Source organism: Poseidonocella pacifica, from assembly GCF_900111875.1.
Lineage (GTDB): Bacteria > Pseudomonadota > Alphaproteobacteria > Rhodobacterales > Rhodobacteraceae > Poseidonocella > Poseidonocella pacifica.
Window position 1 is genome coordinate 1 of sequence record NZ_FOJU01000003.1, and the last position, 455,771, is coordinate 455,771.

The following is a 455,771-nucleotide window of genomic DNA, read 5'->3' on the forward strand; positions in this document are numbered from 1 at the left end:
GCGGCGCTGACGACAAGATCGAGGCGATGAAATCCGCCGGCATCACCGTCGCAGACAGCCCCGCCACACTCGGCGAAGCCGTGCTGAAGGCGATCGGCTGAAACTTTCGACATCCGGCGCGATCCTGCGGGGTCGCGCCCCTCCTGCTCTTGTTCGGTGGTTGATGTTAGCGCTAAAAGTCGGGCATACCGCGCTAGAGCCAATCGGCTGACAGGAGGAACCATGCTGAACCGCCCCCAAGACCACCGCCCGGTGAACGACGAACTCGCCGATGAAGGAATTCGCTTCCTCGGTCGTCTGCTCGGAAACGTGCTCCACGCTCAGGAAGGCGGACAGGCCTTCGATCTGGTTGAGCGCATCCGCAAGGCCTCCCTAGAGTTTCACGACAGCCACAATGAATCGGCCTATAGTGCGTTGCAGGACATCATTTCCGACCTGCCGGAAACGCAGATGCTCCAGGCGCTCCGAGCGTTTTCATATTATCTCCACCTGCTCAACATCGCCGAGGATGAGGCACAGTTGCAATCGCAGCGTGCACACCGCGATACCAATATTCTGCGCGATCATCTCGACAAGGCCGAGGAGACGCTGCAGGGGCCCTATGGCCTCGCGAATTTCTTCCGTCGCTGCCTCGTTAGCCCGGTTCTGACTGCTCATCCGACGGAGATCCGCAGGCAAAGCACCATGCGGGCCGAATTCTCCGTTGCGCGTCTTCTGGATGATCGGGTCAAGGCCATCGCCACGGGAAGTCCGACCGAAGAGATCGACGCGGACATTGCCCGCGAAATTGAAATCCTGTGGCAAACCCACCTCCTGCGCCGCTCCAAGCTTTCGGTACGCGACGAAATTCGCAACGGCCTCAACTATTTCAATCACACTTTTTTTGATGTGATCCCCAAACTTCACGGGATCGTGGAGACCAAGCTTGAGGCGGCAACCGGTGACCGGAGCTTGCAGGAGTTTTTGCGTGTCGGGAGTTGGATCGGAGGGGACCGCGATGGCAACCCCTTCGTCGAAGCGGACGTCCTGCGCGATGCTTTCCGCCTGCAGGCCGGTTTTGCAATTCGGCACTATCTGGATGAGTTGCACAAGCTTGGCTCCGAACTTTCCATGTCGACACGGGTCGTGCCGGTCAGTGCGGAGATCGAAGCGCTGTCGGCAGAATCGCCGGACGAGTCGCCGCATCGACAAGATGAGCCCTACCGGCGCGTTATCGTTGGCCTTTACGCCCGCCTTTCCGCCACCCTGCGCGACATCGTTCCAGGCGTAACGCTTCCCCGCGAAGCGCCCGATGCTGCCCCCTATGCGGGACCAGAAGAGTTTCTCGCGGATCTCGACCTGATCGACGCGTCCCTCCGCGCCAATCAGGCCCGAGCCACGGCCGAAGGGCGCCTGCTTTCTCTCCGGCGCAAAATCCAGAGCTTTGGCCTGCACCTTTCCACCGTGGATTTGCGTCAAAACTCAGCGGTACACGAGACAACCATCGCCGAACTCATCCGGGCGGTCGACCCCGACACGGATTACCTTGCCCTTGATGAGGATGGCCGCGTTGAACTGCTGTTGAAAGAACTTGGGTCGAAGCGAAACCTCGTGCGCGCCTACCACCGGTATTCCGACGAGACCTGCAAGGAACTGGATGTATTCCACGCCGCGCGCGACACCCGCGCACGTTTTGGCCCGAAATCCATCATGATGTCGATCATATCGAACTGTCAGTCGGTTTCAGATATGCTCGAATTGCTGGTTCTGCTCGAAGAGACCGGCCTCGCCCCCTCCGAAGGCAACGCCGGCCTGCAGGTCGTCCCCCTCTTCGAGACCATCGAAGACCTCAGAAATGGTTCGGACATCATGGCGAAGATGCTCGACATCCCGGCGTATCGAAAGGTGCTCGAAGCACAGAACATGACGCAAGAGGTCATGCTCGGGTATTCCGATAGCAACAAGGACGGCGGCTACGTCACCTCGAACTGGGAGCTTTACAAGGCAGAGCGAAACCTCGTTGCCCTCTTCCGAGAAAAAGGATGCGCGCTTCGGCTGTTCCACGGTCGCGGCGGATCTGTCGGGCGTGGTGGCGGCCACGTACGGGATGCGATCCTGAGCCAGCCGGAGGGCGCGGTGGACGGCCAGATCCGCCTCACCGAACAAGGCGAAGTCATCTCCTCGCGCTATTCGCACCGGGAAATCGGGTTCACCCATCTTGAGACCATCGTTGCCGCGACAATCGATGCCTCCCTCTTCAACAAGGATGACAAGATCCGTCCGGAAGACGAGGCCATCCTCGACACGCTGTCGCAGACGGCCTTTGACACATATCGCGGCCTCGTCTTCGAAACGGAGGGGTTCGAAGATTTCTTCTGGTCCTCGACGATCATCAATGAGGTTGCTTCCCTCAACATCGGCTCCCGCCCGGCATCGCGTAGCAAGACCCGGTCAATCGCCTCGCTTCGGGCGATCCCTTGGGTGTTCAGTTGGGCGCAGTGCCGGATCATGCTTCCTGGCTGGTTTGGCTTCGGCACAGCGGTGACGAACTGGCTTGATGAAGGGGGCGATGCGCAAACACTCCAGCGCCTCTATGCCGATTGGCCTTTCTTCCGGACCCTCGTCTCCAAGATCGAAACCATCATGGGCAAGAGCGATATGGCGATTGCCGCCCATTACGCCGAGCTTGTGGAGGACGAGGCGCTTCGCGAACGGATCTTCTCCCGCATCGAGGCAGAATGGCAGCGCTCGCGCGATTGTGTCGAACTCATCACAGGCCGCAGCCTTGGTGCCGCATCCGACAGCGCCGCCCGCCCAGAGCACCGGCGCCGGACGCCCTATCTAGATCCGCTGAACCACATGCAAGTGGCCTTGCTGCGCAAGCTTCGCTCCGGGGAAGATTCCGAGAAAGTACACCGTGGCTTGCTGCTTTCCATCAACGGGGTGGCCTCCGGCCTTCGTAACACAGGCTAAATCCGCCAGAGGGAAAGCGCCCGGCTTCGATCGGAGCCGGGCTTAAGTTTTCAGAACCTGAAGTGAACGAAATAGGGCCCCGCCAGACGGTGGGGCCCTTTTCTGTTCAGCAGTTCGCGCAGCTCACTCTGCGGCTATGGCGTCGCTGTCCTTCTCGATCCGAACGGCCGAGTACTTGAATTCCGGGATCTTCCCGAATGGATCAAGCGCGGGGTTCGTCAGGATGTTCGCCGCCGCCTCGACATAGGCGAAGGGTAGAAAGACGTTATCCTCAGCCACCGCACGATCAGCCCGCACCATGACCCGGACCGAGCCGCGTCGCGTCGTCAGCCTGATCGTATCGCCCGCTTCGATGCCCATGCGCCGCAGTGTCCGCGGATGCATGGAGCAGTTGGCCTCTGGCTCGACCGCATCCAGAACGCTCGCACGGCGCGTCATCGACCCGGTATGCCAATGCTCAAGTTGCCGCCCGGTGATCAGCACAAAGGGATACTCCGTATCGGGCCGCTCGTCCGGTGCGATGACGGAGGCCGGCGTGAACTTCGCACGGCCCTCGGGGCGCGGGAAACCATCCCCGAAAACGATATCCTGACCGGGATCGTCCTCACTCAGTGAGGGATAGGTCACGGCGGATTGCTCGAGCCGGTCCCATGTGATGTTGTCGAGCGAGGCCATGTTAAGCTTCATCTCGGCAAAGACCTCACGCGGGTGCGTATAGCCCCAGTCGAGACCGAGACGTTTGGCCAGTTCGACTTCGATCCACCAATCCTCGCGGGCATCACCCGGAGGCGAGACAACGGGCCGGCCCATCTGTACCTGACGGTTCGTATTGGTCACGGTACCCGTCTTCTCCGCCCAGGCGCTGGACGGCAGGATGACATCGGCGTAGTTCGCCGTCTCCGTCAAGAAGATGTCCTGCACCACGAGATGATCGAGCTTGGCCAAGGCATGGCGTGCATGTTCCACGTCGGGATCCGACATGGCCGGGTTTTCCCCCAGAATATACATGCCCTTGATATCGCCCGCGTGGATCGCATCCATGATCTCGACGACCGTGAGACCCTTCTGATTACTGAAGTCCGGAGACTTCCAGACATCGGTGAAAGCAGATCGCACGCCATCATCGCTGACGGGTTGATAATCGGGCAGGAACATCGGGATCAGGCCGGCGTCGGAGGCCCCCTGAACGTTGTTCTGTCCACGCAGCGGGTGAAGCCCGGTGCCCGGACGCCCAACATGCCCCGTCATCAGAGCAAGTGAGATGAGGCAACGCGAATTGTCAGTTCCATGAATGTGTTGGCTGACGCCCATGCCCCAGAAGATCATGCCAGCCTTGGCGGAAGCAAAGGTGCGGGCCACATCACGAAGCACTTCTGCTTCGATGCCGCAGATTTCCGCCATTTTCTCTGGCGTGAACTGCTTGAGATGCTCCTTCATCGCCGGCCAATTCTCGGTATAGGCCTCGATATACTGCTGGTCGTAGAGCCCCTCTTCGACAATGACGTTCATGATGCCGTTGAGCATGGAGACGTCCGCCCCCGGCTTGAACTGCAACATGTGCGAGGCATAGCGCTTCATGCCCTGTCCACGCGGATCCATGACGATCAGCTTGCCGCCCCGCTTTGCGAACTGTTTGAAGTAGGTCGCGGCGACGGGGTGGTTCTCCAATGGGTTGCACCCGATCATGATTGCCGCGTCGGCGTTCTTGATCTCGTTGAAGCTGGCCGTCACACCGCCCGAGCCGACGTTCTCCAGAAGTGCCGCCACAGAAGACGCGTGGCAAAGCCGTGTGCAGTGATCCACGTTGTTATGGCCAAAACCCTGCCGGATCATCTTCTGGAAGAGGTACGCCTCTTCGTTCGAACACTTGGCCGAGCCAAAGCCCGCGATTTCCTTTCCGCGGCCCCTCATGCCCTTGGCTGCGAAGTCGAGCGCCTCATCCCACGTTGCTTCGCGGAAATGCGTGCCAAGGTTGGCAGGATCGACGTTGAGACCTTTTTCCGGGGCATCCTCGCGCCGGATCAACGGCTTGGTGAGACGATGGCCATGCGCGATATAGTCAAAGCCGAACCGGCCCTTGACGCAAAGCCGACCTTCGTTCGCGGGGCCGTTGATGCCCTCCACGTACTTGATCTTGTTGTCCTTGACCTTGAAGGAGATCTGGCAACCGACGCCGCAATAGGGGCATACGCTCTTGACCTCGCGGTCATAGTCCTGGCTATCGCCCCGCTGCTCTTCATCGACCACGGTTGCGGGCATGAGTGCACCCGTCGGACAGGCCTGAACGCATTCGCCGCAGGCAACACAGGTGCTGTCGCCCATGGGATCGTTCTGGTCAAAGACGATCTGCTCGCTCGCGCCACGCCCTGCCATCCCGATCACATCGTTGACCTGCACCTCACGGCAGGCGCGGACGCACAGGTTGCAGTGAATGCAGGCGTCGAGATTGACCCGCATGGCCACGTGGCTGGCATCCAGTAGCGGCACATGCTCGGCCTCGATCTGCGGAAACCGGCTTTCGGTCACGCCATTGAGTTCGGCCATATCCCAGAAGTGGGAGGAGCGGTCATGCGCCTCTTCCTTCTCCGGCTGGTCAGCAACAAGCAGTTCCATGACCATCTTGCGAGAGGTCTTGGCACGCTCGCTGTCTGTCTTGACCACCATTCCTTCGGAGGCGGGACGAATGCACGAAGCAACCAGAACCCGTTCACCCTCCACCTCGACCATACAGGCCCGACAGTTTCCATCAGGTCGATAGCCGGGGTCGGGTTTGTGGCAAAGGTGCGGGATCTTGAGGCCCCGCCCGTTCGCTGCTTCCCAGATTGTCCAGCCCTGCGGAACGGTGACATCCTCTCCGTTGAGGTTAAAGGTCACCATTGTGATGTCTTGTGCGCCGTCCATCTCAGCTATCCCCCCCTTCGAGGCTTTGCTCGGTATCGTACCCCATCGAGCGCGGTACGCTCCGGATGTCATCGGTAAAGTGTTTCATCGTCAAAAGGATCGGGTTCGGAGCCGCCTGCCCCAGACCGCAGATGGACGCATCCATCATCACCCCGCAAAGCTCCGTCAGAAGATCCTCGTCCCAGGTCTCTTCTTCCATCAGCTTCACGGCTTTCTCGCAGCCCTTGCGGCATGGAGTGCACTGACCGCAACTTTCGTCCTCGAAGAAGCGCAGCATGTTAAGCGCCGCATCCTTCGCGCTGTCATGGTCCGACAGGACGACCACAGCCGCAGATCCGATGAAAGAGCCGTGGGGCTGCAGCGTGTCGAAGTCGAGCGGGATGTCATTCATGCTGGCTGGTAGAAGCCCGGAGGACGGACCACCCGGCTGATACGCCTTGAAGGTATGGCCGTCGAGCATGCCGCCAGCCGCCTCGATGATATCCGTGATCGTCGATCCCGCCGGCAAGAGATGGACACCGGGAGCCTTTACCCGGCCCGAAACGGAATAGCTGCGAAGCCCCTTGCGCCCGTTCTTTTCCGTCGAGCTCATGCACTCCGGCCCCTCGCGGCAGATCTTGGCCACCCAGTAGAGGGTCTCGATATTATGCACGAGCGTCGGTTTGTCGAAGATCCCCACCTGCGCCACGTAAGGCGGGCGATGCCGTGGAAGGCCGCGCTTGCCTTCGATGGATTCGATCATCGCGCTTTCTTCGCCGCAGATATACGCGCCTGCACCGCGCCGCAGATCGATATAGCCCGGCTTCGCAAGGCCCGCAGCTTCGAGAGCTGCGATTTCACGGCGAAGGATCTCCAACACGACCGGGTATTCATCGCGCATGTAGATGAAGCATTTCTCCGCCTCGACGGCCCATGCCGCAATCAGCATGCCTTCGAGAAAGAGGTGGGGCGAGCGTTCGAGATAGTAGCGGTCCTTGAAGGTGCCCGGCTCTCCCTCGTCGCCATTCACGGCCAGATAGCGCGTTCCTGCATTGGCGCGCACGAACCCCCATTTCTTACCCGACGGGAATCCCGCGCCGCCAAGACCGCGCAACCCGCTGGCAAGGATCTTTTCCTGTACGTCTTCCCAGTTGCCATCGCGGCGCAACTGCTCCAGCGCGGCATAGCCGCCCGCATCCCGGTAAGCGGTGAAGGTTTCGTAGTCAGTCATGACAGGATGGGTATGATCGCCCGCGATCGCTTCCTGCACCTTCTCCGGCGTGGCGTGATCGATGTGGTTGTGCCCAAGCTCGAGAACCGGCGCCGTGTCGCAACGACCCATGCACGGCGCGCGCAGCACGCGGACCTCGGAGGGATCCATCCCGTTTTCGAGCGCCTGAAGCAATTGCTGTGATCCCGCAAGCTCACACGAAAGCGAGTCGCATACCCGGATGGTCAGCGCCGGCGGCGGCGTCTCGCCTTCCTTTACGACGTCGAAATGGGCATAGAACGTCGCGACCTCATATATTTCCGCCTGCGCAAGGCGCATTTCCTCGGCCAGCGCACGGATGTGATCGGCCGAAAGATGGCCGAAACGGTCTTGAATCAAATGGAGAAATTCGATCAGAAGGTCGCGGCGGCGCGGGCGATCCCCGATCAGTGCACGGACATCTTCGAGTGCCTCGTCACTGTACTGCCGTCCCTTGGGCGTGACCCGCCCTTTTCCCTTACCTTCTGTCTTCCAGATACCTTTACGGTCGTCCAACGGTGCCATGGCTTCCTCCTAGCTGAGTGCAGGCTGCATTAAGGAGGTTGCATCGTCAATTCGCCTTTTCATAATGTACGATAACGTACGGTTATGACGAGCGTGCCGCCTCCCGCAGCGCGATGAGCGCGGGAATGTTGGGGGCCCGGAGTGGCGTCACGAGGCAAACGGACTTCTCCACCACCGGGTCCACCAGCGGCAGAACGACCGTGCCGGGCAGTTCGCCGAGGGAGTCGAGCAGCACGCGCGGCACGACCGTAGCGGCGGCGCCCTGTACCGCTGCTACCATCGGGGCAGTGAACCCGTTCGCCTCTCCCTGGAACCGTGGGGCAACGCCCAGATCTGAGAATACTCTATCAAGAATCCGCCGGTTTTGCATCTCCGGTTCCAACAGCCAGAGAGGAAGCTCCGCCGCCTCGCGCCATGTCACATCTCCCGACAGCCTCGGCGCCAGCTTTGTGGGGCATAGAAGAACATAGCTTTCCTCATAGAGAGGTTCGACCGTCATGAGGTCGGGCGACGCGCCCTCGGTATAGGTCAAACCGGCGTCATACCGTCCATCATCGACCCCCTGCTGGATGGACAGGGAAGTGGTGGACAGAATCCGAACCTGCAGACCGGGATGCAACTCGCGCAAGCGGACCACCAGATGTGCCGCATAGGGAACTGCGGTGGGAATGACCCCAAGCGTGAGCCTGCCGGCCAATTCACCGCGCGCCGAGCGAACCTCCTGCTCCAGTACGCGAACCTCGGCTAGAATCTTGCGTGCGTGGGCGAGGATCGCCTCCCCCTCTGCCGTCAGGCCCTGAAACCTGTTGCCGCGTTTTACGATCGACGTGTCGAGCCTTGTTTCCAGTTGGCGGATGCGCATGGAGAAGGCGGGCTGTGACATCCCGCATTCCTCCGCCGCCCGGGCGAAATGCCGATGCCGCGCAAGTGCCGTTAGGCACCGTAGATCCCGCAAGTCAATCATCCTGCCACTCCCCCAAAAGTCTTTCTGCAAAGCCCTACGGTATCCTGCTAGGCTCAACCAGTCGCGTTGACACAACATGGCTCAGTGGTATACCAAACACCACAAGCAGACCAGCGGGAGGAGGCTGAAAGAATGCTACTTTCAGAATATAAATCAAAGGAACTCCTGTCGCAGTATGGCGTCGGCGTTCCCTCGGGCCGCATCGCGCGCAGCCCCGAGGAAGCAGAGGCAAGCTGCGGCGCGATCGAAACGCGCAAATTCGTTGTCAAAGCGCAAATTGCCGCCGGTGGCCGCGGTCTTGCCGGGGGGATCCGCTTTGCGGCAACGCCATCCTCAGTGGGCGAAGAGGCTCGGCGCCTTTTGGGAAGCAAACTGGTAACGGAGCAGACCGGCCCCGCGGGCGAAACGGTCGGCGCCGTCTACGTCGAAGCGGCGCTTGATCTCAAGGCGCAGTATTTCGTCGCCCTCGCGCTTGATCCCGAAACCGGTTTTCCAATGCTCCTCGCCTCCGCGCAAGGCGGCGTGGAGTTCGAGCAACGCGCCCGAATGGACAGCGACGTCGTCCGCACGCTGCTGCTACCCGATGACGACCAAGACACGCGCAAGGCCCTCGCCGACTTCCTCGCCGGGATCGGCATCGACGATGATGCAGCCCTCGATCCAATTTTCTATCTGCGCAGCGCGTTTCTCGACAACGAGATGACGCTGCTCGAAGTGAACCCCTTCGCCGTGACGCGAGATGGAAAGTGGATGGCAATCGACGCCAAGATCGCGCTCGACGCCAATGCTGCCTTCCGCCACCCGGAGTTCGAAAGCCTTGCCGCTGATTCAGGTTTGTCCCAGACCGAGAGTGAGGCGCAAAAGAGCAACATCAACTTCGTCAGGCTCAACGGCAATATCGGTGTCGTGGTCAACGGCGCGGGGCTTGGACTTGCCACCAACGACATGGTCGTGGACGCAGGTGGTCGCCCCGCCAACTTCATGGACATCCGCACCACCGCCACCAGCTTCGACATCGCCCGGGGCATTGATATCCTGCTGGCGGAGCCGGAGGTAACGGCAATCTTGCTCAACGTGCACGGGGGCGGGATGACGGTTTGTGACACCGTGGCCGAAGGAGTTGCCTTCGCCTATTCCCGCGCCAAGCGCAAACCGCCAGTCGTTGCCCGTCTCGCCGGACAGAACGCACCATGGGGCCACCAGATCCTGAAGGACCGTCAAGTGCCCGTAGAGGCGTTCGGGACCATGCGCGAAGCGGTCGCCCGCGTCGTCGAACTCGCACAAGGGGGGAAGCGCTGATGGCCATTCTCGTTGATCAACGCACCCGCGTTCTCGTGCAGGGGGCCACGGGCCGCGCCGGCACGTTCTATACGGATCAGGCCGTGCGCTATGGTTCCACCTACGTCGCGGGCGTCCGCCCTGGCCGGGGAGGCACCAAGCACTTGGGCATTCCTGTGTTCCATTCGGTCAAGGAGGCCGTAGAGGAAACCGGCGCAACGGCAAGCCTCGTGGTTGTTCCCGCACCCAATGCCGCCGACGCCATGATCGAGGCGATCGAAGCGGGGCTGGAGACCATCGTTTGTGTGACCGAGCGCGTCCCGATGCACGATATGGCGCGCGTCAAACGGGCGCTTGAGGGCACTCAGTCCGTGCTGATCGGCCCCAACAGCCAAGGCATCCTCACCCCCGGCCAGTGCAAGATCGGTGTGATGCCCACGAAGGACGCAAAGCCGGGCCGGATCGGTATCGCATCCCGCTCCGCCTCGCTCACCTCCGAGATCCTCGCGAATTGCAGCGCTGCCGATCTGGGCCAGAGCACGACCGTCGGTATCGGCGGTGATACGATCCACGGCATCGGTTTTGTCGGGTGTCTCGAACGGTTCAAGGACGATCCCGAAACGGAGGCCGTCGTGCTCATCGGTGAAATCGGCGGGCGCGAAGAAGAAAAGGCCGCCGAATACCTGTCGTCAGTCACTTACGGCAAACCGGTCATCGGTCTTGTCGCCGGTCGGCATGCGCCGCAAGGGCGACGGATGGGTCACGCCGGAACACTCTCCGTCTTTGGTCTGGAAACCGCCGAGCAAAAGGTGGCAAAGCTGCGGGAGGCCGGAGTCCTCGTTGCCAAGGATGCAAGCGACGTTGTCTCCACCGTTCTCAAGGCGCTGAAGTAAGAGGAGTACAGAATGCCGGGTCAAGACGCCAAGACAATGCGAACTGTGGAAATGCGGGAATCCGGGGGGCCGGACGTGCTGGAAATCGGCTCGCGCGCGGTTCCGTCCCCTGCCCCGAGCGAAGTTCTGATCCGTGTCGCGGCGGCGGGCGTCAACGGCCCGGACCTTGTACAGAGGCGCGGCCACTACCCGCCGCCCAAGGGCGCATCCGATCTGCTTGGGCTCGAAGTCTCGGGCGAGATCGTAGAGGTTGGCTCCGATGTTACGAAATGGAACGTCGGAGATAAGGTCTGTGCCCTGACAAACGGGGGCGGATATGCTGAATATGTACCGGTGCTGGAGGGACATGTCCTGCCTCTTCCTGAGGGCATCGACATCATCGATGCTGCCGGGCTCTGCGAGACTTATTTCACCGTCTGGAGCAACGTATTCCACGGCTTCGACATCCCGGAGGGCGGCAATTTCCTCGTGCATGGTGGCTCCGGCGGGATCGGCACCACAGCGGTACAGCTTGGCGCGGCCATGGGGCTCAACGTCTACACCACCGTGGAATCCGCCGAAGCCGCAGAGTTTGTCACCAGTTTGGGCGCCACGCGCGCGATCCGGTACAAGGATGAGGATTTCGTCGACATCTGCCGAGACGCAGGTGGGATGGACATCATCCTCGACATCATCGGCGGCGACTACGTGGCGCGAAACATCAAGGCGGCACGGCACGATGCCCGCCTTATCCAGCTTGCCTTCAACGCTGGCAGCAAGGTCGAAATCAACCTGATGCCCATCATGCTCAAGCGTTTGACCTATACCGGCTCCACGCTGCGTTCACGCTCAGACACGTTCAAGGCGCAGGTCGCCTCTGGTCTGAAGGAACATGTGTGGCCGCATTTCGCCGCTGGCAGGCTTCGGCCCGTCACCCATAAGACCTATCCGCTGGACGACGCCGCAAAGGCCCACGCGGAGATGGAGGGCGGAAGCCAGCATGGAAAGATACTGTTGCGCCTCTAAGCGCGCAAAGGGCCCTGGTCTTCCCTCCCTGGATCAGGGCCCGCCTTTCTCCCAATGTCTCTGCCAAGACGGCAACCATCTCTGACATTCTCGCTCTCCAAGCGCTCGCCCTTGCCAAGCGGGATGGTTCCGGCTAGCAGGCGATCTCGGACGGAAGAGGATCTGGTCATGAGTATCAATACCGAACGAGACGTCGAAGCGAACCTGCAGATCGGGCCGACCGATCAGGGCATGGTGCGCATCTTCGTGGAATCCGGGGGCGCGGAAATTCCGATGGATTTCGAGCCGGACGAAGCGCGCGAAATCGCCGAAGAAATCATGGCGGCAGCCAAGGGTGCCGAGAGCATGGCCAAAAAGCGCTAGGAAAACCGCTCGGCATCCGGATCCCGCAGGACCTGCAGTCGCCGCGCTGCGTGGCGCGCGAACATGCCGAGCAATTTCTTTTTCCGGCCGGGTGCGAGTTTTGCCTCCGGCCCCATCCTCAAAATTTCCGCATCATAGTCGTCCGCGAGGATGAGACCGGTCTCCTCCGGCAAAAGCTCTGTAGGAAAAGCCGCGTCAACAGACCAGAAGTACCGGTCACACCACTCAAGATATCCCGACCACTTTGCGTCACTCACGAAGTCCGCCCGGCTGGATTTGCATTCCACGATCCAAATCTCACCCTTGGGCCCGAGTGCCATCAGATCCACCCGCAAACCACGGGCAGGAACGAACTCCTCGATCGTTACAAATCCATGACCCAGCAGGTGCCGCGCCGTACCGCGCGCAAGCCGCTGACCCGGTTGGAGAAGAGAGCTGTATTCCATAGGGAAAGATACGAACAATAGGGGAACAAATGCAATACCCCCTGCAGTACGCTATTCGAAACTGCGAAAAGTGGCGGGCCCGCACGCAGCCGTTTGGTTATCTCATTCCCGAGGACCTGTATATACAGGTGGGCGTCGGAAATAACCGGACCAGGGCCCGGCCAGAGCCAACTCCCTCGGAATTGCTTAAGGCCACCGGAATGCAACCGTGCACGAGAAGGGCAGCACCCGCCACGCATTGACGTAATGCGGCACACCCCCTGCGACAAGCCCTCATGAAACAAAAAGGATTCAGAAGGCCTCGGGCTTGGCCTCTCGCGCCATGTGATCAAGCACCGCGTTGACGAATTTCGGTTCCTTCCCATCGGGAAAGAAGGCCCGTGCGACATCCACGAATTCGTTGATCACGACCTTGGGCGGCGTATCGCCCTCGACAAACTCGGCCCCTGCGGCGCGGAACAAAGCCCGCAAGGTGGGATCAATCCGCGCGATCGGCCATTTCGCAACAAGGGCACGATCGGTCATCTGGTCGATGCGGCCCTGATTGTTGACGGCATCATCAATCAGTTTGACGAAGAGATCGATATTGCCATCGGCCATCTCCGTACCCTCATCAATAACCGCACCGAAGCGGTACTCCAGGAACTCACGCTTGACCGCAGTAGCCGACTGGTCCGATGCTTCCATCTGGAACAGGGCCTGCACGGCATAGAGTCGGGATGCGGATTTCGCCTGTAGCTTGAGCGCGCGACGCTCTTCATAGCTCATCTTGGGTCGTTCTTCGGTCATGCGGTGCTGGAGCCTCCGGGGGCGCTGGCGATCTGATATTCGTCCGTCGAGGTGCGGAAGCCCACTCCCCCGCGCGGAGCGCCCCACTTACGGGCGTGCGCAATCAGGTGCAAGGCCGCAGCTGCGGCACCGCCACCCTTGTTCTGGTCTTCGGGATTTGCGCGGACACGTGCCTGATCTTCTGTTTCGACCGTCAGGATCCCATTGCCGATGCAAAGCCCCTGCAGGCCGAGAAGCGTAAGACCGCGCGAGCTGTCGTTGCAGACAGTTTCGTAATGCGTTGTCTCGCCGCGAATGACGCATCCGAGCGCGACGTAGCCGTCGAAATTGCTCAACCGCCCGGCGGTTCCGATCGCGGAGGGGATCTCCAGCGCGCCGGGCACCTCGATGGTCTCATGGCTGCCTCCGGCGGCGTCGATCTCGGCCCGTGCACCGCTCAGCAGATCATCTGCGATCTCTCGATAGTAGGGCGCGACCACGATCAACAGTTTGACCGGCTTGCCGAACTCCGGGCGGGGAAGTGTGTAGTGGGAAATGCCTGCCATCAACCTGTCTCCGTAATCCTGCGTGTTCCCACAATTTCGAGCCCATAGGCATCAAGTCCGACAATGCGAGGGGTCGGTGAATTGGTCAGAAGGGTCAGCTTCGAAAGCCCCAGAGACGACAGGATCTGCGCGCCCAACCCGTATTGCCGCAAGGTGCGCGGGGAGGGTTGATCGGCGACCTCCAGCTTCATGGAAGTATCCCGGAGGAGAACAACAACGCCCCGACCTTCGTTCGACACGATCCGCATCGCATCGGCAAACTCCGACGCACGGCCCGCGGGACCGGCCCCCACGACATCATGCAACGGGTCCAGCGCATGCATCCGTACCAGCACCGGCGACTCACCCGCGATGTCGCCCTTGATCAAAACGATATGCTCATCCCCGTGGGTCTCATCCGCGTAGATACGCATGGTCCACTCGCCCCCATACTCGGAGGTGATTGTCGTCTCGCGGGTGGAACGCACGAGGTTATCGTGACGCCGGCGATAGGCAATCAGGTCTGAGATGGTTCCGATCTTGAGGCCATGCTTTTGCGCAAAGGACACGAGCTCGGGCAACCGCGACATGGTGCCATCTTCGTTCATGATCTCACAAATGACGCCCGAAGGGTCCAGCCCGGCAAGACGCGGAACGTCGACCGCCGCTTCGGTATGACCGGCGCGGACCAGAACGCCGCCACGCCGCGCACGCAGAGGAAACACATGGCCGGGCGTTGCAATATCTGCGGCACCCTTGGATTTGTCGATCGCCACGGCAACGGTGCGGGCCCGATCGTGGGCGGAAATGCCTGTCGTCACCCCTTCGCGCGCCTCAATGGACACGGTAAAGGCCGTCTCGTGGCGCGAGGAATTGTTGGTGCTCATGAGTTGCAGACCAAGCGCTTCGATCCGCTCCGGCGGCAAGGCAAGACAAATCAGCCCCCGCCCGTGAGTCGCCATGAAGTTGATCGCTTCTGGTGTGGCCATCTGGGCGGGAATAACCAGATCGCCTTCATTCTCCCGATCTTCGTGATCCACCAGAATGAACATGCGGCCGTTCCGAGCATCCTCGATGATCTCCTCCACCGAAGAGATCGCGTCGTGCCAATTCTCCTCGACGGGACCGGGTGTGTTGAAACTCATGCGCATGACCTTTCGTCGGGCGATCCTGCGGGCGAAATAGCGGGATTCCCCGTGGTTGACCAGTGCCCCGCACCATGACGACGAGACTTGGAATGGAAAGCCCCCGCACGGGCGAACCGGGCGGGGGCCTAGTGGAACACGTCGCTTGGTGCGAAACTACTCCTCGAGCGAGAGGGCGACGAATCGAGGGTCACCATCCCGGCGGATCAGGAGGAGCAGTGATTTGCGTCCTGCTTCACGGGCGTCCTCGATCTTGGCTTCGAGCGCCGTGATTGACGTAATCTTCTCCTGTCCCGCTTCGGTGATCACATCGCCTGCGCGCAGTCCCTTTTCAAAGGCTTCGCCGGTCTCGTCGACCTCAGTGATGACCAGACCTTCGAGATTGTCCCCGACGCCCAACTCACCGCGCATCTCATCGGTAAGCGGGGTGAGCGTGATGCCGAGAATCTCGGTCTCCGTCTCGCTCGCTTCTGGGGCGTTCGCGACAACCGGGATTGCGCCCTCGGCCTCTTCACGGCGACCCAGTGTAACTTTGAGGGTCACGGTCTGACCTTCGCGGTTCACGAGAACGCGGACACTCTTGCCCACCTCGGTGTTCCCGACCTGACGCACAAGCTCACGCGTGTCGGCAACCTCGACCCCATCGAACTGAGTAATCACGTCGCCCGCTTTCATGCCAGCTTCGGCAGCAGGACCTTCGGGCACATCCGTGACAAGCGCACCGGAGGCGCTCTCGAGCCCCATCGCCTCGGCGACATCATCAGTCACGTCTTGGATGCGAACGCCCAGCCAGCCGCGGCGGGTTTCCCCATATTCCTGCAACTGGTCGACGACTTTGGTGACAACGTTCGAGGCCATAGAGAACCCGATCCCGATGGAACCACCGTTCGGCGACAGGATGGCCGTGTTGACCCCGATCACCTCACCCGCAAGGTTGAACAGCGGACCTCCCGAGTTACCCCGGTTGATCGCGGCATCGGTCTGAATGTAATCGTCATATGTACCGGACAGCGCGCGGTTCCGGGCGGACACGATACCTGCGGACACAGAGAACCCCTGCCCCAACGGGTTGCCCATCGCGATCACCCAGTCGCCCACACGGGCCGTATCACTGTCGCCGAAGCTCACGTAAGGAAGCGCTACGTCTGTCTCTACCTTCAACAAGGCGATGTCGGTTTTCGGGTCGGTGCCGACGACCTTTGCGGGCAGCTCGGTCCCGGAAAAGAATTCGATGGTAATCTCGTCGGCGCTTTCGATCACATGGTTGTTCGTCACCACATAACCGTCCTCAGAAATCACGAAGCCCGAGCCAAGCGCAGAAGAACGGCGCGGACGGTTGCCCTCTCCGTTCCGGTCTTGGAACTCTCGGAAGAAGTCTTCGAACGGGGACCCTTCGGGCACGATACCTTGCGGCCCCGCATTCCCCGCCACAACCGTCGAGGTGGTGATGTTCACCACCGCGGGACTGATCTGATCGGCAAGGTCAGCGAAGCTTTCGGGAAGGGCCCGGGCAGATATCGCCTGCGCCAGAACGAGCACCGTGGCGAGCATCGACAGCCAAAGGCCGCGCATAGCCTGCTCGGGGAATTGTCGTGAAAGGATAATAGCCTGCGGTCTCACTCGCATGTCTCCTCATAAACCTGCGGGAGAACGCGCAACGTGGCGCGCTCTTTATGCATATATCTTCTATGTAGGGCTTCCGAGACGCAACACAAACAACTCACACATGGCTTCACCCTGCCGTGTGCGACCGTGACGAGACGCCTCAAAGCCCCATGGCCTGTGCAAACCATAGCAGCGCAAGCCCGGCCAGCGCGGCAAGAAGTCCGATTTGCCGCACCGCCGTTTCAGGCAAAGCGCGAAGGATCTCCAGCATGCGCACAATAAGAGAAGGGGCCAGCGCATAGGCCAGCCCCTCCAGTATCAGCACCAGCCCAAGAGCCAGAACGATATCGCCCATCATCAGTTGGCCGGAGCCTCATCAGAAATTTCCGCGCCATCTTCGGCGGGGGTTTCCTCTGCGGGGGTTTCCTCTGCGGGGGCATCCTCGGCGGGTGTCTCTTCCGCCGGGGTATTTTCCAAAGCCTCTTGCTCACGGGCACGCTCGGCTGCTTCTGCGTCTTCCTGCAGGCGTTCGCGTTCCGCTTCGGGCAGATCGGGCGAGATTTCGCTCTCTGGCGCCAGATCACGCAACCGATCCAGATCGACATCATCCATCGATACCGCGCCCAGACCTTCGGCGCGAATTGCCTGGAAAAGCGGCCCGACGAATTCGCTGTTGGGCGAAAGAACCAGAGTAGAGTTCTCCGCAGGAAGCGAGCGTTCAAACGCAGCGAGCGAGCGATAGAAAGCAAAGAACTCAGGGTTGTTGCCAAAGGCTTCGGCATAGACCCGGTTCCGTTCCGCGTCCGCTTCACCGCGGGTGATCTCCGCTTCGCGTTCCGCTCCGGAAACCGTCTCCACAACGGTTCGATCCGCGGCCGCGCGTACACGCTGCGCCGCCTCATTACCGCGTGCAATCTCATCAGCGGCTTCCCGTTCACGTTCGGCACGCATCCGGGCAAAGGTCGCCTCAAGGTTCTGTTGCGGCAAGTTGGTCTGCTTGAGCCGGACGTCCACGATCTCAAGGCCGAGGCTATCGGCGCTTGTCCGAGCCTGCGCACGGATCCGCACTGCAAGGTCGCGGCGTTCCGGCGACAGGATGACATCCGATGTCACCTGATCAGCACCAAGCACCTCACGGATCTGTGCGTTCAGAATGGAACTGAGACGATCCTCTGCCGTACGGATGCCGCCTACGCCAACGGCCTGACGGAACTGGACAACGTCCGAGATCCGATACCGGGCAAAGGCATCGACAACCAAACGCCGATCATCCGACGGCGTCACCTCGATCGTATCCGTATCGAGCGACAGGATGCGGTCGTCATACACGACGACCTCCTGAATGATCGGAACCTTGAAGCTCAGGCCCGGCTCTTCGACGACCTGCTTGATCTGGCCGAATTGGAGGACGAGTGCCTTTTCGCGCTCATCCACAATGAAGATCGACGAGAAGACGACAACTGCCGCCACAATCAACGCGATCAGAAATGCTCCGGATTTCCGCATCAGTTGCCCCCTTCGGTGCTGGATGCGCCGCGGCGCAGTTCATTTAGGGGCAGGTAAGGCAACACGCCCTGCCCGCCGGCGGCACCCTCGTCAAGAATGATCTTGTCGACGTTACCCAACGTGCGCTCAACGGTCTCAAGATAGAGTCGGCGTTGGGTGACTTCGGGCGCCAAGTTGAATTCACGCGCCACGGCGACAAAGCGGCTTGCTTCACCGATGGCTTCGTTGATCACTTGCGCGCGATAGCCTTCAGCCTGTTCGAGAACCTGGGCCGCTTCACCGCGTGCCTCGGCAAGGACGCGGTTCGCGTAGGCATCGGCTTGACGCTGCAAACGGTCACGCTCCTGCTCGGCGGCTTGCACCTCGCGGAAGGCATCGATCACGTCAGACGGTGGATCCGCCGCATCAAGGTTGACCCGTACGATATTGATACCGCTGTCGTATTCATCGAGCGTACTCTGGATATTCTCCATCGCCGTGTCGGCAATAAGGCCCCGGTCACGGTTGAGAATCGGCGCGAGGTTCGACGCTGCGATGATCTCCCGCATGATGGATTCCGAAACGGCCTGAACCGTAAGTTGCGGATCGCGCATGTTGAACAGAAGCTTCGCGGGATCGTTGATGTTCCAGACAACCTGAAAATCGATGTCCACGATGTTGGCGTCCGTGGTCAACATCAAGCCGTCGCCATTGTTCGACTGCCCCGACCCGACATTTTCGGTCCGCTCGGATGTCACGTTGACCACGTCATAGGTGACAAGGGGCCAAGGTGCGAAGTTGAGACCGGGATTGCCCGTTGAGGAATACTCCCCGAGGAACAACTCCACCGACTGCTCTTCTGGCTTGACCGTATAGAAGCTCGCCATACCCCAGAGCACAACGCCGACCAGCGCCGCAATGGCAATAGTCCCGCGCCCGAACCCCGGTCCGCCGGTGCCGCCCGACGTCGGGCCGCCGTTTCCGCGGCCACCCATGAGCACGCGCAGGCGCTCCTGTCCCTTTTTCATCAGTTCGTCGATCTCGGGGATCTGCGATCCATCCTGGCCGGGCCGCCGCCCGCCATTACCGCCCTGTCCGCGATTGTCACCGCCGCCCCCGTCGGAGCCGCCTCCGCCCCACGGGCCGCCGTTGTTACCTGACATCCGGATGCCGTCCTCTTTGTTGTTCATGTGTCGTACCTGTGCAGAGCCTAACCTAAAATCAAGCTGTTCGAACAGGGGCCCGCATCGTCACCAACTCTTCCGACATCGTCGGATGAACGGCAACGGTCCGGTCAAAGTCTTCCTTTGTTGCACCCATCTTTACGGCGACGCCGGCCAGTTGGATCAATTCGCCCGCCTCTGGCGCGACGATATGGCACCCCAGAACCTTGCGGCTTTCCTGCCCCACGATCAATTTCATCAAAACCCGGTCGGGTTTTCCAGCAAACGCGGTGCGCATGGGTCGGAATGACGTGCAGTAGATCTCGCAGGTTTCATCGAGCTCCTGCGCCTCCTCTTCTGTGATGCCCACACTGCCGTATTCCGGCTGGGTAAAGACCGCGCTCGGGATCAACTCGTGATCGACCGGCGTCGGGTTGCCTTTGAACACGGTTTCCACGAAAGCCATCCCCTCGCGGATCGCGACCGGGGTCAAGGCGACGCGGTTCGTGACATCCCCGATGGCATAAACCGATGGCACCGAGGACTGGCTATACTGATCCACGACAATCTCGCCGCGCTTGCCCAGTTTCACGCCCGCCTCTTCCAGCCCCATGTCGCCCGTGCTCGGGGACCGGCCCGTGGCAAAGAAGACTGCGTCAAACACCTGTTCCTGACCATTCGTGCCCTTGACCCGGATCGGACCGGGGCGCTTGCCGGGATGTTGGCCAGTGGAAATGGAGCTATCTCCGATATGGGTGCCTGTCTCCTGCACACCTGCGCCCATTCCGGCCTCCGGTGCGTCCTCGTCCGGGCACATTTCAACGATGTTGGTTCCCACGTGAAGGTCGATGCCAATCTGGCGCATGTGATCGGCAATCAGCCCACGCGCCTCTCCGTCGAAACCGCGCAGGATCTGCGCACCACGATAGAATTGGGTCACCTTCACCCCGAGCCCGTTCAGAATGCAGGCGAATTCGCAGGCAATATAGCCCCCGCCGACGATCAGGATCCGCTTTGGCAACTCCTCGAGATGAAAGATGTCGTCCGACACCATCCCAAGCTCGCAGTTGTCGATATCGGGGCGAACCGGATGGCCACCGGTGGAAACGAGGATATGTTTCGCACGGAACACCTCGCCGCTCGACAGTTCCACCGTATGTGGATCGCGCAATCGCGCGCGGGCGTCGAACGCATCGACACCAGACCCTTTCAGGAGATTGCGATACACAGTCTCCAACCGGTCCAGCTCTTCCGTTAGCTTCCCGTGAAAGATCGACCAATCGAACGATCCTTCGCGCGCAGACCACCCATAGGCGACGGCCTCTTCGGCTGCATGGGCATGCGATGAGGCAAACACCATGAGTTTCTTGGGTACGCATCCGCGTATGACACAGGTGCCACCGTAGCGATCCGCTTCCGCAAGGCCAACCTTGGCGCCCGCTTCTCCGGCTGCGACACGCGCGGCACGCACCCCACCGGAGCCCCCACCAATTACGAAGAGGTCATAGTCAAAGTCACTCATATGGCTTCCTCCTGGGCTCGCTTGTTTGGCGGTATCCCATAGCCCCGGCCCAAAGGCCAGAGGCAGGAGATCAACCGAAAAGACTCTCCGCTGCAGGTTGAGCCTGTTGGGCGCTCACGATCTCGGAATTTCCGTCCTCATGTCCGACGATCACCGTGTCGCAAAGGTCGATGAAAAGCCCGTTCTCCACCACACCCGGCACTTGATTGAGGGCAGCGGACAGCGCACGTGGGTTGCCGATACGCCCGAGGTGCAGATCGAGGATATGGTTCCCCTCATCGGTCACAAGCCGTTCAGCCCCACGCATCCGCGGCGTGATCTCCGCGTCCCCCATATCGAGAACCGTCAGGGCCCGCCGTATGAGCGCTTCGCTCGCGCGTTCGCCAAATTTCAGCACTTCGACGGGCAGCGGGAAGGCGCCAAGCTCCTCGACGCGCTTTCCGGCATCCGCGATAACGATCATCCGGCTGGAGGCGCTCGCCACGATCTTTTCCTGAAGATGCGCCCCGCCACCGCCCTTGATCAGCGTCAGACGGGGATCAAACTCATCAGCGCCATCAATCGTCAGGTCAAGCCATCCGGCCTCATCGAGCGTGATCACGTCTATGCCCTGCTCGCGGGCGAGTTGTCCCGTTGCGTAGGATGTTGGCACGCCCGTGATCCGCAAGCCTTCTTCCCGGATCCTGCGGCCCAGTGCGCGCACCATGAAGGCCGCCGTACTGCCGGTCCCCAGACCCAGCCGCATCCCGTCTTCGACAAATTCCACAGACCGCTCGGCGGCTGCCGCCTTTGCCTTGTCTGCCGCGCTCAATTCTTGAGCCATCGCAATCTCTCCCTCACACTCTCTCCGCCGCTTATATCAAAGACACTCACCCCTGCGAGGGGGATGGCGGATGAAATTCAACGATTTGACGCCAAGCGCGACGAAGTATCACGCGGGCGGCCAGGCCGGTGCACGTTTCAAAGCATTCACTGCCTCGGCCAGGGCGTCTCGCGGCAATATCACCAGCATTTGCGGGCCATCCATCTCGAGGATCACCGGCCCCGTAACTTCATTGGATGTGCCCAACTGGCCCAAGGGATTGAACCGCAACCCATCAATCGGCCAGCGCAGCCCTTCGCTACGGCCCATCACAGAACCGAAGGGAAACAGGGAAAATCTATTCCCAATAGGCAGTTGCAAGTCGATCCTAGCCGGACATGTAAAGATGACATCATGCGATCCCAGCAAGATACATTTCTTGTCGGGATGCCGAAGGAGCACGCCTAGCGAGGCCAGTTCATGATCCAGCCGCGCGCCAAGAAACCCCACCCCGATGAAGAGCGGCGCGGAAACCGAACGCAGAACCTTGTCGAAATCCGTCGTGTCCTGTTCAGCAAGCTCGTGAATGGTCCCGGGTGCAAGCGCTGCGCGATCCTCCGGGAGGATCGAATCCATATCGCCGATTACCGCGCGGGGTAGAATGCCTCGCACCAAACACGCGCGCGTACCGCCATCTGCGGCGACAACCTCGGGCGCAACTCCAAGCGACAGAACGAAGTCTTCGTCGGTGACGTGACCGCCCCCGACAAGCGTCAGTGGTTTCCTGCTCTCGACGAAGGGCGGCTCAGCGGTTGTCGGGGTCATGCTGCCCCACCCCGCGAAAAACCGCCTTGAAGGGCAGGATCCAGATCACCCCGAGCCCAACATAGACCAGCAACTCCAACCAGACCGGCGGCCGGTCCAGAAGGTTCACGATTGTCACCGCCACAAAGATATATGCCGGCAACCCGACGAGCAGGATCAAAAGCGATAGGCGTTTGCGGGTCTTGAGGCGCATCGCCCTTCTCAATCCGCGAACGGGTCGGTCACGAGGATGGTATCCTCGCGTTCGGGTGACGTGGACAGAAGCGCGACGGGGCAATCGATCAACTCTTCCACACGGCGAACGTACTTGATCGCATTGGCGGGCAGATCAGCCCAACTCCGCGCGCCTTCCGTGGATTCGCTCCAGCCCGGTACTTCTTCGTAGATCGGGGTACACCGGGCCTGTTGGTCTGCCGCGGTCGGAAGATAGTCGAGTGTTTCGCCATCAAGGTCGTACCCGGTGCAGATCTTCAGGGTTTCGAACCCGTCGAGCACGTCGAGCTTGGTCAGTGCGATGCCGTTCACGCCGCTGGTGGCACAGGTTTGCCGCACGAGGCAGGCGTCAAACCAACCGCAGCGCCGTTTGCGCCCCGTGGTGGTGCCAAATTCATGGCCCCGCTCACCAAGGCGTTGGCCATCAGCGTCGTCCAGTTCGGTCGGGAAAGGCCCCTCACCCACGCGGGTGGTATAGGCTTTGACGATGCCAAGCACGAAATCAATCGCACCGGGGCCGATCCCCGTGCCGGTTGCCGCCTGACCTGCAATCACGTTGGACGATGTGACGAAGGGATAGGTGCCAAAATCAATATCGAGAAGGGCACCCTGCGCGCCTTCAAACAGGATTCGGCGCCCTGCCTTGCGTTTTTCGTTGAGCACCTTCCAGACTGGGGCCGCGAATGCGAGAATCTGCGGCGCGATCGCCTCAAGTTCCGCAATAAGCCCATCCCGGTCGATGGCCGATAGTCCGAGGCCGGAGCGCAGCGCATTGTGATGCACCAGCGCGCGATCTACGCGAACCTCCAACGTCGCACGGTCGGCCAGATCGGCCACACGGATCACCCGACGGCCAACCTTGTCCTCATAGGCAGGACCGATACCGCGCCCGGTGGTGCCGATCTTTGCCATCGAATTCTGGCCTTCCCGCGCGCGGTCCAGCTCCCCGTGGAAGGGCAGGATCAGCGGCGTATTTTCGGCAATCATAAGTGTTTCGGGCGTGATCTCTACACCTTGGGCCCGGATTGTCTCAATCTCCTTGACGAGGTGCCAAGGATCGAGAACCACGCCATTGCCGATGACCGAGAGCTTGCCGCCCCGCACCACACCGGATGGAAGGGCGTGAAGCTTGTAGACCTCTCCGTCGATCACCAGAGTATGGCCGGCATTATGCCCGCCTTGAAAACGCGCGATCACATCGGCGCGTTCGCTGAGCCAGTCGACGATCTTGCCCTTGCCCTCGTCGCCCCATTGTGCGCCCACGACCACCACGTTCGCCATGCCAATCTCCCGTTCCGACGGCCCAAACAGCGGCTCGTATACCGGGGGAAACGGCGCGGTGAAACCCGTTTGTTGCATCAGCCCCGTAGAGAGTGGCGTTCAGCGCGCCTGAGCCGTCTCCGCGGTTCGGGTCATATCGAGGATTGCGGGGCCAATCCGGTCAAGCGGCAGTTGACGCTCAACCGCCCCAAGCTCAAACGCGCGCGCGGGCATCCCATAGATCGTGGAGGTCGCCTCATCCTGGCCGATGGTTCTTGCCCCGCCCATGCGCAACGCAAGCATTTCCTGCGCCCCATCGGCGCCCATCCCCGTCAATTGTACCGCAAGCACATGCCGGGCACGGGGCACGAGCGAGCGGTACATGACATCCACCGATGGGCAATGGCCATTTTCGGGCGGCGTGTTGAGCAGTACGATCCGGTCCGAACGGTCGAGGATCATGTGCCGATCCCCGGGAGCGAAAAGAACCCGCCCCGGCGCCAGAACCTCACCGGCATCGGCGACTTTCACTTCCGGAGAGAGATTTGAATTAAGTCGAGCCGCAAGACTTCGGAGGAAGTTGCCGGGCATGTGCTGGGTGATCAACGTCGGGGGGCACTGGGACGGATAGTTCGACAGAACGGTGGTGAGCGCCTCCACCCCACCCGTCGAAGAGCCGATTGCCACCATCCAGTGCCCTGAGCGGAAGTTTTCATCCACGATGGGGGCTGTGCTTGGCCCGTATGGGCGCGACTTGACGTGACCCCCGGCGGGCGACAGCCGCGCGCGTGCTGCGGTTCGTATGAGATCCGGCAGATGCCGGTAGACCTCATCGGGATTGCCCGCCGCCGGTTTGCCGATGCAGGCAATCGCCCCCATTCCAAGGGCTTGTACGGCGGCATCGGCACCGCGCCGCGTATAAGAAGAGATCATGATGACTGGGCGGGGGCGCGATTTCATGAGCCGCGCAAGAAACTCCAACCCGTTCATTCCGGGCATTTCCACATCAAGGGTCAGAACATCCGGGTTCATGGTTTTGACAAGATCGCGCGCCTGATAGGCGTCGGCGGCTTCGGCGATGACCTCGATCCCGTCATGCCCTTCCAGCGCATGAGCAATCAAGCGCCGCTGCGTGGCGCTGTCGTCGACGATAAGAACGCGGGTCTTGCGCATCAGCCTGCCGTTTTGGAAACCAAGTCAGCGGTTCGAAATGGGAGCATTCATCTGAACGCTTCTGGCGCCCCGACTTGGTCTCGAAGGATCTATCTGAGAGAGAAGTGGCGAAGAAGTCTGAAGGAAGCGTGAAGTCAATCTGGCCGCTCACGGGTTGCGCGCCTCATGCGATTGGCCTACATGAGCGCGAATTGCCGCAATCATCCGGGTCCGGTTCATGGAAAACGTCGTCCTCATCATCCATCTCCTGCTTGCGCTTTCGCTGATCGGCGTTGTGCTGCTGCAGCGGAACGAGGGCGGTCTCGGCTCGATGGGCGGCGGCGGTGGCGGTGCCATCTCCGGGCGGGCGGCCGCGACGGCGATGGGCAAACTGACGTGGATTCTCGCGGCTGCCTTCATCGTGACATCGCTCACTCTTACCGTAATCGCGGCCTCCAACAGCACCGGCAGTTCGATCATCGACCGGCTTGGCGTGCCCGCATCCGAAGGTGATGCGACAATACCGACCTTGCCCGGTGTTGATGGCGGCTCTCTCTTGCCGCCCTCGAACGACGACGCGCCGCTTATACCCGGAGCCGACTGAGGCCGTTCTCAAAACCTTGAGGCCGTTACGCGGATCGCAACAGCATGTTGCGCACACTGTTGCGCAACATGGGCGAATCCTATAATCTTCAAAGCCCGTGATGTTGCGGTTTTTTGGCCGTGACGGGCAGTCCGAAAACCAAGCAGATCACGGGGGCAAGAGCACCATGGCTCGGTTCATCTTCATTACAGGCGGCGTGGTTTCCTCTTTGGGAAAAGGCCTCGCGTCGGCGGCACTCGGATCGCTGCTGCAAGCGCGCGGCTACACCGTGCGCCTGCGCAAGCTTGATCCCTATCTCAATGTCGATCCCGGCACGATGAGTCCCTTTGAACATGGCGAGGTCTTTGTCACTGATGACGGGGCCGAGACCGATCTCGATCTGGGTCACTACGAACGTTTTACCGGCGTCGCAGCACGCAATACAGACTCCGTCTCTTCCGGCAGAATTTATTCGAATGTTCTGGAGAAAGAGCGCCGCGGCGACTACCTCGGCAAAACGATTCAGGTCATTCCGCACGTCACGAATGAGATCAAGGACTTCATCAGCATCGGTGAAGACGAAGTCGATTTCATGCTCTGCGAAATTGGCGGTACAGTCGGCGACATCGAAGGCCTGCCCTTCTTCGAAGCCATCCGCCAGTTCGCGCAGGACAAACCCCGTGGTCAATGCGTCTTCATGCACCTGACACTGCTGCCTTGGATCAAGGCCAGCGGCGAATTGAAGACGAAGCCGACGCAGCACAGCGTCAAGGAGCTTCGCTCTATCGGACTTGCCCCCGATATTCTGGTTTGCCGGTCCGAGGGCCCCATCCCGCAGAAGGAACGCGAAAAACTCGCCCTCTTCTGCAACGTGCGGCACGACGCCGTTATTGCCGCGCAGGACCTCAAGTCGATCTATGAGGCGCCTCTGGCATATCACCGCGAAGGGCTCGACCAAGCTGTTCTGGATGCCTTCCAGATTTCGCCCGCGCCAAAACCCGACCTTACCAAGTGGGAAGACGTGGCGGATCGTATCTACAACGCCGAGGGTGAAGTGCGGATCGCAATCGTCGGCAAGTACACCCAACTTGAGGACGCCTACAAATCGATCGCCGAGGCCCTGACGCACGGCGGAATGGCGAATCGCGTCAAGGTGCGGATCGAATGGGTCGATGCGGAGATTTTCGACAAGGAAGACCCCGCCCCCCACCTCGAAGGGTATCACGCGATCCTCGTGCCCGGCGGCTTTGGCGAGCGCGGAACCGAAGGCAAGATCAAGGCCGCGCAGTTCGCGCGGGAGCATAACGTCCCCTACCTCGGGATCTGCCTCGGCATGCAGATGGCCGTCATCGAAGCCGCGCGCAATGTCGCGGGCATCTCTGAGGCTGGCTCTGAAGAGTTTGATCACGAATCCACTGGCAAGAAGCGGTTCGAGCCTGTTGTCTATCACCTCAAGGAATGGGTGCAGGGCAACTACAAGGTCAAACGATCCCTCTCCGACGACAAGGGCGGCACCATGCGCCTTGGGGCCTATAACGCGACGCTCAAGGCTGGCTCTCACGTCAGCGAGATTTACGGCAGCACAGAAATCGAAGAGCGCCACCGCCACCGCTATGAGGTGGACATCAAATACCGGGACAAGCTCGAAGAAAAAGGTCTGTGCTTTTCCGGCATGTCACCCGACGGCCGGCTTCCCGAAATTGTCGAATGGAGCGACCACCCGTGGTTCATCGGCGTACAGTTTCACCCTGAACTGAAGTCAAAGCCGTTTGCGCCTCACCCGCTGTTCGCTTCGTTTGTTCGTGCCGCGGTGGAGACATCCCGCCTCGTTTGACCCTGTTCTTGTCGCTTTGTCCCCCTATATGGCCCTTTCATGATTGCTGATCTTCTCAAGAGACTGATGTCATCCGAACCGGAAGCCCTGCCGGATGCCGATGCACGCCTTGCCCTGACCGCTCTGCTTGTTCGGGTAGCGCGTTCCGACGGTGCCTATGACGTGGCCGAAATCGACCGGATCGATCGTATCTGCGCGACGCGCTATGGCTTGACCACGGAGGACGCTCGCGCGCTTCGCCGTGAGGCCGAAGATCTGGAGGCCGAAGCCCCCGATACCGTCCGGTTCACCCGGTCGATCAAGGATGCGGTCCCCTATGAACAACGGCTCGCAGTGATCGAGGCGCTTTGGCAGGTCGCTCTTGCAGATGGCGCGCGGGATCAGGAAGAGGATGCGCTGCTGCGTCTCGTCTCTTCGCTTTTGGGGATAAACGACCGCGACAGCGCGCTCGCCCGCCAACGGGTCGATCCGGAGCGCTGAGCATCGATACCGGCGGCGCGGAAAATCTGCCGCAACGTCACCCGATATTTTAGCCCGATTTCTCAGCAGATGCCGCGGCGACACACAGGCAAACCCCCTCTGATACGTTGCCATCGCGGGGAATTTCCGCCCTAATGCCCACCTATCGGGCGATTGCCCCAAAGTCGGACAGGGGAACGAGACGTGGCAAAGGACGGCCCGGTTCTGGAGATACGGAACCTGCACAAGGCATATTCCGGACTCGAAGTGATCAAGGGTGTCGACATAACCGCGCGCCGCGGGGATGTCGTTTCGCTCATCGGGTCCTCTGGTTCTGGCAAGTCTACCATCCTCCGGTGTGCCAACCTCCTCGAAGACAGCCAGAAGGGCGATATCCTCTTTGAAGGCGAAGCCGTCCACTGGCGCGGGGAAGGCGATGGACGGCGGCCCGGCGATCCTCGTCAGGTGCTCCGCATTCGCACCAACCTTTCGATGGTGTTTCAGCAGTTTAACCTATGGGCCCACATGACCATTCTCCAGAATGTCATGGAGGCCCCGGTGACGGTTCTGGGCCGCGACAAGGCAGAGGTCGAAGCCTCGGCGCGGCGATACCTCGACAAAGTCGGTATTGGTGACAAATGCGATGCTTGGCCGGCGCAACTCTCTGGTGGACAGCAACAGCGCGCGGCGATCGCTCGGGCGCTCTGTATGGAACCCAAAGCGCTTCTCTTTGACGAACCGACCTCCGCTCTTGATCCAGAACTGGAACAGGAAGTCGTTCGGGTCATCAAAGATCTCGCCGCAGAAGGGCGCACGATGCTTATCGTCACTCACGATATGAAAATGGCGCAGGACGTTTCTGACCATGTCGTCTTTCTGCACAAGGGTCGCATCGAAGAACAAGGCCCGCCCGATACGCTTTTCGCGAACCCCGAGTCCCCTCGGTTGAGGGGGTTTCTCTCTTCCACTCAAGCAGCATGAAACTAGTAATTATGGATACGTCTATGAAATCACTCATTCTCACCATAGCGAGCCTTGCGTTCGCAGCCAGCGCAGCCCTCGCACAGGACGTTGTCCGCCTCGGGACAGAGGGCGCCTACCCTCCCTACAATTACCTTGATGACAACGGCGAAGTTGCAGGCTTCGAGCGAGTGCTCGGTGACGAGCTTTGCGAGCGCGCCGAATTGGAATGCACCTGGGTTACCAATGACTGGGATTCCATCATCCCCAACCTCGTGTCCGGCAACTACGATACGATCATCGCAGGCATGTCGATCACCGAGGAACGTCGTCAGGTCGTCGATTTCGCGCAGAACTATTCGCCGCCCGCCAGCTCTGCATACGCCGCGCTTTCCGAGGACGCTGATATCGAAGGCGGTGTCGTCGCTGCGCAGACCTCCACCATTCAGGCCGCCCATGTTGCCGAAAGCGACGCAACAGTGCTCGAATACCCTACGCCGGACGAAACCGTGAGCGCGGTCAAGAGCGGCGAAGCGGATGCCGTTTTTGCTGACAAGGATTTCCTCGTGGCGATCGTCGAGGAGAGCGAGTTGGTTTTTGTGGGTGAAGACGTCGCGCTTGGCGAAGGCCTCGGCATGGCGTTCCGCAAATCCGACCCTGAGCTTCGCGACAAATTCGATGCGGCGATCCAATCGATGAAGGATGACGGCACGCTGAACGAATTGATCGTTGAGTGGTTCGGCGAAGACGCTCCGACCTTCTAAGACAGACGGATATTCAAATGGTGGGGGCCAATCGGCCCCCGCCCCCTTCAAAGAGGCGCTGTCATCTTCTCATTTTGCGTAGATCCCGACACCCTGGACCGGGTCCGGTGGATGGCCTGTTTCCTCACCACGGGGAAGCATCTGAGCTTCTACAGCTCATTTGCTACGGTTCTGCTGCTTCTCGCACTGACAGCCCCCACCGCGCTCGCCTTCGGGTTTGGTGCGGCCATGGCGGCTCGCGCACCCCTCGCGCCTGTCCGCTGGATTGGCAAAAGCTATATCGCGATCGTTCGCGGCGTGCCCGACATCGCATTCTTTCTCTTTTTCGTCATCGCACTGGACCAGGCTTTCGAATGGCTCCGCCACAAGGCCTTGTGTCCCGATTGGGATCAACCCATCAGACAGGGCAACGATTTCGTCGTCTGCGATGCCGCCAAGCTTCCGCTCGGCAACTCAGCGCAATGGGTCCATGAGGCCTATGGGTTTTTCGTCGCAATACTGACTTTCGCCCTCGTCTTCGGGGCATTTGCCGGAAACGTTCTTTACGGAGCGATGCGCACCGTGCCCCACGCCCAGATGGAAACGGCAGAGGCCTATGGGATGACCCGATCTCAGGCATTCTGGCGCATTCTCGTCCCGCAGATGTGGGTCTACGCCATCCCCGGCCTGTCGAACCTCTGGATGGTCCTGATCAAGGCGACCCCCCTTCTCTTTCTTCTGGGGGTCGAGGATATCGTGTACTGGGCACGTGAACTCGGGGGGTCCAAAACGACGCGCTTCACCGATTATCCCCATGGGGACTGGCGTGTATGGTACTTCCTCGGTTTGCTCGTCTTCTACCTCTGCTTCACCCGCCTGTCCGAAATCGCGCTTGAGCGTCTGACCCGCCGATTGAGCCGCGGACAGGCCACGCTTGGGGGCGAAGCGCTCCGGAAGGCCGGCGCATGAGTTGCTGGGAAACGGTACAGGCCTATGCGTTCCGCAGTCTGGGGTTCGGGGAGCGTCTGCTGCCTCGCGACGACTTTACGCTTTGCCAGCAGGTTACCCTGATCGGCTCAGGTCTCATCTGGAACGTCTACTTTGGCATTCTCGCTCTCGCCGCAGGCTTCTTTCTCGCGGTCACGGTAGCGCTTGGGAAATCTTCACCAAACCCTCTGCTGCGCAAACCCTCGGAATGGTTCATTTTCATCTTCCGTGGCTCGCCACTTTTCATCCAATTCTTCTTTGCCTATTTCCTTTTTCTGTGGCTCAAATCGGTCTCGTCGATCTACGATCCCTTCACTTCGGCATGGCTTGGGGCATTGGTGGTCCTGTTCCTGAACACCTCAGCCTATACCGGGGAGATTTTCTATGGGGCCCTTCGCTCAATCCCCAGGGGTGAGGTCGAAGCGGCCGATGCCTATGGCTTCTCCGGCCTGCGCCGTTTTCGCAGGATCATCTATCCCACAATGATGCGACTGGCTTGGCCCGCCTATACCAACGAAGCGATCTTTCTCTTTCACGCCACGACATTGATCTACTTCTCCGGCTTTCCGGCGCTGCAACAGAGGGGCGATGCACTCTATTATGCCAACTATTTCGCGGACAAGACATTCAACCCCTTCGTCCCCTATCCCATCCTTGCGGCGTATTTCATCGCGGTCACTCTGGTCATTGTCGCGATATTCGGCATGATCAACGCGCGGCTGAATCGACACCTGCCGCGCGAAAGTCGGCCCCGCATGCGCTTTCGCTTCAACCTAATGCGCTGAGTTTCCTCGATGGACCTGACGAGTTACCGCACAATCCGCGTTGCCGCCGCCGACCTCAATGGTCAGATGCGTGGCAAGCGCCTTCCCTTCATGGATCAAGAGAAACTGGACGCAGGCGCCGTGCGCATGCCGCTTTCGGTTCTCAATGTCGATATTCGCGGTGCGGACATCGACGACAGCCCTCTCGTATTCGAGTCGGGCGATGCGGACGGCGTTCTTCTCCCCACGGGACGCGGGCCATTGCCGATGCCGTGGCTCACACACGCATCCGCGCTTGTGCCGCTCTGGATGTTCCGCGAAGACGGCAGCCCCTTTGCCGGAGATCCGCGCCATGCGCTCGAATCCGTTTTGGCGCGCTATGCCGAACGCGGCTTGCGGGTCGAGGCGGCGACGGAGATGGAGTTTTATCTTGTGGACGATGAGGGCGGCGTCCTGCGCTCGCCTGCCAACCCGGTGACGGGCCGCCCGCTACAGGGCACGGCAATCCTGTCGCTCCGTCAACTCGACTCCTTCGATGCCTTCTTCACCGACCTCTACGAGGCCTGCGCCGAGATGGACATTCCAGCGGACTCGGCCATCTCGGAGGCGGGCGTCGGACAATTTGAGATCAACCTCATTCACCGCGATGCGATGGTTGCCGCAGATGACGCCTGGCTTTTCAAGACACTGGTCAAGGGCATGGCCCGGCGGCACGGCATGGCGGCCACTTTCATGGCGAAACCTTATCAGGATGAGCCGGGGAATGGGATGCATGTGCATTTCTCCGTGCTCGACGCCGAGGGGCGCAACATCTTTGACGACGGCGGCCCGAAAGGCACCGAGGCGTTGCTTCACGCGGTGGCCGGATGCCTCGCCACGATGCGGCCCTCAACCTTGATCTTCGCCCCGCATGAAAACAGCTACGACAGGCTTGTTCCCGGCGCACATGCGCCGACCGGTGCGGGCTGGGCCTATGAGAACCGGACAGCGGCGATCCGCATTCCCGGCGGTTCCCACAAGGCCCGTAGGATTGAGCACCGCGTTTCGGGCGGGGATGTGAACCCGTATCTCGCACTCGCCGCGATCCTTGGGGCCGCGTTGATCGGATTGGAGGATGCCGAGACACCGCCAGAGCCGATCACAGGCAACGCATATGAGTATGACCTGCCCCAACTCGCCTCGGACTGGAAAATCGCGGTTCGACTGTTCGAAAGTGATCCTCGGATACGGCGCATCTTCTCCCCGGAACTCATCGAAAACTTCGTCATGACAAAGCGGCAGGAGATTACGCTCCTCTCGGCGCTGCCCCCCGAGCAACACTGGCCTCTCTATCTCGAAACAGTTTGAGAGGCTCTTGTTTGGCCCCGCGCGACGGACTAGCTTCGCGGCAGTTTACCACAGGTGATCCATGAAAATCGGCATCCTGCAAACAGGGCATTTTCCCGATGCCCTGCAGCCCGACAACGGTGACTATGACGCGATGTTTCGCCGCCTTCTGGGCGGGCGCGGCTATGACTTTGAGACTTGGAACATCGTCGATGGTGACTTTCCGGGTGGACCAGAGGACGCGGATGCGTGGCTCATCACCGGCTCGCGGCATGGGGCCTATGAAGACCACCCTTGGATTCCCCCACTCGAAGAACTGATCCGACAGATCCGAACCGCCGGACGCCCGCTAGTCGGGGTCTGTTTTGGCCACCAGATCATCGCGCAGGCACTGGGCGGCCGGGTGGAAAAATTCTCCGGCGGCTGGTCCGTGGGCCCGCAGAGCTATGAACTTGAGGGGGAAACCACGACCCTCAACGCATGGCACCAGGATCAGGTCACGCAGCTGCCCCCCGATGCAAAGGTCGTCGGCTCATCTGACTTTTGCGCCAATGCCGCGCTGCTTTACGGGGATCGGATCTATACCGTACAACCTCACCCCGAATTCACCGCCACCATGATAGACGGGCTCATGCGCGAACGCGCGCCCGGTGTGGTGCCTGAACCGCTGCTCGTCTCCGCGCGCGCACGGCTCGACGCCCCAACCGACAGCGAACGCCTCGCCGCGCGGTTCGCCGAGATTTTCTCCAAGGGAGCCAAAACATGAGCGACGACATGCTCGATCAACTGCCGGCACAGGCCCAAGCCTATCTCGAGGGCCGCAGGTTGGACGAGGTCGAATGCATCATTTCGGACTTCCCCGGAATCGCCCGTGGCAAGGCGGTTCCCGCCTCGAAATTTGCCCGGCTCAAGCATTTCCACCTCCCCGACAGTATCTTCTTTCAGACCATCACGGGTGATTGGTCGGATGCGGCTGGATCCGACGGGTTCATTGAAAAGGACATGATCCTGCGCCCCGACATGAGCACGGCAACCGCCGCGCCGTGGACCGGGGACTGGACGCTTCAGGTCATCCATGACGCCTATGATCGCAAGGATCGTCCTGTGCCGATCGCGCCGCGCAATGTGCTCAAACGGGTGGTGGCACTCTATGAAGCGCAGGGATGGAAGCCGGTGGTGGCACCGGAAATGGAGTTCTTTCTCATCGCCCGGAATCTAGATCCGGCACGCGATATTGAACCGATGGTGGGGAGGTCTGGGCGGCCCGCTGCTGCGCGGCAGGCCTACTCGATGACAGCGGTCGATGAGTTCGGGCCGGTCATCGACGACATCTATGATTTCGCCGAAGCGCAGGGTTTTGAGATCGATGGCATCACACAGGAAGGCGGCGCCGGGCAACTGGAGATCAACCTGCGGCACGGGGACCCTGTGCGGCTCGCCGATGAGGTGTTTTACTTCAAACGCTTGATCCGCGAAGCCGCGCTGCGGCACGACTGTTTCGCGACCTTCATGGCCAAACCGATCGCTCAGGAACCCGGATCTGCAATGCACATCCATCATTCCGTGCTCGACTTGGAAACCGGGCGAAACATCTTCTCCGGCCCGCAAGGCGGAGAGACGGATGCTTTCTTCCATTTCATCGCCGGATTGCAAAAATACCTGCCCGCGGCGACCGCCGTTCTTGCGCCATATGTAAACAGCTATCGGCGCTATGTGCGGGATCATGCGGCCCCAATCAACCTTGAATGGGCGCGGGACAACCGCACCACCGGTATCCGCATTCCGCTCTCCAGCCCGGATGCGCGGCGTGTGGAGAACCGCCTCGCAGGGATGGACTGTAACCCCTATCTCGGGATCGCGGCATCGCTTGCATGCGGATATCTGGGCCTGATGGAGGAGCACCGGCCCAGCCCTGCGTTCCGTGGGGATGCCTACGAAGGCGAGCCCGCAATCCCGCAGGTTCTGGGCGAAGCGCTGGACGTGTTCGAAGAGGCGGAGGCGCTCCACGCCGTCTTGGGCGAAGAATTTGCGCGGGTCTACTCGATCGTCAAACGCACCGAGTACCAAGAATTTCTGCAGGTCATCTCCCCTTGGGAGCGCGAACACCTGCTGCTCAACGTCTGATGAACTTGCTCGACGCCAACGACCGGACCGGCCACTACCCCCCGTCGTGGTATGCTGCGACGACCCCGCAACTGCCCCCTTTCCCGAAGGCGGAAGGAGAAATACACGCCGATGTTTGCATAATTGGCGGCGGCTACACCGGGCTATCTGCTGCGCTGCACCTCGCGGAAGCGGGGATCAAAGTCGTCCTGATAGAGGCGCAGCGTGTGGGCTTCGGGGCCTCCGGCCGAAACGGGGGCCAACTGGGAAGCGGCCAGCGTCCGGAACAGGATAAGCTGGAGAAGGCGCTAGGTCGGGATGCCGCGCACTATTTGTGGAAACTGGCCGAAGACGCCAAAGTCGTCACCACCGGACTTATCGAAAAGCACCAGATCGATTGCTACCTTCGACCCGGCGTCGCGTGGACCGGATCGAGCGAGGGCGATGTCTCTCACCTACATCGCTATGCCGATAAGCTCTCACGCGACTACGGCTATGATAAAATCGAGCCGCTCGACCGTGGCGGGTGCTACGCGCTCTGTCCCTCCCCCGACTATTGCGGTGGCATTCTGGATCGTGGCGCTGCGCATCTTCACCCGCTCCGTTACGTGCTTGGCCTTGCCCGCGCCGCGCAGGACGCGGGGGTACTCATCTATGAACAGAGCCGGGCGACTGCCCTTCACCCGGGCCCCAGGGTCGAGACGGCAGAGGCGGCAATCTCAGCGGATCACGTTGTTCTTGCGTGCAACGGGTACATCGGCAACTTGGCCCCCAAGGTCGCTGCCCGTGTCCTTCCCATCAACAACTTTATTATCGCGACCGAACCCTTGGGAGACCGAACACAGGAAGTTCTGACGGAGGACGTGGCAGTCGCGGATTCGCGCTTCGTGGTGAATTATTTCCGGCTCAGCCATGATGGGCGGCTGTTGTTCGGCGGTGGTGAAAACTACGGCTATCGCTTTCCCGCTGACATCGCCTCCAAGGTGCGCAAACCCATGCTTCAAGTGTTTCCCCACCTGCGTGACGTCAAGGTTGACTATGCATGGGGCGGAACACTTGCGATCACCGCACGGCGCATGCCGCTCTTTGCCCGTTTGGGGCCAGGCGTCTATTCCGCGTCGGGGTATTCGGGCCATGGGGTGGGAACGGCCACTCATGCCGGCAAGCTTATCGCGGCGGCTATCCAAGGTGACAACTCCGGGTTCGACGCGATGGCGGCCATGCCGACACCGCGCTTTCCGGGTGGTACAGCTCTGCGTAGCCCGCTCCTTGCCCTTGCCATGACGTGGTACGCGATGCGCGATCGCCTGGGACTATAGACCGGCATCAACAAGAATTGTCTTGGTACCGTCACAAACTCCATTTAGGTTTCCGAAAACTGGAATTCAGGAAATCGAAATATGCTGCCAAATCTGCACGACGCCGAACCGATCCCCGCAGAAGCGCGGGCAGAGATCGACAGACTGCTCCAGAGCGGCGACCTTTTTCGCTATACCGCCCCCGACGACGCCCCGGTGACCCTTCTGGAAGAGGAGTTCGCTGAAACGCTCGGGGTTCGCTTCGCACTCGCGGTCAGCTCCTGCTCCGCTGCGTTGTTCCTGTCGCTCAAAGCACTTGACCTGACGCGCGACGCCCGTGTCCTGATCCCGGCCTTTACCTTCGCCGCCGTCCCCTCGGCGGTGGTTCATGCGGACTGTGTGCCGGTACTCTGCGAAGTGGGGGAAAACTACCGTATCGATCTCGACGATTTTCGTGCCAAATTGCCAGGCGTCTCCGCTGTACTGATCAGCCACATGCGGGGTCACACCTCTGACATGGACGCGATCATGGCCCTTTGCGCGGAGGCGGGCATCCCGGTGGTCGAAGACGCCGCACATTCCCTTGGGACAACATGGCACGGGAAAAATATTGGGACGATCGGGCGGGTTGGTTGCTTCAGCTTCCAGTCATACAAGCTGATCAACGCAGGCGAAGGCGGCATTATGGTGTCGAACGACGCGGACCTGATCGCTCGGGCGGTGATCATGTCCGGGGCCTACGAGCACGCATGGAAAAAACACCGCGGCCTCGCCGAAGCCGTACCACGCTGGCAGAACCGTCTGCCACTCTTCAACCTTCGTATGTCAAACCTCGCAGCTGCGGTGATACGTCCGCAACTGCCGCATATCGCCCGCCGGGTGCGCGATGGTCGCCGAAACCACGATTATGTCGCGGCGCGCCTCTCGTCCTCCCCTTGGATCTCCGTCCCGGAAAAGCTGGGGCCCGAGGAAAGAGCGCCGGACTCGCTGCAATTCAATTTAGTGGGGTTGGACGATCGTCAGGTCAAAAACTTGCAGGAAGAGGCTGCGGCGCGAGGCTTGCCAATACAGATCTTTGGGATGAGCAAGGACAATGCCCGCGCGTTCTGGAATTGGCAGTTTCTCGGGAATCTCCCCGACCTTCCCCAGACGCGTGCGATGCTGATGCGGGCTTGCGATCTGCGCCTTCCCGCCCGCCTGACGGCGACCGAGCTCGATGCGATTGTCGAGGTCGTTCTTGGCGCAGTTGATACCGTCATGAAAGAGCCTCGCGCCTACGGGACGTAGGCGCGGCGCCCTACCCGACGTCCTACTTCCCCAAATTGGAGAGTTTGGACTGTAAATCCGCAAGCTGTTTGCGGATGTCGTCAAGGTCCTCTGGCCCGCCGTTTCCCTCTCGTTCCGCAGAGGGTCCGCTCATGCCGGCGGGCATTCCCCCGGTCATGGCCTTCAGAAAAGCAGCCTGCTGGGCCTTCATCGCCTCAAACCCCGGGATACTCGACATCGGGTTCATGGTGGTGATGTTCTCAACCATCTTCGACTGGCTATCGCGGAACATCTCGAAACTCGCCGCCAGAAACTGCGGAACGACCGAGGTCGCTTGCGTGGTATAGCTGCGGACGAGATCGGTCAGGACATTGATGGGAAGCACGCTTTCGCCACGGCTTTCGTGCTCGGCCACAATCTGCAGCAGATATTGGCGCGTCAGGTCGTCCCCACTCTTGAGATCGACGATCTGTACGTCGCGGCCATCGCGAATGAAGCCTGCGATGTCCTCAAGCGTGACGTAATCGCTTGTCTCGGTATTGTAGAGTCGTCTGCTCGCATAGCGCTTTATAAGAAGAGTGGATTTCTTGTCAGCCACGCGCAACCTCCCGAAATAGCAGCCCCACGACGAAGCCTAGGGCAGCCGTAGCCAAAAGGAAAGCGCTGTAAGCGGCCATGCCGCAAATGCAAAAAAAGAGCGGACCCGAAGGCCCGCTCAGAAACCGCACCGATAAAATGGGAGGAGGAAATCGGTACGTATCAGCGAATTACTTCGCGGTTGCGGCCTTCTTGGTCGCAGTCGTGACGTCCTTGCTTGCCTTCTGCAGTGCAGCGGCAGCATCTTCGCCCATGTCTTTGCCGGCAGCCATCATCAGGTCGACGGTTTCCATCTGAACCTTCTTGGCAACTTCGGCGAAAGCGGCCATGTGCTCAGCTGCGACTTCAGCAGTGGCGGAGGCGAAATCGGTCATCGCCTTGGCGTAGTCAGCAGGCTCGCTCTTGGCGCGGGACATATCCGCGAGACGAGCAAGCGTGTCTTTTGTCCACTTGGTGGAGATTTCTGTCGATTTGTCAGCGGCTTCAAGAGCAACACCGGCCAGCTTCTCATTGAGAGCGGCAGTCGTCTTGAACGCGTCGTCCATCGCGGACGTGTCGACGGGGAAGGAGCCCATCATGTCTTTGAAGATCGCTGTGAAGTCTTGGGATTGCATAGCCATTGTGTCCTACTTTCCTTGTTCAGTCACGCGAGCCGGGCTTGTCCCGGTTGTTCTGCGTCTGAGAGGAATATGCACGCTGCAGCGCAGCATTTCAACCCCCTATGCTGCACTGCAGCACGAAAAACTTTCCCCTAGGACAATCATAGGTTTGCAAGGGGTTTTACATAGGTTCCCGGTGCCGGAGCGAGCGAAGGATGCTCCGAATCGCCCGGCTCTCGGGCCGGAACCTGCTTGCCCGAGCGCCCTTTGAGCCAGCTTCCCCAGCGCGGCCACCAAGATCCTTCATGAAAGCTCGCCCCTTCCCTCCATGCCTCGAAATCGAGACTGAGATCCGTGTTGGTGTAGTGTCCGTATTTCTTCTTCGACGGGGGATTGATGATCCCCGCAATGTGCCCGGATTGAGACAGGATGAAAGTCTTGGAGCGTGATGCCATCGCTTGAATCCCACGATAGCTGTCGCGCGCTGCGGCGATGTGGTCGGTCTCACAGGCAATCGCACAGACCGGTACGTCGACATCTTTTAGACGCAGCAGTTCGTCGAGCAGTTCAAACCCCTCTTGCGCAAACCGGTCCTGCTGACAGAGGCCCCGGAGGTACTGGGTCGCCATCTTGCCAGGGAGGTTGGTGCCGTCCCCGTTCCAATAGAGCAGATCGAACGCCGGAGGCGCCTCGCCCATCATGTAGCTGCGGATGGCGGGCTTGTAGATCAGGTCGTTGGATCTAAGGAAGGAGAAGGTCCGCGCCATGATGTAGGATCGCAGGATACCGCTAGCCTCCACCTCCGCCACAATGCCATCGACAAAGTCATCCTGCAGGAAGGGCTGAAACTCGCCCTGATCCGAGAAGTCCGTCAATGTGGTGAAGAAGGTTGCGGACCGAACCGTCTTGTCCCCACGGGATTTGAGGAGCGCCAAGGTGAGAGCAAGGGTCGTGCCGGCAATGCAGTACCCCACCGCGTTGATCCGCTCGACCCCGCAAATTGCCTTCACTTCGCGCATCGCGGTCAGGTAACCTTCTTCGATGTAATGCTCTAGCCCGACATCGGCATAGCTTTCATCGGGATTTACCCAGCTGACCACGAAGAGCGTATAGCCCTGATCCACGATCCAGCGGATGAGGCTGTTCTTCTCCTTGAGATCCATGATGTAGAACTTGTTGATCCACGGCGGAAAGATGATCAACGGCGTCTCATGCACCGTTTCAGTTGTCGGAGTGTATTGGATCAACTCGAAAAGCCGGTTGCGAAAGACAACCTCGCCGGGGGTCGTCGCGATGTTCTTGCCGACCTCAAAGGCCTGTTGATCGGCGAGGCGCACCGCGAAATCTCCGCCATTCGCCTCAATGTCGGAAATGAGGTTCTCCAACCCCTGCACGAGGCTGTCCCCCTCGGTCGCGACGGCTTTCTCCAGCGCGTCGGGGTTGGTGCCCAGAAAATTGGTGGGGCTCATCATGTCGACGATCTGCTGGGTGAAATAGTCCAACCGCTTCGCGTCACGCTCATCAAGCTCCTCACGGGCCGTGGCCACCGCCTCACGGATCGCTTCGGAGTTCCGCATGTACTGCTGCTTGACGAAGTTGAAGTAGGGGTGGGACTTCCACAGCGGGTTTACGAAACGCGGATCATCTGGGGTCTCATCCTCCGGTGCCTGCAAGCGGCCTTGGGCGAGCGCCTTCTGCGCATCCATGTAGTGCTTGAGCGTCTTTCCCCAGTATTGGAACTGCGTTTCCATGAGCCGGGACGGGTTTTCCAGCATCTCCTGCCAGTAGGCCACCCCGGCCTTCACAAAGAGCTCCTGATTCGGCGCCTGCAGTGCAGCATTCATAGGTTTGCGCTGCGACAATGCCGTTATCAACCGATTGGAAAGTTGCTCCACCTTCGCCAGATTTTCGTTGATACGTTCAAGATTCTCGCCGCCGATATCACCCTGCGTTGTCATGAGCGCAATTCCCCCCTATTCTCGCAATTGCAGCATTTAGCCTTTCCATGGGAAGGCCACATGCCGAGATGGTCCGGTCTTGCGGACATTTATAGAGGAGATCGCCGTGAAATACATGGTGACATATGACCTTATGGAGACGGTCCGAAACACGAACCAGTGGCTCGGAGCGTCCGCAAAGGCCCTCGCGTCCTATCCCGCTTTCGCCATGCTCCCGAATCCCACCGTACAATGGATGGCTGCGTGGGGTGATGTCACCGAACGCAGTTTCGAACGTATGGTGGCCAAACCCGACTGGGGAATCCACTCTTTTACCTGCGATGACGGCAAGGATCACCTTGTGTCGGTAGAAACCGTGGTGGAGCGCCCGTTCGGTGACCTCATCCACTTCGCCGTGCAGGGGCGTCCCGCTGCCAGCCGGCGCGTCCTTCTGGTGGCGCCCATGTCAGGGCACTATGCCACGCTCCTGCGGTCCACCGTTGTATCGCTTTTGCCGGATTGCGAAGTCTACGTCACCGATTGGAAGAACGCGCGCGACATCCCAGTTTCCTGCGGCAAGTTCGATGTGGAGGATTACACCCTCTACCTCGTGGACTTCATGCGCTACCTCGGCCCGGAAACCCATGTCATCGCGGTTTGCCAGCCGGCTCCGCTGACGCTCGCCGCGACGGCCTACCTCGCCGAACAGGATCCCGCGGCGCAGCCCCGCTCGCTGACCCTCATAGGTGGGCCCATCGACCCCGATGCCACGCCAACGGACGTGACAGATTTTGGACGCCGAGTGACCATGGGCCAGTTGGAAAAGACGATGATCCAACAGGTCGGCTTCAAGTACAAAGGTGTGGGCCGCAAGGTCTATCCCGGCCTCCTGCAACTTGCCTCGTTCATCTCGATGAATATGGAAACCCACAGTCGCGCCTTCACGGACCAGATTCAGCGGGTCGCGCTTGGCGAGGCATCCGATCACGACAAGCACAACCGTTTCTACGATGAATACCTCGCCGTCATGGATATGCCGGCGGAGTTCTATCTTTCTACGGTGGAACGCATCTTCAAGGGCCGCGAGATTGCTGACAACGCATTCACGGTAGAGGGCTCGCCCGTTGATCTCGGCAAAATCACATCGGTGGCCGTAAAAACGGTCGAAGGCTCGAAGGATGATATCTCCGCGCCGGGACAGTGCGTTGCCGCACTCGCGCTTTGCACCGGGTTGCCGCCCGAGAAGAAGGCCAGCCATCTCGAAGAAGGTGCTGGGCACTATGGCATCTTCGCGGGTCGGAGTTGGCGCAACAATATCCGCCCGTTGGTGCTTGATTTCATCGACGCCAACAGCGGTGGGCAGGATGCAGCAAACACCACTGCTGCCTGACCGCCGTGGATGACATCGCGATAGGGTGCCGCTGCGGCCAATTTACCGCACGTCTCAAGGCGGCCTCCCGTTCGAGGGGCACCCATATCGCTTGTCATTGTCGGGATTGCCGATCGGCCGCCCTGCACTTCGGCATGCCTGACCCAGCCCCGGATGGCGTTGCGCTCTATCAAACCACGCCAGACCGGATCGAGATATTGACCGGGCAGGAGGAGCTTGCAGTCATGCGTCTCTCCCCGCGCGGGCTTTTCCGCTGGTACGCGCGCTGTTGCGATACCCCGATCTGCAACACCTTGGCTCGGCCGGGGCTTCCCTTCGTCGGGGTTCAGGTTTCCGCGATACAGGATCCGGCCCCGCTGGGAAGGGTCCGCGCCCATACATTCCTGCGCGATCCGGCGACGGGGCGCACGATGCAGAAGGGAATGGTCGCCATTGGCGCCGCGCTAATGACGCGCATGATCTCTTCGCGTCTTTCGGGGCGCTGGCGCGAAACGCCATTCTTCGACCCGCCCACCGGGGCACCTGTCGCCACCCCAGTAGTCCTCGATCTACGCCCCTGACTCCTATCGCTTCCGCCGCCCGACTCAGGCCGCTCGTCTCAGATAGGGCCAGCGACCTCGGTGATCGCGCTTTGGATCAACGCGAGACATTCGGGCGATGAGAACCCATGATCAGCCCCCTTCACGAAGGTCAGATGCAGATCATCGCACAGGGCGTGCTCCATCAACTTCAGAGGCACTTCCTGAGCGACGGAAGAATCCGCCGTTCCGTGCAGCAGCCGCACCGGAAAGGAGAGGTTCAAGGTATCCCGCAGGACAAGATTGTGCCGCCCGTCTTCGATCAGCGCGCGTGTAACCACATAGGGTTCGTCATAACCCGAAGGCAATTCAAGCCGCCCCTGCCCCATGATCTGTTCCCGCTGCTGCTCGTCGAAACTGTTCCAGAAGCTGTCCTCGGTAAAGTCCGGTGCGGCGGCGATCCCGACCAAGCCCTTCACCCGTCCCAGCATCTGCGAACAGATCAGCGCGATCCATCCCCCCATAGAAGATCCCACGAGCACGGGGGCACGTTCACCGCAAAGCTCCAGCGCCGCGAGAGCATCTTGGGTCCATGCCCCGATGGTCCCCTCCTCGAAATTCCCCGAGGAACGGCCATGCCCGGAATAGTCGAACCGAAGAAACGCCCGCCCTTCGGCCTGGGCCCAAGCTTCGATATGGGTGGCTTTCGTCCCCTCCATATCGGACTTGTACCCCCCGAAAAAGACGATGGGCGCCCCGCCCCCATCCGTCCACCGGTAGGCAATACGCCGGCCCTGCGGCGTCTCCATGAACTGCGGCTCCACTCGAATTCCTCCTCGTTGATGCTTACCGATAGCCCCTGCGCCTAGGTCTTGTCACCAGCACCTTGCTTGACACCGCAGGACCGGCTCGTCACATAGGGCCCGAACTTCTACCCGCAACCGGGCGTTCCGTGGGCGCCAAACCGACGAGGCAGCCAACATGGCCGATATCTCCCTCACATTTCCCGATGGCAATGCGCGCAGCTACCCGCAAGGGACAACACCTGCCGAGGTTGCCGCTGACATTTCCAAATCCCTCGGGAAAGCAGCGATAAGTGCGAACGTGGATGGGGCGCACTGGGACCTGCAGTGGCCGTTGGACCGTGATTGCGCGATCAGCATCAACACCCTGAAGGATGACGCCGCCGCGCTCGAACTGATCCGGCATGATCTGGCGCATATCATGGCCCGCGCGGTGCAGGAGCTATGGCCGGACGTCAAAGTCACCATCGGCCCGGTGATCGACAACGGCTGGTACTATGACTTTGACCGGTCCGAGCCATTCACGCCCGAAGACCTCGGCGCGATCGAAAAGACCATGAAAGACATCATCAACCGGCGCGATCCCATTCGCACCGAAGTCTGGGAACGTACGCGCGCAATCCAGCACTACGAACAGAACGGAGAGCCTTACAAGGTCGAGTTGATCGATGCGATCCCCGGCGACGAGCCGCTGCGCATGTACTGGCACGGCGATTGGCAGGATCTCTGCCGTGGTCCGCATCTCCAGCATACCGGTCAAGTGCCCGCCGATGCGTTCAAGCTCATGTCCGTCGCCGGTGCCTATTGGCGCGGTGACAGTTCGCGCCAGATGCTTCAGCGGATCTATGGCGTGGCATTCAAGTCCAAGGAAGACCTCAAGAAGCATCTCAACATGCTCGAAGAGGCCGCCAAGCGCGACCACCGGAAACTGGGCCGCGAGATGGATCTCTTCCACATGCAGGAGGAGGCACCGGGACAGATCTTCTGGCACCCGAACGGCTGGACCATCTACACCGGGCTTCAGGATTACATGCGCCGACAGCAGCGCCGCGACGGTTATGTGGAGGTCAACACCCCGCAGGTCGTGGATCGCAAGCTCTGGGAGAAATCCGGCCACTGGGACAATTACCAAGAGCATATGTTCATCGTCGAAGTGGACGAGGAGCATGCCCGCGAAAAGGCCGTGAACGCTCTCAAGCCGATGAACTGTCCTTGTCACGTACAGGTTTTCAATCAAGGTTTGAAATCATACCGCGACCTGCCCTTGCGGATGGCCGAGTTCGGCTCTTGCAACCGGTACGAGCCGTCGGGCGCGCTGCATGGCATCATGCGGGTTCGCGGCTTCACGCAGGATGATGCGCATATCTTCTGCACCGAGGAGCAGATTGAAGAGGAAACCGCCAAGTTCATTCGCTTCCTTGCGAAAATCTATGCCGATCTGGGCTTTGAGGACTGGACCATCAAGTTGTCCACTCGGCCGGAGAAGCGGATCGGTTCGGACGAAAGCTGGGACATGGTCGAAGCCGCGCTCGGGGCCGCATGCCGCAAGGCGGGCTACGACTATGAGATTCAGGAGGGCGAAGGCGCCTTTTATGGCCCGAAGCTAGAATTCACCCTCACGGATGCCATCGGGCGGCAATGGCAGTGCGGAACGCTTCAGGTGGATCCCAACCTGCCGGAGCGGCTCGACGCGAACTATATCGGGCAGGACGGCGCAAAGCACCGACCGGTTATGCTGCACCGTGCCGTTCTTGGCTCCTTCGAGCGTTTCATCGGGATCCTGATCGAAAGCCACGCTGGCAAGTTGCCTTTCTGGATCGCACCGCGTCAGGTCGTCGTGGCCTCCATCACCTCGGACGCGGACGACTATGTGCGCGAGACGGTCGAATTGCTCATCGCCGCCGGGGTGCGGGCCGAGGCCGATACGCGCAACGAGAAGATCAACTTCAAGGTCCGTGAGCATTCCTTGGGCAAAGTGCCCGTGATCCTTGCCGTCGGCCACCGAGAGGTTGAGGAACGCACGGTCACCGTCAGGAGGCTGGGCGAGAAACAAACACAGGTCAGCCCGCGAGACGAAGTGGTGACACTTCTGCGCCAAGATGCGACCCCGCCCGATCTGACCTGAGACAACGGCCCTTCGGGGCCGTTTTGCTGCGCCGCCATTGAAAAGTGCTCTGGCTTGGACGGCCCCCGCCCGCCCTGCGGTCCAATCGCTTTGTAACATTCCGTGAACAGCGAAGCGTTCTGCGTTTCAGCCACTAGGGATACTGCAACATAGGGTACGAACCCTGTGCCGAATGTTTCAATACTCGGTGCAATCGCCCCGCCACGCCCCCGCTCGCTCACACAGTTGCCATGTCCAGATCACGGGCCCGTGTCGCACGGGCGCGTGAGTAGGTAAAAACCATGCCCTCCGGCTACCCTTTGCCCATCGCACTTCGCGATGAATTTTTCGGAGGAAACCATATGTCCCACACGATCAAGACTGCGGCCGTCGCCGGTGCAATCGCCGCGGCATTCGCAGCGAGCGGCACAGCCGCAACGGCCCAAGCGCAGGAAAAGTGCTTTGGCGTTTCTCTCGCCGGTGAAAACGACTGCGCCGCAGGCCCCGGCACGACCTGCGCGGGCACCTCCAAGGTGGACTATCAAGGCAACGCCTGGACCCTCGTAGAGGCCGGAACCTGCGCCGAGATAGAGCTTCCCGCGATGGCGGACGGATCGGATCGGATGGGCTCCCTGGAAGCGCTAGACCGCGACCTGCCGTCCTGAATCCCAAGACCGGGTGCGCACACCACTGTGCGCCCCGCCACCTGAGGGGAGAGTTGCCATGCTTGATACCGCCCACCCATCATCATTACCGTCGCGGCCCGGTGTCGGCTACAAACCCCAGCATTTCGCCGAGATAATGCGCGATCCCGGAAGCGTTGGCTGGCTCGAGGTTCACGCCGAAAACTATATGGGAGATGGCGGCAGGCCACTGGCACAGCTTCGGGCGCTGCGTGAGCGCTTTCCCATTTCCGTTCACGGCGTTGGGCTTTCCATCGGCGGAGTGGGCCGGATTGATCCCGATCATCTTCAGCGCTTGAAAAAGCTCTGCGACATGATCGAGCCAACGCAGTTTTCCGAACACCTCGCATGGTCGACCCATGACAGCGCGTTTTTCAACGACCTGCTGCCCCTGCCCTACACCGATGCGACGCTCTCCCGCGTGGCCGACCACATTGACGAGGTTCAGGACACGCTGGGGCGCCGCATGCTTCTGGAAAACCCCTCAAGCTATCTGGCTTTTGAGGAAAGCACCTTGAGCGAGACTGACTTTCTGGCGCGCGTGGCGCAGCGGACGGGTTGCGGCCTTCTGCTTGACGTCAACAATGTGTTCGTTTCCGCCACCAACCTGAACTACGATCCACGCGCCTATCTCGACGCGCTTCCTCTTTCAAAAATTGGTGAAGTTCACCTTGGCGGCCATGACGAAGATGAAGACGATCATGGCGCGCCCCTGCTGATCGACAGCCACGGCCGCGAAGTGGCAGATCCCGTATGGGCGCTTCTGGACCACCTGCTTGCACAGAGCGGACCCAAACCCGTCCTCGTGGAATGGGATACCGATGTTCCGGAGTGGCCGGTTCTCGAAGCCGAAGCCGCCCGCGCGGCGCGCGCCCTTTCCCTCGTGGACTCATGAGACGTCAGAGCGCCTTCCTCACCGCACTGCTCGACCCTGAAAACGAGGTTCCGCCGGGGTTGATCGACGGCGGGAAGCAGGCGGCGGGCAAGCGCTTCAACGTCTATCGCAATAATGTCGTTGTCAGCTTGATCGAAGCCCTCCAGAGCGGGTTTCCAACGGTTGCCGCGCTAATGGGCCCCGAACGATTTCAATTTCTCGCCGCACGCTTCGTCCGCGAATGCCCTCCTACGTCTCCACGTATGATGCACTACGGTGCCACGTTCCCGGATTGGCTTGCGGATGTGCAAGTGGGGGAGTTGCCCGGCTACCTTCCCGACATGGCCAGATTGGACCTAGCGATGCGAGCGTCCTACCATGCGCCTGACAGCACCGCCCTGCCGCCCGAAAGCATCGCCGCCCTGCCCCCTGAAACGATCATGGCGGCGCGGCTGAGCTTTGCGCCGTCGTTGCGCCTGTTGACCTCACCATGGCCCATCTTCGACATTTGGCGGCTGGTACAGGATAGCTCCGCGCCGAAACCGCGCCCATTGGCCCAAGACATCGTGATTTTGCGCCCCGTTTTTGATCCTGCTCCAGCTTTACTGCCGCCCGGTGGCGCGAACCTTATAGCCGCACTTCAAGATGCCATACCGCTCGGGGTCGCGCTAGAAGACGCTCCCGAAGGCTTTGACCTGTCCGGGCTCATGAGCATCCTGTTCGCAGGCGGCGCAATCACGCACATAGACGCAAATGAGACCCCAACATGATCACTCTTCCGTCGATGCTCACCCGCCAAGCGCAGCGGCTTCAAGCAACTGAGGTAGCCCTCCCCTTGGTCGGGCGATTTTTGTTCGCTGCAGTCCTCGCGCCCTATTTCCTCGCCTCGGCAATGACCAAGATGGGCGATGGATTTCTGGGCTTCGTGAAACCGTCCCTCGGAGCCTATGCCCAAATATTCCCGCGCGCGATGGAAGCCGCAGGTTATGACGTCAGCCAACTCGGCCTTTGGCACTGGGCAGTGGTGGTTGCGGGCACCTGGGCCGAAATCCTGCTGCCGCTCCTGATCGTGCTCGGCCTGCTCACGCGGCTATCAGCCTTGGGGATGATCGGCTTCATCACGGTGCAAAGCCTGACCGACCTGATCGGGCACGGTGCCATCAACCACCCCGAAACACTGGGCGCTTGGTTTGACCGTGCCCCTGACGCTGTGATCTTGGATCAACGCGCGCTCTGGCTCTTCCTGCTCTTGGTCCTCGTGGTGCGCGGTGGCGGCGCTCTCTCGCTTGATCGCCTGCTCTTTGGGAAACTTCAACGTTGAGCGGTGCGCCACTCCGGATGCATCCAAGGAACGAGGTTCGACCGAGGGAGTGGATCACGCCCCAGGACATGATCGGAAATCTTCTCTCCGACCATGATCGACGGTGCGTTGAGATTGCCGTTGGTGACCCGGGGAAAGATCGAACTGTCGGCCACGCGCAGACCGTCTACGCCGATCACCCGTCCTTCCGGATCGACCACTGAGGCGGGATCGTCTGCCCGCCCCATCCGGCAGGTCCCGCAGGGGTGATACGCACTCTCCGCATGTTCGCGGACAAAATCATCGAGTTCCGCATCACTCTCAACCGAGGCCCCCGGCTGAATCTCGTGGCCGGCATAGGCCTCGAACGCGGGCTGGCGGAATATCTCCCGGGTTAGCCGGATGGCACGGCGGAAATCTTCCCAATCCTGCTCGGTGGACATGTAGTTGAAGTGTATCTTGGGATCGGCATCCGTCTCGGGACTGGCCAGTCGCACTGTCCCTCGGGAAGGGGATCGCATGGGCCCGACATGAGCCTGAAACCCGTGACCCTCAGCGGCCGCCTTGCCATCATACCGCACGGCGATAGGCAGGAAATGAAACTGTATATCCGGATAGTCGACGCCCGCTTGCGAACGGATGAAGCCCGCATTTTCGAACTGGTTCGACGCGCCCGGGCCGGTCTTGGTCAGCAGCCACTTTGCCCCGACCCATGCCTTGCCCGCGAGATTCCAATATTTGTAAAGGCTCACCGGCAGCTTTGACGCCATCTGGATATAAACCTCCAGATGGTCCTGAAGATTGCTGCCGACACCGGGGCGGTCAGCGACCACAGGAATACCATGCTCGGCAAGATGCGCCGCAGGGCCAATTCCGGACAACATGAGAATCTTGGGGGAATTGATTGAGGACGCTGCGAGTATGACCTCGCGCCGCGCCTTGACCACATTGCCCCCCTTGAGGATCACGCCGGTGGCACGACCATCCGTGATCTCGATCCGCTCGACAAAGCCGCGCACCAGATCGCAATTATCCAGCCGAAGCGCAGGTTTGAGATAGGCGTTCGCCGCAGACCACCGTTTGCCCTTGTGCACGGTCATGTCTTTGGGGCCAAAGCCCTCTTGCCGATGCCCGTTGTAGTCGTCGGTAAAGCCGTATCCCGCCTGCTGCCCGGCCTCTACGAAGGCCTTGGTCAGGGGATTTTCTCCCGTGCCTCGAGTGACGTGCAACGGACCATCCGAACCCCGATAGTCCGACGTGCCCCCGTGCCAGTTTTCCATGCGTTTGAAATAGGGCAGCACATCCGAGTAGCCCCAGCCCCGCGCGCCCTCTTCGGCCCAATGATCGAAATCGCGTGCATGACCACGGACATAGACCATCCCGTTGATTGAGGACGACCCGCCGATCACCTTGCCTCGCGGGCAGGCCAGCCTGCGACCGCCAAGCCGCGCTTCGGGTTCCGTCTTGAACCCCCAGTCATACCGCGACATGTTCATGGGATAGCTGAGGGCACCCGGCATCTGGATAAAGGGGCCAGCGTCCGTTCCGCCGTGCTCCACGACCAGAACCGAAGCCCCGCTTTCGGCCAAACGGTAAGCCATCGCGCAGCCCCCGCTACCCGCGCCGATAACCACGAAATCCGCCTCCATTCGAGGGGCGCTGTGGAACCCCGCGCTCAAAACGGTGCCTCCAGAGGGCTGAGCCGTAGATAGATCGACTTTATCTGACTGTAGTGCTCGATAGCGGCCTTGGAATTCTCCCGCCCGACGCCAGAGAGTTTGACGCCACCAAAGGGAGCTTCTACCGGCGCGTCGTTGTAAGTGTTGATGTAGCAGGTCCCCGCCTCGAAGCCGCGCGCGACCCGATGGGCCCGCGCAAGATCGCGCGTGAAAACGCCCGCGGCCAGACCAAATTGCGTATCATTGGCCCGGGCCATGACCTCCTCTTCCGTGTCGAAGTCGAGCACGCACATGACGGGGCCGAAAATCTCTTCTCTCGCGATCGTCATCCTGTCGGTGACATCTGAGAAAACCGTCGGCGGCATCCAGAAGCCCGGGCGATCCAGCCGCTCACCGCCGGTCACCAGCCGCGCGCCCTCCTCAATGCCTTGCTCGACATAACGTTCGACAATGGCAAGCTGCGCTTCGCTCACCATTGGCCCAAAACTCGTCGTTTCGTCGCGTGGATCACCGAGCACCGCGTTGCCAAGCCGATCTATGAGCCGCTCAAGAAAACTCTCACGGATGGACCGATGGACAAAAACCCGCGTCCCGTTGGAGCAAACCTGCCCGGAGGAATAGAAATTCCCCAAGATCGCCCCAGACACCGCATCTTCGATATCGGCATCCTCGAACACGACCAGCGGGGATTTCCCCCCCAACTCCATCGTGACGTGCTTCATACCCGCCGCCGCAGCAGCATAGACCTTGCGCCCCGTCGGGACGGAGCCGGTCAGCGAAACCTTGGCGACACGGTCGTCGGCCACCAATTGCGCGCCGACCTCTCCCATGCCCTGAACCACGTTGAAGATCCCTGCGGGCGCCCCTGCTTCGATCAGGATCTCGGCGACCTTTAGAGCGGACAGGGGTGTCATCTCGGACGGTTTGAAAACCATGGCATTCCCGCAGGCGAGCGCGGGCGCGGCCTTCCAACACGCGATCTGGGTCGGATAGTTCCACGCCCCGATCCCAACGCAGACGCCCAAAGCCTCGCGGATCGTGAAGACCATATCTCCATCTGCGAGCGGAATAGTCTCGCCGGTCAGGCTTGCGGCAAGCCCACCAAAATACTCAAGCGCATCCGCGCCAGAGGTCGCATCCGCAACAAGCGTCTCCTGCAGGGGTTTTCCGGTATCGTGTGTTTCGAGTACGGAAAGCTCATGGTTGCGCGCGCGCATGATATCCGCCGCTCGGCGCAAGACCCGGCCCCGTTCCGTGCCAGTCATCGCTTCCCAACCAGACTGCGCCTGCTTGGCTGAGGCGACGGCGCGCGAGACGATTTCCGGAGTTGCGGCGTGGAGCTGGGCAATTGTCTCGCCGGTTCCGGGAAAGATGACATCGAACGGGGTGCCTGCCAGATCTTCGACATACTCTCCGCCGATGAAATGGCTTCCCGCAGGTTGAAACTTGCTCATTGCGTTTACTCGCTATTCTCCGCGCGGGAAGCGTTTCGCTTCCTCAAGCACGTTCAGGTCCATATGGTTTCGCATGTATCTTTCAGAGGCCCGCTGTAGTGGCTGATAATCCCACGGATAATAGCCGCCCTTCCGAAGTGCCTCATTCACAAGGCGGCGACGGGCTTGGCTTTCCCGCACGTCGGCGTCGTATGCATCGAGGTTCCACCGGGCGTCCGCTTCCGCTCGGAACCCGGCAAGGGTTTCCGCATATGCGGAATCCGCCACGAGGTTCCGGAGTTCCGAGGGGTCGGCCTCCAAATCGAAGAGTTGCTCTGGATCGAGCGCGCACCGGATGTATTTGAAACGTCCACGGCGCAGCGCAACCAACGGCGCATCGGAGCCTTCGGCAGCATATTCCATCGCAACGGATGTTTCGCGGCGCCCACCCTGCCCCAGTGGAACGAGGCTCTCACCCGCTGTCCACGGGGCAACTTCGGCCATGGAGACGCCCGCCAGATCACACAAGGTGGGGCATAGATCGATGGTGCTGACCGGGTCCGTCACCACATCAGGCGTGAGCCCCGGCGCGGAAATCATCAGTGGCACGCGCGCCGCCCCCTCAAGGAAGGACATCTTGAACCAAAGACCGCGTTCCCCCAGCATGTCGCCGTGATCTGAGGTAAAGACGACGATGGCCTCCTGCCGGGTGGCCTCCATCACGTCAAGCAGTCGACCGATCTTCTCATCGAGATAAGAGATGTTGGCGAAATAGGCTTGTCGGGACCGGCGAATATCCCGCTCTGTGATGTCGAACTTGCGCCAGTCGTTCGCATCGAAAAGCCGTTTGGAGTGCGGATCCTGTTCGGCATAGGGAATTGCGCCAACCGTCGGGGAGAGGTGCTCGCAATCGTCATAGAGATCCCAAAACTTCCGCCGGGCCACGTAGGGATCATGCGGATGCGTGAAACTGACCGTCAGGCACCAAGGCCGATCACTCTCTTGGCGCGACAGATCATAGAGCTTGGCTTCGGCGAGATACGCGACCTCGTCGTCGTATTCCATCTGGTTCGAAATCTCGGCGACGCCGGCGCCGGTCACGGAGCCAAGATTGTGGTACCACCAGTCGATCCGCTCGCCCGGTTTGCTGTAATCTGGGGTCCAGCCGAAATCCGCGGGGTAGATATCCGTCGTCAGACGCTCTTCAAAGCCATGCAACTGATCCGGCCCCACAAAATGCATCTTCCCCGAAAGCGTGGTCTGATACCCGGCGCGTCGCAGGTGATGGGCATAGGTGGGGATAGAAGAGGCAAATTCGGCGGCGTTGTCATAGACTCGGCTCGCGCTCGGCAGAAGCCCGGACATGAAGCTCGCACGTCCCGGAGCACAAAGCGGCGAGGCCGTATAACTGTTGGCAAAGCGCACGGATTGCCCCGCCAAGCGCCGCAGGTTCGGCGCATGCAACCAATCAGCGGGACCGTCGGGGAAAAGCGTCCCGTTCAACTGATCGACCATCAGGATCAGGATGTTCGGTTTCTTCATTTCCCATGCCTGCTGAGTTCGGCTTCAAACACGGCCATGACATGCGAGATGGCGATAAGGTTGTCGGGACGTGTAATCCCGAGCGCCTGACGCAAGTAAACCCCGTCGATCATGGCGGAAATCCGCACCGCTACGGGCTGCGCCTCGACCCCGACGAGGGACTTGAGGCTGTAGACAAGATTGGATGTCAGACGCCGCTGATACACGTTCAAGAGCCGTTGCGCCCGATCTGAGCGTTGCGACATCACGTAGAAATTAAGCCACGCGGCAATCGTCTCGGGATTGAAGCTTTCGCCCTCGAAGCCCGCCCGGATAATGGCCTCGACCCGTGCGCGCGGGTCGTCCAGATCGCGCAAGGCCGTCCGGATGCTCTGCGCATAGGTCGCCAGTATGTGATGCATCGCGGCGAGGAAGATATCTTCCTTCCCACCGAAATAGTGATGAGCAAGCGCGCTGGAGACGCCCGCCCGCCGTGCAATTTTGGCCACAGTCACATCAAGACTGCGCTGCGCACCTATCTCTTCAATGGTGGCTTTAACCAGCGCCTCTCGGCGTATAGGCTCCATCCCAAGTTTGGGCATCTCAACTCCGTTGCCTTGCTTCGGGGGAGAAGATACTTCTTTTGTTATTGACGCGTCAATCAACAGTACTGGGAGAATGATATGACATTTAATAAGAGCCTGTCCGTTATGGCGGTCCTTGCTGCGGGCCAAGCCGCTGCAAACTGTGAGTCGGTGACATTTTCCGATGTGGGCTGGACCGATATTACCGCGACCACGGCAGCAACGACTGTGCTGTTGGACGCTCTGGGATATGAGACGGACGTGAAAGTTCTTTCGGTGCCAGTGACCTATAAATCCATGGCCGATGGCGACATCGATGTGTTCCTTGGGAACTGGATGCCCACGATGGAAGCAGACATCGCTCCATATCGTGAGGCCGGAACGGTCGAGACTGTCCGTACAAATCTCGAAGGCGCGAAATATACCCTCGCCACCAACGCCGCAGGGGCCGCTCTTGGGATCACGAACTTTGCCGATATCGCTGCACATATCGAGGCGCTCGATGAGACGATCTATGGGATCGAGCCGGGAAATGATGGCAATCGGCTTATCATGGATATGATCTCCGAAAACGCCTTTGATCTCGAAGGGTTCGAGGTCAAGGAAAGCTCGGAGCAAGGCATGTTGGCCCAAGTGGATCGGCTGTCCCGGAGGGATGAGCCAATCGTCTTCCTCGGCTGGGAACCCCACCCAATGAACGCCAATTTCGAGCTGACCTATCTCGAAGGCGGCGATGATTGGTTCGGCCCCGACCTTGGCGGTGCGACCGTTCACACCAATACGCGCGCGGGCTACGTAGAAGAATGCCCCAATGTCGGTGCTCTACTTGGAAACCTTCAGTTCTCGCTCGCCATGGAAAACGAGATCATGGGTTCGATCCTCAATGACGGCGAAGATCCAGAGGACGCGGCGCGTACATGGATGACGGCCAACCCCGATATGGTTCTCGGCTGGCTGGATGGCGTGACAACGCAGGACGGCGGCGATGCCGCAGCGGCCGTGAAAGCTGCGCTTGGCCTATGAGGCTTGATCGTAAGACAGGGGAGCGCGGCGCGCCTGCCGCCCTCCCCCAGTGTGACGATGCGGTAGCGCACAATCGCCCGAAGAACGCCCTAGGCCGGAGGCCCCATGCTTGACTGGCTGACCGACAACAAGATCCCCGTCGGGGATGCCGCCGAAGCGATGTTCGATTGGCTGCAGGAGAACACGGCAGTATTCTTCGACGGGTTGGCGGCAACCATGGAATGGCTCATCGATGCGATCTTGTGGGTGCTGCAAACCCCGCACCCTCTTTTGGTTGTTGCTGCGATCACAGGCCTTGCCTACGCTTTGCACCGCGGCTGGAAACTACCGCTTTTCGTTGCTGCCGGATTTCTGTTCATCATCAACCAGGGCTATTGGGAAGAAACCACGGAGAGCCTTACGTTGGTTCTGTCGGCCTGCCTCGTCTGCATGGGTTTGGGTGTGCCCATCGGCATCGCGGCGGCGCATCGCCCCAAACTTTATGCCTGGATGGCCCCTGTACTCGATCTGATGCAGACGCTTCCGACCTTTGTCTATCTCATCCCAGCAATAGTCTTTTTCGGGATCGGCATGGTTCCGGGCCTCATTGCTACGGTGATCTTTGTCCTCCCCGCCCCCATCCGCCTTACGCATCTTGGCGTGACCTCGACACCCAGACCACTACTGGAGGCGGCCGAAGCCTTTGGCGCGACGCCGACACAGACGCTTTGGAAGGTCGAACTGCCCTTTGCCCTGCCCCAGATCATGACCGGCCTGAACCAGACCATCATGCTGTCGCTCTCCATGGTGGTGGTCGCCGCGCTCGTTGGCGCTGATGGGCTTGGGGTCCCGGTGGTGCGCGCCTTGAATCAGGTCAACACGGGCCTCGGATTCGAAAGTGGTTTCGTCATCGTGGTGGTCGCAATCATGCTTGATCGTATTTTGAGAGTGGGCAAACGATGAAATCCGCGGTTCGCTTCAAGAATGTCTCCATCGTCTTCGGCGACGCCCCTGAAAAGGCGTTGCCCATGATGGATGATGGCAAAGACCGTCCCGAAATTCAGGAGACCACCGGTCAGGTGCTTGGCGTCCACGATTGCTCGTTAGAGGTCGGCAACGGCGAAATTCTCGTTCTGATGGGCCTCTCCGGCTCTGGGAAATCAACGCTCCTACGGGCGGTGAACGGGCTCAATCCTGTCATACGCGGACATGTAGAGGTGTCCGACGGTAGCCAGATGGTCGACATTACGCGCGCCGACGCCAAAACCCTGCGCCGCATGCGCCAGCATCACGTGGCCATGGTGTTTCAACAATTCGGTCTTTTGCCCTGGCGTACCGTGCGGGAAAATGTGGGGCTCGGCCTTGAGCTTGCCGGGCAGAATGGAAAAGAACGCCACGCCCAGGTCGACAAGCAACTCAGCCTCGTAGGGTTGTCGGATTGGGCGGAGCATCGGGTGGGCGAGCTTTCTGGCGGCATGCAACAGCGCGTCGGTCTGGCGCGCGCGTTTGCCACCGAGGCCCCGATCCTGCTGATGGATGAACCTTTTTCTGCGCTTGATCCGTTGATCAGAACGCGCCTGCAGGATGAGTTGCTTGATCTTCAGAAACAGCTTCGACGGACGATTGTATTCGTGTCGCACGACCTTGATGAGGCCTTCAAGATTGGCAACCGCATCGCGATCATGGAGGGTGGTCGTATCGTCCAGATCGGCACCCCGAGAGAGATTTATTCCGCACCAGCCTCCGCCTATGTCGCTGATTTCGTAGCCCATATGAACCCGCTTCTGGTCCTTTGCGCGCGCGATGCGATGATCCCGATGGAGGGGCAACCTCTCCGCAGCGTGCCGGGCGACATGCCGGTGCAGAAACTCATGGACGTCATCTCCGGCACGGACCAGCCCCTTGGGGTGGAAGAGGAGGGTACTCTTGTAGGGCTGGTGACGCGCGAGAGTGTTCTGAAAAAACTCGCGGAGCCTTGCTGAATTTATCTTGGTGGCCGGGCATGTTCCGACCTCCGGCTTCCATTTCTCAACGAAAGATTCACCAATACTCCGCTATCCCTGCTGGGCAAGCGTCGAGGTCCCAAGATGAATCACCTGTCACCACTCGGCAGACTCCCTTCACCACCCGCCCCCAAATCCGGCTTGAGCGGACTTTCCCGCAAGCATAAGGCCGCGATCATCGTGCGGTATCTGACGGCCGAGGGTGCGGATATTCCGCTGAAGTCCCTGCCCGAAGACATGCAGATCGAGTTGACGCAGCTCATCGGCCACATGCGCTATATCGACCGCAAGACACTCATGGCCGTAGTCACCGAATTCGCCAAGGAACTGGATTCCGTCGGGCTTGCCTTTCCTGATGGGCTCGCCGGGGCGCTGACCGCACTCGATGGCAAGATCAGCCCGCTCACGGCTTCCCGCTTGCGCCGCGAAGCGGGCGTACGCCAGTCAGGTGATCCGTGGGAACGGCTCGCCGCGTTGGAAATTGCCGATCTCATGCCCTTCTTTGAAAGCGAAAGTACCGAGGTTTGCGCCGTCCTTCTGTCGAAACTCGATGTCAAGAAGGCCGCCATGCTGCTTGGGAAGCTATCAGGGCCGCAAGCGCGCCGTATTGCCTATGCCGTCTCGCTCACCGACAAGGTGACGCCCGATGCCGTCTATCGCATCGGACTGTCCCTCGCGAGCCAGCTGGACGACCAGCCGGTCAAAGCCTTTGATACCGGGCCGGAGCGACGCGTGGGGGAAATCCTCAACTTCAGCCAGGCACTCACGCGCGACGACGTTCTTGAGGGGCTTGACGAAACGGATCAGGATTTTGCCGAAGCGGTGCGCCGTTCGATCTTTACCTTCGGCAACATTCACGCACGTATTCGGGGCGGAGATATTCCGCAGGTGGCGCGAGAAGCCGATCAAGAGTCGCTTGTCATCGCCCTTGCCTATGCCCAGTCGCGCGGCGAAGACATGGCAAAGTCGGCCGAATTCGTCCTGCAAAACATGTCACGCCGCCTCGCGGATGCCCTTCGCGACGAAATCAATGAGCTCGGCAAGGTCAAAGCCAAGGACGGTGAAGAAGCCTGTTCCGCTGTGGTCGGATCAATTCGCCAGATGATTGACCTCGGCGAGTTGGAAATGGTCGACCCGAGCGAAGTCGAGGAGGACGACGACGGCGATTCCGGCGAATAGGCTCGTCCGGCCCCAGACATCTCGTTTAGATCCCCTAAGAGGGTGTTGAGCGCCGTTCGCCTAAAGCGAACACGTAGCGGAACAGATGCGGGTGGACCTGAGGTTATTTCCCGGTTCATCCAAAGGCACATGTTCGGCAGCGTTTTTTCCCGCACACTCGCAGCGCGGTGCCCAGAGACCGCGTCGATGGCGGCTCTTGCAAATTGGGAAAGCCCTCCGAAAAGCTGGCGGGATATTCGCAAAATCGCACCACCGGCATTTACCGGCGAGCGCAGCGGTGGGCCGGTAAGGGCCGACATGGCTGCTGAGCCGTCGATCCGCGCGAAACTTGGCGAATTGGCGCTATCGCACGCCGCGATCCTTCCTCCGAAGTAGACCCTCGCCACGCATCGCGATATAGGGGCGCGACACCCGAAAGAGGACCAGCAACAATGGCCGAATCCGAGCAGCCGAGCCTTTATCTCATCACCCCGCCGGAGATAGACCTGTCTATCTTCCCAGACAGGCTCGCTGCGGTTCTTGATGCCGTCGAAATCGCCTGTGTGCGCTTGGCCCTCGGCACACGCGACGAAGACCGTATCGCTGCCGCTGCTGACACCTGTCGAGAGGTGACGCATGCGCGGGACGTAGCCCTCGTGGTGGATACCCATTTCCTCCTTGCCGAACGCCATGGTCTCGACGGTGTTCACCTCACCGATGGATCCCGCACAGTACGCAAGGCGCGTCTTGCGTTGGGCGATGATGCAATCGTCGGTGCCTTCTGCGGTGCCTTGCGCCATGATGGGATAAGTGCGGCGGAAGCAGGCGTGGACTATGTCAGCTTTGGGCCAGCCGGTGCCTCGGCGCTTGGAGATGGCGCCAAAGCGGAGGCGGACCTGTTCAGTTGGTGGTCCGAGATGATCGAGGTTCCCGTGGTCGCCGAAGGCGCCCTAACGCCAGAGATTGTGGGCGAACTTGCTCCGTTTACCGACTTCTTCGGGATTGGCGAGGAGATATGGGGCGGAGACGATCCCGTTGCCGCACTCAAGGCGCTACTTGCGCGCATGAGGGGCTAACGCGCCCTCCAACCCGGAACGAACGCAGAGTTCCATTTCTGCCGCCAGAACCTTGCGGTCGGCAAAGTCGGCGACAGAAACCGGTGGATGGTATATGACTTCCACCCGTCCCTGTTTCCGAGCAGCCAACACCTTGAGCAGATGAGAGGCGAAATCCATCGTCCCCCACCATCCATAGAATCTGGGATCTTCGCCCTCGGGCGCGTGGTAGACGAGCGTAACGGGTTGTATCTGAAGGCTGTCCCGGAGATGCGGGGCAAAGAATGCTGCGAAGAGCGTCGGCTTGAACGGCAGCACCCTCAGCCCATCCGTCGAGGTGCCTTCGGGAAAAAACAACAGACGGTGCCCCGCGTCGAGCCTTTCCCGAAATACGGCCTCCTGCCGTTTGGCATCCGTCCGCTCGCGTCGAATGAAAACCGTGCCGGTGCCCCGCGCCAGTGGTCCGATCGCCGGCCATGAGGCAACCTCCGCCTTGGCAACGAAGTAAATGTTCTTGCGGGCGTTGAGGGCAAAAATATCCAGCCATGACACGTGGTTGGCCACGACCGCACCCCGTCCGCGCAATGGCTGACCGTGAGAGATATGGCGCATTCCGATAAGGCGAAATACTTTCCGGGACACGCCTTGGGTCAGGAAGGGGGTCACTGGGCGGCGCGCCCCAAATATGGGCCGCTCTATGAGGCGTGAAAGTACCATCAGAAGAAAGCCCGCCGTGACCAAGGCAGCGACAGGTACTCCCCGGCGGACCACCCGTAGCCATTCCCGCGCGCCAAACCTCGGAGCGGGAAGCCCCTCCTCCGGTCGCCAAGTCGTCACTTGACGCCTCGGGTGTAGATTTTCGACTGCACCTCGTTCATCTGGGCCGTATCCAGGATCAGGCAAATGTCTGTGGTGTTGAAGGCGCGGTCGATAAATGCCCCCTCGCCCACCACTCCGCCCAAGCGGAGATACGCCTTGATCAAAGAGGGAACCTCACGCATCGCGGCCGGCCGATCAATTTCTTCATCGGAAAGCAAATCCTCTGTCCGAAAGGCGGATTTGAGAGCCCTAGGGCGCAGTTCGGGCGCAGCCAGATGCCTATGGTGCAAAAGCGAAAGCGGCGCACGCAGCGCGTCGATATCAGTGCCGTGAAAACTCGCGACGCCAAAGAGTATTTCGATGTCCTTCGCGAGGACATAGGCCGCAAGCGCGTTCCAAAGCAGATGCACCGCCGTGCCGCCGCGATATTCCGGATGGACACAGGAACGACCAAGTTCGAGCAGTCGTCGGCCAGATTGGCGCAGTGGACTCAGGTCATATTCGTCGTCGCAGTAGAACCGGCCTGCGGCGCTTGCGCCCCGCTCCGTCATCAACCTGTAGACCCCAACCACGTGGTCAAGCTCCCCGGGATCACGGTGTTTGTCCACCAGGATCAAGTGCTCGGATACTGCATCGAATTCGTCGCGCTCAAACCTTTCGGCATGATCGACATGCGGACCATTCCCGCCAAGCTCTTCCACGAAAACGCCATATCGCAAGCGTTGCGCCGCGAGAAAATCCGACTCTCCGCGCGCGAGCCTGGTCTCGAACGAGCCCGCCCCTGTCATCTTCATTGCACGGGCCCCGCAGTTCGGAGATTGTGAACGGCACTTCGCATTCTTAAGGTCCTGTTAACCATCTACGTGTCAAAAACCGGCTCCAACATGACACGTGTGCCATCTATCACCACTTTGCCTGCCTCCCGGAAGTTCACCGTTGTTTTCCCGTCGATCCGTGATTGTACTTGCCCGACGCCCCATTCAGGCGCACCGGGATGGCGGACCAGCATTCCGGGTTCTAGCATGCTGTTGAGATCATCGGCCACTTGGAAAACTTTCGAGGATTGCCATGGAAAAGACGCAAGATAACCTTGTCGCGCTCGTCGGGTCGCGTATCTGCCACGATTTGATCAGCCCGATCGGCGCGATCAGCAATGGTGTAGAGTTGATGTCTATGGCAGGCAGCTCTGGTGAGCAAGAGTTGGCCCTGATCACAGAAAGCGTGGAGAATGCCAACGCGCGGATCCGTTTCTTTCGTGTAGCCTTTGGCGTGGCCCATGCCGACCAGATGCTCGGTGGTCGTGAGATCGCGGGAATTCTCTCCGATTTGTCCAAGGGAAGCCGTTTCAGCATCAATTGGCAAGTTGGTACCGACCTGCCCAGAGCAGAGGCCCGCGTCGCCTTCCTCCTGCTGCTTTGCTTCGAAACTGCCATGCCCTTCGGCGGTGAATGCACCGTGACCCGCGATGGCGAGAGCTGGAAGCTGGAAGGTACCGCCCCGAAGATGCGGCAAGAGGATGGGCACTGGGTTCTGATAACCGACCCAGATGGTGGTCATGAGATCAGCGCCTCAATCGTGCACTTTGCACTGGCCCCGGATGTGGCCTCCCGCATCGATCGGCAAATCCGTGTCGAGCGGGACCCGACCTGGATCTGCCTGACGTTCTAGGCGCGAACGGTTCCATTCCCGTCTACGAGATACTTGAAACTCGTCAGCTGCGCGGCGCCTACGGGCCCGCGCGCGTGCATCTTGCCGGTGGCGATGCCGATTTCGGCTCCCATGCCGAACTCCCCGCCATCCGCAAACTGCGTAGAGGCGTTGCGCATCAGAATGGCGCTGTCCAGACGCTCGAAGAAGCGCGCAGCCGCGGTATCGTCCTCCGTCAGAATGCAATCGGTATGGTTTGACCCGTAGCGCCGGATATGGGCAATCGCGGCATCGAGATCGGGCACGACCTTGGCCGCGATATCCATATCAAGATACTCGCGCCCCCAATCGTCCTCTGTCGCGGGTACAGTGCCGTCGATCTGTTGCAAGGCGCCGTCGGCGTGAACGCGAACGCCCTTATCCAAAAGCGCGCGCACGAGGCCCTGCCCGATCGTGTCAACCGCATCCTCGTGTATAAGAAGGCATTCCGCCGCGCCGCAAATGCCGGTGCGCCGGGTTTTCGCATTCAGCACCACGTCCAGCGCCTTGACCGCATCGGCAGCCTTATCGACATAAATATGCACGATCCCCTCTAGGTGCGCGAAAACAGGAACTCTCGCCTCGCGCTGGACCAGCCCTACCAGCCCCTTGCCCCCACGCGGCACAATCACATCCACCGTATCCGTCATGGTCAGCAGTTCCTGCACCGCGACCCTGTCGCGCGTAGGGACGAGTTGGATGGCATCTTCGGGAAGCCCCGTAGCACGCAGCCCTTCCAAAAGGCAGGCGTGGATCGCGCCGGAGGAATGAAAGCTCTCCGACCCTCCCCGCAAGATGACGGCATTCCCCGCCTTCAAACAAAGCGCGCCCGCGTCGGCGGTCACGTTGGGGCGCGATTCATAGATCACGCCGATAACGCCAAGGGGAGTGCGGACCTGCCGGATGTGGATGCCCGAAGGTCGATCCCACTCAGCGATCACCTCGCCCACAGGGTCATGCTGCGCCGCAACCGCGCGAAGCCCGCTACAGATGCCCTCGATCCGCCCTTCGTCGAGCAGAAGGCGATCCATCATTGCATCGCTCAGGCCCTTGTCCCGGCCAAAATCCAGATCTTTTGCATTTGCTTCCACGATCTCTGCACGCCGAGCCCAGACAGCATCCGCCGCAGCGTCCAGCGCCTTGCGCTTCTGCTCCGGTGCTGCATAGGCAAGCTCTGCGGCCGCTACCTTTGCGCGTGCGCCGATATCAGCCATGAGCGCGGGAATGTCGGTCAAGTCTTTCATCGCGGGATCCTCCGGGTGGGTCCTCGCGATGTAGCCGCTCTTGGCAATCCGCTCAATGGGGCACGCCGAATTTGCGCCGGTTTCGGGTCAGAGCACCATATCGTCGCGATGCACCAGCGCCGCGCGGCCAGGATACCCGAGGATCTCCTCGATACGATCCGAACGCTGACCACGGATCGCGGCCGCTTCGGTAGACGTATATCGCGAAAGCCCCATCCCCATTTGATGGCCGTCAGGACCCAGAATGGCAATCGGCTCCCCGCGCCCGAACCGGCCGCTCACCTTCGCCACCCCGGCGGGCAGCAAAGAACGCCCCTCCATCAAGGCGCGCGCGGCTCCGGCATCGAGCGTGACCTGCCCCTTTGGTTTCATCGCGCCGATCCAGCGCTTGCGCGCTGTCTGCGGATCGAGATGCGCGGTAAACCAAGTGGCATTTGCCCCGTTTTCAAGCGCGCGGAGCGGACGCGCCACCGATCCTTCGGTTATCGCCATGGCACAACCCGCAGCGGTGGCAGTCTTGGCGGCCATGAGTTTGGTCTTCATCCCCCCCTTCGACAGGCCGGAGCAGGCGTCACCGGCCATCGCTTCGATCTGGGGAGTAATTTCCTCGATCACGTCAAAGCGTTGGGCAGCAGGATCCTCCGCCGGATTCGCGCTATAAAACCCGTCGACATCCGAGAGAAGGATCAGTTGATCCGCTCCGACGGTCGCTGCGATCTGGGCCGCCAACCTGTCGTTGTCACCAAAGCGGATTTCGTCCGTCGCGACAGTGTCGTTTTCATTGACGATGGGAACCGCGTCAAGCCCGAGAAGGGTCTCCAGCGTCGCACGGGTGTTGAGGTATCGGCGCCGGTTGGCGCTGTCTTCCAGCGTCACGAGCACTTGGGCGGTCGTTATCCCATGGGGCCCGAGAACCTCTTCATAGGCGCGGGCGAGCCTGATCTGACCCACCGCGGCCGCCGCTTGAGATTGCTCCAGTGCCAACTCTGTTTTCGGCAGACCGAGCGCACCGCGACCGAGGGCTATGGACCCCGAAGACACAAGCACCACATCCGCGCCTTGCTTGAGCCAAGCGACGTCCTCGGCCAGTCCGGTCAGCCAGTCTCGGCGCAACTCACCGGTATTCCGATCAACGAGCAGTGCGGACCCGATCTTGATGACGATCCGCCGGGCGGCCGTCAGGGCTGCCAAGCTGCGTCCTCCTCATCGCTGTCGGGCTTATGGCGAAGGCGATCCTCGTCGATCTGTGCCCGGAGCGCACGAAGCACCTCCGGAACGCCTTCCTTTGCGACGCCAGACATCGCCAGAACCGTCCCGCCGCTCGCCTCTTTGAGGGCCGCGAGGCGCTCCGCTCGGGTATCGTCGTCAAGCGCGTCCACCTTGTTGAGCACCGTCACCCGTGGCTTATGCGAAAGCTCCTCGGCATACGCCTCCAACTCCCCGATTATAGTCGCGTAATCGGCGGCTACATCTTCCGCGGTCCCATCAACGAGATGCAGCAGCACTGAACACCGCTCCACGTGACCAAGGAAAAGGTCGCCAAGCCCGCGACCTTCGTGCGCGCCTTCGATCAGCCCGGGAATATCGGCAACCACAAATTCGACACCATCAATGCCCACGACCCCCAGATTAGGGTGAAGCGTCGTGAACGGATAATCCGCAATCTTGGGCCGGGCATTCGACGTCGCCGCGAGAAATGTTGATTTCCCGGCATTGGGCAATCCTAGAAGACCGACATCGGCAATGAGCTTCAACCGGAGCCACAGTGTACGCTCGACGCCGGGTTGGCCGGAATTGGCGCGGCGCGGCGCTTGGTTGGTAGAAGATTTGAAGTGCAGGTTACCAAAGCCGCCGTTGCCGCCCTTGGCAAGCAGGACACTCTGGCCAATCTCGGTCATGTCGGCGATCAGAGTTTCCTGATCCTCGTCTAGAATTTCGGTCCCGACGGGTACGCGCAGGGTAATACTGTCGCCATCACGGCCATTCCGCTGGCTTCCCATGCCCTGCTGGCCGCTCTTGGCAAAGAAATGCTGCTGATAGCGGAAATCTATCAGGGTGTTGAGCCCGTCGACAGCTTCCGCCCAGACGGAGCCACCTTTGCCGCCATCGCCGCCGTCAGGGCCACCATATTCGATGAACTTCTCACGCCGAAAGCTCACCGATCCGCCGCCGCCGCCGCCGGACCGGATATAGACCTTTGCCAGATCAAGAAATTTCATGGCGTCGCCCCTGCAAGTTGTTAGAGGCAGGCGATACTGCGTTCCGCTCCCGGGCTCAAGCGTCGCCGCAGGAAGTCATGTCCGTTTCAGCCAAGACGGCGCGAATAGGTCCACGTCGGAACGGTGGTATCGCGTGCCACGCAATACGTCTCCGCGTCGCCGATATAGGAGAAGCCGGCATTCGTCAAAACCCGCGCCGAAGCCGCGTTGTCCTGAAAGACGCTCGCGAAGATGGTTTGGCAGCGCATGGGATTCGCCGCGAGCAAGGCCTGAACCGCTTCAGAGGCCAGCCCTGTATTCCAGTAGGCCGGTGCCACCCAGTAGCCGATCTCGCACTGCGCACGATCCATCAGCTTGAGGCTGATAACCCCCATAAGCTCGCTTTCGCCGACACGGGTGCCATCAATGGCCCAGACTTCCTCGGCCCGTTCGGGATCAAGGGAACGAGTGATGAAAGCCTCCGCCGCGCCGGGCGGAAAGGGGTGCGGGATCGAACTGGTCATACGCGCCACGCGCTCATCGCTTGCATAAAGCGTGATCCGTCCCTCATCGGAACGGCGCAGCGGGCGCAGGTCAAATCGTTCCGTCTCGATCACGGCTTGCCGCGAAACTTCGTCAAGTGACATGCGCTTTCCTCCGAAGAGCATGAAGCCGGTCGCCCGCACCGTCCCTCCCCTGCTTCGGTCCGGCAACGCGCCGGCACTACGGAAGCCCCTCCGGGATCGATACGAAATCCAGCCTCTGAAACGAAAGAGGGGACCGGCTGTTGCGCCGATCCCCTTGTTTGTGTCTTAAACCTTAAGGTCGGCTTACTCTGCGGCCTCTGCCACTGGGAGCACGGAAATGAACGTGCGGCCCTTGAGCCCCTTACGGAAGGTCACGGCGCCCTCGACGGTCGCAAAAATGGTGTGATCCCGGCCCATGCCGACACCCTCACCCGGCCAGAACTTCGTTCCGCGCTGGCGCACGATGATGTTCCCACCTGTGACGCTTTCGCCACCGTACTTCTTCACACCAAGGCGACGACCGGCAGAGTCGCGCCCGTTCCGGGATGAACCGCCTGCTTTTTTATGTGCCATATCGGTCTCTCCTTAGCCTTTAGCCAATTTCGCAGCCTGATCGATCCAGCCTTCGCGTTCGATCCGGCCCTTGAACGAAAGCTTTTCGTCCATATCAGCAACGTCTTCCGGCGTCCATGCCGCGATCTGGGCAAAGCTGGTGACGCCAGCGGCGTGCAGCTTCTTCTCCAGAGCGGGACCTACGCCCGACAACTTCTTCAGGTCATCCGCAGAACCGGTTGCGAGCTCCGCCTTGGGCGCAGTAGCGGTCGTGGCCGTTTGCGACGCCGGAACCGAACCTGCACCTACAGCTGCCTTCACACCAGATGCATCGGCACCGGAGGCGAGAATGTCGGTAATACGTACCAGCGTCAGTTTCTGACGGTGGCCCTTCGTGCGCTTGGAGGAGTGCTTCCGCCGGCGCTTAACGAAGTTGATGACCTTGTCGCCCTTGACCTGATCGATCACTTCGGCCTGAACGGCCGCGCCTGCGACAAGCGGGCTACCGACAACGAGATCGTCGTCGCTAACCATGAGAATTTCGTTGAACTGGACTTTTTCACCAGCGTCGGCTGCAAGCTTTTCTACCCGGAGCGTATCGCCCGACTGAACCTTGTATTGCTTGCCACCGGTCTTCAGGACCGCGAACATGCGAATCTTCCTTTTGTTGCCGCGTCCTTTGGTCCCCGTTTCCGGGCGTTTTGGCACTTGGGCCACCGTCGGACAGCGCACCCGTCGCCGGGCGTCATGTCGAAATACCGGTCACGCTCGTGCGAGCCGGAGCCGCGCTTCTACCCGATCATAGGAGCGTGTCAACCCTGCTCAGAGGTCCTGCGCATCCATCGCACGACCGATCGCGAGCCCGAGCGCATAGGAAATACGCTGAAACATGGGATCGAAGCCCGCAAACAGCGCGCGGGTGAGGATACGCCCGTCATCAGACTCTTGCAATGCGATGTACTCTTCCAGTTCGGCATCGTCGAGCGGTTGATAGGCCATCATCAGGAAAGCATAGAGCCATTCCTCGGTATCTTCGCGAACCTCACCCTCCTGGCCCCAGACGTCGGTGATGGCTTGCTCCTCTGTCAGGCTCAGCGCTTCCGCCTCACTGTCGATCAGCCCGGTGTAGAACGCGTAGTTGGAGTTCAGCCCCCCAACGACGTTGCGCTCAACCAATTCACCCGCGTCGATGAACCGCCCCACCATCTCGACCCGAGGGTCCAAAGCCGCCTCCGCATCCCGATAGCGCTGTTTCGCCGCGTCCTCGGCATCCTTATCGAGTTGGGCCCGCCTCGCGCTCAGTTCGAGCGAAACGATCTCTTGCCCCAAGTCGGAATTGAAGAACTCTATCAGCCGCCCGAGATCCTCCTCGGCAAGTACCTGCTCCGTTGACGTCCGGACATGACGGCGCATCTCATCAAGATCATAGATCCGGTCCACCTGTCCCATCCAAGTGGCGGACGCACCAGTGGGCAACATGCCCTCGGCGAGCGTCCGGGAATAGTCTAGCCCTTCCGCGCGCATGATCTCCAAGGTTTCATCCAGTCGCAATGCGTCCCAGAAATCGTCAACCTGCGCGGGGTCGGCACCCAGAACCCGCGCCGGAAGCGCCGCGCAGAACAAAATGGCGAACAGCGTCTTTCTGAGCATGGGCGTCCCTATAAATACCGACATGGAACAGAGGTATGCCACCCCTCAAGCCGGGACAAGGCACTGGCCGCGAAGTCTTGCCAGAAAGACACAAATCGGGCTTGCGTGCCCTCGCCGAAGCAACTAAACCGCAGGCCCAGACCGCGGAGAGGTGCCGGAGTGGTCGAACGGGGCGGTCTCGAAAACCGTTGACCCTTCACGGGGTCCCAGGGTTCGAATCCCTGTCTCTCCGCCATTTTTTACCTAAGCGTAATGCGCATATACCCAAGAAAACAAGGCTTTTCAGCGAGATGCGCTCGCAGATGCCCGTGATTTTGCTCCACTTTTTGCTCCACATTTTCCTGCGCCCGCGAAGATATATCGTCGGCAGTTAGGTCTTCCCGCGCATCCCGATGGGCCAAGCAGCTCGCACCCCGCCTCACCTACTGGCCCGGCCAGATCAGCAGAGCGCCGTGGACGATCAACAGCACGACAATCGCGACGCGGACGAGGTTTCGGTGCAGCCAGACTCGGGCGCGGATGCAGTATTTCATCGGTTTCTCCTGTGAAGGTGATGGCGCGCCGGCAGCTTCGTAGCAGCGAAGGCGTGGTGGTTATCGTCGGCGCGCCGAACGCCGGGGGATTCAGTCCCGGCGCCGGGACCATGCGGCCCCTCAAGGAACGGCGCCCACGCGGGCGCCGTCGGATCATTTTTGGTCGAGCATCCGCAAGCTCAGCCTCACCGCTTCAGCGAAGTCGGTGGCCGTACGGACGGCACGACACAGCTCCTCGAGCGGCGGGAGGGCGGCCTGGTGCGCCTCTGCCTCCGGCGTGAGCCGCCGGTGGGTGTTGAACGCCTCGGCACAGCCGATCAGGCGCTCCTGCGGGATGGCGACCTTCTCCTCGAAGGTCCCGGCCTTGATCCCGTTGTGGATCTCCGAGATCGCTGTAGCGAGGACATGCGCGAGGGTCTCGTCGACACCGCTCTCCTTTTCGAGGAACTCGACGGCCTCTCCCACCGCAAGGCCCCGGTTCCGCCGGCCTTGCCGGGCGTGGGCAGGCGTCGGGGGCGGCAAAGGCGCATCAGCAGGAGATCGTCCGCCTCACCGAAGCCCGCGACAAGCTGGCGACCATACTGGCGGGCGGTGAGATGTGGGCGCTCCCGCTGTTCACCCGCCTCGAGGCCGAACTGGCTGAATTAGAGGCCCGCGAGGATGTGCTGGCCCGCGCCCGGCAGATCGCGGAAATGGCGGCGCGCAAGGCAGCTTGACCATTGGTTTGCCCCATTGACGCAGTAATGGGCGTCCGGGGCGAATGACTGGTGAGAGCCCAAGGTTACAGGTTCCGCGCCGTGCGCCAATGTCCGCTATGCTGCGGAATGGGGAGTTGGCTCATTGCCATTCAAGAATGCCTTTAGACTGCCTTTGAAAAATTGGTTCCATCCATCAAGGCAAATCTCCCAACAGTTAAGTGTTGGAGTTAAGCCATCATGGACCATCCGGATCTCAGTATTGTCCCCAACTTTATTGATGCTCCAAACAACCTTTGTTCCCAACCACTCCTGATCAATTTTCTCTGGCTGACCTTCGACTTTGTGGTGGGCATCTATACATGCCATTTCGATCCGGTAGGGCCTTTGGAAAGACGTTGCCTCGAAAGTCCAGTACCCGTAATCGGGTGGAAATCGCGCGGTTACTTTGTCGCCTACCTTAGTCAAGCTACCGTCCACTGATTGCGTCCACCACTTGTCCATTTGGGTCGCGAGCGCTTGGAAACAGGTTTCTTGTGATGCGGGTACATAAATGCTCGCGTGGTAGTTCTTGGCCGGTTCTATCATTTTCAGAGCTCCATCCAGTTTCTTGGGCTGAGATTTGCTCAAAACATTTACTTTGAAAAGTAGGCAGAATTTTGATACTTAGGTATCAAAATGATACTAATGGAGTCTCTCATGAACGACGGTTCCGATTTGAACCTCTGCCCCGCACCGCTGGTCTTTGCAATGATCGGTGGAAAGTGGAAGCTGTCGATACTACAGATACTAATCTTTCAAGGCACCAAGAGGTTTGGAGAGCTTCGGCATGGTATTCCAGACATTACGCAGACGATGCTGACAAAACAGCTACGTGCTCTTGAAGGTGATGGTCTGGTTGACAGAAAGGTCTACGCTGAAGTGCCCCCCAAGGTGGAATACAGCGCCACCGACGTCGCTATCGGGCTGATGCCTGCGTTCAAGGCAATGCATTCTTGGTGGGAAGCAAAAGCGCGACCTTCAACGAATTGAAAAAGAACAGAACCCTATAGATAGCGGTCATTGACGTCCCACCCGCGTATGACAGTTTTGTCCGCATAGCAGACCTTGCTGCGATCATAAATTTATCTTGCCACCTGCTTGATCAATCCAAATGGCATGGCATCTCCAGCGCCACCGTCTTCGCCAGATCCAACTTCCGCCCCAAGGGCATCTCGTCGCCATAGATCTCCCGGTTCCGTGCCGACGCCACGCTGTGGCCCATCATCTCTCCCCGATCATCCGAAGCAATACCTGCCGCCTTCAGACGGCTTTCCCAGGTATGCCGCGTTCCGCCGGCCGTGTGTTTCGGCGACGGCATCAGGTCGTTGTCGCGCAGGTAGCCGTTGATGATCGCCGAGTAGCTGCGCTTGTAGCGATAGCGCGGGAAGCCGTTCGGATGCCGCCGCGCGGCCGCCAGCGCCACGCCGACCAGCGGCACGAGCCGGACCGAGGAGGTGTTCTTGACCTCCCGCTTCTCCTCGCCGTCCTCGAAGGCGATCCGCAGGTGCGGGATCACCGCATCCAGCACAATGGCGTCGGAGGGCAGGTCGTGGATTTCCGCCTGGCGGCAGCCGGTCTCGATGGAGATCAGCAGGATGTCACGGGCCTCGTCGTTGAGGCCGTCGAAGGCTACCGCCATGCCCACCGGTCAGCATCGTCCATGACGGGAATTTCCGTTCCCTTTCCAGGGACGAGCTTGTCAGTCGGAAAATGTGGACGCGGGTGACCCGGCCATAATCCCACGCATCGGGTCGGCGCCTCAACCGGAAACAGTTGCACGCGGACCCCGTTCTATCTGGCGCCTGTGATTTCGATCCGGGATAGAAAAGTCCAAGAAATTGCGCGCTTTGGACATTGCTCTCCGTAGCGGCCTATCTATTCTTTTCCCAAGGGAAGGCTGAAGCTCGCACCCCTCCTGCCTCGCAGGAGCCCCGATCCGTATTGGCCTTGCCCCAAGGAGGAGGAAACCATGAAACGACTGATATTCGCGCTGGCCGCCGCGACGGTGCCAGCCACCGCTTATGCGCAAGCCTCGCCCGAAGCCGCCCGCTGCGGCGCCCTGCGTGGCCTGGCAATCACCCCGGAGGAGATCGGCCTGCCGAGCGGCGGGGCCGATGTCGCCACTGCCACCTACCGGACCGAGCCCGCAGCCTTCTGCGAAATGACCGGGGCCATCGATCCCGTCGATCCTGACGCGCCCGACATCAACTTCCAAGTCAACCTGCCGCTCGAGTGGAATGGCAAGGGTCTGCACTACGGCGGCGGCGGCTACAACGGCAGCGTGGTCACGGGCCTCGACCAGGTGCGCTTCAACCCCGAGGACACCCCCACCCCGCTTGCAAAGGGCTACGTGACCTGGGGCAGCGACTCCGGTCACCAGTCCGTGGGGATCACCGCGGAATTCCTGCGAAACGAGGAGGCCCTGCGCAACTTCGGCGGCGAGCAGCTGAAGAAGACCCACGACGTGGCCATGGCCCTGATCTCGGCCTTCTACGACGATGCGGCGCCGGAGCATGTCTATTTCCAAGGCACGTCCCAAGGCGGGCATGAAGCGATGATCGCGATCCAGCGCTGGCCCGACGACTACGACGGGGCGATCATCGTCCACCCGGCCAACAGCTTCGTCGGCCTCCAGCTCTCCGGCAACCGCGCGGGCCAGGCCTTCTATCAGCCCGGCGCCTACATGTCGCCCGCGGACGTCGAGCTTCTGAACGGCGCGGTGATGGCGGCTTGCGACGGGCTCGACGGCGCCGAAGATGGGCTGATCGGCGACATTTCCGGCTGCGAGGCGGCCTTCGACGTGACCTCCCTGCGCTGCGAGGACGGCACCGGGTCCGACGGCAAATGTCTCGGCGACGCTCAGATCGCCGCGCTCGAAGTGCTGAACTCGCGCACCGAGACCCCGCCGCTTCAGGGCGGCGCCGAGGGCTTCTCGGAATGGCCGATCTACCTTGGTGCCGATCTCTACGGGCTGTGGGGCATGGGACTGTCGCCCGAGCCCACCAACCCGCCCTCGCCTGTCGCGAACTTCGGTCTGGCCGTGCTGTCGGACCCGATGATCCGCCATGCGGTGCTGAAGGATGACGACGCCAACACGCTGGAGTTCGACGCCTCGCAACACAGCGAGCGCCTGACCGAGCTTTCCGAGCAGCTTGACGCGGTCGAAGCCGACCTCACCCCCTTCACCTCGAAGGGTGGCAAGATCCTCCTGATGCACGGCACCACCGACTTCGCCATTCCCTTCGGCAATACCGTGGATTGGTTCGAGCGGGTCGTCGCCGAGCATGGCGAGGAGCAGGTCCGGGACTTCATGCGCTTCTGGCTGGTGCCCGGCTTTGGCCACGGCTCCGGAGCCTTCCAGATGCGATGGACCTCGCTCGACGCCCTTGAGGCTTGGGTGGAGGATGGCCAGCCCCCAGAAAACATGGTGATGAGCGACGCCGCGCCCGACACGGCTGGACGCAGCAGGCCAATGTGCGAATACCCTGCCTTCGCGCGACTGAAGGACGGGGCGAACGACCACGACAGCGCCGAGAGCTACACCTGCGTCACCGAATGACCTGACCCGTGGGTGAGCCATGTTGAGCTTGCCCACGGGCTCTTTGCCAGGTCTCGTTGAAGGAGATACATTGCCATTCGATCGCTCGGCGGCATTGTTGCTGAACTCTATCTGCGGAGGATTCACATATTGAATACATGCGGTTTGACGAGGTGCATGGAGTAAGCCCGCACCCGCCCGCTACCGCATCACGAACTGGCCCATCTACACGGCGTCGCTTCGCAAGCGCGGGTCGTTCCTGATCTGGCTGGACAAGGAAATGACCTACCTCGCGCCGCATGACGGCAGCCCCGGTCGCCCCGCGGTGTTCTCGCCCGCGTTGTTCTCAGATGGCTCCGCTTACTCTCTCAGAGAATAAACGTTCAGCCCCCTCCGTTGTCAAAGCGTCGGTCTTAGCGTCAAGGTTTTGGTCTATGGTTGAAACGCGAGCATATCCAATGATCATGCCTTATCATGACAAAACCGCTCCTATATCCCAAACGTTTTGTCATGGGTTTTGGGAACGGCTAACAGCTTGATTGTTCGTACGGAGATTGAGAGTGACAAAAACGACCGTTTGAATAAACTTCTTGTTTAAGCGCGGCACTTTACATATGTAAAATTTGCTTGAGAGAGACGGGAGACTGCGTGTGATAATTATTGCGGCTATATCTATAGGGTCAGTTTTTTTAACAATGTACCTTATATTGGCTCGGATGAGATCAAGAGGCGTCAACATTGATAGTATAATATTCGTATCATCGAAGTGCTTATCAAATGAAACAACAAGTGCAGAGAAGTTTCTGTACTTTTCGGTGCTAATTTCTGCGATCTCTTTATCAATATGGCTCTTGTCGTAATTTAAAGGAGCATGAACAATTTGTTCCATCCCGGATGATCACATAGACTCTCGGCGATTTGCATTTTTCACGGCAGGATCGATTCTGAGGGAGTGCGGCGGACCAGAAAATAGTCCGGGGGACTGTTTTCCCGCCGAACGGGACGGGGCGCAACCATGCTGATCCATCTTCACAAGCAGGCGACGACGACACCAAAGGTCAGGGCGGCGATCCAGGCGAGCGACGAGCCAGCATCGGCCCTGGCGGAACGCTTCGGCACGACTGAGCAGACGGTGTATAAATGGCGTCACCGCGACAGCGTTGAGGATCGCAGCCACATGCCACATCGGTTGCAGACAACTCTGACGCCTGCGCAAGAAGCCGTCGCTGTGGCGCTGCGCACGACGCTTCTGGTATCGCTCGATGACCTACTGGCTGTGGTGCGCGAGTTCCTGAACCCGAATGCCTCACGCTCTGGCCTGGACCGCTGCTTGCGTCGGCATGGCGTGGGAAACCTGCGCGATCTCAAGGCCAAGGGACGGAAGCCGAAGCACAGCGCCCTCAAGTCCTACGAGCCCGGTTACATCCACATCGATGTGAAATACCTGCCGCAAATGGCAGATGAGACCTCGCGGCGCTATCTCTTCGTTGCAATCGATCGAGCAACGCGTTGGGTCTTTATCCGCGTCTTCAATGCCAAGACGGCAGCCAATGCCCGCCGCTTCCTACGCGACCTGGGACGCGTTTGCCCGCTGCCCATCCGCACCATTCCTACGGACAACGGCAAGGAGTTCACGGATCGCCTCTTCGGCCTACGCAAACGCGCCGCGACCGGAGCGCACGAGTTCGACAAACTCTGCGCCGCACTCGATATCGACCATCGCCTCACCCCCGCCAAAATCGCCCCAAACCAACGGGATGGTCGAGAGATTCAATGGCCGCATCGAGGAGGTGCTGCAAAGCCACCACTTCCAATCCGGCGAAGAGCTGGAAACGACGCTGCTCCGCTATGTCTGGCTCTACAACCAGCAGCTCCCGCAGTCAGCCTTGGGCAGCAAAACGCCCTTGCAGGCCATGAAGGACTGGCACAAACTAAAGCCGAAGTTGTTCAAGAAGCAGCCATACTACCTGCCGGGATGTGACACCTACCTCTCTGAAATTACGATTGATCGCTGCTGACCCAATCTGGCAGCGCCGACTTCCAGACCCTTCGGCCCGAAAATGAGCTCGCGTCTAACTGGGGGTTCGTAATTGAAAATTCTACTCGAGAGTATTAAATACTCATCGAGGTTTCCCCCCGCTTCGCGCTTGCGTGAAAGCCAACTTTGCAAAGGTGGAAACCCGTAAAAAACAGGAATGTCAACAAGTAAACTCGTCAGCCCATAAACGCTATATACAACGAGACTTTCACTCAATACGTATCGCAAGCAGCCATCTTCAAACCCACCTATAAAAATCAATGTACGTCCTTCTACACTTTTTCCAAAAAAGAACGTATATCTTTTGTCGATTTCCCCTCTTACCTCTGGAGTAAAAGGATAGATATTTAAAGTCTCCGGTACTCCACATATTTTTTGGACGACTTCTATAGATGTTTCGGCAAAAGCGATTTCGTAACCTGTTTCGTCAGAAGCCATACATGACGACAGCAAAAAAAAGAGAATGAAAATTCTTTTCATCATGATCTGTTCATTAAGACTTGAAATTTCCATGCATGTCAACTTTGCTTCCTCAAGCACTTATGTGCGCTATCCCTGCACGACATCTTTGTCTTTCCTATTTCAGCCAGAATCCGCCTCACTGAGACATCAGCTCAACACCCTGATCAATCTCCCAATCACGAGTTGCGCCGGTCAACTTGCACAGGGTAACGTTCCGAAACTTCTTCGCCGGATACCAAGTGCGTTTGCCTTTTTAGTTCTCAAGCAAGATTTCTTCTTTGGAGCCATTGCGGGACGATCGCATGCGGCGGCCCCTCGCGGCCATAGGGTCAGGACTCATAGCCAGTAGATGACGAGTGCAGCGAGGGCGATTGCGGAGAGGAAGACTTCGGGGCGGCGGTCATAGCGGGTTGCGACACGCCGCCAGTCCTTGAGCCTGCCGAACATTATCTCGATGCCGTTGCGGCGTTCGTAGCGCCGCTTGTCGTATCGGATTGTTGTCTTGCGTTGCTTACGACTCGGGATGCAGGCGCGTACCCTTTTGTCTTTAAACGCTTCTCTGAACCAATCAGCGTCATAGCCGCGATCCCCAAGCAGCCAGTCGACATCTGGCAGGCTGCTCAGCAGCGCTCGGGCACCGATGTAGTCGCTGACCTGACCGGCGGTTGAGCTTTGAGGTAAGTGGCGTCGATCATGACCGTCGTCTGTTCGCCGTGATCAGCAGGCAGACCGGCCATCATCTGGGCAAAGATGCCCTTGTCACTCCAGCGTTTCCACCGATTGTAGAGCGTTTTGTGTGGGCCGTATTCCTTCGGCGCGTCACGCCACCGTAAGCCGTTGCGATTGATGAAGATAATCTCGCTAAGAACGCGCTTGTCATCGACACATGGCTTGCCGTGGGATTTGGGAAAGTAGGGCTCAAGACGCGCCATCTGCGCGTCGGATAACCTGATTGGATCACATATGTTCACCGCTCACTTTTTGAGCCGTGAATCACGCAGCGAAGCAAAAATCAATGGGTCCTCAGCCTAAGGACCAAGCAATACGATATCTCCATGCAGATCCGGAAGAAGGTCGAGATGCTTCTCGCGCACTGCAAGCGCCTCCTCGGCCTCGGAAGGCTCCGATTACGTGGCCCATGCGCTGCAACTGACGAATTCCTCCTCGCCGCCACCGCGCAGAACCTCAGGAAACTGGCCAAGATACTTCCTGCACCGCAGCGACCGCGGAACGCCTGACGGGATAGGCGCTCGCACCACGTTCAGCCGTCGATATTCTGCGCTCTCGAACGGGTGTTTTTCCACAGAATCGGCGGGAAGGCGACTTTCGCTGCGTCCTGGGCGAGCGGCAGCGATGCGCAGCAAGTGCGCCATCTGGTGCGTAGGTCTTTGCAACAGGCAAAAGGGCCACAATTTCCACAACTTTCGCTCAAAAATAAGGCAAATGCACTTGAGCGCTGCCCAAACATCTTCCACGTTGACAATTTGGGGCAGCGAAACTGTTCTGGGGCTTGTTGCCGGCCACCCGTCGGTGTGGCATGGGCGTGCAGGGCATTTAGGGTTCCACTGGCCATCCCGTCAGGTTCGGTCCGAGAAATGCCACCTGGCGGGCCAATTCTCGCGGGGCACACGGCGGGCCAAAATCCCGGGAGGCATACTGCGCAGGTCCGACCCGCGCCATATCCTTGTTCCGCCAGCGGGGCGCGGCCGACTCTGAACGAGCGGAACGCACCGATGGGGAAAGACGATGACCAAAGCCAAGTTTCTGACCGCCACCGCATTGACACTTGGGTTGCTGGGCAGCCTCCCGGCTCAGGCCCAGGAAAAGACCGATTTCAAGCTCGCATGGTCGATCTATGTCGGCTGGATGCCTTGGGGTTATCTCGACGAAAGCGGCATTATGGACAAGTGGGCCGAGAAATACGGCATCACCGTCGATATCGTGCAGATCAACGACTACGTTGAAAGCATCAACCAATACACTGCCGGTGCCTTTGACGGTGTCTCTGCGACCAATATGGACACGCTGTCTATCCCGGCAGGCAGCGGCGTGGACACCACCGCGCTGATCGTGGGTGACTATTCCAACGGCAATGACGCGGTGATCGCCAAGGGCGACATGACGCTGGCCGACCTCGCCGGGACCAAGGTCAACCTCGTGGAACTGTCGGTCTCGCATTATCTGCTGGCGCGGGCGCTGGACTCCGCCGGTTTGGCCGAGCGTGACCTCGACGGGGTGGTGAACACCTCGGACGCCGACATGATTGCCGCCTATTCGACCGAGGACGTCAAAACGGTGGTGACCTGGAACCCGCTGGTTTCCGAGATTACCGCGTCCAACCCCGATGCCAAGGTGCTCTTCGACAGCTCCAAGATTCCCGGTGAGATCCTCGACCTGATGGTGGTTAACACGGAGACGCTTGAGGCCAACCCCGACTTCGGCAAGGCCGTCGTGGGCGCGTGGTACGAGGTCATGGGCCTGATGGCCGCAGGCGACGAAGCGGTGCTGACCGCCATGGCCGAAGCCTCGGGGACCGATCTGGACGGGTACCAGGCGCAGCTTGCCGCGACCGAGATGTTCTACGACCCAGCCGAAGCCGTTGCGCAGGCGTCGTCGTCGGCGCTGCCCGAGACGATGATCGAGATCGCCGAGTTCCTCTTCGACAAGGGTATCCTGGGCGAGGGCGCGCCATCGGCGGATTTCGTGGGCATCGAATACCCCGACGGAACGATCACGGGCTCGGACGCGAATGTGATGTTCCGCTTTGACGCCAGCTACATGCAGATGGCTGCGGACGGCGCTCTGTGACCTGGTTGCGCGCCCTCGATCGGGGGCGCGCGTCGCGAAAGGCTTACCCATGCGACTGATCAACCTCTCTCCCTCGCGCCCCTTGGCGGTGTTCCTCGCGGCGGTGCCGTTCGTCGCGGTGTTGATCGCCTATGCGGCTGGGTCCGAGATCCGGCTGGCGGCGAACCCGGCGGACAAGCTGCTGCCCGCGCTGAGCACCATTCAGGAGACTGCCGTCCGTTTGTTCACCGAAGGTGACCGCCGGTCGGGCGAGATCCTGTTGTGGAAGGACACATGGGCGTCGCTGTCGCGGCTGCTGGGCGGCGTTGCGATTTCGGCGTCGCTGTCTCTGGTCATCGGCATGGTGGTCGGCCTCTTGCCGATGTTCCGCTCGCTGCTGTCGGGCTTTGTCGCGGTACTGTCGATGGTGCCGCCGCTGGCGCTGCTGCCGATCCTCTTTATTGTCTTCGGGCTGGGCGAGACCTCCAAGGTGGTGCTGATCGTCATCGGCATCACGCCTTTCATGACGCGGGACCTGGCGCAGCGCGTTCTGGACATCCCGCATGAACAGCTGGTGAAGGCGCAGACGCTGGGTGCCTCCTCATGGGTGATCGCGGCGCGGGTGGCGCTGCCGCAGGTGCTGCCCCGGCTTATCGCCAATGTGCGGCTGACGCTCGGCTCGGCCTGGCTGTTCCTGATCGCGGCAGAGGCCGTGGCGGCAGAGGTCGGTCTTGGTTACCGCATTTTTCTCGTGCGCCGCTACCTCGCGATGGACGTGATCCTGACCTACGTGATCTGGATCACCCTGCTGGCCTTTGTGCTCGACTGGCTACTTAAGCAACTGTCGCGCAAGGCATTTCCGTGGATGGAGGCAGGGCTATGAGCTTCATTCAGGTCCGTGATGTCTGGCAGGCCTACGGCGGCCGGTCGATCATCGAAAGGGTCACCCTCGACGTGTCGGAAGGCGAATTCGTGTCGATCGTCGGCGCCTCGGGCTGTGGCAAGTCCACCTTTTTGCGGCTGCTGTTGGCGGATGAGCGCCCGGTGCGTGGCACGATCACCGTGGACGGCGGGGACGTCGCGGTCGAGCCGGGGCGCGAGCGTGGCGTGGTCTTTCAACGCTACTCGGTCTTCCCGCACCTGACCGTGCGCGAGAACATCGTCGCCGCCGAGGGGTTCAACACGGCCTCCGGATGGCTGTTCGGAGCTGCGAAACGTACCTCCCGGGAGCGGGCGGATGCCATTCTCGCCCGTATCGGGCTGAACCACGTCGCAGAGCAATACCCGGCGAGCCTGTCGGGCGGGATGCAGCAACGCCTCGCCATCGGGCAGGCACTGACGGCGAAGCCGCGCGTACTGCTGCTGGACGAACCCTTTGGCGCGCTCGATCCGGGGACGCGGGTTCAGATGCACGATTTCCTGACCGAACTGAGGGCCGAGACCAAGATGACCGTCTTCATGGTCAGTCACGATCTGGAGGAAGCGTTCAAGCTGGGCGACCGCGTGCTGGTCTTCGACAAGCCGCGCTGGGACCCGCAGGACCCGGGCCTGTACGGCGCGACCATCACTTATGAATTCGACGCGCGGGACGGGGGGATGCCGTATCAGCACATCCTCGACCGCTATCCCTCGCTCAAGCCGCAGGCGGAACCGGCCCCGGAACGGCTGCTCGAACCTGCCTGACCAAAGACACCCACGCGCGCCGCCGGGCCCCGCGCGTGGGACAGCCAAGGCCCGGATCATATCGCCCCTCACGGGGTAACCGATTGGGAGACAGAAATGTTTTCTGACATTCACCGCGCCGAGGCGCAAGCACGCGACCCGCGCAGCCTTCGCGCCCGACATGTCACGCGTGAACAGCGTCAGCACCACCCGGACCTGACCAAGCTCGCGGGCTGGAAAGCAATGCGCAAAGAGGCCGACCTGCCCGAAGGCCGCTGGGCCGAGGAGCGCGCATGGGCGTTGCGCATGGGGCTGACCGGTGCGGACACCATCGAAGACAAGTCGATCCCGACCTTCGCGCGAGGCGAGCTGCCGCATTACGCCGGGATCAACACCTTTCTGAAGGCGCCTTACACCGAAGATGTTCTCGAGGTCGCGAATTATGACGCGACCGTGTTGGGCATCCCCTTCGATGGCGGCACCACCTATCGTCCAGGCACCCGTTTCGGTCCGCAGGGCGTGCGGAAGATCTCGGCGCTTTATACGCCCTATAACTACGAGATGGGCGTCGACCTGCGCGAGCAGATGACGCTCTGCGATGCGGGGGACGTGTTCACCATTCCCGCGAATATTGAGAAGTCCTTTGACCAGATTTCTCGAGGTGTGAGTCACGTGTTCTCCAGCGGCTCCCTGCCGGTCATGATCGGTGGCGATCACTCCATCGGCTTCCCCTGTGTACGGGGCATCGCGGAATGCACGTCCAAGAAGATCGGCATCGTTCACTTCGACCGTCACGCCGACATTCAGGAGAAGGACCTCGACGAGCGGATGCACACCACGCCATGGTTCCACTCGACGAACCTGCCGAACGTGCCCGCAAAGAACCTCGTGCAGATCGGCATCGGTGGCTGGCAGGTGCCGCGCGAGGCGGTGAAGGTCGCCCGCGAGCGCGAGACCAACATCATCACCATGGGTGACATGGAGAAGATGGGCATCAACAAGACCATCGAGATGGCGTTGGAGATGGCCTGGGACGGCGTCGACATGGTCTATATGTCCTTCGACATCGACAGCATAGACTGCGGGTTCGTCCCGGGTACGGGCTGGCCGGAGCCGGGTGGTTTCCTGCCGCGCGAGGCGCTGGCGCTGGCGTCCGGCATCGCCGCCGAGGGCATCTGCGGGCTGGAGCTTGTCGAGGTCTCGCCGCCCTATGACACATCGGACATCACGGCTCTGATGGGCACGCGGGTGATCGTGGACGTGCTGGGCTCGCTGGTGGCGCATGGCAAGCTGGGCGCGCACAAGCGGCACATCGACAAGCCGGTGGCGCTGCCGCATGGCGAGTTCGAGGGCAAGCGCTGGTCGAACCCGGAACCGCACAAGGTGGGGGAATGATCAGCGTGTACAAGAGGAGCGCGGGCCATGCCGCATGATCATCATCACCACGACCATGACCACGGGCATCACCACCCCCCGCATGACCACAACCAGCCGCATGACGCGGACCATCTGCACAGCCACATGCATCACCACGATGATGCGGCGGATTTGCAGGTGTTGGCGGCGCAATTCATTGATGGTTTCATTCAGGCCAAGGACAAGACCACCTATTTGAAGCTGGCTGGTATCCCCTTTGAGCGACCCGGCAAAGGCGGCGCAAAAGCCCTGAAGCTGGTGGACGTTGAGTTGACCACCGATTGGCAGGTCGGCACGGCCTCACCGTCATTTGGCTCGCGCGAGCTGAGCTACCTGCCGTTTCCAGGAGAGATGGTCCGGGAACGCACCAACATGAGCATGATTTACGTATCCATGGACGAGAAAGCAAAGCAGGATCTGCGCGACTTTCTCGTACAAAAGAAGAAAGACATCGAAGCATGAAATATCTCGCACCCGTACTCTCAACCGCTGTCGCCAGCCCTGCCATGGCCCACACGGACCCGACCGCGCATCTGCACGCCGGATCGCAAGTGCCGTGGCTTTTCGGCGCTGTGGTTATCGGTGTCGCAGCGGCGCTTTACTTTTTGATGGAACGCAAAATTCGTTCAGGAATCAAAGCAGTGGGTTGAAAACCGCCAAACTCCGTGCGGCCATATCAGGGTCTGTACAGGCCCTGATATGCGAAGTTAGGAATTCTGGCCAAAGGCGTAAGCGCGATGCGCGGCGATGAAATGCCGCGCCGTAAAAGCCGGGCATCGGTTGATACATTGGGTCGAAAAGGGCTGCAATCGGTAGCCCGCTGCGCCGGGCACGAACGGCAGCTTCGGGCCGATAGCGGCGAGCCTTAGCTTGCTCAGCGCAATCCACCCCTTCTTGGTGGAGCTGCTGATTCCGCCCCGAAGCTGATCCGGCAATTTTAACATGGCGCTAAAGGACGCCAGCCATCGGCAATCTCAGTCGATCTCGTTGGCCCCTCCGTCGCGTTGGGAGAGCACCGGCGCTATGCCGCCTAACTATGCCGCCCTACCCTGTCGAGAGTGCCGTTGTCGCGCATCCTGCTTTCGGGGCTCCAATAAAATAAGGCCCTTGGCGCACAAGGATAAGCTGAAAACGGTCTCGAAAACCGTCACTCGGAGGTTCGAATCCTGCCGAGATCGAATTGTAGTCGCCAATACCGAATTCAGCGCAGCGCACTGATCACGCGCCATGAGCCTTGCCAAGTTCGATGACTTCTTCCTACGCTGGGAAGATAGGACCAGCGATTATCTCGGGGAAGTTCCTTCAAGCGATTTTGCGGCCGCGCCGATGAGATGGCGCAGATCATCGACCGCTGGCAGCGCGCAAGCAAGATCGAGGCGCCGGAACCGCAGCTTGTAATACTGAATGCAGAACGCGGCGTGGGGAAGACCCGGCTGGCGCTGGAGTTCTACCGCTGGCTGAGCGAGACCGTCGATGGGCGCGGACGTGACGGCTACTGGCCCGACACGGTCGAAGTCCTCGACCGCAGCATCGACGTCAATCCCGATCCCGATTTCTGTCGCTACGGTGTGCCAATCCCATATCTTTGGTGGGGGCCAAGAGCATCGGACAAGGGCGTAGAGAACGGCATCGCTGGCGATGCCATCGCCACCTACGACAAGTTCCTCGCCCCGCACCTCGTTGCACTAACGTTGCGCGCCCGGATGATGAGCTCCGGTAAGGCCATAATGGATGTCTGGCGCGACGTGGCAAAGGGCGAGGCCGCCAGTTGGAGTGGCTACGACACAGTGATTTCTGTCGGAGAAAGCTGCTGAAGACAGTAGGTATTCTCCGGGGAACGCTTGGATCATCCGCCAACGACGCCCGCGAGGAAAAAGCCAAGCGATCGATGAGCCGGGTCGACGCCGTGATGGAAGATCTGGAGAGCATCTTCAATCCTCGGTCCTACACCTACGCGAAGACGCCGGGGGTGATCTTGATCGACAATGCGCAGTTCTCGACAGACGATCCAGGCTTGTCGGTATTCGCGGAACGCTTGCTTAATACCGCGATGACCCAGTCCTAGCCGGTCTTGGTCCTTGTCACGCACTGGAAACGCGATCTTTCCCCGGAGTTCATGAAGACCGAGCGCTGCTTCGCGGGCATCCTGCACCATGGCCGTGATCGGACCCCCGCGGACAACGGGCCGGCGGCAGGGTTGCCTGGCGGGTTCCTGAACACCGGCAACACTCTGGAGATCGACCTGCCGGTCGTGCCTGATCTGTCGGACGCCCTCTTGGAAACCTTTCCCGGACTACTGCCGGACCAAGTGTCAGCCCTGCTCGATCATGCCGGAGGCAATCCGCGTCACCTTGAACAAATCATCGCGTTCCTTCGCGAAAACGAGGACTTCTTCGAGGACTTCGATCCGCAGGCGGCGCTAACGACGCAAGGACTCTCCGAGGCTCTGGAAGAGACCCAAGAAATCTTCAAGGTCGTGCTGCGCCGACTGCGCGATGCGCCCGAGGATGTGCAGGAAGCGCTCTGCCTTGCAAGTCTGCATGGCATTCGCTTCGTCTCCGACTTGGTCGATGATCTCGCCTGTCTGCATCTCGGGGAAGGCCGCGGCGACGCCCTCGCGAAAGCGGCCAACCCATACAGTATGATCTCGGCGCCGCGCCGGGAGAAGATTTCGGAGTTCACCGAGCGCCTGTTTTACATCGTAGCCGAGCATCGGCGTCGATCGCTGAAGGTGCTGATGGGGGAGGATGCCCTTCGCAATTCTTTAAGGGCGACGCTCCGCGCCCGGCTGGAGAACATCGGCGCAAGCGCAGGTATCGAGGAACAGGTCCTGACATTCGGAATCGCGGCGCAGACATTTTCCGAAGATGACCCTGAGGACCGTCATTACCATCTGCTCGCGCTGGCCCATCTTGCACAAGCGGAGGCAGGACGCTACTCGCACGAAGCTGCGGTAGAGGCTGCATCCAAATTTTATGTGGTGCACCGGCGCGATCCCGCTGCGGCGAACGAGATCACAAGTGGGGTGCTCAACGAGTGTGCCAGCTTGCTGCGTGATGAGGGCCGTGTAGCTGAAGCCCTCGAAATTCTTGGCCCAGTCCTAACCCGGCACCGCGATCTGGCGGAGCGCCTGAAGACGCCGGAGAGCCTGCGGGACCTGTGCGTCGCCTTGTATTTGAGTAGTTCGCTGCACATAGAAATGGCCCGACTGGACGAAGCCGCAGTATTTGTCGACGAGGGGGAGACCTTGGCGACGTCTATTCCAGAGTTCATGCGGGACGAGGTCGTGAGTGCGTTCCAGGGCCTTCGGACACTCCTTGGCCAACCTTGACGACATTCCTGTGTCCGTGTCGCGAGCGAAGTCCGCTATGCCGTCCGACTATGCCGTCTTGCCCCGCTCAGCCCGCCGAAATTGCGGATTCCGCCATTGTAGAGTCAATAAAATATGACCCTCTGAGTGCACCCCTCGACCGAAAAACGGTCTCGAAAACCGTTGACCCTTCACGGGGTCCCAGGGTTCGAATCCCTGTCTCTCCGCCATTTTTACCTAAGCGTAATGCGCATATACCCAAGAAAACAAGGCTTTTCAGCGAGATGCGCTCGAAGATGCCCGTGAATTTGCTCCACTTTTTGCTCCACATTCTCCAGCGCCTGCGAAGATATATCGTCGGCAGTTAGGTCTTCCCGCGCATCCCGATGGGCCAAGCAGCTCGCACCCCGCCTGACCTACGGGCCCGGACAGATCAGCAGAGCGCCGTGGACGATCAACGGCACGACAATCGCGACGCGGACGAGGTTTCGGCGCAGCCAGACTCGGGCGCGGATGCAGTATTTCATCGGCCTCTGACCCAGCGAGACGTCCGAGCACGGCCGAACCGGTGGCCCGGCACACGGCGAAGCCGCTGTGCTTCAGCGGCACGAGCAGCCGGCGCGCGCCTACGAAGCGCGTTGGCTCGTTCAATCCCGCCGAGAGGTAGTCTGTCCGGCGACGGACATGAACCTCGTAGCCGACATTGGACCGCCGGCGCGAGGTGGTGCCATAGTGAGTAGAGGGCCACTCACACCCCGCGACGCATCAAGGAAGGAACCGCGATTTCCGGATCGCCTAGGTCAACAACATCTCCCCGTCTCCTGTCCTTCCGGAGATGTTCCCCGTGGTCCACCAGTCCTGCTCAAAGTTCGCCATCGTCTGTCGCTTCCAGGGTTTGTTCCCGAAGGATATCGGTGGCTATGAGAAGCATCGCCCCCGGAACGGCGGTGACCTCGGCCATGTCGATCCCACCCGTTCGCACCTGAACCGGCCCGTGATCGGCGAGGCGGATTGGGCAGCTCAGACGATCGCGATGATCGAGGACATGAAGGCCGAGAACTTCGCGGACGAGATCGAAACCCTCACGCGGCGGCGCCGAAAGAAGCAGATCAAGGAGCGCATGGCCGAAGGCCCACGCGATCCGTGGCGCGCGACCCGCCACGGCCCAATGCGGGAGGTGATCCTGACGGCCAACCGCGACTGGTTCGACGCTCTCCCCACCCCCGCCGCTCGGCAAGCGCGTGCCCAGGCCTTCGAGGACGCGGCCCGGGACTGGCCACCGGCGACGCTCGCAGTCCAGAGGCTCGCACAACTCTCTTGAGATCCACCTTGGTAGCTCTCACACATCGAGGCAGCCGTTCGGAGCACTGGCTGGAAGCGCCCCGATCGCTGGACCGCCTGATGCATCGGCCAGAGCACAACCTTGCCGATGCTTGAATACCGCCTTCTCCCGAGGGGTTCACTTCCCGCGCGGGCCGCCATGCCCGGGCTGTGCCGGCGCCGAAGCCTGCGTCGACACGATCCCTAAGCACCCCACGACCAGCGCGACACCGATCCAGCCTGATAGAGGCAGCCGTTCGCCCACTATCAAAACCGCGAGCATGGCAGCCACAACAGGCTCCAGGAGGGTCAGCGTTGTGGCTTCGCTCGCCTTCACCCGAGCGAGCCCAAAGCCGAAGCAGATATACCCCAGAAACATCGGGACGGCCGCCATGTAGATCCCGACGGCCATATTGCTCCACGATGCAAGGAAGGGACCGCCAAGAGCGTAGAGGACCGGCATGAGGAAAAGACCGCCCAATCCGAATGTCGCCCCCATCGCCACCGACGACCGAATCCCGCGGAGCATCATTCCCCGCGCCGTCCACGAATAGAGGGCATAGGTCAGACCTCCGACCAGCCCCAGAAGTACGCCTGGCAATGTCGAGTTACCGTCCAACAATGCCTCCGTCGGCGCGCTTTCTGAGATGCAGATCAGGATGATCCCCGTCAAACCTACGATCGCGCCGACGGCCCAACGCCAGGTCAGATGCGTTCTGTCCAATGCGTATTCGATCAAGGCGGAAAGCAACGGAGCGGAGCCGATCGTAACAACCGTTCCCACCGTGACACCTGCGAGCCGCATGGAGCCATAAAACGCCAAAGGGTACAACGCCACGGCAAACGCCCCACTCAGCAAAAGCAAGCAATGCTCCCACAGCCTTGCCCGAGATCGCGCGATGCCACGTGCAGCAAGCAGGGCTTGGGCCAAGCCCCCTACACCCATTGCCGCCGCACCTATTGCGGCCGCGCTTACGTCGGGGGCAAACGTCGCCGCCGTGCCTGTCGTGCCCCATACGGTCGCGGCGAACAGGATCCCGGCAAGGCCAATCAAACGATCACGCGCCATGCCAAAGCTCTTTTCTCGCACCGTTTAATCAACCTAGTGCGCATATCGGAACTGCGATGTGCATTCTTTACTCACGAGGCGCCCAAGCAGGATGCTGAGGGGTGCCCCCAATGATCGGGATAGAACATGTACGGGAGGGGCATTGGAGGCCTTCGCCAGAGCAGGAAGAGAGGAGCAAATAGTAAGCGTATACACCCAAAGCTACAACACTCTCCCTCTACGGTTGTTACACCTCGTTCTAATGGCGCAGCGCATTAAATACACCGCGTCAAACGAACGTCTAATCGGGGAGGCTTCTTTTCCACTCACCCCAAAGCAGCCCGCGATGAAACGGGATGAACTTCAGCAATTCTTCGGCAAAAAGGATCGCAAAGACCCACCCGACCGGTGCGTGCCACCACAGAACCATTGCCGCACTAAGCGGCACCTTGAAGGCCCATTGTGGCCAAACAAAGATATGCATGACGTAGACAGTGCGGCCCGCTGCGCGCAAAGTATTGCCGCAAATTGCATTGGAGTTCTTTGGCCACGGCAGCAGCAGCAATGTCGGCAGAAATGTCAGAAGCGCCGCGCGCGTCCGCCCGTCAATCCCGTCATAGATTTCTCCGGCAAACAGCACAACGCAGGCGTAGATAGCCGCCACTGCGAGGGAACTGACCATCACCCCCCTCCAAGCCATCCAGAGAAAAGCATCGAGTTTGGCGCGTCCTCCCCCCTGCCCCAAATGCTGGGCGACGACGATGCCTGTTGCCTGCGCCCACGCCATGCCGAAGGTTCCAGCGACATGCACCCACGGCAGCATCAAGGTCAGCGCCGCAAACTGATAGACGTCGTAGGCCGCATAAATCAGCATGCAAACGCTGGCTGATGCCTGCGCGCTAAAGAAGGTCGCCGCGATCGGGAGGGCAAAGGCCAAATGGCGGCGAGCCGCTGGCCAGAGCGGCTCCAACTGCGCCGAACGCCAGTGACCTTGGTCCTGACTGACACGAAACAGAAGATACCCGGCACGAACCGCTGACCCGACCACACTCCCCAAGGCGGCGCCGGCAAGTCCAAGCGCAGGCATGCCCCAAACGCCGTGGATCAGCGCGTATGACAGCGCGATATTGATTGGGACCGAAAACACGTAGCTGTAGAACGGGGCGCGCGTTTCCCCGCACCCATTGAAGAAGGCGGACAAGCTTTGGCCAAAAGCTTCGGCAATCACCACCCCCGAAAAGATCAGCAGGTAGTTCCTCGCCCCAAGAAACACCTCCTCGCTATGCGCGGAGGCGCGCAAGATAGGTTCCGCTGAGAGAGCAAGGAAACCCAAGCCGATCGCGCAAACACTCAGGTTGATCAGCACGGACGTCCGATAGTTGCTGCGCAATGCCTCTGGCCGGCCAGAGCCCCACGCTTGCGCGACGAGGATCTGTGCCGCATTCGAAAACGCGTTTTGCGCTCCGAGCAACAGCCCCCCTACCGCACTGGCGAGCCCCATTGCAGCGAGGGCTTCCTCGCCCAGTGACGCGACAAGCCACGCATCGACCACGACGATGCCGTGAAGCATGAGCATCCGCAAAGCCATAGGCCACGCCATCCCGAGGAGTTGGCGCCAATCACGCGTCGCCGACCGTTTCACGCGCGCATCCTTATCGTTGGTGGTGAAGAAATCACTTTAGCCCGTACCGAGGTACTTTCGTAGTATGTGAACTGGGATACAAGTGTAAATTTTTCGCCGGTCTCTTCGCGTCCCGTGGCGAACGTGAAGAGATCAGGTTTCGTCGTCGGCGAAATATGCGGCGCTGTTCACGCGGATTGCGGCGATGGTATCATCCAGACGCGAAAGGTGCCGCATCCCCGCGGCAACCGCCGCCTCGGCATCGCCTGCCTTTATGGCCCGGGCAATCTCCTCGTGATCCCGGATCAATTCCGGCATCCGCTGCTCCTTGGCCAGGCCCAGAATGCAGAGCCGGTCCACCTTTTCCTTCTCCGCCTTGATCACCTCGAAGGCATAGGGAACCCGTCCAATTTCGCAAATGGCGCGATGAAAATCGTAGTCCAGCGCGCCGAATGCCCCAAAATCCCGTTCGGCGAGAGCCTTTTGCTGAAGCGCGATACAGGAATCGAGCTGAAAACCTCCAGCCACATCACAGTGCTCCGCAGCCTTCCGAAGCGCAGCCGCCTCTATAGAGGCCCGCACAAACCTGCTCTTTTCAATAGCTTGGATCGAAAACTTTCGAACCTCAGTCGCCCGTTTGGGTCGAACGAGGATCAGTTCCATACTTTCGAGCCGCCGGAACGCGTCACGCACGGGCTGGCGCGATACGCCAAACTGCGCCGCGATATCCGTCTCCGAAATCCGCGTCCCCGGCAGCAGGCGCATCGAAGTGATCTCTCGATAGAGATACTCGGCGATGTCATCGACGATGTTGCGCCGATCCTCGGGCAGGGTTGCGACTTTGCTCATGATCACTCCTTGGCGGCGATGCCGTTATAGCCTGCGTTGATCAGAAAATACCAGCTTGACCCGTAAACTCTTGAAGGAACGACATCATTCTTGTGGGATACAGTACTAGTATCCAAACTTGGATACAAGTATTGACTTAGGCGGAGAATCGGCTCACCTTTCATCGTGCAGAAGCGGCCCAAACCCGGGCCCCGCATCTTTGGGAGGGGAAGCGATGTCCGGCGTTCGTCTCGATGGAATCGTCAAGAACTATGGTCAGCTTCAGGTCGTCCACGGCATTGAGCTGGACGTTGAGGAGGGGGAATTCGTCGTTCTCGTAGGTCCCTCCGGCTGCGGCAAATCTACGACGCTGCGCATGATCGCAGGGTTGGAGGAAATCAGCGGGGGGAGCCTCACGATCGACGGACGTGAGATGAACCGCGTCGCCCCGAAGGATCGAGACGTCGCGATGGTTTTCCAGAACTATGCGCTTTATCCACACCTGAACGTCGCCGAAAACATCGCGTTCGGTCTGCGCATCCGCAAGGAACCGAAAGCGGCAATCCGGGACGCTGTCGACGAGGTGGGCGGCATCCTCGGCTTGACGGAATACCTCGACCGCCGGCCTGCCGACCTTTCCGGGGGCCAGCGGCAACGAGTTGCCATGGGGCGCGCCATCGTTCGCCGCCCCAAGGTCTTTCTCTTTGATGAGCCCCTTTCGAACCTCGATGCCAAATTGCGCACCCAGATGCGGGCGGAAATCAAGCGTTTGCACAAACGGCTGGGCGCGACGTCGATATATGTGACCCACGATCAGGTTGAGGCGATGACCCTCGCGGACCGCATCGTCGTCATGAATGACGGCAGGATCGAACAGATCGGCACGCCCATGGATCTGTTCCTCAACCCCGCCAATACCTTCGTTGCTGCATTTCTTGGCTCCCCGCCCATGAACATGGTGCAGGCAACGGTCGTCGCCGGCGATGAAGGTCCGCAAGCAGAGTTTCAAGGCAACCGGCTTCCCCTGCCCCAACTGGCCGCTATCCAGCCTGGCATGACAATCACTTTGGGTATCAGGCCCGAGTTCGTGACGTTGCATGAAGCTCCCTGCTCGGGAAGCGTGGACGTGGACGTGGACCTTGTGGAGACCCTCGGGTCAGAGGCCCTGATCCATGCGACACTCGCCGGTCAGCCCTTCGTCATTCGCGCCGAGACCATCGGCCGCCCTCCGACGAACGGTGATATCACGAGGTTTACGATCGCCCCGGAGTTGCTGCGCATCTTCGACGCCGAAACCGGTGCCGCCCTGCCCGGCCAGAGGGTCACGTCATGACCCACACGCCAGAAATACAAGGCAATCGCACCGAAGAACTGGTGATCGAAGCGCGCGAGGCACAGCGCCACCGCAGGCCAAGCCGGATCGAACGTCTAGGCGATCACTTCAAACGCGAATGGCAGTTGTACCTGATGCTGCTGCCGACAATCATCTGGCTGCTCGTTTTCCTCTATAAACCGATGTACGGGCTTCAGATCGCTTTCAAGGATTACTCGATCTTTCGCGGTATAGAAGGAAGCCCATGGATCGGGCTGGAGCATTTCTATTCCCTCTTCGACAACGACCAGTTTATCCGCGCGCTCAAGAACACCATCATCATAAGCGCCTACGGGCTGCTCTTTGGCTTCCCAGTACCGATCATACTGGCGTTGATGTTCAATGAGGTGCTGAACGCCTGGTTCAGAAAGACCGCCCAGACGATCGTCTATCTGCCCCACTTCATCAGTTCGGTGATTATCGCGGGTATCGTCATGACGGCCTTTTCGCCCTCAGCCGGCATCATCAACACCTTTCTCGGCTGGTTCGGGGTAGAGCCGATCTACTTTCTCACCAAGCCGGAGTGGTTCCGCCCGATCTTCATCGGTACCGGGGTCTGGCAAGAAGCGGGTTTCCAATCGATTGTGTATCTGGCGGCGATCGCCGGGGTCTCCCCCACGCTCTATGAATCCGCCGTGGTCGATGGGGCCAGCCGTTGGCAGATGATCTGGAAGATCACGGTTCCCTGCATCCTGCCTACCATCATCATCATGCTCATCATCCGCATCGGCAACATTCTCGAGGTGAGCTTTGAGATGATCATCCTGCTCTATCAGCCCGCCACCTATGAGACGGCGGACGTGGTGAACACCTTCATCTACCGGCAAGGCATTCAGGGCGGGCAATACGACCTGGCCGCGGCAGCTGGACTTTTCAACGCGGTGGTGGCCTTCGTGCTCGTGATCTCGGCCAACACGGTTTCCAAGCGCTTCTCGCGCACATCCTTGTGGTGAGGTCGGTATGAACAAGCTCCATCTCTATTCCCGCGGCGACCGTCTTTTCGTCATCGTCAACATGGTTCTGATCGGGCTCTTCGCGCTCTCCACGTTGTACCCGTTCATCTACATTGCTTCCCTGTCGCTCAGCTCCGGCTTCGAGGCCCGCGCAGGAAACGTTATCCTGACACCAGTCGGCTGGACCTTGGAAGCATACAAGCGGGTTCTGGCGGAACCGATGTTCTGGATCAGCTACAAGAACACGTTCATCTACACGATCTTTGGTACGCTCACGTCGCTGGCCTTCATCATCCCCGGTGCCTATGCGCTCTCTCGCTCCCAGCTCTACGGGCGGAGATTCTGGAACCTCGCGGTGGCCTTCACCATGTGGTTCAACGCCGGCCTGATCCCGTTCTTTCTCAACATGCGTGACCTTGGGTTGCTCGACAGCTACCTCGGCATCATCATCGGTTTCGCGGTCAACGGCTTCAACATCATCTTGCTGCGCAACTTCTTCGAAGGAATCCCGCAAAGCTTTGAAGAAGCCGCCCGCATGGACGGGGCCACCGAGTTTCAGGTTCTGTGGAAGGTCTTCGTACCGCTCTCCAAACCAGCCATCGCGACGGTCGCTCTCTTCTGCATCGTCTCTCGCTGGAACGGGTTCTTCTGGGCGATGGTGCTTTTGCAGGACGAAGACAAAATCCCACTTCAGGTCTACCTGCGCCACACCATCTCGGAGTTGACCGACGATGAGGAGTTTGCATCGACCCTGCTGACGGCGAGCTACAGCGTCGAGACCGTAAGTGCGGCGATCATCGTCTGTTCGATCATCCCGATCCTACTCATCTACCCGTTCCTACAGAAGTACTTCACCAAGGGCATCCTTCTCGGAGGAGTGAAGGAATGATGCTCTCACGCAGTCAGGGAGGACACCTCATGCGTATCCAAACAGTTACCGCAGCAGCACTCGCCAGCACGATGCTCACAGCGCCCGTCTGGGCCGAGGATCAACTGCCTATCGTCGACGAGCCGCTTGAACTGACTATCCACATGCACTGGCCGCGCAGCCAAGGCTATCAGGAAGACTACCCGGTCGAACTGGCCGCCCGTGAGCGCACCGGCATCCACCTGATCGACGCGACGTCCGGCAAGAACACCAAGGACAACAACGAAGCCATGAACCTGCTTCTGGCTCAGGGCAACCTGCCTGACATCGTTGGTGGAAACCGCATTCAGCAGCCGGTCAACCAATATGGCCCTCAGGGCGCATTCCTCCCGCTGAACGATCTCATCGAGGAGCATGCCCCGCACATCAAGGCATTCTTCGACGAGCGCCCCGAGTTGCGTCAGGCAATCTCGGCCTACGATGGCCAGATGTACTACATTCCGTATCTCCCGGACGGGAAATATGGCCGGGCGTGGTTCGTGCGTCAGGATTGGCTCGACCAACTGGGATTGGAACAGCCCGACACGGTCGAAGACCTCTACGCCGTCCTGACAGCTTTCCGCAATCAGGACCCCAACGGCAACGGCAAGACCGACGAAGTTCCCTACTTCGCCCGCGACTGGGAGGAAGTGCTCCGCCTTCTGACACTATGGGACGCGCGGTCCTCGGGATCTGATACCTATCACGACTTCTACGTAAAGGATGACGGCACCATCGCACATCCCTACGCTGAGGAAGCCTATCGGACCGGTATCGCGAATATAGCCAAATGGTACGACGAAGGCCTGATCGACGCGGAGATTTTCACACGCGGCTCCTCCTCGCGCGAATACCTTCTGTCCGAGAACCTCGGCGGGATGACCCATGACTGGTTTGCCTCTACCTCAGGCTATAACGCAGCCCTTTCCGAGACGATCCCGGGGTTTGATTTCGCCCCCGTGCTGCCGCCTAAATCCGCAGGTGGCGTTCGCATGGAAGAGCATCGCCGCATCCCGATCAAACCTGACGGTTGGGCGATTTCCTACACAAACGAGCATCCGGTCGAGACGATCCGCTATTTTGACTACTGGTTCACCGAAGAGGGTCGCCTGCTGTCGAACTTCGGCATCGAGGGTGAGCATTACGACCTTATCGACGGGGAGCCCATTTTCAAGGAAGAGCTCCTGACGAATGGACGCCCCGTGAACACCCAGATGTACGAGATCGGTGCCCAGATCTATCGCGGCTACTGGATGGATTATCGCTATGAATGGCAGTGGACCGCAGAAGCTGCGCGCAAGGGCATCGAACTCTATGATGCGCATGACCTGCTCGTAGACCAATTCCTCGGCGTCGCCTTCGACGAAAGCGAACAGGCCGTCTACGACAAGTACTGGCCGTCCATCCAAGCCTACATGCTTGAGCGACAGCAGGCGTGGATCCTCGGATCCGGCGACGTGGAGAGCGATTGGGAGTCCTACATGGAAACTCTCAACAAGATGGGCCTTCAGAAAGTCCTTGAGGCGGTGAACTCGGCTTACGCCCGCCAATACGGCTGATCCAGACGGCCCGAACGGCGGGCACGGTTTTCTCCCTCCGTGCCCGCATTTTCTCGAACCGCAGACAAGAAAGACGCCCCCATGTCCGGCCAAACCATTCCCATGCTTGACGAACCGCGCGCGGGTCGTCTCACGATACAATATGCCCCGACCGCAGAAACCGAGCTGACCGAGAACCCGCCTCGGTTCACCTGGCTCCCGGTGATCGAGGACGAGGCCCGCTATCTGTTGCGGATATCGGCAGACCCCAAATTTCCAGCTAGCAAAACCCAGACCTACGGGCCGCTGCGCTGGAACATGTTTACCCCAGACGCGCCCCTGCCCGCCGGCTCGCATTATTGGACCTATGCTGCGTGTGACGACTCCGGCACTCCCGTGACGGAATGGAGCTCGACGCGCAGCTTTACCGTACCGGAGGGGTTGCCCGAAACGCCCCTTGCCCTTGCCGGGACGCGACTGGCCCAAGCGCCCCGCGCCCATCCCAGGCTTTGGATGACGCCGGAAAAGCTGCCGGGTTTCCGCAGCGCGGTGGCGGCGGATCCTGCACACTGCACGTGGGATACGTTCTATCGCCTGTCGGTCCTGCCATGGATGGACAAAGAGATCATGGCAGAGCCCGCAGGTTATCCCGACCATCAACGTGTCGCCCCGATCTGGCGCCAGACCTATATCGACTGTCAGGAACTGCTCTATGCGATCCGGCATCTGGCCATCGGCGGCAAGGTGACGAACGACGCAGCGATGACGCTACGCGCCAAGGAATGGCTTCTCTCCGCTGCTGCCTGGAACCCATCGGGCACCACCTCGCGCGGGTATACCGACGAATGGGCCTTTCGGGTCAACCTCGCGCTAGCATGGGGATATGACTGGCTTCATGACGACCTGACTGAGGAAGAGCGCGCGACGGTGCGCGAGGCGCTTCTTGTCCGCACTCGCGAGACGGCCGATCACATCATCAAACACGCCCGCATTCATCTCTTCCCTTTCGACAGCCACGCCGTACGTGCGGTTTCTGCCGTGCTTGTACCCGCCTCCATCGCCTTGCTGGATGACGCGCCCGAGGCCGAGGAATGGCTGAACTACTCAATCGAGTTTCTCTTCACCGTCTATTCCCCATGGGGCGATCCCGATGGGGGCTGGGCGGAGGGGCCGCACTATTGGATGACCGGGATGGCCTATCTGATTGATGCGGCGAACCTGCTGCGCGGCTGGTCGGGCATTGATCTCTACAAGCGCCCGTTCTTTCAAAAGACCGGGGACATGCCGCTTTACACCAAAGCCCCTGACACCCGCCGCGCCACCTTCGGGGACGATAGCACCATGGGCGACCTTCCCGCTGTGAAGCTGGGCTATAACCTGCGGCAGTTTGCAGGCGTCACAGGGAATCCCGCCTATCAGTGGTATTACGACGAGATCACGCGCACCAATCCCGGAACCGAAATGGCGTTCTACAACTGGGGTTGGTGGGATTTCCGGTTCGACGAACTGACCTATCGCACCGATTTTCCAATTGTCGAAGGCGCACCGCCCGCAAAAGGCGATCGCATGCGCCACTTCGCAGGGATCGGCTGGGTCGCGGTACAGGAGCAGATGCATGATCCGGACAACCACATTCAGTTCGTGTTCAAATCCTCGCCCTACGGTTCCATCAGCCATAGCCACGGGGACCAGAACGCCTTCTGCCTTTCAGCTTTCGGCGAGGATCTGGCGATCCAGTCGGGGCACTATGTCGCCTTCAACTCCTCCATGCATCAAAACTGGCGCCGTCAGACACGGTCCAAGAATGCGATCCTGATCGACGGCAAGGGTCAATATGCGGGTCGGGACAAGGCGCAAGCCATGGCATCCACAGGGCGCATCATTACGGCTGAGGATCGCGGGGATCATATCTATATCCACGGTGACGCGACCGCCGCATATCGCACCTTGTCGCCCGAGATCACCAAGGCAGAGCGCGAAATACACTTCGTGAACGGAGAGTTTTTCGTGATTGTCGACAGCGTCGACGCAGAAACACCGGTCTCGGTAGACTGGTTGCTCCACGCCAATGACAAGATGACCCTTGGCGAGACGACCTTCCGGTATGCGGGAAAACGCGCGGGCTTTTACGGTCAGGTTCTTTGGTCCGAAGCCGGCGCGCCAAAACTATCGCAGCACACAGGGTTCCCCGATGTCGATCCCAAGGACTACGACGGCCTGCCGATTTCAACCTGTCTTTCCGTTTCCTACCCCAAGGCCATTCGGCACCGGATCGCGACCCTTCTGGTGCCCTATCCGCTGAGCGCTCCACGACGCATCTTCAGCTTTCTGGATGACCAGGGATACGACTGCGATCTTTATTTCACGGACGCCGACGGACGCAGCTTCAAGGTCGTCGTGCCCAAAACCTTCAATGTCGGCGAAACCGTCGATGCCTGATACTCAGAAAGGACTTCGAATGCGGTTCCAAGGACAAACTGCCATCATAACTGGCGCGGGCCGAGACATTGGCGCAGCCTGCGCACGAAAGCTCTCCGCCGAAGGGGCAAACGTTGCGATCAACTACTTCTCCTCTTCTGCTGGCGCAGAGGCGGTGGTGAAACAGATCACGGACGCGGGCGGCAAAGCCTTCGCGATGCAGGGAGATCTCAACGATCCCGCGCAGGTCGAAGCGCTCGTTCAGAAAACGGTCGATACCTACGGCGGCTTGAATGTACTGGTAAACAATTCTGGCGGCCTGCTGGCGCGTAAATCCATCGCCGAGATGCCGCTTGATCACTGGCAGAAGGTGATCGACCTCAACCTCACCAGCGTCTTTCTGATGATCCATGAAAGCCTCAAGCACATGAAGAACGGCGCAATCGTCAATCTGGCCAGTCAGGCAGGCCGTGATGGCGGCGGACCGGGGGCCGTGGCCTATGCGGCAGCAAAGGGCGCGGTCATGACGATGACGCGTGGCCTCGCAAAAGAACTCGGGCCGAACATCCGGGTCAATGCGCTCTGCCCCGGCATGATCGACACCGACTTCCACAACGTCTTCACAAAGGACGAAGTGCGACGGAATGTCGAGGCGGCCACCCCGCTCAAGCGCCAGGGCACGCCGGATGATATTGCGAACACAGTTGCCTTCCTCGCCTCGGACGATGCTGCGTTCATCACCGGAGTGAACGTCGATATCAACGGCGGTATGCTGTTCAGCTAATGATCTGCCACGGGGCTCCGCCTTCGGGCCTGGGGCCCCGCTGCCGTTCGGGGAACGCGCTCATTCTGGTATGTTTGATGGCCATTGTTCTCCCGGATCTCGGGCTCTTGCATCAAGGCATTTATTCTCTGGCGGGAACAAAATGCCCCGCCCCCCGTTAAAGCACCAACCGACGCAGTCGTCGGAGTAAGTGAAAGGGGAAACCATGCATTCTATTATTTACCTTGTCGGCCTCGTCGTAATCGTTGTGGCAATCGTAGGGTTCGTCCTCTGACTGAACCCGCAGGCCCTGGGGCGTCGCCCCGGCAATTAGGCTAAAGAAACCCCGCCCAGGAACAGTATCCTGCGCGGGGTTTTTGACATGCTCCGTCTGAAATTTGGATTTGTGAGCGTTGTGAGCCGGCCGCAGGGACGCTGTTCAAACGCCCCCGCGGCAGAGTATCAAAATTCCTCAAGTTCGGGGCGTTTTCCGATTGAGATGTGATCAATCTCCTCGCGGTTAAAACCGCGTATCAGCGAGGGGATCATCATGCTCACCAGCAGGAAGATCGGAAGGCCCACCACTGTGATGACCTGTTGCAGCGCGGTCAGTCCCGCATCCCCCGCAAGCACGATCAGCATCGCCGCCACGAGCCCTTCTGCCGCGCCCCAGAACACCCGCTGGTGAACCGGCCCCGGAGTTGACGAGCCGGTGCAGAGCATATCCACCACCAGCGACGCGGAATCCGAGGATGTCGCAAAAAAGATCGCGACAATCACGACAGCGAGTCCCTGAACGAGGTCCGTGAAGGGGAAATGCTCAAAGAAGGCGAACATGGCCAGCGGTACGCTTTCGGAAACAGCGCGACTGATTTCGCCAGCGCTTTCCCCCATGGCGCTCCGGGCGGCCTCCCCGATCCCGTCGAATGCCATCGCCTGCCAACCGAAAATTGAGAACCAGACCAGCGTGAAGAGTGACGGGGCAAGCAAAACGCCAAAGACAAACTCACGGATCGTCCGTCCACGGGAGATCCGCGCGACGAAGAGACCGATGAAGGGCGACCATGTCACCGTCCAAGCCCAATAGAAAACGGTCCAGCTTCCCTGCCACCCCCACTCATCGGTTGTGGGGTTGCCGTTTGCGAGCATGTCGTTCCAAAACGCGAGCCGCGGTAAATTCTCGAAGTAAAGCCCGAAGGTTTCGACCATCCCCCGCAACAGGAACAGCGTGCTCCCAGTACAAAGGACAAAGACCATAAGCCCGACGGCCATGCCAATATTGATGTTCGAGAGCATTTTCACGCCCTTGTCGAGACCGGCCACGATGGAGCCCACGGCCACAACCGTCAGAACGGCAAGGATCATGACCTTCAGGAACGTGTTGGATTCCCAGCCAAAAAGGGCAGAAAGACCGGCCGCAATCTGGGATGAGCCGAGACCGAGCGAAACGGCGACGCCGAAGAGTGTCCCAAGGATCGAAGCGATATCAATCGCCTTGCCGATGGGGCCATGGATGCCTTCACGCAGCAGCGGATAGAATACCGAGCTTACCCTCACAGGCAGGTCATAGCGGTTGATGAAATAGGCAAAGGCCAGACCGGGAAGCGTGAAAATGGTCCACGTATGAAGGCCGAGATGATAAATCGCGATGGAAATAGCGTCTTGTGCGGCCTGCTCCGAAAACGGCTCAACCCCCGGCAGTGGGGGGGACTGAAAGTGACTGATCGGTTCGGCGACGCCCCAAAACATCAGGACGGTGCCGATCCCACCGGCAAAGAGCATCGTGAACCAAGATAGGTTGCTATATTCAGGCCGCGATCCCTTGGGACCCAAGCGGATGTGCCCGTGGCGCGACATGGCAGCCCAGATCAGGAACCCCAACCACAGGTTCACACCGAAGATGAAGAACCAGCCGAGATTGGCGACGATCCACGATCGTCCGGCGGCGAAGGCATCTCCGATCGGGCCGGGCGCAATCACGAGAAGCAGAACGAAAGCCACGGTCAGACCCGCTGAAATGAAGAAGATCGTCGGGTCCGTTCTTAGTCGGAGTCTCTGTGCCAAGCGTTCCACATATGTCCCCTTTTCAACTTTGGTTCGTTTGCACGAGCGCTCTTCGGCGCATGCCGAACCAACGGCCCTCGGGCGGAGCGGGTTCCAAAGAATGCAGAGAAAGGGAAAAACGACGGAGGTCGATTGGCCATGCCGCCGAAGGGCTGGCACGCATGGTCTTTCGCCAGGCTAGCGGCCGGAGCACCCTTGCTCCGGCCCACATTGTCAGCCCAAGAGCGAGGGTAGCCAGAGAGAGATCCCCGGGACATATGTCACCAGCAACAACGCCACGAGGATTGCGAGGTAAAACGGCCAGATCGATTTCAGCGCGTCTTCCATCTTGATCCGCCCGACGGCGCAGCCCACGAAGAGACACGTACCCACCGGCGGCGTGCAGAGGCCCAGTCCGAGGTTGATCAACATCATGATACCGAACTGTGTGGGATCCATCCCCAGCCCCTTGGCGATGGGCAAAAAGATGGGCGTACAGATGAGGATCAGGGCCGCCATGTCCATGATCATTCCCAGGACCAAAAGAATGACGTTGATCATCAGCAGGATGATGATCGGGTTGTCCGAAATCGTGACCAGCAGATCGCTCAACCTCGCCGGAACCTGATAAAGCGCGAGAAGATAGGCAAAGGAACTGGCAAAAGCGATCAGGATCATCACCATGGCGGTTGTACGCACAGCGCCCACGACGGAGGTGATGAAGCCCGACAGGGTCAGGCTGCGATAGTAGAAAATCGTGAGAAGGAGCGCATAGATCGCACCGAATGCACCGGACTCCGTTACCGTGAAGACGCCGGAAAGCGTTCCACCGACAATGATCACTGCCGTCATGAAACCGGGCAATGCATCCGCAGCGGCCCGACCCACAGCGCGCCAGCCGGGAAATGGCTCCGCCGGATAGTTGTGGCGCACTGAAATGATATATGCGGCGACTGCGAGGCTCACGCACATGAGAATGCCGGGGATGACGCCAGCGAGGAAGAGCTTGGAAACGGAGATCCCGCCGCCAGCGGCCACCGCAAAGATGATCATGTTGTGGCTGGGCGGAATAACGATACCCGCGATCGAGGATGTCACGGTGACGTTCACGGCGAAATCCGGGCGATATCCACGCTCCTTCATCACCGGGACGAGCAACGATCCTAGCGCGGAGATATCGGCAATCGCAGAGCCGGAGATGCCACCGAACAACATGCTGGAGAAGATGTTGACCATCGCCAACCCGCCCTTGAGGTGGCCGACGAGCGCCGAGGCGAGCCGCACCAGACGCTTGGCGATACCGCCGTGAAGCATGAGTTCACCGGCGAAGATGAAAAAGGGGATCGCCAGCAGCGAAAAGACGGTCACACCCGACGTGGCCCGCTGAAAGGTGATGAGCATCGGAAAGCCTTCGTACCAGAAGGCCGAGGCGGCGGCGATGCCCATGGCAAAGGCAACTGGCGCACCGATGACGATACCGGCACCGAAGACGGCAAGAAGAATGAAAAGCCCCAAGGTCAGATATCCTCGATAGCGGCGTTGGGGTTCCAGTCGCGGAACCGGGAAATGCGAAGCAATGCGCGCACACCAGCAAAGAGCAGGACAAGCGCCCCGCAGGACGTGATGGCGAGCGTGCGAAAACTCTCGGGGATATCGAGCATCGGCAGCAGGGTATCCCACCCAAAGCTCATCAGGGTGCTACCGGCCAAAAGCATCACGGCGCCGAACCCGGCAACGATGAGATCAATCACGATCATGAGGGCCTTCTGCGCGGTGACGGGCATCATGTCGCGAAACACGGTCACACCGATATGGCTGTCGTCGCGCACCCCTGCAGCAGCCCCGAGAAAGGCAATGTAGCAGATCAAAAGCAGCGCAAGCTGTTCGACCCAGGTCGGGGTTACGTTGAGCACGTAGCGCCCGAACACCAACCAACCGAACGTCGCGATGAGGACCACGAGCGCGATGCCGGCGATAATCTCGCAGAGGGTTCGGATGTAATCGAGAAACACCTCGATGCGGGCGGAAATGGGCAATCGGGTCATGGGATATTCCATCGAATGTCCGGCTGTGAAGCTCGCCTTCCACCACGGAAGGCGAGCTTTTTGTCATGCCGGGATCAGTCGGCGTTGCGGATCATGTCGACGAGGTCCGTCAACTCGGGGCGTTCCGAGAGAAAGGCTTCATAGACGGGCGCCATGGCTTCCTGGAAAGGGGCCTTGTCCGCGATCTTGTTGACCTCGGTACCGCCGGCTGCGACGGTTTCCATGCTTGCGGCCTCACGCTCGGCCCAAAGCTTGCGCTGTTCATCGGCGCTCGCCCGGCCTGCAGCCATCACGATTTCCTGCTGCTCGGGGGTCAGCTTTTCCCACGTCTTCAGGCTCATGCAGAGACACTCAGGAATGATGAGGTGCTCGGTCAGGGAGTAGTACTTGGCCACTTCGTAGTGGTTGGTGGATTCGTAGGAGGGCGGGTTGTTTTCCGCTCCGTCCACGACACCGGTCTTGATGGACTGGTACACCTCGGAAAACGCCATTGGCGTCGCGTTGCCGTCCATGGACTCGACCATCTTGACGAAGAGGTCGTTGCTCATCACGCGAACCTTGAGACCCTCGACATCTGCCGGTGAGTTGATGGGACGAACCGAGTTATAGAACGAGCGTGCTCCGGCGTCGTACCACCCGAGCGGCACCATGCCCTTTGCCTTCATGCCTTCGCCAATGGCATCGCCGACTTCGCCGTCCATGAGGCGATACATCTGTGGGATGCTCTTGAAGATGAACGGCAGCGAGACAACGTTGGCTTCCGGGACGGACTGACCCATCGGCCCAAGGCTGAAGACACCGAAGTCAATCACGCCGAGGCGGATCTGTTCGATGGCGTCGGGCTGACTTCCGAGGACGCCATTGTGGTAGACTTTGCCCGTAACTTCTCCGCCAGTCTTATCGGCAACTTCTGCGACAAAGCTCTCCATGCCGATGGAAACCGGGTATTCTTCCACGTGGATGTTCCAGCCGCGCATGTCGAGCGCGGAGGCGCTGGTGGCCGCTGCGAGAAGCGCCCCGCCCATGATGGCTCGCGACGCGAAACCCATAACCTTCTTTGAATAAGACATTCGATCCTCCCTGATCGTTATCGTCTCCGGCCTCTCCTCAGGACGTGGTCGCCCCCCTTTTTGGCCGGTGGACCGAACCCGGCCCGCTCATCTGGTATACTAGTATGAATTTATCAGTCAACGAATTTTGATGGTGGCCCCTATTTCTGCATCGAAGTGCATTTCCCGCCTAGGCGGCGAGTGCACCCGCTCAGGGAGCTTCCTCGTCGAAGTACCCGGCATTAGAAGCAAAAATTGCCGCTATCGTCTCATCCAGTCGCGAAAGATGGCGCAACCCCGCCTCCATGGCGCCGGCTGCGTCCCCCGCAATCACCCGCTCGGCGATTTCTTCGTGATCAAGCAGCAGATCGGGCATTCGCGACTCACGCGACAGGCTGAGCATACACAGGCGATCCACCTTGGCCTTTTCCTGCGCGATCGTATCATAGGCAAAATCCGCGTCCGCGATTTCACACAAGATACGGTGAAACGCATAATCCAGAACGCTAAAGGCCCCGTAGTCATCCCCATTTACGACAGCGCCCTGTTGCTCCAGCGATGCGCGCAAGCGCTTGGCATCGGCCTTCGAGCATCGGGCCGAGGCACGTTGCAGCACTTCCTTCTCAACGCAAACGCGCAGAAAGCGGGACTTGGTCACAGCCCTGCGGGAGAACCGCCGGACTTCCGTTGCCCGTTGGGGCCGCACGAGGATGAGATCCATGTTCTGGAGTCGGCTGAACGCATCGCGAACCGGCTGGCGCGAAACCCCGAATTGCGCCGCGATATCCGCTTCTGAGATTTTGTCGCCGGGGCGCAAACGTAGTGAGACTATCTCGCCATAAAGGTAGTCAAACACCTCGTTGACCGTCGTCCGGCGCCCGCCGAGTTCCTTGATTTGCGCCATGAAGCATCCTCCCCCGCAGTCTGGTCAGCAGCCCTAACGGACCCGAAGCAATCGCTACACGCAACCGAATTACACATACTAGTATTCCAGTTTTCCCCTGACTATACCAGACGGGAATTCGCTCGAATCGCGCCCCTGCCCATTGGGTGGGGAGGTTCGGAAGAGCGATCGTGTCGCCTCAGAGGTCGGCATGGAATATACCAAGGGAAGGATAGTCATATGAAACTACAGGGTAAAACAGCGATCGTTACCGGAGGTGGCCGGGATATCGGTCGGGCTTGTGCATTGAAGCTCGCGGAAGAAGGCGCAAACGTCGTCATCAACTACTTTTCCAGCAGCACAGGCGCAGACAGCGCCGTCGCTGAGATCCGCGAAGCGGGAGGTAAGGCCATCGCACTCCAAGGCGATCTGAGCAAATCCGCGGATGTGGATGCTCTCGTCGAGGCAACGGTGGCCGAGTTTGGCGGCATCAATGTTCTGGTGAACAATGCAGGCGGCATTATCGCGCGGAAGAGCTTCGCCGACACCACGCTCGAACACTGGCAAGCGGTGATGGAGTTGAACCTCACCAGCACGTTCCTGATGATCAAGGCTTGCCTGCCCCATCTGACCGACGGCGCGATCGTCAACCTCGCAAGCCAAGCGGGCCGCGACGGGGGCGGGCCGGGTTCGGTGAGCTATGCGACCTCAAAGGGAGCCGTCATGACCCTGACCCGTGGTCTCGCCAAGGAGCTTGGCCCCAAGGTTCGAGTAAACGCACTTTGCCCCGGCATGATCGATACCGATTTTCACAATCTGCACACCAAGGACGAAGCGCGCCGCGCTTTCGAAGCGTCTGTGCCCGTCAAACGGCAGGGAACTTCCGAGGATATCGCCAATCTGGTTCTCTTTCTCGCCTGCGACGACTCTGGCTTCATTACAGGTGCAAATGTCGATATCAATGGCGGCATGATCTTCAGCTGAGGAGGGCCAAATGGGCGATTTTCCTGTCGTCGAAACTGGCGAAAACGTCACACGACAAGTGCTCGCGGATCACCCGGATCTCATGGTTGTCGCCTTCCGCTTCGATGCGGAGGGCGCCGAGGGCGCACTGCACGACCATCCGCATGTACAATCCACCTTCGTCGAAAGCGGTCGGTTCCGCTTCTTCCTTGGGGAGGAGGTCCGGGAAGTTGGCCCGGGGGACAGCTTTGTGATCCCCTCGGGCCTGCGCCACGGATGCCTTTGCCTTGAGCCGGGCAAACTGGTGGATTGCTTCACCCCGCGCCGCGACGACTTTCTCTAGGCACGGCTACTCTCCCTCGGCGGGCTTAGGGAACCGGGCGCGCGTCCGGTTTGCGAAGGCGACGAGGGAGAGCATCACCGGCACCTCCACCAGCACACCGACGACCGTTGCGAGCGCTGCGCCGGAATTCAATCCGAAGAGACTGATTGCGACGGCCACCGCCAACTCGAAAAAGTTGGACGTTCCGATCAGGGCACATGGGGCCGCGATCTTGTGCGGGACGCGCAGCAGAAACGCCCCTGCATAGGCCAATGCAAAGATCCCGTAGGACTGAATGACGATCGGAACGGCGATGAGCGCTATGACCGTCGGGCGGTCGAGGATCGCCTGCCCTTGCAAGGCGAACAGGATCACGACCGTCGCAATCAGACCCACGATGGACCACGGCTTCACCCGCCCCTGAAATGCCGCGATCTGCTTTGCAGAGCCAAGCCGTTTGCGCGTCCAGATCCCTGCCGCAAGTGGCAGCACCACAAACAACGCAACAGAGAGCAGCAACGTCTCCCACGGGACGACGATGTCCGTGACGCCAAGGAGGAATGCCACGATCGGCGCGAAGGCCACCACCATGACCAGATCGTTCACAGATACCTGAAGCAGGGTGTAGGTCTCATCCCCTTTGGTCAGTTGCGACCAGACAAAAACCATCGCTGTGCAGGGCGCCGCGCCCAGCAAGATTAGCCCCGCGATGTACTGTTGCGCATCTGCCGGGTCGATCAGGTCGGCGAAAATGCCTTCGAAGAAGAGCACCGCGAGCGCAGCCATGGTGAAAGGCTTGATCAACCAGTTGACCACCAGCGTGATCAAAAGCCCTTTCGATTGGCGAGCGGCATTGCGCAGGCTACTGGGATCGACACCCACCATCATCGGATAGACCATCGCCCATATCAGCACTGCGACCACGAGATTGACTGAGGCGATTTCGGCCGCGGCAATAGCAGCGACTAGGCCGGGCCAAAGGGAGCCGAGCAGAATTCCCGCGACGAGCGCCAGCCCCACCCACAAAGTCAGATATCGTTCAAAGACGCTCATGTGGGAGTTGCCTCGCTCGGTTCAGGGTGAAGTTGGCCTGCGGCAAGCGCGCTGATCGCGACCATCGCCGCGGCGGTTCCCAGGGTGAGCGCAAGCCCCCCAACTTGATAGGTCACCCCCGAGAGCACGGTTCCCGCAAGCCGCCCGGCCGCGTTGGCCATGTAGTAGAAGCCCACATCCATCGTGACCCGCTCCGCCTTGGTAAAGGCGAGGATCAGATAGGAATGCAGCGACGAATTCACGGCGAAAACGCCCCCGAAGATCAGCAGCCCCGCAACAAGGGTTACCGTCAGCCACGGTTGAGGCTCGGGGGAAAGGAGCACCGCCAGAGTCAGCGCGCAAGGCACCAGACAGAGAACCGCCGCCCAACTCTTTGCGGCGCTCACAAGATCGCCTTCGGGGCGATTGGCGGCGTTCAGTATTCGTGGAGCTGCGGCCTGTACCGCGCCATAAAGGATGATCCAGAGGGCCATGAAGGTGCCGATAAGAAAGAAAGCGGCGCGATTGCCCTCTTCTGTACCGTCTGAAAGCACCGCATAGAAATAAACCGGAATGCCCACGACAAACCACACGTCCCGCGCGCCAAAGAGGAAAACCCGAGCAGCAGACAGCCAGTTGACGTTTGCGGATTTGGAGAACACTTCGGAGAATTTCGCGTCCCTACGCCCCCTTGGAAGCCCGCCCGGCATGGCGAACACGAGCATGATCAGGATCAGCAATAGAACCGCGGCCATGGCAAGCACGGCCCAGACGAATCCCACCGTACCCAGCAAGACGGAACCAATTAGAAACCCGACGCCCTTGACCGCGTTCTTGGACCCGGTGAGGATCGCGACCCAGCGAAAGAGCCCGCCCTGCCCCGTCGGCGCCAACAACTTCACGGCCGATTTCGACGACATCTTTGCAAGGTCTTTGGCCACGCCGCTCGCGCCCTGAACCAGCATGACGAACGCCACCGAAAGGCCCAAGGTCCATGACGGGTCGAGTTGGGCCAGCGCAACGAGCGCCGCGACCTGTATGGCGAGCCCGGCATAAAGCGTCGTGACCAGCCCGAAGCGCGCGGCGATCCACCCCGCCGCCAAATTGGTGATCATCCCCGCAAGTTCGTAGAGCACAAAAAGATAGGCAAGCTGTACCGGCGAGAACCCCAGTGTGTGAAAGTGCAACAAAACGAGCATGCGCAATGCGCCGTCGGTCAGCATGAACGCCCAATAGGCCGCCGTAACCGCGATATATGCAGAGAGCCCCTCGCTTCTCATCAAAGTCCCGACCCAACCATGAGCGCGACATCCACCAGACGGTGGGCATAGCCCATTTCATTGTCGTACCACGCGTAAATCTTCACCTGCGTTCCATTGATGACCATGGTCGAAGGAGCGTCGACGATGCTTGACCTAGTGTCGTTCGTGTAATCCGCAGAGACGAGCGGCCGCGTCTCGAACCCGAGAATGCCGGAAAGCGGACCCGTTGCCGCGGCCTTGAAAAGCGCGTTGACCTCTTCTGCCGTCGTTGCCCGCTCCACCTCAAAGACGCAGTCGGTAAGCGAGGCGTTCAGCAGGGGCACACGCACCGCATGGCCATTCAATCGCCCCTTCAGTTCCGGATAGATGAGCGTGATCGCGGTCGCGCTTCCCGTCGTCGTGGGGATCAGCGAATTGAGGGCGGAGCGCGCCCGGCGTAGATCCTTGGCCGGGCGATCCACGATGGTTTGCGTGTTGGTCACATCATGGATCGTGGTGATGGACCCATGGCGAATGCCCAAGCCTTCGTGGATCACCTTGACCACCGGCGCGAGGCAATTGGTGGTGCAGGACGCCGCTGTAATGATCCTGTGCTCGGCTGCGTCATAGGTTTCATGGTTCACGCCATAGACGATGTTCGCGGCATTTCCGTCCTTGACTGGGGCGCTGACGACAACCTTCTTTACGCCCGCCTCGAAGTAGGGAGACAGCGTTGCCTCCGTCTTGAAAACACCGGTACAGTCGATCACCACATCTACCCCGTCCAGAGGAAGTTGGTGCAGGTCGCGGGCCCCGATGAATGGCAGCCGCACGCCGTCGATTGTCACGCTGTCAGTGTCGTATGCAAACTCTGCGTCCCAACGTCCGTGAACGGTGTCGAACTCCAACAGATGGGCGTGCATTTCCGGATCGCCCACAGCGTCATTGATCCAAGCGATCTCCGCCCCCTGTTCCAGCAGGGGCCTAAGTGCGAGCTTTCCGATCCGGCCAAGCCCGTTGAGCGCATATACCGTCATGCGGGCTCTCCGGTCTTGCTGCGCCCGATGTCATCCACAGCGCTCTGCAGCGAGAGCCGGTCCAGCGATGCTATGGGGAGGGCGGAAAAGGCCAGTATTCGGTTCCGGAGCGCACCGTACGCTTGCTGAAACGCGAGATGTTTCTGGGCGAGGGTCCCTTCTGCGGCGACCGGATCCTCCATGCCCCAATGGGCGCTGACGGGTTGGCCCGACCAACTGGGGCAATCCTCGTTGGCGGCCTGATTGCAGACCGTAAAGACGAAATCCATCTTGGGCGAGTCCGGCGCACGAAACTCATCCACATTCTTGGCACGCAGCACATCAATATCGTGCCCTTTGCTGGCCAGAACCTCTATCGCAAACGGGTTCAGCTCCGAGTGGGGTTTGGTCCCCGCAGAGAACGCATTGAACCGGTCGCCAGCCTCCTTGCGTAATATGGATTCAGCAAAAATCGAACGGGCCGAGTTTCCCGTGCAGATAAAGAGAACATTGTACCGCGCGTCGTCCATAGCGGGGCTTTCCTTATGAATTGGAGAGAAAAAAGGCGTGCAGAGGTCAGGCCGACCCCGGCAACAATCGGAAAGAAGATAGTCGAACGTGTTCTGCGCCTCTGCCATGTCGATGGCGTAGCGCCGCGATGTCCCCGCGCGATCTTGGGTGACCAGTCCGGCCTGAACGAGGGCAGAGAGATATGCCGAGAGGGTCGAAGGCTTCAGACCCAGAACCTCCGCAATTTCCCCTGCGGGCACCACATCCGGGAACCGACGCATGAGCAGGCGAAAAATCGCGAGCCGTTGCGGATGGCCGAGCGTGGAAAGGCGAGTGGCGATTATTGATTCCATATTTCACGAATAACCGAAATATGACTCCGCCAGAAGTGAAATCTTTATGACACTTCGACTACAGCTTGATGCGCCGTAGCCGAAGTGAATTCCCGATTACCGAGACTGAAGACAGGCTCATTGCCGCTGCGGCGACCATCGGCGACAGAAGCATTCCGAAAACCGGATAGAGCACCCCCGCCGCGATCGGCGCACCCCCCGCGTTGTAGATGAACGCAAAGAACAGGTTCTGCCGTATGTTGCGCATCGTGGACAACGCCAGTTTCCGCGCCCGCAACAGCCCGGTGAGATCCCCCTTGAGCAAGGTGATCCCCGCGCTTTCCACGGCCACATCGGCCCCGGTTCCCATGGCTATACCAACCTGCGCCGCCGCAAGCGCTGGCGCGTCGTTGATGCCATCCCCGGCCATAGCGACCGAGTGACCCTGTGCCTGCAACTCCGCCACGAGCGCGGCTTTGTCGTCTGGCGAGAGCCCGGCGCGGACATCTGTGATCCCTGTTTCCCGCGCTACGGCCTGCGCCGTGGTTTCGCTATCTCCGGTCGCCATGACAATCTGCAAACCGGCGCGCCGTAGTTGTTCCACCGCGTCGGCAGCGCCCTGTTTCACACGATCGGCGACCGCGACAAGCCCGCTGATTTCCCGCTCGACAGCAAGAAACATCACCGTCTTGCCTTCTGCCTCAAGCGTTTTGCGCCTCTCCTGAATGTCGGCAACGTCGATACCTTGCTCTGTCATAAGCGCTTCGTTACCGAGAAAAACCGCAGCGCCGTCAACAATTGCCCGCACACCCTTGCCGGTGATGGCCTCAAACTCGGACGCGTCCTTGCGCGGCGCATTCCTGTCACTTGCCCCGGCACAGATCGCCTCGGCGAGGGGATGTTCCGATCCACGCTCCAACGCTGCGGCAAGGCTCAGTATCTCGAGCTCGGCGCGCGATACGGCAACCACATCGGTCAGGGTCGGGCGCCCCTCCGTCAACGTGCCGGTCTTGTCGAGGACAAGCGTATCGACCTTGGCATAGGCTTCCAGCGCCTCGGCTTCACGGATCAAAACCCCGGCCTGTGCCCCCCGCCCTGTTGCCACCATGATGGCCATCGGTGTGGCGAGACCAAGCGCGCAGGGACAGGCGATGATCAATACGCTGACGGCCGCGACCACCGCGTAGCCGAGCGCCGGGGTTGGGCCAAATACCAGCCACGTCGCAAATGCCAGAAGCGCCGCTGCAATGACCGCGGGGACGAAATATCCCGCCACACGATCCGCCAATGCCTGTATCGGGGCGCGTGACCGTTGCGCCTGTGCGACCATCGCCACGATGCGAGACAGAACGGTGTCGGCACCCACGGCCTCTGCCTCCATGATGAAGCTGCCGCTCTTGTTCAGCGTGCCCCCGGTGAGGGCTGCTCCGCTGGTCTTTTCAACGGGAACAGGCTCCCCGGTGATCAGGCTCTCATCTACGCTCGACCGCCCTTCCACCAAACGGCCATCGACGGGCACCGACTCCCCCGGACGAACCCGGAGGCGGTCTCCCGCGTGGATCGCATCAACTGGAACGTCCTCTTCGCCCGCGTCGGTAACGCGTCGAGCAGAACGAGGGGCGAGATCCATAAGCGCTCGGATCGCATCGCCGGTTTTCTCGCGCGCCGAGAGTTCCATCACTTGCCCCAAGAGTACGAGGATCAGGATGACGGCGGAGGCCTCAAAATAGAGCGGTGGCCCATGAAGTCCGCCAAGCGCTTCGGGGAAGACCTTTGGCAAGAACAATGAAATCAGACTGAAGCCATAGGCTGCGCCTGTGCCAATCGCGATCAGGGTCCACATATTGAGCTTGCCGGTGACGATGGAGGTCCAGCCCCGCTTGAAGAAGGGTCTCGCCACCCACAGGACAACCGGACTCGCCAAGAGGAACTGCAGCCAACGCACCGTGTCCCCGCCGATCCATTGGGAGATGGGAATCCCGAGCATCGCGCCCATTTCCAAGAAGAGCACGCCGAGAGCCAGCGGTGCCCCGATCAGAAGCCTGCGCCGGAAATCGGCAAGCTCAGGGTTCGGACCCGCATCCGCCGTAGGCATCATAGGCTCAAGCGCCATGCCGCAAATCGGACAGTCTCCCGGCCCTTCCTGGACGATCTCAGGATCCATCGGACAGGTATAGAGGGTGCCCTCGGGCATCGGCTCTGGCGCGGGCCGGTCCTTCAGAAATGCTTCTGGATCAGCTTCAAACTTTTGCTGGCAACCGGCCGAGCAGAAATAGAACCGTTCGCCGGCGTGCTTGGCCATATGCGCCGCTGTGGCCGGATCGACCGTCATGCCGCATACCGGATCCGTCACATCCAGGTAGGTTTCCGGCGCTGCCGCAAACCGTGTCCGGCAGCCCTCGCTGCAGAAGTGATACCTCCGGTCTTTGTAATCAAAGGTCGGCTTGCCCGCCTCCGGGTCAACGGTCATTCCACATACGGGATCACGGGTGATGTCGGTCATGGTATTATCCTTCATGGCCCACTATCTAGGGGTTCCAGCAACTGGAAGGTCAAGGGGCGTGCCATGAATATTGGAGAGATCGCCGAAAGCTGCGGGCTGCCGGCAAAGACGATACGGTATTACGAGGAAATAGGGCTTGTCCGTCCTGACCGCTCCGAAAACGGCTATCGAAATTTTTCGGAGCAGGATGCCCACAAGCTTGCATTTCTGGGGCGAGCGCGATCATTAGGTTTCACCATAGAAGACTGCCGGACGCTACTGTCACTCTATCAAGATCAAAGCCGCGCAAGTGCCAGCGTCAAGCAAATCGCCCGCGGTCATTTGGCCGATATCGAGCGCAAGATCGAAGAACTGCAAGCGATGCGCCGCGCCTTGCAAACCCTCGTAACGCGCTGCAACGGCGACGACCGACCAGATTGCCCCATTCTGGACGGGCTCTCGGGGGACTGACTGGCGCTCGCCGCCCGAACCGTAGCTTTGGGGCTATGCCATTCGGGCTTGGCGACATCTGTCCCTTGTCACATCGGCGCACTACATCTCCCGCAAGGTTTCCCGGACAATACTGAGGTCCTCAACGAACCTCCGGCGTTCCTCCGCCGCCCGTTCCTTGTCTGGGATCCGCAGGATGAATGCGGGGTGGATCGTCAGGAACACAGGAAGCCCCCCGGTTCCCGCTTCGATCGTCCCACGGCGCCGGGTGATCCTTTCACCGGATCCAGTGAGCGCGAGCGCCGCCGTCGCGCCCAAAGCGATCGCCGCGCGAGGGCGCACGCGCGCTATTTCTTGGTCCAACCACCATTTACAGGCCTGAACCTCTCCTGCATTCGGGCGCTCGTGTACGCGGCGTTTTCCCCGCGGAGAGAACTTGAAGTGTTTCACCGCATTCGTCAGGTATGCCTCATCCCGCTGCACCCCGGCCTCCTGCATGACCTTGTCCAGAAGGGTGCCTGCGGGACCCACGAACGGCCGGCCGGCAAGATCCTCCTGATCACCCGGCTGTTCTCCGACGATCATCAGATCGGCGGTCTCGGGCCCTTCGCCCCAGACAACCTGCGTTGCGCAGGGGCCAATCGGGCAACGCGTACACGTCGCTGCTTCGTGTTTCAGGGCCTTCATCCCCGAAGGCGCCGGTCCCATCGTTTCCTTACGCGCCCGGGAAAGCGCTGCAGCATGGGCGGGCGGCATCGTCGGCGCGGCGTCCTGCATCGCACGGGCGCGCTCCGGCGCAGTTCGGATCAACTCCGGGATCTGCCGCGTCTCCGGCAGGTTCTTCCACGCTTTCTTGGGCATTTCCGATTGCATCGCAGAAATCATCAAGCGTGCAGGGTTGAAGATCGACGCATAGTAGGTGCACCAAAGCGCCTCGGTTGCATCCTCCGGGGGCGGCGACGGATTTTCCGTTTCCTGGAATGAAAGCTGGCCTGATCGAAAGGTCGCGGTCACTTTGGGTGTCGCAATCACCCAATCCATATCGCCGAACCGACGGGCAAAGAACGGCGTCGCGGCCTCCACGATGTTGTGCTCCGGCTCAAACCACGCGGCGAAGGCGCGACGATCACCGCGCGCTGGTCCCTCTCTGAACCGGACAAAGGCATGCATCTTGTGGATGTCGCGGCCCACCGCCTTTGCCTGATCCAGCAATTTCCGCATCATCGGCACCGACCGATCGCCCCACCGGAGAGTTCCCTGCCCAAGCGCCCAGAGCACCGCATAGGCCCGTGAGAAAACCTCTGGATCGCGGTGGCATATCGCCTGCTCTAGGGTCTGCACCGCCGTTCTCGGGATTTTCAATGCAGGGGCTGACGCTGGCGCGGCGGGAAGTTCGCGCGCGGCAAACAGCCCGCCGCTCGTGTTGAATGAGACCTCTTCGGGTGGGATTTCCGCCCCCAGGCATCGACGCGCAGCCTCTCGCCAAGCCTGTGCGAACCCGACGCGCGGCAGATTGACCACATAGGTCAAAACAGCGCCAATTGCTCAGGTGGAGGCGCAAAGCGGGCGCGCAGGTTGTCTGCGTCGGCAAGGCCGCGCGGCGACCAGCCTTCGGCCAGAATAAACGCGCGGGCATTCTTCATCACTGCGCCCAGCGCCGCGAGATCTTCGTACCGCAAACTGCGATGTCGCCGTGCGCTGAGGATCCGAGCCACCGATTTCGCCCCGAACCCCGGAACGCGAAGCAAGGTTTCCCGCGGTGCGCGGTTCACATCGACGGGAAAGATTTCCCGATGTGCCAAAGCCCATGCAAGCTTGGGATCCAAGTCGAGGTCCAGCATTCCCTTCTGCCCCAATTCCTCAGCCTTGAACCCGTAGAACCGAAGCAACCAGTCCGCCTGATAGAGCCGGTGCTCACGCTGCAACGGCGGCGGTTTGAGGGGCAGCACAACTGTGGAATCCGGAATGGGTGAGAAGGCGGAATAATAGACCCGCGAGAGACCGTAGTTGGCATATAGGTTCGTGCTTTGCCGAAGGATCGTCGCATCGTCCGACCCATCCGCGCCGACAATCATCTGGGTGGACTGCCCTGCGGGGGCGAAACGCGCCTTGCGCTTGCCCCGGTACGTCAACTCCCACGAGGCCTCCTGCCGCAGACGAACTCCGGCCATTGCCTTGCGTATCTCCCCGAGGTCTTTTTCAGGTGCAAGCTGGTCCAGACCGCTCTGCGTCGGTAGCTCCACATTGATGGACAGGCGATCCGCCCACTTCCCTGCCTCGTCGAGCAGTTCGGGCGATGCGTCCGGTATCGTTTTGAGATGCACGTATCCGCGAAAGTTTTCCTGCTCCCGCAGCGTTCGCACGATCCGCACCATATCGGCCATCGTATCATCCGGGGAGCGGATGATCCCCGAGGACAAGAACAACCCTTCGATATAGTTCCGCCGGTAGAATTCGACGGTGAGGTACACGACCTCCTCCACCGTGAAACGCGCCCGTTCCACCCGGCTTGAAACGCGGTTCACGCAATAGGCGCAATCGTAGATGCAAAAGTTGGTCATGAGGATCTTGAGCAAGCTGATGCACCGGCCATCCGGCGCATAGGAATGACAGATCCCCGCCCCGCCGGTGGAGCCGAAGCCCTTGCCATCGCGCGCGTCGCGCCGCTCCCCGCCCGAAGAGGCACAGGAGGCGTCGTATTTTGCGGCATCTGCGAGGATGCTCAGTTTTTCAGAGAGGCTAAGCGGCATATGTTCTTTATATGTTCCGCGCCGGATCCCCTCAAGTGGCTGTAACTTATGTGGGCAAAACTGAGCGGAAATGGGTGTTGATACCCCCCGCCGTCGTGAACCAGACACGATCATCGCCCGCTGCCAGAATGTGCCGCAAGGCGCGTTCCAGATGCTTCATGCGGTGCGGGTGGCCCATCAAATAGCCATGCAGCGCGATTCCCATCACGAGCGGTCGGCGCGCGCTTTCTTCCAGCATGACATCGAATGCGTCACAGATCATGTCCGCGAAATCCGCCCCCTCGCGCTTGCGCCCCACTATCTGTGGAATGTCATTGAGCTCCTGCGGATAAGGCACGGAGAGGATGCGCCCCTTGCGCGTGGTCATCCACGTGGGCTGATCGTCGTGGCACCAATCGAGCAGGTAGTCGTAGCCCGCTTCTTGCAGCAAATCGGGAGTGACAGAGCTTTGACTGATCCATGGGCCAAGCCAGCCTTTCGGGGGGCTGGCTTCTTCTCGTGTCAGTCGGGTGGTTGCCTCCTCGATCAAGGCCCGCTCTTCGGCTTCTACCAACACCCCCTGACGTTCCGCGTTGGTGCGTCCGTGCCCGGCGATTTCGTTGCCCCCGCCGCGCCATGCCTCGATCAGTCCCGGTGCGTCATCATAGAGGTGGGAGTTTACCAGCACGGTGGCGGGAACGCCGAGTGCTCTGAACAACTCCAGCATTCGCGGCGCGCCCACGCGGTTGCCATAGTCGCGCCACGCATAGTTGAGCACATCCGGCTGCGGCCCGCCCGGCGCAAGTTCCGCCCCGAGCCCTTCGCCGAACGCAAAGCATTCCAAATTCATGCCGATATAGACAGCCAGCCTGCGCCCCTCAGGCCAACTGAAATCGGCCCGTTCGGTAATTGCGGAATAGGTATAGCGCCCGTGATGCGGCAATGAGGACATGGGAATTTCCTTGCGTGATCCGTGTCCGACAATGTGCCCAATCCTGCGCCGATGTCCTGCCATAAATATGGGCATCGCAGCCTAAAGGCCGCCCTAAATTCGGGCTGCGGAGGATTTCCCCCTTCCGACACGGCGCACCGATTGCGGTTGTCCCCCGCGCGGGCCAGCAATTCTCTCGGACCAAACAGAAGACCCAAGGGAGATAGAAAATGGATCGCCGCAAATTCATGACGACCGCCGGGATCGGTGCAGGAGCCGCTGCACTTGCCGCGCCCGGCATCGCCCGTGCCCAAACCTACAAGTGGAAGATGACGACCGCGTTTCCGCCGGGCCAACCGTTCTACTCCACCGGCCCCGGCTCTCTCACCGACTTCGCCGACCGCGTTCGGGAAATGTCCGGCGGCGCGCTCGACATCCAAGTCTATCACGGCGGCGAACTTGTTCCGGCCTTCGAGGGCTTCGACGCGGTGCGTCAGGGCATCGTGGAGATGAACGGCTGGGTCAGCTATTTTGGGTCGGGCAAGGTTCCGGCGGCACAGTTCTTTGGCGCGGTGCCCTTCGGCATGTCCACCCAAGGCCAGAATGCGTGGTTCTATGTGGGCGACGGGATCGACCTATGGAATGAGACCTATGAGCCGCTCGGAGTTGTGGCCATGCCCGTCGGGGCGACCGGCGTGCAGATGACCGGTTGGTTCAACAAGGAAATCAACTCCATTGAAGACATGAAGGGGCTGCGCATGCGCATTCCCGGCCTTGCCGCCCGCGCCTATGCCCGAGTCGGGGTCGAGGTGAAATTGCTTCCCGGTGGGGAGATTTTCCCCGCGCTCGAACGCGGCGTGATCGACGCGGCCGAATGGGTCGGGCCGGCACAGGACAAGATCCTCGGGCTCAACACCGCCGCGAAATACTACTACACTACCGGTTGGCATGAGCCGACAACCGTGACCGAACTGTCCATCAACAAGGCCAAATGGGACAGCCTCGGCGGTGAGCTACAGGCAATCGTCACCAACGCTGCTGCCGCGTGCAATGTCATCTCCCACAGCTGGGCCGAAGCGAACAACGCCAAGGCGCTGAAGGAATTCGCGGAAAGCGGTACCGAACTCAGAACCTTGCCGGATGACGTGGTCGCCGCGCTCAGGACGGAAATGGGGCCGGTCTACGAGGAGCTTGCCTCCGAAGACGCTCAGTTCAAGAAGGTCATGGATAACTACTTCGCCTTCAAGGCAGAGCATGACATCTGGGCCGCCGCATCCGAAGAGGTCTGGCATTCCCAACTGCGCGACGCGTAACGCCGCAATAGCACTGATCAAACGGGCGGGGCGGAAACGCGCCGCCCCTCACGCTTGAATACAGGACCGATCATGCAAAGAGCCCTCGCTTTCGCCGACGGGATCGACAGTATCACCCGCGCCGCAGGCAAGATCGCCGCCGCGCTTTTACTCGTTCTCGTAGCGCTCATCTTTTTCAACGTCTTTGGCCGGTACGTCATCGGCGGCAGCCCGATCTGGGCGCAGGAACTGGAATGGCACGTCATGGCCCCGGTGGCTTTGCTGGGTATTACGGTGCTCATGCTGGAGAACGGGCATGTGCGCGTCGACATGCTCTATGACAAACTCCCGAAGCGGGCGCAGCATCTGCTTGACCTTATCTCGATGCTGCTGGGCGTGGTGATAGCTCTGCTCTTCATCAAGTACTCCAGCGGCTTTGTGGACAGCGCCTGGTCGATCAAGGAGGGATCCCCCGATCCTGGCGGCCTGCCTGCGCGCTATGTGGTCAAGGCAATGATACCTGCGGCGTTTCTGCTTCTGGCGATGCAATGCGCAGCAAACGCGATACGCCACGCCGCCGCGCTGCGCGGGGAGGCCTGAGGCATGGAAGAGTATCTCGCAGTCTACATGATCCTCGGCTTCATGGTCTTTTTGCTCATCGGCATGCCGGTCGGCATCGGTATCGCCGTCGCAGGTTTTGCCTTCGGCTGGATGGGATTTGGCGATTTTCTGTTCAACCTTGTTCCGTCCCGCATTTATGGCGTCGTGACCAAGTACGAATTTCTTGCGATCCCCCTCTTTGTCTACATGGGGGTGATGCTGGAGAAATCGCGCGTCGCGGAGGATATGCTCGAAGTCATCGGGCGTCTTTCGGGGCGGCTCAGCGGCGGCATGGGGGTCGCGCTGATCATCGTGGGCGTTCTCATGGGGGCCTCGACAGGCATCGTCGGAGCCACGGTCGTCACGCTCACCATGCTCACCATGCCCGTTCTTCTGAAACGCGGCTATGATGGCGGGCTTGCGGCCGGAGCTATCTGTGCCTCGGGGACACTGGGCCAGATCATTCCCCCCTCGCTGGTCCTCATCCTGCTGGCGGACATCATGGGCGAAAGCGTCGGCACGCTTTTTGCCGCCTCCATGATGCCGGGACTGATGCTGGCGGGTCTCTACATCGCCTTCATCCTACTGACCGGCAAATTCCGCCCCGACCTGATGCCCCCGATCCCCGAAGACGAGCGTGCGGAGATCCAGGGATGGGCCCTCGCGCGCAAGGCCCTGATGGCGATCACCCCGCCCCTGCTGCTTGTCGGCGGCGTCTTGGGCACGATCATCGCGGGCTTCGCCGCCCCGACCGAGGCGGCCGGCGTTGGCGCGGTTCTCGCCATTCTCATCGCGGCGCTCTATGGGCGTCTCAACTGGGGCATGATCTGGGATGCGGCACAATCCGCGCTCAGGATTTCGGCAATGATCTTCTTTATCCTGATCGCGGCACAGGTTTTCTCGGTCGCGTTCCGGGGCCTCAATGGCGAAGATCTGGTACAGGATACTCTCGCGCTGCTGCCCGGCGGGGAAACCGGGGCGCTGCTGTTCCTGATGCTGCTGCTCTTCGTGCTCGGATTTTTCCTTGAATGGATCGAGATCAGCTACATCGCGCTCCCCCTGTTGCTGCCCTTCTTCAAGATGGCGGGGACGGATATGGTGTGGCTCGCGGCGCTTATCGCGCTGAACCTGCAAACCTCCTTCCTCACCCCTCCCTTCGGATGGGCTCTGTTCTTCCTCAAGGGTGCGGCCCCGCCCGGGGTGACGACGGGAATGATCTATCGCGGTGTCCTGCCCTTCATCGGGATACAGGTGCTGGCCTTGGTCCTGCTCTTCAAGGTTCCGGCCATTGCGACGTGGCTGCCGAACGCCATCGGCTGGTAAATCGGCGTGGGCGTGGCTCTGCCCCGCCCCGACGCTGTAACAAAAGAGTGGGGAACTCTGCTTGGCTTTTCTAGTTGTCTGCACATCGGCTCCGGCCAACCGTCACAGACAACAGAAAGCGAGAGCGAATGCGGATCATGCATGTTGCCCTCGGCGGGTGCCTTTCGGCGCCGCCGGTGCCTTATGGCCTGACTGAAGATACCGGCGGCCATATCGCTTACATTCTCGGCGCGGCCCGTGCACAGGCGGCGTTGCCGGGTGTCAAATCCGTCGAGATCGTCACCCGACTTATCGAAGATCCTGCCTTGGGCGCACGCTACAGCGCCCCGGTTGAACCGCTCTGCCCCTACGCCGTGATCCGGCGTATCCGTACCCAGAACACCAAGTACCTCGAGAAGGAAGCGCTTGAAGCCGAACTGCCCGCGCTTCGCGCCGCCTTTCTTGCCATGCTGGAGCGGGGACAGCGGCCGGACGTACTGCATGCGCATTTCGCCGACGCCGCCGTGCTGTGCTTTGCCGCCGCCCAGCGTTTCGGCATTCGGTGGGTCTACACCCCCCATTCCCTCGGGCTTGGGCGTGGGGCCACTGATAGCGTCAGCGGTGCCTTGGAGCGACGGATCGAGCGGGAACAGGCCGCAATACGCCGTGCGGACGCGATCATCACCTCGTCGCGGGACGAAGCCGAGCGGCAGGTTCCGGCCTATGACGCGCAGGCCGCTGGGCGGGTCCTCCGGTTCAATCCCGGCCTGACCCAACCGGTGGGCGCGGGCCCCGAGCGCGCGAGAGACCTCATCGCACCATTCCTGCGCAAGCCCGAGAAACCTGCGATCCTCGCAATTGCGCGTCCTGTCGCCAAGAAAAACCTCGCCGCGTTGGTCAGTGCTTATGCCGGATCGCCTGACCTTCAGGAGCGTGCGAACCTTGTGATTGTTGCAGGGGTTCGGGCGGGCCTGACCGGAAATGCCTGCGCAACCAACCAAGTCATCTCTCAACTCTTTGATCTGGTGGACAAGCACGATCTCTGGGGCCGGGTCGCCTTGCCGCGCAAACACAATCCCGAGGATATCCCGTCCTTCTACGCTCTCGCCGCGCGCGGTGGCCTTTTCGTGAACCCGGCACTGCATGAGCCCTTTGGCCTGACCCTGATCGAAGCGGCACAGGCCGGTGTTCCGATCGCCGCGACCGATAATGGCGGGCCTGTCGATATTCTCGATCAACTGGGATATCCCGCCGACCGCCTCATCGATGCCGAGGACACAGGGTCGATCGCGCGCGCGTGCCTCGCCTCACTGAACGATCCCGCCCGAGAGGATCTGGCCGCAGAGGCGCAAGCCCGTGCAATAGAGCTGTTCAACTGGGATCGTTGGGCTGAGGATGTGCTGGAGGCATATCGTTCCTCGCCCCCGTTGGAATCCACCCCCGAAGCCCCCGAGCGCCTCCTCGTCAGCGACATCGACGGAACCTTGACCGGGTCGCGCGCAGGCGCTGCGGCCTTCGGTGCCTATCACGCTGAAGAGCGTGATCGTCTCGCCTTTGCTGTCGCCACGGGGCGCTCGATCAGTGAGGCGCGCCGCGTGTTGCAGCATTGGGCACTGCCGGAACCTGACGTATTCATCACCTCCGTCGGAACCGAAATCTGGAAGAAGAACGCATCTGGTGCGCTCACTCTCGATCAATCTTATGCGCGTGCGATCGGCCAGAACTGGCATCGCAGCGGCATCGCCAAGCTGCTCGGACGGCTGAACATCCCGATGCAGGCGAGCTACGAACAACGCGAGTGGAAACTCAGCGGTTTTGGCGACCGCGCCGATGCAGCCCTCATCCGGGAAGCATTGCTCTCCGAGGGGCTCACCGCCCACGTCATCCCCTCGCACGGACGGTTCATTGACGTGGTGCCGCAGAGCGCAGGGAAATGGGCGGCGGCGCGTCATGCCGCCGTTCTGTTCGGCCTGTCAGAGGGTGCCTGTATCTGCGCGGGCGACAGCGGGAACGATCTCGACATGCTGCGCCATAGCCCCGCCGCGATCCTGCCAGCGAACGCTCATTCAGAACTCAACGGGCTTGAGAACCCCGGTCTCTATCGGGCCTCGCGCCCCTATGCCGACGGGGTGATAGAGGGATTGCAGGCGCATCTCCCTCGGCACCTGTCCATGGCGGCGGAGTAGATCATGCGCGACTTTCCCTCTAGCTCCCCCTCCGCCCCGATCGGGTATTTCGTTCACCACCAGGGGCGAGGCCACGCATTGCGCTGCGCCGCAGTGGTCAACGCATTGCCCGAACATCGGCCCGTAACGATCTTTTGTGCGCGGAACGATATCTTCCCCGCGATGCGCCCCGGCGTCGAGATCAGGCAAATCCCTTCGCTTTTTGAACCACAGGGCGACGAGGCCCCGGGAATGGCTTCCGCGCCGGTGCCGGACACGCTCCATTGCGCGCCGCTCGGCTGGCCTTCGATCCGAAACGCCATGGCGGAAATCACCTCGTGGTTCGCAGAGGCGAACCCGTCGCTCATGATCGGCGATGTCAGCGCCGAGCTTGCACAACTCTCGCGTATCTGTTCCGTCCCGCACGTCTCGGTATTGCAGCATGGAACCCGGAGCGATCCGGGCCATCAAGCTGGTTACGATTGCTCTGTTGGGCTGCTCGCGCCGTTCTCAGAACGCCTTGCACAGCCTGACTGGACGCCGAGCATGCGAAAAAAGACACATTTCGCTGCTGGGCTCGGAGCCTCCACCAAACTGCCAAAGCGACAGACCGCGCGGGAGATGCTTGGGATACGTGAAGGAGAAACGCTAGTTCTTGTATTGTCGGGCGGCGGCGGCACGGGCTTTGCGCAGGCGCCTCTGGGCATCGGTGCGCGCGCTGTTCCCGATACCCGGTGGATCACCATCGGAACGGTTCAGCGAGACTGGCACGCAACTGAACCCGGGAACATTGAACATCATGGCTGGGTCGACACGCCGGATCTCTATCTCGCGGCGGCGGATGTCATCATCTCGTCGACCGGCAACAATACCTGCGCGCAGGTTCTAGCCACAGCTCGCCCATGGCTCGCCGTGCCGGAATGGCGGTATTTCGATGAGCAGGTCGAGAAGGCCCGCGCTCTTCAGGTCGCTGGGGCCGCCACGATGCTCGGATCCTTGCCCAGTTCCGCGCAGGCGTGGCGTACGGTGATGCGCGACACCATCCGGGACCATGACCCACAACTTCAGCGGTCGCTGCTGGATCGCTCGCCTGCCGAGGCTACGGCTGGCTGGCTCGAAGGGCTGATCGAAGATCTGTGGCAAGGCGCTGCACAAACCTCTCTTGAAAGGACCATCGCATGAAAAGGATATCCGCCCTCACCATCGCGGCCGGCCGTGAAACGCACCTTGCGAATGTCATAGAGGGGTTCTCCCGTCAGGACCTTCTGCCTGATGAATTGATCATCGGCGTGATGCAGGACTCTCCATACGAGGATCTGCCTGCGGCCCCGTTCCCGGTGCGGCAAATCTCCCTTGGGGGTCGGGATCTCAACCTCTCGGCCGCGCGAAACGCCGTGGCAGAAGCCGCAACGGGCGACCTGCTGGCCTTCGTCGATGTCGACTGTATCCCCGCGCCGAGTTTCCTCGCCGACTATGCAAATGTGACGGATGAGGCGCAGGGGATCTTGATGGGCGAGGTGTCCTACCTTCCGAAAGGTGCGGCGGACAACGGCGTTGATTACCCGCTCTTTGACGAGGTTGGAGAGAAACATTCCGACCGCGCGGCACCGCCCAAGAACCCCTACGCCGCCTGTGAGGACTACCGCTGTTTCTGGTCCCTGAACTTCGCCATTGGCCGCGCCGCGTGGGAAGCTATCGGCGGTTTCGACGAACGCTATGTCGGTTATGGCGGCGAGGACACGGACTTTGGCCGCACCGCAGAGGCACGCGACGTGCCGATCTGGTGGGTCCGCGGCGCGCGGGTCTATCATCAGCATCACGCGCACTGCATGCCCCCCATCCATCACGTCGCCTCCGTAGTGCGTAATGCGGAGGTGTTCGCCTCCAAATGGGGGCATCGCACCATGGAACACTGGCTCTATGCGTTTCAGTTAATGGGTCTCATCGAGAGTAATGAGACGGGTATCCGAATTCTGCGTGAGCCGAATGAAGCGGATTTCGCGCTCTGCCGCCAGACCGACGCGCCCTATGCAAACACGCGCCGGGTTCTCGATATCCTGCAAGGCATTGACCGCGAAGGGACGTCCAACGCCACTCGCACTGCCGAAGTGGATGCAGCCCAAACCCGCCTGACACATATCGCTGCGGAGTAGAGATGCGCATCGCCGTCGTAGCCCACCTGCGCCACCCCATCGCGCCTCCATTTCCCGGTGGAATCGAGGCCCATACGTGGCACCTTTGCCGTGGTTTGCGTGCGCGTGGGCACGACGTGACGCTCTTTGCCTCGGGCGACAGCGATGCGGGCGTTCCCCTTCGCTCCCTACTGCGCAAACACTATGAAATCCGCTACCCGTGGCACCGCTACCGCGCGACGCCCGAATTGACCGCAGTTCTCGATGAGGCCTACGCAGGCGCGCTTGCAGAGTTGTCGGGCGGGGGCTTTGACGTCGTACACAACAACTCGCTCCACCGGTTCATTCCCCGCCTTGCCCGCCGAGACCGGATCCCGATGGTGACCGCACTGCACGTGCCGCCATTCGATGTGTTATCCCGCGCTGTCGCGAGCGGTATCGCACCGTGGAGCCGTATGACGGTATGTTCCACGGCCCATGGCCGCAGTTGGTGGCCGCTGGCCCTTCCCGATAGCGCGAGTGTCGTTCGCAACGGGATCGACCTTGAGGCATGGCCCTTCGCTCCTGCCCCGGGTCATGGCGCGGTATGGGCGGGCCGGTTGACCGAGACGAAAGGGCCGCACTTGGCAATAGAGGCGGCCCGCATCGCGGGTGTCCCCCTGACACTCTATGGACCTTTGGAAGATCGCCGGTACTTCGACACCGAAATCGCCCCCCGCCTTGGCGGCGGCATCTCCTATGGCGGGCATCTGCAGGGCGCTGCGCTGGCCGAAGCATTCGGGCGGGCGGCTCTCTGCGTCTTCACACCGCTCTGGGATGAACCGTTCGGGCTGGTCGCCGCCGAAGCGATGGCGTGCGGCCTCCCCATCGCGGCGACCGATATGGGCGCCGCTGGCGAAGTCATCGGAGATGCAGGCTCATTGGCTCCAGCAGGCGATGCTGCGGCTCTGGCCAAGGCGATCCAAGACGCGGCAGAGATTCCGCGTGATATTCCGAGGCACCGGGTCGAGCGCTTTTTCTCCATCGAAAGAATGCTTGATGGATATGAAGCCGCCTACCGGCAAGCGATTGCGGCACAAGACACTCCCGCCCCCAATGTCGAATTCGCCCCGCATGAGCTTCCGCCCCGCGCGTTCGCCATCGCGGCGGCGGAATGATCCCGGGCGGAACCCACCTATGCGGATGCGCTGCGGCCCCACCCTGGGGGCCTCAGCGCGCGGGCAGTGCCCTAAGAATTTCGCCTACGTCGCGACGAGTGGCGCCCAGCATGTGTTGCACGATCGGCGACCACGCCGCCACGTGCCCCTGACCGCCATACCCCCACTGCGCGCAAGCTCCAAGCTCCTCTTCGTCAAGATCCCAAACCGGATAGTTCGCGTTCCGGTTGGAAATGTCGCGCGGGGTCGGTGCGGCATGATCCAAATCGAGAAATCGGGCGATTGCCGCGGTGATATCACCCGGAGCAGCGACAAGGTCTTCGTACCTTAGCACCAGCACGTTGTGCAGATAGGGCAGATCCGCCCGTAACTGATCGTGCGCCGCAATCCAATGTGCAACAGCCTCCGCTCGGGTCATCTCCACCCATTTGGCGACCGCCCCTGCCACGGCCTGTGGATGCCGCAGGATCACGACAAACTGCGCGAGCGGAAACAACTGCTGATAAAGGCGCATCCGCGTGAGGTTGACCGGCGATTTCTCCACCCTCCACCGTGCACGCGGGTCGAACCAAGCGTTCCAGTCGGAGCGGAGCCGTTCGCGCGTCTCCAGCGTATCATAGCGCCCGCCCTCCACGTGGTGTTGTGCAGGATCGGTGGCGAAATGCATCGGCCTGCCATGCGCGGCCGTGTGCGGTATGGCACCTTGCAGATACACACCTTCCTGTTCAGGAACGGGCGCGCCGCGAATGCCCGAGACGTCCGGGAAATCAGCGATCAAGTCAGCCAGAAGGGAGGTGCCGGACCGATGAAGCCCCGCGACGAACACATAGCGCGGCGTCATCGAGGGATCCGCATGATTTCCAGATAGGCCGGATCAAAATGGCTCAGCTCTCGCAAGCGGGGAAGATCGGGCAGCTTAACACGCCCCTCGGACCATTCCAGCAAGCCGCGCGCCCGCAGGTCCTGTACCGATCGGTTTATGTGCACGCGCGAAAGCCCCAGGATGGAGGCAAGGTCGGCCTGATCAAGCGGGAGGGTAAAGCTGTTTCCAAAGATCAGCCCGGCGAGCCGCAGCCGCGTTTCCAGCTCACAGAAAAGATGACCGATCCGTTCGACGGCACGCAGTCCAGCATTGGCCGTGAACCACATGCGGTTGATCTTGGCGTCGATCAGCGTTGTCATCCATAGAAGCCGCGTAAGATGCGGGAACTCTTCCGTCAGCGTACGAAGGTCCTGCGTCGTGTAGAAATGCACCGTGCAGCGCCCTTGGGCCACGACCGAGTGATCGAGATCGCCCAGAACGAAGCCGTGCAGATCGACCAGATCGCCCGGAATATGCAGCGCCGATACGATGGAGGTGCCGGCCAGAGGGCGCTGAACTCGCTTGGCCATTCCGCCGACGATCAGACAACTTTCCGGGGGCGTCCGGCCGGCGGCGATGATCACCGCGCCGGGGCGAAACTCCTCTCGCCGGGCGGGCAGCGCATGAAGCGCGGCGCGCTCTTCGGGGCTGAGCGTATCACGCGCTTCGAGTAGATGGACGAGCCTATTCGTCAGGGCCTCTGTCATATGTAACTCCGGGGTCTGTTTCCCGGTTGATCTAGCGCGCACAGCGCGGAGGTCACGCCCACGCGCGCAGAGAGAGACATGGGAGCGAGACCCTGGGCGGGATCAGTCCGCAAAGGCCTCGCGGATTTCCGTCGTTGGCGTGTCAGCCCCGAGCAGAGCACTCAGGCGAAGCCGCGCCTTCACGGGCTGTAGGCTCCCGGCAAAGATGACCCCGGCCTCCGCCAGCGTTGTCCCGCCTGAATCTCCGCCATAGACCGGTTGCACGCGGCCTTCGGCGCAGCGGGACGCGACAACCACCGGAACGCCGCGGTCGACCAGGCGCCGCGCGGCATCCGCAAATCCCTTCGGTGCATTACCACGCCCGAATGCCGCGAGGACGACACCGCTTACATTCGCGTCGGCACAGTAATCGAGGTATTTCGGCGTGCTACCCATGCCCAGAAGGATGAGTTCCACATCCGGATCCAGTACAGAGGTCGCCAAGACCTCGCGTGCAGGCCGCTGCCGATAGAGATGAACCACAGAGCCATCCACCTCACCCAGCTTCCCCAACCCCGGCGACCGAAACGTATCGACCCGAGAGGTGTGAACCTTCGTCACCTCGCGCGCTGCGTGGAAATCCCCCTCAAAGAGGATCACGGCCCCCTGCCCGCGCAACGCAGGAGATGCGGCGCAGCGGATCGCATCGGCGATGTTCCGCGGGCCATCGGTATCCGGTGTCCCGGCATGCCGCTGCGCGCCCGTGAAGACCACTGGTTTGTCCGATCTGACCAACAAATCGGCGAGATAGGCGCTCTCTTCCATGGTGTCTGTTCCATGGGCCACGACCACGCCCGCCACCTCGTCCTCCTCCAGCACACGGTCGATGGTTGCGCAAAGGCGATGGATCGTGGCGAGGTCGAGGGCATAGCTGCCCACCGCGTCGAAATTCTCGACCCGCAGGTCAATCCCCTCGGGGCGCGTATGCAACGCTTCGAGCAGGGAATCCCCCGTCAGGCCAGCGGTCACCGGACCGCCCGGCGTGGCGGCAAACGAAGCAATGGTTCCGCCAGTGGCGATCACGGTCACGGTTGTCATGGTGGGGTCTTCCTTTGCCTGAACCTCAGCCTGCCCGGCGGCGTCCCTTCCGGCTATTGGCCAAGGTGATGATTTCCGTCCACTTTCGCACCAGATAGTTATGCTCATCCATTGTGCTGTTCCAGACGGCAATATGGTTCGATCGCGCGCGATACGACCCGCCCGAACGCACTTCTCCCTTGCGGATGGCGAGCGCGCCATCCGGGTCGGGCAACGCCCGCGCCGCGGGTTTGCCTCCATACCAGTAATCCCACTCATCGGGATCCAGATGAGCACGCACCCGGTCCGGCACGGACATGTAGTAGCCTTGCCGCGCCATGCAGGCCCCCGCCCACCCATCGAGAAACCAATTGAGCCAAGCGTATGCGCGATCCAGTTGCGCGCCCTCAAGGTTCCGGGACAGGCACAAACCACCGTGCCACGCACGATATCCTTCGGCGGGAAACGCTTGGCGGACTTTCAAGCCGCGCGCTTTCATCGTCACTACCGACGGCGACCAGATAGACGATATGTTCAACTCGCCGCTCGCAAACCGTTCCACCGCCTCCGGCGCACGGCGCCAGAAGGGCGCAAAATGACCCGATTGCACAAAATCCGTGGCGTGACGCGCCATCTCGTCGATCTCCGCCACGGTCATATTTCCAAGATCCCGGACGCTCATTCGGCCCACCGCGACCAGCGCCATGGTCAGATCGAACGCCCCAATCGCCGGCTCGTCCACAAGCGCCACCCGTCCCTGCCAACGCGGTTCGAGCAGTTCACCCCAACTGGTCACATCACGATCCACATCAACCGAGGCCACTTCCTCATTGATGCAGAAGCTGTCGAAATTGTGCACGGTGGGCAGCATGGAAATCTTGCCGGTGGGCGACGACGAGAGCGAGGCATCGGGCTGTACATAAAGGCGGGTTGCGGGTGCGTCTCCTACGCCGCGCCCTGACCCCGGTCCAGCTTCCCGGCGGGCGAGATCGGTCATTTCGTCCCAAGCGGTGATCCGCGCGGTGTCGATGGGCTGCACGGCACGCCAATGCCAAACGATATCAAGATTGTGAAAGCACTGATCGTAGACATCATAGCTTTCGGGCGACATCGCCGCCGACCGCTGCGCCGTCACGAAATCCTGCTCTATGAATTCGAGCGGGAATCCCAGATCCGCTTCGGCCTGACTCTTCAGCAGCCGCCAAGGCAGAATCTCGGTGCATAGAATGCGCAGTGGCTCCATCAGGCGACGGCTCGTTCTTCGGCAAGGCCCATGAACGCTGCGAAGGAACGCCGGATAAGAGCGGGGTCGATACCTTCGAGGATAAAGACAAGTCGCGACACATGGGGTCCCGGCGGCCAATGCTCCATATGTACCGGCGCGTGCACCAGATGCTGTACGCCATGGATTGCCACCGGGCGCGCCTCACCTTCAAGCGCTAGAATTCCCTTTACGCGGAAAATCTTCTCACCGTGGCGATGCAGAAGCAGCGTGAGCCAGACACCGAACCGCGTCCAATCTACAGGTCGGTCGATAGTCATCGAAAATGTCAGCACCCCAAGGTCTTCGTTGACCGAGTGATGATGGTGGTGGTGCCCGTGTTCGTCCGGCATGGCCGCCTGAACGATATCCCCGGCGCGCAGTCCACCCAAGATTTCCTCGGTCGTCGCATCCCCCGTTACCACGGCTGCGGTCGGGTTTGTCTGTGCAAGCTTTTGCCGCAGTTCCACCACGACGTCGCTTTCCGCGAGATCGGTCTTGGTCAGGACGATCCGGTCCGCGGCCGCGATTTGCCGAATGGCCTCCGCCCGATGACCCATCTGGGCGCCTGCGTTCACACTGTCGACCGTGGTCAGGACACCGCCGGACGCAAAGTGGCTGCGCAAGACCGGGTGGGCGGTCAGCGTCTGAAGCACCGGGTAGGGATCGGCAAGGCCGGTCGTCTCGATCACGACCCGGTCAAAGCCAATCTCCCCCTTGGCCCGCAGCGATTGCAGGTTCATGAGCGCATCGGCCACCTCACCGCGTACGGTGCAGCAGATACAGCCGGATTTCATCAGAACGACGTTATCGTCGATACGGTCAAGGAGATGGTGGTCCAGCCCGACCTCACCGAATTCATTGATGAGAACAGCCGCCCCCGCCATGGCAGGATCGGTGAGAAGACGTTGCAAGAGCGTCGTCTTTCCCGACCCCAGAAAGCCGGTAAGAAGAATGACCGGGGTCATTGCGCCTCCATCCAATCGAGCATGTCTTCATCCAGTGGGTCGAACCCGCGCGTGGCCATCGTCTCCGCCTCCGGCCAAAGGTGGGAAAGGGCGTCGAAGACGGAAGTGGCGCCCGTCGGGCTGCAGAGAAGATAGGAACGGCCCTGCCACTCGCTCAGGGCAAGCCGCCGGTAGGACAGCACACGATTGGCGGCGGCGATCCGGCGCGCGCCCTCTGCGCGGCGCGCTTGACGATCCGTGTTGTGCGAATAGACGCCCGGTCGCGCCACCGCATTGGTCCAGTGATCGTCACACCCCAGAATGCCGCATAGCGAACACATCTTCTCTCTCCCTTGGTTTGGGCAGGGCCACTCGCGGCCCCGCCCGGTTCGTCTTAGCCGCGCGGGAAGCGGCGATCGAAATCATCCGCCATCTCGTTCATGGTCACGAACTTCACGCCCTCATGGCTCTTGATATGCTTGATCAAACGCTCAAGCATCAGCAAAACCTGCGGCCGCCCCGACACGTCCGGGTGGATGGTAATCGGGAACACGGCATAGTCCATGTTGGCATAGACCCAGTCGAACTGATCGCGCCACATTTCCTCGATATCGCGTGGGTTCACGAAACCATGGCTGTTGGGTGCCTTCTTGATGAACATCATGGGCGGCAGATCGTCGAGATACCAGTTGGCCGGGATCTCGATCAGGTCGGTTTCCTCGCCCCGTTCAAGCGGCTTCATCCAGTCGGCAGGCTTGCCCGAATAGTCGATCTTGGTCCACTTGTCGCCCACACGAACGCGGTAAGGCGTGAAGTCGTTGTGCATCAGGGAGTGATCGTACTTGATGCCCTTCTTGAGCAGCAACTCATTCGTGACGTTCGAAAATTCCCACCAAGGCGCGACATAGCCCGTAGGCCGCTTGCCGGAGATATCGGTGATGAGGTCGATACACTTGTCGAGAACCTCTTCTTCCTGCTCCGGGGTCATCGCGATCGGGTTTTCGTGGCTATAGCCGTGAATGCCGATTTCATGGCCCCGTGCGGCGACGTCCTTCATTTGCTCGGGGAAGGTTTCGGCGGAGTGGCCGGGGATGAACCATGTCGTTGTCAGGCCTTCCTTGTCGAAAAGGTCGAGCAGGCGGGGTGAGCCTACCTCCCCCGCGAACAACCCGCGCGAGATGTCATCCGGGCTGTCTTCGCCCCCGTAAGAGCCGAGCCAGCCCGCGACCGCGTCGACGTCGATGCCAAAACCGACCAGAATTTCCTTAGCCATGAAGTATCTCCTTCCTGATTTACGAGTTGATGAGCGTAACGGCAACCGGATCGATCCCGAGCGTTACGCCCGCTCCGGGCGCGAGGGTCTGAACCTCGGGCGCCGCAGCATGTGTTTCGATGTCAATTTCCCGCTCGTCGCTGAGACGGACGCGCAAGTGTCCGACGGCGCCCACAAGTTTGCGAGCGGTAATGGTGCCGGGCAGCCGGATTTCGCCGGGCGTTCCCTGCGGAGCGATGCGGAACGCCTCTGCGGGAATGACAGCAGTATCCGCACCTGCAAGACCGTGCCCGGTTATCGTGCCAAAGGGCGTGGTCAGCTGTTGCGTCCCATCAGGCGCCGCGCCCGCCGGTGTGCCCTTGATCACAGTGTTTGAACCGATGAAACCAGCCACGAAAGGCGTCGCGGGCCTGCGATACAGCTCTTCTGGGGGGGATATCTGTTCGACGACCCCGTTGGACATCACGACCACCCGGTCCGACAGCCCGAGCGCTTCGCTCTGGGCATGGGTCACGAAAACGAACGTGATGCCAAGTTCGCGCTGCAGCAGCTTCAGTTCGTTCTGGATGATACGCCGCAGGTTGGCGTCGAGCGCGCCCAGAGGCTCATCAAGCAGGAGGATTTCCGGCTCCACCACCAGCCCGCGCGCAAGAGCGATCCTCTGCCGCTGCCCACCCGACAGGCGATCTGCCTTGCGGTCCGCGAATTCGGTCAGGTCGAACATGTCAAGGATACGCTCTACCTTGCGGTCCTTCTCGCTCCGGGCGAGCCCCTTGATATCCAGCCCGAAACCGATGTTCTGGCGCACGGTCATATGCGGGAACAACGCGTAGTTCTGGAAAATCATCGAGGTGGGCCGCTTCTCGGGCGGCGTGTGGCTGACGTCGCGGCCTTTGATGAGGATGTTGCCGCGGGTGATTTCCTCGAAGCCCGCGATCATGCGGAGCGTCGTGGATTTGCCGCAGCCCGAGGGGCCGAGGAAGGCGACAAACTCGCCCTTCTCCACCTTGAGGTCGAAATCCTGCACGGCGGTCGTGCCGTCGGGATAGGTCTTTCCGACCGAGTTGAGTTCAAGATCGTGGGTCATGGCACCGCATATACTGGAGGTCAGTGTCCGGGCCGCGATTTGCGCGCGGCCCGGGTTGGGGATCATGCGTTCAGGAACTCGTCCCAACGCATGATGAGGTGGTCGTATTCATCCGGCCACTGGTGCCAGTACGCGACATTGGAAGACCGCTCTTCGAGCGAGCCGCCATCGCGGAGATCGCCCGGCTCGATACCGCGCTCGGCCTCGCCGTCCCAAGGCATGCCTTCGTACCAGAAGGCGTATTTCTTCGGATCCATCGCTTCCTTGATGTTCTTGGAGGGGGAATAGTACCCCTGCTCCGTCACCGCGATGCCCGGCTCGCCGGAAAGCCAGAAGTTGGCATAGGCAATGGCCGCTTCGCGATTGGGTGTTCCCTTGAGCATTGACGGCCCGATCGCCCAGCCGCGGTAGCCTTCTTTCGGCGTCGCGTATTTCGCAGGCTTGCCTTGAGCCTTCACCGCCATGACCGCAGGTTGCCATGCATCGCACACAACCATCTCGCCGGAGGCCATGAGATTCACGAGTTCGCCGAAATCACCCCACAGGGCACGGAACTGACCGTCTTTCTTCTTCGCGATGAGGAATTTGGCCGCTTCGTCGATCTCTTCCATCGTCGGGTTGCCGGGGTTCTTCGCATCCAGAAGGCCTAGCGAATTCATCGCCAGGACGGCCTGACCGATCGCGATCAGCGGATCGACGTTGAGACCCGAACGGCCTTTCCACTTCTCGTCAAAGATCGCGGTCCATGTGTTGGCTTCTTCTTCCGAGAGAACCTCGGGATTGTAGCCGATGGAATCGTAGTTGTAGACCGCAGGAACCATGAGCAGTTCGGTCTGGGCCTCGTCCGCCCAAATCTGTCCGACGATCTGCGAGCGGCGTTCCCACTTGGGATCTTCTTTCGTGAAAGTCTCCCGGATACCCGCCCAGTTGGGCAGATCCGCAACCGCGATAGGCTCTACGTTGCCTGTGGCAATCAGCGCGGGCAGACGCTCTGCAATGATTTCCCAAACGTCGTAATCGGAAGAGCCCGAGAGGATCTTGGTCTGCGCGTCGGGATAGGTCGCGGGTGTGCCGGACACCGAACCGACGCCGCTTGCCGCCTGAAACATCTCGAGAATGCGGTCCTGAACCGTCACGGAGAGGCCAGTGGTGCGAAGCGCCTGATCCGCGAGGCCTTCGGCATGCGCCCAGCGGGTCCATGGGTGCATTCCGGAACCGAGTGCCGCCGCGCCGATGGCGGCGCTTCCCTGAAGGAAATTGCGTCTGTTGAGTTTTGTCATTGTCATAGTCCCTGTTGGTTGTTGGCGGTCTTGTCAGTAGCGGCCCGGCAGCAGGCCACCGTCGACCGTCACCACCTGCCCTGTGAGGTAGGAGGCGTCGGAAGAAGCGAGAAAGGCGATGACGGCGGCGATCTCTTCGGGCTCGCCGAGCCGCCCCATGGGAATGTAGGGCGAGGCGATCTCCGCCGCCTTGGGGCCCAGGCTGTTCTGTTCGCTAAGAAGCTGTGCCGTGCGGATGTAGCCGGGCGCGACGCCGTTGATCCGCAATCCCTTGGGGGCGAATTCCACAGCCAATCCGCGCACGAGACCCACGACACCCGCCTTTGCGGCGGAGTAGTGCACATGCTCATCCCAGCCGTAAGAGACGCCCATGATGGAGCTGAGGCAGATGATCGAGGCGCCGGCGGGCATCGATGGCAGGGCGGGCCGGATGACGCGCAGCATACCCTTCAGATCGATGTCGAAAGTCTCGTCCCACTTCTCATCGGTCATCTCCGCCATCGGCACACGGTGGGCAATGCCCGCATTCGCAACGATGACGTCCACCCGCCCGAACCGCTCAACCACATCCGCGATGAGCGTATCCGCGGCCTCTGTGCTGCGCACGTCGAGCAAAGCAAATTCCGCGGAACCGCCAGCCTCGACGATCTCTTCCACGACGGCGGTGCCTTCGGCCTTGAGGACGTCCGTCACGATGACGTGGTCCCCAGCGGCCCCGAAGCGTAGTGCGGCGGCGCGGCCAATGCCGATACCCGCACCGGTGATGATGACGATACGTTTGTCCATTGCAGTCCTCACAGCATGACATCCCCGGAATTGGGGCCGAGGGTCTGGCCCACGAAAAGCGCGGCATCATCCGAACACAGGAAGGCAACGACACCGCCAACCTCAGAGGGTTCGCCGAAGCGGCCCAACGGCAATTCGGCGCGCTTGGCCGTTTTCCAATCTTCGGATAGCGCCTCGACGAGCGGGGTATTGATCGGGCCCGGCGCCACGGCGTTTACACGTACGCCTTTTGCAGACACCTCACGGGCGAGCGATTTCGTCATTCCGATAATGGCCGCCTTTGCGCCGGAGTAATGCACCAGTTCGACGCCGCCAACCTGACCGAGTTGAGAGGCGATGTTGACGACGATCCCCTCCACTGCGTCCAGCATGGCGGGCAAGCAAGCTCGTGTGACAAGAAACGTCCCGCGCACGTGCACCGCGAAAATCCGATCGAATTGCTCCGGTGTGATGTCCATGAACGGTGCCTGATGACCGAAGCCCGCGTTGTTCACCAGAATGCCGGGCGTGCCGAAATCCTGCGTGATGCTGTCGTACATCTCGCTCACGGCCTCAGCATCGCTCACATCAGCGGCAAATGCCTGCGCCGCGCCGCCCGTATTGCGGATCGCCTCGGCTACTTCCTCGGCGGCTTCAAGGTGCAGGTCATTCACGGCAATGGCGTGGCCTTCTTTGGCAAGACGCATGGCGATGGCGGCCCCGATCCCGGAGCCCGCGCCGGTCACAAGAGCAATCATGCCACGGCCTCCTGCCCCGAGAACCGACCCGCACGGGTGCCCGTGAACCGTTTCATCAGCAGGCCATAGATCACCAGCAGCGTGAAGCTGAAGAGCGTGGTAAGAACACCGAAGGCAAAGAGGTTGGGATAAATCTCCACCGAGAAGGTTCCGTAGATCGACAGGGGCAACGTCAGATCCCGTCCCGCAGTAAAGAGCGTGCGCGAAAACTCATCATAGCTCAGGGTAAAGCTGAAGAGGGCAGCGGAGAGCACGCCGGGGAAGATGATCGGGAACGTCACCCGCCGAAAGGTCTGGGCGGGGCTGACGCCGAGGGAGAGGGAAGCTTCTTCAACCGAGCGGTCGAAGCGGTTGAAGATCGCGAGCATTACCAGAAAGGCAAAGGGGTAAGTATAGACGACGTGCAGGACAAAGGCCGTCCCCCACCATGCCCGCTCGATACCGAGCACGTTCGACAGAAGCGCCATCCCAAGCCCCACCAGAACGCCGGGGACCATCATCCCAAGGATCACAAGGTAGAATACCGGCCCTGAGCCGCGAAACCGCGTTCGGAAAGCCTCCGCGCTCATGGTTCCGAGCACGACGGAGACCACCGTGGTCATGAAGGCGAGTGCAAGCGACCGCAGAAGGCTGTCACCGACCGGAAGCTGCGAGACACGGGAGGTTTCCGTCAACCCGAGCAGGTGGCGATACCAGTATGTCGACCATTCCTGTATCGGGAATTGTGGCCCGCCGTTGGGCCCCTGAAAGCTGAGGATCGCGAGAACGATCATCGGGCCATAGAGGAAAGCGAGGAAGGCACCGGTATAGAGGGCGAGAGCGGGTCTGAGCATACGAACATCCATTGCTCACATCTCCTTGCGCAGGTCGACGACGCGCAGGGCGAGCGTGATAACCGCTGTGATGATGATTGTGAGGACCACGCCCGCAACAGCGGCAAAGGCCCATTTGAGAGAGCCGACCTGACTCACGATAATGTTTCCGAGCAGGTTGACCTTGCGGCCAGACAGCGACGCAGCGGTCGCAAATTCACCCAGTACCATGACGGACACGAAGATTGCGCCGACGATCACGCCCGGCATGGAAAGCGGAAGAACGATGCGGCGGAAGATCGTCCCGAAGGAGGCACCCAAGTCACGCGCGGCTTCGATCACCGACTCGTCGATGCGGGCAATCATGAAGGTGATCGGCCCCACCATGAAAACGCAATAGATCTGGGTCATTCCGACGAGGACAGAGAACTCAGAGAAGAGCAGGAATGTCAGTGGCTCACTGATGATTCCGAGCTTCTGGAGAATGACGTTGATCGCCCCTTCGGTCCCGAGCATGGGCCGCCACGCGATCACGCGGATCAGGAACGAGGTCCAGAACGGAATGACACAGGCAACCAGAAGCGCGGTTTGGACCGTGCGGTTTTTGACAAAGAGCCCGATGAACAGCGCGACGGGATAGCCGACAAGAAGGGTTGCCGCGAGTACGATGGCCCAGATCCTGAGGGTTGTACCGATTGCACCAAGATATGTCGGGGAGCTGAGAAACCGCTCCCAGCTTGCGGTGGTAAGAGTGGAATTCACCGCGAATGTCGTCTGCGTCCAGAAGGACACATAGACCACCATGCCGAGCGGCAACAACATGAAGAGGGTCATCCAGATGACCCCCGGGCTGAGCAACATGAGTGCACGACGGCGATCGGTCGCTTCGCGCACGGTCGCCGGGCTTTTTTCGGAGGTAAGGGGAAGGTCAGTTGTCATCGCGGTCATCCTTCGGCTCCCTCAAAGAGGAGCACCTCTTCGGGCCTGTAATGCAGTGCGTAGGTGCGCCCCTCTTCGAGCCGGGGAAGTCGCGGGCTGCTGAGATGGTCGACAACCTGCACAAGAGCACCGTCAGCCGTCCGGAAGAAGGACAGTGCAGTCGGGCCATTGAATTCACCGGTAAGGAAGCGCGCCTCGAAGTGATGCCGTCCTTCGGGTACCTGAGCAGCGTCAGAGACATCGATACGGTCGAAACGAAGCGCGATCTGTGCGCTTTGCCCATCGGACAGGCTGCCTGGAACAGGGAGGATTCCTGCATTCGTCCGAAGCTTGTCCTTCTCCACCGTGCCTGAAAGGATATTCCATGCATTGAGGTGCTTGGCCGCGGAGGCGTTCAGCGGGGCTTCGAACAATGCCCGCGAACCAGAGGACTGGACGATCCGCCCGCCCGCCAGAACTGCGACGGTGTCACCCATTGTGAGCGCTTCCGTCTCAGAGCCCGTCACATGCAGGAAGCTGACCTTGAGACGCTCACGGATCGCCCGGAGTTCGTCGCACATCCGGTCACGCAAGTTGGCGTCAAGCGCACCAAGCGGTTCATCTAGAAGCACAATTCGCGGCTCGGTGACGAGTGTACGCGCCAGAGCAACCCGTTGACGTTGGCCGCCGGAAATCTCGCCGACACCGCGATGTCCAAACCCTTCGAGCCCGACGAGTTCAAGCGCCGCCTGCGTACGCTCGGCAACTTCGGCGGCACTCGCAACCGCATTCGACTCGCGGTACTTCAGCCCGAACGCGACGTTTTCTTCGACCGTGAGATGCGGAAAGAGCGCGAAGTTTTGAAAGACAAACCCGATATCCCTGCGGTGCGGCGGCTGTCCATCGAGACGTACACCGTCGAGAATAATCTGCCCCGCGTCCGGCTCTTCGAATCCTGCGATCAACCGCAGCAGCGTCGTCTTGCCCGACCCCGAAGCCCCGAGAAGTGACACATAGGCATCGTCCGGGACCGTAAAGCTCAGGCCGTCCAACGCCGTCGCGTCCCCGTACCGTCGCGTGATTCCACTGAGTGTGAGCACTTGATCCCCCAAAATTTTTGCTTGTCGCATACGAACATCGTTTTCTGACTCCGATCAAGAAAAAAATGATCTTCGAATACAATGGTCACAAAATGCCTATAAACCGGGCGTTGCTGGGGCGTTCTAGCGCAGTAGAGGCAATTTCTGCGGCATATTGAGGGTGAACAGGGGCAACGCTCCAATGGGACAAACGATTTTTGTATACTGATCGTATATTGCCGAACCGACCTGACGTTGGTTAGGATCAGCAAAAGCCGCAGTCGGATCGAAGGTAGAACCACGCCCCATGACGCAATCGACGTCCTATGCAGACACGGCAGACCAAGCGCCGACAATGTTTGAAGCTGCGGCACGGCTTATCCGCAACAATATCATGTCCGGCCAACTGATCCCCGGGGTCGTTCTGCAGGAAAGCGCGCTGGCCGAACGACTATCCACCTCGCGCGCCACGGTGAAGCGCGCTCTTGCGGTTCTCGCTGACGAAAACCTCATCCAAAGATTTGAGGGGCGCGGCTTTCTCGTGGCCGGCGGCGATGGCACCCCCATCAGGCTTGACCTGCGGCGTCTGGAGCTTGACCTCGACGGCTTTGATGAAACCGTGGGCCAGCCCAACTGGCTGAGGATTCAGGACAGTGTGGCGGCGGAACTCTCGCGCTGTTTGGTCTTCGGGCGGTACCGAGTGGTCGAGGCGCTTGTCGCGAAAGAGTTCGACGTCAGCCGAACAGTTGTCCGCGATGTCCTGTCCCGCCTGCAGGAAAGAGGCTTGGTACAAAAATCCAGCAATTCTCGTTGGGTCGTCGAGCCGCTGACTGCGCACAAGATCAAGAACAAGTTTGAACTTCGCATGGTGCTGGAGATCGCAGCGCTTCAGGCCGCTGAAGCCGGATCAACCGAACTTGGTGATCTGGCTGATAAGATCCGCAGCGTTCCCTCCACCGCGCCTGTCCCGCCGGAAACTTGGTTCGAACTTGAAGAGCAGTTCTTTGATCTGGCGATACTCTCCACGCCCAATGATGACCTTGCGCAATATGTTCGCGCAAACCGTAGCGCGCTGAATGCGTCGCAGAGAGTACTGTTTTCCCTTGGCCTCCCCCCGGACAGGCAATCGTTGCTTGAACTTTGCCTCGTAATTGATCTCCTGAGAGCGGGCACGCGCGCCGCTGCTGCCAATATGCTCGGCACACACCTTCAGAACGCCCTGAACCGCACGATCGCTCAGCTCAAGATCGTGTCAGTGATTGATCCACCCACCGATCTTGCGCCCTACCTCGTCCGCGACTGACAACAAAAAACCGCGATCCCGTGTGGGACCGCGGCTTTGAACCGTACTGCAGGAGGAGAGATTACGCCGCGCGCGCGGTCAGCACCTCGTCGACCTTCTTCGATGCAGAAATCTCATCATCGCCAGAGACAGCGGCAATCTCACGGGTCAACCGTTCGAGCGCTGCTTCATAGAGCTGCCGTTCAGAATAGCTTTGCTCGCGCTGGTCATCACTGCGATGCAAGTCGCGAACCACCTCAGCGATGGCGATCAGATCGCCGGAATTGATCTTTTGCTCATATTCCTGTGCGCGCCGGGACCACATCGCACGCTTGACCTTGGCCTTGCCCTTGAGGGTTGTCATCGCCTTGGTGATCACATCGGGCGAACTCAGGGAACGCATCCCGATTTCCTCAGCCTTGTGCGTTGGCACGCGAAGCGTCATCTTGTCTTTTTCGAAGGAGATCACGAAAAGCTCGAGCGAAATGCCCGCGATCTCCTGCTGCTCGATAGACACGATCTGCCCAACCCCATGCGCGGGGTAGACGACATAATCGTTCGGACGAAAGTCAGGTTTCTTTTTGGTCATACAAGCCTTCCTTGCAAGAGCATCCCCAAGACGACAAAACCCTTCTACAGCGCTACCTTCTTAGGCGACTGTATGAAGGGGCTTTTGATCGATGAGGCTAGCGACCGGAGTGTGCGGCCACGGACGACATTCTCTCATTACGTTTCATGTTTACAAAGCATAACATAAAATGGGCCACAGCGGAAGCGCAGCAACCAGAGGCGTTATTTTTCACTTTGGCGACAATACACTTAGAGGCTGATCTTCGTGTCCCATACGGAGAGGCAAGTACCCCTCGCGTCGAATCACTCAGCCACCTTCGCCCGGCGCTTCGGAGAAATACTTGTCTTTCTTATCCGTTTCACCGTCGCGCGCCTCAGCTTCTGGGAGCGGATCTTTCTTGGTGACGATCACGGGCCAGTGCTCGGAGTATTTCCGATTGAACTCGACCCAGCCCTCCATCGCAGGCTCAGTGTCAGGACGAATGGCATCGGCGGGACATTCCGGTTCACACACGCCGCAATCAATGCACTCATCCGGGTGAATGACCAGCATGTTTTCGCCCTCGTAGAAGCAATCCACAGGACAAACCTCGACGCAATCAGTGTATTTGCAGGCTATGCAGTTGTCAGTCACGACATAAGTCATGGGGGCCTCTCATCCTTGTGGACTTTCAGTTAGATGAGCCCGCCTGATCATTCAAGCAGGTCGGATCGTTTGAGATCAAGATTGCGTCGGTCCCGCTTTGTAGGACGTCCTTTTCCCTCATAACGCGGATTTCTTGGAGCTTCGTCCTTCACCTCGGGCGGCGTGAGATCCGTATAGAGCAGACGGGCTTCAGTCGCAGGCCCCCGCCGGTTCCCGATTGCCTCAATCCGCACGATGCGAATCCGCTCGCCCTGTAGAAACGTCAGCGTATCTCCCGCACCAATGGTCCGCGATGGCTTTAGCGCATGCTGTCCGTCTACACGAACATGCCCCCCGGAAATCACCTTGGCGGCGAGAGCGCGGCTCTTGAAAAACCGCGCCCACCAGAGCCATTTGTCGAGTCGAACTAGCGGTCGCGGCTCCAAGCAATCAGCCTTTGGTCTTCAAGCCCATCAACGCCGCAGCAAAGGGATTGTCCGGGTCGATGCGGTCCGCCTTTTTCGGTGGCCCACCCTCATAGCGGCGCGCGCCCTGGTCAGCGGGCTTGCTACCCTTCTTGCCTTTCGGCGCGCCACCCTTCGCCTTTGCGGGGCGGTTCCTGCGCTGTCCGTCACCCTTGGCATCGGCTTGGCGGCGACCACGGTTTCCAGCCCAAGTGAAGGTATAGAAAACTTCTGTCTCAGGACCTGCAACCTCAGCATCCGGCGCCGTTCCCACTGGGATTTCATGCTCCGGAATTTCGGGAATTTCCGCCTCGACTTCGGCAGTCTCCGCAGGCTCGGCCGCGATTGGCGCCTCCCCGACGTCCGGCATTGCGTCCACCGGGGGCGCGATGTCGCCGGGCTCCACTGCTTCGGGTTGTTCGGTTATAGCGCCTGCAGGGGCTGCGTCGCTTATGTCCATGATGGGCGCATCGGATTCTGGTGTCTCCGCCGCTTCCGCACCGGGGATCGTTGCGTCCACGGCGCGCACTTTCCGGCGTTCAGAACGCTCTGCCCGATATCCAAGGCCGTTCATCAAATCGGCAAATTGCTCAAGCGTCATGCCCGTAATGGACAGCATGTCAGGCTTCGCTTCAAAGCCCCCACGGCTGTCTTCCCCGCGCAGCATGTCCGCGAGACGTTCCAACATATCGATGCGTATGGCGCGCTCCCCAGCGGCTCGATATCCCGCCATGGTATGATACCCATCGGGATTTCCCTGGCCAGTCATAACGGTCACGAGGCCTGCGGGCGGTGCCTCGGGGAATTCCTGATGGCCAGCGGCAAGCGACCAGAGCACAAGACGCAGGCGCGTGGGCGCGGGTTTCAGAAGCAGTGGCAGGAAGATAGTGAACTGGCCAAAACGCACGCCATGTTTGCGCAATAGGCTGCGCGCATCCTGATCCAGAGCCTTCACCTCCTGCGCAACATCCTGGCGGGGCACAATGCCGAAACCTTCGACGAGGCGGAAGGCAAAGCCACGGGCGAGGCCGGTAAGGGTCTCGTCGCGCTGCATACCGAGGAGTGGTTCGAAATTCGCAGCGATCTTGCGGTCGATGAAGTGTTGCAGACGGCGCTGCACCTTTTGGGCCACTTCGTCTCCGGCTTCTTCATCGACGAAGGCCACGACACGCGGCTTCATGGGATCATCACCGGAGACGAGTTTTCCCACGGCGCTGTCGCCCCACATGAGGCCACCTTGCTCGGTGAAATCGATCTCCGTATCCGGCGCATTATAGAAGCGATCCGCGCGGAGATGGAATTCCGGAGCCAGAGCCTGCAAGCTGGCTTGCATCAAGGTCTTCGCCTCCTGCCCGCTCGCGTTCTGATCCATACTGAAGCGGAAGCCGTTCAACCGACCAACAAACTGGTCTTCGACCGTCACTTCACCCTTATCGTTCACCTGGGCCACCATGGCCTCCTTCTGCTTGAGCCGGCGCAAAAGTACCGAAGTGCGCCGGTCCACAAATCTTTGAGTCAGACACATGTGCAATGCATCCGACAAGCGATCTTCTACCGCGCGAGTCGCCTCGCGCCAATGACTTTCATCCTGCACCCAATCCCGGCGTTGGGCCACATAGGTCCACGTCCGGACATAGGCGAGGCGTTTCGACAACGCATCAATGTCCCCATCGGTTCGATCTATTCGCTTTACTTGCCGCGCGAGCCAATCATCCGGCACCCGCCCATGCTCATGGAGAAAGCGAAAAATCTGCTCCAGAAGGCTTGCGTGTTCTGCGTGACTTATACCGCGAAAATCTGGAACGCGGCACACATCCCACAGGAGTTTCACTGAGTTGCCGTCTGAGGCACGTGCACGCACTTCGCCCACATCCGACAGCGATTTGAGCGCCCCGAGATCGTCCGCACCCCGCGCCCGCATCAGCCATTCGTCCTCTGGCGCGATCTCCAGCGAATTGATCAGCGCATCAGGCGAGCGGAAGTCCAAGGCGGCATTGCGCCAATTCAGCTTGCGGATCGGGGTGAACCGATGATCCATGATCGCTTGCGCGACGCCCTCGTCAAGCGGTCGCGCCTCACCGGTAACGCCGAAACTGCCGTGGCTCATGCCCCGACCTGCCCGGCCAGCGATCTGCGCCAACTCATTGGGCGCAAGAGGGCGCATGCGCCGCCCATCGAACTTGCTCGTCGCTGAGAAAGCCACATGATCGATATCGAGGTTCAGCCCCATCCCGATGGCATCCGTCGCCACTAGATGATCCACCTCACCATTCTGGTAAAGTTCGACCTGAGCGTTTCTCGTTCGCGGACTGAGCGCCCCCATGACGACCGCCGCCCCACCCTTCTGGCGGCGCAGCAACTCTGCGATCGCATAGACATTGTCGACCGAAAATCCGACGATGGCAGAACGGGCGGGCATCCTGCTTATCTTGCGGCTACCTGAGTAGGACAGTTCGCTGAGGCGCTCACGCCGCATGAACTGCACTCCGGGAACAAGCGCCGCGATGGCGCCCCGCATCGTATCCGAACCCAGAAACAGCGTTTCCTGCGTTCCGCGCGCCCGCAGAAGCCTGTCCGTAAAAACGTGGCCGCGTTCGGGATCTGCACAAAGCTGAATTTCATCAACCGCGAGGAAATCGGCCCCCATCGCTTCGGGCATCGCCTCCACGGTGCAGACCCAATATTGAGTTCGCTCCGGAACGATCCGCTCTTCACCTGTCACGAGCGCCACGACCGACGGGCCGCGAACGGCCTTGATTCGGTCATAGACCTCCCGGGCCAGAAGTCGCAGAGGCAGCCCGATCACACCGGTCCGATAGCCCAGCATCCGCTCGATGGCGTAGTGGGTCTTGCCAGTATTGGTCGGACCAAGGACCGCAGTGATCCTCGAACGTTCGGTCATTGGGAACGATCCTGTATCGCGGGCCTTCAGAGTTCGAACTCACCGGGGACGCGCCCGATCCGTTCACGGATGGTGGTTAGATCCTTGAAGTGGGGATGTATAGTGCCGAGGCGATCAAACGTCTCGTGAGCTTCGGGAAGCCGGTTCAACTCAAGCTGAATTCCCCCCAAAAGCATGATCGCTACAAAATCGCGTGGCTCACGCGCAAGAGCCGTTCCAAGATCCTGCAATGCAGGCCCCATGAGTCCCGAGGCGTAATAGGCCTGCGCCCGCAGGCTGTAACTAAGCGGATATTTGGGGGCGTGATCGATCGCAGCGGTCAGATGCTCCACCGCGGCGGCAAGATCCCCTTCTTCCAGCGCGTCGCGCCCCCTCTCGACGAGCAGATCGACCGCCGCCGAACCACTCAGCGACCAAATCCGCATAATGCGGCGCTCTATTATTGGGGCCTCTTGCGGTTCCGCATTGGCGAGATCGTCAAAGAGCGCGTCCAAGACTTCGCCGCTCTCAACATCCGCCCGATCCTGCAAGTTCCCAGCCTGTTGGGCAAACCCCGCATGAGACGTTGCGGCACAAACCGCAAATGCGATGAACAGGGGTTTGAGCTTGCGGGTCACTTTGGTCATGGTAGCACTGAGTGTAACGCCCCGAACCGGAAAAGCGAGAGGGGCCTCACAAATGTGAAGGGAAGGGATCCATGAGCGATGTAATCGATGCGGCAGTGACCGCGCTCAAGGCGAAAATGGACGGCGAGCAGTTTGACGGCTCCGCCAAATTCGTCATCAAGGACGAAGGCGCGATCATCATTGACGGTGCGGGTGTACGGGCCGGCGACGATGAGACCGAAGTGACCCTGACCGCAGATGCAGAAACATTTCGCGCGATCCTCGACGGTGACATGAATCCCACGACGGCCTTCATGTCGGGGAAACTCGCTGTTGACGGCGACATGGGCACCGCGATGCGGCTCGGCAGCGCGCTGAGCTGATTTTGGACGGGGCTCCCTACTTCACCGATATTACCCAAGGGCCGGACATTGTGTCCTGTGCTTGGGCCCAAGGCGCGGACGGCGTGCGCATTCGAGTTGCGCTTTTCCCCGTCGATCACGCCCATGGTACGGTTTTGCTGTTCACGGGGCGCACTGAATATATCGAGAAATATGGACCGCTTGCACGTGATCTAGCAGGTCGCGGATTTGCCATGGCGACCTGCGACTGGCGCGGTCAGGGGCTCTCCGACAGGGCGCTTGACGAAAAGCGGACCGGCCATGTGATGCGGTTCTCCGATTACCAGATTGACGCCGACGCGCTGCTAAAAGCGGCGCAGGACGCCGGATTGCCTGAACCGTACTTTCTTATAGGGCATTCGATGGGTGGCTGTATTGGCTTGCGCTCGCTTGTCGCGGGATACCCTGTCAGCGCTGTAGCCTTCTCCGCCCCCATGTGGGGCATCGGGATGGCCGGATATCTGCGTCCTTTTGCATGGACCTTGTCGTTCCTGAGCCGCTTTGTGAATCGTAGCCATGTCTTCGCGCCGGGCACGACTGGAACGCCCTATCCCGAAGCTGCGCCTTTCGAAGACAATCAACTGACCACCGATGCTGAACAATATGCATGGATGAAGAACCAGACCGAGATGCATCCGGAGCTCGCTCTTGGCGGTCCGAGTCTCAACTGGCTCTACGAAGGAATGCTGGAAACCCGGGCTTTGGCGCGCCTACCCTCGCCGGATGTTCCTTGCCTGACGCTTTTGGGCGGCAACGAGCGGATCGTGGACACGGACCGCATCCATGAGCGTATGCAGATCTGGCCAGATGGGGCGCTCGAAATCGTCCCCGGCGGCGAGCATGAAGTGCTGATGGAGCGCCCCCCGCTGCGAGAGCGCGCTATCGAACGCATCACTGGATTCTTCGACACGCACCTCTAAACGAGGCCTCAGTCCTCCGCCTCTCCGTAGGTCTTCAGCAGGCTTCCCTGCGCCATGAAAAATACGAACAGCGCGGCGGTCAGCCCGAACGTCTTGAAGTAAACCCACGCTTCTGTGGACATGGTGCGCCATACCACTTCGTTAGCCACAGCCAACCCAAAGAAAAACAAAGCTATGCGCCGGGTCAGGATCATCCATCCCTCATGCGCAAGCGGCATGACATCGTCCATCACCGTGCGCAGATAACTCTGCCCGCGGAACAGCCCGAAACCCAGAATCCCTGCGAAAAGCAAATAGATCATCGTGGGCTTCATCTTGAAGAAGCGTTCATCGTTGAGCCAGACGGAGAGGCCGCCAAACACGACCACCAACACGACGGTGGCGATCTGCATCCTGCTAAGCTTTCCCGTCAGCTTCCACAAAACCAATGTGGAGGCCACCAAGAGCGGTATAAAGCCAGCCGTCACTACGATGAAGCCGTCGTAATCACGCCCCGCGATGTTGAACACCCGATCCTTGAGCAGAAGATAGGCCGCAAAGAATATGACGATGGGGCCCATTTCGAGCGCCGTCTTCAGCAGCGGGTTGATGTGCTTGTCGTTCATGCTCACTCCGGTTAGCCACCAAGTTCTACTATCACGGCACCTGCTGCGATCAATCCCATCAGTGCAATTCGCCGCGGTCCCACAGTTTCCTTGAGGACGAGCCATCCAATCAAAGCCGCGAAGACGGTGGAGGTTTCGCGCAGTACGGCGGCCTCTCCAACCTTGTCGAGCCGTGTTGCCAGCATGATCGAGCCAAAGCTGGCAAAGGCGACCAGCCCACCCGCCACTCCGCGCGTCATGAGAGGGCGCAGCGCCGGCCGATCCTCCATACGCAACCAACGCCGCGACGCGATGATCGGCATGACCAGCCCGTCAAACATGAAAAACCACGCCAGAAAGGTAAACGGGTTGGCCGTCGCCCGAATTCCATAGGCATCGTAGGTCGTATAGAGCGCCACGAAGAGCCCCGTGATCACTGCCAAGATGAGCGCTGAGCCCAAGCTTTCGCGCTGTGTCTGCATGAAGATGAGATTATAGACAGCCAGCCCGAAGATTCCCGAAAGCAGAACCGCCACGCCCAGCCATTGCACCACCGAGAAATGCTCTTCGAAAAACAGCGTGGCCCCGATCACGGCAAAAAGCGGCCCTGTGCCCCGCACGACCGGGTACACGACTGTGTAGGCGCCTTTCATATAAGCCTGCGCCTGCAACACCTTATAGGCAGTATGGATCAGAAACGCGCCTGCGAAGATCATCCACATATGCGGCTCGGGCCATGGCACGACAAAAAGCGCGAAGGGCGCGGCCATCATCCCATAACTGAAATCCATCGCCCCCCGCATGATCCATGGGTCGAACCGGCCCTTTTGCATCGCGCCAAAAATTGCGTGCAGGAGGGCCGCCGCAAGAGCGAGGCCAAGCGCAAGCGTATGCCCGGCCTCGGTGCCTTCGAGGCTGATCAACCACTCACTCATTGCGGGAACCCCTTATGGTCTCTAGCCGTAGTATCGTCAGAACACGGGCGGGAGATGTATGATGTGGCAAACGGTCGTCGATGAATTGAACGGGTCTTTCTCAGCGGTGCCACCCCTCGTGTCCGCGATCCGTCTGGCCGCGGCTCTCATCCTCGGGGGCATTGTCGGATTCGAGCGGGAAGCGCGCGGCAAGCCGGCGGGGCTTCGGACCCATATGCTCGTCTCCATGGCCGCTGCGCTTTTCATCATCATCGGACTACAGATCAGCGCGCTGGATTTTGGCAAGGCCGGTGAAATGCGCATCGATCCGCTCCGGCTGATAGAAGCCGTGACCGCGGGCGTGGCATTCCTTGCCGCGGGCATAATTTTCTCGTCTGGGGGGAAAGTGCACAATATCACGACCGGCGCATCCCTCTGGCTTGCCGGCGCCGTAGGCTTGGCCTGCGGATCAGGTCAAATCCCCCTTGCGGCAATGGCCACGGGGATCGTTGTTCTGGTCCTCTTTGCGCTTCGGAGCCTGAAGAACTTCTTCCAGGACGAATAGACCGCACTATCGTCACGATCGCGCAGATCCTGTAAGAGCCTCTGCGAAATCGCGCGGGTCAAATGGTGCGAGGTCGTCAATCTGCTCCCCCACTCCGATCGCGTGGATTGGCAAACCGAACTTATCCGCCAGCGCGACCAGAACACCGCCCTTTGCCGTTCCATCAAGTTTGGTCATCACCAAGCCGGAGACATCGGCGAGCTTTTTGAATATCTCGACCTGTAGCAGAGCATTCTGACCAGTCGTCGCATCCAGAACGAGCAAGGTATTGTGCGGGGCTTCGGGATCCTTCTTGCGAATGACGCGCACGATCTTTGCCAACTCTTCCATCAGATCCGCGCGGTTCTGAAGCCGGCCTGCCGTATCGATCATCAGAAGGTCCGCGCCGTCCTGCTCTGCTTTCACCATCGCGTCGAACGCAAGGCTCGCCGGATCACTCCCCTCGGGGGCCGTAAGGACAGGGACCCCTGCCCGCTCGCCCCAGATCTGCAACTGCTCGACTGCCGCGGCCCGAAAAGTGTCACCTGCCGCGATGACGACGGTCTTGCCGGCTGCACGAAACTGGCTCGCGAGCTTGCCGATTGTCGTAGTCTTGCCGGAGCCGTTCACCCCGACGACAAGCACAACCTGCGGCGTCTTGGAATAAAGCGGCATGGGCCGCGCGACTGGTTCCATGATCCGCGCGACCTCATCGGCCAACAGTCCCTTGATTTCCTCGACCGAGAGCTTGCGCCCCATCCGCCCCTCGGCCATGTTCGCAGCAACCCGCATAGCGGTGTCCACCCCCATATCGGCGGCGATAAGCAACTCCTCGAGTTGCTCCAGCATGTCATCATCGAGAGTGCGCCGGACCACCGGCGCGGCATCCCGGCGAAGAAGCCGGTTGAAGAAGCCCCGACCTGAAACGGCCCCCCCTCCTTCGGGGATTTCGAGCGGCGCTGGACCGGGCACTTCGTTTGGCGCATCGGGCGCTTCTAGCGGTGACTCCACCGGAATCTCGTTCGGGGGTAGATCAGGCGTCTCTTCGGGTTGCGGCGGGCTCGCTGGTGGAAGGTCCGGCTCGGGATCGGGCAGCGGGGGTGCAGGATCGGCGGGCGCTGGCGCTTCATCCGGCCCCGTCGGCGCACCGGGCAGGTCAGGCTCCGGCACGGAGAGAGGTTCGTGCGGTGGCTCTGGATCCTCGGGCGCGGGATCTGTATCGCCCGGCGACGTTGGCGCCGCAGTATCGGCCATACCATGCCGCAGCGCTTCGGTTTCCTCGAGAGCGTCGGTGGGGCGGTCCTGTTCACCGCCCTCTTCGACAATTGCGTCCAGCCCTTCTTCGAGCTTCGAGGAGGATCGAAAGAGGCGATCCTTGAGCTTGCTTAGAAATGCCACGACATGCCTCCTGTACCCGTTCCCATCTGACCTAGTGCGAAGCTCGACGATATGGAAGGGCCGCGAAAGTCCCGCTGGCACCCCGTGTCTCCTTTTGGCAAACTCTGTGGATGATCGCGGCAATCCTCCTTCTTCTCTTTCTCAACTCCCCTGTCTGGGCGATGTCGGCTGATGAATTCGCCGCACGTGTCGAAGGGCATACCTTTCAGTACCGTCACGATGGCCAACCCCACGGGATCGAGGAATATCTAGAGAACCGGCGCGTGCGCTGGTCGCTCATGGACGGTCTATGCAAGGAGGGCCATTGGTACGAGGCGGGCACCCAGATCTGTTTCGTCTATGAGGACGACCCAGATGCGCCCCACTGCTGGACATTCGAAGAGGACACCGCAGGATTGCGCGCAATCACCTTGGACTCAAATGGCCGGCGGGAGGTGTACGATGCCTTTCAGAGCGACGAGGAGATGATTTGCCTCGGACCGGAAGTAGGCGTCTGAGCCGCACGACCCTGCCTTAGAAAAGATCCCCTTGTTCAGGAGGGGGCGGCGCGGGAGGTTTCTTGCGGGGCTGCGGTTTGGACGCGGGAGAGACCACCACTTTGTCGTCGGAGAACTCGATTTCAAGCTCCAGCGCCTTGGACGCTGACTTCGCGGTCGTGACAACTTTGCCCCCGTCCCGCACAACGGCATATCCCCGTTTGAGGGTCTCACGGTAGCCAAGGGTCTCTCGCAATCTGTCGAGGGACGAAAGCCTGTCCCGCAATTCCTGCTGTCGATACCGTGCGGCCTTGGCAAATTGCGCAGAGATACGCTGCAATTTCTCTCTTTTAGTCGTCAAATCGACCGAAATACTTCGCAAACTGAGTCTTCCGTCCAACTTTTCCAAACTGGAACGCCGATTTGTGACGCCGCGAGAGAAGGCCGGTACAAGCTGAACGGAACGCTCCTGAAGGCGGCGTCGGTCCTCCGCAAGATGCCTGCGCAGCGTTCCTCCCCGAAGCGCTCCTGTCATATCCGACAAATGCAGTTTGCGCCGCTCGACGCCCCGCAAAAGCGCCTGCGGCAGTCGCTCGCCCCACGCATCGAGCCGCTGGCTTGGTCCCTCTACGAGCGTTTCGGCCCGAGGAAGCGCCCGTGCAACATCGCGAAGGCGCTGCCCCCGCAGCAGGACCCCCTGCCCGACCGCTTGGCGTATACGCCCAGCTTGGCCGTCGAGCCACGACAGTAACTCCAGCCGTACTGGCACCGCCATTTCCGCCGCCGCGGTCGGCGTCGGCGCTCGCCTGTCGGAGGCAAAATCGATGAGCGTGGTATCCGTCTCATGACCCACCGCAGAAATCAGCGGAATATCAGAAGCGGCCGCAGCACGAACAACCGCCTCTTCGTTGAACCCCCACAGATCCTCGATACTTCCCCCGCCCCGCGCGACGATCAACAAATCAGGCCGCGGCATGGCACCACCGGGAGACAGCGCGTTGAACCCCGCGATGGCACGCGCCACTTCCGGGGCACAGCGTTCCCCCTGCACCGCGACCGGCCAAAGCAAAACCTTGCGAGGACAGCGGTCTCTCAGCCTGTGTAGGATATCCCGGATCACCGCCCCCGACGGGGATGTGATTACGCCGATCACCTCCGGAAGGAACGGAAGCGGGCGCTTGCGCGCCTCGTCAAAGAGCCCTTCCGCAGCCAAGGCCTTGCGCCGCGTCTCCAGCATCGCCATGAGCGCCCCGAGCCCCGCAGGCTTGAGCTCTTCGATCACCAGTTGATACTTCGACTGCCCCGGGAATGTCGTGACCCGCCCCGTGGCAACCACCTCCATCCCCTCTTCGGGCTGAACCTGAAGCCGGGCTGCGACCCCCTTCCAGATCACCGCCGACATCACCGAACGGTCGTCCTTTAGGTCGAGATAGACGTGCCCCGATCGCGGGCGGCTCACGCGCCCCAACTCTCCGCGAATCCGCACATGCCCGAATTCGCCCTCTATGGCGCGCTTGATCGCGCCCGAAATCTCGGAAACTGTGAACTCAGGCTCATTTGCGCCCGGAACGGGATCGTCGATAAGGTCCATGCTTGCTCCTTTGCCGGTGCGACTTTAGAACGCCCGCCAACGGAGGCCAAGCAGGAGCGCGCCTATGAATATCCTCATCCTCGGTAGTGGCGGGCGCGAGCATAGCCTTGCTTGGGCCATCATGCAGAACCCGAAATGTGACAAACTGATCGTCGCGCCGGGCAACGCGGGCATCGCCGACATCGCTGATTGCGCCACTGTGAACATCGAAGATGGGGGCGCCGTCGCAGTCTTTGCCGAAGAAAACGCAATAGACTTCGTGATCATCGGGCCGGAGGCGCCTCTTGCTGCAGGAGTGGCCGACAGGCTGCGCGAAGCGGGCTTCCTCGTCTTTGGCCCCTCGCAAGCGGCGGCGCGCCTCGAATCCTCCAAGAGTTTCACCAAGGAAATCTGTGACGCCGCAAACGCGCCCACCGCAGGCTACGGTCATTTCACTGAAGCCGATGCTGCTCGTGACTACGTGCGGTCAAAAGGAGCGCCCATCGTTGTGAAAGCCGACGGGTTGGCCGCCGGGAAAGGCGTGATCGTCGCACAGACCGAGGCCGAGGCCATCGCGGCGATCGACGACATGTTCTCTGGCGCTTTCGGGGGCGCTGGCGCAGAAGTCGTCATCGAGGACTTCATGACCGGCGAAGAGGCTTCGTTCTTTGTGCTCTGTGACGGCGAAAACGTCCTGCCGGTTGGCACGGCGCAGGATCACAAACGCATCGGCGAAGGGGACACCGGGCCCAATACGGGCGGCATGGGGGCCTATTCCCCCGCCCCGATCATGACGGAAGAAGTCATCGAACGTGCGTTGAGCGAAATCGTCCATCCGACCGTGGCCGAAATGCGCCGCCGCGGCACGCCCTACGAAGGGGTTCTCTATGTCGGGCTGATGATCGAGGACGGCGCCCCACGGCTTGTCGAATACAACGTTCGGTTCGGTGACCCGGAGTGTCAGGTTCTGATGATGAGGCTCGGCGCCCAAGCCCTCGATCTGCTACATGCCTGCGCGGAGGGACGGCTTGCCGAGACGACAGTCAATTGGGCCGACGATCATGCGATGACCGTGGTGATGGCCGCCGCAGGCTATCCGGGCGCGTATGAGAAAGGCAGCGAGATCCGAGGGATGGGGAATCTCCCCGAAAATAGTTCGCAAATGGTCTTTCACGCCGGGACGCGGCGTCGCGACGGCAAACTGGAAGCTGCGGGTGGGCGCGTGCTGAACGTCACGGCACGGGGCGCCACTCTGCGGGAAGCGGCCGATCGGGCCTATGAATTGGTAGACCGGATCGACTGGCCCGAGGGCATCTGCCGCCGGGACATCGGCTGGCGCGCCCTGTAATCGGCGATCTTGTACCGTGTCGGGAGGCTGGCTTCGGGCGGAGCTACTCCGCGGCCAGACCTTCGGTAAATTGAAGCCTCGCGAGACGGGCGTATAGCCCACCCGCGCCCACCAGATCGTCATGGGTGCCCTCGGCCACGATCCGGCCCGCATCCATGACGATGATCCGGTCGGCCTTCTTCACCGTGGCAAGCCGGTGCGCCACGACAATGGTTGTACGCCCTTGCGACAGGCGATCGACAGCAGTCTGAACCGCAAGCTCGCTCTCTGCATCAAGCGCGCTCGTCGCTTCATCCAGCAAAAGTACCGGTGCGTCGCGAAGAATGGCGCGCGCGATCGCGATCCTCTGCTTTTGCCCGCCCGATAGCATGACGCCTCTTTCTCCGACGAAGGTATCGTACCCCTCGGGCAGTGCGCAGATGAACTGGTGCGCGGCGGCGGCGCGGGCCGCAGTCTCCACCTCTGCATCTGTCGCTTCTGGCCGGCCAAATCGAATATTCTCCCGCGCGGAGGCGGCGAAAATGACTGGCTCCTGTGGTACGAGCGCCATGTTTCGGCGAAACTCTTCGCGCTTCATGTCGCGCAGATCGACACCGTCCAGCGTTATGGACCCACTTTCAGGATCAAAGAACCGGAGCAGCATCTGGATAATGGTCGTTTTTCCTGCGCCCGAGGGCCCGACGAGAGCGACAGTCTCCCCCGGCGCGATCCGCAGGTCGATGCCGTCGAGGGCCACGGTATCCGGCCTGGAGGGATAGCGAAACTGAACATCTTCGAACGCCACTGCGCCTCTGGCGGGAACGGAGGGGGCAGCAGGGTTTTCCGGATCGCGAACCGAATCCTCGGCCCCCAGAAGCTCGACAAGGCGTTCCGTTGCGCCCGCTGCCCGCTGTAACTCCCCCCAGATCTCGGCCAAAGCGCCAACGGCCCCGGCGACCATCACGGCATAGATCACGAACTGCACCAATTCGCCCGGCGACATAAGCTCCGCGCGCACGTCCCGCGCGCCGACCCACAGCACTCCGACGATCCCCGTGAAGACGAGGAAGATAACGATCGCTGTCATCGCGGCGCGGGTAACGATACGGCGGCGCGCCGCATCGAAAGATTTCTCGGTCATCGAGTCGAACGCGCCGCGAGCGACGCCTTCGGCGCTATAGGCTTGGACCGTCTGTACGCTGCTAAGTGTCTCGGATGCATTGCCAGAACTCGCCGCGATCCAGTCTTGGCTGGTTCGGCTCAACCCGCGCAACTTTCGCCCCAAAGTCAGGATGGGCACGAGCACCACCGGCACGACCAAGAGAACCAAACCGGTCAGTTTTGGCGACGTCAGCATCATGAGCGTCAATCCTCCCGCAAAAAGCAGAAGGTTGCGCAGCGCAATCGAAACGGACGAGCCGATCACGCTGAGTATGAGGGTGGTGTCCGTTGTAATACGGCTGAGCACTTCGCCCGTCATGATCCGCTCAAAGAAACGCGGGCTCATGAAGACCATTCGCCCAAACACCGCCTTGCGCAGATCCGCGACGACCCGCTCCCCCAGCCGGGTAACAAGCGCATATCGCAGCGCCGTTCCTAGGGCAAGCAACCCGGCAATTGCGAGGGCTGCGCCAAAATAGAGATCAAGTATCCGGCCATCTTCCGTCCCGAAGTTGTCGATCACCCGCCGCACCGCCATGGGCAGGGCAAGTGAGACCATCGCCGTCAGGCTAAGGGCAAACACCGCCGCGAGCGCTTGCCACCGGTAAGGAAGAATGAATGGAAAAAGCGCGCGCAGCGCTCCGATCCGGCGAGAGGCTGCGCGGTCCGCATCAGCGCCACTTGGTCGGGTTGGCTGTGGCGCACGGGCCATGGGCTCTCCTGGTATTCTTGCTGGTGTCCCCTCTTGAACGGCTCCCCTCTCGAAATCAAGTCCGCGGCGGCTTCGGGCGCCATTCCGTCGCAGCGGTTTCGCTCTCGGACCCTAATCCTGCTTGCGAGCCGTACTGCGCCGCGCACGCAGCTCAAAACCAAGATCCCGGATTTCGGTGGGGTTTTCCCCGTCGGACGCGATCCCCTGCGTCACCAGGTCCACAGCTTGGCGGCCCATCTGATAGCGCGGGATGAACACGCTGGTGATGGCGGGCTCCGCCGCCGACACCATCTCCAGATCGTTGAACCCGCAAATCCCGAGCTGATCTGGAACGGAAAGCCGCCGCCGCTGCGCTTCGAAAAGCGCTCCGAGCGCAAGGTCATCGTTGTTGCAAAATATTGCGTCCACGTCCGGGGCCTTCGCCAGAAGATCGGCGAGCAGTTGGCTGCCAAGGGTCACGCTGGAGGGTGTCGTCGTGGTGCAGACGCGCCTTTCATCAAAGACACCCGCCGCCTCTGCCACCTCGCGGAACCCGCTAAATCGCCGCTGTGTCCTAGGGTCCATCCGAGCCCCCAAGAACCCGACCCTGCGGTATCCCTGCTCGACAAGATGCGCCGAAGCGTGCCTTGCCGCCTCATAGTGGGATAGGCCAACACAGTGACCAACCGGATCGGCGCTCAATTCCATGATCTGCACCACAGGGCAGTCAATAGAGGCAAGCATATCCAGAGAGGCGGCTGTCTGATCGATACCAGCGACGATCAGACCTGCCGGCCTCTGGCTCGAAAAAATCCTAAGCAAACCTTCTTCTTGGGAAGGTGAATACCGGGTGTTTCCAAGCTGGACTTCGAAATCAGTCCCCTCGACCGCGTCATAGATGCCGCTTACCACGTCCGCAAAAACGTTGTTCGTGATCGACGGAATGACGACCCCGATCACGTTGGAGCGCCCCGTCGCAAGGAGCCTCGCCGCGGGGTTCGGAACGTACCCCAATTCCCGCACGGCGGCCTCGACTCGATTCTTCACTTTTTCAGAAACAATCCCTGGCTGGCGGATCGCACGAGACACAGTGATAGCGCTTACACCCGCAAGCGCCGCGACTTCTGCCAGAGTTACCCGTTTATTTCCAGCCATTTATAGCCTGTTTAAAGATTGATCGACCGCAGTCTCTTGACAAATGATAGCGCTGTCAAGAATGATCGCGCTGTCATACGGGGCCCGCTGTCCCGTAGTCTTGGGGAGGACGAAATGCGGCATATCCTGGTCATGGGCGTTTGCGGAGTTGGGAAATCAACGGTCGCTCAGGCAATTGCCCGCGAGTTGAACGCCAGGTTTGTCGAGGCGGACAGCTATCACCCCCCCGAGAACATTTCCCGCATGAGCCGCGGAGAGCCGCTCACCGATGAACTTCGTGCTGGTTGGCTCGACGCCGTCGCAGGCGCGGTCGCGAACTCCGAGGATGTGGCAGTGATGGCTTGCTCCGCGTTGAAGCAATCCTACCGCGACAGACTTGCCGCGACGCTGGGGGATATCATCATCATCCATCTGGACGGTGATCGCGATCTTCTGGTCGAACGTATGAGCCAACGCGAAGATCACTTCATGCCAACGAGCCTGATCGACAGCCAGTTTGCCGATCTGGAACGTCCCGAAGGACCATTCGTCGTACGCCTTGACGTGATGGAGTCACCCGACGCGGTGATTTCCAAGGCGATCGACTTCATCAACGGCGCAAAGAGCGCGCCGCAATCGGATCTACTTAAAGGGAGGACCTCATGACCCGATTTTTTACCAGCACCATCCTCGCGGTGGCATTGGCGGGCGCCGCGAGCGCCCAAGACTATACATTCCGGTTTCAGTCGTCTGACCCCGCCGGCAACCCCAACTTCCAACTTCAGCAGAAATGGGTGCAAAACGTCAGCGACAAGACAGACGGTGCCGTCGCCATCGAACTGCTCCCGGTCGAATCCATCGTTGCCCATAACGAGACGCAGGACGCCATTGCCGCGGGCATCCTCGACGGCCACATCACCGACACGTCCTATTTCTCGGGTAAGGATCCGGCGTTTGGCCTGATCGCGAACCCTGTTGGTGCCTGGTCCGCTCCTCATGAGATGTTCACCTTCATGCGTGAAGGCGGCGGCAACGAACTGATGAATGAATTGCTTGAGCCCTACGGCCTGCACTTCATCGGTGCCACGACGCCGGGGCTCGAAGCGTTCGTCTCTTCCGTTCCCCTTGATGGTGTGGATGACCTCAAAGGCGTCAAGATGCGTGCGCCCGAAGGGCTCGTGCAGCAGGTTTTTGCCGCAGCAGGCGCAGCGCCGGTGAACCTTCCCGGTTCAGAGGTTTTCACCTCGCTCGACAAGAAGGTGATCGAAGCTGCTGATTACACGGTGTTTTCCACCAACCACGCCCAAGGTATGCATGACGTGGCGCCTCACCCTGTCTACCCCGGCTTCCACTCCATGCCGCTAGTCGAAATTTCGATGAACAAGGCAAAGTGGGACGCCCTGCCCGACGACATCAAGACCGCATTCGAAACGTCGGTCGAGGAGTTCGGAGAGATGCAGGTTGCCGCTCTGCGCGAAGCAGATGAAGCCGCAGTCGAAGAAGCCAAGGCATCCGGTGAGGTGACCGTGCACGACTGGTCCGCTGAAGAACGGGCCAAGTTCCGCACCATTGCCACAGGTGAGTGGGCGAAGGTCGCAGCGCGTTCCGACAAGGCACAGATGGTCTATGATCGGTTGACCACCTACCTCGACGAAGCCGGCCTGCTTAAGAAGTAAGCACGGCATTCACATCGGTCCAGAGGCGGGGCGGCATCAAGCTGTCCCGCCTTCTTACAAGCGCTGGAGGGAAGCATGAACGACGAGATAGCTCCGATAGAACGCGAGCACGGGACAGCCATTCCCGAAGCAGGGATGTTCGGCCGCATCATCGACCGCGGCGGCGTCATCTTTGCCATCGGCATCCTCGTGGCGATGCTCATCCTGATACAGGAAGTCATCCTGCGCTATGTCTTCAATGCCCCCACCAACTGGGCGCATGAGACGACCATTTTCCTTTCGGGCATCGCCTTTGTGTATGGCGGTCTTTACTGCGCCGCACGGGATCGGCACATCCGTGTGGTCCTGATCTATGATGCTCTGCCGTACCGCTTCCGCCGCGTTTTGGATGTTGCGATTTCTATCGTTTGCGCCATCGCCAGTACGTTCTTCGCATGGGCGGCATGGCTTATGGTTGAGCGTGCGGCCTTCACCCCGGCAGGCGAGTTCAGGCTCGAACGATCGGGCAGCGCATGGGATCCGGTGTATCCCGGCCTCATGAAGGTCTTTCTGCTTCTCGTAATGGCGGCCCTGGCCATCCAATTCGTCATCCTCGCATACAATTACGCAAAGGGTCAGAAATAATGGATTTCTTTGGCTCGCTTCAGGGCTTGGGCGTCGAGAGCGCCACGCTTCTGATGTTCGTCATGTTGCTGGTGCTTCTGGTTACCGGTATTCCGCTCGCCTTCGTCACCCTGCTGGTCGCGCTGGTTTTTGCGCTCGGCTGGTTCGGGCCCATGGCCGTCCCACTGATCACAAGCCGCGTCTATTCCTTCGTTTCAAGCTTCGTCTTCGTCTCTGTCCCGATGTTCGTGCTGATGGCTGCGATCCTGGACAGATCCGGCATCGCGAGAGATCTCTTCGACGCCATGCGGTTGGTCGGTGGGCGTCTTCGCGGCGGTGTGGCGATCCAAACGATCATTGTCGCCGTGATCCTCGCGGCTATGTCCGGCATCATCGGCGGCGAAGTCGTCCTGCTTGGACTGATCGCCCTGCCCCAGATGCTGCGGCTTGGATATGATCGCAACCTTGCGATCGGGGTTGTCTGTGCGGGCGGTGCACTCGGCACGATGGTGCCCCCGTCGATCGTACTTATCATCTATGGCCTGACGGCAAACGTCTCCATTGGCGATCTGTTCACTGCGGCGTTCCTGCCAGGCCTGATGCTCGCCGGGTTCTACGTTGCCTATGTTCTGATCCGGGCCTACATGAACCCTGCCGTCGCCCCGGTGGTCGAAGAGGACGATACGCCGCTTTCCGAGAAGCTTCGCCTTGTCAAAGGGATCATCCTTCCGATCCTCGTCGTCGTCGCGGTACTGGGCTCCATCTATGGCGGGATCGCCAGCGTCACCGAGGCATCCGCCGTCGGGGTTTTCGGGGTGATCATATCCACCATTGTCCGTGGGGAGTTCAGCTTGTCGCTTCTGAAAGGCGCCGCGCTTCAAACCCTCCAGACAGTCGGCATGATCGTCTGGATCGGTATCGGCGCATCAGCCCTTGTAGGCGTCTTCAACCTCATGGGCGGCATTCAGTTCGTCTCGGCTCTCATTACCGGGATATCGGACAATCCGACGATCATCCTACTCTTCATGATGGCGATCCTCTTTGTGCTGGGCATGTTCCTCGACTGGGTCGGGATCGCCCTGCTTACCATGCCGATCTTTGTGCCGATCATCAAAACGCTCGGCTATGATCCGGTGTGGTTCGGGGTCGTCTTCTGCATGAATATGCAGGTGTCCTTCCTCTCGCCGCCCTTTGGGCCAGCCGCTTTCTACCTCAAGTCCGTGGCGCCGCCCGACATCAGCTTGGGCGATATCTTCAAGTCGCTCTTGCCCTTCATCGGGTTGCAAATCCTGGCACTCGCCGTGTTGATCGCCTTCCCCGGCATAACGGGGCGCTAACGAAAAACGCCGGGGGCTCAATACCCCCGGCGTTTTACGATTTCTAAGTGGGCGCGCGCTATTCCACTTCTTCGACGATCACCAGATCGCGTTCCGCCGCATTCCGGGCAAAGTCCAGCGCCTCCTGATATGCGGGCGAATTATAGCAATCATGCGCGGCCTGCAGGCTTGGAAAGCGTGCGACGACGTTGCGGGATCTATCCCGCCCCTCCAACTGCTCATATTTTCCGCCGCGCGCCAGGAAAACACCCCCGTGATCAGCGATGGCCCCCGTGGCACGCTTGGCATATTCGCCATAAGCAGCTTCATCCGTCACATGTACATGCGCGATCCACAATGCCGTCATTGTGCGTCCTCCAAAATTGCTTCCGCGGCCCTTATAGCCTGATCCGCGTGGGTGGCATCCTTGCCGCCACCTTGCGCCATGTCGGGACGGCCCCCGCCGCCCTTCCCGCCAAGTTCGACCACTGCTGCCTTGACCAGATCGACGGCGGAAACCTTGGCCACCGCATCGCTCGTCACGCCGGCTGCTACTGCGACCTTGCCATCGGCATCCGCGATAAGAAGGACCGCGCCGGATCCAATCCGCGCCTTATGCTCGTCGATGAGAGCGGGCAGATCCTTCCCGGTAACGCCAGAAAGCACTTGCGCCACGAACTTGATGCCGTTGATCTCCCGCGCTTCCGGTGCCGCAGCTTTTTCACCGCCCGACATCGCAAGTTCACGCCGAAGTTGGGAAACCTCATTGGTGAGTGCACGGCGCTCTTCAAGCAGCGTCTTTACACGGGCTGGAACGTCGTTCGGGCTTATCTTCAGTTCTGCGGCTGTCGCGCTAAGAAGTTTGCCGCGCTCTGCGAGATGGTCCAACGCGGCCTTGCCTGTCAGCGCTTCAATGCGCCGTACGCCCGCACTCGATGCCGTATCGCCCAGAACGACGCAAAGCCCGATATCCCCGGTCTGGCGTACATGGGTCCCGCCGCAGAGCTCGATGGAATAGGTAGACTTGTTGCTTCCCTTGCCACTATCGGAATCGAGCCCCATTGAGACCACGCGCACCTCATCGCCGTACTTCTCACCGAAAAGCGCCTGCGCACCCATTGCGCGGGCATCGTCTGGGGTCATGATCCGCGTCTCAACAGGCGAATTCTGGCGGATGTAGTCGTTCACAACGGATTCGACCTGCTCCAACTCCTCCGCAGTAAGTGCCTTGGCGTGGCTGAAATCAAACCGCAGCCGGTCCTGCGCGTTGAGCGAGCCCCGCTGTGCCACATGGTCGCCAAGCGCCCTGCGCAGCGCCTCATTGAGCAGGTGGGTCGCGGAGTGATTGGCCCGGATCGCCGAGCGTCGGGCATGATCCACCTCCAGCTGAACCGCGTCGGATTTTGAGAGCGTGCCGCGTTTCACGGTGACCTGATGGACCAAGAGCCGGCCCTCGCCCATCCGCTGCGTGTCGGTTACTTCGGCGAAGTCGTCTTCATCCTCGAGGCGGCGCAGAAACCCGGTGTCTCCAACCTGACCGCCGGCTTCGCCATAAAAGGGCGTCTGGTTGGTGACCACCCAACCGGATTCACCTTCGGACAGCGTTTCGACTTCGTCCTTGCCACTGACGAGCGCAAGAATTTGGCCCTCTGCGATTTCGGTTTCGTAGCCCAGAAAATCTGTCCCGCCATGGGTTTGCAGAAGGTCGAACCAGACCGCGGCATCCGCGGCCTCACCAGATCCTGACCACGCCGCCCGCGCCAAGGCCTTTTGTTTGGCCATAGCGCTGTCGAAACCTTCGGTATCCACCGAGCGGTTTTTTTCGCGCAGCGCATCTTGCGTCAGATCGAGGGGGAATCCGTAAGTGTCATAGAGCTTGAATGCCGCTTCGCCGGGAAGAGGCGCCTCGTCGGGCAATCCTGCCAACTCGTCGTCCAAAAGCCTCAAACCACGCTCCAGCGTCTGCTTGAAACGACTCTCTTCCAAACGCAGGGTTTCTTCGATGAGTGCCTGTGCCCGCCCAAGTTCCGGATAAGCGGCCCCCATCTGCCGCACCAAAGTTGGTACGAGACGGTGCATCAGGGGATCTTTGGCACCAAGAAGATGGGCGTGACGCATGGCGCGACGCATGATCCGACGAAGGACATAGCCCCGACCGTCGTTCGATGGCATGACGCCATCCGCAATCAGGAAGGACGTGGAACGAAGGTGATCGGCGATCACCCGGTGATGCGATTTCCCCGGTCCATCGGGTTCGGTGCTCGACGCATGGGCGCTTGCTTCGATGAGCGAGCGCATCAGATCGGTTCCGTAGTTGTCGTTCGTACCCTGCAGCAGCGCCGCCACCCGCTCGATACCCATACCGGTATCGATGGATTGCGCCGAAAGCTCGCGCCGCGTGCCGTCCTCGAACTGCTCATATTGCATGAAGACAAGGTTCCAGATCTCAACGAACCGGTCACCGTCTTCCTCGGGGCTTCCCGGAGGACCACCCCAGTATTTCTCTCCGTGATCGAAAAAGATTTCCGTGCACGGCCCACACGGGCCAGTCGGCCCCATCATCCAGAAATTGTCGTTCGTGGCGATCCGTATGATCCGGTCTTCGGGCACGCCGGTCCTTTTCCAGATTTCAACGGCCTCTTCGTCCGTATGATAGACGGTAACGATCAACCGTTCCTTGGGGATATCCAACTCTCGCGTGATCAACTCCCACGCGAACGGAATCGCCTCGGATTTGAAGTAATCCCCAAAAGAGAAGTTTCCGAGCATCTCGAAAAACGTGTGGTGGCGCGCGGTATACCCGACGTTGTCGAGATCGTTGTGTTTGCCCCCGGCTCGAACACACTTCTGCGCAGTGGTCGCTCGGGAGTAGTCGCGTTGTTCCACCCCCGTGAAGAGGTTCTTGAACTGCACCATCCCAGAATTGGTAAACATCAGGGTGGGATCGTTGCGGGGGACCAAGGGGCTTGATGGAACGACCTCGTGGCCCTGCTTTGCAAAGTAGTCGAGGAAGGTGGTTCGGATATCGTTAAGCGACGGCATATAGCTTACTTTCCGGCGTTTGTCTGACTTTGGAACGGCATACCCCCAGTCCGTCTCGCTGTCCACCTAACGAACCTAGGGACACAAAATGAGAAGGGCGCCCGAACCGGACGCCCCCACTCTGAAAATATGTTTGAATCTAGTCTTCGAGAATATCCGCGCCGTTGTCTTCTTTGGCATCGAAAACGACACCATGTGCAGCACGGATCTTGGCTTCGATTTCCTCGGACATCGCCGTGTTCTCCCGAAGGAACTGTTTGGCGTTTTCCCGGCCCTGACCGATACGCTCATCACCATAGCTGTACCAAGCCCCAGATTTATCAACCACGCCGACCTTCACTCCCAGATCGAGCAATTCGCCCATCTTGGAGATCCCTTCGCCGTACATGATGTCGAACTCTACCTGCTTGAACGGTGGCGCGACCTTATTTTTGACTACCTTCACGCGAGTGTGGCTGCCAACGACTTCGTCGCGATCCTTGATCGATCCAATCCGGCGGATGTCCAGACGTACGGAGGAATAGAACTTCAGCGCATTGCCGCCCGTGGTCGTCTCGGGCGAGCCGAACATGACCCCGATCTTCATGCGGATCTGGTTGATGAAGATCACCATGCAGTTGGAACGCGAGATAGACCCCGTCAGCTTGCGCATGGCCTGGCTCATCAAGCGCGCCTGCACGCCGACGTTGGAATCGCCCATGTCGCCTTCGAGTTCGGACTTGGGGGTAAGCGCCGCCACGGAATCAACGACGACCATGTTGACCGCCCCGGAGCGGACCAGCGTATCCGTGATCTCAAGCGCCTGCTCACCATTGTCCGGCTGAGAGATCAGCAATTCGTCCAAGCTGACGCCAAGCTTTTTGGCGTACTGCGGGTCAAGCGCGTGCTCCGCATCGACAAAGGCGCAAACGCCGCCTTTTTTCTGCTCCTCGGCCACACAATGGAGAGTGAGTGTCGTTTTGCCGGAGCTTTCGGGACCGTAAATCTCAACGATGCGACCTTTGGGCAGGCCACCGATCCCAAGTGCGATATCAAGGCCGAGTGAGCCTGTGGAGGTCGACTCAATTTCCTGAATGGGGCTGTCGACGCCCAGTTTCATGATTGAGCCCTTGCCGAATTGGCGTTCAATCTGAGCCAGTGCGCTGTCGAGGGCTTTTTGCTTGTCGGGGGATTTTTTGCTGTTCATGTCCAATAGGTCTGCCATTGCTTTGCGTCCTTATTTCACAGCCGTCGGCGCGCGGCAATTCTCTAGATGTTCGCCTCATGTTCTCGTAACATGAGGTCGTAAAGGGAACATTACAAGAAAATTCTCGCATCACTGATGTTTATCGGACTTGGTTAACAGAACCTTTCCGATATCCGCACCGTTCTGAAGAACAGTGACCGCAAGATACACTATGGAAACCTACGACAGCGCCACCGCGAGAAGGCGATCCTTAGACCTCATGCGACGGGGCCCGCCCCGAAGGTGCGACATACGGACGAGTCACGTCTTTGAGTCGAAGGTCAACTGCTTCAACTTCGACACGAAGCGCTCCGTCGCCGGCAAGCAGAAAGACAATGTGCCCCCCACCGTCCGCCACCGGTTCGAAACCGATAGAAAGCAACGACAGGACAGTCTCGCGCTGCGACCGGTCCACACCTTGGCTTTCCACATTCAGAACATCAGAGACCACGAGGAGCGATTGCACTCGCTCAGGAGCGCCCCCGCCCAGCTCCCACCGGAAGCGATTCAGCAAAAGCGCAAACTTTCGATCGGAGCGCAGCCAACGAATTTCCGTTACCGGGAACACCGCGTCCTGCACCAAAGCGGAGATAACCTTGATGTCGTCGGGATCCACCGCGCCAACGTTCAGCGGCCCACCGAAGCCGTCCTCAAACCTTGCGTCGTCACTCATTCCTTCACCCGTTCGATTTTTGCTCCAACACCAGATAGCTTGCGCACGACATGTTCGTAGCCCCGATCGAGGTGATAGACGCGCGACACCACGGTTTCCCCCTCAGCAGCAAGGCCTGCGAGGATCAGCGATACCGAAGCACGCAGATCGGTGGCCATGACCGGCGCACCCTTGAGGCGCTCTACCCCGGTGACCCGTGCGGTGCCCCCATGAACATCGATCTTTGCGCCCATTCGTATGAGTTCTGGGGCATGCATGAACCGATTCTCGAAAATCTTCTCTTCGAGCAAAGACGTCCCCTCCGCGGTGCAGAGAAGCGCCATCATCTGGGCCTGCAGATCCGTCGGGAACCCCGGAAAAGGAGCAGTGGTGACATCTACTGCCCTGAGGATGCCGTTTTTTCGCGAAACAATGAGGCCGCGATCCGTTTCGCGTACTTCGACGCCCGTTTCCTCAAGCTTGTCGCAGAATGCTCCAACAAGATCGCGGGAACCGCCCAGGAGTTCGACCTCGCCGCCACATATCGCCGGCGCGAGCATATAGGTCCCCAGTTCGATCCGGTCGGTCACGACGCGGTGGGTCGCACCGTGCAGACGCTCGACGCCCTCAATCGTGATCGTCGAGGTCCCCTCCCCCTCGATCTGCGCACCCATGGCTTTGAGGCATCGGGCCAGATCGACAATTTCCGGCTCGCGCGCCACATTCTTCAGCACGGTCGTCCCTTTGGCGAGCGTCGCGGCCATCAAGGCGTTTTCCGTGGCTCCGACAGATACGATGGGGAACTCATAGGTTCCGCCGCGCAGCCCACCGCTCGGCGCCTTTGCATGGACATAGCCTTCGCGGAGATCGAGTTCGGCGCCCATGGCTTCCAGCGCCCTTAGATGCAAATCCACCGGCCGGGCCCCGATGGCACATCCTCCGGGCAGCGACACGACCGCATGCCCCCGCCGCGCCAGAAGCGGCCCGAGAACCAGCACCGATGCGCGCATCTTGCGAACGATGTCATAATCGGCCTTGTCAGTGTTGAGATCATGGCTCGACATGGCAAGGACCTGTCCGCCTTGCAGCGACTGCACCTCCGCCCCGAGAGATTGCAGCAGCACGGTCATCGTTCGAATATCCGACAGACGGGGCGCGTTGGTCAGCGTCAAAGGCTCGTCGCTTAGAAGCGTCGCGGGCATGAGCGTCAGACAGGCATTCTTCGCCCCTGCAATAGGGATTTCGCCTTTCAACGGGCCATTGCCCGTCACCACAATCGAATCCATCTGCCTCTATTCCTTTTTCTCGGTCTCATCGCTTCGGGCGCGGGCCTGCGCCTTGCGCCGTGCGAGGTTCGCCTTGAGTGCCTGCTTCAGCCGGTCTTCGCGGGTTTGTCCACTTTTGACCACCGGTTTATCGCTGTTCTTTTTGGCCATGGCCCCCTCTCTACAGCAGGGATGAAAAAGCGTCCAGATAGCGCTTGCGCCGCGCCAAGAATGTCCGTAAAGAGCCGCCCACGGCGCTGCTGTAGCTCAGAGGTAGAGCACTCCCTTGGTAAGGGAGAGGTCGAGAGTTCAATTCTCTCCAGCAGCACCATGAATTGCACAAATATCTCAAATACTTCTAAAATATCAAAGCTTTGCGCTTGCCGACCCCTACACAGCGGTCCTACACAGTGACCCTGAAGATGCCTAGTCCCTACAAAGACCCTCTCAGCGGAATCTTTTACCTGAATGTCCGCGTTCCCACCGATTTGGTCGGAAAAATTGGTCGTAGGAAGATTCTCAAATCACTACGCACAAGAGACCCCTCGGAGGCCAAGCAGCGGTTTTCTAAGGAGTATGCGACATTGCAGAAGCAATGGACGGCATTGCGCGCCGGACCGAAGCCCCTCCCCCACAAGCAACTTGTCGCGCTTTCAGGACGCATCTACTCAAATCTGATGGATATCCTCGAGGACGAGCCGGGAGAGGCTGAGATATGGCACCAAGTCCTGCGCCTGAGTCAACAAGCCGAGGCTGCTGTAAACGGGTTTGAGCAGTGGTACGGCGACGCTGCAGACCAACTTCTTGCAGAAGAAGGGATTGTGCCTGACCGCAGGAGCAGAGAGCGGCTACTCCGCGAAGTACATAACGCGTGGACGCAAGCAGCAGAACAACAGCTAAAACGCGCCGGAGGCGATTATTCCGAAGACCCAGCGGCCACCCGATTTCCGAAATGGAAGAGTGAGGAGCAGGCGCGAAATACCAATGAACGCCCGACACTGACGGCACTCTTCGAGCGCTGGAGAAATGACCATCTCAGCGAAGGGAAGTCAGCTAAAACCATCACAGACTTTTCGCAGAAACTTCAGAGCTTGAAAACGTATCTCGGCCACGAAGACGTCGCGCGCATGACCAACAAGGAAATCTCTGAATGGTGCCAATACCTGCGCGATGAGAAGGGTCTCGCATCTAAAACAGTCAGCAGGAAATACCTAGCGGCGGTTCGAGCAATCCTAAGACATGGCCAAGCGAACTTCCTTATCACAACGAACCCTACGGAGGGCGTCGTCGTGAAGGTGGCAAAGAGAATAATAACCCGCCCGAAGGGTTTCACTGACGAAGAAACGAAGAAAATCCTCTTGGCTTCCTTGGCTGCACTAGAGCAAAACTCGAAGGTAAGCAAATACAACAGGCTTGCCCGACGGTGGTTGCCGTGGATTTGCGCCTACACTGGCGCGAGGGGCGGTGAAATTGCCCAACTTCGCAAGCAGGATTTGTCTTGGGAGGATGAAATTCCGTGGCTGACCATTACTCCGGAGGCGGGGACCGTCAAGTCCAGGCAATTTAGAACTGTACCGGTCCATCCTCATTTGCAGGAACTCGGCCTGACAAAGTTTATCAGCGATGCGCCAATGGGATATCTATTCCATTCAGGCGCTCAGAATCTCGAACAAGCAATAGCCTTCTCGAGCAATGTGCGGGACAAAATCGCTAGTTGGGTCCGACACGAAGTTGGCGTCACAGATAACCGAATACAGCCAAACCATGCTTGGCGACACCGCTTCAAGACCCTTGGGCGCAACCACGCTATCGGTCTCGAATACCTCGACGCGCTTCAAGGCCACACAGGTAAGGGTGCCAGCGAAGATTACGGAGAGTATTCCATCCGGGCACTGTACCGTGAAATATGTAAACTTCCACGGGTCGAGCTATATGACTAGAAGACAACTGAAGACGACCCAAGGTGAAGCTTCCAGTGAGACCGCAAAGCTTTGTTAATGCCATCTAGGAGCGCGCCGAAGCCCAGCGCCTTGGGCATAACAGGCAATTCCGAGCCGAAGAGAACGGCCTCAATCTCCACCGTCCGCATCGTGGGATAATAATAAAATTTTGAGGTTCTTGGGCAGCCGGGACAGAAAATGAGCTTGGTAGGCAAGATGCCCATATCGATCATTTGCCCTACAACCAAATTGTACATGACGGCATCTGAAAACTTGGCTCAATGAGTAGTGGCATCCAAAGCGTTCGCCCCTCCCCTCTCCCAAACTCAAAGGAATACGATGAAGCGCTTTTCCATCGTATCGAAATCATGTTTGGGAGGCTTAGGGACTGGCGGCATGTGGCTACCCGTACGAGAGATAGCCCAAGGTGTGGCTGACGGCAATCGCGCTCGCAGCAACCGTGGGTCTATTGCGTGTAAGTCCATACCCTAGCACCACCATGTTTGCGGAACCGCCATACTTGGCGGTACACTCTTGCTAACTTTGTCACCGCACCCGCGTCGCCCCTCTCTATTATCTGGTACTTGGGGATGGCATACTGCAAATCTAACTACCGATTTCGGATGGCCCGCTTCAACAATACCCAGCTCTCTGTATCCGTGATCGTGCCGCTCTTGTCTCAAGGCCTCCGTACCGCCCCCCAGAGTATCTAGGGCAATCCAAAGCCTGCCCCTCGGCGATGGCCATGGCCCCTATGTCCTTGCCTTCCAGGTAGCAAACACCAACCCATCGGTCATAGGTGCGCTCGCCATTCAGCTCACAGGTAATCCTCTTCCCGCCAACAAGCCTTTGCATAAAGAAGGTGGCTTCACGCCCCGCTGGGGTGCTTCTCTCAGGGCCATCTACCCCATTGAGCCTCACAGGCGTCCCGGCAACGACGATGGTGTCTACGTCTCTAACCTTGGTCACACGTCCCTCAATTACCTGAACAGAAATCCCGGCGCTGGGTAAAATTAGAAGCGCGGCAATGCTGAGGCGGATGAAGGCTTTGGACATAGTAATCCTTAGTTTTCCACATGGCGCGAATAGGATGTCGCGCATGCACAACATGGTCCGTGTTTACTGAGCGACTAGGACACCTACTTCTACCCCATGCGAACGAGCGAGCAACGCAAACATTTCGCTGACGTTGCAAAATCGGCCGAGAAAGCCCTGCCGATAGCGGCCAGTCGTCGACTGCTTAAGATACTACGACCGCATCCCGCTTCGCGGATATTGGCCCCTGTGATCAGCGCTACTATCACCTACAGGCGATCAGTGAGGTATCTGGATTGAACGCAAACCCAACCTTGTCATTTCCAGCAACTCGCAGCACACCGTTGAGGATGAAGTGCCATTCAAAGTGGATATCTACAAACTCTCACGCAGGGACGGTTGGTCACTGAGAGTTGCGACCGAAGACGGGTAGTCCATTGTCTGGGACGATCTTTTTGAAGACCACCGAGCGGCAGTTGAAGAGGCAATCGGCACCATGCGCGGTGAAGGCGCGCTTGCTCTTACCTACGGTAGTTCAAACGTCGTTCCACTTAGGCAGTAGGCGAACGGGCTGCAACGAGCCGAGCATTTGAAAGACTTCGCTTGGTGCCACGCGGCTTTTCGGAAGCAGCCGTTCGTGCCGATCTTGAGAAACTATTGTGACGACCGCTCCTCGATGAATGTCGTCGAGATGACTTGACGACACGACTTTCTCAACCCACGGTGGCTACATTGCGCGATAAGGTTTGTCTCAATGAGCGTCCGTAGATGGGCTTTAGTCCTTGGCGTCGCTTGGGTAGGTTTGGCCACCATAGGCACAGACGATTCAGAAAGAACACAAGCAAAGCCAATTGCACCCTCTAAAGTCAATCCGCCAAGGGTTGCAGAGACGCCTGTCAAACCGATGTGGGAAAAACTGACTGCCCCGAACCCCGAGAGTTACAGGACCCTCTATGTAACAGGCTCGGTTGTGAATGTCCGACGCGGCCCAAGTACCGCCTACGCTAGACTATTCCAGCTACGCAAAGGTCAAGCTGTCAAAGAACTAGAGACAAAAGAAGGCTGGACAAAACTGTCTTCAGATAGCCGTTCGGGGTGGATGTCGGCAAAGTACCTAAGCCCTAGCAAGCCCATCGCCGCAGCTGCAAAGCCATCGACAAAACGGGCACCTCAATGTCACCCCAATTACTCGGGTGCATGTGTACCAATCGCTAGCGATGTTGATTGCGCCGGCGGACGCGGGGACGGCCCTGCATATGTGCGCGGCCCCGTTCGGGTCGTTGGTAGAGACGTATATCGCTTGGATCGCGATAGGGATGGGATAGGTTGCGAATAGAATGCGGAGGAAAGAACTATCACACTAAAGCTACATTTTCGCCCACGTCTTTCGCGGCTCTAACCAGGCATTCGGCGTCTTCAAGCCTCGCCCCAGTAGCGGCGCTTGTTGCCCACTGCAGCATTAATGTGACTTCGAACGCGACAACGAGGGCAAGGCCAACATCATTACCTGTGAACCGAAGCGCTACTTACTCAGCAAGAAATTATTTAGCCGAATGTGATAGTCCAATAAGTATTGTCTACACGCTGGAACACGTGATGCACGTCAAAGATTTTGCCAGACCAGACGGGTCTGACAGGAAGCTTTTGGTGAGAAATTTATTGCAAGTATTATCTAAACAATCTTTAATCAAGCAGCAATCAACGATGCGCATAAAAAAATAGGCCTAAAATTGACCACATGGATTTTTCAGTGCAACCCAGATCATTACGACATCGATGGGCTGCTAGCATCCGAAACACGGGATATTCTATTTGCTGCAAATCAACAAGCTTCACTTATGCGCCCGGACGACACTGTGTACATTTGGCGCTCACAAGGAAAACAAAAAACTGTTGCCGGTATTGTCGCCAAAGGTCACCTTCTTGACACCGCGAGCATCCGACCTGATTCTGAGCCTGGCAAGCTGTTCTGGGTAGATGAAACACTCGCGAATTCCAATGAGCCGCGTGTCCGCCTACGCATCGATGACGTTGCTAATAAACGGGAAGTTATCCACCGTGCATGGATGATCACCGATCCAATATTGAGCGATCTGACGATACTTAAAATGGCGAATATGTCCAACTATGTGGTTGAAGGCGTGCACCTCGATCGCATCGGCGATCTTTGGGAAAGAACGGGCGTCAGTTGGTCTCGAGCTGAAAGCATTGCGGCACTGAGGGCTTATCATCAAACCTATGGTGGAAGCTTATCCCAGAAACCTGGTTCCCCGGTCGCTGACACCGCATCGCTGATTGGGCGCGCAGTTAAAGGTGTTTACAATAAGGTACTAAACTTCAGACACATTGACCCCCGCGATGTGAGGGAGGGTTTCTCTGGTGCAGGCGCGGTTGATCGTAAAGTCTGGGATGAGTTCTACGAACCATTAACTAAGGAAATCGACGCTGAAGCGCTGGAGCGCGAGTTCCTAAGACTCTGGCGCAGTTCTACCGCTAAACTAAGCAACGCACCTACTTCTTCTGATCAGCCAAGCACTTATCGACCAGGACCGCCCCCCCAGGGTGGAGATTATTTCGTTACGCACACAGCACATGAGCATTGGTTCGTCTACATTTTAGAACTTAACAACAAGAAGGCGCTAAAGGTCGGCATGTCACATGAACCAAAAAATCGACTTAGGCATTATAATCATACCATCATGCCAGAACTTACTGGCTTAAAATGGACACTAGCTTTTACTCATAGATTTGACGATGCTGATCATGCGTTGTCAGTAGAGCAAGTGGTTCTTCAATCCTTCGCCAAACACCAATTGCCAAGCAACGGCGAAATTCTAATGGGAGTAGACGCGATATCAGTTCAATTGGCGATCATTAATGCTTTAAATTAGAGAATGTCTCTACGCACTCATCTACCGCCCCCCATGTCTAACGGTTCATTCAACTTAGCACCCGCCGCGGACAGGCCCTCTCCATTCTTTTCACGAAGGTCTTCGTAGCAGCAGCAGCAGCAGCAGCAGCAGCAGCAGCAGAAATTAAACCACCTTAACGAATGACAACAATGCTTGCGTAGCTGGTCCACAAGGTTTGCGAGCATACTCCAAAAATATGCGAACACGGGGGTGTTCAAGAGCTACTTCGTGTTTCTCTGGGTGGAGAAATAGTACCTACGGCAATAAGTGTATCGGTTCCGGGTCGATGCCATTTCGTCGCGAAAATCCGTCTCCCTGAGATAGGTATAGCGTCTCGCGAAATCCCCCCCTGGGGGGCACCCTCTGTCGATCACCTTCTCAATTTGCGGGACCCCTTGCCTAAAAATTTTATACAGACACACGCCTCCGACCTCACGATGAAATCAAAGTGCCCTTTCCCACTAGACCTTGGTTGTGCGGGAATACGTTGGGCCAGTGAAAACCTTCCCACATAAATGGGTTTGACATTTTGGGAAAAAATTCCCACAATGTCTAAGAGATCATTTGGAAGGACCCACAATGCTTATCGGTTATGCTCGTACCTCAACCTTGGACCAGAAGGCAGGACTAGAAGCACAGCGACGCGACCTCACTTCTGCGAGGTGTGAGAAGATTTTCGAGGAACAAGTTTCTTCAGTGAATGTGGAACAGCGGGTAAAGTTGGATGCCGCGATAGATTTCTGCCGTGCGGGCGACGTTCTGGTAGTCACTAAGCTGGACCGTCTGGCGCGCTCAGTGGCCCACCTCGTTACCATCACTGAAACCCTCGCAGAGAAAGGCGTGGCCCTCCGCATCCTTGACGGGGCGATTGATACGGGCACCCCGAACGGTCGCCTGATGTTGAACATGCTGGCCAGTATCGCGCAGTTCGAGCGGGAGATCATGCTTGAACGGCAGCGGGAGGGCATCGCCAAGGCGAAGGCAGATGGCAAGTATAAAGGGCGTAAGGCCACTGCGATGGCCAGAGCCGACGAAGTTAAGAAGCTGGCTGATGAAGGCATGCCGTCTCTCAAGATCGCGGAGACACTCGGCATTGGGAAGTCTAGCGTCTATCGCATCTTGCGCTAGGAGGAGGGAGAATGAAGCACGTCACTGACGTTGCAACTTGCACGTCATAACCGTGGAGGAGCACTTATTGGGTAATTCCGCGATCTTTCTGAGGGTCGCCCGATTGTGACATGCGACGATGATTTTTCGTCTGGGTGAAAGTGAATAACATACCGCCCCATCGCCTGAGACTTTCTAAACGCGATCAACAGTCTTCTCACCCCTAAGGCTGACTGTCTGCAGTTTGCTAGAAATTGCCCAGCAGGAAGCCCACGCGGCCCTCGGAGGCCATGCTGGGTTTGGCTCTTTAGCGGCCTTCGAGAGACCGCATGTAGACCATTCAGAACCGTTCGATCAATTATCCCCCAACAATGCCTTTAACAGGCGTTCCATTCCTCTGGGAGTAGCCGACGAAGTTGCCGCTCTAGCTGGCGGTGCATTTCGTCTCAGGCGCATTCCTCCAGGATGGCATGTCAACACTTCCAAGCTTGCCATGAACTGACACACCGTAGCTCCGTGAGTGCCAACCGCGCGAGCAAGGCAGGGCATATCCGTGCTTCAGATAGTGCTGGATCGCCCCCACTCCAAAAGGACCAGATCACATGCCCACCTCAGTAGAACCGGCTGGTGCCCCCAGCGCGGACCAAAAGTGCTGTTCTCGATGCGGCGAACGTTTTGAGCCGAGCCGAAAAGACCAGAAATATTGCCACTCCAACTGCCGAAAAGCTGCAACGAGAAATGCAAAGCGCGGTGACAGGTCAAAGGAGAACAAGGCCATGAATCAACGGCACTGTGCTATCGCCGCTCACCTCAGTGCGTCCCTTTACGGTGCACCGCCAAGCGAGCGGCTCGGAGTCATGAAACGCATTCTAGACTGCGCCACTGAACAGGAAGTCGGCTTCCGGGGGGCATACCTAGATGATCGTTGTGATGAAGGCCGACCCACCGCCCCTCGCATCTGGAAGACCTCGCCCGCTGATCTTCGCCGCGTGTTGACCGACCCAAAGCTTCTAGCGGCCAGCCCTACGGAAGCTAACCTGTTCCATCGCAATGCGCCCGGCTCCTACATGACGATAAGCCAAGCTGCCAACGCATACACACAAAAGTTCTTCGGTGTTTCCCTGCGCACCTACCTTCAACAAACGCGTATCGGCACCCTCAGGGAAGAACATCCGGTGAGCCATTCCACTGCTCTTGGCGCTGTGCCGCGTCTCTCCAATTTCAGGAAGGTGAAGTGCTGGCACCGACCTCTCTGCAACAAGAGGGCTGTGGTTTCGGCCTCCCAGTTCAAGGCAGACGCTGACTACGTAGACACCATAGTCGAGGCTGTTCGAGCCAAAGTAGAACCCCTTGCGACAGCAGCCTAAAACGTCCCTCCGTATATATAATAGGGAACCTTTAGGGTGCGTCGGCTTCGCCTCCTTCACAAGAAGAAGGCTTTTAGTCTCGAACCTTCAGGTGGAACCAGCTTCGCTACTCGCTTCTGAATGGGCACCTGCGACATGGCTGACACATTGCCGCTGATAGCGGCGAAGACCATAACCTCCGTGGTCACCTTAAGTTCTCCCTTTACACGGCAAAGCCGCTTTGGGTCTCCAAGGGCGAAGACCTACACCTGAGTGCCCATACCGAAAGCGCCACCCGCTTTCAGCAGGTCCTCCATCAAACTCCCCGTCAGCTTCATCCCACCCCTCGCAACCTTCGCCGACGACTGCATGGCGGGGCTGTTCCGTCGCGAACACCTCTCCCTGACGGTCGGGAGCTTTCAAGCTCAACTCCTCAACCCAAATAAAATCCTCAAGGAAAATCCCCAATGCCTAACATAGAAATCACCATCCACACCGACGGCTCCTGCATTGGCAACCCCGGTCCCGGCGGCTATGCCGCTGTTCTGCGCAGACTCGAAGACGGCAGCGAAATCAAGAAACGCATAGTCTCAGGCTGTAACGTTGAGACGACGAACAACCGAATGGAACTTATGGCGGCAGTTGAAGGACTGAAAGCGCTCAGGGCTGACGAGACAGCTAGGATAACCATCCTGTCGGACAGTCAGTACCTCGTCAATGGAATGACCAAGTGGCTCCCAAAATGGCAGGCGTCAGGCTGGCGCAAGGCAGGCGGAAAGCCCGTTGGTAACTCTGACCTTTGGCACCACCTAATTGCCGCCTCCTCAAGCCATGACGTTCGCTGGGTGTGGGTGCGCGGCCATAGGGGCAATCACCAGAACAAAGAGGCCGATAGGCTCGCATCCAGTCAGGCGCATAATGCCAATGCCCGTGCCTTCCGCCGCTAAAAACGCCCCAAACTTCACTTCAACGCGCCCCTGTCGGTCATTCGGCAGGGGCTTCCGTAAGCGAGGGGCAACGCAAAGGCTCGTCCGAAGCATCGTAAAATTAGATTCTCAGCCAATATTGATTACGCTGCCGTTGGACACGCCGTACACAGAACTCCTACACACCCCTTGCCATTCTCGAAAAATTATCTAATTATATCAACACACAATACGAAAAGGTCGAGAGTTCAATTCTCTCCAGCAGCACCATGTCCCCCTACTTCATATCTCCGCAACGCCCGCGCCGGAAGTGCCCATTCAGAGCTTCAAGGCCGCGTCGGGTGGAGTGATCGCCCGGCGTCTGAGTTGTGCCTCGCGGAAGGTGATGAAACTGACGGATGCCAGAATGACCACCCCCCCGAGAACAACGAAGGTGTCGACGCTTTCGTCGAACACGAAATATCCCAAGAGGACCGCCCAAACGAGTTGAAGGAATGTCACCGGCTGAGTGACAGTGACCGGGGCCGCGCGAAAGGCCAAGGTCATGGCAAAATGTCCAGCCGTTGCAAAGGAGGCCACGCCGAAGAGTATGGCGAGATCCCAAAGACTTACCGGCGTCCAGACAGCGAGCGCGATGGGAAAGAGGCCAATCGTCACAGTGATGGAAAGCATTCCGACGACCACTGCCGGGGAAACCTCATCCGCGGCGGTCTTGGCCAACAGGTAGGAGATTCCAAACAGGAAAGCCGTGCCAAGCATGGCGAGATGCCCTAGGTTAAGCTCTCGAAAGCCCGGGCGCAGGATGATGACTGCGCCGGCCAGCGCAATCGCAACGGCGAGGACCCTGCGCATCGCAAGGCGTTCCCCAAGAAAGAGCGCAGCCCCCAAAGTGACATAGATCGGCGAAAGGTAGTTCATCGCCGTCACCTCTGCCAAAGGGATCATTGTCATCGCAAAGAACCAAAGCGCCACTGCGATCGTATGGACAGCTCCGCGCGCTGCAAAGATGCCCCACATGCGCCGGGTTAGCCTCGTCCGGCGCAAGGCACCGATCATCGGCAGGAGAAAAACGAGTCCGAGGAGGTATCTCAAGAATGCCGCCTGCGGTGCTGGAACTTCGGGGCCGAGAAACTTTACCAAAGCCGTCACGGCAACAAAGCACAGCCCTGTGAGGAACATCCAGAAGACCCCGGCAATGGGGCGGGGCGCGGCTTTTACTGTGGCTGTTATTGTGGCTGAACTCGTCATTTCTCGCACTTGGACCGAGTCGCGACGGAGGTGCAAGGACTAGCCGAACAACAGTTTCAGAGCGATTGCCCACATCGTAATTCCGACGATGCCGTCCAGAACCGCCCATGATCGAGGGGCGGCGAAAAACGGTGCCAGCTTGCGGGCGCCGTATCCCAGCGCAAAGAAGAACACAAAGCTCGAAGTCATCGCGCCCAAAGCGAACGAAAGCCGGTCGGGGTATTGCGCTGAGACCGCCCCGAGAAGCACGACCGTATCAAGATACACATGCGGATTGAGCCAGGTTAGCGCGAGACACGTGAGCAAGGTGGCCCGGAGCGAGTGGGTGGTTTCCTTGATCGGCTCCAGCCCGTGCCGGGATTGCCATGCGGAACGGAGCGCCCTCGCGCCATATACGAGAAGGAAAGCTGCGCCTCCGAGCCGCATTACCTGCTCAAGCCAAGGCGCGGCTTCGACCAATGCCCCGAAACCCGCGACACCTGCAGCAATCAAAAGCGCGTCCGACAGGGCGCAGGTCAGGCAAACCGCGAAGACGTGCGTCCGCCGCAACCCTTGACGCAGTACAAATGCGTTCTGCGCACCAATTGCGAGGATCAGTGAAAAGGCAAGTGCGAAACCTGCGGCGGCAGCGGCCATGAAGCGTCCCTTTTTGGTCGCGGCAAAGATGCAGAACGCGCAGGTCGGGTCAAGCCACTACAGTGGCCAGAACACGAGGATCGCCGGCACCGAAACTGCGACGACAAGTATTTCCAAGGGCAACCCCATTCGCCAGTAGTCGCCGAACCGATATCCACCGGGGCCAAGCACCAGAGTGTTGTTCTTGTGACCGATGGGCGTGAGAAACGCCGAGGATGCCGCGACGGCAACAGCCATTAGAAATGGGTCGGGCGAAACATTGAGTGCCGTGGCCATGTCGATTCCAACCGGCGCCGCCACGATGGCGGTCGCCGTGTTGTTGAGTACATCCGACAAGGTCATTGTAACAACCATCAGAACGGTGAGAATGGCCCACGCAGGCCACCCAGCAGTCAGATCCACAAGTCCCTCAGCAATGAGCTTCGTGCCGCCTGCTTCATCAAGCGCGGCGCCGAGCGGGATCATTGAGCCGAGCAATACAACAACCGGCCATTCCACGTGGTCATAGACCTCTGTCAACGGAAGGATCCGAGTGAGCACAAAGGCCCCAACCACCAATCCGAGCGCGATAGGCAGCGAGACCAGACCAAAGCTCGCAGCGGCCACCGCAGCTGCAAAAAGAGCTATGGACAGACCGCTCTTCCTATTTTGCGTCACCGCCAGACCGCGCGCCGCGAGCGGCAAACATCCCAACCATTGCGCCACCTCTTGGGCGCGATCCTTCGGGACAAGCAGCAGCAGTATATCACCGGGCCGAACCGCTGTTTTTCGTACGCGGCGCACAATGCGCGCGCCCTCCCGCGCGATCCCCAAAAGCAACGTGCCCTGCCTCCACGACAGACCCACGGATTGCGCGGTACGGTCGTTCAGCCGACTTTGCTCCGTGACGACCACTTCAAGAAGCTCCACCCCCTCCCCTTCGGCGCCAAGCCGCTCTTTCCGTTCGGCCTCGGCAAAGGCAAGGCCCAGCGCGGCACGGAATTCATCTAATGCCTCGGGGCGGGCTTCAAGCAGGATCGCATCGTCGGCCCGAAGCTTGACACCACTCGCTTGTCCGAACCGGCGCTCCCCGTCGCGCAATAACCCGAGCAGCGCCACATCCGCCTTGTCGGCTGCCTCCTCCAGCTCGCCCAACCGGCGCCCGATCAAGTCGCTCTTTTCCGGCACGACAAGTTCCGCGAGATAATCAGCCAGATCTCCCGGACCCGAAATCCCCTCTTCACTTCTCTGCGGGATCAATCGCCAGCCGATCAATGCAACAAACGCCAGCCCTGCAATGGCCGCGGTCAGCCCAACGGGCGCGAAATCAAACATCGAATACCCTTCGCCCAGTTCACTGTTGCGGATGGACGATACGATGATGTTTGGCGGCGTCCCGATCAGGGTGACCATACCGCCGAGGATCGTGGCAAATGACAGCGCCATAAGGCTAAGGCCCGCAGGCCGCCCCGCCTTGCGCGCGGTGGCGATATCCACCGGCATCAAGAGTGCGAGGGCTGCAACGTTGTTCATGAAACCGGAAAGAGCCGCGCCGAGCCCACCCATGACCGAGATATGCAACCCAATCGGCCGGTCACTGTCGAGAAAGGTCCGCGTAATCACCCCGACGGCCCCCGACCGGACCAACCCCGCAGATACGATCAGGACCAGCGCAACGATGACCGTGGCGTGATGACCGAAACCGTCAAACGCATTCTCGTCCTCCACCACACCGAGCAGAACCCCGGCGAGAAGCGCGCCGAACGCAATGAAATCGTACCTGAACCGCCCCCAGAGCATCAGCGCGAAAACCGCGCCAAAGAGGCCAAACAGAATTATCTGGTCGTTTGTCATTCAGCACCTTCGCGAAAGTTGCACAGATGGGCGTCCCTGCTTGCGGGTGATTCCATTGTTAACAGAGCCCTTATTCCGTTAACGATTCCGTAAGACCTTCAAGCCTTTCACATTTTGCCCGGTTTGCGAAAAGTCGCCTTTTTTGCTATACTCAGAGTTGCATCGGGAAGATGCGACAAACTTTATTTTTGATGACGAAACGCGCGCCGGATACTGGCGCGAACCTGGACGAAAAGCCAAGATTCGATGTGCCGCAAGGCCCTGATCCGCGAGGAGGCGGGGGATGCCGTTCGGCCCGCAATCGGCTTTTCGTCCACCAATTGATAGGAGCGCCCGAAATGGCCGAACCCCTTGATCTCAAACAGCTCTCAACCGAATTAAAAGATGCCGGACAACCATGGGAAATGGACGAACGCACGTCCATGGCCATGCTCACCGAAAATGAGCGCCGGATCCGTCTTGGCTTCAACCCTCCGCCGGGCGCGCCCACATTGGATGAGGCGGTGGCGATGGACAAAGCCGCGCCCCCGGTGACCAGTGCAGTCATCGCAGCGGAGAGCGGGCTTACTGCGCCTGCTTCTTTTGACCATCGGAACGTCGGCGGAAAGAATTTCACGACACCGGTCAAGAATCAGGGCAGTTGCGGCTCCTGCGTGGCACACGGCGTTGCTGCGGTGATGGAAACGACCTACCGGCGCTCTCAGAACAACCCGAACCTCGATCTGGATCTGTCCGAAGCGCATCTCTTCTACTGCCACGGCGGCGAAGAGGGCCGGACCTGCGCCAATGGGTGGTTCCCGGATGCCGCGCTCGACAAGTGCAAGGACAAGGGCATCACGCTTGAAAGCGTCTACCCCTATTCGGGCAGCCAGCAGGCCTGCGCCGTGCCGAACGGCTGGGAAGGCAATATGGCCCGTGTCACCGGACGCTCCAAACTCAACGGGCGCGCCGCGATCAAGGAGTGGATCGCCCAAAAGGGTTCAGTCACCGGATGCTTCATCGTTTATCAGGATTTCTTCTCCTATCGGTCCGGCGTTTACAAGCATGTCTCGGGCAATCAGGCGGGCGGTCACTGCGTTGAGATCATCGGTTACAACGACGCCCAAGGCTGCTGGATCTGCAAGAATAGCTGGGGTCCCAACTGGGGCGAAGGCGGCTTCTTCCGGATCGCCTATGGCCAGTGCCAGATCGACACGTGGTACGGGCCTTATGGCGCCAACGGCGTAACGCTCAAGAGCTGGGCCAACAACGTGAAGGTCAACGGCCTCTGGACCAACGAAAGCTCGCGCAATGCTTGGGCCCATATCGCTGGCACCGGTTGGAAAAAACTCACCACGGCGTCTGATGTGCAGCAACATGCCATGCTCGCCGAGTTGATCGGAGCCAAGGCCGGAGACCGCAGTGTGCGTGCCCTCATCGACGGCAACCAGATCAAGGAGGTCTATGTGACCTGATCTGCGATAGCATTTGCGGCCGGGCCGCGCAGGCTCGGCAGGATTTGATTGTATAGTAACGAAGGATTGTTTTCATGCCCAGATCAACCACGAAAGACGCCCCCACCGACACTGCTGAAAGTGTCCGGGCGGAGACGATGAAAAGCGCCTCGGAAGGCGCACCGAAATTGGATGTGGCATCGCTTCTCGGAGATATTCGTACCGAAGAGGTGCGCGATACCCAGCCCATGATGACCCCACCAAGCGAGCCCGCGGTCGAGGTACAGGCCGAAGGCATCACTGCATGGCACAACGGCAAGAAGATTACCGCGATGTGGGCCAATAGTGCCTCGCGCAATTCCTATGCGGCCGTGGCGGGGTTGGGATGGCGCAAGCTGTCCAACGCCAACGACAGCACTTACCTGTCCATGGTGATGATGGCGAGCCATGCCGAGCAGACCAATTCGACGGTGAACCTCGAGATCAGCGCAAGCAATGAGATCACTCAGATCTATGTCTGGTGACACCATCGAGCTCGGATTGGAGGACGGCGGCCGAAAGGTCGTCGTCCGACCCGGATCGGAAATCCTCCTCCGCCTTCCGGAAAATCCGACGACGGGCTATCGGTGGAGCGCTCCTACGGATGCGGGCATCGAGCTTCTGAGCGATGGCTATGCAAAGGAAATGGGTGCGCCCGGCGCCGGCACTGAGCGTATCTTTCGTCTTCGCGTCAACGAGATGCCCCCCAAGGATCTCAACCTCATCCGCAAGCAGGAGTGGGAACCGGAGAGTACGCCGGACGCCTCTTTTGTCCTGAGGTTGTCGCCGGATTGAGGCCATCGCTTGAACATCGGGGCAACCCTTGTCTATATGTGCGCCGATCACAGCCAAGACGGGGACACCATGGCCGGCCATTCAAAATGGGCAAACATCCAGCACCGCAAGGGACGGCAGGACGCTGTCCGCGCCAAGCTGTTTTCCAAGTTTTCCAAGGAGATCACCGTCGCTGCCAAGATGGGTGATCCCGACCCCGAGAAGAACCCGCGCCTGCGGCTCGCCGTGAAAGAGGCCAAGGCGCAATCCATGCCAAAAGACAACATCGAGCGCGCCATCAAGAAGGCGATGGGCGGCGATGCGGAGAATTACGAAGAAGTGCGGTATGAGGGTTACGGCCCGAACGGTGTCGCCGTCATCGTCGAAGCGATGACCGACAACCGCAACCGTACCGCCTCCAACGTTCGGTCGACCTTTACAAAGAACGGCGGAAACCTTGGCGAAACCGGGTCAGTCGGATTCATGTTCGAGCGCAAGGGAGAGGTCACCTATCCCATTGACGCTGGCGATGCCGACGACATCATGATGGCCGCGATCGAAGCGGGCGCCGAAGACGTGGAAAGCACCGAGGAGGAACACCTCATCTATTGTGCCGATACCGATCTGAACGAGGTCGCGAATGCGCTTGAGACGCAACTCGGCGAATCCACCACGACCAAGCTGATCTGGAAGCCGACGACGACGACCGAACTCGATCTGGAGAACATGCAGAAGCTCATGAAGCTCGTGGACGCCTTGGAAGATGACGATGACGTGCAGCGCGTCACGACAAATTTCGAAGCGAGCGATGAGGTCATGGCCCAACTTTAGCCGTCGCGCCACGACGCTCTCTATTGCGCAATTGTCAGAAGCCGCCCCCCCTTGGGCGGCTTCTGTTTTCGGAGCATATGAACCAGCCCGTTGCTTGCTCAATCTCCCTGAATGGATAAGAACAAATGGAACCTCTGGCGGGAGCAAACGAGTGACCTTATCCGGGCATCACATATCAAGTTCCGATCTGGCGACGAAGTTGCATCAACGTGCTTCCGGTGGTCGCGTCCTGTGCGCTATTGCCGGGGCACCTGCTTCCGGGAAATCGACCTTGGCCGACGATCTCGCCGATAGGCTGAACCGCTCTGAGCCAGGGCTGGCCGCCGTTCTCCCGATGGATGGGTTCCATTACGACAACCTCTACCTCGAACCCCAAGGCATGCTTGCCCGCAAGGGCGCGCCAGAAACCTTCGATGTGGATGGTCTGGCCCATGTACTCGCGCGGCTACGGACCGACGATGGCTCAACCGTTGCCGTGCCGCTTTTCGACCGGTCGATCGAAATTGCTCGTGCTGGTGCTCGGGTGATACCTGCGTCGGTGCGCGTCGTGATCGCAGAGGGGAATTACCTGCTACTCGACCGCGACCCCTGGAGAGCTCTTGAACCGCTTTTCGATGTTACGGCGTTGGTGCCGGTCCCCGAGGCGGAACTGCGGCGCAGGCTAGAGATGCGCTGGGTTCGATACGGGCTTTCAGCCGCAGAAATGCGGGCAAAGATCGATGGGAATGATCTGCCCAATGGCCGGCTCATCCAAGAAGAGAGCCGGCCACCAGATTTCATCATGCAGCCCTGAAGGGCCGCCAAACTCTTAGCGACGCGGGCCGCGGTTCATCTGGCGCAGTTGACCGTCGCCGTCGCGATCCATCCGCTCGACGACGTTCCCGAACCGATTGTCCATCTCTTCGCCTGAAATCTGGCCATCTCCGTCCGCATCGAGCTTCTGAAACAGGTCCACCATGCGCGCGCGGGTGTACTCCCGGTAGAGCGTATCGAACTCTTCGATGCTCAGCGCGCCGTCGCCCGATGCATCCACTTCGCCCACCTTTGCGGCGCGGAACTCATCGACTTCTGTTTGGGTGACCGCACCGTCGCCGTCGGCATCAATCTCGGCGAAGAGCGACTGAAAGAAGCCCGGCTCCTGCATCAGGCCACCTCGGCCCATGCCGCCCATCATGCCATGGCCGCGCGGCCCCTTGGCATGATGTTCACCGTGCTGCGCGCCTTTCTCGGCGCTGCGACCTTCGCCGCCGCGGCCTCCGTTGCCTCGGCCTTCCTCACCACGGGGGCCGCGTTCCTGCTCGGCGGCTGCGGCGCTCGGGGCGTCGGGAGTTGTGGTTTCGGAGCTTTGCGCAGTGGCGATCATCGCCCCACTGCCCAAAAGTGTCGCGACAAGGAAGGCGGTCGGAATAAGTTTTGAACGGGTCGTCATGAGAGGTTCTCCTGTAAAGGTCGTCTTTGCTTTGGCTGGGCGCATCGCCCTGCCCGTTTCACATGGGGTAGTGCTCGCAGCATTCTTAGGCTGACGCGAGCAGGGCTTTGTCGTGCTTTGTCGCGGCTTGCCATTCTGATACGTTTTGCGACAACTTTCCGTCGCTCGGCCTGTGCACCCCTCTGGCGCCCACACCACCCGGACCGCTAGAACCAAAGAGAAGGGGGCCCGATGACAGACACAGCGGTCACACAAATTCTCATCGTCGATGATGCTCGCGACATCCGGGAGCCGTTGGCGCAGTACCTGCGCAAGCAGGGGCTACGCACCCGAATGGCGGCCAGTGCCGCCGAAGCACGGATTGTGCTGGACGAAGCCTCGATCGATCTGGTGATCCTCGATGTCATGATGCCGGGAGAAGACGGGCTTTCGCTTTGCCGCGCATTGGTTGCGCGCGGAGGACCGCCCGTGATCCTGTTGACGGCAATGGCCGATGAAACCGACCGGATCGTAGGATTGGAGCTTGGCGCGGATGACTACGTGGTCAAACCGTTCAACCCCCGCGAGTTGCTCGCCCGGATTCGGGCCGTGCTGCGCCGTGCCCCCCCTACCCCGCCAACCGTCGACGCCACAGAGCGACGCTTTGCCGGTTGGACCCATATCCCGGCCACGCGAGAGTTGATCGACGCAGATGGCACGCGGACGGAACTTACCTCGGGCGAAAGCCGCCTGCTGACGGTCTTTCTGGACCATCCGCGAACCGTGCTGAGCCGCATGCGTCTTCTTGATCTCACAGCGGGACGAGAGGCGAAGCCCTATGATCGCGCCATCGATAACACGATCAGCAGGCTCAGACGAAAGCTCGAAGATGATCCGAAATCACCTCGCCTTCTGGTGACCGAATGGGGCGGTGGCTATCTCTTGGCCGCCGATGTGGAGAAGGTTTGAACCCGGGCGCGTATCTTCCCCGCGGGCTGGCAGCACGGTTCGTCCTGCTCCTGACCGCGGCGCTGTTGGCCGCAAACCTCGCGGCGCTGGTCTTGCTCGCGGTGCAGAGAGAGCGGCTCGACCGGCAAGCACGGCTGACGCTGGAGGTAGAGCGGGTGGCCGCGCTGGTGCCAGCACTGGAATCGCTCGCCCCGGACCGCCGGGCGTCTCTCGTCGCCGAGGCATCTCGTCGCTCAGCCCGGGTCACGCTCTCTCAACGACCATCCTTGCGCGAAACCGCACTCGACGCGCGGTCCGAGGATCTGGCCGCCCGGCTACAGGAAACCCTGCCCGGCCGCGACATTCGCGTGCGCGTTATCGACAGACGCGAAGGGTTCCGTCAGGCACGGGCCATCGCGGTGTCAATTCGCCTGAACACACTTGCTGGACCCCGGCTATGGCTCAACCTGCGATCCGCGTCGCCCCCTCGGGAGACTTTCCCCGGCCCGAACGAAGGCTTGCTGATGCTCGGCCTCGGACTGTCGCTTCTGGCTGTGCTGGGCGTCGGGACGCTGTTTATTTCACGCCTCACGCGCCCCTTGCGCGAGCTTGCCCGCGCAGCCCGTGCGGCGGGACGCGGTGATCGCGCGGTTCGCGTACCCGAAGGTGGCGCCCGCGAAATGCGCGATGCCGCTTCGGCCTTCAACGATATGCAGGCCCGGATCGAACAGTTTGAAACCGAACGGATGCGGCTTCTGGCGGCCGTGGGGCATGATCTGCGCACGCCGATCACAAGTTTGCGCCTTCGCGTCGAAATGCTCGATGAAGAGGAAGCCGCGCCAATGATCCGCACGCTTGAGGAAATGACCGTGATGGCAAACGGTCTCATTGCCTATGCAAAAGGCACGGGAGACGCCGAACACCCCGTCGAGCTTGCACTGAGGCCATTGCTTGCCCGGCTCACCGAAACGCTCGGCGGTCGTCTCTCCCCCGGCCGAGAGGTCAGCATCAAGGGACGACCTGTCGCTCTTGGTCGTGCCTTCGGAAATCTCATCGACAATGCGACGCGCTACGGCGGCGATCCCGAAGTTCGCGTGCGGCAAGAGGACGGCGATGCCGTCGTCACGATTGAGGATGATGGCCCGGGCATCCCCGAGGACCGTATATCGGACATGTTCGAGCCGTTCACCCGTGGCGAGCCCTCTCGCAATACTGATACCGGTGGCGCGGGCCTCGGCCTGTCGATCGCGCGGGCAATCATTGCGGGACATGGCGGGACGCTGACGCTCGAAAACCGGTCGCCGCGCGGCTTGATTGCCACGGTCCGACTGTCTGCGGCTGAATAGATCTTGCATCGCGCTTCGCGCCCGACAAAAGAGGGCCATGGCAAAGCTCTATTTTCACTATTCGACCATGAATGCCGGCAAATCGACGGTTCTGTTGCAGGCGGCTCATAACTATCAGGAACGCGGCATGGCGGTATATCTGCTGACTGCCGCACTCGACGAACGCGCCGGCACAGGCCGAATTGCCTCACGGATCGGGATCGGCGCAGAAGCAGAGACGTTTTCCGAAACCGATGATCTTTTCGAGCGGATTGCCCAACGAAAGCAAAGCGGCCCTTGTGCCTGCATCTTTGTGGATGAGGCACAATTCCTCTCCGACGCTCAGGTTTGGCAACTCGCTCGCGCGGTGGATGACCTCAACCTGCCCGTGATGTGCTATGGGCTACGCGTTGATTTTCGAGGAAAGTTGTTTCCCGGCTCGGCTTCGCTTCTGGCCCTGTCGGACGAATTGCGTGAGGTGCGCACCATCTGTCACTGCGGGCGCAAGGCCACCATGGTTACACGGCTTGGTCCCGATGGACGCGCGTTGACCGAAGGCGGGCAAGTAGAAATAGGCGGAAATGAGCGCTACGTTAGCCTTTGCCGTCGCCATTGGCGTGATGCCATGGGAGAGGCGCCCGGGGCCTGATATGGCCCAAGCCCCGAGATCGCGCAGGCAAGGATCAGGCGCGCTCAACCACCACAGACCCGACCGAGTAGCCTGCGCCAAATGAGCAGATGACGCCCAGATCACCCGGAACAAGATCGTCGGAATAGTGCGAGAATGCGATGATCGACCCGGCGGACGACGTATTTGCGTAATCCTGCAGGATATTGGGTTGTTCTCCCGGCTCTGCATCCCGGCCCAACACCTTGCGACCGATGAAGTCGTTCATCGTCTTGTTCGCCTGATGCAGCCACAGCCTGCGCAGGTCGCTCGCGGCGATAGCCTCGTCCGAAAGGTGCGAAAGAATATGGTCGGAAACCATCGGCACCACTTCCTTGAAGACCTTTCGCCCGTTCTGGCGAAACTGCATGTCCCGGCGGTCGGGCAGATCCTGCCCTTCTTCACGCGCACGTCGCAAGAAACCGTTGTTGTTGCGAATGTTGTTGGAGAACTGGGTCGCGCAGCGGGTTGAGCGCACACGGAAGAATGGCCCTTGGGCATCCTCCTCACGTTCGATCAAGACCGCCGTACACACGTCTCCGAAGATGAAGTGGCAATCCCGATCCCGCCATTCCAGATGCGCGGAGCAGATCTCGGGGCTGATCACGAGCGCGCGCCGAACGCTTCCGGTCCGGATCATATCGGACGCGGTCTGAATACCGAATGTAGCCGAGGAGCATGCGACATTCATATCGAAGGCAAATCCCGACGCCCCAAGAAGCTGTTGGATTTCCACGGCGATTGCGGGATAGGGACGTTCGTGATTGGACGCAGCACAGAGCACCAAATCAACCTCCGCGCCAGTTCGCCCAGCCGAGGCCAGTGCCTTCCCCGCCGCGTCCGCTGCCATTTCAGCCATGACAGACGGCTCATCGTCCTCCCGCTCACGCAGACGGGGATGCATTATACCGGGATCGAGAATGCCACTCTTGTTCAGCACGAAACGTTGCCCGATTCCGCTCGCCTTCACGATGAATTCCGACGACGAGAGCGGTATCTGATCCGCCTCGACGCGGGACGCATTTTGCTGCGCGGCGTAGCTGTTGAAGGCTTCCACGAGTTCATCGTTCGTGATGACCTCGCGCGGGGTGAAAACCCCGGTACCGGTGATTGCTGGCTTGTGCATCGCTGTTTCCCGTATCCCAGACGTCCGGCCAGAAACGCGGACAAACGGTCGGGGTCAACCCCCAAGCCATCTGTTTCCCGTGGCGGCACTTTTTGAACATAGTCCAAAACTATGCCGCTGGCGACGTGGGAGGGGGCGGTTCACGCGACTTGATCGCGCGCACTTTGTACCGCCGCCCATCCAATCCGGCCCTAGGCAGTCGGGCGCAGCTAGACCGCGTTGGGCAAGTCCTCTCCCGCGAAGAAGGCGCGCAGGTTTTCCACCGCCATGAGTCCCATGTCCTCGCGCACCTCTAGCGCCGCAGTCCCGAGATGCGGCAGGAGCGTCACGTTCTCTCGCGCGATGAGCGCGGCCGGCACTTTCGGTTCATGCTCATAGACATCCAGTCCCGCGCCCGCGATCTCTCCGGCATCGAGCGCCGCGATCAGGGCCGCTTCGTCGACGATGTCACCTCGCGCGATATTGACGAAATGCGCCGTAGGCTTCATCGCCGCGAACAGATTGGCCCCAACGAGGTGATGGGTTTCCGAGCCACCGGGCACTGCGACCACGACCACATCGGATGCCGCGCCGACCTCTTCAAGACTCCCGAGTTGCTTTGCGGGGAAATCCATCTCCTTGGGGGAACGATTGTGGTAGACAATCTGCATGCCAAACCCGAAATGCGCGCGCTTCGCGATGGCCTGACCGATGCGGCCCATACCGAGGATGCCGAGGGTCTTGCCGCTCATGTGCTGGCCCAGCATCTGCACAGGGTGCCACCCGTCCCACTTGCCGGTTCGCACCAAACGCTCCCCCTCGCCGGCTCGACGGCAAGACATGAGCATCAACGTGAGTGCGATATCGGCCGTCGCGTCCGTCACCGCGCCGGGAGTATTGGTGACGGCGATGCCCACAGCGCGAGCGGCATCAACATCGATATGATTATAGCCGACCCCAAAATTTGCGAGGATCCGGCACCGATGGCGTCCCTCCTCGAAGATCGTCGCGTTGAACATATCGCCAAGCGTGGGCAACACCCCATCATAGAGCGCCAGAGAGGCACGCATTTCCGCGCGGCCCATCGGCGTCGTCTTTTCGCGAAGTTCGATTTCGAAGTGCTTCTCCGCCTCTGCCAAGACTTTATCAGGCAAGGGCCGTGTCACCAGTATTCTCGTCAATGCATCTTTCCTCCCAAAGGCACTTTCAGATCAGGTCCGATCAGCACGACCTCACCATCAGCGTCGGGCAACCCAAGCACGAGGACTTCCGACATGAAAGGGCCGATCTGTCGCGGGGGAAAGTTCACCACCGCCAGCACCTGTTTTCCGACCAACGCCTCGGGCGTGTAATGCGCGGTAATCTGTGCCGAGGATTTGCGCTCACCTATATCGCCACCAAAATCGATCCAAAGTTTGAACGCCGGTTTGCGCGCCTCGGGAAAGGGTTCGCTCCGCAGGATACGGCCTACACGAATGTCGATTTTCTGAAACTCGTCATAACTGATCTCAGCCACGCGAAAGCTCCCTCGATCGCTCGGCTGCCGCGCCGATCGTGCGGATCATGAGGGGTGGCAGCCCATTCTCCTTGTTCATGAGTTGCTTCAGCCCGGCCTGTGTCGTGCCGTTGGGGCTGGTGACGTTCTCGCGAAGAATGGCCGGGCTTTCCTCCGCGGATCTGGCCAATGCGCCCGCACCGGCCACGGTGATCTTTGCCAGTTCAAGCGCCAATTCTTCCGACAGCCCCTGCGCCACGCCAGCGGCCGTCATGCACTCGATCATATGAAACACGTACGCCGGGCCGGACCCGCTCAGCCCGGTCACCGCATCCATCTGCTCCTCGGCCTCAAGGCGAACAACCTCCCCGATCGCGCGCAACAGTTTTTCGGCAAGATCGAGGTGCCCCTCACCGGCGCGATCATTGCCGATCATCGCGGTGATCCCCTGCCCTATGGCCGCCGGGGTGTTGGGCATTGCGCGGATGATCGGCGCTTTCGATCCCAAGTGCCGCTCGAACGTGGCGAGGGAGGTTCCGGCAGCGACGGATATGAAAAGCGTCGCCCCTCCGCCCATCGCCGCTAGGTCGGGCAATGCCTCCGTCATCATCTGCGGTTTGACGGCGATCAGGACGACGGCTGGAGTTTCGGGAAGCGGTGCGTTGACGCGAATTCCGGCCTCCGAAAGCCAAGGCGCAGGCGACGGATCGCGGACCCAGACAGCTTCGGGAGGAACCCCGCCATCGATCCAACCGCGCAGCATGGCCGATCCCATCTTGCCGCAACCTATCAGCACCAAGCCTCTTCGGGCGACGTCCTCAAACTCCATTCGTTCCTCCTGCTCCCTGCTCATCGCAATCACGTCCGCCGCCTCTGCGATCCCCGGCGGCTCAGGCGCGACCGTAGGCTTCGGCAATGGCGACTTGAAGCGCTTCTGCGGGTGTGCTCCCGCTCCAACTCACGAGTTGGAATGCCGGATAGAACCGTTCCGCGTTGAGAACAGACGATGTAATCAGGGTCGCGATCTGTTCTGGCGTCGCCGCCTGCCCTCCGGCAAGAACCAAGCCGTACCGAAAGACCATGAGCTTCTCACGGTTCCACCAAGAGAAAGCTCCGGTCCAGCACTGCTCGTTCACAAGGTTGAGAAGCTCATAGAGCTCACCGGCCTTCTCTCCGGGAGGCTCCATTTCGAAGGTACAGACAAGGCGCAGCGTCTCGTCATATCCGGACCAGGCAAGCGTGATTGAATACGTGCGCCACTGACCCTCGACTGCCATGGCGATTTGATCGTCACCGATACGGTCGAATTCCCACGCATGATCTGCGGCAAGGTTTTCGACGATGTCGATTGGGTGAATGTCGTCGTCTATGAACTGCTCGGACAGTGCCATTGGGCCACCTCATGTGCTATAGCGCCCGGGACGAATAGCACCCCAAGCGCTCGGTGCCGTCTCAAGACAGGGCAGAAACTGCACCCTGACTTACCAAATATGGTGGGGTCAAACCCAGGCACGTGTAAAGCAAAATCTTGGGGATATCCCCGACAAGTTGTGGATAGAGAGCCGTTTGGCCCAATATGAGCGATGCTGTGGGGCGGCCCTTTCAAACCACTCTGGTGTCTGGGCGACATAATGCCACGCTCAACAGGTTTTACCTCGGGGCGCGACTGTCTAAAGATTGACCAAGGGGATTCGCGGGGAGAGACAATGAACAACGCCAGCCTTTTGCCCATCATGGCGCTGCTGCCGTTCCTAGGGGCGCTTGTCCCAGGGTTAATGATACGGGCGGGTCGCACCGCCTGCGCCACGTTTACCGCCGTTCCAACCATTCTCGCCCTCGTCATGTTGGGCCTCTGCGCTCCGGACGTGTTTCGCGGAGAGGTGCTCCAGATCGAATTTGAATGGCTCCCCGCACTTGGGCTGTCGGTCAGTTTCTTTCTCGATGGATTGGGGCTTCTCTTTGCGGGCATGATCCTTTTCGTGGGTTTGCTCATCACGCTCTATGCCCGGTTTTACCTGTCTGGAGATGATCCCGCGGGTCAATTCTTCACCTATCTGTTGCTGTTTCAGGGCGCGATGCTCGGTATCGTTCTGTCCAACAACATATTGCTCCTGCTCATTTTCTGGGAATTGACCTCCCTCTCGTCCTTCCTTCTGATCGGATATTGGACCCACCTCCCCGAAGGGCGGCAGGGCGCACGTATGGCGCTGACCGTCACGGGCATGGGCGGGCTTTCGATGATCGCGGGAATGCTGATCCTCGGCAATATCGCGGGCAGCTATGAGTTGACCGATATCCTGGCCGCTGGCGATGCGATCAAATCATCGGACTATTATCTGCCTGCTCTGCTGCTCATCCTCGGCGGGGCGTTCACGAAATCGGCCCAGTTCCCGTTCCACTTCTGGCTACCGCATGCCATGGCCGCACCAACCCCTGTTTCAGCCTACCTGCACTCGGCAACAATGGTGAAAGCGGGCGTGTTTCTCATGGCGCGCATGTGGCCCGCACTCGCAGGTACGGATGCATGGTTCTACGCGGTGGGCACCGTGGGGCTCATCACCATGGTCCTCGGCGCGCTCATCGCGCTGTTCAAGGATGATCTGAAGGCATTGCTGGCTTTTTCGACCGTGAGCCATCTTGGATTGCTTACCATGATGCTGGGTTTCGGGACCGAAGCTGCGGCAATCGGGGCGGTCTTTCACATCATCAACCACCTGACCTTCAAGGCCGCTCTCTTCATGACCGCAGGTATCGTGGATCATGAGGCGCATACGCGCGACATCAAACGCCTTGGCGGCTTGCGTCACCTCATGCCGATCACATTCGTGATCGCCGTGATTGCCGGGCTGTCTATGGCCGGAATCCCGCTTTTCAATGGCTTTCTCTCCAAGGAACTGATGCTGGAAGAGGCCGCGCATACCGACTGGCGCGGAAGCCACTATGCCGTACCCATCCTTGCGACCCTCGGTGCGCTGCTATCCGTGGCCTATTCATTCCGGTTCATCTCTCACACCTTCTTCGGCCCTGTACGCGACGATTACCCTGCAAAGCCTCACGATCCGAACTTCGGAATGTGGGCGGCGCCGGGCTTGCTCGTCGTGCTGGTCCTTTTGATCGGGATCTTCCCCCAAGCCACCGTCGGCCCACTCGTCGAACTCGCCGCGACGGCCGTGGTCGGGCATGAACTGCACCACTGGCACGACCTCAAGATCTGGCACGGGGTCACGCCCGCTCTCATCATGTCGGCCATTGCGGTGCTCGGCGGTCTGATCCTGCTGGCCCTTCATCGCCCCCTTGAGCGTCTGTGGAATGCTGTTCCGCGCCCAGAAGCCAAAGTCATCTTTGACCATGTCGTTGGCTGGGCGGTCGCGGGATCCGATTGGATCGCGCACAAGACCCACAATGGCGCGATTTCGCGGTATCTGGCGATATTCGTCGTCTCGACGCTGGCCCTTGGCGCGATCGCGGCCAGTGGGGGCGGCCTCGCCCCGGCAACACGCGCATTGCTACCTGTACCACCTCTGGCATGGATCGGGTTCCTGCTGCTCGTCGTCGCGGCCATCGCCGTTGTGCTGCTCCACAGAGAGCGGTTCCTGTCTCTCATTTTGATCAGCATCGTCGGGCTCGGCGTTTCCGGTGGCTTTGTATACCTCTCCGCCCCGGACCTCGCACTGACGCAGATCTCGGTGGAAACGGTCACCATCATGCTGATGCTGTTGGCCCTGCACTTCCTGCCCAAATCAACGCCGGCAGAGTCAGGCATTTTCCGCAGGGTCCGCGACGGTGCCATCGCGCTCGGGGTGGGTGGAGCGGTTGCCAGCCTTACCTTCGCCTTCCTCCTGCGGGACTTCAGCAGCATTTCCGAGTTTCACCTGACCCAATCCAAGGTTGGTGGCGGCGGTACCAACGTGGTCAACGTGATCCTCGTCGACTTCCGTGGCTATGACACCTTTGGCGAGATCATCGTTTTGGGGATCGCGGGGCTGATAATCTATGCCCTGATGCATGCGCTGCTGGACGGACCCGCGGCGCGGCGCCTTCGCAACTGGGAATTCACACAGGAAAGATCTCGGGACCGGCACCCCATGCTGATGGTCATCGCCACCCGCGTGATGCTCCCTATGACGGCCATGGTCGGTGTCTACATCTTCCTGCGCGGCCATAATGAGCCCGGCGGCGGGTTTGTCGCGGGCCTGATCATCGCGATTGCCCTTCTGATGCAGTATATGGCCTCTGGTTTCGGCTGGGCGCAGGAACGTCAGCGCATCGAATACCACGCCATGATCGGGTGGGGGGTCGCGATTGCGGGGCTGACCGGCACGGCCGCATGGCTGTTCGGAAAACCCTTCCTGACCAGCAGCTTTGGGTACTTCCACATCCCGCCGATCGAAGAATTCGAACTCGCCACCGCGATGGCCTTTGACCTCGGCGTTTTCCTCACCGTCCTCGGTGCGGTGATGCTCATGCTCTACAGCCTGAGCCGGATCGCCCGGTATGCTGGAGAGACCGTCAACACCGCGGCGATGGATTACGATCCGTCCCAAGGTATCCGCGAGACCACCGAGGAGGAGCGCTGAGATGGAGCTTATCGTAGCTGCAACCGTAGGTGTGCTGACCTCCGCCGGGATCTATCTGATCCTGCGGCTCCGCACCTTCCCGGTCATTCTCGGGATGGCAATGCTCTCCTACGCGGTCAACGTGTTTCTCTTTTCGACCGGACGGCTCGCGACGGGAATGCCCCCAGTACTCGATCATCACGCAAAGCATGTGGATCCGTCCCTCTACACGGATCCGCTGCCGCAGGCTCTGGTTCTGACGGCCATTGTTATCTCCTTCGGGATGACCGCCGTGCTCGTGCTGATCTCTCTCGGGGCCTTTCTCGAAGCCAAGCACGACAAGATCGACATTTCGGATGAGGAGGCCGACGCATGAGCCACTGGATCATCGCGCCCGTTATCCTTCCTGCGCTGCTCGCGCCGCTCATTGGTTTCGTGATGCGGCACGACAAGGTGCTTTCGCGCAGCGCTTCTGTTGCGGGGTGCGTCGCGCTCGTCGTTATCGCGTTGGGGCTGCTGAACATGGCCGCCGACGGCACGGTTCATGTCTACCGCCTCGGGGACTGGCCCGCGCCCTTCGGCATCGTGCTGGTTCTGGACCGGTTGTCGGCCCTGATGGTCCTCCTGACATCCGTGCTGGCGCTGATCGTCCTTCTGCACGTGATCGGAACGGACTGGGATCAACGTGGGCGGCATTTCCATGCTCTGTACCAGTTTCAGTTGATGGGGATTTGCGGGGCCTTTCTGACGGGGGACGCCTTCAACCTCTTTGTCTTCTTCGAAGTTCTCCTCATCGCGTCCTACGGCTTGATGATCCACGGGGGCGGGCAGGCTCGACTGCGGGCCGGGCTGCAATACGTCGTCATGAACCTTGGCGGTTCGACACTGTTTCTCTTCGCCCTCGGCACCCTCTATGCCGCAACAGGCACCCTCAACATCGCCGATCTTGCGGTGAAGGTACGGGAAATCCCGCTGGAAGATGCAGCCATCCTGCGTGTGGCCGCGATCCTGCTGCTTGTGGTCTTTGCCATCAAGGCCGCGCTCTTTCCGGTGCAATTCTGGCTACCGGGGACCTATGCCAACGCCCCTGCCCCGGTAGCGGCTCTCTTCGCGATCATGACCAAGGTGGGCGCATATGCCATCCTGAGGTTCTACACCGTGATCTTTGGCCCTGATGTGCCCGCGATCGGCGATATGCCCGAACTTTGGATCAAGATCGGCGCGCTCATCACCATCGCGGTCGGGGCCTTCGGGGTGCTCGGTGCGCGGCGGCTCATGCCGCTGATCGCTTTCTCTGTGGTCGGCTCCATGGGCACACTGCTTCTTGCGATCGCGGTATTCACCCCGCAGTCGGTCACCGCCGCACTCTACTATCTGTTGCACTCGACCTTCGCGGCGGCCGCGCTCTTCCTGATTGGGGACCTTGTGACCACGCGGCGGGGCGCGAGCGCGGATAGTCTTCTACCGGCACCGCCAATCGCGAATAACGGCCTTCTCGCCGCTGCTTTCTTTATCGCGGCCATCGGCATGGCGGGAATGCCTCCTATCAGCGGCTTCCTGGGCAAGCTTCTCATACTCGATGCGTTCCAGGGGCAGGCGCATCAGGCTATCGCTTGGGCCGCCATTCTGGTCACGTCCCTCATGGTCATCGTCGGCTTTGCCCGTGCGGGCAGCCTGATATTCTGGAAAGCCGAGGGCGTCGTCGCGGTCGATGGGCACGGCGCACTCACCGAGACACCAGCGCCTGTTCCAGTCGCGGGACCATCCCAACCGAATGTAGGGATAGCCTTCGTGGCTATCGGCGCCTGCCTGTCGATGCTCTTCCTTCTCAGCATCTTCGCAGGTCCCGTCACCTCGTATCTCACGGCAACCAGTGCAGAGCTTTTCGATCCCGCCGCATATGTCGACGCGGTCCTGAGCGGGGGGAACTGATCCATGTTGAACCGTATTCTGCCTCATCCTTACCTGACCCTGTTGCTGACAATCTTCTGGCTGCAACTCGTGAACAAGGTAACCTTGGGCAATGTGCTTTTGGGATTTGCGCTTGCCGTAATCATTCCCGCCATGACCGAGCCCTATTGGCCCGACCGCCCCCGCGTCCGGCGGCCATTCAGGGCCATAAGCTATGTTGGCTTGGTCCTTTGGGACATCGTGCTCGCCAATATCGAAGTTGCGAAAATCGTGCTTTTCAAACCTGCGGCCGATATTAGATCCCAATGGGTAAGTGTCCCGCTTGATCTGAAATCCCCCGAAGCGATTGCGGTCCTTGCCGGCACGATCACCCTTACGCCGGGAACGGTCTCTGCAATGCTCGCAGCCGATGGGGGCGCCATCCTTGTTCACTGCCTTCATACCGATAATCCCGACGCTGTCCGGGACGAAATCAAAACCCGATATGAAGCCAGACTGAAGGAGATTTTCGAATGATCGCCTACGCCCTGATCTTCGCGTTCCTGTGCTACGGGATCGGCCTTCTTTTGACCCTCTGGCGGATCGCGACCGGCCCCGATCCCGCTGATCGCATTCTTGCCTTGGACACGATGGTCATCAACGTCATTGCATTGCTCATCCTCTACGGGATGTGGCAGGGCACCGCAGTCTACTTCGAAGCGTCGCTTCTTTTTGCGATGGTCGGATTTGTCTCCACCGTCGCCTATTGCCGCTTCATCCTGCGCGGCGACATCATCGAATAGGAGCGCGCCATGCTGTCAGAAATCTTCATCTCCGCTCTGCTCGTCATCGGTGGCGTGTTTGGACTAGTCGGCTCTTACGGGCTGGTAAAACTCCGCGATGCGATGCAACGGCTTCACGCGCCCACCAAGGCGACGACTGTGGGCATAGGCGGCATTCTCTGTGCATCGATCGCCATCGCGTGGCTCGAACGCGGCGTGGCATCGACCCACGAATTGCTCATCACACTGTTCCTCTTCGTCACCGCCCCGGTGACTGCGAACTTCATCGCCAAAGCCTATATGCACCGGAACATTGAGGCCGCCAGCCTCCCCCAAACAGAGACCTCCTGCGGCTGGGCGGGCTACGCCCCTCCCCCGGGAGAGAACGAACCACCGAGCGGCGACAAATCGAATTGAGCTAAGGTTTCGCTCCCAACAGGTAGGCGAATGGAGGCGCATGCGGAGTGAAGGCCAAGACTCGGTGAGGGAGGTCATAGGCAACAATCATGTCCCTGTTTGGAGCCCCCTCCATCGCCGCCCCTGCGATGCGCCGCGGAAAAGATCAGACAGGCCACCGCCGTTTTTCGAACTCTGACTCACGCAGCACAGCAGAAATCGACGGGTCCTGAGCGATATGCTGACACTTCTGCGCCGCTCGCCTCTAACCCGTGGAAGGGTAAAGCAGGTCTAGCGAACGCCTTGACCCAAAGGAAAAAGGTAGGCTCGCAGCTCCATGGGCGCGAGCTCCACTTTGCGTCACGCTTATTTGCCCAAATCTAAGCCGTTGATTTAAAGGATTATGGCGGAGACGAAGGGATTCGAACCCTCGAGACGGTTTCCCGCCTACTCCCTTAGCAGGGGAGCGCCTTCGACCACTCGGCCACATCTCCGCCGACCCGTTTAGAGGGGCATGGACCGAGAAACAAGCCAAAAAAGAAGGCTTGGGGATTGATCTACACCCATACCAAGAATTTCATTTCTCATCAGGGTCACGGCGAAATATCTAGCTAAAATCAACCGGCGCAGATCACCTCCATGAGTAAAAACTAGCGACGCTCAATGTCATCAGGCGAAGCAGCAAGTGAGGACTAACTTTATGTACTGACAGTGGACTGGTTGCGGCCTCTGGCCTCCACTTTCCCCGAATCTTTTGGCGTTCGTTGGTTCAAGACGAACGTTTGGGTTCATCGACTGCAACGATCAAAGCCGTCGCGCCAGTTTAACAAGTTCGTGCCTCCCAAAGCCAATGTATCACCTACACCTGCTCGTAACCGCCGGGCATGTCAGCAGTTCCATCGCTATTGCGACCGCGCTGAACGATGCAATCGTGTTGGGGCCATGATCGACAGGGCGGAGCACTGGCGAGCGCGGAAACTCGATACGACCGGTGTCCGAACACCTTCCCTGTTCACCATCTACGTGGCAAACTTGTCACCAAACCATACGCCTTGCAGCCAGCACGTTTCGAAATAGAAATTTCGACGTACGCGCCACTTGCTAGCGTCGGTTTTCGGTACTAGATCGCGCCGAGACGTGCATTGAGTCGTGAGGTCGCGGCTCCGTCTTCAGAAGTTCGCAAGGCGTCACATGCGTCTTCGTCGCCCCCCTTCTCTGCCCCACTTGCGTCATCCTTGCAGCGCCAAAGCGTCTCGCCATCGTTCGGGCCAGGATTATACCATTCACAGGCGTCCACTTCGGACATCCCGGATCCAGCGGCCGATTTTTAGCAGCGTTGCATCAGCACCCGACATGAGAGTTTTACAAGAGCAAGACGGAGCGGAGCCGAGGGAGGCAATCGACCACTCGCTTGTGCCGATGCCGCATGGCCCTAAAATGTTGATGCGAGATGGTCTCATGCAAAAGGCTTGTTCGTTCCTGATCCCGCTCTTCCCGCGTCGGCGCTCCTTCAACAGCGCAGCCAGAAAGGCGATCGCATGAACCTGTTTTCGCTTGGCTCCACTGCCCCATTCGTGGCGATGGCGCTCATCTTGGTCGTGTTCATCTTCTTTGTTCTCGACCGTTGCCCCCCCGAGGCAACGGCCTTCTGCGGAGCGGCCCTAGCGCTCCTGCTGGGCCTTGTCTCGACCGAAACGGTGCTTGCCGCCGTGGCGAACCCAGCTCCAGCGACGATCGGCGCGATGTTTGTGCTAAGTGCGGCGCTGGTCCGCACCGGCGCGCTGGACCTAGCCGTCGCTCGAATGTCCCGGCTTGCGCAACAAAGCCCCACGTTGGCTGTCGTCATTTTCTTTGTTACCGCCGCGTTGACTTCCGCCGTCATCAACAACACTCCGGTCGTCATGGTGCTCATCCCAGTGGCCCTGGGACTTGCCCGTCAGGTTGGCACAACATCCTCACGCCTCCTGCTTCCGCTTTCCTACATGGTTATACTTGGCGGCACCGTGTCGATGATCGGCACATCTACCAACCTTCTGGTGGACGGCGTCGCACAAAAGATCGGGCTTGCCCCATTCGGCCTGTTTGAAATCGCGCCACTGGGCATCGCGCTCGCTCTCTCAGGCGGTCTTTTCCTGGCCCTCGCGGGGCGTTTTTTGTTGCCTGATAGAGGCCCCACGGTCGCGGATCTTCCCCAACGCGGGCGCAGTTGGCTCGCTGAGCTGTTTCTGCCCGCCGGATCGCAAATGGTAGGGCGCCCGGTCAGCGAGCTTGAGACCAAGGTAGGCAGCGGGGGGCGGGTGGTCGATGTCATCCGAGGCGATGAATCGCTTCGAACGGAATTGAAGGCGTTGCGGTTCGAGGCAGGGGACCGTGTCGTCCTGCGCACCCGGGATGTGGAACTTATGGGCTTTCGGGACGGGATCGCATCCTGGCTCGCCATCCCCGGGGTGGAACCGGGCCGTGCGCGGCAAACGCAAGTGACCGAATTGCTCGTCGGCCGGCGAAGCCAGGCCGTAGGTCATACCCTGTCCGATATGCATCTGCGGCGCAGCTTTGGCGTCTATCCGATCGCGATCCACCGCGACGGCGAACACATCAGACGACCCAATGAAACCCGCCTCAGCGCGGGCGATTTATTGCTGGTTGACGGTGCCCCTTCGGATATCAGCCGGATGGCCGATGAGATCCGCCTTACCGTATTGAATCCGAATACGGTTCGCGCCTTTCGCCGCGCTCATGCCCCGATCGCAATCGGTGTACTCGCCCTGGTCGTAGGCCTTGCAGCCATGAACTTTGCTCCGATCCTACCCTTGGCGCTTTTGGGAATGGCGGTGGTTTTCGCCACCGGCTGCCTCGACATTCGAGAGGGCGTCGAGGCGATGGATGGTGGTCTCTTGCTCATGATCATATCGATGATCGTGCTCGGCTCAGCGCTTGAGGGAACCGGGGCGATGACCCTGCTCGTCGAATGGCTCGCTCCATTGCTCTCGGACGCGAGTCCGCTCGTGGCGTTGGCGCTGATCTATATCCTGACGTCCATTCTGACCGAACTCGTCACCAACAATGCCGTCGCCGTCTTGATGACCCCGATTGCCGCGGGCGTCGCCACCCAGCTGGGCCTTGATCCGCGCGGTTTCGTGGTTGCCGTGATGTTTGGGGCTTCGGCCAGCTTTGCCACCCCAATCGGCTATCAGACCAATACTCTGGTCTTTAACGCGGGCGGGTATCGGTTTTCTGACTTTCTGAGGATCGGGATTCCGATGAACATACTCGCAGGCGTCGTCACCGTGCTTCTGGTGCCGATCTTGTGGCCCTTGAACTGATCGAAGGTGCCTAGGCCGCTGTATCCCGCCAATGCTCTATCGCCTTGAGCAGCAGCGTTATCTGATTTGCTGGCACGGCTTTGCTGAACAGCCACCCTTGCACTTCCTGACAGCCTTCCGCACGCAGTTTAGCAAGCTGGTCGGAGGTCTCGACCCCTTCGGCCGTGGTGGCAATCCCTAGGCTGCTTCCCAAACCTATGATCGCCCGCACGATAGCCTGGGATTCGTCGTTGCCCTCGAGTTCACTGATGAAGGACCGGTCGATCTTGATCTTGTCGAAGGGAAACTTGCGTAGGTAGGCGAGCGAGGAATAGCCCGTTCCGAAGTCGTCCATGGCAATCCTGACGCCGAAGTGCCGAAGCCGCGCCAGAATGGTCAGGGTAGTATCGGTCTGGTTCAACAGCGCGGTTTCGGTGATTTCGAGTTCCAAGCGATCCGGTGTGAGCCCCGTACGGATCAACGTTTCCTCTACATCATCCACGAGCGCTTCGGTCGCGAATTGCGCAGGAGACAGGTTGACGGCGACACGAATTGTTTCCGGCCATGTTGCGGCGTCGGTGCAAGCGCGCGACAAGACATGGGCTCCGATCTTGTCAATCAACCCGATTTCCTCGGCCAGCGGGATGAAAACATCCGGGGGGATCTGTCCCCGCTCCGCGTGATGCCAGCGCGCCAAAGCCTCAAAACAGCGGACCTTGTTGGATTCGATATCCACAATCGGTTGATAGCTGACTTCGATATCCCCGTTTTCCAAAGCCGCACGCAAGTCTATCTCAAGCCGGCGCCGCTCCTGCATCCGTGCGTCCATCTCCCGCTCAAACAACCGAGCGACCCCGCGCCCGTCGCCCTTTGCACGATAAAGCGCAAGGTCCGCCGCCTTCATCAAGCCATCTGCGTCCGAGCTGTCATAGGGCGCAAGAGCAACACCGACGCTTGCGCCGATGACGATCTGATGACCGCTGACATGATAGGGCTGGCTCAGCGCAGTGATGACGCGGTTGGCCAGCGTGATGGGCATCTCCTCGTCGCCCTCGACAGGCTGCAGGATCGCAAATTCGTCGCCGCCCAAGCGCGCAACAACATCCGTCTCTCGCGTACTGAGTTGCAGACGCTCAGCCACCTGTATCAAAAGCTCATCGCCAACAGGGTGGCCAAGCGTATCGTTGACCGCCTTGAACCGATCCAGATCGAGACAATAAACCGCAAATTTCTGGCCGCGTTGCACCTGCTTCATGGCGTGGGCAATTTCGTCCCGAAAGCGTGATCGGTTCGGAAGGCCCGTCAAATCGTCATGGTGGGCCATATGCTCGATCCGCGCTTCGGCAAGCCGACGTTCAGTTATGTCCGAGAACGTGAAAACCCACCCGCCACTGTCCAGCGGAACCTGATTGACCGACACGACCCGGCCATCGCGTATCCTGTTGTAGTGGTGCCGCGGCTGGCTAGAGACGTGCTCGTCCGTCAGGTCAGCGACGACGAGATCAATGTCTTCGCCGGTAAAACTACCCGCGTCTTGCGCATGGCACATCAGGTCTCGCAGCGACATCCCGCGGTCGAAGACATCGGGGGAGAGATTGTAGAGGTCTGCGACCTGACGGTTGTTCACGACAAGGTTGCCCTCTCCGTCGAACATGCAAAGACCTTCAGACATGTTGTTGAGCGCGGCGTCTAGCTGTTGATTGCGCATGCCAATCTCAAGCTCGGAACGTTCAATGAGCGCTTCGCGAGAGGCACGAAGCTGTTCCATCAATCCGGCGAACTCGTTGGCCAAACGGCCGATTTCATCATTTCTGGACCTGAGCGAGCGAGGGATAAGATAGGTATCAAACGGGCGCATACTGGCCATCGTTCGGGTCAGTTGCATCGTTGGGGCGAGCATCAACCTATTGATCGCGATGAGCAGCATCGTCGTCACGGCGATGGCCGCGCCCAATCCAATAAGGGCCTGACGCACAGCATGTAGCAGCAACCGAGCCTTGAGATCGGTCGTATCCCACGCAATGGCAACAGCCCCCAAGACATCCATGTCCACATCGGAATTCGCAGGTGAGGCCAGTATGAACAGATCCCCGGCGGGGAGTTCTACCTGATGCCCCAAAGCCATGGCTTCTGCGGCGGCGGCCCGCAGTAGCTTTGCATCAAGGTCGGGACCAGGGAAGGTGGCAAAACTTTTCAGGCGAAGCCCGGAATGATCGAAGACTTGGAGCATCCCGATGCGCGCCGCAGTGTCGGTCCGCTCATCCTGCCGAAAAACAAGGTCGAAGAAGACGTGCTCCAGAAAGGCCTCGTCCCGCAGGGCAAGACCCCGCCGGGATTGCCCCGCGATAAGCTGAGTCTGATCTCGCACCGAGGCTTCGAGCAGATCGAGTGCGTGCCGGTACTCCGAGACGCTCTGGATCGTGATGATCGCGGCGAAAGCGACAGAAAGCCCACCCAGAAGTAGCGCCAGAACCTTGGCGCGCAGCGAGCCTGTCAGCGCCGCGATGGCGTCCCGGATTCCTCGACCCCGCATGCCGTATCAGTCCTTGATCTTGGCGACGGCGCCAGTGATCGGTTCGAGATAGATCTCAAGACGCTTGCCGTCATGGATCAATTTCACTTCGATGCAACCGTCCTCGATCGCGAGGACATGGCTACCGGTATATCCAAGTTCCAAAACTCGCGCGTGTACGGCCTCCTCGGTCATCCACTCGCTGCGAGGACCACCTTCACAGATATCCAAAGCGACAGCAGGACCGGCCAGAATGCAGAACGACAACCCAACAATTCCAAATCGACGCATGATTTCACCCACTTTTTACACCGGTTCAACTTAGTGAGGTGATCGCCAAGGGATCGTTAAGCTACGTGCCTTCTTGCAGTGGAATCTCCCTAAAATGCGTCGAAAGCCCCGCGTCACGGGACGGGGGCCTTCATCAAATCGCCAAGTGTTTTAGTGGTTCAGCTTACTGTGACTGCCGTTTGCTGGTTCTAGTCCGATCTCTAGGCCGCAACCTCGGCGCAGATACACGCACCCGCGTCGCTCATGTCGCTGATTTCCGAAGAGGAGTATCCAAACTCCCGCAGAACCTCGGCGGTGTGCTGTCCCAAAAGTGGTGCAGGCGCGGGGGTAACAGCAGGCGTTTCGGAATATTTGATCGGAAATCCGATACCCTGCACCCTGCCCGCCTTCGGGTGCTGCGTCTCCACGATCATCTGACGGGCCTGCGCTTGCGGATCGGCGTGCATTTCGCGCACATTCAATACCGGTCCCGCAGGAAGCCCCGCAGCTTCCATGCGCTCAAGCCATGTCTCCGTGCTCTCGCGAACTGTGTACCCCTCCAGCATTGCGGACAGCTCGGTCAGATTCTGCATCCGGTGGAGGTTGCTGTTGAAACGAGGATCGTCATTGAGCTGCGGCGCGCCGATCACCTCGAGAAAGCGCAACCAGTTTCTTTGATTTGCCGCGCCGACGTTGATCCATCCGTTGCTGGTCGGGAATGCCTGATAGGGTGCATTGAGCGGATGGGCCGATCCCATGGGGCCCGGCGCCTCCCCCGTGGCAAAGGCGATGGCCGATTGCCAATAGGTGAGCGTGATGCCCGCCTCGAAAAGAGATGTATCGACCACCTGCCCCTGCCCGGTCTGAAGCGCGTGAGCGTAGGCCGAAGCGCACCCCATCGCCGCCAGAATGCCCGCGGTAATGTCCGAAACCGGAGACCCCGTCTTGACCGGCGGTCGCCCTGGCCCCTCCCCCGTGATCGACATCAGGCCCGACATGCCCTGCGCGATCAGATCGAACCCCCCGCGATTGGCGTATGGCCCGGTGCGCCCAAAGCCCGAAATCGCACAATAGATCAGCTTGGGGTTCTTTGCGCGAAGCGCCTCATAGCCGAACCCGAGCTTCTCCATCGTTCCCATTCTGTAGTTCTCGATGACAACGTCCGCATCAAGCAACATGCGGTAGAGCGCCTCTCTGGCGGCGGGTTCCTTGAGATTGAGCGCCACGCCGCGCTTGTTTCGGTTCATCATCAGGTATGCCGCAGACTCCCCGCCGATGTCGGGGGGCAAAAATCGTCGGCTGTCATCGCCGTCGGGCTTTTCCACCTTGATGACATCCGCCCCCATGTCAGCCAACATAAGCCCGCAGGCAGGTCCGGCCATGATATGGGCAAGCTCGATGACCTTCATGCCCTTTAGCGGCCCTTGTGTCATTTGCCTCTCCAGATCGGTTTCGTCTTTGATAGAAATGCCTCACGCCCGGCTTCGAAATCCTCGCTCATGTATGCCTCCTTCACGAGGTCGGAATCGTCGGGCGCGGGCTCAAGCCGGTTGCGGCGCATCGCTTCCTTGATCGTGCGCAATGTGATGGGGGCCATCTCACCCAGATGCCGGGCAAGTTCGTCCGCCCGGGCCATGAGCGCGGCTTCATCCGGCAACACCTCGGAGATCAGACCGACCTCGCGGGCTTCCTCCGCGCCGACCAGTCGCGCGGTAAACAGGACCTCCCGTACCCGGCCCTCTCCCATCAACCCGGAAAGACGCCGTAGGTTGACTGCTGAAAGAGTGTTGCCGAGCGTGCGTGCAATGGGGAACCCGAACTTGAGATTGGCGGAGGCAATGCGGATATCACATGCCCCCGCGATGGAGGCGCCCCCACCTGTGCAGGCCCCGTTGATCGCAGCGATTGTAGGAACCGGGCACTTCTCGACGGCGGTCAGCACCGCGTCGATGCGCGCTTCATAATCAAGCGCGTCCTGCGGCTTCTCGAATGCGCGGAACTGCGTCATGTCGGTGCCAGCCGCAAAGGCCCGTCCGCCCGCACCGGAAATCACAACGGCACGAACCGATCTGTCCGTAGGAACTTCGGCACAGAGGTTTGCCAATTCCTCATACATGCCGAAGGTCAGCGCGTTGCGCGCCTCCGGCCGGTTGAACTGCACCCAGACAACGCCGTCCCTCGTTTCGCGTAATATCTCATTCATGCGTCACCTATAGAAATATTCGACGAGGAAGAGCGGCACAGCCGGCACATAGGTGCATAGGAACAGCACGAAGAGCAGGACACCCACGAACCAGATGTTGACCTTGGACACCTCCCAGATATTGGCGCGCGCCACCGAGCAAGCGGTGATGAGCACCGAGGCAACCGGGGGGGTCTGCTGGCCGATGGCGAGGTTGAGTGTCACCACGAGACCGAAGTGAACCGGATCAATCCCTGCCGCCGTGACCAGCGGTATGACGATCGGCACCACGAGTATGATCGCGGCGGCGGAGTGCAAAAAGAACCCGACGACAAGGAAGAAAACGTTGAGGATCAGCAGGATCGCCCATTGTTGCTGAGTAATCTCCAAAATCGCGGAGGCCATCTGTTGCGGGATTTGCGCGCGGGTCAGAAAGCCGCCGATCAGGACAGAGGCCGCTACGAGTAACATGACGACGGCCGTCTGGATGCCACCATCCAGCATGGCTTGACGCAGGTGTTTGAAGTCAACGTTGCGGTACCACGCAGCCACCACGATAGCGGCGATCACCGCAAGTCCGGCCGCTTCTGTCGCCGTCACGAACCCCCCGAAAATACCGCCCAAAATGATCACTGGCAGTGCGAATGCCGGCAAGGCATCCATGAAGGTTTCCCGCAGACGCGGCATGTTGAACGCTTCTTCGGTCGGCAGGTCATAGCGCCGCGCGAAGATGTAAGCCACGATCATGAGGCCCCCCGCGCCCAGCAAGCCAGGGACGACACCCGCAACGAAAAGTTGCTCGACCGAGGTGTTGGACGAGGCCGCATAGAGGATCATCGGGATCGAGGGCGGAATGATGATGGCGAGCGAGGCGGAGGAAGACGTCACCGCCGCGGAGAGCTCCTTGGAATAGCCCCGCTTCTTCATCTGCGGGATGAGGATGGAGCCCATGGCAGCCACATCCGCAACGGCAGATCCGGAGATTTCCGCGAAGAAAAGCGAGACGCCGATATTCACCATGGCAAGCCCGCCCCGGATGAAACCGATGATCGCGGAAACGAAGTTTATCAGCCTGTCGGTGATGCCGCCTGCGTTCATGATGGCCCCCGCCAGCACGAACATCGGAATGGCGATTAGCGAGAATTTCGTCGAGCCGTTGTACATATCGAGAGCGATATTCACGAGGCTGCCGGTGCCCTCGTTGAGCAACAGACCGATCACCCCAGCCATGGCGAGCGCGACTGCGATCGGCACGTTGATGCAGATCATGGCCACCATGGCGATGAAAATAAGGAACATCATCAGGCACGACCCTCATTCTTGGCGAGTTCCATCTCGACCTCTTCTTCGATTTCGGCGTGTTCCAGAGATATCCCCGCCTTTGTCTTGGCCCAGTAGTCCGGCAAGCTGAGCAGTTGGCCTAATATGAACAGGATGGCTCCGATGGGGATCACGGATTGCGTAAACTGGATGGGTACCCATGTCAGCGAGGTCAGCATCATGCCGTCAAGGATTGCGAGCACCTCGAACCCTGCCTTCGCCATGAGGACAAAGAACAAGATCACGATCCCTTCGCCCACAAGCACGGCGGGCATACGCACCGACGCAGGCAAGGCAAGAAGGACGGTGTCGAACCCGATATGGCTGCGCCGCAATGCCGCGAGGGCCGCGCCGTAGTAGGTGATCCAAGCCAGCATGATCGCGGCAACTTCATCGTACCAAGAGAAGCTGGCCCCCATGAGACGCGCGATGACGGCCACTATGACCGTCAAGGTCAGCAGGACCATTAGGGAAACGGTGAACCACTCAAGGAGGCTCCCGAGAACCCGGGCCAGTCTGTTTATCGTTGGCATTGAATGCCCCTGAGGATGGAGATGTAAAGAAAACCGGACCCCGAGGGGCCCGGTCTGATATGGCGCGCCGCTTAGCTGCCGCTGCCGAGTGCGAGGACGCGGTCGATCATCTCACCGCCGCCGTCGACCTCTGCCGCAAAGGCATCGTAGATCGGCTTGGATGCTTCGATGAAGGCGTCCTTGTCGGCCTCGTTGACCTCGACGCCGGCGTCCTGGATCACGCCAAGCAATTCGCTTTCGAGCGCCGCCGCATGCTCATAGGTGAAATCCTGCGTGCTCGCTGCGCATGTCTCGAGCTCCGCGCGGACATCTTCAGGCAATTGATCCCAATGCCGCTTCGAGGCGAGGATATAGGCTGGCGTGTAAACATGCCCCGTGATCGACAGGTAATCCTGCACCTCCTGGAATTTGGCCGACGCGATTTGCGCGTAGGGGTTTTCCTGCCCGTCGATCACACCCGTCTGAAGCGCGGTAAAGACGTCGGAGAATGACATCGGCGTCGGGTTCGCGCCGTATTCCTGGAACATCTTCACCCGCCACGCCCCGTTCGGTGTCCGTAGCTTGACGCCCTTCAGATCCTCGGGCACGGCGATGGGCCGCACATTGTTGGTGATGTGGCGAAAGCCGTTCTCGGCCAGACCGACGATGTGATAGCCGTTTTCGTGAGCGGCACCCTGAAACTCGTCCATCATCTCCGCCTGAACACGGCGCATGTGGTCGCGATCCTTGATGATATAGGGCATCTCAAAGATGCCAAAGGCATCATCCACCGACGACATGACCGAAGATGGCAGGGCGAACTGCGCCTGGCCCAGCTTGAGCTTTTGCAGCATTTCCTTGTCGGTGCCGAGTTGCGATGACCCGTAGGTCTGCATCTCCGCCTTGTCCCCGAGCGCAGCGTTCGAGCAGTCGCGGAAGTTGTCAGCGGTCGCCTCAAACAGCGATCCCGGCGCGCCGACATGCCCAAAGCGCAGTGTCATATCCTGGGCATGGCCTTGCCCCGCCAGAATGGCCGCGGTTGCCGCTGTCGCCAATACGTGTGTCAGTTTCATGTGGGTCTCCTCCCCTGGTTGGTTGTACCCGGTCGCGCCATCCCCCTCCCAAGGTCGCACGCCGGGCTTCTTGTTATTTAGTCCGAGCTTGTTCCCTCAGTTTCATTGTGCGGCGGCACGGGCCGCATCGGCCTCTGGTCCGAGCAGATCCATCGCCGCCAGCACACCGCCAGCCTGATACGGAATGCCCGCATCACGCAAACCCATTTCGACGCCCGCAAGCGTGCCGCACAACATGAGGTCGTTGAAATCGCCCAGATGCCCAATGCGGAAGACCTTGTCGGCCACCTTCGACAAACCATTGCCCAGCGAAATGTCATAGTTGGCCAGCGCAGTCGAACGGAACGCATCCGCAGAATGCCCCTCAGGCACCATCACGGCGGTCAGGACACCCGAATAGCAAGCCGGATTGGCGCAAAGCACCTCAAGTCCCCAATGCTGGACAGCGGCACGGGTCGCTGCGGCGTGACGCTGATGCCGGGCAAAGACATTGTCGAGCCCCTCCTCGTGCAGCAATGCAACCGCCTCGTTCAATCCATAGAGAAGGTTGGTCGCGGGAGTATATGGAAAATATCCCGTCGCGTTGGGCCCGGCCATTTCTTCCCATGCCCAATATGATTTCGGCATCGTCGAATTTTTGGCAACAGCGGTCGCCTTGTCGCTCACCGCGTTGAAGGACAGTCCGGGCGGCAGCATCAAACCCTTTTGCGATCCGGACACCGCAACATCGACGCCCCATTCGTCAAACCGGAAGTCGATCGAAGCAAGGCCGGAAATCGTATCCACCATCAGAAGCGCCGGGTGGCCCGCCGCGTCGATTGCCTTGCGAACCGCAGCGACATCCGTAACGGAGCCGGTCGATGTTTCGTTGTGAACGACGCAAACCGCCTTGATCTCATGCCCGGCGTCTTCCCGCAGCCGCGCTTCGATCGCCGCCGGATCTGCGCCCCCACGCCAATCTCCCTCGATAAAGATGGGGTTGATCCCCAATCGTTCCGCCAAGCCTTTCCAAAGGGTGGCAAAATGCCCGGTTTCGTACATCAGGACCGTATCACCCGGCGACATCGTGTTGGCCAAAGCCGCTTCCCAGGCGCCCGTGCCCGAGGATGGATAAATTACCACCCGCTGCTCGGTCTTGAAAATGGACTTCATCCCATCAAGCGCCCGCTGCCCCACTTCCGCGAAGGCTGGACCGCGGTGATCCATGACAGGCATGTCCATGGCCCGAAGCACCCGATCAGGTACATTGGACGGACCTGGGATCTGTAGAAAATGACGTCCGGCTGGCATCTCGGTCTCTCCTCCCGTGTCTCGCGGCGCTTGTCCGGGGAATCCCCTGCCGCCACGAATTTTCTTGAATTGAATTATGAATTCATTATCCAGTCAAGACAATTTCCGCAACGGCAGGGAGGGCCGGGAATGCTGGACGTGATGGGGCGCGGGCGGTTCGCAAGCGAAATAGAGGGGGAAATCCATTGGGATTCCTTCACCCGCGGTCGCTACTCCACCGATGCATCGATCTATCAGATCATGCCCGCCGGCGTTGTTATTCCCCGGCGTGCGGAGGACATCTCGGCGGCTCTTACCCTCGCCCGTACCGAAGGGCTGCCCGTTACCATGCGAGGTGGGGGCACATCGCAATGCGGTCAGACTGTCAATTCAGGCCTGATAGTCGACTGCTCGCGGCACCTGACAGGGATTCTGGAACTGGATATCGAAGGTCAGCGCGCTGTGGTCGAACCGGGCATCGTGCTTGATGATCTCAACCGCCACCTGAAACCTCATGGGCTGTGGTTCCCGGTGGATGTCTCGACCGCCTCCCGTGCGACAATCGGGGGTATGACCGGCAACAACTCCTGCGGATCGCGCTCGTTGCGGTATGGCACCACACGGGACAACGTGATTTCGATTGCCGGCTATCTGGCGGACGGTAGCTCCTTTCGTGTTTCCGAAGGCGTTCATGAACTGGCGGGGCGTGACCTGCATGAGCGTATGACCGCCCTCGGCGCGCGCGAAGCGGACGAAATCGCGGCCCGCTTTCCCGACGTTCAGCGCAGGGTTGGCGGGTACAATATCGACGCTCTGGTTCCCGGCTCGCCGCTAAACCTTGCTCATCTTCTCATCGGGTCCGAAGGGACCTTGGCAGTGTCGACCGCAATCGAGATCCGCCTCTCCCCCCTGCCACCTTCGGAAAAGATCCTTGGGGCCTGTCACTTCCCCACATTCCGCGCGGCGATGGATGCGGCTCAGCACCTCGTCGCGCTCGGGCCCACTTCGGTGGAACTGGTCGACAGCACGATGATCGACCTCGCTCGGTCCATTCCGATGTTCCGCAAGACGCTGGAAAGCTTTGTGAAAGGCACACCCGCCGCGCTGCTGCTCGTGGAATTCGCCGACAGCCCAGAGGAGAACGACCGCAAGGTTTCCGCCCTCCACGATACGATGGCATCACTCGGCTTCGGGTTCGGCAATGGGGGCGCCAAAGAAGGTGGAGCAGTCGAAATCCGTGACGGTCGCCTCGCCGCCGAAATCGGCGAAGTGCGGAAATCCGGCCTGAACATCATGATGTCGATGAAAAGCGCGGGCAAACCTGTGTCCTTTGTCGAGGATTGCGCCGTCCCTCTCGCCCATCTGGGCGACTACACGGACCGGCTCACGGCGGTCTTCCGCAAGCATGGCACGGAAGGGACCTGGTATGCGCACGCATCGGAAGGCTGCCTGCACGTTCGCCCTGTGTTGAACCTCAAGCTCGAAGCGGACGTCAAAACCATGCGGGCCATCGCCGAAGAGGCGTTCGACATGGTCAAGGAGTACAAGGGCTCGCACTCCGGCGAACATGGCGACGGCATCGTACGGTCGGAATTCCACGAGAAGATGTTCGGCACACGGATGGTCCGTGCCTTTGAAGAGGTGAAATCGGCATTCGATCCAGACGGCCACCTGAACCCCGGCAAGATCGTCCATCCGCCAAAGATGGATGACCGCAGCCTGATGCGCTTCCCCCCGGACTACACCTTCGACGACCGCGAAACCGGGCATGACTGGTCCGATTGGCAAGGGGCCAGCGGCGGCCTTCAGGGTGCCGTGGAAATGTGCAACAACAACGGCGCCTGCCGCAAGCTCAAGGGCGGCGTGATGTGCCCGAGCTATCGCGTGACGCGAAATGAACGCGACGTGACGCGCGGGCGGGCCAACACGCTTCGGCTGGCCCTGTCCGGGCGGCTTGGCAAGGATGCCCTTTTCAGCGACGAGATGGCAGAGACGATGAAGCTTTGCGTTGGCTGCAAGGCGTGTCAGCGCGAATGCCCTACGGGCGTCGATATGGCCAAGATGAAAACCGAAGTGCTGTATCAGCGCGGCCAGAAACTCGGCTGGTCAGTGAAGGACCGCCTGATCGCCGAGATGCCCCGTTATGCCGCCTTCGCCGTCGCGGGTCGGGGGTTGTTCAAGATGCGCAATCATTCGCGGATCGTGGCGGCCCTCGTCGAGCGAATGCTCGGCTTTGCGCGGGATCGCTCGCTGCCGGAGTTTCGTGGCAACTTCTTCCGAGACGCAGAAATCGCACCAATTGGCGGTGACGCGGGTGAGGTCGTTCTCTTTGCCGATACGTTCAACCGCTGGATGGAGCCGGATATTCCCAGAGCCGCAGTGAGAGTACTGCAACGGGCAGGGTATCGGGTCATCGGACCCGCGGCGACAGAACGGGCGGCCCGCCCTCTGTGCTGCGGGCGGACCTATCTCGCGGCTGGCATGATCGACAAGGCGCGTGCAGAAGCTCGCAGGACGCTTGAAACCCTACTCCCACATATTCGCGCGGGCCGCCCCGTCATCGGGCTCGAACCCTCCTGCCTGCTCACGCTCCGCGATGAATTCCGCACGCTGCTGCCCGGCCCCGAAGCGGACGAGCTTGCCGAAAACGCCTTTCTCTTTGAAGAATTCGTCGCACGCGAACAGGCCGCCGGGCGGTTCAAGCTCGAATTACGCGAAACGGTGGAACGCGCCAAGGTCCACGGCCATTGTCACCAGAAGGCCGCCGGCGTCATGGGCGACATGGATGCCGCTCTGGGTGCCCTGCCGGGGCTGGACGCGACCACTATCGAAACAAGCTGTTGCGGGGGTGCGGGTGCATTCGGCTATGATGCGGAAACCTCGGAGGTCTCAAAAGCCATGGGCGAACTCTCTCTCTTTCCTGCGGTACGCTCGGCCGATCCCGGTACGTTGCTGATTGCCAACGGCACCTCCTGCCGTCATCAGATCGCCGATGGCACGGGCCGGCGCGCCTTGCACATTGCAGAGCTCTATGACCGGGCAAGTGAGGTGGCATCATGAGCCTTCAGCCGACGCAGCACCCCATCTCGGCCCCACTGGAGCGCAAGGCTCTTGCGGTCGAATTGACCGATATGCTCCGCGAAATCATCCTCGAAGGGGAACTGAGCCCCGGCGAGAAGGTTCCGGAAAAGGCTCTGACGGAGCGTTTTGGCGTTTCTCGAACCCCGTTGCGAGAAGCAATGAAGGTTTTGGCGGCCGAAGGTCTCATTGATCTTGTTCCGAACAGAGGGGCCTTCATCGCAAGTCAGACCGAAGAGGAACTGAGCGATCTTTTCCCGGTGCTCGCCTCACTGGAGGGCCTCGCGGGAGAACTTGCAGCTGCCGCCGCGAGCGAGGCACAGATCGCAGAGATACGCAGGCTGACGCAGGCCCTGCGCACCTCGCACGAGGAAGCCGACAGGCCGACCTATTTCGCGATCAATCAGGCGATCCATGCCGCGATACTTGAGGCGAGCGGCAACGAATGTCTTCGGCGCACCCATGCGTTGGTCGCCTACCGAATTCAGCGTGCACGTTATCAGGCGAACTTGACACAGCGCCGCTGGACCGAAGCTGTGTCGGAGCATGAGCGCATTGCGGAGGCGTTGGTCGCCCGCGATGCCGGGGGGCTGGGGCAGTTGATGAAGGCGCACATGCTCAACAAGCTGCATTCCATCATCGCCGGCTAGGTATGGAACCCGCGCTTGGCGGGTTCCATCAGTAGATCAGACGGCGCTTTCACGCACCGCATCGTCAAGCGCGGCCTCAAAAATGGCCAAGCCTTCATCAATGATCGCATCGGACGCAGTGAGCGGAACCATGATCCGAAGTGCGTTTCCGTGCATGCCACAAGACAGCAGGATCAGACCACGCCTGAGAGCGTGCGCGATGATCGATTTCGTGAGGGCCGCATCCGGCGTTGCGGTCTCAAAGTCGGTCACGAACTCCACCGCCAGCATCGCGCCCAACCCGCGAATATCCCACATGCGGTAGGGAGCGGTACGCGCACCGATTTCCGCAAAACGTTCCCGGAACCGAGAGCCCATGGCCGCCGACCGCGCCAGAAGGCCCTCGGCTTCGATTGCCTCGATCGCTGCGAGCGCTGCTGCGCACGCCACCGGGTTACCCCCATAGGTGCCGCCGAGACCGCCGGGCGCGAGCGCATCCATGACCTCGGCGCGTCCGATCACGCCGGCGACGGGATAGCCACCCGCCATGGATTTGGCCACGGTGATAAGGTCGGGCGCGACACCGGAATGCTCGATGGCAAACCACTTGCCCGTCCGGCCGAACCCGGCCTGAATCTCGTCTGCGATAAGCAGGATGCCATGCTTGTCACAGATTGAGCGCAGGGCGCGCCACATTTCCGCAGGTACGGGCAGATACCCGCCCTCCCCCAGAACCGGCTCCAGAATGATGGCGGCGATGCGCGACGGATCCGCATCGGTGAGCATCAGAGTTTCGAGGCCCTTCAGCGCATCCTCAACAGTCACGCCTGTGCGCGTGTCCGGGAATGGCGCACGGAAGATATCCGACGGGAACGGGCCGACGTCCTTCTTGTACGGCGATACCTTTCCGGTGAGGCCAAGCGTGAGAAGGGTACGCCCGTGATACCCGCCGGTGAAGGCGATGACACCGGGGCGGCCCGTCGCTGCACGCGCGATCTTCACAGCGTTCTCCACCGCCTCGGCACCAGTCGTTACAAGAAGCGTCTTTTTGGCGAAATCACCCGGCGCGAGCGCATTCAGCTTCTCGGCTAGCGCCACATAGGGCTCATAAGGAACGACCTGAAAGCTGGTATGCGTATAGAGGTCTTCCTGCGCCTTGGCGGCGGCTACGACGGAAGGATGCCGATGCCCGGTGTTCAGGACCGCAATGCCACCCGCGAAATCAATGTACCGGTTCCCCTCGACATCCCAAAGCTCCGAATTCTCGGCGCGTGCGGCAAAAACCGGGGCGGCGGAGGCAACCCCGCGCGGCACGGCAGCCTCGCGTCGGGCCAGAAGGTCGGCATTGGTCTGCCCGGCAATTGCCGGTGCAGGCTGTGCCGCGGCTTTCCCCTTGCGGGGGGTCGAACGGCGACGGGGAGTCTTGGTTTTGGCTTCGAGGGTCGACATAGCACGCTCCGCAAAATACACGATTAGTATTATTATTGACCGATGATTATAATTGTCAACGGCACCCAGAGGCGCCTACCATACAAAATATCGTTGAAGTATTGACCATCTTGCGAAACCTGCGCTTAATTTTCCTATCAGGCGCTAAACTTAAAGGGGCAGCAGGTGGATATTGGCGGTCGTCTAAGGCAGGTTCGAGAAATGCGGGGCATGTCGCAACGTGACCTCGCGGGCCGTTCCGGTATGACCAACGGGGCCATATCTCTCATCGAACAAAACAAGAGCAGCCCCTCTGTGGCGTCTCTAAAGCGTCTGCTGGATGCCATCTCCATGTCGCTCTCTGATTTTTTCGCCGATGTCGAAGACGCCGGATCGCCGAAATATTTCTATGCCGCGGACGAATTCGTGGAACTGTCCCCTCAGGATGCCGGGCTGGGCGCCGGGGCATCCCGCGTTTCGCTTCGGCAAATCGGCGATGCCTCGCGCCATACGTTGCAGGTGCTGCACGAAACCTACCCCCCGGGGGCGGATACCGGGCCAGACCTGCTCTCGCACAATGCGGAAGAAGCGGGAGTGGTCGTGTCCGGCATCATCGAAATTACCGTGGACGATCAGGTGCGCATCCTGAACCCCGGCGACGGCTATCTTTTCGACAGCAGACTGCCTCACCGTTTCCGCAACATCGGGGAAGTCGATTGCGTGATCGTCAGCGCCTGCACACCACCGACCTTCTGAGGGATTAACGATTTACTGTTGGAAGATTGGAACTAGATGATAACGTCGTCCATAGGGGAAACCGGAGCGATGGACGTCGAGTGAGGCCAAGCGCATCACAGAACGACAATTCGACGGACGCGCCCGCTTGTGGTGTGCCCGGCGCTGGAGCCGGCGCGGAGTTGTGTACAGATTGGCCGATCCGGGAGGCAAATTTTTGGAGACGAATAACACATGACCCCCTTCGCGATTGCCGGCATTCAAATGAACGTCGCCGCGCTCACATCCAACGTAGAGGCGATGCGGCACAGGATCGAGATCCTGATGGCCCGCTTCCCATGGACCCAGATGGTCCTTTTCTCGGAGCTTGCGCCCTACGGCCCGTTGGATCGCTTCGCCCAGCCTTTTCCGAACGACGCCATTGCGCAGTTCCAAGAAGATGCTCGGCGCTATGGTATCTGGCTCATCCCCGGTTCCATGTTCGAAAAAACCGCCGACGGCCGCATTCTGAACACCTCCGTCGTAATCAACCCACTGGGTGAGATCGTCGCGCGCTACTCCAAGATGTTCCCGTTCAAGCCCTATGAGGCGGGTATCTCCTCCGGGACGGATTTCTGCGTCTTTGACGTTCCAGAAGTGGGTCGCTTCGGGCTGTCCATTTGCTACGATATCTGGTTCCCCGAAACGACGCGGCAACTGACCAGCCAGGGTGTTGAGGTGCTGCTGCATCCGGTCCTGACGGGGACAACTGACCGCGAGGCGGAAATCTCAATTGCACGAGCCACTGCGGCGCAGTTCCAGTGCTATGTCTTCGATGTGAACGGCCTCGGCGCGGGCGGCGTCGGACGCTCCCTCGTGGTGGATCCAACTTCACTCGTCCTGCATCAATCGGCCGGACAGGAAGACATGTTCCCCATCGAGATCGACCTCGATCTTGTACGGCGACAACGGGAAGCCGGGCTCAAGGGCCTTGGACAGGTTCTCAAGAGTTTCCGCGACCGTGAAGCGGATTTCCCCATCTATGACCGGACCAGCGGGGCGGATGCCTATCTGCATACACTCGGCCCACTCCAGACCCCGCATCAAGGCTCGAACGCCGGGGTGAACATGGCGGACCCACGCACCGCGCTCGCAGCCGACAGTCCCGGCGGAGCGCCAACCGATCCGATCCCCATGTTCAAGCGGATCGCAGGCACAGAATAAGTTCTGCCGGGCGCCTCCCGGCGCCCGGAAACGACGTAAGGGAGGCGACATACATGAATGCGCAGGCAGGAGATGGAAAGCTGCTTTCCATCGGGGATTACTACAGTGCCACACAGCTCAGAGCGGACCGGTGGAGCACCCTGCGGGAAACGGCGGAATCGCTGCATGTTCATGGAATAGAGGGGCGGCAGGGGAAAAAACTTCTAGCAACGGCCGAAGCTCTCTTTGCTGCCCTGGAGCCGATCGAGCTTTACTGGGCTTTCCCCGGAGCCCATGCCTTTGAGCATCTTCGCCGTATGCTCGAACAGCGCAACATCGATGAACTTTCTCAGGCCATTCGGCGCGTCGCGCGTGCGCTGACCTCCGGGGCCTATCGCCGGCGTACCATCCCGATTGGCGGTGAAGATCACGAAGAGGATTTCGAGGACGAAAGCGCACTGCCGCTAGAGGCACGAGCCCTCGGCCGCCCATACTTCGAAGTGCTGATCGTCGACAATGTCAACGAACACCAGGAACGCTTCCTGCGGAACAATCTCATCCGTATGCGCCGCCCAGAAGATCCTTTTATCTATGAGCCGGTGATCGTTCCGAGCCTCGAAGACGCTCTCATGGGCATTCTTTTCAATCACAACGTACAGGCTGTTGTCGTCAGGCCGGGGCTATCGCTCAAGTCGCGCAACGACCTTGCCCTCCTCAAGCAATACCTGAGCCGGGTTGGCGACGGAGAGGACGTGGACGGGCTTCAACCCAGTGACTATGGCCCCGAGGCATGCCGCCTTATCGCCAAGGTCCGGCCAGAACTCGACGCATACCTGATTACGGATCGTTCCGCCGAAGACATTGCCGGGCTCGATCTCGGCCGTTGCCGCCGGGTGTTTTACAATCAGGAAGATTTCCTCGAGTTGCACCTCAACATCCTGCGCGGCGTGAACCGACGGTACAAAACCCCCTTCTTCACTGCGCTCAAGGAATACTCCAAGCAACCTACCGGCGTCTTCCACGCGATGCCCATCAGCCGTGGCAAGTCGATTTCGCGCTCTCACTGGATTCAGGATATGGGCGCATTCTATGGTCCCAACATCTTTCTCGCGGAAACCTCCGCAACCAGCGGCGGCCTGGACAGTTTGCTGGAGCCAAGGGGCCCCATCAAGGAAGCACAGGAATACGCCAGCCGCGCTTTTGGCTCCAAACAGACCTTCTTCGCCACCAACGGCACATCGACCTGTAACAAGATCGTCGTTCAATCCCTGATCCGACCGGGTGATATTGTTCTGGTCGACCGAGATTGCCACAAGTCGCACCACTACGGGATGGTGCTGTCGGGCGCGAATGTCGTCTATATGGACAGCTATCCCCTGCACGAATACTCGATGTACGGTGCCGTTCCCCTGCGGGAGATCAAGCACACGCTTCTGAAGCTGAAGGCCCAAGGCAAACTCGACAGGGTTCGCATGGTGCTGCTGACCAACTGCACCTTTGACGGGCTGGTCTATAACGTGCAGCGTGTCATGGAAGAATGTCTCGCCATCAAGAAGGATCTGATCTTTCTGTGGGACGAAGCGTGGTTCGCTTTTGCCCGGTTCACGCCGACCTACCGTCAGCGAACGGCGATGGGCGTCGCCAACCACCTACGCGTAGCGCTACGCACGCCGGAAGCCGCCGCCGCTTGGCAAGCGCAGCAGACGGAACTGGAGGGCGCGGACGATGAAACGTTGCTCAACACTCGCCTCCTGCCCCCGCCGGATGCGCGCGTCCGGGCCTATGCCACGCAATCGACCCACAAGACACTGACATCGCTGCGGCAAGGATCGATGATCCACGTCAACGATCAGGATTTCAAAGGCGAAGTGGAGCAATCGTTCCACGAGGCCTACATGACGCATACCTCGACCTCTCCGAACTATCAGATCATCGCCTCGCTTGACGTGGGACGACGGCAGGTGGAGCTTGAGGGGTTCGAATTCGTTCAGCACCAGATCGAAAGTGCCATGGCGATCCGCCGAGCCGTGGCCAGCCATCCCACGCTGCAAAAGTATTTCAAAGTGCTGACCGCCGGGGACATGATCCCCGAAGAATTCCGCGAGAGCGGTGTCAAAAGCTATTTCAATGCTGAGGAGGGATGGTCCGACATCTGGGATATCTGGACCCGCGATGAATTCGTCCTCGACCCGACCCGGGTCACCCTCGCGGTCGGTGGGACAGGTTGGGACGGCGATACCTTCAAGACCCAGATCCTGATGGATAAATACGGCATCCAGATCAACAAGACCTCGCGCAACACCGTGCTCTTCATGACCAACATCGGCACGACGCGCAGTTCGGTTGCCTATCTCATCGAAGTTCTGGTGGAGATCGCCAACGACCTCGACGATCTCTTGGACGACGCCTCCAAGATGGAGCGGCGCTCATTTGAGAACAGGGTCAAGGCACTGGTGGAGCACGTCCCCCCCCTGCCCGACTTCTCGCGCTTTCACGATGCATTCCGCAGCGGACCTGACTCACCCGAGGGGGATATCCGAACCGCGTTCTTCCTCGCCTATGACGAAGAGAACTGTGACTATCACGCCCTCGATGACCGATTGATGGATCTGCTGACGAGCGGGGAGGAACTGGTTTCGGCCTCGTTCATCATTCCCTACCCGCCCGGCTTCCCCATCCTCGTTCCCGGTCAGGTGATCAGCCCGGAAATCCTGTCGTTCATGCGCGCGCTCGACGTCAGTGAAATCCACGGCTACCGCCCCGACCTAGGGCTTCGGGTCTTCACCCCGGAAGCACTGAATTCCCTGCTCAAGACCTGATTTCGAGACCAGAAAGAGGACATATATCATGCCCAAGAAGACCTTGAAGAACATTTCGGAAATCCGTCGGTACTTCCATACCAACTCTGATCCGATCTACTTCGTCTCGGCCACCAACTTCAATCTGCTCGGTCTCGATGAATGGGTGAAGAACTTCACCTACATCTGCTACATGGATTGCTTCGACGGGCGGCATCCGAACGTCTTTGTTCCGTCCGAAATTCCCCATGATGAGTTCCAGTCCATCGAGGACATCAACAACTATCTGCTGCAGCACAAGGAAGTGGTCGATCTGGTCAAGCGGCGCGGCGGCAAACCCAAGTTCGTCTTTCTGATGTTCGACGAAAAGACCGAAGCCCTTGCCAAGGAACTGGGCGGTACCGTCTGGTTCCCGAAGGCAAAGCTGCGGACCAACATGGACAACAAGATCGAGACGGTCCGCATCGGCAACAAGGCGGGCGTGCCCTCGGTGCCCAACACGTTGTCGGTGGTGGAGGACTATGAGCATCTGAAAGAGATCTGCGACAAGGCCAACCTTGGAAACGATCTGGTGCTGCAATCCGCATTCGGTGATAGCGGCCATACGACCTTCTTCATCAAGTCTGAGGCCGATTTCCGCAAACATGAGCATGAAATCGTCGGAGAGGGCGAAATCAAGATCATGAAGCGGATCGACTGCCGCGGCTCTGCGATCGAGGCCTGTGCGACGTCGGAAGGGACGATTGTGGGTCCGTTGATGACGGAACTGGTCGGGTTCAACGAATTGACGCCCTATCGTGGCGGGTGGTGCGGCAACGAAATTTTTTCGACGGCCTTCCCGCCCAAGGCGCGCCAGAAGGCCCGCGAGCTTACCTTCAAATTCGGGGAGCAGCTTCGCAAGGAAGGCTATCGCGGCTACTTCGAGCTTGATTTCCTTATTGAAAAGAAGAGCGGAGAAATCTGGCTTGGGGAGTTGAACCCGCGTATCACCGGCGCGTCGTCCATGACCAACCACGCGGCATTCGCCCATGCCGATGCCCCGCTCTTTCTGTTCCACTTGCTGGAATTCTCAAAGAAGCCCTTCACGCTCGATGTGGGCGAACTCAACGATCGCTGGTCCGATCCGGACATGATCGACAGTTGGTCACAGATGGTCATCAAGCATACGGACGACTCCGTTGATATCGTCACGGACGCGCCGCAATCGGGCATCTACAAGATGCGGGAGGATGGCCGCGTCGTGTTCGACCGCTTCGATTATCACCGCCGCGCCGTGGGAGAAAACGAAGCCTTCTTCCTGCGGATTTCCAATGTCGGGGATTATCGCTATGAGGGGGCTGACCTTGGCATCCTCGTCAAGCGCGGTCGGTCCATGACGAACGCGTTCCAGCTCACCGAAGAATCCAAGCGCTGGATCCACGGGATCAAGAATGCCTTTTCCGCGCGTCCATTGCCCTCCGCCACGGCACTTCAGGAGCCGGCGTTCAAGATCATGTAGCAATGCCTCTGACTTTCCGCGCGCTTTCAGAAGATAAGCCCGGCCCGAAATGGGCCGGGCTATTCGCGGCTTACTGGCCCGCTTATGCGCGCTGGTGGTCCCGCGAAGGGTTGACTGGTCGGCCCACCTATCTGGAATGCAATCGCGCGATCAAAACCCATATGCCGGAGCTCCTTCCTCTTTACGAGGAACTTTGCGAACTGGCGGGCGGCGGCGACATGCAGGCCCGGTTCCTGTCGTTTTTCGGCCCTCCACGCTATCTCGCGGGATGCAGTCAGGCGATCTGGCCGGGCGATGAGCCTATGCTGGTGAGAAATTACGATTATGCCCCTTCCGCCTTCGACGCCGTGGTTCTGCGGACCCGGTGGCAGGGGCGCGGTGTCATCGGGACAAGCGACGGGCTATTCGGTCTTGTAGACGGGATGAATGACGAGGGACTCGCCGTCTCGCTTACCTTTGGGGGGCGCCCGCAATATGGGCGGGGCTTCGGCGTTCCGCTCATTCTGCGCTATGTCCTGCAGACCTGCGCGACAACCGCCGAGGCCGCCGAGACGCTGGCCCGCATCCCGTGTCACATGAGCTATAACGTGACCGTCATCGACGCCGCGCGCAACTTCGTGACCGCCTATCTCGCCCCAGATCGGCCCGCCATCCTGACCCACGCGGCCGTGGCCACGAACCATCAGGAACGGGTGGAATGGTCAAGCCATGCACGCTTCACTGCCACGGTGGAGCGAGAGCGCTACCTGTTGCAACGGCTGACCTTGCATCCAGAAACGCAGGAAAAGTTCATTCGTGCCTTTCTGCGTCCGCCGCTCTACTCAACGGCCTTCGATGCAGGTTTCGGCACCCTCTACACAGCCGCCTATCGACCCGCGCAGGGGCAACTGGAACTCTTCTGGCCCGACAGTCGCTGGACCAAGAGCTTTGAGAATTTCGAGGAGGACACACGCGAGCTTGTTCTCCCCGGCGATATCGCAACGCCCATAGGCTAGCGCCCCTTGAACAGCCCTCCAAGGATACCGCGGACAAGCCGACGGCCCGTGGTTCCAGAAAGCTCCCTCAAAACAGCCTTGCCGAGTGCCTCGCCGATGCCGGCGGGCTGGCGCTTGCTGCGCGAACTGGAGCGGGAGACCCGCGGGCCGCTATAGCGGCGACCTGCGCTATAGTCTCGGGCCGCGGCTTCGGCGTCTTCCTCGCGCGCCTCCGCCTCTTCGGCGGCTTTCGCGGCAATGGCCGCGCGTTCGGCAAGCATTTCATGCGCGGAATGCGAATCCAGTTCCGCCTCGTACTTCCCTGCGACAGGGGAGGCGTCGATCACATGGCGCCGCGCCGTCTCATCCAGTGGTCCGAGCTTGGAGGACGGAGGCCGTATGAGGGTACGCTCCACAATGCCCGGAACACCTTTCTTCTGAAGCATGGAGGTGACCGCTTCGCCGACGCCAACCTCGCGGATCGCCGCCTCCGTGTCGAACCGTGGGTTTTCCCGGTAGGTCTCGGCAGCCATCCGAAGCTCTCTGCGATCCCTCGCAGTAAACGCGCGGAGGGCATGCTGAATGCGATTACCGAGTTGCCCTAGAATGTCTTCAGGGACGTCGCCGGGATTTTGCGTGACGAAGTAGACACCGACCCCCTTGGAACGGATCAGGCGCGCCACCTGTTCAACCTTGTCGACAAGCGCCTTAGGGGCGTCGTCAAAAAGCAGGTGTGCCTCATCAAAGAAAAAGACCAACTTCGGCTTGTCTGGGTCACCGACCTCCGGCAATTCTTCGAAGAGTTCCGACAAGAGCCAAAGCAGAAAGGTCGCGTAGAGCCGGGGGGAGCCCATGAGTTGATCGGCGGCGAGAATGTTGATCCGCCCCCGCCCCGCATCGTCGGTGGCCATGATATCACTGAGCGCGAGCGCAGGCTCTCCAAAGAACCCCGCGCCCCCCTGATTCTCTAGCACCAGCAACCGCCGTTGAATCGCCCCGATGGATGAGGTCGAGACATTTCCGTAGCGGAGCGACAATTCCCCCCGGTTCTCGCCGATCCAGACAAGCAGGGAACGCAAGTCTTTCAGATCCAGAAGCGGCAGACCTTCTTCGTCAGAGAGACGGAAGGCAATATTGAGGATACCCTCTTGGGCATCAGAGAGGTCGAGTAGGCGCGAGAGGAGCAGCGGACCCATTTCGGCAATCGTCGTGCGTACCGGATGGCCCTGTTTGCCGAAGAGATCCCAGAAGGTAACCGGGAAAGCATCATACTGCAGTTCAAGCCCGATGGTGGCCGCTCTCGACACGAAGGCTTCGTGCAGCTTGAAATCTTCGGACCCCGCCGCCGCCAGCCCCGATAGATCCCCTTTTACGTCCGACAGAAAAACCGGCACCCCAGCTGCCGAGAACCCTTCGGCGAGGATTTGGAGCGTCACCGTCTTGCCGGTCCCCGTCGCGCCCGCGATGAGCCCGTGACGGTTGGCGTAATTCAACGCGAGATGCTGCGGCTCTCCATAGTCCTCGCCGCCGCCGCCCAGAAAAACACCATCGCTCATCACTTCTCTCCTCAGTCCGCATCAGACCCAGACAATACATTGTTAACCTACCTGCGCTAGACAGGTTTTGTCCGGGCCTCATGTCCTCTGTGCCCGGATGAACTTCCTCCCTGTCAGACTGGGCCGCGCACAAGAGCGCGGCCTTTTTTCATTGGGACCATGGCCCCTCGGGTTCTGTCAGTACGGAACAAAAAATGTACTGAATATTGGCAGTTGACGGATCGAAACTTTGGCCGTAGCGTTCCCTCAATGACTAAGTCGGCCAGTCCGACAGGGAAAAGAAGACAGGAAAGGGGTTCGTTATTCGAACCTCTTTTTCTTTGGGAAGAACCGAAGGTCGCACCGCGCTGAATCGGGTCGACTCCATCGCTCAAAAGTAGGGCTTTTCCCTTTCGGCAGCCACTGACATCCCTTTCGCGCCGTGATATGCGATCGCCCGAACCCACCTGAGATACGAGGTTACCATGAGCACTTCCATTCGTCTGCTTGCCTCCCTGGCCTTCTTGGCCGCGAGCGGGACCGCCTTCGCCCAAGACGCCGAAGAAGCGCCCGCAGGCGACGCTCCAGCCACCGAGCTTTCCATGGGTGAGCAGGCAGAAGCCGCAAGCAACGAGCCGTACGTCAAAGAGGAGTTTGGCGATTGGGATCTGCGCTGTGTCCGCGCTGAAGCCGGAGGCGAAGATCCCTGCCAACTCTATCAGCTCCTGAGGGATGAACAGGGCAACTCCGTGGCGGAGATCAGCTTGTTCCGGCTCGAAGGCAATAACCGCGCCGTCGCAGGTGCAACCGTTGTCGTACCGCTTGAGACCCTTCTGACAGCCAACGCGCGCATCGCGGTAGATGGCAATCAGACCAAGACCTATCCCTTCTCGTTCTGTAACCAGATCGGGTGCTATGCCCGGATTGGCCTCACGCCCGAAGACATTGCGATCTACAAGGCCGGCAACAAGGCAACCTTGACGATCGTTCCATTCTCCGCGCCCGATCAGCAGGTCGCGCTCGATATTTCGCTTTCCGGCTTCACGGCTGGGTACGACAAGGTTAGCCGGGCACGGATCGACTGATGAAGGTCGCCGCCGCCGCCTATCCGCTCGATTTCCTCGCAGGGTGGTCCGACTATGCCGCCAAGCTGACCGATTGGGTGAAGAGAGCGGCGGAGGGCGGCGCCGAACTTCTTGTTTTCCCTGAATACGGGGCCATGGAACTGGCCACGCTTGCGGGTGCGGATGTTGCGGGTGATCTTGAGCGATCTCTCGTGGCGGTGTCTGATCGTATCGCTGATGCGAACACTTTGCATTCCGACCTCGCAAGCCAGTTCAAGGTCCACATTCTGGCCGGTTCCGCGCCGGTCTTTGATCCTGAGATAGGGACGCGCCCGGTGAACCGCGCGCGTCTTTTTGCCCCCGGCGGCGACATGGGGCATCAGGACAAGCAGATCATGACCCGCTTCGAACGGGACGAATGGAACGTGGTTGGTGGTGGCCCGCTGCATCTTTTCGAGACGTCACTTGGACGGATTGGGATACTGATCTGCTACGACAGCGAATTCCCCCTGTTGGGACGTGCGCTGGCGGATGCGGATATCCTGCTCGTACCGTCCTGCACCGAAGCGCTCGCCGGCTACAGCCGTGTGCGCATCGGCGCGCGGGCCAGAGCGCTGGAAAACCAGTGTGTGAGTATCATGTCCTCGACAGTAGGCGACGCGCGCTGGTCCTATGCGGTCGACGAAAATACCGGCCGCGGCGGCGTCTTTGGGCCGCCCGATACCGGGTTCCCATCGGATGGCATCATCGCCCAAGGCGTCATCGGCACGCCGGGCTGGACCTTTGCCGACGTAGACCCCGCGCAGATCAGTCGCGTCAGACACGATGGCGTGGTATTGAACCGGCACCATTGGGACGAGCAGCCTGCACGGGCGCAAGCTCCACAGGCGGTCCAACTGCGCTAAACGTTACGCAATTCGTGCAAACCCCCCTCTCGCGCCCAAATTTGCCCTTGAAAATACGGCAGGTGAGGCGCATTTATAGCGCGCCCGCGACCTCGCGGGCGGTAATTCAAGGAGACCACATGGCCAAGGAAGATACGCTCGAATTCCCCGGTGTCGTGAAGGAACTCCTGCCGAATGCGACATTTCGGGTCGAACTTGAGAACGGCCATGAGATTATCGCGCATACGGCGGGCAAGATGCGCAAGAACCGCATCCGTGTTCTGGCTGGCGACAAAGTACAAGTCGAGATGACCCCCTATGATCTGACCAAGGGCCGGATCAACTATCGTTTCAAGTAATCCACTTGGTACGGCTTATCCTCGGCTCGGGTAGCCCGCGCCGGCGGGAGTTGCTCAAGCAAATCGGCGTGGAGCCTGACGAAATTCGCGCTCCGGACATCGACGAGACACCGCTGAAGGGCGAGGTCCCCCGGGCCTATTGCGCCCGTATCGCCCGTGAAAAAGTGACGGCGGTAGCGGCCGCAGAGGATGATATCGTCCTTTGCGCCGATACGACCGTTGCCGTCGGGCGGCGCATCCTCGGCAAGGCGGAGAACGAGGCCGAAGCACGCGGTTTTCTGAACCTGCTTTCAGGCCGCCGCCACCGGGTCATCACCTCAGTCGCCATCAAGCGCGGCGAGAATAAATGGGCCCGCGATGTTGAAACGGCGGTTCGCATGAAGCGCCTCTCAGCAGCTGAAATCGACAGCTACATCGCCAGCGGCGATTGGCGTGGAAAGGCCGGAGCTTATGGCATTCAAGGCGCCGCAGGTGCCTTCATCCCTTGGATCAACGGCTCTTTCACGAGCGTCGTTGGCCTTCCGCTTGCGGAAACCGCGAACTTGTTGATTGCGGCTGGATACCCCTTATACGGAGAGCCCTCATGAAAGGCCGCCTCATCGCGCTAGACCACCTTGGGAACCGCGAAGCCGCCGCTCTCATGGTGGATGGACAATTGCACGACCTGCTGATCGAAAGCGACACCCCGGCGGCTGGAACCATTTACCGCGCTATCGCCGACAGGCCGGTCAAGGGCCAAGGCGGCATGTTCCTCAAGACCCCAGACGGCAACGCGTTTTTGCGTCAGGTCAAGGGATTGGCTCCCGGTGATCCGCTTCTGGTTCAAGTGACGGGCCATGCAGAGTCGGGCAAGGCGATTCCGGTCACGAACAAACTGCTCTTCAAGAGCCGCTATGCAATTGTCACGCCTGAAGCACCCGGTTTGAACATCAGCCGCTCTATCAAGGACGATGACCGCCGGGACGCGCTTCTGGAGATTGCACATGAGACGATGGAGGGATCTCCCTTCGGTCTGATCCTACGCTCTTCCTGCGCCGAGGCGGGCGCCGACGAGATCGCCGAAGACATTGCCGCGATGTGTGCCCTTGCCGAACAGGTGCTTTCTGATGCGGACGGGACTGACGCCGAAAAGCTGATCGACGGCGATGGCCCGCATGGCCTCGCATGGCGGGAATGGAGCGAACCTGCGCAGATCGAAACCGCCGCGGGGTGCTTTGAACATCTCGGTATTCTGGATGCGCTCGATACGCTCAGGCGCGCTGATTGCCCGCTTGGGGGCGGTACGCTTTATATTGAGCCTACACGCGCGCTCGTCGCGGTCGATATAAACACCGGCACGGATTCCTCGCATGCCGCGGGGCTCAAGGCCAATCTGACGGCGGCGCGTATATTGCCTCAGCAACTGCGTCTTCGGGGCCTCGGCGGCCAGATCGTGCTGGACCTCGCCCCCATGGGGAAAAAGGACCGCCGGCAATTTGAAACGACGTTGCGCGCAGCGTTCCGAAGCGATCCGGTTGATACCACACTCGTGGGTTGGACCCCGCTCGGCCACTATGAGTTGCAGCGCAAACGCGAACGCACACCCCTTGAGGATATCTTGGGATGAAATGCCCGATCTGCTCCCGACCCGCCGCTTCTGAATACCGCCCTTTCTGTTCAAGGCGCTGCGCGGACGTCGATCTGGGTAAATGGGTGAGCGGCGCTTACTCTGTCCCGTCCCAAGATCCCGAGGATGTCGAGCGGGCGATCGACGAAGTCGAAGCTCAGCTCAACCAGCCGCGCCATTAGCGCGCTTCAGTGAGACAGTGACATCTTCGGGCGGGCCTGCTTCTGCCAATCACCGGCGCGGATGATTGCTTCGGCGTTCCGCCGACTTATGACCTCCCTCGCATGAGGTCCATAGGCCCCGGCGGCGGCGGAGAGCAGGCTGGGCCGCGCTGAAATAACTTCCAAGCGCTGAATGGGTGCCAGACGGTCAATCCCCCACGGACCAGGATAGAAACTCTCGGTGCGCGCGCCCTCGGCATAAAGGATCTCATGGCGTGCAAGCAGGAGTGCGTGGTAGCGGACCGTTTGCCGCCCCTCCATGCGCCGTATGCCTCTGGCACGAGCAAAGGCGATGGCAGGGGCAAGCATCTCACGGCGCTTGTCCTGCAAAATAAGCCTATGCTGGGGAGAAACGACGAGCCTGCGCGCTGGAATACCGTCACCAAGAGCGCCTGCCTTGATCTCGACAGGGCGCTCGCTCGGGGATGCTCCAGCCTTGAAATCAAGGTGCCGCTCACCGCGCCAAAGAAGGGGCTGCGCTCCGTGGTCTGCTGTCATCAGCATATCGCCGGGCGTGAGCGTTTCCACCGCGCGATCCCCCTCTCGCGTTGCGATGCGCGTTCCGGTGGCAAAGCATACAAAATTCGTTGTGGTCCGCACGGTCATGACCTCGCCCGTTTGGCTGTACAATGAATCGAGCGACAGCGACCTGATGGCCTTTGCCTCCATCGCCGCCATATCATCATTCTCCTCGAACTCGGGAGCGAGGAACAGGTTTCCCTCCGCGTCCTGCATGATAACCGCGGTTATCGACGCGACAGTCCCATCCTCGTAGGTCAGAGTGGCGTTATAGATCGAGGCTGCGTCGAAGATATTCGTCTGGGTACCACGACCGTCACCCAAGTCGAATTGCAGCTGGTCATCGTGGCGGTCATTGTCCGCGTCCAGCATGTAGGATTGGCCGTTCTTGTTCACAGAAGTGACTTCAACGATGTTTCTAGAAAGCGGTTTGTCCACGCTGCCATAGCTCTGACCGACAAGGACGGACGCATTGTCGGCGTACTCGTCATCGTTCTCGTTGAGATCGATATCGGTCGTGTATTGTCCGAGGTATATGGCGTTCCATGTCAATGGCATTCGGCGGGGACTCCGGGCGCGGCTTTGCCCTCACATACCGGGCCTACGTTAATCGCCCGTATCCATGGCCCCATGGGTCTTTCTCGAACACAACAAAAAATGCCCCGAGCCTAAACTCGGGGCATTCTTCAATGCGTGGAAAGTGCCAGACGATTACTCGTCTGCGCCTTCCTTGCTTTTCTCGGGCGCGACTTCTTCACCCGTTTCCTGATCTACGACCTTCATGGACAAGCGTACCTTGCCACGATCGTCGAAGCCCAGCAGCTTGACCTTCACGTCCTGACCTTCCTTGAGAACATCAGAGGGGTGGTTCAAGCGGCGGTTTTCGATCTGCGAGACGTGCACGAGGCCATCACGCTTGCCGAAAAAGTTCACGAAGGCGCCGAAATCGACGATCTTCACGACCTTGCCGTTGTAAACCTTGCCTTCTTCGGGCTCTGCGACGATCGAATGGATCATCTCATAGGCCTTTTCGATCGCTTCGTTGTTCGGCGAAGCGATCTTGATCACACCATCATCGTTGATGTCGACCTTGGCGCCGGAAACCTCAACGATCTCACGGATGACCTTGCCGCCCGAACCGATCACTTCACGGATCTTGTCGGTCGGGATCTGCATGGTTTCGATGCGTGGCGCATGAACGGAGAAGTCAGCCGCCCCGGAGAGCGCCTTGTTCATCTCGCCCAGGATGTGCATCCGGCCGTCTTTCGCCTGTGCCAGAGCCTTCTTCATGATGTCCGGCGTGATGCCGGCAACCTTGATATCCATCTGGAGCGAGGTGATCCCGTTCTCGGTACCCGCAACCTTGAAGTCCATGTCGCCGAGGTGATCCTCGTCGCCAAGAATATCGGTCAGGATGGCATATTCGCCGTCGTCTTCGAGGATCAAGCCCATCGCAACGCCCGCAACCGCAGCCTTGAGCGGCACGCCGGCGTCCATCATCGAAAGGGAGCCGCCACAAACAGAGGCCATGGAGGAAGACCCGTTGGATTCCGTGATCTCGGAAACGAGACGCAGCGTATAGGGGAAATCCGTGGCAGCAGGCAGGACCGCCTGAAGCGCGCGCCATGCGAGTTTGCCGTGGCCAATCTCACGACGGCCCGGCCCGCTCACGCGGCCCACCTCACCGACCGAATAGGGCGGGAAGTTATAGTGCAGCAGGAAGTTGGAACGGAAGTTGCCATGCAGCGCGTCGATGAACTGTTCATCGTCGCCCGTGCCCAAAGTGGTGACCACAAGACCTTGCGTCTCACCGCGGGTGAAGAGCGCCGAACCGTGGGTCCGAGGCAGCAGGCCCGTCTGGCACACGATGGGACGTACGTCCGTCGTGCCGCGTCCATCGATCCGCTTGCCACCGCGCACGACGTCGCCGCGCAGGATCGACGCTTCGAGCTTCTTCATGGCAGAGCCGAGGTTGGAGTCGGCCAGCTGCTCTTCGGTCAGGGCGGCTTTGATCGTCTCACGGGCCGCGGCCACGGCTGTGGTGCGCTCCTGCTTGTCGGTGATCGCAAATGCCGCACGCATCTGCTCTTCGCCGGCTGCCTTTACCGCATCATACAGCGCGGAGTAATCCGGGGGCTGATAGTCGAACGGTTCTTTTGCGGCATCCTCGGCGAGATCGATGATCAGGTCGACGACAGGCTGGATCTGTTCATGCGCGAATGTCACCGCGCCCAACATTTCCTCTTCGGTGAGCTCATAGGCCTCGGACTCGACCATCATGACCGCGTCTTTGGTGCCGGCGACGATGAGATCGAGACGCTGGTCAGGGTTCTCGCGAAGCCCCTGCATATCATCGACCTTCGGGTTCAGCACGTATTCACCGCCCGTATAGCCAACGCGGCAGCCTGCGATCGGCCCCATGAAGGGGACGCCGGAAATGGTGAGCGCGGCGGAGGCGGCGATCATCGCGACCACATCAGGGTCATTCTCGAGATCGTGGCTCAGCACGGTGCACATCACGAGGACTTCGTGCTTGAAGCCGTCGACGAAAAGCGGGCGGATCGGACGGTCGATAAGGCGCGCTGTCAGCGTTTCCTTTTCGGTAGGCCGCGCTTCGCGCTTGAAAAAGCCGCCCGGGATCTTGCCGGCGGCATAGTATTTCTCTTGGTAATGCACGGTCAGCGGAAAGAAGTCCTGCCCCGGCTTGGGTGATTTGGCGAAGGTCACGTTGGCCATGACCGAAGTTTCGCCCAAGGTCGCGATGACGGAGCCATCGGCCTGACGGGCAACCTTGCCCGTTTCGAGGGTGAGCGTCTCTTCACCCCACTGCAGTGTTTTCGTCGTAACGTTAAACATCTCGTATCCTATCGTGGCCCTCGGGGCGTATCCCCTTGGGCCGTTTGCTTGGAGAGCGTATTCCCTCCGGCCGGTCGTCCTGCATCCTCATTTCGCACGGTAGATGGCCAGACCACCGCACGCCGGATGCCTCCCTCTAGCCGCTTGGGTGTAAAATTGAAACCCAATTCCCGGGTAGAAGGCGTGAATGAAAAAAGCCCGCTCAGCGAAACTGAACGGGCGCGAATCGTCGTCTGGCGGGCCTTAGCGGCGGATGCCGAGGCGTTGGATGAGATCCTGATAACGGCCCTCTTCACGTGCCTTGAGGTAATCCAGCAGCTTCCGGCGCTGAGCCACGAGCTTCAGCAGGCCGCGGCGGCCATGGTTGTCCTTCTTGTGCACTTTGAAGTGCTCGGTCAGGGTGGTGATGCGCGAAGTGAGGATCGCGACCTGAACTTCGGGCGAACCGGTGTCGCCTTCCTTGGTCGCAAACTCTTTCATGACGCGGGCTTTTTCTTCTACCGTAATCGACATCGGGGTCTCCTTCTAAGGTATGATGTGCGGGCTCAAGCCGGGATGTCGTCCAGCAGGGTCCATGGAGGCCGGCCCCCTCTGGGTCCGGATCGGCGCCATATAGAGGAGAACGGCGCATTTGGAAAGGGGCGATTGGCCCGCCCCTTCGTTCGCGGCAAACACGACTGCGCGCGATGCCACGGCCTTCGTACCTCAAAGGGAGACAGGCCATGCCGGGACAGGCGCGACAAAGAGCGGCCTATTGGTCAACTCGAACCGATGTCAGTACGGAGAGTGGAGGGAGATCGCAGCTAGACAAAGATGCCCGAAGGCACCCTTCTCCCCCGAGTGATCGGGGCCCACCTAGGGCTTAAAGGAGAAGTGGCGCGGTTGACGGGGCTCGAACCCGCGACCCCCGGCGTGACAGGCCGGTACTCTAACCATCTGAGCTACAACCGCGTTGTGGGGCGTGCAATAGGCCAACCGCGAAGCCCCGTCAATCGCCAATTCGAAGTTTTTTACTTTCCCCGACGGAGCCTCGATACCGCGCCGCTATTCGGCCGGTTTGGTGCTGGCTGTGACGTAGTTCACGGAAAGATCCCGCTCCGAGAGTTTCCACTTCCACAGCACGGGATTGAAGACGAACCCCTTGCGGTCAACCGGTTCAAGCCCCGCCCCGCGGATCAGATCAAAGAGCTCATCCGGCGTGATGAACTTGGACCAGTCATGTGTGCCTTTGGGCAGCCAACGCATGACGTATTCCGCCCCCACGATCGCCATGGCAAAACTTTTGGGATTTCGATTCAGCGTGGAACAGATCATCAGCCCGCCGGGCTTCAGCAACGCGGCGCAAGCCGCGAGGTAAGCTGCGGGATCGGCGACATGTTCGACCACTTCCATATTGAGGACCACATCGAATTGCTCCCCTTCGGCGGCAAGCGCCTCGGCCGTGGTGTGCCGGTAATCGATCTCCAGCCCGGATTGCTCTGCATGGACCTCTGCCACGGGTATATTCCCGGCCGCCGCGTCCGCCCCCACGACCTCGGCCCCCAACCGGGCCATCGGTTCCGCCAGGAGGCCCCCGCCGCATCCGATATCGAGGATGCGCAGCCCGGCAAACGGCGATTTGCCGTCGCGAGTGCGACCAAACTCCGCCGCGATCTGTGCGCAGATATATTCCAGACGGCAGGGGTTGAGCATGTGGAGCGGCTTGAACTTGCCCTCGGTGTCCCACCATTCCGCCGCCATTGCTTCGAATTTCGCGACTTCGCCTGCATCAACGGTGGTCTCGCTCGCTTGCATTCCGCTCTCCATGTGTTCAAGTGTCAGCACTCTATATAGGACAGTCATGGATAGAAACGCAGGTCATAAGCGCGCGGCCAGCTACCTTTACCCACCCGCCGATCCTTTCGATCAACGGATGCTGGAGGTAGGCGACGGGCACCATCTCTATGTGGAGCAATGCGGGCGGCCTGACGGACTCCCCGTCGTCATCTTGCACGGCGGCCCCGGTGGTGGGTGCAGCCCAGCGATGCGGCGTTATTTCGACCCGTCCATCTATCGCGTAATCCTTTTTGATCAGCGCGGGTGTGGCCGATCCCGGCCCCATGCTTCGGTCGAAAACAACACCACTTGGCACCTCGTCGCAGACATAGAGAAGATCCGCGAAACGTTGCAGATCGACGCTTGGGTTGTGTTTGGCGGAAGCTGGGGCGCGACGCTTGCCCTGCTCTACGCAGAAACCCATCCAGCGGCTGTGCGCCATCTGGTCTTGCGCGGTGTCTTTCTCATGACCCAAGCCGAACTCGACTGGTTCTATGGAGGCGGGGTCGCGAAATTCTGGCCAGAGGTCTGGAGCCGGTTCATCGAACCGATCCCGGTAGAGGAACGCGGCAATCTCATCGATGCCTATGCCAGGCGACTTTTCTCCGGCGACACCTCGACCGAGGTGCGCTTTGCCCGCGCGTGGTCCGCTTGGGAAAACGCGCTTGCGTCGGTCGCCAACAATGGGCGCGCGGGGGGAGAGACACCGGCCGACTATGCCCGCGCCTTTGCCCGCCTCGAAAATCACTACTTCCACAATTCGGGCTTTCTGCAGCGAGACGATCAGATCGTTCAGGACGCTCACCGGCTCGGCGGCATAGGTGGGACCATCGTGCAGGGTCGATTTGACATGATCTGTCCGCCGAGAGCCGCTTGGCGGTTGGCCCAAGCGTGGCCGGACGCAGAGCTTCGGATGATCGCCAATGCGGGGCACGCCCTGTCGGAGCCGGGCATCACCGCCGAACTCGTGCGAATCATGGACCAGCTCCCGGAACGGCTCGCCTGATTCCATTAACCCTTTACATAGTGCCCTCAGTCGCTACCCTTGGAGATCCCACCAAGACCCCGAGGGAGACAAATTGGGCACCGTTGCCAAGATCATCGCACAACGCCTAGGGCTTGGTATTCTCACCCTCTTCATCGTTTCCATCGTGATCTTCACGGCCGTGAACATGTTGCCTGGGGATTTTGCCGAATCGATCCTCGGACAGGGGGCAACGCCAGAGGCAGTTGCCGCCATTCGACGTGATCTGGGGCTCGATCAATCACCGGTGAGCCGATATTTCGATTGGCTCGGCGGCGCAGTAAGGGGCGATTTCGGCAGCTCCTTTGCCCAAGCCAATTTCGCCAGCTTTACCGGATCCGACAGCGGATCAGGCCTGACTTCGGTGGCCCAGCAAATTGCGCCGCGCTTCGCCAACACCATGTTCCTCGCCAGTGTCGCCGCGATCATTGCTGTTCCACTGTCGCTCACGCTGGGCGTGCTTGCCGCGCTGTTTCGGAATTCAGTCTTTGACCGGGTGGTGAACATCGCGACGCTGAGTTCGATCTCCAGCCCGGAGTTCTTTCTGGCCTATGTCCTCATTCTTGTCTTTGCGGTGCTGAACCCGTGGCTCCCGTCACTCTCCAACATCTATGAAGGGATGAGCTTTCCCGAACGCCTCGAGAAAACGCTTCTTCCCGCATTGACGCTCACGCTCGTGGTGACTGCCCACATGATGCGCATGACCCGTGCGGCGATCATCAACCTCCTTGCGTCCCCCTATATCGAGATGGCACGCCTCAAGGGCCTTTCTCCCATGCGGGTCATCCTGCGGCATGCGCTGCCCAATGCGCTTGCTCCCATCGTCAACGTGGTCGCCCTCAACCTTGCCTATCTGATCACGGGTGTCGTGGTGGTTGAGGTCGTCTTTGTCTATCCGGGCATCGGCCAGCTTTTCGTCGACAGCGTCAAGATCCGTGACATTCCAGTGGTGCAGGCCTGCTGTCTCATCTTCGCCGCGGCCTACATCCTGTTGAACCTCACGGCGGACATCCTGTCGATCCTGTCGAACCCACGGCTGAGGCACCCAAGATGATCCTCGCCTACCTTCTCATTGGTTTTCTCGGGCTGCTGTTCCTCGGGTGGGCGCTCCGCGCAGCTGGTCGTGGCCTCATCGGATCCCCCTACTTTCGCGACATGGGCCTCTCGGTCGCGTTCGGCTATATGCTCGCGGTCGCGCTCGTAGCCCTTCTCGCTTGGGGCTATTGGCTGAGCCGGTTTGCTCCCCCTGAGATTGCGCCGCGGTATTTCTTTTTGCGCATAGCGATCGAGGGGCTGGTCCTCTTTGCGCTTGCTGGTTGGCTCTTCCGGGCATTGGGCCGCACGCTCGGCACCGCTGGCAGCCGCAAGGTCTTCCGCGCGATGCCCGTGACCGCCGCGTTCGGAATTCTGGTTATCTTGCTCTATGCTATCGTGGCGATTTTTGCCCCCCTGCTCGCGCCCTATGGTCAGGATCAGGTGCTGGCGACCGCCAATGTCGTGCCCGGCGGCGACCCAGCCCTTGGCGGCAATCCGGACTTTCCGCTCGGGACGGACCAGATCGGGCGCGATATCCTCTCTCGTCTCATCTTCGGCGCTCAGAACACTGTCGGATTTGCATTCGTCACCACATGCCTCGCGTTTCTCCTCGGCGGAACACTCGGGTTTCTCGCGGCGGTCCTCGGAGGCTGGCTCGACCAACTTCTGTCTCGCTTCGTCGACGTGCTGATGGCGATACCCTCGCTCATCTTCGCCTTGCTACTCATGGCTATTGCGAGTGCCTGGGCGGGATCGGAGCGTTGGCTGCTCACGCTATACATGGTGGTCATCATCGCAGTGATCGACAGCACGCGGGTCTACCGTCTGTCCCGCGCGGTGGGGCAGAATATCGTGGTGATGGATTATATCGAGGCCGCGAAATTGCGCGGCGAAGGTCTCGGCTATCTTATCTTCAAGGAGATTTTGCCGAATGCCTATGCGCCGCTCCTTGCCGAATTCGGCCTGCGGTTCTGCTTCGTCTTTCTGACCATCGCCGCGCTGTCGTTCCTCGGGGTCGGCATTCAGCCTCCCCTCGCCGACTGGGGCACCATGGTCCGCGACCTTGCTGCGTTCATCAACTACGCGGCCTTCGCCCCACAGGCAGCCTCCCCGCCACTTCTGGCCGCAGGCGCAATTGCTCTGCTGACGGTCGCCGTCAACTTCGTTGTGGACTGGATGCTTTACTCGTCATCGGGGTTGAAGGAATGAGCGACGCGTTGCTGACAATTCGCGACCTGCGCATCGAAGGACGCAGCGACGAGACGTGGATGCCAATCATCAAGGGCGTCAATCTCGACCTGCGCCGCGGCGAAGTTTTGGGCCTTATCGGCGAAAGTGGCGCGGGCAAGTCAACCTTGGGTCTAGCCGCGATGGGCTATACCAGAGATGGCGTTCGTATCTCAGGCGGAAGCGTCACCTTCGACGGGATCGACCTCGTGAACGCGAGCGCGGACGACAAGCGCAACCTGCTGGGCAAGCGGATCGCCTATGTCGCGCAATCGGCTGCGGCCAGTTTCAATCCCGCGCACAAGATCATTGACCAGCATACCGAAGGCCCCGTCCAGCATGACGTGATGCGCCGAGACGAAAGCGAGTTGGACGCAGTCGAACTCTACCGACGTCTGCGCCTGCCAACACCCGATGAGATCGGCTTCCGATATCCCCATCAGGTTTCCGGCGGTCAGCTTCAACGAGCGATGACGGCGATGGCCATGTCTTGCAGGCCCGACCTCATCATATTCGACGAACCCACCACGGCACTCGATGTCACCACCCAGATCGAGGTGCTGTCGGCCATTCGCGATATCGTCGAGCAGTTCAACACCGCTGCGATCTATATCACCCACGATCTTGCGGTCGTGGCGCAGATGGCCGATCGCATCAAAGTCCTCCTGCGAGGCGAAGAGGTTGAAGAGGCCGACACTCGCACCATGCTCGACACGCCCAAGGAGGACTATACCCGCAGCCTCTGGGCCGTGCGCGCCTATGAACGACCCGCAAAGCCTGCGATTCTCAAGAAGGATACCCCGGTCATCTCCGTGAGTGGGATCACCGCGAGTTACGGGACGACCAAGGTTCTGGAAGATGTCAGCTTCGACATCCACGAGGGACGCACAGTCGCGGTTGTCGGTGAGAGCGGTTCGGGCAAGTCGACCGCCGCGCGCTGTATCACCGGGCTGCTCCCGCCGATCTTGGGAGAGATCAAATTCCGGGGAGAGGTGCTCCCCCCCAACTACCGAAAGCGGACACGGTCACAGCTTCGCGAAATTCAGATGATCTATCAGATCGCGGACACGGCACTGAACCCGCGCAAGACGGTGGGCGACATCATCGGCCGACCCATTCAGTTTTATGGGGGGCTGCGAGGCCGGGCCAAACGGAAACGCGTTGAGGAATTGCTCGACCAGATCGAGATGCCCGCCTCCGAGTATTTTGACCGTTTGCCATCAGAGCTTTCGGGCGGACAGAAGCAACGCATCGGGATCGCCCGCGCCCTTGCAGCGGAGCCGAGCTTTATCATCTGTGATGAGGTGACTTCGGCCCTCGACCAGTTGGTGGCAGAGGGAATTCTGCGCTTGTTGGCACGGCTGCAGGATGAGTTGTCGCTGAGCTATATGTTCATCACCCACGATCTTGCGACGGTGCGTGCCATCGCCGACGAAGTCGTGGTGATGAAGAACGGCCGAGTGGTGGAACAAGGTGCCAAGTCCGAGATGTTCCGCCCGCCCCACCATCCCTACACGGACCTGCTGCTTGCCTCCGTTCCTGAGATGGATCCGGACTGGTTGAGCAAGCTGCTTGAAGAGCGCGGCCGCGAGGATATCGGCGATGCCGGTATGGAGAAGATGGACTGACTACGGCGCGGCGGTTATGCTTGCGCCCGAGGATCCGCGGAGGGATTGCCCGCCGCGAGCAGACACCAACGGGAGAGAAACACATGACGAAACTCAGCAGACGCAGCCTGCTCCGCACCGGCGCCGCTGCCGGTGTTCTGGCCGCAAGCGGACTGCCCCTGCGCGCTCAGGCCAAACGTGGTGGACGTCTTCGCGTGGGTCTCAACGGGGCCAACAGTTCCGACAGCTGGGACGCGCGAACACACGCCGACGTTTTCATGATTTCGGCAGGCCACGGCACGGTTTTTGACTGTCTTACGGAAGTTGCCGCTGATGGGGCGCTCAAGGGCGAGTTGGCCACTGACTGGGAAGCCTCGCCGGACGCCAAGGTCTGGACCTTCAATCTCCGGCAGGGTGTGACCTTTCACAACGGCAAGAGCTTTGGCGCGGACGACGTGATCGAATCGCTGCAACTGCACGTCGCCGAAGGCTCCAAATCCGCGGCTGGCCCGATCGTGTCGCGTATCACCGAGATGAAGAAACTCGGCGAGCATCAGGTTCAGTTCGTACTTGGCAGCGGAAACGCGGATTTCCCCTACCTGCTGGCCGATTATCACCTCGTGATCTATCCGGCAGGCCAAATCGAAGAATCCCTCCAGCAGGGGATCGGCACTGGTCTCTACAGGGTTGCGAGTTTTGAGCCCGGGGTGCGGTTCCTCGGAACCCGTGTCGATAGCCACTACAAGGATGGCGAGGCTGGCTGGTTCGACGAGGTCGAGTTCATCGCGATCAACGACAATACGGCACGGACCAACGCCCTTCTGACCGGGCAGGTAGATTCGATCAACCGGATCGACCGCAAAACCGAAGGCCTGCTTAAGGCAAACCCGATGCTTCGCATTCAGGAAGTGTCCGGCAACGAGCACTACACCTTCCCGATGCTGACAGACGTGGCGCCTTTCGACGACGTCAATGTCCGCCGCGCGCTGAAATATGCAGTGAACCGGCAGGAGATGGTCGACAAGATCCTGCTCGGTCACGGGCGCATCGCCAACGACTCGCCCGTCGGTCCCGCCAATCAGTTCTTTGCCGGCGATCTCGAACAACTCAGCTATGATCCCGACAAGGCGAAATTCTATCTCAAGGAAGCTGGCTATGACTCGATAGATCTCGATCTGTCAGCGTCCTCCGCCGCCTTTGATGGCGCAGTCGACGCGGCGCAGCTGTATCAGGCGTCCGCGCGTCCCGCCGGCATCAATATCAACGTGGTTCAGGAACCTGCGGATGGCTATTGGTCCAATGTCTGGATCAAGAAACCTTGGTGCGCTTCCTATTGGGGCGGCCGGGCAACCGAAGACTGGATGCTTTCGTCCGCTTATGAAGAGGGTGTGCCGTGGAACGACAGCCAATGGGATTCCAAGGATAGCGCACGGTTCCAGACGCTGCTGGTTGAGGCACGTGCCGAACTCGACACAGTCAAACGCCGAGAGATGTACACCGAAATGCAGATGATCCTGCGCGACGACGGCGGGGTCATCATCCCGATGTTCGCCAATTTCGTCCAGGCGCTGAACAACAAGGTGGCGGCACCTGAAACCGTCGGCAACTACTTCCAGATGGACAATTGCCGTATGACCGAACGGTGGTGGATGGCCTGATCCCAAAGTACCTGCGCAGGCCACTCCGAGGCGTGGGGTGGCCTGCCGGAATTGGGGGTTGAATCGAAAAGCGCCTCGGGCTAAATGCCCCGCTACCGGGTGATTAGCTCAGTGGTAGAGCGCTTCGTTCACATCGAAGATGTCAGGAGTTCAAATCTCTTATCACCCACCATTATTCCATGAAACGCGTCCTCGTTTGGGCGCGTTTTTTCTTTGCCGCCATCAATCCCACGGGTAGCTTTCAGGGATGCTGCGCGGTTTTAAACTCAGAATGATGTTGGTTATTCTCGTGGGCTTGGGGCTCGGCGCGTTTGGACGGGCGTGGTAAGCGAGCTCGCCGCCAGATCGGGTCGAGCGTTTTATCGCCGTCTTTGACGAATGGTGCGCTCCGAGAGTTTGGGGGGCGAGGCGTATCCCGAATGATGCGTTTGTACATGTGCGTGCCGCAGGGAGTGAGTACCGCGTAGATCCCAATACCCTCATTGCCGTTGAACATGCGGGGCGCAGATGCGTAGTGAGCGATGTCCTCTCTCCCCTCACGCAAAGCGAAGTCACAAGGCTGGGCTCCGAATTTTCAGCCTATGCCGCACGCCGGTTTCCCGATCTACATCCTGAGCCAATCCATGCCCTAGAGACTTGGGACGACGTGCAACTTCGCGCCTCTGGGGAGCCGGGGGCCCGCAGCGAATTACTGTCATGCTCAGTCGCTGGGCCGCGGGCGAGCAAACTTTTATTTCGGCAGCAGGGCCTCGTGGAACTCCGCTCAGAGCGACGTGGCGTCCAGGGGTGACATTCCCCGCGCTTTCCGTTCCTTTCGAGGCAAGGAGGAGCTTCCATGACACAATACCCCCGTCTTTTTGCGCCGCTCGATCTTGGCCATGTGACCTTGCCCAATCGGGTGCTCATGGGCTCCATGCACACCAACCTTGAGGAAACCGGCGATTGGAACCGGATCGCTGAGTTTTACGCCGAGCGCGCTCGAGGAGAAGTCGCCCTGATCGTAACCGGCGGGATGTCTCCAAATGCCGAAGGTGGCGTGTTTCAGGGGGCTGCTGGCCTTTTCTCCCAAGGCGACATTGCTAATCACCGCATGGTCACGGATAGGGTGCATGATGCCGGCGGGCGTATCGCGATGCAGATCCTCCACGCGGGCCGCTATGCCTATAATCCCGCCTGTGTCGCGCCCTCCCCCATCAAATCTCCCATCAGTCCGTTCCCCCCAAAGGAATTGGACGAAGACGGCATCGAGAAACAAATTGCCGACATCGCAACCGCCGCCGCCCGCGCCCGCGAAGCCGGCTATGACGGCGTGGAGATCATGGGCTCGGAAGGGTATTTCCTCAACCAGTTCATCGTGACCCACACCAACAAGCGGACCGACCGTTGGGGGGGCAGCTACGAGAACCGGATCCGTCTGCCGATCGAGGTGATGCGCCGGGTGCGCGCGGCGGTTGGCCCGGATTTCATCGTCATCTTCCGGCTCTCCATGATCGACCTGATCCCCGATGGATCGACCTTTGACGAAGTATTACAGTTGGCCCGCGCTATCGAAGCCGCCGGGGCGAGCATGATCAACACCGGTATCGGCTGGCATGAGGCGCGCGTTCCCACCATCGCGACGTCCGTGCCTCGGGCCGGATTTACATGGGTGACGCAAAAGCTCATGGGGAAAGTCGGAATTCCACTCATCACGTCCAACCGGATCAACACGCCCGAGGTTGCTGAAGACGTGCTAGAGAGCGGTTGTGCGGATATGGTTTCCATGGCGCGCCCCTTCCTCGCCGACCCGGCTTTCGTCAGCAAGGCAAAGGCGGGCCGCGCGCGGACAATCGCACCGTGCATCGCGTGCAATCAAGCCTGTCTCGACCATACGTTTCAGGGCAAGGTCAGCACCTGCCTCGTCAATCCACAAGCGTGCTATGAAACCGAGTTGAAGATCGAACCTACGGACAGCCCGAAGCGGATCGCCGTTGTCGGGGCCGGTCCCGCAGGGCTTTCAGCGGCAATCACCGCCGCCAAACGGGGGCATACCGTCGAGCTATTCGAGCGGGCTGGCGCGATTGGGGGCCAACTCAATATGGCGCGGCGCGTTCCGGGCAAAGAGGAATTCAACGGGCTGGTAGAGTGGTTCGGCACCATGCTGGAGGAGAGCGGCGTGACGTGTCATCTGAACCGCGAAGCGTCTGAGGCCGATCTGGCCGATTTCGACGATGTCATTCTGGCCACGGGCGTACGTCCCCGCGATCCGAATATCCCCGGGCAGGCTCTTCCCAATGTCCTGTCCTATGTCGATGTCCTCGCGGGTGGAGCGCCCGTGGGTGACCGGGTGGCGGTGATCGGCGCGGGGGGGATCGGTTTTGATGTTTCAGAGTTTCTTGTTCAGGACGAAAGTCCGACCTGCGATCTGGCCACATGGCGCGACGAATGGGGCGTTGGCGATACGGAGACGACGCCGGGCGGGCTAGAGCGCCCGGCCCCGGACGCGTCCACACGGCAGGTGACGCTGCTACAACGAAAGGCCGAAAAGCCCGGCCGCCGACTTGGCAAGACCACAGGCTGGATTCACCGAGCCGCGCTGAACATGAAGGGCGTAAAGATGCTGTCAGGCGTCAATTACGAACGGATCGACGCCGAAGGCCTGCACATCAGTTTCGGGACCGACCGAACCGATCCACAGCTTGTTGCCTGTGATACCGTCGTGCTCTGCTCCGGGCAGGAAAGCGAAAGGACCCTGGCCGAGGCAATGGGCCCTCGTGCGCATGTGATCGGGGGCGCGGATGTTGCCGCCGAGCTGGACGCGAAGCGGGCAATTGACCAAGGCACGCGCCTCGCCGCCGGTCTTTGATCTGTTTCGCCGCTGGCGACAGTCGGGCGATACCTTGAGATTGTCCGGCTCGCGCCCCTTTTTCGCCTAAATTGTCGTTCAAATCCTTCATATCTTGGAAACACAGTGATGAAGGATTTGACATGGATCGCCTGACGGAAATGGAGGCATTCGCCACGGTCGTCGATCAAGGCGGCTTTACCGATGCGGCGCGGAAGATGGGAATTTCCAAGTCCGCCGTGTCAAAGCATGTCTCTTCGCTAGAGAGTCGCCTCGGGGCGCGGCTTTTGAATCGGACGACCCGTCGTGTGAGCCCGACAGAGATCGGGCTTGCGTATTATGATCGCGCTCGGCGTGTACTCAACGATGCGGGCGAAGCGGATGCCCTTGTGACCTCCATGCAGTCCGATCCGACCGGCATTCTGCGGATCAGCGCGGATACCGACTTCGGGGTCAATCATCTGTCGCCGATCCTTGGTCATTTTCTCAACAGCTATCCTGAAATCACCGTCAACATGGAACTGACCAATCGCTTTGTTGAATTGATTTCAGAAGGGTTCGACATCGCCATCCGCATGGGCGAGCTTGAAGACAGCACCCTGAGGGCGCGCAAACTGACCGAGACAACGCGGCGCATGATTGCCAGCCCCGAATACTTCGCGCGGTTCGGGAGGCCAGCACGGATCGACGATCTCAACGCGCACAAGTTGCTGCATTATTCGAGCCAATCACACGGCAACATGTGGAAGCTCACGGCGCCTTCGGGCGAAAAGCGGCAAGTTCGCACCGCCGGTTGGCTCAGCGTGAATGACGGTCAATCGCTGCTCAACGCAGCCGTGGCAGGACTCGGGATCGCCTATCTCCCATCCTTCCTTTTCGCCGAGGCGCTCAGCGAAGGTCTGGTGGAAGAGGCCATGCCCGATTTGCCGGTGGAGACGATCGGCATCTACGCTGTCTACCCACCCGGCAAGTTCGTACAGCCGAAGGTCCGTGCCTTCATCGATTTTCTGGTGAAGGAATTCGGGCAAAAGGGCCCTGAGATCTGGTGAAGGACCGGCGCCCGATCACGGGCGCCGGCAAATCTCATTGTTCCGCAAGCGCCTCGTCGCAGCGCGCGCAGGTTCCCGTGTGGGAATGGGTTCCGACATCGGGCAAGATCTTCCAGCATCGCTGACACTTTGCGCCGTCTGCCTTTTCGAAGACCACGCCGATGCCGGCGATGTCTGGCTGCCGATAGGCCTCCGCGGGGCTTGGATCCGCCGTCAGACCGATGGCCGACGTGATGCAGATATCCTCAAAGGCGACGGATTTCAGCGCCTCCAGCGTCTCCGCGTCCTCGACATGAACGACCGGGGCCGCCTCGAGGGATGCGCCGATGACCTTGTCGCGGCGCTGCTCTTCCAGCGCGGCCGTCACCACGCGCCGCGCCTGACGCACCCGGGTCCATTTCTGACCGAGCGCATCATCCCGCCACGCCGCTGGGGTCTCGGGGAAGTCAACGAGATGCACAGATGAGGCATCTCCCGGGAAACGCTCCAGCCAGACTTCCTCCGTGGTGAAAACCAGAATCGGTGCAAGCCATGTGGTCAGCCGATGGAAGAGAATATCCAGAACGGTGCGCGCAGCACGCCGGCGGGCCGTATCGCCATCGCAATAAAGAGCGTCCTTGCGAACGTCGAAGTAGAAGGCCGAAAGCTCGACAGTGGCAAAGTTGAACAGTGCCTGAAACGCCCCTTGGAAATCGTACTCCGCATAGCCCGTCCGCACCCGCTCATCCAACTCTGCGAGGCGATGCAGCACCCAGCGTTCCAACTCTGGCATTTCGTCATGCGCGATACGATCTTCCTCGCGGAAATGGGCCAACCCGCCAAGCATGAAGCGCATGGTGTTGCGCAACCGGCGATACCCGTCCGCAACGCCTTTGAGGATTTCCGGCCCGATACGCAGATCCCCGGTATAATCGGACTGAGCCACCCAAAGGCGCAGGATATCGGCCCCGTATTGCTTGGTCACATCATCAGGCGAGACAGTGTTGCCCAACGACTTGGACATCTTGTTGCCCTTTTCATCAAGCGTGAACCCGTGGGTCAGAACCCCGCGATAAGGGGCACTGCCCTTGGTGCCGCACGCCTGCAGCATCGAGGAATGGAACCACCCGCGATGCTGGTCGGTACCTTCGAGATAAAGATCCGCCATTCCGTCATCAGAGCCATCTTCGCGGTCGCGAAGCACGAAGGCATGGGTCGAGCCCGAGTCGAACCAGACGTCGAGAATATCGAAGACCTGCTCATAGGCCTCGGGGTCATGTTCATCCCCGAGGAACCGCGCCTTGGCACCCGGCTTGTACCAAGCGTCCGCCCCCTCTGTCTCGAAGGCTTCGAGGATGCGACCGTTTACTGCCTCATCGCGAAGCAGAAAATCGGGGTCAGTTGGCAAAGCGCCCTTCTTAACGAAACACGTAAGCGGAACGCCCCAGGCGCGCTGGCGCGACAGCACCCAATCGGGCCGTGCTTCGATCATTGAATAGAGCCGGTTGCGACCAGTGCGCGGAGTCCACGTGACCAACTCGTCGATAGAGCGGAGCGCCCGTTCGCGGATCGTCTGGCCAAGGTCGTCCTGCCCGTCGCCAACCTTGCGGTCGATCGCGGCAAACCACTGCGAGGTATTGCGGAAAATGACAGGGGCCTTGGACCGCCACGAATGCGGGTAGGAGTGCTTGATCTTGCCGCGAGCCAGTAGCCCGCCCGTCGCGGCGAGTTTGTCGATCACGGCCTTGTTGGCATCACCTTCCCCGCCCTTGCGGTTGAGTATGTACTTGCCACCAAAGAACGGCAGATCCGCGCGGAAGCCACCGTCGTCCAGCACGTTGTACGTGATGACATCCTCAAGCATCCCCAACTCTCGGTACATCTCATATTCTTCCATACCATGAGATGGAGCGCAGTGGACAAATCCCGTACCCTCGGTGTCGGTGACGAAATCCGCAGCGCGGAAATCGCGCGGCGCATCCCACTCACCTTCGGCCTGTTCGACGCCTGCAAGGGGGTGCAGAAGCGTCATGCCGTCGAGTTGAGCCCGGGTCACATCGCGAACCCTGCGATACATGCCCTCTTCCAGCCGAGCGCGGTTCATCACATCGGCGGCGAGATTGTCGGCAAGGATGAAGCGATCGCCCACCTCGGCCCAGCATTCGTCGGGCCGGGCCGTGACCTCATAGAGCCCGTAGGAGATGTCCGGCCCAAAGACCACGCCACGGTTGGACGGGATCGTCCAGGGTGTCGTGGTCCAGATGACAACATGCGCGCCGACAAAATCCTCTGACGCCTGCGCGACACGGACAGCGACGGCCTCCCGATCCTCGTCGGTCGCTTCCTCGTCGGAAAGCTCGACCTCGGGCAGATCGAAAGAGGAGACGCGAAACTTCACCCAGATCGTGAAGCTTTCCTTGTCGTGATACTCGACCTCGGCCTCGGCAAGCGCGGTCTTTTCGACCGGCGACCACATCACAGGCTTGGAGCCTTGATAGAGGGTGCCATTCATCAAGAACTTCTGGAATTCCTCGGCAATCACCCGCTCGGCGTGAAAATCCATCGTCAGATAGGGTTTGTCCCATGTACCAGTCACACCGAGGCGCTTGAATTCCTCGCGCTGGATGTCGATCCAACCTTCGGCAAACTTACGGCATTCCTGACGGAAGTCGATGACATCGACCTCATCCTTGTTCTTGCCCTTCTTGCGATACTGCTCTTCGATCTTCCACTCGATGGGCAAGCCATGACAATCCCAGCCGGGGATATACCGCGCCTCGCGGCCCATCATTTGCTGGCTGCGTACAACCATGTCCTTGAGGATCTTGTTGAGCGCGTGACCGATATGGAGATTGCCATTGGCATAGGGCGGTCCATCGTGAAGCACGAACGGCGCGCGTCCCTCCGCCTTTTCGCGGAGGCGGTCATAGATCCCGATTTCCGCCCACCGCTCAAGCCACTCAGGCTCTCGTTTGGGAAGTCCCGCGCGCATGGGGAAATCGGTTTCGGGCAGGTTCAGGGTGTCTTTATAGTCGGGCGTGTCGGCGCACATGGCGTGGCGTCCTTGGTCTTTTCGTATGAATATGAGCGGCGGCGCGGAAGCCCATGCGCCTTGTCCCGGCGGCTCCTCTTCAGAGCGCCGGGCAAGTAATTCGACGGATGTGAATGTTCAACCGCATGTCCCGGCTTATAGTTGCGCGGCGGACGAGGGTAAAGGCACTGTTGGGCACCAGCCTTTGGGCGGAGCGAGGCGCCACGAGGACGGCTTCGTACCAAGAGACGCGAAACGCGATCTCAAAGGTTAAACAGGGTGCCGACGCCAAAGGCGATCAAGGCCGCGACCCCGCCGATCGAGAAAGTCTCCAGCCCGGAGCGCCACCAAGGAGAAAGCGACCAGATGCTCTTGAACGCGCCAATTGCGAAAAAGCTGATCATTGTCAGTCCTGCGGACCATGTGAACGCTTCGGGCACAGAAAAGAGGAACGGCAACAGCGGCACCATCCCCGCGATGAGGAATGAAACGAAGGTGGTGAGAGCGGCGTGCATCGGATGTGGGTCGACCGAAGACAACCCGTATTCACCTTCCAACATCATCGCGATCCAAGCTTCTCTGTTCGAAGAAATCTGCGATACGGCGTCCTCGAGCGGTTTGCCGGACAGCCCCTTGAGTTGCAGGATATGGTGCAGTTCGCGGCGTTCACCCTCGGGATCTTTATCGATATGGCGTTCTTCGATCCGGCGCAAACGGCGGATATTGTCCAGCTCCGCCTTCGTTCCGGAGTAGTTGCCCGCTGCCATCGAAAAGCCATCCGCAAAGACGTTGGCGAGGCCAAGCGCGATGATGACGAAAGGAGAAAGCCCCGCCCCCGCGACCCCCGCCACGATGGCAAACGTCGTCACGGATCCGTCGATCGCGCCATATACTACATCCCGCAGGTATCCACGGCCCGCTGGTGCGCCAATGCGCTCGGCGATATCCGTCTCGCTATGCCCATGTTCCAACATGTCTTTGCCCGGATCCAGTTCCCGGACACATTGGCTTCGCCAGACGGGAAGGTAAACCCGAGTTAGTGCAGATAGCGGTCTTGTGCCGAGGAAGCTTTGGCCGGCGCTTCGGTCGGGATGAAAGGCCCTGACAACAGGTGGCCGACCTCCTCGGCCAGTGTAACCGCAACTAGCGCAATGTCGGAACGCAGGAGCAGCATCGCCAAAAGCCCCGCGTCTTCACGCTCCCCTGCCCGCGCGGTTTCGATGAACTGCGCAAAGACGGCCTCATCCGCTCCAACACAGGCGCATTCGAGGCCGTGTCGCATCAACGGGCGCCGCCCGTGATCAAGAGCCAGATGCAGGAGTGCTTCGAACTGGCGAAGCCCTTCACGTGCGCGGTCGGGCCCGAGCCGGGTGGCAAGATCGTTCCACATCATGGCCTTGGCGTCCGGCCCGCTAAACCATTGGCGCAAATAGCGGATCATTCGCGCTTCGGCCTCTGGAAGAGCGTCCATCGACCCAACCGGCACTGCACCACGTTCACGCATAGATCGACCTCCAAAACCTGATACTATATTTCTGATTAAATTAGTCGGGATTGTCAACTCCTTCGATTTTCCACAGAAAAGGCCGGAAGGGCTTCCCCATCCGGCCTTGCTGATGTGTCGCTTGCCTGCGCTCAGGTCATGCCAAGCGCGGACATGTAGAGATCGATCACCGCTTCTTGCTCTGCAACATCATCGGGATCCTGCTTGCGGCGCTTGAGGATTTCTCGAATGGCCTTCGCGTCAAAGCCTTCTGCCTTGAGTTCGGCAAAGACCTCCTTGATCTGGTCCGCCACCTCTTTCTTCTCCTCCTCGAGCCTCTCGATCCGCTCGACATAGGCGCGAAGTTGGTCCCCCGTGACGCGCTGTGCGTCGTTCTCGAAATCGCTCATTCCGTCCGTTCCTCGCTGGTGGTGGAGTGGCCCCGGTAGGCCGCTTTCGGGCGCCTGACTAGCCCCGCGGAGGAACAGGCGCAAGCGTCGTGGCTTGCGCCGGGCATCGCTATGCCGTAGGCGCACGCGGGACGCAAATGGGGGATACTCTATGGAACTCCTGATCTGGATCGGTGCTGCGATCTCCTTCGCCGGGCTGGGCGGCCTTATCTGGTGCATCCTTCGGGTGCTGAACGCTCGGCGCAAAAACCTGCCCGACGACGAAATGCGTCAGGTTCTGCGCCGCGTCTTTCCAATCAACTTTGGCGCATTGTGCCTCTCGGTGATCGGACTGATGCTTGTTATCGTAGGAATTTTCCTGAGCTGATCCGTCAGATGGGCAGATTGTCCATCTCATCCTCCACGGCCTCGTCGTGAAGCACACGTTCCAGCTTTCGCAACTTCTGCGGGACAAGCGCCCCAGCGACTTGAAGCTCCCGGATCAAATGGGTCAACTCCGGCGCGAGCGTATGGCGCTTGGCACCCGCAGCGTCGATCCGTGACAGCATTTGGTCGATCCTTCGTTCGGCGATCTGATGTTCCAAGGTCAATCCTCCCGTGGTGTCATATCTCGCGCCCCTCACGACCGTCGCTACCCACATCTTCTCGCGCGGGATTCGCGGCCTTGAACCTACGATAGTGAGGGAGGGGCGCTCCGACCAGTCAAGATTTCCCCAAGGTCAATTAAGACGCCAACTCCAGCAAGACTTGTAACACATATAAAAAATACAATATGTCTTGCGAAGGCGCATCTGCGATTTGTGGCCGCCTGCATATACAAGGACGAATTCATGGAACCGGATTGGATCAGAGGGCTGCTTGGTGGTCTAGCCATCGGCGCAGGCGGCGCGGTCTACTTGTTGGCCAACGGTCGCATCATGGGCGCGAGCGGGATCATTGGCGGGCTGGTCGATGGCTCCGGGCGATCCACCGGTAGGGAGAGAGCGGCCTTCCTCGCCGGTCTGGTCCTATTGCCACTCGTGTGGATCGCTCTGCTTGGCGTTGCTCCCACAACCCATCTGACGCCGAACCTGCTCGTCGTGGTTATCGCAGGGGTGCTCGTCGGGGTCGGCACACGGCTCGCCAATGGCTGTACATCCGGGCACGGCGTCTGCGGCATTTCGCGGCTCTCGCTGCGTGGGATTGTCGCCACTGCCTTTTATATTCTGGCGGGCGGCCTGACCGTGGTTCTTTTCCGTCATCTGCTGGGGGTAATCTGATATGCGGCTTGCATTTGCATTTCTTGCAGGGGCCCTCTTCGGAAGTGGCCTGCTCCTGTCCGGCATGACAGATACCACCAAGGTCCAAGGCTGGCTTGATGTATTCGGCGACTGGGACCCTACCCTCGCGTTCGTGATGGGCGGGGCGATTCTTCCGATGGCCGCAGCTTGGGCCTTCACCCGAGGCAGAAGCCCCCTATTGGGTGGAAGCTTTCCCGCCCCACCAGAGCCGCGTATCGGCAGGAACCTCGTTTTGGGATCGGTCCTTTTCGGTATGGGCTGGGGGCTCGCTGGCCTATGCCCCGGTCCCGCGCTTGCATCGGTTAGCTTTGGCGGCCTCGGCGGGCTTGTGTTCATCCTCGCGATGCTTGGCGGAATGGCCGCTGCCCCCACCATTCGAGAACGTCTGGACAGAGCAATCCCCGCGGAGTAGTCAAATCCCATGGACGTCAGGCAGATCACACCCCGCTATTCCGTCACCCCGCAAATCGCGCCGGAGGATATCCCGCAAATATCCGCCGCAGGGTTCACGGCAATCATCTGCAACCGCCCGGATGTGGAAATTCCCGCTGATATACAGTCCGACGTTATCCGCTTGGCGGCAGAGGACGCGGGGATCGCATTCCACGTCCTCCCACTGACCCACGATTCGATGACCCCCGAGCGGGTTGAGGCGCAGATGACATTGATTGAAGAAGCAGACGGGCCCGTGCTCGCCTACTGCGCATCAGGCACGCGGTGTACGGTCATCTGGGCGCTTGGTCAGGCTGGGAAGCTTTCGGCCGACGAAATCCTCGGAACGGCCTTCCGAGCAGGGTATCAGCTCGAAGCGCTGCGCCCCCGGCTCGAAGGCTGAACCCTCAAAGATCGTCGAAGTTGATCGGAACGACAGCCATGGGCATACCGATTCCGTCATCTCCGCCCCCTGCTGGGGCGCCGCCTGGATCGGGCAGATCATCAAGCGAGAACGGCTCAGGCTCGGGCAATTCGAAATCAAAGTCGGCAACCGCATCCTCTTCGGCAGCAGGTTCAGCTTCTTCCAGACCGGGCAAGTCATCCAGTTCGATCGCCGCCGCTTCCGGTTCCACAGACACGTCAGGAAGCGCCATGGGCGCCGCTGCGAGCGAGGCAGTTTCAACTGCATTGCTGCTCAGATTAGCCAATTCCCCGTTCGAGGGAGCGGGTTCGACCGTTGCAACAGGTTTTGCTCCGGGAACATGACCCAAACGCAGGGCCCGCATTCCGTTCATCTGTCCGAGTCGAACGTGGGAAACAACTGGCTTCACCCCGGCATACAGCGTGACATCCTCCAACGACTCGAGCGGGATAGGAAGAACATCTCCCGGCTTCAATCTTGCGAGTTGTGAGAGAGGCAAAGAGTACCGATGCACGACCGCATGAAGCTGCGTCTCCGCGCCGCCGACCGACTTGGAGACCTTGCGTACCCATTCAGGGTTACGCTTGGCTGGGACTTCCTCGGCATGAAGGGGTGTTTTGGGAAGGGCGAGGATCAGGTTGCCCTGTCGCGTCCCGAGAAACACATCAACCTCAGCGTCGAGCGTGATGTATTCCACCTCAGAAATTGACAGCCCCAGCGCGCGTGTATCGGCCACTTTGGCCCCAAAGCGATAGCCGCTTGGCCAAATCTCATCCGCGTTCTCTAGGAGCAATTCGGCAAAGCGCTTGAGCAGGTCGTTTATGACCGGTTCCGCGATAGCGGCATCTGTGCGGGTTGGCGTGCGGTCAGAAGAGGAACTCGGGACATATCCCAGCGTTTGCATTTCCACGATTGCCGACAGAAGCGGGCGATCAAGCATGATCGCGCCCGCAGCGCCTTCGGGCCCGTCAAGCAACACCAGCAGCGACGAATCGTTCAATCGATCCAACAACGGTTCGAGCTTGAGCACATCCTGCCTGACGGCCGTGATCTTGGCGGGAAGGGAAATCGTCTTGTCGAATCCCTTAGAAAGCGCCAAACGCATCGCCTTTTGGGCAGACATGGCTCGCGCCTCGAATTCACGTCTTCCGACGTCGGCCTTTCGGGCCAGAACAGGGTTCCCCATAAGCTCGCTCATCGACTTTCTGCCTGCGTACCGCGATCCATCCCTGTCAGACTTGGCCCAATTTGGTTACCAACGGATTGACCCGCGAAAGAAACTATGAGGTTGCGGGCCCTGCCCGAAGGGGCAATGTCACCCGAAAGGCCGCGCCCGTCTGCCCGGGAAGGTAGGCAACGGATCCTCCCAGACGCCCCATGATCTCCCGGCAGATTGCAAGGCCAAGCCCTGCGCCACCTGCGGATTGGTCGGAGGTCACGCGGGCAAACTTCTCGAAGATAACGCCGTGCTTGTCCGAGGGTATTCCTGCGCCGTTGTCGATGAAATCCACGGTCAGGGTGCCCCCCGTGCGATGCACCGAAATGCGAAGCTCCGGCCGCGCTGCATCGCAGTATTTACGGGCGTTTGCGATGAGGTTTATGAACACTTGGGAGAGACGGTCAAGGTCCGTGAAGATGGTGATCCCCTCTTGGGTCTTGTCGCGGCGTATCCGTAATTTTCCGCTCGCGGCGGAGGCAGAGGCGATCGCATGATCAAGCGTGACGTCCAGCCGCCCCTCTTGAAGGTTCAGGTTGACCTGACCGTTTTCCAGCACACTCAGATCAAGCAAATCGTCCAGTAGCCGGGTCAGACGCAGAGCTTCTCCGTGAATGACATTGGAGTACCGCGTCTGATCGTCCGGATCGAGCCCGCCGTCGCGCAAGATCTCCGAGAACGCGCGAATCGATGTCATCGGCGTTCGTAATTCGTGAGAGATCTGGGACAGGAAGGCATCTTTCTGTCGGCTAAGCTGTGTCAGTTTTTCGTTCGCAGTGCGAAGCTGCCGCGCGGTGCGGGCGAGTTCGCTGGATTTGGCCTCAAGCTGGCTCGAATATTCCATCATCTGGGCGGTTTCATCCGCAACAGCCAACAGATCCTCAACCGAAACGCTCGCTCGCCCGACGATCTGTGCCACCATGGCATGCGCGGTAGCCGCCCCGACCGACCCCGAAAGTTCCCGCTCCAGCCGTTCGATAAAATCCGGCGTCGTTTCCGGCAGGAACCCCGAGAGACCCTGCCGCCCCGCCTCCGCCTGAAAGATCTGCTGCGCCTCACTCGGTCCGATAATCCGTTGCGCCATCACCAAGAGATCCTCGCTCTCCGCGCCGCCCCGGGACCAACTGCGCGGATTTCCCGAATGCTCGAACACATTCACGAACTGCGCCCCCTGCAACCGCTCCAACGGGGTCGGAAACGTCAGAAGCGAGATCGTGAGGAAGAGCGTAACATTGACCAGCAAGCTCCAGATCATCGCATGAACCAGAGGGTCTATTCCCCCAATCCCAAAGAGCGCTTGTGGCCGCAGCCACCCGATGCCGAAAGGACCGCTCAGCAACAGCGATTGCTCCAGCGCCGTCTGAGCCGCGAGGTTGGGCAGCAGGAGCGTGTAGAGCCAAAGTCCAAAGCCCCCGAGAAGTCCCGCAATTGCACCGGGCCGCGTTGCCCCGCGCCAGAACAATCCCCCGACGAGGGCAGGCAGGAACTGCGACACCCCGACGAAAGAGATAAGCCCGATGGCGGCGAGCGCCGTTCCGCCACCCGACAAACGGAAATAGAGATAGCCTAGAAAGACCACCCCCGCGATCGAGAGCCTCCGTGAGACCAGCACTACGTGCCGCACATCGCCAGAGACCGACGCGCCGGGCCCCTGAAGCCGGAGCCAAATGGGCATCACAACGTGGTTCGACACCATGGTCGAAAGCGCGATAGCCGCAACGATGACCATTGAGGTCGCCGCCGAGAACCCTCCGATAAATGAAAAGAGCGCAAGCCCGTCCCGCCCCTGACTAAGGGGGAGCGTGACAACGAACAGGTCGGGATTGGCACCTTCGGGCATGATCTCCAGCCCGACAACCGCGATGGGCACCACGAAGAGACTCATCAAGATCATGTAGAGGGGGAAGGCCCATGACGCCGTGCGCAGATGCGCTTCGTCAGAATTCTCCACAACGAGGACCTGAAACATGCGCGGCAGACACAGGAATGCGGCCCCCGCCACGAAGGTAAGGCCCATCCAGCGCCCCGGATCCACCTCCCAACGCCCTATGACCGAGGCGTCAATCCGCGCGAGCATCGGGCCGACCCCGCCCGAGAGCCCCCAGGTGACGTAAGCGCCGACGGCAACCAGAGCCATGAGTTTGACAACTGCCTCAACCGCAATTGCGATGACCACGCCGTGGTGACGCTCATTCGCATCCAGATTTCGCGTCCCGAAGAGGATGGTGAAGATCGACAGCCCCGTGGCGACCAAAAGCGCCACCGACCGACTGTCGGGCGCGTTCACCACCTCATCCGCCCCATTCACGACCGACCCGGTGAAAGCAGACACCGCCAGCGTGATCGACTGCAATTGCAGCGCGATATAGGGCGTTGTTCCGATGACGGCGGCCAAGGTGACGATGACGGCCAGCGAATTCGATTTGCCAAAGCGGGAGGAGATAAGGTCTGCGATGGAGGTAATGCGTTGACTTCGCCCAATGCGCACCAATTTGCGCAAAAGCCACCACCATCCGACAAGAACCAAGGTCGGCCCCAGATAGATCGTCAGGTATTCAAGCCCCGACCGCGCCGCGTAGCCCACCGCACCAAAGAATGTCCACGCAGTGCAATAGACTGATAGCGACAGAGTGTAGACCACCGGGGATCGCAGCCACCGCCCTCTCCCGGTCTGGGCGATACGGTCCGCAGCGAAGGCAATGAGAAACAGCAGAACCACATAGCCAAGCGAAACGGCGACGAGTGTATTCAGGATCGTCATGGACCGGGCGGTTCCTTGCGGCGGCGGCGCGGCAAAAACCACGACAGCACTCCGCAAAGCGCCGAAAGGCCCGCCCAGGAGAGGAAAAGAAACACCATTGCCTGCGCGGTTGTTATCTCCGATCCGCCCCAGATGAGCGGAACCGAAAACAGCACCAATCCAAGCGCGGGAACGAGCGACAAGGCGTCATGCAAGCGCCTCTCCCTATAGGTCGTGCGCTCGAGAAAGATCGACCCCTCGCTACTATGCTCTCCAAGATCGGGCGGAAGCATAGCCCCTCAAGCCTCAGCAGCGAGGGTTCGGACCGTTTCCAGAACCTCCGCGTTAGAGAAGGGCTTGGACATGAACCGCGTCGCCCCGAGGCGCTCCGCCATCTCGCGATCCTTGGTCTGCCCGCGCGCGGTCAGCAGCATTACCGGAAGCGATCTGGTCGCGGCATCGCTGCGCAACTCCTCCAGAATGTCATACCCGCTTCTCCCGGGGAGCATCACGTCAAGAATGACCACATCAGGCTTGCGCATGCGCACCACATCGGCCGCATCGACACCGTTGGCATGGGAATGGACCCGCCAACCGTCGCGCGACAGGATGAAGCTTATCGCCTCGATGATGTTCGGTTCATCCTCGATCAGCAAGACCTCCTTACCCATCCACAAATCTCCCCCCGAAATCGGCCGTTTCGACCTTTTTATGACACCAATCTATTCCTTGAATCCCCCCTCCTGTCAAAACTTCATCAGAGCCCCTGACTCAGGATGGAAGGCTCCCGTCGCGCATCGCAGTTGGTCAATGGACATATGCGGCAGCTTATCCCGACCGGTTGGGGTGTGACCTTGTCCCGTCCCGCCGCATGAAACAGCATCGCCGCCTCGAAGCGAGGAACCGTGGCGAAATCCGCGGTGCCGACCTGTCGCGCAACCGCGTAGGTCTCAAAGGGTTGATCCCCGCGGCCGGCCATGACCAACCGTGCACGGATCGGGACCATTGGCCGGGAAAGTGACTGAAACAAAGGCCAGAGGGGGCAAGCCGCCCCAAACCGAGGCAAACCGAACCCGCCAAGTGGCTTACGAATGAGCAAGGTACCGGACGCGTCACAGGTCGCGAGACCTATCTCCGTCCCGACCACCTCCGTGGGAAGCATTGCGAGCCGGCGAAACAGCGGAACCAATTCCACCCTCAGTGCTCCCGCCAAGGCGGCCATGTCGAGCCCAAAGGTCTTGATGGCCTCTTCCACTTGGCCCATTGGCATCGCGGCGGCGTCCCGTGCATATTGGCGGAGGAATCCTATTGCCAATGTCTGGGCCGAGGACGATCCGCTCGCAATTTCCGTCTCGGAGATCCAACTTGCGGGATCATCACCCGGCGAATTCTCTATCCGCTCGAAATGATAGCCGTGCCTGCCAAGGAAGGCATCCAGTTCCTCCTGCGGCGAGGTCATACTCGCGTCGATATCATCCACCCCGTCGAGATACCGCACCAACGCCTTGGACGCGCCGGTCAGCCGCTGACTGTCCTCATTGATGTTTCTCAGGAACCGATCACGCCACTCAGCTTCGATCTCACGGGTTTCCACGAGAATGGAGGCCGTAGACCGAATGGCCGTCACGGTGGTGAGGATATCATGGAGCGAATCCGACAAGAACGGGTCATGTGTCAGACGGTCGGTCAGCGTCTCTACGGTTTGTTCCAGCGAGGCGACACGCCGCGCATGTTCGGACAGCAATGCCGCCCATCCCGGAAATCTCCCGGCGAATTCCTCCGCGCGGTCAAGTTCTGCTGCACCGCCCTCCGCAGAAGCGGCCTCCCGCAGCCCGGCGATAAGCGCGGCCTCGGCTCCCTCGGCCAGTGCGCCGGGGTCGACGTCAAGTGCGCCCGCAATCGCGCTCAGCAATTTCCCGCCGATTCTGCGCCGATTGTGCTCGATCAGATTGAGATAGCTTGGAGAGATTTCGGCCTGATGGGCCAGTTCGGCCTGCTTGATCCCAAGCATCAAGCGACGTGCCCGAATTCTGCTTCCTGTGAGCGTCGACTTGGACATGAAACTTTCTTGAGTTGTTTCAACGGCTTTCTGCGAGCGCGAGTAAAGTATTTTACCGATCAAGCAGATATTTTGTGTATTTTTTTACAAAAAAATTCAAGAGTTAAAAGCGGTTGTTGCCAGATTTTCTTAATCCGCCGCATACTCTGCGTGCACCAAAGTGCCGGCATGGCGAGGGAAGAGGAGCCCAAACCATGGTTGTTATCCAACGGGAGGAATACATGAAAAAGAGCAATCTGACACGCCGAGGCGTGCTGCGTTCCGGCGCGGCGCTCGGCGCCGGACTGGCGATGCCGACCATCTTTACGGCGTCTTCGGTTTCGGCCTTCACCAATGCGCCCGGCGATTCGAGTGTCACGCTGGGCTTCAACGTGCCCCAGACGGGCGCCTATGCCGATGAAGGCGCCGATGAACTGCGTGCCTATGAACTGGCGGTCGAACACCTGAATGGCGGCGGCGACGGCGGCATGATGGGGACTTTCTCGTCGAAAGTTCTGCAAGGCAACGGCATCCTCGGCCGCAAAGTCGAATACGTCACCGGCGACACGCAAACCAACTCTGACGCTGCGCGCGCATCGGCCCGCTCGATGATCGAGAAAGACGGCGCAATCATGATCACCGGCGGCTCGTCCTCGGGCGTCGCCATCGCCGTGCAGGGGCTTTGCCAAGACGCCGGCGTCATCTTCATGGCCGGCCTGACCCACTCCAACGACACGACCGGCAAGGACCGTCGTGCAAACGGGTTCCGGCACTTCTTCAACACCGAAATGTCCGGTCGCGCCCTCGCCCCAATCCTCAAGGCGAACTATGGCACCGATCGCAAGGCCTATCACCTGACAGCCGATTACACTTGGGGCTGGTCGCAGGAGAAATCCATGCGCACCTACACCGAGGACATGGGCTGGGAGACGGTCAACTCCGTGCTGACCCCTGTGGGTGCGGGCGATTTCTCGTCCTACATCACACCGGTTCTGCAATCCGGCGCGGATGTGCTGATCCTGAACCACTACGGCGGGGACATGGTCAACTCCCTGACCCAAGCGGTGCAGTTCGGCCTTCGTGCGGCACAGGTCAATGGCAAGCAGTTCGAGATTGTCGTACCGCTCTTTTCCCGCCTCATGGCGCGCGGCGCGGGCGAAAACATCAAGGGCATCTTCGGCTCCACCAACTGGCACTGGTCGCTGCAGGACGAAGGCTCCAAGGCATTCGTCAAATCCTTCGGAACCAAGTATGGCTTCCCGCCCAGCCAGGCGGCCCATACCTGCTACGTACAGACCCTGCTCTATGCTGATGCGGTCGAGCGGGCACAATCCTTCAACCCCTGCGATGTCGGGGCGGCTCTCGAAGGCTTTGAGTTCGACGGTCTTGGCAATGGCCCGACGCTCTATCGCGCCGAGGATCACCAGTGCTTCAAGGACGTGCTCGTGGTGAAGGGGAAGGAAAACCCGACATCAGAGTTCGACCTGCTGGAGATCGTCGAGGTCACACCGCGCGAAACGGTGACATATCCTATCGATCACCCGGACTTCCAGGGCGGCTCGCTCGGCAGCTGCAACCCCGGCGCCTGACGGCATAACCCCAAAAACCGCCGCGCGCCCCAACCGGCGCGCGGCCCCGGGCGGCAAAGGGCAGGCTCATGGAAGCGATCATTCTTCAAATTTTAAACGGACTCGACAAGGGCTCGGCCTATGCGCTCATCGCTCTTGGCCTAACCCTCATTTTCGGCACGCTCGGCGTGGTCAACTTCGCCCATGGTGCGCTGTTCATGATCGGCGCCTTCTGCGCGGTAACGTTGAGCCGTATCCTGTCACTGTCCCACACGGTCATCGACGAGACCCGGACCGACTTTCTCGGCAATCCCGCCAAGGTCGAAGTGCCATATATCTATGACTTTTTCGGACCGGAATTCGGCGCAACGCTAATCGACTGGGCGGTTCCGCTGTCGATCCTCTTTGCCATTCCCATCATGATCGCGGTCGGCGTCATCATGGAGCGCGGTCTGATCCGACACTTTTACAAACGCCCCCACGCGGATCAGATCCTCGTGACCTTCGGTCTTGCGATCGTGCTTCAAGAAGTCATCAAGGCTTTCTACGGCGCCAACCCGATTCCGACCCCTGCTCCCGATGCCTTTACCGGCTCTTTCGATTTCGGCGCCCTGATCGGCATGGATCCCTATACGGTGATCTATCCCTACTGGCGTCTGCTCTACTTCGTCTTCGCGATGATCATCATCGGCGCGGTCTTTGCCTTCCTGCAATTCACGACCTTCGGCATGGTTGTCCGCGCGGGCATGGCGGACCGAGAGACCGTGGGCCTGCTTGGCATCAACATCGACAAGCGTTTCACCATCATGTTCGGCATTGCCGCCGCCGTGGCAGGATTGGCCGGGGTGATGTACACGCCGATCAACTCGCCCAATTACCATATGGGGATGGATTTCCTCGTGCTCAGTTTCGTGGTGGTCGTGGTGGGCGGCATGGGGTCACTCCCCGGAGCCGTGCTCGCAGGGTTGCTCCTCGGCATCCTGCAAAGCTTTGCCTCCATGAGTGCGATCATCGAGCTTATCCCCGGCATCAACCAGGTGATCATCTACCTCGTCGCCATCGTCATTCTGCTTACCCGTCCGCGTGGCCTCATGGGCCGCAAGGGCGTGATGGAGGACTGAGCCATGCTCGGACTAACCGGAAAAGACTTCACGCTCTTCCTCATCGTCGTGGTGATGGTGGTCTTCGCCCCCATCATCCTCAACCCCTTTCCTGTCGATAGCGCCATGGCGCAGTTCAACGCAGGCTATCCCGACCTGATGCAGCGTTTCCTGATCTTCGGGATCTTTGCGGTTGGCTTCAACATCCTCTTTGGCCTGACCGGCTACCTCTCCTTCGGCCATGCGGCATTTCTCGGGGCGGGTAGTTACGCGGGCGTCTGGATGTTCAAGCTGCTCTCGATGAACGTACTGCCTGCGATACTCGTCGCAATGGTCGTGGCGGGGCTTTTCTCTGTGGTGATCGGCTATGTGTCGCTGCGGCGCTCGGGGATCTACTTCTCGATCCTCACACTTGCCTTTGCACAGATGTCCTATGCTTTGGCGTATTCGGTGCTGACCCCCATCACAAACGGGGAAACGGGACTGCAGCTTTCGCTCAACGATCCCCGCGTCCTCGATGGTGCGGCAAGTGCCGATGGCTCGCTTCCTGTTCCGACATTCTTTGGGTTGGAAATGCGCGACAGCTGGGACGTAACGCTGGGCGGCTGGGCCTTCACCTTCAACGCCGGGTATTATCTCTGCGCGATCTTCATGCTGGTTGCCTTCTATGTCGCGATCCGCATCTTCCGCTCGCCTTTCGGCATGATGCTCCGCGCGATCAAGTCCAACCAGCAGCGGATGAACTATACCGGGTTGAACACGCGCCCCTACACCCTTGCGGCCTTCGTCATCTCCGGCATGTTCGCGGGTCTCGCGGGTGGTCTGATGGTCTCCATGGATCCACTTGCGGGCGCGGAGCGCATGCAATGGACCCGGTCCGGCGAGGTTGTTCTGATGACGATCCTTGGCGGTGCGGGCACCTTGATCGGTCCGGTTCTTGGCGCGGGCTTCATCAAGTACTTTGAAAACATCTTTTCCAAGATCAACGACAATGTCCTGCACGGTTGGTTCGCCTTCCTTCCCGACGGGCTGGAAAACGCCATCGTCTGGATCTTGCACCCCTTCGTCGGCAAGGGCTGGCACCTGACCCTCGGGTTGCTTTTCATGCTCGTCGTTATCTTCCTGCCCGGTGGGCTCGTCGAAGCGGGTCAGCGGATAGGGCGCCTCTTCAGCCGCAAGAAAAAACCGGCTGATGCAGCCCAAAAGTCGACCCAGTCGACACCTGCGGAATAGGAGCGCGACAATGGGTATTCTCGAAGTCAAGAACGTCAACAAGCGCTTCGGCGGCCTGCAGGCGCTCGGTGATGTGAACCTCAGCGTGGTGGAAAACTCCTGCCACGCGATCATCGGGCCAAACGGGGCGGGCAAATCCACATTGCTGAATTGCCTCGTGGGGAAGCTCATCCCAGACACGGGCTCGGTCATGTTTGATGGACAATCCGTGCTGGGACGGACGCCCTACCAGATCAATCAGATGGGCATTTCCCGCGTGTTTCAGACACCGGAGATCTTTGGCGATCTTACCGTCATAGAGAACATGATGATCCCCTGCTTTGCCAAGCGGGACGGATCGTTCCGGATGCACGCCTATGCGCGGTCCAATCAGGAGCGTGACGTGATCGAAAAGGCGGAGATCATGCTGGAGGACGTGAACATGCTCGACAAGCGGGACATGCATGCGGCCTCCATGTCACGGGGGGACAAGCGGCGATTGGAAATCGCCATGTGTCTGGTTCAGGAACCGCGGCTGCTGCTTTTGGATGAGCCGACCGCCGGCATGGCGCGGGCCGATACCAACAATACGATCGACCTGCTCAAGCGGATCAAGGACGAGCGCAACATCACCATCGCGATCATCGAGCATGACATGCATGTGGTGTTCTCCCTCGCGGAGCGTATCACCGTTCTCGCCCAAGGGACCCCACTGGTCGAAGACACGCCCGCCAATATCAAAGGCCATCCCAAGGTGCGCGAAGCGTATCTCGGCGAGACGGCATAAGGAGACGCGCAGATGAACGTCAAACCGGACTTCTCCAAGGGCCACAATCTGGCTGAAACGTCCCCCGCCTTTCTCTCCGTCTGGAACATGGAGAGCTATTACGGCGAGAGCTACATCGTACAGAACATCTCCTTCAACCTGCACGAAGGTGAGATTCTCGCCCTGCTCGGCCGCAACGGGGCCGGCAAGACCTCCACGCTCCGCTCCATTGCGCGGATGGATAGCCCGCAAGTCACCCATGGGGAAATCTGGCTCGACCACCAGCCGCTCCACAAGATGAAAAGCCATGAGGCCGCCGCTGCCGGGATCGGACTGGTTCCGGAGGATCGACGGATCATTCCCGGCCTCACGGTCGAGGAAAACCTGCAACTCGCCCAGATCGCTCCGCCGGTCGGCTGGTCGCTCGAACGGCTCTATGAGTTGTTCCCGCGCCTCGGCGAGCGGCGCAAGCAAGAGGGTGTGACCCTGTCGGGCGGGGAGCAACAGATGCTCGCCATCGCCCGCGCCCTTGCGCGCGACATCAAGGTTCTGCTGCTCGACGAGCCTTACGAAGGCTTGGCGCCCGTCATCGTGGACGAAATCGAAAAAACGCTGCGGATCATCAAGGAGCAGGGAATCACAACTGTTCTGGTGGAACAAAACGCCCTGCGCGCCCTTGAACTGGCGGATCGCTCCGTCATCCTTGATACGGGCAGCATCGTGTTTGACGGGGCCGCTTCCGAAGTGCTTCAGAATGACGATCTGCGTTCTGAATATCTGGCCATCTAAAGGTTTTCCGGCACCCATTGCATGCCGATGCAACCGGGGCCTAGAGTGTCCCGGAGGAAGAGATTTGGGAGGCTCACCATGACCAAAACCAAGACCTACGCCCCGTCGGAGGACTTTGTTGCCAAGGCGCATATCGACGCCGCCAAGTATGAAGAGATGTACGCGGCCTCCGTCGAAAACCCCGAGGCATTCTGGACCGAACACGCCAAGCGGATCGACTGGATCGAGCCCTTCAAGACGGTCAAGAACGTCAGCTTTGCCCACCCGGACGTGTCGATCAAATGGTTCGAGGAAGGCCAGTTGAACGTATCGGTCAACTGTATCGACCGCCACCTTGAAACCCGCGGCGATCAGACGGCAATCATCTGGGAGCCGGATAATCCGGACGACGAGGCGCTGCATATCACCTATCGTGAACTCCACGAGAAGGTATGCCGCATGGCGAACGTGCTGCTCAGTCAGGGCATCATGCGCGGGGACCGGGTGGTGATCTATCTGCCGATGATCCCCGAGGCGGCCTATGCGATGCTGGCCTGTGCACGGATCGGCGCGATCCACTCCATCGTTTTCGCGGGCTTCTCCCCCGATGCGCTGGCCAACCGGATCAACGACAGTGGGGCCAAGGCCGTCATCACCGCCGATACCGCACCCCGCGGCGGAAAGCGAACGGCGCTGAAATCCAACACCGATGCCGCGCTGCTCCACTGTTCGGACAAGGTGCGCTGTCTTGTAGTCAAGCACACCGGCGATCAGACGACCTGGATCGACGATCGCGATGTCGACGTGAAGGCAATGATGCAGCAGGTCGGGCCCGACTGTCCGCCCCGCCCCATGGGGGCCGAAGACCCGCTCTTCGTGCTCTATACTTCCGGCTCCACGGGCAAACCCAAAGGCGTGGTCCACAGCTCCGGCGGCTATCTTGTCTGGGCGGCCATGACGCATGAATACGTCTTCGACTATCATGAGGGTGACATTTACTGGTGCGCGGCCGATGTGGGCTGGGTCACCGGGCACAGCTATATCGTCTATGGTCCGCTGGCGAACGGTGCCACCACGCTCATGTTTGAGGGCGTGCCGACCTATCCCGACGCCTCGCGCTTCTGGCAGACCATCGAAAAGCACAAGGTGAACCAGTTCTACACCGCGCCCACGGCCCTTCGTGCGCTGATGGGCCAAGGCAACGACTTCGTCACAAAGTCTGATCTGTCATCTCTCAAGGTGCTGGGCACCGTGGGTGAGCCGATCAACCCCGAAGCGTGGAACTGGTACAACGATATCGTCGGCAAGGGGAATTGCCCCATCGTCGATACGTGGTGGCAGACGGAAACCGGTGGGCACCTGCTGACCCCGCTGCCCGGTGCGATCGCGACCAAGCCCGGATCGGCCACCCTGCCCTTCTTCGGGGTGCAGCCCGTGATCCTCGACCCGCAAACCGGCGAGGAAATCACCACGAACCCGGCCGAAGGCGTGCTGTGCATGAAAGACAGCTGGCCGGGACAGATGCGCACCGTCTACGGCGATCACGAGCGTTTCGTGAAAACCTACTTCTCCGACTACAAAGGCTATTACTTCTCCGGCGATGGGTGTCGCCGCGATGAGGACGGGTACTATTGGATCACGGGCCGGGTGGACGATGTCATCAACGTCTCTGGGCACCGCATGGGCACGGCGGAGGTCGAATCCGCGCTCGTGGCTCATGCCAAGGTCTCCGAGGCGGCGGTCGTCGGGTATCCGCACGAGGTCAAGGGACAGGGCATCTATTGCTACGTGACGCTCATGAACGGACAGGAACCATCGGAGGACTTGCGCAAGGAGTTGCGCGACTGGGTCCGCAAGGAAATCGGGCCCATCGCCTCGCCCGACCTGATCCAGTGGGCACCGGGCCTGCCCAAAACCCGCTCGGGCAAGATCATGCGCCGCATCCTGCGCAAGATCGCCGAGAATGACTATGGCGCCTTGGGCGATACTTCGACCTTGGCGGAACCGGCGGTGGTCGACGACTTGATCGAAAACCGGATGAACCGAAGCTGAAGCGAACGGGCCGGGAGTGATCCCGGCCCGTTTTTCAGAACTCGAATGGCGCGACCACGCGCCGTTCCCCCAACAGGAACGCGTCGGCGACGAGGGCCAAGGGCCGCAAGTCCATCTCAGAGCGCCCCTCCCGCACCAACATCGCCATTTGCGAATAAAGCTGCGGGTATTCCCCATCGTTTGCCGCGCCGTCGACCTGCGCCACCTCTTTGCCATCGATATGAAGCGATGCACCGCCCTCCGAGAGGCGGATTGCGCCGTCCTCGGTTTCGACCTCGATGGTCCAAAGCTCCTCACCTTCCTGCCGCCAGTCGAACTCGGCGCTGATCTGAGCGCCGCCTGTATGGTGAAACGCCAGCCGCGCGGCGATCGGGGCCTGCCGGTTCTCCGGCACCAACAGTTCGGCAGAGCGCAGATGAACCGGATCTGGCAGGATCTCCGTCAGGATCGAGAGTCCGTTGATGCCGGGATCAAAGACCCCGAGCCCCCCCGCCTCGAAGACCCAGTCCTGTCCGGGATGCCACCGGCGCACATCCTCTTTCCAGATCACGGTCACATGGCGCAAGGCGCGTTCGGCCAGCCACGCCTTGGCCGCAGCGACCTGCGCCGCCTGCCGCGAATGCCACGTGGCATAGATCGACACCCCGGCCGCCGCCGCCATATCCCGCAGGATATGGCATTCGGAAAGCGTTGCCCCCGGCGGCTTTTCCAGCATGACATGCCGACCCGCGCGGATCACCTCCGCCGCATAGTCAAACCGGGGTTTTGGCGGCATGCAGAGCGAGACGACCTCAACCTCCGGGTGCGCTTCGAACATCTCCGCGAGCGAGGTGAAGCTGGGAACCCCCTCTACCGAGCCGCTCCGCGATACCGTTGCCCCGAGATCCCAATCCGACGACCCCGCGATGGCGGGCACATGCTGATCCCGCGCGATCTTCCCGATGCCTGCGAGTGCGATTTTCATCAGTGCGAGTCCTTGCCCACGGGGCTTCCGCGACAGCCCTTCAGAAAGTCGAGATCGGCACCGGTATCGGCCCCCTGCACATGGGTCTGGTGCAGCCATTCATAACCGGAGGACGCGCGCGGATGTGAAGGTGTCCACTCCGCGAGGCGCGCCGCAAGTTCCTCCTCGGTAACTTCAAGATGAAGCCGCCGGTTGGGCACGTCGAGTTCGATCATGTCACCATCTCGGACCACCGCCAGAGGCCCGCCCGCCGCCGCTTCGGGGGCGGTATGAAGCACCACGGTGCCATAGGCCGTGCCCGACATGCGCGCGTCGGAAATCCGCACCATATCGGTGATCCCCTTGCGCAGCACCTTGGGCGGCAATCCCATATTGCCAACCTCCGCCATGCCCGGGTAGCCCTTGGGCCCGCAGTTCTTGAGCACCATCACGCAAGTCTCGTCGATATCGAGCGCCTCATCGTTGATCCGCGCCTTGTAGTCGTCGATATCCTCAAAGACGACCGCCCGGCCGCGATGGGTCAACAGATGCGCGCTCGCCGCCGAGGGCTTGAGCACCGCCCCGCCCGGCGCAAGATTGCCCCGCAGCACCGCGATACCGCCCGATTGCGTCAACGCCTTCTCCACCGGCAGGATCACATCGTCATTGTCGTTGCGCGCCGCCGCGACCTCATCCCAGATCGGCCCGCCTGATACGGTCAAAGCATCGCGGTGCAGCAATCCGCCCTCCCCCAGCCGCTTCAACACGGCGGGAAGCCCCCCCGCATAGAAGAACTCCTCCATCAGGTATTTCCCCGACGGCATGAGATTGACGATGGTCGGCACATCGCGCCCGCAGCGATCCCAGTCCTCCAGCGTCAGATCGATCCCGACCCGCCCCGCGATGGCCAGCAGGTGGATCACCGCGTTGGTGGAACCGCCGATCGCCGCGTTGGTGCGAATGGCGTTCTCGAAGGCCTGCTTGGTCAACACGTCAGAGGGTTTGAGATCGTCCTTCACCATCTGCACGATCCGCCGCCCGGTGAGTTGCGCCATGACCCGGCGCCGACTGTCCACAGCCGGAATCGCAGCGTTCCCAGAGAGCGCCATGCCCAGCGCTTCGGCCATCGACGCCATGGTCGAGGCCGTGCCCATCGTGTTGCAGGTGCCCGTGGAGCGGGACATCGATGCCTCCGCCTCCAGAAACTCTTCCTGCGTCATTTCACCGGCCTTCACCGCCTCGGAAAACTTCCACAGATGCGTGCCGGATCCGACCCGCTCCCCCCGGAAATAGCCGTTGAGCATCGGTCCGCCGCTCACCACGATGGAGGGGATATCGGTGGAGGCCGCCCCCATCATGAGCGATGGCGTGGTCTTGTCACAGCCAACCAGCAGCACGGCCCCGTCGATGGGCTGGCCCCGCATGGCCTCTTCCACGGCCAGCGCCGCAATGTTGCGATACATCATCGCCGTGGGGCGATAGGTGTTTTCCGATGCCGAAAAGACCGGCACTTCGACCGGGAAACCGCCCGCTTCCCAGACGCCCGCCTTCACCTTTTCCGCAAGCTCCCGCAGATGCCCGTTGCACGGGGTCAGGTCCGACCAGGTGTTGAGGATGCCGATGATCGGGCGCCCGTCGAACAGATCGTCGGGATAGCCTTGGTTCTTCATCCATCCGCGGTGATAGATCGTGTCGCGGCTGGTGCCGCCATACCATTCCTGCGAACGCAGACGGCGGGGCCAAGCGGCGGGTTCAAATGGCATGGGGGACCTCCTCAGGGTGCTTTGGATCGAAGTGCTATCGCGGCTTTGCATACCTGTAAAATCGGATTATGGCTCATCATCATAACAAAGTTGGTATGCCTGATGGATGACCTCCTGCGCCGCCTCAAGCCCTCGCACCTCGCCCTGCTCGAACGCATCGCGGAGACGGGCAAGCTCCAGACAGCCGCCGCGCTTTCGGGCATGTCGCAACCGGCGGCCTCGCGGATCCTGCACGATATGGAAGCGGGCCTCGACGTGGCGCTTTTTGAGCGGGGCCCCAAGGGCATGGTCCCGACCGCCGCAGGGACAGTGGTGGCCCGCCATGCCGGCTTGATCCGCCAAGGGTATGAGGGGCTGGGCGATGAGATCGCCGCGCTGCGCGCCGGGCGGACCGGATCGGTGCGGGCAGGCGCGGTCACTGGCCCCGCCGTCGCGCTGCTTGTTCCCGCGATCCAGACGGTACGCCAAAGCGCGCCACAGCTTGATGTCTCCATCGACGTTGCCCCCTCGGCGGAGCTTCTGCGAGGGCTGGAGGAACGGCGCTTTGACTTTGTCATTGCGCGCCTGCCTCCCGAGCAGGACAGCGCCCCATATCATCTGCGCCCCGCCCGGCCGGAGATCATCTCGCTGCTTGTGAGGCGGGCGCACCCGTTGGCCGGGCTGGGGCCGCAACCCCTTTCACGTCTCGCGGACCATGACTGGATCATGCAAGAGCGCGGCTCTCCCGTCCGGCAGGCGGTCGAGGCGGCCTTTCTCGCCGGGGCGACCGCAGCGCCCGGTCGGGTGACCAACTCCTCCTCCCTGCTCGTCATGCTCGCGATGCTTCAGACATCGGATGCCATCGCGCCGGTAACCGACGAAGTGGCACAGCTTCTGCGCGGGCCGGGCCATGCGACACTCCCCTTCGAACCTGCGATCCACGTCTCGCCCTGTTATCTCATCACCCTGCGGTCCGCTCCGGCGTCCAGCGCCGCACAGCGCGTCATCGCGGAGGTCACCCGGCGGCTCGGTGCTTGAACTCCGCCCCCCGATTGACCAGCATGGCGCGACGACGAAAAGGATCAGGGCTGCATGGCCGAACGCTTCAATATCGTGGTGGTGGGTCAGGCCGGGCGCCTGCAATACGAGGCGGGCCTCTTTGCCGCCTCGCTCCGCGCCAAAAGCCCCCGGTTCGACGGCCGGCTCATCATCGCCGAGCCACAGCCCGGCGCGAAGTGGAACGGCGATCCGCGGATCAACGACCCCGCACTGCGCGACATGCTGCACGATCTTGGCGCCGAGATCCTGCCCTTTGAGAGCCGTGATTTCGGTGCGGACTATCCCGAAGGCAACAAGATCGACCTGCTGCATGCCCTCCCGGAGGCAGAGCCCTTTGTCTTTTTCGACAGCGACACGCTCATCCTCGATGAGATCATGGAGGTGCCGTTCGACTTCGACCGCCCCTCGGCCTCTCGCCGGGTAGAAGGGACTTGGCCCAAGATCGAGATTTACGGGCCGGGCTATACCGAGACGTGGAAATCGCTCTACGACCGTTTCGGGATCGATTTTGCCAGCTCCCTCGATCCGTCTCAGCCCGACGAGCACTGGGCGCGCTATCTCTACTTCAACGCCGGCGTTTTCTACCATCGCTGCCCCCGGATCTTTGGCGAGCGCTTCGCCCATATCGCCCGAAGCATTCGCGACGACCCCCCCGAAGCACTCGTCTGCCAATCGCTCTTTCCGTGGCTCGATCAGATTGCGCTGCCGATTGTGATCCATGCGCTTGGCGGCGCGCGGGATGCCCTGCCCGACGGGCTGATCGACGGGCGCGTCTCTTGCCACTACCGCCTTTTGCCGCTGCTCTATGCGCGTGAGAGGACCGCCGTGGTCGACACGCTCGAAGAGATCGCCGCGCCCAACCGGATCAAGAAGGTGCTGAAGGCCCATGAGCCGATCAAGCGGATGGTCTATCAGGGGCGCGGCGCCAAGGTCCGCGCGCTTTTCGATCAGGAGGACCTGCCCCGCAAGGAACAGGCCATCCGCAATCGCATCAAGCGCGAAGGGTTCTGGATGCGCTGATCACGCGGCGTTGAGATAGCGCGAATAGACCCAGCCATCGAGTTCCGCCTCACCGGCATCGTTCACCACCGTGACGAACCACCACCGCCCATGCGCCTCGTTGAAGGCCACCCGCGTTCCGGGGGCAAGCGCGCGGTCCTGTACCAGCGGGTTTTCCTTGCCGGGGCCAGAGCGGATCGCAAGCCCGCCCGGCGTATCCTCCCTCACGGTCCAGAACTGATCGCCGTCATCCTCGCGCCCCGACACGATCCCCCGAAAGGTTTCCATATCGAAAGCGGGGCCAGGATCGGTCTTGCGTCCGGGGGAGATGTCATCGTGGCCGACGATCTCTTCCATCCCGTAATGCGACATCAGCAACAGCGAGACATCGATGAGGCTGCGCATCTGCGCCTGTGGGTAAAGCTCCCATCCGCACTCCATGACATTCCCGAGACTTCCGCCGAACCACACCGGCCCGTTGCGGTGCCGCGCCTCCATCACGTCATCGGCCCCGACCGTCACACCCAGCGGGTTCTTCCACGTGCCCGACGCCGTGCGCACGCAGGCCCCGGCATTGGCAAGCTCGATCCCGATGGAATGGCTGTTGAGCCCGCTCACGGTCTGGCCATCCCGGCTGCGCCACGCGCTGCGCCCAGCGTGCCACGCCCGCTTGGACAGCGGCACCGACTGGATCACCGTGCCATCGCGTTCGATCGTCAGATGCGCGGAGGCCTTGGCGGCGGGATTGGTGAACCAGCGCGCCGAACTGCGCCCCGAACTGCCCGCCGTGTAATGCACCACGAGGAACCTCGGCTTGCGGGCAAAACCGCCCGAGGCGTTGGGCGACGGCAGGTACTCGATCCGCTGCCCGCCGTCATAGAGAAAGTCTCCGTCCGAAAGCGTTCTGATGGAATACATGTCATGCCCCCCTAGGCCATTTGCTTTACCTAGGGTAACACAGGCAGCATTCCGCCGAATACGGCGGAATTCCTGACCTTCGCCAACGCGGCTTAGTCGAGCGTGGTCGCCCCGAGACCATAGACGATCTGGACCTCGGCCGTCATCGACAACTCTCCCGCCGCCACGGCCATATCCCCCATCCGGGCGGAAGCCATCTCCATCATCTGCGGTTGCGGCATGCGCCCGTCCATTTCGGAAATCTCGCGGATCTCGCTCAGCTCCACCCCGGCGGCCTGAGCATAAAGATGTGCCCGCGCCCGCGCATCGCTGATGGCAAGCCTGCGCGCCTCGTCCATGAGGGGGCGCGGATCCTGCAATCCAAAGGTCAGCCCCTCGAATTCATTCGCGCCATCCTCCAGCAAGGATTGCAGCACGCCGCCGACCTCCTCGATATCCCGCAGCCGGACCATCAGCCGGTTGGAGGCGTGAAACCCAATGATCGCTGGGCTTGCGGCCTCATCCATGCCGTCGGTCCGCGCATAGATCGGGCGCAGCGACAGATCGCTGGTCTGGATGTCGTGGGCCGCAACGCCGCGTTCCTCCAGCCGCTCGATGAGCGCCGCACTGCCGCGATTGACCGCATTCATGGCGGTTTCCGCTGTCTCGGCGCGCTCGCTCACACCGACCCGGATGGTCGCCATGTCGGGCGCGGCGGTCACTTCGCCCTGCCCGGTGACGGTCATCACGGGCCCGGCCTCCTGCGCCGCCGCAGCGGACCAGAGCCCCCCGGCAAACGCGAGTGCGAGGACGGCGGGGCGAAACGGGTTGATGCGGGTCATCGTCATTCTCCGAATGAATTGCTTTGCACCAACATGTGCCGATCCGGGGGCAAGGCCAAGGGCCAAGCCCCGTGTTTTCCTTTCCCTCGGCGGGAAGCTGCGATAAGTTCGAAAGGCCCTTGGCCGGATCATTCCGGCGCGTCACAGCATGTAAGTCGCCAGCCCATGAATTTGCTCCATGCCGCGCCTCCCCACCCGGATTTCTCGCTGATCCTGTCCTTTGAGAGGATCACGGTCACCCAGCGCGGGACCGATAGCTGGATGCCCCTCGGGGAGGCCCCCGTCGACGACAACGTCACCGCCGCGCTGACCGCGCTGGTGGAGCAATCGGGTCGCCCCGCGCCCTATCGTGCGCTGCTTCTGCTGCCGCCCGAACAGATCCGCTTCATGACCGTTCCGGGCCATCTTGATCGGGATGCCGTGCTCGGGGCGCTGGACGGCGCGACCCCCTATGCGGTGGCCGATCTTGTCGTAGATTTCGAACATGTGGATGGCCACACCCGCATCGCCGCCGTCGCGGCTGAGACCCTGACCGAGGTTGAGGATTTCGCCCGCAATGCCGGGTTCGAGCCTGTGGCCTTTACCGGCGTGCCCGGAGACGGCGGATTTGCCAAAGGCGCAGACTTCGGCGCGCCTCCGGGCGTAGACCCCGCGCCAGCGGAGCCGCTGCCCGCCTTTACCACATCGCGCGACATCCCCCCCCGGCACAGCGAAGAGACGATCCGCCCGCTTGCCGCCACGGGCCGCATCGCATCCCTCGCCCCGGCGGGCGATCCCCCCGATCCCGCCCCGTCCGAAGAAAAGAGCGCCGCAACCACCGCGCGCGACGACCCATCGCCCCTCGCCGCGGTCGAAAGCCTGATGCACAGGCCCGCTCCCACCGACAAGACGCCACCCGCCGCGCCCCCCAAGTCTGCCCCAAAACCCGCGCAGAAACCCGCCCCGGCCCAAAAGGCCGAGCCGTCGCCCAAGATCGGTGCCCGTCCGGAGCCGCAACCGCGCAAGTCCGGCGGCCTGCGGTATGCGGGCATGGCGCTCGCCGCGCTGGCCGTCGTCGGGCTGGGTGCCTGGGCCGCGCTCGATACGGATCCGGAGCCGGCGCCGGAGGCCGCGCTGCAAACCACCGAAGCCGACGCCACCCCGCTCCAGTCGGATACGCCCGCCGCAGAGACTGAAGCCGAAGTCGAAACGGCAAGCAGCGACGCCGTGGAACCAGAGGCGCCCGCCGCGCAGGATATGCCGCTCGCCACCGCCCCGCTCATCGAATCCGAGGAGGCCGGTGCCTTTTCTCCTGACGCCATCGACCCGCAGGTCGCCTTGCTCCCGGACCCCGCCACGGAACAGGCCCCGCCGAGCATCCCGACCCCGGCAGAGGGCGCCTTGCTCTATGACCACACCGGCATCCTGCAAGCCGCGCCGACCCCGCCCGCCCCACCGCCGGGCGAGACTCTCGATGCGCTCTACAGCCCGTCCATCGATGCACCCTCCCCGGCCAATGACGCCGTCGCCCTCCCCTCGACGGACACTTTCGCAACCGACCTTCCGCCCGGAACGCTGGCAAGCCCGGCCCCCGCCGGCACGGCCTTTGATCTTGGGCCCGATGGGCGTGTGCAGCCGACGGTGGAGGGGGCGCTGACGCCCGAAGGGGTGACCGTCTATCTCGGTCCCCCGCCAATAGTTCCGCCGGAAACGCCCGACCGCTCGGATCAAAGCCGCCTGCAGGAAGCCACCGACGAGGCCGTGCGCACCGCCGCCCTGAGCGGGCGCGTGCCCCTGCCGCGCCCCGACGGTCTGGTCGAAGCCAATGAGCGGACGCGGTTCGGCGGGCGCAGCGTCAGTGAGCTGTCCTCCATCCCTCCGCTCGTACGCCCCGAGGGAACCAAGGCCGCCGCCGAGATCGACACGACCCCGACCGCGCAGGCGGTGGCCGTCTCCCGCCTTCCGCGCAACCGGCCCGCCGATCTCGCCGCGCAAGCCCAAGCCAAGGCCCCCGCCGCCCCTGCTCCAGCAGCAGCCGCCGTCGCGGCCCCGGCCCCGGCTCCTGCTGCCGTGTCCCCGCGCATCCCGAGCGCCGCCTCGGTCGCCCGCGCCGCCACCACGACCAACGTGATCAACATGCGCGACGTCAATCTCATCGGCATCTTCGGCAGCGCCTCCAACCGCCGCGCCCTGATCCGCCTGTCCAACGGCCGCCTGCAAAAGGTGACCGTGGGCGATGAGCTTGACGGCGGGCGCGTGGCGGCGATCGGCGACGGAGAGGTGCGCTATGTCAAACGCGGGCGAAACCATGTCTTGCGAATGCCCAGCGGCTAGCCCTACCAACGGTCAGTCCCCCCGCGCTGCAAAGGACCCAGATGGACGCCTTTCTCTACAACGCCACGATCTATCTCGCCGCCGCCGTCATCGCCGTTCCCATCGCGGCCCGCCTCGGGCTGGGGTCGGTGCTCGGCTATCTTGCCGCCGGTATCATCATTGGCCCCGTGTTCGGCATCGTCGGGTCCGAAACCACCGAGCTACAACATTTCGCCGAATTCGGCGTTGTGGTCATGCTCTTCCTCATCGGGCTGGAACTTGACCCCCGCGCGCTGTGGAACATGCGCCACCGCCTGATCGGGCTGGGCGGGCTCCAGATCCTGTTGACAACCGCCATCGTCATGGGCGGCACCATGCTGCTTGATATCGCGTGGCAACCGGCGCTTGCGGTCGGCGGCATCTTTGCCCTCTCCTCCACCGCCATCGTCCTGCAGACCCTCAACGAGAAACGCCTGATGCAGACGGGCGGCGGGCGCGCCACCTTCTCTGTGCTGCTATCGCAGGATATCGCCGTCATCCCGATGCTTGCCCTGCTGCCGCTTCTGGCGACGGGCGTTCCGGTCCACCTCTCTGCCGACGGCTCGCTCAACACGGGCCATGGCGAGGAACAGGCCCACGCCACGATTTCCCTTGTGGAGGGCCTCCCCGGCTGGGGCGTGACACTGGTAACGCTCGGCGCCGTGGGGCTCATCATCTTTGGCGGCGTCTACCTGACCCGCCCGCTCTTTCGCTACATCCATCAGGCCCGCCTGCGCGAGATGTACACCGCCTTTGCCCTGCTTATCGTGGTGGGAATCGCGCTTCTGATGCTCATGGTCGGCCTCTCGCCTGCGCTTGGCACCTTCCTTGCCGGGGTGGTCCTCGCCAACTCCGAATTCCGCCATGAGCTTGAAAGCGATCTGGAGCCGTTCAAGGGCCTGCTGCTCGGGCTCTTCTTCATCACCGTGGGCGCGGGCATCAACTTCGCGCTGCTCTTTGCCGAACCGATCAGCCTGCTCGGCCTGACCTTGCTTGTGATCCTCGCCAAGGGGCTGGTGCTCTTCGCGCTCAGCGTCGCCTTCAAGATCCGGGGCCGGGATCGCTGGCTCTTTACCCTCGGGCTGGCACAGGCCGGGGAATTCGGCTTTGTCCTCATTTCCTTTTCACAGCAACAAGCGGTCCTGCCCGGCGATCTGTCGGAAAAGCTGTTGCTGATCGTCGCCCTGTCGATGCTCATCACCCCGTTGCTCTTCATCCTCTACGAATGGCTGTCAAAGCGCATGAAGGATGAGGAAAAGCGCCTCGCCCCCGACGAGATCGACGAACAGGGCCCCGTGATCATCGCGGGCATCGGCCGCTTCGGTCAGATCGTGAACCGGCTGGTGCAATCCACCGGCTTCCGCACCGTGGTCATCGACCACGACATGGAAACGATCCAGCTCATGCGGCGCTTTGGCTTCAAGGGCTTCTTCGGCGATCCGACCCGGCCCGAACTGCTCCATGCGGCGGGTCTGCGCGAAGCAGAGGTGCTGGTCGTCGCGCTCGACGATCCCAAATCCTCCATCCGGCTGGTAAAATACGCGCGCCGGACCCGCCCCGACATCCACATCGTCGCCCGCGCCCGCGACCGCAACCACGTCTATCGCCTCTATCGCGCGGGGGCCGATGACATCGTCCGGGAAACCTTCGACTCAAGCCTGCGCGCCGGTCGATATGTGCTTGAGAACATGGGGCTTTCAGAGTTCGAAGCATCCGAGGCAGAACAGACCTTCTATCACCATGACCGCGAAGCGCTGCGCGAATTGGCGCAAGTGTGGGATCCGGACATTCCTTCGGAAAAGAACGAGGCTTATCTCAACCGCTCCCGAGAGCTGGAGCGGGAGTTGGAAACCGCGCTCATGGCACAGGTGACTGACCGGGAGCGCGCGGAAGAGGGCGATGACGACACGGATCGGCGAAGCGCCAGCTAGCGCCTCGTGCCTCTCCGCTCAGTCCCGAAAGACCGAGGCCAGCGCGGCAAAGCCGTGGGTCACGTCATCCACTTCCATGCCGCCCTCGGCATTGACCGTCAGCGAGACACAGACATCCTGCGCCTGCTCATCGCGGAACTGCGCGGTGAGGTTGAGCACGCCGTTCTCGCTGCCCCCTTTGAAGGCGACCCGGCCAAAGCGATAGACAGGCAGCGGCACCGACTGGCTGGGGATCGCCATCAGGTCAAGATGCGCCACCTCGCCCATCAGGGTACAGAGCCGCTCGACCGGCACGTACCATTCGATTCCCGCCATATGCGGCATGCTCGCCTTGCCGGGATCGAGCCGCGCGGCCGAGGCCGCCGCAACAGCCGCCTCACGGCGCGCCTCCGGCCCATCCGCCCCAAGGTAACGATCCCGCAGCCCGGCGGAGGATTTGAGCGCAAAGAATTCCCGCGTCGACAGCAGATCCTCCACCCCGAGCTTTTCCGCCACCGCATCCCGGCCCAGCACATCGATCAACAGGTCCGTCGCGGTATTGTCGCTCATCGCAATCATCAGCGCGGCCACGGAATGCAGCGTGAGCGGCGCCCCCTCGGGGAAGTCCTGCAAGATCCCCGAGGGCAGCGCCCTGTGCCGGTTGCGCAGCCGCACCACGTCGTCCCAGGCCCGCGTTTCGGCGGCGATCTCATCGCGCAGCACCGCCAGAACCGCCAGCTTGAAGGCCGACCCGACGGCCAGCGCCTTGTCGCCGCCATCGCGCGACAGCACCTCGCCTTCGCGCACGACGATCCATGACACCTCGCCGGGAAGCTCCCCGAGTCGCGCCTCGACCTCCTCCAGCGACACGTCGATCGGCACCGGCTGTCCGAACCACAGCCCGGTGATCTGCCCCGCCTCCGACAGGGTGATCCGCGCGGTCATGTCATGGCTGCGGGTCCGCAGGATCAGCCCGTCATCCGCCTCCTCCACGTCGAGGATCGGCCCGGTCACATCGCGCAATTCATCGATGAAGGTCTGCACGGTCTCCAACGGCAGCGCCGCGAGGAACTCCCCCGAAAAAGCGCTGATCGGGGCATCGGTGCGATAGATTGCCCGCATCTGATCGGCCGGGGTTACGGCCCCTGCGGGCCCTGCCAAAAGCACGGCCATGGCCGCAATTCCGCAAAGATATCTCCTTACGCGCACTTTGGGCCTGATCCTCCGCCGATCCCCTGCGGCGCCCGTCCGGGGCCGCTCTCTCACGGCGATCACCGAAACAGAAAAGCCCCCGCCTGTCCAGCGGGGGCCCATCGCGGCACCGGTATTCCGGCGCGCTTATTTCATGGTGATACGGCCATCCGTATAGGGCGCATAGGGGCCCTGCTCGGCGAGGAATTCCGCCGTCACATCGGCAAGGTCCGGCCCGAAGTCATAGGCGTTTTCCGCCTCCACGAACATCTTGTAGCCGTCGCCGCCGTTGCGCACGTAGTTGTTGGACACCGCGCCATACATCTTCTCGGGATCGACCGGCTCGCCGCCGATCATCACGTCGGAAATGCGGCTGCCCGGCTCGGCGCTGGCGTCGACCGTAAAGGTCATGCCCGCCACTTGCGGGAAGCGGCCCGCGCCTTCCTCGATCTGGCTCACGCCGTTCTCGAGCGCCTCGACGATGGTCGCGCCCGTCACCTGAAAGGTGGAGAGCGTGTTCTGGAACGGCAGCACCGTGAGCACTTCGCCCATGGTCACCTCACCCGCGTCGATGGAGGCCCGCAGACCGCCCGAGTTGGCAATCGCCACGTCGATCCCCTGATCCTTCACGCGGGCCAGCATGGCATCGGCCACGAGGTTGCCCATCGGGCATTCCATCGCACGGCACACGGACCGGTCGCCCTCGATCGCCTCGGCGGTTTCGGCCACCACCTTGTTGCGGATCTCCTCAAGCGGAACGGCCGCCTCGGCGATGCGCTCCTTGGTCGCCGCATCCTCGGTCACTTCGCCATCCATGATGAGCGGCGCACCGGCGGCTTCGGTGATGTTGCCCTCATCGTCGAAGGTCACGTTCAACTCGCCAAGGAACTTGCCATAGGCATAGGCCGACACGATCGCCGTCTCCCCGACCATCGTCGGGTACGGGCCTGCCGCGCCCTCCATGTCGCCCAGAAGCGTGTTGGAATGGCCGCCCACGATCACGTCGACGCCGGTGGTTCCCTCTGCCACGCGCTGATCGACCACATAGCCGGAATGCGACAGCACGATGATCTTGTTGACGCCCTCTTCGCTCAGCTTGTCGACCTCGCCCTGCACCGCCTCGACCGGATCGGTAAAGATCACGTTCGGGCCGGGGCTGGCCAGTTCATCGGTGTCCTGCGGCGTCAGGCCGATCAGGCCGATCTTTTCGCCGCCGCGCTCGATAACCGTGGATTTCATCAGCTCATCGGCCAGAAGCGCCTCGCCCGACACATCGGCGTTGGACATCAGAACCGGGAAATCGACCGCATCCATGAAGCCGCGCAGAACCTCTGGGCCATCGTCGAATTCGTGGTTGCCCACGGTCATCGCGTCATAGCCCATCTTGTTCATCATCTCGGCGGCGAGCTTGCCCTTGTAGTAGGTATAGAACAGCGTTCCCTGAAACTGGTCGCCCCCGTCCACGAGGATGGAATTGTTCGACCGGCCGCGCGCCTCTTCGATGGCGGTCGCAAGACGGGCGGAGCCGCCAAAGCAGTCGCCTGCGTCATTGTCCTCTGCCGAACAGCCGGAATCATATTTGCTGATCGGCTCGAACCGCGCGTGAAAGTCGTTGGTGTGCAGAATCGTCAGTGAATAGTCCGCGGCGGCCATGCTGCCCAGAAGGCTGATGGCGGCGACGCTGGAAAGCAGCCGGGTGTTCATTGAGGGAGTCCTCTCCTGTTTTGTCTGGCGCGGATGGTGCAACCAATGGGCCGCACTTGTCAAAGCTTCCGGTAGGGCATCTTTTGCCGTCAAAGCGTCACAAACCGATGACACTTGACCACCGCCCATTCAGGAGGCAAACCGCGCCCATGCCGATATACAAGATTTTCCGTGCCGACGAATGGGCGGCGTTCGATGCCGCGGGAGAGACGGCGGGTGCGCCCATCGACCTCTCGGATGGCTATATCCACTTCTCCACCGAAGATCAGCTTCAGGGGACGCTCGACAAACACTTCGCCGGAGAATCGGACCTGTGGCTTCTGGCGCTGGACCCCGATGCCCTCGGCCCCGCGCTCAGGTGGGAACCGGCACGGGGCGGCGCGCTCTTTCCGCATCTCTACCGGACCCTGCGCCGCGACGATGTGCTCTGGTCCCGCGCCCTGACCCGTCTGGCGGATGGCTCCGTCGACCGGAACGCACCCGCATGATCGCCCTCGCCGAACGGCTTGGCCTGCGCCTGCTGCACCGGTTCGACGCCGAAACCGCCCACGGGCTGGGCCTCAAGGCGCTGCAACTGGGGGCCGCGCCCTCCCCCGGCCTGCTGACCTCGCCGCGTTTGCGGACCGAGGTTGCCGGACTTCGGCTGGCCAACCCGGTCGGGCTTGCGGCGGGGTTCGACAAGAACGCCGTGGCGCTCGGCGGCCTCGCCCGCGCGGGCTTCGGCTTTGTCGAGGTCGGTGCTGCCACCCCGCGCCCGCAGGCGGGCAATCCCCGCCCCCGGCTCTTTCGCCTCCCCGAGGATCGCGCCGTGATCAATCGCTTCGGGTTCAACAATCAGGGGATGGAGGCGATCGGCGCGCGGCTGCGCACCCGTCCGCGGGATATGGTCACCGGGCTGAACCTCGGCGCGAACAAGGACAGCGAGGACCGCGCCGGCGATTTTGCCCGCGTCCTCGCCCATTGCGGCGCACATCTCGATTTCGCCACGGTCAATGTCTCCTCGCCCAACACCGAGCGCCTACGCGAATTGCAGGGCCCCGAGGCCCTCGCCGCCCTGCTCGCCGGGGTGCTGGCCGCGCGCGATGCCCTGCCCCGCCGAATTCCGGTTTTCCTCAAGATCGCCCCCGACCTGTCGGAGGCCGAGATTGAGGCCATCGCCGGGGTCGCGCAAAGCGCCGGGATCGACGGCATCGTCGCCACCAACACGACCCTGTCGCGGGGCGGGCTGCACTCGGCCCATGCGGGTGAAGCGGGCGGCCTCTCCGGCGCGCCCCTGTTTGAGCGCAGCACCCGCGTCCTCTCGCGCCTCGCCCAAAGCACCACCCTGCCCCTGATCGGCGTTGGCGGCATTGCCTCGGCAGAAGATGCCTATGCCAAGATCCGCGCCGGGGCCTCCGCGGTGCAGCTGTACTCCGCCCTCGTCTATGGCGGCCTGAGCCTGCTCGAAGAGATCGTGCGCGGGCTCGATGCTCTGCTGGAGCGGGACGGCTTCGCCACCGTCGCCGAGGCCGTGGGCACCGCGCCGCGCGCCTGAGCCAGAGTGTGGGCCAGAGCCAGAGTCACACAAGTGTATGACGCGGAGTCATACACTTGTCATACAAAAGTCATACCCACTTTTCAAAGGCTTAGGCCACGGCACGCTCCAGCGCCGGATAGCGCGCACCAAGCGTCACGCCCCGCGCCACGAAGCTCAGCAAAAAGGCCAGCCACAGCCCGTGATTGCCGAACGCGGGCACCAGAATGGCCAGCGCGATCCCGTAGAATGCCAAAGACAGCGCCATCATGTTGCGCATGTCCCAAGTCCTTGTCGCGCCAATGAAAATCCCGTCGAGCATCCATGCCGGAAGCCCCAAAAGCGGCGCGGCGGCCATATAATAGAGGTAGATCCGCGCGGCCTCCCGCACCTCTGGCGCCGTGGTCATCACGTCGATGATCCGCCCCCCCGCCAGCAGGAAGACAAGCGCCAAAGCCGTGTTGCCCACCAGCCCCCAGAAGCTCGCGAGGATCCCCGCCCGCCGCAGCCCCGCCCGGTCCCGCCGCCCCAGCGCCTGCCCCACAAGCGCCTCCGCGGCAAAGGCAAAACCGTCGAGCGCGTAGGCTGTAATGGTCAGAAATTGCAGCAGAATCTGGTTCGCCGCCAAGGTCACATCACCAAAGCCCGCCCCAAGCATCACAAAGGAAATGAGCATCGCCTGCAACATGAGGGAGCGCAGCAGGATATCGGTATTGACCACCGCCATCCGCCGCAGCTTTGCCCCGTCGAACACCCGAGCCCAATCGCGCCACGCCGGCACCCCAAAGGCCGCGCGGCAGAGCCAAAGCCCCAAGGCCAGCCCGCTCCACTCCGCCATCAAGGTTGCAATCGCCACCCCCTCGACGCCCCAGCCGAGCCCCAGCACGAACCACAGGTCGAGCCCAATGTTCACGCCGTTCATCCAAAGTTGTAGCACCAGCACCGCCCGCGTCCGTTCCTGCGCGATGAGCCAGCCGGTAATGCCGAAAACCGCGATCGCCGCAGGCGCGGACCAGACGCGGATCTGCATGTAGCTTCGCGCCAGATCTTCTACCTCCGCGCTGGCGGGCGCAATGGCGAAAGCCCCTGAAAACATAGCGTTTTGCAGCGCGATCACAGCCAGTCCGCCCACCATAGCGATCATGAGAACCCGCGTCAGAAGCGCCGCAACCTCGCCCCGTGCGCCCTCCCCCAAGGCCTGACTGGTAAGCCCGGTGGTGCCCATACGCAGAAAGCCGAAGATCCAATAGATCCCAGACAAAACAACCGCCCCGACACTCACCGCGCCGATTGGGGCCGCCTCGCCGAGTTGGCCAACCACACCGGTATCCACGGCTCCCAGGATCGGAATCGTGGCATTCGACAGGACAATCGGCAGCGCGATGTTGAGAACCCGCCGATGGGTGATCGCCGAGGCCGCGTCAGCCATCGCGGGACGGCATCAGGAAGTGACCGGTCGCCTGCGCAAAGAGCCGCGTGCGATTATCCTGCCATGCCTCAACGTGGACAGAGGCATAGCGCCGTCCCATCCGGTTTACCCGCGCCCTCGCATAGGCATCGCGCGGCAGACCGGAACGAAGGTAATCCACTGTGAAATCAATGGTTTTTGGCAATCTTGGCAAACGCCCTTCGCGCAAGACATCCATGCTCAGAGCGCCGCTTTCGACGTCCTCCCATATGAAGGACCACGACAATTCGATGATCGCCGTCACCTCTAGGAATGCCGCTGTTGCCCCGCCATGTATCGCGGGCAATGCCGGATTGCCGATAAGATCGTCGTGAAAGGGCAGAACCGCCGTCAACTCATCCCCGCGACGGTCAAACCCGATCCCGAGGAACTGGGCGTAGGGCACACCCTCCACCAACGCGGCGAGCGCGGCATCCCGGCGCTCCTTCACGACCTGACGCGGCTCTGGTTGTTGTCTCATGTTTTGCGCCCCAACGTGAAGGTCCCCGCAGCCGTCGCAACGGGCCGCGTCTCATCTCCGTCGAAAGTCGTGGCTCGGACAAAGGCCACCGACCGCGTGACATGATGGCAAACAGCATGGGCACGGATCGTCTCCCCCGGCGTGGCGGCGCGCATATAGTCGATGCGCAGGCCAATCGTCGCCGTGGCCACCGGTGCGTCCGGATGGGCCATCACAGCGGCACCGCTGCAGGTATCCATCAGCGCCGAAACGGCCCCGCCATGAATCACCCCCGTTTCGGGATCGCCGATCAGGCGAGTGTCATAGGGCATCTCGATTTCCGCCTCTCCCTCGCCGACGCGAAGGATGCGCATGCCGAGGGCACGGGAATGCGGGATGGCCTCTATGAACTGCCGCGCGATGCGTGTCCTATCGTCGCTCATAACCGCACCTCCTAAGGATTGAGCATTTATGCGGACTTGGACGAAGCGCTGCAAGGGGCAGCCCTATACCGATGTATAGGATTGCCCCTAGGTCGTAGCGTCGCGCGTGACCCGCGCCTTTCCGCCGCTTATCACGTTGAGGTGCTTGGATTTCACCGGGCTTCTCTTTAGAATGGGGTGCCAATGGCTGAGGTGGCGGATGACCGAGACCCGACTGACTTTTAAGGAAATGTGCGCTCGCTTCGATGTGACCCCTCGGACGCTGCGGTATTACGAGTATATCGAAATACTACAGCCCGAACGGGCGGGCCGCGCACGCTTTTACGGGCCTCGTGAGGTCGCCCGCATGACGTTGATCATGCGCGGGCGGAAATTCGGCTTTCCTCTGGAGGATATCCGCCAATGGCTGCTGATATATGAGCACGAAGGTACCGAACCGCAGATGCGAGAATGGATTCGCAAGGCGGACGAACAACTTGGGGAACTGGCCCGTCAGCGGGAACAGATCGACCAGGCGATGCAGGAGCTCAAAGAGCTCCGCGATCGAACGGAATCCGATATCAAGTCAGAATGACTGGTCAGGATTTCCATACTAATTCAACCTGTTAACCTCCTTTCTTGATGAAAGGAAATTGCGCCCGGAGCGCAGTGCCCAGCCAAATCTTTCGTGCATCCGCGAATGACGTAACGTCTCGCTTACGTCAACGTCATCACGCTTGTATCACGAGACAGAGTTACGCACATGCGTCCGGACCTATAGTTCCGGAGACGAAGGACAATGAACGACGATCTTAAGAGCATCCGCGAGATGTGCGACGATTTCGAGGTGACGGCCCGCACACTGCGGTTCTACGAATCCAAGGAATTGCTGTCGCCGCTCCGTGTTGGCACCAAACGCCTCTTTACCCGCCGTGATCGCGCGCGGTTGAAGCTGATCCTGCGCGGCAAGCGCTTTGGCTTCAGCCTGGAGGAAATTCGCCAGCTGCTCGACATGTACGACATGGAAGGCCAGCAGCACCTGCAGTTGCAGAAAAGCTATGAGCTGGCGTTGGATCGGATTGCCGCGATGGAGGCGCAGCGTGCCGAACTCGACGAAGCGATCAACGAATTGCGCGGCCAGATGAACTGGGCCGAAGCGATGATGGCGTCCCGCGACGCCGCCGAGTGACAGGCTGAGAAAAGAGGGAGATTTTCATGCCGAGCTACACCCCGCCGACGAAGGACATGCAGTTCGTTCTGCACGAGGTCCTGAAAGTCTCCGAACACCCCGTCCCCGGCTATGACGAGCTGGAGCCGGACTTTACCGCAGCCGTCCTGGATGAGGCGGGCAAGATCGCGGCGGGCGTGCTGGCCCCCCTGAATCCGGTTGGCGATGTCCAGGGCTGCAAGCTTGAAAATGGCATCGTCCGCACGCCCGAAGGCTTCAAGGCGGCTTTCGATCAGGTGCGCAATGGTGGCTGGACCGCGCTGGACTGCGATCCGGAATACGGCGGTCAGGGGCTTCCTTACGTCCTGTCCACCGCTGTAGGCGAAATGTTCTCAGCCTCGAACATGGCCTTCAACATGTATCAAGGCCTGACCCACGGGGCATATAATGCCATCCATGCGCACGGGTCCGATGCGCAAAAGACAATGTATCTGCCCAAGATGGTCTCCTGTGAGTGGGGCGGCACCATGAACCTGACCGAGCCGCATTGCGGCACGGACCTCGGGCTCATCCGCACCAAGGCTGTCCCCAATGGCGACGACAGCTACAAGATCACAGGCCAGAAGATCTGGATCTCGGCGGGTGAGCACGACATGTGCGACAACATCATCCACCTCGTTCTCGCCAAGCTCCCCGACGCGCCTGAGGGCGTGAAGGGCATCTCACTCTTTATCGTTCCCAAGTTCATGGTGAACGAGGATGGATCGCTGGGTGAGCGTAACAGCCTGTCCTGCGGCGGGCTTGAGGAAAAGATGGGCATCCACGGCAATGCGACCTGTGTGATGAACTATGACGGCGCGACCGGTTTCCTTGTCGGAGAACCGCACAAAGGTATGCGCGCCATGTTCACCATGATGAACGAAGCGCGGCTCGGGGTCGGCCTGCAAGGCTATGCCCAAGGGGCCGTGGCCTATGAAAACGCCCTCGCCTTCGCACGCGACCGCCTGCAAGGCCGTGATGTCACGGGTGTGAAAGCACCTGAGAAGCCTGCGGACCCCATCATCGTGCACCCCGACGTGCGCCGGAACCTGATGGATCAGAAAAGCTTCGTCGAAGGCGCGCGCGCCTTTACGTTCTGGGGCGCGTCACTGATCGACGCGTCGCACCGCGGTGGCGACGAAGAAGCGGAACAGCTCATCTCCCTGTTGACGCCGGTCATCAAGGGGTTTCTCACCGACAAGGGCTTTGAGACGACCGTTCTTGCACAGCAAACGCTGGGCGGTTCGGGCTTCACCCGCGAATGGGGGCTGGAGCAGTTCGTGCGCGATGCGCGGATCACGATGATCTATGAAGGAACCAACGGCATTCAGTCGCTCGACCTCGTGGGGCGCAAACTGGCTCAGAACGGCGGCAAGGCGATCATGGCCTTCTTCGATCTCACGAAGAGCTATATCAAGGACAACGCCGGCGAGGACGCCGAGTTCGACAAGGATTTCCTCGACCCGCTCAAGGCGGCCTCGAAAGATCTTCAGGCGGCGGGCATGTACTTCATGGCGCAAGGGATGAAGAACCCGAACAACGCGCTTTCCGGCTCCTATGACTTCATGCACCTCTTCGGCCATGTCTGCCTCGGGCTGATGTGGGCGCGGATGGCCAAGGCCGCCAAAGCGTCGCTGGATGCAGGCGCGAGTGATCGGGACTTCTACGAGACAAAGATCGCGACGGGTCGCTACTACATGGCGCGCCAATTGCCGCTGACCGCGACGCATCTGGCCCGCATCACTGCGGGCGGTGACACGGTAATGGCTCTCGACGCCGCGAACTTCTGACGCGGCGCTTGAATACCGATCTCCGAAGCTGCGCCGCGGTGTGGCTTCGGAACGAGAACGGATGCGAGGGGATCCGTTCAGCGACAAGGACGGGGCGCACTCGCGACCAGAAACTGCCGGCTTGGGAGGGCCTGCGAATGTTCGATACAAAGCGTCACACGCCATTTTCCGGTTGGCGGGCGAATGAACAGCCCCGCGCGGCGACGCCCCCTTGTGCCCGGATGCGGGATCGGCGGAAGCTGGGGCTTCACCCTCTTCGCTCCCTGCCAACCGAACGGACACACACATGACGATCAAACTCTATTGCTTCGGCGAATCCGGCAATGCTTATAAAGCGGCCCTCGCGCTGGAACTCTCTGGACTGGATTGGGAAGCAAAGGCCGTCGATTTCTTTGGCGGGGAAACGCGCTCCGACGACTACCGCGCCGACGTCAATCTGATGGGCGAGGTGCCAGTAATGGTGGATGGCGATCTGCGCTATTCCCAGTCCGGCGTGATCCAGGATTACGTGAGCGAGAAATCAGGCAAGTTTGGCGGGCGCGATTCAGCTGAGCGGCGAGAGATCCTACGCTGGGTCCTGTGGGACAATCACAAGCTCTCCAGCCAAGCCGGCATGACACGGTTTCTGATGAACTTCCTGCCCGAGGAGAAGCGCCCCAAGGAGGTCATCGCCTTCATGCTAGGTCGCCTCAACGCGGCATATGCCGTGCTCAACACGCATCTGGAGGGGCGCGATTGGATCGTCGGGGACAGCCTGACAAACGCCGACCTCTCCTGCTGCGGCTATCTGTATTATCCCGAGCCGTTTGGTTTCGACCGGACCGCTTGGCCGAATATCGACAACTGGCTTGGCCGGTTGTCCGACACGCCGGGGTGGAAACACCCCTACGACCTGATGCCCGGCAGCCCAGCCGACCGGGCCTGAGAAGGAGCAGACCATGACTGAAGCCTATATCTACGACGCCCTGCGAACCCCGCGCGGCAAGGGCCGCAAGGACGGGAGCCTGCACGAGGTGACCTCCCTGCGTCTTTCGGCAGAAACGCTGAACGCTGTGAAGGAACGCAACGGGCTGGACGGCCATGCGGTCGAAGACGTGATCTGGGGCAATGTCACCCAAGTAGCCGAACAGGGCGGATGTCTTGCACGTTCCGCCGTGCTCGCTTCCGACCTCGACGAACGTATTCCCGGCCTTTCCATCAACCGCTTCTGCGCAAGCGGAATGGAAGCGGTAAATCTCGCTGCCAATCAGGTGCGCGGCGGGGCCGGTCAGGCCTATATTGCCGGCGGTGTCGAGATGATGGGGCGCGTTCCCATGGGATCGGACGGGGCCGCAATCGCGGTTGACCCGAGCCTCGCCATGAAGGCCTATTTCGTGCCGCAGGGCATTTCCGCAGACATCATCGCAACCGAATATGGCTTCACCCGCGACGATGCCGATGCGTTTGCCGTGGAAAGCCAGAAACGTGCCGCGAAGGCTTGGGAAGAGCGCCGCTTCGGCAAGTCGGTGATCACCGTGCGCGATCAGAACGGCCTGCCCATCCTCGACCGCGACGAATACATGCGCCCCGGCACCGATATGCAATCGCTCGGGTCCCTGAAGCCTGCCTTCAAGGACATGGGCGAGGCGATGCCCGGCTTCGACAAGATCGCGATGATGAAATACCCCCATCTCGAGCGGATCGAGCATATCCATCACGCCGGTAACTCCTCCGGTATCGTCGACGGCGCGGCCGCGTTGCTGATCGGTAGCAAGGAATTCGGTGAGGCGCATGGATTGAAACCGCGCGCCCGTATCCGCGCCACCGCGAAAATCGGCACCGACCCCACCATCATGCTCACCGGCCCGGTTCCCGTGACTGAAAAGATCCTCGCGGAAAGCGGCATGAGCGCGTCCGACATCGATCTGTTCGAGGTCAACGAGGCCTTCGCCTCCGTGGTGCTTCGATTTATGCAAGCATTTGACGTAGGCCATGATAAGGTCAACGTAAATGGGGGAGCGATCGCCATGGGACACCCCTTGGGTGCGACCGGAGCCATCATCATCGGGACCCTGCTCGACGAGCTTGAGCGGACAGGCAAGAGCACAGGTCTGGCCACACTTTGCATCGCGTCGGGCATGGGTGCCGCGACCATTATCGAGCGAGTGTAGCATTGCGCGCGGCGGCGGAGATCTATCAGGAGGTCCTGAACGGCATGAGCATCGCGTTCATGCAGCAGGACTTCGGGATTGCCCGTCGGCTGATGACGACCCCTCATCGCGTGCAGACGGCCGGCTATTCGGCCGTCTACAGCACCGAGCACGAACTCTGGACCATGTTCAACGATTTCTGTCGTGCCCTGACCGACCGCGAGGTGACGAACCTCGTACGCACCGTCCAATCAGCCGAATATCTCGACAGCGGCTGTATCGAGGGTACACATCGGAGCCATTTCCTGCGCAATGGATCGCCTGTTGCCGCGCCGTACGTGATGACCTTGCGGATGGACCGGGTGCAGGGAGAATGGAAGATCAGCGCCCGGAAATGCGATGGCCTGCCTTTCACATGGCGCAATGTGTTCGAAGGCCATGGTGCCGACATGAGCGGCGCGGTCCAGGTGGAGAACGCGGCGCATTTCTTCCAGCAGTATATCGACCTCGCTGCGCACTGCTTGCTCAACCGCGACTTTGAGCAATACGGGCCAACGATTGCCCTGCCCTACATCGTCGTGGAGGCGGAGAACACCTTCGTTCTTCAGACCGAAGAGGAACTTCGCGGCGCGTTCGACAAGTTCTGCGGCATGCTGCAGAACTACAAGGCAACCGACATGATCTCGACGGCCCGCGCCGTTGAAGGGTTCGGCCCAGACATGATCGTCGGACGCTTTTCCACGCACATCCTCAACAGCGCGGTCACGGTGGTTCCTCCCTACGAGTCAGCTCTTGTCTTGCGACGGAACCAAGGGAAGTGGCGCGCCAATCTCGTCGTGAACGGTATGCGCAATGCCAAACAGGTCATCGGTCTCCCCCTGCATCTCGCAGGGATGAATACGGTCCCGAACTGACTTCCCCCCAAAAAACTGCCGCGTTCAGGCGGCACCAATCACACCCCAGAAGCCCGAAGAAGGGAAAGACACATGAGCGATTTTACCTATGAGGTCGGCACCGACGCCGTAGCGATCATCACCTGGGACGCCCCCGGAAAGAGCATGAACGTGCTCACACGCGATGCCTTTGAACTCGTTGAGGGGTTTCTTGATCAGGCCCACGCCGATGAGGCCGTCAAAGGCATCGTCATCACCAGCGGCAAGAAAGATTTCGCGGGCGGCATGGACCTCAATGTCTTGGCCTCCATCCGTGAAGAGGCTGGGGAAAATCCCGCCAAGGGCCTGTTTGACTTCACGATGAACGGCCACCGGATCCTGCGCAAGATCGAGCGCGCGGGAATGGACGACAAGAACAAGGGCGGCAAACCCATCGCCTGCGCCATCAATGGCACCTGTGCGGGCATCGGCACGGAAATCGCGCTCGCCTGTCATCGCCGCTTCATGACTGACAACCCAAAGGCAAAGATCGGCCTGCCGGAGATCCTCGTCGGGCTGTTTCCCGGTGCGGGCGGCACCACACGCTATTCCCGTATGGTCGGCGCCATGGCGGCAGCGCCCGTTCTCCTCGAGGGCAAGATGCTGCCCCCCAAGGGCGCCAAGAGCGCGCAACTCGTCGATGAGGTCGTCGCCGCCGATGACCTGCTGGATGCCGCCAAGGCATGGGTTCTGGGTGCAAGCGACGCTGAGATCGTGAAGCCGTGGGATCAGAAGGGTTGGAAGATGCCGGGCGGCGCCCCCTACCATCCGGCGGGCTTCATGACATTCGTCGGGGCCTCCGCCATGGTGCATGGCAAGACCCAAGGGGTCTATCCCGCGGCCAAGGCGCTGCTTTCGGCGATTTACGAAGGCGCGCTTGTACCGTTCGACACCGCCCTGCGCATTGAGGCGCGCTATTTCGTCAACATTCTGATGAACCCTTCCTCCTCTGCGATGATCCGTTCGCTCTTCCTCAACAAGCAGGCGTTGGAGAAAGGGGCAAACCGTCCGGCGGTTGAAGACCAGACCGTCCGCAAGGTCGGTGTGCTGGGTGCCGGCATGATGGGCGCGGGCATCGCGCTCGTCTCCGCACAGGCCGGGATCGAGGTGGTGCTGCTCGACCAGAAGCAGGACGCCGCAGACAAGGGCCGTTCCTATACCTCCGACTTCATGGACAAGGGCATCAAGCGCGGCAAGGCGACACCGGAGAAGAAGGAAGAGGTTCTGGGCCGGATCACCGCGACCACAGATTTCGCGCAACTTGAGGGGTGCGATCTGATCGTGGAGGCCGTCTTTGAGGATCCGTCCATCAAGGCCGACGTCACCGCCAAGGTCGAAGCCGTGATCGGCGAGGAGTGTATCTTCGCAACCAACACCTCCACCCTGCCGATCACCGAATTGGCCAAGGCAAGCAAGCGCCCCGAGCAATACATCGGCATCCACTTCTTCTCGCCCGTCGAGAAAATGATGCTGGTAGAGATCATCCGGGGCAAGGCGACCGGCGACCGGGCGGTGGCCAAGGCCCTCGATTTCGTGCGCCAGATCCGCAAGACGCCGATCGTGGTGAACGATGCGCGGTTCTTCTATGCGAACCGGTGCATCATTCCCTACATCAACGAAGGCATCCGCATGGTGGCCGAAGGGGTCTCCCCCGTGCTGGTTGAAAACGCCGCCAAGATGGTGGGCATGCCCCTCGGGCCGCTGCAACTCGTGGATGAAACCTCGATTGACCTCGGGGTCAAGATCGCCAAGGCGACCAAGGCCGCAATGGGCGATGCCTATCCCGATGCCGCGGTTGATGAGGTTCTTTTCTGGATGGCGGATGAAGGGCGTCTGGGCCGCAAGTCGAGCGCAGGTTTCTATGCCTATGACGCCAACGGCAAGCGCGAAGGGCTTTGGGACGGGTTGGCGGCACGATACCCCGAGGCACAGGTCCAGCCGGACCTTCAGGAAGTGCAGGAGCGGCTGCTCTTCGCGCAGGTCCTCGAGGCGGTACGCGCCCTTGAAGAAGGCGTTCTGACCGACATCCGCGAGGGGGATGTGGGGGCAATCCTTGGCTGGGGCTTTGCGCCGTGGTCGGGTGGCCCGTTCGGATGGCTCGATATCCTTGGTGCGGCCTATGCGGCGGAGCGGTGTGACAGCCTGACCGAACGCTACGGCGCGCGCTTCACAACGCCCGCATTGCTGCGCGACATGGCCGAAAGCGGCGAGAGCTTTTACGGCCGGCTCGACAGTGCCGAAGCGGCCTGATGCAACAGGGCGGCGCGGGGAATTTCCCGCGCTGCCATCCCCTGACGGGCGGTGAAGGCGATCCAGCCTGATAGCCTAGTCGAACCGATAGCCGAAACGCGCAACATCCGGGGCGCATAGTTTCGCGACATGGTCCGCATCCGCTTCGCTGTATTCCGTGCGATAATCCGCAGGCCGATCCGAGGCGTTTACATGCGGGATTTGGAGCCTGAACCCCAGATGCGTATCAAGGGCCGCTCGATCCTCTTCCAAGCGTTCGAGCCGCAGGAAAACCGGACCCTCCGCAAGAGGAATGGAGGCCGTCACATAGCTCTCATAGGGCGCGGCCATCAAACTTCGCATGACACCGGGATCACGCAGAAAAGCCGAAAAGCTCAGCGCTTGCGCCGCGCGCGTCGCGGGATGGTCAAACTGCTGCGTCCGGAGCCAGTGGTAATAGCTCACGAACCGGTCCCACGGATTTCGCACCAGCGTAAAGATCGCCATGCCGTCCAACAGATTTTCGGGCACCTCACGGAGCGCGGAATGCTTTCGCAGTCCAAGCGCCTTGGCCCGTGTCCGGCGGCGCACGGCCTTTGGCGTATCCCCCACCAGAATGTCATCGGCCATCGCGCGGGTTTCCAGCGCGAGGGAGAGCGATGTTCCCCCCGTCTTTGGGATATGAACGAAGATGAAGCGGCGCCCCGGAGAAATGATCATGGGCGCGACCCTATCCCATCATTCGAGTGACGCAATCGGACATGCGCGCGTTGTATGCGGCAATGGCCCCGTGCTAGACGAATGCCAAAGGGGCAAGGCCATCCGCATATGACCGCACTTAAGGGTTTCGAACGGCTCGAAGCGTCTGGCATCTGGCGCGCCGGGGTCGACGCGCAAAGGCGCGATGTCATCGTGTCCTTCGGCAAGGCGACGCTCGTGTTGACAGACATGCAGGACCGACCGCTCGCCCATTGGTCGCTTCCTGCCGTGGCGCGTGCGAACCCCGGTGAGCTTCCCGCTCTGTACCACCCCGATGGCGACCCCGGCGAGACGCTGGAACTTGCCGCAGACGAGACGGTGATGATCGACGCTATCGAACGGGTGCGACAGGCGGTCCACCGCCGGAGACCCCATCCCGGTCGCCTCCGACGTGGGATCGGTTTTGGGATCGCGGCGGCGCTGGTCGCATTGGCGATATTCTGGTTGCCGGGCGCCGTGACGCGGCACGCCGTGAGCGTGGTGCCGGATGTGAAGCGCGCGCAGATCGGCCACGCACTCGCCGCGCGCCTGACCCGCGTGGCCGGCCCCGCTTGTCAGACACCGCGCGGATCGGTGGCGCTGGACCGTCTTATGTCGCGGCTGGGCACCGGGGCCGGGCGGCTTCGCCGTGCTCGGGTCGTCCCCGGGGGTATTGAACGGGCGGTGCACCTGCCCGGTGGCACGGTCCTGCTGAGCCGCACGCTCGTCGAGGATTACGAAACACCGGAGGTGGCCGCTGGCTATATCCTCACGGAGGCGCAGCGCAGTCAGGAGGTCGATCCTCTGGCCGCACTCCTCAAGGCATCGGGGCCGTTTGCCGGTCTGCGCCTGCTCACGACCGGGGACTTCCCGGAGGGGAGCCTCGACACCTATGCCCAAGCCTTGATGACCGAGCGCCGCGCCCCCGTTGATGAAGCCGCGCTGTTGCGCCGGTTTGAGACGGCGGGGATCAGCACGAAACCTTTCGCCTATGCACGCGATGTGTCCGGTGAGGCCGTGCTTGGTCTGATTGAGGCCGATCCGATGACAGGAAAGACGCCCGAGCCAATCCTGAGCGATGGTGATTGGCTGAGTCTTCAAGCGATCTGCGAGGGTTAGAAAAGCCGCGCGGCGACAGGCCCCGCCATGAATCCCAACCGCCCGGCGCAAAAGCAGGCCGCCACCTGGCCCCCCTCATCCAGCATCACAAGGTCCGCCCGCTTGCCCGGCACGATCTCGCCCCGATCATCGAACCCCAGAATGCGCGCGGGACCAGATGAAATGAGCGCCCAAGCCTCGCCAAATTCCATGCCCTGCGCCACGAGTTTGAGCGCCGCGCGACGTGGCGAAGGGTAGTGATAATCGGAGGCCAGCGCGTCACAGAGTCCCGCGTGGGCCAATTCCTCGGCGGAGACGTTGCCATTGTGCGACCCGCCCCGCGTCACATTCGGTGCCCCAAGAACGATGGCATCGCCGCCCGCGCGCGCGGCCTCCGCGGCCTCGCGCGTCTCGGGAAATTCCGACAGATGCGCGCCGACCCCTCGCCAGAACTCCCGGTCCTGCGCGCTCCTGTCGTCATGCGATCCGAGCGTCACGCCCCGCAGGTCCGCCGCGAGGTGCGCCACCGCGCCGGGCACATCGCCCGAGGCATCGTGAAGCGCCTGCATCAGGGCCAGGTGAGCTTCGGGGTTACGGCCGCTTTTCAGCGCTGTTCCCGTGAGGCGCGGGGGCCGCTTTCCCCGGTCGAGATGATCATGGGGGAGATGATCGTTGAACACGAGATGACGAATACCCGCCTCGGCCACGAGCGTCTTTACCGCCTCATAGTCGCCCAGCATATGCGTCTCAAACCGGAGTTGCACATGAAGGTCCGGCACGACGCAAGGGTTCGCACCCGCCACCGCCGCGATCACCTGCCGCGCGAACTCCGGGCTCCTCATCCCGCCTTCCCAGCTGTAGAACTGCGCCAGCATCGCCGTGGTGATACCGTTCGCGGCAAGCTCCCCCGCGCAGGCGCGAACACCTTCTTCCATATCGAGCATCGCCCCACGCCGCCGGGCAAGATGACGCTCGAATCCATCTCCATGAGCGTCGACGATGCCCGGCACAACGCGAAATCCCGCCAGGTCCAGTGCCCGCCCCGCGCGCACATCGGTGCATATACCCTCCGCGACACCAAGCGGTGCATCGGTCCAACCTTCGGGGCGCAGGATCTGGGCGCCGGTAATGTGAAATGTCAGACTTTCCATGCGCCCGCTTCTGCCGCGCGGCACGCGGCAGCGCAAGCGTCACTCGCCGAGGATGACCTGCATCAGCGTCAGTTCAGGGTCGAAGCGGCCATGCCTCAGGAAGTGTTCGGTCTGGGCGATGACGAGGGGATTGACCATCATGAAGGTATGGGTCACCGGCAACTCGATGTGATCCGTCATGCCCTCGACCTTTGTCGAGGCGACCGAAACCTTGCCATCATCGGGACCGGGAATGAGCGAGGAATAAACCGGATTGACCGACCGCGTCCCGGCAATGACCCCCAGAGGAAAATCCACCGCCGGCAGGGCAAGCGGGACACTTCCCTCATGGGTGCCAAGTTGCGCGCCCGCAGGTCCGTTGATCAGTTGGAACAGCTCCAGCCCGCCAAGCTCGTCGACCAGCTCAGACCCCTGATTTGGGGGCCCCAGCATGACGACCCGCCCCAGCCGTTCGGGCCGCTTGTCCCGCAACCAGTACCGCACAAGGATGCCCCCCATCGAATGGGTGACGAAATGCACGGTGCGATCTTCACATGCCGCGACCGCCGCGGGCAACGTCTCGTCGACCAGAGGCCCGATACGCTTTTCGGTGGAGGCATAATCGGGAGAGACGGTCTCATACCCCGCGCCTCTGAGCGTAAGCTCCATCGCGGCGAATGAGGCATCCGACCGCGCGAGCCCATGCAGAAGGATCACACAATCCGCTGCGGCAAATCCCGGCAAAAGGGCGAAGATCAAGGCGAGGCGATAACTCATGCCGCCAACATTACGCCGCGCATGATCCGGGCAACAGGGGCAATTGCGGCCCGGCACCTTTCGCGGCATGTTCGATGCATGAGCCGCCCCTGCCCCCGCCTCGCCGCCCGCGCCGTGATCCTGCACGAAGGGCGTCTGCTCATGGTCAATGCCTATGCCGATGGGCGCAGCGATCTTTGGTGCGCGCCGGGCGGCGGGGTGGAACGGGGCTCATCCCTTCCCGAAAACCTGCGCCGCGAAGTCCACGAGGAAACTGGCCTGAACGTGCGCGTCGGAGTTCCCTGCCTCGTCAACGAGTATCACGCGCCAGAGACCGGGTTTCATCAGGTGGAGGTCTTCTTTCGGGCCGAGATCATCGGCGGGCACCTCGACCCGGCATGGCAGGACCCCGAGGGGATCGTCACCCAGCGGCGCTTCGTCACTCGCGCCGAACTGGCCGGGCTGCGCCACAAGCCCGACAGCTTGGGGGACGTGGCATGGGGCGAAGGTCTCAGCTACGATCCGATCGAACTTTTGGCGACATGAGGCCGGGCCCCAGAACACCCAAGGCCACACCGCTCAGAACCAGCATACCCGCCACGATCAATCGTGCGGTCACCGGCTCGGCCAGCAGGACCGCGCCGCCGGCGACGGCGATGACCGGCACTGTGAGTTGGGCAATCGCAGCAACCGCCGCTGGCAAACGGGGCAGCACGGAATACCACAGCGCATAGCCGAGACCGGAGGTCAGTGTACCCGAAAGCACCGCAAGGACCGCGCCAGAGCAATCGATCCCGTCGTGCATGACGAACGCGATCAGCAGGCCCAGCGGCGTTGCCAGCGCAAAGTTGATCGCCGTGGATCGCAGCGGATCCCGTGCGCCACGCCCCAACAGAGAATAAACGCCCCACCCGACCGCTGCCGCCGCCATGAGCGCCGCCCCCGCCACCGAGGGCGCGGCGGCCCCGCCCGGCCACATCAGCCAGACAAGTCCTGCAAAGGCGAGCGCCGCCCCGGCCCACCGGGCAAGGGGAATAGCCTCTCGGCTGAGGACCGCGCCGGCAAACATCGTGATCTGCACTCCGCCGAACAGCAGCAGCGCGCCAACCCCGGCGTCGAGCGTCACATAAGCGAACGAAAACCCAAGCACGTATACGGCGAGCGACACGGCCCCGGCTGACGAAACCGGCATGCGCCTGGGCGAGCCCCGGACATACAGCAAGGCACAGAGCATCGCCGCGCCGGAGGCTAGCCGGATCGCGGCGAAACTTGCCGGCCCTGTCTCCCCCCCTTCGAGAGCCATCCGGTTCAGGACGGAATTGGCAGCGAAGGCAACCATGGCGAGAGCGGTAAGGAGGAAAAGACGCATGGACGGGGCTAATCTTGTAACCCAAGCCCCGCGTCAATGGCTCAGATATCTATTTCCCCGTCGGGCGGCATCAAAGGCGGCGCTTCGGGGACCTTGCGGCGCAGGATGATATCCCCGTTGGGAAGCTTCTCCGGAGGGTGGTAATCCGAGAGGTCTCCGATCTTCTCCGCCAGTGCGCGCAGGCCGGGGCCCATATCGCGCAGAAGCTCCCGCATCTCGGGCGTGATATCTTCTGCGAAGCCGCGCAGCCCGTCGAGCGCGGGTCCGAATTGGTCCCGCAACCCGTCAAAGAAAAGCTCCGCCCCGCGGCGCATATCGCCCGGCGCATCCTGCGCATGAACCGGTCCGCACATCAGGCACAGCATGAGAGCAACGTGTTTCATACCTATCCAGATAGGCGGCCCCGCCGAAATCTCCAGTCAATCGATCTTTACATCGACACTGACCGGGAAATGATCCGATGCCACGAGCAGCGCCGCCCGCAGATCAGCGTCGCCCCAGCATTCGGCATCCTCAAAGGGATGCCACGTCCGCCACGCAGCACCGCGTGCAGCAAGGTCCGGGGAGAGCATCACGTAATCGAGCAGGGCCAGAAGAAAGCGCTTTTCGTACTCCACGAAGAAGCGCGCCGTGGTTGGATGCGCGCCGAGCGGATTGGATAGTACGGCCTCTGCATTGGGATCACGCAAACGCGTTGCTCCTCCAGCCCCGAGAACGATTTCAAAGGAGGACCGACCGAACAGCGCCTCGTATTCATCGAGCCCCGGCCCATCGTTCAGATCCCCCGCCACGATCAGCGCATCGCCTGCCGTCAGGTGCCCATCGACCCGGCGGCGCAGCCAGACCGCCTGCGCAAGCTGTTTGCGCCGGTTGGCGATCGCCCGGCTGGAGATCTCTTCGGGGGTATGCGCTCCATGAGGAGCCTTGGATTTCAGATGCGCCCCGATGAGCCGCAGCTTGGAGCCCCCCGCCGTTTCCAACGCAACCTCCAACGGCGGCTTGGAAAACGTGATCCGATCGTGCCGGTCGTCGATATCAAGGTCGATGTCAAAGGCTAGGTCAAAGCGTGGCGCGGCCTGCCCGCCATCCACCGGATCGTGCCGCGCCGTCAGCCGATCCGGATCAAAAAGCAGCGCGATTTCCTGCTGCGTTGTATTGGCAAACCCGATGAGCGCGCGCCGTGTCCGAAGGCCCGCCGCCTCTGCGAATTGCTCCAGAGCCGCGACGGAACTGCGGCGCCGATTCTCATCCGGGGCCTCGATTATGAGCACCGCGTCCGCATCCAGCGCCCGGAAAACCGTGGCCAGCGCCTCAAGCTGGTCGCGCCGGGAAATTCCCCGCCGCCCAGAAGGGCCATCGTCCGCCAGCATCTGCCCCGCATCGTCAAAGAGGTTGGTGAACCACTCGACGTTATAGGTCGCGATGCGCATCACCCGTGCTTGCCGCCGATCTCTTCCCAAGCGCGGTTGAGCGCGATGAGCCGCCGCTCCGCCATGGCCACCGCTTCCTTGGGGACGCCGCGCGCCATCATCCGGTCAGGGTGGCTTTCCCGTACCTGCCGGCGCCAGGCGCGCCGCACCTCTTCCTTGGGGGCATCGCGCGCTACGCCCAGAACGGTGTAGGGATCGGGGATCGCATCGGGCACGAACCGCGCTCGCAGGGCCCGGAACTCAGTCGAGCCAAGGCCGAATATCTCCGCGACGTTCTCCAGAAACCGATCCTCATCGGGATGATAGGTGCCGTCCGCCATCGCGATGTGAAACAACCCCTCCAAAAGATCGATGAGCGTTTCGGTGTGTTCGCCAAACATCCGCTTGATCCGGCGGGCATATTCCTCAAACCCGGCCACGTCCTGCCGCGCGAGGTTGAAGACACGCGCCGCGTTTTTCTCTTCTTCCGGCGGTATCTGAAAGAACTCGCGGAATGCCGCCACCTCATCGCGCGTCACCTGTCCGTCCGCCTTTGCCATCTTCGCCCCAAGCGCAATCACGGCGATGGCAAAGGCCACGGATCGTTCCGGCGGCGTGCGCAAGCGGTCAAACACTTCGGAAAGCGCTTCGCCTCGGGCGAGCGCGGACAGGGCATCGGATATGCGGGTCCAGATCGACATGGCAACGACCCTAATTCGCTTTCTCGGCAGTGTCAGGAGGACAAGCGCCCCAAAGCGGTGTTTTTCGCATCCTGCCGCTCAGAGCAGCAAGGCAACCTTTCCCGGTCCGGTGAATTCAGCACAAAGCCGTGGGCGCGGGCCGCTTTCGATCGCCACCCGGTCATCAACCAACAGCGGCCCAAGCCGTGTGTTGAGCAGTTCCGCCTCGGGGTGCTGCACGGTGAACCGCCGCAGGACGAGACCACTGCGGTCCAGCCTGTCAGCAGGGTGATCTGAGCCATCCCATTGCAGGATGGCGGGGTAACACTGATCAAAGGGAAGCGCCCCACCCGGCGGAACGCACATGCGCCACCTCAGATCGCCGCGCTCCATCTCTACCGGTGGGCCCGCCTCCTCCGGCGCGGCCTCCAGATCCCGCGTCGCGCAAACCCACGTCAGCAATCTGGGCGGGCCCGAAAAGTCATCCAGCCCAAACCAACGGGGCCGGGACGGCTCTGGCGCCTCTGGGTCGATCGCGATCACCTCAAGATAGAGCCCCTCCCCCAACCCGAGCAAACGGTTATGCGTGCCAAAACGCGCATGGAGCCCGCCGGGACCGGGGCGCACCCCAAGCGCGGCCTCTACATGGTCGCATCCAACCTCCAGCGTTTCGGCCGCCACGACGAGGTGATCGAGGCGAAGCACGCTCAGCGCCGCGTCTCGCGGATGAGCCGCAAGATGTCCTGCGCCGCAGTGGGAATGTTGGTCCCCGGCCCGAAGATCGCCTTTACGCCAGCTTTGCGCAGAAAGTCGTAATCCTGCTGCGGGATAACGCCGCCACAGATCACGAGGATGTCCTCTGCCTCCGCGGCTTTCAGCGCATCGATGAGTTGCGGCGCGAGGGTCTTGTGACCGGCGGCCTGACTGGAAATTCCGATCACGTGCACGTCGTTGTCGATGGCGTCCTGCGCAGCCTCGGCCGGGGTCTGGAACAGCGGTCCCACATCCACGTCAAATCCGATATCCGCGAAAGCCGTCGCGATGACCTTGGCCCCACGATCATGACCATCCTGCCCCATCTTGACGACGAGCATCCGCGGCCGGCGGCCCTCTTCCTCCGCGAAATCCTCAACGGATTTCTGGATCGCGGCAAATCCCTCATCGCCTTCATAGGCCTTGCCATAAACACCTGCGAGGGTCTTTACCTCCGCGCGGTGGCGGCCGAAAATCTTCTCCATCGCCATGCTGATCTCTCCTACCGTCGCCCGCGCCCGTGCCGCTTCGATCGCGGCTTCGAGCAGATTGCCGCCTTCCTTCGCGCGCTTCGCAAGCTCGCCAAGCGCCGCGTCACAGGCGGCCTGATCACGCTGCGCGCGAATACGCTTCAGCGCGGCGACCTGCCCTTCCCGCACCTTGTTGTTGTCGATATCGAGGATGTCGATCGGGTCTTCACGCTCCTTGCGGTACTTGTTGACCCCAACGATGACCTCTTCGCCCTTGTCGATCTGGGCCTGCCGCATCGCTGCGGTTTCCTCGATCCGCAGCTTGGGCATTCCCGAGGCGACAGCCTTGGTCATCCCGCCCATCTCCTCGACCTCTTCGATCAGCGCCCACGCCTCTTCAGCAAGCTGATGGGTCAGGCTTTCCACGTAATAGGACCCGGCCAGCGGATCGACTACATGGGTGACGCCGGTTTCCTCCTGCAGGATAAGCTGGGTATTCCGCGCGATCCGGGCGGAAAATTCGGTGGGAAGGGCAATCGCCTCATCCAGCGCGTTGGTATGGAGCGACTGCGTCCCCCCAAGAACCGCGCTCATCGCCTCATAGGCCGTGCGGATCACGTTGTTGTAGGGGTCCTGCTCCTGCAAAGAGACCCCGGAGGTCTGGCAGTGGGTCCGCAACATGGAGGACTTGGGGCTTTTCGGCTCGAACTCAGCCATGATCCGCGACCACAACAGTCGCGCCGCCCGAAGCTTGGCCGCCTCCATGAAGAAATTCATCCCAATGGCAAAGAAGAAGGACAGTCGCGGCGCGAAACTGTCCACGTTCAGCCCCCGCCCGATGGCCGTGCGCACATATTCCCGCCCATCGGCCAGCGTATAGGCCAACTCCTGCACGAGGTTCGCCCCCGCCTCCTGCATGTGATAGCCGGAAATCGAGATCGAGTTGAACCGCGGCATCTGCGTGGAGGTAAATTCGATGATATCCGCCACGATGCGCATCGACGGCTCTGGCGGATAGACATAGGTGTTGCGAACCATGAACTCCTTGAGGACGTCGTTCTGGATGGTTCCCGACAGAAGCGCGCGGTCATGCCCCTGCTCTTCACCGGCGACGATGAAACTCGCAAGGATCGGGATCACCGCGCCATTCATGGTCATGGAGACGGACACCTGATCGAGCGGTATACCGTCGAACAGGATCTTCATGTCCTCCACGCTGTCGATCGCCACGCCGGCCTTGCCGACATCGCCCACCACACGGGGATGATCGCTGTCATAGCCCCGGTGCGTGGCCAGATCGAAGGCCACCGAAACCCCCTGCTGCCCAGCGGCGAGCGCCTTGCGGTAAAAGGCGTTGCTCTCTTCGGCAGTGGAGAAGCCCGCATATTGGCGGATCGTCCACGGGCGGCCTGCGTACATGGTCGCCTTGACGCCGCGCGTAAACGGCGCTTCGCCCGGCACGCCGCCCAAATGCGGCAGCCCCTCAAGATCGTCTTCGGTGTAGAGGGGAGAGACCTCGATCCCCTCCAGCGTTTTCCACGTCAGATCCTCCAGAGGCCGTCCACGCAGTTCGCCCTGCGCCATCTTCTGCCAGCGTTCCGTCTTGTCAGACATCACCATGCCCTCCCTGTTTGGCGCGAGGGCTTCATAAACCGGCCCGGCGCGTCTATATCAGAAGCAACAGGAGCCTGAATGAAATCGATTGCCCTTCTCGGTCTGGCCATTACGCTCACCCTCGCCCTCGCGGGCAGAGGTGATGCCATCGGAGCCACCGAAGCGGATAGCCCGCCCACGATCCGCGATGCGTATGATCTTACCCTGTCGGAATTCCACTGGGTCAACAGGCTGGTTATCGTATTTGCAGATTCCCCCGCCGACCCGCGGTTCATCGAACAGATGACCCTCCTCAACGAACGGCTCCACGATCTGGAACTGCGCGATGTGGTCGTGCTGCTCGATACCGATGCCTCGGCCCGGTCCGATCCGCGCCAGACACTGCGCCCGCGTGGTTTCATGCTTGTGCTGCTGGACAAGGACGGAAGCGTACTGCTGCGCAAACCCCTCCCATGGAGCGTGCGGGAAATCTCCCGCAGCATCGACAAGACACCCATGCGACAGCGCGAAATGCGGGAATAGCGTACCAAGCGCGGATCCATCATTCGAACTCCATGATCACATCGTCCACCGCAAGGCTGTCTCCCGGTCCCGCGTTCACCTTCGCGACAACCGCCTTCTTTTCGGCGCGCAGGATGTTTTCCATCTTCATCGCCTCGACGGTACAGAGCGCTTGGCCCTCCTGCACTTCCTGACCCACTTCGACGTCGATCTTCACGATCAGGCCGGGCATCGGGCAGAGCAGCAACCTTGAGGTATCGGGTCCGACCTTTTCAGGCATGAGCCGGGCCAGTTCCGCCTGCCGCGGCGTGCGGACATGGACCTTCAGATCGGCGCCCCGGCACCGGATACGAAACCCGCCCGAGACCTTGCCCACCTTCATCACCAGCGGCGCACCATCCACGAGCATCTCGGCCAACTGATCTCCGGGTGTCCAGTCGCCGGAGACACGATGGACCGTCCCGTCCTCAAAGCGCACCGTGGCCCCGTCGCGGTCGGCTTCGATCTCCAGATCATTCGACATTCCCTGCAGCGCGACATTCCAAAGCGTGCCAACGCGCCGCTCGTGGTTGTCGAGCCGCCCTGAGATGCGCGTGCGACGGATCTCTGCAACCCGGTTCATCGCCGCGCAGGCCGCCGAGATGCGGCGCAACTCCTCCTCGGGCAGGTCCACGCCCACAAACCCCTCGGGGAACTCCTCCGCGATGAAGGCCGTGGTGATATCGCCGGATACGAATTTCGGATGATCCATCACGGCGGACAGGAACGGCAGGTTGTGCCCGATTCCGTCTACCTCGAACCGATCCAGCGCCACCCGCATCGCCTCGATTGCCTCGGCCCGCGTGGGTGCCCAAGTGCACAGCTTGGCGATCATGGGATCGTAGTACATTGAAATCTCGCCGCCCTCAAAGACGCCGGTGTCGTTGCGCACGACAACCTCGGGGGTCGTGATCTCCTCCGGGGGGCGGTACCGCGTCAGCCGCCCGATGGAGGGCAGAAACCCGCGATAGGGATCTTCGGCATAAAGCCGGTTCTCGATCGCCCACCCCGTAAGCCGGACGTCCTCTTGCGTGATCGACAGCGGCTCACCGTTCGCGATGCGGATCATCTGTTCCACAAGGTCGATGCCGGTGATGAGTTCGGTGACGGGATGCTCCACCTGCAGCCGGGTGTTCATCTCCAGAAAGAAGAAGTTCTTTTCGCCGTCCACGATGAATTCGACGGTGCCCGCGCTGGTATATCCCACCGCCTGTGCAAGCGCGACAGCCTGCTCACCCATCGCCTTGCGGGTCGCCTCGTCGAGAAAGGGAGAGGGCGCCTCCTCCACGACCTTCTGGTTGCGCCGCTGGATCGAACATTCCCGCTCGCCAAGGTAGACCCCGTTGCCGTGGGCATCGCAAAGCACCTGAATCTCGATATGGCGCGGCTGCGTGACGAATTTCTCGATGAAGATTCGATCATCCCCAAAGGAACTCGCCGCCTCGTTCTTGGAGCTTTGGAACCCCTCACGCGCCTCCTCGTCGGACCACGCGATGCGCATCCCCTTGCCGCCGCCACCGGCACTGGCCTTGATCATCACCGGATAGCCGATCTGGGTGGAAATCTTGGCGGCCTCTTCGGCGTCCCCGATCAGCCCCATATATCCCGGCACAGTGGAAACCCCGGCCTCTGCGGCGATCTTCTTGGAGGTGATCTTGTCCCCCATTGCCTCAATGGCTTTGACGGGAGGGCCGATGAACGCCACGCCCTCCGCCTCCAGCGCTTCGGCGAACTTCGCATTCTCGCTGAGAAACCCATAGCCGGGATGCACCGCCTGCGCGCCGCTTTCCCTGATCGCCGCCATCACCTTGTCGATGACGATATACGACTGGTTCGCCGGGGCCGGGCCGATATGAACCGCCTCATCCGCCATCTCGACATGCAGGGCGTTGCGGTCGGCCTCCGAATAGACGGCCACCGTCTTGATCCCCATCTTGCGCGCGGTCTTGATGACCCGGCAAGCGATCTCGCCACGGTTGGCTATCAGGATCTTGTCAAACATGCCTCGCCCCTCCCCATGGGTTCCGGCGTTCCAGCGGCCGGACGCAAAAAGACCGCCGAGATGTATCCACCCCGACGGTCCGGTCGTTTTTCAAAGCGCCCCGGAGGGCCTCTGCCGAGATTGCCTTAGCGGCAGTTGCCCCGGCCGGATTGGCAGTAGGCCGCATTCGCTGCGCCGCCGACAACCGCGCCGGTTGCAAGATCGCCGCCGGTCGCCGCAGAGGCTGCCGCGCCCGCGCCTGCGCCATAGATGACCTGCTCTCCAAGCGTATCGCCGCAAGCCGCAAGGCCAAGTGTGCAGACAAGTGCCGCGATCCAGGATTTTCTCGCCATGATGGACTCCCATTCATTCCGCGCCCCCGTCCGGGCGCTGGAGGATAATTGCATGTCTTCCCGCCTTCCAAAAGAGGCGGTCTGACGGCTTGGCCGACAGACCACCAGGCAGGAACAAGGTATACGTGCCTCAAGCACTGCGACCGGCGCGGGGACAGCGCGACAATCGCACCCACAAGGGTGGTGCGCGCCCCGCCCGCGGCAAGCGGAAAATGCGCCGGGCCCCGCGCCTGCGCGATAGATTGCCGATCGACAGGGTGCTGAGGCGCACTTACTCCCATTCGTCCCCGCCCTCGATGGCATCGGGGAAACTCACCCGCGCGACCCCTACATTGATGCGCAGCAACGCCTCGTAATCCGTGGGATCGAATGGATCATCCACGGCCACGACCTCGCGCCCGAAGAGCCAGCTCAGCCGCCCCGCGTCGAGATTGCCCCGCTCAAACGGCTCCTCGCCAAAACTGTCCCAAAGCGCCGCCATGAAGGCCGCGTCAGCACGTTTGTCCGCCGGTCTGCGGTCGCGATACCGTTCCCGCGCGATGAGCGGCGTCGCGCCCTTGGGATTGGCCCGCCGGATGGTGAATTGAAAATCTGTGCCTGAAAGGCGGCCGGGAAATCCACGATGCTTGATCATGCGATCTGCCCCCCGGCCAGAGGGGCGGACGCGGCGAGCGATCGCCGCATCCAGAAGGTGTCAGTACTTGGACATGACCGGCTCCGGCTCGACCGGTGCCACGACGACGACATCTTCTTCGGGCGCTGCACAGGCAACGAGCAGGCCGAGAAGGCTGATTCCAACGAAGGTTTTGGCGATATTGCGCATGATGAACTCCTGTCTCTCACTCCATAAGCGGGACCCGACCGGCCATATACTTTGGCGCGACCTGTCGATCCCCGATTCAAGTTAGAGCAGCTTAAGAAAAAAACACACAAAATTGATTGGCCCTCCGCCATCATGTTTCCTTGCCGCGATTCCGCCGCGACGCGCGGGATGACCGAGCGCGCGCCCCAAAACCCGGCGCTGCAGCGCGCGTAGGCGCGCAGGACACGGGACCGCGAGATATCAAAATCACCCACCGCTCTGCACCGCGCTATCTTCCGATAAGCACGGCCGAACGCACCGCGCCCAGACAAGGCCGAAACCCTGCGAAACCCATTGATAAGTAAGTGATTTTTCGCCGAGACGGTCGACGCACCCGCATCCGAAGCATCCCCGAAACCACGCCCAAAACAGGCTGCGAAACCATCCGCATCCCGCATCGCATCGACGTCCTTGGTGGTGGAATACTGGTCGGAGGGCACAGCGAGGGCCTCCTCCCTCCCTACAGCTGCGGCCGCCACCCCCCACAGGGCCCCTCCGTACGCGGCAAATTCTCTCGACCAGTGCAGGGGATCATGCCCAACGTGCGTCATAAGTCAACACCTTGCCTATTCGTGTAGCAAAAAGCGCACGAGTATCCCCGCGCCCCGCCCCGAGAGGCTGTCGATATCGATTCCATATCCGTCACACCAGTCTCATAGCGGGATATTGTCGTGCTTCTTCCACGGGTTGTTCAGCTTCTTGCCCCGCAATGAGGCAAAAGCGCGCGCAGCCCGCCGCCGGGTCGAATGGGGCATGATCACCTCGTCGATGAATCCCCGCTCCGCCGCGACGAAGGGATTGGCGAAACGGTCCTCATAATCCTTTGTCCGGGCGGCGATCTTTTCCGCATCGCCCAGTTCAGACCGATAGAGGATCTCCACCGCGCCCTTCGCGCCCATCACCGCGATTTCCGCCGTGGGCCAGGCATAGTTGAAATCCCCCCGCAGATGCTTGGAGGCCATCACGTCATAGGCCCCGCCATAGGCTTTGCGCGTGATCACCGTCACCTTGGGCACCGTCGCCTCGCCATAGGCGAACAGCAGTTTCGCACCGTGCTTGATGACACCGCCGTATTCCTGCCCCGTTCCGGGAAGGAAGCCGGGCACGTCGACAAAGGTCAGGATCGGGATCTCAAAGGCATCGCAAAAGCGCACGAACCGCGCGGCCTTGCGGCTGCTGTCGATATCAAGGCATCCGGCCAACACCATGGGCTGGTTCGCCACGACCCCAACGGTCCGCCCCTCCAGCCGGATAAAACCTGTGATGATGTTCTTGGCGAAATCTTCCTGAATTTCGTAAAAGTCGCTCTCGTCCGCGACCTTGAGGATCAATTCCTTCATGTCATAGGGGCTGTTGGCATTCTGCGGGATCAGCGTATCGAGCGACGGCTCCACCCGGTCGGGGGCATCAAAGAAGGGGCGCACGGGCGGTTTCTCGCGATTGTTGAGCGGCAGGAAATCGACGAGCCGCCGCACCTCCGCCAGCGCTTCCACATCATTCTCAAAGGCCCCGTCGGCCACGGAGGATTTGCGGGTATGCGTCGAAGCACCGCCAAGCTCTTCGGCCGTGACCTGTTCGTTCGTCACCGTCTTGACCACATCGGGGCCGGTCACGAACATGTAGGAGGTCTCCTTCACCATAAAGATGAAATCCGTCATCGCGGGGGAATACACCGCCCCGCCCGCGCAGGGGCCCATGATCACGCTGATCTGGGGAATGACGCCGCTCGCCATGATGTTGCGCTGAAACACGTCGGCATAGCCTGCAAGGCTCGCCACGCCCTCCTGAATGCGCGCACCGCCGGAATCGTTGATCCCGATGAGCGGCGCGCCGTTCTGCATCGCCATATCCATGATCTTGCAGATCTTCTGGGCGTGGGTTTCGCTGAGCGAGCCGCCAAAGACGGTGAAATCCTGACTGAAGACATAGACCATGCGCCCGTTGATCGTGCCCCAGCCGGTCACGACGCCATCGCCGTAAGGCCGCTGTTCCTGCATCCCGAAATCGGTGCAGCGATGCGCCACGAACATGTCGAACTCCTCAAAGGAGTCCTCGTCGAGCAGCAATTCCACCCGCTCGCGCGCGGTGAGCTTGCCCTTGCCGTGCTGGGCGTCGATCCGGCGGGCGCCCCCGCCCATCTTGGCGGTCTCCCGGCGTCGCTCAAGCTCCTGCAAGATCTGCTTCATCGTGGCTCCTCCTCCGATTGGCGCGACCCTATACTGCGCAGCGGCGAAGAAAAGGAAAGTCTCGCAAATTTGCAAATCGTGCAAAGGCAAAGCGAAAGAAAATGCAAATCTGCAAAGTCGCGCAAGCGCCCGCGCCATCTGGACAAAACCCGCGCGCGGGCATACGGCTCTCGCCATGCAAAACGCCCCAGAGGTCCGGTATCTGGACCGTACAACCGCCCCGCACATCTCCACGCTGATCCTGCTCGCCGGGATCTCGGCCATGGCGATGAACATCTTCCTGCCGTCGCTGCCCCGCATGACCGAGCATTTCCAGACGGATTACCGGGTGATGCAACTCTCGGTCGCGCTCTATCTGGCAGTGAATGCGGTGCTGCAGATCGCGATCGGCCCGATCTCCGACAAGTTCGGACGGCGGCCCATCATGTTGTGGGGTCTTGGCATCTTTCTGGTGGCGACGCTTGGCTGCATCTTTGCGCCAACGGTCGAGGTGTTTCTGGTCTTTCGGATGCTGCAATCGGTTGTTGTGGTGGGCATGGTCCTGTCGCGGGCGGTTGTGCGTGACATGGTCGCCGCCGACCGGTCCGCCTCCATGATCGGCTACGTGACGATGGGGATGGCCTTGGTGCCGATGATCGCCCCGGCCCTCGGGGGGTTCCTCGATGGCGCTTTCGGGTGGGAGGCGAATTTCTGGGCGCTCTTCATCTTTGGCACAGGCCTCGTCTGGCTCACGTGGAAAGACCTTGGCGAAACGTCCGTTAGCTCTGGTCTCACCCTCGGACAGCAGTTCCGCGAATATCCCGAATTGCTCACATCGCGGCGGTTCTGGGCCTTCTCGCTCGCCAATGCCTTCGCTTCGGGGGCCTTCTTTGCCTATCTCGGCGGCGCGCCTTTCGTCGGAAGCGAGGTCTACGGCCTCGATCCCGAAACCCTCGGGCTCTACTTCGGCGCTCCCGCCATCGGGTACATGCTGGGCAACTTCATCTCCGGAAAGTTCAGCGTGCGGATCGGAATCAACCGCATGGTGGTTTACGGCACGATGATCAACGCCATCGGGATCGGCCTTGCCCTCATCGCCTTCGGCCTCGGCTTCGGCAGCGCCCAGACCTTCTTTGCCTTCATGACCTTCGTGGGCCTTGGCAACGGCATGACCATCCCCAATGCCACGGCGGCGATGCTCTCGGTGCGCCCGCGCCTTGCCGGGACGGCCTCGGGCCTTGGCGGCGCGATCATGATCGGCGGCGGCGCGGTGCTTTCGGCGCTTGCCGGCGCGGCGCTCAGCCCCGGAACCGGCGCATGGCCGCTGCTCTGGATCATGTTCGCCACCGCCTGCGCCGCGATCGCCTCCATCGCCTATGGTCTCTACCGGGAACGGCAGGTCGCACCCTGACCGCCGTGCTGCACCTGCACGACGACCCCCTTGACCGCACGCTTTGCAAACTGCACCCTCGGATTCAGCAAATTCGCTAAATCCGGGGGCACGATGGCTGTCACCAAACTCTATGCCGGAGCGAAACTCCGCGAATTCCGGGCGCGTCTCGCGCTGACGCAGAAGGATTTTGCCGCAAAGCTCGGGATTTCGCTGCCCTATCTCAACCAGATGGAAAACAACCACCGCCCGGTGAGCTCCTCCGTGCTTCTGGCCTTGGTGCAGGAATTCGGCTTTGACGTGGCCGAGCTTGGGTCGGGCGATGCCGAACGGATGGTCTCCGATATGCGAGAGGCGCTGGCCGACCCGATCTTCGGCAGCCTGCCCAAGGGAGAGATGCCCCCCGCCGCCGATCTGCGGCTGGCCGCGTCCAATGCCCCTGCCCTTGCCCGCGCCTTTCTGGAATTGCACCGCGCCTATCGCCAGACCCATGAGCGGTTGGCCTCCCTTGATGAGGCACTTGGCCGCGACGATGCCCGCCTGATGCCCTCGCCTTGGGAAGAGGTCCGGGATTTCTTTCATTACTGCGACAACTACATCGACGCCGTGGACCGCGCCGCAGAGCAGTTTTCCCGCACCGCGCCGCCCGGCACATCGCTGCGCGATCACGCCATCGCCGTGCTGGCCGAACGCGGCACCCGCGTCGCTTTTGAACCGATGGAGCCGCTCCGCCGGTTCGATGCGGACAGCGCCCGCCTGACCATCTCTTCCTACGCGCCGCCCAGCACCCAGACGTTCCAGATCCTGCTGCATCTCGCCCATATGACCCAAGGCCCCCTGCTGGAGGCGAACCTCGACCTCGCGCGGTTCAAATCAGACGAGGCGCGCAACATCGCCAAGGTCGGGCTGGCCAACTATTTCGCCGGGGCCGCGCTGATGCCCTATACGCAATTTCTGGCAGAGGCGCATAATTTCCGCCACGATCTCGAACGGCTGGCGGTGCGCTTCGGGGCCTCCATCGAACAGGTGGCGCACCGGCTCTCGACCCTGCAACGCGCCGGCGCCAAGGGCGTGCCGTTCTTCTTCGTGCGGGTGGATCAGGCCGGGACGATCACCAAGCGCCATTCGGCAACCCGGTTGCAATTCGCCCGCTTTGGCGGGGCCTGTCCCTTGTGGAACGTGCACCGTGCCTTTGAAACGCCGGGGCGCTTTCTGCGCCAACTGGCCGAAACCCCCGACGGGGTGCGCTATATCAGCCTTGCGCGCGATGTCTCCAAGCCCGGCGGCCATTTCGGAGCCCCGGTCCGGCGCTTTGCCATCGCACTGGGGTGCCAGATTTCCCACGCCGAACATCTGGTCTATGCCGACGGGCTTTCGCTCGATCAGGACGACGCTTATGAGCCCATCGGGATTTCCTGCCGGATCTGTGAGCGTGTGGGCTGTCACCAACGCTCGGTTCCCCCGCTGGAGCGACGCTTGCGGATCGACCCGCTCGCCCGCGGTGTGCTGCCCTACGAGGTCGCGCGCTGATCAGTCGAAATCCGGCCCGTATTCCAGCACGAGCGGCACGATGATCTCTTCCTCATCCGTCAGGTGACGGTCAAGGAACGTCGCAAACCGCTGTTGCATCTCATGGAACCGGCCAATCTCGTCGTGGGCCCCGCTGCCATCCTGAATCTGCCGCAGCACCCGGTTGGTGTGGTCGGCAAACGCGTGGATGTGGTGATCCAGCACGTGATGATCCGCGTCCAGAATCTCGAACCCTTGCTCAAGCCGCGCATCAAGCGGGAGGAACTGCGGAAAGTAATGCTCATCCTCGATATGGTGATGGCTGTGCAACTGGTTCAGGAAAAAGCCCGCCATCCGCTGCAAGTTCGGCGCAAACCGTGGCCCCGGCCCGTTGTCGAACGCTGTCACCGCCTCATCGCTGAGTTGCCCGAGCAGTTTGCGGAACATCAGATGCCGGTCCAGCCAGAAGGCCGTCATATTGTTGAAATTGGCATGCCCCTGCCAGTCGGCCTTGGGGTATTTCTCCGCCAACACCCGAAGATGTACCGGAAGGCCCGTGCGGGTATCGAGGTTCAGCGAGGTATCCATACCCGCAAAGCTAGGACAGGGCCGCGCCGCCGCCAATCCCTTTTGCCGCGCGCGGATGCACAGCCCCTGCGCGGGGCGGAGCGGCAGAGGTTCGGCCAATTCCCGCGCGACATGGCCCCCGATGCCCCGGCAATCGGCATTCCGCCCGCCTCCGGCCCTATCCTTTTTCGCGAATCCGTGCTGATGTGCCGCCCGACAACGGTGAGAGGTATTGGCGATGGATGGAACACTGAAGGAAAACGATCTCTCGGGTGTGGTGGCGGCGGACAAGGCGCATGTCTGGCATCACCTCGTCTCCCACAAGGGGTTCGAGACGACCGACCCCAAGATCATCGTCGAAGGCAAGGGCCTGCGCGTCTGGGATCAGAACGGCAAGGAGCATCTCGACGCGGTTTCCGGCGCGGTCTGGACGGTCAATGTCGGCTACGGGCGCACCCGCATTGCCGATGCGATCCGCGACCAGCTGGTACAGCTCAACTATTTCGCGGGTGCCATGGGGTCCATCCCCGGCGCGCGCTTCGCTGAGCGGCTCATCGAAAAGATGCCCGGCCTTTCGCGCGTCTACTATTGCAACTCCGGCTCCGAGGCCAACGAGAAGGCCTTCAAGATGGTCCGCCAGATCGCGCACAAGCGCTATGGCGGCAAGAAGCACAAGATCCTCTACCGCGACCGCGATTATCACGGCACCACCATCGGCTGTCTCTCCGCCGGCGGCCAGCAGGAGCGCAACGCCCAATACGGCCCCTTCGCGCCCGGCTTTGTCGAGGTACCGCACTGTCTCGAATACCGCGCCGCCGATCAGGGCTGGGGCGATCTCTCGGGCGAGGCCTATGGCCAGCGCGCCGCCGACGCCATCGAGGAGGTCATTCTGCGCGAGGGCCCCGATACGGTCGGCGCGCTCTGCCTTGAGCCGGTGACGGCGGGCGGCGGTGTCATCACCCCGCCACAGGGTTACTGGGAGCGGGTGCAGGAGATCTGCCGCAAATATGACATCCTGCTGCATATCGATGAGGTCGTCTGCGGCGTGGGCCGCACCGGCAACTGGTTCGGCTATCAGAATTACGGCGTGAAGCCCGACATGGTCACGATGGCCAAGGGCGTCGCCTCCGGCTATGCGGCCATCGCCTGTCTCGTCACCACCGATGAGGTTTTTGACCTCTTCAAGACCGATGCCGACGATCCCATGGATTACTTCCGCGACATCTCCACCTTCGGGGGCTGCACCGCCGGCCCGGCGGCCGCGCTGGAGAACATGGCCATCATCGAGGAAGAGGGTCTGCTCGAAAACACCACCGCCATGGGTGAGCGACTTCAGGAGAACCTGCGCGCTCTCGCGGAGAAACACGCCGTGATCGGCGATGTGCGCGGCGCGGGTCTCTTCTGCGGCGCGGAGCTTGTCGCTGACCGCGCCTCGAAGGAGCCGGTGAGCGAGGCACTGGTCAAGGCCGTGACGGGCGATTGCATGGCGCAGGGCGTCATTATCGGCGCGACCAACCGCTCCGTGCCGGGCTACAACAACACGCTGTGTTTCGCCCCCCCGCTGATCGCCAGCGCCGATGACATCGACGAGATCACCGGCGCGGTGGATGCCGCCCTGACCCGCGTTTTCGGATAGGTGCAAGGTATGACAAGTGTATGACGCGGAGTCATACGCTTGTCATACAAAAGTCATACCCGCTTTTCAGGGACTTAGCCCGAACTGGTCCGTTGAACGGCACGCGCCATGACCCGCAGGCCCGCCACCAGATCGGCCTCCGCCGTATCCTCCTCAAAGGTGTGGCTGACCCCGCCGATCGAGGGCACGAACAGCATCGCCACTGGCATGTGCCGCGATACATTTGTGGCGTCATGCAGCGCGCCCGACGGCATCCGCCGCCAGCGCCCCGGCACCACGTCCTCGGCCGCCTCTTCCAGCGCGCGGCGCAGGCCCGCATCCATCTCCACCGGAGCGAGGCCAAGCATCGGCCCGAAGTCGAGCCCAAGCCCCTGATGCGCCGCAACCTCGTCCGCCGCCTCACGGATGATCGCCTCCATCCGGGCCAGCCGATCAGGATCGCCATCGCGCCATTGCATCGAAAATGTCACCCGCCCCGGCACGATCGAAGAGGCGTTCGGATGCACCGCCACATGCCCCACGGTCCAGACGGTCTGGGGCGTGACGACATTGGCGAAACGCTCTGAAATCAAGGTGTTGAAAGCAACCATCCCCTGCACGGCATCGCGCCGCAAATGCATCGGCGTGGTGCCTGCGTGGTTCTGTTGACCGCTAAAGGTGATGCGCATGTCGCGGATGCCGACGATGCTCTCGACAACGCCGATGGCTTCCTGCGCATCGTCCAGCCACGGCCCCTGCTCGATGTGCATTTCCATGAAAGCGCTGAACCGGGCGGGGTCGACAAAGGGCCCGCCCCAACCCGCGATCCGTCGCCGCGCATCGGCAAAGGTGATCCCCGCCCGGTCGGTCAGCAGGTCCGCCTGATCAAGCGAGAGCGCCCCGCCCCAGATCGCGCTGCCGGTCGTCACGCCGAACCGGCCTTCCTCATCCTCAAAGGAGACAACGGAGACCGGCGGCGCCCCCGCCTCTTGTGCCGCGCGCGCAATCTCCAGCGCCGCAATCACACCAAGCGCCCCGTCAAGCCAGCCCCCTTCCGGCTGGCTGTCCGAATGGGACCCCAAAAGCAAGGACCGCTCCGCCCCCGCCAGCCCGAACAGATTGCCTACCGGATCATATCTAACCTCAAGCCCCGCCGCAGAAAATCGCTCTGCAAGCCACGCCCGTGATGCCAGATCCGCCTCGGAAAATGCAGGCCTGACAACGCCCTTGCCGATACCGGACGCCCCGAATTCCCGCAGTCGGTGCAGATCCGCCAGAAACCGTTCCGCATTCACTTTCATCCGAAATCACCTCCTGTACGTATCCCGTCATAACCCCGCATGCGGCGCAAGCCGATTGACGGGCACCTTGCCGCGCTAGGTATCGCACCAGAAGGAGGACCCGATGCCCTCAAAGTCCACATTGCTCTGGTTCCGCAGGGATCTTCGCCTCGGCGATCATCCCGCGTTGACCGCCGCCGCCGCGCGCGGGACGGTGATCCCGGTCTTTATCCATGACGACAGCGTGGCGAACCTTGGCGCTGCACCGAAATGGCGGCTTGGCCTCTCGCTTGAATGCCTCGGCGCCGCGCTTGAGGCCAAGGGCAGCCGGTTAATTCTGCGCCGCGGCCCCGCTCTCGAAGTGCTGGAGGAATTGATCGAAGAGACGGGCGTAGATGCCGTCTATTGGTCGCGCCTCTACGATGGCACCGCGCAGGAGCGCGATTCCCGCGTGAAAGAAGAGCTTGGAAACAACGGCATAGAGGCCAAATCCTTTGGCGGGCATGTCCTGTTTGAGCCGTGGACCGTCGCGACACAGCAGGGCAATTTCTACAAGGTCTACACCCCGTTCTGGAAGTCGGTGCGCGACCGGGAGGTCGACACTCCGCTTCCCGCGCCGGATTTGACCGCCCCCTCCGAATGGCCCGGCAGCGAAGCGCTCCCTGACTGGGAACTCGGGGCGGGCATGGCACGGGGCGAGAGCATTGTGCGGCGCTTCGCCAATCCCGGTGAATCCGCCGCGCAAAGCCGCCTTGGGGCCTTCATGGCGCAGGGCGTGGACGAATATGCCACGCGGCGCGACCTGCCCGCCGAGGACGGCACATCCAACATGTCCGAGCATCTCACCACCGGGGAGATTTCCCCCGCCCAACTCTGGCATGCCGCGCTTCGGGAGGAAAAGGACGGCAAGGCGGGCGCAGAGACCTTTCGCAAGGAACTCGTCTGGCGCGACTTTGCCTATCACCTTCTCTATCATACGCCGCGCCTGACCGAAGGCAACTGGCGCGAGGAATGGGATGCCTTTCCCTGGAACGAAGACGAACGGCGCAAAGAGGTCACGGCGTGGAAACAGGCCCGGACGGGCATTCCCATCGTCGATGCGGGCTTGCGCGAAATGTACGTGACCGGACGCATGCACAACCGGGTGCGGATGAACGTCGCATCCTACCTCAGCAAACATTTGATGTGCCACTGGCTCATCGGGTTGAAATGGTTCGAAGATTGCCTGATCGACTGGGACATCGCCAACAACGCGCTCGGCTGGCAATGGGCGGCGGGTTCTGGCCCCGATGCCGCCCCCTATTTCCGCATCTTCAACCCCGAGACCCAGGCCAAGCGGTTCGACCCGGATCACGCTTATATCAAGCGCTGGATCGCCGAGGGACAGGAAAACCCGTCCAAAGACGCCCTGTCATACTTTGACGCGATCCCGGCGAGTTGGGGCCTGTCGCCGAGCGATCCCTACCCCGCGCCCATCGTTTCAGCCGATGAGGGGCGAAAACGGGCGCTCGACGCTTACGAGAACCGGGGTTTCTGAGATCCTGACCCTTGGGCTTGCAGGCCGCCCAACAGGGTTCTAGCCTTTCCCCTAAATCTTACGGAGCCGCGATGATCCACACCTCGACCCAAGGGCAGTCCGACCTGCCGCGATACTTCTCTCAGGTTTTCGAGATGGCCTGCAACCTTCGGAACGGACGCCTCGATTTCGTTCTGTCCGATGGGCGTCGCTTTCGTGCAGAAGGCAAGAACCCCGGCCCCGTGGCAGAGTTGTACATCCATTCGCCCGAGGTGTTCGCCCGCCTGATCCGCGAAGGGGACTTGGGCTTTTGCGATGCCTATGTGGATGGCGATTGGTCCTCCCCTGACCTGCAGGCCTTTCAGGATCTGATCCATCTGGACAATGATGAGGTTTATGACGGCTTTCCGGGGCGGCGACTGGTCACGCTCTATGAGAAGTTCCGCTTCTGGATGCAGCGCAACCACAAGGCACAGGCGCGCAAGAACATCTCCTACCACTACGATCTGGGAAACGATTTCTATGGGCTGTGGCTGGACGATACGATGACCTATTCCTCTGCCCTGTTCGAAACCGGGCAGGAAGCTCTGGAACATGCGCAAACCGCGAAATACGCCTCCATGATCGACCAGATGGGCGCGAAACGGGGGGAGCATGTGCTTGAGATCGGCTGCGGCTGGGGGGGCTTTGCGGAATATGCGGCCAAGGAACGGGGCCTGCGTGTCACCGGCCTGACGATCAGCGAGCAGCAGTTCAGCTTTGCACAAGAACGCATACGCCGCGAGGGATTGGACGATCTCGTCACGCTCAAGCTTCAGGATTACCGCGACGAACGCGGAACATACGACGGCATCGCGTCCATTGAGATGTTCGAGGCCGTCGGCGAAAAATACTGGCCCACCTATTTCGAGACGGTGAAATCCTGTCTCAAACCCGGTCGGACCGGTACGTTTCAGATCATCACCGTTCAGGACAAGCGGTGGGAAGTCTACAAGCGCGGAGTCGATTTCATCCAGAAATACATCTTCCCCGGTGGCATGCTTCCCTGTCCCACCGTCCTGCGCCAGCAGATCCAAGGTGCCGGGCTGGAGGTGGCGCGTTCCATCGAGTTCGGAGACAGCTATTCCCAAACGCTGCGCCGGTGGAACGATACCTTCAATGACCGATGGGACCAGATCTCCGAATTGGGCTTTGACGAGCGTTTTCGGCGGATGTGGAATTTCTATCTGACCTCTTGCGCCGGCGCGTTCGCCGGGGGCAATACGGACGTAACCCAGATTACTGTGCGCAACCCTGCCTGAGGCGTCGTATTTGTCCCGAGCCAACCTGTTCATCTATGGCACCCTCTGCCACGCACCGGTGCTGCGCGCCGTTCTAGGCCATTTGCCGGAGCGCCGCGAAGCGCAGCTTGAGGGCCATGCGGTTCGCTGGGCCGCCGGAGGGCCCTACCCCGTAATCCATACACGGGCTGGGGAGGTTTCTTACGGTCAACTTCTCTCTCTGGGGCCGGAGGATATGACTCGGCTGGACTTTTATGAGGCGGCCTTCGGCTACCTGCCAAAGCCTGTCGAAGTCCAAACGCCCGTGGGGACGGTTGAGGCGCTCGCCTATTTCCCCAACCATGAGGAGCCTGCCGCTGGGCGGTGGGATCTTGCCCTCTGGGCGGAGGAATGGGCCGAGATCAGCATTGGCGCGGCTGGCGAAGTCATGCTGCGCCAAGGAAGGGAAGATCCCAAGGCGGCGGGCGGGTTGCTTCCATTCTTTCGCGCGCGCGCATGGTCCCGGAAAATGGCGGCCACCCCCGCGCCCCAGACCTTGCGCAGCGCAAAGACCGCGCAGGATGTGGAGATTATCGCAGATCACGGCGGGTATGACGGCTTCTTTCGCCTTCGGGCCTTTGAACTCAGGCACCGGCGTTTCGACGGCAACTGGTCAGAGCCGATGCGCCGCGAACAGTTTATCTCCTACGACGCGGCGCTGCTCCTGCCCTACGATCCCGCGTCCGACCGCGTCATGCTGATCGAACAACTGCGCTTTGGCCCCTTGGGGCGCGGAGACCCCGCGCCATGGGTGCTGGAGCCGATCGCGGGCCTCATCGATGTCGGCGAAGACCCGATGGAAACCGCCCGGCGTGAGGCGGTAGAGGAAGCGGGCCTGCACGTGACCGACATCCGGCCAATGCTGAAGGGGTATGCCGCGCCCGGCTACTGCACCGATTTCTTTCATTGCTTTCTGGGCCTGACCGACTTGTCCGAAGGCGACGCAGGCCTTGGGGGGCTATCGTCGGAAAACGAAGATATCCGCAGCCACGTGATATCCTTCGATCATGCCATGGCCTTGCTGGAGTCGGGCGAAATCAACGCCATGCCACTCGCGGCCATGCTGCTGTGGCTCGCACGTCAGCGTGAGGCGCTGCGCGCTTCGGCTTGATCCCCACCGGTCCGCGCCCTACACCCAAGAGCAGATATGTGGAAGGACCAAGAGATGCGCATTGCCAAGGATCTCGCCGATGCTATCGGCCACACACCCCTGATCCGCCTTCGTCGGGCGAGCGAGGAAACCGGATGCGAGATCCTCGGGAAGGCCGAATTCCTCAACCCCGGCCAATCGGTCAAGGACCGCGCCGCGCTTTTCATTATTCGCGACGCGATGGAGAAAGGCTTGCTGGAACCGGGCGGCACGATCGTCGAGGGCACCGCGGGCAACACTGGAATCGGCCTTGCGCTGGTCGGTGCTTCACTTGGGTTCAAGACCGTCATCGTGATCCCCGAGACGCAAAGCCAGGAGAAGAAAGACATGATCCGGCTCGCGGGGGCCGAACTCGTGGAGGTGCCCGCCGCGCCCTACAAGAACCCGAACAACTATGTGCGCTACTCCGGCCGGCTAGCCGAGGAACTGGCCAAGACCGCGCCGCACGGGGCGATCTGGGCCAACCAATTCGACAACGTGGCCAACCGGCAGGCGCATATCGAAACGACGGGCCCAGAAATCTGGGAACAGACCGGCGGCAAGGTGGACGGCTTCATCTGTGCGGTTGGATCCGGCGGGACGCTCGCAGGCGTTGGCATGGCGCTGCAACCCAAAGGGGTAAAGGTCGGCCTCGCCGATCCGGACGGAGCGGCCTTGCACAACTTCTACACCAATGGGGTCATGAAATCCGAAGGCGACTCTATCACGGAGGGTATCGGCCAAGGGCGCATCACCGCCAACCTCGAAGGCTTCACGCCGGACATGAGCTTCAATATTTCCGATGCCGAAGCGCTGCCCATCGTTTTTGACCTCCTCTCCGAAGAGGGGCTCTGCCTCGGTGGGTCGTCGGGGATCAACGTCGGCGGTGCGATCCGCATGGCGCGCGAAATGGGGCCGGGGCACACGATCGTCACCATCCTGTGCGACTATGGCAACCGCTATCAATCCAAGCTCTTCAACCCCTCCTTCCTGCGCTCCAAGGGACTGCCGACACCGCCGTGGCTGGGTGAGCGCGGACCATCCTCCATTCCCGGCGTGTTCGAGGACGCATGATTCAGCCGCTGCTCCGCGTCCTGCTTGCGGGGCTCGTCGTCCTTGTCCTGTCTCTTCCCGGGGGTGCGCAGGAGGCCGAAGGGCCAACGGACATTCCTGCCTTCAATACCTTTGCCGATACGGCACAGGCCACATTGGCGACGCCGACGGTTTCCACCGCTGAACTCGACGAGTTGCGCCGCCAGTTGACCGACTGGCGCGCCGCTCTTCTGGAGGCCGAGAACGTCAATGCGGACCGGATAGCCACCTTGCGGAGCCAGATCGAGGCGCTCGGTCCGGCCCCCGAAGAGGGGGCCACAGAACCCGAAGAAATCGCCGCGAGGCGGCAGCAACTCAACACGGAACTCGCCGACGCGGAACTTCCAAGGGTCAACGCGACGGAGGCCTATAACCGCGCCGATGGCCTCATATCCGAGATCGACGCGACGATCCGCGCTCGCCAGACCCAAGCACTGCAGGAACGCGTTCCCACGCCCCTGAACCCTGCCCATTGGCCGACGGCGGCCAGCGATTTTGGGGAGGTCGCCGCGATCGTCAGGGAGGAAATCTCCACCAACCTCTCCGGCGATCGTATTCGCGACCGCCTTCGTGACAATGCGCCCCGTACCTTGGCAATCGTTGCTGTGGGCCTGCTGCTCTTGCTTCGTGCCCCGGTATGGACGGACCGACTGACCGATCGGATCGAGAACCGCCGCCGCCGACGCGGGCGCGCGACGCTCGCCTTTCTCGTCTCCCTTACTCAGATCGCCCTGCCGGTGGCCGGTGTCATGCTGTTCGTCTTGGCGTTCCTCAGCACCGGCATTCCGGGTGAGACGACGGCGGCGTTGCTGCGCACCCTCATCGGCTTTCTGGCCACGACCTTCACCGCTCTGTGGCTGGCGGGTCGCCTCTTTCCCCGCGATGAAAAACAACCCGATACCTTCAGCCTGACGCCCGAACGGCGACGGTCTGCCCGCCGCACGATGATCTTCACCGGTGTTCTCGCTGGCCTCAACATCGTGCTCAACATGCTTGTGGCGCTGGATCAGGTTTCGCCCGCATCGCACGGCGTCTTGCTGCTCCCGTTCCACATCCTGCTGGGGCTGACCTACCTGCAGGCCTCACGACTGATCCGCGCTGTACGAAAAACGCGCGCGGAAGAGACGGAGGACTATAGCCCCAGCTTTCTCGGTCGCCTTGTTGGCCTGCTGGGGCAGGCTTTGGGCCTTGTCGCATTCGCCGGCCCTGCGCTGGCGGCCGCCGGATATGTGAACGCGGCGGAGTGGGTCATGGTGCCGACGGCGCTGACCATGGGGCTACTGGCGCTTTTCGTCGCACTGCAACCGCCGATACGTGATGCCTATGCACTCATCTCCGACAAGTCGCTTGATGAGGCGGACAATGCGCTCGTTCCCGTGCTCGTCAACTTCGTGCTGGTCTTTGCGGCCGCGCCCGCCCTCGCTCTGATCTGGGGGATGCGGCCGACCGAATTGCTGGAAGTCTATGCCCGCTTTGCCGAAGGGTTCTCATTCGGCGATACGCGGATCACCCCTTCCACCATCGTGACCGTCATCGTGGTGTTCTTGCTGATCCTCGGTCTGACCCGTGTGCTGCAATCCGCGCTCAAGAGCACGGTCCTGCCGCGCACCAAGATGGATGTGGGGGCGCAAAATGCGTTGTCCTCCGGCATAGGCTATATCGGGATTGCCATCGCTGCCCTTCTGGCCGTCAACGCCGGCGGGATCGACCTCACCGCTCTGGCCTTCATCCTGTCCGCACTTTCCGTCGGGATCGGTTTCGGCCTGCAGAACGTGGTGCAGAACTTCGTCTCAGGTATCATCCTGCTGATTGAGCGACCCATCGGCGAAGGTGACTGGATCGAGGTCGGCGGCAACATGGGGATCGTCAAGAGCATCTCCGTACGCTCCACCACGATCGAGACCTTCGACAAGCAGCAGTTGATTGTTCCCAACGGCGATTTCATCTCTGGCACCGTGACAAACTGGACCCGTGGCAGCCCCCTTGGCCGTGCGACCATTACCGTCGGGGTCGCCTATGGGACCGACACCCGCAGGGTCCAATCCATCCTGCACGAAATCGCCGCAAGCCATCCCGAGGTGATGACCTTCCCCGAACCGGGCGTGGATTTTCTTGGGTTCGGCGCGGACAGCCTCGATTTCCGCATTCGGGCGATGCTCTACGACGTCAACCATCTGCTGAGTGTGACGACGGAGATCCACCACCTGATCGCCGAGCGTTTTGCAGCCGAGAACATCGAGATTCCCTTTGCTCAACGTGACCTCTGGCTCCGTAATCCCGAGGCGCTTGCCGCAGCACCAAAAGCTGATGCCCCGAAGCCAGAAGAAGCCCCACGCGCTCAACCGAAAGCCGAGTCGCCGTCGGAACCGCGCGACGGTGATCTTGCTCAACAGGACAACGACGGGGATCGGTAATGCCCGTCCCTTGTCTCCTCACACGGCAAGCGGGCCGCTTGATGAACCCTCCAAGTGCTGCCTTTCACGGCGTACACGGCCCCTTTGATGCCAAAACCGGGCCGAAAGCGGCGCCAAAGCGCCAGTGTGACGGGTTTCAGGCAGGTTTATGCCCACAGGAATCTGCGGGAGTTGCCACAAGAGCCGCTTCTGAGCCATCTGGCGGGTGACATAACCACTCACGGATCCACAAGATGAATTCACTTCGGCTGGCGCGCCTCGGGGCTCTATTCGCTGCTCTCTTTCTTGCGGGGTGCGATATCCCGGAGGTGAACCCCCAACCGATGTCCTTCGTGGCCACGCCGCTCAATCCCGGCGAAACTCCTGAACTGCGCAAATTGGTGAACACATATGCCGATGCGTACGACGTGCCGCGCTCACTCGTTCACAAGGTAATCCAGCGTGAAAGCGACTACCGCGCCGAAGCGCGCAATGGCCCCTATTATGGGCTGATGCAGATCCTGCCCGCAACCGCGCGCGGCATGGGCTTCGCCGGATCATCGGGCGAATTGCTCAACCCAGAGGAAAACCTCCGTTGGGGCGTGAAATATCTTCGCGGGGCATGGCTTTTGTCGGAGACGGAGAACGAAGCGGTGATGCACTATGCCCGCGGATATTACCACGCGGCCCGCGATCAGTGCATGTTGGTCGAAACCGAACTCGCGGAACGAGAGACGCTCAGACGCTGCAACTGAGTTTCCGATAGGAACGCGGGGGCACTGCAAATTGCGCGCCCGCGCTTCAAAGCGGCCATTTCCCCCGTTGCGCGAGGCTGCGACTCTGCGTATCTCCAGCGGCGGGACACCCCTCCCCAACGAGGGGCGCTTATCTGGAAGGATAGCAAAAATGGCTATTGATGCACCGGCAACGCGGCCGGCCAATCCGCGTTTTTCCTCTGGCCCTTGTGCCAAACCCCCCGTTTTTTCGCTGGACCAGCTTCAGGACGCCGCGCTCGGACGCTCTCACCGCGCCGCCGTGGGCAAGGACAAGCTGAAAGCCGCGATCGAGAAGACGCGCGAAATCTTGGGCGTCCCCGAAGAGTATCGTATCGGCATCGTGCCCGCCTCCGACACCGGCGCTGTTGAGATGGCGATGTGGTCCCTGCTTGGCGCGCGCAAGGCAACCATGGTCGCATGGGAGAGCTTTGGCGCGGGCTGGGTGACCGACGTTGTCAAGCAACTCAAGATCGAAGCCGATATCCGCGAGGCGGAGTATGGTGAGATCGTCGACATGAGCACGATCGACTATGACACCGACGTGGTCTTCACGTGGAACGGCACCACCTCCGGCGTGCGCATGCCGAACGGAGATGCGATCCCGGCGGACCGCGCTGGACTCACCATCTGCGACGCCACCTCCGCCGCTTTCGCCATGGAGCTGCCTTGGGACAAACTCGATGTGACGACCTTCTCCTGGCAGAAGGTGCTCGGCGGTGAGGCGGCCCACGGGATGCTCATCCTTTCGCCGCGCGCGGTCGAACGGCTCGAATCCTACACGCCCGCTTGGCCCCTGCCCAAGATCTTCCGCCTGACCAAGGGCGGCAAGCTCATCGAGGGAATCTTTCGCGGCGAGACGATCAACACGCCCTCCATGCTCGCGGTTGAGGATTACCTCCTCGCGCTCGACTGGGCGGAAAGCGTGGGCGGTCTCAAGGGTCTGATCGCGCGGGCCGACGCCAATACCAAGGCCATCGCTGATTTCGTCAAGGCGCATGACTGGATCGACTTCCTCGCCAGCGATCCGGCGACCCGGTCCAACACCTCGGTTTGCCTCAAGTTCACCGACGCTCGCATTGCCGACGGCGCCGCATTTGCCAAGGCCGTCGCCAAGCGGCTGGAGGCCGAAGGCGTGGCGCTCGATATCGGTGCCTATCGCGACGCGCCCGCGGGTCTGCGGATTTGGTGTGGCGGCACGGTGGAGACATCTGACATCGAGGCAATGTTGCCGTGGCTCGACTGGGCCTTTGAGTCTGAGATCGCGGCACAGAAACCCGCCGCCTGACGCAATCTGATTTTCGAGAGGCTGGCGTATCGCCCGCCTCCGCCCCCATACATCAAGATAAGGACCATGATCATGGCTCCCAAGGTACTCGTCTCTGACAAGCTGTCGGAAACCGCTGTTCAGATCTTTCGCGATCGCGGCATCGACGTCGATTTCATGCCCGAACTCGGCAAGGACAAGGAAAAATTGGCTGAGCTAATCGGCCAGTACGACGGCTTGGCCATTCGCTCTGCCACCAAGGTGACGGACAAACTGCTGGAACGCGCCACCAACCTGAAGGTCGTCGGGCGTGCGGGCATCGGCGTGGACAATGTCGACCGCGAAGCCGCGTCCAAGAAGGGCGTGATCGTGATGAACACCCCGTTTGGCAACATGATCACCACCGCGGAGCACGCCATCGCGATGATGTTCGCCGTGGCGCGTCAACTGCCCGAAGCGTCCTCCTCCACACATGCGGGCAAATGGGAAAAGTCCAAGTTCATGGGGGTCGAGCTGACCGGCAAAACCCTCGGGGTCATCGGTGCGGGCAACATCGGCGGCATCGTTTGTGACCGGGCGCGCGGTTTGCGGATGAAGGTGGTCGCCTATGACCCTTTCCTGAGTCAGGAAAAAGCCGACAAGATGGGCGTGGAAAAGGTCGCATTGGATGACCTGCTGAAGCGGGCCGATTTCATCACCCTGCACGTTCCACTCACCGACCAGACCAAGAATATCCTGTCGCGCGAGGCGCTGGAGAAGACAAAGAAGGGCGTGCGGATCATCAACTGTGCCCGTGGCGGCCTCGTGGATGAACAGGCGGTCGCGGACCTGCTTCAATCAGGCCATATCGCGGGCGCTGCTTTCGACGTCTTCGCGGTCGAGCCTGCCACTGAAAACCCGCTCTTTGGGTTGCCGAATGTGGTTTGCACCCCGCATCTCGGGGCCTCCACCACCGAGGCACAAGAGAACGTCGCCCTGCAAGTCGCCGAGCAGATGTCGGACTATCTGTTGACGGGCGCGGTTCAGAACGCGCTCAACATGCCGTCGGTCACCGCCGAGGAAGCCAAGGTGATGGGTCCGTGGATCAAGCTCGCCGATCACCTCGGTGCGTTTATCGGTCAGATGACGGATGAGCCGGTCAAGGAGATCACCATCCTATATGACGGCGTGGCAGCAGAGATGAACCTCGAGGCGCTCAACTGTGCCGCGATCGCGGGCATCCTGAAGGCGAGCAATCCGGATGTGAATATGGTCTCTGCCCCCGTGATCGCCAAGGATCGCGGCATGAAGCTGGCCACGACGAGTCAGGAACAGACCGGCGTTTTCGAAGGCTACATCAAGGTCACTGTGAAAACCGACACGCGAGAGCGGTCTATCGCGGGCACGGTCTTCTCGGACGGGAAACCCCGCTTCATCCAGATCAAGGGCATCAACATAGACGCCGAGATCGGCCAGCACATGATCTATACCACCAACGAGGATGTCCCCGGGATCATCGGCACGCTGGGCGCGACCTTCGGCAAGCACGGGATCAACATCGCCAACTTTACCCTTGGGCGCAAAGCCGCCAAAGGCGAAGCGATCGCACTGCTTTATGTCGATGACGTTGTTCCGCCTGCGGTCCTTGCTGAACTCAAGGAGACCGGCTTGTTCCAACAAGTCAAACCGCTGGAGTTCGCCGCGCAATAACCAATTGGCCCCCGCCCGGTATTTCCCGGGCGGGGGCCTCTACCGAACATTTCGGCTTATGCCGCTTGCATGCGCCCGGAGCGCAGCACCACCACTCCAAAGCACAACATCGACAGGACCGTCAGGATTGATCCAAGCTTGGCAAGTGTCTCGCCTTGCAAAGTCACGGCCTGGACGATGCCCGGTACGATGAGCCCGAGGCCGATGAACGCCAGCGTGAGGTGGACTTTGGCGAGAACACCCTCCGCCGCCTCCGGCACAAGATGATAATAGACCGCGAAAATTGAAAAACTCACCCAGCCCAGCAGGTTCAAATGCGCATGGGCGGGCGAGAGAGAATGATCCCCGGAGGCACTCATCACAATGCCCCAGCACATCCCGAGGATCGCGCTCAGGATCGCCCCGAGCAGGAAATATTTGGCAATTCCCGTCATACTAAAGCTCCAATTGTCCTCAGGGCACGTCCCGAGGGAGGAAAAGTCATTGCTATATAATCCCGCGATCATGCCACAATTTGACAGATTCGACAAAACAGTGATGCGACCACACATTCGAGAAAGCCGGCGAAGCTGGAGAGCGGCAAACCGGGCCGCTTTGCGCTTCCCAACGATCCTTCCCTAAGGTAGCCCGTTTTCATGACCAAACCGATCTATGCCCTCCCCGACATTCACGGCCATGCCGATAAGCTCGACGCGGCGCTTGAACTCATTCACTCAGATGGCGGCCCGGACGCGGAAATCGTCTTTCTTGGCGACTATGTTGACCGAGGACCGGATGGCGCGGGCGTTCTGCAGCGCTTGATAGACGGGCAAGCCGCCGGGCGCCCGTGGACCTGCCTCATGGGCAATCACGACCGAATGCTGCGGCGCTTCGTCGTAGAGGGCGTGGCCCATGACGATGCGATCAAGTCAGGGCGCCACTGGCTTGAGCCGCCGCTCGGTGGGAGGACGACCCTCTCCAGCTACGGGGTTGGTCCAGATATCGACGCCCCCTTGCCGCCGCTGTCGGAAATGCACGAAGAAGCGCGTGATACGGTCCCTGAACGGCACATGGACTTTATCGCCGGCCTTCCTCTTTATCATCAGCGGGGAGACGTGCTGTTCGTTCACGCTGGCATCCGGCCGGGCGTTCCGCTCAGAGATCAAGCCGAAGATGATCTCGTCTGGATCAGGCAACCTTTCCTTGAGCACGACGGCCCCTTCCCTTGGCTCGTCGTGCATGGCCACACCGCGCTTGAGGTGCCGCAGCACTTCGGGAACCGCATTGATCTGGACGGCGGCGCAGGTCACGGTCGCGCGCTCTATCCCGCCGTCATCGAGGGGCAAAACTGCTGGCTGTTGACCAAGGGCGGCAGGGTGGCTCTCTCGCCGCCGATCTGACGGCACGTCGCCGATGACAAGCCTCTCGCCGCGATGCACAGTATCACAAAACGGGAGGCTTTCATGGCAGACGATATCTTTATCCTCAGCGGCGCACGTACCGCTATCGGTGGCTTTGGCGGCGCGCTTGCAGGGACCTCACCGATCGACCTCGGCGCCACGGTATCGCGCGCCGCGATCGAGCGGGCGGGCATTTCCCCCGACCGCGTCGGGCAGGTCGTCTTCGGCCATGTGATCAATACCGAACCGCGCGATATGTACCTTTCCCGTGCCGCCGCCATGCAGGCCGGAGTACCGGACACCACACCCGCCATGAACGTCAACAGGCTCTGCGGGTCAGGCGCGCAAGCCATTGTCTCGGCTGTCCAGTCGCTCGCACTTGGAGATTGCGATTTTGCACTGGCTGGCGGAGCCGAGTGCATGTCTCGCAGCCCGTTCATTCTTTCTGACCAACGTTGGGGCGCCAAGATGGGCGATGTGACGGCCCAGGATATGATGCTTGGGGCGCTGAACTGTCCTTTCGGGACGGGGCATATGGGGGTGACCGCCGAGAACGTGGCCGCGGAACATCGCATATCCCGCGAAGATCAGGACGCCTTCGCGCTCGAAAGCCAGTCCCGCGCCGCCCGCGCGATCGAGGCCGGTCATTTCACCGATCAGATCGTCCCTGTTGAGGTACGAAAACGCCGCGATGTCATCCAGTTTGATCGCGACGAACACCCCAAGGCCACGAGCGCCGAGGCACTGGCCGGACTACGACCCGCTTTTCGCAAGGACGGGAGCGTAACGGCAGGAAACGCCAGCGGGATCAACGACGGTGCCGCCGCATTGCTTCTGGCACGGGGCGAGGCCGCCAACTCAGCAGGTTTGACACCGCGCGCCCGTATTCTCGGCTACGCCCACGCGGGCGTCCGTCCCGAGGTCATGGGGATCGGACCCATCCCCGCCGTAGAAGCTTTGTTGGCGCGAACTGGTCTGGAGGTCGGAGATTTTGATGTAATCGAGTCGAACGAGGCCTTCGCCGCACAAGCCATCGCGGTCAATCGCTCGCTCGGTCTCGATCCCGCGAAGGTGAATCCGAACGGAGGGGCGATCGCGCTTGGCCATCCGGTTGGCGCCACCGGTGCGATCCTGATGGTCAGGGCACTCTACGAACTTGAACGAACCCAAGGGCGGCGCGCCATCGTCACCATGTGCATTGGCGGCGGGCAAGGTATCGCGCTGGCCATCGAGCGGGTCTAGCCGAGCGAATAGCCAACACCGCGGACCGTCCGCACCGGATCTGCGCCGCCATGAGACATCAGCGCCTTGCGGAGGCGGCCAATGTGCACGTCGACGGTCCGCGTATCCACATAAAGGTCACGGCCCCAGACGCGGTTCAGGAGTTGCTCACGGCTCCAGACGCGCTCGGGCCGCTCCATGAAGGTCGACAAGATGCGGAATTCGGTGGGGCCGAGGCGTACTTCCTGACCGCCCCGAAAGACCTTGTGACTTTCTGAATCGAGCCGCATGTCCTCGTATTCGAGCAGTTCCCCGACGGACGACGGGCGGGATCGCCGCAACTGCGTGCGCACGCGGGCCATCAACTCTATTACCGAATAGGGTTTGACCATGTAGTCGTCGGCACCGGTTTCAAGCCCGCGCACCCGGTCCACTTCCTCGGAACGGGCAGAAAGCATGATGATGGGAATTGCCCGCGTTTCGCTGCGGAGCTTCAGGCGGCGACAGACCTCGATGCCGGAAACCAGCGGGATCATCCAGTCAAGCAGGATGATGTCGGGGCTTTCCTCATCGACACGAAGCAGGGCCTCTTCGCCATCTTCGGCCATGACGACATCAAAGCCATCCGCATCCAGATTATACCGCAACACTTCGCGCTGTGAGGTTTCATCCTCCACCACGAGAACGACCGGCTTTGACGAGGCTGCCATGGCTATGCTCCGAAATCGATCGTTTCAGTTGCCGTATGATCAGCCTTTGCGCGCTTTTCCGTCGGCAATTCACCGGTCACCATATAGACCGTCTGCTCAGCGATATTGGTGACGCGATCCCCGATCCGTTCGATGTTCTTGGCGATGAAATGCAGGTGCATGCAGGCCGTGATATGGCGCGGATCTTCCATCATGTGGGTCAGCAATTCGCGGAAGAGCGTGTTGTACATCTGATCCACATCGACGTCGCGATCGATTACGCTCTCGGCAAGTTGCGGATCGCGGTGAATATAGGCATCCAGCGCATCCTTCAGCATGAGTTCGGTCTGGCGCGCCATTCGCCGCACCGTCGCGGCCGTACTCTCGATCGGGGGCGATTCCAGCAGGACACCGGTTCGCTTGGAGATATTCTTGGCGAAGTCCCCACAGCGCTCGAGATTGGCGCTTATTTTCATCACCGAGAGAACGACCCGCAGATCGACAGCCGTAGGCGAGCGGAGCGCGATGATACGCGCGGTCTGCTCATTGATCAGTTGCTCCAGCTCGTCGATGGCGCGATCACCGACGCGAACCTTCATGGCGAGATCGCTATCGCGCGTTTCGAGCGCCCGGACAGCGTCTCGAATGGCGGCTTCGACCTGGCCGCCCATCTTCATGATCATCGCCTGAATAGACTCAAGGTCGCGATCATATGCGGAGAGAATGTGTTGGTCTGACATGGCGATGCCCTTCTCAGCCGATCCGGCCGGTGATGTAGCTTTCGGTGCGGGGATCTTCGGGGGAGGTAAAAATTCGATCAGTGGCGCCATATTCCACAAGGGTCCCGAGGTGGAAGAAGGCGGTTTTCTGGCTCACCCGCGCAGCTTGCTGCATCGAATGGGTCACGATCACGACCGAGTAATCCTGACGCAACTCGTCGATCAACTCCTCGACCTGCGCCGTGGCGATGGGGTCGAGCGCGGAGCACGGTTCGTCCATCAAGAGAACCTCTGGCTCCGTCGCCACTGCGCGCGCGATGCAAAGGCGCTGTTGCTGGCCCCCGGAAAGGCCCGTGCCCGGCGAGTGTAGCCGATCCTTGACCTCATCCCAGATTGCCCCGCGGCGTAGTGCCCTTTCCACAATCTCGTCAAGCTCTGCCTTGTTGCGCGCAAGCCCATGGATTTTGGGGCCATAGGCCACATTGTCATAGATCGACTTGGGAAACGGGTTCGGCTTTTGGAAGACCATGCCCACCTTTGCGCGAAGCTGGACCGGATCGACCTTGGGATCATAGATATCCTCACCGTCCAGCAGGATGTCTCCCTTCACCCGGCAGATGTCGATCGTGTCGTTCATCCGGTTGATGCAGCGCAAAAAGGTCGACTTGCCACAGCCGGACGGGCCGATGAAGGCCGTCACGGTCTTGTCCTGAATCTCCACGTTCACATTCTTGATGGCGTGGGTATCGCCGTAGAAAACCTCGACGTTCCGGGCCGAAATCTTGATGTCGTCCGTCTGCACGCCGCGCTCCAATAGTGTCATGTCGTTCATGGTCGCTCTCCCTTACCAGCGGCGCTCGAAACGGCGACGAAGGATGATTGCGATGATGTTCATGGTCAGCAAGAAGACCAACAGGATGATGATACCGCCCCAAGCGCGCTCGTAATAGGCGGGATCCGCACGCTTGGCCCATTCGTAGATCTGGGCGGGCATAGCGGAGTTCGGATCGAGAAAGCCGGAGCTGATCCCGTCAGGGTAGTTGGTGGCGATATAGCCCACCATGCCGATCAGCAGCAGCGGCGCGGTTTCCCCAAGAGCCTGCGCCAGTCCGATAATTGTCCCCGTAAGGATGCCGGGCGCGGCAAGTGGCAGGACATGGTGAAAGACCGATTGCATCTTAGACGCACCGATCCCAAGCGCGGCGTCACGGATCGACGGGGGCACCGCCTTGAGGGAAGCGCGCGTGGAAATAATAATCGTCGGCAAGGTCATCAGCGTGAGAACCAGCCCGCCAACCAACGGGGCCGACTGCGGCAGATGCGCAAACTCGATGAAGACCGCCAGCCCCAGGATACCGAAAACGATCGATGGGACCGCCGCGAGGTTCGAGATGTTCACTTCGATCAGATCGGTCAGACGGTTCTTCGGCGCGAATTCTTCAAGATAGATCGAGGCGGCAACCCCAATTGGAAGGGAGAAGGCCAGCACAACCAGCATCATGAAGAAGGAACCCAGTATCGCCACACCGATCCCGGCCTGTTCAGCCCGGCTTTCGGAGGCATCGGCCCCGAAGATGAATTCGGAATTGAAGCCTTTGCGGATCGCCCCGATCTCACGCAGCGCATCCGCAAGCTGGAGATGCTCTGCCGAGATGTTTCGATCCCGCTCCACGCTTTCCTGCGTAACACGCCCCTTGAGATATCCGTCCACGCGCGATGACGCGAGAAGCTCGAACCCGCGCGTTTCACCAAGCGCATCGGGATTGGCCAGAACATAGTCCCGCACTTTCGCGGCGGCAGAGGCGGAAATAAGCGCCTTCATATCGCCAGCTTTTTCGAAAGGTGCGTCTATGCCTTCCCGGTCGACAAGATCAAGCAGCCCCTGCTGTATCAGGGGCGTGTATCCAAAGGTGCTGACCTTTGCCATTTCAGCGGCGTCGCGATTGCCAGTCTTGTCGAGTTTCTGTGGGTCGAGATAGACCGGCACTTCGATGAAGGTCTGCTGAAACGCGCCGACGCCGTTGGATACGATTGCCGTCAGAAGCGTGACCAGAAAAACCAGCCCGATGATGATCGCGCCAAGGCCATAGGCCCGAAACCGCGCTTCCTTGGCGTTGCGCTTTTTGGTGCGGGCATCCAGTTGCAAGATGGATCCATGGCGGCGGGATCCTGCGGCGGGAACGGCCCCGCCCGAGGTTGCGTCGCTCATTCGTACTGCTCCCGGTATTTGCGCACGATGAAGAGTGCGATGATGTTAAGGCCGAGCGTGATCACGAAAAGCGTCATGCCAAGCGCAAAGGCGACCAGCGCTTCGGGGCTGGCGAAATCGGCGTCGCCCGTGAGCTGGCTCACGATTTTCGCGGTAACGGTCGTCATCGCGTCGAAAGGATTGAGGCTGAGCCGCGCAGCCGCACCGGCCCCAAGGACGACGATCATCGTCTCACCGATTGCGCGAGAGGCGGCCAGGAGGATCGCACCGACGATGCCGGGAAGCGCCGCCGGAAGAACGACCTGCCGCACGGTCTCGCTATGTGTCGCGCCGAGGCCGAGCGAGCCGTCGCGCATGGTTTGAGGAACCGCGTTGATAATGTCATCCGAAAGCGAGCTGACGAAGGGGATCAACATCACGCCCATTACAAGGCCAGCGGTCATCACGGCCGTTCCCGCCTGCATCCAGTTGAGCCCTTCACGCCCAAAGATGCTCACCAACAGGGGCCCGACCGTCAGAAGCGCGAACAGGCCATAGACGATCGTGGGGATACCGGCCAACACTTCGAGCAGGGGCTTGGCGATCGCCCGCATCTTGGGGGAGGCATATTCGGAGAGGTAAATTGCCGCGAAAAGCCCGATTGGCACAGCCACGGCCAAGGCGATGAGAGAGATATACAGCGTGCCCCAGAGGAGAGGCAGCATCCCCAACTCTGATCCCCCACCAAAGCTGGGGGCCCAAGTGAGGCCAAAAAAGAAGTCCCGCGCGGGGTAGAGTTTGAAAAACTCTATGGTATTGAAGATCAAAGAAAAGATGATGCCTACCGTCGTCAGAACCGCGATGGAGGCGGCAAAGACTAGCAGGGCTTTCACGGCATGCTCAACGATGTTGCGCGCGCGGAACTCAGCGCGCATCTGCGCCATCCCGTAGATGAACCCCGTCAAAGCCAGCCCAAGAACCGCTAGGGTCATGATCAAATGCCCGGTCGATGCATAGGCGCGGTATTTTTGCGCCGCATCCAGTACCGAAGAGTCGACATCAGAGCCCAACGCGACACCGACCGATCCGAGCCGCTCGCGGATATTCGTAGCACCGGCGCTGACTGACCCGGCCTCTTCGGCGGAGAGAGCTCCGCGTTCGACCGCGACGTTGAGCCCGTCTGCTACGCGCTTTACGTCGCTCATCACCAGACTGAGCGATGACCCCTCGGAGATCGCGCCGTCGGGAAAGCTTCTTGCTACGCTGCTGCTGATCACCATGGGTTGGACAACCAACCAAATCGCCAGCAACGCCACTGCGGGAGCGACCGCGAACAATGCCACATGAGAGCCGTAATAGGACGGAAGGGAATGAAGGTTTCGCATATCCCCGCCAGCGGAGGCGAGCGCGCGGCGACGGCCAAGGACATAACCAAGGACCGCGAGCGCAAAGAGGATAATCATGATCCAGGAAACCGGCATGCCGCACCATCCAGTTGAGGGAAAAGTAGTGGGGAGAGCGCGTGCGCCCTCCCCGGTCGTTACTTACATGTTCGTGCCCATGGTATGCTCGTCAGCCACGGTGGACTGGGTGTTGCCAAGCTCGGGGTCGGAAACCAGGCCATAGTTCGCGAGCGGGCCATCGGGGCCGGCAATCTCGTCAGAGACAAAGAATTCAGCGAATTCCTTGAGGCCGGGGATGACGCCGATGTGGGCCTTCTTGATGTAGAAGAACAGCGGGCGCGATACCGGATACTCACCCGATGCGATGCTCTCGGTCGACGGTGCCACACCGGACATCGTTGCGACTTTCAGCGTATCGGTGTTGTTCTCGTAGAACGCCAGACCAAACACACCAACACCGTTGGGGTTGGAGTCGATACGAGCAAGCGTTTCGGTGTAGTCGCCGTCGATATCGACCGATTTACCGTCTGTGCGCACAGCCATACAGGCCGCTTCGGCATCATCTTCGGACATGCCGCCGGAGATCATCGCTTCCATCGCGCCCGTATCTTCGCAACCTTGAAGAAGAACCTTTTCTTCGAACACTTCGCGGGTGCCGTGCTTGGTGCCGGGGATGAACGAGGCGATCTCAACGGCGGGAAGGTCGGCATTGAAGTCGGACCACTGTGCGTGGGGATTGTCGACAAGCGCGCCATCGACCACGACCTTCTGGCCCAGAGCATTGTACCAGTCGGACGGGGTGAAGGCCGTGAACTCGGGGCCGTCGAGTTGCGAGGCAAAGACAATCCCGTCGTAGCCGATGCGCACTTCGATGATTTCCGAAACGCCGGCTTCGGCACAGGCCTTTACTTCTTTCTCGCGGATCGCGCGGGACGCGTTGGCGATGTCGATCGTGTTTTCGCCCACGCCTTCGCAGAAACGCTTGAGGCCTGCGGAAGAGCCGCCCGATTCCACGACGGGGGTCGGGAAGTCGAAGTTTTCGCCGAAGGCTTCGGCGACGATGGAGGCATAGGGCAGCACCGTCGAGGAACCAGCGACTTGCACGTTGTCGCGGGCCATGGCCGCAGTTGCGGAAACGGCGGCGATCGTCAGAGTGGAGGCGGTCAGTTTCACAAGTGACATAGGGATCTCACAGTTTGGTCAGGTCCGGGCCGCGTCAGTGCGGCCGCTGTCGCCCTCCTAGGGGTCTTCGGTGACGCTAATGTAAGCGTTATGTAACAGTATTATGAAATGGCGGGTGCCTCGCGCGAGTTCGGGCAAAAAACTTGAGATGACGACGGGTAAGCCTTTGTTCACCGCGATCTGGAACGTTGGCCGAGTTGCGGCGGCAGGGAACCTGCATGGAACTGATCACCAAACTCGCGGCCGAGCGGCGCGCGCGCCTCGCGGCGGAGCGCAAGCTGGAGCTGAAACAGGCGGAACTGGAGGCGGTGAATCGCCGTCTGGCCAAGTCCTCTGGTCAATTTACTGAGCAAATCGCGCAAAAACGTGCTGAGATGGAGCAGGTTCTCGATGAGAACTTCCGCGTCAAGACCGACCTGACTGTCGCGAACAAACGCGTGCAGATCGCGGAGCGCCGCCTCTGGGATTCGATTGAAACGATCGAGGGGGGATTCGCGGTTTTCGACCGGGAGAGCACGCTGGTCATCGCCAATTCCGCATATCTGGAGATTTTCGATGGCCTCGATGTGGTGGGGCCGGGGATCGCCTATGCGGATGTTTTGACACTTCTCATGGAGGAAGGGATCGCCGACCCCGAAGACCTCGACCCTCGCGATTGGCGTTCGATGATGCTCGAACGCTGGGCAGATGGCGCGCGCGCACCAAAGGCAATCCGGACTTGGGAAGACCGCTACCTGCGCCTGATCGATGAGCGTACTGCGGATGGCGAGACGGTATCGCTGGTCATCGACATCACGGAATCGGTCCTGCGCCAGAAGGAACTCGAAGCAGCTCAGATCCGAGCCGAAGAGGCGAGCCGGACCAAATCGGCATTCCTCGCCAACATGAGCCATGAGATCCGCACCCCCATGAACGGCGTTGTCGGCATGGCGGAGCTTCTCTCGGAAAGCGCCCTTGATACCGACCAGCATCTTTATGTCGATACGATCCGAAATTCCGCCGAAGCTCTGCTTGTAATCATCAATGACGTTCTCGACTACTCCAAGCTAGAAGCACAGCGGATGGTCCTGCACCCTGAGCCCTTCGATCTGGAGCGGTGTTTGCACGAGGTCCTGCTTCTGTTGCAGCCCGCATGCCGCGAAAAAGGCATCACGCTTGATCTCGACTTTGATCTCTTCATGCCGACCCGAGTCGTGGGGGATCAGGGGCGCATTCGGCAGATCATGACCAACCTTATCGGCAACGCGGTGAAGTTTACGCCCGAAGGCGGAGTGCAGGTGCGCGTGACCGGAGTGCCGCCCGCGTCCGGGGAATTGTGCCGGTTGCACATCAGTGTCGAGGATACCGGCATCGGTATCCCCGAGCATCTCGTGCCCGAAGTTTTCGGCGAATTCAATCAAGTGGAAGATGCGCGGAGCCGCCGGTTTGAGGGAACGGGGCTCGGCTTGTCGATCACTCGGCGACTGGTCGATATGATGGAGGGGCAGATCTGGGTCGAAAGCGAATTGGGGCTTGGCTCCACCTTCGGTGTAGAGTTGGAGCTTCCGGTGGAGCCCGCCGCCTCTCCGGAGTTGCGCCCCCTTCCGATCGGAATGGACCGAGTGATGGTGATCGATGCGCGAACATCATCGCGGGTGATCGCGGCCCGGCAGCTTGCACAGCTTGGCCTCCACGTCGAAGAGGCCGCAGAGATCGGCCCAGCGATCACAGAACCCTCGGTAATCCTGCTCTGTCAAACCTCCGCCGACGACGAATGGCCGGACCTGGAGGCGAAGCTGGAGAAAGCGGGGCTTACCGCTCCGGTGATATTGGAAACCGATCGGCCCGCCCCACCCCACGGGCCGAAGGCTGTTCTCCGTCCACCTGTCTCCCGCGCGGATCTGCTTGCCGCACTCTATGATCTTGCGCCGGCCTCAAGCGCTCCGTTGCGCTTTTCCTCCGTGCGCGCAGCGCCGCGTCAGAACCTACAGCCCCTGCAACCGGACCGGCAAATGCGCCTGCTGCTCGCAGAGGACAACCGGACCAACCGTCTGGTTTTCACCAAAATGATAGCCGGACTGGACCTCGATATTGCCTATGCCGAGACAGGCAGGGAAGCGGTCGATCAGGTCGCGATGTCACCCCCTGACATCATCTTCATGGATGTGTCGATGCCCGAAATGGATGGCAAAGAGGCGGCGCGCCTTATTCGTGAGACCGGCGCAGGTGCCGTGATACCGATCATCGCCGTGACCGCACACGCCACCGAGGAAGAAGCCGAAGAGATCCTCGCCGCGGGCATGACACACTGCCTGACCAAACCGCTGCGCAAGTCTGAACTCGTCGAGATGATCCGCCGCTATGCCCCGACCGAGGTCCGCTCTCCCTTTGCCGAACCCTTGCCTGCTTCGGCCTGAGCCGGACGTAGGAAGGCGGGACGATCCGCTTCCGACAGGTCGGGGACATACCGGTATCCCGCGATATCGAAATCCAGCAACGCTTCCGGGTCGGTCAACCGATGCTGAATTACGAAACGGGCCATCGCGCCCCGGGCTTTCTTGGCGTAAAACGAGACGATCTTTGGGCCTGCGGGTTTTTCCTCATAGAAAATCGGCGTGACCACACGCAGGTTCAGTGCGCCCTCTGCAACCGCCCCGAAATACTCCTGACTTGCACAATTGATCAGCCACTTCGTCCCCAACCGCGCAGCTTGAGCATTCAGGGCCTCGGAAATCCGCTCGCCCCAGAATTGGTAGAGGTTCCGGCCACGGTCCGTTGCAAGGCGGCTGCCCATTTCCAACCGATAGGGCTGAATGGCATCAAAGGGGCGCAAGACGCCATAGAGTCCGGACAGGATCCGCAGTCGGTCCTGCGCCCAGAGCAACTCATCGTGGTCGAGCGAGGCGGCCTCCAACCCCTGATACGTATCCCCTGCGAAGGCGAAGGCTGCGGGGCGGGTGTCTTCCGGCTCCGGGGTTTCGGCGTAGTCCTGAAAACGTGCGTGGTTGAGACGCGCCAGATCTTCGGACAGGCCCATGAGCCGGCGCAAATCCTCGACACCTAGAGTGCGCGCCACACGGACCAACTCCATGGCCTCGGCCTCGAAGTGTGGCGCTGTGCAGGCGATATCCCGCGGTGACCAGTCAAGTTTCTTCGCGGGTGAAATCGCAATCAGCATCGGCGTCTCCTTTGATTGGGAGGGCTAACTAGCCCGCTGCCCGCAGCACGTCCAGAAAGGCGGCCCCGAACCGTTCCGCCCTGCGATCACCCAGCAACCGGCCAAGGTCTTCTTCGCTTCGGGGGCGCGACTGTGCGACCTTGGCGATCAGGCTGGCCGAACAGCTTAGCGGCTTGTCGATACCGCTTTCACCGCGCGCAAGCTCACTCTGTGCCTTCAAAAGCTGATCATAGAGCGATCCCGCATCTGAACCGGCAAGTCGGCGACGGTTTGGGTGCACGTCCTCGACCGAACCGTTGATGACCTCAAGGAATACGCGGCCATATTTCTCCAACTTCTTGGCCCCGACCCCGGAAATTCCGGCCATCTGGTCGAGATCCGCTGGCCGCGTCTCCGCCATCTCAATAAGCGTGCGATCGGCAAAGATCACATAGGCAGGAACGGTCGCCGCCTCCGCGAGTGCGCGCCGTTTGGCCTTGAGGGCTGACAGAAGCGGCGCGTCTTCGTCGCGAACCATGGCTTTCACTGCGGGGCGCCGGTTTGCAACCTGCAACGTATCCTTGCGCAGGATGATCGACTCCTCGCCGCGCAGGATCGCGCGCGCGGGTTCGGTCATCCGCAGTGCCCCGTGGCGTTCAGGATCAGGACGGACCAGATCATGACCCATCATCTGGCGAAACACCGCCTGCCACTGACGTTTGTCATATTCCCCGCCGACGCCAAAGGTGGGCAGGCTCTGATGGCCCCGTTGGCGCACCTTGTCGGTCTCGTTCCCCAGCAGGATATCGACCAGATGGCCCGTGCCGAAATTCTCTCCCGTGCGTAGAATGGCCGAGAGCGCCTTTCGAACAGCCGTGGTGGCGTCGAACGTCTCTGGCGGCTGATCGCAAAGATCGCATTTGCCGCAGGGTTTGCTCTCTTCCCCGAAATAGCCCAGCAGGATCTGTCTGCGACACCCGATCGCCTCTGCCAGACCGAGCAGCGCGTTGAGCCGGGCGTGATCCGCGCCGCGGCGCTCCGGCGGGGCCAGACCCTCGTCAATCTGGGACCGGCGCAGACGAATGTCCTCCGGGCCGAAGAGGGTCAGCGTCTCTGCGGCCTCTCCATCCCTGCCCGCGCGGCCGATCTCCTGATAGTAGGACTCGATACTTTTGGGCAGATCCGCATGCGCGACCCAGCGGATATCGGGCTTATCGACACCCATGCCAAAGGCCACGGTAGCAACCACAATAAGGCCATCCTCACGCTGGAACCGGGTTTCGACGACGCGCCGGTCTTCGGCCTCCATACCGCCGTGATAGTGGCAGGCAATATGCCCCGCCTCGCGCAGCGCCCGCGCAATTGCTTCGGTCTTGGCGCGAGTCCCGCAATAGACGATGCCGGACTGGCCCTTGCGCGCTTCAGCGAAGTCGAGGATCTGGCGGCGTGGGCCGTCTTTTACGGCAAAGGCGAGATGGATATTCGGACGGTCAAATCCCCGAAGGAACGTGCGGGGCGTCTCCCCATCAAAGAGCTTTTCCACGATTTCGGTTCGAGTTTCAGCGTCCGCCGTCGCGGTAAAGGCGGCAAGCGGCACATCGAGCGCCCGGCGCAGCGCCCCAATACGCAGGTAGTCGGGGCGGAAGTCGTGGCCCCACTGGCTGACGCAATGGGCTTCATCGACGGCGATTTGGGTAACCCCGATACGGCGAAGCATCCGCACCGCGCCTTCGGAGCCAAGCCGCTCGGGCGCCATGTAGAGCAGTTTGAGCCTGCCCGCTTCGAGCGCCGACCAAACCTCGTCGGTTTCCTCTTGGGTATTTCCGGATGTCAGTGCGCCCGCTTCGACCCCCGCCTCGCGTAACGCGCGGACCTGATCCCGCATGAGCGCAATCAAAGGGGAGATGACGACCGTGACGCCCTCGCGAAGCAAGGCTGGAAGCTGGAAGCAGAGGGATTTACCGCCACCCGTCGGCATGATCGCAAGCACATTTTCCGCGGCTGCTACGGCTTCGACGATCTCGCCCTGACCGGGACGAAAGCCATCAAATCCGAATACGTCCCGGAGAAGTCCGTTCGCGTCCGTCATGCCACCTGCCCACTATATCTGCCTCTTGCGGGACAATCCCACACCAAGACTAGCGCGGCAAGGGTGTCAGAGAAAGAACCCGACGTTGTTCTGAAGAACGATCCGAAGCGCGATAAGAATGATGAATGCGACCAGCGGTGCAAGGTCAAGCCCGCCCATCGGGGGCAGGAAACGCCGGATCGGCGCATAGACCGGCTCCAGCAGACGATTGAGCCCGTACCAGATTTGCGCGACGAGCGGCTGGCGGGTGTTCAACACCTGAAAGCTGATGAGCCAGCTCATGATGATATGCGCAATCATGATGAACCACACGACATCAAGGATCAGCATGATGATCTGATAGAGCGACTGCATCTGAAACGGCCTCTTTGCTTTTGTTCGGCCCGACCTAAGCACAGAACGGCAAAAGAGCAAGTCTTCCGCCGCGTTGTGGTTGACGAAGCGTCTGCGCGATGCTCCATCCGGTGCAAAAGGACAGACCGATGTACCCCGTTTTCCGCTTCACCAAGGAAATGCTGGCCGCGCGCCGTTTGGAGCCACTTTCGCCGCTGGGCACGCATGTGTCGCATCACATTTGCTGGCCTTGGGACATCGACCTTTGGATGGAGCTCAACAACGGCCGGACGCTCACGTTCTATGATCTGGGTCGGATACCGCTGGCGGTGCGGGTCGGACTGGCGCGTATCCTGTCCGAGAAGAAGCTGGGAATGGTGATTGCCGGGGCTTCTGTACGCTATCGGCGCAGGATCCGCGTCTTTGAACGGGTAGAGATGCGCTCCCGCGCGGTGTGTTGGGACGACCGGTTTCTCTATGTGGAACAAGCGATGTTCAAGGCGGGGGGCGAATGCGCGAACCACGCGCTCCTGCGCTGCGCCGTGACCGGACCTTCGGGGATCGTGCCGCCCGGGGAGGCCGCCCCGAGCTTTGGCCCCTCTCCTGACATGCCGGAATGGGTCCGGGCGTGGAGCGAGGCGGATGCGACACGCCCATGGCCCCCGATGCAGGAGTCCCTTGCCTGAGCCGGAGAAAGCCTGTCATATCCGCTCGAAACGAGCAGGACATTTGATGACCACGTTGCGCAAGCGGATCTGGGGCTGGTATTTCTTCGACTGGGCGAGCCAACCCTACAACACGCTATTGCTGACCTTTGTCTTCGCCCCTTACATCAAGGATCTCATCGGCGATGGCGCAGAGGCGCAATCGGTCTGGGGGTTCGGTATCGGCCTTGCCGGGCTCGTGATCGCGCTCACCGCACCGATACTTGGCGCGCTCGCTGATGTCTCTGGCCACCGGATGCGCTGGATCAAGGTATTCTCTGTTTTCTACATCATCGGCGCGGGGGGCCTGTGGTGGGCGGCACCTGACAGTTATAACTTGCTGCAAATCATGATCTTTTTCGCGATCGGTCTGATAGGGATGGAGTTCGCGACGATCTTCACGAATTCCATGCTCCCCGACCTTGGCCCGAAAGAGGCCATCGGCCGCATATCGGGAAACGGATGGGCCTTTGGCTATCTCGGCGGGCTTTTCGCGCTGGTTCTGATGCTGTTTTTCTTCGCAGAAAGTGCCGAAACCGGCCGCACACTGATCGGGTTCGATCCTGCCGTGCTTGGCTTTGACACTGCGGCGCGGGAGGGTACGCGAAGCGTGGGGCCCTTCGTCGCGATATGGTTTGCCGTATTCATGATCCCTTTCTTTGCGTTCGTGCGAGACCCCAAACCACCCAAAGCGCCACGGGGCGCCACACTCATCGCCCTGAAGCGCCTGCGGGATACGATCCGCACCATCCCCCGGCAACGCTCCCTCTTCGCCTTTCTCGGCTCCTCCATGCTCTATCGCGACGCTCTGAACGGGATCTATGCGTTCGGCGGCATCTATGCGGCGGGTGTGCTTGACTGGTCGGTGGTGAACGTCGGGATATTCGGTCTGATCGCCATCATTGCCGGGGCGGGTTTCGCCTGGGCGGGCGGTATGCTGGATGCGCGTCTTGGGCCCAAGCCCGTGCTGATCCTTTCGATCACCGCCTTGACGATTGCCACGATCTGTACGGTCTTCATCACGCGGCACAGTGTGCTGGGGATGGCGGTGCCTGCGGGATCGCCGCTCCCCGACTATGCCTTTTACCTGATCGGAGCGGTCGTGGGGGGCGCGGGCGGCGTGCTGCAATCCTCCAGCCGCTCCATGATGGTCTATCAGGCCGATCCAGAGCGCATGACCGAAGCCTTCGGCCTCTATGCGCTCTCTGGCAAGGCCACCAGCTTCATCGCACCGCTCAGCATCGGGGCGCTCACCGCGCTGAGCGGCAGCCAGCAAATCGGTGTTACACCGCTGATCTTGCTTTTCCTGCTGGGTCTCTACCTGCTACGCTGGGTCAAAGCAGAGGGAGACACCCCCGAATGGCAGGCAAATCCATCCTCAGCGCCGCACTGATCGGGCTGTTTCTGACCGCTTGCGGCCAGAGCACTCCCATCACCAGCAGCGCCAACGACGCGGCTCCGGCCGCTGTTCCCGCGCCTCTGGCCAGTGTACCGGCAAAGCGGCTCTTTGGCGCGGAACCCCGCCCGACCGCCCAGACGCCGGCCTCCTACGGCAGCTATGCCAAGGGGTGCCTCGCCGGGGCCGCGCAACTTGCCGAAACAGGCCCGACATGGCAGGCGATGCGCCTGTCGCGCAATCGAAACTGGGGCCATCCCGTGCTGATCGACTATCTGCGCGACCTCAGCGCCAAGGCCGCGCGACAACCGGGTTGGGAAGGGCTGTATATCGGCGATCTGAGTCAGCCCCGCGGCGGGCCGATGTTGACCGGCCATGCCAGTCATCAGATGGGCCTCGACGCCGATATCTGGCTGCTGCCTGCGTCCCGGCTTGATCTCAGTTCGGGCGAACGGGAGGCGCTGTCCTCCCTTTCCCTGCGGCGGTCAAGCGGTGCCTTCGTCAATTCGGAGTGGACCCCGCAACACCACCAGATCCTCAAGGCCGCAGCATCGGACCCACGCGTCGCGCGCATCTTTGTCTTTCCCGGTGCCAAGGTTCAGATGTGCGGTGATGAGACGGGCGACCGTGAATGGCTTCGGAAAATCCGGCCATGGTGGGGGCATCACTATCATTTCCACGTGCGCCTGAACTGTCCGTCGGGATTGGCGGGGTGCGTCAATCAGGACCCGCCGCCCCCGGGTGATGGCTGTGCCGATGCTCAGGCGTGGGTCAACAACATCCTCAACCCGCCGCCGCCTGACCCCAATGCACCGGCCCCCGCGCCCCGCTCGGAACTGACCCTCGCGTCGTTGCCTGCTCAATGCGTCTCCGTATTACAGGCGCCCTAGCGGCGCTTCTTGGTGTCGTCTGGGCTCTGACTGGTGGCGCATCCGAACCGCCAGCCGGGCCCGCGCGCTTCGAGGCAAGTTACACATGGCAGTTCGGCCATGACGAATTTGGCGGACTCTCTGGGATAGAGGTTGATCCGGAGGGTGGAAGCTTCGTCGCGCTCTCTGACCGGGGGAGGATTTTCTCCGGCAGGATCGTGCGCGAAGGGAACCAGATCACGCGGATTTCCGACGTGCAAACCGTGCCGCTGCGCGATGACAAGGGGAATTACCCCCCGCGCTTCTACCCTGACCCCGAAGGGTTCGCACGGCATCCCTCAAACGGGCGGTATTTCGTGTCCTTCGAAGGGTTCACGCGCATTTGGCACTATGACCCGGCGTTCTCCATCGCGCGTTGGGTGAGGGAGATGCCGAACTTTCGTGACTTTGCGCCCAACGGCGGACTGGAGTCGTTGGCCATCGATCAGCGTGGCCGTATTTACGCCATACCCGAAGAGATCCCGGACGGGCAGCCCGGACATCCCGTCTATCGCTTGACGGGGAAAAAGTGGGAAATGCCCTTCCGCCTGCCAGAGCGGGGTGCATTCCTCCCCGTGGAGGCGGATTTCGGCCCCGACGGTTGGCTTTACCTGCTGGAGCGGGAATTCTCCTCACTGCGGTTTCGCTCTCGGGTAAGGCGGTTCCTCATCGACGGGGACCGGATAGTCACCGAAGAGCCAGTTTTTGAAAGCGGCCCTGCGGTTCATGACAATCTCGAAGGGCTCTCGGTCTGGCGCGATGGGCAAGGCCGCATACGCCTGACGATGGTTTCGGACGACAATTTCAAGTTCTTCCAGCGCACCGAGATTGTAGAGTATAGCTTGCCATAAGCCGCGCTCTGCACTAGAGACCGCGCGTTCCGGCCCTAGCGGCCCAAGTCTCCGCGACCTTGTCAAAACGGAAAAACAGTCATGACCCGCAGCATCCTCCCCGGCGTTCTCGCCATGGCGACCATCGTCGTCGCCTCGAATATCCTCGTTCAATTCCTGATCTTTGACGGCCTCCTGACATGGGGCGCCTTCACCTATCCCTTTGCCTTTCTCGTGACCGACCTGATGAACCGCATCTATGGTCCGGGGCCTGCGCGCAAAGTGGTTTTCGCCGGTTTTCTTGTGGGCGTCGTCTGTTCGCTGATCGGCTCTCAGATCATGCTGGAGTACGGCCCCGCCGTTCCACTGCGCATCGCGATCGCCTCTGGCACGGCGTTTCTTGTCGCGCAACTTGTTGATGTCAAAGTATTTGATCGCTTCCGCGGCGGGCAATGGTGGCGCGCGCCTCTGGTTTCTTCGCTGGTGGGCTCTGCGCTGGATACGGCGCTTTTCTTCACGATCGCCTTTGCCGGGTTCCTGACCTTTGGCGCGATGGCCGATGCGCAGGTTTCCTGGGCGCTGGAGTCTGTGCCGTTCCTCATGACGGGGCCGGTTGCGCCGCTTTGGGTCACGCTTGGATTTGCCGATTGGCTTGTCAAACTTGCCGTCGCTTTGATCGCGCTTGTACCTTTTCGCATCATCGTGGGGGCGCTCTTGCCGCGCACCACATGATTTTGTTTTGACATCACGAAAAACTGTGCCACCTTTTTCAAAGGCGAAACATTGAGAAAGGAGGTGATCCAGTGTCGAGAGAAGCATTGGAGAGAGGTGTCGGAACAGTTCGGGAGGTCATCCTCTGAGGCAGCCCTGAGGGGGCTGACCCCCCGGATTGGTGGCTTGCCTAACCGGCCCCACCTCCGCAAATTCTCGGAAGGGCCGTCCATCGCCGGGCGGCCCTTTTTTTATTCGGCGTTTTGGGCTAACCCTCTGAAAAGCGGGTGTGACTTTCGTATGACATACGTATGACTCCGCGGCATACAAAAGGTATGACACGGCCATGAAGATCACCGACGACATTGAGCTTGCCGATTGGGAGTTGACCGAGCAGTTCACCCGCTCCTCCGGGCCCGGCGGGCAGAACGTCAACAAGGTGTCCACCGCCGTTGAACTGCGCTTTGAGGCGGCGCGCTCCCCCAACCTGCCCGGCCCGGTCAAGGCGCGGTTGCGCAGGCTCGCGGGGCGACGCTGGACCAAGGAGGGGGCGCTGATCATTCAGGTGGAGGAAACCCGCAGTCAGGCGCGCAACCGAGAGATCGCCCGCGAACGCCTCGCCGAGTTGATCCGGGCAGCCACCGTCAAACCCAAACGCCGCATCCCGACCAAACCCACGCGCGGATCGAAAGAGCGGCGGCTCAAGGCGAAGAAGGTCCGGGGCGACGTGAAGGCGCTGCGGGGGAAGGTGTAAGATCAGAGAATAGCTTTGAGCCGACTTTGACGGATGCTGCAAAGCGGACGAATGTCCGGTACTTCAAAAAATGTCGCGGAAGACCGATAGATCTGAATAGCATCTTTTTTGCGACACAAGAAGTTGCAGGTTAGTGAAGAAGCTTGAGCGAGGAAACGTATGATTCGATCATTTGGTATTTCAGCAATCCTGATATTGAGCGCCCAAGCGTCGGCGGGTGAGACCTTAACCGGTGGCGAATTCTATGAAGATCGTAGTGGGTATCCTTGCTTTACGACATTACATACGGATGCAGAAAAAAGCGTCACTTTGCAGCTATCTGACTACAAAGACGTCTGGTCCCTCAAATTCATTATCTCCGATCGAGCTTCCGTCTACCGCCGGTTCTTCGACAGCCAGGGCCTGCGTGATGCAGATGCATTCAAGGACGCCTTCGGCGGGGTGCGTATCGGTGAGCGTTCGTTTGATTTCAACGATACGTCGCTCATCGAGGTCCAGCGCCAAGACGTGGACGAAAAAACTGCCGGCATATTCAGCGTTGACGAGCGGCACAATGTGGCGCGCGCCTTGGAAGCGATGGACGATGATGGAATTGAGATACGAGACTTGGTGTCATTGGACGGCAACGTCGAGGCCTTGAGCCAATTCCGCGCCTGCTCTTACGCCGCAATGGGGCTTCAAGAGGGCGAAAGGGTCGAAACGGATTTCCGGGCTGAATACCGTATGATCTTTGAAGGCGCTTTCAAAAGCTGGATAACAAGCATGGCGCGGGCGGAGCATTGTCTTGTGGCGCAGTTTGATGATGACGCGGTGTCAGAGGTGGTCGCCGCAGCAACGGAGGCCTTTTATCCGGGCATTATGAACTTCCGCAAACGCAGTGGATACCAGGAAGACCTTGAGGGAATACTTCCTATGGCAAAACTTTCTGGCATGATTGAGGCTAGGACGGAAGGGTGCCTTATGGTGGGTAGTTTGGCGGACGTTTCGCGGATACCAGTTGACAGAGCGATTGAAGAAGCTGCGACGCTAGATTGACGCCCCCCGCTCCCTCATTTTTCGGCGAATGAACGCAGCCGTTGGAGCTACGACAGCGAAAGCTTATTCTTTCCGCATAGCCCGCCTTTAAACCACCACCTCCAGCCGTTCCTGTTTCCCCACTCCGAACACGCGTTTGTAACGGGCGATTTCGTCTTCCGGGCCCATGGCCTTGTTGGGGTTGTCGGAGAGTTTCACCGTGGGGCTGCCGTCGGCGGAGATGGCTTTGCAGACAAGGCTGAAGGGGGCGAGGCGGTTTTCGGGGGTCAGGCCGCGGAAATCGTTGGTGAGCAGGGTTCCCCAACCAAAGCTGACGCGGGTGCGGTGGGCAAAGCGCGCGTGCAATTCGAGGATCTTGTCGACATCGAGCCCGTCGGAGAAAATGACCAGCTTTTTCCTGGGGTCCTCGCCCCGGTCCTGCCACCAGCGGATCGCGGTTTCGGCCCCGGCGGCGGGATCGCCGCTGTCGATCCTGATCCCGGTCCAACCAGCAAGCCAGTCGGGCGCGCGGGCTAGGAAGCCTTCGGTGCCGTAGGTGTCGGGGAGGATCATGCGCAGGTTGCCCGAATGCTCCTCATGCCAATCGGCGAGCACGTCATAGGGCGCGCGGGCGAGCGCCGCGTCATCCTCGGCGAGCGCGGCATAGACCATGGGCAATTCGTGGGCATTGGTGCCGATCGCCTCCAGATCGCGGTTCTTGGCGATGAGACAATTGGAGGTGCCGACGAATTTGGAGCCGAGCCCTTCGAGCATGGCCTGCACGCACCAATCCTGCCAGAGGAAGGAATGGCGGCGGCGGGTGCCGAAATCGGCAATGGCGAGCCCGTCGACCCCGCGCAGCTTTTCCACCTTGCTCCAGAGTTTGGTCATGGCGCGGGCATAGAGCACCTGAAGCTCGAACCGGCCCATGTCGTGCAGGACGGCGCGGCCGCGCAATTCCATGAGCACCGCGAGGGCCGGGATTTCCCACAGCATCACCTCCGGCCATGAGCCTTCGAAGGTCAGCTCATACTGATCGCCGACGCGTTCGAGGTTGTAGGGCGGCAGCGAGAGATTCTCGAACCAGTGGACGAAGTCCGGGCGGAACATCTGGCGTTTGCCATAGAAGGTGTTGCCGCGCAGCCATGTGCTCTCCCCCCGGCTGAGCGAGAGGGAGCGGATGTGGTCAAGCTGTTCGCGCAGTTCCCCCTCGTCGATGAGCCGGGCAAGCGGCACGTCGCGGGATCGGTTGATGAGGGAGAAGGTCACCCGCGTGTTCGGGTGCTTGCGGAACACCGACTGGCACATCAGCAGCTTGTAGAAATCCGTGTCGATGAGCGAGCGGACGATCGGATCGATCTTCCATTTGTGGTTCCAGACGCGTGTCGCGATGTCCAAATCGGGTCTCCCTCGGCCTACCGGGGCCAAGTGTTACGCGATGCGGGCGTCGGGGGAAAGCGCGCAGGATCAGGCCGCGTCGCGCGGCAGGTCAAGCCGCTTGGCAATGGCCGTGAAGAGCTGGTCCGCCGTCGGGGGGAAGGCCAGCATCCCGGGTTTCGCCCGACCTTCGGGCGCGATGCAGATCGCGGGGACCCGTGTGTAGCACTCGAGAATATCGGCCACGGCTCCGCCGGGGAGGTGTTCGGAATGCAGCAGAAGGTCCGGCACGTCGAGCTCGAGCGCTTCGCGGAGGTCCCGCGCCGATCCCGCCATGCGGATGCGCGCGCCCGTCTTTTCCAGCAGGCGCTCATAGCAGGTGCGGATATGGGGGCGATTCTCGGCCAGAAGCACCGTGCAACCGTCAAGCGCGGGCAGCCCGGCGATCTCTGTTTCCGTGTCCTCCGGATCGGCGCAGGCAAAGCGGAAGCGCGCGGACCAGCCCCCGGTGGAGGGATCATCGCCGGTTTCCAGCGCGCCGCCCATGAGCAGCGCAAGATCGGCGCAGACGTCGAGGCTGAGGGGGATCCGGGTGCCATCGCCTTCGAGGGGGGCTCCGGCCTCTCCCTTGCGGGGGGCGGTTGTCTTGATCTCCAGCGTGACGTCATGGCCTTGGCGGGTTTTCTCGTGCCGCACGCGCAGGACGACCCCGCCACCGGAGGTCACGCGGATGGCGCGGCGCAGCAGGCTTTCGACGATTTCGCCCACGCGGTCGGCGGGCCCTTCGACGCGCAGGCCGGCATCGGCGACGAAATCGAGATCCAGAAAGAGGCCCTTGCGGCGCGCGGTGGGGCGCAGCTTGCGGATCGTTTCCGTCAGGCAGGCATCAAGCCCGAAGGCCGAGCGGTGCTGGACAATCAGGCTGGGATCCTCCCGCGAGAGGGTGATGAGCGCGGCCACGCGCGCACCGAGCGCAGAGGCCTCCGGCGTGCCGGTATCGAGCGCGCAGGCGACTTCGGTTTCGAGGAATTCGAGCAGGACAGCATGCGCCTCGCCGGAATCCACGGCGGCATCGAGCACCTCTTGGAGCACCACCGAATCGCGCCGCTCGACGGAAATATCCCGGTCGATGCAGATGATGAGATCGGTCTGGCCGTTCCGCCCCGGCAGAGGCACGAGCGAGGTTTCGATCCAGAGGGGCGTTCGATCCTTGCTATAGGCGCAAACCTCGGTGCGCAGGGATTGCGCCCACGAGACGGCCTCTTCGATCGCGCGGATGGAGGACTCCGACGTGTCTGCGCCATAGAGCAGTTCCGCGCGTGTCTTGCCGACAGCTTCGGCGCCGCTGTACCCGGTCAGCAGGGAAAACGCACGGTTGACCCATTGCACCCGGCCCGCCGCGTCCGAGATGGTCACCGCATCGCTGGCATGGCGCGCGACGAGCGATAGCTTGACCACCTCGTCCTGTTCGGCGCGCAATTCCTCATAGGCGTTTTCAAGCTCCTGCTTGCTGCGGATCAGATCCTCTCGGGAGAGGACGGATTCCTGCGCGCGGCGCGACACCGCCCGTAGGTGCAGCGCGATGGGCACGCCGATCATCAGCCCGGTGATCGCGACAATCATCAAAAGCGAACGGTCCGCGCCCCGGACGATGTCGATGAGCCAAAGGGAGGTGATCGCGGCCACGAGCGGCACAATGCGCAGCAGCGTGATCCGCGGTACCGTCGACAAAAGCCCCCCCGAATCGAGCGCGACAGCGGTGGAGAAGGCGATGACGAGGAAATAGGCGGCCGGATCAGGCGCGCCGAAAGACCACAAAAGCGCCAAGGCCGCGGCGATGGAGAACCCGTGGACGGCGGCGGCGACCCCTGCCACCTGCCAGCGGCGCGTGGCCTCTCCGTCCATGGGTTCCTGAGCCGTGATCGCCCGCAGGACAAGGGCTTCGACGGCCTCCGCGGCAAAACCGAAAAGCGCCACGGCAAGACCCACGCGGGGCGCGATGGCCGCCATGATGATCCCGCCGCAGGCGATGATGAAGAGCGCACGCATGCGGCGGCCGACCTGACGCTCAGCGGCATAGGTCAGCAAGGCACTCGCGCCGTTCGCCTCGGTGGTGATCGCGTTTTGGCCGGCCATGTCACTCGTCCACTACTTTTCAGAAAGCGACCGTAGCGAACGGCTCGTTAAGATACCGCAAACGGCTCAGAGCAGTGTGACGCCCGCGTCCCGCATGCCCGCCTGTGCCGCGGCCAGCGATCCATCGAGGTCGATGGCGCGGCAAAGCTCCTGCCGGACCTCAACCTCATAGCCCAGCCGCGCCCCATCGACGGCGGAGAAATTCACGCAGAAATCCGTGGCCAGCCCCACGAGCGTCAGCCGCTCTATGCCCCGAGTGCGTAGATAACCGTCGAGCCCGGTTGGCGTCCTGTGGTCGTTTTCGAAAAAGGCGGAATAGCTGTCGACGGCGGGGTTGAACCCTTTGCGCACGATCATCTGGGCCGCATCGGTGCGCAGATCGGGACGGAACGCCGCGCCCCCGGTGCCCTGAACGCAGTGGTCGGGCCACAGAACCTGTGGGCCATAGGGCGCGTCGATCGTGGTGAAGGGGTCGCGCCCCGCGTGGGAGGAGGCAAAGGAGGAATGCCCCGCCGGGTGCCAGTCCTGCGTCAGCACCACGCAGGCGAACTCATCCATCAGCGCGTTGATCCCCGGCACGATGTCGGCCCCTCCCGTGACGGCCAATGCGCCGCCGGGGCAGAAATCGTTCTGGACGTCGATGACGATGAGGGCATGGGTCGCTGGCATCATGGTGGGCTCCTTTTGCCCTAGAGGTGCGGCAATGACGCTCGGCGGTCAAGCGCGGGGATTGCGCGACGCCCTGCCCCGCCCCTATATGCGCGCCATGTATACGGTTGCCGCACTCTATCACTTCGCCCCCGTCGAGGACCCCGCCGCCCTGCGCCCCGGCCTGCTCGCCCGGTGCGAGGAGGCGCAGGTCACGGGCACCTTGTTGCTGGCCCATGAGGGGATCAACGGAACGATTGCCGGACCTGCCGACGGGATCGCGCAGGTACTGGAGCATATCCGCGCCCTGCCCGGATTTTCCGAGATCGAATGGAAGCTCTCCCATGCCGCCGCGCGGCCCTTTCCGCGCCTGAAGGTGCGGCTCAAGAAGGAGATCGTGACCATGGGGCAACCGGGGGTCGATCCCCGCGCCCGGACCGGCCACTATGTCGAGCCCGCAGAGTGGAACGAGTTGATCCGCAGCCCTGATGTGGCGGTGATCGATACGCGCAACGATTACGAGGTCGCCATCGGCACGTTTGACGGCGCGGTGGACCCCGGCACCGAAAGCTTCCGCGATTTTCCCGCATGGTGGGAGGAGAACAAGGCGCGGTTCCACAACAAGCGGATCGCGATGTTTTGCACCGGGGGCATCCGTTGTGAGAAATCGACCAACTACCTGCTGGGACAGGGGGTCGGGGACGTGTTTCACCTCAAGGGCGGTATCCTGAAGTACCTCGAGGACGTCCCCGAGGAAGACAGCACGTGGCAGGGCGAATGTTTCGTCTTTGACGGGCGCGTTTCGGTGGGCCACGGCCTGACCGAGGGGCCGCACGAGCTGTGCCATGCCTGCCGCCGGCCCATTTTGCCCGAAGATCGCGCGCGCCCCGCCTATGAGGAAGGGGTTTCCTGTCATCTGTGCATTGATGAGACCTCGGCGGCGGACAAGGCGCGGTTCCGGGAGCGCCAGAAACAGATCGCGCTGGCGCGCGCCCGTGGGGACCGGCACCTGACCGGGCGGGATTGACCGCAACGGGGGACTTTCGGCGCAGGGGTTCGGGCGGCATACTGTGCCCGGATCAGGGGGGCCGCGATGCTGTTGTCGATGATGAGCGAATCCGCGCGTGCCGCGCTGTTGCAGCGTAGCGCGCCGATTTCCTTTGGCCCCGGCGAGGCGATCTTTACCGAAGGCTCCCCCGGCGAGACGATGATCTTTGTACAGGACGGCCGGGTCGAGATCAGCCGCATGACCATGGGCGGGCGGCGCTCGGTGCTCAACCACGTCGGACCGGGAGAGGTGCTTGGCGAGGTGGCGCTGCTTGACGGTCAGGGGCGCAGCGCCGACGCCATCGCCCTGTCGGAGGTGACGGGCCGCGTGGTGCACCGCCGCGATGTGCTCGCCTTTGTGGCGGCCGCGCCGGAATCGACGCTCATGCTGATCGCGGAGCTGTGCAGCAAGGTGCGCAATGCCTCTGACATGTTCTCCATCCAGTCAGAAACACATGCGCCCACCCGGCTGGCGCAATGCCTGTTGCGGCTCGGGGAGAAGTGGGGCGTGGCGGGAGAGAACGGCGCCGTGCGCATTCCCGGCAAGTTCAGCCAGAGCGACCTTGGCGCCTTCTCCGGCCTCGCGCGGGAGAACGTCAATCGCCACTTGCGCGGCTGGGCCTCGGACCGGGTCGTCACGCTGGAACCTGACGCGCTGATGCTGCATCGGCCCGACGTTCTGGCACGGCTTGCCGAGGGCACGGACTGAACAACTAGGGGCGGCTATTCCCGTATCGACACGGTGGCCACGGAGCGGCCCACCCCCTTGAGGTCGAAACTCTGTCGCGGCGCATCGGCAAGGCCGGGCTGACCCCGCGCGATGTCGGTGCTGGCCAGAACCTCCCCTGCGCGCGCAACGGAGGACAGCCGCGCGGCCACCGTGACCTCCAGCCCGAAGACGGACACATCGCGGAACAGCCCCCGCGCGGCATCCACGGTGCCGATATAGACATCGCCCCTATGCACCCCGATGCCGACGGGAACCGGATCGGGATCGTGGGTAAAATGCGCCGCGATGGACCGCCCCGCAGCAAGCGCCTTGGCCGCGTGATCGGGGCCGCAATAGCCCGGAGGCCAGACCGCCACGACGCAATCCCCGTAGAAGGCCATGACGAACCCGTCGTTTTCGGTGATGATCTGGGTCGAGCCATCCAGGAAGCGGTTGACCCGGGTCGACACCTCCGAGGGATCGGCCCCTTGGGCGTATTCCGTCGAGTTGCGAATATCCGCGAATAGCAGCGACAATTCCACATTAGCGCCGCCCGGAAACGCCTCAAGAAAAGCATCACAGGAATTGCAGTAGTTCCGGTTTCGCGGGGTCGGACGGCGACCGCGCAGCCGCGTCAGCACACCGCCCGGCCCGGCAAAGGGTGCGCGGCACAGGCGGCAACGCGGGGCCGACGGAAGCCAGCCGAAGAGGCGATGCTGACGTTCAAGTGTCGGGTGGCCGTCGGCGAAGATGGTGCGCCAAAGCTCTTCGTTGCCATCCATGCGGGGGGCCGTCGGGGTTACGGGATCGATCTTGCTCTCCTTCATCGCCAGTATTGGCGTGGCATTTCGGTAAGGCGGAGCGAGTTGCCCGGCGCGGCCATATACTCGGGGGAGTTGCTCACCAGCCCGCCCCAGAGCCAACAGGTGGCGGCGGTGATCCTGCGCGGTGCGCCCGTTCCGCGATAGAGCACGGTAATCTCGTGACCCGGCGCAAAGGGTGGATCTTCGGTGATGACGGGCGCGCCGTGATCATCGGTACGGGGCACGTCCGGCAAGCTGATGACGACGCCGGAGGCCATGATCTCGGGCCCCAGCCAAGCGGGCCGGGAATGCAGGCTCATGATATGGTCCACATCCATGCCATAGCGCGGTGCCTCGAACGGGCCGGTCAGCAGGCGCGCGGTCTGGAGCCGGGTCATATGCGCTTCGTCGTCCGCCCCCCAGAGCAGATAGAGGGGATGATCGGGAAAGCCCTCGCAATGGGCGAAGGGGCGAAAGAGCACCACATGCTCCACCGTGATGGTAACGTCGTCGATCACCGGCAGTACCAGATCACGCGACCACGGAAAGAAATGCGGCGGGGGCTCCTCGGGCGGGGGACGGATCCCCAGATAGATCGCCCCCCTGAACGTGGGATCGCGCGCCGTGACCATGGACGGAACCGCAAAGGCATCCGGGCCGCCATCGTTGCACCAGATGAGCGCGGCATCCGGGTGGCTCCGCCGCACCTCACGCAGCGCCGCGCGCACTTCCGGCGAAACGCCGAGGCGAAAGACAAGCTGGTACTTGTGCGCCTCGTGCCAGAACTGCGTCATGTGGACCGCAAACAGGGTGTCGTCCCCAACAATCACAAAGGCATGCTGGCATTTGTGCAGATCGACTTCGGCAGTCGGGGTTTCGGGGGGGACGTTGAAATGCACCATCAGTCAGCAAGCCCATGGATTGCGAGTATTTCCTTGCGCGCATCCAGCACCGTCGCTCGCAGCACCTCAGCGAGGGTCGGGATGAAATTGCCCTCTGCGGTCTCGCTCAGGAACGGGTTCTCTATGGTTGAAATGAGGAACCGTACGGATGCCCCGGGCGGATTGGCGACACCGGCGCGGGCGGCAAAGGCATCGACAAAGGGCTGACCGTAATCGTCCGGCGAAAAGCTTGATGCGGTGATGATCATCGGCTGGGTCGGAACCTCGCCCCGCTGCTCGGAGGTCTCGATGCTGAGCCGGTGAAAAACCGCGTCGTTGAGCGCGTTCATGAGCGACAGATCGCGGTTGAGCGCCCCCCCGCGCCGCAGGTTGAACGCATAGGCAAAGACCGTGAGATCCGGGCCGATCCCCTGAAACAGGGTCTTGAGAGACGGATCCTTGGCCATCGCCTCCATCAGGGCGGCGTTGGAATAGCCGACGATCCGGTCCGCGACCACGGCGCGCTGGGCCGCGATCTGGGCCGGGGTGCCGCCCTCACGCTCGGCGGGAAGACGTTGGAAGGGGGTGACGGCAAAGAGATCCTCCGGTCCGGCGAGCGTGGACACAGCCGCGGCAAAGCGCTTGGCATTGAACAGACAACGCCCCAGCAGACGGCCATAGCCCGAAACATCCGTCGCGATGGTTCGATGATTGAGCCAGACACCGGCCGCCGCCGCCCCCGGCTTGGACCCTTCGACGCCAAAGACCCCGATGGAGGGGACCCGCCCCCCGTGATAGACCACCGGCGCCATTTCCGCGACGAGCCAGCGCATTTCCGCGTTGCGATAACACAGCCCGCCCGCGGGATAGGGCGCATAGCCCGCCTTGTGGGGATCGAGTGTGATGCTGTCGGTTTGCGGGAGCGCCTCGAACTGGGCGCGGACATGCGGGTTGAGGGTCTCGGCGGGGGCGTGATCGAAACCGAACCGCTCCCCCGGAGGCGGACCGGGAGGCGCGCCGCGGATCAGGGCGGCGAAATACCCGCCCCAGGCCGCATCGGCATGAAGTGCGAAGGTAAGCCCCCGGTCGGCGAATTCGTCGCGCATCGCGGCAATCTGCACGAGCGGATCCACCGCGCTTTCCTGCGTGCTGCCCATCACGGCGACGACGAGCGCAACCGGGCGCGCTTCCGTCAGGCATTGCTCCAGCGTCCGGCGCAGATCGGGCAAGGACATGCGCCCGTCGAGATCGACCGGTATCCGCAGCAAGGCACGCTGGCCCAGCCCGAGCAGTCCCGCAGCCTTGGCCCATGAGTAATGCGCCGTGGCGGGAACGAGGATGACCGGGCTCTTGACGCCGTGCAGCACCTCGGCATGAAATCCCGCAAGCCCCATCGCCCGCAGCGACCACCGGGCGAGCGCCGCATCGACATCCTCGGGCGCAACGCCGGTGTCGATTACCCGGGCGCGCAGGCCCACCGCGTCATCCACGCCAATGTTCAACAAGGTCCATGGATCAAGGTCCAACAGGCGCGCCCATCGCCCGTTCGGCTGACGCAAGGTGACGTGCCGCGCGGGCGCGAGCGAAGGCTCTTCCCGCAGGGCGCGGGCCATGGCGGGCGCGACATATTTCACGTTGCGCGCGGCCCATGCAGCTTCGAGATTGGCCACCGAGCCATCGCAGGTGATATGCCCCCATGGCCGCACATCCGCCTTGAGATCATAGCCCAGCATCGCCGCCATTTCTTCCCCGACCTGAATTTCCAGTTGGGTGGTGACGGGGGAGCCTTCGGCGGCGACGTTGTTCTGGTTGAAGAGCATCGTGGCCAGATACCCGGCCACCGACGGCATGGTGATATCCCAATACATGTGGCTGGTGTTGCGATGGCTCGCCACCGGGATCGACCCGCGCAGCGCGGTTGTCAGCAGGCGCAGGTTCTCTTCCATCGCCGCGCAGGAAATGGCGCGGGCCTCCTCGGTTTCGACATCGTCGGCGGCGGAGTCGGGATCGGTGGGGAAATAGTCGCGTCGCGCGGCCACGTGATCATCAAGCGCGATGCCCAAAAGCCGTTGCATATGGGCGGCGTTTTCGCCGTTGGGCCCGAGAAACCACGCTGATGGTGCGAAGGACGGTGGCTTTGCCCCTTCCCGCAGTGCCTCCCCCGCCCCGGCCTTCATGCCGCGCAGAAGCGCCTCAAAATGCGATCCCATCCCTACCTCCGAGCTCCGTTCTCGACCGGCCCAGTCGGGCCAACCATACCTGCGACCCACCATTTCGCAAAGATAAACGGCCCGCTGTGACGCGCGTCACCGGCCCGCGCCTTCCCCAAGGGCAAGATTGGGCTGTAGCAGCCAGAAGGAACAGAGCGATGCAGACCCGGTCAGATACCACTCCCGCCATCGACGAGCGGCTTCGCATGCTGGGGGCGATCGTCTGGCTTTGCGGACAGTCCCCCATGCACGCGCAGATGCAGATCGACGAGATCTCAGAGCTTTTCCTCGCCCCGCTTGCCGGTGGGCAGCTTCGGATCTGGGGGCGCGCGGCACAGCCCGTCGGGGTGGCGACCTGGGCCTGGCTCTCGGCCGAGGCGGAGGCAGAGTATCTGGAAACCGGCAAGGTTCCCCAAGGCGCATGGTCGTCTGGCGAGCGGTTGTGGTTCGTCGATGTGATCGCCCCCTTCGGGGATGCGCCGGGCATCGCCAGAGACCTGCGCCAGATCATCCCAACCGGTGCCGTGGCCCGCTCCGCCCGGTGGACCGACACCGGCGCGCTGCGCCGCATCGGGCGCTTTACCCGCGGCCCGGCAACGACCCCCGCGGTTCATTGACCGTCTTCAAAGGGCGGTGACGCCCGTCACAGCCAAGCCAACCACCACGGGGCAAACATTCCCTAACGTAATTCTCATTCAGGAGTTTCAGTCATGTCCAGCGTTGTAAAAGCAGTCAAAAGCGTCACGAAAACGGTTTCCCCGGTCAAGTACGGCGGCGGCGGGGCCGATACGCTCAAGGGATACCTTCCGTGGAACAAGCTTGTCGGGAACGGCGGCGATGACAAACTCTATGGCTATGGCGCCAAGAGCGATCTCTACGGCGGCTCGGGCAATGACCGGATGGAAGCCTGGGGCGTCTATAACAAGATGTACGGCGGGTCCGGCAACGACAGCGCCTATGCCCGCGGCGCCACGAACTATGTCTATGGCGAGAGCGGGCACGACACGCTGCGCGGCTATGGCGGGTACAACAAGCTCGACGGCGGCTCCGGCAACGACACACTTTATGGCTACGGGGCCAAGAACGATCTCTATGGCGGCACGGGCCATGACAAGCTCTATGGCTATGGCGCGACCAACACGCTCTATGGCAACAGCGGCGACGACCGGCTCGAAGCTTGGGGCGTGACCTACAACAAGCTTGATGGCGGCTCCGGGCGGGACACGGTCATCGGACGCGGCGCGGTCAACTGGATGTATGGCGGCAGCGACAACGACACGCTCGAAGGCATTGGCGCATGGAACCGCATGGACGGTGGCTCCGGCGACGACAAGATGTACGGCAAGGGTGCCTATAACGAGATGTATGGCGGCACCGGCAACGACACGATCGAAGCGATCGGCGCGGTCAACAACGCCTATGGCGGCGCGGGTGATGACCACATCAAGGGCATCGGCGGGGTCAACCTGCTGCGTGGTGAGGACGGCGACGACCGGATCGAAGGCTATGGCGGGGTCAACACCGCTCATGGGGATGCGGGCGACGATGTGATGATCGGCATCGGCGGCGTCAACACCTTCTGGGGCGGCGAGGGCAATGATACGTTGATGGCGGCGGGCGGCGTCAACGTCATGTTTGGCGGCGGCGGCAATGACACCATGACGGCGGCGGCCGTCTATGTGACCAGCCAGAGCGGCGAGGATGGCGACGACGAGATGATCGCTCTCTCTGCCGGCAATCTGCAATGGGGCGGCGCGGGCAATGACAAGATGCTGGGCGTGGGCGCCGGCAACTCTCAGTGGGGCGGCAGCGGCGATGACCTTCTGATCGCGCAGGGCAGCGCAAACCTTCAGTGGGGCGAGGCCGGTGACGATCTCCTTCTGGCCGTCGGCGGGGCCAACAGCCAATGGGGCGGTGCGGGCCACGATCTGATTGGCGCGGTCGGTGCGGGCAACCTGCAATGGGGCAATGATGGCGACGACACCATGGTGGCCCTCGCCAAGATCAACTTCCAAAGCGGCGGCGATGGCGACGACCGGATGTTCGCGGGCGGACAGGAGAACATACAACTGGCCGGTGCAGGCGACGATGCGCTGGTGGCGGCAAGTGTCGGTACGGGCAACCTGCAACACGCCGGGGCGGGCGACGATGCGGTCTTTGGGATCGGGAACGCCAATCTTCAGATCGGCGGCGCAGGGTCCGACTGGCTGGTCGCCATTGGCAACGGAAACCTGCAGTTTGCCGATCACATCGGCGACGCCATTCCCGAAGGGACCCTTGGCGGTGTGGACATCAAGGGCCTGCTCGAGAAGATCGAGGGCAAGGTTTCCACCTCAGGGACCGGGGACAACCTCATGCTCGGGCTGGGGCAAGCCAACCTGCAGGTGGGCGGCGACGGGCAGGATATCGCCTTTGGCGCAGGCAAGCTCAACGTGCAGAAGCTCGGCGACGGCGGCGATGTCGCCATGGGGTTCGGACGGGGCACCGCGCAGTTTGCCGAAGGCGGCGACGACGCGCTGGCGCTGATGGGTCAGGTCGGCGTGCAGTTTGCCGGGTCCGGTGACGACGTGCTGATCGGTGCGGTAAAGGCCAAATCTGCCGGCATCCAGTATCAGCACGGCGATGAGGGTGACGATCTTTTCATCGGGCGCGGCACGCAGAAAAGCTCCTCCACGCTGGAGAAAATCAAGAAATATGCCGACTATGCCAAGAAAGCCGCCGACAAGCTGGTGGAGATGAGCACATCAAGCGGGGATGATGACGGTGCCAGCGAGGGCAGCGGCCCCTCGACCAGCGAAAAACTCAAGGAGAAAGGCCTCGACTACGCCAAGAAGGCCGCGCTCAAGGCGATCCCCTCCGTGACGGTGCAAAACGGCGGTGAGGGCGACGATACCTTCGTGGCGGATGGTGAGTTGGGCGTGCAGATCGGCGGCAGCGGCGACGACATTTTCCTCGGCAACGGACAGTTCGGCCTTAGCTTTGCTGGTCTGGGGGATGATCTCATGCTCACCGATGGCGCTTCTGTCGCGGTGGCCGATGGCGGTGACGGGGCCGACTGGCTGATCGATATGGGGAGCTTTGCCAGCCTGCTTGTGACATCGCTGGTTCCGACGGAAACCATCGCCTCGATTTCCGACACGATCGACACACTCCTTTCCCCGATCGAGGACATAGCCGATTTCCTCAACGACATTGAAGATGTTCTGGCCCAACTCAATCCTCTTACCCCCATCACCGACGCGGTGGGCGGGCTGGTGGATGACTTCCTGCAGCATTTCGATTTCGACACGGTCCAGTCCATCGGCGGGGCGGGAGACGACATCCTTGCCGCGGGATCCAACGGCGGCGACCTCGTGGGCGGACTGGGCGACGATACATATCTCGTCACTCTCGGACACGCCGGGGATCAGGATATCGACGAGGCCGGGCTGGACGCCGCGCGCGACTGGGCCGATGCCCTCGGGACCGATGTCGATTTCGACGCCGCGACGACGGGCGGAGGCGGCAACGATGTGCTGGAATTGCGCGCCTGGGGCAACCTCTATGAGCTTGGGACGGAGAACCTGAGCTTCACGGCCACCGCTGGCGGGGATCTTCGCATCAACTTCCAATCGGAGGGCGGCTTGTCCTTCGACGGGTCGGGCGAAGTGCGGATCAAGAACATGGCCAACACGGAAACCCGGATAGAGACGCTGCGCCTCGTCAATGCTGATAGCTGGGCGGAATACGATCTTGGCGCGGCATGGGAAGCGGGGGTTTTCGTGGAGGACGGATGGCTTGCGGAGACTGCCGAAGGGGTCGGTGAATTGCTCTCGGGCGAATGGCCCTCTGCGTGGGAGGATGACGGATCGGTTGACCTCGACCCATTCCTTCTGGCCACGGGGACGGGATCAGCGCTTCAGGATGCGTTTGATTTCCGCCTCGATGGATGGACGGATCAAATGCGCAACGCGGGCGAAAACATCCTCGATGCGGGGGCAAAGATAGCGCAAGCTGCGGAGGATGCCGCGGACTTGCCGGATTTCATCGCCCCGGAAATGCCCGATCTGATGGCCTACGTCTGATCCGATCAAATGCGCAGACTGGCGGTGGCCCGATGGGCCGCCGCCTTTGTACGTTCAGCTTTTGGGACGACGCGGCGGCGTGTGACCGCCCGGTTTCGGGCCCGGCTTGCGGGCCCCCTTGCTCGCTGGACGCGCTCCGGGTTTTGCACCCGCACCGCGCGGCGGCTTGAACCGGCGCGAGGTGTCGCTGGCGGCCGAGGTATCGCGATCACGGGCGGGTTTGGCCGGTCCGCGTGGCTTGTCGGTGCCGCTTTTCGCCCTGTCCGGACCACCCTTGGCCTTGAACGGTTTCCCCTTGCCGGGCTTGCCGCCCGGTTTGCCTGTGGGCTTGCCTTTGTTGAAAGGCTTCTCAGACTTATCCACATAGGCAGGTTTCTTTGATTCAGCAGGGCGTTGCGTCTGTTCCTTGAAGTCGGAACGCACTTCCTTGGGCGCAATCCCCTCCGCACTCACAGGCTTTCCCACGGAGTTATCCACAGGCTTGTCCGCTGGCTTGTCGGCTGGCCGAACCGGCGCCGGGGCATCACTCTTGGAATAGCTTGGTTTGGCGGCGCTGCGTTTGGGGCCGTCATGCCTCGGCTTGTCACGCTTGGGCCCATCGGGGCGCGGTGCGCCGCGCGAACCGCCAAACTCCGGCGCGCCGTCGATCTTGCGCGCGGAAACGCCGTCTTCGAGTGTTCCGCCTTCGCCCAGAGCCGCTTCGAAATTCGGAACGCTGGCTTGGGTCAATTCCACGAAGGTTTCTGTTTGCTGCACGCGGATGGCGCCGATGGCTTCCTTGGTCAGGCCGCCTGCGCGACACAGCAGTGGCAGCAACCAACGCGGCTCCGCACGATCATCGCGGCCGACCGACAGGGCAAACCACTGGCTTGGGCCAAAGGGCGCACGCTCCGTCGCCGGTCCGCGGGCATCGGGCGAAGAGAGCTCTTCGGGTGCGGAGTGCTTGGACCGGTAGAGGCGCAAGTAGGCCGCCGCGATGGCTTGCGGCGAATGCAGGTCGAGCAGTTTGGCGGCAAACTCCCCTTCCCCATCGGTGATGTCCTGCGACCACGTCGGATCGTTCAGCAGCCGCTCTTCGTCACGGCGCAGAATTTCCTCCGCCCCCGGCGCGCCGATCCATTCCGCTGTCACACCGGCACTGCGGAGCAGGCGTTCGGCACGTTTGACCATCTTGGGCGGCACGATCAGGGCAGAAATCCCCTTGCGGCCTGCGCGGCCCGTGCGGCCGGACCGGTGCAACAGGCCTTCGACGTTCGAGGGCAATTCGGCATGAACGACCAGTTCGAGATTGGGCAGATCGATCCCGCGCGCCGCTACATCGGTGGCCACGCAGACACGCGCACGCCCATCGCGCATCGCCTGCAGCGCATGGGTGCGCTCCGCTTGGCTGAGTTCTCCCGAAAGGGTCACGACGGCAAATCCGCGGTTGCCAAAACGTGCGGCAAGACGGTTTACCGCAGCGCGCGTGTTGGCGAAAACAATGGCGTTCTGGGCGTCGTGAAACCGCAGCACGTTGATGATGGCGCTCTCGCCATCCTGCGGAGCGACGCGCAGGGCCTGATAGGCGATATCGGCGTGTTGCCCCTTCTCGGACACGGTCGTCACGCGAACTGCGTCACGCTGGTACTGCCGGGCAAGGGTTGCGATCATCGGCGGAACCGTGGCGGAAAAGAGCAGAGTGCGACGATCCTGCGGGGCCTCTCCCAGCATGAATTCCAGATCCTCGCGGAAGCCGAGATCAAGCATCTCATCCGCTTCATCAAGGACAACCGCGCGCAAACCGGTCATGTCGAGGGAACGGCGCTGGATATGGTCGCGCAGACGCCCCGGTGTACCGACGACGATATGCGCGCCGCGCTCCAGCGTCCGGCGCTCATCGCGCATATCCATGCCGCCGACACAGGACGCGACACGCGCGCCCGCCTTGGCATAGAGCCACTCCAGTTCACGCGTCACCTGAAAGGCGAGTTCCCTTGTCGGCGCGACGATCAGCGCGAGCGGCGCCGCCGCGGGGCCAAGCTTGCCGTTCTCACCCAGCAGCGTCGTCCCGATGGCGAGCCCGAATCCGACCGTCTTGCCCGACCCTGTCTGCGCCGAAACCAGCAGGTCCGCGTCCTGCAATTCGGGCTGGGTTACGGCCTCCTGTACGGGGGTCAAAGTCTCGTATCCGCGCTCTGCAAGCGCCTCGGACAGGGTGTGGATCATGTGGAAAGCCGATCTGGTCTAGTGGCGCAATGGGTGCGCACTGTCTTCGTGACAGGGGGAAGAGGGCCACATAGCGTAACAGCGCGGCCCTGTATAGCTTTGTCTTTGGCGAAGCTTAAGACAGGGCCATCCCATCAAGGAATATGTCAATAAGGCGCAGAGTACCATCCTTCCACCCCTCCCCCGGGGGTCGAGCGTTGCAAAGCGCATAGACCGAGCCGAGCAAATCCTCTGCATCGACATCCGGCCGCACGCGTCCTTCGGCCACCGCGCGCGCGATCAGGGCCCCGACTGCTGCGGCGAGCCTTGTCCGCAGCACATCGAACAGAGCCTGCGCCGCGTCGGAGTGGCTGACGGCGAGGGTGCCCAAGAGACCGCGCTTGGTGGAGACCAACCCGACCAGCGCGTGCAGCCATTGCCGAAGCGCGTCGACTGGGTCCTCTGCCGTGCCAAGTTCTTCGGCCAAGGCGATGAGTTGCTCAACCTCGTGTTGATAGACTGCCTCAAAGAGCGCCTCCCGCGTGGGGAAATGCCGATAAAGCGTTCCGATCCCGACCTCTGCCGCTCGGGCCACTGCCTCAAGACTTGCGCCGGGGCCACCGTTGCCGAGGATCACGCGCGCAGCATCGATCAACCGGGCACGGTTTTTCAGGGCATCCGCTCTGGGTTTGCGCTGTTCCCCCATTCGCTCGACATTTTCCTTGCTAAACGGAGGGTGCCTCCGTATAAGTATGATGGAAGGCGATCCGCCATCCCCAAATTTCATTTCCCACTACGTGACCATTCGACCTAGCCTTTTGCAAGCCCATGGAGGTTGCATGCCCTACTCCGTCCGTCTGACCGTCAATGGAATGCCTCATGATCTCGCGCTCGACGATCCGCGCGTCACCCTGCTTGACCTTCTGCGCGAGCGGTTGGCCCTTCCGGGGACGAAAAAGGGGTGCGACCGGGGCCAATGCGGGGCCTGTACCGTGCTGCTGGATGGGCGGCGCACCAACGCGTGCCTCGTGCTGGCGGTGACACTCGATGGCGCGGCGGTCACGACGATCGAAGGGCTGGCGTCCGGCGAGGAGTTGCACCCGATCCAAGCTGCGTTTCTGGAGCACGACGGGCTGCAATGCGGCTATTGCACGCCGGGCCAGATCATGAGTGCGGCGGGCCTTATCTCCGAGGGACACGCGGGCGATGACCTTGACCGTATCCGGGAGGGAATGAGCGGGAACCTGTGCCGCTGCGCCGCGTATCACGGCATTACCCGCGCGGTACAGGATGCCACGCGCCGCATGGCCGGAGGAGACGACGCATGAGAGATTTTGTGTACCTCCAACCCCGCACCTTGGCGGAAGCGATGGATGCATGGCGCCCCGGAGCGGCCTATATGGGCGGTGGCACCAACCTTGTCGACTTGATGAAAACCGGCGCGCTCTCGCCGCATACGGTGATCGACATCACACGCCTGCCGGATCTGGACCGTATCCAACGCCTCCCGGATGGACGCCTGCGGATCGGCGCGCTGGTGCGCAATTCCGATCTGGCCCATGATCCGGAGGTTGCCGACGCGGCACCAATGCTTGTCGAAGCATTGCTTTCTGGGGCATCGGGACAGCTTCGCAACGCCGCGACGGTCGGGGGCAATCTGCTCCAACGAACCCGCTGCCCCTATTTCGCCGATCCCTACTCGGCCTGTAATCAGCGCATGCCCGGGGCCGGGTGTTCCGCAATTGGCGGCGAGACGCACAATCACGCCATCCTCGGCTGGACAGATGAGTGCATCGCCACGAACCCTTCGGATTTTTGCGTGCCGCTCGCCGCGCTGGGTGCTGTGGTGCAAGTGCGCGGGGCCAATGGTCTTCGGGAAATTCCCATCGATGCCGTTCACCAACCACCGGGTCTCGGCCCCGCTGCCGGAGCTGCCCTTGAACCCGGCGATCTGGTTCTCGCGGTCATCCTGCCGACGGGATTTGAGGCAACGCGCGCGCACAGCCGATATCTCAAAGTGCGCGAACGAACCTCCTTTGCCTTTGCCCTGACCTCCGCTGCGGTGGGGCTGGGCATTAAGGACGGGGTGATCACCCTGGCCCGCATCGCGCTCGGCGGCGTCGCGATGAAACCATGGCGGGACGCAGCGGCGGAGGACCTGTTGGTTGGGCGTCCGCCTGAGACCGCCTCCTTTGAACGGGCGGCGGAGGCGGTCATCGCCGGGGCAAGACCCTCGGGGGAGAATGGCTACAAGATCGAACTGGCGCGTCGGACCGTCATTCGCGCCTTGATGTTTGCGGCGGCGGGCACTCCGCTCCGCACCCCGGCCCTTCCTGCCTCTCCTCATGGAGACTTCGCTCATGCCTGAAACACTTCGCTTCGGCTCAAACACCGGTCAGCCCGTAACTCGGCGCGATGGCGTCGCCAAGGTCACCGGTGCTGCGACCTTCGCGGCAGACAACCGTCCAGACGGCCTGCTCTATGCGGTCTATGCCTCCGCCACCATTGCGCGGGGCCGAGTTACCCGAATGGATACCGATGCCGCGTTGGCCCATCCGGGCGTTGTCGACGTCATGACACATGAGAACCGCCCTGCGCTGGCGGGGGACCCCGATACGAAACCTCTACGCTTTGCCTTTCGCATGCCATTGCTCAACGGGGATGAAGTTTTCTACGCCAATCAGGCGATTGCCATCGTTCTTGGTGAGACGCTCGAGGCGGCCACGGAGGGCGCGCGCCTCCTTGCGCCGGAATATGAGTCGCTGCCACCCCGAACGGGCCTCGACGACGATGCCCCGTTCGTATCGGCGGGCGGTGCCTTTGGCCTGCCCGAGGGAAAGGAATATGGCGACGTGGATGCGGGGATTTCCGCAGCAGACACCATGCTCGAAGCCCGGTATGAAACTTCAGCCCAATACCACCATCCGATGGAGCCGCACGCGGTGGTGGCCCGATGGGAAGGCGATCGTCTCATCCTTGACCTGCCCAACCAAGCCATCTCCATGACATGCAAGACGCTCGCCTATTACTTTGGAGTGCCGCCAGAGAATATCGTAATCCGCACCCCCTATCTGGGCGGTGGCTTCGGTTCCAAGGCCCTGCTCAACGCGCCGCAGGTTCTCGCCATGATTGCGGCGCGGAAGGCGGGCCGCCCGGTGAAACTCGTCCTTCGGCGGGAGCAACTCTTTGGTCCCACAGGACATCGCGGGAAGACCCGGCAAACGCTTCGCCTTGGGATCGACGGCGATGCCCGGCTTACGGCGATGGATCACGACACGCTTGCGGCGACGTCTTCCTTCGATGAATTCCTTGAGCCCGCCTCGAATGCCTCACAAGGCCTATACAGCGCGCCTGCCCTGCGTTCCGTTCACCGCGGGGTCCGCAATGACATAGGCACGCCCGGACCGATGCGTGCGCCGGGCGAAGCGTCGGGTTCCGCCGCACTGGAATGCGCCATGGATGAACTGGCCGAAAAGGCAGGCCTCGATCCGCTCGAATTTAGACTTCGGAATTATGCGGAGGTCGAACCCGGCACCGATAAACCCTATTCATCAAAAGCGCTCCGTGAATGCTATATGTGCGGCGCCGAACGGTTCGGGTGGGCGAAGCGACCGCAATCCCCCCGGCAGATGACCAACAGTAATGGCCACCTCGTGGGATGGGGCATGGGCACCGCCCTGTTCCCCGCGCCGATGTTCGAGGCGAATGCGCGGGCAACCATCCGCGCCGATGGCACGGCCCTTGTCGAAACCGGCGCGGTCGACATGGGTCAGGGCGCCTGGACCTCTCTCGCGCAGATCGCCGCCGACAGCCTTGGCCTGCCGCTTGGGCGAGTTGCGTTTCATGCCGGCACGTCAGAGCTCCCCGATGGCGGCGTTGCTGGCGGCTCGGCGCATACGGCCACCGCGGGCAGCGCGTTGCATGCCGCCGGGATAGACGCGATCGCCAAACTCGCGGAGGTTGCCGCCGCCGATCCGGCCTCCCCGCTCTTCGGCACGGGCAATGCTGGCGTAGCCGCGCGCGACGGATGGCTGATCGCGCAAGACGATGAGGCGCGCCGGGAAAGTTTCGCCGATATCCTAGCTCGTGCAGGCCTGGCGAAGATCGAAGGCACGGGGCGCGGCGCACGTTCGTCCGACGCCAGCAAGCGCCACGCCATGTATTCCCACGGTGCCGTATTCGCCGAGGTAACGCTTGATCCATACGTTCTGCAACCGCGCGTCACCCGCCTTGTCGGGGCCTTTGCCGCGGGGCGCATCGTCAATCCCCGCCTTGCGGAGAGCCAGTTGATGGGCGGCATGATATGGGGGATATCCTTTGCGCTGCACGAAGAAGCGCTTTGCGACCACCGCACGGGCCGGATCGTCAACGGGGATCTCGGCGGGTATCATATTCCGGTCAACGCCGATGTCTCCGACCTTGAGGTCATGACCATCCATGAGGACGACCCTTACGTGAACGAAATCGGCGTCAAGGGCGTCGGCGAGTTGGGGATCACCGGCACTGTCGGGGCCATCGGCAACGCGATCTACCACGCTACCGGCCACCGGATTCGCCGGTTCCCAATTCGGATTGAGGATCTACTCGGCGCGAGCGCCGCTTGACCTGCTGACCCGGTTGCGTCCCACTGGCGCCGGAAGCAACCGGAGAGGTCGGTCATGACGAGCATCACTTTGACGCGCGACTTGCATCTGCCGGATGACTTGCGCGTTGCACGCGCGCTGAGCGCGCCGCATCTGGGCCCTCATCTCCTTTTCTTCAGCGGCGGCAGCGCCCTGAATGGTATATCGCGTCAACTGAAGCGCTATACCTACAATTCCATCCATCTCATCACCCCCTTCGACAGCGGTGGCAGTTCGCAAATACTCCGCGAAGCCTTCGACATGCCCGCAGTCGGGGATTTGCGTAGCCGTCTCATGGCGCTCGCGGATGAGAGTGTCCTTGGCCAGCCGGATGTCTATGCTCTGTTCACGCATCGTCTTGCGCGTGACGGATTGCAAGACGACCTCGCCGCAGAAGTCGCCGAGATGCGTGTCGGGCAACACCCCCTGATCCGGGCGGTCGCACGTCCCATGCGAAGCCTAATCCAGTCGCTGCTCCAAAGCTTTGCAACCAAGGCACCCGCCGCTTTCGACTATCGCAATGCCAGTATCGGCAACCTGATCCTCGCGGGCGGCTATCTCAGCAATGACCGCGCGCTGGAGCCTGTGCTTTTCCTGATGTCCAAGATGGTCGACGTCCGCGGCACGGTGCGGGCGGTGATCGATGCCAATCTGCAGCTTGGCGTCGATCTTGAGGACGGGACCCGGATCATCGGGCAGCGTCTTCTGAGCGGCAAGGAGCTCGCTCCGATCACCAGCCCCGTCGCACGTTTGTTCCTGAGCGATGGGCAGGACGAGATCCCTGCGGCGCAATTTCCCCTTCCCGCCCGCAACGAGAGATTCATCGCGCGGTCTGATCTGATCTGCTTCCCCCCTGGCAGCCTGTTTTCCAGCGTGGTCGCCAACCTGCTGCCCTCGGGTGTCGGGCGCGCCATTGCCGCAAGGAAGGTACCGAAAGTGTACCTGCCGAGTCTGGGCGAGGATCCCGAAGCGCTTGGGCTTTCGCTCTCGGATCAGGTCGGCGCGCTGCTCGCTCCCCTCGAACGTGATGCGGGTGACGGTGCGGAGCTGCTGACCCATGTGATCTGCGATGTATCGCGCAGCGAAGCGGAGTGCGAAGCCGCATCGGCTACACACGGGATTCCCTGCATCCGGCTATCGCTGACCGGCGACAAGCTGGATCGCTACGATGCCCAGAAGGTGTGTGACCTGTTGGTATCGCTGGCCTGAAGGGGATTCGTAGTTCGCGTATTTTTTAGGCAAACCGCTTTGTTTCGCGTCATATGCCCATTCGGCATGCGCTTCAAAGGGGGCCACCATCCCGCGCACCTCCCCCCCCGCGGGCCGCACGTGTTTTCTTCGGGAAAAATGCGTCGGGCCGAACGTCGCCCGGAAGGGAATGCTGGAATGGGGATATATGGGGCAGTTGCGCAGAGCGCCGAACAGATCGCCCCGATTCAAGAGCAACCCCGCGCCCGTGGTACATTGCGCCTCTCGACCAAGGCCGGCCCCAAGGGCAGCGCCATCGACGGCCTGCGGCAACAGGGCTGCCTCAAGGCGCTGTTCCCGCGTGTCACTGGCCACACAGAAGCCATCCTCATCAACACCTCGGGCGGCATCACGGGTGGCGACCGGTTGCGTATTTCCGCAACGGCTGGCGCCGGCAGCCGTTTGGCGCTGACCACCCAGGCGGCGGAGCGCGCATATGCGGCGCAACCTGGCCCCGCAGGCCGTCTTACCACCGATCTGACCGTGGCCGATGGGGCGAGCCTTGCATGGCTACCGCAGGAAACGATCCTGTTTGACCGCTCCGCTCTCAACCGCAGACTTTCGGTAGACTTGGCGCCGGAAGCACGTTTCCTGATGGTGGAGCCGATAATCTTCGGGCGCCGCGCCATGGGAGAGCGCCTGAGCGCCATCGACTTTGACGACCGGGTGGAGATCCGCCGCGCTGGCCGGTTGATCTATCTCGACGCTGCCCGACTGAACGGCGATGCGGAAGCCCACCTCGACCGGCCCGCGATCGGTGCCGGTGCGCGGGCCATGGCCGCAGTGGTATTTGCCGCACCGGAGGCCGAAGCACAGCTTCCGTTGGTGCGCGCACTTCTCCCCCAAAGCGCCGGCGCGTCGCTTCTTGGGCCCGACTTGCTCGTGGCCCGGCTTCTTGCGCCTGACAGTCTCGCCCTACGCCGGATGCTCCTCCCGCTCCTTACCCGCCTCAACGCCGGCCCCCTGCCACGATCCTGGATGACCTGATGAACCTGACCCCCAGAGAAAAAGACAAACTTCTGATCGCCATGGCCGCCGAGGTCGCCCGCAAGCGTCTGGCCCGCGGGGTAAAGCTCAACCACCCCGAAGCCATCGCGCTCATCACCGACGCAGTCGTCGAAGGTGCGCGTGACGGCCGTTCGGTCGCTGACATGATGGAGGCGGGCGCACAGGTGATTACCGCGGCCGACTGCATGGAGGGCATTCCCGAAATGATCCACGAAGTACAGGTCGAGGCCACCTTTCCCGACGGCACCAAGCTCGTCACCGTCCACAACCCCATCCGCTGATCCAACTGGAGACCGTCATGAAATACCTCGTGCCCCTCTTTCTCGCCGCGCCAGCCTATGCCCATCAGACCGAAGCGTTGCACGCACATCCCCATTCGATGGATGCGGTCCCGGTGTTGCTGGGCATCACGCTTATCGCAAGCGCGGGAGCACTGGCCCTCGCGCGGGTGCGGGCACGATGATCCCCGGGGAGATCATGGCCGCACCCGGAGAGCATACGCTCAACACGGGCCGCGAAGCGATCACGATGCTTGTCGCCAATACGGGCGATCGCCCCGTTCAGGTCGGCAGCCATTTTCACTTCGCGGAGACCAATCCCGCACTTGAGTTCGACCGGGACGCCGCGCATGGCCATCGCCTTGATATCGCGGCTGGAACGGCGGTTCGTTTTGAACCGGGTCAAGCGCGAGAAGTGCGGCTCATTCCCTTCTCGGGGCGGCGGCGCGTCTTTGGCTTCGCCGGGCAGGTCATGGGCGCTATCTGAAAGCGCGAACACATCCAACGGAGCCCTGCCCATGCCTCGCTTTTCTCATACCGCGCCGATTGACCCTCTCGCCATGTGGAGCGCCGGACTGCAAGTCGGCTTTCTTCTGGCGGAATCTCAGGCGGTGATTGCCATGCGTCTTTGGGGGATGGCTGGCCTGTGGTCCGTGTCTCCGGGCGAAAACAACCGCATGGTCGACGAGAAACTGCGCGCCGCCCAGAATGCCGGAGCTGCGACCTTCAAGGCCATCGCCTCAGGCCAGAGTCCCGACCGGATCGCAAGCGCGGCCATCCGCCCCTTTCGCAAGGCGACCCGCGCGAACCATCGCAGGCTCACGAAACGCGGACCGAAGGCATGGTAAGAGCCGCGGCCATCCTCCTCCTCCTACCAACCCAGCTTTTTGCGGCGTGTCCCGGTGTCACGCAGAGGGAAATGAACCAGTGCGCAGGGGCGGAGTTTGAGGCGGCGGACGCGGACCTCAATGCCGTTTGGCGTGTGGTGAAACCCCGGATGGACGAGATCGGCGCAGGGGCGTCGCTTCTCGATGCACAACGAAAGTGGATCGCCTTTCGCGATGCTGCATGTGCCTCAGAGGCGGATGTCTATTCCGGGGGAAGCATCGCCCCGCTCGTCGCCGCCTCCTGTCTTGCACGGCTTACCACACGCCGGACGCAGGACCTCAGAGAGATGATGCTACCGTAAATGACCCAAGCGATGCCGACGATAAATGAGCGGCACGCCCCCAGAAACGCGACCAACAGGAAGCCGTACCATGCCCACCACCATCTCCCGTTCCGATTATGCCGCAATGTACGGGCCCACCACCGGGGACCGGGTGCGATTGGCCGATACCTCGCTCATCATTGAGGTAGAGCGCGACCTGACCGCCGAAGCGACCGGCTTGGCGGGTGGCCAGAATGGCGCGGTCTACGGCGAAGAGGTCAAGTTCGGTGGCGGCAAGGTGATCCGCGACGGAATGGGGCAAAGCCAGGCGACACGGGCCGAAGGCGCTGTGGACACTGTAATAACCAACGCGCTGATTGTGGACTACACCGGGATCATCAAGGCAGATGTCGGCCTGAAGGATGGGCGCATCCACAAGATCGGCAAGGCGGGCAACCCCGACACGCAACCGGGCGTGGATATCATCGTGGGTCCCGGCACCGAGGTCATCGCAGGCGAGGGCCGCATCCTGACGGCAGGCGGTTTCGACAGCCATATCCACTATATCTGTCCACAACAGATCGAAGACGCGCTTCATTCTGGACTGACGACCATGCTCGGCGGCGGCACCGGCCCCGCCCATGGTACGCTGGCCACCACCTGTACCCCCGGCCCATGGCATCTCGGGCGCATGCTGCAAGCCGCTGATGCCTTCCCGATGAACCTCGCCTTCGCGGGAAAGGGTAATGCATCCCTGCCCGCAGCACTGGAGGAACAGGTGCTGGGAGGGGCCTGCGCGCTTAAACTGCACGAGGATTGGGGGACGACCCCGGCGGCGATTGACTGCTGCCTTTCTGTTGCCGATGCGATGGACGTGCAAGTGATGATCCACACCGACACCCTCAACGAGAGCGGCTTTGTCGAGCATACGGTCAAGGCCATGAAGGGCCGCACGATCCACGCCTTTCACACCGAGGGTGCGGGCGGCGGTCATGCCCCCGACATCATCAAGATTTGCGGCGAGGAGCATGTGCTGCCCTCCTCGACCAATCCGACGCGGCCCTTCACGGTCAACACGCTCGAAGAGCATCTCGACATGCTCATGGTCTGTCATCACCTCGACAAGTCGATCCCCGAAGACATTGCATTCGCCGAAAGCCGCATCCGGCGGGAAACCATCGCGGCCGAGGATATCCTGCACGACATGGGCGCGTTTTCGATCATCGCATCGGACAGTCAGGCCATGGGCCGTGTGGGCGAGGTCATCATCCGCACGTGGCAAACCGCTGACAAGATGAAGAAACAACGTGGCAGCCTGCCCGAAGAGACGGGCGACAACGACAATTTCCGCGTCCGCCGCTATGTTGCCAAATACACGATCAACCCGGCCATCGCCCATGGCATTTCATCGGAAATCGGCTCCATCGAGGAAGGCAAGCGCGCCGACCTCGTGCTTTGGAATCCGGCATTCTTTGGCGTGAAGCCCGAAATGGTTCTCATGTCCGGCACTATCGTCTGCGCCCAGATGGGCGATCCGAACGCCTCCATCCCGACGCCGCAACCGGTCTATACCCGGCCCATGTGGGGGGCATATGGCCGTTCGGTGGAACATTCCGCCGTCACCTTCGTCTCCGAAGCGGCCCACGCGGCCGGCATCCGGGAGCAACTCGGCCTCGCAAAGCAGACCGTCGCCGTGAAGGGCACACGCGGGATCGGGAAATCTGACCTCAAGCTCAACACCGCAACACCTCGTATGGAGGTCAATCCTGAGACCTACGAGGTACGTGCGGACGGGGAACTTCTAACCTGTGAACCCGCGACAGAATTGCCCATGGCACAAAGATATTTTCTTTTTTAACAAGACGTAAAGGTTAACAATTTGCGCATGCACAGACTGCAAGACGGATATGCCAAACAGGTGGTGGTCGATCAGACATGGCGTGCCTACTTCTTGGGCACGGGCTTGAGGCCGGCGATGACGCAGGCCGCCCGAACGAGATACAAGGCAGACCGAGATGTCATACGCAACCGAAACACCCTCCGTGACCGCGCGGATTTCCACATGGATCGAACAGGCACTCCGCGCAATGGCGCGCGAAAGCCAGGCTGGCGATCACTTCCGTCAGGTAGAGACGCTTCGATCCCTCTCCGACGAACAACTTGCCGCTCGCGGCCTGACCCGCGGCGGAATCGCCCGGCGCGTCTTCGTCGAGCATCGCCTCGCATTCTAAGTCCAACCAAGGCTCCAAAGGCGCAACTCCTTGCGCCTGCCTTGCACCAGACGAAGACCGGCATTGCATCCGGCGGTCTGGTCAACAGGGTCAAAAAGGCTTACCTGTTTTTCAAGGGGGGAGGCCGGACGACAACACGAAAGGTTCTCCAAGATGGCAACGATTGCATCAAATCAAACTTCGAATCCGCTGGCGCAAGTCGGCTCCTATCTTCTGCGCGGCCTGACAGCGGTCGGCATGTTCATCGTCTCGATTGGCGAAGCGAACCGGTATGCCCGCGAGATCCGCAATCTCGACGCGCTGTCCGATGCTCAACTCGCCAAGCGCGGTCTGAAGCGCGAAGATATCCCGCGGCACGTGCTGCGCGGCGCCTACTTCATCTGAAGCAGGCCGTGATCCGAGAGGGCGTCTGATGGCTCCCGAATTGATCGCGCAAGACTACCATTCCCATGCCCACGCGTCCCCCACAGGGCGCGTGGCATTGACCTACGAAGACCGCTTCCTGCGCCGTAAGGTGCTCACCCTAGAGGATGGACGGCGGCTTCTTGTGGACCTTCCCAAGACGACATCACTGGATCATGGTGGCGTGCTGCTGACTGAGCAGGGCGAGATCGCCATTGAGGCCAAATCAGAGCCACTGCTCGAAGTCACCGGCCCAGATCTGCACCGCCTCGCCTGGCACATCGGCAATCGCCATACGCCGTGCCAGATTGAGCGCGACCGCCTTCTTATCCAACGCGATCATGTGATCCGAGACATGCTTGCACGGATCGGTGCGACGGTCGCAGAGGTGGAAGAGCCCTTCACCCCCGAGGGCGGTGCCTACGGCCATGGCCGCACCCATGGCCACGATCATTCTCACTCTCACGGCCCACACGACCATGAGCACTGAACGCGCAGCCCTCCTCCTCTCCCAGTGGCTCTCCCCCGCCTTCCCAGTCGGGGCCTTTGCCTATTCACACGGGTTGGAAACGGCGGTGGCCGAAGGTGCCATCGCTGATGCCACGGAACTGGCGGAATGGCTGACTGACTTGCTACTTTGGGGCGCTGGTGCCTCCGATGCGCGTCTTCTCGCAGCATCATGGCAGGGCGCGGCGGACACCGATGACACGGCTCGTGCTTTTGCCTCCTCCGCCGAACGCCTGCGCGAGACCGAGTTGCAAGGCGCGGCCTTCGTCGCCACCGTGTCAAAGGTCTGGGATCATTCAAACGATCCAGCCACCTACCCGGTCGCGATAGGTGCCGCTGCAGCGCGTGAGGGCCTACCGCTTGACCTCACGATCTCGATGTACTTGCAGGCCTTCGTCTCCAACCTGATTTCCGCAGCGGTCCGGCTTGTACCGCTTGGCCAAACCGATGGGCAGGTCGTTCTGAAACGGCTCACCCCTCTGTGCGAACGCATTTCCAAGGACGCGATGGAAGGCGATCTGCACGAATTGAGCTCACTTTGCTGGGCGAGCGACATCGCCGCCATGCGCCATGAAACCCAAACAACAAGGCTTTTCCGCACATGATGAACGGCCCTCTGCGCATCGGCATCGGCGGCCCTGTCGGCGCTGGCAAGACCACCTTGACCGCCCAGCTTGCCCGCGCGCTGCACCCTGCCCTCTCGATCGGCGTCATCACCAACGACATCTACACCCAAGAAGACGCCGAGGCCCTGATGCGGATGCAGATCCTGCCCCAGTCCCGCGTCATCGGGGTGGAAACCGGCGGCTGCCCTCATACTGCGATCCGCGAGGATGCCTCGATCAACCTCGCTGCCGTGGCTGAGATGGAACAGCGCCACCCCGACGTGGCCGCCATCCTCATCGAAAGCGGCGGCGACAACCTCTCCGCCACCTTCAGCCCCGAACTGGCAGATCTCACCATCTATGTCATCGACGTCGCGGCGGGTGAGGAGATCCCCCGAAAGGGCGGCCCCGCGATCACCAAGTCGGACATCCTCGTGATCAACAAGACCGATCTCGCCCCCCATGTGGGGGCCTCGCTTGAGGTGATGGAGCGGGATGCCACCCGGATGCGCGCAGGCAAGCCCTTCGTCTTTGCATCCCTCCGGCAAGGGAAAGGTACCGACGAAATCCTCCGGCTACTGGCGGAAATTGGCGGGCTGACGCTCCCGGAACTGGCTTGACCCTCTTGTAATCTTCGCGCCGCGCGCCAAACTTCTCTCAGCAGGAGGACAGCACCATGGCTGGAGGATGGGCCCGCGACGACGCGGTCAACGATCAGATCGAAGCCTCGATCCAAGACGAACTCAAACGTCTCAAGGCGCGCGGTGGCCCGCAGGGCGAAAGCCGCACCCATTGCGCCGAATGCGAGGAGCCGATCCCCGAGCCACGCCGCGCCGCGATCCCCGGCGTGAAGCTCTGCATTGACTGTCAGCAAGAGCGCGACAGCCGCTTTCAGTCCCGAGGTGGGATCAACCGTCGCGGCTCGAAAGACAGCCAACTCAAGTAGCTGGCCCACGGCTCCCTCCCTCTCTATCCTCACCCAAAACCCTGCGGAGGACCCATGGGCCCGGCCATCCTGCTCGACTATCTCGGCGTCGCCCTCTTCGCCGCCACGGGCGCACTCGTTGCCTCCCGCCAGCAACTCGACATCGTCGGCTTCATTTTCCTTGCGATGCTTACGGGAATGGGGGGCGGGACGCTGCGCGATCTGATCCTCGGAGTGCCGGTTTTCTGGGTCAAGCAACCCGCCTTCGTGCTGGTCTGTGCCGGTGCGGCCGTGCTGACCTTTTTCAGCGCCCACCTGCTGGAAAGTCGCTATCGCTGGGTGCTCTGGCTTGATGCCGCCGCGCTTGCCGCCTACTGCGTCTACGGTGCCTATAAGGGGCTTGCCGTGACAGGCTCCCCAGTGGTCGCGGCCGTCATGGGCATGATGACAGCAGCCCTCGGAGGCGTGATGCGCGACATCGTGGCGGGGGAGCCGTCGGTTCTGCTCCGCAAGGAAATCTACATGCTCGCGGCCCTCGTCGGTGCGGCGAGCTACGTGCTTGCCGACGCCGCGGGGCTACGCCCGTTGCATGCGATCCTCGCGGGCTACGCCGCCGCCTTCGGGATGCGCAGCGGCGCGTTGATCTTCGGCTGGACCCTGCCCGCCTATCACTCTCGGCCCGGACGCGAGGCCGAAGCGAGCCTGGAGGCCGCTCGCAAGAAACGTGCGGCCCGCCGCAGACGCCGCCAGTAGCCATTCACTGACCCCAGCCGAACGGTAGCGCGGCCCGCTCACCCCTTTTCGTGGAAGAAATCATAGACCTTCTGCGCCAGCCCCGCAGAGACTCCCTCAACCGCCTTCAGATCCGCCAGGTTGGCGCGCGAAACTGCCTTGGCTGAGCCGAAATGCGCGAGTAGCGCGCGTTTGCGCGCGGCACCGACGCCGGGAATGTCATCCAGCGGATTGGCCGATATCGCCTTGGAGCGCCGCGCCCGGTGGGTGCCAATGGCAAAGCGGTGCGCCTCGTCCCGCAGTCGTTGGACAAAATAGAGAACCGGATCGTTGTGGCGTAGAGCGAAGGGCCGCTGTCCGGGGCGGTGGAATTCCTCCTTGCCCGCGTCGCGATCGATGCCCTTGGCCACGCCAACCATGGGAATATCCTCCGCACCTTGTTCGCGCAGGATCTCGGCCACGGCCGAAACCTGACCTGCGCCCCCGTCGATCAACAAAAGATCGGGCCAGAGCCCCTTGCTGCGGTCCGGATCCTCCTTCAGGAGCCGCGTGATCCGACGGGTCAGCACCTCCTTCATCATCCCAAAATCGTCCCCCGGGGTGAGGTCGTCGCCGCGGATATTGAATTTTCGGTACTGGTTTTTGAGGAAACCCTCAGGGCCCGAAACGATCATTCCTCCGACCGCGTTCGTGCCTTGGATATGGGAGTTGTCATAGACCTCGATACGGGCAGGTGGAGCATCCAGATCGAAGGCCTCCGCCAAACCTTTCAAAAGCTTGGTCTGGGTCGCGCTTTCCGACATGCGCCGCGCTAGGCTTTCACGGGCGTTGCGTGCGGCCCCTTCAACGATCTCCGCCTTTTCGCCCCTGAGCGGCACGAGGATTTCCACCTTTCGACCCCGTTTCTCGCCCAATGCTTCGGCCATCAACTCAGGGTCCTCAAGCGGGTGCGAGAGCAAGATCTGCCTTGGCGGGTCCTTGTCGTCGTAGAACTGGCCGATGAAGGCCTCCAGCACCTCCGGCGCCTCAGCGCCCTCACCCGTGCGCGGATAGAAATCTCGGTTACCCCAGTTCTGCCCCGCCCGGATAAAGAAGACCTGTACGCAAGCTTGCCCATTCTCTAGGTGCAGCGCGATCACGTCGGCTTCGGACACGTTGCGTGGATTGATCCCCTGCGCCGTTTGCACCTGCGTCAACGCGCGGATCCGATCCCGCAGCGCGGCGGCTTGCTCAAACTCCATTGCCTCCGACGCTTCCTGCATCTCAGCGGCAAGCTTTTCCTGAATATTCGTGGACTTACCCGAGAGGAAACGCTCCGCGTCGCGCACAGACTCTGCGTATTCCTCCGCGCTGACCTTGCCCACGCAAGGCGCGCTGCACCGCTTGATCTGATGCAGAAGGCAGGGCCGCGTACGACTCTCGAACATGGGATCGGAGCAATTCCGAAGCTGGAATACCTTCTGCAACTGGTTCAGCGTCCGGTTCACCGCCCCCGCGCTGGCGAACGGGCCGTAGTAAGCTCCTTTTTCGCGCTTCGCGCCCCGGTGTTTCTTGATCATGGGAAAGGGGTGGTCGTGTGTGACAAGGATATTGGGAAAGCTCTTGTCGTCACGAAGCAGCACGTTGAACTTCGGTTTGAGCTGCTTGATGAGGTTCTGCTCCAGCAGCAATGCCTCAGTTTCGGTACGCGTGGTGAGAAACATCATCGACGCGGTTTCGGAAATCATGCGCGCGATGCGGCCGCTATGCCCCGTCGGCCTGGCATAGCTCGAAACACGTGCTTTCAGATTGCGTGCCTTGCCCACATAGAGAACGCGACTTTCGGAATCGAGCATCCGATAGACACCCGGCGCGCTCTCAAGTGTCTTGAGATAGTCTTGAATGACGGCATGCCCCTGCGGCACGTTTGATCCCCCGTTCACCTTGGCTTGATTCTGTATCGCAGTTGGCCCCCCATCCGGGCGAAATCAAGCAGAAACCTATCCACGGATTGTGTGGATAACTCGGGGGGCAAAATATGTAGGACGGCGATTTTTCCTTGTTTTCGGCCCAGTTCACCGGTTTGCCTACTTTTTGGGCGCGCTTGTAACAGTCTGATTTTAGGACGTATTTTTTTCAGCCCCGTGCAAAGTCCTGAAAACATTGGCAAATTGTAACACTTTCGTAATACCGATTAACCCGGTGCAAAAGTCTGCTCTCACCGGTTTATTCGACACCTTGGATGTCGGGCGTCTGCCATGCCAGATGTTGGCCGCCATCCACGCAAAGCAACTGGCCCGTAACGGCCGGTGTGGCGAGGAAATAGCGCAGCGCCGCGACGATATCCTCGGGGTTTGAACCGCGCTCCAGCACCGTCCCCGCGCGCTGTCCGGCGAAGTGTCGCTCCGACTGCCTTGCACCGCGCATCGTCGGACCGGGGCCAATCGCGTTGACCCGCACACGCGGCCCGAGCGCCTGCGCCGAGGTGCGCGTCAGGGCCCAGAGCCCCATCTTGGCGATGGTATAGGTCATGAACTCCGGCGTGAGTTTCCGCACCCGCTGGTCGACCATATTGATGACCAGCCCCGCCGCCACCGGCTCTCCACGCGCGTCGAGGGTAGGCTCGGGAATCTGCGCCGCGAGGGCTTGGGTCAGAACGAACGGCGCGCGGAGGTTGGTTTCCATATGCCGGTCCCACCCCTCTCGGGTGGCTGAACCCAAGTTGTCATATTCAAAGATCGAGGCGCTGTTCACAAGGCAGGTAATCGGCTGACCGAGCGCGTCTGAGGCCCGCGGCAGAAGCGCCTGCATGACCTCTTCTTCGAGCAGGTCGGCTTGGAGCGCCACCGCCTTGCGCCCCATTGCTTCGATCCGCTCCACCACCTCCGCTGCGCCGCTGGCAGATGAGGCATAGTGCACGGCAACATCGTGCCCCTCTTCAGCAAGACACAGTGCCATGGCCCGGCCTAGACGCGCCCCTGCCCCTGTTACCAACGCTGCTGGCATCTTGACCCTCCTCACATGATAAGGACTGAAAGATAAATCCCGTAAAGAGCTATGAACACGATCCCGACGAGCCGCCCGATATCCTTGCCAAAAAAGACAAAGGGTACGAGCAGCAGCGATGCCGCCAGCATCACCCAAAGATCGAAGGAAAGAAACTCCGGATCGACCGGGATCGGCCCCACCATTGTGGCGACCCCCATGATGGCGAGAAGGTTGAACATGTTGGAGCCGATGACGTTACCGAGCACGACGTCAGCCTGCTTGCGCAATGCGGCCATGACACTCGTGGCGAGTTCGGGCAGAGAAGTGCCAATCGCGACAAGTGTAAGGCCGATAACGGTTTCTGATATTCCAAAAACGCGTGCGATGTGGACGGCGCTATCGACGAGAAGATCCGCCCCGATTGGCAAACCTACAAGGCCAAGCACGAGATAGATAAAGATCCACGACCACGACATGTCGGGATCAACGCCTTCTAGCTCTTCTTCAACATTATCCGCGCCATTGCGGTGGGCGCGAGCTTCAAAAAACGCGTTGCCGAGGATACCCGCAAGCACAGCGAGTAGAATGAGCCCGTGCCACCAGATGAGGGGCCCAAGGAAGCAGAGCAAAATGAAGAGGACGCTGCCGCCAATCATGAAAAGATAGGTTTTGCGGGTTTCGCATGCCCCGGTGTGCATGCTCGTCAAAAGCGCGGGCACGCCCAGCACCAACAGGATATTGGCCGTGTTTGATCCAACGACGTTGCCCATGGCGAGGCCCGGTGCCCCATCGAGCATCGCCTTGACCGAGATGAGCAACTCTGGCGCGGAGGTCCCGAACGCTACGATCGTCAGGCTGACAATCAGGGCCGGAATTCCGAGGCGCAGCGAGAGATTGACGGCGCCTTTGACCAGCGCGTCCCCCGCAAGGAGCAAAATCACAAGCCCCAAGCCACCAAGCAGCCACTCCATCTTCAGCCTTTCCTTTCGTCTCTACAGGAGCAAGGCCCGCGGCCAAGCTGTAATCGACGGCAATGGGGACATCGGGCGGCGGCCAGCCGATCGCGCCCGGGGAAGCGTAACCGCCCGAACATGGCGAGAACCGCCATCCCCGCGAGAAACACCGTCACGATTTTGACTATCAAGGTGTCACAATCCGAAGCGCGAATAGGCCGCGCGTTCTTCGATTTGGCCCAGTGCGTCCTGCAGGAACTGACCACTGATGCGTTGGAGGATCGACCGGCGCGCGCCATAGCGGGCAAACCGGACCTTGTCACCGAACCGCTCTTTCATCGTCGGGACGAGATGGCCGATGCCATCCGCAAGTCCAACCTCCACAGCGCCCTGCCCTGCCCAGATCTCGCCTGTGAAAAGATCCTTCTCCAATGCGAGCTTGTCGCCGCGTCGCGCTTTGATCTGGGCGATAAAGGTGCCGTGCAACTGCTCCAGCAAGCGGTGAAGGCGGGCGACGTCTTCTTCGCGTTCGGGCAGGAATGGATCGAGGAAGCTTTTGGAATTCCCGGCGGTATGGACACGCCGCTCCACGCCCTGACGGGCCAGAAACACGTGCGCACCGAACCCTGCCGAAATGACGCCAATGGACCCGAGAACAGACGCCTCGTCGGCCCAGATCTCATCTGCGGCGGACGCAAGCCAGTAGCCCCCCGATGCCGCCACATCTTCGACGAAGGCATAGACGGGAATATCCAACTCATCCGCCAAACGGCGAATGCGCGCGGCAATAAGCGAGGATTGCACCGGGCTGCCGCCGGGGGAGTTGATCAACAGGGCAACGGCGGCGGGCTTGCCGCGACGGAAAGCCCGCTCAATGGTCGAGGCAATGGCCTGATCATTGAGGGCGGCCCGCGGGCCGGAGGCGATCATGCCCTGAAGGCGGATCACCGCCACCAGAGGACCAGATTTGATAAAGGGGATCCATCTTCTCATGGAACCTCATGTAGATGGGCGGGGTCTCCTAAACAAGACGCCCCACCCAACCTGATCGCAATGATCCCCGATATGTTCCGCTATGGCCCGCCCTTTGGACGTTTAATCGCGCAGGCGCCAGCCAGTGCGGAAGATCCACCACACGAAACCAAGGCACCCGGCCGTGAACCCCGTGATCGCAAAAAGACTTAGTAAAATGGGCAGATCTGCCTGATCAAAAAAGGCCCAGCGGAAGCCGGAGATGAGATAAACTACCGGATTGAAGAGCGTAATCGTCTGCCAGATCGGAGGAAGCATCGAGAGCGAATAAAATGCTCCACCGAGAAAGACGAGCGGCGTGACGATCAGAAGCGGGACGATTTGCAACTGCTCGAAGTTGCCTGCCCAGATCCCGATGATGAACCCCAGCAGGGAAAAACTCAGGCAGGTCAGCAACAGGAACGCGATCATCGCGACGGGATGCGCAATCGACAGATCGACAAAGAATGCCGCTGTCCCCAAGATCACAAGTCCGATGAACAGCGCCTTGGTCGCCGCCGCCCCCACGTAACCCGCCACGATTTCGAGGAAGTTGACCGGCGCAGAGAGCAGCTCATAGATCGTCCCAATGAACTTGGGGAAGTAGATTCCGAAAGATCCGTTTGAAATGGCCTGCTGGATCACGGAAAGCATGATGAGCCCCGGAACGATGAACGCCCCGTAAGACAGGCCATCAACCTCTTCGATCCGACTACCGATCGCCGTACCGAAGATCACGAAATACAAGGACGTTGATATGACCGGAGAGATGAAGCTCTGCGTCATCGTTCGGAAGAACCGCGCCATTTCAAAGCGGTATATGGCCCAGATTGCGCCGGCATTCATGCGCCGTCCTCCTTTACCAAGCCGACGAAGATTTCTTCGAGGCTGCTTTGACTTGTGGCGATATCCGACAGCACGATCCCCGCTTCGGTCAGGTCACCGATGAGACGCGCAATGCCGGTTCGTTCGGCATTTCTGTCGTAGGTATAGAGAAGCGACGTCTTGTCCGGCCCAAATTCGAGGTCATAGAGGCCAAGACTGTCTGGGATTTCTTCCAGCGGCTCGGTCAACTCGATGCTGAGTGTCTTGCGCCCCATACGCTGCATGAGCGCGGCCTTCTCTTCGACCAGCAAGAGCCGCCCCCCGGAGATGACACCGACACGATCCGCTATCGCCTCGGCCTCTTCGATGTAATGCGTGGTCAGGATGATTGTCACACCATCCGCCTTAAGCTGCGCCACGGTTTCCCACATGTCCTTGCGCAGTTCTACATCGACACCCGCCGTCGGCTCATCGAGAAAGAGCACGCGCGGCTCATGTGACAGCGCCTTTGCGATGAGGACACGCCGCTTCATCCCGCCGGAGAGTTCCATGGTCTTGGCGTCGCGTTTGTCCCAGAGTGACAGTTGGCGCAGGATCGCCTCGATCTTGGCATCATCACGCCGCTTGCCAAAGAGGCCCCGTGAGAAGCTTACCGAGCTCCATACCGTCTCGAAGGGCTCCAGAGAAATCTCCTGCGGCACAAGGCCTATAAGCTGCCGCGCGCCGCGATACCCCTTGAGCGTATCGTGCCCCCCTACGGTGATGCTGCCCGACGTGGGCATCGTGATGCCGCAGATAGTAGAAATCAGTGTGGTCTTTCCCGCGCCGTTGGGTCCGAGAAGCGCGAGAATCTCACCTTCTTCGATATCGAGATCGACACCTTTCAGGGCTTCCATACCGGAAGCATAGGCCTTGCGCAGACCTTTGATGGAAACGATGGCCGTCATGCCGCCCCCCTTTGGATTCAGCGAAACCTAATCCCGAAGCCAAGAGAAAGAAACGGCTCAGATGCAGAGGCAGCCCCGCGCATGCGCACAGTGGCCGCGCATTCAAACTGGGGGCGCGGTGCGGGTAAAGCTATCGCGTTCAGAGAATCCTGCGAACCAAGAAGACAACCCCGTTCGTCCCGCGCGCCAGTTTCGCGCCTCGTGGCGCAAGTCGAGATAACCCAAAGCACAGGCGACGGCGATTTGCCCCGCATCGATCCGACCCGCAAGGTGCCCGAGCCAGCGTGCCTCCAACGCGTCGCAAGCTTGCGAGATCTTCGCCCATTGCGCTTCGATCAACTTGTCGGAGCGGGCGTCTTCGGCACGTAGCCGCTTCTCATACACCATGAGAAGGGCGGCATCGAGAATTCCATCCCCCGTCGCCTCCAGCGTCAGCACTTCCCAACGGCGCTCGCCGCCGGGATAGAGACCGCCGCCGACACGCGCGTCGAGATACTGGCAGATCACCCGGCTATCATAGAGCGTCGCTCCTTCCGCTCGTTCCAACGCGGGAACCTTGGTCAGCGGATTGCGGGCGGAAAAACCCGGTGCGGGCGCGAGCGGGGTGCCTGAAGTCGGGACAAGCTCAACCTCATCTCTCTGCCCGGTTTCGAGCAGCGTGATCATGACCTTGCGAACGTAGGGTGATGTGGGGCTGTGATAAAGCTTCATGCGCAGATCAATGCACGCAGCACTCGATCCTGTCCAGCGTCATGCAACGAGTTGCGCGTTCTCGATGGAACGGACTTCGGCGGTGAGGATTTCTCCCTCCTGTTGGGCGACATCGAACCGAACCTCTGCAAATTGCTCGGTCCGCCCCATGTGGGGGTTCTCCATGAGAATGTTGTGGGTTCTGCCCACCTGTGCCGCGAGATGGGCCGCTACACGATCCATGCCTTTTGCCCGCAAACGCGCCGCGCGGTTTTTGATCGCACGTCCGTCAACCTGCGGCATGCGGGCGGCAGGCGTGCCCTTTCTCGGCGAATACGGAAAAACATGCAGCCACGTCAGGCGGCACTCATCGACGAGGCGCAGGGAGTTCTCGAAATGGGCCTCCGTTTCCGTGGGAAACCCCGCGATGATATCCGCGCCAAAGGTCATTTCGGGGCGTAGACGCTGTGCTTCCTCGACGAAGGCTATCGCATCGTCGCGCAAATGACGGCGCTTCATCCGCTTGAGGATGAGGTCGTCCCCGTGCTGCAGGCTTAGGTGCAAATGCGGCATCAGGCGGCGTTCCGTCGCGATCGCTTCCATCAGTTGCGGATCAACTTCGATGGAATCGATTGACGAAATCCGCAAGCGCGGCAGATCGGGCACAAGCTTGAGAATCCGCATGACCAGATCGCCAAGGCTCGGCTCACCCGGCAGGTCAGCGCCCCAACTGGTCAGATCCACGCCCGTCAACACAACTTCGCGATAGCCACTTTGAACCAACCGCTTGATCTGGTCGACAACCACGCCAGCGGCCACCGACCGCGAATTGCCACGGCCGTAGGGAATGATGCAGAAGGTACAACGGTGATCGCACCCATTTTGCACCTGAACATAGGCGCGGCTGCGCGTCCCAAAGCCATCGATCAGATGACCGGCAGTCTCCTTGACCGACATGATGTCATCCACCTGTACGCGTTCCACCTCTCCGATGAAATCCGCGGCAAGGCCTTTCCACGTTTCGGGCTGCATCTTTTCGGTGTTGCCAATGACCGCATCTACTTCGGTCATGGCCGCGAATGTCTCCGGTTCAGTCTGGGCGGCACAGCCCGTCACGATCAGCCGGGCATCAGGATTCTCGCGGCGCAAACGACGAATTTCCTGTCGGGCCTTCCGAACCGCCTCTGCCGTAACGGCGCAGGTGTTGACGACAACGGCACCCGAAAGCCCCGCCTCCGCCGACAGTGCCTTCATGGCTTCGGTTTCATAGGCGTTGAGCCGACAGCCGAGCGTCGTGAATTTCGGTGCCTCGGTCATGCGCCAAACTCCTCGGTCAATTCACCGGTGAAGACATGCGCGGTCGGCCCCGTCATCCAGACCCCATCATCACGCCAGTCGATTTCGATCTCCCCACCATCCAGCACAATCTGCACCGTCCGGCCTGTGATCCCACGCCGCGCTGCCGCAACGGCCACAGCGCAGGAGGACGAGCCAGAGGCCAGCGTCAGGCCGGCTCCCCGCTCCCATACTCGCATACGCAACCTGTCCGGCCCCAAGAGGCTGGCAAACTGGACGTTTGTGCGCTCTGGAAAGAGAGGGTGATGCTCGATCCGCGGACCCAACGTCAGGATGTCGACGGCGTCGGCGTCCGAAACGAAGAAACTGCAATGAGGATTGCCCATGCCCGTCGCCGTTGGCGCGCCCTCGATCGGGAGGTGGAGCGTATCCAACTGTTCCGCAAGCGGGACATCCGCCCACTCGAGTTGTGGATGGCCCATGTTCACTGCGGTAAGCCCCTGCCCCGCATCGCGTGCATGGAGCAGCCCTCGATCAGTCCGAAGGGTGAGTTCGTCCCGGCCTGTTTCATTCATGAGGAAACGCGCAATACAGCGCGTCGCATTTCCGCATGCCGCAGAGCCGCTTCCGTCTGAATTCAGAAACACCAAACGCGCGTCCGATTCGTCGTCAGCACTGATCGCAGCGAGTTGGTCGAACCCAACGCCACGATGCCGGTCGCCGAGTGCCGCAGCCAGCGCGGGCGACGGCAACTCACCCCCGTCCCGCAGGTCGAGCACTAGAAAGTCGTTGCCCAGCCCATGCATCTTCATGAACCGGCGGGATTGTGAAAATGGTGTTGTCATCGCGCGGCATATAACGCCGCCCGAAGCCCAAATCCAGCGCCGGGTGCGACTTCCGCAAATTTCGGGGTTGACCGCCCCCCACAACCTTTCTAGGTAGCCCTCCACAGTGGGCCGTTAGCTCAGTTGGTAGAGCAACTGACTTTTAATCAGTGGGTCGCAGGTTCGAATCCTGCACGGCTCACCACTGCACCAAGGATGTTTTGGCTTAGTTGGCTTCAGCATCTTCGTAGTCTGTAGTTTGTACCCGATGTGTGGTACGACTGAGACCACCCGTTCCGCACCTTCACCGCTCAGAAAACGCAAGCAATGCCGCCTTTTGGCGGCCATCGGTCGATGCGCGCCCAAGCCTAGCTCCGAATTCCATCACGCCGCTAGATTCGGACGTTGGAATTTTGACTAGGTCAAACCTGCCCGGTTTTCTTGACCTCGGCCAATATCGGCTTGCTCTCGCGGGCGGTCAAGCGCTCGAGGGCCTCTATGCGCGCCTCGAGTGCAGTAATACGTGCGTCTTGAGGAGCAAAATACTTGTCGAAGATGGCCTTGGATACGCTTGTCATTATTCTTCCTTTTAGGACCGACCTACGTCGGCCTCACAATTCTGGGCAAAAGCCGTTTGGTTTAGTCCACCCGCCCGAACGTCAGAGCTCATTTGGCTTGCGCTTCTGGGTCTGGGCCCCTCAAGTGCGAACCTGATGGTCCGTCAGATCAGGTCCCTTGATTATCATCGCAGACTGTAAACCTCCGGTAAGATTCTGATTTAATTCAAAGGTACCAGCTCATTACCATCGAAGCGAAGGAGAGCACGCGGGCGTTTGTAAGGTCATCAGCTTGGGGCAAAGCAGACCGTGCTTGCCTCCCCCAGATGGAGCGGGCAAAACCGATTCATGCTCGAACGATCTTCAGAACCGGCCCATGGCAAATTTCTTCCCGGCACCGTGCACAAGCGCGATGCCTTCTCCGAGACGATCTCGGGGCATATGTCCGAGGCGCCGGCGACCAAGGTGGTGCTTCGGCGCCTTTCGGGCGTTTCGCCTTGGCTGCGCCCCCTGGCATGGAGCTTGGCCCGCAAGGAAATTCGCGGGCTGCGCGCCGTGGAGGGAATTGCCGGTACACCGACACTCTTGCGCGTCGATCGCGAGGGGCTGTTGCGCACATGGTCAGAGGGCATGCCGCTCAACCTTGCAAAACCGAAGAACCCCGCCTTCTACCGTGACGCGGCGCGACTGCTTGCCCAGCTTCGCAGGCGGGGCATTACCCACAACGATCTTGCCAAGCCACAAAACTGGCTGATGGCACCGGATGGACACGCCGAAATCATCGACTTTCAGCTTGCGACGGTCCATCGCCGGAAAGGCTTGCGATATCGCCTGATGGCCTATGAGGACCTGCGCCACCTTCTGAAGCAGAAACGCAAGTTCGCGCGTCATCTTCTGACGCCGACCGAGAAGCGGCTACTTGCGCGGCGTTCCCTGCCCTCCCGGATATGGATGGCGACTGGGAAAAGGCTTTACAATTTTGTCACGAGGCGTCTGTTCGATTGGTCGGATGGCGAGGGTGCCGGAGATCGGTTTCGCAAGGATGGGCCAGCCATTCGAGACGCCCTGCTCGCCCACCCGCATGTGCATGCCGTCGCACTGTCCCCCTTCTCGCTCCCCGCGCGAGGCGTCGGGATCTACGCATTTGTCGTGAGTACGCTTCCTGAAACGGAATTACGCTCCCTCGCTGGTCGGCGCATTGAATTGCTGCAACCGGTCAAGGCGCTCCCCCTCCATGCAGATGGTACCCCGCGTGAGGACCTGCTAGAATTGATCGCCATGAACCGGCTCGATGAGTTGGAGGCGATTCTGACCCATGATCCCGAAATGCGGGCCGTGGTTGAACCGATAGTGGCCGAACGGCTGAACCTGACGGATCGGCGCTTGCGGGAAGTCTGAGTCTTTCCCTTTACGCTCCCTCCGGCATTTCCTATATCTGCCATCCACACAGGCGAAAGGCATCCGATGACCGACGCATCAGAACAGCTCGAAGGCGCCCCCCTCATTGCGCCGTCCAGCACCGACCATCCGCTTTATGATCAGGTGGTAGAGGCCTGCCGTGGGGTTTATGATCCGGAGATTCCCGTCAACATCTATGATCTTGGGCTCGTGTACACGATCCAGATCAGTGATGAGAACGAGGTTCGCATCGTCATGACGCTCACCGCGCCGGGTTGTCCGGTGGCGGGTGAAATGCCGGGATGGCTCGCCGAAGCGGTTGAGCCCTTGGCCGGCGTGAAACAGGTTGATGTTGACCTTACGTGGGAGCCGCCCTGGGGAATGGACATGATGAGTGACGAGGCGCGTCTCGAACTCGGGTTCATGTAAATCAGGTCGCGTCGGGCATTCCGGGCGGGATATCTGGCGAGACATGATACGCGCCAAGATCAGAGCCTCTTCCGGAGAATGCGCCCCCTTGTTCGCTACCGTCGCTCGGGGCACTCTCAGCGCATGACGCAAATTGATCCGATAGCGGTTTTGACCGGTGACATTGTCGAGTCCACATCGCTTGGGCGTGATCGGCTCGAGAGCGTTTTCGCGGCCCTCGAAGACGCTGCAGAAGAATTGAGCCTCTGGCAGGAGGCCGATCCCAAACTGACCCGGTTTCGCGGAGATGGCTGGCAACTGGTCGTGATGCGCCCAACAATTGCGCTGAGGGCCGCGCTTTTCCTCCGTGCAGCGATTCGTCGACATGGGCGGGATTTGGATACGCGCATTTCAATCGGAACAGGTGCCGTGGATGCGCTTCCCGACGGCGACCTTTCGGGCGCTTCCGGCTCGGCCTTCGTCAGTTCGGGCCGGGGACTTGATCAGATACGAAAGACCGCCCGGATCGCCTCCGACGGTTCCGGACCCCTCCGGGCCGCCACCCTACTCGCCGATACGTTGACCCGTGGGTGGAGCCCAGCACAGGCCGCAGTGGCTTATTACGCGCTAAACCCTGATAGGCCGACCCAGTCCGAGATAGGCGAAGCGGTCGGCAGCAGTCAGCAGAACGTACAGAAAGTTATGGAAGCCGCCCACCTTCCAGATATCTTGACGGCCCTTAACGCCCTCGAAACGGCATGAAATTAACAATCATATTTGGTTGTTTTTCTGGAATACAACCTAGATGACCCCGGACGCCCTCGTTACCTTTGTCGCCTTGCTGTTCGCCCATCTGCTGGCGGACTTCATCCTGCAAACGGGGTGGATCGTCGCCAATAAGCGCAAACCCGGCGTGTTACTTCTTCACGGAGCGCTTGTCCTTCTCGCCGCGCAAGTGACTGTCGGATCGCTTTCACCGATCCTGATCGCCCTCGCAGCCGCGCATGTCGCCATTGATGCTGCCAAAATATACGGACAATTCAACCGGTTTTCCGGATTCGCGATTGATCAAATCGCTCATCTCGGCACTCTCGTATTGGTTGCCGGCATCGCCCCCAGCCTCTTTGTCGAAGGGATCTGGGCGGACATACCCCATACGCCGACCCTGTTTCTCGTCGGGGCTGCTTTCATCGCTGCGGTCGCAATGGGAGAGCACGGCATTGCCCTGCTCATGCGCCCCTACGGCGCGCGCGTCAGAAGTCGCGGCCTCCCCCAAGCTGGACGCCTCATAGGAAGGCTGGAGCGGGCGGTCGTGGTTCTTCTGGTGCTCGCACAGATGCCGCTTGGCATTGGCTTCCTCCTGACGGCCAAATCGATCCTCCGTTTTGGGACTGCCAGCCGCGATCAACAGAGCGCGGAATACGTGATCATAGGCACCCTCGCCTCGTTCAGTTGGGCACTTGCGGTTGGGCTCGCCACGGTTCATGGCATGACGCTCCTTGAGACTGGGGCCACGAACCCTTAGCTTGGTAAAAAAGGAGGGACCGTTCATGTTCGGTATTCCGGGAAAGCAGGCTGTCACCATGACACCGGCTGCAATCAATCAAATCACGAAACTGATGGACCGCAACGGTCATCAGGGGCTTCGCATTGGCGTCAAGAAGGGCGGCTGTGCGGGCATGGAATACACCATGGATTTCGCAGACGAGATCGATCCCAACGACGAGGTCGTGGAAGAGGACGGCGCGAGGGTGATGATCGCGCCCATGGCTCAGATGTTCCTGTTCGGCACCGAAATCGACTATGAGGTCTCATTGCTCGAAGCAGGTTTCCGCTTTCGCAATCCCAATGTGGCCGATGCTTGTGGCTGTGGTGAATCGATCAAGTTCAAGGACGTCGACGAACTCGCTGCCGAACGCCAAGCAACCTGAAGCGGCGGGGCTTGACGCTCCCGCCCTCACGGGTCAAGCCTGTGGCGGAATGGGAAATGGGAGCGATCGATGCCACGCAAACTTGCCGCCGGAAACTGGAAGATGAATGGCCTTGGCGCCGCGCTCGCCGAAGTTACGGCCCTAGCTGAACGTTGCCCATCCCCCAAGGCAGAGGTTCTGATCTGCCCACCGGCGACTCTATTGTCTCGCCTCTCCGCCGCTGCCGAAGGATCGCCCATCGCCACTGGCGGGCAGGATTGTCATACCGCCACATCCGGTGCGCATACCGGCGATATATCACCGGCCATGCTGGTGGATGCGGGTGCCAGCTATGTAATCCTCGGCCATTCCGAGCGCCGTGCGGATCATGGTGAGTCCGATGCAACTGTCGCCGCCAAGACCCACGCGGCCTGGAACGCAGGCCTCACCGCCATCGTGTGCGTCGGAGAGACGGAGGCGCAGCGCGAAGCAGGCGAAACTCTTGGTGTAATCCAGAGTCAGATCGCAAGCTCCGTTCCCGACGGTGCGACCGCTGCTTCGACCGTGATTGCGTATGAGCCTGTTTGGGCCATAGGAACGGGTAAGGTGCCAACACTGAAGCAGATTGCCGAAGTTCACGATGCCCTGCGGGGGCAACTCAATGAACGATTTGGCAGCGAAGGCAACGAAATCCGCCTGCTGTATGGTGGTTCGGTCAAGGCCAAGAACGCGGCTGAGATATTTGCAGTATCGAATGTCGATGGCGCACTGGTGGGTGGGGCGAGCCTCACGGCTGAGGACTTTGGGCCGATTGTCGAAGCGCTGGATGCTGCGGGCTAAGGCACTTGATTCTAGAACAGTCGCCGACGGAGCCGGGTTTCGTACAAGACCCATACCGGTTTTATGACCACGCCCGCGCAGGCGGTCCGGTCCATTTCTGGTCCGAATATGGAATGACGGCCGTCTTTTCGCACGAGGCCGTGCAGGCCATTCTACGGGACCGGCGCTTTGGCCGTGAAATTCCGGTCGAACATAGAAAAGCCGTTCCTCCACATCTCGCACCATTTTATGCGATCGAAGACAACTCAATGCTTGAGTTGGATGCCCCTCGCCATACGCGCCTGCGGCGGCTTGTCCTCAAGGCATTCACCACTCGCGCGATCTCTGCCCTTGCGCCAGGTATCGAAGCGCTCTGCCATTCTCTGATCGACGAGTTTTCGGGCGAGGTCGAGCTAATCACAGCCTACGCCCAACCGATCCCGGTCATTACCATTGCCCGTCTTCTCGGCGTGCCCGAAGAGATGGCACCTCAGCTTCTTGCATGGTCCAATGCAATGGTCGCGATGTATCAAGCCAAGCGTGACCGCGCGATCGAAGACAAGGCCGCTGCCGCCTCTGCCGACTTTGCGACCTTCCTCAGGGGATATGTTGCGGAACGGCGCGCCCGTCCGGCGGATGATCTCATCTCGGAGTTGATAGCGGCAGAAGATGAGGCCGGAGCGCTGAGCACCGAGGAATTGATCGCGACCTGCATCTTGTTGTTGAATGCAGGCCACGAAGCAACTGTGCACTCAATCGGGAACGCTATCCCGATCTTGCTGGCCTCGACGGAGCGGGAAGCGTGGCTCAGCCCGGAACGGATCGACGGAACCGTCGAAGAGTTGCTGCGGTACGATCCTCCACTGCATGTGTTTACACGCTATGCGCTGGAAGACGTGGAGCTATATGGACACAGCTTTCAGCGCGGCGAACAAGTTGCCCTCATGCTGGCATCGGCCAACCGGGATCCAGCGGGATGGAACGCACCCAACCGATTTGACCCCTCCCGAAAGCCACAGACAAACGCAAGTTTCGGCGGTGGTGTTCATTTTTGCGTAGGAGCACCATTGGCGCGACTGGAGATGCGGATTGCCCTGCGTGTGCTCTTTGAAAGGCGACCGGAACTCGCCTTGCTCGCTCCTCCGGTCTACGGGGATCTCTATCATTTCCACGGATTAGAATCCCTACCCGTTCGCATCAGAGCGGAAGCGCCGTCGTCGATTTGATCTCCTCCATCGAGAGGAGTGCGGTGACGTTGTGCACGCGCACTTCGGAAATCAGCGCCTGATAGAAGGCGTCATATGCACGCGCATTTCTGACGCGCACCTTGAGGATATAGTCAATATCACCCGCAAGCCGATGCGCTTCGAGCACTTCAGGACGTTCTTGAAGAGCCTTGAGAAAGGACTTCTGCCAGTCGGCCTCATGCTCGGACGTGCGGATGAGCACGAAGAAACATGCCTCAAATCCGAGCGCTTCGGGATCGAGGATAACGGTCTGTTGGCCGATGATTCCGGCATCGCGCATCTTGCGAATCCGGTTCCACACCGGCGTCTTGGAACTGCTGACCGTCTTGGCGATTTCATCAAGTGACTGGCTCGCATCGCGCTGCAGTTCCGCGAGAATTTTCCGATCCAGATCGTCAATGCGAACGGCCATTCCAACTTTCTCCCTGTTCCGAAACACCCTATCCCAACCCTGCGACCAAAGGAACAAACATCCTTATTGGCGCAAGCTACTGGCCTCTAAACGGGAACATTTCCTATATTGGCGGTCAAGTTAAACCCACGCGCAGGGCCTAGCCAATGAACCATTTTCCGATTTTTGTGGCCGTCGAGGGACGCCGCATCGTGCTATCCGGCGGCGGAGATGCTGCGCTGGCCAAGCTGCGGCTGATCCTCAAGACCACGGCGCATGTCACAGTCTTTGCGCCCACGCCCGCACCAGAAATCGAAGCTTGGGCTGTTGAGGGTATCTTGCGGCTTGTACGTCGCCCGATGCAGCCGGGGGACGCGCTCTGCGCTGCCCTGTTCTATGCGGCGGACGAGAACGAGAACGAGGACGCCCGGACCTCGGCCATTGCCCGCGCCGATGGGGCATTGGTCAATATCGTGGATAACCTGCAGGACAGTCAGTTCATCACACCCGCGATCGTCGACCGGGATCCTGTGACGGTCGCAATTGGCACGGAAGGCGCCGCCCCCGTACTCGCCCGGGCAATCAAGGCCGACCTAGAAGCAAAACTGCCCGCGACGCTGGGAACTCTCGCCCGCATCGGAAAATCCTTCCGCAAAGCCGCTGACGCCCTGCCATTCGGACGTCCTCGTCGCGATTTCTGGGCGGACTACTATTTCAACGCTGGCCCCGCCGCCATCAGTTCAGGCGAAGAGGCCGTTGGGCCCGCGCTCGACTCTCTGCTCGTCGATCATTTGTCCCGCAAGGAACGGCCAGGCCATGTTGCCTTCGTCGGTGCAGGACCAGGAGATCCGGAGCTTCTGACACTCAAGGCGCGCAAGTTGCTGGATGAGGCAGACGTCGTGATCCACGACCGCCTGATCGCGGCTCCCATTCTCGAACTGGTGCGCCGGGAAGCCACGCTCTTGGATGCGGGAAAGGAGGGTTTTGGACCTTCCATGTCGCAATCGGACATCAATGCCTTGATGGTCGAACATGCGGCCAGAGGTGCGCAGGTTGTCCGGCTTAAATCGGGCGATCCCACCGTGTTTGGTCGGCTGGATGAGGAAATCGACGCGGTCGGCGAAGCAGGCATCGGCTATACCATCGTCCCCGGCATCACCGCGGCCTCGGCGGCGGTTGCCTCCATCGGTCAATCGCTCACGAAGCGTGAGCGCAACTCTTCGGTCCGCTTTCTTACGGGGCACGACATGAAAGGGTTCGCCGATCATGATTGGGCCGCATTGGCGCGCCCCGGCGAGGTCGCCGCGATCTATATGGGCAAGAAATCAGCCCGGTTTATCCAAGGCCGGCTCATCATGCACGGTGCCGACCGCGCAACGCCCGTCACCATCGTCGAAAATGCATCCCGGCCCGATCAACGCATCCTGACCACCACTCTTGCGCATCTGGCCGAAGACATCGCCGCAGCCCAGCTCTCCGGGCCGGCCCTTACCTTCTACGGGCTCGCACCGCGCGCAGCCGAAGCCGCCATGAATGAAACGATCAAGCAGGAGCTCGCCTGATGCCCCGCGCCTTCACCCCCAAGGTCATCACCGCAAACGCCCTGCTTGAGGGCGACGTCGTTTACCTGACCGCAGACGATATCTGGACCCGTGATCTAGACGCAGCCGAATTGCTCGAAGACGAAGCCCACGCCCAACTTCGCCTTATCGAGGCGCAGGCGCGCGTTCATGAGGTCGTCGGAGCCTATCTGGCGGACATGAAGCCCAGCCCCCACGGGCCGGAGCCCACTCATTTCCGCGAAGAATTCCGCCGTACAGGCCCTTCCAACTATTTCCATGGCAAACAAGCGGAGAAGAACCATGTATAAATACAACGACTTCGACGCCGCCTTCATTGCAGAGCGCAATCGCCAGTTTCGAGCACAGGTCGAGCGGCGCATTGATGGATCGCTGTCCGAAGAGGAATTTCGTCCGCTCCGGCTCATGAACGGTCTTTACCTGCAACTGCATGCCTACATGCTGCGTGTTGCGATCCCCTATGGCACGCTGAACAGCGCACAGATGCGTCAGCTTGCCTATATCGCGGAGCGGTGGGACAAGGGTTATGGGCATTTCACCACCCGGCAGAACATCCAATATAACTGGCCCAAGCTGCAGGATGTCCCGGATATCCTCGATGCGCTTGGCGAGGTGGAAATGCATGCCATCCAAACCTCGGGCAACACCATCCGCAACGTAACCGCCGACCATTTTGCCGGCGCAGCAGCGGATGAGATAGACGATCCGCGCCCTGTGGCAGAACTCCTGCGGCAATGGTCTACCGATCACCCGGAATTCCAGTTCATGCCGCGCAAGTTCAAGATCGCCATCACAGGCGCGCCAAACGATCGCGCTGTGATCAAGGCTCATGATATCGGCATCCAGATTGTGGAACAGAACGGTGAGCGCGGGTATCGCGTTCTGGTTGGTGGCGGTCTCGGTCGCACGCCGATGATCGGCAAGGTGATCAGTGACTTCGTCACCGAAGTCGACCTGTTGCCCTATCTGGAATCGATCGTGTCCGTCTGGAACCAGATCGGCCGACGCGACAACAAGTACAAGGCCCGCATCAAGATCACTGTGCATGAGCACGGTATCGATGAGATCCGCCGTATGGTCGAGGAGCGGTTCGAGCAGGTACGCCCGACCTTTGGCGGTATCGACCAGCAGCTTTTGGCGGAAATCCGAGAATCGTTTGCGCCACCGGCGTTCCGCAAGGCGGAGATCGACGATTACACGCGAGCCTACGACTCCGATCCGGTTTTCCGTTCATGGATCGATACCAACATCACGGCACATAAACAGGCCGACTATGCCATCGTTTCGATCAGCCTGAAGGCCCACGGCAAGACTCCCGGAGATGCGACCGCCGACCAGATGCGCACCATGGCCGATCTGGCGGAGCGCTACGGCCACGATGAACTGCGCATCAGCCACGAGCAGAACGTGATCCTGCCCCACGTTCACAATTCCGACCTTGCTGCCGTGCATACCGCGCTCAAGCAGGCTGGTCTGGCGACCGCGAACATTGGTTTGATCTCCGATATCATCGCCTGCCCCGGCATGGACTATTGCGCGCTTGCCACTGCCCGGTCGATTCCGATCGCGCAGGAAATCGCCACGCGCTTTGACGAGTTGAAGCTGGAGCATGAAATCGGCCCGATGAAGATCAAGATTTCGGGCTGCATAAACGCGTGCGGGCACCACCATGTGGGGCATATCGGGATTCTCGGTCTCGACCGCGCCGGGGTCGAGAATTACCAGATCACTCTCGGCGGTGATGGGACGGAAGATGCCACGCTCGGCGAACGCGCTGGACCGGGCTTCTCCTACGATGAGATCGTGCCAGCCATCGAGCGGATCATGAACGCCTATCTGGCACACCGTGAAACCGAAGCGGAAACCTTCCTGCAGGCCTATCGCCGGTTGGGTCTCGCGCCGTTCAAGGCAGCGCTCTATCCAGAGGCGCAGGCCAATGCCGCTTGAGGATACGCCGACCAATCTCCTGTCCGAAGGGGGGCGTTTGCATTCCGAGGGCACGCGCGCGGACCTTCTGGCCCGTGTGGACGCGCTGAATGCACGCTATCGCCACCATTCGGCGACGCAGGTACTGCGCGACGCGCTGCGGGATCCAGCCGCAGGCAGGCTCGCACTTGTCAGCAGTTTCGGCGCGGAATCCGTTGTACTTCTGCACCTCGTCGCGATGATCGAGAAAAATACCGCCGTGCTCTTTATCGACACGCAGATGCTTTTTCCCGAAACCCTCGTCTACCAAACCGAGGTGAGCGAACGGCTCGGGCTCCGCAATGTGCGTATCATCAGGGCGGATGAGTTTGAGGTGGAAAAGGAAGACCCGTTCGGACGCCTGCACATGGCCAATACGGATGCCTGCTGTGACTTGCGGAAAACCCGCCCCCTTGAACGAGCGTTGCAGGGCTTCGACGGGTGGATTACCGGGCGCAAGCGATTTCAGTCCGGCACGCGCTCCGCGCTGGATTTTTTCGAGGCCGAGGAAGGCGTTGACCGCATCAAGCTCAACCCGCTGGCGCATTGGGCGCCGGAGGACGTACGCGTTTATATGGACGAAAACCGATTGCCCCGGCACCCGCTGGTGGCTCAAGGCTATCCATCGATTGGCTGCGCTCCTTGCACCTCCAAGGTGGCCGAGGGCGAAGATCCCCGTGCCGGCCGTTGGCGCGGGCAGAACAAAGACGAATGCGGTATCCATTTCGTGAATGGGCGCGCAATCCGTAAAGGAGAAAACGCATGACTGTACTTGTGACCGACGATGGTTTTCGCGCCGATAGCTGGAATGGGCCGATCGTCCCGCTCGCTGATGATGACGGCACCGTCCGCGCGCTCGATGTGCCGAGCGATACCGATCCCGCATCGCTCAAGGACCGCATCGACACGCTGGGTCTCATTCGCGTGGATTTCCCGTCTTTTTCCGACGGGCGCGGCTTTACCATCGCCCGGCAGCTTCGCCTACTGGGATTTCAGGGCCGCTTGCGCGCGCATGGCCATGTTATCGCCGACCAGTACGCCATGGCGCGGCGCTGTGGTTTTGATGAGGTGGAGATTGCCGACGACTTGGCAGAACGCCAGCCTGAGGATCAGTGGCTAGCCCGCGCAAACTGGCAGGCCCACAACTATCAAGCCCGCCTGCGCGGTTAGGCCCGCTTTCATATCAAACAGAACATCGCTAAGGAGAGGCCGCCGTAACAGTCGGTGGATATGACATGACCGAGATTAGACCCGTGAAAGACGCAACTCCCGTCAAGACCTTGCCCGATGCTCAGACTGTCACTGAAGTCACGCATTGGACGGACCGACTGTTCAGTTTTCGTGTAACCCGGCCTGCATCACTCCGCTTTCGATCGGGGGAATTTGTGATGATCGGCTTGCTGAAGGACGACGGAAAGCCCCTTCTGCGGGCCTATTCCATCGCGTCGCCCTCGTGGGATGATGAACTGGAGTTTTATTCGATCAAGGTTCAGGATGGCCCCCTTACATCGCGACTGCAACACATCCAGCCCGGCGATCAGATCATCCTTCGGCCAAAGCCTGTCGGCACATTGGTGCATGACGCCTTGCTTCCCGGCAACCGGCTTTGGCTATTCTCCACCGGAACCGGGATCGCGCCTTTTGCATCGCTTATCCGCGATCCACAGACCTACGAAGACTATGACAAGGTGATCCTGACACACACCTGCCGCGATGTGGCGGAATTGGAGTATGGTCGGAAGTTAGTGGAGAACGTTCGCAACGATGAGCTTCTGCGCGAACTGATCGGCGACGGCCTCGACAAGCTTGTCTACTACCCCACAACGACTCGCGAGGAGAGCCCGAAGATGGGGCGGATCACGGCGCTCCTGAGTGACGGGACGCTCTTCAAGGATCTGGGTGTCGATGATTTCGGAGCGGAAAATGACCGGGCCATGGTGTGTGGCTCGATGGGTCTCAATACCGATATCAAGGTAATCCTCGAGGGGTTCGGACTTCGCGAGGGAGCAAATTCCGAACCCGCCGAGTACGTCGTTGAAAAGGCGTTTGTGGGGTAAGATCTACGTCAGCGAATGAGTTGCACCTTACTCGGCGGCGAGGGCCGCCGGGGCGAGGCTGTACTCGTTGAGAACCTCGGCAAACGCCGGATCGCGGGACGCGATATGGAGGGTGGCGCGTAACATTCCCTCTTTGGAGCCACAGTCAAACCGCTGACCACTGAAGTGGAAGCCAGAAAGCCCGACCTTGTCGATCCCGCGGGCGATGGCGTCGGTGAGTTGAATTTCACCGCCAGCACCTGGCGTCTGTGTCTCCAGCGCCTCAAAGATCGACTCGTGCAGGACATAGCGACCAACCACGGCAGTGAGCGAAGGCGCTTTACCTGCCTCGGGCTTCTCAACCATACCAAGAGCACGGCTGATTTGCCCCTTCCGGTGGCTTACATCCAGAACACCGTACTTGTGGACGCGATCTTCGGGCACATCCATCACGGCAACGAGGTGACCCGCGCCAGTTTCTTCATACCCGCCGATCATTTCGGCCAGACATCCCGGCTCTCCGAGGATGAGGTCGTCGGGTAGGATAACAGCGATCGGGCCGGGCAGCGCGTGTTCCTTGGCGCATAGCACAGCGTGACCAAGGCCAAGCTGCTCTTCCTGCATCACGAAAACGACGTCTTCGCCGGTATCGTCAACGCATGCACCATCAAGGTACTCGGCGATGTCGGACTTGCCCTTGGCGCGGAGATGCTCGCTCAACTCGGTGTCTGCGCGGACATGCTTCTCAATGGCAGTCTTCGACGGATGGTTTACAAAGATCATCCGCTCGATCCCAGCGGCACGAGCCTCATCAAGAGCGAACTGAATCAATGGGGTGTCGATAACCGGCAGAAGCTCCTTGGGGGTCGCCTTCGTCGCCGGGAGGAAACGAGTTCCCAAGCCTGCCACGGGAAAAATTGCTGTTCTCACCTTCGAACCGGCCATGGGCGCTAACTCCTCTAAAATCTCGTCACTGTTTCTGCTCTGCAGCACTGGTCTCAGGGTATGACTTGACGCTGCGTTGTCAAAACAAACCCTGACATTCGGTTAAAGAACGCGACAGTTTGCAAAGAGTTTCATCGAAATCGTCGGATATGGGTTTTTTATTTTGTTGAGCAAAATCAATATTGGGTTCGTAAACCGCGCAATTTTTAGGCAAATATTGCCTCCAACACAGTCCCCCTCGGAGCGGGTCATTCATTTCCAGGTCGAGTAGCTCTCCGACTCGAACAGCCTCTGACCGACCCCTAATATGCTGCGGTGCAGCTAAGCGATCCGCGGCATTGATATTCTGCTCTGGCCCCCTACCATCATAGGCGAAAAGGAAATCACCTTCATGTCAGAGAACCGGAACGACGACAGCGAATCCCAGATCGCCGCGCCGAGCGTAGCGGGCCGTTTGATGCAGCCCCCGCCGTACAATAGAGTGGCGGTCATAGGCGCAGGATCATGGGGTACGGCGCTTGCCACCATTGCCGCCCGAAATGGCCGGCAAACAAAGTTGTGGGGCCGTAATCCGAAAGTGATCCGCTCAATCAACGCGGGGACAGGCAATCCGACCTATCTTCCCGGGGTGGCTCTCCCCCGGAGCCTGCTTGCTACTGATGATCTGGCCGCCGCTCTAGCCGATGCAGAGGCTGTGATCCTCGTGACCCCCTCCCCCACGATCCGTGCGATGAGCGCTGCAATCCGGGAGCACCTTGCCCCCGGCGTGCCGGTCACGCTCTGCTCCAAGGGGATAGAAACGCAAACAGGGCTGCTCCTCTCGCAAGTGGTTGAGGCCGAACTGCCCGGTCATCCGGTTGGGGCCCTGTCCGGCCCGACCTTTGCCGGAGAAACCGCGCTTGGGCATCCGACGGCTGCGACGATAGCATTCCCGTTTTCCTACGAGGATCGGCTGAACCCAAGCTTTAGCCCGGCCGCGCGGATGGCGGTGACAATGGGGGACGACATGTTTCGCCCCTATATCTCGGACGACCTGATCGGAGTAGAGGTTGGCGGCGCGGTCAAGAACGTCATCGCCATCGCCTGCGGTATGATGACGGGCGCAGGCTTTGCCCAGAATACCCGCGCGGCTCTGATCACCCGCGGCATAGACGAGATGAAACTTCTGGCGGAGGCTCTTGGCGGCCGCAGGGAAACAGTGACAGGGCTTTCTGGCGCGGGGGATCTGACACTCACCTGTTCCAGCGAGACCTCGCGGAACATGTCGCTCGGCAAGCAACTGGGCGAAGGGTTGCTTCGGTCTGAGTGCTTTGGCGGCAAGCCCGTGGTGGTAGAGGGGGAGGTCAATGCGGTCTCTGTGATCGATCTCAGCAGGCGGATCGGGGTGCCCATGCCCATCTGCGAGGCTGTACACAACGTCCTGCACAATGGCGGAGACCTGAGGGAGACATTCGCGGAACTCTGGTCACGGCCCATGGAATCCGAACCGCGAACAATGGACATTGCCGCCCACCACGCCCCAGGCGTCGTGCCGGCCAACTCGGTGTAGAATGACACAGAAAACTGACTTCAACGACCTATCAAACCGCGACTTCGTGCTCGCAACCGATCTCGACGGTACCTTTCTGGGCGGCTCGGAACGAGACCGAGAAACGCTCTATTCCTGGATAGAAGAGAACCGCGATACCATCGGTCTCGTCTTCGTCACGGGGCGCGATCCGCAATTCATCGCAGAGCTTTGCGATGGGGGCGTGCCTTGGCCTGAGTATGTCGTGGGTGACGTGGGAACAACCATCGCCGGAGTAGGCATGTCCCGGAAAATTGAGCCGATTGAAACGTTGGAGACCGAAATCGCAACGACATGGGGCGACAGCGGCACGCGCGTCCGCGAGGCGCTGAACGGGCATCCTGGCCTTACGCTCCAACAGACTGCCTTTCGCTATCGCGTAAGCTATGATCTCAACCCGGCGGAGTTTGATGATCGCGCGTTGGAGATTGTCCGCGACATGGGATTCGACCCGCTGATTTCGGACAACCGGTATTTCGACGTGCTGCCGCGCGGGATCAGCAAGGGCCCCTCGATCCAGCGGCTCGTGGATCATCTCGGCGTCGCGCGAGAGCGCACGCTCGTCGCGGGTGACACGATGAACGACTTCTCGATGCTTGCGTGCGGCTTGCCCGCGGTCGCGGTGGGCGGCGCCGAAGAGGCGCTTCGCCGCGCCCTCGAAGGACATGACCACGTCTATCACGCGGAAGCCCTCGGCGCGGGAGGTATCCTTGAGGCCATCGACGCGCTAAACCTGCATCGCACTCCGGGAGGAAATTGATATGTCCAGCGATCTGGTGATCGTCTACCACCGCCAGCCCTACGAAGAGGTCGAGGAGAACGGAAAGACGGTTTTTCGGGAGCATCAAAGCCCTAACGGGATCGTCCCAACGCTCAAGAGTTTCTTTCGCCGCGCCGAAAAAGGTTCATGGATTGCGTGGAAGCAGGCGGAGGATACGGCAAATCCCGGTTTCGAACGGATTGTCGAATTTGACGACAAGAATGGCCGCTACTCCGTCAATCGCCTGCCGCTGACCCCCGAACAGGTGAAAAGCTTCTATCACGTCACCTCGAAAGAAGCCTTCTGGCCAATCCTCCATTCGTTCAAGGAGAAGTATAACTACGATCCCGTCGACTGGCCGGTGTTCCGGGAGGTCAACTGGGCCTTTGCCGAAGCTGCTGCGGCCGAAGCCGCCGAGGGCGCTAAGGTATGGATTCACGATTACAACCTCTGGCTGGTGCCGGGCTATCTGCGGCAGTTGCGGCCCGATGTGGTGATCTCCTTTTACCACCATACGCCCTTCCCCTCCGCGGATATGTTCAACGTCCTGCCATGGCGCAAGGAGATCGCCTTGAGCCTGCTGGCCTGTGACATCGTCGGATTTCACATCCCCCGCTATGCCGCAAACTTCGTCTCGGTGGTGCGCAGCCTCGCCGATGTAGATCAAACGCGCCGCGAGACCGTTCCCGAAATGATGCTGTCAGAAGGCAGCGCCTTGAGCGATCGCTCGGTGCCTACCGCGATTACCTTCGAGGGGCGAGAGATCCTCGTGGCGACCTCCCCCGTCGGGATCGACGCCGATTACATCGAAAGCGTCGCCTCGCGCCCCGAAACAGCCGAGCGGGTGGAGGAGCTTCGCAAAGAGCTTGGCACCAGCAAGATGGTGCTATCGGTCGGGCGCACGGATTACACCAAGGGCGGACGCGATCAACTTCTAAGCTATGAGCGTCTTCTCGAAGGCTCCAAAGACCTTCGAGGCCAGGTGCGGTTGATGCATGTCTCGGTCAGCGCAAATCGCAACATGTCCGTCTACGAAGACATCCAGAACGAAATCGAACAGATCGCAGGCCGTATCAATGGGCGCTTCGGTACCTTCGAATGGCAGCCGGTCGCGCTCATCAGTCGGGCAATCCCCTTCGACGATCTCGTCGCCTACTACAAGGCTGCGGATGTGGCGTGGATCACACCCATGGCCGATGGCATGAATCTGGTGGCAAAGGAATTCGTCGCGTGCCGGGACGACAACGACGGGGTGCTGGTCCTGTCGGAATTTGCCGGTGCCTCGGTCCAGTTGTCCTCCGCGATTCTGACCAACCCGTTTTCAAACCGGTCAATGGATACCGCAATCCGCCAAGCCCTCGATATGGAACCCGAGGAACGCCGTCAGCGGATGGAGCTTTTGCGGGACAACGTCAAAACCTACGACATTCGGCAATGGGCCGACGATCAGGATCTTCTGTTGAAAAAGGCCACGGCCATCCGAAAGGCCGCGCTGACCTCAGCTTGAGCCATCAAGACCCGCTGCGCACCCCGATCCCAGCGGTGCGCAGCACCCATGGGCCAAGTTCCGTCAGCATTTGCGACATTGCCGCATCCAACGCCGGCACGATGGCCTGCGGCGTGGTCCCTGATGTCTCAGCCGCCCCGGCAAAGCTGCGCCGCGCAAGTACCGCAGCATCGTTTTCCCGGATAAGCGTAGCCGTCAAGGCGACGCGCGTGACCGTGCGTCCGTCCGCTGACACATCCGCCTGAAGGTCGGTCAGTTCGGTCAGCAAGGCATAGTCGCCAACCGTCCCCAAAGGCCGCCGTCCAACGAAGCGAAACCCGCCGGAAGCTTCCATGCGACGCAGAATTACCGTCTGCACCATTTCCGGGGCCGGGTCGGTCCAACGGGCATCGGGCAAATAGCTCGCCTCAAGAGGACTGGGCCGTACGAGGATGCGATCGGTATCCAATGCACCGGATACCGTTGGAAGCTCTACCGTGAGATCACTGCGCAGGCTGCCTGTCGCGGCAAAGCGAGCACCCTCTCCACGCAACTCATAGGCATCGAGCGGTTCGGCTGCATCGCTGAGCGCGCCGATGGCCGAACACCCCGGAAGCGCGAGCAGGAAACACATCATAAGTGGCCGCAGCATGGCAATCCTCACTTTTTTCACCGTCTGTACTCCGGCGTTCCGTTGTTGAGCAGGAACCGCGCCGGATCGCGCTCTATCCGCGTGGCAAGCGAGTCGAGTGTCGAAATCAAGCGCCGCGTTTCTGCGCCGAGGCGCGTAAATTGCGGCAACCCCCCACTCACAAAGTCATTGATGGGCCCCCGCGCGCCCGTGACGATACCCGAAAGGTCCGAAAAGGCGACCCGCGCGGATTCGGCAGCAGCGCGAAGATCCTGCGAGGCAAGGGGGATTTCCTCGGAGACCTGCGCAACGGTTTGATCGAGGCGGCCTATCGCCCCGCGCAATGCGGTTGCGATTTCGTCGACGTCCTCGTTGATCACGCGGTCTGCCCCGTCGAATGTCCGCTCCGCCGCGGCCAGCGTTCGTTCGCCCGTCGCGAGAGCCCGCTCAATCGCGCCCAAGGTGGTGTTGGCACGGCTGAATGTCTCGGTCACTGTGGTCATGGTCAGTTGGGCATCATCGCTCAAACCTTCCAACCTGCCCGTCGTGGAGCTGAGGTCAGCAGCGATGGTGTCGATTGCGTTGCGTGCAGTTGTCGCCGCCGAACGAACGTCCGCCACGATGCCGGGCACGTCCTCGCCGACAGTCTGCGCTATCCCGTCCGCAGCTTGCCGGGCGCTGTCCATCGCCGCGCGGGTTTCAGCGACAAGCGCGGCACCATCCCCATCCATCAGCGTCTCAAAAGAAACAGCCGCGCTTTCGACGGCATCAAGGGTCGCAACGAGGTCATCCACCATGATATCGGCCTCGGCGAGCAACTCGTCTGCCTGCGTCAGGCGCGCTGTGGCCGATATGCCGGTATCGCGCCATGTATCGAGAAGATCGCCCGCCTTGATCCCCAACTCATCCGTTTGCCGGCGGATGGAGGCGGAGGTTTGCGTCAGATCCGACATCGCCACCCGCAGATCGTCCGAGATAAAGTTCCCTGCCCGCTCGATGGTCGTCTGCGCGCTCTGGAGCGTTTGGGTACCTGCTTCGAAGGTGATCTCGGCCTTTTCGGACAGATCTTCGACCGCGACGATTGCGTCGTCTGCCAGCGTCAGAGTGCGCTCCACAGCCCCGGCGATCCCTTCCAATTCACCGGTAAAGCGGGCAATCTCCGACACCGACTCGCCCACATTCGCAGCCACGGTCGAGAAATCCGAAAGCGTCTGGTCGAGCTTCTCGGAGGATGATTCCAGATTTAGAATGATATTCTCAACCCGATCGCGGTTCTCATCGGACAAAAGGCCGTTGACCTGTTCCGCGATCTCCAGAATCTCGGACAGGAGTCGCGGCGCGTCCTGTGTCAGGCTCTGCAGCGTAGAGCGGTCGGATTCCAGCACCGGTATGTCGTCACCGTCGCCTTTGGCAAGCGGAGCGTCCGGATCACCCGAGGTAATCGCCACATAGGCCACGCCGGTGACCCCCTGGCTCTCGATTGTAGCCACGCTGTCTTCACGGATCGGCGTATCTGCGGCCACTTCAAGGCGCACACGAACGGTTCCGTCCTGGTCCTCCGAAAGCCGCAGTTCCACGACCTGTCCGACGCTGAGGCCCGCAAACCGAACGTCGGACGCGCGGTCCAGCCCACTGACGTTGTCGAAAAACGCATCGTAATAGGCAAACTGACGGTCAAGCTCCGCCTTGGAGAACCAGATGAAGAAGCCCATGAGGCCGAGGAAACCGGCGAGGGTAAAGGCCCCGATCAGGATGAAGTTCGCGCGCGTTTCCATTGATTATGCTAATTGCCTCATTCGGCTGCGGTGGCAAGGGCCGCGCGAGCGCGCGGGCCGTGAAAATAGTCGTGAACCCATGGATGATCGACCTCTCGCATTTCCGCCATGGTTCCCGTGACAAGAACCTTCTTTTCGGCGAGCACCGCGATACGGTCGCAACACGCTTGAAGACTATCGAGATCGTGCGTGACCATAAACACTGTCAGACCCAGCGCATCGGAAAGCCGCTCGATCAGCCGATCGAACTCGGCTGCCCCGATCGGATCCAGGCCCGCGGTCGGCTCGTCAAGAAAGACGATATCCGGATCGAGCGCGAGAGCACGAGCCAGCCCGGCCCGCTTGCGCATACCACCCGAAAGCTCAGAGGGGTATTTGTCACCGGCGAGGTAGGGCAGCCCGGACATGGAAATCTTGAGATCAGCCAGCGCACGGCGGGTTTCATCGTCGATATCGGCATCCCGCAAGGGGACTTCGACATTTTCACGCACAGTAAGCGAGGAGAATAGCGCACCGTCCTGGAACATGACCCCCCAGCGCTTGCGGATCGCCTGTCGCTTGGCTTCGCTCGCGGAGTTCAGCTCGACCCCAAGCACTTCGATCGTTCCGGCCGCTGGCGTCTGTAGGCCGACGATGGTGCGGAGCAGAACCGATTTACCCGTACCCGAGCCGCCGACGATCCCCAAAACTTCGCCGCGCTTCACGTCCAGATCCAGATTGTCGTGCACGACCTGCGAGCCAAACTGGTTGCGTATCCCGCGCAAGCGGATGATCGGATCCGGAGCGTTCATATTCCCAACTCCGCAAAAAAGATCGAGAAGAGCGCGTCGGCGACGATCACCATGAAAATGGCCGTAACGACCGCCTTGGACGTCATGATCCCGAGAGATTCCGCATTGCCCTTGACCTGCATCCCGGCGTGGCAGCCGACGATACCGATGATGAGGGCAAAGACCGGCGTCTTGACCAGACCCACGAAGACATGTGCAACATCCGTTCCCTCGACCAACCGGGTTCGGAACATCGCGGGCGAAATCCCCAGTTCCAGCCACGACATGAGCGCCCCGCCCAGAAGCCCCGAGACATCCGCGATCAGCCCGAGGATCGGCAGCATCAAGAGCAGCGCCAGCACTCTTGGAACGATCAAGGCATCGGCGGGGTCCACGCCCAAGGTACGCATTGCATCGACCTCTTCGCGCATCTTCATCGATCCGATTGCCGCAGTGAAAGAGGACGCCGTGCGCCCGGCCACGATGATCGCCGTCAAGAGAACCCCCAACTCCCGAAGGACGGAAACGGCGATAAGATCGACGACAAAGACCTCCGCGCCGAACTGTCGCAATTGCGCGGCGCCCTGAAACGCCAGAACGATGCCGATCAAGAAGGCCATGAGCGCCACGATGGGCACAGCCTTGAGACCAACGTCCTGACAATGATGCGCCAGCGCAGTGAACCGAAAGGTTTTGGGATGCAGGATGGAAGCGAAGAGACGCGCGAGGAAGAGACCGAGGTACCCGCTCAGCGCCGAAAAGAATTTCCCCGCATCCGCCATCTTGCGGCCCAGCGCTTCGAGGCGATCAAGTGGGCTTCTTCGGCTGGATTTCTCAGGATCGGGTTTAGGCCACGCAGAGGAAACCGCATCAAGGATATCCTCATGCGCCCGTGAGCCGCCGAATATCCGCAGATCGCGGGAATCCCTCGCGGCCACCAAGGCCCAGGAACCGGCAGAGTCCAGCCGATCAACCTCGGAGATATCAATAGAGCCGTTGGCACCCGAAAGGGCATCCCGCAAGCGGCCTAAATGCGCAAGCGTCGCATCTCCGCGCAGGATCAAACCGCCCTCGGCCGTTTCTATCTCAAGGTCGCCCCCTGGGGCGACCGCGCCGTCATTCATCTAAAGATGCTCCACGCAGGTCACGGCAGAGACTAGAGTGGAGTCGCACCAGAGGCCAGTGGGATCAGTTCGAAGAGAGTTTGGCTTCGATCTCGGACAGCCGCGCCTTGAGGCTTTCGTTTTCCTCACGGGCCTTCTGAGCCATCGTGCGCACAGCGTCGAATTCTTCGCGGGTCACGAAATCACGGTCGGCAAGCCACCTGTCTACCATCGAACTGACAGCAGTCTCGGCTTCCTGACGCGCGCCTTGGGCGACGCCCATCGCGTTGGTCATGAGTTGCGATATGTCGTCCATGATCTTGTTGCGGGTCTGCATGGTATCCTCCGGTTCGGGTTTCCCCCTATATGGTTCTCCGATGGCCATCCCACAAGGTTGACTTCAACCACTGCCCAAAGGCAGAGATGCCACATGTTAGCAGCCCTCCCCTTTCCGGACATATCGCCGGACCTCTTCACCGTTTCGCTTGGCGCGATGACCTTTTCGTTGCGGTGGTACGCCTTGGCTTACATCGCCGGATTGCTCATTGGTTGGCGCATCGTAGTCTATGCGGTCCGGCGTCCGCGTCTTTGGCCGGCGGACACTCCGCCACTGACGGCGGCACAGGTCGAGGACCTACTGTTCTGGATCATACTCGGGGTGGTGATTGGAGGGCGGCTTGGCTTCGTTCTGTTCTACCAACCAGCCTATTTCGCCCAGAACCCTGCGGAGATACTCAAGGTCTGGCAAGGCGGGATGTCGTTTCACGGCGGGTTCGCAGGCGTAATCGTAGCGACGCTCCTTTTTTGCCGCCGGAATGCCGCACCCTTTCTCTCAGTGACCGATTCACTGGCGCTTGCCGCCCCGCCCGGACTGCTTCTTGGCAGGCTTGCGAATTTCATCAATGGAGAGTTGTGGGGCCGCCCCACCGATGTGCCGTGGGCCGTCGTCTTTCCCATGCCGCAGGCACAGGACTGCCCCGGGATCGCAGGCATCTGCGCGCGTCATCCCTCGCAGCTCTACGAAGCGGCGCTCGAAGGTCTGTTGCTCGGTGGCGTTCTCTTGGCGCTCGCCTTTGCAACTGGCCTGCTAAGGCATCCCGGGCGGGCCGCCGGCGTTTTCCTCACGGGCTACGGCCTTGCGCGTTTCCTCGTGGAACTTGTGCGCCAACCAGACGCCCAGTTCATGAGCCCTGACAACCCGGTAGGATATGCCCTGCAACTCGGCTCGTTCGGACTGACCATGGGCCAGATCCTTTCGCTTCCGATGATCGCGCTCGGCGTTTGGCTTATTCTACGCGTTTCTCCCAGCACGCGCCCAGCATGACCCCCCTTGCCCAAAAAGAGATCCGCCGACGTATCGCCGAGCAGGGCCCGATCACGCTTGCCGACTACATGGCCGAATGCCTGATGCATCCCCAATACGGGTATTACAGCACACGCGACCCATTCGGCACCGCAGGCGATTTCGTGACCGCACCAGAGATCAGTCAGGTGTTCGGAGAGTTGATCGGGCTTTCTATCGCGCAAAGCTGGCTCGATCAGGGCGCGCCACCTGCATTCGTGCTCGCCGAACTCGGTCCGGGGCGCGGGACTCTCATGGCGGACCTTTTGCGCGCCACTCGGTCCGTTCCCGGGTTTCACGCAGCGCTAAAGTTACATCTGGTAGAGGCCTCTCCCACCCTGCGCGCAGCGCAGGCGGCCCTCCTCGCCGACGCGGAGCCTGTCTTCCATGACAGCCCCCAAGATCTGCCGCCCGACAAGCCGATCTGGCTTGTGGCGAATGAATTCTTCGATGCCCTCCCCATAAGACAGTTTCAAAGGCAAAAAGACGGCTGGCGTGAGCGGCTTGTCGGTTTCTCAGAAGGTGAGCTTGGATTTGGGCTTGGCGCCGTAACCGCCCCCCCTTCATTGGCGCATCGCATGGATGACACGCGCGTGGGTGACATCGTTGAGATCTGCCCCGGTGCCACGACAATAGCTGTAGAGATCGGCGAGCGGATCAAAGCCCACGGAGGCGCAGCTATTTTGATCGACTATGGCGATTGGCACGGCTTGGGCGATACGTTTCAGGCAATCCGCAAGCATGCCCCGGTCGATCCCTTTGCAGAACCGGGGAACGCGGACCTCACCGCGCACGTGGATTTTGAGGCAATCGCCCGCGCCGCGCCTTGCGCCCATAGCCAGCTGACCCCGCAGGGCACTTTCCTCGACCGCCTCGGGATTGCGGCCCGTATCGAGATCCTGTTGCGCCGCGCCACGCCCGCGCAATCCGAAAGCCTGCGCGCTGCATTTCGGCGCTTGACCGACCCGGGGGAAATGGGCTCTGTATTCAAGGTGATGTCACTTCACCCTACCGATGCACCCCCACCAGCCGGGCTCATGCAATGACGCTTGAGATCCTTACCTCCGACGCCTTGGGCACCCTCCGCCATGGCTTCTTCACCCGCCGCGGCGGAGCCTCTTCTGGCGTATTTGAAGGGCTCAACTGTGGCCGCGGCTCGAGCGATCAGGACGAAATCGTACGAATCAATCGGGCGCGCGTCGCCGAAGCGATGAACGTCGCGCCTGATGATCTGTATGGAGTTCACCAAATCCATTCCGCGACTGTCATCCGCGCGGAACCCGGCACCGGATCACCGCAAGCAGATGCCCTTGTCACATCAACACCCGGCATTGCTATCTCCGTTCTGACAGCCGATTGCGCGCCGGTCCTTTTCGCTGATGAGGCTGCTGGCGTGATCGGCGCTGCGCACGCGGGCTGGCGCGGAGCGATCGAAGGCGTTCTGGAAGCAACACTGGATGAGATGATCGCCCTTGGCGCTGAGCGCGGCAGGATCACGGCGGTCATCGGTCCCACGATAAGTCAGCGCGCCTATGAAGTTGGCCCAGAATTTCTGGAAACCTTCGTCGTCGATGACCCTAGCAACGCGCGATTCTTTTCCGGCGGCAAGAATGACCGTATGCATTTCGATCTGCCGGGTTTCATTCTGGGGCGGCTTCGCGCCGCAGGTGTCGGTGAGGCCGAATGGATTCGCCACTGCACCTACTCGGACGAAGCCCGCTTCTACTCTTACCGCCGCAGCACCCACCGTCAGGAAGCGGACTACGGCAGGCTGATTTCCACGATCCGCCTTTAGGCCGAACGACTCAGCCGCTCTTCCAGCACTTCGAAGGGTACGCCCGGCTCATCCTTGGCCACACGGATCACCAGAGATGTCTTGACGCTCCCCACGTTGGGCGCGGTGAGCAGTTCCGAGGTCAGAAAACTCTGAAATGTGCTGAGATCGGGGGCCACGCATTTGAGCATGAAATCCACCTCACCGTTCAGCATGTGGCATTCCCGTACGAGCGGCCAGTTGCGGCAGCGTTCCTCGAAGGCAGAGAGATCGGCCTCCGCCTGACTTTGCAGTCCGACCATCGCAAAGACCCGCACTTCGAATCCCAGCTCCCGCGTATCCACGTCAGCATGATATCCGGTGATGTATCCCGCTTCTTCGAGCGTTCGGACGCGGCGTAGGCAGGGCGGCGCGGAGATACCGACCCGCCTGGCAAGCTCGACATTCGTCATTCGGCCGTCGGCCTGCAGTTCGGCAAGTATCTTGCGATCGATCGGGTCGAGGCGTGAAGTCGGCATGTTAACGCTCCCATTTTTGCGAAAGTTTATCTGATGGCAGAGCAAGCCGCAATTAAGTTTCACACTTCCGCAAGATCGTTATTTGCATCCGACGAGATTGCTTCGCGTGCATGGCCGCTTTCCGGGGGTTTCAACCACGAGGACCGGTCGCTATATCAAGCCGGAACTTTCGCAGGGGACACCACATGAGCGAGACACGGCACACCAAGGTTTTGATCATCGGCTCCGGCCCGGCGGGCTATACCGCTGGCGTCTATGCCAGCCGCGCCATGCTCGAGCCGATCCTCGTTCAGGGAATCGAACCCGGTGGCCAGTTGACCACGACCACCGAGGTCGAAAACTGGCCCGGCGATACCGAGGTGCAAGGCCCCGACCTGATGGTGCGGATGGAAGCACACGCCAAGGCGATGGGCTGTGAGATCATCGGCGACATCATCACCAAGCTTGATCTCGACCAGCGCCCCTTCACCGCTCATGGCGACAGCGGCACGACCTATACCGCCGACGCTGTAATCCTCGCCACTGGCGCGCGGGCCAAATGGCTGGGTCTTCCCACCGAGGAGGCCTTCAAGGGCTTTGGGGTTTCGGCTTGCGCGACCTGCGATGGCTTTTTCTATCGCGAGCAAGAGATCGTCGTGATCGGCGGCGGCAACACCGCCGTGGAAGAAGCGCTGTTTCTGACCAATTTCGCCTCCAAGGTCACGCTGGTGCATCGCCGCGATGAGCTGCGCGCGGAACGTATCCTTCAGGACCGACTCGCAAAGAACCCAAAGATTGAAACCCTGTGGTTCCACGAGCTTGTCGAGGTGTTCGGCACCGACATGCCCAAGGGTGTCGAAGGGGTCCGGCTTCGCGATGTCAGAACTGGCGAGATCCGGGAACTGGCCTGCAAGGGTGTTTTCATCGCGATCGGCCATGCCCCGGCGAACGAGTTGGTGAAGGACGTTCTGGAAACGCATATGGGCGGCTATGTCGTCACGCAGCCGGACAGCACCGCGACCTCCATTCCCGGCGTCTTTGCCGCGGGTGACCTGACCGACCACAAGTACCGTCAGGCCGTGACAAGCGCCGGAATGGGCTGCATGGCAGCGCTGGAGGCCGAACGCTGGCTCGCCGAACACAGTGACTGATCCGGCGCGGTGGCTGGCTGGCGATAGCCTGCCGCTTGCTCAATCCTGCAATTGCTCAGCGTTTAGGCGCTTTGTTGCTTACAAGCTATGCGCTACACGAAATGCAGCATTTCGCCTCGTCCGGGCGAAATGATGACGCGATGGCTTGAAATCTTTGCCCACCTGAGTCTATGGCCTGCGCGACCCGTTGACCGGTCCACAACCATTGAAGCGAGATCCTTTACATGACGATGAGCCCCAACCTCACTCCGGTTCCCGAACTTTACGTCTCCTATGAATCTGCACAGAAGCTTAAAGTTGAGGCTGCGGATCTTGTGAGTTGGGATCTCTCTCCTCGCCAGATTTGTGACCTTGAGTTGCTGATGAACGGCGGCTTCAACCCCCTCAAAGGGTTCCTGTCGGAAGAGGACTATATCGGCGTCGTCGAAAACATGCGCACCGCCGATGGTGCCCTCTGGCCGATCCCGATCACGCTCGACGTCAACGAGAAGTTCGCAGAGGCGCTTGAGATCGGTCAGGACATTGCCCTTCGCGATCAGGAAGGCGTCATTCTCGCGACCATGACCGTGACGGACCGTTGGGCGCCCGACAAGGCGCGTGAAGCGGAGAAGGTCTTTGGCGCGAACGACGAAGCTCACCCTGCGGTCGATTATCTGCATAACACCGCCGGCGCTATTTATCTCGGTGGCCCGATCACCGGCATCCAGCCACCCATGCACTATGATTTCCGTGCACGCCGCGACACGCCGAACGAGCTACGGGCCTATTTCCGCAAGCTGGGCTGGCGCAAGGTCGTCGCGTTCCAGACGCGCAACCCACTGCACCGCGCCCACCAGGAACTGACGTTCCGGGCCGCACGTGAAGCCGAAGCCAACCTTCTGATCCACCCGATCGTCGGGATGACCAAACCCGGCGATGTGGATCACTTCACCCGCGTCCGCTGCTATGAAGCCGTTCTCGACAAGTATCCCGCGGCGACGACCACCATGAGCCTGCTCAATCTCGCCATGCGCATGGCCGGTCCGCGCGAGGCCGTCTGGCATGGCCTGATCCGCCGCAACCACGGCTGTACGCATTTCATCGTTGGCCGTGATCACGCCGGCCCCGGCAAGAACTCCGCCGGTGAGGATTTCTACGGCGCCTATGACGCGCAGGATTTGTTCCGCGAGCATCAGGAAGAAATCGGCATCGAAATGGTCGACTTCAAGCACATGGTCTATGTGCAGGAGCGCGCCCAATACGAACCCGCTGACGAGATCGAAGAAGGCGTCACCGTCCTTAATATTTCCGGCACGGAACTGCGCCGCCGTCTCGCCGAAGGGCTGGAGATCCCCGAGTGGTTCTCCTTCCCCGAAGTCGTCACCGAATTGCGCAAGACGCGTCCGCCACGGGCCAATCAGGGCTTTACCGTGTTCTTCACCGGTTTCTCCGGCTCCGGGAAATCGACCATCGCCAACGCTCTTATGGTCAAGCTGATGGAAATGGGCGGCCGCCCTGTGACATTGCTTGACGGCGATGTCGTTCGGAAACACCTGTCCTCCGAACTCGGCTTCTCCAAGGAACACCGCGACCTCAACATCGAGCGGATCGGTTTTGTAGCCTCCGAGATCACCAAGAACGGCGGCATCGCCATCTGCGCGCCCATCGCCCCCTATGCGAAGACGCGCCGCAGCGTCCGCGGCATGATCGAACAGTATGGCGCCTTCGTCGAAGTGCATGTCGCCACATCGCTCGAAGAATGCGAACGCCGCGACCGCAAAGGGCTCTACAAGCTCGCTCGCGAAGGGAAGATCAAGGAATTCACAGGGATTTCCGATCCCTACGACGTTCCCGAAAGCCCCGAGCTGCGCCTTGAGACAGAGAATGTCGACGTGGACAACTGCGCGCACCAAGTTCTGCTGAAACTTGAGCAGCTTGGCCTCATCGCCGGGTAATCGCTAAACCAAAACGGGCCGCCCCCACCGGGCGGCCCGTTTTACATTCTGACCATTGTGATGGCCTAGTGCACCGCTACGGGTGCCAGATCGTTCTGGCGTGCGAGAATAAACGCCAACTTCCGATCCTTCACGAGCGCCAGACGCTCTCCATCCGCATTGTGAACCGCGTAGAGCCGATCAAGCCCCATCGCTTGCTCGCGTACATCCTCGGGCAGATCCGCGACCGCGACGCTGCGCACATAGACGATCTTCGCCTCGGGTCCGGTTTCGATTTCATAATCCGTATGCATCGCTCACCTCTTGCTTATCGTTATGGTCTGCACGACCGTTTCGGGGCGCGCCCGGCTTAGGTCGACATGCAGCAAGCCGTTCTCAAGCTGTGCCGCGCCGACTTCGACCCCTTCGGCCAGGACGAAGGATCGTTGAAACTGCCGCGCCGCGATCCCGCGATGAAGAAAGATCCGGCTTTCTTCCTCTTCGGTTTGACGGCCACGTATCACGAGTTGTCGGTCCTCGACGGTAATCGAGAGGTCTTCTTCACGAAAACCCGCCACTGCGAGGGTTATCCGGTAGGAATGATCCGAGCTTTGCTCGATGTTATAAGGCGGATAGCCTTCGTTTCCGGCCTTTGCCGTCCGCTCTACGAGCCGTTCGAGCTGATCAAATCCAAGCAGGAACGGGTGTGAGCCCAAGGTGAGTTTCGTCATCGACACGTCCTTCAAAAAGCGACAGTCCAGTCAAGGCGGGTCCCATTTCGGCAACCCTGAGAGAATATGGTGCCGCGTACCGGAGCCTGCAAGGCCTTTGCGTGCGGCCTTCGGTTTGCTAAGACGGATCCAAACCGCAAAACAGGTGAGACGCGCATGAACGCTCGGACAGATATTTCGATGAAGTCCGATGAGGTACTTCGCGTCGAACTGGAGGTTTTTCGCCGCGAGCATCGCGATCTTGACGAGGCGATCGATGCCATCGCTGCGAAGGGAATGGGCGATCAACTGACCCTGCAACGTCTCAAGAAAAAGAAGCTCTATCTCAAGGACATGATCGCCCAGATCGAAGACCGGCTCTATCCCGATATCATTGCATAACGGCAAGCTGCGGGTATAAGCGGGCCCGAGACACGAGAGGAGTGCCCGCATGACGATGGCCAAAATCGGCATCATAATGGGGAGCCAGTCCGACTGGCCCACGATGAAAGAGGCAGCAGCGATTCTCGATGAGCTGGCCGTGCCTTATGAGGCGCGGATCGTTTCCGCGCACCGAACGCCGGATCGGCTCTGGGACTATGGCAAGGGCGCTGTGGAACGCGGGCTGCAGGTCATCATCGCGGGGGCGGGCGGCGCGGCCCATCTCCCGGGCATGGTCGCATCTAAAACGCGCCTCCCCGTGATCGGCGTCCCCGTCCAGACGCGGGCCCTCTCCGGGGTCGACAGCCTTTATTCCATTGTCCAGATGCCACGCGGATTTCCCGTCGCAACCATGGCAATCGGCAGCGCGGGCGCGGCAAATGCCGGACTGATGGCGGCGGAGATCCTCGCCCTCAATGATCCCGCCCTTGCCGAACGGCTGGAGACATGGCGTTCTGACCTTTCGGCATCCATTCCGGAGGAGCCACAAGATGACTGACCCCCTCGCACCCGGATCTGTCATCGGCATCCTGGGCGGCGGCCAGCTTGGGCGCATGCTTTCTGTCGCGGCCGCGCGGCTCGGCTATCGCACCCACATTTTTGAACCCGGTGCCGCCCCGGCGGCGCATGTGGCGGAGATGGTGACAACTGCGGGCTATGACGATCTGGATGCTCTCAAAGCCTTTGCAGAGCAAGTCGACGTCATCACCTATGAGTTTGAGAACATACCGACCGAGGCACTCGACGCGCTAGAGCCGGTCCGGGCGATCCACCCCAATCGCCGCGCGCTGGCCGTGTCCCAAGATCGTATGATCGAAAAAGCCTTTCTTTCCGATCTGGGGCTGCGCACTGCGCCATTCGCTGCGGTGGATGATGAGATGGACCTTTCCGAAGCCATCGCGGCAATCGGACTTCCCGCCATCCTGAAAACCCGCCGCTTCGGCTATGATGGCAAGGGACAGGCCCGGATCGCAGAACCGGAGGACGCAAGCAGCGCACTCGCGGAGATGAACAGCGCGCCCGCGGTCCTCGAAGGGTTCATCCGCTTTGAGCGGGAGATATCGGTGATCGCAGCGCGCGGCGCGAACGGTGACGTCGCCTGTTTCGATCCGGGAGAGAACGTTCATCGCGACGGGATTTTGCGCACGACGACCGTCCCCGCTGCAATCGACGCGGAGCTAACCGCAGCGGCAAAGGACCTTGCGGCACAAGTTCTCGAAAAATTGAATTACGTCGGCGTGATGGGTGTGGAGCTTTTCGTCACCGAAGAGGGGCTTGTGGTCAACGAAATCGCACCGCGCGTCCACAACTCGGGGCATTGGACCCAAAACGGCTGCACCGTCGACCAGTTCGAACAACACGTCCGGGCGATCGCTGGTTGGCCCTTGGGCGATGGGAGCCGCTATGCCGATGTTCAGATGGAAAATCTGATTGGCGAAGATTTGCTGCGCATTCCGGAAATCGCGCGGGAACCCGGCGCGGCGATCCATCTTTACGGGAAAGGCGAGGTTCGAGCGGGCCGGAAGCTTGGCCACGTCAATCGTGTGATTCAGTAGGCTCAGCGGTAAAACGCATCTTTCAAACCCGCCGCATGCGCGACATCAAGCGCGCGTGCCCGTCGTTCGCGGGAGGTAAAGGGCCCGGCCATCACAACGTGAAGCTCTTTTCCGCGCCGGCGGAGCAATTGCCGTTTTACCGGCAGACCCGCTGCTCGCAATCGTCCTTCGGTTCGGTTGGCATTTGCAACAACTGAAAAGGTGCCAAGCTGCACATAAGGCCTCGCGAGGGGACTATGGGCTTTGGCTCTGGCCGGGCGTGGTTCGGCCTGCTTGATGGTTATCGGCACCCCACCAGCTATGACCTCGGGCGCTTTGGGTGCGACCCGCGTGAGCGGTCGAGCATCCTCGGCGCGCACTGTCGGCGGTGGTAGTACACTCGGCAAGGGTGCCTTCAATGATGCGGTTTTCTGGACCGGCACCGAGGGCGGCAGCGGGGGCAACGCCCGGACCGAAACGGTCGACCCACCATGCGCCCCCGCAGGCAGGCAGGAAAGCTCATACCGACGCGCGCCCAAGGTGAGCTCTTGGCGCGTGCCCCCTACAGAGCCGCACGCCGGATCCCGTTTCAATCGCGCTGCGGCGGACAGCACCTCATATGGCAAATCGGATTCGTTCCGAATATCTGTCTCTGGCGCCGTAGTGTGGGCAACTTCCATTGCATTGTCCGACAGACCACAGACCTGTGAGCGATCCTGCCTCATGAGCGGCACCCAGGTCATGCGGTCCTCAATCAGCGCTCGGACATGAAGACATCCGTTGCTATCGACGTATTGGTCCGCCCCAGCCACAGAATTTTCAAAGGGTGCTGCCTCGACGCGCACCGAGAGCATCAGAAGCAGACAGATCAGTCGAAAGGCGGGCATCAGGCGCGCTCCATGGGGCAAGGGATTGCCCCACACCTAGCGCCCGAGGGTTAAGGTTTGTTGGACTACTTGGTTCCGAACATCCTGTCGCCCGCATCGCCAAGTCCGGGCACAATATATCCCTGATCGTTCAATCGCTTGTCCAGCGCCGCCGTGACAATCGGAACGTCCGGGTGTGCTTCCTTCATGCGCGCCACGCCCTCGGGGGCCGCAAGAAGACAGAGAAAACGGATATCCGTCGCGCCGGAATCCTTCAAAAGCTGCACCGCCGCGGCAGAGGAATTTCCCGTTGCCAGCATGGGATCAACTGCAATCACCACCCGGTCCTCCAGCGACATCGGCACCTTGTAGTAATACTGAACCGGTTGCAGCGTCTTCTCATCCCGGTAGAGCCCTACGAAACCCACTCGGGCCGAGGGGATCAACTCCAGCACCCCATCCAAAAGCCCATTGCCCGCACGCAGGATAGAGATCAGCGCAAGTTTCTTGCCGGCCAGCACCGGTGCATCCATCTCCTCTACCGGGGTTTCGATCGGCTTGCTCGTCATCGGCAACTCGCGCGTGATCTCATAGGCGAGAAGCTGACTTATCTCGCGCAGCAATTGCCGGAAAACGGCGGTGGAGGTGGACTTCTCCCGCATGATGGTCAGCTTGTGCTGAACAAGCGGATGGTCGACGATATTAAGATGCTGGGTCATGTCTGCTCCAGTTGCTTGGCGATCCGGTCGCGGGTGTCGGCGTCGCAGAAGGCGGCGTCAAGGGACGTTTGCGCCAATTCCCGGAATTCCGCCTCGCCCCAGCCAAACGTCCGCTCCAACTCGTCGAATTCGCGGGTCATTGTGGTTCGGAAAAAGGGCGGATCATCGGTGGAAACGGTTACGCGGACCCCGCGCTCTCGCAGCTTGGCGATAGGATGGGCCTTGAAGGATGGCACAGCCCCCAGCGCAACGTTCGAGCCCGGGCACACCTCAAGGACGATCTCATGCTCCGCGAGGTAGTCAACAAGAGCTAGGTCATCAATTGCCTGAATGCCATGTCCGACCCGCTCGACCTTCAAGTCACGCACCGCCTGCCAGATACTCTTTGCCCCGCCCCACTCACCCGCGTGGGTAGTAAGCCGAAGCCCCGCCTCGCGGGCCAAGTCGAAGCTATAGGCAAAATCGCCCTGCGCCCCCATCGTCTCATCGCCGCCCATGCCGAACCCCACTATCCAGTCGCCGGCGGTCTCTGCTGCGCATAGGGCGATGGGTTTTGCCCGGTCCGGGCCGAAATGGCGGATACAGGTCACGATACCGCGCAGGGTGATGCCCATGGTTCGCTCCGCCTCATCCGCCGCTTCTCGGATCGCGTGGAGATACTCGCGCCAGGCCCCTAGATCACCGCCCCCGCAAAAATCCGGGCTGATGAAGCTTTCCGTATAGACTACCCCGTGCTTTGCACTTTCCTCAAGTACGGCAAGGGTCAAGCGGCGATAATCATCAGGAGATTTCAGGACCGCCGTCGCCGCTTCGTAGACCCGCAGGAACTGCGCAAAATCCCCGAAGAGATAGTTACCGTTGTCGTCAAAAACCCCCGTCAGGTTCACATCCCGTTCCTGTGCCAAGCCGCGTATGAATGCGGGCGGCGCCGCGCCTTCGTGGTGAAGATGTAGCTCTACCTTCGGAATATCCTTCCAACTCACAAGAAGCTCCTTCCCGGTCCTTGACTTGGCACACCCAGATGCTCGGCGACACTCGCCGCTACATCCACGAAACCGACCTGTCCAATCTTGCCCATGCCTGTTCCCGCGACCAGAACTGGCACCTGCTCTCGCGTATGATCGGTACCTGGCCAACTAGGATCATTGCCATGGTCCGCTGTGAGCACGAGCATATCGCCCTCTTTCAGTTTCGGAAGGAGTCTTCCGATTTGCGCGTCAAACCATTCGAGCGCCCTAGCATAGCCCGATATATCCCGCCGATGTCCATAGAGGCTGTCGAATTCCACGAAGTTGGCAAAGGTGAGACTGCCATCAACCGCCGTTTCCACCAGATCCTGCAAATGCCCCATCAGGTGCTCATCGTCGCCTTTACGTAACTCATCTATTCCCGTCATCGAAAAGATGTCGCCGATTTTGCCCACACCATAGACCCGCCGGCCTGCGTCCTGCACCCAGTTCGTCAGAACCGCCTCGGGGAGCGCAATGGCGAAATCCTTGCGGTTTCCCGTTCGGGTGAACCCCTCCTCCGCCGAGCCAACGAACGGTCGCGCGATTACCCTACCGACCCGCATGTCGTGCAGCATCGGGGCAAGCGCGCGGCATAGGTCATAGAGCCGCTCCAGCCCGAAGTGCTCCTCGTGCGCTGCTATCTGAAACACGCTGTCCGCGGATGTGTAACAGATCGGCCACCCCGTTTGTGTGTGCTGCGCGCCCAGTTCGGCGATGATGGCTGTGCCGGATGCGTGGCAATTCCCGAGAACTCCATCAGTTCCAGAGGCCTCCGCCGCTGCACGAAGAACTTCAGGCGGAAAGCTCGCTTGAGTGTCCGGGAAATAGTGCCATTCCCATGGCACGGGCAGACCGGCAAGCTCCCAATGACCGGAGGGTGTATCCTTGCCCGGGCTGATCTCCTGCGCAGCGCCCCATCGCCCGGATGTCGCGGCACCAAGCCCGGGAGCGTCCTCACCCGACGCGAACCGAACAGCCTCGCCAAGACCAAGATTGGCAAGCGTAGGGAGCGCGAGGGGGCCATGCCGCCCGTCCTCGGCCTCACCACGGGCGCAGGCCTGGGCAATATGCGCGAGCGTGTTGGCGCCTGTGTCGGAGATGGTGCCATTGAAAAACTGATGCGCGTCGGGCGCGCCGCCGATTCCGACGCTGTCCATGACGATCAAAAACGCGCGTGCCATCAGCCGATCCTTTCGCGCACCAAAGGGAGAATGTCCGGCACCTCATCCGTCACATGCATGGCGGCGCGGACCCGCGCCTCTGCGTGCGCCGCTGCCTCTTCGCTGGCTGCATGAATGCGGGCAAGTGATTGTCCAGCCTCTACATTTGCACCGAGTGCGACGATGTCAGATAGGCCGACTGAGGGGTCTATTCGGTCACTCTCGCGGTGCCGACCGCCGCCCAGATTTACGACAGCATGGCCAAGTGCCTCACCCTCTACGCGCGTCAGATAGCCCGATTGCTCGGCGGGTATGTCACGGACAACCTGCGCAGTTGGAAGGAACCGCAGCCAATCTTCGACAAACCGCGTCGGACCGCCCATCTCCGAAATCATCATCCCGAAACGCGCCGCCGCCTCACCGGAGGTGATGCTGGCACGCATCCTCACAGCTCCCTCCCCTTCCGCTGCAAGCCCGCATTGTTCGAGCAACACAGCCCCAAGTTCAATGGACAAGTCCAGAAGCGGCCCGCCCGTGTCACCCGTCAGAACGCGCATGCATTCCGCAACTTCCAAGGCATTGCCGAGCGCGGGCGCGAGGGGCTGAGACATGTCGGTCACGAGCGCGCTTGTCCGACAGCCCGCCGCATTGGCGGTGTCCACCAAGGCTTGGGCAAGCTGTCGCGCTGCGGCGGGATCTTTCATGAAGGCACCCGAGCCGCATTTGACGTCAAGGACGAGCCCTTCGATCCCCGCAGCAAGCTTCTTGGAGAGGATCGACGCGGTGATCAAATCAAGGCTGTCGACCGTCGCGGTCACATCACGGATCGCATAGAGACGCTTGTCCGCAGGGGCGACATCGTCGCTGGCACCGACGATCCCGACGCCGGCGTTCCCGACGACACTGCGAAACTGCGCTTCGCTAAGCGATGTAACAACACCGGGAATGGCTTCCAGCTTGTCGAGGGTCCCGCCAGTGTGCCCCAGACCCCGCCCCGAAATCATGGGAACGAAAGCGCCGCAGGCCGCGAGCGCGGGTGCGAGGATCAGCGATACACAATCCCCGACGCCACCGGTGGAATGTTTATCAAGGATCGGACCGGACAAATCCCAGTCAAGCACCCGACCCGAATCCCGCATGGCAAGGGTCAGCGCCGTACGGCCTTCGGCGCCAAGTCCCACGTGGCAAATCCCCATCGCAAACGCCCCGGCCTGCGCGTCGCTGACGGTCATGTCCGCAAGCCCCTTGGCGAACCATTTCAGATGTTCGGGCCCAAGCGCCTCGCCGTGCCGCAATCGCGCGTTTATGTGCCGTGCATCCAACCCTAGCGTTCCATATGCCGTGGCGCGAATGCGCCGGGGAGAAGTTCCGACACCGTCGTGGTCCGCTCTACGCCCGCAGTGGTCGCCATGGTTACGGGCGTATCCGCAGCGGCAAACTCGGCAAGTTTCTGGCGGCACCCGCCGCATGGGGTCACGGGTTCCGGGCTCTCGGCAATGACGTAAACCTCGGTAATCTCGCGCTCTCCCGCCGCGACCATAGCCGCGATCGCGCCCGCCTCCGCACAGGTGCCTTCGGGATAAGCGACGTTCTCGACGTTGCATCCGGCAAAGATCGCGCCTCCCGCAGTCCGGACCGCGGCCCCCACAAGAAACCCCGAGTAGGGCGCGTGGGCATTACGCCGCACGGCGGTCGCTGCTTCCTTGAGTTCCATAGTCCCTCCGTTTTCTGCCGCGTGAGTTGACAGTTTTGCATATGGTTTTGCAAGGCGTCGCGTGGTGTCACCTCAGAGTGGCCACGTCGCCCAAGTGGGCCGGTCCGGGGGCGTAAACCCTGTAGAGACTGAATTCAGAGTGTGAGCTTTCGTTGCCAGTGAATGCAACCTTCCAATCGGTTCAAGTTCCCATGCAGGAACCAGACGATTGAAGACGAATATCGTTGACCGCAAGCACCGCTAGTTTCAAGAAAGGCAAATTGAACGGGGGCGCGGATGCTGACCAAAGGCGTGACATTGAGAGGGCTGGAGGTCTTTAGCGCCCTCGCCAGTACCGGGTCGGTCGCCCAGACCGCAGAAGTCACAGGCCTCAGCCAACCAGCGGTATCCCAACAGCTTCGCAATCTCGAAAGCGCTCTTGGCATTGCGCTTGTCAATCATGGGCGCCGACCGATGGTGCCGACCCCGGCAGGCCGCAGCTTTCTGGTACGCGTAGACACAATCCTGAACCAACTGCGCATTGCCCAAGGCGAATTGTCGGTGATGGATCTTTCGCACCTCAGCACCCTGAGCCTTGGGGTAATTGACGATTTTGACAACGATCTGACGCCCAGACTGGTCACGATCCTGGCCGAGAACCTGACGCGGTGCCGCTTCAAGCTCGTGACGGCTCCGAGCCACGAAATCACGGACATGCTTACGAACGGGCGGCTGCACATCGCAGTCGCCGCGACCACTGGCATCGCCCTCGAAGGGGTGGTCGAATACCCCCTCCTGCGCGATCCGTTCCTCCTCGTGACCCCGAAAGGAACGCCAATAGGCCCCGATCCCCTGATGGATCTGGCCGCCTTGCCCTTCCTCAGATACGATCGCGAGCAATTGATTGGCCGCCAGATCGAGGCGCAACTGGCGCAACACGGAATTCAGTTTTCCGAAAGATTCGAGATTGGTGCACATCTTTCCCTGATGACACTTGCGTCACGAAATGTCGGGTGGACCATCACGACCGCTCTTGGGTTTATGCGCGCGGCGCGGATGCATGATGCGCTCGACGCGCATCCCCTCCCCTTCAAGCCTTTCGCCCGCGGTATCAGCCTGTTCGCCAGCGCCGATTGGGCCGACCGTGTCCCGCGCGACGTGGCTCGCACCATGCGCCACCTTCTCCTGAGCCAATCGGTCGACCCAGCGCTTAAGATGCACCCTTGGCTTGCGGATGATCTGTGCGTTCTGGATGAATGAAGGAGCTCGAACGCCTGAGAAACCCGGGGATTTCGCACCTGCCGTCATCTTACCCCTAGCGCGAGGGTGCTCACCAAATCTGTGTAGGTGAGAAAAGTGGGGCTCGCGGTAAGGAAATACTGATACATTTACGCTCATTCTCAACGAGAATTTCGAGAGATTTGCATTCTACTGCCGTAATTTGGGCCGAATTGCTCTTTGGAATCCGCAAATGCGGAATTGAGGGTGCGCCATGGACGAACGCTGGGAAATGGGTGAAATGACGACGCCAGATGAAAACAAGCCTGATCCCGCAGGTCTGATCGCCTGCTTGATCGCGCGTGCCCCCATGGAGTTTCTTGTGGGCGCCGAGATACAGGAAGCCGTCGGTGAGAACTGGACCACCGTGGAATTGGTGGAAGCGCAGGCGTTCCTGCGTCAGGCACCGGCGCAATCGCTTGAATTGGCTGTTCTCGCAGTTGGCCAACAGGATGAGCACGACCCGACACTCGTCGAAGAGGCCATTGTCGAGGCCGAGGCCCGGGGCATCACCGTTATCATCGTGGCCGAAGAATTGGGCGCGGTCACCTTGCATCATTTGCTTCGGTTGGGGGCAGATTGCGTTATCCCCTACCCCCTTCCGTCTGGCGATCTTGCCGCAGCGATGAAGAAAGCCCTGCGTCCAAAGCCCGCGTCCTCCGCGCGCGACAAACGCGCCGCCGAAGGCACGATCATCGCGCTGCAAGGGGTGGCTGGCGGTGTCGGCACGACGACACTTGCCACCAATCTCGCGTGGGAATTGGCGGATATGGAGGATCTTGATGGGCCATCGGTCTGCCTGATCGACCTTAACCACCAATTCGGCAGCGTGGCGAGTTACCTTAACCTTCGGGAACACCCCGCAACGTTCGATATCTGGAATGAAACCGGCCCCGTGGGGCAGGAGGAGATCATACAGGCGTTTCAGCCTGTGCATGAACGCCTCTTCGCCTTGGTTGCGCCCTCTGAACCCACGATGGGGGGAGATGCCGTTCCGCCCGTCCTTGGCAGCATCCTCAACGCGGTGCGCAATCGTTTCGACTATGTCATCGTCGATCTTCCACAGGTCGTCACCTCGGCGAGCATGACACTCTTGGATGAGGCCGACCTGATCCTTGCCGTGCTCAATCTGGATCGGCGATCTTCACGCAATACGGTTCGCCTTACGCGATTGTTGCGGAGCATGGGGCATACAGAAGAAAAAATGCGCTATGTGCTCAACCGCGCACCGGGCGTTGCAGAACTCAATGCGCGCGCACGGGTGCGACGTCTGGCCGAGGGGCTTGGCATTGCGATCGAAGCCACGCTGCCGGACTTTGGTGAAAATGTCATCCGCAGCAATGATCAGGGGGTTCCGCTCGCCCTGTTTGCCCCGGACTCTCCGCTGCGCCTCCAACTTCAGGCTCTTGCACGCGATTTGAACCGGACTGAGGGCGCGGGTCACAGGGCGGCCTGACTCCCCCCTTTTCCTCGCCTGCGCCTTCGCCTATCCACGCAGCAGGAGGCGCATTAAATGACCGAACTGACCCTCGTCCGCCACGGACAGGCCAACTCCGCCGGGCGGGACGAAGCCAGCTACGACAAGTTGTCGAAACTCGGCCATCGTCAGGCTGCTTGGTTGGGCGAGTATCTCGATACAGTTCCCGCTTATGACCGGATCGTGTCGGGCACGATGCGCAGGCATCTCGAAACAGCGAGAGGGGCCAACATTGCGGGCCTTCCCCATGAGCGGGATGAGCGACTGAACGAACTTGATTACTTCGGCCTCAGTCAATCGCTGCGCGACAGCCACGGCGTGCCATTCCCCGATACGCCAGAGAGCTTTGCCGCGCATGTTCCGCAGGTTCTCGGAGTATGGAGAGAAGGCCAGATGAGCGATCGCGTCGAAACCTATGAGCAGTTTCGCGACCGCATCTTCGCGGCACTACGCAGCGCGGCCGCAGGCGGGGATCGCCCGTTGCTGGTTACGTCGACCGGGGTTATCGCGACCCTCACCGCCATAGCGCTCGGGCTGGACACGAGCGCTAAGACCAAGATGTTCCTCGCAATCGCCCACACCTCGATCCACCGTTTCGAGTTTCGCGGAGATGACCTCTTTCTCAGCCAGTTTGGCGGAACGCCGCACCTCGATACCGCCGAAAGGCTTCCCCACCGGACGTTCGTCTGACCAACCGGATATTCGTCAGAGTCACGCGAAAATACGGTAGTACAACCAGTCTGGGAGCAGACGCCCCAAACGGAACATCCATGCGAAGGTTGTGGGAAAACTGCGACTGAACCCTTCGCCGTTCATGTGTTCGAAGATCACCTTTGCGGCGTCCTCTGCATCCATCAGGAACGGCATGCGAAAGTCGTTCTTGTCGGTCAGTCTCGTGCGGACAAAACCGGGATTGACAAGTTGGACATCGACACCGGTGCCGCGAAGATCGGCATGCAGGCATTCGGCCAAAGACATCACGCCCGCCTTGCTGGCGGCATAACCGATGGCGCCCGGTAGACCGCGGGATCCCGATAGGCTGCCTGTCAGCACGATATGCCCCTCGCCACGCTCCGTCATCTGCGGCACCACCTGCCCCAAAACGCGAAACGCCCCGGTGAAATTGACGTCGGCCATGAGTTCCGCTTTCTCGGCGTCCCATTCCGTCGCCTTCATGGGCCAATAGACCCCGGCTACATGGACAAGGCCATCAATCTGGCCAATCTGCATCGCAGCAGAGGTGACGCTGTCGCGATCCTGAACATCGCACACGGTATAGGACGCCCGGCCCGGCAAAGCGTTCACGACCTCCTGCAACCTTTCCTCAGTCCGCCCGGAGATAATCACCTCCGCCCCGACCCGGCTCAGTACATGCGCCAAGGCCTCGCCCAGCCCTTCGCTTCCTCCGACGATCCAATATCTCTTCCCCTGCCAATCCCGCACTCTGAACTCCTTCGCCCTAAACCGATCTTACCCTATCATTTCGCGCGATTGAGTCATTCTTCAACCTATCAACGTCAGAGTCGCAGGAAACCGCGTGCTCCGGGGGGCGCGGTCGAACCCGATACCTCCCTCCCTTGAGACGCAGTTTCAGGGCCTGCCAAAAGATCAACGCCAGAACGCGGCGTGAACCGAACGGGCGGCGCGCCAACAATGCAAGGCTGCCGGGCGTTGTCAGAGGTCGTCGCGGCCCCGTCAACGTCGCTATCATAACCGACTCGCTGTTGCGGTTTTCAATGCTGATGCCGATCCTATCGAGCCTGATATCGAAGCGAAATTCATAGTGGCCCTCGATGGGCTGAAACGGGGAAACATAGAAAATCTTTTGCGCGACGAGCACATCCTGCGACACGATCGGCGTCCGGTCAGGCTTCACGCACAGGTAGGAGTGCCGTTCTCCGAAGGTATTGGTCACTTCGGCGATCACCGCACGAAGGCGGCGACCGGTATCATGGGCCAGCCAAAAGCTGACGGGATTGAAAACGTGACCCAACGTGCGCGGCTGGGCAAGGAGAAGCATTGGGCCATCCGCGGTAACCGAATGTTCCCGAAGCACATCGCGGGCCCATTCCGCCCCGCGTCCATGCCCCGGCGCGCCGCCGTGATCCCGGTCGTTCAAGGCCAGCAAATTGCGCCCGTTGCGGGAAAAGAGCCGTGGCGCAAGCAACTTGGCCTCTGCATCAACAAGCACGTAGTCTACCGAATAACGAAACACGTTCGCCGGCGTGCCGCGGCGCATGTGGCATGTATGGGCCGCTATATGCTCGACGTAGCTCATTCCGCGGCCATGCTCTTGGCCATCGAGCCGGCAACAATACGGCGGGCAACATCTGCCGCACTGGCCAAACCGTCCTCATGAAATCCGTGGCCCATCCACGCACCACAGAACCACGTCCGCCGCGCTCCGTTCCGGGCAGCGAGTCCCTCCTGCGCGGCGAGCGCACCCAGATCATACACCGGATGGTCAAGCGTCACCTGATCATAGATCAGCTCTTCTCGGATGGGCCGAGAGGAGTTGAGCGTCACGAACATCTGATCGTTCATCGGGATCGGTTGCAGTGAGTTCATCCAATACGTCAGGTCGATATGCTCGGCCGATTTGTCCCGCTGTTCTGTGTAATTCCAGCTCGACCACACACGACGACTGCGCGGCATGATCCTGTCATCGGCATGTAGCGTGACTTCGTTCGGCTGATAGCGGATCGCCCCGAGCAAGGCGCGCTCCTCGTCGTTTGCATCGCTCAGCAGGCGCAAGGTCACGTCCGTATGTGTGGCGAAAATCACCTCATCGAAATGCTCCCCTTCACCGCCAGCGGGGCGTAGCTCGACGCTCTCACCCATGCGGCGAACGGATGCCACGGGCGCCCCGGTCCGTATCTCTACACCCGCCTTGCGCAGATGCGCCTCCAACCGGGTGACATATTCCTGCGATCCTCCCCTCACCGTAAACCACTGATGCTGCCCCGTATGGCTCAGCAATGCATGGTTATCGAAGAATTGGATCATCGACTGCGCCGGAAAGTCGAGAATGCGGTTCACCGGCGCGGACCAGATCGCCCCGGAAAGTGGTGAGAGGTAATAATCCCGGAACCAATCCCCTGTCCCCATCCGCACCAGAAACTCACGCACCGTCAGCCCCCTCTCGGCCTCGGCGAGGCGCATCGCATTGGCGTTGAAATGCAGGATATCGCGGCACATCCGAAGAAACCGGTGCGACACGACATTCTTCTTTTGCGCGAACAGCGCCCCAATGGTCGCAAGCCCGTACTCAAGCCGGCCTCCGTCGATCGAAGCACCAAAGCTCATGTTGCTGCGCGCGATTGGCGCGTCGATTTCCTTGAAGAGCCCCGCCAGTTGCGGATAGTTTTCATAGTTGAACACGATGAACCCGGTATCCACCGGCTGATCTCCACGTCGCCCAGCCATGACGGTACGTGCGTGCCCACCCAGCCGCGGCTCGCTTTCATACAGAACCACCTCCGCGTGATCGGCAAGCATATGCGCCGCGCCCATGCCGGAAATCCCGCCCCCAATGACAGCAATCTTCGGGCGGTACCCATTTGGTCTCTCTTCGAATGGCATGTTTGTTCGCGCTCCGCCTCAGAGGTGTTTTCCTCATTACGGCGGTCCGAGCGAATTGGATCTGTCACAGAGAAGAATTCTTTTGATCCGGCAAGCCGAGCTTTGCGTAAACGCTGCATGATCAATACAGCACTCCGGGTCGAGAAAACCACGTTCCAGCCGTCATGCGGCGCTTCAACAGCGCGCGCTCTGCGTGCTATGCCTGCCCCAAGGACCGGAATATTGAGGATCAGGGTGCAGGTACCAAAGAGCGACATGAGAGCGGATTGGGTGGCCCATGTCATGCGCATCCGCGAAGATCGCGATACCGAGGCCTTTGCCGATCTGTTCTACCATTTCGCGCCGCGCATCAAATCCTTCCTCATGCGCTCCGGCGCGTCGCATACCCAAGCGGAAGATTGTGCGCAGGATGTCATGGCGACGGTCTGGCACAAGGCACATCTTTTCGATCCGGCCCGCGCCAGCGTGGCGACGTGGATCTTCACCATTGCCCGAAATCGGCGGATCGATCTGCTGCGCAAGGAGCGACGCCCCGAGCCCGAAGACCTCTCATGGGGCCCCGAACCAGAACCCGCTCAGGAAGACATCGTCAGCTTTCAACAGGCCAGCCACCGGTTGGCAGAAGCGCTCGTGGCGCTCCCCGAACGACAACGGGCCCTGGTCGAGCGCGCCTATTTCGGCGATCTGAGCCACAGCGAGATTTCCGCCGAGACGGGCTTGCCCTTGGGAACAATCAAGTCGCGCATACGGCTCGCCCTTGACCGTCTGCGCCATGCGATGGGATCATCCGAATGACACGACAGATAACACACCACCCGACCGATGCCCTCCTTCTCGCCTATGCTGCTGGTGCCCTGCCCGAGGCCTTCTCGCTGGTCATCGCTGCCCATATCTCCTTGTGCGACCAGTGCCGCGCCCAATCCGAAAGCTTTGACGCGGTTGGCGGGTCCCTTCTCGCGCAGGCCGAGGACAAAGACGTGCCGCCTCCCGATCTTGAGGCGACATTGGCACGGATTCGCAAAGGGCCGGCAACACGGCGCGCTCTTCCTCGTGACCCGGTTTTTCCCGCGCCATTGGCGGATTACCTCGGCGGCGGCGTTGATCGCGTGCGTTGGCGGCCCGTTGGCATGGGCGTACGGCAGGCCATCCTGCCAACATCGCGCACCGCCAGCGCTAGGCTGCTGTACATCCCCGCGGGCACTGCCGTTCCCGATCATAGCCATAAGGGGTTGGAATTGACGTTGGTGCTGCAGGGTGCGTTTGCCGACGCTGACGGACATTTCGGGCGCGGCGATCTGGAAGTCGCCGATGACTGCGTTGACCATGCACCCATGGCTGACATTGGGGAGGATTGCATCTGTCTCGCTGCGACAGAAGCGCCCTTGCGGTTCAACGCCTTCTTTCCGCGCCTCGCGCAGCCGTTCCTGCGCATCTGAACCCATCCCAAGCTAATGGCACTCGCCTCCCCCTGCGTTCAACCCCGTCAGGAGGATGTTGCATGCCGTCCCATTCTGTGCGTTATTGTGCATAATTTCCGGATCTGGGGAAATTTCGCAGTATGCAGCAAGAAACGTCCGCTATCTGGCTGGCGCTGGAGATGGTTCTGACGGGGGAGCACGATCTGATCGAGATCGTCGGGCTTTCGCTACAGGTGAGCCTCACCGCGACTACTCTCGCGTGCGCTATCGGTTTGCCAGTCGGGGCCCTGCTCGCAATCCTGCGGTTTCCCGGGCGCGGTCCGCTTCTGGTGCTCGTCAACGCGCTCATGGGCCTGCCGCCGGTCGTGGTTGGCCTGTTGGTCTATCTGGCCCTGTCCCGCTCAGGCCCGCTGGGGTTTCTGGGGCTGCTCTATACGCCGTCGGCGATGATCATTGCGCAAACCATCCTCATTGCTCCCATCGTGGCGGCACTCTCGCGGCAGGTGCTCGAAGACCTGCACGGTGAATATGCCGATCAATTCCGCTCCTTCGGCCTCGGCCCGATCCAGACGATATCCGCGCTCCTCTGGGATGGGCGTTATGCCTTGCTCACCGTTGCGCTCGCAGGGTTCGGGCGGGCGGTTGCCGAAGTTGGCGCTGTCATCATCGTGGGCGGGAATATCGACCACCTCACACGAGTGATGACCACGGCCATCGCATTGGAGACGTCCAAGGGAAACCTCGCCCTCGCACTAGCGCTCGGGATCGTCTTGTTGAGCCTCGCCCTTATCGTCAATGCCTTGGTCTATGGGCTGCGCCTTACCGCAACGAGGGCTGCCTATGCGTGACGATGCGCGCCTTCACATGCTCGGCGGGCTGATGCCGATCAATCGACAGAAGCGTTCACTGCTACCGCTTTCTTGCGAGGGGCTGTGTTTCGATGCCGGGGGCATGCGGCTTCTGGGGCCCGTTGACCTGACCCTCGCACCGGGACGGATCACGGTCGTCATGGGCCACAACGGGGCAGGAAAGAGCCTGCTGCTCGGCCTGCTTCACGGATTGCGAGCGCCCTCCGCGGGCACGGTTCGGTGGAGCACCAGGGATTCTGGTGACACGCTTCGCCGGCGACAAGCGATGGTCTTTCAAAAGCCCGTTCTGCTGCGCCGTTCCGTCGCCGCGAATGTGGATTTTGCTCTCAAGACACGGGGCCGCCCCGACCCTGATCGCCGCGATGCGCTGCTCGCGCATGTCGGGTTGAGCCACCTTGCAGCGCGCCCGGCCCGCAAACTATCGGGGGGTGAACAGCAGCGGCTCTCCCTCGCACGCGCGCTTGCGACCGAGCCTGAGATTCTCTTTCTCGACGAGCCGACGGCCAGCCTCGATCCGGCCTCCGTGCGCGCGATCGAGGATATCGTCTTCGCAGCACATGACGCAGGGACCAAGATCGTCTTCGTCACCCATGACCTCGGACAGGCGCGCCGACTGGCCGATGAGATCGTGTTCCTTCACGACGGCCGCGTCGCCGAACAGACGCTAGCCTCGACCTTTTTCGACAAGCCCCGCTCGGCCGCCGCTCTGGCCTATCTCGAAGGACGCTTGCCGCTCTGACCTTTCCAAATAACGGGAGTACCTTGGAAATGACGAAGACCTTTGTGTCCATTCTAGCGCTGACATTCGCAGCCAGCGCTGCCCATGCCGATATTATCGTGCAGAGCACCACATCAACGGCCAACTCCGGCCTGTACGATCACCTCCTTCCGACCTTTGAGGAAAAGGCAGGGTTCAAGGTCAATGTCGTGGCCGTGGGCACGGGACAGGCGATCAAGAACGCAGAGAATTGCGATGGTGACGTTCTGCTGGTCCACGCGAAACCCTCTGAGGAACAATTCGTCGCGGATGGCTTTGGCGAAATGCGCAGTGACTTGATGTACAACGACTTCGTCATTGTCGGCCCCTCCGCAGATCCGGCTGGCATCGCTGGGAGCGACAACGCGCAGGCGGCGCTGCAAACCATTGCGGAGGCGGGCGCCTTGTTTGCGTCCCGAGGGGATGAATCCGGTACGCACAAGAAGGAACGCGCGCTCTGGTCCGATGCGAATATCGATCCGCTGGCGGGTTCGGGATCGTGGTACCGCGAGACTGGCTCCGGCATGGGCGCGACCTTGAATGCCGCCGTGGGCATGGGGGCCTATGCCCTCACCGACCGCGCTACGTGGCTCTCCTTCGGGAACAAGGGCGATTATAATGTGGTGGTCGAAGGCGACGAGGATCTTTTCAACCAATATGGTGTGATCCTTGTCAGCCCTGAAGCCTGCCCTTCCGTCAATGTCGAAGAAGGTCAGGCCTTCATCGACTGGCTGCTTTCCGAAGAGGGTCAGGCCGCAATTGCCGGGTACCAACTCGGCGGCAAGCAGCTTTTCTTCCCCAACGCGGGCAGCTAATCAGGAGGGCATGGATCCTTTCGCCGCCGAACCTGAGTTTTTTACCGTCAGAGAGCTTGCCGAGTTCCTGCGCGTGAAGGAACGCAAGGTCTATGACCTTGCCGAAAAAGGATCGGTGCCCTGCACAAGGGCGACGGGGAAGCTGTTGTTCCCCCGTCGTGCCATCCGCGCCTGGATTGCCGCCTCCAGCGATGGCGTGCCCGGTGGGATGGACCGGCCCAATACCTTTCTGGGAAGCCACGATCCACTGCTTGAGCGCGCTTTGCGCGACTGCCGCAGCGGAATGGCAACCTTGTTTGACAGCTCATTGGACGGCTTGCGCCGGTTTGCCGCGGGCGAAGGCATAGCGACGGGCCTGCACATCTATGATGCGGCGTTGGACCAATGGAACATTCCCTTTGCGAAGCGGTACTGCGCCGATGCGAATGCCGTCCTGGTGGGCTGGGCCAAACGGCAGCGAGGGCTGGTGTTTCGCAAGGAAGCTGGCGACATCCGCGGAATGGAAGACCTCATCGGCAAGCGTGTCGTTCGCAGGCAAGCAGAGGCGGGCACGGAAGCAATTTTTGAGTTCCACCTACAATCGTCACTGGTCGAGTCTGAAAGCTTCGAGAGTATTGGCCCTGTTCACAGCGAACAGGACGCGGTGCTTGCGGTGCTTCAAGGGCGGGCAGATGTGTGCTTTGGCCTACGCTCAGTCTCGGAGCCATATGGGCTGGGTTTCAGCCCCGTGACGGTCGAGCATTTCGATCTTCTGGTGGATCGGGCCGCTTGGTTCGATGAGCCCATGCAAACCTTCATGCAACATTGCGGCACATCATCATTCAAAGCGTTGGCCACCTCCGCAGGCGGGTACGACATGGCCCCTCTCGGCGTGGTGCGCTGGAACGCCTAGTCTGCGCCGGGCAGCGTCACGACACGGATTTCGCTGTCGGCAATGGAGGGGCTTTCCACCGACTTGCCCGCAGAGACCACGCCCATCTGCTCAAATTTACGAACAGAGGGCAGCACGCGGGATTCAAGCGACCCAACCGCCTTGTTATAGGTCGAGACCGAGCGGGTAAGCGCCTTGCCGATGCCATCCATGTGCTCGGCAAAGGTGCTGAGACGGTCATAGAGTTCCTTGGCAGTCTTTTGCACTTCGACGGCGTTTTCCGCCATCTTCTCCTGTTGCCAGCCATAGGCGATGGCTTTGACCAGCGCCATGAGCGTCGTGGGCGTCGCGATCAGCACCTTACGCTCGAACGCAAATTCCATGAGGCCCGGATCAACTTCGGCGGCCGCCGCCACAAAGGTTTCGCCGGGTATAAACATCACGACAAAATCCGGGGTGGTGTGCAACAGATCATGATAGGCCTTGGAAGACAGCGTTTTCACGTGATCGCGAACCTGCCGGGCGTGGCGGGCGATCTGGGCGGTCTGGGCCTCCGGCGTCTCGGCGTCGAGCGCATCGAGGTAGGCCTCCAGCGGCGTCTTGGCATCCACGACGATGCTCTTGCCACCGGGGATATGCACGATGGCATCGGGTCGCCGCGCGCCGCCATCGGTCTCCATGTGACTTTCCAGGTCATAGTCCACGTGCTCTGCCATGCCCGCCATGTCAAAGACCTGACGCAACTGCATTTCGCCCCACCGCCCGCGCGTTTTGGGCGCGCGAAGCGCCTGAACCAGTTTGCGCGTTTCCTGCCCCAGCGTGCTCTGCCCTTCTGCGAGTTGCGTCACCTGCGCGCGGATCGCGCCATAGGCCTCATTGCGAGCTTTCTCGATCTCGCCAATCCGCTTGTCGAAAACGCCAAGCTTTTCGTCGAGAGGCTTCACGAGGTGCTCAATCGCTCGTTTACGCCCCTCCAGATCTTCTTGGGCGGTGGCCTGATGCGCCTTGAACCTTTCCGTCACGAGACCGAGAAACGCATCGGAGTTCTTCTGCAGGACACCATTCGCGAGGTTGGCGAATTTCTCCTCCATTTCGGCCTTCATGCCGCGCAACTCGTGCAAGCGCGCCGCATGTTCGGCCTTGCGCGCCTCCAACTCGGACTCCGCAGAAACCCGCCGCTCCAGTTCATCCTCGACCCGTTCCTTCGTCGCCTCCAACTCTTCTCGAAGCTGAGATGCGCGGATTTCCTTTTCGTCGGCAACCGCGAGTCGCTGTTGCAAGGACTGGATATCGGAACGGGCACGGCTCAACTTGATCGCGAGAACGATCAGCAGCAGCACAACAAGCGCGCCCCCGCCCAAGATCATCATCCCAAGCTGATCCATATTGGCCACTGCCTGATCCATCCCTTCCATCATGTCCGCCCAAATAGTCTTTCAATGTCAGATAGCTTCAGCTCGACATACGTCGGCCTGCCGTGATTGCATTGCCCTGAATGCGGGGTCGCTTCCATCTCTCGCAGCAGCGCATTCATTTCCTCCGCCCGCATACGGCGCCCGGAGCGGATTGAACCGTGACAGGCGACGCGGGAAAGAATGGCATCGATACGCGCCTGCAGGTTCAGGCTTTCGCCGGTGTCTTCGAGTTCATCGAGTATGTCGCGGATCATCGCCTCGGCATTCACTTCACCGAGGATGGCGGGAGTTTCGCGAACGGCAACGGCGCCACCGCCGAACGGCTCTATCGTGAGACCGAACCGGGCGAACTCCTCAGCATACTCCAACAGCCGAGCGCTATCGCCTTCGGAAAGCTCAATGATCTCCGGGATCAGAAGCGCTTGTGCGGAGACGCCGTTTTCCGCCATCTGCCGCTTGAGCTTCTCATAGACCAGTCGCTCATGCGCGGCGTGCTGGTCCACGATGACCATGCCGCTCTCGGTCTGTGCAATTATGTAGTTCTCGTGCACCTGCCCTCGTGCGGCACCGAGAGGAAGGGTTTCAGGGGCTTCATCCTGCCCCTGCTCTTCGCTCGGTATGTCCACCACGCGGGCGCTGTAGGCTTCTGTGACCTCGGCAAAATGCGGTGCCTGCGCGCGATAGGCTACGGCCCGCGCTGCGCTCGACGGGCGATCCATCTGATAGACGCGGGGTGCCGTGCTGGGCGCTTCGGGCCGCATCGCGCCAAGCGTGGCATTGCCGACGGTCGAAGACGATCTGTGCCCGGCCTCGGCAAGCGCATGCCGCAGGCCCGAGACTATCAACCCGCGTACCACGCCCGGTTCGCGAAAACGTACTTCGGTCTTGGCGGGATGCACGTTCACGTCCACCAGTCGGGGATCACAATCGACAAAGAGTGCGGCGGCCGGATGCCGATCGCGAGAAAGGTAATCATGATACGCGCCGCGCAGCGCCCCGATCAGCAATTTGTCGCGGACCGGACGTCCGTTGACGAAGAGGAACTGCTGTACTGCGGAGCCTCGCGAATAGGTCGGCAGGGCGGCATATCCCGTCAGGTGGAACCCGTCCCGCTCGGCATCCAGCGGCAGGGAGTTTTCAGCAAAATCGCGCCCCAGCACTGCACGGAGTCGTGCGTGCAGTGCGCTGAACAGGTTTCCGTTTTCCGGATCGGCGCGAAAGACCGTCCTGTCATTTCCGCCCGAGCAGTCCCGCAGGATGAAGCCGACGAAGGGTTCGGCCATGGCAAGGCGCTTGACGGTGTCAGTAATGGCCTGTGCCTCTGCGCGGTCCGTGCGCAGGAATTTCAAACGCGCTGGCGTGGCGAAGAAAAGGTCGCGCAACTCAACCACCGTTCCTCGGTTGAGCGCTGCAGGGCGAACGGGCCCGCACTCGCCTCCCGATACCCGCAACTCGGCCGCCTCAAAGCCTTCGGCACGCGAGGTAAGGGTCAATCGCCCTACTGCTCCAAGGCTGGGAAGGGCTTCGCCGCGAAACCCAAAGCTGTTGATATTGAGCAGGTCCTCGCCATCAAGCTTGGATGTGGCGTGACGGCACAATGAAAGCGGCAGATCATCCGGCGACATGCCACAGCCGTCGTCGGTGACGCGGATCAAGGTTTTGCCCCCATCCGCGATGGCGATCTCTATCCGGCTCGCCTTCGCATCCAGCGCATTCTCCACCAACTCTTTCACGGCAGAGGCAGGACGCTCCACCACCTCGCCCGCGGCGATACGGTTGATAGCGGAGTCGTCAAGCTGCCGGATAACGGGCCGGGGGCTTATCTGGGGGTCAAGGTGGGACATTCAACTAGACCTAGCAGGAGCCCGCAGATTCGGCCATGGCTTTTGAGCGCCCCACCAGAGGAATTGAGGCGCGGTGAGCCTCGCAAAACCGCGCCAAAGAAGGCTCAGGCAAGTAGGCTCTGAGCGCGCTTGTCCGTATACGCCCCCATAGTGCAGCTAGTGCGCGCTGGCCGGGTCAGATCGCTGCTTTGCGGCTTTCATCCAAGTAGATTTCGCGCAGGCGCGGCGCGACAGTGCCCGGCGCACCGGTTCCGATTTTCGCGCCGTCGATTTCGACTACCGGCATTACAAAAGTACTGGCGGAGGTCACAAAGGCCTCATCCGCCTGCTTGGCCTCATCGATCGTAAAACTGCGCTCCTCTACCTCCATCTGCGCCTCGCGGGCAAAGCGCAAAACGGCGGCGCGGGTGATCCCATGAAGGATGTCGGAAGAAAGCTCTCGGGTGATGATCTTATTGCCCTTGACGATATAGGCGTTGTTGGAAGTACCTTCCGTCACCTGCCCATCCTCGACCATCCAGGCGTCATCCGCGCCAGCGGCCTTGGCCATCATCTTGCCCATGGAAGGATAGAGCAACTGCACCGTCTTGATGTCGCGGCGGCCCCACCGGATGTCGTCGATGGAGATGACCTTGATCCCGACCTTCGCGACCGGCGTGTCCGCCATGCCGGGCTTGTCTTGGGTAAAAAGCACGACGGTTGGCCGGGTCGTTTCGGGATCGGGAAAGACGAAATCACGATCCCCTGCGGAACCGCGTGTCACCTGCAGATAGATCATCCCGTCTTCGATTGCGTTCAATCGAACCAGTTCGCGGTGAATTTCCAACAACTCATCACGCCCCAAAGGCTCAACCATATCGAGTTCAGAGAGCGACCGCTGAAGCCGCAGGGCATGACCTTCGAAATCGATAAGTTTGCCGCCCAGCACACTGGTGACCTCATAGACGCCGTCCGCCATGAGGAACCCCCGGTCAAAGATCGAAATCTTTGCGTCAGCTTCGGGAAGATACTCTCCGTTGACATAAACGGTGCGGGACATGGGCCTCTCCTCGTGTTGCCGGTCAGCCCCAGAGGGCCGCCTCGGGCGGATGCACGCCCGCCTCATCAAAGCGCAGCGCATGCGCCCGGTCTTGCGCGAGGAGAAGCGGCCCGTCAAGGTCCGTCACCATGGCCCCCTGCGCAAGAAGGGTGGCCGGCGCCATCGCGAGCGAGGAGCCGACCATACAGCCGACCATGATGTCATAGCCGCGGGCCTGCGCATCCTCGCGAAGGGCAAGCGCCTCGGTCAGCCCGCCGGTCTTGTCGAGCTTGATGTTGACCATGTCATACTTGCCGATCAAGTCCGGAAGGCTGGCGCGATCATGACAGCTTTCATCCGCGCAAAGCGGGACCGGGCGGTCAATCCCCTGGAGGGCCTCATCGTCGCCCGCTGGAAGCGGCTGCTCCACCATTGCCACGCCAAGACGGACAAGATGCGGCGCAAGATCGGCATACACCTCCGCACTCCACCCCTCGTTGGCGTCAACGACGATGCGGGGGTTTGGCGCGCCGCGACGGACGGCCTCCAGGCGCGCCATGTCATCGGGCGTGCCGAGCTTGATCTTCAGAAGGGGTCGATGGGCGTGCTTGGCGGCCTGCGCCTCCATCTTCTCGGGCGTGTCGAGAGAGAGCGTGTAGGCGGTGATCTCCGGGTGCGGCGCGGGCAGGCCCGCAAGCTCCCAGACGCGTTTCCCCGCCTGCTTCGCCTCAAGATCCCACAGCGCACAATCGACCGCATTTCGGGCCGCCCCGGCAGGCAGCAGTGATTGCAACGTCGTCCGGTCGAAGCGCTCCGGCAGGCTCTCGATTTCAGTCGTGACCGTCTCCAGCGTCTCGCCATACCGTGCGTAGGGGACGCATTCACCCCAGCCTGAGACGCCGCCTAGGGTGATCCGTACGGTAAGGACTTGCGCCTCGGTGCGGGAGCCGCGGGAGATGGTAAAGACTTCGGCGAGCGGAAAGGTGTCCCGTGTGATCTCGATTTGCATGATGCTTCCCTCAGAGAGCTTCGAGCGCGTCGGCAAGACGGGCCGCACCCTGCCGGAACGGATCAACGGCGGGAAGGCCCATGCGCGCTTCGACTTCGGCAAGATAGGATAGGGCCTCTTCCTCCCCAAGCCCGGCAGTGTTCACGGAGATCCCCACGACCTTCACAGCCGGGTTCGCAATACGCGCGATGGGAAGCACGAGATCGCGGAGCGCTTCCAACGTGGGCACGTCATATCCCGGAAGCCCGCGCATATGCTTGCGCGTCGGCTCGTGCGACAGGATCAAAGCGTCGGGTGCCCCCCCGTGGATCAGGGCCATGGTGACCCCGGAATAGGAAATATGGAACAGGCTCCCCTGCCCCTCGATATGATCCCAGTGATCCTCATCGGCAGGCGGGGTCAGCCATTCGACGGCCCCGGCCATGAAATCGGCAACCACCGCATCTAGCGGCACACCTTCGCCGGTAATAAGGATGCCGGTCTGCCCGGTGGCGCGGAAGCTGGATTTCAGCCCGCGCTTCTTCATCTCCATGTCCACGGCGAGGCTGGTGTACATCTTGCCGACGCTGCAATCGGTGCCCACGGCGAGGCATCGCTTGCCGCTCCGGGGCTCCCCATTGGCGATGGGGTATTTGACCGACGGGATGCGCACGTCATGCAAGGCGCGGCCCGTCTCACGTGCCTTCTCGACGAGGTCGGCCTCATCTCGCAGCAGGTTGTGCAGGCCCGACGCCAGATCAAACCCGAGATCCATGGCCTCAAGCAGCACGGCCTTCCATTTCTGAGAAATTTCCCCACCGCGATTCGCCACACCGATCACCAGCGTCTCTGCCCCTGCGGCGCGGGCTTCTTCGAGCGTCATGTCCGGCAGGCGTACGTCGGCGCCGCAACCGGGCAAGCGCAGTTGACCCACGGCATTGTCGGGCCGCCAGTCCCGGATACCCTGCGCCACTTTCGCAGCAAGTTGATCCGGCGCATCGCCTAGAAAGAGGAGGTAAGGTGTTTTGATCATGGGTCTCTCCTATTCGTCGAGCCTAGTGTCGCATTGGCCTTGCGCAACGGGGAGGAAAACCCGCCGAGGTGCAAGGGGCCAAGGCCAATCCTATATCGCCGTGCGGGTATTTCCGCCCCCAATGCAAAGAAATCGGCGGATTTAGCTGCACACGTACCGCGTAAGTCACCAAAAATGCTGCGCTTGCATAACTGCACTTGAATTGCATCACGCAATTAAATAACCCTATCGACAAATAGTGTGAAATTTCCTTGCGAGGGATCTTCGATGAGTTTCCGTCTTCAGCCTGCGCCGCCCGCCCGTCCAAACCGCTGCCAGCTATTTGGACCCGGCTCCCGACCGGCGATCTTTGAAAAGATGGCAGCCAGTGCAGCGGACGTGATCAACCTCGATCTCGAAGATGCGGTCGCGCCGGATGACAAACCGCAGGCGCGAAAGAATATCATAGAGGCAATCGGCGATGTGGATTGGGGCCGCAAGACGCTCTCGGTTCGGATCAACGGACTTGATACGCCCTATTGGTACCGCGATGTGGTGGATCTTCTGGAGAACTGCTCCGAGCGGCTCGACATCATCATGATCCCCAAGGTTGGCTGCGCTGCGGATATTTATGCCGTCGACGCGTTGGTCACGGCAATCGAACGGGCGACAGGCCGGTCCAAACCCATAGGCTTTGAGGTGATCATAGAGACCGCGGCTGGCATCGCCCATGTGGAGGAAATCGCCGCCGGCTCACCGCGCCTGCAGGCGATGAGCCTCGGAGCCGCCGATTTCGCCGCAAGTATGGGCATGGCAACCACCGGGATCGGTGGAACGCAGGAAAACTACTACATGTGGCATGAGGGCGCGAAGCATTGGTCGGACCCGTGGCATTGGGCGCAGGCCGCGATCGTCGCCGCGTGTCGAACCCATGGCGTGCTGCCGGTTGATGGGCCTTTCGGTGATTTCTCCGATGACGAAGGATTTCGCGCCCAAGCTCTGCGGTCCGCGACTCTTGGCATGGTGGGGAAATGGGCGATCCACCCCAAACAAGTGGCACTCGCCAATGAGGTGTTCACCCCGTCGGAGGCGGCGGTGACAGAGGCCCGCGAAATCCTCGCCGCGATGAAGGACGCACAAGCCCGCGGAGAGGGTGCAGCCGTCTACAAGGGCCGGTTGGTCGATATCGCCAGCGTTCGGCAGGCCGAGGTCATCGTGAAACAAGCAGAACTGATCGAGGGATAAGCCGCCTCAAGCACGCTCGTCCTTGGGGGAGCCCATGACCACATAGGAGGTTATGGAACTCACCTGCGGTAGAGTGCCCAGCACCTCTGTATGAAAATGCTTGTAGGCGGCGAGGTCAGCACACTCGACCCGGAGCAGGTATTCGATCATGCCGGTGATATTATGGCACTCGCGCACCTCTTCTGCTTGCGAAATGGATGCTTCAAACGCCTCTTGGCTGGCTTTGGAATGATCCGAGAGTCCGACACCGATATAGGCCGTGAACCCCTGCCCGAGCTTCGTTCGGTCGATCACGGCGCGATAGCCCGCGATTACGCCCTCACGCTCCAGCGCCGTCACCCTGCGCAAACAGGCCGACGCAGAAAGACCGACCCGTTCGGCCAGCTCTTGGTTGCTGATCCGGCCCTGCGCGGACAACTCGCGCAATATCTTGTCGGTTATGCGGTCAGATTTAAGCATGGATTGCAAAACAATGCCGTTTAGGTGTGAAATATGCAATTCCCTGCCACGCAATAGGGCGCATAAAACGTGGCATGACACTTGACCTCATCCTCGCCCTCGCCGGCTTCTGCCTCGTCACCGTGATCACGCCGGGGCCGAACAACTTCATGCTTCTGGCGTCCGGCGCGAATTTCGGGTTTCGCCGCACTGTGCCGCACATGCTTGGAATCGGGCTGGGGTTTCCGGCGATGGTTCTGCTGGTGGGCCTTGGCGTAATGCGCCTCTTCGATGCATGGCCGGTGAGCTATACCGTGCTGAAGGTGCTTTCGGTGCTCTACATGATATGGCTCGCATGGAAGATCGCCCATGCCGCACCGCCCGCGGAGGCGCGGACCGGCGGCCGGCCCCTCACCTTCCTGCAAGCGGCGGGGTTCCAGTGGGTCAACCCAAAGGCTTGGTCCATGGGCCTCGGAGCGATTACCCTTTATGCCGCAAGCCGGGATCTGACGGCGGTGCTCTTGGTTGCGGGGATGTATGTCGCGGTCGCCGTGGTCTCCACCACGAGTTGGACCATGCTGGGGCAACAGATGGGGCGCATCCTCGCGCGGCCCGCGCGGTTGCGGGTTTTCAACCGCATCATGGCGGCCCTTCTGCTGATCACTCTCGTACCCGTCATGCTTTGATCGAGTTGCATTGCGGATGCGATCCAATATATGCCGCATAAGACATACTGGGCTTGGGAACTGGGCATGACCAACTACCTCGACTTCGAAAAAACGCTGGCCGAGATCGAAGGCAAAGCCGAAGAACTGCGTGCCATCGCACGGCAGAACGATGCAATGGACGTGGACAGCGAGGCAGGCGCGCTTGACGTAAAGGCCGCCAACATGCTCGCTGACCTCTACAAGAACCTCACCCCATGGCGCAAATGTCAGGTCGCCCGACACCCGGACCGGCCCCATTGCAGCGATTACATCTCTGCCCTTTTCACGGATTTCACGCCCCTCGCCGGTGACCGCAACTATGCCGAGGATCTGGCCGTCATGGGCGGCCTTGCCCGCCTCGATGGACGGCCCGTGGTGGTATTGGGCCAAGAGAAGGGCAACGATACCAAAAGCCGGATCGAACGCAATTTCGGCATGGCCCGGCCCGAAGGCTACCGTAAGGCCTACAGGTTGATGGATTTGGCGGACCGCTTCGGCCTTCCGCTTGTCGCCTTGGTTGACACGCCCGGCGCATACCCCGGCAAAGGCGCAGAAGAACGCGGCCAATCCGAAGCCATCGCGCGGGCAACCGAGAAGAGCCTGCAGATCGGCGTGCCGGTTGTGTCCGTCATCGTCGGCGAAGGGGGGTCAGGCGGTGCCGTCGCCTTTGCCACCGCCGACCGGGTCATCATGCTGGAACATTCGGTCTATTCGGTGATCTCCCCCGAGGGCTGCGCCTCGATTCTGTGGAAGGATCCCGACAAGATGCGCGAAGCGGCAGAAGCGCTGCGCCTGACGGCACAAGATCTCAAGAAGTTGGGTGTGATCGACAGGATCGTGTCTGAACCTCTGGGCGGGGCTCATCGTGATCGCAAGGCCGCGGTAGACGCAGTTGGCGTGGCTCTGACCGAAGCGCTCAAAGAGTTCGACGGCAAGGATGCCGGCACTCTGATCGCATCCCGCCGGCAGAAGTTCCTCGATATGGGCGCGAAGGGCTTGGCCGCCTGACCAGCTAGCCAATCTTCCCTCTGTTCGCGCCCACCTGACCCCGGTGCAACAGCACTTGATCGAGCAGGACACAGGCCATCATCGCCTCACCCACCGGCACGGCCCGAATGCCTACGCAAGGATCGTGCCGCCCTTTGGTGATGATTTCGGTCTCTTCGCCCGACCGGGTAATGGTCTTGCGCGGCGTAAGGATCGAAGAGGTCGGCTTTACCGCGAACCGCACCACAACGTCCTGCCCCGTGGAAATCCCACCCAAGATGCCACCTGCATGGTTCGACGAATAAAGCGGTCCTTCCGGCCCCATCGTGATTTCGTCGGCATTCTCAGAACCGGTGAGCATGGCGGCGGCCATACCCTCCCCAATCTCAACACCCTTTACCGCGTTGATCGACATCATCGCGGTGGCAAGGTCGGTATCCAGCTTGGCATAAACCGGCGCGCCGAGCCCAGCAGGCATTCCCCGCGCCGTCACCTCGACCATCGCACCAACGGAATCGCCGCTTTTGCGCAGCGTGTCCAGATAATCTGCCCAGTCCGCGGCCGCCTGCGCGTCGGGCACCCAGAAGGGGTTTCGCGCGATTTCGTCCCAGTCAAAGCGCGCCCGGTCGATCGCATGGGGACCCATCTGCACCATATAGCCGGTGATGCGCAGGTCCGGAACCAGATCCGCCAAGGCCGCGCGCGCCACGCCGCCTGCGGCCACACGCGCGGCGGTTTCCCGCGCCGAGCTTCGCCCGCCCCCGCGATAATCCCGGATTCCGTATTTCTGCCAATAGGTGATATCGGCATGTCCGGGCCGGAATTTTTCGGCAATATCGCCATAATCCTTTGATCGCTGGTCGGTGTTCTCGATCATCAGTTGGATGGGCGTCCCCGTTGTCTGCCCCTCGAAAACGCCTGAAAGGATGCGCACCTGATCGGCTTCGCGCCGCTGTGTGGTGTATTTGTTCTGACCCGGTTTACGCTGATCAAGCCAATGCTGGAGCATCTCCTCATCAATCGCGATCCCCGGGGGGCATCCGTCCACGGTAGCGCCCAGTGCCGGACCGTGGCTTTCGCCCCAGGTCGTCACGCGGAAGAGATGGCCGAATGTATTGATGCTCATGGGGCGCCTCGTGATCTGGTCGCCCGCGAGTAACAGACCGTCGCCGCGCGCGCAATTCCAGACCCTTGCACGCAGTCGCCCCGAAGGCTACCTGACCCGTCATGCGAACCGTGCGAGATTATCAATTTTTGAACCCCGACGACCGTGGCGCGAGCGCCGCGATCGGAAACTTCGACGGGGTGCACCTTGGCCACCGGGCCGTGATCGAGCTTGCGCGAAAAGCTGGCGAAGAGATCGGCGCCCCACTTGGAGTTCTGACCTTCGAGCCGCATCCGAGAGAATATTTTGCGCCAAGCTCCACCCCCTTTCGGCTCATGAACCCCGAAGCCCGCGCGCACCGGCTGGAGCGCATGGGCGTGGCACGTCTCTATGAGTTGAACTTCAACGCGGCGTTGGCGGGACTCAGCCCTGCGGAATTTGCCGGGCAGGTGCTGGATGAGGGCCTCGGCCTGCGCCATGTCGTCGTGGGCGAGGATTTCCGTTTCGGAAAGGGCCGCGCGGGTGATGTCGAATTGCTGGGCACGCTTGGGGCTGAACTCGGGTTTGGCGTGACCGTCGCGGAAATCCTCGAAGGGTCCGTTGGCCGCGTCTCCTCCACCGCGATCCGGCAAGCGCTTACCGACGGGAAACCGCGCGACGCCGCCGCTATGCTGGGCCACTGGCACCGTGTCGAGGGCGAGGTGATCGGGGGCGAACAGCGCGGGCGGCAACTGGGCTATCCCACTGCCAACATGTCGATGGAGGGGCTGCACCTGCCGCGCCTCGGGGTTTATGCCGTTCTGGTGGATGTGCTCGACGGGCCTCACGCCGGGAATTACCACGGCGTCGCCTCCCTCGGGGTGCGGCCCATGTTTGGTGAGAACAGCCCCAATCTGGAAACGTTCCTCTTTGATTTCTCAGGTGATCTCTACGGTGCGCACCTCTCTGTCGCGCTGGTGGACTACTTGAGGCCTGAAGAAAAATTTGATGGTCTCGATGCGCTCATCGAACAGATGGATGCGGACAGCGCGCGCGCCCGCGACATACTGGTGACCTTATGAGCGATGATCCCATCGACCGCAGCGGCCTGCGTCCGCATTACTGGGAAACCGTCCCGCTCACCCGGATGACCCAGCGGGAGTGGGAAGCGCTCTGCGATGGCTGCGGGAAGTGCTGCCTGAACAAGCTGGAGGACGAGGACACCGGCGAAGTGGCATTGACCCGCGTCGCATGCCGCCTTCTCGACGACGCGACATGCCGGTGCTCACAATACCCCATCCGGCGGCAATTCGTTCCGGAGTGTATCCAGATCACGCCAAAGAGCATTGAGAAGCACGCCTATTGGCTCCCCGAAACCTGCGCCTACAAACTCTTGTGGGAAGGGGAGCCGCTGTATCACTGGCACCCGCTACTGACGGGGACTGCTGAGAGTGTGCATGACGCGGGCGTGTCCGTCCGGGGGCTGACCGTTTCCGAACACGAAATCGACGATGACGAGTGGGAAGACCACATAATCGAGGAGCCGCTCTGATGTTTTTCATGTCTGACAATACCGGGCCCGCCCACCCGGCGATCATGCGCGCCTTGACCGAAGCGAACAGCGGATTCGCAGCACCCTATGGCGCGGATGACTGGACCGCCGCCGCGGTGGCAAACCTGCGCGACGTGCTCGAGGCACCGAAGGCTTCCGTCAATCTTGTGGCCACTGGCACCGCAGCAAACTCAATCGCGCTTGCCGCGCTCTGTCCGCCATGGGCGACGACTTTCTGCTCCTCGGTGGCCCATATCCACGAAGATGAGTGCAACGCGCCTGAATTCTACTCCGGAGGGGCAAAGCTTACCCTCGTCGGGGATGGAGAGAAGCTGACACCTGAATCGCTCCGTGCGGCCATAGAGGCCGAAGAGATCCGCGGCGTACATGGGCCGCAGCGAGGCCCGGTCTCGATAACGCAAGCCACGGAAAAGGGAACGCTGTATTCCCCCGCAGAGATCCGCGCGATTTGCGATGTCGCCCACGGCTACGGCCTCAAGGTGCACATGGATGGCGCACGGTTTGCGAATGCCGTGGTCAGTCTGGGGGTTACGCCCGCGGAACTCACGTGGAAGGCAGGCGTGGACGCCCTGTCGTTTGGTGGCACCAAGAATGGGCTGATGGGCGTCGAAGCGATCGTCATGTTCGATCCCGACCCGGACTGGGAGGTGCAGCTCCGCCGCAAACGCGGCGCGCACCTTTTCTCAAAGCAGCGCTTTCTCGGCGCGCAAATGGCTGAATACGTCAGGGACGGCCTCTGGCTTGAGACGGCGCGTGCGGCGAATGCCCTGTGCGCAACGCTGGCAGAGGGTCTTCGCGCCAAGGGCGCAGTGCTCGACTACGAGCCGGAGGCCAATATCATCTTCGCGCGGCTCCCCCGAAGCACGCACGCCCGGCTGCAGGCCGCCGGCGCGCAGTATTACCTGTGGGACAGCGCGCTCGATGGAGGGTCCGACGACGACATGCTGCTCGCGCGCTTCGTGTGTGACTGGTCGCTACCGCGGACATCCGTGGAGGAGTTTCTGAGCCTGCTCTAAACCCGGCTCAGAAATTCGGTCAAAGCCATGGCCGTAGGCTTCGGATGGGTAACGGGGACCATGTGCCGAGCGCTGGCGATCTCGACACGCTCGGCCTGCGGTATCCGCCGCGCCAAGCCTTGGTGAATGTCACGAATTATGGGCGGTGAGTCTGCCCCCTGCAACAGAAGAACCGGCATCGTCAGCGGCTCAAGCGCGCCGGGGCGCAGAAGCCCCGCGCTATCGCCCACCAACATCTTCTCAGCTGCTGGTATCAGGTGAATCCGCTCGGAGGCGTAGGCTTTCTGGGCTTCTGGAAGAGCCTCCCACGGTCGCCCATCGCCCCACTCCGCCATAAACAGCCGCGCGGCGTCTTCAGATCGGCCTGCCTCCAAAGCGGCATTTATGGGCGAATGTACCGCATCGAACCGCGTTAACCCTGCCCCCTTGTCTTGTATGGCGACCGCGAAAAAGACCGTATCGATCAACGTGAGGCTGCGTACCAGATCGGGCCGCATGGCCGCGATGCGCAACGCAACAGTAGCCCCGAAGGAATGACCTATCAGGTGGAGGGGGCCGTCGATCAAATCGAGCGCGGCATGTGTCGAGAGGTGGTGGTAGTCCCCCTCCCCGTCCCAACCGGCGGAGCGCCCGTGGCCGGGAAAGTCCGGTGTCTGCATCGTGAGCGTATCGAGCAGATGGCTCGCTATCGGCCCCCACGCGCCACCATGGCTCAGGGAGCAATGCAGCAAAAGCGCCCGGTCGGACCCTCGCCCGACCGACCTCGTCGCAAGCTGAGGCACGATCTAGATCTTGCCCGCGAGGTGCAAATCCAAATCCTCCAGCCGGTCCTGCCCCCAGAAGCGCTCGTCCTGATCCGTGATGTAAAAGGGCGCTCCGAACACGCCGCTATCCACCGCGCGTTCGAGATTGGCACCATAAGTTTCCGCGCCGGTGAGCAGACCGCTTTCGACGAGGCCGGGGTCGAACCCGGCGCCCGAAAGCGCCTCACGGATCACGTCATCTTCGGCGATATCCTTTTCCTCCGCCCAGCAGGCTCGAAGAATGGAATGGGTAAGGGCACCCAAATCGCCACCGCCCGCATTTTGAGCAGCGATGATCGCATAAGAGGCCGGAGCCGCATTCGTGGGCCAATGGGCGGGCCGAAAGTTGATAGGCATATCCACTTTCGCCCTTTGGCGCTTGAGCTCCTGCATACGATATTCGAGGCGACTCTTGTGGCGATCTTTCGGAAGCGCGCCGCCCGTACGCGGAAAAGCGGCCATGATGTCAAACGGGCGATATGTGATTTCTGCCCCGTGTTTCGCTGCAATCTCCTCTAGCCGGGTTCCGGCCAGATAGGTGAAGGGAGACAACACCGAGAAATAATAATCAATATGGGTCATGCGGTCCTTCCGTCCCTGTCTATGCGGGACCGTACCTGCATGCTAAGCGAAGTCAACTTCACGAATCTGACATATGGGAACCGCCGCGCCATGCCCTCCACCGCAGAACCGAAGCTCATCTCGGGCAACGCCAACATGCCCCTCGCCAAAGCCATCGCGCGGAGGATGTCGATGCATCGCGGCGTTAACGTCGGACTCGTCGATGCTCGCGTCGAACGGTTTAATGACGGCGAGATTTTCGTCGAGGTTTTCGAGAATGTCCGCGGCGAGGATATGTTCATCCTCCAACCGACGTCGAACCCCGCCAACGATAATCTGATGGAGCTACTGATCATTGCGGATGCGATGCGACGATCTTCCGCCCGGCGCACGACGGCCGTGATCCCCTATTTCGGCTATGCTCGCCAAGATCGGCGCACCAAGGCGCGCACCCCGATCAGCGCCAAGCTCGTGGCAAACATGATCGTCGGGGCCGGTATCGAACGTATCCTGACGTTGGACCTGCATGCCGCTCAGATCCAAGGTTTCTTTGATATCCCCGTGGACAACCTTTATGCCTCCCCGATCTTTGCGCTCGATATCGTCGCGCAATTCAAGGATCGGATGAGTGATCTCATGCTGATTTCACCCGATGTGGGCGGCGTTGCCCGAGCGCGCGAACTTGCCAAACGGGTCAATGCGCCCCTCGCCATCGTCGATAAGCGCCGAGAAAAACCCGGCGAAATTGCGGAGATGACAGTGATCGGGGATGTGACCGGCAAGACCTGCCTGATCGTCGATGACATTTGCGACACCGCCGGAACGCTCTGCAAGGCGGCGGAAGTGTTGCTTGAGAATGGTGCAGCGGAAGTGCACGCCTACATCTCCCATGGAGTTCTTTCCGGCCCCGCCGTCGGGCGGATCACCAATTCCGTCATGAAATCCCTCGTCATCACGGATACGATCGAAGCCACCCCAGATGTCAGCGCCGCGCCGAATATCCGCATCCTGCCGACTGCCCCGCTCTTTGCACAGGCCATCCTGAATATCTGGCATGGCACATCGGTGTCTTCGCTATTTGACACCGACACCCTTGCGCCTGCTTACGAAGGCATTCTGTAGCCACCGGATAAGCGAAGCGCACACGCTCCACACCTTCCCGAATTCATTCGGTGGTGCCCGCGAGGGCGCTTCCGAATATATATAGCGTCGGCTCTATCTCCCATCAGGACTTAGCAGCGGCACCAGGGGCAGTAGAGTCGCAGCACTCTCCCCACTCTTGCGGCCAAACGAAAAGCCACCAGCCGGGAATACCCGGACTGGTGGCTTTTACTGGGTCTTTGGCGGCGCGAACCGCCTGAGACTATATCAGAGCGACGGTTGTTTCGGAGAAAGCCCGATATGGGTCCCTACAGCCACCATGTCGGACAGCAGCTTGGCCGCATCGTCAACCGGGCCAGGCTCGTTCTTGAAGGTTTCACGCGTCCGCTCATAGGCCGCATGTGCCTCATCAACCAGCGCCTCATAGGCTTCCTGCGTCACCTCTCCACGAGGCAACGCGCGTTCTGCCAAGACGGTGCAGGTCTCGCCGATCTCTGCGAAACCGCCCGTCACGACATATTGCTCGGTGCCGCTCTCACCTTCGACAGTGAGTATTCCCGGACGCAGCGTGGTGATGAGCGGCGCATGGTTCGGCATCGCCGTCAGATCGCCCTCTGCAGCGGGGATCTGAACAGCCCTGACCAGACCGGAGGCGACACGGCGCTCCGGGCTGACAAGGTCGAATTGCATCGTATCTGCCATTGATCAGGCTCCTCAGGCGGCTTCGTTCGCCATCTTTTCGGCTTTCGCGATCACGTCGTCGATGTCGCCAACCATATAGAATGCGGCTTCCGGCAGGTGATCATATTCACCAGCAACAACCGCCTTGAAGGAGGCGATGGTTTTCTCCAGCGGAACCTGAATGCCGTCGGAGCCGGTGAAGACTTTCGCAACGTCGAAAGGTTGGCTGAGGAAACGCTGGATTTTCCGCGCACGCGACACGGTCAGCTTATCCTCTTCAGAAAGTTCATCCATGCCGAGGATGGCGATGATGTCCTGCAGCGACTTGTAGCGCTGAAGAACCCCCTGCACGTCGCGAGCAACCTGATAGTGCTCTTCACCAAGGATCGACGGATCCATAAGACGAGAGGAACTGTCGAGCGGGTCAACAGCCGGGTAGATGCCAAGCTCGGAAATCGCACGGCTCAGAACGGTGGTCGCGTCGAGGTGGGCGAATGTCGTTGCAGGTGCGGGGTCGGTCAAGTCATCCGCAGGCACGTAGACGGCCTGAATAGAGGTGATCGAACCGTTTTTGGTCGAGGTGATCCGTTCCTGCATCGCGCCCATATCGGTGGCGAGGGTCGGCTGATAGCCCACAGCGGAAGGAATACGGCCGAGGAGCGCAGAAACCTCAGAACCCGCTTGCGTGAAGCGGAAGATGTTGTCGACAAAGAACAGAACGTCGGTACCGGACTGGTCGCGGAACTGCTCTGCAAGGGTCAGACCGGTCAGAGCAACACGTGCGCGGGCTCCGGGAGGCTCGTTCATCTGGCCGTAAACCAGCGCCACTTGGGATTCGCTGAGGTTATCGGGCTTGATGACGTTGGATTCGATCATCTCGTGGTAAAGGTCGTTGCCCTCACGCGTACGCTCACCAACACCGGCGAACACGGAATAGCCCGAGTGCACCTTGGCGATGTTGTTGATCAATTCCATGATGAGAACGGTCTTGCCCACACCAGCACCACCGAAGAGGCCGATCTTACCACCCTTCGCGTAGGGCGCGAGCAGGTCGATAACCTTGATCCCGGTCACGAGAATCTCGGATTCTGTGGACTGCTCGGAGAAGGCCGGCGCTTGTGCGTGGATCGGGCGGGTTTCCTCGATCACGAGGGGTTCACCTTCGTCCACCGGTTCACCGATGACGTTGAGGATTCTGCCGAGTGTAGCGTTGCCAACGGGAACGGAAATCGGGCCGTCCGTGTCGGTCACTTCCTGACCGCGAACAAGACCTTCGGTCGCGTCCATCGCGATTGTACGGACAGTATTCTCGCCGAGGTGCTGTGCGACCTCCAGGACGAGCTTCTTGCCATTGTTGTCGGTGGTCAGCGCGTTCAGGATCGCCGGCAGGTGGTCGCCGAATTGAACGTCGACCACGGCGCCAATGACCTGGGTCACTTTGCCTTTTGCGTTTGCCATCTGTTGTCTCCGGTCCTTAGAGCGCTTCCGCGCCCGAAATAATTTCGATCAGCTCATTCGTGATCACGGCCTGGCGTGAGCGGTTGTACTCGATGGTCAGCTTGTCGATCATCTCGCCCGCGTTACGCGTGGCACTGTCCATTGCCGACATCCGTGCGCCCTGTTCCGATGCACCGTTCTCGAGGAGCGCCGCGAAAATCTGGGTCGCTACGCCGCGCGGCAACAAATCAGCGAGGATCGCCTCTTCATCCGGCTCGTAGTCGTAGAGCGTACCGGCGCTATCGCCATCCGTGGCATCGAAGCTCGCCGGGATGATCTGCTGCGCGGTCGGGGTCTGAGAGATCACCGAACGGAACTGCGAGTAGAATATCGTCGCCACGTCGAACTCGCCCGCGTCGAAACGGACAAGCAGGTTACGCGCGATATCCTGTGCGTTGGCATAACCAAGCCGTTTCACATCGCTCAGATCCACATGATCCACAAGGTACGCGGAAAAGTCGCGCTTGAGCTGTTCGCGACCCTTCTTGCCTACCGTGAGGATCTTGACGGTCTTGCCCTCGGCGAGAAGCTTTCTCGCCGTGAGCCGCGCCAGCTTGACGATGGAGCTGTTGAAGCCCCCGCAAAGCCCACGCTCGGCGGTCATGACCACAAGCATATGTACCTGATCCGAGCCGGTGCCGGCGAGCAGTTTGGGCGCCGTATCGCTTCCCCCGACGGAGGCCGCGAGTTGCGCCATAACGGCGTTGAACCGCTCGGTGTAAGGCCGAGACGCCTCAGCCGCATCCTGTGCCCGCCGCAATTTCGCGGCGGCCACCATCTGCATGGCCTTGGTGATCTTGCGGGTCGATTTGACCGACGCGATCCGGTTTTTTAGATCCTTGAGATTCGGCATTGCCTCTTCCCCTTATGCGAAGTCGGCGGCGTATTCGTCCAGCGCGGCGCGGATCTTGTCCTCGGCTTCGCCCTTGATCTTGGGATCTTCCTTCGTGATGAAGTCGAGCAGATCAGCATGCTTGCCACGCAGATGCGCAAGCAACCCCTTCTCGAAGCGCCCAACATCGGACACCGCGATCTTGTCGAGATAGCCCTTGGTACCAGCGAAGATGACGCAGACGATTTCCGCGTTGGTCAGCGGCGAGTATTGCGGCTGCTTCATAAGTTCGGTCAGGCGTGCACCACGGTTCAAGAGGCGCTGCGTCGAAGCGTCGAGGTCGGAGCCGAACTGCGCGAAGGCCGCCATTTCACGATACTGCGCGAGTTCCAGTTTCACCGGGCCGGCGACAGATTTCATCGCATTCGTCTGAGCCGAGGAGCCCACTCGGGACACCGAAAGACCGGTGTTCACGGCGGGGCGGATACCTTGGTAGAAAAGTTCCGTCTCGAGGAAGATCTGGCCGTCGGTGATCGAGATCACGTTGGTCGGAATAAAGGCCGACACGTCGCCGCCTTGGGTCTCGATGATTGGCAGCGCCGTCAGCGAGCCTGCACCGTGATCCTCGTTCAGCTTGGCGGAACGCTCAAGCAAGCGGGAGTGGAGGTAGAAAACGTCGCCGGGGTAAGCTTCGCGGCCGGGCGGGCGGCGGAGCAGAAGCGACATCTGGCGGTAGGAAACGGCCTGCTTCGAAAGGTCATCATAGATGATGAGAGCGTGCTTGCCATTGTCGCGGAAGTACTCTGCCATCGCAGTTGCGGCATAAGGCGCGAGGAACTGCATGGGCGCCGGGTCGGAGGCGGTGGCGGCCACGACGATTGAATATTCGATCGCGCCGGTCTCTTCCAGCTTCTTCACAAGTTGTGCAACTGTGGAACGCTTTTGACCCACGGCGACGTAGATGCAGTAGAGCTTCTTGCTGGCGTCATCGCCCGCAGCGTCGTTGTAGGACTTTTGGTTCAGGACCGCGTCGAGTGCGACGGCGGTTTTGCCGGTCTGACGGTCACCGATGATGAGTTCGCGCTGGCCACGGCCAATCGGGATCATCGCGTCAACAGACTTGAGGCCCGTCGCCATCGGCTCGTGCACGGATTTGCGCGGGATAATGCCCGGAGCCTTCACATCAGCGACACGGCGCTCGGAAGCGGCAATCTCACCTTTGCCGTCAAGCGGTACGCCGAGCGCGTCAACGACGCGGCCAAGAAGCGCTTCACCGGCGGGCACGTCCACGATGGAGTTGGTGCGCTTTACGGTGTCGCCTTCCTTGATGTCCCGGTCGGAACCGAAGATCACCACACCGACGTTATCAGTCTCGAGGTTGAGCGCCATGCCCTGAATCCCACCGGGGAATTCGACCATCTCACCCGCCTGCACGTTGTCGAGGCCATAGACACGGGCGATCCCGTCACCGACGGACAACACGCGACCGACTTCCGCAACTTCGGCTTCCTGTCCGAAATTCTTGATCTGGTCCTTCAGGATCGCAGAAATCTCTGCTGCTTGGATACCCATTTATCCGACCTCTTTCATTGCATTCTGGAGGGAATTGAGCTTCGCCCGGATCGATGTGTCGATCATCCTGGAGCCCACCTTGACGACTAGACCACCGATGAGGCTTTCATCGACGGTCGCATTGATCTTGATATCCTTGCCGACGCGTTCCTTGAGAGACGCGGCGAGACGTGCCGACTGTTCTTCGCTCAGCGGCGTCGCACTGGTCACATCCGCAGTCACTTCCCCACGGGCATCGGCGATCTTCTCGCGCAGCACCACAAGCAACTGGGGCAGGACGAACAGGCGGCGGTTCGCCGCCATCAGGCGCAGGGTATTGCCCATCACGCCTGTGAGCCCCATCTTCTCCGCGAGGGCGGAAATAGCACGCCCCTGCTCGTCGCGGGGGTAGACCGGTGAATTGATAAGCGCACGGAAATCCGCGCTTTCGACCAGAGCCGCATTCAGGGAATCCACATCGGATTCCAGTGCGGAAAGATCGTTGGTCTCGCTGGCCAAATCAAAAACGGCCGAGGCATAGCGCGCGGCAATGCCAGTGGAAATCGAAGCTGGTTCGGACACGTCCACCCTTTCGACATCATTGGCCCCGGTCCGGCATCTCTTCGAAGACCGGCTGAGGGGCGGTATGGGCGCCCCGCATGTCTCAGGGCGATTAAATCAGGCGTGGATGTAGCAGAGGCTTCTCAACCCCGCAACCTGCTCCGCACTTTTCCCCACCCTTACGAAACGTTGTTTTCAAGGGGTTTGGGTCAGACTGCGACCTATTGCGCCATTTGACCCTGCGACATTGGCGCGCAGATGTCCGACGATTCCTCTCGGCCAGCGATCGGGCGGCCTTCGGGCACGGCCAATCCCTCCAGAACTCGCAGCGGCCTTGGGCGGGCTGCCGGGCGCCCTTTTATGCCGTGCGCCCGCTTGGTGACCTCGACAATCAGCACGCCGCCCGCCACCACGGTCGACAGACGAAGGCCCACCTGCTCCCACATCGCACCGGTCTTGCGCCAGAAACGCTGTGACGAGGGGGGCTGATACAGGGCGGCGCTATGGGACTCGGGCAAGAAGTGATGATCGCGCAGCTGTGTTTCAAGCTGGCCCAGCGAATACGGGCGGCCTTGACCGAAGGGGGTCGCGTCCCGGCGGGACCAGAGCCCCGCACGGTTTGGTACGATGAACAATGCACGTCCTCCCGGGCCGAGCACCCGAAACGCCTCCCATAGCAAGGCCTCGGGCCATTCGCTTGTCTCCAGCCCATGCAGAACAAGAAGCCGATCGACGTGCCCTGTTTCCACCGGCCACGAGGTTTCTTCGCAAAGGACGCTGACGTTCGGCATCCCTGCTGGCCAGGGCATCACCCCCTGCGGCCCCGGCATCAGCGCGGTGACGCGCCGAGCCTCGGCCAGAAACGGGCGCAGCAAAGGGACCGCGAACCCGAAGCCGACGACGGTTTGACCGCGCACATCCGGCCATATCAGCCTCACCCGGTCACGGATCGCCTTCTGAGCGGCCCGACCGAGGTGGCTTCTGTAGTAGAAGTTGCGCAGATCCTGCACGTCCAGATGCATTGCAGAGCGGAGCCTCATCGTCCAAGCTGGTTCCAGTCTAGCAATCGAAACGGGAATGACCATGCCTCTGACGATCAAGACCGTACCTTGTCTGAAGGACAACTACGCCTACATCGCCCACGACCCTGAAACTGGCACGACCGCTGTGATCGACGTGCCGGACGCAGCGCCCATTATCGCAGCACTGGAGGCAAACGGGTGGGCTGCGGATCTCGTGCTGCTTACCCACCATCATGACGACCATGTTCAGGGGCTCGACGCCCTCAAGGATCAATACCCCTCTGCGAAGGTCATCGGCGCCGAAGCAGACGCCCATCGCCTACCCACCCTCGACATGCAGGTCGCGGAAGGCGAGACCATTGAAATCGGATCGGAGAAGCTCGACGTCATCGATGTGTCCGGACACACGATCGGCCATATCGCCTTTTACGCCCCGGGCAGTAGTGCCGCCTTCACCGCTGACAGCCTGATGTGCTTTGGCTGCGGACGAGTCTTCGAAGGCACGATGGAGCAGATGTGGGGCAGCTTGCGAAAACTGATGGCGCTACCCGAAGACACGCTGATTTACTCGGGCCACGAATATACGGAAGCGAACGCGAAATTCGCCCGCACCATTGAACCCAACAACTCGGCGCTTATCTCCCGTATAGAGAGTGTGGCCATGTCCCGAGCGGAGGGCAGGCCCACAGTTCCCGCCAGATTGCGCGAAGAACTGGCTACTAATCCCTTCTTGCGCGGCCATGTCCCCGAGGTACAGGCCGCTGCGGGGATGCCCGGCGCGGAAGCGTCCGCGGTTTTTGCCAAGGTTCGCAAAATGAAAGACTCCTTCTGACTGACCAGCCCGCACCGCTGAAAATTAACGCGGATGTACGGTGGGGAAAGGAATTGTGAGCGGTCAGTTAAGAGAAACCACTTGAAGGTTGATCGTGATCGACCAAACTTTAACCATATGAGTCCATCGTTGCAGGTAGCAGCCCCACGCGCCCCGCAACCAAGATAAGAGGAGCACGTCACGTGCCTTCATTCTCGACAACACTCGAACAGGCAATCCACTCGGCATTGGCCATGGCCAATGCCCGCTCACATGAATTCGCAACGCTGGAGCATTTGCTGCTCGCGCTGATCGACGAACCAGACGCCGCGCGGGTCATGAAGGCCTGTTCGGTAGACCTCGAGGATCTTCGAAAGATACTGGTTGAGTTTATCGAGGACGATCTGGCCAACCTCGTGACGGACGTAGAAGGTTCGGAAGCCGTCCCGACGGCTGCGTTCCAACGCGTGATTCAGCGAGCCGCCATCCACGTGCAATCTTCGGGACGCACCGAGGTGACCGGCGCCAACGTGCTCGTGGCGATCTTTGCCGAGCGGGAATCCAATGCGGCATATTTCCTGCAGGAGCAGGAGATGACCCGCTATGACGCTGTGAACTATATCGCGCATGGCGTTGCCAAGGATCCGGCCTACGGCGAGCGCAGGCCCGTCACCGGCGCGACCGAAGCCGAAGAGGAGGCGTCAAATTCTTCGACGGCCACCGACGCGGGCGACGGCAAGGAAAGCGCGCTTGCGAAGTACTGTGTAGACCTCAATGTGAAGTCCCAGAAAGGTGATATCGATCCGCTTATCGGGCGGGACTCCGAGGTCGAGCGTTGCATTCAGGTGCTATGCCGCCGGCGCAAGAACAACCCGCTGCTCGTTGGTGATCCCGGAGTGGGCAAGACCGCAATCGCCGAAGGTCTTGCACGCAAGATCGTCAAGGGCGAGACGCCCGAAGTGCTGCGCAACACTACGATCTACTCTCTCGACATGGGTGCCCTGCTTGCGGGGACACGGTATCGTGGAGACTTCGAAGAGCGCCTCAAGGCTGTTGTCACGGAACTCGAAGAACACCCCGATGCGGTGCTGTTCATCGATGAAATCCACACGGTGATCGGTGCGGGTGCCACTTCTGGCGGCGCGATGGATGCCTCCAACCTGCTCAAGCCCGCCCTGCAAGGTGGCAAGCTCAGGACCATGGGGTCGACCACCTACAAGGAATTCCGCCAGCATTTTGAAAAGGACCGCGCCCTCTCCCGCCGGTTCCAGAAAATCGACGTCAATGAACCGACGGTCGACGATGCTGTGAAAATCCTGAAGGGGTTGAAGCCTTACTTCGAGGACCACCACTCGGTCAAATATACCGCCGATGCGATCAAATCCGCCGTGGAGCTTTCCGCACGTTATATCAATGACCGCAAACTGCCGGACAAGGCGATTGATGTAATCGACGAAGCGGGCGCCGCGCAGCACCTCGTTGCAGAGAGCAAGCGCCGCAAGACCATCGGTACCAAGGACATCGAGAACGTGGTCGCCAAGATCGCCCGCATTCCGCCGAAAAATGTCTCCAAGGACGATGCAGAGGTGCTCAAGGACCTCGAAGCCTCGCTCAAGCGGGTCGTCTTCGGACAGGACCCGGCAATCGAGGCACTTTCCTCGGCAATCAAGTTGGCTCGTGCGGGTTTGCGGGAACCGGAAAAGCCCATTGGCAACTATCTGTTTGCGGGTCCGACGGGCGTTGGCAAAACCGAGGTCGCGAAACAGCTTGCCGACACGCTTGGGGTTGAGATCCTGCGTTTCGACATGTCGGAGTACATGGAGAAGCACGCGGTTTCACGGCTTATTGGTGCCCCTCCCGGCTATGTCGGATTCGATCAGGGCGGACAGCTCACCGACGGTGTTGATCAGCACCCGCACTGCGTTCTTCTTTTGGATGAGATGGAAAAGGCACACCCGGACGTTTACAATATCCTGCTGCAGGTGATGGATCACGGGAAGCTGACCGATCACAATGGTCGGACCGTGGATTTCCGGAATGTCATCCTCATCATGACCTCCAATGCTGGTGCAATGGAGCAGGCGAAATCAGCGATCGGGTTCGGTCGCGACCGCCGCGAAGGTGAGGACACGGCCGCAATCGAGCGGACGTTCACGCCTGAATTCCGGAACCGACTGGATGCGGTGATCAGCTTCCAGCCGCTGCCGAAATCGACGATCCTGCAAGTGGTGGAGAAGTTTGTCCTGCAACTCGAAGCTCAACTGATGGATCGCAACGTCAGCATCGAATTGACCAAACCCGCCGCCGAATGGCTTGCGGACAAGGGATATGACGACAAGATGGGCGCTCGTCCTCTGGCACGCGTGATCCAGGAATACATCAAGAAGCCGCTTGCCGAGGAACTCCTGTTCGGCAAACTGGCGAAGGGTGGCATTGTGCGTGTGGGGGTCAAGGACGGCGAGCTTGATCTTGTAGTAGAAGGCCCGGAAAAGCTTCGGCTTGCGGGCAAGAAGCCGCCCCTTCTGACCGCTGGCTAACCAGCTTCCGTGTTTCTGATTGAGGCCGCGCCGTTTGGTGCGGCCTTTTTCGTATGCGGACAATGCTCGCATAGTTCACGAGGTCAGGCTTTGCAGGAACAGTACATCCGCAGAAAAGCAACTCGGCGCTCACACTCAACGGCTAGTCTCGCCTTGGCGAACACCCCTTCCAGAAAAATGAATGGGCGGTCAATGACCGCCTTTGGCCCCGGGACCGCGAGCCTCGGGGTACGTTGTCCCCGCAAAACGTTCGGCGACGCAGGCGCCGCTCGCCATAAAGTATCGCCCTCGCGGAAATTATTGTTCGGTAAGCTTCAACTCGATCCGGCGATTCTGCGCGCGGGCCTCAGGGGTATCGTCGGTATTCACCGGTTGATACTCGCCAAATCCGTTCGCCGCGAGACGTGAGGGCGGGATTCCAAGCGCTTGAGTCATGTACTTCACCACGGATAGCGCCCGGGCCTGACTGAGTTCCCAGTTGTCGGCATAGCGCGCACCGAAAGCGATGGGCTGGTCGTCCGTATGCCCATCGACGCGGATGATCCAATTGATCTCGCTCGGGATCTCTCCGGCGACATTCTGCAGAATCGCCGCGACCTTGGCGATTTCCTCCCTGCCTTCGTCCGAAAGCGTTGCGCTTCCCACCGGGAAGAGCACTTCTGAAGAGAAGACAAACCGGTCGCCTTCGATCCGGATCCCTTCTTGATCGCCAAGCACTTCACGTAGCCGACCAAAGAAGTCGGACCGATAGCGCTCTAGATCCTGCTTTTCGGCGGCGAGGCGTGCGCTCTCCGCTTCCAGCCGCTCTCGCTCTGCCTCTTCCAACTGGCGGCGGCGACGCTCCTCCGCTGCGACCCGGGCAAGCGCTGTATTGAGTTCGGCGCCTAAGGTTTCCAGCCGGACTTCCTTGTTGGCGTCCCGCTCTCGGGCATCATCAAGAAGATCTTGCAAGGCGCCTACCTGCTGCCGCAATTCGGCCGTCTGCGCATTGAGCGCTTCGACCCGCCGTTGAGCTTGCGTGCTCATCTCTGCCTGATCAGCGAGCGAAGCCCGCGCCATCGCAAGCAGGCGTTGCCGCTCCTCAGCCTCGGTCAGCCGATCTTCCGCCTCGGCTTCGGCCTCCGCCTTGGCGGCCAGCGCTGCGGCCAAACGACGGCTCAGCGCTTCACGCTCCTCTGCCGTGCTCGTCTGGAGCGCCTCCATCTCCGCCCGGAGATCGGCAAGATCAGCCTCCCCCGCCTGCTGCTCCGCTAGAGCGGCCGCGAGCCGAAGATCCAGATCTTCCGTGGCCTCCCTCGCCGCGGCAAGCATCGTAAGTGTCTCCTCGGCTCGCTTCCGCTCTTGCTCCAGTGACAGAGCCATGGCCGTCAGTTCGGCATCCGCATCCCTCAGCCTTGCCCTCAAGGCTTCGGCCGCCGCTGCTTGGGCAAGCCGTGCGGCTTCTTCCTCACTCAAATTTTCGGTGAGATCCGCAACCTCGGCCTCGGCGTTTGCAAGCGCACTCTCTGTCTCGGCCTGTTCCGAGCGCAGATCGGCAACCAATGCATCGAGTGCCTCTCGGCGTGCCGCCGCCAACCGGGCCTGCTCGGACGCCAGATCAATCTCTTCCCGAGCCTGCGCCAATGCAAGGTTCAGCGCCTCTTGCACAGAGAGCAACTCCTGTTCCCGGCCTTCCAGATCGGTGATCTGCGCTTCGGCCTCGGCCCTCTGCGCGAGGAGTCCCACGACCTGCTCTTCGAAACTTATGATCCGGCCCTCGGCGGCATCCAGAGCGGTGGTCATCTCATCCTGCGTGGCCCGGAGGGAATTGATCAACGCCGACTGTGCGGCGGCTTGTGCCTCTGCATCAGAAAGCGATGCCCTCGCTCCTGCAAGATCGCTTGCAAGGTCGGCGCTACGATCCCGCTCGATCCCAAGCGCGCGGGAAAGCTCGCTGAGTTCCTGCGACAGATCGCTGAGTTCCGTTTCCTGTCCACTGATCTGTTCCTGAAGGACGAATTGAACCACCATGAAGATGGTCAGGACGAACATCAGAACCAGCAAAAGCCCGGTCATCGCATCGACGAACCCGGGCCAGATCGAACTCTGGAAACGTGCACCGGAGCGGCGATTCAGGGGCATGAGTCAGCCGTCGCCCTGAGGGCCGGGCCCCCTGCGCAGAGATGCCCCGCGTGGGGTATCGGCGAAGATGGAGCGCAGGGCATCGACACTCTCGGCACGGCCCGCCGTCATCTCTTCCAACAAACGCAGAAGTTGCACATCGATGGACCGCAGGCGCATCCGGCTCTCGGCATCAAGCTCGACCGTGCCGACCTCCTGACCGCGCACATGCTCCAGCAAGGCTTCCTGCGCCGTGGCGACACGTTCCATAGTCTCACCGCCAGCGCCATTCTCAAGCGCGCCGGCAAGCTGGCCGATACGCTCTTCCAAAGCGGCATGGCGTGCATCCGATTGTACGAAAAGCCCCTGCATTGCCTGCATCTGTTCGGCCATCCGATCCAGCAGCATCACCGTCGCCTGATCTGCACCGCTGTCTTCGCCATCCGCGCCAGCGTACCCCAGCCGCGTGATCGTGGAGAGCCATTCTTCCATCTCGCGATAGAACCGGTTTTGCCCGTGGCCAGCGAAAAGCTCCAGCAAACCGACGACGAGCGAACCGGCGAGGCCCAGCAGCGAGGAGGCAAAGGCCACGCCCATCCCACCAAGCTGTGCCTCCAGCCCGGTCATGAGCCGGTTGAAAACAGCGATCCCCGCTTCGCCCTCTTGCGGTGCAAGGCTCCGGATCGTGTCGACCACAGCCGGGACAGTCGTGGCCAAGCCATAGAACGTGCCCAGAAGGCCAAGGAATATGAGCAGGTTGACGATGTACCGCGTGATCTCCCGCATTTCGTCGAGGCGGGTTGCAACGGAATCGAGAATGGAACGGGCGGAGGACGCGCTGATATGCGTATGCGCCCCGCGAGAACGAAGCAGAGATGCCAGCGGCGCCAGAAGGCTGGGCGGCCGGGTCATCTCGTGGCCGGGAATGTTGGCGGCAAAGCCTTCGATCCAGCGCACCGAGGTGATCATCTGCAGCACCTGATAGAAGCACGCGAGCACGCCCACCACGAAGACAAAGACGATGAACCCGTTGAGCCATGGATTGGCTTCGAACACGGGGAGAACACGCGGCAATGCCAGAAAGGCCCCGGCGCCAGACAAGCCAAGCGCGGCCAGCATCAGGACGATCTGGCGGACGGGTTGTGAAAACTGGGGCCCGGTCGTCCGATCCAGTGAGGTCATACGGGGCCTGCTCCTGCCACTCGTCTTTGTTGCAGTGCAGAATAGGGAAAAACGCCCCAAGAGCCAAGCGATTACTGGCCGCAGAGCCCCCGGACCCGCAGGTCAAGCCAATTGAGGTCGGCATCCTCAATCCCGAGGTCACGCAAATGCGCGGCGGTGTTGTAAAGATAGTCGGGATTCGGGCCCCGGCCACCCACCGCGCCAGCAATCGCCACGGCCTGTTCCTCAAGCGTCAGGTCGCAGTATTGGACATGTTCGGGATCGATGACATAGGCCAACGCCTCGACCGAGCGGCCATCGTCGAG

At 60.9% G+C, this 455,771-nt stretch carries 432 protein-coding genes, 6 tRNA genes, 6 pseudogenes and 1 riboswitch (1 of these 445 running past the window's edge); of the genes and pseudogenes, 230 read left to right on the top strand and 214 right to left on the bottom strand.

Annotated features, from left to right (window positions below; genetic code table 11):
* Positions 1–101, top strand: a pseudogene (locus BM234_RS17270) (succinate--CoA ligase subunit alpha); the annotation flags it as partial.
* Between the two features lie 121 nt (positions 102–222).
* Positions 223–2,952: a phosphoenolpyruvate carboxylase gene (ppc, locus tag BM234_RS08605; protein ID WP_092063349.1), complete on the top strand. Its 2,730-nt coding sequence runs from the start codon at positions 223–225 to the stop codon at positions 2,950–2,952.
* A 123-nt stretch (positions 2,953–3,075) separates the two neighbouring features.
* On the opposite strand, the gene fdhF is transcribed toward ppc, so the two are convergent.
* The 3 genes from fdhF to BM234_RS08620 form a co-directional block, all read right to left on the bottom strand.
* Positions 3,076–5,853 carry a formate dehydrogenase subunit alpha gene (gene fdhF / locus BM234_RS08610; protein ID WP_092063352.1) on the bottom strand — a complete coding sequence of 926 codons (2,778 nt, stop codon included), beginning with the start codon at positions 5,851–5,853 and terminating at the stop codon, positions 3,076–3,078.
* A gap of 1 nt (position 5,854) precedes the next feature.
* Positions 5,855–7,606 carry an NAD(P)H-dependent oxidoreductase subunit E gene (locus BM234_RS08615; protein ID WP_092063354.1) on the bottom strand — a complete coding sequence of 584 codons (1,752 nt, stop codon included), beginning with the start codon at positions 7,604–7,606 and terminating at the stop codon, positions 5,855–5,857.
* 82 nt (positions 7,607–7,688) lie between these two features.
* Positions 7,689–8,570, bottom strand: coding sequence for a LysR family transcriptional regulator (locus BM234_RS08620; protein ID WP_092063357.1), 882 nt, complete (start codon positions 8,568–8,570; stop codon positions 7,689–7,691).
* A gap of 132 nt (positions 8,571–8,702) precedes the next feature.
* On the opposite strand from BM234_RS08620, the gene BM234_RS08625 reads away from it, so the two are divergent.
* The 4 genes from BM234_RS08625 (at position 8,703) to BM234_RS08640 (ending at position 12,109) form a co-directional block, all read left to right on the top strand.
* A complete protein-coding gene (locus BM234_RS08625; protein ID WP_092063360.1) occupies positions 8,703–9,869 on the top strand; it encodes an ATP-grasp domain-containing protein in 1,167 nt (388 codons plus the stop codon).
* A complete protein-coding gene (gene sucD / locus BM234_RS08630) occupies positions 9,869–10,741 on the top strand; it encodes a succinate--CoA ligase subunit alpha (protein ID WP_092063363.1) in 873 nt (290 codons plus the stop codon). The genes BM234_RS08625 and sucD overlap by 1 nt, the downstream gene beginning before the upstream one ends.
* 12 nt (positions 10,742–10,753) lie before the next feature.
* Positions 10,754–11,746 carry an NAD(P)H-quinone oxidoreductase gene (locus BM234_RS08635; protein WP_092063366.1) on the top strand — a complete coding sequence of 331 codons (993 nt, stop codon included), beginning with the start codon at positions 10,754–10,756 and terminating at the stop codon, positions 11,744–11,746.
* A gap of 168 nt (positions 11,747–11,914) precedes the next feature.
* Positions 11,915–12,109, top strand: coding sequence for a DUF6324 family protein (locus BM234_RS08640; RefSeq protein ID WP_092063369.1), 195 nt, complete (start codon positions 11,915–11,917; stop codon positions 12,107–12,109).
* Here BM234_RS08640 and BM234_RS08645 read toward each other — a convergent pair.
* From BM234_RS08645 to BM234_RS08710, 14 genes are all read right to left on the bottom strand, one after another.
* Entirely contained in the window at positions 12,106–12,555 is a 450-nt protein-coding gene (locus tag BM234_RS08645) for an MmcB family DNA repair protein (RefSeq protein ID WP_092063372.1), read from the bottom strand. The two genes, BM234_RS08640 and BM234_RS08645, sit on opposite strands and share 4 nt — an antisense overlap.
* Before the next feature lie 291 nt (positions 12,556–12,846).
* A complete protein-coding gene (gene nusB, locus BM234_RS08650) occupies positions 12,847–13,344 on the bottom strand; it encodes a transcription antitermination factor NusB (protein WP_092063375.1) in 498 nt (165 codons plus the stop codon).
* The gene (locus BM234_RS08655; RefSeq protein ID WP_092063378.1) at positions 13,341–13,889 is read right to left on the bottom strand and encodes a 6,7-dimethyl-8-ribityllumazine synthase; all 549 of its coding nucleotides are present in this window, start codon (positions 13,887–13,889) and stop codon (positions 13,341–13,343) included. Before BM234_RS08655 ends, nusB begins: the two co-directional genes overlap by 4 nt.
* Complete coding sequence (gene ribB, locus BM234_RS08660; protein WP_092063381.1) at positions 13,889–15,019, bottom strand: 3,4-dihydroxy-2-butanone-4-phosphate synthase; 1,131 nt, start codon at positions 15,017–15,019, stop codon at positions 13,889–13,891. Before ribB ends, BM234_RS08655 begins: the two co-directional genes overlap by 1 nt.
* 150 nt (positions 15,020–15,169) lie before the next feature.
* Positions 15,170–16,585 (bottom strand): Do family serine endopeptidase, encoded by a 1,416-nt coding sequence (locus BM234_RS08665; protein ID WP_245752614.1) that lies wholly within the window; start codon positions 16,583–16,585, stop codon positions 15,170–15,172.
* A 193-nt stretch (positions 16,586–16,778) separates the two neighbouring features.
* Positions 16,779–16,973, bottom strand: a complete 195-nt coding sequence (locus tag BM234_RS08670) for a DUF2065 family protein (protein WP_092065098.1) — start codon at positions 16,971–16,973, stop codon at positions 16,779–16,781.
* Positions 16,974–16,975: 2 nt separating this feature from the next.
* A complete protein-coding gene (hflC, locus tag BM234_RS08675; RefSeq protein ID WP_092063387.1) occupies positions 16,976–18,124 on the bottom strand; it encodes an SPFH domain-containing protein in 1,149 nt (382 codons plus the stop codon).
* Positions 18,124–19,266: an FtsH protease activity modulator HflK gene (gene hflK, locus BM234_RS08680; protein ID WP_092065101.1), complete on the bottom strand. Its 1,143-nt coding sequence runs from the start codon at positions 19,264–19,266 to the stop codon at positions 18,124–18,126. The genes hflC and hflK overlap by 1 nt, the downstream gene beginning before the upstream one ends.
* A gap of 58 nt (positions 19,267–19,324) precedes the next feature.
* On the bottom strand, positions 19,325–20,788 hold the full coding sequence (locus tag BM234_RS08685; RefSeq protein WP_092063390.1) for an FAD-dependent oxidoreductase: 1,464 nt from the start codon (positions 20,786–20,788) through the stop codon (positions 19,325–19,327).
* 70 nt (positions 20,789–20,858) lie between these two features.
* On the bottom strand, positions 20,859–21,611 hold the full coding sequence (gene rpiA / locus BM234_RS08690; RefSeq protein ID WP_092063393.1) for a ribose-5-phosphate isomerase RpiA: 753 nt from the start codon (positions 21,609–21,611) through the stop codon (positions 20,859–20,861).
* A 108-nt stretch (positions 21,612–21,719) separates the two neighbouring features.
* Entirely contained in the window at positions 21,720–22,415 is a 696-nt protein-coding gene (locus BM234_RS08695; RefSeq protein WP_092063395.1) for a thiamine diphosphokinase, read from the bottom strand.
* Complete coding sequence (locus tag BM234_RS08700) at positions 22,396–22,608, bottom strand: DUF2842 domain-containing protein (RefSeq protein ID WP_092063398.1); 213 nt, start codon at positions 22,606–22,608, stop codon at positions 22,396–22,398. The genes BM234_RS08695 and BM234_RS08700 overlap by 20 nt, the downstream gene beginning before the upstream one ends.
* 8 nt (positions 22,609–22,616) lie before the next feature.
* Complete coding sequence (locus BM234_RS08705; RefSeq protein WP_092065104.1) at positions 22,617–23,909, bottom strand: adenylosuccinate synthase; 1,293 nt, start codon at positions 23,907–23,909, stop codon at positions 22,617–22,619.
* A 99-nt stretch (positions 23,910–24,008) separates the two neighbouring features.
* Positions 24,009–25,061 (bottom strand): protein-glutamate methylesterase/protein-glutamine glutaminase, encoded by a 1,053-nt coding sequence (locus tag BM234_RS08710; RefSeq protein ID WP_092063400.1) that lies wholly within the window; start codon positions 25,059–25,061, stop codon positions 24,009–24,011.
* A 217-nt stretch (positions 25,062–25,278) separates the two neighbouring features.
* Here BM234_RS08710 and secG point away from each other — a divergent pair, with 217 nt between their 5' ends.
* From secG to BM234_RS08770, 12 genes are all read left to right on the top strand, one after another.
* The gene (gene secG / locus BM234_RS08715; protein WP_092063403.1) at positions 25,279–25,644 is read left to right on the top strand and encodes a preprotein translocase subunit SecG; all 366 of its coding nucleotides are present in this window, start codon (positions 25,279–25,281) and stop codon (positions 25,642–25,644) included.
* 166 nt (positions 25,645–25,810) lie between these two features.
* Positions 25,811–27,457 carry a CTP synthase gene (locus tag BM234_RS08720; protein WP_092065107.1) on the top strand — a complete coding sequence of 549 codons (1,647 nt, stop codon included), beginning with the start codon at positions 25,811–25,813 and terminating at the stop codon, positions 27,455–27,457.
* 39 nt (positions 27,458–27,496) lie between these two features.
* Positions 27,497–27,937 carry a tellurite resistance TerB family protein gene (locus BM234_RS08725; protein WP_092063406.1) on the top strand — a complete coding sequence of 147 codons (441 nt, stop codon included), beginning with the start codon at positions 27,497–27,499 and terminating at the stop codon, positions 27,935–27,937.
* 183 nt (positions 27,938–28,120) lie between these two features.
* Positions 28,121–28,897 carry an ABC transporter ATP-binding protein gene (locus BM234_RS08730; RefSeq protein ID WP_092063409.1) on the top strand — a complete coding sequence of 259 codons (777 nt, stop codon included), beginning with the start codon at positions 28,121–28,123 and terminating at the stop codon, positions 28,895–28,897.
* Between the two features lie 23 nt (positions 28,898–28,920).
* On the top strand, positions 28,921–29,640 hold the full coding sequence (locus BM234_RS08735; protein ID WP_092063412.1) for a transporter substrate-binding domain-containing protein: 720 nt from the start codon (positions 28,921–28,923) through the stop codon (positions 29,638–29,640).
* 63 nt (positions 29,641–29,703) lie between these two features.
* The gene (locus BM234_RS08740; protein WP_092063415.1) at positions 29,704–30,588 is read left to right on the top strand and encodes an ABC transporter permease; all 885 of its coding nucleotides are present in this window, start codon (positions 29,704–29,706) and stop codon (positions 30,586–30,588) included.
* The gene (locus BM234_RS08745; RefSeq protein WP_092063419.1) at positions 30,585–31,391 is read left to right on the top strand and encodes an ABC transporter permease; all 807 of its coding nucleotides are present in this window, start codon (positions 30,585–30,587) and stop codon (positions 31,389–31,391) included. The genes BM234_RS08740 and BM234_RS08745 overlap by 4 nt, the downstream gene beginning before the upstream one ends.
* A 9-nt stretch (positions 31,392–31,400) precedes the next feature.
* Positions 31,401–32,717, top strand: coding sequence for a glutamine synthetase family protein (locus tag BM234_RS08750; protein WP_092063422.1), 1,317 nt, complete (start codon positions 31,401–31,403; stop codon positions 32,715–32,717).
* Between the two features lie 61 nt (positions 32,718–32,778).
* Positions 32,779–33,462: a type 1 glutamine amidotransferase gene (locus BM234_RS08755; protein WP_092063425.1), complete on the top strand. Its 684-nt coding sequence runs from the start codon at positions 32,779–32,781 to the stop codon at positions 33,460–33,462.
* Positions 33,459–34,820 carry a glutamine synthetase family protein gene (locus BM234_RS08760; protein WP_092063427.1) on the top strand — a complete coding sequence of 454 codons (1,362 nt, stop codon included), beginning with the start codon at positions 33,459–33,461 and terminating at the stop codon, positions 34,818–34,820. Before BM234_RS08755 ends, BM234_RS08760 begins: the two co-directional genes overlap by 4 nt.
* Positions 34,820–36,118 carry an NAD(P)/FAD-dependent oxidoreductase gene (locus tag BM234_RS08765; RefSeq protein ID WP_092063430.1) on the top strand — a complete coding sequence of 433 codons (1,299 nt, stop codon included), beginning with the start codon at positions 34,820–34,822 and terminating at the stop codon, positions 36,116–36,118. The genes BM234_RS08760 and BM234_RS08765 overlap by 1 nt, the downstream gene beginning before the upstream one ends.
* Positions 36,119–36,199: 81 nt before the next feature.
* On the top strand, positions 36,200–37,384 hold the full coding sequence (locus tag BM234_RS08770) for a DegT/DnrJ/EryC1/StrS family aminotransferase (protein ID WP_092063433.1): 1,185 nt from the start codon (positions 36,200–36,202) through the stop codon (positions 37,382–37,384).
* A 22-nt stretch (positions 37,385–37,406) separates the two neighbouring features.
* Here the strand turns inward: BM234_RS08770 and phaR are convergent, their stop codons facing one another.
* The 3 genes from phaR to phaC form a co-directional block, all read right to left on the bottom strand.
* Complete coding sequence (gene phaR, locus BM234_RS08775) at positions 37,407–37,961, bottom strand: polyhydroxyalkanoate synthesis repressor PhaR (RefSeq protein WP_092063436.1); 555 nt, start codon at positions 37,959–37,961, stop codon at positions 37,407–37,409.
* Between the two features lie 169 nt (positions 37,962–38,130).
* Positions 38,131–38,580, bottom strand: coding sequence for a phasin family protein (locus BM234_RS08780; protein ID WP_092063439.1), 450 nt, complete (start codon positions 38,578–38,580; stop codon positions 38,131–38,133).
* Positions 38,581–38,720: 140 nt separating this feature from the next.
* On the bottom strand, positions 38,721–40,517 hold the full coding sequence (gene phaC / locus BM234_RS08785; protein WP_092063442.1) for a class I poly(R)-hydroxyalkanoic acid synthase: 1,797 nt from the start codon (positions 40,515–40,517) through the stop codon (positions 38,721–38,723).
* A gap of 106 nt (positions 40,518–40,623) precedes the next feature.
* On the opposite strand from phaC, the gene phaZ reads away from it, so the two are divergent.
* A complete protein-coding gene (phaZ, locus tag BM234_RS08790) occupies positions 40,624–41,886 on the top strand; it encodes a polyhydroxyalkanoate depolymerase (RefSeq protein ID WP_092063445.1) in 1,263 nt (420 codons plus the stop codon).
* Positions 41,887–41,891: 5 nt separating this feature from the next.
* Entirely contained in the window at positions 41,892–42,446 is a 555-nt protein-coding gene (locus BM234_RS08795) for a DUF6151 family protein (protein ID WP_245752558.1), read from the top strand.
* Positions 42,447–42,484: 38 nt separating this feature from the next.
* Here BM234_RS08795 and BM234_RS08800 read toward each other — a convergent pair whose 3' ends face one another.
* On the bottom strand, positions 42,485–43,213 hold the full coding sequence (locus tag BM234_RS08800; protein ID WP_092065112.1) for an alpha/beta fold hydrolase: 729 nt from the start codon (positions 43,211–43,213) through the stop codon (positions 42,485–42,487).
* A gap of 172 nt (positions 43,214–43,385) precedes the next feature.
* On the opposite strand from BM234_RS08800, the gene thrS reads away from it, so the two are divergent.
* From thrS to BM234_RS08825, 5 genes are all read left to right on the top strand, one after another.
* Positions 43,386–45,332, top strand: coding sequence for a threonine--tRNA ligase (gene thrS / locus BM234_RS08805; RefSeq protein ID WP_092063448.1), 1,947 nt, complete (start codon positions 43,386–43,388; stop codon positions 45,330–45,332).
* A 341-nt stretch (positions 45,333–45,673) separates the two neighbouring features.
* Positions 45,674–45,976 (top strand): BufA1 family periplasmic bufferin-type metallophore, encoded by a 303-nt coding sequence (locus BM234_RS08810; RefSeq protein ID WP_092065115.1) that lies wholly within the window; start codon positions 45,674–45,676, stop codon positions 45,974–45,976.
* Between the two features lie 58 nt (positions 45,977–46,034).
* Entirely contained in the window at positions 46,035–46,889 is an 855-nt protein-coding gene (gene bufB / locus BM234_RS08815) for an MNIO family bufferin maturase (protein WP_092063451.1), read from the top strand.
* Positions 46,886–47,638 carry an HvfC/BufC N-terminal domain-containing protein gene (locus BM234_RS08820; protein ID WP_092063454.1) on the top strand — a complete coding sequence of 251 codons (753 nt, stop codon included), beginning with the start codon at positions 46,886–46,888 and terminating at the stop codon, positions 47,636–47,638. The genes bufB and BM234_RS08820 overlap by 4 nt, the downstream gene beginning before the upstream one ends.
* Positions 47,635–48,189, top strand: coding sequence for a DoxX family membrane protein (locus tag BM234_RS08825; RefSeq protein WP_092063457.1), 555 nt, complete (start codon positions 47,635–47,637; stop codon positions 48,187–48,189). The genes BM234_RS08820 and BM234_RS08825 overlap by 4 nt, the downstream gene beginning before the upstream one ends.
* Here BM234_RS08825 and betA read toward each other — a convergent pair.
* Genes betA through betI form a run of 4 tightly spaced genes read right to left on the bottom strand, consistent with a single transcriptional unit; the run spans position 48,180 to position 53,403 of the window.
* Positions 48,180–49,817, bottom strand: coding sequence for a choline dehydrogenase (gene betA / locus BM234_RS08830; RefSeq protein WP_092063460.1), 1,638 nt, complete (start codon positions 49,815–49,817; stop codon positions 48,180–48,182). The two genes, BM234_RS08825 and betA, sit on opposite strands and share 10 nt — an antisense overlap.
* A 26-nt stretch (positions 49,818–49,843) precedes the next feature.
* Positions 49,844–51,301 carry a betaine-aldehyde dehydrogenase gene (gene betB / locus BM234_RS08835; RefSeq protein ID WP_092063463.1) on the bottom strand — a complete coding sequence of 486 codons (1,458 nt, stop codon included), beginning with the start codon at positions 51,299–51,301 and terminating at the stop codon, positions 49,844–49,846.
* Between the two features lie 12 nt (positions 51,302–51,313).
* The gene (betC, locus tag BM234_RS08840) at positions 51,314–52,822 is read right to left on the bottom strand and encodes a choline-sulfatase (RefSeq protein ID WP_092063466.1); all 1,509 of its coding nucleotides are present in this window, start codon (positions 52,820–52,822) and stop codon (positions 51,314–51,316) included.
* Entirely contained in the window at positions 52,819–53,403 is a 585-nt protein-coding gene (betI, locus tag BM234_RS08845) for a choline-binding transcriptional repressor BetI (protein ID WP_092063469.1), read from the bottom strand. The genes betC and betI overlap by 4 nt, the downstream gene beginning before the upstream one ends.
* A gap of 81 nt (positions 53,404–53,484) precedes the next feature.
* Here betI and choX point away from each other — a divergent pair, with 81 nt between their 5' ends.
* From choX to BM234_RS08875, 6 genes are all read left to right on the top strand, one after another.
* A complete protein-coding gene (gene choX, locus BM234_RS08850) occupies positions 53,485–54,408 on the top strand; it encodes a choline ABC transporter substrate-binding protein (RefSeq protein ID WP_092063473.1) in 924 nt (307 codons plus the stop codon).
* A 105-nt stretch (positions 54,409–54,513) separates the two neighbouring features.
* The gene (choW, locus tag BM234_RS08855) at positions 54,514–55,350 is read left to right on the top strand and encodes a choline ABC transporter permease subunit (protein ID WP_092063476.1); all 837 of its coding nucleotides are present in this window, start codon (positions 54,514–54,516) and stop codon (positions 55,348–55,350) included.
* Positions 55,347–56,369 (top strand): choline ABC transporter ATP-binding protein, encoded by a 1,023-nt coding sequence (choV, locus tag BM234_RS08860; RefSeq protein ID WP_092063479.1) that lies wholly within the window; start codon positions 55,347–55,349, stop codon positions 56,367–56,369. Before choW ends, choV begins: the two co-directional genes overlap by 4 nt.
* Positions 56,370–56,531: 162 nt before the next feature.
* Complete coding sequence (locus tag BM234_RS08865; RefSeq protein ID WP_342714667.1) at positions 56,532–57,569, top strand: flagellar motor switch protein FliG; 1,038 nt, start codon at positions 56,532–56,534, stop codon at positions 57,567–57,569.
* Between the two features lie 186 nt (positions 57,570–57,755).
* Positions 57,756–57,944, top strand: a complete 189-nt coding sequence (locus BM234_RS08870; protein ID WP_139226789.1) for a hypothetical protein — start codon at positions 57,756–57,758, stop codon at positions 57,942–57,944.
* 56 nt (positions 57,945–58,000) lie between these two features.
* Complete coding sequence (locus BM234_RS08875) at positions 58,001–58,624, top strand: thiamine phosphate synthase (protein ID WP_092063488.1); 624 nt, start codon at positions 58,001–58,003, stop codon at positions 58,622–58,624.
* Here BM234_RS08875 and olsA read toward each other — a convergent pair.
* The 3 genes from olsA to BM234_RS08890 all read right to left on the bottom strand — a co-directional run bounded on the left by olsA (position 58,601) and on the right by BM234_RS08890 (position 60,446).
* A complete protein-coding gene (olsA, locus tag BM234_RS08880) occupies positions 58,601–59,440 on the bottom strand; it encodes a lyso-ornithine lipid O-acyltransferase (RefSeq protein WP_245752559.1) in 840 nt (279 codons plus the stop codon). The two genes, BM234_RS08875 and olsA, sit on opposite strands and share 24 nt — an antisense overlap.
* On the bottom strand, positions 59,437–60,216 hold the full coding sequence (gene olsB / locus BM234_RS08885) for an L-ornithine N(alpha)-acyltransferase (RefSeq protein WP_425439239.1): 780 nt from the start codon (positions 60,214–60,216) through the stop codon (positions 59,437–59,439). The genes olsA and olsB overlap by 4 nt, the downstream gene beginning before the upstream one ends.
* A gap of 65 nt (positions 60,217–60,281) precedes the next feature.
* Complete coding sequence (locus BM234_RS08890) at positions 60,282–60,446, bottom strand: DUF3553 domain-containing protein (protein WP_092065123.1); 165 nt, start codon at positions 60,444–60,446, stop codon at positions 60,282–60,284.
* A gap of 44 nt (positions 60,447–60,490) precedes the next feature.
* Between BM234_RS08890 and BM234_RS08895 the strand changes: the two genes are divergently transcribed.
* A complete protein-coding gene (locus BM234_RS08895) occupies positions 60,491–61,090 on the top strand; it encodes a histidine phosphotransferase family protein (protein ID WP_092063491.1) in 600 nt (199 codons plus the stop codon).
* On the opposite strand, the gene BM234_RS08900 is transcribed toward BM234_RS08895, so the two are convergent.
* The 7 genes from BM234_RS08900 to BM234_RS08930 form a co-directional block, all read right to left on the bottom strand.
* Positions 61,087–62,352: a glutamate-5-semialdehyde dehydrogenase gene (locus BM234_RS08900; protein ID WP_092063494.1), complete on the bottom strand. Its 1,266-nt coding sequence runs from the start codon at positions 62,350–62,352 to the stop codon at positions 61,087–61,089. The two genes, BM234_RS08895 and BM234_RS08900, sit on opposite strands and share 4 nt — an antisense overlap.
* Positions 62,353–62,439: 87 nt before the next feature.
* Entirely contained in the window at positions 62,440–63,543 is a 1,104-nt protein-coding gene (gene proB / locus BM234_RS08905; protein ID WP_092063497.1) for a glutamate 5-kinase, read from the bottom strand.
* A complete protein-coding gene (obgE, locus tag BM234_RS08910; protein ID WP_092063500.1) occupies positions 63,531–64,571 on the bottom strand; it encodes a GTPase ObgE in 1,041 nt (346 codons plus the stop codon). Before obgE ends, proB begins: the two co-directional genes overlap by 13 nt.
* Before the next feature lie 86 nt (positions 64,572–64,657).
* The gene (locus tag BM234_RS08915) at positions 64,658–65,197 is read right to left on the bottom strand and encodes a GNAT family N-acetyltransferase (RefSeq protein WP_092065126.1); all 540 of its coding nucleotides are present in this window, start codon (positions 65,195–65,197) and stop codon (positions 64,658–64,660) included.
* Positions 65,198–65,380: 183 nt separating this feature from the next.
* Positions 65,381–65,650 (bottom strand): 50S ribosomal protein L27, encoded by a 270-nt coding sequence (rpmA, locus tag BM234_RS08920; RefSeq protein WP_092063503.1) that lies wholly within the window; start codon positions 65,648–65,650, stop codon positions 65,381–65,383.
* A gap of 12 nt (positions 65,651–65,662) precedes the next feature.
* Positions 65,663–66,280, bottom strand: a complete 618-nt coding sequence (locus tag BM234_RS08925; protein ID WP_092063506.1) for a 50S ribosomal protein L21 — start codon at positions 66,278–66,280, stop codon at positions 65,663–65,665.
* Between the two features lie 171 nt (positions 66,281–66,451).
* Positions 66,452–67,279 (bottom strand): DUF2059 domain-containing protein, encoded by an 828-nt coding sequence (locus BM234_RS08930; RefSeq protein WP_092063509.1) that lies wholly within the window; start codon positions 67,277–67,279, stop codon positions 66,452–66,454.
* Between the two features lie 145 nt (positions 67,280–67,424).
* Between BM234_RS08930 and BM234_RS08935 the strand changes: the two genes are divergently transcribed.
* A tRNA-Ser gene (locus tag BM234_RS08935) sits at positions 67,425–67,514 on the top strand.
* A gap of 451 nt (positions 67,515–67,965) precedes the next feature.
* Here the strand turns inward: BM234_RS08935 and BM234_RS08940 are convergent.
* Together BM234_RS08940 and BM234_RS08945 are read right to left on the bottom strand one after the other, a co-directional pair.
* On the bottom strand, positions 67,966–68,277 hold the full coding sequence (locus tag BM234_RS08940) for a hypothetical protein (RefSeq protein ID WP_092063511.1): 312 nt from the start codon (positions 68,275–68,277) through the stop codon (positions 67,966–67,968).
* Between the two features lie 347 nt (positions 68,278–68,624).
* Complete coding sequence (locus BM234_RS08945; protein WP_092063514.1) at positions 68,625–69,095, bottom strand: SRPBCC family protein; 471 nt, start codon at positions 69,093–69,095, stop codon at positions 68,625–68,627.
* Positions 69,096–69,206: 111 nt separating this feature from the next.
* Here BM234_RS08945 and BM234_RS08950 point away from each other — a divergent pair, with 111 nt between their 5' ends.
* Entirely contained in the window at positions 69,207–69,539 is a 333-nt protein-coding gene (locus BM234_RS08950; protein ID WP_217645964.1) for a winged helix-turn-helix transcriptional regulator, read from the top strand.
* 112 nt (positions 69,540–69,651) lie between these two features.
* Here BM234_RS08950 and BM234_RS08955 read toward each other — a convergent pair whose 3' ends face one another.
* Positions 69,652–70,188: a site-specific integrase gene (locus BM234_RS08955; protein ID WP_092063518.1), complete on the bottom strand. Its 537-nt coding sequence runs from the start codon at positions 70,186–70,188 to the stop codon at positions 69,652–69,654.
* A gap of 330 nt (positions 70,189–70,518) precedes the next feature.
* Here BM234_RS08955 and BM234_RS08960 point away from each other — a divergent pair, with 330 nt between their 5' ends.
* Complete coding sequence (locus tag BM234_RS08960) at positions 70,519–72,108, top strand: tannase/feruloyl esterase family alpha/beta hydrolase (protein WP_092063521.1); 1,590 nt, start codon at positions 70,519–70,521, stop codon at positions 72,106–72,108.
* 187 nt (positions 72,109–72,295) lie between these two features.
* A pseudogene (locus BM234_RS17275) lies at positions 72,296–72,427 on the top strand (IS5/IS1182 family transposase); the annotation flags it as partial.
* 6 nt (positions 72,428–72,433) lie between these two features.
* Here BM234_RS17275 and BM234_RS08965 read toward each other — a convergent pair.
* Positions 72,434–72,553, bottom strand: coding sequence for a recombinase family protein (locus tag BM234_RS08965; RefSeq protein WP_092063524.1), 120 nt, complete (start codon positions 72,551–72,553; stop codon positions 72,434–72,436).
* Between the two features lie 549 nt (positions 72,554–73,102).
* Between BM234_RS08965 and BM234_RS08970 the strand changes: the two are divergent.
* Positions 73,103–74,105, top strand: a pseudogene (locus BM234_RS08970) (IS481 family transposase).
* Here the strand turns inward: BM234_RS08970 and BM234_RS17280 are convergent.
* Complete coding sequence (locus BM234_RS17280) at positions 74,072–74,608, bottom strand: hypothetical protein (RefSeq protein ID WP_139226790.1); 537 nt, start codon at positions 74,606–74,608, stop codon at positions 74,072–74,074. The pseudogene BM234_RS08970 and the gene BM234_RS17280 overlap by 34 nt on opposite strands.
* A gap of 315 nt (positions 74,609–74,923) precedes the next feature.
* Positions 74,924–75,519 (bottom strand): annotated as a pseudogene (locus BM234_RS08975) (transposase).
* 102 nt (positions 75,520–75,621) lie between these two features.
* Here BM234_RS08975 and BM234_RS08980 point away from each other — a divergent pair.
* The 11 genes and pseudogenes from BM234_RS08980 to BM234_RS09030 form a co-directional block, all read left to right on the top strand.
* Positions 75,622–75,825, top strand: a pseudogene (locus tag BM234_RS08980) (transposase); the annotation flags it as partial.
* Positions 75,826–76,130: 305 nt separating this feature from the next.
* Positions 76,131–76,240: riboswitch (guanidine-I (ykkC/yxkD leader) on the top strand.
* Between the two features lie 93 nt (positions 76,241–76,333).
* Positions 76,334–77,395: a putative urea ABC transporter substrate-binding protein gene (locus BM234_RS08985; RefSeq protein ID WP_092063526.1), complete on the top strand. Its 1,062-nt coding sequence runs from the start codon at positions 76,334–76,336 to the stop codon at positions 77,393–77,395.
* Between the two features lie 49 nt (positions 77,396–77,444).
* Entirely contained in the window at positions 77,445–78,257 is an 813-nt protein-coding gene (locus BM234_RS08990) for an ABC transporter permease (protein WP_092063529.1), read from the top strand.
* Positions 78,254–79,057, top strand: coding sequence for an ATP-binding cassette domain-containing protein (locus BM234_RS08995; RefSeq protein ID WP_092063532.1), 804 nt, complete (start codon positions 78,254–78,256; stop codon positions 79,055–79,057). Before BM234_RS08990 ends, BM234_RS08995 begins: the two co-directional genes overlap by 4 nt.
* A gap of 96 nt (positions 79,058–79,153) precedes the next feature.
* Complete coding sequence (locus BM234_RS09000) at positions 79,154–80,431, top strand: agmatinase family protein (protein WP_092063535.1); 1,278 nt, start codon at positions 79,154–79,156, stop codon at positions 80,429–80,431.
* 27 nt (positions 80,432–80,458) lie between these two features.
* Positions 80,459–80,914, top strand: a complete 456-nt coding sequence (locus tag BM234_RS09005) for a hypothetical protein (protein ID WP_092063538.1) — start codon at positions 80,459–80,461, stop codon at positions 80,912–80,914.
* Positions 80,911–81,102 carry a hypothetical protein gene (locus BM234_RS09010; protein ID WP_092063541.1) on the top strand — a complete coding sequence of 64 codons (192 nt, stop codon included), beginning with the start codon at positions 80,911–80,913 and terminating at the stop codon, positions 81,100–81,102. Before BM234_RS09005 ends, BM234_RS09010 begins: the two co-directional genes overlap by 4 nt.
* 681 nt (positions 81,103–81,783) lie before the next feature.
* Positions 81,784–82,266 carry a hypothetical protein gene (locus tag BM234_RS09020; RefSeq protein WP_092063547.1) on the top strand — a complete coding sequence of 161 codons (483 nt, stop codon included), beginning with the start codon at positions 81,784–81,786 and terminating at the stop codon, positions 82,264–82,266.
* Positions 82,267–82,340: 74 nt separating this feature from the next.
* Entirely contained in the window at positions 82,341–82,517 is a 177-nt protein-coding gene (locus BM234_RS17465) for a hypothetical protein (protein WP_175501234.1), read from the top strand.
* 51 nt (positions 82,518–82,568) lie between these two features.
* A complete protein-coding gene (locus BM234_RS09025) occupies positions 82,569–83,783 on the top strand; it encodes a hypothetical protein (RefSeq protein ID WP_092063550.1) in 1,215 nt (404 codons plus the stop codon).
* 823 nt (positions 83,784–84,606) lie between these two features.
* Entirely contained in the window at positions 84,607–85,083 is a 477-nt protein-coding gene (locus BM234_RS09030) for a plasmid recombination protein (protein WP_217645965.1), read from the top strand.
* Between the two features lie 138 nt (positions 85,084–85,221).
* Here BM234_RS09030 and BM234_RS09035 read toward each other — a convergent pair whose 3' ends face one another.
* The 3 genes from BM234_RS09035 to BM234_RS09045 form a co-directional block, all read right to left on the bottom strand.
* The gene (locus tag BM234_RS09035; RefSeq protein WP_092063555.1) at positions 85,222–86,151 is read right to left on the bottom strand and encodes a DMT family transporter; all 930 of its coding nucleotides are present in this window, start codon (positions 86,149–86,151) and stop codon (positions 85,222–85,224) included.
* Between the two features lie 280 nt (positions 86,152–86,431).
* Complete coding sequence (locus tag BM234_RS09040; RefSeq protein ID WP_092063558.1) at positions 86,432–87,772, bottom strand: MATE family efflux transporter; 1,341 nt, start codon at positions 87,770–87,772, stop codon at positions 86,432–86,434.
* Positions 87,773–87,904: 132 nt separating this feature from the next.
* Entirely contained in the window at positions 87,905–88,600 is a 696-nt protein-coding gene (locus BM234_RS09045; RefSeq protein ID WP_092063560.1) for a GntR family transcriptional regulator, read from the bottom strand.
* Between the two features lie 214 nt (positions 88,601–88,814).
* Here BM234_RS09045 and BM234_RS09050 point away from each other — a divergent pair, with 214 nt between their 5' ends.
* The 6 genes from BM234_RS09050 (at position 88,815) to BM234_RS09075 (ending at position 96,551) form a co-directional block, all read left to right on the top strand.
* The gene (locus tag BM234_RS09050) at positions 88,815–89,912 is read left to right on the top strand and encodes an ABC transporter ATP-binding protein (RefSeq protein WP_092063563.1); all 1,098 of its coding nucleotides are present in this window, start codon (positions 88,815–88,817) and stop codon (positions 89,910–89,912) included.
* Positions 89,909–90,904 carry an ABC transporter permease gene (locus BM234_RS09055; protein WP_092063566.1) on the top strand — a complete coding sequence of 332 codons (996 nt, stop codon included), beginning with the start codon at positions 89,909–89,911 and terminating at the stop codon, positions 90,902–90,904. Before BM234_RS09050 ends, BM234_RS09055 begins: the two co-directional genes overlap by 4 nt.
* A gap of 7 nt (positions 90,905–90,911) precedes the next feature.
* Positions 90,912–91,793: a carbohydrate ABC transporter permease gene (locus BM234_RS09060; protein WP_092063569.1), complete on the top strand. Its 882-nt coding sequence runs from the start codon at positions 90,912–90,914 to the stop codon at positions 91,791–91,793.
* Positions 91,794–91,822: 29 nt separating this feature from the next.
* Positions 91,823–93,370, top strand: a complete 1,548-nt coding sequence (locus tag BM234_RS09065) for an extracellular solute-binding protein (RefSeq protein WP_092063572.1) — start codon at positions 91,823–91,825, stop codon at positions 93,368–93,370.
* Positions 93,371–93,451: 81 nt separating this feature from the next.
* Entirely contained in the window at positions 93,452–95,788 is a 2,337-nt protein-coding gene (locus tag BM234_RS09070; protein WP_092063575.1) for a DUF4962 domain-containing protein, read from the top strand.
* A 19-nt stretch (positions 95,789–95,807) separates the two neighbouring features.
* Entirely contained in the window at positions 95,808–96,551 is a 744-nt protein-coding gene (locus tag BM234_RS09075) for an SDR family NAD(P)-dependent oxidoreductase (protein ID WP_092063578.1), read from the top strand.
* A gap of 441 nt (positions 96,552–96,992) precedes the next feature.
* Here BM234_RS09075 and BM234_RS09080 read toward each other — a convergent pair whose 3' ends face one another.
* From BM234_RS09080 to BM234_RS09100, 5 genes are all read right to left on the bottom strand, one after another.
* Positions 96,993–98,603 carry a BCCT family transporter gene (locus BM234_RS09080; protein WP_092063580.1) on the bottom strand — a complete coding sequence of 537 codons (1,611 nt, stop codon included), beginning with the start codon at positions 98,601–98,603 and terminating at the stop codon, positions 96,993–96,995.
* Positions 98,604–98,807: 204 nt separating this feature from the next.
* Entirely contained in the window at positions 98,808–100,088 is a 1,281-nt protein-coding gene (locus BM234_RS09085; protein ID WP_092063583.1) for a TRAP transporter large permease, read from the bottom strand.
* A gap of 2 nt (positions 100,089–100,090) precedes the next feature.
* Positions 100,091–100,618, bottom strand: a complete 528-nt coding sequence (locus BM234_RS09090; RefSeq protein ID WP_092065130.1) for a TRAP transporter small permease — start codon at positions 100,616–100,618, stop codon at positions 100,091–100,093.
* Positions 100,619–100,692: 74 nt separating this feature from the next.
* The gene (locus tag BM234_RS09095; RefSeq protein WP_092063586.1) at positions 100,693–101,688 is read right to left on the bottom strand and encodes a TRAP transporter substrate-binding protein; all 996 of its coding nucleotides are present in this window, start codon (positions 101,686–101,688) and stop codon (positions 100,693–100,695) included.
* Between the two features lie 190 nt (positions 101,689–101,878).
* Positions 101,879–102,571, bottom strand: coding sequence for a GntR family transcriptional regulator (locus BM234_RS09100; protein ID WP_092063588.1), 693 nt, complete (start codon positions 102,569–102,571; stop codon positions 101,879–101,881).
* A 219-nt stretch (positions 102,572–102,790) separates the two neighbouring features.
* On the opposite strand from BM234_RS09100, the gene BM234_RS09105 reads away from it, so the two are divergent.
* Together BM234_RS09105 and BM234_RS09110 are read left to right on the top strand one after the other, a co-directional pair.
* Positions 102,791–103,534 carry an SDR family NAD(P)-dependent oxidoreductase gene (locus tag BM234_RS09105; RefSeq protein ID WP_092063591.1) on the top strand — a complete coding sequence of 248 codons (744 nt, stop codon included), beginning with the start codon at positions 102,791–102,793 and terminating at the stop codon, positions 103,532–103,534.
* 10 nt (positions 103,535–103,544) lie between these two features.
* Positions 103,545–103,856 (top strand): cupin domain-containing protein, encoded by a 312-nt coding sequence (locus BM234_RS09110; protein ID WP_092063594.1) that lies wholly within the window; start codon positions 103,545–103,547, stop codon positions 103,854–103,856.
* A 6-nt stretch (positions 103,857–103,862) separates the two neighbouring features.
* Here BM234_RS09110 and arsB read toward each other — a convergent pair whose 3' ends face one another.
* From arsB to BM234_RS09135, 5 genes are read right to left on the bottom strand one after another with little or no spacing between them, the layout of a single operon-like run.
* Complete coding sequence (arsB, locus tag BM234_RS09115; protein WP_092063597.1) at positions 103,863–104,888, bottom strand: ACR3 family arsenite efflux transporter; 1,026 nt, start codon at positions 104,886–104,888, stop codon at positions 103,863–103,865.
* Positions 104,885–106,147, bottom strand: coding sequence for an organoarsenical effux MFS transporter ArsJ (arsJ, locus tag BM234_RS09120; protein ID WP_092063600.1), 1,263 nt, complete (start codon positions 106,145–106,147; stop codon positions 104,885–104,887). Before arsJ ends, arsB begins: the two co-directional genes overlap by 4 nt.
* Entirely contained in the window at positions 106,147–107,145 is a 999-nt protein-coding gene (locus BM234_RS09125; protein WP_092063603.1) for an ArsJ-associated glyceraldehyde-3-phosphate dehydrogenase, read from the bottom strand. Before BM234_RS09125 ends, arsJ begins: the two co-directional genes overlap by 1 nt.
* On the bottom strand, positions 107,142–107,987 hold the full coding sequence (locus BM234_RS09130; RefSeq protein ID WP_092063606.1) for an arsenate reductase/protein-tyrosine-phosphatase family protein: 846 nt from the start codon (positions 107,985–107,987) through the stop codon (positions 107,142–107,144). The genes BM234_RS09125 and BM234_RS09130 overlap by 4 nt, the downstream gene beginning before the upstream one ends.
* 58 nt (positions 107,988–108,045) lie before the next feature.
* Positions 108,046–110,469 carry a heavy metal translocating P-type ATPase gene (locus tag BM234_RS09135; RefSeq protein ID WP_245752560.1) on the bottom strand — a complete coding sequence of 808 codons (2,424 nt, stop codon included), beginning with the start codon at positions 110,467–110,469 and terminating at the stop codon, positions 108,046–108,048.
* Positions 110,470–110,532: 63 nt separating this feature from the next.
* Between BM234_RS09135 and cueR the strand changes: the two genes are divergently transcribed.
* Complete coding sequence (gene cueR, locus BM234_RS09140) at positions 110,533–110,919, top strand: Cu(I)-responsive transcriptional regulator (protein ID WP_092063612.1); 387 nt, start codon at positions 110,533–110,535, stop codon at positions 110,917–110,919.
* Positions 110,920–111,000: 81 nt separating this feature from the next.
* Here the strand turns inward: cueR and BM234_RS09145 are convergent, their stop codons facing one another.
* Genes BM234_RS09145 through BM234_RS09155 form a run of 3 tightly spaced genes read right to left on the bottom strand, consistent with a single transcriptional unit; the run spans position 111,001 to position 114,579 of the window.
* Entirely contained in the window at positions 111,001–112,428 is a 1,428-nt protein-coding gene (locus BM234_RS09145; protein ID WP_092063615.1) for a UdgX family uracil-DNA binding protein, read from the bottom strand.
* Positions 112,425–113,648 carry a putative DNA modification/repair radical SAM protein gene (locus BM234_RS09150; protein WP_092063618.1) on the bottom strand — a complete coding sequence of 408 codons (1,224 nt, stop codon included), beginning with the start codon at positions 113,646–113,648 and terminating at the stop codon, positions 112,425–112,427. The genes BM234_RS09145 and BM234_RS09150 overlap by 4 nt, the downstream gene beginning before the upstream one ends.
* Before the next feature lie 46 nt (positions 113,649–113,694).
* Positions 113,695–114,579 (bottom strand): polysaccharide deacetylase family protein, encoded by an 885-nt coding sequence (locus BM234_RS09155; protein WP_175501235.1) that lies wholly within the window; start codon positions 114,577–114,579, stop codon positions 113,695–113,697.
* Positions 114,580–114,788: 209 nt separating this feature from the next.
* Here BM234_RS09155 and BM234_RS09160 point away from each other — a divergent pair, with 209 nt between their 5' ends.
* From BM234_RS09160 to BM234_RS09190, 7 genes are all read left to right on the top strand, one after another.
* Entirely contained in the window at positions 114,789–115,871 is a 1,083-nt protein-coding gene (locus tag BM234_RS09160) for a TRAP transporter substrate-binding protein (protein ID WP_092063624.1), read from the top strand.
* Between the two features lie 72 nt (positions 115,872–115,943).
* The gene (locus tag BM234_RS09165) at positions 115,944–116,450 is read left to right on the top strand and encodes a TRAP transporter small permease subunit (RefSeq protein WP_092063627.1); all 507 of its coding nucleotides are present in this window, start codon (positions 115,944–115,946) and stop codon (positions 116,448–116,450) included.
* 3 nt (positions 116,451–116,453) lie between these two features.
* On the top strand, positions 116,454–117,773 hold the full coding sequence (locus BM234_RS09170; protein WP_092063630.1) for a TRAP transporter large permease: 1,320 nt from the start codon (positions 116,454–116,456) through the stop codon (positions 117,771–117,773).
* 128 nt (positions 117,774–117,901) lie between these two features.
* Positions 117,902–119,938 (top strand): HAD-IIB family hydrolase, encoded by a 2,037-nt coding sequence (locus BM234_RS09175; RefSeq protein WP_245752561.1) that lies wholly within the window; start codon positions 117,902–117,904, stop codon positions 119,936–119,938.
* Positions 119,939–119,941: 3 nt separating this feature from the next.
* The gene (locus BM234_RS09180; RefSeq protein ID WP_092063633.1) at positions 119,942–121,099 is read left to right on the top strand and encodes a glycosyltransferase; all 1,158 of its coding nucleotides are present in this window, start codon (positions 119,942–119,944) and stop codon (positions 121,097–121,099) included.
* Positions 121,096–122,070 carry a glycosyltransferase family 2 protein gene (locus tag BM234_RS09185; protein WP_092063636.1) on the top strand — a complete coding sequence of 325 codons (975 nt, stop codon included), beginning with the start codon at positions 121,096–121,098 and terminating at the stop codon, positions 122,068–122,070. Before BM234_RS09180 ends, BM234_RS09185 begins: the two co-directional genes overlap by 4 nt.
* A 2-nt stretch (positions 122,071–122,072) precedes the next feature.
* On the top strand, positions 122,073–123,206 hold the full coding sequence (locus BM234_RS09190) for a glycosyltransferase (protein WP_092063639.1): 1,134 nt from the start codon (positions 122,073–122,075) through the stop codon (positions 123,204–123,206).
* A gap of 52 nt (positions 123,207–123,258) precedes the next feature.
* On the opposite strand, the gene BM234_RS09195 is transcribed toward BM234_RS09190, so the two are convergent.
* The 14 genes from BM234_RS09195 to BM234_RS09260 all read right to left on the bottom strand — a co-directional run bounded on the left by BM234_RS09195 (position 123,259) and on the right by BM234_RS09260 (position 136,062).
* Positions 123,259–124,047 carry a sulfotransferase family protein gene (locus BM234_RS09195; protein ID WP_092063642.1) on the bottom strand — a complete coding sequence of 263 codons (789 nt, stop codon included), beginning with the start codon at positions 124,045–124,047 and terminating at the stop codon, positions 123,259–123,261.
* The gene (locus BM234_RS09200; RefSeq protein ID WP_092063644.1) at positions 124,044–124,775 is read right to left on the bottom strand and encodes a Crp/Fnr family transcriptional regulator; all 732 of its coding nucleotides are present in this window, start codon (positions 124,773–124,775) and stop codon (positions 124,044–124,046) included. Before BM234_RS09200 ends, BM234_RS09195 begins: the two co-directional genes overlap by 4 nt.
* 102 nt (positions 124,776–124,877) lie before the next feature.
* Entirely contained in the window at positions 124,878–125,852 is a 975-nt protein-coding gene (locus BM234_RS09205) for an asparaginase (protein ID WP_092063647.1), read from the bottom strand.
* Positions 125,853–125,877: 25 nt separating this feature from the next.
* The gene (locus BM234_RS09210) at positions 125,878–127,074 is read right to left on the bottom strand and encodes an ABC transporter substrate-binding protein (protein ID WP_175501236.1); all 1,197 of its coding nucleotides are present in this window, start codon (positions 127,072–127,074) and stop codon (positions 125,878–125,880) included.
* Complete coding sequence (locus BM234_RS09215) at positions 127,074–128,060, bottom strand: CobW family GTP-binding protein (protein WP_092063650.1); 987 nt, start codon at positions 128,058–128,060, stop codon at positions 127,074–127,076. Before BM234_RS09215 ends, BM234_RS09210 begins: the two co-directional genes overlap by 1 nt.
* Positions 128,057–128,380, bottom strand: a complete 324-nt coding sequence (locus BM234_RS09220) for a hypothetical protein (protein ID WP_092063653.1) — start codon at positions 128,378–128,380, stop codon at positions 128,057–128,059. Before BM234_RS09220 ends, BM234_RS09215 begins: the two co-directional genes overlap by 4 nt.
* 53 nt (positions 128,381–128,433) lie before the next feature.
* Positions 128,434–129,312: a polysaccharide deacetylase family protein gene (locus BM234_RS09225; RefSeq protein ID WP_092063656.1), complete on the bottom strand. Its 879-nt coding sequence runs from the start codon at positions 129,310–129,312 to the stop codon at positions 128,434–128,436.
* Between the two features lie 19 nt (positions 129,313–129,331).
* On the bottom strand, positions 129,332–130,399 hold the full coding sequence (locus BM234_RS09230) for an ABC transporter ATP-binding protein (RefSeq protein ID WP_092065139.1): 1,068 nt from the start codon (positions 130,397–130,399) through the stop codon (positions 129,332–129,334).
* A 62-nt stretch (positions 130,400–130,461) separates the two neighbouring features.
* Positions 130,462–131,679, bottom strand: coding sequence for an ABC transporter substrate-binding protein (locus BM234_RS09235; protein WP_245752562.1), 1,218 nt, complete (start codon positions 131,677–131,679; stop codon positions 130,462–130,464).
* Between the two features lie 33 nt (positions 131,680–131,712).
* Positions 131,713–132,465, bottom strand: coding sequence for an SDR family NAD(P)-dependent oxidoreductase (locus BM234_RS09240; protein ID WP_092063661.1), 753 nt, complete (start codon positions 132,463–132,465; stop codon positions 131,713–131,715).
* Positions 132,466–132,473: 8 nt separating this feature from the next.
* Positions 132,474–133,202, bottom strand: a complete 729-nt coding sequence (locus BM234_RS09245) for an SDR family NAD(P)-dependent oxidoreductase (RefSeq protein WP_092063664.1) — start codon at positions 133,200–133,202, stop codon at positions 132,474–132,476.
* Positions 133,199–134,035 carry an ABC transporter permease gene (locus BM234_RS09250; RefSeq protein ID WP_245752563.1) on the bottom strand — a complete coding sequence of 279 codons (837 nt, stop codon included), beginning with the start codon at positions 134,033–134,035 and terminating at the stop codon, positions 133,199–133,201. Before BM234_RS09250 ends, BM234_RS09245 begins: the two co-directional genes overlap by 4 nt.
* A 15-nt stretch (positions 134,036–134,050) precedes the next feature.
* Positions 134,051–134,962: an ABC transporter permease gene (locus BM234_RS09255; RefSeq protein ID WP_175501237.1), complete on the bottom strand. Its 912-nt coding sequence runs from the start codon at positions 134,960–134,962 to the stop codon at positions 134,051–134,053.
* Complete coding sequence (locus BM234_RS09260; RefSeq protein WP_092063670.1) at positions 134,959–136,062, bottom strand: ABC transporter ATP-binding protein; 1,104 nt, start codon at positions 136,060–136,062, stop codon at positions 134,959–134,961. The genes BM234_RS09255 and BM234_RS09260 overlap by 4 nt, the downstream gene beginning before the upstream one ends.
* Positions 136,063–136,318: 256 nt before the next feature.
* Between BM234_RS09260 and BM234_RS09265 the strand changes: the two genes are divergently transcribed.
* Positions 136,319–137,314: a GntR family transcriptional regulator gene (locus tag BM234_RS09265; RefSeq protein ID WP_092063673.1), complete on the top strand. Its 996-nt coding sequence runs from the start codon at positions 136,319–136,321 to the stop codon at positions 137,312–137,314.
* 61 nt (positions 137,315–137,375) lie between these two features.
* On the opposite strand, the gene BM234_RS09270 is transcribed toward BM234_RS09265, so the two are convergent.
* From BM234_RS09270 to BM234_RS09290, 5 genes are all read right to left on the bottom strand, one after another.
* Entirely contained in the window at positions 137,376–137,882 is a 507-nt protein-coding gene (locus BM234_RS09270) for a CarD family transcriptional regulator (RefSeq protein ID WP_092063676.1), read from the bottom strand.
* 288 nt (positions 137,883–138,170) lie between these two features.
* The gene (gene fdxA / locus BM234_RS09275; RefSeq protein ID WP_092063679.1) at positions 138,171–138,509 is read right to left on the bottom strand and encodes a ferredoxin FdxA; all 339 of its coding nucleotides are present in this window, start codon (positions 138,507–138,509) and stop codon (positions 138,171–138,173) included.
* A gap of 47 nt (positions 138,510–138,556) precedes the next feature.
* Positions 138,557–138,934 (bottom strand): RNA-binding S4 domain-containing protein, encoded by a 378-nt coding sequence (locus tag BM234_RS09280; RefSeq protein ID WP_092063682.1) that lies wholly within the window; start codon positions 138,932–138,934, stop codon positions 138,557–138,559.
* 4 nt (positions 138,935–138,938) lie between these two features.
* Positions 138,939–141,854 (bottom strand): helicase-related protein, encoded by a 2,916-nt coding sequence (locus BM234_RS09285; RefSeq protein WP_092063685.1) that lies wholly within the window; start codon positions 141,852–141,854, stop codon positions 138,939–138,941.
* A gap of 26 nt (positions 141,855–141,880) precedes the next feature.
* Positions 141,881–142,480, bottom strand: coding sequence for a tetratricopeptide repeat protein (locus BM234_RS09290; RefSeq protein WP_092063688.1), 600 nt, complete (start codon positions 142,478–142,480; stop codon positions 141,881–141,883).
* A 71-nt stretch (positions 142,481–142,551) separates the two neighbouring features.
* On the opposite strand from BM234_RS09290, the gene BM234_RS09295 reads away from it, so the two are divergent.
* Both BM234_RS09295 and BM234_RS09300 read left to right on the top strand, forming a co-directional pair.
* Positions 142,552–142,842 (top strand): SCP2 sterol-binding domain-containing protein, encoded by a 291-nt coding sequence (locus tag BM234_RS09295; protein ID WP_092063691.1) that lies wholly within the window; start codon positions 142,552–142,554, stop codon positions 142,840–142,842.
* An 83-nt stretch (positions 142,843–142,925) separates the two neighbouring features.
* Complete coding sequence (locus BM234_RS09300; RefSeq protein ID WP_245752565.1) at positions 142,926–143,780, top strand: alpha/beta fold hydrolase; 855 nt, start codon at positions 142,926–142,928, stop codon at positions 143,778–143,780.
* An 8-nt stretch (positions 143,781–143,788) separates the two neighbouring features.
* Here BM234_RS09300 and BM234_RS09305 read toward each other — a convergent pair whose 3' ends face one another.
* Together BM234_RS09305 and BM234_RS09310 are read right to left on the bottom strand one after the other, a co-directional pair.
* Positions 143,789–144,385 carry an inner membrane-spanning protein YciB gene (locus tag BM234_RS09305; RefSeq protein ID WP_092063697.1) on the bottom strand — a complete coding sequence of 199 codons (597 nt, stop codon included), beginning with the start codon at positions 144,383–144,385 and terminating at the stop codon, positions 143,789–143,791.
* A gap of 11 nt (positions 144,386–144,396) precedes the next feature.
* Positions 144,397–145,299 (bottom strand): EamA family transporter, encoded by a 903-nt coding sequence (locus BM234_RS09310; RefSeq protein WP_092063700.1) that lies wholly within the window; start codon positions 145,297–145,299, stop codon positions 144,397–144,399.
* A 61-nt stretch (positions 145,300–145,360) separates the two neighbouring features.
* Between BM234_RS09310 and BM234_RS09315 the strand changes: the two genes are divergently transcribed.
* A complete protein-coding gene (locus BM234_RS09315) occupies positions 145,361–145,843 on the top strand; it encodes an MgtC/SapB family protein (RefSeq protein ID WP_092063703.1) in 483 nt (160 codons plus the stop codon).
* A gap of 12 nt (positions 145,844–145,855) precedes the next feature.
* On the opposite strand, the gene ftsY is transcribed toward BM234_RS09315, so the two are convergent.
* The gene (ftsY, locus tag BM234_RS09320) at positions 145,856–147,220 is read right to left on the bottom strand and encodes a signal recognition particle-docking protein FtsY (RefSeq protein ID WP_092063706.1); all 1,365 of its coding nucleotides are present in this window, start codon (positions 147,218–147,220) and stop codon (positions 145,856–145,858) included.
* A 110-nt stretch (positions 147,221–147,330) separates the two neighbouring features.
* Between ftsY and BM234_RS09325 the strand changes: the two genes are divergently transcribed.
* Positions 147,331–147,717, top strand: coding sequence for a hypothetical protein (locus tag BM234_RS09325; protein WP_092063708.1), 387 nt, complete (start codon positions 147,331–147,333; stop codon positions 147,715–147,717).
* 16 nt (positions 147,718–147,733) lie between these two features.
* Here BM234_RS09325 and xseA read toward each other — a convergent pair whose 3' ends face one another.
* Complete coding sequence (gene xseA, locus BM234_RS09330; protein WP_092063711.1) at positions 147,734–149,287, bottom strand: exodeoxyribonuclease VII large subunit; 1,554 nt, start codon at positions 149,285–149,287, stop codon at positions 147,734–147,736.
* A 64-nt stretch (positions 149,288–149,351) separates the two neighbouring features.
* Here xseA and purD point away from each other — a divergent pair, with 64 nt between their 5' ends.
* Positions 149,352–150,614 (top strand): phosphoribosylamine--glycine ligase, encoded by a 1,263-nt coding sequence (purD, locus tag BM234_RS09335; RefSeq protein ID WP_092063714.1) that lies wholly within the window; start codon positions 149,352–149,354, stop codon positions 150,612–150,614.
* Positions 150,615–150,657: 43 nt separating this feature from the next.
* Here the strand turns inward: purD and BM234_RS09340 are convergent, their stop codons facing one another.
* Together BM234_RS09340 and gntR are read right to left on the bottom strand one after the other, a co-directional pair.
* Complete coding sequence (locus tag BM234_RS09340) at positions 150,658–152,466, bottom strand: ABC transporter transmembrane domain-containing protein (RefSeq protein ID WP_092063717.1); 1,809 nt, start codon at positions 152,464–152,466, stop codon at positions 150,658–150,660.
* A gap of 111 nt (positions 152,467–152,577) precedes the next feature.
* Positions 152,578–153,600 carry an HTH-type transcriptional regulator GntR gene (gene gntR / locus BM234_RS09345; RefSeq protein ID WP_092063720.1) on the bottom strand — a complete coding sequence of 341 codons (1,023 nt, stop codon included), beginning with the start codon at positions 153,598–153,600 and terminating at the stop codon, positions 152,578–152,580.
* Positions 153,601–153,714: 114 nt separating this feature from the next.
* On the opposite strand from gntR, the gene BM234_RS09350 reads away from it, so the two are divergent.
* The 4 genes from BM234_RS09350 (at position 153,715) to BM234_RS09365 (ending at position 157,195) form a co-directional block, all read left to right on the top strand.
* The gene (locus BM234_RS09350) at positions 153,715–154,245 is read left to right on the top strand and encodes a gluconokinase (protein ID WP_092063723.1); all 531 of its coding nucleotides are present in this window, start codon (positions 153,715–153,717) and stop codon (positions 154,243–154,245) included.
* A complete protein-coding gene (locus BM234_RS09355; RefSeq protein ID WP_092063726.1) occupies positions 154,242–155,255 on the top strand; it encodes a TRAP transporter substrate-binding protein in 1,014 nt (337 codons plus the stop codon). The genes BM234_RS09350 and BM234_RS09355 overlap by 4 nt, the downstream gene beginning before the upstream one ends.
* Before the next feature lie 75 nt (positions 155,256–155,330).
* Positions 155,331–155,879 carry a TRAP transporter small permease subunit gene (locus BM234_RS09360; protein ID WP_092063729.1) on the top strand — a complete coding sequence of 183 codons (549 nt, stop codon included), beginning with the start codon at positions 155,331–155,333 and terminating at the stop codon, positions 155,877–155,879.
* Positions 155,879–157,195, top strand: a complete 1,317-nt coding sequence (locus BM234_RS09365; RefSeq protein ID WP_092063732.1) for a TRAP transporter large permease — start codon at positions 155,879–155,881, stop codon at positions 157,193–157,195. The genes BM234_RS09360 and BM234_RS09365 overlap by 1 nt, the downstream gene beginning before the upstream one ends.
* Before the next feature lie 58 nt (positions 157,196–157,253).
* Here BM234_RS09365 and BM234_RS09370 read toward each other — a convergent pair whose 3' ends face one another.
* From BM234_RS09370 to BM234_RS17470, 6 genes are all read right to left on the bottom strand, one after another.
* Positions 157,254–157,541 carry a DUF1330 domain-containing protein gene (locus tag BM234_RS09370; protein ID WP_092063735.1) on the bottom strand — a complete coding sequence of 96 codons (288 nt, stop codon included), beginning with the start codon at positions 157,539–157,541 and terminating at the stop codon, positions 157,254–157,256.
* Complete coding sequence (alaS, locus tag BM234_RS09375) at positions 157,538–160,216, bottom strand: alanine--tRNA ligase (protein WP_092063738.1); 2,679 nt, start codon at positions 160,214–160,216, stop codon at positions 157,538–157,540. The genes BM234_RS09370 and alaS overlap by 4 nt, the downstream gene beginning before the upstream one ends.
* A gap of 139 nt (positions 160,217–160,355) precedes the next feature.
* Positions 160,356–161,420, bottom strand: coding sequence for a recombinase RecA (gene recA / locus BM234_RS09380; RefSeq protein WP_092063741.1), 1,065 nt, complete (start codon positions 161,418–161,420; stop codon positions 160,356–160,358).
* 232 nt (positions 161,421–161,652) lie between these two features.
* Positions 161,653–162,114: a DUF2948 family protein gene (locus tag BM234_RS09385; RefSeq protein WP_092063744.1), complete on the bottom strand. Its 462-nt coding sequence runs from the start codon at positions 162,112–162,114 to the stop codon at positions 161,653–161,655.
* Positions 162,111–163,379 (bottom strand): UDP-N-acetylglucosamine 1-carboxyvinyltransferase, encoded by a 1,269-nt coding sequence (murA, locus tag BM234_RS09390; protein ID WP_092063747.1) that lies wholly within the window; start codon positions 163,377–163,379, stop codon positions 162,111–162,113. The genes BM234_RS09385 and murA overlap by 4 nt, the downstream gene beginning before the upstream one ends.
* A gap of 6 nt (positions 163,380–163,385) precedes the next feature.
* Positions 163,386–163,529 carry a hypothetical protein gene (locus BM234_RS17470; RefSeq protein WP_175501238.1) on the bottom strand — a complete coding sequence of 48 codons (144 nt, stop codon included), beginning with the start codon at positions 163,527–163,529 and terminating at the stop codon, positions 163,386–163,388.
* An 85-nt stretch (positions 163,530–163,614) separates the two neighbouring features.
* Between BM234_RS17470 and BM234_RS09395 the strand changes: the two genes are divergently transcribed.
* The 3 genes and pseudogenes from BM234_RS09395 to BM234_RS17840 form a co-directional block, all read left to right on the top strand.
* Positions 163,615–163,689, top strand: a tRNA-Thr gene (locus tag BM234_RS09395).
* A gap of 79 nt (positions 163,690–163,768) precedes the next feature.
* Complete coding sequence (locus BM234_RS09400) at positions 163,769–165,298, top strand: DUF6538 domain-containing protein (RefSeq protein ID WP_139226791.1); 1,530 nt, start codon at positions 163,769–163,771, stop codon at positions 165,296–165,298.
* 353 nt (positions 165,299–165,651) lie between these two features.
* Positions 165,652–165,761 (top strand): annotated as a pseudogene (locus BM234_RS17840) (IS5/IS1182 family transposase); the annotation flags it as partial.
* 170 nt (positions 165,762–165,931) lie between these two features.
* Here BM234_RS17840 and BM234_RS09410 read toward each other — a convergent pair.
* A complete protein-coding gene (locus BM234_RS09410) occupies positions 165,932–166,408 on the bottom strand; it encodes a thermonuclease family protein (protein ID WP_342714676.1) in 477 nt (158 codons plus the stop codon).
* Positions 166,409–167,237: 829 nt separating this feature from the next.
* Between BM234_RS09410 and BM234_RS17845 the strand changes: the two genes are divergently transcribed.
* The 5 genes from BM234_RS17845 (at position 167,238) to rnhA (ending at position 172,645) form a co-directional block, all read left to right on the top strand.
* Complete coding sequence (locus tag BM234_RS17845; RefSeq protein ID WP_425439242.1) at positions 167,238–167,669, top strand: SH3 domain-containing protein; 432 nt, start codon at positions 167,238–167,240, stop codon at positions 167,667–167,669.
* A gap of 394 nt (positions 167,670–168,063) precedes the next feature.
* Complete coding sequence (locus BM234_RS09420) at positions 168,064–169,224, top strand: EVE domain-containing protein (protein ID WP_139226792.1); 1,161 nt, start codon at positions 168,064–168,066, stop codon at positions 169,222–169,224.
* Positions 169,225–169,824: 600 nt separating this feature from the next.
* Positions 169,825–170,373 (top strand): recombinase family protein, encoded by a 549-nt coding sequence (locus BM234_RS09425; protein ID WP_092063765.1) that lies wholly within the window; start codon positions 169,825–169,827, stop codon positions 170,371–170,373.
* A gap of 755 nt (positions 170,374–171,128) precedes the next feature.
* Positions 171,129–171,719 carry a hypothetical protein gene (locus BM234_RS09430; RefSeq protein WP_092063768.1) on the top strand — a complete coding sequence of 197 codons (591 nt, stop codon included), beginning with the start codon at positions 171,129–171,131 and terminating at the stop codon, positions 171,717–171,719.
* Positions 171,720–172,165: 446 nt separating this feature from the next.
* Entirely contained in the window at positions 172,166–172,645 is a 480-nt protein-coding gene (gene rnhA / locus BM234_RS09435; RefSeq protein WP_092063771.1) for a ribonuclease HI, read from the top strand.
* 297 nt (positions 172,646–172,942) lie between these two features.
* On the opposite strand, the gene BM234_RS09440 is transcribed toward rnhA, so the two are convergent.
* The 3 genes from BM234_RS09440 to BM234_RS09450 are packed head-to-tail and all read right to left on the bottom strand — an operon-like array spanning position 172,943 to position 176,341.
* The gene (locus tag BM234_RS09440; RefSeq protein ID WP_245752566.1) at positions 172,943–173,872 is read right to left on the bottom strand and encodes a DMT family transporter; all 930 of its coding nucleotides are present in this window, start codon (positions 173,870–173,872) and stop codon (positions 172,943–172,945) included.
* Between the two features lie 39 nt (positions 173,873–173,911).
* Positions 173,912–174,508, bottom strand: coding sequence for a LysE/ArgO family amino acid transporter (locus BM234_RS09445; protein ID WP_092063777.1), 597 nt, complete (start codon positions 174,506–174,508; stop codon positions 173,912–173,914).
* A 57-nt stretch (positions 174,509–174,565) separates the two neighbouring features.
* A complete protein-coding gene (locus tag BM234_RS09450; RefSeq protein ID WP_092063780.1) occupies positions 174,566–176,341 on the bottom strand; it encodes an SLC13 family permease in 1,776 nt (591 codons plus the stop codon).
* A gap of 338 nt (positions 176,342–176,679) precedes the next feature.
* Here BM234_RS09450 and BM234_RS09455 point away from each other — a divergent pair, with 338 nt between their 5' ends.
* From BM234_RS09455 to BM234_RS09475, 5 genes are all read left to right on the top strand, one after another.
* Positions 176,680–177,795, top strand: a complete 1,116-nt coding sequence (locus BM234_RS09455; protein WP_175501240.1) for a C1 family peptidase — start codon at positions 176,680–176,682, stop codon at positions 177,793–177,795.
* 74 nt (positions 177,796–177,869) lie between these two features.
* Positions 177,870–178,298, top strand: coding sequence for a hypothetical protein (locus tag BM234_RS09460; RefSeq protein WP_092063786.1), 429 nt, complete (start codon positions 177,870–177,872; stop codon positions 178,296–178,298).
* Positions 178,288–178,608, top strand: a complete 321-nt coding sequence (locus BM234_RS09465) for a protease inhibitor I42 family protein (RefSeq protein WP_175501241.1) — start codon at positions 178,288–178,290, stop codon at positions 178,606–178,608. The genes BM234_RS09460 and BM234_RS09465 overlap by 11 nt, the downstream gene beginning before the upstream one ends.
* Positions 178,609–178,677: 69 nt before the next feature.
* Positions 178,678–179,418 (top strand): YebC/PmpR family DNA-binding transcriptional regulator, encoded by a 741-nt coding sequence (locus BM234_RS09470; RefSeq protein ID WP_092065145.1) that lies wholly within the window; start codon positions 178,678–178,680, stop codon positions 179,416–179,418.
* A 151-nt stretch (positions 179,419–179,569) separates the two neighbouring features.
* A complete protein-coding gene (locus BM234_RS09475; protein ID WP_245752568.1) occupies positions 179,570–180,211 on the top strand; it encodes a nucleoside triphosphate hydrolase in 642 nt (213 codons plus the stop codon).
* 15 nt (positions 180,212–180,226) lie between these two features.
* Here BM234_RS09475 and BM234_RS09480 read toward each other — a convergent pair whose 3' ends face one another.
* Positions 180,227–180,847 (bottom strand): EF-hand domain-containing protein, encoded by a 621-nt coding sequence (locus BM234_RS09480; RefSeq protein WP_175501242.1) that lies wholly within the window; start codon positions 180,845–180,847, stop codon positions 180,227–180,229.
* Between the two features lie 231 nt (positions 180,848–181,078).
* Between BM234_RS09480 and BM234_RS09485 the strand changes: the two genes are divergently transcribed.
* From BM234_RS09485 to BM234_RS09495, 3 genes are read left to right on the top strand one after another with little or no spacing between them, the layout of a single operon-like run.
* Entirely contained in the window at positions 181,079–181,795 is a 717-nt protein-coding gene (locus BM234_RS09485) for a response regulator (RefSeq protein WP_092063799.1), read from the top strand.
* A complete protein-coding gene (locus tag BM234_RS09490; protein ID WP_175501243.1) occupies positions 181,792–183,120 on the top strand; it encodes an ATP-binding protein in 1,329 nt (442 codons plus the stop codon). Before BM234_RS09485 ends, BM234_RS09490 begins: the two co-directional genes overlap by 4 nt.
* Positions 183,121–183,157: 37 nt before the next feature.
* Positions 183,158–183,748: a thymidine kinase gene (locus tag BM234_RS09495; RefSeq protein ID WP_092063806.1), complete on the top strand. Its 591-nt coding sequence runs from the start codon at positions 183,158–183,160 to the stop codon at positions 183,746–183,748.
* A gap of 34 nt (positions 183,749–183,782) precedes the next feature.
* On the opposite strand, the gene BM234_RS09500 is transcribed toward BM234_RS09495, so the two are convergent.
* The 5 genes from BM234_RS09500 to BM234_RS09520 form a co-directional block, all read right to left on the bottom strand.
* Complete coding sequence (locus BM234_RS09500) at positions 183,783–184,892, bottom strand: beta-ketoacyl-ACP synthase III (protein ID WP_092063809.1); 1,110 nt, start codon at positions 184,890–184,892, stop codon at positions 183,783–183,785.
* A gap of 209 nt (positions 184,893–185,101) precedes the next feature.
* On the bottom strand, positions 185,102–186,052 hold the full coding sequence (locus tag BM234_RS09505; RefSeq protein WP_092063812.1) for a 2-hydroxyacid dehydrogenase: 951 nt from the start codon (positions 186,050–186,052) through the stop codon (positions 185,102–185,104).
* Positions 186,049–186,387 carry a tRNA-binding protein gene (locus BM234_RS09510; RefSeq protein WP_092063815.1) on the bottom strand — a complete coding sequence of 113 codons (339 nt, stop codon included), beginning with the start codon at positions 186,385–186,387 and terminating at the stop codon, positions 186,049–186,051. The genes BM234_RS09505 and BM234_RS09510 overlap by 4 nt, the downstream gene beginning before the upstream one ends.
* Positions 186,380–187,195, bottom strand: coding sequence for a pyrroline-5-carboxylate reductase (gene proC / locus BM234_RS09515; protein ID WP_092063817.1), 816 nt, complete (start codon positions 187,193–187,195; stop codon positions 186,380–186,382). Before proC ends, BM234_RS09510 begins: the two co-directional genes overlap by 8 nt.
* 61 nt (positions 187,196–187,256) lie before the next feature.
* Positions 187,257–187,757 (bottom strand): type III secretion system chaperone family protein, encoded by a 501-nt coding sequence (locus BM234_RS09520; RefSeq protein ID WP_092063820.1) that lies wholly within the window; start codon positions 187,755–187,757, stop codon positions 187,257–187,259.
* A gap of 315 nt (positions 187,758–188,072) precedes the next feature.
* On the opposite strand from BM234_RS09520, the gene BM234_RS09525 reads away from it, so the two are divergent.
* From BM234_RS09525 to BM234_RS09550, 6 genes are read left to right on the top strand one after another with little or no spacing between them, the layout of a single operon-like run.
* Positions 188,073–190,943: a monovalent cation/H+ antiporter subunit A gene (locus BM234_RS09525; protein WP_092063823.1), complete on the top strand. Its 2,871-nt coding sequence runs from the start codon at positions 188,073–188,075 to the stop codon at positions 190,941–190,943.
* Position 190,944: 1 nt separating this feature from the next.
* A complete protein-coding gene (locus tag BM234_RS09530) occupies positions 190,945–191,298 on the top strand; it encodes a Na+/H+ antiporter subunit C (protein WP_092063826.1) in 354 nt (117 codons plus the stop codon).
* Positions 191,295–192,854, top strand: coding sequence for a monovalent cation/H+ antiporter subunit D (locus BM234_RS09535; protein WP_092063829.1), 1,560 nt, complete (start codon positions 191,295–191,297; stop codon positions 192,852–192,854). Before BM234_RS09530 ends, BM234_RS09535 begins: the two co-directional genes overlap by 4 nt.
* Before the next feature lie 3 nt (positions 192,855–192,857).
* A complete protein-coding gene (locus tag BM234_RS09540) occupies positions 192,858–193,349 on the top strand; it encodes a Na+/H+ antiporter subunit E (protein WP_092063832.1) in 492 nt (163 codons plus the stop codon).
* A complete protein-coding gene (locus BM234_RS09545; protein WP_092063834.1) occupies positions 193,346–193,615 on the top strand; it encodes a K+/H+ antiporter subunit F in 270 nt (89 codons plus the stop codon). Before BM234_RS09540 ends, BM234_RS09545 begins: the two co-directional genes overlap by 4 nt.
* A 9-nt stretch (positions 193,616–193,624) precedes the next feature.
* A complete protein-coding gene (locus BM234_RS09550) occupies positions 193,625–194,011 on the top strand; it encodes a Na+/H+ antiporter subunit G (protein ID WP_092063836.1) in 387 nt (128 codons plus the stop codon).
* 383 nt (positions 194,012–194,394) lie between these two features.
* On the opposite strand, the gene BM234_RS09555 is transcribed toward BM234_RS09550, so the two are convergent.
* Positions 194,395–194,484 (bottom strand) — tRNA-Ser (locus BM234_RS09555).
* Positions 194,485–195,528: 1,044 nt separating this feature from the next.
* Between BM234_RS09555 and BM234_RS09565 the strand changes: the two genes are divergently transcribed.
* A complete protein-coding gene (locus BM234_RS09565; RefSeq protein WP_092063842.1) occupies positions 195,529–197,313 on the top strand; it encodes an SLC13 family permease in 1,785 nt (594 codons plus the stop codon).
* Between the two features lie 10 nt (positions 197,314–197,323).
* On the opposite strand, the gene BM234_RS09570 is transcribed toward BM234_RS09565, so the two are convergent.
* The 8 genes from BM234_RS09570 to BM234_RS09605 all read right to left on the bottom strand — a co-directional run bounded on the left by BM234_RS09570 (position 197,324) and on the right by BM234_RS09605 (position 206,451).
* Entirely contained in the window at positions 197,324–199,825 is a 2,502-nt protein-coding gene (locus tag BM234_RS09570) for an EAL domain-containing protein (protein ID WP_092063845.1), read from the bottom strand.
* Positions 199,826–199,831: 6 nt separating this feature from the next.
* The gene (locus BM234_RS09575; RefSeq protein WP_092063848.1) at positions 199,832–200,095 is read right to left on the bottom strand and encodes a PepSY domain-containing protein; all 264 of its coding nucleotides are present in this window, start codon (positions 200,093–200,095) and stop codon (positions 199,832–199,834) included.
* Between the two features lie 200 nt (positions 200,096–200,295).
* A complete protein-coding gene (locus BM234_RS09580; protein WP_092063851.1) occupies positions 200,296–201,507 on the bottom strand; it encodes a CaiB/BaiF CoA transferase family protein in 1,212 nt (403 codons plus the stop codon).
* On the bottom strand, positions 201,504–202,277 hold the full coding sequence (locus tag BM234_RS09585) for an enoyl-CoA hydratase/isomerase family protein (RefSeq protein ID WP_092063854.1): 774 nt from the start codon (positions 202,275–202,277) through the stop codon (positions 201,504–201,506). Before BM234_RS09585 ends, BM234_RS09580 begins: the two co-directional genes overlap by 4 nt.
* Positions 202,278–202,280: 3 nt before the next feature.
* Positions 202,281–203,561 carry a TRAP transporter large permease gene (locus tag BM234_RS09590; protein ID WP_092063857.1) on the bottom strand — a complete coding sequence of 427 codons (1,281 nt, stop codon included), beginning with the start codon at positions 203,559–203,561 and terminating at the stop codon, positions 202,281–202,283.
* Complete coding sequence (locus tag BM234_RS09595; protein ID WP_092063860.1) at positions 203,558–204,109, bottom strand: TRAP transporter small permease; 552 nt, start codon at positions 204,107–204,109, stop codon at positions 203,558–203,560. Before BM234_RS09595 ends, BM234_RS09590 begins: the two co-directional genes overlap by 4 nt.
* Before the next feature lie 71 nt (positions 204,110–204,180).
* Positions 204,181–205,161 (bottom strand): TRAP transporter substrate-binding protein, encoded by a 981-nt coding sequence (locus BM234_RS09600; protein WP_092063863.1) that lies wholly within the window; start codon positions 205,159–205,161, stop codon positions 204,181–204,183.
* Positions 205,162–205,263: 102 nt separating this feature from the next.
* The gene (locus BM234_RS09605) at positions 205,264–206,451 is read right to left on the bottom strand and encodes a pyridoxal-phosphate-dependent aminotransferase family protein (protein ID WP_092063866.1); all 1,188 of its coding nucleotides are present in this window, start codon (positions 206,449–206,451) and stop codon (positions 205,264–205,266) included.
* Positions 206,452–206,580: 129 nt separating this feature from the next.
* On the opposite strand from BM234_RS09605, the gene BM234_RS09610 reads away from it, so the two are divergent.
* Both BM234_RS09610 and BM234_RS09615 read left to right on the top strand, forming a co-directional pair.
* On the top strand, positions 206,581–209,490 hold the full coding sequence (locus BM234_RS09610; protein WP_092063869.1) for an FAD-binding and (Fe-S)-binding domain-containing protein: 2,910 nt from the start codon (positions 206,581–206,583) through the stop codon (positions 209,488–209,490).
* Positions 209,487–210,158, top strand: a complete 672-nt coding sequence (locus BM234_RS09615; protein WP_092063874.1) for a GntR family transcriptional regulator — start codon at positions 209,487–209,489, stop codon at positions 210,156–210,158. The genes BM234_RS09610 and BM234_RS09615 overlap by 4 nt, the downstream gene beginning before the upstream one ends.
* A gap of 36 nt (positions 210,159–210,194) precedes the next feature.
* On the opposite strand, the gene gabT is transcribed toward BM234_RS09615, so the two are convergent.
* Positions 210,195–211,586, bottom strand: coding sequence for a 4-aminobutyrate--2-oxoglutarate transaminase (gabT, locus tag BM234_RS09620; protein WP_092063877.1), 1,392 nt, complete (start codon positions 211,584–211,586; stop codon positions 210,195–210,197).
* Positions 211,587–211,751: 165 nt separating this feature from the next.
* On the opposite strand from gabT, the gene BM234_RS09625 reads away from it, so the two are divergent.
* The 5 genes from BM234_RS09625 to BM234_RS09645 all read left to right on the top strand — a co-directional run bounded on the left by BM234_RS09625 (position 211,752) and on the right by BM234_RS09645 (position 218,773).
* Complete coding sequence (locus BM234_RS09625; RefSeq protein ID WP_092063880.1) at positions 211,752–212,321, top strand: cupin domain-containing protein; 570 nt, start codon at positions 211,752–211,754, stop codon at positions 212,319–212,321.
* Positions 212,322–212,534: 213 nt separating this feature from the next.
* Positions 212,535–213,503 (top strand): carbon-nitrogen hydrolase family protein, encoded by a 969-nt coding sequence (locus BM234_RS09630; protein ID WP_092063883.1) that lies wholly within the window; start codon positions 212,535–212,537, stop codon positions 213,501–213,503.
* Positions 213,504–213,556: 53 nt separating this feature from the next.
* Positions 213,557–216,301 carry an aminotransferase class I/II-fold pyridoxal phosphate-dependent enzyme gene (locus tag BM234_RS09635; protein WP_092063886.1) on the top strand — a complete coding sequence of 915 codons (2,745 nt, stop codon included), beginning with the start codon at positions 213,557–213,559 and terminating at the stop codon, positions 216,299–216,301.
* Between the two features lie 28 nt (positions 216,302–216,329).
* The gene (locus BM234_RS09640; RefSeq protein WP_092063889.1) at positions 216,330–217,778 is read left to right on the top strand and encodes a biotin carboxylase; all 1,449 of its coding nucleotides are present in this window, start codon (positions 216,330–216,332) and stop codon (positions 217,776–217,778) included.
* Positions 217,779–217,780: 2 nt separating this feature from the next.
* The gene (locus tag BM234_RS09645; RefSeq protein ID WP_175501244.1) at positions 217,781–218,773 is read left to right on the top strand and encodes a C45 family autoproteolytic acyltransferase/hydrolase; all 993 of its coding nucleotides are present in this window, start codon (positions 217,781–217,783) and stop codon (positions 218,771–218,773) included.
* Here BM234_RS09645 and BM234_RS09650 read toward each other — a convergent pair.
* The gene (locus tag BM234_RS09650) at positions 218,770–220,308 is read right to left on the bottom strand and encodes a helicase HerA-like domain-containing protein (RefSeq protein ID WP_092063892.1); all 1,539 of its coding nucleotides are present in this window, start codon (positions 220,306–220,308) and stop codon (positions 218,770–218,772) included. The two genes, BM234_RS09645 and BM234_RS09650, sit on opposite strands and share 4 nt — an antisense overlap.
* Positions 220,309–220,772: 464 nt before the next feature.
* Between BM234_RS09650 and BM234_RS09655 the strand changes: the two genes are divergently transcribed.
* From BM234_RS09655 to BM234_RS09680, 6 genes are all read left to right on the top strand, one after another.
* Positions 220,773–221,372, top strand: a complete 600-nt coding sequence (locus tag BM234_RS09655; RefSeq protein WP_092063895.1) for an invasion associated locus B family protein — start codon at positions 220,773–220,775, stop codon at positions 221,370–221,372.
* Positions 221,372–222,256, top strand: coding sequence for a carbon-nitrogen hydrolase family protein (locus tag BM234_RS09660; RefSeq protein ID WP_092063899.1), 885 nt, complete (start codon positions 221,372–221,374; stop codon positions 222,254–222,256). Before BM234_RS09655 ends, BM234_RS09660 begins: the two co-directional genes overlap by 1 nt.
* Before the next feature lie 119 nt (positions 222,257–222,375).
* Entirely contained in the window at positions 222,376–222,594 is a 219-nt protein-coding gene (infA, locus tag BM234_RS09665) for a translation initiation factor IF-1 (protein ID WP_005978431.1), read from the top strand.
* Positions 222,595–222,599: 5 nt separating this feature from the next.
* Entirely contained in the window at positions 222,600–223,181 is a 582-nt protein-coding gene (locus BM234_RS09670) for a Maf family protein (protein WP_425439240.1), read from the top strand.
* Complete coding sequence (locus BM234_RS09675; RefSeq protein ID WP_092063905.1) at positions 223,178–224,200, top strand: ribonuclease E/G; 1,023 nt, start codon at positions 223,178–223,180, stop codon at positions 224,198–224,200. The genes BM234_RS09670 and BM234_RS09675 overlap by 4 nt, the downstream gene beginning before the upstream one ends.
* Positions 224,197–224,382 carry a DNA gyrase inhibitor YacG gene (locus BM234_RS09680; protein ID WP_092063908.1) on the top strand — a complete coding sequence of 62 codons (186 nt, stop codon included), beginning with the start codon at positions 224,197–224,199 and terminating at the stop codon, positions 224,380–224,382. Before BM234_RS09675 ends, BM234_RS09680 begins: the two co-directional genes overlap by 4 nt.
* 6 nt (positions 224,383–224,388) lie before the next feature.
* Here BM234_RS09680 and BM234_RS09685 read toward each other — a convergent pair whose 3' ends face one another.
* The 5 genes from BM234_RS09685 to ubiG all read right to left on the bottom strand — a co-directional run bounded on the left by BM234_RS09685 (position 224,389) and on the right by ubiG (position 229,590).
* Positions 224,389–225,498: a Hint domain-containing protein gene (locus BM234_RS09685; protein WP_092063911.1), complete on the bottom strand. Its 1,110-nt coding sequence runs from the start codon at positions 225,496–225,498 to the stop codon at positions 224,389–224,391.
* Between the two features lie 153 nt (positions 225,499–225,651).
* The gene (pnp, locus tag BM234_RS09690; protein WP_092063914.1) at positions 225,652–227,796 is read right to left on the bottom strand and encodes a polyribonucleotide nucleotidyltransferase; all 2,145 of its coding nucleotides are present in this window, start codon (positions 227,794–227,796) and stop codon (positions 225,652–225,654) included.
* Positions 227,797–228,039: 243 nt separating this feature from the next.
* Positions 228,040–228,309, bottom strand: coding sequence for a 30S ribosomal protein S15 (gene rpsO, locus BM234_RS09695; RefSeq protein ID WP_092063917.1), 270 nt, complete (start codon positions 228,307–228,309; stop codon positions 228,040–228,042).
* A 361-nt stretch (positions 228,310–228,670) separates the two neighbouring features.
* Positions 228,671–228,747: transfer RNA gene (locus tag BM234_RS09700), tRNA-Asp, on the bottom strand.
* Between the two features lie 93 nt (positions 228,748–228,840).
* Positions 228,841–229,590 carry a bifunctional 2-polyprenyl-6-hydroxyphenol methylase/3-demethylubiquinol 3-O-methyltransferase UbiG gene (ubiG, locus tag BM234_RS09705; protein WP_092063919.1) on the bottom strand — a complete coding sequence of 250 codons (750 nt, stop codon included), beginning with the start codon at positions 229,588–229,590 and terminating at the stop codon, positions 228,841–228,843.
* A 46-nt stretch (positions 229,591–229,636) separates the two neighbouring features.
* Between ubiG and pip the strand changes: the two genes are divergently transcribed.
* From pip to BM234_RS09745, 8 genes are all read left to right on the top strand, one after another.
* On the top strand, positions 229,637–230,617 hold the full coding sequence (gene pip, locus BM234_RS09710) for a prolyl aminopeptidase (protein ID WP_092063922.1): 981 nt from the start codon (positions 229,637–229,639) through the stop codon (positions 230,615–230,617).
* 73 nt (positions 230,618–230,690) lie between these two features.
* Complete coding sequence (locus BM234_RS09715; protein WP_092063925.1) at positions 230,691–231,689, top strand: ABC transporter permease; 999 nt, start codon at positions 230,691–230,693, stop codon at positions 231,687–231,689.
* The gene (locus tag BM234_RS09720; protein ID WP_092063928.1) at positions 231,686–232,879 is read left to right on the top strand and encodes an ABC transporter permease; all 1,194 of its coding nucleotides are present in this window, start codon (positions 231,686–231,688) and stop codon (positions 232,877–232,879) included. Before BM234_RS09715 ends, BM234_RS09720 begins: the two co-directional genes overlap by 4 nt.
* The gene (locus BM234_RS09725) at positions 232,876–234,525 is read left to right on the top strand and encodes an ABC transporter ATP-binding protein (RefSeq protein ID WP_092063931.1); all 1,650 of its coding nucleotides are present in this window, start codon (positions 232,876–232,878) and stop codon (positions 234,523–234,525) included. The genes BM234_RS09720 and BM234_RS09725 overlap by 4 nt, the downstream gene beginning before the upstream one ends.
* Positions 234,526–234,608: 83 nt before the next feature.
* Positions 234,609–236,162: an ABC transporter substrate-binding protein gene (locus BM234_RS09730; protein ID WP_092063934.1), complete on the top strand. Its 1,554-nt coding sequence runs from the start codon at positions 234,609–234,611 to the stop codon at positions 236,160–236,162.
* 97 nt (positions 236,163–236,259) lie between these two features.
* Positions 236,260–236,334 (top strand) — tRNA-Val (locus BM234_RS09735).
* Positions 236,335–236,997: 663 nt separating this feature from the next.
* The gene (locus BM234_RS09740) at positions 236,998–239,007 is read left to right on the top strand and encodes an NADPH-dependent 2,4-dienoyl-CoA reductase (protein ID WP_092063938.1); all 2,010 of its coding nucleotides are present in this window, start codon (positions 236,998–237,000) and stop codon (positions 239,005–239,007) included.
* Positions 239,008–239,129: 122 nt separating this feature from the next.
* Positions 239,130–240,035, top strand: a complete 906-nt coding sequence (locus tag BM234_RS09745; RefSeq protein WP_092063942.1) for a LysR family transcriptional regulator — start codon at positions 239,130–239,132, stop codon at positions 240,033–240,035.
* A 34-nt stretch (positions 240,036–240,069) separates the two neighbouring features.
* Here the strand turns inward: BM234_RS09745 and ileS are convergent, their stop codons facing one another.
* The 4 genes from ileS to BM234_RS09765 all read right to left on the bottom strand — a co-directional run bounded on the left by ileS (position 240,070) and on the right by BM234_RS09765 (position 244,938).
* Positions 240,070–243,066: an isoleucine--tRNA ligase gene (ileS, locus tag BM234_RS09750; RefSeq protein ID WP_092063945.1), complete on the bottom strand. Its 2,997-nt coding sequence runs from the start codon at positions 243,064–243,066 to the stop codon at positions 240,070–240,072.
* 242 nt (positions 243,067–243,308) lie between these two features.
* Entirely contained in the window at positions 243,309–244,019 is a 711-nt protein-coding gene (locus tag BM234_RS09755) for a VIT1/CCC1 transporter family protein (RefSeq protein ID WP_092063948.1), read from the bottom strand.
* Between the two features lie 62 nt (positions 244,020–244,081).
* Positions 244,082–244,549, bottom strand: a complete 468-nt coding sequence (locus tag BM234_RS09760; protein WP_092063951.1) for a hypothetical protein — start codon at positions 244,547–244,549, stop codon at positions 244,082–244,084.
* A 131-nt stretch (positions 244,550–244,680) separates the two neighbouring features.
* Positions 244,681–244,938 (bottom strand): DUF2312 domain-containing protein, encoded by a 258-nt coding sequence (locus BM234_RS09765; protein ID WP_092063954.1) that lies wholly within the window; start codon positions 244,936–244,938, stop codon positions 244,681–244,683.
* A gap of 151 nt (positions 244,939–245,089) precedes the next feature.
* Here BM234_RS09765 and BM234_RS09770 point away from each other — a divergent pair, with 151 nt between their 5' ends.
* Positions 245,090–245,305, top strand: coding sequence for a hypothetical protein (locus tag BM234_RS09770; protein WP_092063957.1), 216 nt, complete (start codon positions 245,090–245,092; stop codon positions 245,303–245,305).
* Between the two features lie 4 nt (positions 245,306–245,309).
* Here BM234_RS09770 and BM234_RS17475 read toward each other — a convergent pair whose 3' ends face one another.
* A complete protein-coding gene (locus BM234_RS17475) occupies positions 245,310–245,522 on the bottom strand; it encodes a hypothetical protein (RefSeq protein WP_092063960.1) in 213 nt (70 codons plus the stop codon).
* A gap of 246 nt (positions 245,523–245,768) precedes the next feature.
* Here BM234_RS17475 and BM234_RS09780 point away from each other — a divergent pair, with 246 nt between their 5' ends.
* The 3 genes from BM234_RS09780 to BM234_RS09790 are packed head-to-tail and all read left to right on the top strand — an operon-like array spanning position 245,769 to position 247,053.
* Positions 245,769–246,197: a YeeE/YedE family protein gene (locus BM234_RS09780; protein WP_092063963.1), complete on the top strand. Its 429-nt coding sequence runs from the start codon at positions 245,769–245,771 to the stop codon at positions 246,195–246,197.
* Position 246,198: 1 nt separating this feature from the next.
* Complete coding sequence (locus tag BM234_RS09785) at positions 246,199–246,630, top strand: DUF6691 family protein (RefSeq protein WP_092063966.1); 432 nt, start codon at positions 246,199–246,201, stop codon at positions 246,628–246,630.
* Positions 246,631–246,639: 9 nt separating this feature from the next.
* The gene (locus BM234_RS09790; RefSeq protein WP_092063968.1) at positions 246,640–247,053 is read left to right on the top strand and encodes a protein tyrosine phosphatase family protein; all 414 of its coding nucleotides are present in this window, start codon (positions 246,640–246,642) and stop codon (positions 247,051–247,053) included.
* Between the two features lie 4 nt (positions 247,054–247,057).
* On the opposite strand, the gene BM234_RS09795 is transcribed toward BM234_RS09790, so the two are convergent.
* The 5 genes from BM234_RS09795 to BM234_RS09815 all read right to left on the bottom strand — a co-directional run bounded on the left by BM234_RS09795 (position 247,058) and on the right by BM234_RS09815 (position 253,089).
* Positions 247,058–248,272: a FliM/FliN family flagellar motor switch protein gene (locus BM234_RS09795; protein WP_092063971.1), complete on the bottom strand. Its 1,215-nt coding sequence runs from the start codon at positions 248,270–248,272 to the stop codon at positions 247,058–247,060.
* An 82-nt stretch (positions 248,273–248,354) separates the two neighbouring features.
* Complete coding sequence (locus BM234_RS09800) at positions 248,355–251,051, bottom strand: ATP-binding protein (RefSeq protein ID WP_092063974.1); 2,697 nt, start codon at positions 251,049–251,051, stop codon at positions 248,355–248,357.
* Positions 251,048–251,245 (bottom strand): hypothetical protein, encoded by a 198-nt coding sequence (locus tag BM234_RS09805; RefSeq protein ID WP_139226793.1) that lies wholly within the window; start codon positions 251,243–251,245, stop codon positions 251,048–251,050. The genes BM234_RS09800 and BM234_RS09805 overlap by 4 nt, the downstream gene beginning before the upstream one ends.
* Before the next feature lie 84 nt (positions 251,246–251,329).
* Positions 251,330–251,701, bottom strand: coding sequence for a response regulator transcription factor (locus BM234_RS09810; RefSeq protein WP_092063980.1), 372 nt, complete (start codon positions 251,699–251,701; stop codon positions 251,330–251,332).
* A gap of 86 nt (positions 251,702–251,787) precedes the next feature.
* Positions 251,788–253,089, bottom strand: coding sequence for an XRE family transcriptional regulator (locus BM234_RS09815; RefSeq protein ID WP_092063982.1), 1,302 nt, complete (start codon positions 253,087–253,089; stop codon positions 251,788–251,790).
* Between the two features lie 221 nt (positions 253,090–253,310).
* On the opposite strand from BM234_RS09815, the gene BM234_RS09820 reads away from it, so the two are divergent.
* The 6 genes from BM234_RS09820 to acs all read left to right on the top strand — a co-directional run bounded on the left by BM234_RS09820 (position 253,311) and on the right by acs (position 260,534).
* Complete coding sequence (locus tag BM234_RS09820) at positions 253,311–254,657, top strand: substrate-binding protein (RefSeq protein WP_092065151.1); 1,347 nt, start codon at positions 253,311–253,313, stop codon at positions 254,655–254,657.
* Positions 254,658–254,725: 68 nt separating this feature from the next.
* Positions 254,726–255,757: a branched-chain amino acid ABC transporter permease gene (locus tag BM234_RS09825; protein ID WP_092063984.1), complete on the top strand. Its 1,032-nt coding sequence runs from the start codon at positions 254,726–254,728 to the stop codon at positions 255,755–255,757.
* Between the two features lie 3 nt (positions 255,758–255,760).
* Entirely contained in the window at positions 255,761–256,969 is a 1,209-nt protein-coding gene (locus tag BM234_RS09830; RefSeq protein WP_092063986.1) for a branched-chain amino acid ABC transporter permease, read from the top strand.
* A gap of 10 nt (positions 256,970–256,979) precedes the next feature.
* Positions 256,980–257,735: an ABC transporter ATP-binding protein gene (locus BM234_RS09835; RefSeq protein WP_092063988.1), complete on the top strand. Its 756-nt coding sequence runs from the start codon at positions 256,980–256,982 to the stop codon at positions 257,733–257,735.
* Positions 257,736–257,747: 12 nt separating this feature from the next.
* Positions 257,748–258,503, top strand: coding sequence for an ABC transporter ATP-binding protein (locus BM234_RS09840; RefSeq protein ID WP_092063990.1), 756 nt, complete (start codon positions 257,748–257,750; stop codon positions 258,501–258,503).
* A gap of 78 nt (positions 258,504–258,581) precedes the next feature.
* Positions 258,582–260,534 carry an acetate--CoA ligase gene (acs, locus tag BM234_RS09845; RefSeq protein ID WP_092063993.1) on the top strand — a complete coding sequence of 651 codons (1,953 nt, stop codon included), beginning with the start codon at positions 258,582–258,584 and terminating at the stop codon, positions 260,532–260,534.
* A 34-nt stretch (positions 260,535–260,568) separates the two neighbouring features.
* On the opposite strand, the gene BM234_RS09850 is transcribed toward acs, so the two are convergent.
* Positions 260,569–261,498, bottom strand: a complete 930-nt coding sequence (locus BM234_RS09850; RefSeq protein ID WP_092063996.1) for a Gfo/Idh/MocA family protein — start codon at positions 261,496–261,498, stop codon at positions 260,569–260,571.
* Positions 261,498–263,240: an L-arabinonate dehydratase gene (araD, locus tag BM234_RS09855; protein ID WP_092063998.1), complete on the bottom strand. Its 1,743-nt coding sequence runs from the start codon at positions 263,238–263,240 to the stop codon at positions 261,498–261,500. Before araD ends, BM234_RS09850 begins: the two co-directional genes overlap by 1 nt.
* A 102-nt stretch (positions 263,241–263,342) precedes the next feature.
* Between araD and BM234_RS09860 the strand changes: the two genes are divergently transcribed.
* Together BM234_RS09860 and BM234_RS09865 are read left to right on the top strand one after the other, a co-directional pair.
* The gene (locus tag BM234_RS09860; RefSeq protein ID WP_092064001.1) at positions 263,343–264,257 is read left to right on the top strand and encodes a LysR family transcriptional regulator; all 915 of its coding nucleotides are present in this window, start codon (positions 263,343–263,345) and stop codon (positions 264,255–264,257) included.
* 54 nt (positions 264,258–264,311) lie between these two features.
* A complete protein-coding gene (locus BM234_RS09865; RefSeq protein WP_092064004.1) occupies positions 264,312–265,298 on the top strand; it encodes a hypothetical protein in 987 nt (328 codons plus the stop codon).
* Here the strand turns inward: BM234_RS09865 and BM234_RS09870 are convergent, their stop codons facing one another.
* A complete protein-coding gene (locus tag BM234_RS09870; protein WP_092064007.1) occupies positions 265,299–266,195 on the bottom strand; it encodes an N-acetylmuramoyl-L-alanine amidase in 897 nt (298 codons plus the stop codon). It lies immediately after the preceding gene.
* Positions 266,196–266,287: 92 nt separating this feature from the next.
* Positions 266,288–267,016, bottom strand: coding sequence for an SIMPL domain-containing protein (locus tag BM234_RS09875; protein WP_175501245.1), 729 nt, complete (start codon positions 267,014–267,016; stop codon positions 266,288–266,290).
* A 165-nt stretch (positions 267,017–267,181) separates the two neighbouring features.
* Between BM234_RS09875 and BM234_RS09880 the strand changes: the two genes are divergently transcribed.
* Together BM234_RS09880 and BM234_RS09885 are read left to right on the top strand one after the other, a co-directional pair.
* Positions 267,182–269,329 carry a hypothetical protein gene (locus BM234_RS09880; RefSeq protein ID WP_092064013.1) on the top strand — a complete coding sequence of 716 codons (2,148 nt, stop codon included), beginning with the start codon at positions 267,182–267,184 and terminating at the stop codon, positions 269,327–269,329.
* Positions 269,330–269,370: 41 nt separating this feature from the next.
* Positions 269,371–271,278 carry a monovalent cation:proton antiporter-2 (CPA2) family protein gene (locus BM234_RS09885; RefSeq protein ID WP_092064016.1) on the top strand — a complete coding sequence of 636 codons (1,908 nt, stop codon included), beginning with the start codon at positions 269,371–269,373 and terminating at the stop codon, positions 271,276–271,278.
* Between the two features lie 18 nt (positions 271,279–271,296).
* Here BM234_RS09885 and BM234_RS09890 read toward each other — a convergent pair whose 3' ends face one another.
* Positions 271,297–272,430, bottom strand: coding sequence for a serine hydrolase (locus BM234_RS09890; RefSeq protein ID WP_175501246.1), 1,134 nt, complete (start codon positions 272,428–272,430; stop codon positions 271,297–271,299).
* A 165-nt stretch (positions 272,431–272,595) separates the two neighbouring features.
* Complete coding sequence (locus BM234_RS09895) at positions 272,596–274,152, bottom strand: bifunctional metallophosphatase/5'-nucleotidase (RefSeq protein ID WP_092064022.1); 1,557 nt, start codon at positions 274,150–274,152, stop codon at positions 272,596–272,598.
* A 149-nt stretch (positions 274,153–274,301) separates the two neighbouring features.
* On the opposite strand from BM234_RS09895, the gene BM234_RS09900 reads away from it, so the two are divergent.
* Together BM234_RS09900 and BM234_RS09905 are read left to right on the top strand one after the other, a co-directional pair.
* On the top strand, positions 274,302–274,640 hold the full coding sequence (locus tag BM234_RS09900) for a DUF952 domain-containing protein (protein ID WP_092064025.1): 339 nt from the start codon (positions 274,302–274,304) through the stop codon (positions 274,638–274,640).
* Entirely contained in the window at positions 274,640–275,686 is a 1,047-nt protein-coding gene (locus BM234_RS09905; RefSeq protein ID WP_092065154.1) for a quinone-dependent dihydroorotate dehydrogenase, read from the top strand. The genes BM234_RS09900 and BM234_RS09905 overlap by 1 nt, the downstream gene beginning before the upstream one ends.
* A 91-nt stretch (positions 275,687–275,777) precedes the next feature.
* On the opposite strand, the gene BM234_RS09910 is transcribed toward BM234_RS09905, so the two are convergent.
* The 3 genes from BM234_RS09910 to BM234_RS09920 are packed head-to-tail and all read right to left on the bottom strand — an operon-like array spanning position 275,778 to position 278,015.
* Entirely contained in the window at positions 275,778–277,094 is a 1,317-nt protein-coding gene (locus BM234_RS09910; RefSeq protein ID WP_092064027.1) for an MATE family efflux transporter, read from the bottom strand.
* The gene (locus tag BM234_RS09915; protein WP_092064029.1) at positions 277,087–277,593 is read right to left on the bottom strand and encodes a PaaI family thioesterase; all 507 of its coding nucleotides are present in this window, start codon (positions 277,591–277,593) and stop codon (positions 277,087–277,089) included. The genes BM234_RS09910 and BM234_RS09915 overlap by 8 nt, the downstream gene beginning before the upstream one ends.
* Positions 277,590–278,015 (bottom strand): PaaI family thioesterase, encoded by a 426-nt coding sequence (locus BM234_RS09920; RefSeq protein WP_092064032.1) that lies wholly within the window; start codon positions 278,013–278,015, stop codon positions 277,590–277,592. The genes BM234_RS09915 and BM234_RS09920 overlap by 4 nt, the downstream gene beginning before the upstream one ends.
* 199 nt (positions 278,016–278,214) lie before the next feature.
* Here BM234_RS09920 and BM234_RS09925 point away from each other — a divergent pair, with 199 nt between their 5' ends.
* From BM234_RS09925 to BM234_RS09955, 7 genes are all read left to right on the top strand, one after another.
* A complete protein-coding gene (locus BM234_RS09925) occupies positions 278,215–278,589 on the top strand; it encodes a MerR family transcriptional regulator (RefSeq protein WP_092064035.1) in 375 nt (124 codons plus the stop codon).
* Positions 278,590–278,793: 204 nt separating this feature from the next.
* Positions 278,794–279,183 (top strand): MerR family transcriptional regulator, encoded by a 390-nt coding sequence (locus BM234_RS09930; RefSeq protein WP_092064038.1) that lies wholly within the window; start codon positions 278,794–278,796, stop codon positions 279,181–279,183.
* Between the two features lie 26 nt (positions 279,184–279,209).
* Complete coding sequence (locus BM234_RS09935; RefSeq protein WP_092064041.1) at positions 279,210–280,991, top strand: acyl-CoA dehydrogenase C-terminal domain-containing protein; 1,782 nt, start codon at positions 279,210–279,212, stop codon at positions 280,989–280,991.
* Between the two features lie 286 nt (positions 280,992–281,277).
* Positions 281,278–281,916 (top strand): glutathione S-transferase family protein, encoded by a 639-nt coding sequence (locus BM234_RS09940; protein ID WP_092064044.1) that lies wholly within the window; start codon positions 281,278–281,280, stop codon positions 281,914–281,916.
* Between the two features lie 13 nt (positions 281,917–281,929).
* Positions 281,930–283,141 carry an acetyl-CoA C-acetyltransferase gene (locus BM234_RS09945; RefSeq protein WP_092064047.1) on the top strand — a complete coding sequence of 404 codons (1,212 nt, stop codon included), beginning with the start codon at positions 281,930–281,932 and terminating at the stop codon, positions 283,139–283,141.
* Positions 283,142–283,185: 44 nt separating this feature from the next.
* Positions 283,186–284,034, top strand: a complete 849-nt coding sequence (locus tag BM234_RS09950; RefSeq protein WP_139226794.1) for a hypothetical protein — start codon at positions 283,186–283,188, stop codon at positions 284,032–284,034.
* 72 nt (positions 284,035–284,106) lie between these two features.
* Positions 284,107–286,302 carry a 3-hydroxyacyl-CoA dehydrogenase NAD-binding domain-containing protein gene (locus BM234_RS09955; protein ID WP_092064053.1) on the top strand — a complete coding sequence of 732 codons (2,196 nt, stop codon included), beginning with the start codon at positions 284,107–284,109 and terminating at the stop codon, positions 286,300–286,302.
* 75 nt (positions 286,303–286,377) lie between these two features.
* Here BM234_RS09955 and BM234_RS09960 read toward each other — a convergent pair whose 3' ends face one another.
* Positions 286,378–287,001 (bottom strand): sulfotransferase family 2 domain-containing protein, encoded by a 624-nt coding sequence (locus tag BM234_RS09960; protein ID WP_092064056.1) that lies wholly within the window; start codon positions 286,999–287,001, stop codon positions 286,378–286,380.
* A gap of 108 nt (positions 287,002–287,109) precedes the next feature.
* On the opposite strand from BM234_RS09960, the gene BM234_RS09965 reads away from it, so the two are divergent.
* Entirely contained in the window at positions 287,110–288,138 is a 1,029-nt protein-coding gene (locus BM234_RS09965; protein WP_092064059.1) for a hypothetical protein, read from the top strand.
* Here BM234_RS09965 and BM234_RS09970 read toward each other — a convergent pair.
* Together BM234_RS09970 and BM234_RS09975 are read right to left on the bottom strand one after the other, a co-directional pair.
* Positions 288,135–289,268, bottom strand: a complete 1,134-nt coding sequence (locus BM234_RS09970; RefSeq protein ID WP_092064062.1) for an alpha-D-ribose 1-methylphosphonate 5-triphosphate diphosphatase — start codon at positions 289,266–289,268, stop codon at positions 288,135–288,137. The genes BM234_RS09965 and BM234_RS09970 overlap by 4 nt on opposite strands.
* Positions 289,269–289,307: 39 nt before the next feature.
* Positions 289,308–290,024 carry an esterase/lipase family protein gene (locus BM234_RS09975; RefSeq protein WP_092065157.1) on the bottom strand — a complete coding sequence of 239 codons (717 nt, stop codon included), beginning with the start codon at positions 290,022–290,024 and terminating at the stop codon, positions 289,308–289,310.
* Positions 290,025–290,102: 78 nt separating this feature from the next.
* Between BM234_RS09975 and BM234_RS09980 the strand changes: the two genes are divergently transcribed.
* Positions 290,103–290,549 carry an NUDIX domain-containing protein gene (locus BM234_RS09980; protein WP_092064065.1) on the top strand — a complete coding sequence of 149 codons (447 nt, stop codon included), beginning with the start codon at positions 290,103–290,105 and terminating at the stop codon, positions 290,547–290,549.
* Here BM234_RS09980 and BM234_RS09985 read toward each other — a convergent pair.
* The 6 genes from BM234_RS09985 to scpA form a co-directional block, all read right to left on the bottom strand.
* On the bottom strand, positions 290,515–291,372 hold the full coding sequence (locus BM234_RS09985) for a DMT family transporter (protein WP_092064068.1): 858 nt from the start codon (positions 291,370–291,372) through the stop codon (positions 290,515–290,517). The two genes, BM234_RS09980 and BM234_RS09985, sit on opposite strands and share 35 nt — an antisense overlap.
* Positions 291,373–291,413: 41 nt before the next feature.
* Positions 291,414–291,755, bottom strand: coding sequence for a hypothetical protein (locus BM234_RS09990; protein WP_092064071.1), 342 nt, complete (start codon positions 291,753–291,755; stop codon positions 291,414–291,416).
* Positions 291,756–291,791: 36 nt separating this feature from the next.
* The gene (locus tag BM234_RS09995; RefSeq protein ID WP_092064074.1) at positions 291,792–292,802 is read right to left on the bottom strand and encodes an endonuclease/exonuclease/phosphatase family protein; all 1,011 of its coding nucleotides are present in this window, start codon (positions 292,800–292,802) and stop codon (positions 291,792–291,794) included.
* On the bottom strand, positions 292,802–293,482 hold the full coding sequence (locus BM234_RS10000; RefSeq protein WP_092064077.1) for a tellurite resistance TerB family protein: 681 nt from the start codon (positions 293,480–293,482) through the stop codon (positions 292,802–292,804). The genes BM234_RS09995 and BM234_RS10000 overlap by 1 nt, the downstream gene beginning before the upstream one ends.
* Positions 293,483–293,560: 78 nt before the next feature.
* Positions 293,561–294,166 carry a VOC family protein gene (locus BM234_RS10005; protein ID WP_092064080.1) on the bottom strand — a complete coding sequence of 202 codons (606 nt, stop codon included), beginning with the start codon at positions 294,164–294,166 and terminating at the stop codon, positions 293,561–293,563.
* Positions 294,167–294,168: 2 nt separating this feature from the next.
* On the bottom strand, positions 294,169–296,298 hold the full coding sequence (gene scpA, locus BM234_RS10010; RefSeq protein WP_092065160.1) for a methylmalonyl-CoA mutase: 2,130 nt from the start codon (positions 296,296–296,298) through the stop codon (positions 294,169–294,171).
* A 78-nt stretch (positions 296,299–296,376) separates the two neighbouring features.
* Here scpA and BM234_RS10015 point away from each other — a divergent pair, with 78 nt between their 5' ends.
* Complete coding sequence (locus BM234_RS10015; protein WP_092064083.1) at positions 296,377–296,820, top strand: DUF4174 domain-containing protein; 444 nt, start codon at positions 296,377–296,379, stop codon at positions 296,818–296,820.
* A 19-nt stretch (positions 296,821–296,839) separates the two neighbouring features.
* Here the strand turns inward: BM234_RS10015 and BM234_RS10020 are convergent, their stop codons facing one another.
* The 5 genes from BM234_RS10020 to BM234_RS10035 all read right to left on the bottom strand — a co-directional run bounded on the left by BM234_RS10020 (position 296,840) and on the right by BM234_RS10035 (position 302,220).
* A complete protein-coding gene (locus BM234_RS10020) occupies positions 296,840–298,840 on the bottom strand; it encodes an acetyl-CoA carboxylase biotin carboxylase subunit (protein ID WP_092064086.1) in 2,001 nt (666 codons plus the stop codon).
* Between the two features lie 125 nt (positions 298,841–298,965).
* Entirely contained in the window at positions 298,966–299,172 is a 207-nt protein-coding gene (locus BM234_RS10025) for a hypothetical protein (RefSeq protein WP_092065163.1), read from the bottom strand.
* A gap of 271 nt (positions 299,173–299,443) precedes the next feature.
* Positions 299,444–299,806 carry a hypothetical protein gene (locus BM234_RS10030; RefSeq protein ID WP_092064089.1) on the bottom strand — a complete coding sequence of 121 codons (363 nt, stop codon included), beginning with the start codon at positions 299,804–299,806 and terminating at the stop codon, positions 299,444–299,446.
* A gap of 60 nt (positions 299,807–299,866) precedes the next feature.
* Entirely contained in the window at positions 299,867–299,995 is a 129-nt protein-coding gene (locus BM234_RS17745) for a hypothetical protein (protein WP_281247959.1), read from the bottom strand.
* 692 nt (positions 299,996–300,687) lie between these two features.
* Positions 300,688–302,220 carry an acyl-CoA carboxylase subunit beta gene (locus tag BM234_RS10035; RefSeq protein WP_092064092.1) on the bottom strand — a complete coding sequence of 511 codons (1,533 nt, stop codon included), beginning with the start codon at positions 302,218–302,220 and terminating at the stop codon, positions 300,688–300,690.
* Between the two features lie 175 nt (positions 302,221–302,395).
* Between BM234_RS10035 and BM234_RS10040 the strand changes: the two genes are divergently transcribed.
* Together BM234_RS10040 and BM234_RS10045 are read left to right on the top strand one after the other, a co-directional pair.
* A complete protein-coding gene (locus tag BM234_RS10040) occupies positions 302,396–303,610 on the top strand; it encodes a multidrug effflux MFS transporter (RefSeq protein WP_092064095.1) in 1,215 nt (404 codons plus the stop codon).
* Positions 303,611–303,703: 93 nt separating this feature from the next.
* Entirely contained in the window at positions 303,704–305,119 is a 1,416-nt protein-coding gene (locus BM234_RS10045) for a helix-turn-helix domain-containing protein (RefSeq protein WP_092064098.1), read from the top strand.
* Here BM234_RS10045 and BM234_RS10050 read toward each other — a convergent pair whose 3' ends face one another.
* The gene (locus BM234_RS10050) at positions 305,120–305,785 is read right to left on the bottom strand and encodes a hemerythrin domain-containing protein (protein WP_245752572.1); all 666 of its coding nucleotides are present in this window, start codon (positions 305,783–305,785) and stop codon (positions 305,120–305,122) included.
* A gap of 118 nt (positions 305,786–305,903) precedes the next feature.
* Between BM234_RS10050 and BM234_RS10055 the strand changes: the two genes are divergently transcribed.
* Positions 305,904–307,301 (top strand): aminotransferase family protein, encoded by a 1,398-nt coding sequence (locus BM234_RS10055; RefSeq protein ID WP_092064101.1) that lies wholly within the window; start codon positions 305,904–305,906, stop codon positions 307,299–307,301.
* 74 nt (positions 307,302–307,375) lie between these two features.
* On the opposite strand, the gene BM234_RS10060 is transcribed toward BM234_RS10055, so the two are convergent.
* Complete coding sequence (locus BM234_RS10060; protein ID WP_092064104.1) at positions 307,376–308,581, bottom strand: hydantoinase/carbamoylase family amidase; 1,206 nt, start codon at positions 308,579–308,581, stop codon at positions 307,376–307,378.
* A gap of 103 nt (positions 308,582–308,684) precedes the next feature.
* Here BM234_RS10060 and BM234_RS10065 point away from each other — a divergent pair, with 103 nt between their 5' ends.
* From BM234_RS10065 to serA, 8 genes are all read left to right on the top strand, one after another.
* The gene (locus tag BM234_RS10065; RefSeq protein ID WP_092064107.1) at positions 308,685–310,097 is read left to right on the top strand and encodes a cryptochrome/photolyase family protein; all 1,413 of its coding nucleotides are present in this window, start codon (positions 308,685–308,687) and stop codon (positions 310,095–310,097) included.
* 71 nt (positions 310,098–310,168) lie between these two features.
* Positions 310,169–311,377, top strand: a complete 1,209-nt coding sequence (locus BM234_RS10070) for an SAM-dependent methyltransferase (RefSeq protein ID WP_092064110.1) — start codon at positions 310,169–310,171, stop codon at positions 311,375–311,377.
* A 10-nt stretch (positions 311,378–311,387) separates the two neighbouring features.
* A complete protein-coding gene (locus BM234_RS10075; RefSeq protein ID WP_092064113.1) occupies positions 311,388–312,506 on the top strand; it encodes a gamma-glutamylcyclotransferase in 1,119 nt (372 codons plus the stop codon).
* A gap of 54 nt (positions 312,507–312,560) precedes the next feature.
* Complete coding sequence (locus BM234_RS10080) at positions 312,561–313,598, top strand: cysteine synthase A (RefSeq protein WP_092065169.1); 1,038 nt, start codon at positions 312,561–312,563, stop codon at positions 313,596–313,598.
* Positions 313,595–316,030: a DUF3772 domain-containing protein gene (locus BM234_RS10085; protein ID WP_092064116.1), complete on the top strand. Its 2,436-nt coding sequence runs from the start codon at positions 313,595–313,597 to the stop codon at positions 316,028–316,030. The genes BM234_RS10080 and BM234_RS10085 overlap by 4 nt, the downstream gene beginning before the upstream one ends.
* A gap of 233 nt (positions 316,031–316,263) precedes the next feature.
* Positions 316,264–316,764 (top strand): lytic transglycosylase domain-containing protein, encoded by a 501-nt coding sequence (locus BM234_RS10090; RefSeq protein ID WP_175501247.1) that lies wholly within the window; start codon positions 316,264–316,266, stop codon positions 316,762–316,764.
* A 151-nt stretch (positions 316,765–316,915) separates the two neighbouring features.
* Positions 316,916–318,070, top strand: a complete 1,155-nt coding sequence (locus tag BM234_RS10095) for a phosphoserine transaminase (protein ID WP_092064119.1) — start codon at positions 316,916–316,918, stop codon at positions 318,068–318,070.
* 72 nt (positions 318,071–318,142) lie between these two features.
* Positions 318,143–319,738 (top strand): phosphoglycerate dehydrogenase, encoded by a 1,596-nt coding sequence (serA, locus tag BM234_RS10100; protein ID WP_092065176.1) that lies wholly within the window; start codon positions 318,143–318,145, stop codon positions 319,736–319,738.
* A gap of 56 nt (positions 319,739–319,794) precedes the next feature.
* Here the strand turns inward: serA and BM234_RS10105 are convergent, their stop codons facing one another.
* A complete protein-coding gene (locus tag BM234_RS10105) occupies positions 319,795–320,172 on the bottom strand; it encodes a hypothetical protein (protein ID WP_092064121.1) in 378 nt (125 codons plus the stop codon).
* A 201-nt stretch (positions 320,173–320,373) separates the two neighbouring features.
* On the opposite strand from BM234_RS10105, the gene BM234_RS10110 reads away from it, so the two are divergent.
* Both BM234_RS10110 and BM234_RS10115 read left to right on the top strand, forming a co-directional pair.
* On the top strand, positions 320,374–321,117 hold the full coding sequence (locus tag BM234_RS10110; protein ID WP_092064124.1) for a metallophosphoesterase: 744 nt from the start codon (positions 320,374–320,376) through the stop codon (positions 321,115–321,117).
* Positions 321,118–321,180: 63 nt separating this feature from the next.
* The gene (locus tag BM234_RS10115; protein ID WP_092064127.1) at positions 321,181–322,359 is read left to right on the top strand and encodes an acetyl-CoA C-acyltransferase family protein; all 1,179 of its coding nucleotides are present in this window, start codon (positions 321,181–321,183) and stop codon (positions 322,357–322,359) included.
* Here the strand turns inward: BM234_RS10115 and phoB are convergent.
* From phoB to BM234_RS10145, 6 genes are all read right to left on the bottom strand, one after another.
* The gene (gene phoB / locus BM234_RS10120) at positions 322,356–323,048 is read right to left on the bottom strand and encodes a phosphate regulon transcriptional regulator PhoB (RefSeq protein WP_092064130.1); all 693 of its coding nucleotides are present in this window, start codon (positions 323,046–323,048) and stop codon (positions 322,356–322,358) included. The two genes, BM234_RS10115 and phoB, sit on opposite strands and share 4 nt — an antisense overlap.
* 2 nt (positions 323,049–323,050) lie before the next feature.
* Complete coding sequence (gene phoU / locus BM234_RS10125) at positions 323,051–323,767, bottom strand: phosphate signaling complex protein PhoU (RefSeq protein WP_092064133.1); 717 nt, start codon at positions 323,765–323,767, stop codon at positions 323,051–323,053.
* 13 nt (positions 323,768–323,780) lie between these two features.
* Positions 323,781–324,578, bottom strand: coding sequence for a phosphate ABC transporter ATP-binding protein PstB (pstB, locus tag BM234_RS10130; RefSeq protein WP_092064136.1), 798 nt, complete (start codon positions 324,576–324,578; stop codon positions 323,781–323,783).
* Between the two features lie 12 nt (positions 324,579–324,590).
* On the bottom strand, positions 324,591–325,955 hold the full coding sequence (gene pstA, locus BM234_RS10135) for a phosphate ABC transporter permease PstA (RefSeq protein WP_092064139.1): 1,365 nt from the start codon (positions 325,953–325,955) through the stop codon (positions 324,591–324,593).
* Complete coding sequence (gene pstC / locus BM234_RS10140; RefSeq protein ID WP_092064142.1) at positions 325,952–327,415, bottom strand: phosphate ABC transporter permease subunit PstC; 1,464 nt, start codon at positions 327,413–327,415, stop codon at positions 325,952–325,954. The genes pstA and pstC overlap by 4 nt, the downstream gene beginning before the upstream one ends.
* 63 nt (positions 327,416–327,478) lie before the next feature.
* A complete protein-coding gene (locus BM234_RS10145) occupies positions 327,479–328,519 on the bottom strand; it encodes a substrate-binding domain-containing protein (protein ID WP_092064146.1) in 1,041 nt (346 codons plus the stop codon).
* A 218-nt stretch (positions 328,520–328,737) separates the two neighbouring features.
* Here BM234_RS10145 and BM234_RS10150 point away from each other — a divergent pair, with 218 nt between their 5' ends.
* Complete coding sequence (locus BM234_RS10150) at positions 328,738–330,915, top strand: ATP-binding protein (protein WP_092064149.1); 2,178 nt, start codon at positions 328,738–328,740, stop codon at positions 330,913–330,915.
* On the opposite strand, the gene yaaA is transcribed toward BM234_RS10150, so the two are convergent.
* From yaaA to BM234_RS10165, 3 genes are all read right to left on the bottom strand, one after another.
* Complete coding sequence (gene yaaA, locus BM234_RS10155) at positions 330,858–331,676, bottom strand: peroxide stress protein YaaA (protein WP_092064151.1); 819 nt, start codon at positions 331,674–331,676, stop codon at positions 330,858–330,860. The two genes, BM234_RS10150 and yaaA, sit on opposite strands and share 58 nt — an antisense overlap.
* Positions 331,677–331,704: 28 nt before the next feature.
* Complete coding sequence (gene recQ, locus BM234_RS10160) at positions 331,705–333,744, bottom strand: DNA helicase RecQ (RefSeq protein ID WP_092064154.1); 2,040 nt, start codon at positions 333,742–333,744, stop codon at positions 331,705–331,707.
* A gap of 66 nt (positions 333,745–333,810) precedes the next feature.
* Positions 333,811–334,098: a YggT family protein gene (locus BM234_RS10165; RefSeq protein ID WP_092064157.1), complete on the bottom strand. Its 288-nt coding sequence runs from the start codon at positions 334,096–334,098 to the stop codon at positions 333,811–333,813.
* Positions 334,099–334,226: 128 nt separating this feature from the next.
* On the opposite strand from BM234_RS10165, the gene BM234_RS10170 reads away from it, so the two are divergent.
* The 7 genes from BM234_RS10170 to BM234_RS10200 all read left to right on the top strand — a co-directional run bounded on the left by BM234_RS10170 (position 334,227) and on the right by BM234_RS10200 (position 340,415).
* Complete coding sequence (locus BM234_RS10170; protein ID WP_092064160.1) at positions 334,227–334,763, top strand: acyl-CoA thioesterase; 537 nt, start codon at positions 334,227–334,229, stop codon at positions 334,761–334,763.
* A 46-nt stretch (positions 334,764–334,809) separates the two neighbouring features.
* Positions 334,810–336,174 carry an MFS transporter gene (locus BM234_RS10175; RefSeq protein WP_092064164.1) on the top strand — a complete coding sequence of 455 codons (1,365 nt, stop codon included), beginning with the start codon at positions 334,810–334,812 and terminating at the stop codon, positions 336,172–336,174.
* Positions 336,141–337,067 (top strand): penicillin-insensitive murein endopeptidase, encoded by a 927-nt coding sequence (mepA, locus tag BM234_RS10180; protein ID WP_092064167.1) that lies wholly within the window; start codon positions 336,141–336,143, stop codon positions 337,065–337,067. Before BM234_RS10175 ends, mepA begins: the two co-directional genes overlap by 34 nt.
* Positions 337,040–337,936 (top strand): esterase-like activity of phytase family protein, encoded by an 897-nt coding sequence (locus BM234_RS10185; protein WP_092064170.1) that lies wholly within the window; start codon positions 337,040–337,042, stop codon positions 337,934–337,936. The genes mepA and BM234_RS10185 overlap by 28 nt, the downstream gene beginning before the upstream one ends.
* A gap of 81 nt (positions 337,937–338,017) precedes the next feature.
* Entirely contained in the window at positions 338,018–338,647 is a 630-nt protein-coding gene (locus BM234_RS10190) for a queuosine precursor transporter (RefSeq protein WP_092064173.1), read from the top strand.
* 325 nt (positions 338,648–338,972) lie between these two features.
* Positions 338,973–339,380: an alternative ribosome rescue aminoacyl-tRNA hydrolase ArfB gene (gene arfB, locus BM234_RS10195; RefSeq protein ID WP_092064176.1), complete on the top strand. Its 408-nt coding sequence runs from the start codon at positions 338,973–338,975 to the stop codon at positions 339,378–339,380.
* A 159-nt stretch (positions 339,381–339,539) separates the two neighbouring features.
* Positions 339,540–340,415, top strand: coding sequence for a hypothetical protein (locus tag BM234_RS10200; protein WP_092064179.1), 876 nt, complete (start codon positions 339,540–339,542; stop codon positions 340,413–340,415).
* A gap of 87 nt (positions 340,416–340,502) precedes the next feature.
* Here the strand turns inward: BM234_RS10200 and pncB are convergent, their stop codons facing one another.
* From pncB to pncA, 3 genes are all read right to left on the bottom strand, one after another.
* Positions 340,503–341,792 (bottom strand): nicotinate phosphoribosyltransferase, encoded by a 1,290-nt coding sequence (gene pncB / locus BM234_RS10205; protein ID WP_092064182.1) that lies wholly within the window; start codon positions 341,790–341,792, stop codon positions 340,503–340,505.
* Positions 341,793–341,861: 69 nt separating this feature from the next.
* Positions 341,862–343,907: a PAS domain-containing protein gene (locus BM234_RS10210; RefSeq protein ID WP_092064185.1), complete on the bottom strand. Its 2,046-nt coding sequence runs from the start codon at positions 343,905–343,907 to the stop codon at positions 341,862–341,864.
* A gap of 66 nt (positions 343,908–343,973) precedes the next feature.
* Complete coding sequence (pncA, locus tag BM234_RS10215) at positions 343,974–344,579, bottom strand: bifunctional nicotinamidase/pyrazinamidase (protein ID WP_245752574.1); 606 nt, start codon at positions 344,577–344,579, stop codon at positions 343,974–343,976.
* A 94-nt stretch (positions 344,580–344,673) separates the two neighbouring features.
* On the opposite strand from pncA, the gene trhO reads away from it, so the two are divergent.
* The gene (trhO, locus tag BM234_RS10220; protein WP_092065182.1) at positions 344,674–345,582 is read left to right on the top strand and encodes an oxygen-dependent tRNA uridine(34) hydroxylase TrhO; all 909 of its coding nucleotides are present in this window, start codon (positions 344,674–344,676) and stop codon (positions 345,580–345,582) included.
* A gap of 66 nt (positions 345,583–345,648) precedes the next feature.
* Positions 345,649–346,311, top strand: coding sequence for a Crp/Fnr family transcriptional regulator (locus BM234_RS10225; protein WP_092064188.1), 663 nt, complete (start codon positions 345,649–345,651; stop codon positions 346,309–346,311).
* Positions 346,312–346,325: 14 nt separating this feature from the next.
* On the opposite strand, the gene BM234_RS10230 is transcribed toward BM234_RS10225, so the two are convergent.
* The 3 genes from BM234_RS10230 to BM234_RS10240 are packed head-to-tail and all read right to left on the bottom strand — an operon-like array spanning position 346,326 to position 350,205.
* Positions 346,326–347,138 (bottom strand): adenylate/guanylate cyclase domain-containing protein, encoded by an 813-nt coding sequence (locus BM234_RS10230; RefSeq protein WP_092064190.1) that lies wholly within the window; start codon positions 347,136–347,138, stop codon positions 346,326–346,328.
* On the bottom strand, positions 347,135–348,016 hold the full coding sequence (locus BM234_RS10235) for a hypothetical protein (protein ID WP_092064193.1): 882 nt from the start codon (positions 348,014–348,016) through the stop codon (positions 347,135–347,137). The genes BM234_RS10230 and BM234_RS10235 overlap by 4 nt, the downstream gene beginning before the upstream one ends.
* A complete protein-coding gene (locus BM234_RS10240; protein ID WP_175501248.1) occupies positions 348,016–350,205 on the bottom strand; it encodes a pyridoxal phosphate-dependent decarboxylase family protein in 2,190 nt (729 codons plus the stop codon). The genes BM234_RS10235 and BM234_RS10240 overlap by 1 nt, the downstream gene beginning before the upstream one ends.
* 158 nt (positions 350,206–350,363) lie before the next feature.
* Here BM234_RS10240 and BM234_RS17480 point away from each other — a divergent pair, with 158 nt between their 5' ends.
* The gene (locus BM234_RS17480; protein WP_175501249.1) at positions 350,364–350,822 is read left to right on the top strand and encodes a toxin-activating lysine-acyltransferase; all 459 of its coding nucleotides are present in this window, start codon (positions 350,364–350,366) and stop codon (positions 350,820–350,822) included.
* A gap of 93 nt (positions 350,823–350,915) precedes the next feature.
* A complete protein-coding gene (locus tag BM234_RS10250; protein ID WP_092064202.1) occupies positions 350,916–354,269 on the top strand; it encodes a calcium-binding protein in 3,354 nt (1,117 codons plus the stop codon).
* 54 nt (positions 354,270–354,323) lie between these two features.
* Here the strand turns inward: BM234_RS10250 and BM234_RS10255 are convergent, their stop codons facing one another.
* Both BM234_RS10255 and BM234_RS10260 read right to left on the bottom strand, forming a co-directional pair.
* A complete protein-coding gene (locus BM234_RS10255) occupies positions 354,324–356,474 on the bottom strand; it encodes a DEAD/DEAH box helicase (protein ID WP_092064205.1) in 2,151 nt (716 codons plus the stop codon).
* A 115-nt stretch (positions 356,475–356,589) separates the two neighbouring features.
* Positions 356,590–357,159, bottom strand: coding sequence for a TetR/AcrR family transcriptional regulator (locus BM234_RS10260; protein ID WP_092064208.1), 570 nt, complete (start codon positions 357,157–357,159; stop codon positions 356,590–356,592).
* A gap of 133 nt (positions 357,160–357,292) precedes the next feature.
* Between BM234_RS10260 and BM234_RS10265 the strand changes: the two genes are divergently transcribed.
* From BM234_RS10265 to BM234_RS10345, 18 genes are all read left to right on the top strand, one after another.
* On the top strand, positions 357,293–357,781 hold the full coding sequence (locus BM234_RS10265; protein ID WP_092064211.1) for a (2Fe-2S)-binding protein: 489 nt from the start codon (positions 357,293–357,295) through the stop codon (positions 357,779–357,781).
* Positions 357,778–358,821, top strand: a complete 1,044-nt coding sequence (locus BM234_RS10270; protein WP_092064214.1) for an FAD binding domain-containing protein — start codon at positions 357,778–357,780, stop codon at positions 358,819–358,821. Before BM234_RS10265 ends, BM234_RS10270 begins: the two co-directional genes overlap by 4 nt.
* Entirely contained in the window at positions 358,814–361,057 is a 2,244-nt protein-coding gene (locus tag BM234_RS10275) for a xanthine dehydrogenase family protein molybdopterin-binding subunit (RefSeq protein WP_092064217.1), read from the top strand. Before BM234_RS10270 ends, BM234_RS10275 begins: the two co-directional genes overlap by 8 nt.
* A gap of 54 nt (positions 361,058–361,111) precedes the next feature.
* Positions 361,112–362,284, top strand: coding sequence for a GAK system CofD-like protein (locus tag BM234_RS10280; protein WP_092064220.1), 1,173 nt, complete (start codon positions 361,112–361,114; stop codon positions 362,282–362,284).
* A gap of 177 nt (positions 362,285–362,461) precedes the next feature.
* The gene (locus BM234_RS10285; protein ID WP_092064223.1) at positions 362,462–363,310 is read left to right on the top strand and encodes an urease accessory protein UreD; all 849 of its coding nucleotides are present in this window, start codon (positions 362,462–362,464) and stop codon (positions 363,308–363,310) included.
* Positions 363,310–363,612 (top strand): urease subunit gamma, encoded by a 303-nt coding sequence (locus BM234_RS10290; protein ID WP_092064226.1) that lies wholly within the window; start codon positions 363,310–363,312, stop codon positions 363,610–363,612. The genes BM234_RS10285 and BM234_RS10290 overlap by 1 nt, the downstream gene beginning before the upstream one ends.
* Positions 363,613–363,629: 17 nt before the next feature.
* Positions 363,630–363,794 carry a hypothetical protein gene (locus BM234_RS17485; RefSeq protein ID WP_175501250.1) on the top strand — a complete coding sequence of 55 codons (165 nt, stop codon included), beginning with the start codon at positions 363,630–363,632 and terminating at the stop codon, positions 363,792–363,794.
* A complete protein-coding gene (locus tag BM234_RS10295; protein WP_092064229.1) occupies positions 363,791–364,096 on the top strand; it encodes an urease subunit beta in 306 nt (101 codons plus the stop codon). Before BM234_RS17485 ends, BM234_RS10295 begins: the two co-directional genes overlap by 4 nt.
* A 31-nt stretch (positions 364,097–364,127) precedes the next feature.
* Entirely contained in the window at positions 364,128–364,457 is a 330-nt protein-coding gene (locus BM234_RS10300) for a hypothetical protein (RefSeq protein ID WP_092064232.1), read from the top strand.
* A 71-nt stretch (positions 364,458–364,528) separates the two neighbouring features.
* Positions 364,529–364,798 carry a lysozyme inhibitor LprI family protein gene (locus BM234_RS10305; protein WP_217645967.1) on the top strand — a complete coding sequence of 90 codons (270 nt, stop codon included), beginning with the start codon at positions 364,529–364,531 and terminating at the stop codon, positions 364,796–364,798.
* A gap of 70 nt (positions 364,799–364,868) precedes the next feature.
* Positions 364,869–366,617: an urease subunit alpha gene (gene ureC, locus BM234_RS10310; RefSeq protein ID WP_092064237.1), complete on the top strand. Its 1,749-nt coding sequence runs from the start codon at positions 364,869–364,871 to the stop codon at positions 366,615–366,617.
* A gap of 157 nt (positions 366,618–366,774) precedes the next feature.
* Positions 366,775–366,990, top strand: coding sequence for a hypothetical protein (locus BM234_RS10315; protein WP_092064240.1), 216 nt, complete (start codon positions 366,775–366,777; stop codon positions 366,988–366,990).
* A 153-nt stretch (positions 366,991–367,143) separates the two neighbouring features.
* Positions 367,144–367,374 (top strand): DUF1127 domain-containing protein, encoded by a 231-nt coding sequence (locus tag BM234_RS10320; RefSeq protein ID WP_092064244.1) that lies wholly within the window; start codon positions 367,144–367,146, stop codon positions 367,372–367,374.
* A gap of 28 nt (positions 367,375–367,402) precedes the next feature.
* Positions 367,403–367,882: an urease accessory protein UreE gene (locus BM234_RS10325; RefSeq protein WP_092064247.1), complete on the top strand. Its 480-nt coding sequence runs from the start codon at positions 367,403–367,405 to the stop codon at positions 367,880–367,882.
* Positions 367,833–368,504, top strand: a complete 672-nt coding sequence (locus BM234_RS10330; RefSeq protein WP_245752576.1) for an urease accessory protein UreF — start codon at positions 367,833–367,835, stop codon at positions 368,502–368,504. Before BM234_RS10325 ends, BM234_RS10330 begins: the two co-directional genes overlap by 50 nt.
* Positions 368,501–369,124 (top strand): urease accessory protein UreG, encoded by a 624-nt coding sequence (gene ureG / locus BM234_RS10335; RefSeq protein WP_092064253.1) that lies wholly within the window; start codon positions 368,501–368,503, stop codon positions 369,122–369,124. The genes BM234_RS10330 and ureG overlap by 4 nt, the downstream gene beginning before the upstream one ends.
* A gap of 56 nt (positions 369,125–369,180) precedes the next feature.
* Entirely contained in the window at positions 369,181–369,450 is a 270-nt protein-coding gene (locus BM234_RS10340) for a DksA/TraR family C4-type zinc finger protein (RefSeq protein ID WP_092064256.1), read from the top strand.
* 54 nt (positions 369,451–369,504) lie between these two features.
* Positions 369,505–370,182, top strand: coding sequence for a trimeric intracellular cation channel family protein (locus tag BM234_RS10345; RefSeq protein WP_092064259.1), 678 nt, complete (start codon positions 369,505–369,507; stop codon positions 370,180–370,182).
* 38 nt (positions 370,183–370,220) lie between these two features.
* Here the strand turns inward: BM234_RS10345 and uvrC are convergent, their stop codons facing one another.
* From uvrC to dapF, 9 genes are all read right to left on the bottom strand, one after another.
* On the bottom strand, positions 370,221–372,065 hold the full coding sequence (gene uvrC / locus BM234_RS10350) for an excinuclease ABC subunit UvrC (protein WP_245752578.1): 1,845 nt from the start codon (positions 372,063–372,065) through the stop codon (positions 370,221–370,223).
* A 301-nt stretch (positions 372,066–372,366) separates the two neighbouring features.
* On the bottom strand, positions 372,367–373,146 hold the full coding sequence (locus BM234_RS10355) for an SDR family oxidoreductase (RefSeq protein ID WP_092064265.1): 780 nt from the start codon (positions 373,144–373,146) through the stop codon (positions 372,367–372,369).
* An 11-nt stretch (positions 373,147–373,157) separates the two neighbouring features.
* Complete coding sequence (locus BM234_RS10360; protein ID WP_092064268.1) at positions 373,158–374,099, bottom strand: calcium/sodium antiporter; 942 nt, start codon at positions 374,097–374,099, stop codon at positions 373,158–373,160.
* A 177-nt stretch (positions 374,100–374,276) separates the two neighbouring features.
* Positions 374,277–375,074, bottom strand: coding sequence for a S49 family peptidase (locus tag BM234_RS10365; protein ID WP_092064270.1), 798 nt, complete (start codon positions 375,072–375,074; stop codon positions 374,277–374,279).
* A gap of 102 nt (positions 375,075–375,176) precedes the next feature.
* Entirely contained in the window at positions 375,177–375,938 is a 762-nt protein-coding gene (locus tag BM234_RS10370) for an ABC transporter permease (protein ID WP_092064273.1), read from the bottom strand.
* Positions 375,935–376,864, bottom strand: coding sequence for an ABC transporter ATP-binding protein (locus BM234_RS10375; RefSeq protein WP_092064275.1), 930 nt, complete (start codon positions 376,862–376,864; stop codon positions 375,935–375,937). Before BM234_RS10375 ends, BM234_RS10370 begins: the two co-directional genes overlap by 4 nt.
* Positions 376,865–376,966: 102 nt before the next feature.
* Complete coding sequence (locus BM234_RS10380) at positions 376,967–377,575, bottom strand: glutathione S-transferase (protein WP_092064278.1); 609 nt, start codon at positions 377,573–377,575, stop codon at positions 376,967–376,969.
* Positions 377,576–377,614: 39 nt separating this feature from the next.
* On the bottom strand, positions 377,615–378,871 hold the full coding sequence (gene mtaB, locus BM234_RS10385) for a tRNA (N(6)-L-threonylcarbamoyladenosine(37)-C(2))-methylthiotransferase MtaB (protein WP_092064281.1): 1,257 nt from the start codon (positions 378,869–378,871) through the stop codon (positions 377,615–377,617).
* The gene (dapF, locus tag BM234_RS10390) at positions 378,868–379,695 is read right to left on the bottom strand and encodes a diaminopimelate epimerase (RefSeq protein ID WP_092064284.1); all 828 of its coding nucleotides are present in this window, start codon (positions 379,693–379,695) and stop codon (positions 378,868–378,870) included. Before dapF ends, mtaB begins: the two co-directional genes overlap by 4 nt.
* Before the next feature lie 108 nt (positions 379,696–379,803).
* Here dapF and BM234_RS10395 point away from each other — a divergent pair.
* Positions 379,804–379,879, top strand: a tRNA-Lys gene (locus BM234_RS10395).
* A 217-nt stretch (positions 379,880–380,096) separates the two neighbouring features.
* Here BM234_RS10395 and BM234_RS17490 read toward each other — a convergent pair.
* Positions 380,097–380,252: a hypothetical protein gene (locus BM234_RS17490; protein WP_175501251.1), complete on the bottom strand. Its 156-nt coding sequence runs from the start codon at positions 380,250–380,252 to the stop codon at positions 380,097–380,099.
* A 327-nt stretch (positions 380,253–380,579) separates the two neighbouring features.
* Here BM234_RS17490 and BM234_RS10400 point away from each other — a divergent pair, with 327 nt between their 5' ends.
* The 7 genes from BM234_RS10400 to BM234_RS10430 all read left to right on the top strand — a co-directional run bounded on the left by BM234_RS10400 (position 380,580) and on the right by BM234_RS10430 (position 385,992).
* Positions 380,580–381,629, top strand: a complete 1,050-nt coding sequence (locus BM234_RS10400) for a phosphotransferase (RefSeq protein ID WP_092064287.1) — start codon at positions 380,580–380,582, stop codon at positions 381,627–381,629.
* A 66-nt stretch (positions 381,630–381,695) separates the two neighbouring features.
* Positions 381,696–382,058 (top strand): SUF system Fe-S cluster assembly protein, encoded by a 363-nt coding sequence (locus tag BM234_RS10405; protein ID WP_092064290.1) that lies wholly within the window; start codon positions 381,696–381,698, stop codon positions 382,056–382,058.
* A 123-nt stretch (positions 382,059–382,181) separates the two neighbouring features.
* The gene (locus BM234_RS10410; protein WP_092064293.1) at positions 382,182–382,799 is read left to right on the top strand and encodes a hypothetical protein; all 618 of its coding nucleotides are present in this window, start codon (positions 382,182–382,184) and stop codon (positions 382,797–382,799) included.
* A 43-nt stretch (positions 382,800–382,842) separates the two neighbouring features.
* Entirely contained in the window at positions 382,843–383,562 is a 720-nt protein-coding gene (locus tag BM234_RS10415; protein WP_092064296.1) for a DUF3307 domain-containing protein, read from the top strand.
* Positions 383,563–383,587: 25 nt separating this feature from the next.
* Positions 383,588–383,968: a HesB/IscA family protein gene (locus tag BM234_RS10420; RefSeq protein WP_092064299.1), complete on the top strand. Its 381-nt coding sequence runs from the start codon at positions 383,588–383,590 to the stop codon at positions 383,966–383,968.
* A gap of 69 nt (positions 383,969–384,037) precedes the next feature.
* Entirely contained in the window at positions 384,038–384,787 is a 750-nt protein-coding gene (tpiA, locus tag BM234_RS10425; RefSeq protein ID WP_092064302.1) for a triose-phosphate isomerase, read from the top strand.
* A 113-nt stretch (positions 384,788–384,900) separates the two neighbouring features.
* Positions 384,901–385,992 (top strand): cytochrome P450, encoded by a 1,092-nt coding sequence (locus BM234_RS10430; RefSeq protein ID WP_342714677.1) that lies wholly within the window; start codon positions 384,901–384,903, stop codon positions 385,990–385,992.
* On the opposite strand, the gene BM234_RS10435 is transcribed toward BM234_RS10430, so the two are convergent.
* A complete protein-coding gene (locus BM234_RS10435) occupies positions 385,964–386,425 on the bottom strand; it encodes an Lrp/AsnC family transcriptional regulator (RefSeq protein ID WP_092064308.1) in 462 nt (153 codons plus the stop codon). The genes BM234_RS10430 and BM234_RS10435 overlap by 29 nt on opposite strands.
* Before the next feature lie 146 nt (positions 386,426–386,571).
* Here BM234_RS10435 and cysG point away from each other — a divergent pair, with 146 nt between their 5' ends.
* The 6 genes from cysG (at position 386,572) to BM234_RS10465 (ending at position 392,006) form a co-directional block, all read left to right on the top strand.
* Complete coding sequence (gene cysG, locus BM234_RS10440) at positions 386,572–387,966, top strand: siroheme synthase CysG (RefSeq protein WP_092064311.1); 1,395 nt, start codon at positions 386,572–386,574, stop codon at positions 387,964–387,966.
* The gene (locus tag BM234_RS10445) at positions 387,966–388,274 is read left to right on the top strand and encodes a DUF2849 domain-containing protein (RefSeq protein WP_092064314.1); all 309 of its coding nucleotides are present in this window, start codon (positions 387,966–387,968) and stop codon (positions 388,272–388,274) included. The genes cysG and BM234_RS10445 overlap by 1 nt, the downstream gene beginning before the upstream one ends.
* Positions 388,267–389,931: a nitrite/sulfite reductase gene (locus BM234_RS10450; RefSeq protein WP_092064317.1), complete on the top strand. Its 1,665-nt coding sequence runs from the start codon at positions 388,267–388,269 to the stop codon at positions 389,929–389,931. Before BM234_RS10445 ends, BM234_RS10450 begins: the two co-directional genes overlap by 8 nt.
* Positions 389,921–390,715: a phosphoadenylyl-sulfate reductase gene (locus tag BM234_RS10455; protein WP_092064320.1), complete on the top strand. Its 795-nt coding sequence runs from the start codon at positions 389,921–389,923 to the stop codon at positions 390,713–390,715. Before BM234_RS10450 ends, BM234_RS10455 begins: the two co-directional genes overlap by 11 nt.
* Entirely contained in the window at positions 390,712–391,119 is a 408-nt protein-coding gene (locus tag BM234_RS10460; protein WP_092064323.1) for a DUF934 domain-containing protein, read from the top strand. Before BM234_RS10455 ends, BM234_RS10460 begins: the two co-directional genes overlap by 4 nt.
* 65 nt (positions 391,120–391,184) lie before the next feature.
* The gene (locus BM234_RS10465) at positions 391,185–392,006 is read left to right on the top strand and encodes a ferredoxin--NADP reductase (protein WP_092064326.1); all 822 of its coding nucleotides are present in this window, start codon (positions 391,185–391,187) and stop codon (positions 392,004–392,006) included.
* Positions 392,007–392,033: 27 nt separating this feature from the next.
* On the opposite strand, the gene BM234_RS10470 is transcribed toward BM234_RS10465, so the two are convergent.
* Positions 392,034–392,930, bottom strand: coding sequence for a UTP--glucose-1-phosphate uridylyltransferase (locus BM234_RS10470; protein WP_092064329.1), 897 nt, complete (start codon positions 392,928–392,930; stop codon positions 392,034–392,036).
* Between the two features lie 391 nt (positions 392,931–393,321).
* Between BM234_RS10470 and BM234_RS10475 the strand changes: the two genes are divergently transcribed.
* Genes BM234_RS10475 through ggpS form a run of 3 tightly spaced genes read left to right on the top strand, consistent with a single transcriptional unit; the run spans position 393,322 to position 396,764 of the window.
* Complete coding sequence (locus BM234_RS10475; protein WP_425439241.1) at positions 393,322–394,479, top strand: NAD(P)H-dependent glycerol-3-phosphate dehydrogenase; 1,158 nt, start codon at positions 393,322–393,324, stop codon at positions 394,477–394,479.
* Position 394,480: 1 nt separating this feature from the next.
* Positions 394,481–395,257, top strand: a complete 777-nt coding sequence (locus BM234_RS10480; RefSeq protein WP_092064332.1) for an HAD-IIB family hydrolase — start codon at positions 394,481–394,483, stop codon at positions 395,255–395,257.
* 1 nt (position 395,258) lies between these two features.
* The gene (ggpS, locus tag BM234_RS10485; protein ID WP_092064335.1) at positions 395,259–396,764 is read left to right on the top strand and encodes a glucosylglycerol-phosphate synthase; all 1,506 of its coding nucleotides are present in this window, start codon (positions 395,259–395,261) and stop codon (positions 396,762–396,764) included.
* A 4-nt stretch (positions 396,765–396,768) separates the two neighbouring features.
* Here ggpS and BM234_RS10490 read toward each other — a convergent pair whose 3' ends face one another.
* The 5 genes from BM234_RS10490 to BM234_RS10510 form a co-directional block, all read right to left on the bottom strand.
* Positions 396,769–397,395 (bottom strand): ABC-type transport auxiliary lipoprotein family protein, encoded by a 627-nt coding sequence (locus tag BM234_RS10490; RefSeq protein ID WP_092064338.1) that lies wholly within the window; start codon positions 397,393–397,395, stop codon positions 396,769–396,771.
* Positions 397,396–397,412: 17 nt separating this feature from the next.
* Positions 397,413–399,149, bottom strand: a complete 1,737-nt coding sequence (locus tag BM234_RS10495) for an MlaD family protein (RefSeq protein WP_092064341.1) — start codon at positions 399,147–399,149, stop codon at positions 397,413–397,415.
* A gap of 17 nt (positions 399,150–399,166) precedes the next feature.
* On the bottom strand, positions 399,167–399,940 hold the full coding sequence (locus BM234_RS10500) for an ABC transporter ATP-binding protein (protein WP_092064343.1): 774 nt from the start codon (positions 399,938–399,940) through the stop codon (positions 399,167–399,169).
* Positions 399,937–401,043, bottom strand: a complete 1,107-nt coding sequence (locus BM234_RS10505; protein ID WP_092064346.1) for an ABC transporter permease — start codon at positions 401,041–401,043, stop codon at positions 399,937–399,939. Before BM234_RS10505 ends, BM234_RS10500 begins: the two co-directional genes overlap by 4 nt.
* A gap of 64 nt (positions 401,044–401,107) precedes the next feature.
* On the bottom strand, positions 401,108–401,359 hold the full coding sequence (locus BM234_RS10510) for an accessory factor UbiK family protein (RefSeq protein ID WP_092064349.1): 252 nt from the start codon (positions 401,357–401,359) through the stop codon (positions 401,108–401,110).
* A 93-nt stretch (positions 401,360–401,452) separates the two neighbouring features.
* Here BM234_RS10510 and lgt point away from each other — a divergent pair, with 93 nt between their 5' ends.
* From lgt to pgeF, 3 genes are read left to right on the top strand one after another with little or no spacing between them, the layout of a single operon-like run.
* Positions 401,453–402,346 (top strand): prolipoprotein diacylglyceryl transferase, encoded by an 894-nt coding sequence (gene lgt / locus BM234_RS10515; protein ID WP_092064352.1) that lies wholly within the window; start codon positions 401,453–401,455, stop codon positions 402,344–402,346.
* On the top strand, positions 402,343–403,410 hold the full coding sequence (locus BM234_RS10520; RefSeq protein WP_092064356.1) for a class I SAM-dependent methyltransferase: 1,068 nt from the start codon (positions 402,343–402,345) through the stop codon (positions 403,408–403,410). Before lgt ends, BM234_RS10520 begins: the two co-directional genes overlap by 4 nt.
* The gene (gene pgeF, locus BM234_RS10525; RefSeq protein WP_092064359.1) at positions 403,407–404,159 is read left to right on the top strand and encodes a peptidoglycan editing factor PgeF; all 753 of its coding nucleotides are present in this window, start codon (positions 403,407–403,409) and stop codon (positions 404,157–404,159) included. The genes BM234_RS10520 and pgeF overlap by 4 nt, the downstream gene beginning before the upstream one ends.
* On the opposite strand, the gene BM234_RS10530 is transcribed toward pgeF, so the two are convergent.
* Positions 404,156–404,656 carry an Lrp/AsnC family transcriptional regulator gene (locus BM234_RS10530; RefSeq protein WP_092064361.1) on the bottom strand — a complete coding sequence of 167 codons (501 nt, stop codon included), beginning with the start codon at positions 404,654–404,656 and terminating at the stop codon, positions 404,156–404,158. The two genes, pgeF and BM234_RS10530, sit on opposite strands and share 4 nt — an antisense overlap.
* 185 nt (positions 404,657–404,841) lie before the next feature.
* Here BM234_RS10530 and trxB point away from each other — a divergent pair, with 185 nt between their 5' ends.
* Entirely contained in the window at positions 404,842–405,786 is a 945-nt protein-coding gene (trxB, locus tag BM234_RS10535; protein ID WP_092064364.1) for a thioredoxin-disulfide reductase, read from the top strand.
* 224 nt (positions 405,787–406,010) lie between these two features.
* Positions 406,011–407,720 carry a bifunctional sulfate adenylyltransferase/adenylylsulfate kinase gene (locus BM234_RS10540; RefSeq protein ID WP_092064367.1) on the top strand — a complete coding sequence of 570 codons (1,710 nt, stop codon included), beginning with the start codon at positions 406,011–406,013 and terminating at the stop codon, positions 407,718–407,720.
* 65 nt (positions 407,721–407,785) lie between these two features.
* Here the strand turns inward: BM234_RS10540 and BM234_RS10545 are convergent, their stop codons facing one another.
* Both BM234_RS10545 and BM234_RS10550 read right to left on the bottom strand, forming a co-directional pair.
* Positions 407,786–408,013: a DUF1150 family protein gene (locus BM234_RS10545; RefSeq protein ID WP_092064369.1), complete on the bottom strand. Its 228-nt coding sequence runs from the start codon at positions 408,011–408,013 to the stop codon at positions 407,786–407,788.
* 3 nt (positions 408,014–408,016) lie between these two features.
* A complete protein-coding gene (locus tag BM234_RS10550; RefSeq protein WP_092064373.1) occupies positions 408,017–408,430 on the bottom strand; it encodes an Hsp20 family protein in 414 nt (137 codons plus the stop codon).
* A 156-nt stretch (positions 408,431–408,586) separates the two neighbouring features.
* Here BM234_RS10550 and BM234_RS10555 point away from each other — a divergent pair, with 156 nt between their 5' ends.
* From BM234_RS10555 to BM234_RS10565, 3 genes are read left to right on the top strand one after another with little or no spacing between them, the layout of a single operon-like run.
* Positions 408,587–408,811, top strand: a complete 225-nt coding sequence (locus BM234_RS10555; protein WP_092065188.1) for a YdcH family protein — start codon at positions 408,587–408,589, stop codon at positions 408,809–408,811.
* Between the two features lie 49 nt (positions 408,812–408,860).
* Positions 408,861–409,349 (top strand): 5-(carboxyamino)imidazole ribonucleotide mutase, encoded by a 489-nt coding sequence (purE, locus tag BM234_RS10560; RefSeq protein WP_092064376.1) that lies wholly within the window; start codon positions 408,861–408,863, stop codon positions 409,347–409,349.
* Positions 409,342–410,406, top strand: coding sequence for a 5-(carboxyamino)imidazole ribonucleotide synthase (locus BM234_RS10565; protein ID WP_092064379.1), 1,065 nt, complete (start codon positions 409,342–409,344; stop codon positions 410,404–410,406). The genes purE and BM234_RS10565 overlap by 8 nt, the downstream gene beginning before the upstream one ends.
* Before the next feature lie 2 nt (positions 410,407–410,408).
* Here the strand turns inward: BM234_RS10565 and BM234_RS10570 are convergent, their stop codons facing one another.
* The 6 genes from BM234_RS10570 to BM234_RS10595 form a co-directional block, all read right to left on the bottom strand.
* Positions 410,409–411,272, bottom strand: coding sequence for an SPOR domain-containing protein (locus BM234_RS10570; protein WP_175501252.1), 864 nt, complete (start codon positions 411,270–411,272; stop codon positions 410,409–410,411).
* Positions 411,273–411,337: 65 nt separating this feature from the next.
* Positions 411,338–411,970: a uracil phosphoribosyltransferase gene (gene upp / locus BM234_RS10575; RefSeq protein ID WP_092064382.1), complete on the bottom strand. Its 633-nt coding sequence runs from the start codon at positions 411,968–411,970 to the stop codon at positions 411,338–411,340.
* Positions 411,967–412,953: an adenosine deaminase gene (locus BM234_RS10580; protein ID WP_092064385.1), complete on the bottom strand. Its 987-nt coding sequence runs from the start codon at positions 412,951–412,953 to the stop codon at positions 411,967–411,969. The genes upp and BM234_RS10580 overlap by 4 nt, the downstream gene beginning before the upstream one ends.
* A complete protein-coding gene (locus tag BM234_RS10585) occupies positions 412,950–414,161 on the bottom strand; it encodes a phosphopentomutase (RefSeq protein ID WP_092064387.1) in 1,212 nt (403 codons plus the stop codon). The genes BM234_RS10580 and BM234_RS10585 overlap by 4 nt, the downstream gene beginning before the upstream one ends.
* Positions 414,161–415,462, bottom strand: coding sequence for a thymidine phosphorylase (locus BM234_RS10590; RefSeq protein ID WP_092064390.1), 1,302 nt, complete (start codon positions 415,460–415,462; stop codon positions 414,161–414,163). The genes BM234_RS10585 and BM234_RS10590 overlap by 1 nt, the downstream gene beginning before the upstream one ends.
* Positions 415,463–415,464: 2 nt before the next feature.
* Positions 415,465–415,887, bottom strand: a complete 423-nt coding sequence (locus BM234_RS10595) for a cytidine deaminase (RefSeq protein ID WP_281247964.1) — start codon at positions 415,885–415,887, stop codon at positions 415,465–415,467.
* A 243-nt stretch (positions 415,888–416,130) separates the two neighbouring features.
* On the opposite strand from BM234_RS10595, the gene BM234_RS10600 reads away from it, so the two are divergent.
* The 3 genes from BM234_RS10600 to BM234_RS10610 all read left to right on the top strand — a co-directional run bounded on the left by BM234_RS10600 (position 416,131) and on the right by BM234_RS10610 (position 419,278).
* Complete coding sequence (locus BM234_RS10600) at positions 416,131–417,093, top strand: LysR family transcriptional regulator (RefSeq protein WP_092064396.1); 963 nt, start codon at positions 416,131–416,133, stop codon at positions 417,091–417,093.
* Positions 417,094–417,325: 232 nt separating this feature from the next.
* On the top strand, positions 417,326–418,567 hold the full coding sequence (locus BM234_RS10605; protein ID WP_092064399.1) for a CpaE/TadZ family protein: 1,242 nt from the start codon (positions 417,326–417,328) through the stop codon (positions 418,565–418,567).
* 57 nt (positions 418,568–418,624) lie between these two features.
* Positions 418,625–419,278, top strand: coding sequence for a histidine phosphatase family protein (locus BM234_RS10610; RefSeq protein ID WP_092064402.1), 654 nt, complete (start codon positions 418,625–418,627; stop codon positions 419,276–419,278).
* 21 nt (positions 419,279–419,299) lie between these two features.
* On the opposite strand, the gene BM234_RS10615 is transcribed toward BM234_RS10610, so the two are convergent.
* The 3 genes from BM234_RS10615 to BM234_RS10625 are packed head-to-tail and all read right to left on the bottom strand — an operon-like array spanning position 419,300 to position 422,170.
* A complete protein-coding gene (locus BM234_RS10615) occupies positions 419,300–420,031 on the bottom strand; it encodes an SDR family NAD(P)-dependent oxidoreductase (RefSeq protein ID WP_092064406.1) in 732 nt (243 codons plus the stop codon).
* 16 nt (positions 420,032–420,047) lie between these two features.
* Entirely contained in the window at positions 420,048–420,866 is an 819-nt protein-coding gene (locus BM234_RS10620; RefSeq protein ID WP_092064409.1) for a DUF1365 domain-containing protein, read from the bottom strand.
* Entirely contained in the window at positions 420,863–422,170 is a 1,308-nt protein-coding gene (locus BM234_RS10625; protein ID WP_092064412.1) for an NAD(P)/FAD-dependent oxidoreductase, read from the bottom strand. The genes BM234_RS10620 and BM234_RS10625 overlap by 4 nt, the downstream gene beginning before the upstream one ends.
* Before the next feature lie 255 nt (positions 422,171–422,425).
* On the opposite strand from BM234_RS10625, the gene BM234_RS10630 reads away from it, so the two are divergent.
* The 6 genes from BM234_RS10630 (at position 422,426) to BM234_RS10655 (ending at position 426,921) form a co-directional block, all read left to right on the top strand.
* A complete protein-coding gene (locus tag BM234_RS10630) occupies positions 422,426–422,965 on the top strand; it encodes a sigma-70 family RNA polymerase sigma factor (RefSeq protein WP_245752580.1) in 540 nt (179 codons plus the stop codon).
* Entirely contained in the window at positions 422,962–423,606 is a 645-nt protein-coding gene (locus BM234_RS10635; protein ID WP_092064418.1) for a ChrR family anti-sigma-E factor, read from the top strand. The genes BM234_RS10630 and BM234_RS10635 overlap by 4 nt, the downstream gene beginning before the upstream one ends.
* 122 nt (positions 423,607–423,728) lie before the next feature.
* Positions 423,729–424,436: an ABC transporter permease gene (locus BM234_RS10640; protein WP_092064421.1), complete on the top strand. Its 708-nt coding sequence runs from the start codon at positions 423,729–423,731 to the stop codon at positions 424,434–424,436.
* Entirely contained in the window at positions 424,429–425,196 is a 768-nt protein-coding gene (locus BM234_RS10645; RefSeq protein ID WP_245752582.1) for an ATP-binding cassette domain-containing protein, read from the top strand. Before BM234_RS10640 ends, BM234_RS10645 begins: the two co-directional genes overlap by 8 nt.
* A gap of 29 nt (positions 425,197–425,225) precedes the next feature.
* Positions 425,226–426,029 (top strand): ABC transporter substrate-binding protein, encoded by an 804-nt coding sequence (locus tag BM234_RS10650; protein ID WP_175501253.1) that lies wholly within the window; start codon positions 425,226–425,228, stop codon positions 426,027–426,029.
* Between the two features lie 10 nt (positions 426,030–426,039).
* Entirely contained in the window at positions 426,040–426,921 is an 882-nt protein-coding gene (locus BM234_RS10655) for a helix-turn-helix transcriptional regulator (RefSeq protein ID WP_092064427.1), read from the top strand.
* Here BM234_RS10655 and BM234_RS10660 read toward each other — a convergent pair.
* From BM234_RS10660 to dgcN, 5 genes are all read right to left on the bottom strand, one after another.
* Positions 426,918–428,306 carry a DNA recombination protein RmuC gene (locus BM234_RS10660; protein ID WP_245752584.1) on the bottom strand — a complete coding sequence of 463 codons (1,389 nt, stop codon included), beginning with the start codon at positions 428,304–428,306 and terminating at the stop codon, positions 426,918–426,920. The two genes, BM234_RS10655 and BM234_RS10660, sit on opposite strands and share 4 nt — an antisense overlap.
* Before the next feature lie 8 nt (positions 428,307–428,314).
* Complete coding sequence (gene mutL / locus BM234_RS10665; RefSeq protein ID WP_092064430.1) at positions 428,315–430,159, bottom strand: DNA mismatch repair endonuclease MutL; 1,845 nt, start codon at positions 430,157–430,159, stop codon at positions 428,315–428,317.
* 175 nt (positions 430,160–430,334) lie between these two features.
* Complete coding sequence (locus BM234_RS10670; RefSeq protein WP_092064433.1) at positions 430,335–431,198, bottom strand: D-amino-acid transaminase; 864 nt, start codon at positions 431,196–431,198, stop codon at positions 430,335–430,337.
* 22 nt (positions 431,199–431,220) lie between these two features.
* Positions 431,221–432,186, bottom strand: coding sequence for an N-acetyl-D-Glu racemase DgcA (dgcA, locus tag BM234_RS10675; protein ID WP_092064436.1), 966 nt, complete (start codon positions 432,184–432,186; stop codon positions 431,221–431,223).
* A gap of 10 nt (positions 432,187–432,196) precedes the next feature.
* On the bottom strand, positions 432,197–433,198 hold the full coding sequence (gene dgcN / locus BM234_RS10680; protein ID WP_092064439.1) for an N-acetyltransferase DgcN: 1,002 nt from the start codon (positions 433,196–433,198) through the stop codon (positions 432,197–432,199).
* A 267-nt stretch (positions 433,199–433,465) separates the two neighbouring features.
* Here dgcN and BM234_RS10685 point away from each other — a divergent pair, with 267 nt between their 5' ends.
* Positions 433,466–434,422: an L-malyl-CoA/beta-methylmalyl-CoA lyase gene (locus BM234_RS10685; RefSeq protein WP_092064442.1), complete on the top strand. Its 957-nt coding sequence runs from the start codon at positions 433,466–433,468 to the stop codon at positions 434,420–434,422.
* Positions 434,423–434,428: 6 nt separating this feature from the next.
* Here the strand turns inward: BM234_RS10685 and BM234_RS10690 are convergent, their stop codons facing one another.
* A complete protein-coding gene (locus BM234_RS10690; protein WP_092064445.1) occupies positions 434,429–434,881 on the bottom strand; it encodes an Lrp/AsnC family transcriptional regulator in 453 nt (150 codons plus the stop codon).
* 74 nt (positions 434,882–434,955) lie between these two features.
* Here BM234_RS10690 and BM234_RS10695 point away from each other — a divergent pair, with 74 nt between their 5' ends.
* A complete protein-coding gene (locus BM234_RS10695) occupies positions 434,956–435,546 on the top strand; it encodes a LysE family translocator (protein WP_092064448.1) in 591 nt (196 codons plus the stop codon).
* 66 nt (positions 435,547–435,612) lie between these two features.
* Positions 435,613–436,575 carry an acetyl-CoA carboxylase carboxyltransferase subunit alpha gene (locus BM234_RS10700; protein WP_092064451.1) on the top strand — a complete coding sequence of 321 codons (963 nt, stop codon included), beginning with the start codon at positions 435,613–435,615 and terminating at the stop codon, positions 436,573–436,575.
* A 4-nt stretch (positions 436,576–436,579) separates the two neighbouring features.
* Here BM234_RS10700 and aroC read toward each other — a convergent pair whose 3' ends face one another.
* On the bottom strand, positions 436,580–437,680 hold the full coding sequence (gene aroC, locus BM234_RS10705; RefSeq protein ID WP_092064454.1) for a chorismate synthase: 1,101 nt from the start codon (positions 437,678–437,680) through the stop codon (positions 436,580–436,582).
* Positions 437,681–437,781: 101 nt separating this feature from the next.
* On the opposite strand from aroC, the gene BM234_RS10710 reads away from it, so the two are divergent.
* The 3 genes from BM234_RS10710 to BM234_RS10720 are packed head-to-tail and all read left to right on the top strand — an operon-like array spanning position 437,782 to position 440,227.
* Positions 437,782–438,720 carry a bifunctional riboflavin kinase/FAD synthetase gene (locus BM234_RS10710; protein WP_092064456.1) on the top strand — a complete coding sequence of 313 codons (939 nt, stop codon included), beginning with the start codon at positions 437,782–437,784 and terminating at the stop codon, positions 438,718–438,720.
* On the top strand, positions 438,717–439,190 hold the full coding sequence (locus BM234_RS10715) for a YcgN family cysteine cluster protein (protein ID WP_092064459.1): 474 nt from the start codon (positions 438,717–438,719) through the stop codon (positions 439,188–439,190). The genes BM234_RS10710 and BM234_RS10715 overlap by 4 nt, the downstream gene beginning before the upstream one ends.
* Positions 439,190–440,227: a threonine aldolase family protein gene (locus tag BM234_RS10720; protein ID WP_092064462.1), complete on the top strand. Its 1,038-nt coding sequence runs from the start codon at positions 439,190–439,192 to the stop codon at positions 440,225–440,227. Before BM234_RS10715 ends, BM234_RS10720 begins: the two co-directional genes overlap by 1 nt.
* Here the strand turns inward: BM234_RS10720 and BM234_RS10725 are convergent.
* Both BM234_RS10725 and BM234_RS10730 read right to left on the bottom strand, forming a co-directional pair.
* Positions 440,224–441,009, bottom strand: a complete 786-nt coding sequence (locus BM234_RS10725) for an alpha/beta fold hydrolase (protein WP_175501254.1) — start codon at positions 441,007–441,009, stop codon at positions 440,224–440,226. The genes BM234_RS10720 and BM234_RS10725 overlap by 4 nt on opposite strands.
* A gap of 3 nt (positions 441,010–441,012) precedes the next feature.
* Positions 441,013–441,612, bottom strand: a complete 600-nt coding sequence (locus BM234_RS10730) for a 2-hydroxychromene-2-carboxylate isomerase (protein ID WP_092064468.1) — start codon at positions 441,610–441,612, stop codon at positions 441,013–441,015.
* Positions 441,613–441,702: 90 nt separating this feature from the next.
* Here BM234_RS10730 and BM234_RS10735 point away from each other — a divergent pair, with 90 nt between their 5' ends.
* Positions 441,703–442,713, top strand: coding sequence for a ribose-phosphate pyrophosphokinase (locus tag BM234_RS10735; RefSeq protein ID WP_092065201.1), 1,011 nt, complete (start codon positions 441,703–441,705; stop codon positions 442,711–442,713).
* Between the two features lie 246 nt (positions 442,714–442,959).
* Here BM234_RS10735 and BM234_RS10740 read toward each other — a convergent pair whose 3' ends face one another.
* The 6 genes from BM234_RS10740 to BM234_RS10765 form a co-directional block, all read right to left on the bottom strand.
* A complete protein-coding gene (locus tag BM234_RS10740) occupies positions 442,960–443,394 on the bottom strand; it encodes a F0F1 ATP synthase subunit epsilon (protein ID WP_092064471.1) in 435 nt (144 codons plus the stop codon).
* Positions 443,395–443,406: 12 nt separating this feature from the next.
* A complete protein-coding gene (gene atpD, locus BM234_RS10745; protein ID WP_092064474.1) occupies positions 443,407–444,831 on the bottom strand; it encodes a F0F1 ATP synthase subunit beta in 1,425 nt (474 codons plus the stop codon).
* A gap of 16 nt (positions 444,832–444,847) precedes the next feature.
* Entirely contained in the window at positions 444,848–445,723 is an 876-nt protein-coding gene (locus tag BM234_RS10750; protein ID WP_092064477.1) for a F0F1 ATP synthase subunit gamma, read from the bottom strand.
* A gap of 12 nt (positions 445,724–445,735) precedes the next feature.
* The gene (atpA, locus tag BM234_RS10755) at positions 445,736–447,274 is read right to left on the bottom strand and encodes a F0F1 ATP synthase subunit alpha (protein ID WP_092064480.1); all 1,539 of its coding nucleotides are present in this window, start codon (positions 447,272–447,274) and stop codon (positions 445,736–445,738) included.
* Positions 447,275–447,835, bottom strand: a complete 561-nt coding sequence (locus tag BM234_RS10760) for a F0F1 ATP synthase subunit delta (RefSeq protein WP_092065205.1) — start codon at positions 447,833–447,835, stop codon at positions 447,275–447,277.
* Between the two features lie 200 nt (positions 447,836–448,035).
* Entirely contained in the window at positions 448,036–448,836 is an 801-nt protein-coding gene (locus BM234_RS10765; RefSeq protein WP_245752618.1) for a class I SAM-dependent methyltransferase, read from the bottom strand.
* Positions 448,837–448,897: 61 nt separating this feature from the next.
* Here BM234_RS10765 and gloB point away from each other — a divergent pair, with 61 nt between their 5' ends.
* Positions 448,898–449,668 (top strand): hydroxyacylglutathione hydrolase, encoded by a 771-nt coding sequence (gloB, locus tag BM234_RS10770; RefSeq protein WP_092064483.1) that lies wholly within the window; start codon positions 448,898–448,900, stop codon positions 449,666–449,668.
* A 182-nt stretch (positions 449,669–449,850) separates the two neighbouring features.
* Positions 449,851–452,184, top strand: a complete 2,334-nt coding sequence (gene clpA / locus BM234_RS10775) for an ATP-dependent Clp protease ATP-binding subunit ClpA (protein ID WP_092064486.1) — start codon at positions 449,851–449,853, stop codon at positions 452,182–452,184.
* Between the two features lie 297 nt (positions 452,185–452,481).
* Here clpA and BM234_RS10780 read toward each other — a convergent pair whose 3' ends face one another.
* From BM234_RS10780 to BM234_RS10790, 3 genes are all read right to left on the bottom strand, one after another.
* Positions 452,482–454,305 carry a peptidoglycan -binding protein gene (locus BM234_RS10780; RefSeq protein WP_092064489.1) on the bottom strand — a complete coding sequence of 608 codons (1,824 nt, stop codon included), beginning with the start codon at positions 454,303–454,305 and terminating at the stop codon, positions 452,482–452,484.
* A gap of 3 nt (positions 454,306–454,308) precedes the next feature.
* Complete coding sequence (locus tag BM234_RS10785; RefSeq protein WP_245752586.1) at positions 454,309–455,466, bottom strand: biopolymer transporter ExbB; 1,158 nt, start codon at positions 455,464–455,466, stop codon at positions 454,309–454,311.
* 71 nt (positions 455,467–455,537) lie between these two features.
* Positions 455,538–455,771, bottom strand: the end of a protein-coding gene (locus tag BM234_RS10790) for a gamma-glutamylcyclotransferase (protein WP_092064493.1). The gene runs 297 nt beyond the window's last position; the window shows 234 of its 531 coding nt (coding positions 298–531); the start codon falls outside the window, past its right edge; it ends in the stop codon at positions 455,538–455,540.

Bases quoted from the DNA above. Each gene is read 5' to 3' on its own strand.
- BM234_RS08820 (WP_092063454.1), top strand. From the start codon at position 46,886: ATGAGACGTCAGAGCGCCTTCCTCACCGCACTGCTCGACCCTGAAAAC.
- fdxA (WP_092063679.1), bottom strand. From the start codon at position 138,509: ATGACTTATGTCGTGACTGACAACTGCATAGCCTGCAAATACACTGAT.
- BM234_RS10230 (WP_092064190.1), bottom strand. From the start codon at position 347,138: ATGAAGGAGAGCAAGATCGATCCCGTAACCCCGACGGCCCCCCGCATG.
- BM234_RS10070 (WP_092064110.1), top strand. From the start codon at position 310,169: ATGATCCACACCTCGACCCAAGGGCAGTCCGACCTGCCGCGATACTTC.
- BM234_RS09965 (WP_092064059.1), top strand. From the start codon at position 287,110: ATGACCGCACTTAAGGGTTTCGAACGGCTCGAAGCGTCTGGCATCTGG.
- murA (WP_092063747.1), bottom strand. From the start codon at position 163,379: ATGGATTCGATTGTGGTGACGGGCAATGGCCCGTTGAAAGGCGAAATC.
- BM234_RS10090 (WP_175501247.1), top strand. From the start codon at position 316,264: ATGAATTCACTTCGGCTGGCGCGCCTCGGGGCTCTATTCGCTGCTCTC.
- BM234_RS09100 (WP_092063588.1), bottom strand. From the start codon at position 102,571: ATGGCGCAAATCAAGGAACTCGGCGGGCGCCGGACGACGGTCAACGAG.
- BM234_RS09070 (WP_092063575.1), top strand. From the start codon at position 93,452: ATGTCCGGCCAAACCATTCCCATGCTTGACGAACCGCGCGCGGGTCGT.
- BM234_RS10630 (WP_245752580.1), top strand. From the start codon at position 422,426: ATGAGAGCGGATTGGGTGGCCCATGTCATGCGCATCCGCGAAGATCGC.
- BM234_RS09350 (WP_092063723.1), top strand. From the start codon at position 153,715: ATGCGGCATATCCTGGTCATGGGCGTTTGCGGAGTTGGGAAATCAACG.
- BM234_RS10610 (WP_092064402.1), top strand. From the start codon at position 418,625: ATGACCGAACTGACCCTCGTCCGCCACGGACAGGCCAACTCCGCCGGG.
- BM234_RS09745 (WP_092063942.1), top strand. From the start codon at position 239,130: ATGGATCGCCTGACGGAAATGGAGGCATTCGCCACGGTCGTCGATCAA.
- lgt (WP_092064352.1), top strand. From the start codon at position 401,453: ATGTTAGCAGCCCTCCCCTTTCCGGACATATCGCCGGACCTCTTCACC.
- BM234_RS10405 (WP_092064290.1), top strand. From the start codon at position 381,696: ATGACCGACGCATCAGAACAGCTCGAAGGCGCCCCCCTCATTGCGCCG.
- dgcN (WP_092064439.1), bottom strand. From the start codon at position 433,198: ATGATCAAAACACCTTACCTCCTCTTTCTAGGCGATGCGCCGGATCAA.
- BM234_RS09210 (WP_175501236.1), bottom strand. From the start codon at position 127,074: ATGGAGCCACTGCGCATTCTATGCACCGAGATTCTGCCTTGGCGGCTG.
- BM234_RS08770 (WP_092063433.1), top strand. From the start codon at position 36,200: ATGCTGCCAAATCTGCACGACGCCGAACCGATCCCCGCAGAAGCGCGG.
- BM234_RS09160 (WP_092063624.1), top strand. From the start codon at position 114,789: ATGGATCGCCGCAAATTCATGACGACCGCCGGGATCGGTGCAGGAGCC.
- BM234_RS09655 (WP_092063895.1), top strand. From the start codon at position 220,773: ATGAGCACTTCCATTCGTCTGCTTGCCTCCCTGGCCTTCTTGGCCGCG.
- BM234_RS08640 (WP_092063369.1), top strand. From the start codon at position 11,915: ATGAGTATCAATACCGAACGAGACGTCGAAGCGAACCTGCAGATCGGG.
- arfB (WP_092064176.1), top strand. From the start codon at position 338,973: ATGAAGATCACCGACGACATTGAGCTTGCCGATTGGGAGTTGACCGAG.
- BM234_RS09295 (WP_092063691.1), top strand. From the start codon at position 142,552: ATGAGCGATGTAATCGATGCGGCAGTGACCGCGCTCAAGGCGAAAATG.
- BM234_RS08750 (WP_092063422.1), top strand. From the start codon at position 31,401: ATGGACCTGACGAGTTACCGCACAATCCGCGTTGCCGCCGCCGACCTC.
- BM234_RS08735 (WP_092063412.1), top strand. From the start codon at position 28,921: ATGAAATCACTCATTCTCACCATAGCGAGCCTTGCGTTCGCAGCCAGC.
- BM234_RS08915 (WP_092065126.1), bottom strand. From the start codon at position 65,197: ATGTCACTTGACGAAGTTTCGCGGCAAGCCGTGATCGAGACGGAACGA.
- BM234_RS08925 (WP_092063506.1), bottom strand. From the start codon at position 66,280: ATGTTCGCGGTCCTGAAGACCGGTGGCAAGCAATACAAGGTTCAGTCG.
- BM234_RS10700 (WP_092064451.1), top strand. From the start codon at position 435,613: ATGACCAACTACCTCGACTTCGAAAAAACGCTGGCCGAGATCGAAGGC.
- BM234_RS17470 (WP_175501238.1), bottom strand. From the start codon at position 163,529: ATGGCCAAAAAGAACAGCGATAAACCGGTGGTCAAAAGTGGACAAACC.
- BM234_RS09205 (WP_092063647.1), bottom strand. From the start codon at position 125,852: ATGACAACCGTGACCGTGATCGCCACTGGCGGAACCATTGCTTCGTTT.
- BM234_RS10085 (WP_092064116.1), top strand. From the start codon at position 313,595: ATGATTCAGCCGCTGCTCCGCGTCCTGCTTGCGGGGCTCGTCGTCCTT.
- BM234_RS09190 (WP_092063639.1), top strand. From the start codon at position 122,073: ATGCGCATCGCCGTCGTAGCCCACCTGCGCCACCCCATCGCGCCTCCA.
- BM234_RS09990 (WP_092064071.1), bottom strand. From the start codon at position 291,755: ATGAAACACGTTGCTCTCATGCTGTGCCTGATGTGCGGACCGGTTCAT.
- arsJ (WP_092063600.1), bottom strand. From the start codon at position 106,147: ATGAGAAGCGAGGGGCTCTCTGCATATATCGCGGTTACGGCGGCCTAT.
- BM234_RS10410 (WP_092064293.1), top strand. From the start codon at position 382,182: ATGACGCAAATTGATCCGATAGCGGTTTTGACCGGTGACATTGTCGAG.
- BM234_RS10185 (WP_092064170.1), top strand. From the start codon at position 337,040: ATGCGTCTCCGTATTACAGGCGCCCTAGCGGCGCTTCTTGGTGTCGTC.
- BM234_RS10445 (WP_092064314.1), top strand. From the start codon at position 387,966: ATGCCCCGCGCCTTCACCCCCAAGGTCATCACCGCAAACGCCCTGCTT.
- BM234_RS10450 (WP_092064317.1), top strand. From the start codon at position 388,267: ATGTATAAATACAACGACTTCGACGCCGCCTTCATTGCAGAGCGCAAT.
- BM234_RS09800 (WP_092063974.1), bottom strand. From the start codon at position 251,051: ATGACGATCCTGAATACACTCGTCGCCGTTTCGCTTGGCTATGTGGTT.
- BM234_RS09890 (WP_175501246.1), bottom strand. From the start codon at position 272,430: ATGGCCGTGCTTTTGGCAGGGCCCGCAGGGGCCGTAACCCCGGCCGAT.
- BM234_RS08930 (WP_092063509.1), bottom strand. From the start codon at position 67,279: ATGCTCAGAAAGACGCTGTTCGCCATTTTGTTCTGCGCGGCGCTTCCG.
- BM234_RS10270 (WP_092064214.1), top strand. From the start codon at position 357,778: ATGAGAGATTTTGTGTACCTCCAACCCCGCACCTTGGCGGAAGCGATG.
- BM234_RS10275 (WP_092064217.1), top strand. From the start codon at position 358,814: ATGCCTGAAACACTTCGCTTCGGCTCAAACACCGGTCAGCCCGTAACT.
- BM234_RS09925 (WP_092064035.1), top strand. From the start codon at position 278,215: ATGACCGAGACCCGACTGACTTTTAAGGAAATGTGCGCTCGCTTCGAT.
- BM234_RS09930 (WP_092064038.1), top strand. From the start codon at position 278,794: ATGAACGACGATCTTAAGAGCATCCGCGAGATGTGCGACGATTTCGAG.
- BM234_RS09110 (WP_092063594.1), top strand. From the start codon at position 103,545: ATGGGCGATTTTCCTGTCGTCGAAACTGGCGAAAACGTCACACGACAA.
- BM234_RS10210 (WP_092064185.1), bottom strand. From the start codon at position 343,907: ATGGCCGGCCAAAACGCGATCACCACCGAGGCGAACGGCGCGAGTGCC.
- BM234_RS09910 (WP_092064027.1), bottom strand. From the start codon at position 277,094: ATGGCTGACGCGGCCTCGGCGATCACCCATCGGCGGGTTCTCAACATC.
- BM234_RS10380 (WP_092064278.1), bottom strand. From the start codon at position 377,575: ATGAAGCTTTATCACAGCCCCACATCACCCTACGTTCGCAAGGTCATG.
- BM234_RS08635 (WP_092063366.1), top strand. From the start codon at position 10,754: ATGCCGGGTCAAGACGCCAAGACAATGCGAACTGTGGAAATGCGGGAA.
- BM234_RS10115 (WP_092064127.1), top strand. From the start codon at position 321,181: ATGGCAGACGATATCTTTATCCTCAGCGGCGCACGTACCGCTATCGGT.
- BM234_RS09755 (WP_092063948.1), bottom strand. From the start codon at position 244,019: ATGTTGGAACATGGGCATAGCGAGACGGATATCGCCGAGCGCATTGGC.
- BM234_RS09610 (WP_092063869.1), top strand. From the start codon at position 206,581: ATGCTGGACGTGATGGGGCGCGGGCGGTTCGCAAGCGAAATAGAGGGG.
- BM234_RS08985 (WP_092063526.1), top strand. From the start codon at position 76,334: ATGACCAAAGCCAAGTTTCTGACCGCCACCGCATTGACACTTGGGTTG.
- BM234_RS09780 (WP_092063963.1), top strand. From the start codon at position 245,769: ATGGAACCGGATTGGATCAGAGGGCTGCTTGGTGGTCTAGCCATCGGC.
- BM234_RS10020 (WP_092064086.1), bottom strand. From the start codon at position 298,840: ATGTTTGACAAGATCCTGATAGCCAACCGTGGCGAGATCGCTTGCCGG.
- BM234_RS10600 (WP_092064396.1), top strand. From the start codon at position 416,131: ATGCTGACCAAAGGCGTGACATTGAGAGGGCTGGAGGTCTTTAGCGCC.
- BM234_RS09495 (WP_092063806.1), top strand. From the start codon at position 183,158: ATGGCAAAGCTCTATTTTCACTATTCGACCATGAATGCCGGCAAATCG.
- BM234_RS09095 (WP_092063586.1), bottom strand. From the start codon at position 101,688: ATGTCTTATTCAAAGAAGGTTATGGGTTTCGCGTCGCGAGCCATCATG.
- BM234_RS10735 (WP_092065201.1), top strand. From the start codon at position 441,703: ATGCCCTCCACCGCAGAACCGAAGCTCATCTCGGGCAACGCCAACATG.
- BM234_RS08705 (WP_092065104.1), bottom strand. From the start codon at position 23,909: ATGGCGAACGTGGTGGTCGTGGGCGCACAATGGGGCGACGAGGGCAAG.
- rpsO (WP_092063917.1), bottom strand. From the start codon at position 228,309: ATGTCGATTACGGTAGAAGAAAAAGCCCGCGTCATGAAAGAGTTTGCG.
- BM234_RS17480 (WP_175501249.1), top strand. From the start codon at position 350,364: ATGCAGACCCGGTCAGATACCACTCCCGCCATCGACGAGCGGCTTCGC.
- BM234_RS09170 (WP_092063630.1), top strand. From the start codon at position 116,454: ATGGAAGAGTATCTCGCAGTCTACATGATCCTCGGCTTCATGGTCTTT.
- BM234_RS09105 (WP_092063591.1), top strand. From the start codon at position 102,791: ATGAAACTACAGGGTAAAACAGCGATCGTTACCGGAGGTGGCCGGGAT.
- BM234_RS10415 (WP_092064296.1), top strand. From the start codon at position 382,843: ATGACCCCGGACGCCCTCGTTACCTTTGTCGCCTTGCTGTTCGCCCAT.
- BM234_RS09155 (WP_175501235.1), bottom strand. From the start codon at position 114,579: ATGTCCTCATTGCCGCATCACGGGCGCTATACCTATTCCGCAATTACC.
- BM234_RS09065 (WP_092063572.1), top strand. From the start codon at position 91,823: ATGCGTATCCAAACAGTTACCGCAGCAGCACTCGCCAGCACGATGCTC.
- BM234_RS10255 (WP_092064205.1), bottom strand. From the start codon at position 356,474: ATGATCCACACCCTGTCCGAGGCGCTTGCAGAGCGCGGATACGAGACT.
- BM234_RS10555 (WP_092065188.1), top strand. From the start codon at position 408,587: ATGAACGCTCGGACAGATATTTCGATGAAGTCCGATGAGGTACTTCGC.
- pncA (WP_245752574.1), bottom strand. From the start codon at position 344,579: ATGATGCCAGCGACCCATGCCCTCATCGTCATCGACGTCCAGAACGAT.
- BM234_RS09645 (WP_175501244.1), top strand. From the start codon at position 217,781: ATGCCTCTGACTTTCCGCGCGCTTTCAGAAGATAAGCCCGGCCCGAAA.
- BM234_RS10030 (WP_092064089.1), bottom strand. From the start codon at position 299,806: ATGATCAAGCATCGTGGATTTCCCGGCCGCCTTTCAGGCACAGATTTT.
- aroC (WP_092064454.1), bottom strand. From the start codon at position 437,680: ATGAGCATCAATACATTCGGCCATCTCTTCCGCGTGACGACCTGGGGC.
- BM234_RS09025 (WP_092063550.1), top strand. From the start codon at position 82,569: ATGAAGACCGAGCGCTGCTTCGCGGGCATCCTGCACCATGGCCGTGAT.
- BM234_RS10620 (WP_092064409.1), bottom strand. From the start codon at position 420,866: ATGAGCTACGTCGAGCATATAGCGGCCCATACATGCCACATGCGCCGC.
- BM234_RS09920 (WP_092064032.1), bottom strand. From the start codon at position 278,015: ATGAGCGACGATAGGACACGCATCGCGCGGCAGTTCATAGAGGCCATC.
- BM234_RS09165 (WP_092063627.1), top strand. From the start codon at position 115,944: ATGCAAAGAGCCCTCGCTTTCGCCGACGGGATCGACAGTATCACCCGC.
- pstB (WP_092064136.1), bottom strand. From the start codon at position 324,578: ATGAACGACATGACACTATTGGAGCGCGGCGTGCAGACGGACGACATC.
- BM234_RS09825 (WP_092063984.1), top strand. From the start codon at position 254,726: ATGGAAGCGATCATTCTTCAAATTTTAAACGGACTCGACAAGGGCTCG.
- BM234_RS09270 (WP_092063676.1), bottom strand. From the start codon at position 137,882: ATGACCAAAAAGAAACCTGACTTTCGTCCGAACGATTATGTCGTCTAC.
- BM234_RS09195 (WP_092063642.1), bottom strand. From the start codon at position 124,047: ATGACGCCGCGCTATGTGTTCGTCGCGGGGCTTCATCGGTCCGGCACC.
- BM234_RS08620 (WP_092063357.1), bottom strand. From the start codon at position 8,570: ATGATTGACTTGCGGGATCTACGGTGCCTAACGGCACTTGCGCGGCAT.
- secG (WP_092063403.1), top strand. From the start codon at position 25,279: ATGGAAAACGTCGTCCTCATCATCCATCTCCTGCTTGCGCTTTCGCTG.
- purE (WP_092064376.1), top strand. From the start codon at position 408,861: ATGACGATGGCCAAAATCGGCATCATAATGGGGAGCCAGTCCGACTGG.
- BM234_RS09615 (WP_092063874.1), top strand. From the start codon at position 209,487: ATGAGCCTTCAGCCGACGCAGCACCCCATCTCGGCCCCACTGGAGCGC.
- ureG (WP_092064253.1), top strand. From the start codon at position 368,501: ATGATGAACGGCCCTCTGCGCATCGGCATCGGCGGCCCTGTCGGCGCT.
- BM234_RS10340 (WP_092064256.1), top strand. From the start codon at position 369,181: ATGGCTGGAGGATGGGCCCGCGACGACGCGGTCAACGATCAGATCGAA.
- BM234_RS09720 (WP_092063928.1), top strand. From the start codon at position 231,686: ATGATCCTCGCCTACCTTCTCATTGGTTTTCTCGGGCTGCTGTTCCTC.
- BM234_RS10015 (WP_092064083.1), top strand. From the start codon at position 296,377: ATGAAATCGATTGCCCTTCTCGGTCTGGCCATTACGCTCACCCTCGCC.
- BM234_RS09840 (WP_092063990.1), top strand. From the start codon at position 257,748: ATGAACGTCAAACCGGACTTCTCCAAGGGCCACAATCTGGCTGAAACG.
- BM234_RS09680 (WP_092063908.1), top strand. From the start codon at position 224,197: ATGAAATGCCCGATCTGCTCCCGACCCGCCGCTTCTGAATACCGCCCT.
- BM234_RS08710 (WP_092063400.1), bottom strand. From the start codon at position 25,061: ATGCGCAAGACCCGCGTTCTTATCGTCGACGACAGCGCCACGCAGCGG.
- BM234_RS10250 (WP_092064202.1), top strand. From the start codon at position 350,916: ATGTCCAGCGTTGTAAAAGCAGTCAAAAGCGTCACGAAAACGGTTTCC.
- BM234_RS09865 (WP_092064004.1), top strand. From the start codon at position 264,312: ATGGCCGAACGCTTCAATATCGTGGTGGTGGGTCAGGCCGGGCGCCTG.
- BM234_RS10145 (WP_092064146.1), bottom strand. From the start codon at position 328,519: ATGTCACTTGTGAAACTGACCGCCTCCACTCTGACGATCGCCGCCGTT.
- BM234_RS10750 (WP_092064477.1), bottom strand. From the start codon at position 445,723: ATGCCGAATCTCAAGGATCTAAAAAACCGGATCGCGTCGGTCAAATCG.
- BM234_RS10240 (WP_175501248.1), bottom strand. From the start codon at position 350,205: ATGGGATCGCATTTTGAGGCGCTTCTGCGCGGCATGAAGGCCGGGGCG.
- proC (WP_092063817.1), bottom strand. From the start codon at position 187,195: ATGGAGTTTGAGGACGTCGCCCGAAGAGGCTTGGTGCTGATAGGTTGC.
- BM234_RS10540 (WP_092064367.1), top strand. From the start codon at position 406,011: ATGACGATGAGCCCCAACCTCACTCCGGTTCCCGAACTTTACGTCTCC.
- BM234_RS10045 (WP_092064098.1), top strand. From the start codon at position 303,704: ATGGCTGTCACCAAACTCTATGCCGGAGCGAAACTCCGCGAATTCCGG.
- BM234_RS08800 (WP_092065112.1), bottom strand. From the start codon at position 43,213: ATGGAGACGCCGCAGGGCCGGCGTATTGCCTACCGGTGGACGGATGGG.
- infA (WP_005978431.1), top strand. From the start codon at position 222,376: ATGGCCAAGGAAGATACGCTCGAATTCCCCGGTGTCGTGAAGGAACTC.
- BM234_RS08625 (WP_092063360.1), top strand. From the start codon at position 8,703: ATGCTACTTTCAGAATATAAATCAAAGGAACTCCTGTCGCAGTATGGC.
- BM234_RS09035 (WP_092063555.1), bottom strand. From the start codon at position 86,151: ATGGCGCGTGATCGTTTGATTGGCCTTGCCGGGATCCTGTTCGCCGCG.
- BM234_RS09545 (WP_092063834.1), top strand. From the start codon at position 193,346: ATGATCGCCTACGCCCTGATCTTCGCGTTCCTGTGCTACGGGATCGGC.
- BM234_RS09325 (WP_092063708.1), top strand. From the start codon at position 147,331: ATGATCGCGGCAATCCTCCTTCTTCTCTTTCTCAACTCCCCTGTCTGG.
- BM234_RS10345 (WP_092064259.1), top strand. From the start codon at position 369,505: ATGGGCCCGGCCATCCTGCTCGACTATCTCGGCGTCGCCCTCTTCGCC.
- BM234_RS08645 (WP_092063372.1), bottom strand. From the start codon at position 12,555: ATGGAATACAGCTCTCTTCTCCAACCGGGTCAGCGGCTTGCGCGCGGT.
- BM234_RS08685 (WP_092063390.1), bottom strand. From the start codon at position 20,788: ATGAGTGACTTTGACTATGACCTCTTCGTAATTGGTGGGGGCTCCGGT.
- BM234_RS09465 (WP_175501241.1), top strand. From the start codon at position 178,288: ATGTCTGGTGACACCATCGAGCTCGGATTGGAGGACGGCGGCCGAAAG.
- BM234_RS10490 (WP_092064338.1), bottom strand. From the start codon at position 397,395: ATGCTGCGGCCACTTATGATGTGTTTCCTGCTCGCGCTTCCGGGGTGT.
- BM234_RS10285 (WP_092064223.1), top strand. From the start codon at position 362,462: ATGGGGATATATGGGGCAGTTGCGCAGAGCGCCGAACAGATCGCCCCG.
- BM234_RS17485 (WP_175501250.1), top strand. From the start codon at position 363,630: ATGAAATACCTCGTGCCCCTCTTTCTCGCCGCGCCAGCCTATGCCCAT.
- BM234_RS10200 (WP_092064179.1), top strand. From the start codon at position 339,540: ATGATTCGATCATTTGGTATTTCAGCAATCCTGATATTGAGCGCCCAA.
- pgeF (WP_092064359.1), top strand. From the start codon at position 403,407: ATGACGCTTGAGATCCTTACCTCCGACGCCTTGGGCACCCTCCGCCAT.
- BM234_RS10455 (WP_092064320.1), top strand. From the start codon at position 389,921: ATGCCGCTTGAGGATACGCCGACCAATCTCCTGTCCGAAGGGGGGCGT.
- BM234_RS09225 (WP_092063656.1), bottom strand. From the start codon at position 129,312: ATGGCTAAGGAAATTCTGGTCGGTTTTGGCATCGACGTCGACGCGGTC.
- BM234_RS09340 (WP_092063717.1), bottom strand. From the start codon at position 152,466: ATGGCCCGTGCGCCACAGCCAACCCGACCAAGTGGCGCTGATGCGGAC.
- BM234_RS09630 (WP_092063883.1), top strand. From the start codon at position 212,535: ATGACCCCCTTCGCGATTGCCGGCATTCAAATGAACGTCGCCGCGCTC.
- BM234_RS10545 (WP_092064369.1), bottom strand. From the start codon at position 408,013: ATGCATACGGATTATGAAATCGAAACCGGACCCGAGGCGAAGATCGTC.
- BM234_RS09810 (WP_092063980.1), bottom strand. From the start codon at position 251,701: ATGGGTAAGGAGGTCTTGCTGATCGAGGATGAACCGAACATCATCGAG.
- BM234_RS10300 (WP_092064232.1), top strand. From the start codon at position 364,128: ATGCCTCGCTTTTCTCATACCGCGCCGATTGACCCTCTCGCCATGTGG.
- BM234_RS10720 (WP_092064462.1), top strand. From the start codon at position 439,190: ATGTTTTTCATGTCTGACAATACCGGGCCCGCCCACCCGGCGATCATG.
- BM234_RS09820 (WP_092065151.1), top strand. From the start codon at position 253,311: ATGAAAAAGAGCAATCTGACACGCCGAGGCGTGCTGCGTTCCGGCGCG.
- BM234_RS17465 (WP_175501234.1), top strand. From the start codon at position 82,341: ATGAGCCGGGTCGACGCCGTGATGGAAGATCTGGAGAGCATCTTCAAT.
- BM234_RS09470 (WP_092065145.1), top strand. From the start codon at position 178,678: ATGGCCGGCCATTCAAAATGGGCAAACATCCAGCACCGCAAGGGACGG.
- rnhA (WP_092063771.1), top strand. From the start codon at position 172,166: ATGCCTAACATAGAAATCACCATCCACACCGACGGCTCCTGCATTGGC.
- BM234_RS08900 (WP_092063494.1), bottom strand. From the start codon at position 62,352: ATGAAAGACTTGACCGACATTCCCGCGCTCATGGCTGATATCGGCGCA.
- BM234_RS09125 (WP_092063603.1), bottom strand. From the start codon at position 107,145: ATGACGGTATATGCGCTCAACGGGCTTGGCCGGATCGGAAAGCTCGCA.
- BM234_RS09410 (WP_342714676.1), bottom strand. From the start codon at position 166,408: ATGTTGTGCATGCGCGACATCCTATTCGCGCCATGTGGAAAACTAAGG.
- BM234_RS09830 (WP_092063986.1), top strand. From the start codon at position 255,761: ATGCTCGGACTAACCGGAAAAGACTTCACGCTCTTCCTCATCGTCGTG.
- BM234_RS09445 (WP_092063777.1), bottom strand. From the start codon at position 174,508: ATGGCCGCTGCCGCCGCAGGTTTCGCACTTGCCTTTTCACTGATCCTC.
- BM234_RS10040 (WP_092064095.1), top strand. From the start codon at position 302,396: ATGCAAAACGCCCCAGAGGTCCGGTATCTGGACCGTACAACCGCCCCG.
- BM234_RS10025 (WP_092065163.1), bottom strand. From the start codon at position 299,172: ATGGCGAGAAAATCCTGGATCGCGGCACTTGTCTGCACACTTGGCCTT.
- BM234_RS09660 (WP_092063899.1), top strand. From the start codon at position 221,372: ATGAAGGTCGCCGCCGCCGCCTATCCGCTCGATTTCCTCGCAGGGTGG.
- dapF (WP_092064284.1), bottom strand. From the start codon at position 379,695: ATGACAACACCATTTTCACAATCCCGCCGGTTCATGAAGATGCATGGG.
- BM234_RS09230 (WP_092065139.1), bottom strand. From the start codon at position 130,399: ATGACCCACGATCTTGAACTCAACTCGGTCGGAAAGACCTATCCCGAC.
- ribB (WP_092063381.1), bottom strand. From the start codon at position 15,019: ATGCGCATGAGTTTCAACACACCCGGTCCCGTCGAGGAGAATTGGCAC.
- fdhF (WP_092063352.1), bottom strand. From the start codon at position 5,853: ATGGACGGCGCACAAGACATCACAATGGTGACCTTTAACCTCAACGGA.
- BM234_RS09970 (WP_092064062.1), bottom strand. From the start codon at position 289,268: ATGGAAAGTCTGACATTTCACATTACCGGCGCCCAGATCCTGCGCCCC.
- BM234_RS08965 (WP_092063524.1), bottom strand. From the start codon at position 72,553: ATGATCATTGGATATGCTCGCGTTTCAACCATAGACCAAAACCTTGAC.
- BM234_RS10715 (WP_092064459.1), top strand. From the start codon at position 438,717: ATGAGCGATGATCCCATCGACCGCAGCGGCCTGCGTCCGCATTACTGG.
- BM234_RS09290 (WP_092063688.1), bottom strand. From the start codon at position 142,480: ATGACCAAAGTGACCCGCAAGCTCAAACCCCTGTTCATCGCATTTGCG.
- BM234_RS09255 (WP_175501237.1), bottom strand. From the start codon at position 134,962: ATGACCGCGATGACAACTGACCTTCCCCTTACCTCCGAAAAAAGCCCG.
- BM234_RS09245 (WP_092063664.1), bottom strand. From the start codon at position 133,202: ATGATTGCTCTTGTGACCGGCGCGGGCTCCGGGATCGGGGCCGCCATC.
- BM234_RS08695 (WP_092063395.1), bottom strand. From the start codon at position 22,415: ATGACCCCGACAACCGCTGAGCCGCCCTTCGTCGAGAGCAGGAAACCA.
- bufB (WP_092063451.1), top strand. From the start codon at position 46,035: ATGCTTGATACCGCCCACCCATCATCATTACCGTCGCGGCCCGGTGTC.
- BM234_RS09525 (WP_092063823.1), top strand. From the start codon at position 188,073: ATGAACAACGCCAGCCTTTTGCCCATCATGGCGCTGCTGCCGTTCCTA.
- betB (WP_092063463.1), bottom strand. From the start codon at position 51,301: ATGAGCAAGTTTCAACCTGCGGGAAGCCATTTCATCGGCGGAGAGTAT.
- BM234_RS10690 (WP_092064445.1), bottom strand. From the start codon at position 434,881: ATGCTTAAATCTGACCGCATAACCGACAAGATATTGCGCGAGTTGTCC.
- BM234_RS09885 (WP_092064016.1), top strand. From the start codon at position 269,371: ATGGACGCCTTTCTCTACAACGCCACGATCTATCTCGCCGCCGCCGTC.
- cueR (WP_092063612.1), top strand. From the start codon at position 110,533: ATGAATATTGGAGAGATCGCCGAAAGCTGCGGGCTGCCGGCAAAGACG.
- BM234_RS10000 (WP_092064077.1), bottom strand. From the start codon at position 293,482: ATGTCGATCTGGACCCGCATATCCGATGCCCTGTCCGCGCTCGCCCGA.
- BM234_RS10260 (WP_092064208.1), bottom strand. From the start codon at position 357,159: ATGGGGGAACAGCGCAAACCCAGAGCGGATGCCCTGAAAAACCGTGCC.
- mutL (WP_092064430.1), bottom strand. From the start codon at position 430,159: ATGTCCCACCTTGACCCCCAGATAAGCCCCCGGCCCGTTATCCGGCAG.
- BM234_RS09770 (WP_092063957.1), top strand. From the start codon at position 245,090: ATGGAACTCCTGATCTGGATCGGTGCTGCGATCTCCTTCGCCGGGCTG.
- BM234_RS10660 (WP_245752584.1), bottom strand. From the start codon at position 428,306: ATGGATCAGGCAGTGGCCAATATGGATCAGCTTGGGATGATGATCTTG.
- BM234_RS10780 (WP_092064489.1), bottom strand. From the start codon at position 454,305: ATGCCCCTGAATCGCCGCTCCGGTGCACGTTTCCAGAGTTCGATCTGG.
- gloB (WP_092064483.1), top strand. From the start codon at position 448,898: ATGCCTCTGACGATCAAGACCGTACCTTGTCTGAAGGACAACTACGCC.
- nusB (WP_092063375.1), bottom strand. From the start codon at position 13,344: ATGACCGAAGAACGACCCAAGATGAGCTATGAAGAGCGTCGCGCGCTC.
- BM234_RS10035 (WP_092064092.1), bottom strand. From the start codon at position 302,220: ATGAAGCAGATCTTGCAGGAGCTTGAGCGACGCCGGGAGACCGCCAAG.
- BM234_RS10510 (WP_092064349.1), bottom strand. From the start codon at position 401,359: ATGCAGACCCGCAACAAGATCATGGACGACATATCGCAACTCATGACC.
- BM234_RS08810 (WP_092065115.1), top strand. From the start codon at position 45,674: ATGTCCCACACGATCAAGACTGCGGCCGTCGCCGGTGCAATCGCCGCG.
- BM234_RS10640 (WP_092064421.1), top strand. From the start codon at position 423,729: ATGCAGCAAGAAACGTCCGCTATCTGGCTGGCGCTGGAGATGGTTCTG.
- BM234_RS08875 (WP_092063488.1), top strand. From the start codon at position 58,001: ATGGCCGAATCCGAGCAGCCGAGCCTTTATCTCATCACCCCGCCGGAG.
- BM234_RS08655 (WP_092063378.1), bottom strand. From the start codon at position 13,889: ATGGCAGGCATTTCCCACTACACACTTCCCCGCCCGGAGTTCGGCAAG.
- BM234_RS10435 (WP_092064308.1), bottom strand. From the start codon at position 386,425: ATGGCCGTTCGCATTGACGATCTGGATCGGAAAATTCTCGCGGAACTG.
- pip (WP_092063922.1), top strand. From the start codon at position 229,637: ATGGATAGAAACGCAGGTCATAAGCGCGCGGCCAGCTACCTTTACCCA.
- BM234_RS10470 (WP_092064329.1), bottom strand. From the start codon at position 392,930: ATGGCCGGTTCGAAGGTGAGAACAGCAATTTTTCCCGTGGCAGGCTTG.
- BM234_RS10110 (WP_092064124.1), top strand. From the start codon at position 320,374: ATGACCAAACCGATCTATGCCCTCCCCGACATTCACGGCCATGCCGAT.
- BM234_RS10785 (WP_245752586.1), bottom strand. From the start codon at position 455,466: ATGACCTCACTGGATCGGACGACCGGGCCCCAGTTTTCACAACCCGTC.
- BM234_RS10570 (WP_175501252.1), bottom strand. From the start codon at position 411,272: ATGCCCGCCTTTCGACTGATCTGTCTGCTTCTGATGCTCTCGGTGCGC.
- BM234_RS09570 (WP_092063845.1), bottom strand. From the start codon at position 199,825: ATGCGGGGTCGAGGAATCCGGGACGCCATCGCGGCGCTGACAGGCTCG.
- BM234_RS10080 (WP_092065169.1), top strand. From the start codon at position 312,561: ATGCGCATTGCCAAGGATCTCGCCGATGCTATCGGCCACACACCCCTG.
- trhO (WP_092065182.1), top strand. From the start codon at position 344,674: ATGTATACGGTTGCCGCACTCTATCACTTCGCCCCCGTCGAGGACCCC.
- BM234_RS08960 (WP_092063521.1), top strand. From the start codon at position 70,519: ATGAAACGACTGATATTCGCGCTGGCCGCCGCGACGGTGCCAGCCACC.
- BM234_RS09940 (WP_092064044.1), top strand. From the start codon at position 281,278: ATGACGATCAAACTCTATTGCTTCGGCGAATCCGGCAATGCTTATAAA.
- BM234_RS10175 (WP_092064164.1), top strand. From the start codon at position 334,810: ATGACCACGTTGCGCAAGCGGATCTGGGGCTGGTATTTCTTCGACTGG.
- BM234_RS08890 (WP_092065123.1), bottom strand. From the start codon at position 60,446: ATGCTAGAACCCGGAATGCTGGTCCGCCATCCCGGTGCGCCTGAATGG.
- BM234_RS09935 (WP_092064041.1), top strand. From the start codon at position 279,210: ATGCCGAGCTACACCCCGCCGACGAAGGACATGCAGTTCGTTCTGCAC.
- BM234_RS09450 (WP_092063780.1), bottom strand. From the start codon at position 176,341: ATGACAAACGACCAGATAATTCTGTTTGGCCTCTTTGGCGCGGTTTTC.
- BM234_RS17490 (WP_175501251.1), bottom strand. From the start codon at position 380,252: ATGACAAGCGTATCCAAGGCCATCTTCGACAAGTATTTTGCTCCTCAA.
- BM234_RS09360 (WP_092063729.1), top strand. From the start codon at position 155,331: ATGAACGACGAGATAGCTCCGATAGAACGCGAGCACGGGACAGCCATT.
- BM234_RS10670 (WP_092064433.1), bottom strand. From the start codon at position 431,198: ATGTCCCGCACCGTTTATGTCAACGGAGAGTATCTTCCCGAAGCTGAC.
- dgcA (WP_092064436.1), bottom strand. From the start codon at position 432,186: ATGCAAATCGAGATCACACGGGACACCTTTCCGCTCGCCGAAGTCTTT.
- BM234_RS10105 (WP_092064121.1), bottom strand. From the start codon at position 320,172: ATGACGGGAATTGCCAAATATTTCCTGCTCGGGGCGATCCTGAGCGCG.
- tpiA (WP_092064302.1), top strand. From the start codon at position 384,038: ATGCCACGCAAACTTGCCGCCGGAAACTGGAAGATGAATGGCCTTGGC.
- BM234_RS09685 (WP_092063911.1), bottom strand. From the start codon at position 225,498: ATGCCATTGACATGGAACGCCATATACCTCGGACAATACACGACCGAT.
- BM234_RS09055 (WP_092063566.1), top strand. From the start codon at position 89,909: ATGACCCACACGCCAGAAATACAAGGCAATCGCACCGAAGAACTGGTG.
- BM234_RS09200 (WP_092063644.1), bottom strand. From the start codon at position 124,775: ATGACAGAGGCCCTGACGAATAGGCTCGTCCATCTACTCGAAGCGCGT.
- BM234_RS10060 (WP_092064104.1), bottom strand. From the start codon at position 308,581: ATGAAAGTGAATGCGGAACGGTTTCTGGCGGATCTGCACCGACTGCGG.
- BM234_RS09500 (WP_092063809.1), bottom strand. From the start codon at position 184,892: ATGCACAAGCCAGCAATCACCGGTACCGGGGTTTTCACCCCGCGCGAG.
- BM234_RS08720 (WP_092065107.1), top strand. From the start codon at position 25,811: ATGGCTCGGTTCATCTTCATTACAGGCGGCGTGGTTTCCTCTTTGGGA.
- BM234_RS09365 (WP_092063732.1), top strand. From the start codon at position 155,879: ATGGATTTCTTTGGCTCGCTTCAGGGCTTGGGCGTCGAGAGCGCCACG.
- BM234_RS10475 (WP_425439241.1), top strand. From the start codon at position 393,322: ATGTCAGAGAACCGGAACGACGACAGCGAATCCCAGATCGCCGCGCCG.
- mtaB (WP_092064281.1), bottom strand. From the start codon at position 378,871: ATGACCGAGGCACCGAAATTCACGACGCTCGGCTGTCGGCTCAACGCC.
- BM234_RS09900 (WP_092064025.1), top strand. From the start codon at position 274,302: ATGCCGATATACAAGATTTTCCGTGCCGACGAATGGGCGGCGTTCGAT.
- scpA (WP_092065160.1), bottom strand. From the start codon at position 296,298: ATGTCTGACAAGACGGAACGCTGGCAGAAGATGGCGCAGGGCGAACTG.
- BM234_RS09725 (WP_092063931.1), top strand. From the start codon at position 232,876: ATGAGCGACGCGTTGCTGACAATTCGCGACCTGCGCATCGAAGGACGC.
- BM234_RS09260 (WP_092063670.1), bottom strand. From the start codon at position 136,062: ATGCGACAAGCAAAAATTTTGGGGGATCAAGTGCTCACACTCAGTGGA.
- BM234_RS09075 (WP_092063578.1), top strand. From the start codon at position 95,808: ATGCGGTTCCAAGGACAAACTGCCATCATAACTGGCGCGGGCCGAGAC.
- BM234_RS10365 (WP_092064270.1), bottom strand. From the start codon at position 375,074: ATGAGAAGATGGATCCCCTTTATCAAATCTGGTCCTCTGGTGGCGGTG.
- BM234_RS08665 (WP_245752614.1), bottom strand. From the start codon at position 16,585: ATGCGCGGCCTTTGGCTGTCGATGCTCGCCACGGTGCTCGTTCTGGCG.
- BM234_RS17845 (WP_425439242.1), top strand. From the start codon at position 167,238: ATGTGGGAAAAACTGACTGCCCCGAACCCCGAGAGTTACAGGACCCTC.
- BM234_RS10325 (WP_092064247.1), top strand. From the start codon at position 367,403: ATGGCTCCCGAATTGATCGCGCAAGACTACCATTCCCATGCCCACGCG.
- BM234_RS10465 (WP_092064326.1), top strand. From the start codon at position 391,185: ATGACCGAGATTAGACCCGTGAAAGACGCAACTCCCGTCAAGACCTTG.
- BM234_RS09530 (WP_092063826.1), top strand. From the start codon at position 190,945: ATGGAGCTTATCGTAGCTGCAACCGTAGGTGTGCTGACCTCCGCCGGG.
- pstA (WP_092064139.1), bottom strand. From the start codon at position 325,955: ATGAGCGACGCAACCTCGGGCGGGGCCGTTCCCGCCGCAGGATCCCGC.
- BM234_RS10710 (WP_092064456.1), top strand. From the start codon at position 437,782: ATGCGAACCGTGCGAGATTATCAATTTTTGAACCCCGACGACCGTGGC.
- BM234_RS09790 (WP_092063968.1), top strand. From the start codon at position 246,640: ATGGACGTCAGGCAGATCACACCCCGCTATTCCGTCACCCCGCAAATC.
- rpiA (WP_092063393.1), bottom strand. From the start codon at position 21,611: ATGGCTCAAGAATTGAGCGCGGCAGACAAGGCAAAGGCGGCAGCCGCC.
- gabT (WP_092063877.1), bottom strand. From the start codon at position 211,586: ATGTCGACCCTCGAAGCCAAAACCAAGACTCCCCGTCGCCGTTCGACC.
- thrS (WP_092063448.1), top strand. From the start codon at position 43,386: ATGGCCGATATCTCCCTCACATTTCCCGATGGCAATGCGCGCAGCTAC.
- BM234_RS09135 (WP_245752560.1), bottom strand. From the start codon at position 110,469: ATGACCGACATCACCCGTGATCCCGTATGTGGAATGACCGTTGACCCG.
- phoB (WP_092064130.1), bottom strand. From the start codon at position 323,048: ATGGCAGCCTCGTCAAAGCCGGTCGTTCTCGTGGTGGAGGATGAAACC.
- BM234_RS10190 (WP_092064173.1), top strand. From the start codon at position 338,018: ATGACCCGCAGCATCCTCCCCGGCGTTCTCGCCATGGCGACCATCGTC.
- BM234_RS10530 (WP_092064361.1), bottom strand. From the start codon at position 404,656: ATGCCGACTTCACGCCTCGACCCGATCGATCGCAAGATACTTGCCGAA.
- BM234_RS10495 (WP_092064341.1), bottom strand. From the start codon at position 399,149: ATGGAAACGCGCGCGAACTTCATCCTGATCGGGGCCTTTACCCTCGCC.
- BM234_RS09860 (WP_092064001.1), top strand. From the start codon at position 263,343: ATGGATGACCTCCTGCGCCGCCTCAAGCCCTCGCACCTCGCCCTGCTC.
- BM234_RS10655 (WP_092064427.1), top strand. From the start codon at position 426,040: ATGGATCCTTTCGCCGCCGAACCTGAGTTTTTTACCGTCAGAGAGCTT.
- BM234_RS17280 (WP_139226790.1), bottom strand. From the start codon at position 74,608: ATGATGAAAAGAATTTTCATTCTCTTTTTTTTGCTGTCGTCATGTATG.
- BM234_RS10625 (WP_092064412.1), bottom strand. From the start codon at position 422,170: ATGCCATTCGAAGAGAGACCAAATGGGTACCGCCCGAAGATTGCTGTC.
- BM234_RS09950 (WP_139226794.1), top strand. From the start codon at position 283,186: ATGAGCATCGCGTTCATGCAGCAGGACTTCGGGATTGCCCGTCGGCTG.
- BM234_RS10055 (WP_092064101.1), top strand. From the start codon at position 305,904: ATGGATGGAACACTGAAGGAAAACGATCTCTCGGGTGTGGTGGCGGCG.
- choV (WP_092063479.1), top strand. From the start codon at position 55,347: ATGAAATCCGCGGTTCGCTTCAAGAATGTCTCCATCGTCTTCGGCGAC.
- BM234_RS09250 (WP_245752563.1), bottom strand. From the start codon at position 134,035: ATGCTCAGACCCGCTCTCGCCCTCTATACCGGTGCCTTCCTCGCTTTC.
- BM234_RS08755 (WP_092063425.1), top strand. From the start codon at position 32,779: ATGAAAATCGGCATCCTGCAAACAGGGCATTTTCCCGATGCCCTGCAG.
- BM234_RS10420 (WP_092064299.1), top strand. From the start codon at position 383,588: ATGTTCGGTATTCCGGGAAAGCAGGCTGTCACCATGACACCGGCTGCA.
- BM234_RS09180 (WP_092063633.1), top strand. From the start codon at position 119,942: ATGCGCGACTTTCCCTCTAGCTCCCCCTCCGCCCCGATCGGGTATTTC.
- BM234_RS09675 (WP_092063905.1), top strand. From the start codon at position 223,178: ATGAAAGGCCGCCTCATCGCGCTAGACCACCTTGGGAACCGCGAAGCC.
- BM234_RS09480 (WP_175501242.1), bottom strand. From the start codon at position 180,847: ATGACGACCCGTTCAAAACTTATTCCGACCGCCTTCCTTGTCGCGACA.
- BM234_RS09605 (WP_092063866.1), bottom strand. From the start codon at position 206,451: ATGCCAGCCGGACGTCATTTTCTACAGATCCCAGGTCCGTCCAATGTA.
- BM234_RS09585 (WP_092063854.1), bottom strand. From the start codon at position 202,277: ATGAATGAGATATTACGCGAAACGAGGGACGGCGTTGTCTGGGTGCAG.
- BM234_RS08990 (WP_092063529.1), top strand. From the start codon at position 77,445: ATGCGACTGATCAACCTCTCTCCCTCGCGCCCCTTGGCGGTGTTCCTC.
- BM234_RS08825 (WP_092063457.1), top strand. From the start codon at position 47,635: ATGATCACTCTTCCGTCGATGCTCACCCGCCAAGCGCAGCGGCTTCAA.
- BM234_RS09220 (WP_092063653.1), bottom strand. From the start codon at position 128,380: ATGTGTTCGCTATGCGGCATTCTGGGGTGTGACGATCACTGGACCAAT.
- ubiG (WP_092063919.1), bottom strand. From the start codon at position 229,590: ATGCAAGCGAGCGAGACCACCGTTGATGCAGGCGAAGTCGCGAAATTC.
- BM234_RS10360 (WP_092064268.1), bottom strand. From the start codon at position 374,099: ATGGAGTGGCTGCTTGGTGGCTTGGGGCTTGTGATTTTGCTCCTTGCG.
- yaaA (WP_092064151.1), bottom strand. From the start codon at position 331,676: ATGCTGATTGCGATTTCACCCGCGAAGAAACTTGACTGGTCACCGCGG.
- BM234_RS09760 (WP_092063951.1), bottom strand. From the start codon at position 244,549: ATGCGTGAACGTGGTGCAGTGCCGGTTGGGTCGATGGACGCTCTTCCA.
- hflC (WP_092063387.1), bottom strand. From the start codon at position 18,124: ATGCGGAAATCCGGAGCATTTCTGATCGCGTTGATTGTGGCGGCAGTT.
- BM234_RS09870 (WP_092064007.1), bottom strand. From the start codon at position 266,195: ATGTATTCCATCAGAACGCTTTCGGACGGAGACTTTCTCTATGACGGC.
- BM234_RS10520 (WP_092064356.1), top strand. From the start codon at position 402,343: ATGACCCCCCTTGCCCAAAAAGAGATCCGCCGACGTATCGCCGAGCAG.
- BM234_RS09880 (WP_092064013.1), top strand. From the start codon at position 267,182: ATGAATTTGCTCCATGCCGCGCCTCCCCACCCGGATTTCTCGCTGATC.
- BM234_RS10565 (WP_092064379.1), top strand. From the start codon at position 409,342: ATGACTGACCCCCTCGCACCCGGATCTGTCATCGGCATCCTGGGCGGC.
- BM234_RS09635 (WP_092063886.1), top strand. From the start codon at position 213,557: ATGAATGCGCAGGCAGGAGATGGAAAGCTGCTTTCCATCGGGGATTAC.
- BM234_RS09130 (WP_092063606.1), bottom strand. From the start codon at position 107,987: ATGGAATCAATAATCGCCACTCGCCTTTCCACGCTCGGCCATCCGCAA.
- BM234_RS09580 (WP_092063851.1), bottom strand. From the start codon at position 201,507: ATGACACAAGGGCCGCTAAAGGGCATGAAGGTCATCGAGCTTGCCCAT.
- BM234_RS10295 (WP_092064229.1), top strand. From the start codon at position 363,791: ATGATCCCCGGGGAGATCATGGCCGCACCCGGAGAGCATACGCTCAAC.
- BM234_RS10505 (WP_092064346.1), bottom strand. From the start codon at position 401,043: ATGAATGACGGCGCGGTCGCCCCAGGGGGCGACCTTGAGATAGAAACG.
- sucD (WP_092063363.1), top strand. From the start codon at position 9,869: ATGGCCATTCTCGTTGATCAACGCACCCGCGTTCTCGTGCAGGGGGCC.
- recQ (WP_092064154.1), bottom strand. From the start codon at position 333,744: ATGACGGACGCGAACGGACTTCTCCGGGACGTATTCGGATTTGATGGC.
- BM234_RS08725 (WP_092063406.1), top strand. From the start codon at position 27,497: ATGATTGCTGATCTTCTCAAGAGACTGATGTCATCCGAACCGGAAGCC.
- ppc (WP_092063349.1), top strand. From the start codon at position 223: ATGCTGAACCGCCCCCAAGACCACCGCCCGGTGAACGACGAACTCGCC.
- betA (WP_092063460.1), bottom strand. From the start codon at position 49,817: ATGGAGGCGGATTTCGTGGTTATCGGCGCGGGTAGCGGGGGCTGCGCG.
- atpD (WP_092064474.1), bottom strand. From the start codon at position 444,831: ATGGCAAACGCAAAAGGCAAAGTGACCCAGGTCATTGGCGCCGTGGTC.
- BM234_RS09150 (WP_092063618.1), bottom strand. From the start codon at position 113,648: ATGCCGCTTAGCCTCTCTGAAAAACTGAGCATCCTCGCAGATGCCGCA.
- BM234_RS09565 (WP_092063842.1), top strand. From the start codon at position 195,529: ATGAACCTGTTTTCGCTTGGCTCCACTGCCCCATTCGTGGCGATGGCG.
- BM234_RS09185 (WP_092063636.1), top strand. From the start codon at position 121,096: ATGAAAAGGATATCCGCCCTCACCATCGCGGCCGGCCGTGAAACGCAC.
- purD (WP_092063714.1), top strand. From the start codon at position 149,352: ATGAATATCCTCATCCTCGGTAGTGGCGGGCGCGAGCATAGCCTTGCT.
- ggpS (WP_092064335.1), top strand. From the start codon at position 395,259: ATGTCCAGCGATCTGGTGATCGTCTACCACCGCCAGCCCTACGAAGAG.
- BM234_RS10065 (WP_092064107.1), top strand. From the start codon at position 308,685: ATGCCCTCAAAGTCCACATTGCTCTGGTTCCGCAGGGATCTTCGCCTC.
- BM234_RS08765 (WP_092063430.1), top strand. From the start codon at position 34,820: ATGAACTTGCTCGACGCCAACGACCGGACCGGCCACTACCCCCCGTCG.
- BM234_RS09915 (WP_092064029.1), bottom strand. From the start codon at position 277,593: ATGAGACAACAACCAGAGCCGCGTCAGGTCGTGAAGGAGCGCCGGGAT.
- BM234_RS10235 (WP_092064193.1), bottom strand. From the start codon at position 348,016: ATGGTGCATTTCAACGTCCCCCCCGAAACCCCGACTGCCGAAGTCGAT.
- BM234_RS08745 (WP_092063419.1), top strand. From the start codon at position 30,585: ATGAGTTGCTGGGAAACGGTACAGGCCTATGCGTTCCGCAGTCTGGGG.
- recA (WP_092063741.1), bottom strand. From the start codon at position 161,420: ATGGCAGACCTATTGGACATGAACAGCAAAAAATCCCCCGACAAGCAA.
- BM234_RS09315 (WP_092063703.1), top strand. From the start codon at position 145,361: ATGTGGCAAACGGTCGTCGATGAATTGAACGGGTCTTTCTCAGCGGTG.
- BM234_RS08995 (WP_092063532.1), top strand. From the start codon at position 78,254: ATGAGCTTCATTCAGGTCCGTGATGTCTGGCAGGCCTACGGCGGCCGG.
- BM234_RS09045 (WP_092063560.1), bottom strand. From the start codon at position 88,600: ATGAGCAAAGTCGCAACCCTGCCCGAGGATCGGCGCAACATCGTCGAT.
- betC (WP_092063466.1), bottom strand. From the start codon at position 52,822: ATGAAGAAACCGAACATCCTGATCCTGATGGTCGATCAGTTGAACGGG.
- BM234_RS10225 (WP_092064188.1), top strand. From the start codon at position 345,649: ATGCTGTTGTCGATGATGAGCGAATCCGCGCGTGCCGCGCTGTTGCAG.
- BM234_RS09550 (WP_092063836.1), top strand. From the start codon at position 193,625: ATGCTGTCAGAAATCTTCATCTCCGCTCTGCTCGTCATCGGTGGCGTG.
- BM234_RS10265 (WP_092064211.1), top strand. From the start codon at position 357,293: ATGCCCTACTCCGTCCGTCTGACCGTCAATGGAATGCCTCATGATCTC.
- BM234_RS09240 (WP_092063661.1), bottom strand. From the start codon at position 132,465: ATGGACAAACGTATCGTCATCATCACCGGTGCGGGTATCGGCATTGGC.
- BM234_RS09355 (WP_092063726.1), top strand. From the start codon at position 154,242: ATGACCCGATTTTTTACCAGCACCATCCTCGCGGTGGCATTGGCGGGC.
- BM234_RS08955 (WP_092063518.1), bottom strand. From the start codon at position 70,188: ATGGCGGTAGCCTTCGACGGCCTCAACGACGAGGCCCGTGACATCCTG.
- BM234_RS09595 (WP_092063860.1), bottom strand. From the start codon at position 204,109: ATGCCAACGATAAACAGACTGGCCCGGGTTCTCGGGAGCCTCCTTGAG.
- obgE (WP_092063500.1), bottom strand. From the start codon at position 64,571: ATGAAATTTCTTGATCTGGCAAAGGTCTATATCCGGTCCGGCGGCGGC.
- BM234_RS09540 (WP_092063832.1), top strand. From the start codon at position 192,858: ATGTTGAACCGTATTCTGCCTCATCCTTACCTGACCCTGTTGCTGACA.
- BM234_RS10320 (WP_092064244.1), top strand. From the start codon at position 367,144: ATGGCAACGATTGCATCAAATCAAACTTCGAATCCGCTGGCGCAAGTC.
- BM234_RS17745 (WP_281247959.1), bottom strand. From the start codon at position 299,995: ATGCGCAATATCGCCAAAACCTTCGTTGGAATCAGCCTTCTCGGCCTG.
- rpmA (WP_092063503.1), bottom strand. From the start codon at position 65,650: ATGGCACATAAAAAAGCAGGCGGTTCATCCCGGAACGGGCGCGACTCT.
- BM234_RS10290 (WP_092064226.1), top strand. From the start codon at position 363,310: ATGAACCTGACCCCCAGAGAAAAAGACAAACTTCTGATCGCCATGGCC.
- BM234_RS10165 (WP_092064157.1), bottom strand. From the start codon at position 334,098: ATGCAGTCGCTCTATCAGATCATCATGCTGATCCTTGATGTCGTGTGG.
- BM234_RS09370 (WP_092063735.1), bottom strand. From the start codon at position 157,541: ATGACGGCATTGTGGATCGCGCATGTACATGTGACGGATGAAGCTGCT.
- ureC (WP_092064237.1), top strand. From the start codon at position 364,869: ATGCCCACCACCATCTCCCGTTCCGATTATGCCGCAATGTACGGGCCC.
- BM234_RS10375 (WP_092064275.1), bottom strand. From the start codon at position 376,864: ATGACGGCCATCGTTTCCATCAAAGGTCTGCGCAAGGCCTATGCTTCC.
- phoU (WP_092064133.1), bottom strand. From the start codon at position 323,767: ATGTCAGACCAACACATTCTCTCCGCATATGATCGCGACCTTGAGTCT.
- BM234_RS09785 (WP_092063966.1), top strand. From the start codon at position 246,199: ATGCGGCTTGCATTTGCATTTCTTGCAGGGGCCCTCTTCGGAAGTGGC.
- BM234_RS10370 (WP_092064273.1), bottom strand. From the start codon at position 375,938: ATGAATGCCGGCGCAATCTGGGCCATATACCGCTTTGAAATGGCGCGG.
- BM234_RS09430 (WP_092063768.1), top strand. From the start codon at position 171,129: ATGAATCAACGGCACTGTGCTATCGCCGCTCACCTCAGTGCGTCCCTT.
- BM234_RS10740 (WP_092064471.1), bottom strand. From the start codon at position 443,394: ATGGCAGATACGATGCAATTCGACCTTGTCAGCCCGGAGCGCCGTGTC.
- cysG (WP_092064311.1), top strand. From the start codon at position 386,572: ATGAACCATTTTCCGATTTTTGTGGCCGTCGAGGGACGCCGCATCGTG.
- BM234_RS09835 (WP_092063988.1), top strand. From the start codon at position 256,980: ATGGGTATTCTCGAAGTCAAGAACGTCAACAAGCGCTTCGGCGGCCTG.
- BM234_RS09215 (WP_092063650.1), bottom strand. From the start codon at position 128,060: ATGACCCCGGTCATTCTTCTTACCGGCTTTCTGGGGTCGGGAAAGACG.
- BM234_RS08760 (WP_092063427.1), top strand. From the start codon at position 33,459: ATGAGCGACGACATGCTCGATCAACTGCCGGCACAGGCCCAAGCCTAT.
- BM234_RS09795 (WP_092063971.1), bottom strand. From the start codon at position 248,272: ATGAGCGAGCTTATGGGGAACCCTGTTCTGGCCCGAAAGGCCGACGTC.
- alaS (WP_092063738.1), bottom strand. From the start codon at position 160,216: ATGCCGTCGCTTAACGATATCCGAACCACCTTCCTCGACTACTTTGCA.
- BM234_RS09895 (WP_092064022.1), bottom strand. From the start codon at position 274,152: ATGAACACCCGGCTGCTTTCCAGCGTCGCCGCCATCAGCCTTCTGGGC.
- BM234_RS10280 (WP_092064220.1), top strand. From the start codon at position 361,112: ATGACGAGCATCACTTTGACGCGCGACTTGCATCTGCCGGATGACTTG.
- BM234_RS10500 (WP_092064343.1), bottom strand. From the start codon at position 399,940: ATGAACGCTCCGGATCCGATCATCCGCTTGCGCGGGATACGCAACCAG.
- hflK (WP_092065101.1), bottom strand. From the start codon at position 19,266: ATGTCAGGTAACAACGGCGGCCCGTGGGGCGGAGGCGGCTCCGACGGG.
- betI (WP_092063469.1), bottom strand. From the start codon at position 53,403: ATGCCCAAACTTGGGATGGAGCCTATACGCCGAGAGGCGCTGGTTAAA.
- BM234_RS08670 (WP_092065098.1), bottom strand. From the start codon at position 16,973: ATGGGCGATATCGTTCTGGCTCTTGGGCTGGTGCTGATACTGGAGGGG.
- BM234_RS10170 (WP_092064160.1), top strand. From the start codon at position 334,227: ATGTACCCCGTTTTCCGCTTCACCAAGGAAATGCTGGCCGCGCGCCGT.
- BM234_RS09985 (WP_092064068.1), bottom strand. From the start codon at position 291,372: ATGCGTCTTTTCCTCCTTACCGCTCTCGCCATGGTTGCCTTCGCTGCC.
- BM234_RS08945 (WP_092063514.1), bottom strand. From the start codon at position 69,095: ATGATAGAACCGGCCAAGAACTACCACGCGAGCATTTATGTACCCGCA.
- BM234_RS09975 (WP_092065157.1), bottom strand. From the start codon at position 290,024: ATGAGTTATCGCCTCGCCTTGATCTTCGCCCTTTTGCCGGGATTTGCC.
- phaC (WP_092063442.1), bottom strand. From the start codon at position 40,517: ATGACAACGCAGGGTGATATCGGCGGCGAGAATCTTGAACGTATCAAC.
- xseA (WP_092063711.1), bottom strand. From the start codon at position 149,287: ATGGACCTTATCGACGATCCCGTTCCGGGCGCAAATGAGCCTGAGTTC.
- BM234_RS09955 (WP_092064053.1), top strand. From the start codon at position 284,107: ATGAGCGATTTTACCTATGAGGTCGGCACCGACGCCGTAGCGATCATC.
- pnp (WP_092063914.1), bottom strand. From the start codon at position 227,796: ATGTTTAACGTTACGACGAAAACACTGCAGTGGGGTGAAGAGACGCTC.
- BM234_RS10550 (WP_092064373.1), bottom strand. From the start codon at position 408,430: ATGACGAAACTCACCTTGGGCTCACACCCGTTCCTGCTTGGATTTGAT.
- BM234_RS10305 (WP_217645967.1), top strand. From the start codon at position 364,529: ATGAACCAGTGCGCAGGGGCGGAGTTTGAGGCGGCGGACGCGGACCTC.
- gntR (WP_092063720.1), bottom strand. From the start codon at position 153,600: ATGGCTGGAAATAAACGGGTAACTCTGGCAGAAGTCGCGGCGCTTGCG.
- BM234_RS10765 (WP_245752618.1), bottom strand. From the start codon at position 448,836: ATGCATCTGGACGTGCAGGATCTGCGCAACTTCTACTACAGAAGCCAC.
- BM234_RS09575 (WP_092063848.1), bottom strand. From the start codon at position 200,095: ATGCGTCGATTTGGAATTGTTGGGTTGTCGTTCTGCATTCTGGCCGGT.
- choW (WP_092063476.1), top strand. From the start codon at position 54,514: ATGCTTGACTGGCTGACCGACAACAAGATCCCCGTCGGGGATGCCGCC.
- BM234_RS10315 (WP_092064240.1), top strand. From the start codon at position 366,775: ATGTCATACGCAACCGAAACACCCTCCGTGACCGCGCGGATTTCCACA.
- BM234_RS09850 (WP_092063996.1), bottom strand. From the start codon at position 261,498: ATGAAAATCGCACTCGCAGGCATCGGGAAGATCGCGCGGGATCAGCAT.
- BM234_RS08615 (WP_092063354.1), bottom strand. From the start codon at position 7,606: ATGGCACCGTTGGACGACCGTAAAGGTATCTGGAAGACAGAAGGTAAG.
- BM234_RS10400 (WP_092064287.1), top strand. From the start codon at position 380,580: ATGCTCGAACGATCTTCAGAACCGGCCCATGGCAAATTTCTTCCCGGC.
- BM234_RS10585 (WP_092064387.1), bottom strand. From the start codon at position 414,161: ATGGCACGCGCGTTTTTGATCGTCATGGACAGCGTCGGAATCGGCGGC.
- BM234_RS10650 (WP_175501253.1), top strand. From the start codon at position 425,226: ATGACGAAGACCTTTGTGTCCATTCTAGCGCTGACATTCGCAGCCAGC.
- BM234_RS08780 (WP_092063439.1), bottom strand. From the start codon at position 38,580: ATGGCTATGCAATCCCAAGACTTCACAGCGATCTTCAAAGACATGATG.
- BM234_RS08895 (WP_092063491.1), top strand. From the start codon at position 60,491: ATGGAAAAGACGCAAGATAACCTTGTCGCGCTCGTCGGGTCGCGTATC.
- BM234_RS10430 (WP_342714677.1), top strand. From the start codon at position 384,901: ATGACGGCCGTCTTTTCGCACGAGGCCGTGCAGGCCATTCTACGGGAC.
- serA (WP_092065176.1), top strand. From the start codon at position 318,143: ATGGCTCCCAAGGTACTCGTCTCTGACAAGCTGTCGGAAACCGCTGTT.
- BM234_RS09980 (WP_092064065.1), top strand. From the start codon at position 290,103: ATGAGCCGCCCCTGCCCCCGCCTCGCCGCCCGCGCCGTGATCCTGCAC.
- BM234_RS09730 (WP_092063934.1), top strand. From the start codon at position 234,609: ATGACGAAACTCAGCAGACGCAGCCTGCTCCGCACCGGCGCCGCTGCC.
- BM234_RS09020 (WP_092063547.1), top strand. From the start codon at position 81,784: ATGGCGCAGATCATCGACCGCTGGCAGCGCGCAAGCAAGATCGAGGCG.
- BM234_RS09235 (WP_245752562.1), bottom strand. From the start codon at position 131,679: ATGACAAAACTCAACAGACGCAATTTCCTTCAGGGAAGCGCCGCCATC.
- BM234_RS08950 (WP_217645964.1), top strand. From the start codon at position 69,207: ATGAACGACGGTTCCGATTTGAACCTCTGCCCCGCACCGCTGGTCTTT.
- BM234_RS10645 (WP_245752582.1), top strand. From the start codon at position 424,429: ATGCGTGACGATGCGCGCCTTCACATGCTCGGCGGGCTGATGCCGATC.
- BM234_RS09520 (WP_092063820.1), bottom strand. From the start codon at position 187,757: ATGGCACTGTCCGAGCAGTTCATAGACGACGACATTCACCCAATCGAC.
- BM234_RS09995 (WP_092064074.1), bottom strand. From the start codon at position 292,802: ATGCGCATCGCGACCTATAACGTCGAGTGGTTCACCAACCTCTTTGAC.
- BM234_RS09640 (WP_092063889.1), top strand. From the start codon at position 216,330: ATGCCCAAGAAGACCTTGAAGAACATTTCGGAAATCCGTCGGTACTTC.
- BM234_RS09945 (WP_092064047.1), top strand. From the start codon at position 281,930: ATGACTGAAGCCTATATCTACGACGCCCTGCGAACCCCGCGCGGCAAG.
- BM234_RS09000 (WP_092063535.1), top strand. From the start codon at position 79,154: ATGTTTTCTGACATTCACCGCGCCGAGGCGCAAGCACGCGACCCGCGC.
- BM234_RS10605 (WP_092064399.1), top strand. From the start codon at position 417,326: ATGGACGAACGCTGGGAAATGGGTGAAATGACGACGCCAGATGAAAAC.
- acs (WP_092063993.1), top strand. From the start codon at position 258,582: ATGACCAAAACCAAGACCTACGCCCCGTCGGAGGACTTTGTTGCCAAG.
- BM234_RS09425 (WP_092063765.1), top strand. From the start codon at position 169,825: ATGCTTATCGGTTATGCTCGTACCTCAACCTTGGACCAGAAGGCAGGA.
- BM234_RS09265 (WP_092063673.1), top strand. From the start codon at position 136,319: ATGACGCAATCGACGTCCTATGCAGACACGGCAGACCAAGCGCCGACA.
- BM234_RS09535 (WP_092063829.1), top strand. From the start codon at position 191,295: ATGAGCCACTGGATCATCGCGCCCGTTATCCTTCCTGCGCTGCTCGCG.
- choX (WP_092063473.1), top strand. From the start codon at position 53,485: ATGACATTTAATAAGAGCCTGTCCGTTATGGCGGTCCTTGCTGCGGGC.
- BM234_RS09765 (WP_092063954.1), bottom strand. From the start codon at position 244,938: ATGAGCGATTTCGAGAACGACGCACAGCGCGTCACGGGGGACCAACTT.
- BM234_RS09600 (WP_092063863.1), bottom strand. From the start codon at position 205,161: ATGAAACTGACACACGTATTGGCGACAGCGGCAACCGCGGCCATTCTG.
- atpA (WP_092064480.1), bottom strand. From the start codon at position 447,274: ATGGGTATCCAAGCAGCAGAGATTTCTGCGATCCTGAAGGACCAGATC.
- BM234_RS09060 (WP_092063569.1), top strand. From the start codon at position 90,912: ATGAACAAGCTCCATCTCTATTCCCGCGGCGACCGTCTTTTCGTCATC.
- BM234_RS10330 (WP_245752576.1), top strand. From the start codon at position 367,833: ATGGCCACGATCATTCTCACTCTCACGGCCCACACGACCATGAGCACT.
- trxB (WP_092064364.1), top strand. From the start codon at position 404,842: ATGAGCGAGACACGGCACACCAAGGTTTTGATCATCGGCTCCGGCCCG.
- BM234_RS08700 (WP_092063398.1), bottom strand. From the start codon at position 22,608: ATGCGCCTCAAGACCCGCAAACGCCTATCGCTTTTGATCCTGCTCGTC.
- BM234_RS09485 (WP_092063799.1), top strand. From the start codon at position 181,079: ATGACAGACACAGCGGTCACACAAATTCTCATCGTCGATGATGCTCGC.
- BM234_RS10355 (WP_092064265.1), bottom strand. From the start codon at position 373,146: ATGCCAGCAGCGTTGGTAACAGGGGCAGGGGCGCGTCTAGGCCGGGCC.
- BM234_RS09440 (WP_245752566.1), bottom strand. From the start codon at position 173,872: ATGACGAGTTCAGCCACAATAACAGCCACAGTAAAAGCCGCGCCCCGC.
- BM234_RS09455 (WP_175501240.1), top strand. From the start codon at position 176,680: ATGGCCGAACCCCTTGATCTCAAACAGCTCTCAACCGAATTAAAAGAT.
- BM234_RS09050 (WP_092063563.1), top strand. From the start codon at position 88,815: ATGTCCGGCGTTCGTCTCGATGGAATCGTCAAGAACTATGGTCAGCTT.
- BM234_RS10460 (WP_092064323.1), top strand. From the start codon at position 390,712: ATGACTGTACTTGTGACCGACGATGGTTTTCGCGCCGATAGCTGGAAT.
- upp (WP_092064382.1), bottom strand. From the start codon at position 411,970: ATGACCCAGCATCTTAATATCGTCGACCATCCGCTTGTTCAGCACAAG.
- BM234_RS09875 (WP_175501245.1), bottom strand. From the start codon at position 267,016: ATGACCCGCATCAACCCGTTTCGCCCCGCCGTCCTCGCACTCGCGTTT.
- BM234_RS09740 (WP_092063938.1), top strand. From the start codon at position 236,998: ATGACACAATACCCCCGTCTTTTTGCGCCGCTCGATCTTGGCCATGTG.
- BM234_RS10095 (WP_092064119.1), top strand. From the start codon at position 316,916: ATGGCTATTGATGCACCGGCAACGCGGCCGGCCAATCCGCGTTTTTCC.
- araD (WP_092063998.1), bottom strand. From the start codon at position 263,240: ATGCCATTTGAACCCGCCGCTTGGCCCCGCCGTCTGCGTTCGCAGGAA.
- BM234_RS10150 (WP_092064149.1), top strand. From the start codon at position 328,738: ATGGAACTGATCACCAAACTCGCGGCCGAGCGGCGCGCGCGCCTCGCG.
- BM234_RS09285 (WP_092063685.1), bottom strand. From the start codon at position 141,854: ATGACCGAACGTTCGAGGATCACTGCGGTCCTTGGTCCGACCAATACT.
- BM234_RS10480 (WP_092064332.1), top strand. From the start codon at position 394,481: ATGACACAGAAAACTGACTTCAACGACCTATCAAACCGCGACTTCGTG.
- BM234_RS09960 (WP_092064056.1), bottom strand. From the start codon at position 287,001: ATGATCATTTCTCCGGGGCGCCGCTTCATCTTCGTTCATATCCCAAAG.
- BM234_RS09385 (WP_092063744.1), bottom strand. From the start codon at position 162,114: ATGAGTGACGACGCAAGGTTTGAGGACGGCTTCGGTGGGCCGCTGAAC.
- BM234_RS10695 (WP_092064448.1), top strand. From the start codon at position 434,956: ATGACACTTGACCTCATCCTCGCCCTCGCCGGCTTCTGCCTCGTCACC.
- BM234_RS09005 (WP_092063538.1), top strand. From the start codon at position 80,459: ATGCCGCATGATCATCATCACCACGACCATGACCACGGGCATCACCAC.
- BM234_RS10685 (WP_092064442.1), top strand. From the start codon at position 433,466: ATGAGTTTCCGTCTTCAGCCTGCGCCGCCCGCCCGTCCAAACCGCTGC.
- mepA (WP_092064167.1), top strand. From the start codon at position 336,141: ATGGCAGGCAAATCCATCCTCAGCGCCGCACTGATCGGGCTGTTTCTG.
- arsB (WP_092063597.1), bottom strand. From the start codon at position 104,888: ATGAGCGTCTTTGAACGATATCTGACTTTGTGGGTGGGGCTGGCGCTC.
- ileS (WP_092063945.1), bottom strand. From the start codon at position 243,066: ATGTGCGCCGACACGCCCGACTATAAAGACACCCTGAACCTGCCCGAA.
- BM234_RS10730 (WP_092064468.1), bottom strand. From the start codon at position 441,612: ATGACCCATATTGATTATTATTTCTCGGTGTTGTCTCCCTTCACCTAT.
- BM234_RS09175 (WP_245752561.1), top strand. From the start codon at position 117,902: ATGCGGATCATGCATGTTGCCCTCGGCGGGTGCCTTTCGGCGCCGCCG.
- BM234_RS09090 (WP_092065130.1), bottom strand. From the start codon at position 100,618: ATGACCCGATTGCCCATTTCCGCCCGCATCGAGGTGTTTCTCGATTAC.
- BM234_RS10635 (WP_092064418.1), top strand. From the start codon at position 422,962: ATGACACGACAGATAACACACCACCCGACCGATGCCCTCCTTCTCGCC.
- BM234_RS09460 (WP_092063786.1), top strand. From the start codon at position 177,870: ATGCCCAGATCAACCACGAAAGACGCCCCCACCGACACTGCTGAAAGT.
- BM234_RS08870 (WP_139226789.1), top strand. From the start codon at position 57,756: ATGGCGGCTCTTGCAAATTGGGAAAGCCCTCCGAAAAGCTGGCGGGAT.
- BM234_RS09815 (WP_092063982.1), bottom strand. From the start codon at position 253,089: ATGTCCAAGTCGACGCTCACAGGAAGCAGAATTCGGGCACGTCGCTTG.
- pstC (WP_092064142.1), bottom strand. From the start codon at position 327,415: ATGCCGGTTTCCTGGATCATGATTATCCTCTTTGCGCTCGCGGTCCTT.
- BM234_RS09650 (WP_092063892.1), bottom strand. From the start codon at position 220,308: ATGAGCGATGGTGTTTTTCTGGGCGGCGGCGGCGAGGACTATGGAGAG.
- BM234_RS09310 (WP_092063700.1), bottom strand. From the start codon at position 145,299: ATGAGTGAGTGGTTGATCAGCCTCGAAGGCACCGAGGCCGGGCATACG.
- BM234_RS09010 (WP_092063541.1), top strand. From the start codon at position 80,911: ATGAAATATCTCGCACCCGTACTCTCAACCGCTGTCGCCAGCCCTGCC.
- olsB (WP_425439239.1), bottom strand. From the start codon at position 60,216: ATGAAGATGACAGGGGCGGGCTCGTTCGAGACCAGGCTCGCGCGCGGA.
- BM234_RS09305 (WP_092063697.1), bottom strand. From the start codon at position 144,385: ATGAACGACAAGCACATCAACCCGCTGCTGAAGACGGCGCTCGAAATG.